392 protein-coding genes, 2 tRNA genes, 1 other RNA gene and 7 pseudogenes (2 of these 402 only partly in view) are annotated in these 461,373 nt (G+C 41.5%); 220 read left to right on the top strand and 182 right to left on the bottom strand.

The annotated features are described in order from the left end of the window. The 5 genes from AACU32_RS28325 to AACU32_RS28305 form a co-directional block, all read left to right on the top strand. On the top strand, positions 1-370 hold the 3' portion of the coding sequence (locus AACU32_RS28325) for a YceD family protein (RefSeq protein WP_096604560.1). Its footprint begins 140 nt before the window's first position; the window shows 370 of its 510 coding nt (coding positions 141-510); its start codon lies off the left edge, out of view; its stop codon occupies positions 368-370. Positions 371-807: 437 nt separating this feature from the next. Beyond that, positions 808-2,319, top strand: a complete 1,512-nt coding sequence (locus AACU32_RS28320; protein ID WP_096608218.1) for an AAA family ATPase — start codon at positions 808-810, stop codon at positions 2,317-2,319. A 183-nt stretch (positions 2,320-2,502) separates the two neighbouring features. Then, positions 2,503-3,045, top strand: a complete 543-nt coding sequence (locus tag AACU32_RS28315) for an SH3 domain-containing protein (protein ID WP_096604558.1) — start codon at positions 2,503-2,505, stop codon at positions 3,043-3,045. A 440-nt stretch (positions 3,046-3,485) separates the two neighbouring features. Further along, positions 3,486-5,003 (top strand): peptidoglycan-binding domain-containing protein, encoded by a 1,518-nt coding sequence (locus AACU32_RS28310; RefSeq protein WP_339378338.1) that lies wholly within the window; start codon positions 3,486-3,488, stop codon positions 5,001-5,003. 691 nt (positions 5,004-5,694) lie between these two features. After that, complete coding sequence (locus AACU32_RS28305) at positions 5,695-7,017, top strand: D-alanyl-D-alanine carboxypeptidase (RefSeq protein WP_096604554.1); 1,323 nt, start codon at positions 5,695-5,697, stop codon at positions 7,015-7,017. Positions 7,018-7,109: 92 nt separating this feature from the next. On the opposite strand, the gene lptC is transcribed toward AACU32_RS28305, so the two are convergent. The 3 genes from lptC to metG all read right to left on the bottom strand — a co-directional run bounded on the left by lptC (position 7,110) and on the right by metG (position 10,769). Further along, positions 7,110-8,375: an LPS export ABC transporter periplasmic protein LptC gene (gene lptC / locus AACU32_RS28300; RefSeq protein ID WP_096604552.1), complete on the bottom strand. Its 1,266-nt coding sequence runs from the start codon at positions 8,373-8,375 to the stop codon at positions 7,110-7,112. Further along, positions 8,375-9,004, bottom strand: a complete 630-nt coding sequence (locus AACU32_RS28295) for a LabA-like NYN domain-containing protein (protein WP_096594194.1) — start codon at positions 9,002-9,004, stop codon at positions 8,375-8,377. Before AACU32_RS28295 ends, lptC begins: the two co-directional genes overlap by 1 nt. Before the next feature lie 163 nt (positions 9,005-9,167). Next, complete coding sequence (gene metG / locus AACU32_RS28290) at positions 9,168-10,769, bottom strand: methionine--tRNA ligase (protein WP_096604550.1); 1,602 nt, start codon at positions 10,767-10,769, stop codon at positions 9,168-9,170. 379 nt (positions 10,770-11,148) lie between these two features. On the opposite strand from metG, the gene AACU32_RS28285 reads away from it, so the two are divergent. The 12 genes from AACU32_RS28285 to AACU32_RS28230 all read left to right on the top strand — a co-directional run bounded on the left by AACU32_RS28285 (position 11,149) and on the right by AACU32_RS28230 (position 22,579). After that, a complete protein-coding gene (locus AACU32_RS28285; RefSeq protein ID WP_096604548.1) occupies positions 11,149-11,874 on the top strand; it encodes a lysophospholipid acyltransferase family protein in 726 nt (241 codons plus the stop codon). 191 nt (positions 11,875-12,065) lie between these two features. Then, on the top strand, positions 12,066-12,896 hold the full coding sequence (locus AACU32_RS28280) for an alpha/beta fold hydrolase (RefSeq protein ID WP_339378337.1): 831 nt from the start codon (positions 12,066-12,068) through the stop codon (positions 12,894-12,896). A 62-nt stretch (positions 12,897-12,958) separates the two neighbouring features. Then, positions 12,959-13,252 (top strand): BrnT family toxin, encoded by a 294-nt coding sequence (locus AACU32_RS28275; protein ID WP_096604546.1) that lies wholly within the window; start codon positions 12,959-12,961, stop codon positions 13,250-13,252. Further along, entirely contained in the window at positions 13,239-13,532 is a 294-nt protein-coding gene (locus AACU32_RS28270; protein ID WP_096604544.1) for a hypothetical protein, read from the top strand. The genes AACU32_RS28275 and AACU32_RS28270 overlap by 14 nt, the downstream gene beginning before the upstream one ends. A 457-nt stretch (positions 13,533-13,989) precedes the next feature. Next, positions 13,990-15,063, top strand: coding sequence for an EcsC family protein (locus tag AACU32_RS28265; RefSeq protein WP_096604542.1), 1,074 nt, complete (start codon positions 13,990-13,992; stop codon positions 15,061-15,063). Between the two features lie 125 nt (positions 15,064-15,188). Beyond that, complete coding sequence (locus AACU32_RS28260) at positions 15,189-16,661, top strand: leucyl aminopeptidase (RefSeq protein WP_096604540.1); 1,473 nt, start codon at positions 15,189-15,191, stop codon at positions 16,659-16,661. Positions 16,662-16,902: 241 nt separating this feature from the next. Next, on the top strand, positions 16,903-17,928 hold the full coding sequence (gene plsX / locus AACU32_RS28255; RefSeq protein WP_096604536.1) for a phosphate acyltransferase PlsX: 1,026 nt from the start codon (positions 16,903-16,905) through the stop codon (positions 17,926-17,928). A gap of 118 nt (positions 17,929-18,046) precedes the next feature. Next, a complete protein-coding gene (locus AACU32_RS28250) occupies positions 18,047-19,039 on the top strand; it encodes a beta-ketoacyl-ACP synthase III (protein WP_096604534.1) in 993 nt (330 codons plus the stop codon). 256 nt (positions 19,040-19,295) lie between these two features. Next, complete coding sequence (gene fabD / locus AACU32_RS28245) at positions 19,296-20,177, top strand: ACP S-malonyltransferase (RefSeq protein ID WP_096604532.1); 882 nt, start codon at positions 19,296-19,298, stop codon at positions 20,175-20,177. 87 nt (positions 20,178-20,264) lie between these two features. Further along, on the top strand, positions 20,265-20,903 hold the full coding sequence (locus tag AACU32_RS28240) for a lysophospholipid acyltransferase family protein (RefSeq protein WP_096604530.1): 639 nt from the start codon (positions 20,265-20,267) through the stop codon (positions 20,901-20,903). A gap of 91 nt (positions 20,904-20,994) precedes the next feature. Further along, a complete protein-coding gene (locus AACU32_RS28235) occupies positions 20,995-22,032 on the top strand; it encodes an AI-2E family transporter (RefSeq protein ID WP_096604528.1) in 1,038 nt (345 codons plus the stop codon). A gap of 250 nt (positions 22,033-22,282) precedes the next feature. Then, on the top strand, positions 22,283-22,579 hold the full coding sequence (locus AACU32_RS28230; protein ID WP_096604526.1) for a DUF2288 domain-containing protein: 297 nt from the start codon (positions 22,283-22,285) through the stop codon (positions 22,577-22,579). Between the two features lie 23 nt (positions 22,580-22,602). On the opposite strand, the gene AACU32_RS28225 is transcribed toward AACU32_RS28230, so the two are convergent. Next, positions 22,603-27,120 (bottom strand): PAS domain S-box protein, encoded by a 4,518-nt coding sequence (locus AACU32_RS28225; protein ID WP_096604524.1) that lies wholly within the window; start codon positions 27,118-27,120, stop codon positions 22,603-22,605. Positions 27,121-27,179: 59 nt separating this feature from the next. Then, a complete protein-coding gene (locus AACU32_RS28220) occupies positions 27,180-29,456 on the bottom strand; it encodes a response regulator (protein ID WP_096604522.1) in 2,277 nt (758 codons plus the stop codon). 725 nt (positions 29,457-30,181) lie between these two features. Between AACU32_RS28220 and AACU32_RS28215 the strand changes: the two genes are divergently transcribed. The 4 genes from AACU32_RS28215 to AACU32_RS28200 all read left to right on the top strand — a co-directional run bounded on the left by AACU32_RS28215 (position 30,182) and on the right by AACU32_RS28200 (position 33,671). Beyond that, a complete protein-coding gene (locus AACU32_RS28215) occupies positions 30,182-30,391 on the top strand; it encodes a hypothetical protein (RefSeq protein ID WP_339378336.1) in 210 nt (69 codons plus the stop codon). Between the two features lie 123 nt (positions 30,392-30,514). After that, a complete protein-coding gene (locus AACU32_RS28210) occupies positions 30,515-31,750 on the top strand; it encodes a phosphotransferase family protein (RefSeq protein ID WP_096604518.1) in 1,236 nt (411 codons plus the stop codon). 149 nt (positions 31,751-31,899) lie between these two features. Continuing rightward, on the top strand, positions 31,900-32,988 hold the full coding sequence (locus AACU32_RS28205; RefSeq protein ID WP_096604516.1) for a T3SS effector HopA1 family protein: 1,089 nt from the start codon (positions 31,900-31,902) through the stop codon (positions 32,986-32,988). Positions 32,989-33,224: 236 nt separating this feature from the next. Further along, complete coding sequence (locus AACU32_RS28200; RefSeq protein WP_096604514.1) at positions 33,225-33,671, top strand: acyl-CoA thioesterase; 447 nt, start codon at positions 33,225-33,227, stop codon at positions 33,669-33,671. A 246-nt stretch (positions 33,672-33,917) separates the two neighbouring features. Here the strand turns inward: AACU32_RS28200 and AACU32_RS28195 are convergent, their stop codons facing one another. From AACU32_RS28195 to menA, 3 genes are all read right to left on the bottom strand, one after another. Further along, positions 33,918-35,321 (bottom strand): 2-succinylbenzoate--CoA ligase, encoded by a 1,404-nt coding sequence (locus AACU32_RS28195; RefSeq protein WP_096604512.1) that lies wholly within the window; start codon positions 35,319-35,321, stop codon positions 33,918-33,920. After that, complete coding sequence (locus tag AACU32_RS28190) at positions 35,306-36,289, bottom strand: o-succinylbenzoate synthase (protein ID WP_096604510.1); 984 nt, start codon at positions 36,287-36,289, stop codon at positions 35,306-35,308. Before AACU32_RS28190 ends, AACU32_RS28195 begins: the two co-directional genes overlap by 16 nt. 147 nt (positions 36,290-36,436) lie before the next feature. After that, on the bottom strand, positions 36,437-37,333 hold the full coding sequence (gene menA / locus AACU32_RS28185; protein ID WP_096604508.1) for a 2-carboxy-1,4-naphthoquinone phytyltransferase: 897 nt from the start codon (positions 37,331-37,333) through the stop codon (positions 36,437-36,439). Between the two features lie 287 nt (positions 37,334-37,620). Between menA and AACU32_RS28180 the strand changes: the two genes are divergently transcribed. After that, positions 37,621-39,036 carry an isochorismate synthase gene (locus AACU32_RS28180; RefSeq protein WP_096604506.1) on the top strand — a complete coding sequence of 472 codons (1,416 nt, stop codon included), beginning with the start codon at positions 37,621-37,623 and terminating at the stop codon, positions 39,034-39,036. 239 nt (positions 39,037-39,275) lie between these two features. On the opposite strand, the gene AACU32_RS28175 is transcribed toward AACU32_RS28180, so the two are convergent. Further along, positions 39,276-39,545 (bottom strand): hypothetical protein, encoded by a 270-nt coding sequence (locus AACU32_RS28175; protein WP_339378335.1) that lies wholly within the window; start codon positions 39,543-39,545, stop codon positions 39,276-39,278. Between the two features lie 221 nt (positions 39,546-39,766). Here AACU32_RS28175 and AACU32_RS28170 point away from each other — a divergent pair, with 221 nt between their 5' ends. Next, positions 39,767-41,299, top strand: a complete 1,533-nt coding sequence (locus AACU32_RS28170) for an ATP-binding protein (RefSeq protein ID WP_096604502.1) — start codon at positions 39,767-39,769, stop codon at positions 41,297-41,299. A 130-nt stretch (positions 41,300-41,429) separates the two neighbouring features. After that, positions 41,430-41,804 (top strand): response regulator, encoded by a 375-nt coding sequence (locus tag AACU32_RS28165; protein WP_096604500.1) that lies wholly within the window; start codon positions 41,430-41,432, stop codon positions 41,802-41,804. A 275-nt stretch (positions 41,805-42,079) separates the two neighbouring features. Here AACU32_RS28165 and AACU32_RS28160 read toward each other — a convergent pair whose 3' ends face one another. Continuing rightward, on the bottom strand, positions 42,080-42,400 hold the full coding sequence (locus tag AACU32_RS28160) for a TMEM14 family protein (RefSeq protein ID WP_096604498.1): 321 nt from the start codon (positions 42,398-42,400) through the stop codon (positions 42,080-42,082). A gap of 87 nt (positions 42,401-42,487) precedes the next feature. Here AACU32_RS28160 and AACU32_RS28155 point away from each other — a divergent pair, with 87 nt between their 5' ends. From AACU32_RS28155 to AACU32_RS28145, 3 genes are all read left to right on the top strand, one after another. After that, positions 42,488-43,828 (top strand): DUF815 domain-containing protein, encoded by a 1,341-nt coding sequence (locus tag AACU32_RS28155; protein WP_096604496.1) that lies wholly within the window; start codon positions 42,488-42,490, stop codon positions 43,826-43,828. Positions 43,829-43,980: 152 nt separating this feature from the next. Beyond that, complete coding sequence (locus AACU32_RS28150) at positions 43,981-45,267, top strand: tellurite resistance TerB C-terminal domain-containing protein (RefSeq protein WP_096608216.1); 1,287 nt, start codon at positions 43,981-43,983, stop codon at positions 45,265-45,267. Between the two features lie 219 nt (positions 45,268-45,486). Then, positions 45,487-46,815, top strand: coding sequence for an ATP-binding protein (locus AACU32_RS28145; RefSeq protein WP_096604494.1), 1,329 nt, complete (start codon positions 45,487-45,489; stop codon positions 46,813-46,815). A 42-nt stretch (positions 46,816-46,857) separates the two neighbouring features. On the opposite strand, the gene AACU32_RS28140 is transcribed toward AACU32_RS28145, so the two are convergent. From AACU32_RS28140 to AACU32_RS28120, 5 genes are all read right to left on the bottom strand, one after another. Then, on the bottom strand, positions 46,858-47,412 hold the full coding sequence (locus tag AACU32_RS28140) for a Uma2 family endonuclease (protein ID WP_096604492.1): 555 nt from the start codon (positions 47,410-47,412) through the stop codon (positions 46,858-46,860). Further along, on the bottom strand, positions 47,409-47,531 hold the full coding sequence (locus AACU32_RS28135) for a hypothetical protein (RefSeq protein ID WP_339378334.1): 123 nt from the start codon (positions 47,529-47,531) through the stop codon (positions 47,409-47,411). Before AACU32_RS28135 ends, AACU32_RS28140 begins: the two co-directional genes overlap by 4 nt. Before the next feature lie 155 nt (positions 47,532-47,686). Beyond that, positions 47,687-47,757: transfer RNA gene (locus AACU32_RS28130), tRNA-Gly, on the bottom strand. Between the two features lie 50 nt (positions 47,758-47,807). Further along, positions 47,808-49,025 carry a hypothetical protein gene (locus tag AACU32_RS28125; protein WP_096604490.1) on the bottom strand — a complete coding sequence of 406 codons (1,218 nt, stop codon included), beginning with the start codon at positions 49,023-49,025 and terminating at the stop codon, positions 47,808-47,810. 74 nt (positions 49,026-49,099) lie between these two features. Further along, on the bottom strand, positions 49,100-52,615 hold the full coding sequence (locus AACU32_RS28120; RefSeq protein WP_096604488.1) for a response regulator: 3,516 nt from the start codon (positions 52,613-52,615) through the stop codon (positions 49,100-49,102). 783 nt (positions 52,616-53,398) lie between these two features. Between AACU32_RS28120 and AACU32_RS28115 the strand changes: the two genes are divergently transcribed. Then, the gene (locus AACU32_RS28115) at positions 53,399-54,016 is read left to right on the top strand and encodes a GNAT family N-acetyltransferase (protein ID WP_096608215.1); all 618 of its coding nucleotides are present in this window, start codon (positions 53,399-53,401) and stop codon (positions 54,014-54,016) included. Between the two features lie 878 nt (positions 54,017-54,894). After that, the gene (locus tag AACU32_RS28110; RefSeq protein WP_096604486.1) at positions 54,895-55,449 is read left to right on the top strand and encodes a hypothetical protein; all 555 of its coding nucleotides are present in this window, start codon (positions 54,895-54,897) and stop codon (positions 55,447-55,449) included. A 12-nt stretch (positions 55,450-55,461) separates the two neighbouring features. On the opposite strand, the gene AACU32_RS28105 is transcribed toward AACU32_RS28110, so the two are convergent. From AACU32_RS28105 to AACU32_RS28090, 4 genes are all read right to left on the bottom strand, one after another. Beyond that, positions 55,462-56,610: a histidinol-phosphate transaminase gene (locus tag AACU32_RS28105; protein ID WP_096604484.1), complete on the bottom strand. Its 1,149-nt coding sequence runs from the start codon at positions 56,608-56,610 to the stop codon at positions 55,462-55,464. A 120-nt stretch (positions 56,611-56,730) separates the two neighbouring features. After that, entirely contained in the window at positions 56,731-57,384 is a 654-nt protein-coding gene (locus tag AACU32_RS28100) for a YqiA/YcfP family alpha/beta fold hydrolase (RefSeq protein ID WP_445223195.1), read from the bottom strand. Positions 57,385-57,437: 53 nt separating this feature from the next. Continuing rightward, positions 57,438-58,817 carry a glutathione-disulfide reductase gene (gene gor / locus AACU32_RS28095; RefSeq protein WP_096604482.1) on the bottom strand — a complete coding sequence of 460 codons (1,380 nt, stop codon included), beginning with the start codon at positions 58,815-58,817 and terminating at the stop codon, positions 57,438-57,440. A 308-nt stretch (positions 58,818-59,125) separates the two neighbouring features. Continuing rightward, entirely contained in the window at positions 59,126-60,850 is a 1,725-nt protein-coding gene (locus tag AACU32_RS28090; protein WP_096604480.1) for a FecR family protein, read from the bottom strand. Positions 60,851-61,250: 400 nt separating this feature from the next. Between AACU32_RS28090 and AACU32_RS28085 the strand changes: the two genes are divergently transcribed. The 3 genes from AACU32_RS28085 (at position 61,251) to AACU32_RS28075 (ending at position 64,666) form a co-directional block, all read left to right on the top strand. After that, complete coding sequence (locus AACU32_RS28085; protein ID WP_096604478.1) at positions 61,251-62,774, top strand: hypothetical protein; 1,524 nt, start codon at positions 61,251-61,253, stop codon at positions 62,772-62,774. Positions 62,775-62,997: 223 nt separating this feature from the next. Then, positions 62,998-63,771: a Uma2 family endonuclease gene (locus tag AACU32_RS28080; RefSeq protein WP_096604476.1), complete on the top strand. Its 774-nt coding sequence runs from the start codon at positions 62,998-63,000 to the stop codon at positions 63,769-63,771. Positions 63,772-63,853: 82 nt separating this feature from the next. After that, a complete protein-coding gene (locus tag AACU32_RS28075; RefSeq protein ID WP_096604474.1) occupies positions 63,854-64,666 on the top strand; it encodes a Uma2 family endonuclease in 813 nt (270 codons plus the stop codon). A 700-nt stretch (positions 64,667-65,366) separates the two neighbouring features. On the opposite strand, the gene AACU32_RS28070 is transcribed toward AACU32_RS28075, so the two are convergent. From AACU32_RS28070 to AACU32_RS28050, 5 genes are all read right to left on the bottom strand, one after another. Continuing rightward, a complete protein-coding gene (locus AACU32_RS28070; protein WP_096604472.1) occupies positions 65,367-69,416 on the bottom strand; it encodes an AAA-like domain-containing protein in 4,050 nt (1,349 codons plus the stop codon). Positions 69,417-69,493: 77 nt separating this feature from the next. After that, entirely contained in the window at positions 69,494-70,120 is a 627-nt protein-coding gene (locus AACU32_RS28065) for a type I restriction enzyme HsdR N-terminal domain-containing protein (RefSeq protein WP_096604470.1), read from the bottom strand. A gap of 20 nt (positions 70,121-70,140) precedes the next feature. Further along, a complete protein-coding gene (locus tag AACU32_RS28060) occupies positions 70,141-71,814 on the bottom strand; it encodes an AAA-like domain-containing protein (RefSeq protein WP_096608213.1) in 1,674 nt (557 codons plus the stop codon). 727 nt (positions 71,815-72,541) lie between these two features. Then, on the bottom strand, positions 72,542-73,603 hold the full coding sequence (locus tag AACU32_RS28055; RefSeq protein ID WP_096604468.1) for a serine/threonine protein kinase: 1,062 nt from the start codon (positions 73,601-73,603) through the stop codon (positions 72,542-72,544). Positions 73,604-73,762: 159 nt separating this feature from the next. Further along, positions 73,763-74,653: an alpha/beta fold hydrolase gene (locus tag AACU32_RS28050; RefSeq protein ID WP_096604466.1), complete on the bottom strand. Its 891-nt coding sequence runs from the start codon at positions 74,651-74,653 to the stop codon at positions 73,763-73,765. A gap of 159 nt (positions 74,654-74,812) precedes the next feature. Between AACU32_RS28050 and AACU32_RS28045 the strand changes: the two genes are divergently transcribed. Together AACU32_RS28045 and AACU32_RS28040 are read left to right on the top strand one after the other, a co-directional pair. Continuing rightward, positions 74,813-75,133 (top strand): hypothetical protein, encoded by a 321-nt coding sequence (locus AACU32_RS28045; protein WP_096604464.1) that lies wholly within the window; start codon positions 74,813-74,815, stop codon positions 75,131-75,133. A 143-nt stretch (positions 75,134-75,276) separates the two neighbouring features. After that, complete coding sequence (locus AACU32_RS28040) at positions 75,277-76,995, top strand: S-layer homology domain-containing protein (RefSeq protein WP_096604462.1); 1,719 nt, start codon at positions 75,277-75,279, stop codon at positions 76,993-76,995. Positions 76,996-77,289: 294 nt separating this feature from the next. On the opposite strand, the gene AACU32_RS28035 is transcribed toward AACU32_RS28040, so the two are convergent. Next, complete coding sequence (locus AACU32_RS28035; RefSeq protein WP_096604460.1) at positions 77,290-78,315, bottom strand: mechanosensitive ion channel family protein; 1,026 nt, start codon at positions 78,313-78,315, stop codon at positions 77,290-77,292. A 66-nt stretch (positions 78,316-78,381) separates the two neighbouring features. Continuing rightward, positions 78,382-78,903, bottom strand: coding sequence for a hypothetical protein (locus AACU32_RS28030; RefSeq protein WP_096604458.1), 522 nt, complete (start codon positions 78,901-78,903; stop codon positions 78,382-78,384). Positions 78,904-79,057: 154 nt separating this feature from the next. Between AACU32_RS28030 and AACU32_RS28025 the strand changes: the two genes are divergently transcribed. From AACU32_RS28025 to AACU32_RS27990, 8 genes are all read left to right on the top strand, one after another. Next, on the top strand, positions 79,058-79,969 hold the full coding sequence (locus AACU32_RS28025) for a histone deacetylase family protein (RefSeq protein WP_096604456.1): 912 nt from the start codon (positions 79,058-79,060) through the stop codon (positions 79,967-79,969). A 77-nt stretch (positions 79,970-80,046) separates the two neighbouring features. Beyond that, positions 80,047-84,549: a translation initiation factor IF-2 N-terminal domain-containing protein gene (locus AACU32_RS28020; RefSeq protein ID WP_096604454.1), complete on the top strand. Its 4,503-nt coding sequence runs from the start codon at positions 80,047-80,049 to the stop codon at positions 84,547-84,549. Then, on the top strand, positions 84,527-86,410 hold the full coding sequence (locus tag AACU32_RS28015) for a hypothetical protein (protein ID WP_096604452.1): 1,884 nt from the start codon (positions 84,527-84,529) through the stop codon (positions 86,408-86,410). Before AACU32_RS28020 ends, AACU32_RS28015 begins: the two co-directional genes overlap by 23 nt. 550 nt (positions 86,411-86,960) lie before the next feature. After that, positions 86,961-88,100, top strand: coding sequence for a glutamate--cysteine ligase (gshA, locus tag AACU32_RS28010; protein WP_096604450.1), 1,140 nt, complete (start codon positions 86,961-86,963; stop codon positions 88,098-88,100). Positions 88,101-88,383: 283 nt separating this feature from the next. Continuing rightward, complete coding sequence (locus tag AACU32_RS28005) at positions 88,384-88,845, top strand: tRNA (cytidine(34)-2'-O)-methyltransferase (RefSeq protein ID WP_096604448.1); 462 nt, start codon at positions 88,384-88,386, stop codon at positions 88,843-88,845. A 532-nt stretch (positions 88,846-89,377) separates the two neighbouring features. Further along, entirely contained in the window at positions 89,378-89,557 is a 180-nt protein-coding gene (locus tag AACU32_RS28000; RefSeq protein ID WP_339378333.1) for a hypothetical protein, read from the top strand. A 210-nt stretch (positions 89,558-89,767) separates the two neighbouring features. Then, on the top strand, positions 89,768-92,095 hold the full coding sequence (locus AACU32_RS27995) for a peptidoglycan DD-metalloendopeptidase family protein (RefSeq protein ID WP_096604446.1): 2,328 nt from the start codon (positions 89,768-89,770) through the stop codon (positions 92,093-92,095). A gap of 338 nt (positions 92,096-92,433) precedes the next feature. Next, positions 92,434-92,507: transfer RNA gene (locus AACU32_RS27990), tRNA-Met, on the top strand. 136 nt (positions 92,508-92,643) lie between these two features. Here the strand turns inward: AACU32_RS27990 and AACU32_RS27985 are convergent. The 4 genes from AACU32_RS27985 to csaB all read right to left on the bottom strand — a co-directional run bounded on the left by AACU32_RS27985 (position 92,644) and on the right by csaB (position 94,754). After that, positions 92,644-92,934 (bottom strand): hypothetical protein, encoded by a 291-nt coding sequence (locus AACU32_RS27985; protein ID WP_339378332.1) that lies wholly within the window; start codon positions 92,932-92,934, stop codon positions 92,644-92,646. Between the two features lie 72 nt (positions 92,935-93,006). Continuing rightward, on the bottom strand, positions 93,007-93,375 hold the full coding sequence (locus AACU32_RS27980) for a type II toxin-antitoxin system PemK/MazF family toxin (RefSeq protein WP_096604444.1): 369 nt from the start codon (positions 93,373-93,375) through the stop codon (positions 93,007-93,009). Then, complete coding sequence (locus AACU32_RS27975; protein ID WP_096604442.1) at positions 93,372-93,647, bottom strand: ribbon-helix-helix domain-containing protein; 276 nt, start codon at positions 93,645-93,647, stop codon at positions 93,372-93,374. Before AACU32_RS27975 ends, AACU32_RS27980 begins: the two co-directional genes overlap by 4 nt. Before the next feature lie 48 nt (positions 93,648-93,695). Beyond that, positions 93,696-94,754 (bottom strand): polysaccharide pyruvyl transferase CsaB, encoded by a 1,059-nt coding sequence (csaB, locus tag AACU32_RS27970; RefSeq protein WP_096604440.1) that lies wholly within the window; start codon positions 94,752-94,754, stop codon positions 93,696-93,698. 253 nt (positions 94,755-95,007) lie between these two features. On the opposite strand from csaB, the gene AACU32_RS27965 reads away from it, so the two are divergent. From AACU32_RS27965 to AACU32_RS27950, 4 genes are all read left to right on the top strand, one after another. After that, positions 95,008-95,355: a DUF2499 domain-containing protein gene (locus AACU32_RS27965; protein ID WP_096604438.1), complete on the top strand. Its 348-nt coding sequence runs from the start codon at positions 95,008-95,010 to the stop codon at positions 95,353-95,355. Beyond that, positions 95,352-95,666 (top strand): DUF3593 domain-containing protein, encoded by a 315-nt coding sequence (locus tag AACU32_RS27960; protein ID WP_096604436.1) that lies wholly within the window; start codon positions 95,352-95,354, stop codon positions 95,664-95,666. The genes AACU32_RS27965 and AACU32_RS27960 overlap by 4 nt, the downstream gene beginning before the upstream one ends. Positions 95,667-95,698: 32 nt before the next feature. Continuing rightward, entirely contained in the window at positions 95,699-96,472 is a 774-nt protein-coding gene (gene hisA, locus AACU32_RS27955; RefSeq protein WP_096604434.1) for a 1-(5-phosphoribosyl)-5-[(5-phosphoribosylamino)methylideneamino]imidazole-4-carboxamide isomerase, read from the top strand. Between the two features lie 199 nt (positions 96,473-96,671). Next, positions 96,672-96,797 (top strand): hypothetical protein, encoded by a 126-nt coding sequence (locus tag AACU32_RS27950; protein ID WP_339378331.1) that lies wholly within the window; start codon positions 96,672-96,674, stop codon positions 96,795-96,797. Positions 96,798-97,328: 531 nt separating this feature from the next. Here the strand turns inward: AACU32_RS27950 and AACU32_RS27945 are convergent. Further along, a complete protein-coding gene (locus AACU32_RS27945) occupies positions 97,329-98,408 on the bottom strand; it encodes a hypothetical protein (RefSeq protein WP_096604432.1) in 1,080 nt (359 codons plus the stop codon). 67 nt (positions 98,409-98,475) lie between these two features. Beyond that, positions 98,476-99,459: a hypothetical protein gene (locus AACU32_RS27940; protein ID WP_096604430.1), complete on the bottom strand. Its 984-nt coding sequence runs from the start codon at positions 99,457-99,459 to the stop codon at positions 98,476-98,478. Between the two features lie 461 nt (positions 99,460-99,920). On the opposite strand from AACU32_RS27940, the gene AACU32_RS27935 reads away from it, so the two are divergent. The 5 genes from AACU32_RS27935 to AACU32_RS27915 all read left to right on the top strand — a co-directional run bounded on the left by AACU32_RS27935 (position 99,921) and on the right by AACU32_RS27915 (position 106,050). Continuing rightward, a complete protein-coding gene (locus tag AACU32_RS27935; protein ID WP_096604428.1) occupies positions 99,921-100,673 on the top strand; it encodes a winged helix-turn-helix domain-containing protein in 753 nt (250 codons plus the stop codon). Between the two features lie 53 nt (positions 100,674-100,726). After that, the gene (locus AACU32_RS27930) at positions 100,727-102,046 is read left to right on the top strand and encodes a sensor histidine kinase (RefSeq protein ID WP_096604426.1); all 1,320 of its coding nucleotides are present in this window, start codon (positions 100,727-100,729) and stop codon (positions 102,044-102,046) included. Positions 102,047-102,088: 42 nt separating this feature from the next. Then, a complete protein-coding gene (gene phoU / locus AACU32_RS27925) occupies positions 102,089-102,760 on the top strand; it encodes a phosphate signaling complex protein PhoU (protein WP_096604424.1) in 672 nt (223 codons plus the stop codon). A gap of 927 nt (positions 102,761-103,687) precedes the next feature. After that, positions 103,688-104,293 carry a Crp/Fnr family transcriptional regulator gene (locus AACU32_RS27920; protein WP_096604422.1) on the top strand — a complete coding sequence of 202 codons (606 nt, stop codon included), beginning with the start codon at positions 103,688-103,690 and terminating at the stop codon, positions 104,291-104,293. Positions 104,294-104,451: 158 nt separating this feature from the next. Then, entirely contained in the window at positions 104,452-106,050 is a 1,599-nt protein-coding gene (locus tag AACU32_RS27915) for an iron uptake porin (protein ID WP_096604419.1), read from the top strand. 131 nt (positions 106,051-106,181) lie between these two features. On the opposite strand, the gene AACU32_RS27910 is transcribed toward AACU32_RS27915, so the two are convergent. Beyond that, positions 106,182-106,442, bottom strand: coding sequence for a hypothetical protein (locus tag AACU32_RS27910; protein ID WP_096604416.1), 261 nt, complete (start codon positions 106,440-106,442; stop codon positions 106,182-106,184). A 184-nt stretch (positions 106,443-106,626) separates the two neighbouring features. Between AACU32_RS27910 and AACU32_RS27905 the strand changes: the two genes are divergently transcribed. Next, positions 106,627-107,232, top strand: a complete 606-nt coding sequence (locus AACU32_RS27905) for a DUF3318 domain-containing protein (RefSeq protein WP_096604414.1) — start codon at positions 106,627-106,629, stop codon at positions 107,230-107,232. Between the two features lie 90 nt (positions 107,233-107,322). Here the strand turns inward: AACU32_RS27905 and AACU32_RS27900 are convergent, their stop codons facing one another. Continuing rightward, complete coding sequence (locus tag AACU32_RS27900; RefSeq protein WP_096608212.1) at positions 107,323-108,597, bottom strand: glycosyltransferase; 1,275 nt, start codon at positions 108,595-108,597, stop codon at positions 107,323-107,325. 604 nt (positions 108,598-109,201) lie between these two features. Here AACU32_RS27900 and cofH point away from each other — a divergent pair. The 3 genes from cofH (at position 109,202) to AACU32_RS27885 (ending at position 112,762) form a co-directional block, all read left to right on the top strand. Then, entirely contained in the window at positions 109,202-110,335 is a 1,134-nt protein-coding gene (gene cofH / locus AACU32_RS27895; protein WP_096604412.1) for a 7,8-didemethyl-8-hydroxy-5-deazariboflavin synthase subunit CofH, read from the top strand. Between the two features lie 88 nt (positions 110,336-110,423). Then, positions 110,424-110,819: a photosystem II protein Psb27 gene (gene psb27 / locus AACU32_RS27890; protein ID WP_096604410.1), complete on the top strand. Its 396-nt coding sequence runs from the start codon at positions 110,424-110,426 to the stop codon at positions 110,817-110,819. Between the two features lie 443 nt (positions 110,820-111,262). Beyond that, complete coding sequence (locus AACU32_RS27885) at positions 111,263-112,762, top strand: family 10 glycosylhydrolase (RefSeq protein WP_096604408.1); 1,500 nt, start codon at positions 111,263-111,265, stop codon at positions 112,760-112,762. 49 nt (positions 112,763-112,811) lie between these two features. Here AACU32_RS27885 and AACU32_RS27880 read toward each other — a convergent pair whose 3' ends face one another. Genes AACU32_RS27880 through polA form a run of 3 tightly spaced genes read right to left on the bottom strand, consistent with a single transcriptional unit; the run spans position 112,812 to position 117,665 of the window. After that, positions 112,812-113,783: an alpha/beta hydrolase gene (locus AACU32_RS27880; RefSeq protein ID WP_096604406.1), complete on the bottom strand. Its 972-nt coding sequence runs from the start codon at positions 113,781-113,783 to the stop codon at positions 112,812-112,814. 19 nt (positions 113,784-113,802) lie between these two features. Next, positions 113,803-114,744, bottom strand: a complete 942-nt coding sequence (locus AACU32_RS27875; RefSeq protein ID WP_096608211.1) for a DUF4351 domain-containing protein — start codon at positions 114,742-114,744, stop codon at positions 113,803-113,805. Beyond that, on the bottom strand, positions 114,741-117,665 hold the full coding sequence (gene polA / locus AACU32_RS27870; protein WP_096604404.1) for a DNA polymerase I: 2,925 nt from the start codon (positions 117,663-117,665) through the stop codon (positions 114,741-114,743). Before polA ends, AACU32_RS27875 begins: the two co-directional genes overlap by 4 nt. A 198-nt stretch (positions 117,666-117,863) precedes the next feature. Between polA and AACU32_RS27865 the strand changes: the two genes are divergently transcribed. After that, complete coding sequence (locus tag AACU32_RS27865; RefSeq protein WP_096604402.1) at positions 117,864-118,745, top strand: Cof-type HAD-IIB family hydrolase; 882 nt, start codon at positions 117,864-117,866, stop codon at positions 118,743-118,745. 300 nt (positions 118,746-119,045) lie between these two features. Here the strand turns inward: AACU32_RS27865 and AACU32_RS27860 are convergent, their stop codons facing one another. Beyond that, a complete protein-coding gene (locus tag AACU32_RS27860; protein WP_339378330.1) occupies positions 119,046-120,008 on the bottom strand; it encodes a glutamate acetyltransferase in 963 nt (320 codons plus the stop codon). A gap of 220 nt (positions 120,009-120,228) precedes the next feature. Between AACU32_RS27860 and AACU32_RS27855 the strand changes: the two genes are divergently transcribed. Further along, positions 120,229-120,987 carry a Crp/Fnr family transcriptional regulator gene (locus AACU32_RS27855; protein ID WP_096604398.1) on the top strand — a complete coding sequence of 253 codons (759 nt, stop codon included), beginning with the start codon at positions 120,229-120,231 and terminating at the stop codon, positions 120,985-120,987. Positions 120,988-121,020: 33 nt separating this feature from the next. On the opposite strand, the pseudogene AACU32_RS27850 reads toward AACU32_RS27855, so the two are convergent. The 4 genes and pseudogenes from AACU32_RS27850 to AACU32_RS27835 form a co-directional block, all read right to left on the bottom strand. Continuing rightward, positions 121,021-121,443: pseudogene (locus tag AACU32_RS27850) on the bottom strand (phosphate ABC transporter substrate-binding protein); the annotation flags it as partial. A 337-nt stretch (positions 121,444-121,780) separates the two neighbouring features. Next, positions 121,781-122,809 carry a PstS family phosphate ABC transporter substrate-binding protein gene (locus AACU32_RS27845; protein ID WP_096604394.1) on the bottom strand — a complete coding sequence of 343 codons (1,029 nt, stop codon included), beginning with the start codon at positions 122,807-122,809 and terminating at the stop codon, positions 121,781-121,783. 90 nt (positions 122,810-122,899) lie between these two features. Continuing rightward, on the bottom strand, positions 122,900-124,291 hold the full coding sequence (locus tag AACU32_RS27840) for a serine/threonine-protein kinase (protein WP_096604392.1): 1,392 nt from the start codon (positions 124,289-124,291) through the stop codon (positions 122,900-122,902). A gap of 334 nt (positions 124,292-124,625) precedes the next feature. Continuing rightward, positions 124,626-125,639: a LysR family transcriptional regulator gene (locus AACU32_RS27835; RefSeq protein WP_096604390.1), complete on the bottom strand. Its 1,014-nt coding sequence runs from the start codon at positions 125,637-125,639 to the stop codon at positions 124,626-124,628. A gap of 216 nt (positions 125,640-125,855) precedes the next feature. On the opposite strand from AACU32_RS27835, the gene AACU32_RS27830 reads away from it, so the two are divergent. From AACU32_RS27830 to AACU32_RS27815, 4 genes are all read left to right on the top strand, one after another. Further along, a complete protein-coding gene (locus AACU32_RS27830; RefSeq protein ID WP_339378329.1) occupies positions 125,856-126,572 on the top strand; it encodes an NnrU family protein in 717 nt (238 codons plus the stop codon). A gap of 580 nt (positions 126,573-127,152) precedes the next feature. After that, complete coding sequence (locus AACU32_RS27825; RefSeq protein ID WP_096604388.1) at positions 127,153-127,539, top strand: thioredoxin family protein; 387 nt, start codon at positions 127,153-127,155, stop codon at positions 127,537-127,539. A 416-nt stretch (positions 127,540-127,955) separates the two neighbouring features. Further along, positions 127,956-130,055 (top strand): NAD(P)H-quinone oxidoreductase subunit 5, encoded by a 2,100-nt coding sequence (locus tag AACU32_RS27820; protein WP_096604386.1) that lies wholly within the window; start codon positions 127,956-127,958, stop codon positions 130,053-130,055. Positions 130,056-130,325: 270 nt separating this feature from the next. Then, entirely contained in the window at positions 130,326-131,900 is a 1,575-nt protein-coding gene (locus AACU32_RS27815) for an NAD(P)H-quinone oxidoreductase subunit 4 (RefSeq protein ID WP_096604384.1), read from the top strand. Between the two features lie 208 nt (positions 131,901-132,108). Here the strand turns inward: AACU32_RS27815 and AACU32_RS27810 are convergent, their stop codons facing one another. Further along, positions 132,109-132,708, bottom strand: coding sequence for a hypothetical protein (locus AACU32_RS27810; RefSeq protein WP_096604382.1), 600 nt, complete (start codon positions 132,706-132,708; stop codon positions 132,109-132,111). Between the two features lie 165 nt (positions 132,709-132,873). On the opposite strand from AACU32_RS27810, the gene AACU32_RS27805 reads away from it, so the two are divergent. The 3 genes from AACU32_RS27805 (at position 132,874) to AACU32_RS27795 (ending at position 135,728) form a co-directional block, all read left to right on the top strand. Continuing rightward, the gene (locus AACU32_RS27805; protein WP_339378328.1) at positions 132,874-133,596 is read left to right on the top strand and encodes a Uma2 family endonuclease; all 723 of its coding nucleotides are present in this window, start codon (positions 132,874-132,876) and stop codon (positions 133,594-133,596) included. Between the two features lie 110 nt (positions 133,597-133,706). Next, complete coding sequence (locus AACU32_RS27800) at positions 133,707-134,402, top strand: hypothetical protein (protein ID WP_096604380.1); 696 nt, start codon at positions 133,707-133,709, stop codon at positions 134,400-134,402. 309 nt (positions 134,403-134,711) lie between these two features. Beyond that, complete coding sequence (locus tag AACU32_RS27795; protein ID WP_096604378.1) at positions 134,712-135,728, top strand: hypothetical protein; 1,017 nt, start codon at positions 134,712-134,714, stop codon at positions 135,726-135,728. A 156-nt stretch (positions 135,729-135,884) separates the two neighbouring features. Here the strand turns inward: AACU32_RS27795 and AACU32_RS27790 are convergent, their stop codons facing one another. The 6 genes and pseudogenes from AACU32_RS27790 to AACU32_RS27765 all read right to left on the bottom strand — a co-directional run. Further along, a complete protein-coding gene (locus tag AACU32_RS27790) occupies positions 135,885-136,142 on the bottom strand; it encodes a BrnA antitoxin family protein (protein WP_096604376.1) in 258 nt (85 codons plus the stop codon). A 16-nt stretch (positions 136,143-136,158) separates the two neighbouring features. Then, positions 136,159-136,302 (bottom strand): DUF5615 family PIN-like protein, encoded by a 144-nt coding sequence (locus AACU32_RS27785; RefSeq protein ID WP_339378327.1) that lies wholly within the window; start codon positions 136,300-136,302, stop codon positions 136,159-136,161. Positions 136,303-136,330: 28 nt separating this feature from the next. After that, positions 136,331-136,492, bottom strand: coding sequence for a DUF5615 family PIN-like protein (locus tag AACU32_RS27780; RefSeq protein ID WP_339378326.1), 162 nt, complete (start codon positions 136,490-136,492; stop codon positions 136,331-136,333). Next, the gene (locus AACU32_RS27775; protein WP_096604374.1) at positions 136,489-136,719 is read right to left on the bottom strand and encodes a DUF433 domain-containing protein; all 231 of its coding nucleotides are present in this window, start codon (positions 136,717-136,719) and stop codon (positions 136,489-136,491) included. Before AACU32_RS27775 ends, AACU32_RS27780 begins: the two co-directional genes overlap by 4 nt. 240 nt (positions 136,720-136,959) lie before the next feature. Further along, positions 136,960-138,258: pseudogene (locus AACU32_RS27770) on the bottom strand (PP2C family protein-serine/threonine phosphatase); the annotation flags it as partial. A 45-nt stretch (positions 138,259-138,303) separates the two neighbouring features. Then, a pseudogene (locus AACU32_RS27765) lies at positions 138,304-139,062 on the bottom strand (serine/threonine protein kinase); the annotation flags it as partial. A gap of 261 nt (positions 139,063-139,323) precedes the next feature. On the opposite strand from AACU32_RS27765, the gene AACU32_RS27760 reads away from it, so the two are divergent. Next, entirely contained in the window at positions 139,324-139,566 is a 243-nt protein-coding gene (locus tag AACU32_RS27760) for a CopG family ribbon-helix-helix protein (protein WP_096604370.1), read from the top strand. 8 nt (positions 139,567-139,574) lie between these two features. Here the strand turns inward: AACU32_RS27760 and AACU32_RS27755 are convergent, their stop codons facing one another. Further along, positions 139,575-139,853 (bottom strand): lipopolysaccharide assembly protein LapA domain-containing protein, encoded by a 279-nt coding sequence (locus tag AACU32_RS27755; protein ID WP_096604368.1) that lies wholly within the window; start codon positions 139,851-139,853, stop codon positions 139,575-139,577. Positions 139,854-139,902: 49 nt separating this feature from the next. Beyond that, positions 139,903-141,330 (bottom strand): phosphoglucomutase/phosphomannomutase family protein, encoded by a 1,428-nt coding sequence (locus AACU32_RS27750; protein WP_096608207.1) that lies wholly within the window; start codon positions 141,328-141,330, stop codon positions 139,903-139,905. Between the two features lie 105 nt (positions 141,331-141,435). Between AACU32_RS27750 and AACU32_RS27745 the strand changes: the two genes are divergently transcribed. After that, positions 141,436-142,293: a PD-(D/E)XK nuclease family protein gene (locus AACU32_RS27745; RefSeq protein WP_096604367.1), complete on the top strand. Its 858-nt coding sequence runs from the start codon at positions 141,436-141,438 to the stop codon at positions 142,291-142,293. 43 nt (positions 142,294-142,336) lie between these two features. Here AACU32_RS27745 and AACU32_RS27740 read toward each other — a convergent pair whose 3' ends face one another. Then, complete coding sequence (locus AACU32_RS27740; RefSeq protein WP_096604366.1) at positions 142,337-144,007, bottom strand: transglutaminase domain-containing protein; 1,671 nt, start codon at positions 144,005-144,007, stop codon at positions 142,337-142,339. Positions 144,008-144,299: 292 nt separating this feature from the next. Between AACU32_RS27740 and AACU32_RS27735 the strand changes: the two genes are divergently transcribed. The 3 genes from AACU32_RS27735 to AACU32_RS27725 all read left to right on the top strand — a co-directional run bounded on the left by AACU32_RS27735 (position 144,300) and on the right by AACU32_RS27725 (position 149,389). Beyond that, positions 144,300-147,161 carry a cation-translocating P-type ATPase gene (locus AACU32_RS27735; RefSeq protein WP_096604365.1) on the top strand — a complete coding sequence of 954 codons (2,862 nt, stop codon included), beginning with the start codon at positions 144,300-144,302 and terminating at the stop codon, positions 147,159-147,161. A gap of 195 nt (positions 147,162-147,356) precedes the next feature. Continuing rightward, entirely contained in the window at positions 147,357-148,472 is a 1,116-nt protein-coding gene (gene recF / locus AACU32_RS27730) for a DNA replication/repair protein RecF (RefSeq protein ID WP_096608206.1), read from the top strand. 485 nt (positions 148,473-148,957) lie between these two features. Continuing rightward, entirely contained in the window at positions 148,958-149,389 is a 432-nt protein-coding gene (locus AACU32_RS27725) for a hypothetical protein (protein WP_096604364.1), read from the top strand. On the opposite strand, the gene AACU32_RS27720 is transcribed toward AACU32_RS27725, so the two are convergent. Next, a complete protein-coding gene (locus AACU32_RS27720) occupies positions 149,386-149,823 on the bottom strand; it encodes an MgtC/SapB family protein (protein ID WP_096604363.1) in 438 nt (145 codons plus the stop codon). The two genes, AACU32_RS27725 and AACU32_RS27720, sit on opposite strands and share 4 nt — an antisense overlap. A 530-nt stretch (positions 149,824-150,353) precedes the next feature. On the opposite strand from AACU32_RS27720, the gene AACU32_RS27715 reads away from it, so the two are divergent. Continuing rightward, positions 150,354-152,735, top strand: coding sequence for a putative PEP-binding protein (locus AACU32_RS27715; protein WP_096604362.1), 2,382 nt, complete (start codon positions 150,354-150,356; stop codon positions 152,733-152,735). A 54-nt stretch (positions 152,736-152,789) separates the two neighbouring features. On the opposite strand, the gene AACU32_RS27710 is transcribed toward AACU32_RS27715, so the two are convergent. The 7 genes from AACU32_RS27710 to AACU32_RS27680 form a co-directional block, all read right to left on the bottom strand. Beyond that, complete coding sequence (locus tag AACU32_RS27710; RefSeq protein WP_096604361.1) at positions 152,790-153,608, bottom strand: hypothetical protein; 819 nt, start codon at positions 153,606-153,608, stop codon at positions 152,790-152,792. 51 nt (positions 153,609-153,659) lie between these two features. Further along, positions 153,660-154,832, bottom strand: a complete 1,173-nt coding sequence (locus AACU32_RS27705; RefSeq protein ID WP_096604360.1) for a baeRF3 domain-containing protein — start codon at positions 154,830-154,832, stop codon at positions 153,660-153,662. A gap of 237 nt (positions 154,833-155,069) precedes the next feature. Beyond that, positions 155,070-155,729 carry a DUF1361 domain-containing protein gene (locus tag AACU32_RS27700; RefSeq protein ID WP_096608205.1) on the bottom strand — a complete coding sequence of 220 codons (660 nt, stop codon included), beginning with the start codon at positions 155,727-155,729 and terminating at the stop codon, positions 155,070-155,072. A gap of 609 nt (positions 155,730-156,338) precedes the next feature. Then, the gene (locus AACU32_RS27695; RefSeq protein ID WP_096604359.1) at positions 156,339-156,818 is read right to left on the bottom strand and encodes a hypothetical protein; all 480 of its coding nucleotides are present in this window, start codon (positions 156,816-156,818) and stop codon (positions 156,339-156,341) included. Between the two features lie 276 nt (positions 156,819-157,094). Then, entirely contained in the window at positions 157,095-157,859 is a 765-nt protein-coding gene (locus AACU32_RS27690) for an energy-coupling factor ABC transporter ATP-binding protein (RefSeq protein ID WP_096604358.1), read from the bottom strand. A gap of 162 nt (positions 157,860-158,021) precedes the next feature. Beyond that, positions 158,022-158,678 (bottom strand): energy-coupling factor transporter transmembrane component T family protein, encoded by a 657-nt coding sequence (locus tag AACU32_RS27685; protein ID WP_096604357.1) that lies wholly within the window; start codon positions 158,676-158,678, stop codon positions 158,022-158,024. Continuing rightward, positions 158,671-159,594 carry an energy-coupling factor ABC transporter permease gene (locus AACU32_RS27680; RefSeq protein WP_096604356.1) on the bottom strand — a complete coding sequence of 308 codons (924 nt, stop codon included), beginning with the start codon at positions 159,592-159,594 and terminating at the stop codon, positions 158,671-158,673. The genes AACU32_RS27685 and AACU32_RS27680 overlap by 8 nt, the downstream gene beginning before the upstream one ends. A gap of 936 nt (positions 159,595-160,530) precedes the next feature. Between AACU32_RS27680 and AACU32_RS27675 the strand changes: the two genes are divergently transcribed. The 7 genes from AACU32_RS27675 to AACU32_RS27645 all read left to right on the top strand — a co-directional run bounded on the left by AACU32_RS27675 (position 160,531) and on the right by AACU32_RS27645 (position 167,041). Continuing rightward, positions 160,531-161,526, top strand: coding sequence for a multicopper oxidase domain-containing protein (locus tag AACU32_RS27675; protein ID WP_096604355.1), 996 nt, complete (start codon positions 160,531-160,533; stop codon positions 161,524-161,526). 820 nt (positions 161,527-162,346) lie between these two features. Continuing rightward, positions 162,347-162,964 (top strand): hypothetical protein, encoded by a 618-nt coding sequence (locus AACU32_RS27670; protein WP_096604354.1) that lies wholly within the window; start codon positions 162,347-162,349, stop codon positions 162,962-162,964. A gap of 53 nt (positions 162,965-163,017) precedes the next feature. Further along, positions 163,018-163,491 carry a hypothetical protein gene (locus AACU32_RS27665; protein ID WP_339378325.1) on the top strand — a complete coding sequence of 158 codons (474 nt, stop codon included), beginning with the start codon at positions 163,018-163,020 and terminating at the stop codon, positions 163,489-163,491. Between the two features lie 130 nt (positions 163,492-163,621). Continuing rightward, on the top strand, positions 163,622-163,861 hold the full coding sequence (locus AACU32_RS27660; RefSeq protein ID WP_096604353.1) for a hypothetical protein: 240 nt from the start codon (positions 163,622-163,624) through the stop codon (positions 163,859-163,861). Between the two features lie 471 nt (positions 163,862-164,332). Further along, on the top strand, positions 164,333-165,367 hold the full coding sequence (locus AACU32_RS27655) for a ComEA family DNA-binding protein (protein ID WP_096604352.1): 1,035 nt from the start codon (positions 164,333-164,335) through the stop codon (positions 165,365-165,367). 172 nt (positions 165,368-165,539) lie between these two features. Next, positions 165,540-165,974 (top strand): ferritin-like domain-containing protein, encoded by a 435-nt coding sequence (locus tag AACU32_RS27650; RefSeq protein ID WP_096604351.1) that lies wholly within the window; start codon positions 165,540-165,542, stop codon positions 165,972-165,974. Between the two features lie 101 nt (positions 165,975-166,075). Further along, a complete protein-coding gene (locus tag AACU32_RS27645; protein WP_096604350.1) occupies positions 166,076-167,041 on the top strand; it encodes an FTR1 family iron permease in 966 nt (321 codons plus the stop codon). A 320-nt stretch (positions 167,042-167,361) separates the two neighbouring features. Here AACU32_RS27645 and AACU32_RS27640 read toward each other — a convergent pair whose 3' ends face one another. From AACU32_RS27640 to AACU32_RS27620, 5 genes are all read right to left on the bottom strand, one after another. Then, on the bottom strand, positions 167,362-168,288 hold the full coding sequence (locus AACU32_RS27640) for an ABC transporter substrate-binding protein (protein WP_096604349.1): 927 nt from the start codon (positions 168,286-168,288) through the stop codon (positions 167,362-167,364). Between the two features lie 459 nt (positions 168,289-168,747). After that, entirely contained in the window at positions 168,748-169,407 is a 660-nt protein-coding gene (locus AACU32_RS27635) for a molybdenum cofactor guanylyltransferase (protein ID WP_096604348.1), read from the bottom strand. 27 nt (positions 169,408-169,434) lie between these two features. Further along, entirely contained in the window at positions 169,435-169,818 is a 384-nt protein-coding gene (locus AACU32_RS27630; RefSeq protein ID WP_096604347.1) for a VOC family protein, read from the bottom strand. A gap of 142 nt (positions 169,819-169,960) precedes the next feature. Further along, a complete protein-coding gene (locus AACU32_RS27625) occupies positions 169,961-172,036 on the bottom strand; it encodes a DUF255 domain-containing protein (RefSeq protein WP_096608203.1) in 2,076 nt (691 codons plus the stop codon). 474 nt (positions 172,037-172,510) lie between these two features. Next, a complete protein-coding gene (locus AACU32_RS27620; protein WP_096604346.1) occupies positions 172,511-173,704 on the bottom strand; it encodes a clostripain-related cysteine peptidase in 1,194 nt (397 codons plus the stop codon). Between the two features lie 222 nt (positions 173,705-173,926). Here AACU32_RS27620 and AACU32_RS27615 point away from each other — a divergent pair, with 222 nt between their 5' ends. Then, a complete protein-coding gene (locus AACU32_RS27615; RefSeq protein ID WP_096604345.1) occupies positions 173,927-174,409 on the top strand; it encodes a hypothetical protein in 483 nt (160 codons plus the stop codon). 86 nt (positions 174,410-174,495) lie between these two features. On the opposite strand, the gene AACU32_RS27610 is transcribed toward AACU32_RS27615, so the two are convergent. Beyond that, positions 174,496-175,299, bottom strand: coding sequence for an LmeA family phospholipid-binding protein (locus AACU32_RS27610; RefSeq protein WP_096604344.1), 804 nt, complete (start codon positions 175,297-175,299; stop codon positions 174,496-174,498). A gap of 245 nt (positions 175,300-175,544) precedes the next feature. After that, positions 175,545-175,742: an NblA/ycf18 family protein gene (locus AACU32_RS27605; protein WP_096604343.1), complete on the bottom strand. Its 198-nt coding sequence runs from the start codon at positions 175,740-175,742 to the stop codon at positions 175,545-175,547. Between the two features lie 721 nt (positions 175,743-176,463). Here AACU32_RS27605 and AACU32_RS27600 point away from each other — a divergent pair. After that, positions 176,464-176,607: a hypothetical protein gene (locus AACU32_RS27600; protein WP_339378324.1), complete on the top strand. Its 144-nt coding sequence runs from the start codon at positions 176,464-176,466 to the stop codon at positions 176,605-176,607. A 212-nt stretch (positions 176,608-176,819) separates the two neighbouring features. Beyond that, positions 176,820-177,638, top strand: a complete 819-nt coding sequence (locus AACU32_RS27595) for an SDR family NAD(P)-dependent oxidoreductase (protein WP_096604342.1) — start codon at positions 176,820-176,822, stop codon at positions 177,636-177,638. 229 nt (positions 177,639-177,867) lie between these two features. Here the strand turns inward: AACU32_RS27595 and AACU32_RS27590 are convergent, their stop codons facing one another. Further along, positions 177,868-178,269, bottom strand: a complete 402-nt coding sequence (locus tag AACU32_RS27590; RefSeq protein WP_096604341.1) for a fasciclin domain-containing protein — start codon at positions 178,267-178,269, stop codon at positions 177,868-177,870. 430 nt (positions 178,270-178,699) lie between these two features. Here AACU32_RS27590 and AACU32_RS27585 point away from each other — a divergent pair, with 430 nt between their 5' ends. After that, positions 178,700-178,870 carry a hypothetical protein gene (locus AACU32_RS27585; protein WP_339378323.1) on the top strand — a complete coding sequence of 57 codons (171 nt, stop codon included), beginning with the start codon at positions 178,700-178,702 and terminating at the stop codon, positions 178,868-178,870. A 596-nt stretch (positions 178,871-179,466) separates the two neighbouring features. On the opposite strand, the gene AACU32_RS27580 is transcribed toward AACU32_RS27585, so the two are convergent. Continuing rightward, a complete protein-coding gene (locus AACU32_RS27580) occupies positions 179,467-179,622 on the bottom strand; it encodes a hypothetical protein (protein WP_339378322.1) in 156 nt (51 codons plus the stop codon). Between the two features lie 494 nt (positions 179,623-180,116). Between AACU32_RS27580 and clpP the strand changes: the two genes are divergently transcribed. After that, entirely contained in the window at positions 180,117-180,722 is a 606-nt protein-coding gene (gene clpP, locus AACU32_RS27575; RefSeq protein WP_096604338.1) for an ATP-dependent Clp endopeptidase proteolytic subunit ClpP, read from the top strand. Between the two features lie 286 nt (positions 180,723-181,008). Here the strand turns inward: clpP and AACU32_RS27570 are convergent, their stop codons facing one another. After that, positions 181,009-181,872 carry a hypothetical protein gene (locus AACU32_RS27570; RefSeq protein ID WP_096604337.1) on the bottom strand — a complete coding sequence of 288 codons (864 nt, stop codon included), beginning with the start codon at positions 181,870-181,872 and terminating at the stop codon, positions 181,009-181,011. Between the two features lie 934 nt (positions 181,873-182,806). Between AACU32_RS27570 and AACU32_RS27565 the strand changes: the two genes are divergently transcribed. The 3 genes from AACU32_RS27565 (at position 182,807) to AACU32_RS27555 (ending at position 186,617) form a co-directional block, all read left to right on the top strand. Further along, entirely contained in the window at positions 182,807-185,161 is a 2,355-nt protein-coding gene (locus AACU32_RS27565) for a ribonuclease R family protein (RefSeq protein ID WP_096604336.1), read from the top strand. 16 nt (positions 185,162-185,177) lie between these two features. Continuing rightward, positions 185,178-185,798, top strand: coding sequence for a flavin prenyltransferase UbiX (locus AACU32_RS27560; RefSeq protein WP_096604335.1), 621 nt, complete (start codon positions 185,178-185,180; stop codon positions 185,796-185,798). A 138-nt stretch (positions 185,799-185,936) separates the two neighbouring features. Beyond that, positions 185,937-186,617, top strand: a complete 681-nt coding sequence (locus tag AACU32_RS27555) for a hypothetical protein (protein WP_096604334.1) — start codon at positions 185,937-185,939, stop codon at positions 186,615-186,617. Positions 186,618-186,699: 82 nt separating this feature from the next. On the opposite strand, the gene AACU32_RS27550 is transcribed toward AACU32_RS27555, so the two are convergent. Further along, a complete protein-coding gene (locus AACU32_RS27550; protein ID WP_096604333.1) occupies positions 186,700-186,897 on the bottom strand; it encodes a hypothetical protein in 198 nt (65 codons plus the stop codon). Between the two features lie 466 nt (positions 186,898-187,363). On the opposite strand from AACU32_RS27550, the gene AACU32_RS27545 reads away from it, so the two are divergent. Both AACU32_RS27545 and AACU32_RS27540 read left to right on the top strand, forming a co-directional pair. Then, positions 187,364-188,953 (top strand): NB-ARC domain-containing protein, encoded by a 1,590-nt coding sequence (locus AACU32_RS27545; RefSeq protein WP_096604332.1) that lies wholly within the window; start codon positions 187,364-187,366, stop codon positions 188,951-188,953. Between the two features lie 463 nt (positions 188,954-189,416). Continuing rightward, positions 189,417-189,962 (top strand): shikimate kinase, encoded by a 546-nt coding sequence (locus AACU32_RS27540; RefSeq protein WP_096604331.1) that lies wholly within the window; start codon positions 189,417-189,419, stop codon positions 189,960-189,962. Between the two features lie 403 nt (positions 189,963-190,365). Here the strand turns inward: AACU32_RS27540 and AACU32_RS27535 are convergent, their stop codons facing one another. Further along, a complete protein-coding gene (locus tag AACU32_RS27535; RefSeq protein WP_096604330.1) occupies positions 190,366-190,584 on the bottom strand; it encodes a hypothetical protein in 219 nt (72 codons plus the stop codon). Between the two features lie 23 nt (positions 190,585-190,607). Continuing rightward, complete coding sequence (locus tag AACU32_RS27530; RefSeq protein WP_096604329.1) at positions 190,608-192,020, bottom strand: ABC transporter substrate-binding protein; 1,413 nt, start codon at positions 192,018-192,020, stop codon at positions 190,608-190,610. A 248-nt stretch (positions 192,021-192,268) separates the two neighbouring features. Between AACU32_RS27530 and argB the strand changes: the two genes are divergently transcribed. After that, on the top strand, positions 192,269-193,168 hold the full coding sequence (gene argB, locus AACU32_RS27525; protein WP_339378711.1) for an acetylglutamate kinase: 900 nt from the start codon (positions 192,269-192,271) through the stop codon (positions 193,166-193,168). A gap of 128 nt (positions 193,169-193,296) precedes the next feature. On the opposite strand, the gene AACU32_RS27520 is transcribed toward argB, so the two are convergent. Further along, a complete protein-coding gene (locus AACU32_RS27520; RefSeq protein ID WP_339378321.1) occupies positions 193,297-193,983 on the bottom strand; it encodes a YdcF family protein in 687 nt (228 codons plus the stop codon). Between the two features lie 329 nt (positions 193,984-194,312). On the opposite strand from AACU32_RS27520, the gene ctpB reads away from it, so the two are divergent. The 3 genes from ctpB to AACU32_RS27505 all read left to right on the top strand — a co-directional run bounded on the left by ctpB (position 194,313) and on the right by AACU32_RS27505 (position 197,564). Beyond that, positions 194,313-195,650 carry a carboxyl-terminal processing protease CtpB gene (ctpB, locus tag AACU32_RS27515; RefSeq protein WP_096604326.1) on the top strand — a complete coding sequence of 446 codons (1,338 nt, stop codon included), beginning with the start codon at positions 194,313-194,315 and terminating at the stop codon, positions 195,648-195,650. A 59-nt stretch (positions 195,651-195,709) separates the two neighbouring features. Beyond that, complete coding sequence (locus tag AACU32_RS27510; protein WP_096604325.1) at positions 195,710-196,675, top strand: glycosyltransferase; 966 nt, start codon at positions 195,710-195,712, stop codon at positions 196,673-196,675. A gap of 193 nt (positions 196,676-196,868) precedes the next feature. Continuing rightward, the gene (locus AACU32_RS27505) at positions 196,869-197,564 is read left to right on the top strand and encodes a response regulator transcription factor (protein ID WP_096604324.1); all 696 of its coding nucleotides are present in this window, start codon (positions 196,869-196,871) and stop codon (positions 197,562-197,564) included. A 620-nt stretch (positions 197,565-198,184) separates the two neighbouring features. On the opposite strand, the gene AACU32_RS27500 is transcribed toward AACU32_RS27505, so the two are convergent. Then, a complete protein-coding gene (locus AACU32_RS27500; protein ID WP_096604323.1) occupies positions 198,185-198,466 on the bottom strand; it encodes an Npun_R1517 family heterocyst differentiation transcriptional regulator in 282 nt (93 codons plus the stop codon). Positions 198,467-200,136: 1,670 nt separating this feature from the next. On the opposite strand from AACU32_RS27500, the gene AACU32_RS27495 reads away from it, so the two are divergent. The 3 genes and pseudogenes from AACU32_RS27495 to AACU32_RS27485 all read left to right on the top strand — a co-directional run. Continuing rightward, the gene (locus AACU32_RS27495) at positions 200,137-200,493 is read left to right on the top strand and encodes an NAD(P)H-quinone oxidoreductase subunit M (RefSeq protein ID WP_096604322.1); all 357 of its coding nucleotides are present in this window, start codon (positions 200,137-200,139) and stop codon (positions 200,491-200,493) included. 913 nt (positions 200,494-201,406) lie between these two features. Next, positions 201,407-203,698 (top strand): PP2C family protein-serine/threonine phosphatase, encoded by a 2,292-nt coding sequence (locus AACU32_RS27490; RefSeq protein WP_096604321.1) that lies wholly within the window; start codon positions 201,407-201,409, stop codon positions 203,696-203,698. 378 nt (positions 203,699-204,076) lie between these two features. After that, a pseudogene (locus AACU32_RS27485) lies at positions 204,077-205,036 on the top strand (protein kinase domain-containing protein); the annotation flags it as partial. Between the two features lie 756 nt (positions 205,037-205,792). Here AACU32_RS27485 and AACU32_RS27480 read toward each other — a convergent pair. After that, entirely contained in the window at positions 205,793-206,050 is a 258-nt protein-coding gene (locus AACU32_RS27480; protein WP_339378320.1) for a hypothetical protein, read from the bottom strand. 355 nt (positions 206,051-206,405) lie between these two features. Here AACU32_RS27480 and AACU32_RS27475 point away from each other — a divergent pair, with 355 nt between their 5' ends. Beyond that, positions 206,406-207,992 (top strand): CHAT domain-containing protein, encoded by a 1,587-nt coding sequence (locus AACU32_RS27475; protein ID WP_096608202.1) that lies wholly within the window; start codon positions 206,406-206,408, stop codon positions 207,990-207,992. Positions 207,993-208,216: 224 nt separating this feature from the next. Further along, entirely contained in the window at positions 208,217-208,855 is a 639-nt protein-coding gene (locus AACU32_RS27470) for a hypothetical protein (RefSeq protein ID WP_096604318.1), read from the top strand. Positions 208,856-209,118: 263 nt separating this feature from the next. Here AACU32_RS27470 and AACU32_RS27465 read toward each other — a convergent pair whose 3' ends face one another. The 6 genes and pseudogenes from AACU32_RS27465 to AACU32_RS27440 all read right to left on the bottom strand — a co-directional run bounded on the left by AACU32_RS27465 (position 209,119) and on the right by AACU32_RS27440 (position 218,305). Next, the gene (locus tag AACU32_RS27465; RefSeq protein ID WP_096604317.1) at positions 209,119-210,486 is read right to left on the bottom strand and encodes a PrsW family glutamic-type intramembrane protease; all 1,368 of its coding nucleotides are present in this window, start codon (positions 210,484-210,486) and stop codon (positions 209,119-209,121) included. Positions 210,487-211,124: 638 nt separating this feature from the next. Beyond that, entirely contained in the window at positions 211,125-211,586 is a 462-nt protein-coding gene (locus tag AACU32_RS27460; protein WP_096604316.1) for a nitrate reductase associated protein, read from the bottom strand. Positions 211,587-211,710: 124 nt separating this feature from the next. Next, positions 211,711-212,157 (bottom strand): annotated as a pseudogene (locus AACU32_RS27455) (phosphate-starvation-inducible PsiE family protein); the annotation flags it as partial. A 160-nt stretch (positions 212,158-212,317) separates the two neighbouring features. After that, a complete protein-coding gene (locus AACU32_RS27450) occupies positions 212,318-214,609 on the bottom strand; it encodes a molybdopterin oxidoreductase family protein (protein ID WP_096604314.1) in 2,292 nt (763 codons plus the stop codon). A 120-nt stretch (positions 214,610-214,729) separates the two neighbouring features. Then, on the bottom strand, positions 214,730-216,232 hold the full coding sequence (locus AACU32_RS27445; protein ID WP_096604313.1) for a NarK family nitrate/nitrite MFS transporter: 1,503 nt from the start codon (positions 216,230-216,232) through the stop codon (positions 214,730-214,732). 516 nt (positions 216,233-216,748) lie between these two features. Next, positions 216,749-218,305 carry a ferredoxin--nitrite reductase gene (locus AACU32_RS27440; RefSeq protein ID WP_096604312.1) on the bottom strand — a complete coding sequence of 519 codons (1,557 nt, stop codon included), beginning with the start codon at positions 218,303-218,305 and terminating at the stop codon, positions 216,749-216,751. 398 nt (positions 218,306-218,703) lie between these two features. Here AACU32_RS27440 and AACU32_RS27435 point away from each other — a divergent pair, with 398 nt between their 5' ends. Beyond that, positions 218,704-219,135 carry a QcrA and Rieske domain-containing protein gene (locus tag AACU32_RS27435; RefSeq protein WP_096604311.1) on the top strand — a complete coding sequence of 144 codons (432 nt, stop codon included), beginning with the start codon at positions 218,704-218,706 and terminating at the stop codon, positions 219,133-219,135. Positions 219,136-219,866: 731 nt separating this feature from the next. Beyond that, the gene (locus AACU32_RS27430; protein ID WP_096608201.1) at positions 219,867-220,142 is read left to right on the top strand and encodes a hypothetical protein; all 276 of its coding nucleotides are present in this window, start codon (positions 219,867-219,869) and stop codon (positions 220,140-220,142) included. 133 nt (positions 220,143-220,275) lie between these two features. Here the strand turns inward: AACU32_RS27430 and AACU32_RS27425 are convergent, their stop codons facing one another. Continuing rightward, complete coding sequence (locus AACU32_RS27425; RefSeq protein ID WP_096604310.1) at positions 220,276-220,560, bottom strand: hypothetical protein; 285 nt, start codon at positions 220,558-220,560, stop codon at positions 220,276-220,278. 222 nt (positions 220,561-220,782) lie between these two features. On the opposite strand from AACU32_RS27425, the gene AACU32_RS27420 reads away from it, so the two are divergent. The 11 genes and pseudogenes from AACU32_RS27420 (at position 220,783) to AACU32_RS27370 (ending at position 233,585) form a co-directional block, all read left to right on the top strand. Next, a complete protein-coding gene (locus AACU32_RS27420; RefSeq protein WP_096604309.1) occupies positions 220,783-222,597 on the top strand; it encodes a serine/threonine-protein kinase in 1,815 nt (604 codons plus the stop codon). A gap of 92 nt (positions 222,598-222,689) precedes the next feature. Further along, positions 222,690-222,800 (top strand): annotated as a pseudogene (locus AACU32_RS27415) (DUF4258 domain-containing protein); the annotation flags it as partial. A 151-nt stretch (positions 222,801-222,951) separates the two neighbouring features. Beyond that, on the top strand, positions 222,952-223,176 hold the full coding sequence (locus AACU32_RS27410) for a type II toxin-antitoxin system MqsA family antitoxin (protein WP_096604308.1): 225 nt from the start codon (positions 222,952-222,954) through the stop codon (positions 223,174-223,176). Between the two features lie 26 nt (positions 223,177-223,202). Beyond that, a complete protein-coding gene (locus tag AACU32_RS27405) occupies positions 223,203-223,532 on the top strand; it encodes a DUF433 domain-containing protein (RefSeq protein ID WP_339378319.1) in 330 nt (109 codons plus the stop codon). Next, the gene (locus AACU32_RS27400; RefSeq protein WP_339378318.1) at positions 223,519-223,998 is read left to right on the top strand and encodes a DUF5615 family PIN-like protein; all 480 of its coding nucleotides are present in this window, start codon (positions 223,519-223,521) and stop codon (positions 223,996-223,998) included. Before AACU32_RS27405 ends, AACU32_RS27400 begins: the two co-directional genes overlap by 14 nt. 148 nt (positions 223,999-224,146) lie before the next feature. Beyond that, on the top strand, positions 224,147-224,371 hold the full coding sequence (locus AACU32_RS27395) for a type II toxin-antitoxin system HicB family antitoxin (RefSeq protein ID WP_339378317.1): 225 nt from the start codon (positions 224,147-224,149) through the stop codon (positions 224,369-224,371). Continuing rightward, positions 224,371-224,610: a type II toxin-antitoxin system HicA family toxin gene (locus AACU32_RS27390; RefSeq protein WP_096604306.1), complete on the top strand. Its 240-nt coding sequence runs from the start codon at positions 224,371-224,373 to the stop codon at positions 224,608-224,610. Before AACU32_RS27395 ends, AACU32_RS27390 begins: the two co-directional genes overlap by 1 nt. A gap of 336 nt (positions 224,611-224,946) precedes the next feature. Further along, positions 224,947-226,245: a HEAT repeat domain-containing protein gene (locus AACU32_RS27385; protein WP_096604305.1), complete on the top strand. Its 1,299-nt coding sequence runs from the start codon at positions 224,947-224,949 to the stop codon at positions 226,243-226,245. A 593-nt stretch (positions 226,246-226,838) separates the two neighbouring features. Continuing rightward, positions 226,839-231,128, top strand: a complete 4,290-nt coding sequence (locus AACU32_RS27380) for a PAS domain S-box protein (protein WP_096604304.1) — start codon at positions 226,839-226,841, stop codon at positions 231,126-231,128. 226 nt (positions 231,129-231,354) lie between these two features. After that, positions 231,355-232,302: a LysR family transcriptional regulator gene (locus AACU32_RS27375; protein WP_096604303.1), complete on the top strand. Its 948-nt coding sequence runs from the start codon at positions 231,355-231,357 to the stop codon at positions 232,300-232,302. A gap of 212 nt (positions 232,303-232,514) precedes the next feature. Continuing rightward, entirely contained in the window at positions 232,515-233,585 is a 1,071-nt protein-coding gene (locus AACU32_RS27370; protein WP_096608199.1) for an anthranilate phosphoribosyltransferase family protein, read from the top strand. A 65-nt stretch (positions 233,586-233,650) separates the two neighbouring features. Here the strand turns inward: AACU32_RS27370 and AACU32_RS27365 are convergent, their stop codons facing one another. From AACU32_RS27365 to AACU32_RS27350, 4 genes are all read right to left on the bottom strand, one after another. After that, positions 233,651-234,547, bottom strand: a complete 897-nt coding sequence (locus AACU32_RS27365) for an MBL fold metallo-hydrolase (RefSeq protein WP_096604302.1) — start codon at positions 234,545-234,547, stop codon at positions 233,651-233,653. A gap of 14 nt (positions 234,548-234,561) precedes the next feature. Next, on the bottom strand, positions 234,562-234,945 hold the full coding sequence (panD, locus tag AACU32_RS27360; protein ID WP_096604301.1) for an aspartate 1-decarboxylase: 384 nt from the start codon (positions 234,943-234,945) through the stop codon (positions 234,562-234,564). Between the two features lie 259 nt (positions 234,946-235,204). Then, positions 235,205-235,717 (bottom strand): inorganic diphosphatase, encoded by a 513-nt coding sequence (locus tag AACU32_RS27355; RefSeq protein ID WP_096604300.1) that lies wholly within the window; start codon positions 235,715-235,717, stop codon positions 235,205-235,207. Between the two features lie 324 nt (positions 235,718-236,041). Next, a complete protein-coding gene (locus AACU32_RS27350) occupies positions 236,042-236,227 on the bottom strand; it encodes a hypothetical protein (RefSeq protein WP_096604299.1) in 186 nt (61 codons plus the stop codon). 429 nt (positions 236,228-236,656) lie between these two features. Here AACU32_RS27350 and AACU32_RS27345 point away from each other — a divergent pair, with 429 nt between their 5' ends. After that, positions 236,657-236,830: a hypothetical protein gene (locus tag AACU32_RS27345; RefSeq protein ID WP_339378316.1), complete on the top strand. Its 174-nt coding sequence runs from the start codon at positions 236,657-236,659 to the stop codon at positions 236,828-236,830. A gap of 281 nt (positions 236,831-237,111) precedes the next feature. Here AACU32_RS27345 and AACU32_RS27340 read toward each other — a convergent pair whose 3' ends face one another. Together AACU32_RS27340 and AACU32_RS27335 are read right to left on the bottom strand one after the other, a co-directional pair. After that, entirely contained in the window at positions 237,112-238,083 is a 972-nt protein-coding gene (locus AACU32_RS27340) for a DUF362 domain-containing protein (protein ID WP_096604298.1), read from the bottom strand. Between the two features lie 73 nt (positions 238,084-238,156). Next, positions 238,157-239,593 carry an aspartate ammonia-lyase gene (locus AACU32_RS27335; RefSeq protein ID WP_096604297.1) on the bottom strand — a complete coding sequence of 479 codons (1,437 nt, stop codon included), beginning with the start codon at positions 239,591-239,593 and terminating at the stop codon, positions 238,157-238,159. Positions 239,594-239,801: 208 nt separating this feature from the next. On the opposite strand from AACU32_RS27335, the gene AACU32_RS27330 reads away from it, so the two are divergent. Continuing rightward, complete coding sequence (locus AACU32_RS27330; RefSeq protein ID WP_096604296.1) at positions 239,802-240,557, top strand: ATP-grasp domain-containing protein; 756 nt, start codon at positions 239,802-239,804, stop codon at positions 240,555-240,557. Between the two features lie 350 nt (positions 240,558-240,907). Next, entirely contained in the window at positions 240,908-241,435 is a 528-nt protein-coding gene (gene pgsA, locus AACU32_RS27325; RefSeq protein ID WP_096604295.1) for a CDP-diacylglycerol--glycerol-3-phosphate 3-phosphatidyltransferase, read from the top strand. An 85-nt stretch (positions 241,436-241,520) separates the two neighbouring features. Here the strand turns inward: pgsA and AACU32_RS27320 are convergent, their stop codons facing one another. Next, a complete protein-coding gene (locus AACU32_RS27320) occupies positions 241,521-242,936 on the bottom strand; it encodes a sugar transferase (protein WP_096604294.1) in 1,416 nt (471 codons plus the stop codon). A gap of 723 nt (positions 242,937-243,659) precedes the next feature. Here AACU32_RS27320 and AACU32_RS27315 point away from each other — a divergent pair. The 9 genes from AACU32_RS27315 to AACU32_RS27275 all read left to right on the top strand — a co-directional run bounded on the left by AACU32_RS27315 (position 243,660) and on the right by AACU32_RS27275 (position 254,993). Then, positions 243,660-245,852: a polysaccharide biosynthesis tyrosine autokinase gene (locus tag AACU32_RS27315; protein ID WP_096604293.1), complete on the top strand. Its 2,193-nt coding sequence runs from the start codon at positions 243,660-243,662 to the stop codon at positions 245,850-245,852. Between the two features lie 312 nt (positions 245,853-246,164). Beyond that, positions 246,165-247,622 (top strand): oligosaccharide flippase family protein, encoded by a 1,458-nt coding sequence (locus AACU32_RS27310; protein WP_096604292.1) that lies wholly within the window; start codon positions 246,165-246,167, stop codon positions 247,620-247,622. 41 nt (positions 247,623-247,663) lie between these two features. Continuing rightward, positions 247,664-248,590 (top strand): class I SAM-dependent methyltransferase, encoded by a 927-nt coding sequence (locus AACU32_RS27305; RefSeq protein WP_096604291.1) that lies wholly within the window; start codon positions 247,664-247,666, stop codon positions 248,588-248,590. 96 nt (positions 248,591-248,686) lie between these two features. Continuing rightward, complete coding sequence (locus AACU32_RS27300; RefSeq protein WP_339378315.1) at positions 248,687-249,433, top strand: FkbM family methyltransferase; 747 nt, start codon at positions 248,687-248,689, stop codon at positions 249,431-249,433. Between the two features lie 133 nt (positions 249,434-249,566). Next, complete coding sequence (locus AACU32_RS27295; RefSeq protein WP_339378314.1) at positions 249,567-250,910, top strand: glycosyltransferase family 2 protein; 1,344 nt, start codon at positions 249,567-249,569, stop codon at positions 250,908-250,910. Next, a complete protein-coding gene (locus AACU32_RS27290; protein ID WP_096604288.1) occupies positions 250,895-252,025 on the top strand; it encodes a hypothetical protein in 1,131 nt (376 codons plus the stop codon). The genes AACU32_RS27295 and AACU32_RS27290 overlap by 16 nt, the downstream gene beginning before the upstream one ends. After that, positions 251,922-252,746 (top strand): glycosyltransferase family 2 protein, encoded by an 825-nt coding sequence (locus AACU32_RS27285; protein ID WP_096604287.1) that lies wholly within the window; start codon positions 251,922-251,924, stop codon positions 252,744-252,746. Before AACU32_RS27290 ends, AACU32_RS27285 begins: the two co-directional genes overlap by 104 nt. Before the next feature lie 13 nt (positions 252,747-252,759). Further along, positions 252,760-253,545, top strand: a complete 786-nt coding sequence (locus AACU32_RS27280; protein WP_339378312.1) for a glycosyltransferase family 2 protein — start codon at positions 252,760-252,762, stop codon at positions 253,543-253,545. A 32-nt stretch (positions 253,546-253,577) separates the two neighbouring features. Further along, positions 253,578-254,993 carry a hypothetical protein gene (locus AACU32_RS27275; RefSeq protein ID WP_339378311.1) on the top strand — a complete coding sequence of 472 codons (1,416 nt, stop codon included), beginning with the start codon at positions 253,578-253,580 and terminating at the stop codon, positions 254,991-254,993. Positions 254,994-255,078: 85 nt separating this feature from the next. On the opposite strand, the gene AACU32_RS27270 is transcribed toward AACU32_RS27275, so the two are convergent. The 6 genes from AACU32_RS27270 to AACU32_RS27245 form a co-directional block, all read right to left on the bottom strand. Then, a complete protein-coding gene (locus AACU32_RS27270) occupies positions 255,079-255,336 on the bottom strand; it encodes a hypothetical protein (protein ID WP_096604285.1) in 258 nt (85 codons plus the stop codon). A gap of 84 nt (positions 255,337-255,420) precedes the next feature. Beyond that, on the bottom strand, positions 255,421-256,323 hold the full coding sequence (gene rfbD / locus AACU32_RS27265; protein WP_096604284.1) for a dTDP-4-dehydrorhamnose reductase: 903 nt from the start codon (positions 256,321-256,323) through the stop codon (positions 255,421-255,423). Then, a complete protein-coding gene (gene rfbC / locus AACU32_RS27260) occupies positions 256,320-256,865 on the bottom strand; it encodes a dTDP-4-dehydrorhamnose 3,5-epimerase (RefSeq protein WP_096604283.1) in 546 nt (181 codons plus the stop codon). Before rfbC ends, rfbD begins: the two co-directional genes overlap by 4 nt. A 64-nt stretch (positions 256,866-256,929) precedes the next feature. Continuing rightward, positions 256,930-257,835, bottom strand: a complete 906-nt coding sequence (gene rfbA / locus AACU32_RS27255) for a glucose-1-phosphate thymidylyltransferase RfbA (protein ID WP_096604282.1) — start codon at positions 257,833-257,835, stop codon at positions 256,930-256,932. Positions 257,836-257,919: 84 nt separating this feature from the next. Then, positions 257,920-258,990, bottom strand: coding sequence for a dTDP-glucose 4,6-dehydratase (gene rfbB / locus AACU32_RS27250; protein WP_096604281.1), 1,071 nt, complete (start codon positions 258,988-258,990; stop codon positions 257,920-257,922). A 132-nt stretch (positions 258,991-259,122) separates the two neighbouring features. Next, positions 259,123-260,067, bottom strand: a complete 945-nt coding sequence (locus AACU32_RS27245) for an NAD-dependent epimerase/dehydratase family protein (RefSeq protein WP_096604280.1) — start codon at positions 260,065-260,067, stop codon at positions 259,123-259,125. Positions 260,068-260,398: 331 nt separating this feature from the next. Between AACU32_RS27245 and AACU32_RS27240 the strand changes: the two genes are divergently transcribed. From AACU32_RS27240 to AACU32_RS27225, 4 genes are all read left to right on the top strand, one after another. After that, positions 260,399-261,541, top strand: a complete 1,143-nt coding sequence (locus AACU32_RS27240) for a glycosyltransferase (RefSeq protein WP_096604279.1) — start codon at positions 260,399-260,401, stop codon at positions 261,539-261,541. Positions 261,542-261,635: 94 nt separating this feature from the next. Next, complete coding sequence (locus AACU32_RS27235; protein WP_096604278.1) at positions 261,636-262,394, top strand: sugar transferase; 759 nt, start codon at positions 261,636-261,638, stop codon at positions 262,392-262,394. Positions 262,395-262,830: 436 nt separating this feature from the next. After that, complete coding sequence (gene gmd / locus AACU32_RS27230; RefSeq protein WP_096604277.1) at positions 262,831-263,910, top strand: GDP-mannose 4,6-dehydratase; 1,080 nt, start codon at positions 262,831-262,833, stop codon at positions 263,908-263,910. Between the two features lie 23 nt (positions 263,911-263,933). Further along, complete coding sequence (locus tag AACU32_RS27225) at positions 263,934-264,878, top strand: GDP-L-fucose synthase family protein (protein WP_096604276.1); 945 nt, start codon at positions 263,934-263,936, stop codon at positions 264,876-264,878. Between the two features lie 205 nt (positions 264,879-265,083). Here the strand turns inward: AACU32_RS27225 and AACU32_RS27220 are convergent, their stop codons facing one another. The 3 genes from AACU32_RS27220 to AACU32_RS27210 form a co-directional block, all read right to left on the bottom strand. After that, positions 265,084-266,673, bottom strand: coding sequence for a DHA2 family efflux MFS transporter permease subunit (locus tag AACU32_RS27220; protein ID WP_096604275.1), 1,590 nt, complete (start codon positions 266,671-266,673; stop codon positions 265,084-265,086). 103 nt (positions 266,674-266,776) lie between these two features. Then, complete coding sequence (locus AACU32_RS27215; RefSeq protein ID WP_096604274.1) at positions 266,777-268,048, bottom strand: MFS transporter; 1,272 nt, start codon at positions 268,046-268,048, stop codon at positions 266,777-266,779. Positions 268,049-268,489: 441 nt separating this feature from the next. Further along, the gene (locus tag AACU32_RS27210; protein WP_096604273.1) at positions 268,490-269,989 is read right to left on the bottom strand and encodes an HlyD family secretion protein; all 1,500 of its coding nucleotides are present in this window, start codon (positions 269,987-269,989) and stop codon (positions 268,490-268,492) included. 506 nt (positions 269,990-270,495) lie between these two features. Here AACU32_RS27210 and AACU32_RS27205 point away from each other — a divergent pair. The 3 genes from AACU32_RS27205 (at position 270,496) to AACU32_RS27195 (ending at position 273,205) form a co-directional block, all read left to right on the top strand. Continuing rightward, on the top strand, positions 270,496-270,933 hold the full coding sequence (locus AACU32_RS27205) for a pentapeptide repeat-containing protein (protein WP_339378310.1): 438 nt from the start codon (positions 270,496-270,498) through the stop codon (positions 270,931-270,933). 738 nt (positions 270,934-271,671) lie between these two features. Continuing rightward, a complete protein-coding gene (locus AACU32_RS27200) occupies positions 271,672-272,886 on the top strand; it encodes a peptidoglycan DD-metalloendopeptidase family protein (protein WP_096604271.1) in 1,215 nt (404 codons plus the stop codon). 184 nt (positions 272,887-273,070) lie between these two features. Beyond that, positions 273,071-273,205 (top strand): hypothetical protein, encoded by a 135-nt coding sequence (locus AACU32_RS27195; protein WP_339378309.1) that lies wholly within the window; start codon positions 273,071-273,073, stop codon positions 273,203-273,205. Between the two features lie 239 nt (positions 273,206-273,444). Here the strand turns inward: AACU32_RS27195 and AACU32_RS27190 are convergent, their stop codons facing one another. The 3 genes from AACU32_RS27190 to AACU32_RS27180 form a co-directional block, all read right to left on the bottom strand. Beyond that, entirely contained in the window at positions 273,445-273,996 is a 552-nt protein-coding gene (locus AACU32_RS27190; RefSeq protein WP_096604270.1) for a glutathione S-transferase family protein, read from the bottom strand. Between the two features lie 56 nt (positions 273,997-274,052). Then, positions 274,053-274,520, bottom strand: coding sequence for a MarR family winged helix-turn-helix transcriptional regulator (locus AACU32_RS27185; protein ID WP_096604269.1), 468 nt, complete (start codon positions 274,518-274,520; stop codon positions 274,053-274,055). 78 nt (positions 274,521-274,598) lie between these two features. Further along, positions 274,599-276,263, bottom strand: a complete 1,665-nt coding sequence (locus AACU32_RS27180) for an ArnT family glycosyltransferase (RefSeq protein ID WP_096604268.1) — start codon at positions 276,261-276,263, stop codon at positions 274,599-274,601. Between the two features lie 153 nt (positions 276,264-276,416). Here AACU32_RS27180 and AACU32_RS27175 point away from each other — a divergent pair, with 153 nt between their 5' ends. From AACU32_RS27175 to AACU32_RS27160, 4 genes are all read left to right on the top strand, one after another. After that, positions 276,417-277,061, top strand: a complete 645-nt coding sequence (locus AACU32_RS27175; RefSeq protein WP_096604267.1) for a class I SAM-dependent methyltransferase — start codon at positions 276,417-276,419, stop codon at positions 277,059-277,061. 224 nt (positions 277,062-277,285) lie between these two features. Then, positions 277,286-277,795 carry a hypothetical protein gene (locus AACU32_RS27170; RefSeq protein WP_096604266.1) on the top strand — a complete coding sequence of 170 codons (510 nt, stop codon included), beginning with the start codon at positions 277,286-277,288 and terminating at the stop codon, positions 277,793-277,795. Between the two features lie 48 nt (positions 277,796-277,843). Beyond that, complete coding sequence (locus AACU32_RS27165) at positions 277,844-278,731, top strand: hypothetical protein (RefSeq protein ID WP_096604265.1); 888 nt, start codon at positions 277,844-277,846, stop codon at positions 278,729-278,731. Positions 278,732-278,981: 250 nt separating this feature from the next. Continuing rightward, a complete protein-coding gene (locus AACU32_RS27160; RefSeq protein WP_339378308.1) occupies positions 278,982-279,575 on the top strand; it encodes a phosphatase PAP2 family protein in 594 nt (197 codons plus the stop codon). 19 nt (positions 279,576-279,594) lie between these two features. On the opposite strand, the gene AACU32_RS27155 is transcribed toward AACU32_RS27160, so the two are convergent. The 5 genes from AACU32_RS27155 to AACU32_RS27135 form a co-directional block, all read right to left on the bottom strand. Then, entirely contained in the window at positions 279,595-280,332 is a 738-nt protein-coding gene (locus tag AACU32_RS27155) for a hypothetical protein (protein ID WP_096604263.1), read from the bottom strand. 268 nt (positions 280,333-280,600) lie between these two features. Then, on the bottom strand, positions 280,601-280,795 hold the full coding sequence (gene rpsU / locus AACU32_RS27150; RefSeq protein ID WP_096604262.1) for a 30S ribosomal protein S21: 195 nt from the start codon (positions 280,793-280,795) through the stop codon (positions 280,601-280,603). 111 nt (positions 280,796-280,906) lie between these two features. After that, positions 280,907-281,212 carry an RNA recognition motif domain-containing protein gene (locus AACU32_RS27145; protein ID WP_096604261.1) on the bottom strand — a complete coding sequence of 102 codons (306 nt, stop codon included), beginning with the start codon at positions 281,210-281,212 and terminating at the stop codon, positions 280,907-280,909. Between the two features lie 521 nt (positions 281,213-281,733). Then, on the bottom strand, positions 281,734-282,606 hold the full coding sequence (locus tag AACU32_RS27140) for a 3'(2'),5'-bisphosphate nucleotidase CysQ family protein (protein WP_096604260.1): 873 nt from the start codon (positions 282,604-282,606) through the stop codon (positions 281,734-281,736). A gap of 24 nt (positions 282,607-282,630) precedes the next feature. Further along, on the bottom strand, positions 282,631-283,491 hold the full coding sequence (locus tag AACU32_RS27135; RefSeq protein WP_096604259.1) for a sugar kinase: 861 nt from the start codon (positions 283,489-283,491) through the stop codon (positions 282,631-282,633). Positions 283,492-283,587: 96 nt separating this feature from the next. On the opposite strand from AACU32_RS27135, the gene rsmI reads away from it, so the two are divergent. From rsmI to rpsU (AACU32_RS27120), 3 genes are all read left to right on the top strand, one after another. Next, entirely contained in the window at positions 283,588-284,445 is an 858-nt protein-coding gene (gene rsmI, locus AACU32_RS27130) for a 16S rRNA (cytidine(1402)-2'-O)-methyltransferase (protein ID WP_096604258.1), read from the top strand. 323 nt (positions 284,446-284,768) lie between these two features. After that, positions 284,769-285,113, top strand: coding sequence for a hypothetical protein (locus AACU32_RS27125; protein WP_096608197.1), 345 nt, complete (start codon positions 284,769-284,771; stop codon positions 285,111-285,113). A 515-nt stretch (positions 285,114-285,628) separates the two neighbouring features. Beyond that, on the top strand, positions 285,629-285,808 hold the full coding sequence (gene rpsU / locus AACU32_RS27120) for a 30S ribosomal protein S21 (protein WP_008226419.1): 180 nt from the start codon (positions 285,629-285,631) through the stop codon (positions 285,806-285,808). Positions 285,809-286,035: 227 nt separating this feature from the next. Here the strand turns inward: rpsU (AACU32_RS27120) and pth are convergent, their stop codons facing one another. From pth to psbH, 3 genes are all read right to left on the bottom strand, one after another. Beyond that, positions 286,036-286,686: an aminoacyl-tRNA hydrolase gene (gene pth, locus AACU32_RS27115; RefSeq protein ID WP_096604257.1), complete on the bottom strand. Its 651-nt coding sequence runs from the start codon at positions 286,684-286,686 to the stop codon at positions 286,036-286,038. Positions 286,687-286,719: 33 nt separating this feature from the next. Then, entirely contained in the window at positions 286,720-286,974 is a 255-nt protein-coding gene (locus AACU32_RS27110) for a TatA/E family twin arginine-targeting protein translocase (protein ID WP_096604256.1), read from the bottom strand. Positions 286,975-287,241: 267 nt separating this feature from the next. Then, positions 287,242-287,445, bottom strand: coding sequence for a photosystem II reaction center phosphoprotein PsbH (gene psbH, locus AACU32_RS27105; protein WP_096604255.1), 204 nt, complete (start codon positions 287,443-287,445; stop codon positions 287,242-287,244). Positions 287,446-287,531: 86 nt separating this feature from the next. Between psbH and psbN the strand changes: the two genes are divergently transcribed. Then, positions 287,532-287,663, top strand: coding sequence for a photosystem II reaction center protein PsbN (psbN, locus tag AACU32_RS27100; RefSeq protein WP_096604254.1), 132 nt, complete (start codon positions 287,532-287,534; stop codon positions 287,661-287,663). A gap of 90 nt (positions 287,664-287,753) precedes the next feature. On the opposite strand, the gene AACU32_RS27095 is transcribed toward psbN, so the two are convergent. Next, the gene (locus tag AACU32_RS27095) at positions 287,754-290,900 is read right to left on the bottom strand and encodes an alpha-mannosidase (RefSeq protein ID WP_096604253.1); all 3,147 of its coding nucleotides are present in this window, start codon (positions 290,898-290,900) and stop codon (positions 287,754-287,756) included. Positions 290,901-291,005: 105 nt separating this feature from the next. Between AACU32_RS27095 and AACU32_RS27090 the strand changes: the two genes are divergently transcribed. The 4 genes from AACU32_RS27090 (at position 291,006) to AACU32_RS27075 (ending at position 295,235) form a co-directional block, all read left to right on the top strand. Then, the gene (locus AACU32_RS27090; protein ID WP_096604252.1) at positions 291,006-292,604 is read left to right on the top strand and encodes a hypothetical protein; all 1,599 of its coding nucleotides are present in this window, start codon (positions 291,006-291,008) and stop codon (positions 292,602-292,604) included. A gap of 226 nt (positions 292,605-292,830) precedes the next feature. Next, positions 292,831-293,067, top strand: a complete 237-nt coding sequence (locus AACU32_RS27085; RefSeq protein WP_339378307.1) for a hypothetical protein — start codon at positions 292,831-292,833, stop codon at positions 293,065-293,067. 66 nt (positions 293,068-293,133) lie between these two features. Further along, complete coding sequence (locus AACU32_RS27080; protein ID WP_096608195.1) at positions 293,134-293,904, top strand: DUF1350 family protein; 771 nt, start codon at positions 293,134-293,136, stop codon at positions 293,902-293,904. A 194-nt stretch (positions 293,905-294,098) separates the two neighbouring features. Beyond that, positions 294,099-295,235, top strand: a complete 1,137-nt coding sequence (locus tag AACU32_RS27075) for a PP2C family protein-serine/threonine phosphatase (RefSeq protein ID WP_096604251.1) — start codon at positions 294,099-294,101, stop codon at positions 295,233-295,235. Here the strand turns inward: AACU32_RS27075 and AACU32_RS27070 are convergent, their stop codons facing one another. The 4 genes from AACU32_RS27070 to AACU32_RS27055 form a co-directional block, all read right to left on the bottom strand. Next, positions 295,236-295,565, bottom strand: coding sequence for an STAS domain-containing protein (locus AACU32_RS27070; protein ID WP_096604250.1), 330 nt, complete (start codon positions 295,563-295,565; stop codon positions 295,236-295,238). A gap of 704 nt (positions 295,566-296,269) precedes the next feature. Next, positions 296,270-296,962, bottom strand: coding sequence for a nucleotide exchange factor GrpE (grpE, locus tag AACU32_RS27065; protein ID WP_096604249.1), 693 nt, complete (start codon positions 296,960-296,962; stop codon positions 296,270-296,272). Between the two features lie 71 nt (positions 296,963-297,033). Beyond that, a complete protein-coding gene (locus AACU32_RS27060) occupies positions 297,034-297,525 on the bottom strand; it encodes a Dps family protein (RefSeq protein WP_096604248.1) in 492 nt (163 codons plus the stop codon). Positions 297,526-297,602: 77 nt separating this feature from the next. Next, positions 297,603-297,866 carry a ParB N-terminal domain-containing protein gene (locus AACU32_RS27055; protein WP_096604247.1) on the bottom strand — a complete coding sequence of 88 codons (264 nt, stop codon included), beginning with the start codon at positions 297,864-297,866 and terminating at the stop codon, positions 297,603-297,605. A 110-nt stretch (positions 297,867-297,976) separates the two neighbouring features. On the opposite strand from AACU32_RS27055, the gene AACU32_RS27050 reads away from it, so the two are divergent. Then, a complete protein-coding gene (locus AACU32_RS27050) occupies positions 297,977-299,644 on the top strand; it encodes a SpoIID/LytB domain-containing protein (protein ID WP_096608194.1) in 1,668 nt (555 codons plus the stop codon). Positions 299,645-299,754: 110 nt separating this feature from the next. Here AACU32_RS27050 and AACU32_RS27045 read toward each other — a convergent pair whose 3' ends face one another. Then, positions 299,755-300,975: an RNA-guided endonuclease InsQ/TnpB family protein gene (locus tag AACU32_RS27045; protein ID WP_096604246.1), complete on the bottom strand. Its 1,221-nt coding sequence runs from the start codon at positions 300,973-300,975 to the stop codon at positions 299,755-299,757. Between the two features lie 367 nt (positions 300,976-301,342). After that, the gene (locus tag AACU32_RS27040) at positions 301,343-301,639 is read right to left on the bottom strand and encodes a ferredoxin (RefSeq protein ID WP_096604245.1); all 297 of its coding nucleotides are present in this window, start codon (positions 301,637-301,639) and stop codon (positions 301,343-301,345) included. Positions 301,640-302,244: 605 nt separating this feature from the next. Here AACU32_RS27040 and AACU32_RS27035 point away from each other — a divergent pair. Next, entirely contained in the window at positions 302,245-303,249 is a 1,005-nt protein-coding gene (locus AACU32_RS27035) for a Gfo/Idh/MocA family protein (RefSeq protein WP_096604244.1), read from the top strand. A 17-nt stretch (positions 303,250-303,266) separates the two neighbouring features. Beyond that, positions 303,267-304,037, top strand: a complete 771-nt coding sequence (gene map / locus AACU32_RS27030; protein WP_339378306.1) for a type I methionyl aminopeptidase — start codon at positions 303,267-303,269, stop codon at positions 304,035-304,037. A gap of 101 nt (positions 304,038-304,138) precedes the next feature. Here map and AACU32_RS27025 read toward each other — a convergent pair whose 3' ends face one another. Continuing rightward, positions 304,139-305,491, bottom strand: coding sequence for a pentapeptide repeat-containing protein (locus AACU32_RS27025; protein WP_096604242.1), 1,353 nt, complete (start codon positions 305,489-305,491; stop codon positions 304,139-304,141). 665 nt (positions 305,492-306,156) lie between these two features. On the opposite strand from AACU32_RS27025, the gene AACU32_RS27020 reads away from it, so the two are divergent. The 9 genes from AACU32_RS27020 (at position 306,157) to AACU32_RS26980 (ending at position 317,051) form a co-directional block, all read left to right on the top strand. Next, on the top strand, positions 306,157-306,900 hold the full coding sequence (locus tag AACU32_RS27020) for a tetratricopeptide repeat protein (protein ID WP_096604241.1): 744 nt from the start codon (positions 306,157-306,159) through the stop codon (positions 306,898-306,900). A gap of 381 nt (positions 306,901-307,281) precedes the next feature. Further along, entirely contained in the window at positions 307,282-308,163 is an 882-nt protein-coding gene (locus AACU32_RS27015) for an SDR family oxidoreductase (RefSeq protein ID WP_096604240.1), read from the top strand. 447 nt (positions 308,164-308,610) lie between these two features. Beyond that, entirely contained in the window at positions 308,611-309,726 is a 1,116-nt protein-coding gene (locus AACU32_RS27010) for a TIR domain-containing protein (protein ID WP_096604239.1), read from the top strand. 258 nt (positions 309,727-309,984) lie between these two features. Next, positions 309,985-311,010: a hypothetical protein gene (locus AACU32_RS27005; protein WP_096604238.1), complete on the top strand. Its 1,026-nt coding sequence runs from the start codon at positions 309,985-309,987 to the stop codon at positions 311,008-311,010. Next, positions 310,995-311,948 (top strand): AAA family ATPase, encoded by a 954-nt coding sequence (locus AACU32_RS27000; RefSeq protein WP_096604237.1) that lies wholly within the window; start codon positions 310,995-310,997, stop codon positions 311,946-311,948. Before AACU32_RS27005 ends, AACU32_RS27000 begins: the two co-directional genes overlap by 16 nt. Then, complete coding sequence (locus AACU32_RS26995; protein WP_096604236.1) at positions 311,941-313,641, top strand: hypothetical protein; 1,701 nt, start codon at positions 311,941-311,943, stop codon at positions 313,639-313,641. Before AACU32_RS27000 ends, AACU32_RS26995 begins: the two co-directional genes overlap by 8 nt. A 1-nt stretch (position 313,642) precedes the next feature. Beyond that, on the top strand, positions 313,643-315,286 hold the full coding sequence (locus AACU32_RS26990; protein WP_339378304.1) for a formylglycine-generating enzyme family protein: 1,644 nt from the start codon (positions 313,643-313,645) through the stop codon (positions 315,284-315,286). A gap of 148 nt (positions 315,287-315,434) precedes the next feature. After that, complete coding sequence (locus AACU32_RS26985) at positions 315,435-316,145, top strand: hypothetical protein (protein ID WP_096604234.1); 711 nt, start codon at positions 315,435-315,437, stop codon at positions 316,143-316,145. Positions 316,146-316,187: 42 nt separating this feature from the next. Next, the gene (locus AACU32_RS26980; RefSeq protein ID WP_339378303.1) at positions 316,188-317,051 is read left to right on the top strand and encodes a CHAT domain-containing protein; all 864 of its coding nucleotides are present in this window, start codon (positions 316,188-316,190) and stop codon (positions 317,049-317,051) included. A 167-nt stretch (positions 317,052-317,218) separates the two neighbouring features. On the opposite strand, the gene gcvP is transcribed toward AACU32_RS26980, so the two are convergent. After that, a complete protein-coding gene (gene gcvP, locus AACU32_RS26975) occupies positions 317,219-320,104 on the bottom strand; it encodes an aminomethyl-transferring glycine dehydrogenase (RefSeq protein WP_096608193.1) in 2,886 nt (961 codons plus the stop codon). Between the two features lie 104 nt (positions 320,105-320,208). On the opposite strand from gcvP, the gene AACU32_RS26970 reads away from it, so the two are divergent. Continuing rightward, positions 320,209-320,331 (top strand): hypothetical protein, encoded by a 123-nt coding sequence (locus AACU32_RS26970; RefSeq protein WP_339378302.1) that lies wholly within the window; start codon positions 320,209-320,211, stop codon positions 320,329-320,331. A gap of 171 nt (positions 320,332-320,502) precedes the next feature. Here the strand turns inward: AACU32_RS26970 and gcvH are convergent, their stop codons facing one another. Both gcvH and gcvT read right to left on the bottom strand, forming a co-directional pair. Further along, positions 320,503-320,892, bottom strand: coding sequence for a glycine cleavage system protein GcvH (gcvH, locus tag AACU32_RS26965; RefSeq protein ID WP_096604232.1), 390 nt, complete (start codon positions 320,890-320,892; stop codon positions 320,503-320,505). A 226-nt stretch (positions 320,893-321,118) separates the two neighbouring features. Then, positions 321,119-322,258 (bottom strand): glycine cleavage system aminomethyltransferase GcvT, encoded by a 1,140-nt coding sequence (gcvT, locus tag AACU32_RS26960; RefSeq protein ID WP_096604231.1) that lies wholly within the window; start codon positions 322,256-322,258, stop codon positions 321,119-321,121. Positions 322,259-322,394: 136 nt separating this feature from the next. On the opposite strand from gcvT, the gene AACU32_RS26955 reads away from it, so the two are divergent. The 5 genes from AACU32_RS26955 to AACU32_RS26935 all read left to right on the top strand — a co-directional run bounded on the left by AACU32_RS26955 (position 322,395) and on the right by AACU32_RS26935 (position 327,020). Continuing rightward, positions 322,395-322,889 carry a pentapeptide repeat-containing protein gene (locus AACU32_RS26955; RefSeq protein ID WP_096604230.1) on the top strand — a complete coding sequence of 165 codons (495 nt, stop codon included), beginning with the start codon at positions 322,395-322,397 and terminating at the stop codon, positions 322,887-322,889. 450 nt (positions 322,890-323,339) lie between these two features. After that, positions 323,340-323,624 (top strand): HU family DNA-binding protein, encoded by a 285-nt coding sequence (locus tag AACU32_RS26950; protein WP_009457351.1) that lies wholly within the window; start codon positions 323,340-323,342, stop codon positions 323,622-323,624. Positions 323,625-323,650: 26 nt separating this feature from the next. Next, complete coding sequence (cobD, locus tag AACU32_RS26945) at positions 323,651-324,730, top strand: threonine-phosphate decarboxylase CobD (RefSeq protein WP_096604228.1); 1,080 nt, start codon at positions 323,651-323,653, stop codon at positions 324,728-324,730. Between the two features lie 214 nt (positions 324,731-324,944). Next, positions 324,945-326,453 (top strand): dihydrolipoyl dehydrogenase family protein, encoded by a 1,509-nt coding sequence (locus tag AACU32_RS26940; RefSeq protein ID WP_096604227.1) that lies wholly within the window; start codon positions 324,945-324,947, stop codon positions 326,451-326,453. 24 nt (positions 326,454-326,477) lie between these two features. Beyond that, positions 326,478-327,020: a hypothetical protein gene (locus AACU32_RS26935; protein WP_096604226.1), complete on the top strand. Its 543-nt coding sequence runs from the start codon at positions 326,478-326,480 to the stop codon at positions 327,018-327,020. A 283-nt stretch (positions 327,021-327,303) separates the two neighbouring features. On the opposite strand, the gene AACU32_RS26930 is transcribed toward AACU32_RS26935, so the two are convergent. Next, the gene (locus AACU32_RS26930; protein WP_096604225.1) at positions 327,304-328,029 is read right to left on the bottom strand and encodes a diacylglycerol/polyprenol kinase family protein; all 726 of its coding nucleotides are present in this window, start codon (positions 328,027-328,029) and stop codon (positions 327,304-327,306) included. 1,381 nt (positions 328,030-329,410) lie between these two features. On the opposite strand from AACU32_RS26930, the gene AACU32_RS26925 reads away from it, so the two are divergent. Then, positions 329,411-330,247, top strand: a complete 837-nt coding sequence (locus AACU32_RS26925; RefSeq protein ID WP_096604224.1) for a DUF4351 domain-containing protein — start codon at positions 329,411-329,413, stop codon at positions 330,245-330,247. A 76-nt stretch (positions 330,248-330,323) separates the two neighbouring features. Here the strand turns inward: AACU32_RS26925 and AACU32_RS26920 are convergent, their stop codons facing one another. After that, a complete protein-coding gene (locus tag AACU32_RS26920; protein ID WP_096604223.1) occupies positions 330,324-332,165 on the bottom strand; it encodes a DUF3685 domain-containing protein in 1,842 nt (613 codons plus the stop codon). A gap of 589 nt (positions 332,166-332,754) precedes the next feature. Further along, a complete protein-coding gene (locus tag AACU32_RS26915) occupies positions 332,755-333,201 on the bottom strand; it encodes a transcriptional repressor (RefSeq protein WP_096608192.1) in 447 nt (148 codons plus the stop codon). 1,869 nt (positions 333,202-335,070) lie between these two features. On the opposite strand from AACU32_RS26915, the gene AACU32_RS26910 reads away from it, so the two are divergent. From AACU32_RS26910 to AACU32_RS26900, 3 genes are all read left to right on the top strand, one after another. Further along, complete coding sequence (locus AACU32_RS26910) at positions 335,071-335,973, top strand: 3-keto-5-aminohexanoate cleavage protein (RefSeq protein WP_339378301.1); 903 nt, start codon at positions 335,071-335,073, stop codon at positions 335,971-335,973. 118 nt (positions 335,974-336,091) lie between these two features. After that, positions 336,092-336,904, top strand: a complete 813-nt coding sequence (locus tag AACU32_RS26905) for a sulfite exporter TauE/SafE family protein (protein WP_339378300.1) — start codon at positions 336,092-336,094, stop codon at positions 336,902-336,904. Positions 336,905-337,052: 148 nt separating this feature from the next. Beyond that, on the top strand, positions 337,053-337,526 hold the full coding sequence (locus AACU32_RS26900) for a CRR6 family NdhI maturation factor (protein ID WP_096604220.1): 474 nt from the start codon (positions 337,053-337,055) through the stop codon (positions 337,524-337,526). 272 nt (positions 337,527-337,798) lie between these two features. On the opposite strand, the gene AACU32_RS26895 is transcribed toward AACU32_RS26900, so the two are convergent. Both AACU32_RS26895 and AACU32_RS26890 read right to left on the bottom strand, forming a co-directional pair. Next, positions 337,799-338,560, bottom strand: coding sequence for a hypothetical protein (locus AACU32_RS26895; protein WP_096604219.1), 762 nt, complete (start codon positions 338,558-338,560; stop codon positions 337,799-337,801). Positions 338,561-339,492: 932 nt separating this feature from the next. Next, positions 339,493-340,434, bottom strand: coding sequence for a glycosyltransferase family 9 protein (locus AACU32_RS26890; protein ID WP_096604218.1), 942 nt, complete (start codon positions 340,432-340,434; stop codon positions 339,493-339,495). A gap of 69 nt (positions 340,435-340,503) precedes the next feature. Between AACU32_RS26890 and ispD the strand changes: the two genes are divergently transcribed. From ispD to AACU32_RS26875, 3 genes are all read left to right on the top strand, one after another. Then, positions 340,504-341,184: a 2-C-methyl-D-erythritol 4-phosphate cytidylyltransferase gene (gene ispD, locus AACU32_RS26885; protein ID WP_096604217.1), complete on the top strand. Its 681-nt coding sequence runs from the start codon at positions 340,504-340,506 to the stop codon at positions 341,182-341,184. A gap of 237 nt (positions 341,185-341,421) precedes the next feature. Continuing rightward, entirely contained in the window at positions 341,422-341,964 is a 543-nt protein-coding gene (scpB, locus tag AACU32_RS26880) for an SMC-Scp complex subunit ScpB (RefSeq protein ID WP_096604216.1), read from the top strand. Between the two features lie 189 nt (positions 341,965-342,153). Next, on the top strand, positions 342,154-342,498 hold the full coding sequence (locus AACU32_RS26875) for a DUF760 domain-containing protein (RefSeq protein WP_086757124.1): 345 nt from the start codon (positions 342,154-342,156) through the stop codon (positions 342,496-342,498). A 56-nt stretch (positions 342,499-342,554) separates the two neighbouring features. Here AACU32_RS26875 and AACU32_RS26870 read toward each other — a convergent pair whose 3' ends face one another. Next, the gene (locus AACU32_RS26870) at positions 342,555-343,763 is read right to left on the bottom strand and encodes an HhoA/HhoB/HtrA family serine endopeptidase (protein WP_096604215.1); all 1,209 of its coding nucleotides are present in this window, start codon (positions 343,761-343,763) and stop codon (positions 342,555-342,557) included. 239 nt (positions 343,764-344,002) lie between these two features. On the opposite strand from AACU32_RS26870, the gene AACU32_RS26865 reads away from it, so the two are divergent. Continuing rightward, positions 344,003-344,881, top strand: a complete 879-nt coding sequence (locus AACU32_RS26865; RefSeq protein ID WP_096604214.1) for a LysM peptidoglycan-binding domain-containing M23 family metallopeptidase — start codon at positions 344,003-344,005, stop codon at positions 344,879-344,881. A 424-nt stretch (positions 344,882-345,305) separates the two neighbouring features. On the opposite strand, the gene AACU32_RS26860 is transcribed toward AACU32_RS26865, so the two are convergent. Beyond that, positions 345,306-346,346, bottom strand: coding sequence for an isochorismatase (locus tag AACU32_RS26860; RefSeq protein WP_096604213.1), 1,041 nt, complete (start codon positions 346,344-346,346; stop codon positions 345,306-345,308). A gap of 442 nt (positions 346,347-346,788) precedes the next feature. Between AACU32_RS26860 and AACU32_RS26855 the strand changes: the two genes are divergently transcribed. The 4 genes from AACU32_RS26855 (at position 346,789) to ispG (ending at position 352,418) form a co-directional block, all read left to right on the top strand. Then, positions 346,789-347,409, top strand: coding sequence for a LamG domain-containing protein (locus AACU32_RS26855; RefSeq protein ID WP_096604212.1), 621 nt, complete (start codon positions 346,789-346,791; stop codon positions 347,407-347,409). 122 nt (positions 347,410-347,531) lie between these two features. Next, complete coding sequence (locus tag AACU32_RS26850; protein ID WP_445223194.1) at positions 347,532-350,450, top strand: lamin tail domain-containing protein; 2,919 nt, start codon at positions 347,532-347,534, stop codon at positions 350,448-350,450. A 114-nt stretch (positions 350,451-350,564) separates the two neighbouring features. Next, a complete protein-coding gene (locus AACU32_RS26845) occupies positions 350,565-350,726 on the top strand; it encodes a pentapeptide repeat-containing protein (RefSeq protein ID WP_096604211.1) in 162 nt (53 codons plus the stop codon). A 465-nt stretch (positions 350,727-351,191) separates the two neighbouring features. Next, on the top strand, positions 351,192-352,418 hold the full coding sequence (ispG, locus tag AACU32_RS26840; RefSeq protein ID WP_096608190.1) for a (E)-4-hydroxy-3-methylbut-2-enyl-diphosphate synthase: 1,227 nt from the start codon (positions 351,192-351,194) through the stop codon (positions 352,416-352,418). A 137-nt stretch (positions 352,419-352,555) separates the two neighbouring features. Here the strand turns inward: ispG and AACU32_RS26835 are convergent, their stop codons facing one another. Further along, positions 352,556-352,804 (bottom strand): hypothetical protein, encoded by a 249-nt coding sequence (locus tag AACU32_RS26835; RefSeq protein ID WP_096604210.1) that lies wholly within the window; start codon positions 352,802-352,804, stop codon positions 352,556-352,558. 1 nt (position 352,805) lies between these two features. Between AACU32_RS26835 and ctpC the strand changes: the two genes are divergently transcribed. Further along, positions 352,806-354,089: a carboxyl-terminal processing protease CtpC gene (gene ctpC, locus AACU32_RS26830; protein ID WP_096604209.1), complete on the top strand. Its 1,284-nt coding sequence runs from the start codon at positions 352,806-352,808 to the stop codon at positions 354,087-354,089. Between the two features lie 19 nt (positions 354,090-354,108). Here the strand turns inward: ctpC and AACU32_RS26825 are convergent, their stop codons facing one another. Next, positions 354,109-354,297 carry a DDE transposase family protein gene (locus AACU32_RS26825; protein ID WP_096604208.1) on the bottom strand — a complete coding sequence of 63 codons (189 nt, stop codon included), beginning with the start codon at positions 354,295-354,297 and terminating at the stop codon, positions 354,109-354,111. Positions 354,298-354,603: 306 nt separating this feature from the next. Between AACU32_RS26825 and hflX the strand changes: the two genes are divergently transcribed. From hflX to gshB, 5 genes are all read left to right on the top strand, one after another. Next, the gene (hflX, locus tag AACU32_RS26820; RefSeq protein ID WP_339378709.1) at positions 354,604-356,331 is read left to right on the top strand and encodes a GTPase HflX; all 1,728 of its coding nucleotides are present in this window, start codon (positions 354,604-354,606) and stop codon (positions 356,329-356,331) included. Positions 356,332-356,438: 107 nt separating this feature from the next. Next, positions 356,439-357,095 carry a 2OG-Fe(II) oxygenase gene (locus AACU32_RS26815; protein ID WP_096604207.1) on the top strand — a complete coding sequence of 219 codons (657 nt, stop codon included), beginning with the start codon at positions 356,439-356,441 and terminating at the stop codon, positions 357,093-357,095. A gap of 838 nt (positions 357,096-357,933) precedes the next feature. Then, positions 357,934-358,890, top strand: a complete 957-nt coding sequence (locus AACU32_RS26810) for an exosortase-dependent surface protein XDP2 (RefSeq protein ID WP_096604206.1) — start codon at positions 357,934-357,936, stop codon at positions 358,888-358,890. A 576-nt stretch (positions 358,891-359,466) separates the two neighbouring features. Next, positions 359,467-359,739: a glutaredoxin 3 gene (grxC, locus tag AACU32_RS26805; RefSeq protein WP_096604205.1), complete on the top strand. Its 273-nt coding sequence runs from the start codon at positions 359,467-359,469 to the stop codon at positions 359,737-359,739. 120 nt (positions 359,740-359,859) lie between these two features. Continuing rightward, positions 359,860-360,840, top strand: coding sequence for a glutathione synthase (gene gshB / locus AACU32_RS26800; protein WP_096604204.1), 981 nt, complete (start codon positions 359,860-359,862; stop codon positions 360,838-360,840). A gap of 381 nt (positions 360,841-361,221) precedes the next feature. Here the strand turns inward: gshB and ftsZ are convergent, their stop codons facing one another. The 3 genes from ftsZ to AACU32_RS26785 all read right to left on the bottom strand — a co-directional run bounded on the left by ftsZ (position 361,222) and on the right by AACU32_RS26785 (position 364,728). Next, positions 361,222-362,511, bottom strand: a complete 1,290-nt coding sequence (gene ftsZ, locus AACU32_RS26795) for a cell division protein FtsZ (RefSeq protein WP_096604203.1) — start codon at positions 362,509-362,511, stop codon at positions 361,222-361,224. Between the two features lie 46 nt (positions 362,512-362,557). Next, a complete protein-coding gene (locus AACU32_RS26790) occupies positions 362,558-363,136 on the bottom strand; it encodes a hypothetical protein (protein WP_339378299.1) in 579 nt (192 codons plus the stop codon). Between the two features lie 746 nt (positions 363,137-363,882). Then, positions 363,883-364,728 (bottom strand): cell division protein FtsQ/DivIB, encoded by an 846-nt coding sequence (locus AACU32_RS26785; protein ID WP_096604201.1) that lies wholly within the window; start codon positions 364,726-364,728, stop codon positions 363,883-363,885. A gap of 999 nt (positions 364,729-365,727) precedes the next feature. Between AACU32_RS26785 and AACU32_RS26780 the strand changes: the two genes are divergently transcribed. Together AACU32_RS26780 and AACU32_RS26775 are read left to right on the top strand one after the other, a co-directional pair. Further along, positions 365,728-367,059 (top strand): ATP-binding protein, encoded by a 1,332-nt coding sequence (locus AACU32_RS26780; protein WP_096604200.1) that lies wholly within the window; start codon positions 365,728-365,730, stop codon positions 367,057-367,059. A gap of 268 nt (positions 367,060-367,327) precedes the next feature. Then, entirely contained in the window at positions 367,328-372,355 is a 5,028-nt protein-coding gene (locus AACU32_RS26775; protein ID WP_096604199.1) for an nSTAND1 domain-containing NTPase, read from the top strand. 101 nt (positions 372,356-372,456) lie between these two features. On the opposite strand, the gene AACU32_RS26770 is transcribed toward AACU32_RS26775, so the two are convergent. Next, positions 372,457-372,810, bottom strand: coding sequence for a hypothetical protein (locus tag AACU32_RS26770; protein ID WP_096604198.1), 354 nt, complete (start codon positions 372,808-372,810; stop codon positions 372,457-372,459). Positions 372,811-373,345: 535 nt separating this feature from the next. Between AACU32_RS26770 and AACU32_RS26765 the strand changes: the two genes are divergently transcribed. The 4 genes from AACU32_RS26765 (at position 373,346) to AACU32_RS26750 (ending at position 377,991) form a co-directional block, all read left to right on the top strand. Beyond that, positions 373,346-374,185 carry a photosystem II manganese-stabilizing polypeptide gene (locus tag AACU32_RS26765; RefSeq protein WP_096604197.1) on the top strand — a complete coding sequence of 280 codons (840 nt, stop codon included), beginning with the start codon at positions 373,346-373,348 and terminating at the stop codon, positions 374,183-374,185. Between the two features lie 1,693 nt (positions 374,186-375,878). Further along, complete coding sequence (locus AACU32_RS26760; protein WP_096604196.1) at positions 375,879-376,655, top strand: RNA polymerase sigma factor SigF; 777 nt, start codon at positions 375,879-375,881, stop codon at positions 376,653-376,655. Positions 376,656-376,819: 164 nt separating this feature from the next. After that, a complete protein-coding gene (locus tag AACU32_RS26755) occupies positions 376,820-377,743 on the top strand; it encodes a hypothetical protein (protein WP_096604195.1) in 924 nt (307 codons plus the stop codon). A gap of 2 nt (positions 377,744-377,745) precedes the next feature. Continuing rightward, positions 377,746-377,991 carry a hypothetical protein gene (locus AACU32_RS26750; protein ID WP_096604194.1) on the top strand — a complete coding sequence of 82 codons (246 nt, stop codon included), beginning with the start codon at positions 377,746-377,748 and terminating at the stop codon, positions 377,989-377,991. Positions 377,992-378,377: 386 nt separating this feature from the next. Here the strand turns inward: AACU32_RS26750 and AACU32_RS26745 are convergent, their stop codons facing one another. Further along, positions 378,378-378,998 carry a Uma2 family endonuclease gene (locus tag AACU32_RS26745; RefSeq protein WP_096604193.1) on the bottom strand — a complete coding sequence of 207 codons (621 nt, stop codon included), beginning with the start codon at positions 378,996-378,998 and terminating at the stop codon, positions 378,378-378,380. A gap of 326 nt (positions 378,999-379,324) precedes the next feature. On the opposite strand from AACU32_RS26745, the gene AACU32_RS26740 reads away from it, so the two are divergent. Together AACU32_RS26740 and AACU32_RS26735 are read left to right on the top strand one after the other, a co-directional pair. Next, positions 379,325-382,012 (top strand): hypothetical protein, encoded by a 2,688-nt coding sequence (locus tag AACU32_RS26740; RefSeq protein ID WP_096604192.1) that lies wholly within the window; start codon positions 379,325-379,327, stop codon positions 382,010-382,012. Positions 382,013-382,124: 112 nt separating this feature from the next. After that, on the top strand, positions 382,125-382,265 hold the full coding sequence (locus AACU32_RS26735; RefSeq protein WP_096604191.1) for a photosystem I reaction center subunit VIII: 141 nt from the start codon (positions 382,125-382,127) through the stop codon (positions 382,263-382,265). A 150-nt stretch (positions 382,266-382,415) separates the two neighbouring features. Here the strand turns inward: AACU32_RS26735 and AACU32_RS26730 are convergent, their stop codons facing one another. From AACU32_RS26730 to AACU32_RS26705, 6 genes are all read right to left on the bottom strand, one after another. Next, complete coding sequence (locus AACU32_RS26730) at positions 382,416-382,535, bottom strand: photosystem II reaction center protein J (RefSeq protein ID WP_089125458.1); 120 nt, start codon at positions 382,533-382,535, stop codon at positions 382,416-382,418. A gap of 70 nt (positions 382,536-382,605) precedes the next feature. After that, positions 382,606-382,725 (bottom strand): photosystem II reaction center protein L, encoded by a 120-nt coding sequence (locus AACU32_RS26725; RefSeq protein WP_096604190.1) that lies wholly within the window; start codon positions 382,723-382,725, stop codon positions 382,606-382,608. A gap of 9 nt (positions 382,726-382,734) precedes the next feature. Continuing rightward, a complete protein-coding gene (gene psbF / locus AACU32_RS26720; protein WP_015115279.1) occupies positions 382,735-382,872 on the bottom strand; it encodes a cytochrome b559 subunit beta in 138 nt (45 codons plus the stop codon). A gap of 9 nt (positions 382,873-382,881) precedes the next feature. Beyond that, positions 382,882-383,130, bottom strand: coding sequence for a cytochrome b559 subunit alpha (gene psbE / locus AACU32_RS26715; protein WP_096604189.1), 249 nt, complete (start codon positions 383,128-383,130; stop codon positions 382,882-382,884). Positions 383,131-383,249: 119 nt separating this feature from the next. Further along, the gene (locus AACU32_RS26710; protein WP_096604188.1) at positions 383,250-384,272 is read right to left on the bottom strand and encodes a photosynthesis system II assembly factor Ycf48; all 1,023 of its coding nucleotides are present in this window, start codon (positions 384,270-384,272) and stop codon (positions 383,250-383,252) included. A gap of 293 nt (positions 384,273-384,565) precedes the next feature. Next, positions 384,566-384,910, bottom strand: coding sequence for a rubredoxin (locus AACU32_RS26705; protein WP_096604187.1), 345 nt, complete (start codon positions 384,908-384,910; stop codon positions 384,566-384,568). A 196-nt stretch (positions 384,911-385,106) separates the two neighbouring features. Between AACU32_RS26705 and ndhC the strand changes: the two genes are divergently transcribed. From ndhC to AACU32_RS26670, 7 genes are all read left to right on the top strand, one after another. Continuing rightward, entirely contained in the window at positions 385,107-385,469 is a 363-nt protein-coding gene (gene ndhC, locus AACU32_RS26700; protein WP_045872960.1) for a photosynthetic/respiratory NAD(P)H-quinone oxidoreductase subunit C, read from the top strand. Next, positions 385,460-386,197 carry a photosynthetic/respiratory NAD(P)H-quinone oxidoreductase subunit K gene (gene ndhK / locus AACU32_RS26695; protein ID WP_096604186.1) on the top strand — a complete coding sequence of 246 codons (738 nt, stop codon included), beginning with the start codon at positions 385,460-385,462 and terminating at the stop codon, positions 386,195-386,197. The genes ndhC and ndhK overlap by 10 nt, the downstream gene beginning before the upstream one ends. Then, complete coding sequence (locus tag AACU32_RS26690; RefSeq protein ID WP_096604185.1) at positions 386,190-386,717, top strand: NAD(P)H-quinone oxidoreductase subunit J; 528 nt, start codon at positions 386,190-386,192, stop codon at positions 386,715-386,717. Before ndhK ends, AACU32_RS26690 begins: the two co-directional genes overlap by 8 nt. Before the next feature lie 888 nt (positions 386,718-387,605). Continuing rightward, the gene (locus AACU32_RS26685; RefSeq protein WP_096604184.1) at positions 387,606-388,940 is read left to right on the top strand and encodes a GIY-YIG nuclease family protein; all 1,335 of its coding nucleotides are present in this window, start codon (positions 387,606-387,608) and stop codon (positions 388,938-388,940) included. Positions 388,941-389,143: 203 nt separating this feature from the next. Continuing rightward, positions 389,144-389,290, top strand: a complete 147-nt coding sequence (locus AACU32_RS26680; protein WP_339378298.1) for a hypothetical protein — start codon at positions 389,144-389,146, stop codon at positions 389,288-389,290. A 541-nt stretch (positions 389,291-389,831) separates the two neighbouring features. Then, entirely contained in the window at positions 389,832-391,124 is a 1,293-nt protein-coding gene (locus AACU32_RS26675) for an ATP-binding protein (RefSeq protein WP_096604183.1), read from the top strand. Beyond that, the gene (locus tag AACU32_RS26670) at positions 391,114-392,898 is read left to right on the top strand and encodes a tetratricopeptide repeat protein (RefSeq protein ID WP_339378297.1); all 1,785 of its coding nucleotides are present in this window, start codon (positions 391,114-391,116) and stop codon (positions 392,896-392,898) included. Before AACU32_RS26675 ends, AACU32_RS26670 begins: the two co-directional genes overlap by 11 nt. A 17-nt stretch (positions 392,899-392,915) precedes the next feature. On the opposite strand, the gene AACU32_RS26665 is transcribed toward AACU32_RS26670, so the two are convergent. From AACU32_RS26665 to AACU32_RS26645, 5 genes are all read right to left on the bottom strand, one after another. Then, positions 392,916-393,059 (bottom strand): hypothetical protein, encoded by a 144-nt coding sequence (locus AACU32_RS26665; RefSeq protein ID WP_339378296.1) that lies wholly within the window; start codon positions 393,057-393,059, stop codon positions 392,916-392,918. Between the two features lie 259 nt (positions 393,060-393,318). Further along, positions 393,319-393,648 (bottom strand): type II toxin-antitoxin system RelE/ParE family toxin, encoded by a 330-nt coding sequence (locus AACU32_RS26660; protein WP_096604182.1) that lies wholly within the window; start codon positions 393,646-393,648, stop codon positions 393,319-393,321. Next, a complete protein-coding gene (locus AACU32_RS26655) occupies positions 393,645-393,935 on the bottom strand; it encodes a type II toxin-antitoxin system Phd/YefM family antitoxin (RefSeq protein WP_096604181.1) in 291 nt (96 codons plus the stop codon). The genes AACU32_RS26660 and AACU32_RS26655 overlap by 4 nt, the downstream gene beginning before the upstream one ends. A 258-nt stretch (positions 393,936-394,193) precedes the next feature. After that, positions 394,194-394,772 carry a hypothetical protein gene (locus AACU32_RS26650; protein WP_339378295.1) on the bottom strand — a complete coding sequence of 193 codons (579 nt, stop codon included), beginning with the start codon at positions 394,770-394,772 and terminating at the stop codon, positions 394,194-394,196. Continuing rightward, positions 394,769-396,817, bottom strand: a complete 2,049-nt coding sequence (locus AACU32_RS26645) for an ATP-binding response regulator (RefSeq protein WP_096604179.1) — start codon at positions 396,815-396,817, stop codon at positions 394,769-394,771. Before AACU32_RS26645 ends, AACU32_RS26650 begins: the two co-directional genes overlap by 4 nt. Positions 396,818-397,111: 294 nt before the next feature. Here AACU32_RS26645 and AACU32_RS26640 point away from each other — a divergent pair, with 294 nt between their 5' ends. The 3 genes from AACU32_RS26640 to AACU32_RS26630 all read left to right on the top strand — a co-directional run bounded on the left by AACU32_RS26640 (position 397,112) and on the right by AACU32_RS26630 (position 399,625). Next, positions 397,112-397,852: a RibD family protein gene (locus AACU32_RS26640; RefSeq protein WP_096604178.1), complete on the top strand. Its 741-nt coding sequence runs from the start codon at positions 397,112-397,114 to the stop codon at positions 397,850-397,852. 142 nt (positions 397,853-397,994) lie between these two features. Beyond that, on the top strand, positions 397,995-399,185 hold the full coding sequence (locus AACU32_RS26635; RefSeq protein ID WP_096604177.1) for a GNAT family N-acetyltransferase: 1,191 nt from the start codon (positions 397,995-397,997) through the stop codon (positions 399,183-399,185). Positions 399,186-399,241: 56 nt separating this feature from the next. Next, positions 399,242-399,625, top strand: coding sequence for a DUF4346 domain-containing protein (locus tag AACU32_RS26630; RefSeq protein ID WP_096604176.1), 384 nt, complete (start codon positions 399,242-399,244; stop codon positions 399,623-399,625). 65 nt (positions 399,626-399,690) lie between these two features. On the opposite strand, the gene psb32 is transcribed toward AACU32_RS26630, so the two are convergent. Beyond that, positions 399,691-400,428, bottom strand: a complete 738-nt coding sequence (gene psb32, locus AACU32_RS26625) for a photosystem II repair protein Psb32 (RefSeq protein ID WP_096604175.1) — start codon at positions 400,426-400,428, stop codon at positions 399,691-399,693. Between the two features lie 539 nt (positions 400,429-400,967). Between psb32 and surE the strand changes: the two genes are divergently transcribed. Continuing rightward, the gene (gene surE / locus AACU32_RS26620) at positions 400,968-401,648 is read left to right on the top strand and encodes a 5'/3'-nucleotidase SurE (RefSeq protein WP_096604174.1); all 681 of its coding nucleotides are present in this window, start codon (positions 400,968-400,970) and stop codon (positions 401,646-401,648) included. Between the two features lie 128 nt (positions 401,649-401,776). Here the strand turns inward: surE and AACU32_RS26615 are convergent, their stop codons facing one another. From AACU32_RS26615 to AACU32_RS26595, 5 genes are all read right to left on the bottom strand, one after another. Further along, positions 401,777-402,082: a hypothetical protein gene (locus AACU32_RS26615; RefSeq protein WP_096604173.1), complete on the bottom strand. Its 306-nt coding sequence runs from the start codon at positions 402,080-402,082 to the stop codon at positions 401,777-401,779. An 826-nt stretch (positions 402,083-402,908) separates the two neighbouring features. After that, positions 402,909-403,538: a HupE/UreJ family protein gene (locus tag AACU32_RS26610; protein ID WP_096604172.1), complete on the bottom strand. Its 630-nt coding sequence runs from the start codon at positions 403,536-403,538 to the stop codon at positions 402,909-402,911. A 129-nt stretch (positions 403,539-403,667) separates the two neighbouring features. Continuing rightward, positions 403,668-404,954: a sensor histidine kinase gene (locus AACU32_RS26605; protein ID WP_096604171.1), complete on the bottom strand. Its 1,287-nt coding sequence runs from the start codon at positions 404,952-404,954 to the stop codon at positions 403,668-403,670. Positions 404,955-405,040: 86 nt separating this feature from the next. Further along, positions 405,041-406,792: an ABC transporter ATP-binding protein gene (locus AACU32_RS26600; RefSeq protein ID WP_096604170.1), complete on the bottom strand. Its 1,752-nt coding sequence runs from the start codon at positions 406,790-406,792 to the stop codon at positions 405,041-405,043. 189 nt (positions 406,793-406,981) lie between these two features. Then, on the bottom strand, positions 406,982-407,716 hold the full coding sequence (locus AACU32_RS26595; RefSeq protein ID WP_096604169.1) for a hypothetical protein: 735 nt from the start codon (positions 407,714-407,716) through the stop codon (positions 406,982-406,984). Positions 407,717-408,025: 309 nt separating this feature from the next. On the opposite strand from AACU32_RS26595, the gene galE reads away from it, so the two are divergent. Then, positions 408,026-409,024: a UDP-glucose 4-epimerase GalE gene (galE, locus tag AACU32_RS26590; RefSeq protein WP_096604168.1), complete on the top strand. Its 999-nt coding sequence runs from the start codon at positions 408,026-408,028 to the stop codon at positions 409,022-409,024. 171 nt (positions 409,025-409,195) lie between these two features. On the opposite strand, the gene AACU32_RS26585 is transcribed toward galE, so the two are convergent. Next, positions 409,196-409,795 (bottom strand): hypothetical protein, encoded by a 600-nt coding sequence (locus AACU32_RS26585; protein WP_339378294.1) that lies wholly within the window; start codon positions 409,793-409,795, stop codon positions 409,196-409,198. Further along, complete coding sequence (locus tag AACU32_RS26580; protein WP_096604167.1) at positions 409,770-410,996, bottom strand: urease accessory protein UreH domain-containing protein; 1,227 nt, start codon at positions 410,994-410,996, stop codon at positions 409,770-409,772. The genes AACU32_RS26585 and AACU32_RS26580 overlap by 26 nt, the downstream gene beginning before the upstream one ends. Before the next feature lie 166 nt (positions 410,997-411,162). On the opposite strand from AACU32_RS26580, the gene AACU32_RS26575 reads away from it, so the two are divergent. Next, positions 411,163-412,224 (top strand): M28 family peptidase, encoded by a 1,062-nt coding sequence (locus tag AACU32_RS26575; protein WP_096604166.1) that lies wholly within the window; start codon positions 411,163-411,165, stop codon positions 412,222-412,224. 79 nt (positions 412,225-412,303) lie between these two features. Here the strand turns inward: AACU32_RS26575 and AACU32_RS26570 are convergent, their stop codons facing one another. Then, positions 412,304-412,498 (bottom strand): hypothetical protein, encoded by a 195-nt coding sequence (locus AACU32_RS26570; RefSeq protein WP_339378293.1) that lies wholly within the window; start codon positions 412,496-412,498, stop codon positions 412,304-412,306. 202 nt (positions 412,499-412,700) lie between these two features. On the opposite strand from AACU32_RS26570, the gene AACU32_RS26565 reads away from it, so the two are divergent. The 5 genes from AACU32_RS26565 to AACU32_RS26545 all read left to right on the top strand — a co-directional run bounded on the left by AACU32_RS26565 (position 412,701) and on the right by AACU32_RS26545 (position 415,548). Next, the gene (locus AACU32_RS26565) at positions 412,701-412,901 is read left to right on the top strand and encodes a type II toxin-antitoxin system VapB family antitoxin (RefSeq protein ID WP_096604164.1); all 201 of its coding nucleotides are present in this window, start codon (positions 412,701-412,703) and stop codon (positions 412,899-412,901) included. Beyond that, positions 412,898-413,119 (top strand): hypothetical protein, encoded by a 222-nt coding sequence (locus AACU32_RS26560; RefSeq protein ID WP_096604163.1) that lies wholly within the window; start codon positions 412,898-412,900, stop codon positions 413,117-413,119. The genes AACU32_RS26565 and AACU32_RS26560 overlap by 4 nt, the downstream gene beginning before the upstream one ends. Positions 413,120-413,675: 556 nt before the next feature. Beyond that, positions 413,676-414,398 (top strand): DUF4365 domain-containing protein, encoded by a 723-nt coding sequence (locus tag AACU32_RS26555; protein ID WP_096604162.1) that lies wholly within the window; start codon positions 413,676-413,678, stop codon positions 414,396-414,398. Positions 414,399-414,973: 575 nt separating this feature from the next. After that, entirely contained in the window at positions 414,974-415,210 is a 237-nt protein-coding gene (locus AACU32_RS26550; protein ID WP_096604161.1) for a hypothetical protein, read from the top strand. Beyond that, positions 415,210-415,548: a type II toxin-antitoxin system PemK/MazF family toxin gene (locus AACU32_RS26545; protein WP_096604160.1), complete on the top strand. Its 339-nt coding sequence runs from the start codon at positions 415,210-415,212 to the stop codon at positions 415,546-415,548. Before AACU32_RS26550 ends, AACU32_RS26545 begins: the two co-directional genes overlap by 1 nt. Positions 415,549-415,654: 106 nt before the next feature. Here the strand turns inward: AACU32_RS26545 and AACU32_RS26540 are convergent, their stop codons facing one another. After that, positions 415,655-416,095, bottom strand: a complete 441-nt coding sequence (locus AACU32_RS26540) for a hypothetical protein (RefSeq protein WP_096604159.1) — start codon at positions 416,093-416,095, stop codon at positions 415,655-415,657. Positions 416,096-416,590: 495 nt separating this feature from the next. Here AACU32_RS26540 and AACU32_RS26535 point away from each other — a divergent pair, with 495 nt between their 5' ends. Beyond that, positions 416,591-418,264 carry an alpha/beta hydrolase gene (locus tag AACU32_RS26535; RefSeq protein WP_096604158.1) on the top strand — a complete coding sequence of 558 codons (1,674 nt, stop codon included), beginning with the start codon at positions 416,591-416,593 and terminating at the stop codon, positions 418,262-418,264. A gap of 6 nt (positions 418,265-418,270) precedes the next feature. Here the strand turns inward: AACU32_RS26535 and AACU32_RS26530 are convergent, their stop codons facing one another. From AACU32_RS26530 to AACU32_RS26515, 4 genes are all read right to left on the bottom strand, one after another. Next, the gene (locus AACU32_RS26530; RefSeq protein ID WP_339378292.1) at positions 418,271-418,840 is read right to left on the bottom strand and encodes a PIN domain-containing protein; all 570 of its coding nucleotides are present in this window, start codon (positions 418,838-418,840) and stop codon (positions 418,271-418,273) included. Between the two features lie 56 nt (positions 418,841-418,896). Continuing rightward, entirely contained in the window at positions 418,897-419,370 is a 474-nt protein-coding gene (locus tag AACU32_RS26525) for an excisionase family DNA-binding protein (RefSeq protein ID WP_096604156.1), read from the bottom strand. A 196-nt stretch (positions 419,371-419,566) separates the two neighbouring features. Next, positions 419,567-419,992, bottom strand: a complete 426-nt coding sequence (locus tag AACU32_RS26520) for a GNAT family N-acetyltransferase (RefSeq protein ID WP_096604155.1) — start codon at positions 419,990-419,992, stop codon at positions 419,567-419,569. 134 nt (positions 419,993-420,126) lie between these two features. Further along, the gene (locus AACU32_RS26515; protein WP_096604154.1) at positions 420,127-420,531 is read right to left on the bottom strand and encodes a nuclear transport factor 2 family protein; all 405 of its coding nucleotides are present in this window, start codon (positions 420,529-420,531) and stop codon (positions 420,127-420,129) included. Between the two features lie 379 nt (positions 420,532-420,910). On the opposite strand from AACU32_RS26515, the gene argZ reads away from it, so the two are divergent. Then, complete coding sequence (gene argZ / locus AACU32_RS26510; RefSeq protein ID WP_096604153.1) at positions 420,911-423,022, top strand: bifunctional arginine dihydrolase/ornithine cyclodeaminase; 2,112 nt, start codon at positions 420,911-420,913, stop codon at positions 423,020-423,022. A 29-nt stretch (positions 423,023-423,051) separates the two neighbouring features. Then, positions 423,052-423,564: a DUF2085 domain-containing protein gene (locus tag AACU32_RS26505; protein ID WP_096604152.1), complete on the top strand. Its 513-nt coding sequence runs from the start codon at positions 423,052-423,054 to the stop codon at positions 423,562-423,564. A gap of 22 nt (positions 423,565-423,586) precedes the next feature. On the opposite strand, the gene AACU32_RS26500 is transcribed toward AACU32_RS26505, so the two are convergent. The 4 genes from AACU32_RS26500 to AACU32_RS26485 all read right to left on the bottom strand — a co-directional run bounded on the left by AACU32_RS26500 (position 423,587) and on the right by AACU32_RS26485 (position 427,142). Further along, positions 423,587-424,207 carry a DUF416 family protein gene (locus AACU32_RS26500; RefSeq protein ID WP_096604151.1) on the bottom strand — a complete coding sequence of 207 codons (621 nt, stop codon included), beginning with the start codon at positions 424,205-424,207 and terminating at the stop codon, positions 423,587-423,589. 147 nt (positions 424,208-424,354) lie between these two features. After that, positions 424,355-424,762, bottom strand: a complete 408-nt coding sequence (locus AACU32_RS26495) for a hypothetical protein (RefSeq protein ID WP_096604150.1) — start codon at positions 424,760-424,762, stop codon at positions 424,355-424,357. Positions 424,763-424,774: 12 nt separating this feature from the next. Beyond that, positions 424,775-425,083, bottom strand: coding sequence for a hypothetical protein (locus AACU32_RS26490; protein WP_096604149.1), 309 nt, complete (start codon positions 425,081-425,083; stop codon positions 424,775-424,777). 223 nt (positions 425,084-425,306) lie between these two features. Then, positions 425,307-427,142 (bottom strand): N-acetylmuramoyl-L-alanine amidase, encoded by a 1,836-nt coding sequence (locus AACU32_RS26485; protein WP_096604148.1) that lies wholly within the window; start codon positions 427,140-427,142, stop codon positions 425,307-425,309. A 155-nt stretch (positions 427,143-427,297) separates the two neighbouring features. Between AACU32_RS26485 and AACU32_RS26480 the strand changes: the two genes are divergently transcribed. After that, positions 427,298-428,920 (top strand): CTP synthase, encoded by a 1,623-nt coding sequence (locus AACU32_RS26480; protein WP_096604147.1) that lies wholly within the window; start codon positions 427,298-427,300, stop codon positions 428,918-428,920. Positions 428,921-429,279: 359 nt separating this feature from the next. Further along, the gene (locus tag AACU32_RS26475) at positions 429,280-429,702 is read left to right on the top strand and encodes a hypothetical protein (protein ID WP_096604146.1); all 423 of its coding nucleotides are present in this window, start codon (positions 429,280-429,282) and stop codon (positions 429,700-429,702) included. Between the two features lie 85 nt (positions 429,703-429,787). Here AACU32_RS26475 and AACU32_RS26470 read toward each other — a convergent pair whose 3' ends face one another. The 5 genes from AACU32_RS26470 to AACU32_RS26450 all read right to left on the bottom strand — a co-directional run bounded on the left by AACU32_RS26470 (position 429,788) and on the right by AACU32_RS26450 (position 433,624). Continuing rightward, on the bottom strand, positions 429,788-430,183 hold the full coding sequence (locus tag AACU32_RS26470; RefSeq protein WP_096604145.1) for a hypothetical protein: 396 nt from the start codon (positions 430,181-430,183) through the stop codon (positions 429,788-429,790). Positions 430,184-430,459: 276 nt separating this feature from the next. Then, complete coding sequence (locus tag AACU32_RS26465; RefSeq protein ID WP_339378291.1) at positions 430,460-430,594, bottom strand: hypothetical protein; 135 nt, start codon at positions 430,592-430,594, stop codon at positions 430,460-430,462. A gap of 109 nt (positions 430,595-430,703) precedes the next feature. After that, positions 430,704-431,930, bottom strand: coding sequence for a chromate transporter (locus tag AACU32_RS26460; protein WP_096604144.1), 1,227 nt, complete (start codon positions 431,928-431,930; stop codon positions 430,704-430,706). Positions 431,931-432,225: 295 nt separating this feature from the next. After that, on the bottom strand, positions 432,226-432,819 hold the full coding sequence (locus AACU32_RS26455; protein ID WP_096604143.1) for a hypothetical protein: 594 nt from the start codon (positions 432,817-432,819) through the stop codon (positions 432,226-432,228). A 499-nt stretch (positions 432,820-433,318) separates the two neighbouring features. Next, positions 433,319-433,624: a PadR family transcriptional regulator gene (locus AACU32_RS26450; protein ID WP_096604142.1), complete on the bottom strand. Its 306-nt coding sequence runs from the start codon at positions 433,622-433,624 to the stop codon at positions 433,319-433,321. A 209-nt stretch (positions 433,625-433,833) separates the two neighbouring features. Between AACU32_RS26450 and AACU32_RS26445 the strand changes: the two genes are divergently transcribed. Both AACU32_RS26445 and AACU32_RS26440 read left to right on the top strand, forming a co-directional pair. Beyond that, positions 433,834-434,688, top strand: coding sequence for a DUF72 domain-containing protein (locus AACU32_RS26445; RefSeq protein ID WP_096608186.1), 855 nt, complete (start codon positions 433,834-433,836; stop codon positions 434,686-434,688). Positions 434,689-435,159: 471 nt separating this feature from the next. Next, a complete protein-coding gene (locus AACU32_RS26440; protein WP_096604141.1) occupies positions 435,160-435,621 on the top strand; it encodes a hypothetical protein in 462 nt (153 codons plus the stop codon). 213 nt (positions 435,622-435,834) lie between these two features. Here AACU32_RS26440 and AACU32_RS26435 read toward each other — a convergent pair whose 3' ends face one another. The 3 genes from AACU32_RS26435 to AACU32_RS26425 all read right to left on the bottom strand — a co-directional run bounded on the left by AACU32_RS26435 (position 435,835) and on the right by AACU32_RS26425 (position 438,432). After that, positions 435,835-437,049 (bottom strand): amidohydrolase family protein, encoded by a 1,215-nt coding sequence (locus AACU32_RS26435; protein ID WP_339378290.1) that lies wholly within the window; start codon positions 437,047-437,049, stop codon positions 435,835-435,837. A gap of 184 nt (positions 437,050-437,233) precedes the next feature. After that, the gene (locus AACU32_RS26430) at positions 437,234-437,746 is read right to left on the bottom strand and encodes a L,D-transpeptidase (RefSeq protein WP_096604139.1); all 513 of its coding nucleotides are present in this window, start codon (positions 437,744-437,746) and stop codon (positions 437,234-437,236) included. Positions 437,747-437,769: 23 nt separating this feature from the next. Beyond that, on the bottom strand, positions 437,770-438,432 hold the full coding sequence (locus tag AACU32_RS26425) for a bifunctional 4-hydroxy-2-oxoglutarate aldolase/2-dehydro-3-deoxy-phosphogluconate aldolase (protein ID WP_096608185.1): 663 nt from the start codon (positions 438,430-438,432) through the stop codon (positions 437,770-437,772). Between the two features lie 186 nt (positions 438,433-438,618). Here AACU32_RS26425 and AACU32_RS26420 point away from each other — a divergent pair, with 186 nt between their 5' ends. The 6 genes and pseudogenes from AACU32_RS26420 to AACU32_RS26395 form a co-directional block, all read left to right on the top strand. Beyond that, complete coding sequence (locus AACU32_RS26420) at positions 438,619-439,083, top strand: CYTH domain-containing protein (RefSeq protein ID WP_096604138.1); 465 nt, start codon at positions 438,619-438,621, stop codon at positions 439,081-439,083. 589 nt (positions 439,084-439,672) lie between these two features. Further along, positions 439,673-440,350, top strand: coding sequence for a Coq4 family protein (locus AACU32_RS26415; protein WP_096604137.1), 678 nt, complete (start codon positions 439,673-439,675; stop codon positions 440,348-440,350). A gap of 429 nt (positions 440,351-440,779) precedes the next feature. Beyond that, positions 440,780-441,142 carry a hypothetical protein gene (locus tag AACU32_RS26410; RefSeq protein ID WP_096604136.1) on the top strand — a complete coding sequence of 121 codons (363 nt, stop codon included), beginning with the start codon at positions 440,780-440,782 and terminating at the stop codon, positions 441,140-441,142. A gap of 108 nt (positions 441,143-441,250) precedes the next feature. Then, positions 441,251-442,582 (top strand): AAA family ATPase, encoded by a 1,332-nt coding sequence (locus tag AACU32_RS26405; protein WP_096604135.1) that lies wholly within the window; start codon positions 441,251-441,253, stop codon positions 442,580-442,582. A gap of 250 nt (positions 442,583-442,832) precedes the next feature. Beyond that, positions 442,833-444,815 carry a tetratricopeptide repeat protein gene (locus AACU32_RS26400; protein WP_096604134.1) on the top strand — a complete coding sequence of 661 codons (1,983 nt, stop codon included), beginning with the start codon at positions 442,833-442,835 and terminating at the stop codon, positions 444,813-444,815. Positions 444,816-444,833: 18 nt separating this feature from the next. Next, positions 444,834-445,052: pseudogene (locus AACU32_RS26395) on the top strand (DUF433 domain-containing protein); the annotation flags it as partial. A 226-nt stretch (positions 445,053-445,278) separates the two neighbouring features. Here AACU32_RS26395 and AACU32_RS26390 read toward each other — a convergent pair. Both AACU32_RS26390 and AACU32_RS26385 read right to left on the bottom strand, forming a co-directional pair. Further along, entirely contained in the window at positions 445,279-445,920 is a 642-nt protein-coding gene (locus AACU32_RS26390) for a Uma2 family endonuclease (protein WP_096604133.1), read from the bottom strand. Between the two features lie 313 nt (positions 445,921-446,233). Continuing rightward, entirely contained in the window at positions 446,234-448,288 is a 2,055-nt protein-coding gene (locus AACU32_RS26385) for an elongation factor G (protein ID WP_096608184.1), read from the bottom strand. A 336-nt stretch (positions 448,289-448,624) separates the two neighbouring features. On the opposite strand from AACU32_RS26385, the gene AACU32_RS26380 reads away from it, so the two are divergent. From AACU32_RS26380 to AACU32_RS26370, 3 genes are all read left to right on the top strand, one after another. After that, positions 448,625-449,557, top strand: coding sequence for a tetratricopeptide repeat protein (locus AACU32_RS26380; protein ID WP_096604132.1), 933 nt, complete (start codon positions 448,625-448,627; stop codon positions 449,555-449,557). 92 nt (positions 449,558-449,649) lie between these two features. After that, positions 449,650-450,195, top strand: a complete 546-nt coding sequence (locus AACU32_RS26375; RefSeq protein ID WP_096604131.1) for a phosphate-starvation-inducible PsiE family protein — start codon at positions 449,650-449,652, stop codon at positions 450,193-450,195. Positions 450,196-450,459: 264 nt separating this feature from the next. Then, on the top strand, positions 450,460-450,702 hold the full coding sequence (locus AACU32_RS26370; RefSeq protein ID WP_096604130.1) for a hypothetical protein: 243 nt from the start codon (positions 450,460-450,462) through the stop codon (positions 450,700-450,702). 173 nt (positions 450,703-450,875) lie between these two features. Here the strand turns inward: AACU32_RS26370 and AACU32_RS26365 are convergent, their stop codons facing one another. The 6 genes from AACU32_RS26365 to groL form a co-directional block, all read right to left on the bottom strand. Next, entirely contained in the window at positions 450,876-451,976 is a 1,101-nt protein-coding gene (locus tag AACU32_RS26365; RefSeq protein ID WP_339378289.1) for a Gfo/Idh/MocA family protein, read from the bottom strand. Positions 451,977-452,138: 162 nt separating this feature from the next. Further along, the gene (gene rnc, locus AACU32_RS26360; RefSeq protein WP_096604129.1) at positions 452,139-452,858 is read right to left on the bottom strand and encodes a ribonuclease III; all 720 of its coding nucleotides are present in this window, start codon (positions 452,856-452,858) and stop codon (positions 452,139-452,141) included. 133 nt (positions 452,859-452,991) lie between these two features. Continuing rightward, positions 452,992-453,448: RNase P RNA component class A (gene rnpB, locus AACU32_RS26355), an RNA gene on the bottom strand. Between the two features lie 48 nt (positions 453,449-453,496). Beyond that, positions 453,497-454,207 (bottom strand): hypothetical protein, encoded by a 711-nt coding sequence (locus tag AACU32_RS26350; RefSeq protein ID WP_096604128.1) that lies wholly within the window; start codon positions 454,205-454,207, stop codon positions 453,497-453,499. A 62-nt stretch (positions 454,208-454,269) separates the two neighbouring features. Beyond that, complete coding sequence (gene corA, locus AACU32_RS26345) at positions 454,270-455,412, bottom strand: magnesium/cobalt transporter CorA (protein ID WP_096604127.1); 1,143 nt, start codon at positions 455,410-455,412, stop codon at positions 454,270-454,272. A gap of 313 nt (positions 455,413-455,725) precedes the next feature. Next, positions 455,726-457,396 (bottom strand): chaperonin GroEL, encoded by a 1,671-nt coding sequence (gene groL / locus AACU32_RS26340; protein WP_096604126.1) that lies wholly within the window; start codon positions 457,394-457,396, stop codon positions 455,726-455,728. 183 nt (positions 457,397-457,579) lie between these two features. On the opposite strand from groL, the gene AACU32_RS26335 reads away from it, so the two are divergent. Continuing rightward, complete coding sequence (locus tag AACU32_RS26335; protein ID WP_096604125.1) at positions 457,580-458,671, top strand: MraY family glycosyltransferase; 1,092 nt, start codon at positions 457,580-457,582, stop codon at positions 458,669-458,671. A 245-nt stretch (positions 458,672-458,916) separates the two neighbouring features. Beyond that, entirely contained in the window at positions 458,917-460,014 is a 1,098-nt protein-coding gene (locus tag AACU32_RS26330; protein WP_096604124.1) for a M4 family metallopeptidase, read from the top strand. A 213-nt stretch (positions 460,015-460,227) separates the two neighbouring features. On the opposite strand, the gene fabG is transcribed toward AACU32_RS26330, so the two are convergent. Continuing rightward, the gene (gene fabG / locus AACU32_RS26325; RefSeq protein WP_096604123.1) at positions 460,228-460,995 is read right to left on the bottom strand and encodes a 3-oxoacyl-[acyl-carrier-protein] reductase; all 768 of its coding nucleotides are present in this window, start codon (positions 460,993-460,995) and stop codon (positions 460,228-460,230) included. A 243-nt stretch (positions 460,996-461,238) separates the two neighbouring features. Beyond that, positions 461,239-461,373, bottom strand: the 3' end of a protein-coding gene (locus tag AACU32_RS26320; RefSeq protein ID WP_096604122.1) for a glucose-1-phosphate adenylyltransferase. Its footprint extends 1,155 nt past the window's final position; 135 of the gene's 1,290 nt are visible here — the last part of the coding sequence; its start codon lies off the right edge, out of view; it ends in the stop codon at positions 461,239-461,241.

The raw sequence follows: 461,373 nt of genomic DNA, 5'->3' as shown, positions 1-461,373 counted from the left end.
AGAAGTATCTGGGCAGGCAGAAGCTATTATTACTTGTACTTGTAACCGCTGCTTACAGCAATACAATCAGCGTTTAGCAATTGATACCAAGGAAGTAATTTGGTTAGATGCCACAGCTAATCAATCACAAGACTTACCATTAGAGAGAGAAGTAGCGGTAGAAGATTTGTTAGAAAGTCTCCCACCTGATGGCTATTTTTATCCTAGTGAATGGCTGTACGAGCAAATGTGTTTAGCAATGCCGCAACGCCAGCTTTGCGATCGCAATTGTCCAGGTATTCTCAATCGTAGTGCTGATAGTAGTTCCGAAAACTCTGTTGACAAGCGTTGGGCTTCCTTGGAAGCACTGAAAAAGCAACTTCCGGGATAGTTAAGTTCCCAACTATTGACTTTTGAATTGTTGACAGGATATTATATAAATAATGGAAAAGGTGTGCGCATATATGCCCACTTACCCGAAAATACTCCTGCTTCTAAACATCGAAAGACTCAGATCCCCGACTTCTTGAAGAAGTCGGGGATATTGTTGTTCACGAATGATTTAGGATTGCAATACAACTCAAACAGAAGCAAGCATTGAGGGGATGAGGGAGCAGGGGGGCAGAGGGGACAAGGGGGACAAGGGAAGGGAGACAAGGAAGACAAATGACTATTGCCCAATGCCCAATGCCCACTTGCCCTGAGCGTTCGCGAAGCGTCTCGAAGAGAAGCCGTTCGCGAAGCGTCTCGCAGAGAAGGGATGCCCAATGCCCAATGCCCAATGCCCAATGCCCAATGCCCCATGCCCAAACTGATAGGAGTAAGTTCATGACCTTCCGAGATGAGTTTAAACTGCTGCTACGTGCCCGTTATCCTTTGATTTATATTCCTACATATGAAGAGGAACGGGTAGAAGCAGCGATTCGGGAAGAAGCAACAAATCAAGGTAATCGTCCCGTATATACGTGGGATTTTGTTGATGGTTACCAAGGAAATCCCAATGATGCGGGTTTTGGACGACGCAACCCGCTGCAAGCTTTAGAATTTATTGAAAAATTATCCGCAGCAGCGCCAGGGGTGGTGATATTGCGAGATTATCATCGGTTTTTGGAAGATGTAGCGATCGCCCGCAAACTCCGCAACCTCGCCAAATTGCTGAAGTCGCAACCAAAAAATATAGTGATTTTGTCGCCGCGAATTGCGATTCCTGACGACTTAACCGAAGTGCTGACAGTTGTGGAATTTCCTTTACCAGCCGCCGCCGAAATTAAAATCGAGGTGGAACGGCTGCTGCAAGTTACTGGTCATTCTCTTAGTAGTAAAGTCATAGATGATTTGGTACGCTCCTGTCAAGGGCTATCAATGGAAAGGATTCGCCGGGTTTTAGCAAAAGCGATCGCCACCCACGGGGAATTGCAACCGGAAGATGTAGATTTGGTATTGGAAGAAAAACGCCAAACTATCCGCCAAACCCAAATTTTGGACTTTTACCCCGCCACTGAGCAAATTTCCGATATTGGCGGACTAGATAACCTTAAAGATTGGCTGTTGCGTCGGGGTGGTTCATTTACCGAACGCGCTAGGCAGTACGGATTACCGCACCCGCGTGGTTTAATGTTGGTGGGTATTCAGGGTACAGGGAAATCTTTAACCGCAAAAGCGATCGCCCATCATTGGCATTTACCCTTATTACGCTTAGATGTTGGGCGGTTATTTGGTGGTTTGGTAGGGGAATCAGAATCACGCACACGCCAAATGATCCAAGTAGCCGAGGCTTTAGCACCCTGTATTTTGTGGATTGATGAAATAGATAAAGCCTTTTCTGGACTAGGTAGTAAAGGCGATGCTGGTACAACTAGCCGGGTATTTGGAACATTTATTAACTGGTTAGCCGAAAAAACCTCACCTGTCTTTGTTGTCGCTACCGCTAACGATATCCAAGCTTTACCACCAGAAATGCTGCGTAAAGGGCGATTTGATGAAATTTTCTTTGTAGGTTTACCGACGCAAGAAGAAAGAAAAGCAATTTTTAACGTTCATTTATCCCGACTGCGTCCCCATAACTTGAAAAGTTATGACATTGACAGGCTAGCATATGAGACACCAGATTTTTCTGGGGCTGAGATTGAACAAACTTTAATAGAAGCGATGCATATCGGATTTAGTCAAAATCGTGACTTTACTAACGATGACATTTTAGAAGCTGCTAGTCAGATCATCCCCTTGGCGCGCACTGCTGTCGAGCAGATTCAGCAACTACAAGAATGGGCTGCGGCTGGACGAGCAAGGTTAGCATCGAAACAGGCTCCTTTAAGTGATAGCTTCGGTAAGCTACGTTAGCCGATAGCGGTTTTCCAAAGTATGTAGGCGCGGGGTTTCCCCGGCCTTGCTTGTATTGCATCCCAGTGAGAACCTCTATATTGAAATGCAGCTGCAATAATAAATAGGCAATAGGCAATGACCATTGACAAATGACCAATGACCATTGACAAATAACAAATGACCAGTGACCATTTATAAATTATGTTTTCTAACGTACTAAAATTTATACTAGGGTTTTTATTGGCGATCGCTATTTTAATCGGTAGTGGTGTTGCCACAGCGCTTTATTTCATGAATCGAACTGCTATACCCCCGACAAAACCAATTTTTTCCAACGATCACCCATCACAGAGAACCCAATCGCCAAAACCAACGGAAAAAGTCGCCAAAACCACTGAATCTTCCCCCGAAGCATCTCCTAGTCCTACCCCCTCCCCTACTCCCACAGAAACGCCCAAAGCTGAGGAATCACCAAAACCATTACCAGCGGGAGCTTATCGTGGAAAAGTTACTTGGCCTCAAGGTTTGAGTTTGCGAACCGAACCAAAACAAGATGCTCAACGTGTTGGTGGGATTGGTTTTAATCAAAAAGTGGTGATTTTAGAAGAAAGCGATGATAAAGTCTGGCAGAAAATTCGCCAAGAAGAGACCAATCAAGAAGGTTGGGTAAAAGCAGGTAATACGCAACGAGCTGACGACAACGAGGAAGTACAACAGCCAGAAGCACCCAAACAAGACCAATAGATAGGGTGAGAAATTTTCACTAAACAAATATTTCATGCACCTGGAAAAGGCTTTCTTACCAGGTTATTTTTTTTATGTATTAATTGCTTCAAGTTTTATTTATACTATAGTATACTGGTAGCCAAAACTCCTCACCAACTGAGCTAAAAAGTAACTTGACAAATAGAGGTAAAAGTTTAAAGCCTCGCCCCTTTTGGGCGTAATCATCCTTGTATGACAAGGCAGGTTGAACGTGAGGTGAATTATGGGTAACCTAGTTTTCTCTGTTACAAGTTCCCTGTCATTGTTGTGATGTTCATCTACTGAGATACTTAGATGACGCGATCGCACAACAAAAGTTATCAAAATTTTTACTTAGTCAATAATCAGTTATCCTTTGTCTTCTCTGCTCCCGCATCCCCCTTGACTAGCCCCTAGCCCCTAATCAAAGCGCCCTCTATATGATGGAAATTATCAGCGATCTACCTATTGTCTCATTCTCCGAAGTATCCCAAAGCCCTAAGATTGTTCCCTTTAATTTCCGATTCTGGAATTGGACAAAGCTATCCAGCACAGTTGTGATGCGTTTTTTATCTGTAGCAATCACCTTGAGTATTGTCAGTATAGCTGAGCAAAGTTTAGCACTGCAAAAATTAGGCAGTAATGGCCCGGAAGTAGCAAACATCCAGAGTTGTTTGAAAAAGTTAGGATACTTTAATGGCCCTGTCAATGGTAACTTTGGTTCAATAACCCAGCAAGCCGTCATCGCTTTCCAGCAAGCTAAGAAATTACCGGCGGATGGAGTGGTTGGCGTTGGTACACAGCGATCGCTACAACAAGTCTGCCAAAGTAGAACCACTAACCGTAATGTCAATAGTAATCTGCGACTAGGTAGCAGAGGCCCAGAAGTTGTCAAACTACAACAACGTTTACAGCGCTTAGGCTATTTTCAAGGCCCCATTACAGGCTATTTTGGCCCGCAAACTCAGCAGGCCTTAATTCGCTCTCAGCAACCTTCTAGAGGTCGTACTAATGCTGTTGTTACCCCACTGAATAGACCCAGCCAAGGAGGTGATTATCCGCTTTTGTCTCAAGGTAGTCAAGGCCCAGCAGTAACAAGGTTACAACAGCGGTTACAACAGTTAGGTTATTTGAATACTAATCCTACTGGGAATTTTGGCCCCCTCACTAGAGATGCTTTAATTGCATTCCAGCAAAATTCTGGCATATCTGCCAATGGCATTACCGATCAACAAACTTGGAACAGACTGCTCAATCCCTCCCCTGGTGTATTACCAGACAGAACTAGTCTTTCTCCTGAACAAGTCAGAGAACTGCAAGAACGTTTACGAGAGTTGGGATACTTAACAGCTACACCGACTGGTAATTTTGGCCCTATGACTAGGGATGCTCTGATCCGATTCCAGCGAGATTATCAACTAGCTGCTGATGGGATAGCCAATATCCAAGCGTTGGAAGCAGTACGTTCAGTTGGGCGAACTGCATATGCTCAACCATCTACTCAACCAAGCAGAAATTATCTCACCATTGGTGACAGTGGGGAGAATGTCAAAGCAATTCAAGAGCGGTTGTTACAATTAGGCTTTTTTAATGGCAACCCTGATGGTTATTACGGTGAAAATACTAGGGCATATGTGTATGCTTTTCAGCAATATTCTCGGCTGACTCCCACGGGAAATGTAGATGCACAAACTTGGAATGCCTTAGGTTTGAATAATTCTACGGGCGAGAATACTGCTAATGCTAATACTAATCAAAAAAGCTATGTAGTAGTAGTACCGCTTCATAATGCCGATACTCTCAACAAAGTACGTCAGTATATAGCTAATCCTGTTGTCGAAAAATCAGGTTTAGGGGATTATGTCAATGCTGGGAGATTTGGCAATCGGGCAGAAGCAGAAAATCTCTCGAAAATGCTACGCTCATATGGTTTAGATGCAAGGGTGGAGTATTTTTAGGGGCATGGGGCATGGGGCATAGGAAGTTGTGGGGTTGTAGTGCGAGCGAGACGCTCGCAGATGTTCATTCATCGAGCAAGATGCTCGCACTACTACGGAATATGGGTAATTTATTTTGGCGTTGCATAATTGCCGGATGATTTTGGAATTTTCATCAAAAATAATTACCGCGTCACCGCATCTCCCAGTCTTTGCGTCAGCCTCAATCATCCCCTTATTCAGCAATGCCTTTATTTTTTGTAAGTCTCTACTAAAAATGCCCTATGAGATATTTTTTAGGCAGAACTATTGCTGAATTGGTGTTATAGTGTTATACCAATTCACACAACTGTTGATACAGATAGATTTCTCTGGGGAAATTTTCTTTACCAAGGTGTGTAAGTACATCAAAAAATTAATTATACCTGCTTCAGGGTGTGCCCTGAAATCCACCTGGAACTTTAATTTTGCTTAACCAAATACCATTGTTGGGGTGAAATGATATTTACCCTTTTTAGAGCTTGTAGTTTTGACAATTTACTGGTGTAGTTGCTGATTAAAAAATCACACATTATCTATGTTATCTGCCCTACTTTTACATAGTAAAAACACCAGTTATTGTGACTCCATGCTGATCAGCATAAAAAAGTTTGTATATTAGCACTGTAAACTAGTTCGCACATCGTAAATAATCCTAATAGAGGAATCAAGAATGCTGGAGTTATTGAGTTCAGGTTTAGTTTCGATCTGGCTGGAAATGGCTGGCTTACAGATCAAGCCCTTAGATGCTTTAGATGCATTGGCTTGGCAAAGTAGCCCTGGCTTAGTTCTGGCTCCTGATCCAAATCCAGCTAGTGCTAATACAGTCCAAGAATATCTCAAGGGGCTGATTACATCGAAACTAATTGCCCAAAATCTCACAGAAAGCCAGGGAATTTGGATGCAGTCGGGGCCGATGCTGATGGCTAATCACCAAGGAACAACACCTCTACCGGCTGCTTCTTTAACTAAAATTGCTACCTCACTAGTTGCTTTCAAAACTTGGGGACCAGATCACCAATTTGAAACTTTAATCAGCGCTACAGGGCCAGTAGTGAATGGGGTATTGCAGGGTGATTTGGTGATTACTGGTGGTGGCGATCCAATGATGGTTTGGGAAGAAGCGATCGCTCTTGGTAATACTCTCAACCGCATGGGTATCAAGCAGGTGAAGGGAAATTTGGTGATTACTGGCTCTTTTGCCATGAATTTCCAGCGTCATCCGCTATTAGCAGGTCAATTATTTAAGCAAGCTCTCAATTCTGCTACTTGGACTCGTCCTGCGGTTTACATTCACTCGATTATGCCCAAGGGAACACCAAAGCCGCAAGTGGCGATCGCGGGGACTGTGAAAGTTGAAGCGCAGCCAAATCTTCAACACGCTGTGCTGATTCGTCATCTCTCTTTACCTTTGAGACAAATTATCAAAGAGATGAACGTTTTCAGCAACAACGACATCGCAGAAATGCTAGCAGAGTCAGTAGGAGGACATACTGTAGTCCAATCTACTGCTGCAAGGTTGGCTAGAGTTCCAGATGCAGAAATTCAGTTAATCAATGGTTCGGGATTAGGCCCAGAAAATCGCATTTCTCCGCGAGCTGTTTGTGCGATGTTAATGGCAATGCAACAAGAAGCAGTGGCTCGTAATCTCACTTTAGCCGATCTATTTCCCATGTCTGGGTTCGATCATCGAGGAACACTGCACTCCAGACACATGCCCGCTGGTACAGTGATGAAAACAGGGACTTTGCGAGATGTTAGCGCTTTAGCTGGTGTCATGCCAACACGCGATCGCGGTTTGGTCTGGTTTGCGATCATCAACCGGGGTGATAATGTATCAGGTTTCCGTACTGGACAAGACCAATTATTACAGCGTCTAGTACAAAAGTTCCAACTATCTCCCCAAATCCCTGCATCTCTCACCCCTCACTCAACCATCAACACATTACCCGAACTCGGTGCAACAAGTCGCAATCAAGTTATTTTTAAAAGTTAGTCATTAGTCAGTTGTCATTTGTCATTTGTAGAAATACATTTAACCAATGCCCAATGCCCAATGCCCAATGCCCAATACCCAATGCCCATTGACTATTGCCTCCTACCTTTCTCCTGAGGAATAATCTCTGTAACTACTCTACTACCACTACTATTACCGCCTTTGACAACTATATTTTCTGTTTGCAGGTTGCCAACGGCTGTTTCCCCAGTAAAATTTAATGGTGGCTCAATTTGCCGATACACTACATTACCCTGCGCTTCCACTAATTTATTGTCTAGATACCAAGTTAATGTCCGCGATTTGAGAGACTGGCGACGCTGCCCAATTGCGTTGACATTGCCTGTTAAATAAACTGTTTTTTGCGGTATCTTCATTTCGCCTTGATTGGCGGTTACTGTCACATTTTCCGCTTTATGAAACACCCGCAACGGCGAATTTGTGGTGACAATTTCGGCATTCATGTTCCAGGTCATAGAATTACTAGTTATCTGCATTGGTGGGTCTAGTAATTCTAGCTGGGCATTTTTTGTGACTGTGGCAATCTTTGTTTTTAAGTTAATTTCTGTAGCATTTCCGCGACCACGGTCGGTAATTTGATTATTTTTGTAGCGGTCAATTTGTACAGGGCGATCGCCAATTAATTTCTCTTCTTTAATTTGCCAAATTAAATGCTCTGTTCGCATTTGTAATTGCGGATCGATTGAGTTTGCTATTACCCCTCCGGAAAATTCCATCCGCTGTTCGCGAGTTTTAACTTTGGCTTCCTGGGCTACTGCTTGTAGTTTTTGGTGAGTACCGTTTAGTTGGTTACGGACAATCAATAAATCTTCTTGAGGTCGCCATTCTAATTCATTACCTCGCAATACAATACCATTACTCGGATCTGTAGCCACTATCTTCCCTTTAAGAAATAGCTGCTTTCCATCCTGTTCAATGTCTGCTCGTTCTGCTTTGATTTGGTAAACTACTTTACCATCTTGATATAGTTCCCCATAGGGGCTTTCCGCTTCACCTATTTGTTTTTCTTTGGTATATTTAGCTGCTTTAGCATTAACTTTCCAAATCGGTCGCCCGACTTCATCAAACTGTTCAAAAGCGACACCAAAAAAAGTCAAATTACTATCTGGGTTTTGTCCAGAGGAACCAGAACTATTTGCTTTATTATTAGGAGATTTACCGCTACAAGCAACTAACCCGACTACTAAGAAAAATGTGAGAGTTAGGCAAAACCAATTTACCTTAATTGGTGAAGTCTTAAGAAATTTCCCTAAAAAGAATTGGGGGGAATGTGTTTTACTTCCCCCCTGATTTCTAGAACTTCTTCTATCTTGATGCTTATCTGCGTCCTGCTTCATTAATCTTGAATTTCTAGATGTCCATCAGTATCTCGTGGGTCGTCTAAAAAGCCCATACCGGATAAAGGACGGTATGGATAGCTTTGGCGAGGGGTTTTTTGGATATCTTCTTTGATGGCTTCTAGGTCAATATAGCGATCGCTCACATTGATTAAGCTATCACTAGTCATTGAACGTAAACTTACAACCTCTACTCGCACACCCCGATAGCTAACTGAGTTGACTGCATAAGCTAGATCCCCATCACCACTGACTAAGACTGCTGTATCATATGAATCAACTAAAGCCATCATATCTACTGCTATTTCTACATCCAAATTGGCTTTTTTCGAGCCATCTGGTAGCTGGACTAAATCTTTGGCAATGACTCTGTAGCCATTGCGACGCATCCACAGCAGAAATCCTTGTTGTTTCTCGTTGGTGCGGTCTACACCAGTGTAGAAAAAAGCACGTAACAGTCTAGAGCCACCAGTTAATCGACACAGTAACTTAGTGTAATCAATTTCGATTCCTAGTTGCAGTGCCGCATAAAATAGATTTGAGCCATCAATAAATATAGCTACACGACCTCTATTTTCTAAAACTTGTTCCGGCGTGAATATCGAGTCATTTTCTAAATTATTCAACATTGATGTCATGCCTCAGTTTTATTTTTGTAATTTTTGATACAGTTTTTTACTTTTCTCATGCAAGTGAAAGCGATTTATGATAATCTGCCGGGGCTAATAAGTACAGCCCCAAGCTTTTTTTTTGACAGAATTAGAGACTAAGCAAAATCAAAAATTGAAAATACTAATCGTTTTTTGGGGGTTCTATACGCTTAAAGATTGGTTGGGGTGTACCCAACTGTTGTTTATCGGATAGTAGCCCCCAGGTTGCATGAACGTCGAAAGGTGCGGCGATCGCACTTTCCGTGGGATCGTTAAAGTTAATTCCGAAGCCCAATTGCTGATAAATATCGCTACTGATATTCGGAATCACTGGGGACAGCAGATAAGCTGCTAGTCTAACTGATTCTAGAACTGCATACAGCACTTTTTCCAATGCTTGCTGCTGTCCTTGTTTATATAATGACCAAGGGGCTTGTTCATCAATAAACTTATTGCTAGCTTGCGCCAGCAACAGGATAGCCTCGCAGGCCTGACTGAAAGCTAGCGTACAGTAAGCATGTTTCACCTTTTCCCCTAAACTTAACCCAATCGCTTTTAAAGGATTGTCAGCCGGAATGGCTGCATTGGCAATTGCTGGGACATTAGAGCCGCAGTATTTCTTCACCATGTTGAGAGTGCGATTGAGCAAATTACCTAAATCATTTGCCAAATCTGCATTTAAAACATTGATGAATCTAACTTCATTAAAATCGCCATCTTTGCCAAATTCTATTTCCTTAAGGAAGTAATAACGAACGGCGTCACTACCATAGCGCTGGACAAGATCGATGGGATCGAGGGTATTACCTAAACTTTTACCCATTTTCTGCCCATCTTTAGTTAAAAAGCCATGGCCAAAAACTTGTTCTGGTAATGGTAAACCTGCACTCAGCAGCATCGCTGGCCAGTACACTGCATGGAAGCGGAGGATATCCTTACCTATTAAATGCAAGTTCATCGGCCACCATTTAGCTAAGGCATTTGCTAAAGTTGGTTGGGCATCTGGTTCTAACAATGCTGTAACATAACCCAGTAGTGCATCAAACCAGACGTAGAGAGTATGCTTCGGATCTACTGGTACAGGAAATCCCCAATCTAGATTGACTCGGGAAATCGAAAAGTCTTGCAACCCTTGATTGACAAAGTTGAGGACTTCGTTCCGACGACTAGCAGGCTGGATAAAATCCGGTCTAGACTGGTATAGTTCTTGCAGTTGACTTTGGTATTTGGATAAGCGGAAGAAGTAGTTTTGTTCGTCGCGCCACTCAACTTCTTTATTAGTATGAATTGGGCAACGTTTTCCTTCTAGTAGTTCTCGTTCTTCTTTAAATTCCTCACAGGATACACAGTACCAGCCTTTTTGTTGTCCCTGGTAGATGTCGCCTGATTCCCAGACTCGATGAAAAAATTCTTTGACAATTGCTTCATGACGAGAATCGGTAGTCCGAATAAAGCGATCGTATTTAATATTGAGCAATTCCCATAGGGAAAAGAAAGCCAGAGATATTTCATCACAAAATTCTTGGGGAGCTTTCCCAAGATTCTCTGCCGATCGCTGAATTTTCTGCCCATGTTCATCAGTACCCGTAATCAGCAGTACTTGATTTCCCAACAGCCTTTGAAATCGAGCTAGGACATCAGCAGCCATCGTTGTATAAGCACTACCAACATGGGGGACATCGTTTACATAATATAGGGGCGTTGTCAGTGCAAATGTTTTTGCTTTTTTATTCACTAGATTCATGCACAATAAAAAACAACTTATTAAACCGTTTTATCTCTTACTTTTGTCTGCAAAACCACGTAATTATATAACATTGCTAGTTTTTTTTCAAATGACACCTTAATATTAGCAAATCTATCAAGACCAAATTATTTTATGGTTGATATAAAGCCAGCTAATTCCTGCCAATAGTTAAAAAATAGCTGCGAACACATAGTTAGTAAAGCTTTCAATTGGATTTATTGTCGCTGGCAATACAGAAAATAGGAGTCAGAAAATATAGTTGACTTTGAGAAGAAGACATTTCTATCTTAAGACGGTCGTGGTAGTGGTGAAGAAATGTAATCTTAAGTCAAGATAAACTGCGATATTTTCGCAAAAAATATATTTATTGATTGCTATGAGTCTAAATAGCCCTCTTTTGATTTCTCGTTTGTCATTGGCGGCCTTATCAACGCGCATGTTTCGTTATTACGAAGATCGGATTCCCCATGATGCTAGCGTATTAGTCGTCAGCAATCACCGCAGCTTTATGGATGCTCTGATTTTGATGGCGGCGCTATCGAGTCCCATCCGCTTTGCTTGCCATCATTACATGGGACAAGTACCAATTCTGCGGGAACTGGTTACAGGTCAATTGGGGTGCTTTCCCTTAGAGGATAGTCATCAACGCCAGCAGAGCTTTTTTACTCAATCTCAATTACTCTTGCAGTCCAAGCAGATGGTTGGGGTGTTTCCCGAAGGAACCGCACCAATGGTAAAATCTACCCAGCCTCATAATGTAGGTGAATTTCAGCGGGGATTTGCGCATTTGGCATTGCGAGCATCTGTGAGAGACTTGGCGATTTTACCGATCGCGATCGCCTCCTTGGAAGAAGTGAACACCACATCTGTGCCTTTACGCTTATTGAGTTTATTCGACCCAACAGAAGCATTATTTAATCAACCAGGTTTGCATCCCTTAGTCATCTATCGTCGAGTCGCGGTGTTAATCGGCCGTCCATATTGGATTAAACCTCAACAACAACAACAATATCAAGGAAAACAAGCAAAAACTGTTGTTGCTGAACTGACAGAACATTGTCATTGTGAAATCGCCAGTTTGTTACGTCAAGGTTGTTATTAGTTATTTGTCATTTGTCAATAGTCAATAGTCAATAGTTATTCTCCGTCTCCCTGCGTCTCCCTCATCCTTGTCCCCCCTCACCCCTCATCCCCAGACAACTAGCAACTTACGTTATGAGGAGAGGGGTGGCTGCGGTTTGTAGAATGCACGCTAAATTTAATAAAATTAACATAAGAAATTAAAATTTGATAATGTTAGAAGTTGAGTTAAAGCCGTGTTTCCTTACGTCTAAACGCATACAGCCACAGTACCCGTTGTTTGTGTATTTGCCAGGAATGGATGGCACAGGTCAACTATTGCGGGAGCAAACTGCGGGATTGGAAATGGGTTTTGATGTCCGCTGTTTAGCAATCCCACGCCAAGATATGACAACTTGGGAAGTACTTACCCATAATGTAGTTGACCTAATCCACACCGAACTAGAAAAAAACTCCCAGCGACCAATTTATCTGTGTGGTGAGTCGTTTGGTGGCTGTTTAGCTATGAATGTGGCTATCCAAGCACCCCAGTTGTTTAAACGGATTATCCTGATTAACCCTGCTTCTAGCTTTCAATTACGTCCTTGGTTAAACTGGGCTTCTCAATTAACTTACCTAGTGCATCCTTGGCTTTACGAAATCGGCGCACTGGGATTATTACCATTTTTAGCATCTTTACAACGGATGTCTAGGAGCGATCGCCAAGAATTACTCAAAAGTATGCGTTCTGTACCGCCAGAAACAATCCTGTGGCGATTGGCTTTACTGCGAGAGTTTCATGTAGAAGAAGCACAATTACGTCAGCTTACACAACCAGTGTTATTGATCGCCGGTCTTCAGGATCGGCTTTTACCTTCTGTGGAGGAGGTAAGACGTTTAGTAAATATAATACCCAACAGCAAGATGGTAGTCTTGCCTGAGAGTGGACACGCCTGCTTATTAGAGAATCAGACTAATCTCTATGAAATCATGCGAGATAATAATTTTCTCGAAAGTAGCACTGTGCTTAATCAGGTGATGAAAGTTGGCGATACAGTCAGGTAGAAGCAAAAAAGTCCCATCACTTGAATTTGGAGATGCACCTGACTAATCAAGAGGAATCTTAAATGGATATCCTTTATCGGCTGCAAGGGATTGAATTTGAATGGGATCAAAATAAAGAAGAAAGCAACATTGAAAAGCATGGAGTTACATTTGAAGAAGCCGCAGAAGTTTTCTTCGACCCGTTTTATCAAATAGGTGACGCTACTGCTAATGATGAGCAACGAGATTTAATCGTTGGTTATTCTCTTGCTAGTCGCCTCTTATTAGTGGTTTATGTGGAAAGAGGTAAGCGCACACGCATAATTTCTGCCCGTCCGGCCACTCGTACTGAAAGAAAATTATATGAACAAGCCTGAAGAATTCCAATTAAACTTAAAACCGCGTCCGGTAGAAACAGTATCTATTGCAATACCCAAAGATACCTTAGACTCACTCCAAAAAGTAGCTGTAAGTCGAGATATGTCTGTTGAGGCATTGCTTAAATTTTACATTGGGCAGGGTTTGCGGCAAGACTTAGCCAAATCATTTTCTGAACGGGTGCTGCAATCAACTGCTGAAGTTTTATCACGGCATATCCAGTCTGAAGAAGAAATTTCCCAGATTATTCAAGAAATTCGTGCTGCAACAAACGTTTAGTATATGGCGGTTCCCTACCGGGTGAGGTACGTTTTCAAAACTACTAACCTGGGTAAAAAAGATTTGGGTGAACCTCAGTTTTTTAGGAAAGGCTATAGCATTCCTAGATCATTTGTGAACAACAAGATCGCCGACTTTTTAAGAGGATGTTTTAAAAGTCCTGTCGTCGGTAGCAAAAAATTCTAGATCCCCCTAAATCCCCCTTTCAAAGGGGGACTTTGAGTCCAGTTCCCCCCTTAAAAAGGGGGGCTAGGGGGGATCTGAAAGTACTTATAATCACAGCCAATCACTTTTCAAACAACCTCTAAAGAAGTCGGGGATCTGAAGCGCTCGATTTTCAAAAATCAAATATAACTTTGATGTTAATCTAACGGCTTATCCTTCCAGAGAGATGTCAGGCACAACAAAGCTTTGCTACAACCAAGATAGCAAGGCTTTACACTGAAGGTGCCAAGCAATGGCAGAAAAATTTCCTAAACTCAATAATTTATCTGATGATACAAAAAAAGATAAACAATCATTTTTAGAGTCAGTTGCTGAAACATTGATCTGGGTAGGAGAAACAGCTGCCAAACAAACACACAAGTTAATTGAAGAATCAACTCAAAACACTGGGAAGTTAGTTGATAGCCTAAGTCAAAATTGGCTGATTCGCAAATTATCTGGTGTTTTAAATCTGAATTGGTTGATTGGGGCTAGTGAAAATGTTAATTTGCAAAAAGCACAAGACATAGTCAACAAACTAAAACAACAGTATCCCCAAGAATCACCCAGCCAGATTTCCCACAGAATCATGGTGGACAAAGCTACGCAAGCAGGAGGGATTGGTTTAGCCACTAGTATTTTGCCAGGAGTAGCTGCGGCTTTATTAGCAATTGATTTGGCGGCGACAACAGAATTGCAATCAGAAATGCTTTATCAAATAGCCGCCGCTTATGGACAAGATTTAAAAGACCCAGCGCGAAAGGGTGAAGTTTTAGCAATTTTTGGTCTAGCTTTGGGCGGTAGTCGGCTGTTGAAAGCTGCGGGCTTAGGCTTGTTGCGAAATGTACCCTTTGCTGGTGCAGCGATCGCAGCTAGTTCCAATGCGACAATGATTTATTCATTAGGGTATGCTGCTTGTCGATTTTACGAAGCCAAGTTGGATGAATCAACCTCCCTGACTTCTCAACAGACATTGACAACATTAAAACAAGAAAGTGAAAAGTACTTAGAAACAGCGATCGCTCAAGAAGCGATAATGGATCAAATTTTAGTACACATGATCCTCGCCAGCCATCCAGACAAAACTTGGGCAGAAATTCTCCCAGAATTACAAGCCATCAACTTGAGTGAGAATTCAATAAAACAGATTTCTGAAAATATCAAATCACCCCAGCCTTTGGATAGCTTACTAAATCAACTTAATCGTGATTTTGCTATCCCCTTGTTAGCACAGTGTCAAAAAATTGCTGAAATTAACGGTGAAACTACAGAGTTAGAGCAAAATATCATGACTGCGATCGCAAATAAGTTTGATATTGGTCAATAGTCAATAGTTGGTTGTCCCCTTTGTCCCTCTTGTGTCTCCCCTAGCCCTTAGCCCCTGATTTTTCCAAGCACGAATAGATAATTTTAAGCAATACTGGTACAAGAACTTTTACACAAAATCCCAAAATGGTAATTCGAGCGAGTGATACGCCTCTATTAGAGTGGACAGGAGATACTTTAGCAATTGGCTTATTTGAAGATGGAGTAGAGTTAACTGGTGAACTGGCGACTTTAGATAGCAAGTTTTCCGGGATTTTAAAAGAACTAATTGCTGAAGAAGAATTTAAGGGTAAAGCCAATAGCACTGTTTTTACTCGGATAGCTGCTAGTACCCCTGTGAAAAAAGTGATTGTGGTGGGTTTGGGGAAAGCAGACTCACTCAAATTAGATTCTTTGCGACGCGCTGCTGCGGCTGTAGGCCGGGTAGCCAAAAAGCAAAAAAGTAAAGTTTTAGGTTTTAGTTTTCCATTATGGAACAACGATCCGGCAGCAACTGCCCAAGCGATCGCGGAAGGTGTACAACTGGCGCTTTACCAAGATAACCGCTTTAAATCAGAATCTGAAGAAAAACAATCACAAGTAGAAACAGTAGATTTACTAGGGTTTAGTGGACAAGAAGCAGCCATTAACCGTGCAAATCAAATAGTTTCTGGGGTTATTTTAGCCAGAGAATTAGTAGCAGCCCCCGCCAATGCTGTAACACCGATTACAATGGCGGAAACTGCCCAAGCGATCGCTAAAGATTATGGTTTACAAATCCAAATCTTAGAAAAAGAAGAGTGTGAAAAGCTGGGTATGGGTGCTTTTTTAGGAGTCGCCCAAGCTTCTGATTTGCCTCCGAAATTTATTCACCTGACTTACAAGCCAGAAGGCACACCGACACGTAAACTAGCCATTATTGGTAAAGGCTTAACCTTCGACTCCGGCGGACTCAACATTAAAGGCGCTGGTAGCGGCATTGAAACTATGAAAATTGATATGGGTGGTGCAGCCGCCACTTTAGGTGCAGCCAAAGCAATTGCCCAAATTAAGCCAAGTGTCGAAGTACACTTTATCTCAGCAGTGACCGAAAACATGATTAGCGGTCGTGCGATGCACCCCGGCGATGTCCTCAAAGCGTCCAATGGCAAAACTATTGAAGTGAATAACACCGACGCTGAAGGACGTTTAACTCTAGCCGATGCCTTAGTATATGCCGATAAATTAGGCGTAAATGCGATCGTTGATTTAGCCACCCTCACTGGTGCTAACGTCATCGCTTTAGGTGATGATATTGCAGGTTTATTTACTCCTGATGATACTGTAGCTTCCCAGCTAGAAAAAGCTGCGGCATCATCGGGAGAAAAGATTTGGCGGATGCCAATGGAAGAAAAATATTTTGAAGGGCTAAAGTCGGGAATCGCCGACATGAAAAATACAGGCCCCCGTCCCGGCGGTGCGATTACCGCCGCCCTTTTCCTCAAACAATTCGTCAAAGACACCCCTTGGGCACACTTAGATATTGCTGGCCCAGTGTGGTCAGATAAAGAAAATGGCTACAACGGGCCAGGGGCGACAGGTTTCGGTGTCAGAACCCTCGTTGACTGGGTACTGAGTTAAGGGCATGGGGCATGGGGCATGGGGCATTGGGCATGGGGCATTGGGCATTGGACAATAGTAATATCTTCCTTGTCCTCCTTGTCCCCCTGCCCCCTCATCCCCCAAATCCCCCACAATTCATGTTATGTTGGGCTTGCCAGAACCTCTTGCGTAGTAGGAAGAGTAATTTGGCAGTATAAAGTTCCGATTTTTCGGTAAAGCCATCTGGTAAAATTTGTAAGGTTTCTAAAAGCTCTAAGCAATGGGATCGACTGGCGTAAGGATCGCAATTGACGCAATGGGAGGGGATCATGCACCCGGTGAAATCGTAGCTGGCGCAATCCGAGCACGAGAAGAACTGGGTGTAAAAGTCCTGTTGGTGGGTGATCCCCAACAAATTGAAGCTGCCCTGCCGCCAAAAACAAGCCTGGCGGAGGTAGAGATCGTTTCTGCCGAGGAAGCGATCGCAATGGATGAGGAGCCTTTAAACGCGGTTAGGCGCAAACGGAAGGCTTCAATTAATGTGGCGATGGATCTGGTGAAGCAGCAGCAAGCCGATGCTGTGTTCTCAGCCGGACACTCTGGGGCAGCTATGGCCTCCGCTTTGCTGCGTTTAGGACGATTGCCGGGAATCGACCGCCCAGCAATTGGTACAGTTTTTCCCACAATTAAAGCTGGCAAGCCAGTATTAATACTTGATGTGGGTGCCAATGTAGACTGCCGTCCAAAATTTTTAGAGCAGTTTGCAGTCATGGGTTCTGCCTATAGTCAGTATGTACTGGGTACAGCCGAACCAAAAGTAGGTTTGTTAAACATCGGCGAAGAAGACACCAAAGGCAATGAAGTGGCTCTACGCGCCCATCAATTACTGCGCGAGAATTCCCAAATATCTTTTATTGGGAATGCCGAAGGGCGTGATGTGCTTTCTGGCAACTTTGATGTGATTGTCTGTGATGGCTTCGTCGGCAATGTTTTGTTGAAATTTGCCGAAGCTGTGGGAGAAGTGATTTTGCAAATCTTGCGGGAAGAATTGCCCCAAGGATTGCATGGTCAAATCGGTTCAGCACTTTTAAAACCAAACCTGAAACGAATTAAGCAGCGCATGGATCACGCAGAACATGGCGGTGCTTTGCTCTTAGGCGTGGACGGAGTTTGTTTGATTGGTCACGGTAGCTCACAAGCACCTTCAGTTTTTAATGCAGTTCGCATGGCCAAAGAAGCTGTAGACAACCAGGTACTACAACGACTTCGGTCTCAATATGAAGCCCTACAGCGTGATAGTGGTTAGCAATCAGCCAAAAAAAACATTGAATAGCACAAAAACAGTGATTAGTCAATAGTAAAACCTAATGACTAATGATTACTAATTACTAACCGCTGATAGGTGAGAGTTCGGGAGACAAGGAGTGCATAATTTAGGCATAGCAATTACCGGAAGTGGCTCGGCTGTACCAGAAACTTCCTTAGCAAATGAAGCGCTAACTGAACTGGTGGAAACATCAGACGAATGGATCGCTACCAGAACAGGAATTCGCCAAAGAAGATTGGCTCTGCCAACCGAGTCTTTGAGTGTACTCGCCGCTAAAGCCAGTCGTCAAGCGATCGCCGCAGCTGGTATTACACCAGAAGATGTGGATTTAATTATCTTGGCAACCTCTACCCCTGATGATCTGTTTGGCAGTGCTTGTCAAATCCAGGCTGAATTAGGAGCGACTAAAGCTGTAGCCTTTGACTTGACTGCTGCTTGTTCTGGCTTTGTATTTGGACTTGTTACTGCTGCCCAATACATCAGAACAGGCGTATATCAAAATGTACTTTTGGTAGGAGCAGATATCCTCTCTCGTTGGGTAGATTGGCAAGACCGCCGTACCTGTGTATTGTTCGGTGATGGAGCCGGAGCAGTGATAATGCAGGCCAATGAGAGCGATCGCTTGCTAGGATTTACACTCAAAAGTGATGGCAGCCAAAACCACTACCTGAATCTTGCCTATCAAGCCTCTGATCACGAACTGATTCCCGGCATCAACATCAGCCAAGGTAAATACAATCCCATAACGATGAACGGCAAAGAAGTCTATCGCTTTGCCGTGCAAAAAGTGCCAGAAGTCATCGACAAAACCTTATTTCAGGCAAACCTCACCATTGACCAAATAGATTGGCTAGTTTTACACCAAGCCAACCAGCGGATTTTGGATGCTGTTGCCCAACGCCTCAATATTCCCAACGATAAAGTTATTAGCAATCTCGCCAATTATGGCAACACCTCCGCCGCCTCCATTCCCATCGCCTTAGATGAAGCTGTGCGGCAAGGTAAAATCAAACCCAATGACATTATTGCTGCATCCGGCTTTGGTGCTGGACTCACTTGGGGTGCAGCAATTTTTCAGTGGGGAAGATAGTATTTTGTCATTTGTCATTTGTCATTTGTCATTTGTTAAGTAGATGAACACAATTGTTGATAATCAATAAATATGCCAAATTTACTTGTGGTGCGGGACGGAAAGCCCGCTAATACCAAAGTACGGTCTGTCTAGCGCATCTCACAAGATTGGATAATTGATTGCTTCTAGTTTCCTTAACAACCAATGACCAATAACAATTGACCAATGACCAATGACAATTGACCAATGACCAATGACAATTGACAATTGACCAATGACTAAAACTGCATGGGTGTTTCCCGGACAAGGTTCCCAAGCTACAGGAATGGGAATAGATTTATTAGATATACCTGGGGCTAAGGATAGATTTGCCGAAGCTGAGACTATATTAGGCTGGTCTGTCACAGAAATTTGCCAAAGTGATGCCGAAAATTTATCACGCACCCTCTACACCCAGCCCTGTCTCTATGTAGTAGAAACTATTCTCGCCGACCTGATCCGTGAACGGGGACACCAGCCAGATTTAGTTGCCGGTCATAGTTTGGGAGAATACATTGCCCTTTACGTCGCGGGTGTATTTGATTGGGCTGTGGGCTTACATTTAGTAAAGCGTCGTGCCGAACTGATGGATAGTGTTTCCGGTGGGATGATGGCGGCGCTGATGAATTTTGACCGCGAACAGTTAGATGCAGTTATTGCCCAAACCCCTGATGTAGTGCTAGCCAATGATAACAGCCCTGCCCAGGTAGTCATTTCTGGGACTCCAGATGCTGTACAAGCTGTTATGTCCCAAGTTAAAGCCAAACGGGCTATCCCTTTAAAAGTTTCCGGTGCATTCCACTCCCATTTAATAGCACCAGCCGCTACAGAATTTCAAGAGATTCTCGAATCTGTGGAATTTCAGCCAGCTAATGTCCCTGTAGTTTCTAATGTCGAACCGATACCCACTGTTGATGCAGAAAATTTAAAGCAGCGCCTCATCAAGCAAATGACTGGTTCAGTTAGATGGCGAGAAATTTCTTTACTGCTTCCCACCGTTGCTATTGAGAAAGTAGTAGAAATTGGCCCAGGTAATGTGCTAACTGGTTTAATTAAACGCACCAGTCCTGGTTTAAGCTTAGAAAATATTCGTAATGCCGCTGAGTTACCAGACTAGTAGGGGTTAGGGGATAGGGGTTAGGGAGATGAGGGGGAATAGCAAATGACAACTGACAACTGACAACTGACAACTGACAAATAACAAATGACCAGAAGCCGTGAACCATTGATTAGTCTGGCACTGTATCACGCTTTTAAGTGGTCGGTGGTCAGCCCTATGCTACATGCTTACTTTCGAGTCCGAATTGAAGGTGTCGAAAATGTGCCTCAATCTGGGCCATTATTGGTAATAAGTAATCATGCTAGTTACTTTGACCCGCCAATTGTCTCCAACTGTGTACTACGTCCTGTGGCGTACATGGCCAAGGAAGAGTTATTTAATGTGCCTGTTTTGGCGCAAGCAATTAAATTATATGGTGCTTATCCGGTGAGTCGGGGTGCAGCCGATCGCACTGCCATCCGTTCTGCTTTAGAGTGTATTGATAATGGTTGGGCTGTGGGTGTGTTTTTGGAAGGTACTCGCACACCAGATGGTCGAATTACAGACCCAAAAAGAGGTGCAGCTTTGTTAGCGGCTAAGGCAAAAGCACCCATATTACCAGTTAGTTTATGGGGTACTGAGAAAATTTTCCAAAAAGGCTCGTCAATACCGCAAGCAGTTCCCATCACTGTCAGGATTGGTCAGGTAATTGATGCACCTACTTCCACGAATAAAGAGGAATTGCAAGCCCTGACTCAAAAATGCGCCGATGTGATTAACCAGATGCATGATTTAGGGCGATGAGTTAGAAAACTAGGAAAATCTACTCAAAGGGGGTAGCGATCGCACTGTTGGTTTCTGTAGTTTTAAAGACAATGCCTTTTCGGAATTCCTTATGAGCGCCTTTGAAACCAAGAATTTTTGGCAACGATTGCATAATTTAGCGTTAATCCGCTTTTTGCTTTTAGTAGCTTCTGGTTGGGCGATTATACAGCTTTTAGCTTACTTTCAAGGGGTGATTGTGATTTTTACATTCGCTGCCATCTTAGCTTTTTTACTCAGCTATCCTGTACAATGGCTGCGGCGTTTTTTACCCCACGGTATCGCTGTTTTTGTCGTTTTCCTAGTCAGCATTGTGATTCTTGGGGGAATAGCAATTACCTTAGGTTTAGCAGTTTTATCTCAAGGGCAACAATTAATTGATAGTATCACTACTTTTTTAAATTCTTTAGCACCTTTCATAGAGCGATTAGAAACCTTTTTGCGTAGTCGCAACCTGCAAATAGATTTAGACTTTATTCAAGAGCAATTACGCAATCAAGCTATAAATAGTTTGGTGAATAGTCTGGCTATTTTACAACAATTTTTAACAAATTTTGTTACTTTTATATTAATTGCCGTAATTTCCTTCTTTATGCTTTTAGATGGAGAGAAAATTTGGCATTTAATTTTAAAAATAGTCCCAAGACAAAGACGCAATAGATTTAATAAGGTCATACAACGCAGTTTTCTGGGATTTTTTCGCGGTCAGTTGCTATTAACTTTATTTTTAACAAGTGCGACTTTGCTGGTATTTTTACTTTTAAATGTACCTTTTGCCTTGCTTTTATCAGTGGTAATCGGTTTACTTGATGTCATTCCTGGTATAGGAGCTACATTAGGAGTTAGTACAGTAACTTTAATTGTCTTATCTCAAAATGTTTGGCTAGCGATAAAAGTATTTGTTGCTTGCATTGTCCTCCAGCAAATCCAAGATAATTTAATTGCGCCGCGTATTATGCAAGGAGCGCTGAATTTAAATCCGATAGTAGTATTTTTTGCTTTACTAGTCGGTGCGAGAGTAGCGGGTTTGCTGGGTATTTTTATTTCGATTCCTATAGCTGGTGTAATTGTATCTTTGTTTGAAATTGAAGAGATGCAAGCAGAAGGTTAGTCAATAGTCAATAGTCAATAGTCAATAGTCAGTTGTCAGTTGTCAGTTGTCAGAGCAATTAAAAAAAATGCAATCGATGTATCTGTAGGGGCGGGGTTTCCCCGCCCAATATCGCCATAGCATCAGTCGAGAGTATTGTGATTAACGAATGATTTAAAATTGCTATATATAATTTGAAATTTTCGGCTTAACGAGAGATTAAATATTAATGTAAAATCCAAATTAGACTGAGAAAAAAAATTGAGGATTTATGCCGGACTTAAGAGCAGATTTAGCAAAAAGTGTAGATGAATCAGAGTGGGAATGGCTAATTCCTCATGTAAAAAGGGATGCAGTAATTGTAGTAGCGCCGGGGGTAGAGTTGTTGGATGTGGGAGAAGCGATCGCTAGTGATAATATTCCCCAAGTGCAAGTATGGATTGATGAACAATTGATTACCAAGCCATCTCCTGTACAGTTGGGAGAATGGAATGAGAATCCGCAAAAGCGATTTCAAACACTCATTGTCCAGCCCTACGTTATAGTGCAAGAAATTATAGATACATAATCTGCTGCCCATGCCCCATGCTCTCATCCAATCAGTTCGATAATTTCATCAAAACAGAAGCGACGGTTCAAATTGGTGAGTTCTTTTGCTAAAACTGCTTGAGTTTGGGGAATTTGTTCTATTAGTTGTGAAATGCGATCGCCATCAACTTGATTGGCAGCGTGATAAAGTTGGGTAACCCATGTATCTGGCATCCTCTTTAAGGATGTACGCAAGGTGGAAATAGAAGGAGTTGGGTAATTTTGCAGTTCATCTGTGTCTTGGGGATTGCTGTTTTCGGCGTAAAGGTAACGTACCCCCAAATGTTCCGCAAGTTTATCAAAAATTACCTGTTCTCGGAATGGTTTGCGAATTAAGTCATTACAACCCGCAGCTAAAATGGTTGATTTTTCTTCTTCAAAAGCACTGGCTGTTAGGGCAATAATTATCGTCAGATTTTCTTTGCATTGCTGTTGCGCTTGATTTCTAATTTCTCTAGTAGCTGTATAGCCATCCATAATCGGCATCCGCATATCCATAAATATTACATGGGGTTGCCCAATTTTCCAAAGCGCGATCGCTTCTTTTCCATTACTCGCAGAGTCCACTTTAAAACCCACTTCCCTCAGTAATTCTACGATAATATCTCTGTTACTTTTGGCATCATCTACCACTAAAATTCTGTAAGTTGGTTGTGCTGCTACTAAGCCGATAACCTTACCATTGGTGAATTGCGGTGTCTCCTGCAAAGCTTCAGCTAAAGTTACTAGCAGGTGAAACCGAAAAGTAGAACCCCGCCCTAAACTGCTGCTACAGTTGATATCACCTCCCATTAATCGGATAAATTGACGACTGATGGCGAGTCCTAAACCGGTTCCTTCAATGGCTTGCTTACTGTTGCTTTGGACAAAGGGCTGAAACAATTTATCCATGTCTTCTGGCGCAATACCCCTGCCAGTATCTTCTATTTCAAAATAAAGAATGCAGCTTTGCTTTTGCCGATCATCTAGTCTTCTCATTTCAGCACTAGTACGCAAAATTACTGTATTTTTAGATGTAAATTTAACAGCATTGCTTAATAAATTAATTAGTACTTGACGTAGTTTACCTTCATCGGCGTTGACATATCGGGGCAGATTGGCGGCAATTTCAAACTTCAGGGACAATTGCTTCGCCCGTGCCCGGATTTGAAACATATCATGTAATGTTTGTAATAATTGATGTAAATCAAAAGGTTCGGGGTGTAAGACGATGCATCCGGCTTCAATTTTGGACATATCCAGCACATCGTTAATTAAATTCAGTAAGTGTTCACCACTGCGGTTAATAGTTGCTAGAGATTGGCGTTGTTTACTAGTCAGAGTGGTGTCTCGTTCCATCAATTGGGCAAAACCCAGGATGGCATTTAACGGGGTACGGAGTTCGTGACTCATATTTGCCAAAAAGGTGCTTTTGGCACGGTTGGCGGCTTCTGCGGCTTCTTTGGCGATCAAGAGGGCTTGTTCAGCACGTTTGCGATCGCTAATATCCACAATCATAAACTCTAAGCATGATTCTTCGAGATTCGGGCGGGCTGACATCAGTCCCCAACTCATCCCTCCATCCCGGCGACGTAATTGAATTTCAAAGTTACGCACTTCGCCATGCTGTTCAATTTCGGCGAACAAAGCAGTGCGATCGCCGGGATGCACATGAAATTCTGGTGCGTAGCGTTTACCAATCAAATCAGCAACGTTACTGTAACCAATAATCTCTGCACAAGGTTGATTCATTTCTAAAAATAATCCATCTTCCAGGCGGCTACGACCAATACCAACTAAAGAATTTTCAAAAATATTCCGGTATTTTTGTTCGCTGCGACGCAGCGCCTCTTCTGCTTGTTTGCGCGGGGTAATATCCGTAGAAATAATAGTTAGAATCCAAGAATCTGTAGCTTCATCACGTACAGAGGTATGGCTGGAATACAACCAATGTATGCTCCCATCTGGATGGTTATATCGATACTCTCCCTGATGGGGAACTTCGGCAAAAATAGATTCAAAGCTGGCTTCGGATGATTTTTCCCAATCTTCCGGGAAGATGCGCGAAACTGCTAGGTAATTGTCCGCCATCATTTGTTCGATAGTATAGCCCCTAATCTTCTCACATCCAGGAGAACAGTATTCAATCACCCACTCGCGATTGCGAAAGACGCGGTAACGCTCAATCGAAGCAAAAGTACTATTGAGAATGGTATTTAGCCTTGCTTCTGAGGCTTTTAATGCTGCTTCGGCCAGTTTTTGCTCATTAATGTTGTGCGCAGTCCCAATCAGGAGCAAGTTTCCCTGAGCATCTTGCATGAGTGCTAAGTTAACAGTATGCCATTGCCAACTACCGTCTTTATATAGCGATCGGTGTTCTAGATCCGAAAACCTTTCACCCGTTGTCATTACCTGTTGTACCGCCGTTACACATTTGGGTAAGTCATCAGGATGGATAAATGATGAATAAAGTTTTCCTTCCATCTGTGCCGGATGATATCCCATAATGTTTAATACATTCGGGGAAGCATAGGAAATAATATTTGCTGAGTTAACCAGGTAAATAATTTCGTTAGCATTTTCGACAATATTACGGAACTTAGCTTCACTTTCTCGCAACGCCGCTTCAGTTCGTTTCTGATTACTAATATCAGTAGCAATTACTGTCACAACCCAAGACTTTGTAGCTGCATCCCGCACAGAAGCAAAACTAAAAGATATCCAACGTAAGTTTCCGTCCGGGTGTAGATAGCGGTATTCACTCTCATAGGGAAGTTCGGCAAAAACCGCCGCAAAACCTTCTTTGACATTAACTTCCAAATCTTCTGGAACAATCCGCGACAGTACAAGATTGTTGTCTTTTATTAATTCTTCAGGGGAATATCCCCAAAGCTGGACACTACCAGCAGAGCAGTATTCAATATACCAATTTTTATTAGTATAAACCCGGATGCGATAAATAGCTGCTAGGGCACTACTAAGAATAGCGTTAAGTCTAGCTTCTGAAGCTTTAAGTGCTGCTTCTGTATTTTGGCGCGCAGTAATATCGCGAAATGTCCAAACTCTACCGAGAATATTTTCTCCTAACTTCTGGGGGCAGGAATAGCGCTCAAATATTCTGCCATCTTTGAATTCTAATAAATCGTAACTCTTGGTGTCGGGAGTTACATAAAGTTCTCTAACTTTTTTTACAAATCCAGCCGGATCTTTTAATTGATTGGCAAGATGGGCGATACGTTTACTTTGCTCTGGTTCTGCTAAAATTTCCGGGGTAACTGACCACATTTCCAAAAATATGGAGTTGTAACTCACAATGTTACCTCCTTTATCAATAGCTAAAATACCATCATGAATTGATTCAAAGGTCGCCTGTAAAAGCGATAGGGAAGATTCTAATTCTGCTTGAGCTTGTTTGCGAGCAGTTGCATCGGTTCCCACAGATAGTACTTCTAGTAAATTCCCCTGTGCATCCCAAATTGGTTTATTTGCCCAAACAATCCATCTCCGCTTTCCATTTTTACAAACTTGTTCACTTTCTTTATATAAATATTTCTCTGGATGCTGGCAAATACCGCTCATAAACTCTTGCACGCAACCGGAAATTTCTTTTGGCGGCGCAATAGTACCAACAACATTACAGTTAATAATTTCATCTAAATCAAAACCAAAAAACCGTTGACCGTAATCATTTAAAAAGCGGATATTTCCTAAGCTATCCCAGCGCAATATAATACAATTGGCTGTTTCGACTAAATCCCGATATTGGGCTTCACTTAATGCTAATGCGGCTTCGGCGCGTTTGCGTTCTGTAATATCGCGCACTACCCCAACTACAAATAAATTCCCATCAGCATCTTCTAAGGTAGATAGATTAGCAAATTGCCATTTCCAAACACCATCTTTTTGGCGAAAGCGGTAATCAATTCCTGACTGTTTTTCACCTGTTGAGAATGCTTTTTGCAGTGCTTGCGCACACTTATCTACATCATCAGGATGGATAAAAGGTGGAAATAATTTTCCTGTTAATTCGGCAGATGTCCAACCCGTGATACTTTCAATATTTGGAGAAATATAACAGATTACGCCTTCTGCATCGATCAAACCAATGGTATCGTTAGCATTTTCTACCATCAAGCGGAATTTTGCTTCGCTTGCTTGTAAAGCGGCTTCTGTGCGCTGATACTGGGTAATATCTCGAATTACTATTACCGCCGTGGAATCTACACAACTTCCAGAAATTTGCCACAACAAAGTTTGATTTCCCTGTTTCACCTCATAGTTTGTAGTCTCATACTTCTCTGTGTGTAGCCGGACATGGGGGTATGCTTCTAAGGCTATGAGTTGTCCTGATTGTTGCAAAACTATGAGGTTGCTAAATCTAGAGCCAATAATTTCACTGTCAGTTCGATGAAGCAAATTGGCAAAAGCCGCATTGCACCATTGTACTTCTTGGTCTGCCCCTACCCAAACCACAGCATCGGCGATCGCCTGTAGCGTTACTTGCTGTAATTGATTGATTTGCTCTGTTGTTTTAGCGCTCATAAGTGATTTGCCTTAATTTTAAGTCATCGCGATTTTCCCAACTAGTTGTTACTGCTATTTTATGGATAATGGTGGAAGATATCAGCAGTTTGATACAAAGATTGTAGAGTTAGCCCATCCTGGGGATACTCAACTACAGCAAAATTACACAGATTTTGGAAGCGATCGCCATGAGGTGCAGTAAAGATTTGTTGACGCAGGGTTGTCAAAATTTCCGTCAAGCGATCGCTTACTTCCAACTTTGTCAAACCAGACATCCCAATCACAAATTCCCCGTTCCCCCAGTACCCCAAGACTTCCCCACTGCGAAAGGCTGATTGTAAAATTCTGCTCCATCTTTGTAAAACTTGGTTACCAGCTTCATGTCCGTACTGAATATTGATTGCGGATAAATCACTGACACAGAGAAACGCCACACAAACTAACTCCCTATTTACCTGGGACTTTTCCAGCATTTGTTGTAATTCCCGGCTAGACTGGGGCTGATTTTTCAATCCCGTCAGTGGATCTTTAAAAGATAATGTTTGCCATAAGCGGTTGCGTTCCCAGCGATGTAAAATCCGCGTAATTAATTCTGCTCCCACTACCGGTTTGAGGACATAATCATCTCCACCCGCCGCAAATACCTGCTGTACGGTTTCGATATCCCGGTGCGCAGTCAAAAATAAAATCGGTAAATTCTGCCATTGCGGATCTGTACGTACCGCCTGACAAAGTTCGATCCCATTGATTTGGGGCATTTCTACATCTAAAATTACTAAATCGGGTGTAACTGTTTGCATTACATCCCAAAAGCGTAATGGATCGTTTAACCCTGTCATCCGCATTCCCCAAGGTTCAAGTATTGAACGCAAAGCACCAAGAATTACGGGGTCATCATCTATTACTAAAATATTTACTGATGTTTTGATAATTTGCTGCAATACTTTAGACGCAATATTCCATATTTGTTCTGCTGTAGTTGGCTTAACTAAAAACCCTCTTCCCCCAGCACGCGCCACTGTTACTCGATCTAATATACCGTCAGCATTAGCTAAGACGATCGCAGGTACTGATGGAGTCCGGTTTGCTAAGTCTGCTAGTAAAGTTAAGCTTTCTTCCCGCGTTCCCACATCATCTACATTCAAAATCACTAAATCCGGTGATGTCGTTTGCAAATACTTTTTGGCATCATTAATTGTGGCTATTTGCTGCCATTCAACTGTAGATGTCAGTTGTTGCAACTGGGTAAAAAGTTGTAAATCTGGATCAATTAGGAGTAAGCGGGTGGTTGCAAAATCAGTGGACAGAGAATTATCTTGATTTAACTTTAATAATTTTTCTAACTTTTCAATTAAGGAGAATACTTGCTGTTTTTGTACTATGGATAAATCGCCATTATAGGTAAAAATTTTCTCAATCTCTCGTGATATCTCTGTGCCTTTTTCCAACTCAAACATCCCCAACACACCAGCTAGTTTGTGTGCAGCCTGCGCCGCAGATTGGCGCAATTCGGATGTCAAATTAGCTGTTTTTAGCACCGTAGCGGCTTGTTGTAGTACCTCCAGACGTTGCATCATTAATCCTTGATACTTGTTCCACAATCCACTCATTGCTTGTTGGAATTGGTGAGTGACGGATTTTGAGGTATCAGGTGTTGTAATTTGAGTTTTAGCAGGATTTTCCTGGGGGGGATTGAACCGATAACCCACACCATAGACATTTTCAATCCAGTTACCCGCGCCCACTACTTTTAGTTTCTGTCGCAACGATTTAATATGGGACTTGACAGTTTCTTCCTGGGGTGGATCGTCAAAACTCCAAAGATGTTCAATAATATTACCCCGACTAAATACCCGCACTGGGTTCCGCATCAACAGTTCTAATAAACTGTATTCTTTAGGTGTTAAATCCAACAGTTTGCCATTATAACTAACCTCACGACTACTTGGATCTAGCCGCAGGGAAGCGATTTCCAGCACTGGGTTGCGACTCACTTCACCCCGACGCAGTAACGCCCTAGCCCGTGCTTGTAACTCTTCTAAATCGAACGGTTTGATGAGATAATCATCTGCACCTGCATCTAATCCGCGAATGCGATCGCTAGTAGCCTCTTTTGCTGTCATCAACAAAATTGGAGCTACACAGCCACTAGAACGCAGCTTTTGACACAGAGTGATACCATCCAATTTCGGCAACCCTACATCCATAATAATTAGGTCATAACTTGCGCTTTGGGAATATTCCCAGCCCATTTCTCCGTCAGTAGCAATCTCAACAACATAGTGTTGTTTGTTGAAAGATGGCGACAAAATACTCACCAATACCTCGTCATCCTCGATGAGTAAAATTCTCACTACCAACTCCTTTCTCATACAGAGGGTCAGAATAAATAATGCCCTGAGAATAATTGTCTAGTATTTCTATTGGTCTGTATCAATAATTTTGAATGTTCGTCAGCACAGAGCTTGCCTATGTGTATCATTTTTCAAGTTAAATAATATTACACTCTGCTTAAGCTATGAGTTACAAAAGCAACAGCTTACCGTGCATTCTAGTAATAATGATTAAAAATTAACTTAAAAAAATTAATTACTACCCAGCTAAAACATCCGGTTTTCTTGGCTTTTTGCTGTTAAATAAAAATATGAATGCTGAAGTTCATGTTTTGTGCGTTGAGGAGTCTGAGTGATTGTGAGGGATGCTAAACAGAGAATAAATGTGATGCAATATACATTTTTTCTATCATTTGGATACATGAATTTTTAGCATCCAATAACATTGATAACTAATAGACTTTTCCGAGTTATTTATTGCACAGTTAATAATTTTTATTTGGCAAAAAGATGGTAGAAGGCAGAAGCAACAAAATTTTATGTAACTTTATTGTGCGTTACATATTTGTATTAATTTATGCCTTTCTACTTAATTAGAGTTGAAAACAACTGATCATTGACAAACTGTGAGATGTGAAATGCAGCAACAAGTACACAACTTTATAAATTGTCGCGTTCGCAATTACACCAGGCTTTAGCACTCATAAACTTAGCTAGTACGAACTGGGTAACAACAAGATTGCGGTATGAATAAAATCATGGATTTGATTTGCAGATTGCCAAAGCTGGAAACAGCGCTAGAACAAAATACACAACCGCCATTATTAATATCTACCTACGTAACTCGGCTGGTAAATGTAAAGATTGAACAATGTAATCAAACAGTTTGTAAAGGAACAGTAAAGGATGTAGTGGCATTTTGGCAGGTTTTTGTTAGTGATATCGGATATTACTAGATAGTACGAATAGTTATTGATATTCATACATATAGTTGCTATCTACCGAAAACTCCTAGACCTAGGCCAATCCAGATATAGGTGAGTTTATCAGCAATTTTACGTAGTAGGAAATAATCATACATGGTATTATCACTGTCTTCTCAAAACGTTATCCAGTATCTGCAAGATGCAGGTCTGTGTAGCTCAGAAGATGGAGCATCTAAGGAATCTGAGTTACCAGATGGTAGTAAAAATTTCAATTTATTAGTGAATCTAGTAGGTAATGGCAAACTACTAGTTAAACAAGAACGTCAAAATAATCATGATGAAACGCCCCATGAGTTTTTCAATGAGTGGTTGTTTCACCAATTGCTACAACAGTTTCCGGTTATCGGTAACATTTCGGCGATCGCATCATTAGTAGTACATTTTGATGAGGACAATTCGATCCTTGTCCGTAACTACTTGAGTGATTATCAAGAACTAGGGGATTTTTACCAAAAAACGGATATTTTCCCTGATGAGATTGCTCAGGCTATTGGTACAACTTTAGCAGCGCTACATCGTGCTACTTTCAACCGTCGAGAGTATCGCGATTTTATGACAACTGCTCCCAAAGGACAGTTTCGTTATCATTTCTATAATCCAGCCCAAGGTATCGGGTCAATTACCCCAGAGATTTTTGGGATAATTCCCACTGAAGGACTAAAGTTTTATACTCTATATCAGCGTTACGAAAGCTTAGAATCGGCAATCGCAGACTTAGCTTATGAATGGAATCCTTGCTGTTTGACTCATAACGATTTGAACTTGACGAATATTTTGGTTCATTCGCGGTGGCAAAAGCTTGATAATTGCTTGGTAAGATTAATTGATTGGGAAGCCTGCGCTTGGGGAGATCCAGCCTTTGATTTAGGCACTTTATTAGCAAGTTATTTACAAATTTGGCTTTCCAGTCTGGTAGTAGATTCCTCTTTAGAATTAGAAGAGTCTCTGCGTCTGGCGGTGACACCGCTGGAGATTCTTCAACCTTCAATACTGGCTTTAATTCGGAGTTATCTCAATGCTTTCCCCATGATTTTAGAATACCGTCGTGACTTGATTTTGCGAGTGGTTCAGTTTGCTGGATTAGCATTAATTCATCAAATTCAGGACAAAATTAAATGTCGGAAAAATTTTGATAATATCGACATTTGTGCGCTGCAAGTTGCCAAAAACTTATTGACTATGCCAGAACAAGGTGTGCTGACTGTTTTCGGTATTACCGAGTCAGAAATCTTGCGACCTGTAGTGAAAGTCGATAATCTGCAAGAGCCAGAACGAGAGAAGCAGTTAGTTCGCCTTTATTACGAAAAAACCCGCCTACGGGGTTGTTAATCTAAGTTAGTCGAACTATTTACCTGAAATTTTTATTCTATTTCCTCACACAGAATCTTTCATAAATTGAATTGGGTATCAGGGAAGTCCGCTATTGACTATGTGTTGGTTGTTTAATTTCCCCTTCTGAATTTTGAGGTTTTAATTCAATGGTATATTCTTCTGTTGATCAACCGCTAACTTCGCTATTTGATATTGCTAGCAATATCCAAATTGAATCGAACTTTTGTATTCACCATCCGAATTATCAACCCTTTGCACTGCCAGCGAAAATAGCAGATAGATTTCAGCAAAATTCGCCAGATTTACAGAATAAGTATCTAACTTTGCTACTGCGGAATTTTCTTTACGGTATCTATTACAACGGTTATCTACAAAATATTTTGGCAGTCAATGGGGATACTGCTCAGAATTTACCACACCAAAATTTAGAAAACAATTCCGCTTTGGGAATTGATGGGGAATTTTACGAACGACTGCACAACTGCAATCACGGTACAGGTTATTTTGACCCAAGTTGGGAGGTATTACGCCAGGAACCTGATGGTAGCATAGCAGTTATTAAGGGCGGTTTGACATTATATATTGAGCCAGATTGCCATCTTAAACCCCATTCTCGCACTGCTAAAGTTGGTGAGTTGGTGTCAATATGGATGCCGAAAAATCGCTTACAAAATGGCTGTTATTTAGCAGTTAGCAATTTTGGACAGGAACGACAAGACAACCCAGAAGATGATTTAGGTACAGGGCGAATCTATTTTAATATCACACCATTTGGTGCGATCGCTCTCATGGATAGTTTGACAATGGAACTCAATTCTGCTGGTATTCCCTTTAGTTTCCAGGTTCCCTACAATCCCTCTGCATACGGACGCTACGACTCTGGGATACTCTACTTTGAACGTCACAACTATCTAGAAATTCGTGAAGTGCTGCAAACTGTTTATGCAGAACACGAATCCCATTTTTACTCAGAAATACCTTTGTTTACCAAGTTTTTGGCACCAGGACTAGGTTTAGCTGAAGAACCAATTAAAAAATTTGCCGCACAGGAAAGTTTTGGTATGAACCGTTGTCAAATTGTGGCGAATGGTTTGTTAGAAGCTTGGCACGATGGTAAGAATGCTTTTGATGAACGGATGCACGCAATTAACCGCCACTTTAACAGACACTTAGTTGATGTACAGCGTCCTTACCTCAATCCTAGCTCTGAGGATATCTACTCTCCTTTACACTAACTTTTGTAAATAACAAACCTCATCCACCCAGCCTCCCTCTCCTCGTAGGAGAGAGGGAGGAGGAAAAAATTAGGATTTTCACTCCCCTGTGATCATAAAAATTGCTCCTAACGCCCCTCTCCTAGTAGGAGAAAGGTTGGGGGTGAGGTCAATGTGTGTCTAACTCACGTTAAAATTAATCTTGAGAGCAGGCGATCGCTTGCTATTTTTTTGCTAGACTTTTTGAATCATTATATATGCCATTCACTTATAACCGTAGCGTTCGCTTTCAAGATACCGATGCTGCTGGAGTAGTGTATTTTGCAAATATTTTGGGGATTTGTCATGAAGCTTATGAAGAATCTCTAGAAGCAGCAGGTATTGATTTAAAAGCTTTTTTTAGCAATCCTTCGGTGGCTTTTCCCATTGTTCATGCCAATGTAGATTTTTTCCGTCCGATTTTTTGTGGCGATAAGTTGTTGATTAGTTTGATTCCACAAAAATTAGGTGAGGAGAAGTTTGAAATTGCTTACGAAATTTCTCTAGCTTATGTGATAGTTGCTAAGGCAATTACTCGCCATATTTGTATTGATGTGAGTAGTAGAATTAAGCAGGAATTGCCTAGTGAAATAGTCAATTGGTTGGAAAATAACCGCAGAGACACAGAGGAAGCAGAGAGAAGAAAGGCAAGGGAAATTATGTAATTAATTCGTAATTCGTAATTCGTAATTCGTAATTATGACAATTTGACAGAATTTATGAGGGTTTGCGAGGTTTTAGATCCCCGACTTTTTTAAGAAGTCGGGGGATCTCGTAGCATCATAAGTAAGTCGGTGGAAATAAACCCAACTATGTTAAGAAACGTAAATAGGTTTGAAATCCTTACCAATGACAAATGACCAAGGACAAATGACAGCCTCAGCCAGTTATCTTTAATTTCGCCGACCTACTTAAATATACTGGAGTGCTAATTTTTGTAACTGTTGGCGATTAATTTTACCTTGAGAATTACGCGGTAAATTAGATACAGGAATCCAATGTTTAGGAATTTTGAATTTGCTGAGTTTATCTTGGATTGCTGTTTTAATTTCTAATGCAGTATGGGCTGATTTGGGGATATAAATCGCTGTTAATGCTTGTCCCCAATGGGTATCTGGTATCCCAATTACGCAAATATCATTAACCATTTCGGTGGCTCTGATAGCTGATTCAATTTCGCCTGGGTAAATATTTTCACCGCCGCTAATTATTTTGTCACTATTCCGCCCGATAATATTTAAATAACCTTGTGTATCTAAAAAACCAACGTCATCTACTTGGAAATTCTGCTTGTTTTCCCAGATTTTTGGATAGTAACCAATGGCTAAAGATTTAGCTTTAATGGTAATATTACCTGTTTGATTTTTATCTAATATTTCGCCTTGTTGGTTAAGAATCTCTACTTGAGCATGAGGAAGAATTTGACCGGAATTAACTTTACCATTAAGAAAATCATCAGGTTTGAGGGTGGCAATTTGCGAGGCGGTTTCTGTCATCCCATAGGTGGGTGCTAATCGAATACTGTGAAATCTGGCTTTTTCTAAGAGTTCATCCCACGCAGGCGCACCGCCTAACAGTACTGTTTTAAATTGCGATATCCACTTAGTTAAGTTAGGGTTTTGCAGCAGACGCTGTAATTGCGTTGGTACTAAAGATATGAAAAACTCTGATATTTCAATATTATCTATTTGACTATTTTCTAATTCTTTAAATGGCAGAATAGCTAGTTTTCCACCAGTAGTAAAAGAACGCATAAACTGCATTAAACCGCTGACGTGATAAAGCGGTAATACACAAAAAGAGTTAATATAATTTAAATAAAAATATTCTTTAAATCCTTGTACAGAAGCTATTAGGGTATCCCAAGTATGGATGGCAAACTTAATTTTTCCTGATGATCCACCTGTGGGAATCATAATTAGTGGCGAGGGGGATGTGGTTCGACTACGCTCACCAACCAGGGATGTGGTTCGGCTACGCTCACCAACCAGGCATGAGGGGGTTGTGTATACTTTAATTTCTCCCCATATAATATCTGGCTGGACTAAATCAAAAACTTGTTGCCATTCTTGTGTTCCCCAATCAGGGTTACATAAAAATACTTGACAATTAGCTGTACAAGCTGCAATCAAGCCTGCTAAAAATCGCTCTGGTTGGCGTTGGGCTAAAAGAATTTTTGGTGTTGTGCCTGATGCACAAAAAGTGATGAGTTCTAAATAAAATTCTTCAGCTAGTTGCTGTAATTGCAGACTATTACAGCCAATTAGCCAATCGCTATTGCCTAAATTTTTCAGATCGTTTAAAGGGTTTCCCATAGACTTTCAAGCCATGTATCTTTTTCTTCTTCAAACCAGTGGTTAATTCCAAAACCAACTGCACGGTTATGCTGAGATAATTCTGCTGCTAGCTGGAGTGCGGCTTGTCTGCCGATCGCAGTTTCAAAGACGGATGAATAGACAGCATCAATGTTATAGTCTCGGCAAAACTGCCTTAACCGTGATGGTGAACCTGCGATCGCTGGCTTAATCACAAAAATCCCTCGCCAACCTTGTTGATAAGCGGCGCTAAGTTGTGCGAGTGTGGCGACAGATTCATCTAAGGCGATCGCTGTACTATAGCTGTTACTCAGTTGCAACATCTCTTCAAATTCCTTAACAGCTAGCGGTTGTTCGAGAAATTCCATCTTTTCAGGAAATTTATCACAATTCTCTAGCCATAACTTAGCTTCTTGATAACTCAGCCCACCATTCGCATCTAATCGCAGTTTTGTCGAGGCTGGTAAGCTGTTAATTAGTAAATCAAAAATTTTCAGTTCCTCGGCGATCGCATCAACGCCAATTTTCCATTTAAACGTGCGATATCCTTGCTCCCACAGATTTTGCCATGCATTTAACGCCGCTTCTTTGGCTGGTAGTAAGGCACTATAGCGCATGGGGCATGGGGCATTGGGCATTGGGCATTGGTTATTTCCCCTTGTCCCCTCACTCCCTAGTCCCTCAAGTGCTGATTCAAAACCGAATTGACAGGCGGGTAGATGATCGGGAATTGCAAAAATCGTCTCGTCTGCGATTTGGTTAGGTAGTTGGCGACAAAAATCCAAAGCTTGTTCGAGAGTTTCCGAACCAAACCAACTAATCGGCGCAATTTCACCCCATCCCACCCTACCTACTTCATCAATCATACGAATAATAATGCTTTCGCGGATATCCCAATTACCATGACTCGTAGTCAGCGATCGCAAAAATTTCCGCGCGATCAAACGAAATTCAAATCTGTAAGTCACTGTCAATAGTCAGTTGTCAGTTGTCATTTGTCATTTGTCATTTGTCCTTCTTTTCTCCCTTATCCCCCTCATCCAATGCCCAATGACGGCAGTTGCTTCAACGGGGGGAACCCCCGCACCGCACTGCCTCCCCAATGCCCCATGCCCTTAAACCACAAATCCCACACCCAACAGCAAACAACTCCAAAAATGTACGGCGACGGCGATAAATTTACAATTATTCACCTTGTCCGGTTGGTTGTGATTTTGCTGCACATGGCGACATAACTTCAAAGCGAAGGGTAAACTTACCCAACTCAACAACGTCCAGACGGGAAAAATTCCCCACAAAACCAAGATTAAGGTGAGAGGATAAATACTGGCGGTAACCCAATTAAGGAGTTGGGAGGCTTTATAAGTTCCCAGACGGACAATAGGCGATCGCTTCCCGGCGGCTATGTCATCGTCAACCTGATGAAAGTGGGAGCAAAACAAAATTAAACTAGTCACAATGCCAACTATGACTGAAGCTAGTAAACTTGTCATTGACCAAGCTTGGGTTTGACTGTAGTATGCTGCACCCACTGCCAAAGGCCCAAAGGCAAAAAAGCAGAGAATTTCCCCCAAACCCTGGTATCCTAAACGAAAGGGAGGTCCTTGGTACATATAGCCCAAACCACAGCAAAGCAGAATTAAGGCGATCACAGTTAGGTCTTGTTGCCAAGTTGCGATCGCTAGTATGCCCAGCAACCCCGAACCTAAGCAAAGATTTCCTAACCAAAATACTACTAACTTTTTTCCTGTTAAATTCACCAGTGAATGGTGTTTGTTTTTATCGATCCCAGTTTCGGAATCGAAGACATCATTACTGATATTTTCCCACGCCAAAATTAAAATTGCCGCCGCAATAAAAGTAGAAAATACTGCTCCATTAAAATTTTTGGTTTCTGCAAATGCTACCGCTGTTCCTACCCAAATAGGCATAATGGCAACACTATACATTGGCGGTTTAATCGCTGCCATCCATAATTTGCTTTTGGGATACAAAATCTGCTTTGTAGTCATCAGTCGTGATTAACTAAATTGCCATAACCTTACACATACTTTAGATTTTATAATTTAGCGAGACACCAAATGTTGGTGATTTCCAAAAAACTTTTGTTTTTTTTCAAAGCACATTCTCAAATTGCAGCATAAAACTGAGCATGGCTTGTCGTGGTCTTGCAACACCAAAAACAAGGCAAACCATACTCTGGTGAAATGGCGACTTAATATGTTACCTGTAGAAATACGACCATGTTTAATTGCACTTTAGGAAGATAACTTAAAAAAAATTTACTATTACTAGATCCATGACAGTTTCACCATGTCGCCACAACCTCTTTGTAGATCGCAAAGACCTCTACCAATTTCTGGAAGCAGTTCAGGAAAATTGCCTGAAAAATAATACCAGGCAAATCGTGAGTATCTCTCTAGAAATTGACTTGGTTGACCCTTTAGTGGTCTTAGACAAACTTGCTCAAGTTAATGAGATAAATTTCTATTTTGAAAATAAAGGTAAAGGAGAAGCGATCGCAGCGATTGAGCCTGTAGCTGAATTACATATTGATGGAATTGAGCGATTTAGTAAAGCCGAGTATTTTATCAAAAATTCTCTCAAAAATATAACTACTTTTGGGAACAATAACCGACCTTTTTCTGGTCCGCATTTTTTCTGTAAATTTAGCTTTTTTCATCAAAATTTCCAAGTAGATTATCCATTTCCTTCTGCGACAATTTTTCTACCACGTTGGCAAATAGCTGTAAAAAACCAATGCTGCATATTGGTAATGAATTCAGTGATGAATGCCAGCGTCAATATCTCTAAATTAATCCAAACTCTGTTTAATAAAATTGAAACGGTCAATTCTTTAAAATATTCCTCTCCAAAAATTGAACATTTCCCGGAAAATTTTCAAAAAACCTCTGTTACCAACGCTGCCCATTTCAAACGCTCTGTCTCATCTGCTTTAGACAAAATACATGCTAATCATTTAACCAAAGTTGTTTTAGCAGATGCCTTAGATGTGAAATCCAGCAATCATTTTAACTTATTTAAATCTTTAAATAATCTCCGGCAAATCCATCCTAATTGCTATATATTTTCTACAAGTAACGGTAAAGGACAAAACTTTATTGGAGCCAGTCCAGAACGCTTAATTAGTATTCATCAACAACAGTTGATTACTGATGCTTTAGCAGGTTCAGCACCCAGAGGTAAAACACCTGCTGAAGATGCTGCCAATGCCAATGGTTTAATAAATAGTGAAAAAGAAAAACACGAACATTCTCTAGTAATTGATTTTATTACTCAACGCCTCTCTCACATCGGCTTATTACCTCAGGTATTACCACCGCGTCTGCGACAATTAACTAACATTCAGCATTTATGGACACCGATTAGCGCCCTAGTCCCCCCTAACGTCCATCCGTTAAAGATTGTCGCCCAATTGCATCCTACACCAGCGGTAGCTGGCGCAGCGAGAGATATCGCTTGTGCAGAAATTCGCCGTTACGAAAACTTTGAGAGAGGTTTATATGCTGCGCCCTTGGGTTGGGTAGACTCTCACGGTAACTGCGAGTTTATTGTGGGAATTCGTTCAGCACTAATAGATGGCGATCGCGCTAGACTCTATGCAGGTGCTGGTATCGTTGCTGGTTCCGATCCTGAAAAAGAATTTGCAGAGGTACAACTGAAACTTCAGGCTTTATTAAAAGCTTTGGTGTAGTCATGCTTATAACCTCTCCAATAATAACAACTGCTCCTTTTCCCTCTCCTACCAGGAGAGGGCTAGCCAGAGGTAGGAGAGAAGAATGGAAGTGAGGTCTATTTGTGCTTCATTTACAGGAAGATGCTGTAAAATCTAAAATCTAAAATTCGCTCACCTGGGTACATCAATCCTGATATTTGACAAATTTTATCACCCTGGTTCTCGCTTTGTGGGAATTCCCACACAGGGAAGATTCTTTAGTTTATTAAAAGTCGCTGAATTTGGCAGCTTTTCAGCGTAAAAACCTCGCTAACAACCTTTTTATCCAACTTATTAGTTGATAATTTACAATCAAAATTTTCAACTTTAACCCTATCTTTTACATCCGCTGCATCAATCTGCTTGTCAAAGATTTGAGTTGTATCAGAATTAACTCTCAATTGGAAAGCAGACATAGTCCACACACAATACCCAATAACGCTGAAAGTAATGATAGTCGGCAGAAGTTGAGTTTTTGTGGGTAGCATCTGATTATCCTTCCTGCAAACTCCAGTTAATAGGCTGTTCTCTAAAAAAACTTTTTTAATTACTTTGTACAGTAAGGGACAATCGGGGAAAACTAGGGGAGATTCAGGAGAGCAGCTAGTCTCATGTGTAGGATAAATAGAATTTTCATGCCTTGGGAGTACAAACCCAGATAATTCTCCCTTACCATTCCCTTCTGTAAAATTTGTAATTGGCGATCGCAATGACTAACCAGCCAGCTAACTCTCCAAAAGCAGATATCTTGGTAATCGATGACACACCGGAAAACCTAAATCTCCTCTCCAGTATGCTGACTGCCCAGGGGTATAAAGTTCGCAGTGTAACCAAAGGCACAACGGGATTAAGAGGAGCCGCCGCAGCACCCCCAGACTTAATTTTGCTGGATGTCAATATGCCAGAAATGAACGGTTATGAAGTATGTCAACAACTCAAGACAAATGATCTCACCCGTGAAATCCCCGTAATTTTTATCAGTGCTTTGGGGGATGTGCTGGATAAAGTCAAAGCCTTTGCTGTTGGCGGAGTAGACTATATAACTAAACCGTTTCAGGTGGAAGAAGTATTAGCCAGAATTCACAATCACCTAACCATTCGCCAACTGCAAACCCAACTACAGCAACAAAACGCCCAACTACAGCAGGAAATCAAAGAACGCCAACACGCAGAAGAGAAATTTAGCAAAGCTTTTCGTTCTAGTCCGAATCCAATTGCGATCGCGACAATCGGTGAAGGACGTTTTCTCGATGTCAATCCCTGCTTTCTCAAGATGAGTGGTTATACTAGCGAGGAAGTCATTGGACACACAGCCAATGAACTGCATTTGGGAATAGAAGCCGAATCACTTACGCAAATGATCCAAATGCTGACTCAAACTGGCTCTTTATACAACCAGGAATTTGAATTCTGCACCAAATCAGCAGAAACAAAAATCATCTTGTTATCCATAGAATTGATTGACTTGGCGGGAATTGAGTGTGCTTTACTAATTGCCAACGACATCACCGAACGTAAACGCCTAGAAAACGAGTTTATTTCTTTAGTCAGTCATGAATTGCGTACTCCCCTCACCTCGATTATGGGCGCACTGGATATATTGGGTGCAGATCAACTAGGAACTCTCAGCACCCAAGGAAAAAAAGTTTTGAGTATTGCCAGTAATAACACAGAAAGACTCATCCGCTTAGTCAACGACATTCTCGATTTAGAACGGATGAAATCGGCAAAAGTTTTCATGAACAAAGTGAAGTTTAACGCCGCCGACTTAATGGTACAGGCAACAGAGGCCATGCAAGCAATGGCAGAAAAATCCCAAATTCAACTAATTGTCAATCCCCTCAATATAGAAATTAATGTTGATCCAGATCGCCTACTGCAAACTCTCACCAATTTACTGAGCAATGCGATTAAGTTTTCCGAACCAGGTGATACTATTTGGCTGAACGCAGAAGTTCAAAAAGATAATTTAATATACGTAAAAACTCTGAATAATAAATTTCCATCCCTTGTGTTTACCGTTCAAGATCAAGGGCGAGGAATTCCAGAAAGTCAATTACAAACAATCTTTGAGCGCTTTCAGCAGGTAGACGCATCCGACTCTCGTAAGAAAGGCGGAACAGGCTTAGGGTTGGCTATTTGCCGCAATATCGTACAGCAGCATGATGGCAAAATTTGGGTCGAAAGTATTCTAGGGGAAGGTAGTACATTTTACATTCAAATCCCCATAACAGTTTCATAAACTTATCCCCGTCTAACTTGCACCTTTTTTCGTGAAAGCTGTCAACAGTCAACAGTTAACGCCCTCCCCGACTTTTCCCCGATTCACTGCTAAAATCACCTGAATTGGCAGCAAATGGCAGGGTGTGAGCATGAGTAGAAAAATTTTGATTGTTGATGATGAAGAAGATGTGAGAGCGATCGCTACACTAGGGCTAGAAATGAGTGCAGGCTGGAATGTATTTACCGCCCAATCTGGTGCAGAAGCCTTAAACCAAGCTGCTATACATCAACCAGATGTGATTTTGCTGGATATGATGATGCCAGATATGGATGGACGCACAACCCTACAACAACTGAAGACTAATCCAGCGACGAGTAATATACCAGTCATTTTAGTGACTGCTAAAGTTCAGCAATCAGATAAAGAAAGTTTTGCTGATTTAAAGGTGGCTGCTGTTTTTGCCAAACCCTTCCGTCCCTTACGAATAGCCGAGGAAATTAGTAAAGTACTAGGTTGGAATTGACCCTAATTATTGCCAATCAGCGCTTTTATGTTAAGAATTTTGTATTACTTAAAATATTTGTCCTCGCCCTGAGATTTCCCCACCCTCATAATTTTCATCAGATGTAGAAAAAATAGTAAATCTTAGCGCGTTCTCACTTCAGGTTGCCGTTCGTGTAGCGTCTCCTACAGGAGAAAGCATCACCAAAAATTTACGCATCTTTACGGTAATATATATGTACTATATAATTACCTCATCTATTGTAGACTCACCCTGATTAAAATCACCAACATTCCCTAACCCCTAGCCACAATTTGATTCAACATCAGCACCAATGCCACCATACCCAAAATAGCCATTAATCCTGAAGGCATGAATTTGCGTGTTTTTGCCAGCCTGATGCCAAAGAAAACCACTAAAACAGCAGTCACCAAAGCAGCTAGCAACAAACCCCAAAATTGTGCTTTTAATTGCATAAAAGCCGCAAAAATTAGTAATAAGCCGCTAAGACTACCACTGAGCAGTGAAACTTTACTATTAGCTTGAACATAGCCCATAATGCCACCAATCAACGCCAAAATGCCATAGACAAAAGCGGCAATTATACCTAATTCCATTGTTAAAACCTATGTAGATTTTGACTTTGCAGCAAAGGTCGCCAGACAATTTACCATAGCTTTGGAAGCTCATCACTTAATTGATTGATGGATAATCAAGCGATGTCTACGGTCAGCACCTCATCCTATGCCAAAATCCAGTTCCTCCAGCGCCAAGCTGCATCACTCTTACTTTACCAATCTGTCCTCAAAAGCGAAGTGGGGATAGCATTTCTTGATTTGTTGCAAGCTATACGATACACTGATGCCGATGGCCGAGGTTGCCTCCAAGCCTACGGCAATTACTTTCACGCCTTAGCTGCGATCAATCAAAATTGGGAAGACTACCTAATTACTCAAATTCTCATGGCTGAGAATCCATTTACCAGGCTGGCTCAAAAAGAAGAATTTGAGAATATACCTCTGGCTTTAGTAGCAGCAGCTCAGCATGATTTACAAGTGTTGCAGAGTTTGTATGAATGTAGCAGCGCTTCCTTGAGTGAATGGGTTCAAACCGTAGCGCATCTGCCCATTTCACCAATTGTTTGGTATAGAGAGCAAGATAAAACAGAACCAGAGACACTCCTCAAATCTCAAGTCGTTAACTCTTTACAACATTCAGATAATTGGGCTGATACTGTAGAAGGCTTAGCTGCTTATTATCAACAATTTGGTACTGGGATATTTGCACAATACCACGCTTTGCGCTGGCAAAATGGTCAATTTTTTGGTATCCAACATCCCGATCCGATTAAACTGAGTTTCTTGGCTGGCTATGAAACCCAACGAGACAGTTTATTAAAAAATACAGAGTTTTTATTATCAGGGGAAATTGCCCTTCACGTATTACTTTATGGTAGTCGTGGTTCGGGAAAATCTTCCCTAGTCAAAGCTTTGTTGAATGAGTATAGTCACCGTAACCTCCGCTTAGTAGAAGTGACAAAATCCCAATTGCAAGACTTACCCAAAATTGTCGAACAATTGCGCGGAGTGCCACAGAAATTTATTATCTTTGTTGATGACCTTTCTTTTGAAGAAGATGACGATGCCTTTAAAGCACTCAAAGTAGTGTTAGAAGGGAATTTAACCGCACGACCTCAAAATGTAGTTGTCTATGCCACTTCTAATCGCCGGCACTTAATTCGCGAGTTTTATACAGACAGGCCTAATCCCAAGGACAAAGAAGAAATTCATGTATGGGATACGATGCAGGAGAAGCTATCTTTTAGCGATCGCTTTGGTTTAACCTTAACCTTTGAAGGAGCAGATCAGAAAACTTATTTAAAAATTGTCCAGCATTTAGCAACACAAGCAAGAATTAATCTCAGCCAGGAAGATTTGGAGTATCAAGCATTACAGTGGGCTACTCGCCATAATGGTCGCTCTGGACGCACAGCACGGCAGTTTGTTGATTTTGTCAAAGCTGATTTATCAGTATTTGGAGCATAAAATTATACGAATTATTGAGGATAAAAACACAATTTTATGTACAAATCTTTACATTACAAATTACAACCTCATACTTCCAAGAGGCACAGTGAGCATTAATGACCTTAAGAACTACTGATTTTAACAACTTAACTAGGCTAAAAGTAAGCAATATGCACTCAGCAATAGTAAGTAATAGATTGTTTCTAGGAATAGTTGCCTTTAGTGTAAGTTTTGGTCTTAGTCTTGTCCCTAACTGGGATTATACTAGAGCCTTTGTCACAGGCATAATTACTTTAATTGCTACCTATTCAGCTGCATTTTGTGTAGATAAACGGCGCAAAAATTATGAAATGCTTGTTTTAGGTTCGCTGCACAAACGAATTAAAGAACTTGAAGGATTAAAAGCTCGAATTGCCAGAGAAATTAATCAAATCGAAGAGCATCGCATCGGATTATATAACGATTTTCAACAAATACAAAATAAAGTTTCAGAATGCCGGAATCAAAGAGACAGTATCCATAGAGAACTCAGCACCTTTGCTGGTCAGAAAAAACAGTTAGAGAATGAAATTAACGCCCTAAAAACAGAAATTCATAACTTAGATAAAAATAAAGCTGAACTGAATACATCCTTTTCTGTCCTCACCTCAGAAAAACGCCGTCTCGAATTGAATTGTAATGTATCTCGCTCAGAAATTAATCAATTGCATAATCAAATTATTGAACTCCAGGAAGAAAAAGAAGAAATTGAAAATAATGTTACCTTATTAGGTAGACTGAAACCCCAAATAGAAGAAAAACTTTACGAACTGCAAATGCAAGTGCAAAATCTAGAACTTGAGATTACCCAGAAAAATCAATTACTGCTCAGTACGACAACTAATAGAGAAAATATAGAATCTAACTTAAATGATTTACAAACTAAAGTAATCGAACAGGAAGCCGAACTCAATCGCCTACAAGGACAAGTTTCATTATTACAAGAAGAACGCGACTTGTTACAAAGCCAAGTTTGGGAATTACTGCAACAAATAGAAACCCTCAATCCAGAGATTTCACCTGAGACAATAGATGAGGATCTACATGAAAATATTCATGAAGCATTTCCCTTTGAAGCATTAATTGAACCCATAGCAAAAATAGATATAGAAGCTGATACATCGGAAAATTTACCAGAAGAATGGAACCATTTTTTGCAGTTACTACCAGACTATGAAATTCAAGTATTAAAAGCCATATTAGAGCCAGAAAACTGCCGCGATGCTATTAAACAGATAGCTGAAGCAAATATTACTATGCCTAATCTCATAATTGATTCAATTAATGATAAAGCAGATGATACTTTAGGTGAATTAATCATTGATCCGAGAGTAGAAAATCCAGAAATTTATCACGAGCATATCAGTAACGTCAAGAAAATGCTCGCCATCTATCAACACTCTTTACCTCAGCCCTAAATAACTGCTCATTCTTTTCTCTGCGACCTCTGTGTTCTTCTGGTGCGTCCGCTGCGAGAAGGCGGTTGTAAAAACATTAATTGTATCTACTCAGATTAGATTGCTATATTTAATCAAAAGATTCATGGCGTTGTAAAATTACTTAATAGGTATAGAATATACCTGAATTAACTTGCAGGCTGTAAGCTTCTGCGTTCAAAATCAGGTGAGATCAACTACATGGCAAAGCTCAAAATCTCGAAAAAAATATCTACTGCTTTAATTAATTCCCTTAGCGCCGGAGTAGTACCCAGGCTAGGAGTTGAACATATAGCAGTAGGTCGGGAACAAGAACTAAAAAGCCTATTACAGAATCTCGATGATATTGCAGAAGGGGTATCAGCATTTCGTTTTATCATTGGTAACTACGGTTCCGGTAAAAGCTTCATTCTGCAACTGATTCGCAACCGTGCGATGGAGCAAGGTTTTGTTGTAGCTGATACTGATTTATCCTCAGAACGTCGCCTAGCCGGAAGTAACAACGAAGGTTTAGCAACCTATCGAGAATTGATGAGTCGCTTAGCTACAAAAACTCGTCCTGATGGTGGTGCTTTAGTTTCAATTTTGGAAGGATGGATTAATAAAATCCAACAAGAAGTAGCAAAAGAAGCTGGAATACGCCCTAATGATGAAGGTTTTGATGACCAAGTTGAAGCAAAAATTAGGGAAGTTGTTCAGTATATTGAAGATTTAGTTCATGGATTTGATTTTGGTAGCGTTGTTATTGCTTATTGGCGTGGTTACCGCTTAGATGATGATGGCTTAAAAAATGCAGCCATGCGTTGGTTACGTGGAGAATTTACCACAAAAATTGAAGCCAAAGCAGCGTTAGGAGTGCGTGTCATCATTGATGATGATAGTTGGTATGACTACATCAAACTATGGGCGAAATTTGTCGCGGAAATTGGCTATAAAGGGCTGTTAATTCTCGTGGATGAATCGGTACATTTATATCAAATATCTACTACAGTTACACGAGAAAAAAATTATAATAGACTGCTAGCAATGTTTAACGACACCATGCAGTGTAAAGCCGAACATTTGGGTATTTTGATTGGTGGGACTACAAAGTTTTTAGAAGACCCAAATCGAGGATTATTTGCCGACCAAGCTTGGCGCAGACGTACCAAAGAAAGCCGCTTTGTTACCCAAGCTGGTGTTCAAGAATATTCAGGCCCAGTAATTAGATTAAATCCCTTAAGTCAACAAGAAGTTCTCACCCTATTGCAACGTATAACTGAAATTCACGCTTTAAATTTTGCGTATGAAAAAACTTTGACTAATAAAGAGTTAAATGAGTTTGTGCAAGAAATCGTTAATCGTTTAGGTGCAGAAGCATTGCTGACACCAGGAGAAATTGTCAGAGATTTTATCAGTGTGTTAAATATCCTACACCATAATCCTAAAATAGCGTTTGCTGAATTAATTCATGGTTCTAAATTTAAGCCTACGGCTGCGGGTAAAGATGCGAATTTAAATGAGGATAATGCTGCCGAATTTAGTTTGTGATTGGCTAAACTTTACCCAAAACTAAGCGGGTTATCTGTGCAATTAAAAGTTTAGCCAGCTAAAGACTTGCTCAACAGTTAAGGATAGGTCAATATTGCTGAGAACAGGAAGTGAGTCTGTGCCTGTGAGCATTTCGACTCGTTGATTTGGCAATATAGTTAAAATACTGGCATCCTCTGGAAAAATTAACCAACCTAGTTCTGTGCCATTTTGGGAACAGTGCAGCAGGTTACGGAGAACTTTCGCTTGGCTTTGGTCTGGTGAGAGAATTTCTATAGCCCAGTCGGGATGAGTTTCAAAGCGGTTAGCTATTCTACCGGATGCTTCACGGGGAATACGTTCCCAACGAAACACAGCAATATCAGGAACGATCGCAGCGCCACCAAAAACACAACGCAGTTCGCTTAAGGCTAGTGCAATTTTTTGAGGTTTGGCTGTGCGGTTAATTGCTTGGCAGAGTTCGACTTGTAGTAGGCTATGTTCTCCTTGAGGCATAGGTTTTTGGCTAATTTTTCCGTCGATATACTCAGAGGCGGGTTTAGTTTCCGGGAGTTCCAAAAATTCTTCTAAGGTGATGGATTTGACTAGTGTAGTCATAGTTTTTCCCTGTCAAATTCTCTTACATCTATTTTGCCTTTAACTGCATTGGATATTAAAGCCATGCTGTATTCTTCTAGTTTCTCTATTTCTTCGCGCACATTGGCATTTGAGTACATTCTCAGCTACACCCAATTCACAACCAATTTACGCCCAAACTACCGTAATCTACCGCAAATTTTTCTCTTGAAGCAGTATTTAAGTACTATAAGTCCACTATGCAGAGAAACTAAAAACCCTTGAAACACTGGACTTACAGGGGTTTTTACTAGTAAGCGGGCGGCGGGAATCGAACCCGCATTAATAGCTTGGAAGGCTATAGTTTTACCACTAAACTACGCCCGCGAATTTCCAACTTTAGTAGTATAACACAGTGGTAAATGAAAATCAAGAATTTAATTAGGGCTAGCAGGCTTGATTGTAATCCACATCAACAGATTGCTCGGCTTTGTTGTAGTGCGATCGCTGTTATGTCCAGGAATAAACTTTTCTGTCTGGAAAAATTCGTTGAACACCTGCTCATATCTACTTTTTTGAGTTTCTAGTGTCCTCGGTTCTATTCGTATGACTTCAGTTTGCTCAAAGTTGCCATTTTGATCAATTGTTAAGCTAACTAGGATTTTTGCTGTCTGAAGTCCAGAATCGAGGGGAAGTACACTTACATCAAATTGTGTTGTTTTACTTCCCTGATATACAGGCATAACGTCACTTAACACTTCAGGAGTCAATATACGCTGCTGTATTAATTGATTCACTTCATCTTTGGGTAAAGAAGCTATTGTTGCTACTGATGCTCCCCCAGTAGAAGTTTGTGGGTTGTTCCCTATTGGACTAGTAGAAGTTTGTGGGTTGTTTCCAATTGGACTGGTGGAAGTTTGTGAAGTGCTTCCACTGGAATTTGGCGAATTTCCTGGTGTTTTACCCTCAGAACCGGTTGATGTTTCCGGCGGAATTGATGGAATGCTTGATGGGAGAGGCGTTCCTTTGCCTAATGTATAGTCTCCGCGATCGGAGAGGTTACCTAATGGAACCTTGGCTATGGGTGTTGGTATGGGCGTTGGTATAGGTCTTGATTGAGTTGGGAATGTGGATTTAGGTGTGGGTGTTGATATAGGTCGGGATTGAGCGGGGAATGTGGATTTGGGTGTGGGTGCAAGTTTGGGTTTAGGGGTAGGCGTAGGTGTCGGCTGAGGATCTGTTTTTTGAGCAGAAAGTTGCCTATTAGCTTGAGACACCCTAGTTTTATCACTTTTCCGGAGGCTAGCAACAGCATTTATTGCACCATCATCTGAATTTGTAGACGTCGTTGGTGCAGTTTTCGGTAACTTTGCTGGTACAGACTTTTGCTTTGAAAGTGGTAGTTTTGGCGAAGCTGTTTTAGCTTTTGCTGCGGCTTTCGATTGTCCAGAAATATCGACAATCTCAATCGGAATACTAGTTTGGCTTTGCGATCGCCGCCATAAATTTGACTGATATGAGCGGATCAGCCAGAACGCTATTAAGTGCAGGCTCAATGAACCTATGACTACTCCAACCCATAAGCTAGGTGGGTCTGTATGTCGTCTCCAGTCTTTTGCTGGAGTTGAAGTTTTATCTGCAACCGATGGTGTCATATAAAATTTCAAACCGGATCTGATTGGGCGCTATTACTCTTTACTAGACTAACGCTTCAAAATCCAGTCTAATTTCAGCGATTAGCCATGATACCAGGACTGACAGCGAAGGTCAGAACTGTTTCATCTACTCCTTTAAGTTCTAAAGGACTAACTTTAGTGATTTCTTCATCCTGTAAATAATCTGCTACAGCAGCAGAAACTAGGATCGTACCGGGAATAGCGGCAGCTTGCAACCGAGCCGCAATATTCACACTAGGCCCAATCGCAGTATAATCAGCACGTTCGGCGCTACCAAACATTCCTACCACTGCTGTACCTTGGTGGATACCACAACGAAACTTGACACCAGAATGTCCGTGAGAGTCGAAGATTCCTTGGTCTCGCCAGCGCTGATTTAAGTTATCTAGAGCGAGGTGCATTGCTCTTGCTGTATTAATAGCACGACGCACCTGCTCATTTGGTGTTAATTCTTCTGGCGCTCCGTATAAGGCTAAGATAGCATCTCCCATAAATTTATCTACAGTGCCGCCATTGTCAAACACAGTTTTAGTCATGCCTTCTAAATACTCATTGAGCAACTCTGCTACTCTTCGAGATCTTAGAGTATTTGCTAGTTGAGTAAAACCAACTATGTCACTAAACAAAACTGTGATCAAGCGCGGTTCTGGTCGTAAATCTAGGGTTAAATCTCCGGCTGCGGCTTTTTTCACCAATACAGGCGGCAAAAAGCGTTTTAATACAGATTCTGTCAGATAAGTATTTAACTCCAAAACCCGACGTTCATTTTCCTTTAAGGCTAAGAGATTTCTAACTTCTGCTAGAAGTTCCCTGTCGTTAAATGGTTTAGCTAAATAAGCATCTGCTCCATGTTCTGTACTTTCAATCCGGGTTTCTTCATCAACTTTGGCTGTCAGCAGAATGATTGGTGTTCCTTTTAACTTTTCTTCCGTGCGGATCATCCGAATCATTTCTAGTCCTGTCACCAAGGGCATCATTAAGTCAGTAATAATCAAACTTGGCAACACTTTTTGCGCTATCTGTAATCCTTCTGCACCGTTACGAGCAGTATGGACTTGATAGCCATTGTTGCGAATAATATCAGATACGTAAGTTCGCAAATCTGGGTTATCATCTACAACTAAAATAGAATGTCCAGACTTGAAATGGTTGCCATTATTATTCCCTGGCGATTCCTGATTATCAGAATTCGTTAATAGGTCTTTTGGCAAAATATCGATATTTTCTATGGTTGGCTCGACTAGTTCTAAATCAGCTAATTCCACACTGGCACGGCTCGTGTTCAGTTCACAAGGCGTTTCCTGCACTTGGTGTACGGGTAAGTGAGTATTTCCTGTTAACAGATGCAGTGTAAAGGTTGTACCTTCACCGTAAACTGATTCTACAGTTACTTTACCGCCGTGCATTTCTACCAATTCTTTGACTAAAGCCAAACCTAAACCACTACCTTCATAGGAGCGATTTTCTGAGCCTTCAGCTTGGCGGAATCGTTCAAATAGGTGAGGAATTTGTTCTTTAACAATGCCAATTCCTGTATCTTGTACTTGTAATATGCAATTGTTTCCTTGAGATATAAGTCTGAGTGCGATCGTCCCACCTTCGGGAGTAAACTTCATGGCATTTGACAGGAGGTTATAAACGACCTTGTCAAATTTTTCCATATCCAAGTAAACTTGGGGGCATTTATCTAAATCGGTAACTAGATGCAGTCCCTTTTTTTCACAGTAGGGGCGAAAAGATTCGACAATTTGATTGACAAATTCATCTAAATCATAGGGACGGAAACTAGGCTGCATTCTCCCAGCATCCAAGCGTTGCAGATCTAGTAGTTGATTTACCAGTCTGAGCAATCGCCGAGAGTTACGCAAAGCGATCGCACTTTGGGCGTAAGATAACCCATCACCATTATTTACTGCTGATTCTAAAGGCCCTTGAATTAAGGTAATCGGAGTCCGGAACTCGTGGGAAATATTTTGGAAAAATTCGGTTTTTTGTTTATCTAATTGCAACAAGCGTTCAGCTTGGTCGCGGGTTTTTTGATATAAACGTGATTGTTGCACTGCGATCGCTGCTTGTGCGGCTACGGCTTTAGCTAACTCAATTTCCGAAGCTAACCATCGGCGTGATTTATTACCTTCACGTAGGGTAATACTACCGATACATTTGCCATCAGCTAATAAAGGCACAACCATGAGCGATCGCGCTGGCATTTTCAAAGGTAAATCAAACCCCCTAATTTCTACAGGACAATTGCTCATATCCGCAATTACCACTGGTTCCTGTGTCCGCAAAATTTCTTGCAGAATTGGATTCTCTTTAATGGGAGTCTGCGAATTAGGTAATTCTTGTGTTAAGTAATGATGATTATTTAATACTTGCTCCTGAACTGACTTAATAGTATTGTCTAAATTTTGCGAGCTGTCATACAATCCCACACACTGAACAAACTCATCTTCCTGTGTCCATAAAGATAGAACACAGCCATTAACTTGTAAGGCTTGTCCCAGCTGTTCTGTAATCGCCGCGAAGATATCTTGTGGATCGAGGCTAGAGCGAATCGCCGTAGTAATTGTATTAATCAGAGCTTCTCGCTTGGCAAGTGCGCGCACTTGCTCGTAAGTGTAAGCTTGAGATAAAGCCAGCGCTGCCTGATCTGCTACCATCAACACCAACTGTACTTCCTCTTCCTTCCAAATCCGGGATTGGGAGCATTGGTGTAATGCTAAGACTGCCATCAGTTCTTGTTGGCAAATTAACGGCACAACTAAGCTAGAGCTGATGTTAGCAGCAATAAAAGCGGCGCTACGTTTTTGCAGTTCTGGACTATCGCCTTGGATACGTTCATCATCTGCTACATGATGAATTACTTGGACTTCACGAGTTTCCCACAATGTTTGGGCTAACAGAGGTTGAGAAACAAAAGCAGAAGAATTATCTGCTTGCTCCCTTAGTCCCTCTGGCAAAGCCTTCTGGTAAATAAATCCTTCATCTACCAATTGTCCATCTTGGAAAGGACGTAAAAGACAGACATCCACTTCCAACATATGACCGACTGTATCGACAATTGCTTGTAAAATTTGTCGGTAGTCTAAAGCACTACGAATCGTATTAGTGACAGTGTTGAGCAGTGATTCCTGACGCAGTGTGCGTGTCAGTTCGCGGGTACGGGCTTTGAGGACATTGTGAGTATCCAGGGCTTGGCGTACTACTGCTTTGAGTTCCTCTGCTTCCCACGGTTTGGTGACATATTTGAAAACCTTACCAGCGTTGATGGCTTCCACTAAGTCTTCGACATCTGTGTAGCCCGTTAAGATAATCCGGATAATATCTGGATATTGAGTCGCTGTCAGGCTCAAAAATTCTGTACCGCTCATTATCGGCATCCGCTGATCGGAGATGATCACTGAAACCTCTCCTTCTTTTGCCAGCAGATCCAGTGCCGCAGGCCCAGAAGTTGCCCTTAGCACTTTGTAATCGCGATAGAAGGTGCGGTAAAGCAAGTCAAGGTTGTCTGGTTCATCATCGACAACCAATATTTTCGGCTTACTGTTTGCTTGTTGGGATTTCATGCACCGCTTTCCTGCTGCAACGGCAGTTGGATAAAGAATAATCTGATCAGACAGGGATGTTTCTGAGTCAGGTAAGAGCAGAGCATTTTGACGAATAAGGCTGTATGGCTACATGAGTGCTGAATGTCAAAGCATTTACTCACAGTAATTCGCCTCAATGGTATGCAATGATTGCCATTCGCTCTGAAGCAAGGTATTTTTTTTCATATTCAGTTTTAGTTTTACAGAGTCGATGCTTACCAAATATTTCCTCACCTCCAGCGAGAACTGTCAAAACACTATACACATACAGCACTCAAGGCTGGCTGAATAATCCATCTGTAGCTGCATATTAAGTTTTCCCGTTAAAGCAGTGGCACTAACACTTTTCGGTAAATTTTATTTATGGCGCGAAGCTGTGTCAGTTGTCAGTTGTCAATAGTCAATAGTCCAGAATCAAAAGTGTATAGTCTAGAATTTCTTGACCAATGAGCATTCTCCTACTACAGGCGTAGCCTTAGCGGTGAGAGTGTCAATATGGTATAATTTGACTAGGTACAACCAAGCCTGAAATTTCCTGACTGAAGCTGAAAATGTCGGTATGCGACAGCTTGGATACATTATATTGAGGGAGTAGTCTTTTTTCAGGTTGAAGCTTGCACTTTATTTACTGAGCTATCAAAAGACAATTTGCCCTATTTTGCAAATTCAAAGCTATGATCTGCTGAGTGTTTTCATAAACTTTTAAAGTGTTGCGGATATTTGAGAAAATTTTCATTAAATGTAATCAATACTAAACTAGCCTTGACATCCTGGTTTTTTAAAGCATACCACCAAGAGCAAGTTATACTGCCAGCGGATCTGTCTGAGCGCCAATTTCAAATCCGTGCCGCAACGCCTGCGGATTTGCATGGAGTGGCTGAAATTATTAGTGAAAGTTTTCACTCCCAACAGGGTATATGGGGATGGGCTTTTCCATTACTACGTTTGGGTATTTATGAAGACTTGAAGCACCGCTTGGCATCACCTGCACCCCATCACATTTGCTTAGTTGCTGCTGAGACTACTGGTGATGGGGCTAATAACTTAGTGGGAACTGTAGAATTAGGTGTTCGTTTTAGTAATTCTTGGACACAGGCGGGCAGAAGCTTTCCCTACCTGTCTAATTTAGCTGTTCGCCCACAATACCGTAGGCATGGTTTGGCTTCAGGGTTACTAAGAAACTGCGAAAAAGTTTCTCAGGAATGGGGATTCCAGGACTTATACCTGCATGTTTTAGAAAATAACTACCAGGCACGGCAGCTGTATTTCAAGTTGGGATACCGGGTACATAAAGTCGAATCTAATTGGAATATATTTTTGCTAAAGTCTTCAAATCAGATATTGCTACACAAAGATCTAAGAAATAATTCCAGCATCTGAAATTTATTGACTTGAAAGCCAGAACAAGGAAGGCTTAACAGACAATAAGGAGTGGATACGCATGTGTGAGAACTCAGGCACAGGTGCCACTGCGTTACTTTGGAAACCAGAATTGTCGCAAGTGGCGTAGGAGGAGTCCGTTCAAGTTGGGAAACCATGCACGGCAGCCGCTTCACAATACCGGGCTGCCTCATCACCATGTATGAAAAGGGATGAGGGGGACAAGGGGGACAAGGAAGCAGAGGAGGCAGAGGACAAATAACTATGCCTATTGCCTTCTTGACAACTGACAACTGACAACTGACTTTTTCAAGTTAGATGGGTAAGATTTTGATGCTGAGGGTTGCTGGATTTTGCCTTTGGGTAAGATTTTGAAAAATACTATATTTTGATAGATGTTGCTAATTTATAAATTATTTTAAATTGTTATTGCTAAATTTTTTATAATAAATACTATAAACTATCTCATAGCACTAAACGACATTCAGAATTACCCGTTCGCCAGGGTTTCAGACATTTACCTTGGTTAGTTGATTTACGCGCCTAATATACTACACATTAGTTACACTAATATAGAGCGAATATATAAACATAAAAACACTTTGGCTAAAAGATTGATTCCTCATCATAACTTTGTATTTCCGATATTGATCTTTATAAAAACTTTAAAAAAAGTTCATTACAAATAGCAGACAAAACCAGTTAAATTTCATAAAATATGATCACTCAAGTGTTCTAGTCAATTAATTTATACATATTTCACTCCAATTGACTTTCAAGTTCCTAATAATAAGAAAAATCAAAATCTCATTTGATTAAACGCAAATTACAGTTTTTAGTGCATACTACTATTCAATTATTCGCAAATCTAAGAAAACATGGATAGCGAACAATGCCGACGCTATCAGATTCCTATGGTATCAACTTATTATCCTGAAACCACTTTCTTTGACAATCTTGTCATGCCAGATGGAACTGAGCAATCGCACGGCTCGGATATCCTCACACTACTACATAGTGGACAAGTTTTCGTCATCAATAGTCGCAAACGTAATGGTTTAATTCTCTTTAAACGCTATCATGCCGAGTTTGCTGGGCCTGGGGCTGCTGTTGGTGGGGAATATGATGGTGATTGCCAAGGGGCATTACCTATAGGTAATTTATCTTTATTAACTCCCGAATCTTATGAGGAGCGTCAGAAGGCTTATTTAATTAGGCGACAATGGATTCGCTTGATTAAACAAATTACAGAAAACCCAGTTTCTGCGCAACGAGTCCAGAAGATTCTCGATCAATTTGAACAATACTTTCCACTGGAAACGGTAGCTAGTTTACCAGATGTTGCTTTTGCCCTATTAGTAGGCGTATTGCCACAAACGGTGAGCATGGTACGCCGTTTGGGTAGTGGAGTAGACGGTAGGTTTAATTACTAATTTAGTTGATGTTTAAAATGGAAGATTTGTCACAGCAGCCTGTAGCCGATTTAGGGTACGGGCGTTTTCTTCATGAGTCCCGATGGTAATTCGTAATCCTTGCGGAAGAAGGCGAACAAGCGTACCAGATTGTCTCAATTTTTGATGAAGATTTTGTAAAGCTGTGTTTTGGGGAATACTGCTATTTGGTGCGACACGCAAGTAAATAAAGTTCGCGGCGCTGGCTGTAACTTGTAAAGCTGGGTATTGTGACAACGCCTGGATTAATTTTTCGCGTTCAGTGAGTGTTTGAGAAATTGATGCAAGTAAAAGCTGGCGGTTTTGCAACGCTACCAATGCGGCGGCGATAGAGAAACTGGGGAGATTATAAGGTAAACGGACTTTTTCTAAAATGGCGATCGCTTCTGGATGGGCGACGCAATAGCCAACACGCAAAGCTGCTAACCGGAAAGCTTTAGAAAATGTGCGTAATATGATCCAATTCGGCCGCTGTAGTAATTCTTCAACTAAGGTAGTTTGGCTAAATTCAAAGTAAGCCTCATCAATTACTACCAAAATTTCTGCGCTCAGACTTCTTAACCAATCTAACTCTGATGCAGTTAAGCAATTAGCAGTGGGAGAATTAGGATGTACTACAAACACCACCCGGATGGGGGGATTTTGCGTTTGGGCGATTGCAGATTGTGCGGCTGGTAAATCAATTTCAAAATTAATTTCACTTCTACCAACTTCCACTACGGGAATACCCAAAGTTTTTGCCAAAATCCCATACATAGAAAAAGTGGGATTGGCAACTAAAATACTACCTTCTCCTCCTAGACAAGTAGCAATCAATAAAGAACGGATCAATTCATCTGAACCATTGCCCACAGAAATATTAGCAGCAGTCACACTAGATGATGAGAGAGCTGCTGACTCATTCACATACTCAGCGATCACTTCTTTGAGTGTCTCATGTCCGCCATCAGGGTAACGATTTGTTTCAATTACTTGCTGATAAGTCCAAGCCAGCTTTTCTTTTAACTCTGGCGGTAGATCGTAAGGGCTTTCATTGGTATCTAGCCGATCAAATTGTGTGGTGACTGCATCGGCTGTATCGCTGCTGGGATGTGGTTTGTAAGCTGTGAACTGAGCTAAATCTGACCGGATGAAGGGAAGCATAATTTTAGTCGATGGGAATTGGGCATTGGGCTTCGGCTTCGCTCAGCCACCAGGCATTGGGCATTGGACAAAGAACAAATGACTAATGACTAATGACTAATGACTAATGACAAATAATCTTCAAATTTTACAGCTTTCGGGTAACTGGCAGAAGCGGTAAATTTCTTGCCATATTTCTTCCATGACATTTGCCAAGCTGTGATCGCTATCGAGTTCGACTAACTCTACCCAAGGACGTGATTGCGCAAATTCTCGACTAGCTGCAATAGGAATAACTTCATCCTCAGTTCCATGCAAAATTAGGGTAGGAATTGGGCGTTGCAATAAATTCTCTTGATATTGGGCAGCATCTGCAACGAAATCGTAATTTAAAGGAAGTTCTCGCCCTTCTCCATAGTGATAAACCTGGAGATATTTTTCTTGTTGCCAACGCCGTACTTTTTCATCTCCTAGTTTAGGTAACCAATGGGATAAAAACCCAAAAGCTGGGGCTAACAAGACTAGACGTTGTACTTGTAAGGATTTTTGCCCTAAGTGGGCTGCGGTTAAACCACCTAAACTTGAGCCGATTAAGGTTACTGGGATAGAATCATCGGGAAATTCTGCCAGAACTTGAGTTAGCTGACGAGTGATTGTTAGGTGGGAAAAATCGCCAGCATTGAGATCGGGAATTTTGATTTTTGTGTTAATTCTGGCAAAGCGATCGCTCATATCTCGTGCTTTGGCAGAATTTGGGCTAGAAGCAAAGCCGTGTAAGTAGATAAAGTGATGCAAAATTTTTATCAACCAGTATTTCTTGTACAGACGCGATCGCGCCTGTACAAAATTTACCGCATGGTGACAAATTCTTCGGCGGCTGAAGGATGGATACCAACAGTAGCATCAAAGTCTTTTTTGGTTGCGCCCATTTTCACAGCGATCGCTACACCTTGAATAATTTCGGCGGCGCTGTCTCCTACCATGTGCGCACCGAGAACTTTATCGGTGTTAGCATCCACAACCAACTTCATCATGGTTCTTTCTTGGACACCAGTTAAACTGTAGTACATCGGACGGAAGCGGGCGCGGAAGATTGTGACTGCATCATCACCCAGTTTGGCTTTGGCTTCGGCTTCTGTCCAACCGACTGTAGCCGCTTCTGGGTTAGAAAAGATGGCTGTTGGTACAGTTTCGTGACTAAATTCGCGGCGGTTGTTACCAAATTCGCTATCAGCAAAAGCGCGTCCTTCACCAATGGCGACTGGTGTTAAATTTAAGCGATCGGTGACATCACCAACAGCAAAAATATTTGCTTGACTAGTTTGACTATATTCATTGACTGCGATCGCATTTGCTGTGCTGTATCCTGGCCCTTCCATCTCTGTGGCCACAACATCAACTCCAGCATTTTCTAAACCCAGTCCATCGATATTGGGAATCCGACCAGTGGCGACGAGAAACACATCAGCAATCACTGGTTCTATATTTTCCTCTGACAAGGACAACTTCACACCTTCAGGCACTTGCTCAACTGCTGTCACCAAGTTATTTTGAATGATGCGAATACCGTGATTGACCATTCCCTCCTGAATTCCCCTTTGGATATCTTCATCAAAACCCTTCAAAATCAGGTCTTTACGGATAATCTGTGTAACTTGGGAACCTAAACCACGCATGATGGAAGCAAATTCTGTGCCGATATAACCAGCACCAATAATGGCTATGTGCTTAGGTTGTTCTTTGAGGTGAAAAATTTCATTAGAGGTAATAGCATATTCCATCCCTGGTAAATCTGGTTTAACAGGCCGCCCGCCAACAGCAATTAAGATTTTATCGGCTGTAATTTTGCGTTGATCAACTTCTACAGTGTGGGGGTCTAATAAAGTAGCACGACTAGGAATCAGTGTAACTCCGGCTTTTTCTAAAAAGCTGATATGTAATTGGGATAGCCGCCGCACTTCCTTATCTATAGATGTAATGAAATGCTCCCAGTCCAACTTTGCATCACCGACTTGCCAACCATAACCTGCGGCATGATTGAAAAGTGCCGGAAAATGCGAGCCGTACACCATGAGTTTTTTGGGGACACAACCGCGAATCACACAAGTTCCACCAACTAAATCATTTTCTGCGATCGCCACTTTTGCCCCATAGCTAGCAGCGCGTTTGGAAGCCGCCAAACCCCCAGAACCCGCACCAATTACAAATAAGTCGTAATCAAAAGTCATAAATTTATGTATCTCTTGCGCAACAATTAAGCTTTCAAAAACTTACACAGGCTAATCTGCCGTTGAAGTCCTATTCTTGATTTAATCTAGCGTTAGCAGATGCTCTAGCATCAGGAGCAACAATACCTAGTTTTTGATAGCTGTAGCTAATATTTAGAACTACTTGTTGCGATCGCAGTATTTAAATATACATTTGAATCTTCGACCTGAAATAAGTTTAGGGGTAGCAGGCTTTTTACCTAGCTCCCCCTAGATTCTACTCAGTTAATTTGCTGGCTCTACATTGTTATATAAGCAACATCAAATTTTTAGCTCGTTGGTCTTTCGGGTGGCTCGGTCGGTGTGACAACAGGTGGTTGAGAAGGCCCACCGTCCGTTGTTGGCGGTGTGACAACAGGTGGTTGAGAAGGCCCACCGTCCGTTGTTGGCGGTGTGACAACAGGTGGTTGAGAAGGCCCACCGTCCGTTGTTGGCGGTGTGACAACAGGTGGTTGAGAAGGCCCACCGTCCGTTGTTGGCGGTGTGACAACAGGTGGTTGAGAAGGCCCACCGTCCGTTGTTGGCGGTGTGACAACAGGTGGTTGAGAAGGCCCACCGTCCGTTGTCGGCGGTGTGACAACAGGTGGTTGAGAAGGCCCACCGTCCGTTGTCGGCGGTGTGACAACAGGTGGTTGAGAAGGCCCACCGTCCGTTGTCGGCGGTGTGACAACAGGTGGTTGAGAAGGCCCACCGTCCGTTGTCGGCGGTGTGACAACAGGTGGTTGAGAAGGCCCACCGTCCGTTGTCGGCGGTGTGACAACAGGTGGTTGAGAAGGCCCACCGTCCGTTGTCGGCGGTGTGACAACAGGTGGTTGAGAAGGCCCACCGTCCGTTGTCGGCGGTGTAACAACAGGTGGTTGAGAAGGCTCACCGTCTTTTGTCGGCGGTGTGACAACAGGTGGTTGAGAAGGCCCACCGTCCGTTGTCGGCGGTGTGACAACAGGTGGTTGAGAAGGCCCACCGTCCGTTGTCGGCGGTGTGACAACAGGTGGTTGAGAAGGCCCACCGTCCGTTGTCGGCGGTGTTACCGACGGTTGGACAGGAATTTGCGGTTTTGTTAAAGATTGACTAGTATCAACATTATTATTGTTACTATTGTTACCTGGTTGCCCACTTAATTGGACTTCCCCTGTGTCCACAAAAGAGTCTACTGAGGAATCATCTTGGCTTGGGTCTAATGAAGCATCCTCTTGATTGCTGTTGTTGCTATTGTCATTGCTAGGAGAATCTGAGGAAGTAGCTGTTAGCTGCAAGAATGACGGATTTTCTAGTACTCCTTCGCCCTTAAGTGGCGTTTGTGTAGCGATCGCGGCTGCGGTTTCGGCTTGAACGCTGGCGATCGCCGGATCAGGTGTAGGTGCAAGATTCTGTCTAGTCAAATCCAGTCCTCGAACTAGATCGCTGGTTTCATAAAAATGTCTTAAATCAAACTCGTACAAGCCCTGGAATTTGTCTTTGACAATCACTATCAGTTGTCCTGCTTCCAGCACCCGACTTTGAGAACCTTTTTTATTCGACACTTCAATCCCGCTGTTTGTCAGCGCACCCACAATTGTAGTATCAGTTTGTTTGTCGTAGCGCACGAATAATCCTGAACCACGAATTGCTGCTGCTGCATTCGGCGTATTTATACGTGTTTGTCCCTGTCCAGGTGGAATCAGCAGTAACACTGTTCCATTTGATAAGCTAAAGTTACGGGTTTTGGGTAAAAACTGAAATACTGCCTGTTCCCCAACCCTTGCCAAAGAACCGTCGTTGAAGCGTAAATCTGCCAGAGATGCTCGACCAGTCGATAACCCATCCCCTGGCTTCATTGGATCTAATTTACGTGCTGGACGCTTCTTGGTATTTTTAGGAATTAACTGCACCAAGTTACGCAGATCCTGAATTTGAGCTTGCGTCAGAGGAATGGTTGCATTTGCCGGTCTTGACAAAGGCAACACCACAACTCCCCATATACCGATCGCTAAAAGTGGGAACAATTTCTTAAACATAATTAGCAACTCGAAAAATTTCACGCTAATCAATCTAGTTAAAGACAAATTCTGCTCTTTAACAGAATATTTGGTTATTTTTTATACTTTACCTAAAATTTAAGTAATTTGTAATGCTGAGTATGATTAGGAGATTTTCCTAAAAAAGATGAGTATATTATCATACTTATTTTAAGCATATTATAGAAATAACTCAAAAAAGATAAAAAATTAATATCTCTAACTTTTGGATTAAAAAAGTATAAAGATACTATATAGTAATCTTTAATATTATGCTCGAGTTTTAGACACTAGAAGCGATTATCAGGGGAAAGTTGGTCGGGAATTTGAAATTAATATTGGGAATTTCCGAGGCCGCTTGTGGATCTACGTTTGCCAAACGCGCTCAAAGCCATCAAAGATGCAACTCAAGGGCTGGAAAAATTTTGTGTTTGCTTTTGTGTTAGCTACTAATGGTGCAATACAAGTCTGCACCAAGGTAGATAAGGCATGGGCTGAAAATTATCAGGAGTCGCCGAGTATACAGGCGACTGCTGAGAATGTCACATCTTTAGCAAGCGCACAGATCGCCACTCGGCGATGTCAACAGCTTGAGCAAGATGGAAATAATCATCAAATTCCCGAGTTAGGGCTGACGGAGTTAGCCAAGATAAATGACCAAGAAGATGCAAAAACCAGGAAACGGGGAGACGGAGCGAGCGATCCTGCTGAAAATGGCAGCACTTGGTTGGGAGGTAGGGACTTTATTTCAGAAGACGAAAAAACCTGTTCCTTGGTTGAATCCCCAAGCTTGTGGCGCTTAGACTCACAAATACTGAGCGATGCGACACAGCCACAACCCGGACTAGCTCAAACCAATTCAGAATCGGGTAATTCTCAACCAACTCCCACAACCCAAGAAAATGCTGACGATTTACAAAAGCAAAATGACCCGCCTCCCTTAGAATCCCCGCCGGGAAATTTTCCTAGTCCTTCCCCAGGTCAAATAGAGCAAATTTTAGAAACTCCACAGAGCGATTACTCTCAAAGGTTAGAGAACCTGAGACAGGTATTGCAAAAACAAACACAGTCTTCTCCTGCACCTAGCAATTTAGAATTGGGATTGCGGGTAAGACCACGCACAATGCCAGAACCGCCACCGCTAGAACAACAGCCACCATTACCACAAGAAAAACCTGTGGTTCAGTTTAAACCGATAGGTTCCCTACAAGCCCGCATCAGCTACTTTTATTCCAGTAACATTTTTTCTGCAAGTGTTGACCCAGTACAGGATAGCTTAATTTTTTATGGACTGACCTTAGCCTCTGCATATTTGCCCTTGGGTTCTCAGACTTTTATCAGTGGATCAATTGATGGTAACCAGATTCATTACTTAGATCAATCAGTTTATGATTACAATCAGTTGCGATTCAACGTCAGTTTGTATCGGCAACTATCACGGCGAATGTATAGCGAAATCAGTTGGAGTAATCAACTTTTGTTTTACGCCAACAATGGTAATAACTTTAAGGCAGGCGATCGCTTTCTGAATGAAAATGCCCTCCGACTATCCCTAGGACGGCGAGATCCCCTGGGTTCGAGATTGTTTCTCGATAGCTTTTACGAATTAAGTGTGAACTTTTCCGATCCGGAAAACCGGAGTCGGATCATCAACTCCTTGTGGTTGTCTTTAAGTTACTACCTGCAACAACCTCTACAAGTCGGGATTAACTACCAGTTCAACTTTTCCGATTTTACAAATCGCCCAGATGCCAGAGAAGACCAATTTCATCGGTTATTTGGGCATTTAAATTATCGCGTCTCTAAAGACAGTAATCTGAATCTTCAGGGCGGTGTTAGCTTTGGGGATTCTAGCTCACCGAATATCAATTTTGATGGTTGGTTCTTCAGTTTAAATTACAGATTGGAATTAGGCAAGTTTTGAAAATTGGCATTGGGCATTGGGCATTGGGAACAGTCAACCCTCAACAGTCAACAGTCAACAGTCTGTAGGGGCGGGTTTATTTAGATCATTGTTGATCCACGAGGATATCTGTGAACCCGCCCTTACAACAGTCAACAGTCAACACTCTTGATCAGCTTTGGTGAGGCGACAATCTGCTAACTTAGAAACATTAATATTGACAGTCTTGCTGAGGGTATCAGGTATGGTGTCACAAATCCCATCGCCGGATAAAGCAGAAGTCATCTATCCAGATTGCGATGGACAGCCAGTGGCTAACAATACTATACAGTTTCGCTGGATTGTAGAAATTCAGCAGAATTTAGATTGGTTGTTTGCTGACGACCCGAATGTATTTATCGCCGGGGATTTGTTTTGGTATCCTGTCGAGGGACGCAATAATATAGTCACCGCGCCAGATGTGATGGTGGTGTTAGGTAGACCAAAAGGCGATCGCCTTTCTTATCAACAATGGAAAGAAGCAGGAATTCCACCCCAAGTAATTTTTGAAATTCTCTCACCGAGTAATACTCAAGATGAGATGGAAAAAAAATTACTCTTCTTTGACCGCTACGGTGTAGAAGAGTACTACATCTACGATCCCCAGACAAATAATTTGCGAGGTTGGTTACGCAGCAGTGACGGTTTAGATGTCATCCCCCAAATGGCGGATTGGGTCAGCCCAAGATTAAAAATTCGCTTTGTTTTGTCAGCAAATAACTTGCAACTTCATCGCCCTGATGGAGTGCCTTTTTTGACTTACAAAGAAATTTCTCAGCGCATGGAAGAAGAACGAATACGGGCAGAACAAGAGTCTCAACGGGCAGAACAAGAGAGAATTAGGGCAGAACAAGCAGAACAGGCTAGAAGAGATGCCATACCCCGATTGTTGCAAATGAATTTAAGTATAGAACAGATAGCCCAAGCTTTAGGGTTATCAGTAGAAGAAGTGCAAGCGATCGCTTCGCGTAATTCGTAATTTGTAAGGGTTTTATAATTTGACTGTTGACTTTTGACTCTTGACTGTTGACTTCACGGCGGTACTAGCCCCTATCTGAATTATGCTAACTAATACAGCCACTTACCAAATTACCTGGGAAAAACTACCAGATGATTTTGTTTTAGACGACGAACCCGTGGACAATATTAATCAGCCGCTTTTAGCCGCAGCGCTTACACAAAGCTTAGAACTAGCAGGAAGATTACCAGCTAATGCTTTAACAACCACTAACTACGGTATTTGCGCCACTGTGAATGGACAAATCGTCGTCAAAGCACCAGATTGGGGATATGTATCATCAATTCGAGTGTCAAGAGAAGAAGTTAAGCGTAGTTATACCCCACAATTGCAAGGCGATATCCCAGTAATTGTCATGGAATTTCTCTCAGATACCGAAGGTAGTGAGTATTCCAGTAAACCAACCTATCCGCCTGGTAAATGGTTTTATTACGAACAAGTTTTAAAAGTGCCAAACTATGCCATTTTTGAACCTGATGGCGGAGTTTTAGAATTTTATCGCCTAGATAATTCCGGACAATATCAACTGCAACCAGCAGATGCTAATCAGCGTTATTGGATTCCAGAAATGAGCCTGTTTTTGGGAACATGGGAAGGAGTCCGAGAAAATCGCACGGGTTTTTGGTTGCGTTGGTGGGATGAAGCAGGGGAATTATTGCTTTGGGGTTCCGAGTTAGCAGCTAAAGAACGCCAACAAAAAGAATTAGCTCAACAACAAGCTGAACAGGAACGCCAACAAAAAGAATTAGCTCAACAACAAGCTGAACAGGAACGCCAACAAAAAGAATTAGCTCAACAACGTTTAGAACAATTAGCCGCCCAATTAAAAGCGTTGGGAGTTGAACCGGATATTTAAGTTGGGGGAAAGAAGCGCGATGTCTACGACAACCCGCGTCTACGCATTTTCCCAGATAAAAAGTTCCACTGCATAGCTTCGCAGTAGAAAACTTCCAGTTTAGAACAGGAAACTCCGACTTAATATCAATTGACAAAAACCCTAATACATCTAGATTTTTCGTAGGGGCACAGCACTGCTGTGCCCTCACCCGCGTCTTTGTATAATGATCAACGTGAAATAAGATTAAAACACCAAACTCCGAGTTCCGAACACCAAACTCCGAGTTCAAAACACCAAACTCCGAGTTCAAAACACCAAACTCCGAGTTCCGAACACAAAATTCCGAGTTCCGAACACAAAATTCCGAGTTCAAAACAACAAACTCCAAGTTCAAAACACCAAACTCCGAGTTCCGAACACCAAACTCCGAGTTCAAAACACCAAACTCCGAGTTCCAAGCATAAATCGCGTTCTGACAAAGCTGTTCATTTTCATGGAAAACACGCTTTGAACAGTAAATTCTTCTAAGGGCACAACATTGTTGTGCCCCTACCGTGGTTTATGAAGCAATACCGTGCTTTAAATTGCGTAGGCGTAGCCCGTCGTAGACATCGCTCCCCTTCTACTCTACATTTATACTGATTTTCATAGAACATGATCGCCCCCCCATCCCCCTTGTCCCCCTTGTCCCCCTTGTCCCCCCTGTCCTTTCATCCCCCTACCTCCCCTCACACACCTCCGCCTTATCAGGATGACTAACCAAATAACCCTTCAGCCAACTGCAACCCTGCGCTAATAAATCATCAAGACTCAGATTCCACAATTTGATCGTGTTGTCATAACTGGCGGAAGCTAAAGTTTTGCCATCGGGGCTGAAGACGACGCTGTAGATAGCTTCGCTATGCCCATTCAGGGTGGAAATTTCTTTGCCGGTCTCCCGATTCCACAATTTGATCGTGTTGTCATAACTGGCGGAAGCTAAAGTTTTGCCATCGGGGCTGAAGACGACGCTGTTGACCACATCGCTATGCCCAGTCAGGGTAGAAATTACTTTGCCTGTGTCCCGATTCCACAATTTGATGGTCTTGTCATAATTAGCGGAAGCTAAAGTTCTTCCATCGGGGCTGAAGACGACGCTGTAGACAGCTTCGCTATGCCCATTCAGGGTGGAAATTTCTTTGCCGGTCTCCCGATTCCACAATTTGATCGTGTTGTCATAACTGGCGGAAGCTAAAGTTTTGCCATCGGGGCTGAAGACAACGCTGTTGACCACATCGCTATGCCCAGTCAGGGTGGAAATTACTTTGCCTGTGTCCCAATTCCACAATTTGATGGTCTTGTCATGACTAGCGGAAGCTAAAGTTCTTCCATCGGGGCTGAAGACGACGCTGTTGACCACATCGCTATGCCCAGTCAGAGTAGAAATTACTCTGCCTGTGTCCCGATTCCACAATTTGATGGTCTTGTCATGACTAGCGGAAGCTAAAGTTCTTCCATCGGGGCTGAAGACGACGCTGTTGACCACATCGCTATGCCCAGTCAGGGTAGAAATTACTCTGCCTGTGTCCCGATTCCACAATTTGATAGTTTTATCAGCACTGGCGGAAGCTAAGGTTTTGCCATTGGGGCTGAAGACAATGCTGATGACCGCAATGCTATGACCACTGAGGGTGGAAATTACTTTACCCGTTTCCCAATTCCATAATTTGATAGTTTTATCAGCACTGGCGGAAGCTAAGGTTTTGCCATTGGGGCTGGAGACGACGCTGTTGACCGCATCGGTATGACCACTGAGGGTGGAAATTACTTTGCCCGTTTCCCGATTCCACAATTTGATAGTTTTATCAGCACTGGCGGAAGCTAAAGTTTTACCATCGGGGCTAAAGACGACGCTGTTGACCGCATCGGTATGACCACTGAGGGTGGAAATTACTTTGCCCGTTTCCTGATTCCACAATTTGATCGTGTTGTCATAACTGGCGGAAGCTAAAGTTTTACCATCGGGGCTGAAGACGACGCTGACGACCGCATTACTATGCCCAGTTAGGGTGGAAATTACTCTGCCTGTGTCCCGATTCCACAATTTGATGGTCTTGTCACGACTAGCGGAAGCTAAAGTTTTGCCATCAGGGCTGAAGACGATACTGTAGACCACATCGCTATGCCCAGTTAGGGTGGAAATTACTCTGCCTGTGTCCCGATTCCACAATTTGATGGTCTTGTCACGACTAGCGGAAGCTAGAGTTCTTCCATCAGGGCTGAAGACGATACTGTAGACCCCATTGCTATGCCCAGTTAGGGTAGAAATTACTCTGCCTGTATCCCGATTCCACAAGTTGATGGTGTTGTTACGACTAGCGGAAGCTAAAGTTCTTCCATCGGGGCTGAAGACGATGCTGTAGATCCCATTGCTATGCCCAGTCAGGGTAGAAATTACTCTGCCTGTGTCCAGATTCCACAATTTAATGGTGTTGTCAGTACTGGCGGAAGCTAAAGTTTTGCCATCGGGGCTGAAGACGACGCTGTTGACCGATGCGCTATGTGTTTCCAAGCGATTTTGTTCACGAATATTTAACAAAATGGTTTGTAAACTAAACAAAGGGCTATAAGCAGGATAATCTGCTAAAGATTTTTTATCCTTTACAAGAGTTTTTAGTTCTTCTGCAGTCTGCACTGCTAACAGTAGCCCCTCTATTTCCTTTGATGGTGCAAAAACTCGCAACGCATTTGTTCCAGCTTGTTCTAATTGCGTACCCTTTAAAGCAATTTTTCGCTCTTCATCAGCCTTTGCGCGGGCATTAACGGCTGCATTCAGATCAATTTGAGCTTTTTGTAATTCTTGTTGCGCCTGCTGTTGTTCTTCCCTAGCCCGATTTAAACCTGCAACAGCTTCTTCACGCTGCTGTTGTGCTGTTTGTCGTTGTTGAACTGCTTGCTTTGCCTGTGCCTCAGCTTGCCTAACCTGATTGTTAGCTGCTTCCACTTTGCCTTCCGCTGCTGTCACTTTTTGCTGTGCCTGATTCACCTTGGCATTTGCAGCCTTCAGGTTTAGTTCAGTATTATTCAGATTCCGTTTTGCCTGTTCTGCTTGTGCCGATATCTTTTTATTGTCGCTGGATATTTTTTGATTCTCTGCTGATATCCGTTGATTATCTTGCTTAATTACTTCAGTTTCTTGCTTCGCCTGATTTAATTCTGTCTTGGCGTTATCCGTTTCTGTCGTAGCTATTCGTGCTTGTCCCCGTTGATATTGAGCGAACATTAACGATGCAACAGCCCCCACCACTGCCAAACCCAGCACCACAGCACCAACCTGAATCCGCCGATTAGCTTTGCGGTTCGCCTCTGCCAAAACTTGCTTCGCCTGTTCTTCGGCTTCCAACCGCCTTTGCACATCGCGCTTTTCTAATTCCTGACTAGCAGCCAAAAACCGATAATCCAAATCGCTTAAACTTTTACCCGTCGCCCATTCTTGAGCATCCTGCAAAGTCTTACCCCGCAACAACCGCGACTCATCTTGTTGTTGTGACTCCACCCAAGCATTAAAACCATCAGAATATGGGCGCAGCTTTGCCAAAAGCTTTTCACTCCATTCCTGCTTAAACACCTCAGCATAAATCCGGTTATAAATTCGCAGCTTTCCATCCCGCTTCACCACCAATCCCGTTAACCGCAACTCAGTTTGTTCAGCACTATCATCAGCCGCAATCTCTCCCTGCTGCGAAATCTGCTGACACAACGCCAACAATCGCCCAGTCTTCTCTTCCCCCCTCGCCATAATCCTGTCCCGAATCGTCTTCAAATGCTCCGGCTCATCCTGCGCCTCCCAATTCTCAATAATCCGCCTCCTCACCAAATCCTCCACCCACCCCTCAACTTCGGATTTCAGATTTTCGATTTTAGATTCTTGTCCCCCTTGTCCCCCCTGTCCCCCGAAGGCTGAGCGAAGTCGAAGCCTGTCCCCTTGTCCCCCTTGTCCCCCTTCCCCATTCCCCCTTCCCCCTTCCCCCACCACCAACTTACAAACCTTCTGCGTCAAAAACGGCTGTCCCCCCGTCCACTCCAACACTACCCGCATCAACTCCCCAGCATCGCCCACTGCCGCCAAACCCCGCGCCAAAGGTTCCGCCTCATCCAGTCGAAAGCCAGTCAAATCAATTGCCCGCCCAATATTAAAAGGAGTGCGACGTTTATCTTGAATCAGGTCTGAGGGGGTAGACACCCCAATCAAAGCAAAAGTCAGGCGATTATAATCAGCATGGGTAGCCCTGCGGTTATAGCAATCGCGAATCACTGCAAAAAAGTCATCTAAGTTGAACGAAAGACTGAGAATACTGTCAATTTCGTCAATAAAAATCACAATCTTTTCGGTAATTGTTTTGAGTAAAACCGTTTCCAGAAACTTACTCAAACGCTGCACCGGCGACAGCAAACCATTCTCAGTCCACCAAGTATCTAAATCAAAACTGGTATAAAGATTCAAACTCCCCACCAGGGTATCAATCACCCCCGCATACCACTGTTCTGGGGTAATATCTGCCGTGCCGATCGCAGTAATATCAATATTCGCACAGGCAAAACCCTCATCCTGTAAGCGTTGCATCACCTGCACCCGCAAACTAGACTTGCCCATCTGCCGCGAATTGAGGACGTAACAAAACTCACCCTGCGTCAAGCCTGCATAGATGTCATCGTCAGCTTGCCGTCTGACATAAGTTGGCGCATCTTGGGGCAAACTACCCCCGACTTGATACTGGTACTTTGTCATAAGGGATGGTTGACTGTTGACTGTTGACTGTTGACTGTTGACTGTCTGGTAAATGATGTAGGTTAGCCCACCTATGCCTACGAATTACGCATTAAATCAGCTAGGAGTTTTAATATTTTGATGACAGTGTAAAGGTCATCCCGACTATCTAAAGCGAATAAATCGGATAGCGCGTATTGAGGAGTTTCAGTTTTTATCAGTTTGATAAATCTAAATTCATTACCGTTAGTGACAAAGCCAAAAACAGGTTTTTCTGGATTGGTATCAGCTAACATATAAGCTAATGCTTGGGGAATGGCAACAGCTAAAGAATACTGCGCTCTTTTTGCCTCAATTACCAGCACCCAGAATGGTGGATGAAATACCAATATATCAATGCGCCCTCGAATGATTGTGCCTTCATCTTCAGAAGAAATTTCCACTTCTTCCTCAGCAGCAATGTAAAAAGGTGGTTGATAAAAACCTGCTAGACGCAATAGTGGAGAAAGTATCACCATTTTGACTACAGGTTCTAAAATGGGATATCGAGATAAATGCTGATATTCGGTTTTGATTTCTTCAATATTTTGCTTTTCTAACTCATTGAGTTCTGGTAAATTATCCCGCCACTCACGGAAGAAGTTTTCATCATCAATACGTTCCAAACCAAATTGCTCAATCAGTTGATTAAGGCTGACATCTTTTCCTTGAATAACCTGAACCATAAATATACACACTCACTTACTTAATTCTCAGGCGATGCCTTGCGGCGGGCTACGCCTACGCCAAAATATTGTCTATATAAATCACACAAAGGTATCACATCATTCCCCTGAAATTTCACTAGCCCCATACTGCGGAGTTTAAAGGCTGCTTCTGCTCCCACATCCACAGGAGAATCTGCTGTTACCACTTGTTTAATTGCGGCTAATAATTCTGCATCTGTCTGCAAATTTAGCCAATGACGGCGCAAATGATCGCTATAAGGGCCTTCTTCTGTGGCTGCAATTTGCTGTAGTTTGGGGAAAGTTATTCTACCACGGGCAATTTCATAAAGCGCCACCCTAACTAAATAAGGATGACCGTCCACCAGCTTTCTTAACTCCTTTATTTGTGAATCAGACCAAGTTATACCGTGACGCTTGACTAAATCTTGTACTTGTGTGTGATTTAAATCAGGTAATTCAATTGGTAAACCCACATTAAAAGGCGACTGATTGATATTCAAAGGAATATAAACTTCTTTAGAATGAGCAATCACTAATCTGAGCTTTTTCCAGACTACTTCATTTTTTGAACGTTCATGCCAAGCCCGCAGCAATCCAAAGAAATCGGCAGCAATTACCGGATGTTTGAAGACTTCATCTACTTCATCTAAACCTAAAGCAATGGGACTATTAATTGCAGGTAACAAATAGCGTTGAAAGTAATTTGTACACTTATTCTTACTACCTAAAACGCCCTGCCAATAATCACCGAGTTTATCTGGTAAATTTAATTCGTTAGTAATACTGGCACAAAACCACTGTAAAAATAAATCCAAGCTGTTGAGAAATTCGGCATCGGCTGATTGAAAGTTCAAAGATGCAGTTTGATAACCATGTTGATGAGCATGACTGAGAATCCGCGTCATTAAAGATGTTTTGCCCATCTGCCGAGGTGCTTTAATCCGAATTAATGCACCTGGTTTGAGAATAGTTTCATAACAGTCTATTTCAATTGGGGGACGCTCAATATAAAAAGCAGAATCGAGAGGTACTTGCCCTTCGGGATTTTCTAAAGAGATGACTGTTTTTGGTGTCGATTCTGGGGGAATTGATTCGAGTTGGGATTGCTTTGGCATCCCTGGGCTATCTTTGAAGATATTCCGACTTTTTAAGACTGGTGTTGCCGATTCAGGAATACTTTCTAAATCAATGGCAATACAACCAAACTCATAAGCTTCCTCATAAGTTCTATCTGCGCCTAGTGCATCATAAAAGCCTACAGCAAATTTAATGGCCGCGCGATCGCCAATTGCTTGATTCATCCCCACGACGCAATCAATATGTTGATGAATGGCTTCCGCTTGAACTTCGCTATAACAAGCATTCAGTAACACACATTCAATCTGATTTTTAAATAATTTAAATAACCTTGCCAGTGCATCTGTACCCACCAGTTGCATATTTCCGGCATTATTTTCCAAAGCCAAACCTTGATTTCCCGCCCCATGCCCAGAAAAATGCAAAATCTCCGGTTCATGATCCAAAAGCGCACGGCGTAAATCATCAGTCCGCACTGCCCATTTTGTGATAATTTCAAACTGATCTCGACTTCTGGCGCGTTCCAACCCAGCCTGAATTTCCCGCACTTCTTCATCGAGGCGTAGTTTGTCTGTATTCTTGGGATTTGCTGATAAAATCAGGATTTTTTTCACAGCACTATCAAAATTAGGAACTTCCAGAGGACAAGGAGACACGGAGAGTGAGAGACACGGAGACACCCTATAAATAAATTTAGGGCATTTTCCCAGATAAAAGGTCGTACTGAATAGCCTTGAGTTAAAAAATTAGACCAATTTGACCAAAAACTCTGATAAATCCGCCGTAGGGGCGGTATTTACCCCGACTTAACGACAATCAATGACACCCAATCATTAAATTTTATTCAGTATTAGAGTTCAGAACAGAAAACTCCGACTTCAGAACAGGAAACTCCGAGTTCCGAACAGAAAACTCCGAGTTCCAAATAGAAAACTACAGGTTCAGAACAGGAAACTCCGGGTTCCAAATAGAAAACTTCGCGTTCCGAACAGAAAACTCCGAGTTCCGAACAGAAAACTCCGAGTTCAAAAGCAGAAACTCGGAGTTCCAAATAGAAAACTTTGCGTTCCGAACAGAAAACTCCGAGTTCAAAAGCAGAAACTTGGAGTTCGGAACTAAAATCGCGTTGTGATAAAGCTGTTCATTGTCGTGAAATACACGCTTTGAGTAGTAAATTCTTTTAAGGGCACAACAATGTTGTGCCCCTACGGTGGTTTATGAAGATGTAAAGCGCTGTAAATGGGGATTGCTTGCTTTCTAGTCTACATTTATACTGAAGATGACAGCGCGCGATGTCTATGACGGGCTACGCAGGAGCAAACCATCAGCAAGCTAATTAATTTAATGTCTATTTTTATCTAGACGATGGAAGTTTGGCTTTAAGTTTTGACTTTCGCTAGCTTCTAGCACTTGTTTATTGATTGCTGCTGATTGAGCAATCATGAAAATTTTCCCGGCTATCGCCAACGTACCAATAGTAGCTAGCCCGAATACAAAACTTTTTCTTCTACTTTTGACAGCAGCAAATAAAGTTTCTAAACCAGTGTCATTACTAATAACTGCAATAGGTTTCAATGCTGCTAAGGCGACTGCTGCATTAGCATAGCGGTGCTGGCGTTTTTGTGCCACCATTTTCATCAACCATGCTTTAAAGTATGGGCTGATTTGGGGCGATAATTTTTGCTGAAAATTTAAGCGATATTTAGCATCAATTAACTTATTAATATCTCCAGAACGGGTACGAGTGAGTAAGCAAATTAATGTGGCTCCTAAACTATATAAATCTGATGCTTCGGTCAGAGGATAACCAAAATGTTCTTCTGGTGGCATAAAACCTGGTGTTCCTGCTGCCAAACTGCTGAGGGTCATTTTTGCACCTTTATGTTGAGCCAAACCAAAATCTACTAAATAAGCGTTGAGTTGCTCATCAACTAAAAGATTTTCCGGTTTGATATCTCGATGAATAATTGGGTCAACTTGCTGTTGGAGATAAATCAAAATCTCTAATATAGAAATAGCAATTTGCTTAACTTCTTCAGGCTCAAAGTTGCGTTTTAATCCTAAAGATGGAGCGTTTTTATATTCCTGCAACATATAAAAACCCGCTGATGTTTCAAAAGCATCGACATAGCGGGGAATGCGGGAATGATTTAATTGTTGCAGAATTTGAATTTCCCGTTCATAAGCCTTCAACCCAGACAAATCAGGAATCGCATTGGCAAACCGAAACTCTTTAATTACTACTCTTTGGTCAGTCTTCAGCGCCTGAGCCAGATAAGTAGTGCGTCCTGCTTCGCTGTTGCGTCCTAATTCTTGGATAACTTGATAGCCTTGTTGAGAAAAATCTGGATATTTACTAAAGGGGATATCCCCTTGATATCCATTGCGCACATCAAGTCCCATAGAAAATTACCACACTCTTTGAATTTGGCAAATGAAGGCTGAAGTTATTGTTTATCGGTGAAACTTCAGACTTCTTTGGTCAATGTGGATTGGGAAAAAGTTAAGACTTACTTGCACAAAGACGCATAGACATCTTTTAGATATCTATGCGCGAAATCATCACCTTTGCGCTAGCCAATCCACAATTTGGGAATTGACAACATCTGGAACTTCATCATGGGGACAATGACCAGCGTTGGGAATGGGGATAATCTTGATTGCTTTGCCATTCTCACGCGCTTCTTCGTAAATCTTTGCTCCCGTAATTGGTGTCCAAGGGTCATCAGCACCCCAAATTACTAATAAAGGACGTTCTACCTTGGGCAAAAGTTCCCCAGGAGTAGGGCCAGCAGGAGCTGTGAGAATAGATGCAAACACTTGTTGCGCACCTGGGTCACAAGCTGGGGTATAAAGGATATCGACTAATTCATCAGTGACAGCTTCCCGGTTGCGGTACACCTGGTAAAGAGTGCGGCGAATTTGGGCTTTTTGACGAATGCGGTTAAAGACAAATTTGCCTGTAATCGGCGATCGCACTACTCTATTAAAAGCTGCCATCACCACCCGTAACGGTGGGTTCAATTCATGGGGACGATGACTCAAACCACCAGCCGAGTTAATTAAAACACCACCTGCGGCAATTTCTGGATGTTCTGCCAGTACCATTAAGCTAATTAATGCACCAATGGAATTACCGATAAATACGGCAGGTTCTTTGATGTGTGCTGTCCAAAAATCTTTGAGGAGTTCTACCCACACTTCCAAGCTGTAATTAATGGGTGCTTTCTCAGAACCACCAAAACCCAACAAATCGACAGCGAAGACTTGATAACCAGCATTTGCTAAAACTGGGATATTTTTGCGCCAGTGTCCAATAGAAGCGCCAAACCCATGAACTAGTACCAGGGGGCGACCTGTACCCATGACAGTGTACTGAATTTTATAGCCCTGCCAAGTCCAAAAGTATTTTTCTAAAACCACTGAAGGTAACTGCTGGGTCGTTAAATTCATTATTAAGATTCCTAAAGTATTGTTTTTATAGTAGTATCTCTTAGCTGAAAGCGTTCTGGACAAAATGTTATTTTTAAACTTGCGGGATTCGTAGTTCTGACTTTAGTCAAAAAGTCAAGGAATAAAGTCCTGACTGCAATTTTGAGTTTTGAATTGCTTATGACCCTTGCTTCCAACCAACTCAAGACCGAGATTGTCTACCCAGACTCTGACGGTAAACCGATGGCAGAGAGCGACCCAGCACGGGATTATTTAATTTATGGTGTATCAGGTTTAGACCTGAGAGAATTGCGATTTTATCATCCCCCAACCGAGAAAACACTCTTGAGTCACAAAGAAACGGAACAAGCAAGACAAGCCGCCGAACAAGCGCGACTGGATGCAATACCTAAATTATTGGAGTTGGGCTTAAGTTTGGAGCAGGTTGCCAACACACTTAGCTTAAGCGTGGATGAAGTCAGAAGTTTTGCTCTAGAGTAAGCAGTAATATTACTTTACAAGAAGTGTGGTTTTTATCCACAAGAGTATAAATTATCGATGTTAGTTTCATCAAAATTACGGGATTAATAGTCCAAGGGAAGATAAATTTCCCTTGACCTAATAGCCCATCGGTATGGACTGAGATGAAACATATAAATCAGAGTTACTTAGCTTACTTCAGCAAGGTTGTTGTGGCTGCTACCTTTATAGCAATGTTTTCGCCAACAGCTTATGCCTACAAGGCTTCAGGGTCTTCTACCAACGTTGCACCAACAATCGGAAATTCCCCGAGTCAACAACTTTTAGCTAATGAATCCACTCGCGAAGAAGTAGAAACGACCAGTAACAGAACTATTCGGCGACGAACTTTGACCACAGAACGTCGCAACCAGGTAACTAGTAGTAGTAATTCCGTAAAGGGTAAAGCAACTAATTTTACTCTTGCTATTTTGCAACCTGCTGGCAATTTTTCGGAAGTAATTACCCGCGTTTCTGTTAAGGGTAAACGTGGCAAAGGTTATTTAAAAGAAAGGTTTTTAGGCGATTACAAGTACAAGATTAAACAAAAAGCCAAATTTGTGAAGGGCTTAAGAGCAGGCGATCGCGTGGTCGTGCGGTTGTATGATACTCAAAACCGCTTTATTGGCTACAGCGAATTTGAATGTTTGACAGCAAACACCGCAGTCAACTTAATCTTGTCTGAGAACCCCAGTGAATATCAAGTTGTGCGCACTGTGTATGGTGTTGATGCGAACTCCGACGGCAAAATTGACGCAGGTACTACCACTTACGACTACTTCACCCAAGTTAGCGACGAACGTGTTAGTTTCCTAAGTAGTTCCCAGTCCCTCAATGTTAGCCAATTCCAAGTTCAGGGTTGGTCAGCAGTTCCAGCCACCAGCGTTTATCCTACTTCTTTTAGTCAAGGTGAGTATACTTTGGTGCGCCAATCAATAAATGCTTTTAGCTATAATTTGGCTTCCGCTTTGAAGGCTAGGCCTGGTGAATTGGTAGATTTAATTCAGGTTAGCGATGACAGTAGTTCTGTCTACAATGTCAGCCAGATGATGATGATGTATCGAAAGTTTGGTGTAGATAGTAGTGTTCCAATCAAGTTTGACGATGTATCAGAAAACCACTGGGCTAAAGATTTTATTGCAGAATTAGCAGCCTTACAAATTATCCAAGGTTTTCCCGATGGTAGTTTCCGTCCAGATGAACAATTGACTCGCGCCCAATTTGCGGCGATGCTGAGTCAGGCTTTTGACAAGGTACAAGTTCGCAATCCCATCAGTTTTAGGGATGTTTCTACCAAGCACTGGGCTTATAATGCTATCCGCGAAGCTTATTCCACAGGCTTTTTAGCTGTTTCCGGTAGTCAATTCAATCCGGCGCAAAGTCTTTCTCGCCTAGAAGTTTTGCTAACCATCGCTAGAGGGCTAAACTACACATTTAGCGGTTCTACCGAAACGATTTTAGCAGCCTACACCGATATTACTTCAATTCGTAGCGATGTGCGCAGTGCGATCGCAGCACTCACACAACGGGGTATTGTCGTCAATTATCCTGATGTCCAAACCCTAAATGCTGATAAAGTAGCAACCAGAGCTGAAGTTACTGCTTTGATATACAAATCATTAGTCAGTACTGGTGAAGTGGCAGATATATCCTCTAAGTATGCTGTAGAAAAAATCCAGCGTTCTGAAGTTCTCGACCAGGGTGAAATTGAGGTAGAAAATAAAAAACCACGCCGTCATTGTAACCAAGGAATAGGTAATGGTGCGGAAGGATGCGACCCCGGTAATTCTCATCCTCACGGTGGTAGCAACGATGAAGGGGGACGAACTCCAGGTAGAAAATAATAATTAAACGAACTCCTCTTTGATGCGGCTATTGTGTACACACAAAGAATTTCGTTCTTTAGGGGTGGGGTTTCCCCGCCCTTAACTATTGACGTGACGACAATCCACAAAACCAAATCATTTTTTTAACATTTTTAGCGTGAGTTCGACGGAACCTCACCCAAACCCCTTCCCTACAAAGGAAAGGGCAAAAAATCTACAACTTGGTAAGCAATAACAAGGTTTTTAAGCCTCTCCCCGTTGCGGGGAGAGGTTTGGAGAGGAGTTCTTTAGATTTGTCGAACTCACGTATTTTTAGCGTTCGATTCTTGCAGAATTTTCTTGCATATATAATTCTCTAGTTGGAAAAGGTATTTTAATTCCTTCTTCTTGATAGCGCTTGTGCAACTTCTTAATAAATAAATGTTTGCCAATGCGCTGGTCAAAAAACTCATTGACGCGCATATATAAAGTAAAATCTATACTGAAATCACTAAATTTGTTAAACCTGATGTAAGGTTCATTGGCGATTAAGTCTGGTGCTATTTCTTGCATCACTTCTTTAGCCACTTGAACAGTGACTTTTTCTACATGTTCTAAATCGCTATCATAATCAACACCAACATTAAGTGTTAATGTAATTTCTTTGACTGGCAAATGATAATTAATAAAAATTGCCGAGCCTAATTTAATATTGGGTACAATTATGACGTTATTAGAAAGCTCTCTAATCGTTGTATTTCGCCAAGAAATATCTATTACATATCCTTCATGGCTATCTTCTAGTTTTACATAATCTCCGGTTCTGACTTGCTTGGAAATCAATAAATAAAAACCAGAAAACAAATTTTCTAAAGTATCTTTGAGTGCTAAACCAACTGCCAAACCACTAATACCTAATGTTGTGACTATTGGTGTAATTTCTACACCTACTGTTTGTAATAAAATTAATGACCCTAGAACTAAGACAGAAACCTTTGCGATATTAGACACTAGTGATGCTGAAACACCTTCGGTTCTGTGGGTGAATAAATTCACAAAACCAGCAGTCAATCGCCCCAAAACTAGCGTCACTGAGTATAGTACAATTATCGTAACGATTTTTTGCAGTAAGTTAGCAACATCTGGCTTGATTGGCGCACTCAGAATTGCTGCCAAAAATCCTGCAAGCACAAACCAAATAAAGGTCATGCGATGCAGGGAGGAAAATATAATTTCACTTCCAGGAAGTTTTGTCTTGATAACAAATATTTTCAACTTCTTGAAAAGAAATTTTTCCGCAATTATTCCAGATAGTAAGCCAGCTAGAATAAATACAATCGGCAGAATCCAATCCATCATGATCAAGTTTAAATTAGATATTTAAGATTAGGGTACTGAGTGAGGGTAACTCACTCCTGGTAAATTTTACCTTGTAAGTTGCCGAAGTAACTGTTTAAGATTTTCTGGACTCATAGTAACTTTTACCTCCAACTGTTGCGTCGCATCCTGTAAAGTGAGGATGTAGTTTTCAGCAGATGGATTATATAAATATTGGGGATTTGTGAGCGAAATTGTTTGATAGGTAATTGTCTCTAAACCTACTCTGATAACTAGTTCTTTTTGTGACTGGGGGAAAATATATAAATATTGGCGGAGACTATCAAGTATTAGTTTGTAGGGCGTAGTGTTCCGTTCCTCAGGGGAATCAGGTTTCCGCCAATAGAGAGTAATACCACGAATTTCTGGATTTGCGATCGCAAAATTTTCATCAAACCGTTTTGCTTCCCAGTCGAGTTGCTCAACTTCTTTATTTTCAGTAATTATTCTGTGTTGCCATGTAACTTGTTTACTATTAAGGCTTTCCCACCATTGACGAATGGTAGCTAGGTTTTGCGGATTATCAGGATTGCCACTACCTGATTGCCACAGGGTTTTTACTTGCATCATAGACTACAAAACAAGCACTGGGACTTGATGGCTATGTTTTCTTTGTCACTTTTAGTGTAAACATTTATCGAAGATATCGCGGGGATGAGGAGACACAGGGACGAAGTGACGCGGTGACGCGGGGAAATAATCAAATGACTATTGACTATTGACTATGGACTTACCAATTATTTATCACCCAGATTACATTGCGCCGCTACCTCCAGGACATCGCTTCCCGATGTCGAAGTTCCAAAAATTATACGAATTGCTGTTAGCTGATGGGGTGGTGGAACAATGTCATACTCCTCAATCTCCGGCTCCAGAATTGATAGAGTTGGTTCACACTAGCGACTACGTTCAAGCTTACTGTCAGGGAACCTTGGATGCGAAAGCACAACGACGCATCGGGTTACCTTGGAGTCCAGCCCTGGCGAATCGTACCTGTGTAGCGGTTGGTGGTACAATACTCACTGCCCAACTAGCACTAACTCAAGGTTTAGCTTGCAATACTGCGGGTGGAACGCACCATGCCTTTCCTAGTTATGGATCTGGTTTTTGTATTTTCAACGATTTAGCAGTTGCATCTCGCGTGTTACAAAAATTCGGACTTGTGCAAAAAATCTTAATTGTGGATTTAGATGTCCACCAAGGCGATGGTACAGCGTTTATTTTCCAAGACGACGACAGCGTATTTACCTTTTCGATGCATTGCGAAGTCAATTTTCCCGGTACAAAGCAGAACAGTGATTTGGATGTTCCCCTACCAGTAGGAATGGAAGATGATGCCTATTTGCAAACCTTAGCCAACTACCTACCCGATTTATTATCTCAACTAAAACCAGATATAGTTTTTTATGATGCCGGAGTAGATCCCCATGTAGGCGATCGCCTGGGAAAATTAGCATTAACCGACACTGGCATTTTCCGTCGCGAAATGCAAGTTCTTAGCACCTGTGTCAGCGCCGGTTACCCAGTCGCCTGCGTTATAGGTGGCGGTTACGCCGATGACTTAAACTCCCTCGTCTGGCGACACTCACTACTACATCGCGCTGCTAGCGAAGTCTACCGACAATATCAACTCTAAATCTTGCTTTGCGCCTTTGCGCCTTTGCGTGAGAATTTTATAATTAGGACTTACGCGCAAGTAACCCAAGTTGCTGGATGAACAAACCCAAAATCAGAATCTACGAACTATCAAGCGAATTAAAAGTAGATAGCAAAAAGCTACTAGCAATTTGCTCTCAACTCAACATTACAGCCACAAGCCCCAGTAGTAGCATCTCTGAATTCGAGGCGGAACGAGTTCGTAAAGTCGCCAAACCACCAGCCAGCAAACCAGCAACCAGCAAAGTTGCTGCATCAAGGATGAAAAAAGCCTCCGAAGATTGGGGGTATATGTTCGTAGGTTCGACAGTTGATAGTGTCATCCGCCATCTGGAAGACGCATCCACCCTGGCAGCATATCCCGAATTTGGGGAACGCCGAGAATACGCCCACGAGTTAATGTTTGAATGTGTCGGACAAAGGCCTTGTCTATTTTACATCCGTCGCAAAGGTGCAGGTAAAGCGGCAAAAGAAGAAATTTGGGAATTGATTATCGCCACAGACTCAGAAGATAGTAAATTACCCACCAGACTCCAAAAGCTAGGAAAAACCTTAGCATTTAAAGCTGCCGTCCAACCAAATAGTGACAACGGTTTAAAGCTACTGTCTGTCTACTTACTCCCACCCTCACGGGGACAAGCTGATGGCTATGCTGTACCTTTCCGCTTACGGCTTTTGCCTAACCATGAGCATCATATTGGCGTTCCCTCTTCAGTATTTACACTGATAGCTAACGCGCCAGTTTGTGGTGACTATGTCCCAACAGAAGCACAACTCAAAGCTTGGAAAGCATTTTTGCAGATTGAAGAAAAAATTGCCCAAGCACGTCAATTCTGTGTTCCTTACACCAGTCAAAACCACAATTTTAAAAGGCGAATCAGTTTTGAAATTGATCTCACCTCAGCAACCATTGACGGTTCTCCTGAAAATCCTTTGGATGGAGAAAATTTTTGGCAACGGGTAAGAAAAGCCAGAAACGACGATTTAAAGCTATTTGAGAATGCACCCACAGGAAAAAATTGGCAAGAAGGTAGGCTACTAGGTTCTATTGAAGAAGTTGACCCTAAACGCGGCACAATTAGTGTCAACCTAGAACGGGATTTAGCTGAGTATATAACCAGCGGACGTTATCAACTTCCCACCACTGGATTTTTATGTTTTGAAGCATTAGGTGATATTAGACAAATTCAGCGGAAGAAAAAAGCTTTAGATGATTTAAATAATGGACGCACCCAAAATCCTTATTTAGGCAATTTTCTCTTCGATGCTTCCCAAGCTAGACCGATTCAAAAAACTGTGCATCTAGAAGCCGAAGCATTACTATTATCATCTGCTAACCCTGGTCAAAAAGCAGCAGTTGAAACCGTACTTTCAGCCGAAGATTTGGTTTTAATTCAAGGGCCACCTGGTACAGGTAAAACTACTGTAATTGCGGAAATTTGCTATCAAATCGCCTTAAGAGGTGGACGTACTCTCATAGCTTCCCAAGCGAATTTAGCAGTTGATAACGCCCTCAGCCGCTTAGTTCATAACCCAGTAATTCGAGCGATTCGCAAAGGACGGGCGGAAAAAGTTGGAGAAGAAGGACAGCCTTTTTTAGAAGACCAAGTAATTGGTACTTGGTTAGAAAATACGGCGACTGATTGCGAAACCAATCTTAGCAAACGCCGTCAAAATGTCGAAATTTATCGTCAATTACTTACATCAGCACAAAAATTTAATGCTTACTTCCAAGCAGAGTCAGAATTTCAACAAAGTCAACAGGAAGTAAATCAACGCTTACCAAAATTAGAGGTTAATGCTAAAAACCAAGAAGCACTTTATCAGGAAGCCTTAGCCAAAAAAAGTCAGGTGGAAACTTTGATATCTGGGTTAGAAAATCTCCTTATAGCTCCAAATATTGTCAATTGGGAAGCCCCAGAAATCACAAATTTCTTACCCCATCTTAAACCATATACAGAAAATAACGATTTAGTTAAAACCTTTTTACTTAATGTTAGCAAAGCCATCAGCTTAACCGATGCACTTGGCTTAGTTCGTCCTCAATGTGGTGCTTTTGGGTTAGCCGTTTGGCTACGAGATACTGTAGAGTTGGGAATTCCTGAATTTAGAACCGCATTAATTTATGCACAAAGTGCAACTGTAGCGATGTTAGAAGTTGCAGCCGCAGTGGAGGTTTTTAAACAGCATTCTCATAATTTACAGCAGTTAGAAAAAAATCATCAGCAATTCTTTACTAAACAGCAAAGTCTACAACAAACAATCCAAACTTGGGAAAACCGCAAACAAGAAATTGATGTGGTAATAAATGCTGTGAAAGAATGGAAATCGACAGCAAATAATCGCGTGGCTGAAATTTTGGCTAATTCTCGCCAAACCCCGCAACCATTAACAGTAGATTTATTCCAATTACCACCAGAATTGATCATACTGGCTAAGTCTTTAAAAATCTCTCTGTTGCCAGCTAACTATATAGTTAATCTACCAGATTGGGAGTTATTGACAAAAGCCATATCTTATGAAATAGAGGGTAACTTTACCGATAGAAAAGGTAAACAGCATAGTTTTAGCTATTTTTTACAGCAAAGTTTTAGCCAAATTCCCCTAGTATTAGAAACAAGCGATTACACTCAATGGCAAGCAATTCACCAACAATTTAATAACTATCAATATCTCCCAGTCAATCAGCGCCAAACTTTAGTTGAAACTACGCAGATTTTTTTCCACAGAATCCAACAAACTTATAGCGCTGTATGGGAAGGAGATAATATCCCATCTACTCTGAACCGAATTACCCAAGCACTCATAGAAATTATCTTAGCAAATGCGCGTCAGTGTGTTTTTCAAGTCAAAACGGAAACAGAAAAACAACTGCAACATCTGCAAGCACAATTAAATGAACTTCAAAATAATGAAGTTGCACAACCTCAAATATTAAATGCTCAAAACCAGATAGAAATAGCTAGACAAGATGCTAATCTAAAACTAGAAAGAGCAATCAATATTTTGCAAGAACTAAATCAACAGTCAAATGTCCCCAATCAACTGCGAACTTTAGCTGACCAATATCTCACAACCCAAGCCAAGATTTGGGAACATCCTCAAGAATTTTCCAAATCTGTGCATACTTGGATAAATCACCTCAGTCAGCTAGAAACTTTAATTACATCAATAGAACCTTTTGCTGTTTTAACAAATATCCAATGTTCTCTCCAGGAACAACTATCAAGGTTAGAAGCAGAAACTGCAATTTTTCAGCAACAGCTTGATACCCTAAAAAACAAACTAGCTGAATTAGCGCAAAAAAATCAACCCCAACCATCAGATGCTTTATTATTACAGCGTCAATGGTGGGATAGAGAATGGCAAATATTACCTGATAAGTTTAAGCCCAAATCTCCCCCTCATAACTTATACGATTTAGAATTTTTACGCACCATCAAATCTCATTTTGATTTGGGAGAACAGCAACTAACTGAAGATGAAACCCATCTCCAGAAATATCAAGGATTTATCCAAGATTGGATTGAAAAAGTACGTAACCCATCAGAACGCGATCGCAATGATTTAAGACAAATCTATTTAGATAATTCTAACGTCGTTGGTATCACTTGTGTACAAGCCGCCGGAAGAGATTTTTCTGAAGAATTTCAATACTTTGATGTTGTCATCATTGATGAAGTCAGTAAGTGTACGCCACCAGAATTACTCATCCCAGCCTTGAAGGGTAAAAAATTAGTTATGGTCGGTGACCATCGCCAATTACCACCCATGCTAGATACTAATACTTTAGAAGAAGTTGTCCAAGAAATTGGCAGTAGCAGAGAAGAATTGCAATTTTTAGAAGAATCACTATTTAAAAGTCAATTTGAAGAAGCAGACCCAAGCATCAAACAAATGCTAACTACCCAATATCGAATGCACCCTGATATTATGGGCGCAATCAATCAATTTTATGAGGGTAAACTAGAATGTGGAATTTTGCACCCTGATATTAAACGCGCCCATGATTTAGCCGGGGAAATTATTCAACCACAACACCATTTAATTTGGGTGAAAATGCCCAAAGAAAGTGAATTTCAAGAACAGCGGGAAGGAACGTCTTTATATAATATTCAGGAAATTGATGTCATTGAACGCCTCTGTCAGCAATTTGAAAATACTTGGGCTGCAAAAGTTGCTTGTGGGGAACCGAAAAAAGAAATAGCTGTAATTACATTTTATGGCGCGCAACTGCGAAAAATTGACGAACGTCTCCAATCAGAACTTTTCCCTTCCTTGCAAATTCGTACTGGTACAGTTGACCGATTTCAAGGTATGGAACGCCCAGTTGTAATTGTCAGTATGGTGCGCAACAATAATAAAGGCGATGTCGGATTTGCTAAAAAGTCAGAACGAGTGAATGTAGCTTTTTCTCGCGCTCAAGAATTACTGGTAATTGTGGGTTGTCACGATTTATTTACCCAACAACCAGGTAAAGTCGGTAATATGTACTCAGAGGTTGCTAATATTGTCAGTCATCATGGAGGTTTTATTGATGTTTCTCGCATCTTCAGCTAAACCAATTGATGACAGTCTCCAAAATCTAGTAGCCGAAATTGAAACGCAAAATTCTCATTTATCCGTTGTCGCAGCCCGTCAATTACGCTATAGTTTGCAGCAAACAACTGTAGAACTTACTATTACAGAACCCCGTCCATTTAATGTACTGGAAGAATTTATTATTCGTGCGGGAATTCAATTTGAACCACCACCAACAGCCAATGAATTAGCATCCCTACTAGGATTAGATGCAGTATTCGTGCAAAGTACAATTAAAAATTTACAGAAATTACAAACTCTCGCACAGAAATCGCCAATTACAGTTACCGAACAAGGACGCTTATTTTATGATAAAGGTGCTGTACCCCAGCCACCATACGCTGTCCAAATTCACGCGATTACAGATTCTTTAGGCGAAACTCTAACTTTTCAAGCTGAACCATTAAATGAAGTAGTTATTAATCTACCCAGTTTGGCAAGTGTTTTGCAACTTAATGAGCAAAATAATAAGATTTCTACTGTTAGCTTAGAGCAAATCCAAAAAAGTCTGCAAGCTTCAGATGTCGGACTTCATGTACCAGAAGTAGGAAAAATTGTCACAGCTTTTAGAGTGATAGGTTCTACTCAAACTATTTGGCGAAAAATCTCACTATTTCTGATTTTTGATGCTAAAGCAGATAAATTGAGCATCCAACTGCGACGCGGAAAGCAGATTTTAGATTCACACTCAAAATGGCTGGAAATATTACTATCTGAAGGTAAAATTTCTTTAGATGCTGTATGTAAACTACCCAGTGAAAGCCTAAATTTTGACCGAGAATCCACCCAAAATTATCAAAATAGCGAAACAGAAGCCAAACTGCAAAAGCTTCGTCAACAGGCTTTAGAAAGTAGTAAGCAAAAACAAGTAATTCAATTACGCGATCGCCAAATTAATCAAAGCTTCTTAGAAATCATCAATGCAGCCAAACAGCAGATAATTATTTATTGTCCTTGGATACATCATTTAAATATAAACGACGAATTGATAACTTTATTAGAAACCTTAGCCAAACGCGGTGTTTGGATGTTAATTGGCTATGGTATAGAGGCAGATAAAGTAATTTTATCAGAAATAAAAGAAAAACTGCAAGCAATCAAAACACCTGAAGGTTTACCATCTATACAGATTTTTTGCTTAGAGAATTACCCTGTTAAAGAGATAATAGTTGATCGGCAAATTTATCTTTGTGGTTCCTATCAATGGCTTGCTGTTAACGGCTACCAAATACCATTAGGCGAGTCAGTTTATCAAGTAACAATACCCCAGCAAGTCCAGGAAGCCTATGAATTTTTATCTCATCGTTGCCAAAATCATGCTCAACAATTATGGCAGGAAGCTTTAGAAAATCGTGATACTCAATTAGCTGTAGAATCTTTGTGTATGTGGGGGGTGCTGGGTAAAGCAGAAATCGCACTTACAGAAATAGCCAACAATAACTGGCTGGAACTGCTACCAATATGGCTAAATGTGGTAATTCATAGTTTAAGGTCGAATAATTTAGGAGATGATTCAGCAATTTTGAAATCAGCGTTTTTATTGCTCAGTCAGGTTGAAGAGGAAGCAGCTTTTATTGAGCCATTACAACAAGGATATCGTCAAATTATCAGCGCGATCGCCAAAAATAACCCCAGTACTGCTGTAAATTTACTTAGCAATGAAGTGTGGACGCAGTTTCTTCGTCTCAACATAGCCAACCAGAGTGATTCACCGGATGAATTTATCTCACAACAGATTTCACCTCCAAAAACAAGGCGAAAAACTGGGGAAACTGAAATCAATAAGAAAAGACGAACCGCCAAGAACGCCAAGAACGCCAAGTCAGAGAATCTTCCCTAGCCCCTAGCCCCTAGCCCCTAGTCCCTATTTTCAAGTTAGAGATTGACGATATTTAAGTGTAAGTTTATAGAAAATTGGTATAAGTTTATGGGAAGATAAAAAATAGGGGATTATTTGCCTCTATCCAAAATTTGGTATTAACCCCTTGTAGGCGATCGCTCAGGAAAATTAACTGCAACTAATACTGCCATTTTCTATCGGAAAATGCAGGTTATTGAATAAATAACCTTTATCCCATCTCTTGGTTCATTGGGGCGATTATACCGATGCTCTCAAGTGATTTTTTTGGCAGCATTCCTGATTACCTAAAGCTGCCAATTAGGTCTATCGCCTTTTGGGATCATTTAAAAATGGTTAATGATGAATCACTAATACTAAGGGCATAAATTGTTTATGCCTTTAGTATTCTTGATTTGGTGAGTAACCAATGAAATGCTGATGGTGACTGGTTTGTGGTGAAAATACCCAAAGAGAACTTAGCCCCAACATCAATGCAGAAAATCGTGTTATTGGCTACAATTTATAGGCTAGGAGAGCCGAGGAGAATAAAGTGAGCTTATCAAAAGGCTTTGAAATTGAGATGTATACTGGCACACCTCAAGGTGAAATTGTCGGTCTCTCTGACAAAATTGTTGAGGCTTTAGACGGATTTGTGCGTGAGCCAGATAGCCGCAACGTGGAATACATAACCAAGCCCTTACACAGCTATGAGCGGCTATTGTGTGCATTAGTGCGTCCTCGGCAACAACTACGCCATTACCTTAAGCAATTGGGTGATTATACGTTAATTCCCGGCAGTACTCTGTCTTTGGGTAGGAGCGATCGCTTCTTCCGTTCCGATCCCACAAATCCCTATCACGACTACATCGAGCAAACCTATGGCACAAAAGTAGTCACAGCTAGCGTACATATTAACGTCGGTATCAGCGATCCAGAACTATTAATGCGGGCTTGTCGCGTAATTCGCACAGAAGCCCCCTTATTTCTCGCCCTGAGCGCGTCCTCTCCTTTCCTGGATGGTAAAGCCACTGGCTATCACTCTACCCGTTGGGGGCTATTTCCCCACACACCAGCCCATGTACCTTTATTTGAGAGCCACGCCCATCATATTCAATGGGTAGAACAACAGCTAGCTGCTGGGACAATGCAAAATGTCCGGCATTTATGGGCATCAGTACGCCCCAATGGCGATCGCCGTCCCTATGACTTAAATCGGCTGGAATTGCGAATTTGTGATTTAGTCACAGATCCAATTTCCCTACTAGCAATTACAGCCTTATTAGAAGCCCGGTTGTTGCAAATCATCGCCAACCCAGAAATTGATCCCTTAACCCAAAGTATCTTTTCTCCTGAAGAACTGCTCACCATCACTGCAAACAACGAAGCAGCAGCAGCCGTGGCGAGTCTGGATGCACCGCTTCAGCATTGGCAAGATGGCAGAACCATCATCGCCAGAGATTGGATTCAACAAATGTACCAAGAAGTTTGGGCGATCGCCAAACAACAAGGGTTTAGTTGTTTCCTTTCTCCCTTACACAAAATTCTCCGCGAAGGAAATGAAGCCCAACAGTGGTTACAGTTACATTCAGTCGGGGTTGATTCAGGGCGCGTTATCTCCCAAGCAATTATTGCCATTCAAGAACGGGAGCTGGAATTAGAGGATAAATTGTGTTCCCCCTCAATGGTGTAGCACTACATACGCGAATATCTGGCAAATGGTAAATTGCTTTGGAGGTATGAAAAACCCCCTAGTCAGGCGCTAATAGCTGTAATAACAAAAAATTATTATTCACCGATCTGAGTTAACAAAACTCTCAAAAAATATTTTGAGAGTTAATTTTCTTTGTTTTAAAAATCTAATCATTTGGTAGAGCTTGATAATTATTAACAAAACCTATAGATAGTTGATATCCATTGGTAAAATGTGTCGAGGTGATACATTGTTGTTTAAAATACATTCTAACCACTGAAAAATGCCCCAGGTAGTTTTAGTAAATCCCCTCATTCCCCCGAATACAGGCAATATTGCCCGTACTTGTGCTGCTACAGGTACAGAATTACATTTGGTAGGGCCTTTAGGGTTTGAAATTAGCGATCGCTACCTCAAAAGAGCTGGTTTAGATTACTGGCCTTACGTGAAGCTAAACTATCATGAATCGCTAGAAGCGTTTAAAGACGTGCATCAGCAACGTGGAGGTAGATGCTTGGGTTTTACTGTTCGGGGCAATTTTAATTATGCTCAATTTCAGTTTCAAGCAGATGACTGGCTGCTGTTTGGGAGTGAAACCGCAGGCTTACCGGCAACAGTTATCTCTGCTTGTGATGCCACTCTCTACATTCCCATGACTGAACCTCATGTTCGCAGCTTGAATCTTTCTGTGAGTGTAGCAGTCAGCTTATTTGAAGCCCGCCGCCAATTGGGTTATTTACAATAAAAACCTCCCCATGAATCGAGGAATCTCTGGAGCACAAAGGCAAGGTGAATGAGGGAGTGTGGGGAGAATATAAAAAAGCTTCCCACCCAATGCCCCATGCCCCATGACAAGCAAAACGAGTAAACTTTTGAGAAAGAAAAATAAGTAAAAACACTTATCCATTCAGGGATTCAATTGCCGAAATTAATTACTTGGGCAAATATATCGATTGTTACAGCCAAAATTATGTGAATGGTTATACTGGAGTCTGTAAGCTTTTCCTAAGCAAGGTAAAAATTACTGACAAACTTAGGTGAGCTTATATAAGAAATTTGTATCTAAAATTCCGGTCGATTCGCCAATTGAATGATAGTTTTTGATGAATTTCAATTATCCCCAAACTTGGGAACAAAATGGGTAAAACCTAGTCTTATAGGGCATTTAGTCATTTTTGGCTCAAGGAATAATTGAAAGGAGCGCAAAAGTAGCTGCGAGATAATACGGTTGTCTTTTAGGGAATAATCAACGTAAAGTCTCGTGTTGGGTAGACGGATTGGATAGAAATCTCTTGAAGATATCTACAGCAAGGAGATTTGCTTTTTCAGAAGTCGTGGCGAATCAATTGCTGCATTGCAACAGTGGAGATGGCAAAGTCTATATGTTTGTCCAGTCCCAGCTAATTCAGCAATATCGACAAAGACAACTGCAAGCAGCAAAAAATCCTCAGGTGTGAGGAATGGAACGGACAAGTCAGCACAGCAATTTTAAGTTTTGCTAACAGGTGTGAACTTGTCTAAATCAGAGAAGCAGGTTAATCTTGCGTAAGTATCTCTGGTGGGTGTGATCTTGATCAATCTTCAGATGTGATCTAAATCATTGACTAGTATCAGACTGAAAAAACAATTGAGGTCAGTTAAGCGCTAGTGATCATAGGAGGTCGTCTTTGAAAAGAGCATTGAAAAAGAGAGTAAAGGCTGTGCTGAAAAATTCCAAGAGCAGTGAAGGTGCCCCGGTAGAACAGTCAAATATGAATAATTCTGGAGTGAACCACCGGGCACGCACACAAGCCGCCATGATTGGCTTGGCAATCTCAATGGGAGCAACCAGTCTTTTGGTGACTCGACAAAGCGATCAAGCCCAAGCAGCGGCTCCTGTAGGCAGCCAAAAGGCAGCCTCAACAGTTCCTGCTGTTCCTGACACTGAGATGAAATTTGCTCCCGCAAAGCTGGATACCCAAACCGTCTCATTCGTGAGCGTGCCGGAAAATCCCGTCATCGTGGAACCAACAGCAATTTCACAAGTGCCTGGGCTTGAAGCTAAATTGCAATTAGCAGCGAATGGAATGTCTGTGCCAGTTCCAGCATCACAATCAGCTGCCAAAGCCACAACAACCTATAAAAGTTCTTACTATCAGCAGGCCGAATTAGTAAAGCGCTTACAAGCAGGCAACAAACTAAAACAAGTACAGAAACTTTCTATTGCTAATAGTGTAGTTAACTCACCAACTACATCCGTGACAGTACCAGCAACAGAAAATCAAGCTGCCGAAAGTGAAGTTACTGCTCAATTGAAGGCGCAGCAAGAATTTGCTCTAAATCGCTTACAAGAAAAATCGAACCGTTTAAAACAAAGTCTGGCGGAGTTGCGGTCTGAGGAGACCCAAAATTCATCACAAGTTAACACTGGTTTGGCTCAAACCACATCTGTAGTTGAAAAAGCGCCACAAATCAACACAAGCAGGATTACAACAGAGCAAACACCAACCAATACTGATGCTAACAAAGCTAGCCTGATATCTAAGCTAAAACAGGCAAAAGCTAATCCAGCTACTACGGCTAATACAGCTACGACAGCTACTACTGCGCCCGTAGTCACACCTGTACCAGCCCCAATCAAAGCTGCTGCGCCATCAGCTGGTGTGGGCTACGAAGTAAAGCCAGGAGATACCCTAGCGGCGATCGCTAGCAATTACGGTACTTCAGTTTCTGAGTTAGCTAAGGCAAATCATCTTAACAATCCAAATCAACTGCAAATCAGTCAAAAATTGGTTATCCCATCTGCTGGAGTGGAGAGCAGCAATGCTAGCCAATCCACGTTAGCGATTAACCCGACTGTAGAGCAGCCTAATGTTACTGCCAAAGTAGCACCATCCCCTGTGAACACTGCTGTTGTCAACCCTACTGTACCTGCTACACCACAGTTACCAGTCGTTGCCAACAATAGCAGTGTCACTGTACCAACAGCAGTAACTGCGAACAGCCAGATTCCGACCAACACCGCAGTCTCAAAAACAAACCCCAGCCCAGCTAACTCTTATGGGATGGGTGGTGATAGTCCGGTGCCAACGGTTTTTACGGAAATGCAGTCCAATCAAAAACCGCAGAAGCTAGCCAGCACTAAAAGTAACGAGCGCCTCCAAAGCTTACAAGCAGAAATTCAGCGATTGCGGGAAAAATACCGTGCCCAACAAGCGGGTGTGGTAACACCAGCAGTCAACGAAAATAATAATCCTGCGGTGGCAGTCCCCGTTCTTAATCCGAGTAATTTTGCGGTAACTAGCCCGACTACGCCACGGAATTCGGTGCAAATTCCTGTACCTGCACCCATTGGCACGACTAACTATACAGTCCAACCAATCAAGCCTGTATACCGTGCAACTCAACCTACTAACGAGCCAGTCAATCCAGAGTTCTTCTCCAACCAAGCCCCTGGCCGCAAGACACCTGCTGTAAGAATTGCCACCCCTCCCAGAGGTGTCAATGCTTCTGACTCCTTAGGCAAAATGCAGGGAACTACAGTTTCTCCTAGTGGTTTACCGGCTTTGTCAGCAGTGGATCAATATCTACCCAAACCAATTGACGAAGCTATACCCCCACCATCTTCGTCATCCGTAGCTTACATTTGGCCTGCCAAGGGTGTCCTGACATCTGGCTATGGTTGGCGCTGGGGAAGAATGCACAAGGGAATTGACGTTGCTAACTCCACCGGTACGCCGGTTTACGCCTCAGCTGACGGTGTGATCGAAAAAGCAGGCTGGAACAACGGTGGCTACGGCAATCTTGTAGATATCCGCCATCCTGATGGCAGTATGACTCGCTATGGTCATAACAGCAAGATTCTAGTGCAGCCTGGTCAGCAAGTCCATCAAGGAGACACAATTGCCCTTATGGGTAGCACTGGTTTCAGTACTGGTCCACACAGCCATTTTGAAATCCATCCCTCAGGTAAGGGTGCTGTTAACCCAATTACCTTGCTGGCAAATCGTATCTAGTTTCTCTGGTCAATGGTCAATGGTCAATGGTCATTGGTCATTTATCAAGAAGGCAAGAAGGCAAGAAGGCAATATAGGTTCCTCTGCCCCCAGATCACTGAGCGTAGTCGTACCCTACGGGAAGCAAGCTACGCGTAGCGGACGCATCAGAAGTGCTGCTCCCTTGCCCCTCTGCCTTCTTCATCCCCCCTTCCGCGTCCCCAGTCAATACTATTGACTCTGGACTATTGACAACCCTAAGCTTGATTGTGCCACTTGCCTAAGTCCTAAAAATTAGTTGCCAGCTAGACTAGCAATGATTGAGTTTTTCTGCTATATTTAGAAATGTGAAAAAACAAGGCTCAGTAGCTCAGTTGGTTAGAGCACGGGACTCATAAGCCTGGGGTCGTTGGTTCAAATCCGACCTGAGCCACTTTTAAAAAATAATCAGCGTAAGGGTTTCAGCCGATAGTCGAAGTTGTAGGACTAGCGGCTTTTAGCTGTAAATTCCTGACTTTGACTATGAATTGACTATTCAACAGAAACTTTATAGCCAGCATAGTCGGCACTCAAAATGGACATAAAAGTAAATAACGAGCAACTTCCAGCAATGTAGGTGCGACAAGTGTTTCCCGTCTTGCTGTCTCGCTGCTCAAACTCACTTGTAGTAAAAATTCATCAATTCGCTGTCGTAATTCTGGCAACCGCTCTAAATTGCGATCGCTGCGTGGTAACTCCATTCGCGTTTTTAACAAACCATAACCCAATTCCGCTAAAATTTCGTCAGCTTCATAAGGCATTTCAAAATAGGAGCGAAATGTGTAAGATTGCCCTTCTTGCAAAAGATGACGACGAGTCATGATTTTTGTGTTTGCAGCTACACACTCAATTACTATTCAATTTTAGTGCGAGCGCTCAAATTATCAGGACTGTTAAACATCATCCTCGTCATTTAATTGACCCAGTAAATCCAACGCAATCAACAAAGCCTGATTAAGTTTTGTGATGACTTCATCAGAAACAGTCCCTCGCAGACGCAACAAACGAGATTTCGACAAAACCCTCACCTGATCCGCCATAGCAATAGAATCTTTATCTAATCCTCCATCGGGTGCTTGAATTAATACCTGAGTTGGAAATACTCGCTTTGTGCTTCGATAAGTCGTACAGGGAACTGCTAAAACTACAGGGCTGTTAGCATTAATTACGTCACGACTAACAATAATTACTGGACGAACTCCTCCCTGTTCAGAACCTTCGGTTGGATCTAAACGCGCATCATATAAATCACCGCGTTTCATTCTTCTGATTTCATTAATTTAAGAGCCTCCCATTGAGCAGTTGCAAATTCCGCTTCCATTTGTAAAACTTCCTGTTGATAATCTACATCATTAACCATCTCTGCTAACTGTGCATCAATTTTTGCTCGTTTTAGCGCTTCTAATTCCCGACGTAACGCTTTAGCAATAAACTCGCTACGATTTTTTGCTTTCCCCTCCTGTACAGCTTTATCAGTTGCTACTAATAGTTCAGATGGTATTGCTACATCGTTAAGAATAATTAAGTTATCCATAGGAAATAATTTAACCAAGTTTCTAGTTAATATCTATGGTGACACAATTTAAAAATACCCCAATCCCCGCTCTGTCAACGCTTCAGATAACACGTCACGATGCATCAAAGCTCGATCCACCAAAGACTGAATTTTCTCAGATGAAAGCGGATCGCCATTGGCGTAATGCTCGATCCAAGTCTGACTAATTAAATTGGGATCATCTGGTAAATTAGCTAAATCCCAACCAGGCATTTCTAATTCTTCCATGAGGCGATTTACCTTGGGATCGTAACTGAGAGCAAAACAGCGACAACCTTCAGCTGCTGCCATAATTAAGCTGTGCAGGCGCATTCCAATTGTCATTTCTACGCCGCGATACACACCCTTGAGAAGCTGGGGATCTTCCAGACACATAATTTGGCTCACATCTTTAAGATGGAGTTTAATGGCTTCAGCAATGCTTAAATCTTCACTTTTTTGAAATGGTAAGAGTAGGATAAAAGCTTGCGTGGCTTTTTGGAAATCAACCAAAGCGCGAGTTAAATTTGCCAAGCGCGTTTCTGTAAGTTGGGAATGCGATCGCAAAGTTACCGCAACTCTAGGGGCTGGTAAATCCCAAAGTCCGGGGACGGGTTTAGACTCCAACGCCCAAACCGGGTCAGGCGCAAGAATACAAGGAATTTGCCAATCAGACAACAAAGCAGCACTAGCGCGATCGCGGACACTAATTTTTGTACAACCTGCAAAAGTCTGTCGTGCTAACCAACGAGTTTGCGGACGCTTCAACGGCCCAATTCCCTGACCCCAAGCCACAGTTTTTAAACCCATTTGCTGTGCCAAAGTCATCAGTCCCCCATAATATAAAGGATTGAGCGCACTAGTCACATCTTGGATTAAACTGCCACCACCCCAAATAAAAGCATCACAAGACCGCAAAGCTTGCAGTACAGGTAAAAAAGCCATGCGATCATAAGATTCTACCCCATAGCGATCGCGGGTTTGCTCTGGATTACCAGAAAGCACCACAGGTGTAACATGAGGCGGTAACATTTGCAAAAGCGTTGCCAATAAAGCTTCGTCACCACCATTACCTTTTCCGTAATACCCAGATAATAACGCCCGCATCGGTTTCCTTTTTGATTTGAGATTTTGCTTGCTCGAGTTTTTTTGCACCTGATTCTCTATCAGTTATACAGAAATTAGGTGAGATGGCTGCCATACTTCCCAAAAAATCCGATTTTTCTTATGGGAAGATGGGGAAAGGAGCAGGGAAGGGGACAAGGGAAGGGGGACAAGGAGGAGAAATAACTTTTGACTCTTGACTCTTGACTCTTGACTTTTGACTTTTGACTTTTAACTTTTGACTTTTGACTTACTTATGCACGCCCTTTCGATTCCCACCTGGATTATTCATGTTTCTAGCGTCATTGAGTGGATTGCCGCTATTTGGCTAATCTGGACTTATGGCGAACTCACTGGTAACCGGACTTGGTGGGGATTATCCTTCGCCATGTTACCTGCTTTAGTTAGCGCTATGTGTGCTTGCACCTGGCACTATTTCGACAATCCAGAATCTTTAGAATGGCTGGTAACACTTCAAGCTACCATGACCTTAGTTGGTAATTTTACCCTTTGGGCAGCTGCGGTGTGGATTTGGCGTTCTACCAAGTCTGCTCACAAGGGAATAGATTCTGTTGCAGCCCAACCTATTAAATCAGAGCAATGATATCTAAAGACGCCCTTTTTGCCCTTTCACTGTTTCCTTATTTGGGTTTCTTGTGGTTTATCAGCCGCAGTCAGCAAATGCCACGTTTGGCTTTGTATGGATTTTACGGCACTTTAGTATTTGTTGGTGTCACCATCCCAGCGGGAATTTATGCCAAAGTCCATTATGGCAAAGCTTTGGCGAATGTCGATTGGCTCCACGGTGGTGCAGAAGTTTTTTTGACCCTGGCTAACATCTTGATCGTGCTAGGTTTCTGGCAAGCTGTAAAGCAGTTAAAACTGAAAACTTCCACAGATAAAACCCACATATAGTTAGCTTTGTGATTGCATAGAGGATGAGGCAAATGGATGTAATTCCAGCAATTGATTTATTAGCAGGCCGCTGTGTGCGACTTTATCAGGGAGACTACGATCGCTCGCAAGTTTTTAGCGAAAACCCTGCTGATGTTGCTAAACAGTGGGTTGATCAAGGTGCAGCTAGGCTACATGTGGTGGATCTTGATGGTGCCAAAGCTGGTAAAATAGTAAACTTGGGGGCAATAGAAGCGATCGCTCAAGCAGTATCAGTACCGATTCAAGTCGGTGGGGGATTGCGCGACAAAGCCAGTGTACAGCAGCTTTTCAATACAGGCGTACAACGGGCGATTCTCGGAACCATCGCCGTCGAACAACCCCAATTAGTACAGCAACTGTGTCAAGAATTTCCCGGACAGATTATTATTGGTATTGATGCCCGTAATGGACTCGTAGCCACTCGCGGTTGGCTAGAAACCTCAGAAGTTTTATCCACCCAATTAGCTGTACAAATGCAAGAATTGGGAGCAGCGGCGATCATCTACACCGATATCCATCGTGATGGTACACTCTCCGGGCCAAATTTAGAAGCTTTGCGAGAACTAGTTGCCACAATTTCCATACCAGTAATCGCCTCTGGTGGCGTGAGTTCTGTGACCGATTTGTTAAGCTTGCTAGCATTAGAACCACAAGGCGTGACTGGTGTAATTGTTGGTCGTGCCTTGTATACTGGTGATATTGACCTCAAAGAAGCATTGCGTGCGATCGGTCCAGGGCGAATTCAAGATATTCCACCCAATCTAGACTTTTCCTCATTTGCTTAACATTTGCCTCCCTTCTCTGAAATCAGATGTATGTGTAGGGGTGGGGTTTCCCCATCCTTTACCACCATCCACAACACGCAATCATTGCTTAAATCGGTATGAGGCTACCAGTTAGTTCTTTTTTGAAATTTTCCGGATTAATAATTTATACTCTTGTAGTCCAATTTGTAGAGAGTTAACAATCAATGATTGTGTTCCTATGAAACGCCCACAACCACCCAACAATGGCAAGCCAGACAAAACTGAGCCTGGTGCTTTCAGGTTAAACAGTAACAAAAAAAGTGACAATCAACAGCAGTCCAAAAAACGCGATGAAACAAACTAAGTTTCTAGCTGTTAAATTTTTGATTGATTAATTTTAAATTTTTTTTAATTTATTTTTTTAACAATAATGGGTTTCCTTTTTTGTAGAGACGTAAAATCATAACGTCTCTATTTTTTTTACTATTTTTTATTTGTTGTCAATTGACAATTATTTAAAATATAAATTCTTTAAAGAGTTTCCGTAAATGCCCTGAGACATCATGTAGATTAAAACATAGATAAATCGCTCCTTCGTAACAGGTTTAAACTTATGTCCAATCAACAACGTAATTCCCAGACCGCAACCAACAAAAATAATAAAGAAAGTAAAACACCAACTAGTAGGAAACAACCGGGAGATAATGGGACTCCACGTAAGACACAGCCATAACTTTGATGTTTGGTAACTTCATTCGTAATCAGGACTTCCAGCAGTGGATTTTAAAGCACACTCTAATTTGACTATCAACACATCATCATTAATCATATAAACTAGTATCAACAACAAGATCCCGGACTTCTTAAAGAAGTCCGGGATCTCAAGCTGCACATCTTATTTGTTTTTTACCTGACTTTTAGCCTGTTCTAAAGCTATTTCTTTAATCGCTTGATATGAATTCACATTCGCAGTTCCTTCAATAGCTTTCACTGCTAAATCTTGAACTTGTTTAAGCGCAGATTCCAGTTGTTTAGAAAGGTTTTGAAGGCGATTATCTTGATTAGTAATAGTCTGTTCTAAAGATTGCAATCTTTGTTCATAAAAACGCTTCTGTCCTTCTACTTCTTTACCGTATAAATCTGATTTAATTTTAGCTTGATAATAAGCAATACCCTTGCCTTCTTCTGTGGCTTTTTTGAGAGCAGCTTCTTTTTCTTTAGGAAAGACTTCTACCTTCGCTTTAGCTTCTTCAAATTGTTTTTCTCGTTCGGCAATTACTTTTTCGCGTTCAGACCAATTTTTCTCTGTTTCTTGCTGAAATTCTTCTAATTGCTTATTTAATTCTTTTTGCTCCTGTTCGTATTCATCTTTTGCTAACTTCCGCTGAAGTTCTAAACTATATTTATATTCTGCTTCATCTCTTTGGCGACTTTTTTTGAGACTTTCATCTCGTTCTTTGCTTAATCTGTTATTTTCTTCTTGTTCTTTGAGCCAAGTCTTTCTTTGCTCATCTATTTCTTGCAATAAAACTTCTTTTTGCTGACTGAACTCTTCTTGATATCTCTTGGAATTATCTTCATAAGTACTGATGAGAGTATCCAAAATATCTTCAGAAATTTCTAAATTATGTAGTTGCTTTAGTTGTTCTACTTCTTGCTCGACATTTTCTCTAATTTCTGCTAGTTTCGATGCCTGTGTAGTTAACTGTTCGGATAATTCATTTGCCGCACTACCAAAGCCTAACTGAATTTTAGCCAAGCTTTCAATGGTATAATTCATCTTTTGCTGAACAGTAGATGGCTGATTCATAGCAGTTTTTGGCTCTAATTTTGGCTGATTTTTGATAACAGATTGGGTTTCTTTCAAGGCTTGATTCAGTTGTGTTTTAACTGCTGCTGTCTCTTTCGCTAACTCTTCGTAAGCCTGAAGAATTTCAGCTTTAGTACTCTTATCGGTTGGTTTTTTAGCTACCACAACAAACCTCCATGATTTCCAAAAGCATTTACTAACTAAATTAAGATTCTCAAGAGCAAATTAATCACTATTTAGCATGAGAACTATCAAAAGCTCTCATTGCTAAGTCTTGCGCCTGTTTTAATGCAGTTTGGAGTTGAGCAGAAATTCCTTCAATTTGCTCGGTTTGTTTTTTAATCGTTTCTTCTAAAGATTGAATTTTTAATTCGTAACTTTGTTTGCTAGCTTCCCACTCTTTTTCAAACAAATCAGCTTCGACTTTAGCCTTTTGGGTGGTTTCTTTAATTGCTTCTTCCCTGGCTTTCTTAACTGCTTCTTCCAACTCATTGGGAAAAGCTACTACTTTTTGCTGGTATTCTGTAAATAAAGGTTGACGTTCAGTGAGAATTTTTTCCCTTTCCGCCCAGTTTTTCTCTTTCTGTTGGGTGCTTTCTTGTATTTCCCGTTCTAAATTGCGTTTCCGCGCTTCATAAGCATCTGTAGTTAGTTTTCTAGTTGTTTCTAACTTATATTGATATTCTTCTGCTTCGGAAGTGCGTTGTTTAGCTAACAATTCGTTGTAGGCTTGGAGTGCTTCTTCATATTCTGCTTGATCTTTTTGCCACTCTTTGCGCCTAATTGTAATTTCTTTTTCTAAAGCTTCTCGTTTACTAGCAATTTCTTGTTCGAGAATTTTTAACTTTTCTTGATGTTCTTGATTTAAAATATCTAAAGCATCTGCTACTATCCTGATTTGCTGAAGCTCTTGTAACTGCTGCGTTTCAATTTCTATAGCTCGATTTAATTCATCTAATTTAGAGTTTTCTTGAGCTAATTTTTCAGATAGTGCATTGACAATGCCACCGAATTCTAATTGTAAATCAGCTAAACCTTTAACAATACTATCAACAGTGTATGTAGAAGCAGCCGCCAGAATTTCTTGATTTTTTGCCTTTTCTGCTGATTCTTGTTTCGTGGCTATTTTTGATTCTAATTTTTTCCTTTCTGCCAGAATTTGTTGAAAAGCTTGTGCTATTTGTTGTTTGCTGTCTTTGACTGCAACTGTAGTCATACTTCAACTCCTGTAAACATACAACAATTTCATCAGGTAGCAAGGCATACCAAAACTTACTCGATGCAGACATCAGAGTAGCCTGTAAATCAGCTTTTTCAGCAGGGGGTAAATACTGAAAGGTAGAATCAAAAGGCACTTTCTGGTTTCAGAAAATGTCGATACAGATCAAGTTTTGTGTGTAGCTAAATAGTATATTTGTACTATTAATAGTACTAGATTGAATTTGCTATTGTCAAGACGCAATTGTCGTCATAAAGAAACTTCAAGTTATGAAGTTACTGCAAACTTGCTTGGCAGGAGTAACAGGGATATTTATAATATGTTAGGTAATGTTACGGATGTTACGTTTTATAAATTAAGCCAGCAGATGTAGAAGTGCAAAGACGCTCAGGCAAGATAATTGATCCAATTGCCATTGCGATCGCACAACAGACCAAAACTTTTGTGATATCAATCTAATGTATACTAGTGAATCGACCAAGTTTTCCACCAAAGCAGACATCGGGCAAACTAGCCGGATTCTCATAGTCGAAGATGAAGAACTGATCCGAGAAATGGTAGTTGTAGCATTGGAGGAGGAAGGCTATGAGGTAGTCACGACCACAGATGGGCGGTCGGCTGTAGAATATCTCAAAAGTTGTGAACCCAACTCAGGGGAAGAATCCTTTGACTTGGTAATCCTTGATTTAATGCTGCCACAGATCAATGGATTAGATATTTGTCGCTTGTTGCGTCATCAAGGAAACCCAGTACCCATTTTAATGATTAGCGCCAAAGGTAGCGAAACTGACCGTGTTCTGGGCTTAGAAGTGGGAGCAGATGACTATCTAACCAAACCCTTTAGTATGCGGGAATTAGTGGCTCGCTGTCGTGCGTTACTTCGCCGTCAACGCTTCAGCGCTGTGCCGCAACTACCTATCCTAAAATACAAGGAAGTCAGCTTAAATCCCCAAGAGTGTCGCGTACTGGTTCGCGGTCAAGAGGTGAATTTGTCGCCCAAAGAGTTTCGACTGCTAGAACTGTTTATGAGTTATGCTCGCCGTGTGTGGTCGCGGGAACAACTGTTAGATCAAGTTTGGGGTCCAGATTTTGTCGGAGATAGTAAAACTGTAGATGTTCACATCCGTTGGTTGCGGGAAAAATTAGAGTTAGACCCCAGTCGTCCCGAGTATATTGTGACTGTCAGAGGTTTTGGCTATCGATTTGGATAAATGTGGGCGATAATTGTTAGTTTTTAGTTGTGATCAAGCAACTAATGACTTAAATGTTCGTATTGGGATTTTGTTTGGGTTTAACGTTAGGGATTGGTTTATGGATTTGGCAACAGGTACAACTGGATCTTTACCTGGAGCGAGTATCTAAACCTTTAAATTCTCCATATTCCAAGGTAGCACTGCCGCTGATTCCTAGTCTGCGGCAGGAAATTGCAATTGTGAAGCAGCAGCGACAGGATTTGCAGGAGTCGCTGGAAACATACCAAGAACTGCTGAATGTTGCACCATTGGGATTTTTGCAGGTAGATGAAGAAAATCAATTGCTCTGGTGTAATCAGCAAGCTAAGGAGATATTGTATCTGGAGCGGTGGCAACCAGGACAAGTGCGATTATTACTAGAATTAGTGCGTTCTTATGAACTCGATCGTTTAATTGAGCAAACTCGCGACTGTCAACAACCACGGGTGAAAGAGTGGGTGTTTCACCCCTCTTTTGAGAATGCCACAGCAATGTTAGAAATAAAGTCTCGGGCTATACGCGCCTCTAGCTTTCCTTTACCTAAAGGGCAAGTAGGAGTCTTTTTAGAAAATCGCCAACCCCTGCTAGATATGAATCAAGTAAGAGATCGTTCTTTTTCGGATCTAGCTCACGAACTCAGAACACCGCTGACTTCGATTCGTCTGGTTGTGGAAACTTTACAAAATCGTTTAGAACCGCCTTTAAATCGTTGGGTTAACCGCCTGATGCAAGAAGTGGATCGTTTGATTAACTTAGTACAAGGTTGGTTGGATTTGACTCAAATGGAAACAGATCCAACTATTCAATTGCATCCGGAAGTAGTGGAAGTGCGATCGCTCATTGCATCAGTTTGGGAAACTTTAGAACCATTAGCTCAAAGGCAACATCTCAATCTTAGCTATTTGGGAACAGAATCTGTTTTGATTAAAGCCGATCGCTCCCGCATGTACCAAGTTTTTCTGAACTTGCTAGACAACTGCATCAAATACAGTACTCCAGGTACAACTATTCAAATTCAAGCCAAAGTTGTATCAACAAAAGATAATCAAAAAAGCAATTCTACTTCTTCAACTTTAGAAATCGATATTATTGACTCTGGAGTTGGTTTTTCACAAGCAGATTTACCCCATGTTTTTGAGCGGTTCTACCGGGGAGATAAAGCACGGGCACGTAACCAGGTAGAAGATACTAATTCCACAACTACAATTGTCGGTAGTGGTTTAGGGTTAGCAATAGTCAAACAAATTATTCTCGCCCACGGTGGTTTTATCAAAGCCATGAATCACCCTGAGACTGGTGGTGCATGGATACAATTCCAATTACCGCAAGTCATGGCAAATACCTCCAGCTAAGACTATAGTAAAAAAAATAACTTCAATTTTAAGAAGACAAGTGTGAACGCTGCCCTTGATAGCCCCAATCCCGATCAACCCCACCAGCTAGCACGCGCGATGAGACGCTTAGAGCGGGATGTATTACGCATGGGAGCTTTGGTGGAACAATCGTTTCGTCTCAGCCACCAAGCTTTATTTTCCCGCAATTTAACAGCAGCTGAGGCACTTCCTCAATTAGATAAAAAAATCGATCGCTTTTATAGACAGATAGAGTCAGACTGTACAGCAATCATGACAATTCAAGCTCCTACACCGCAAGATTTGCGGTGCTTGAGTGCTTTTATGCAGCTAGTGCGAGATTTAGAGCGAATTGGGGATTATGCCGAAGATCTTGCAGAAATTGCCATTAAAATCTTTCCTTATCCACCTCATCCATCTTTACCAGAGATTGCAGTTATGTCTCATCATGCTCAAGCTATGTTAGCTACTAGCTTAGTGGCTTTAGCTGATTTGGATGAAGCGGGTGGGCGAAGTATTAAGCATTTAGATGATGCTGTCGATAATGCCTATGAACGTCTCTATCAGACTTTAGCTTTTCAAAAAGATGTTTCCGGCGTGGTGGAACCGATTGTGCTTTTAGCCTTGGCTATTCGTTACCTAGAACGCATGGCAGATCACGCCACTAACATAGGACAAAGAGTAGCATATATTGTTACTGGGCAACATTTCTAATTAAAGCCATTTTTGTAGGGTGGGTACTCCTGAACCTGCGCTTACACCATGATTTTTACATGGTGAGCAGTACCCTAACTATGTTGATTGAGAATGGTGCAAGATATGGGATGAAAAATTAGATTTCACTAAAAGCTTACCTCTTCTTAAACTTTAAACTTTAAATTTCAGTCAATATAAAAAAGTGATACTTCTAACAAAGTCAAAATAATAAGTATCACTTTTTTGATGTCTTGCTGTTTCGGGGAAGGAGTTCAGAAAGATCAATAATTGAGGATTAACTTTTTCAGTATAAAAAGATACGTTTTATTGGAATTAGGCAAACTGACAAATTAGGGGATTATTATATCAGTACAAAGTAATTTTTATTACAAAAATTACTTTGCAATTTAAGCAGGAAAATGTATGGATAATCACAGATTTCTCTGTGAGAAAGTTAAACAATATGTCAAAAGTAATACTATATTTTGTGGTATAAATATCCAGAAATAATTTGGACTGATGCAGACTAATAACAGCAAATTAGGGATGATTTATTTTTTGAGGTTTCCTGGCAAAAAGTAGCTATAAATCCTGAATATAACTAAGTAATGCAAATTTCCTCTGATGTCTGGATTCTATTATTACCTAGTGTCTATATTAAGCATCAGATATTCAAATAGATTTACTTTTTTAGTCCCATGATTTACATCGGAAAATGAAAGGTATTGAGGTATTATAGATATTTCTTATACAAGTAATCAAATATTTCATTTCACTAAAGCAATAAAATTAGAAAAATTTATTAAAATATTTAGAGTCATGATTTAGAATTTCTGTATAAATTTTACAACCGTTGAACCCTATTGATAAATTATCAAATTAATTCAGGATAAATAAATGTTGTTAAAAATGTCAGTATTTCTACTCCATCAAATTTGTATCTGAATGTCTTCCACAAGTTCTACCACACCATCCTCTACTACATTGAATAATTCCATAATAAATGGACAGTTACCTCAAATAATATTTAATCGTGGAGAAGTGATACCACCACGTAATGAAGTACTTTGGCGGATTGAGCGAGGAGCAGTTCGGACTTTAACTTGGAGTGAAGAAGGAACATTTATCACTCTGGGTTATTGGGGACCGGGCGATATAATTGGCTACCCCTTATCTAAAATCAAACCCTATCAAATTGAAGCTTTAACAAGCGTCGAAGTCAGTGTTGTGCCACCGCATCTTTGGTATCAAGACATCAACGCTTTATTATCTCATATTCAACAAGCCGAGGAACTATTAAGTATAGTACATCGTAAACCTATGTCACTACGCTTGTGGCATTTTTTATTGTGGTTAAGTGACAAATTTGGTTGTGAAGTAGAACAGGGCAAATTGCTTGATCTGAATGTTACTCATCAGGAAATAGCAGAAGTTTTAAATACTACAAGGGTAACGATAACGCGACTGTTACAGCAATTTGAAGAGTCAGGAAAGATTTTGCGCCAAAAAAGACGAATGATTCTTTGCTTACCTAATAAAATTATCAAATAATAGGGTAAGATAATGTTGCTTTACTTGTGAAAAGTACCAAGTAACTTTGGTAAAATCATGAGAAGCTTAATGTAAGTAAATTCCCTAATAAAAGAAAATCTTTTAGGTAAAATTTACTTAGGAGTTAATGAGTTTAGGTGTGTGTGAGAGTAAAACTAATGAAAAAAGCATTTTGGGAGCTGGTAAAGATTGGCCCATTGGTTGTTGCTGCTACATTTTTGGCAGCTAACAGCACCTTGGCTGCTGAAGCCAATGAACAGGTAACTGGTGTTAGCCAGTTGGCGCAAGACTCTAGCAGCATGGAACAAGTGACATCCGTTTCCCAATTTTCGGATGTACAGCCTACAGATTGGGCATTTCAAGCTTTACAATCACTGGTTGAGCGCTATGGCTGTATTGCAGGTTATCCCAACGGTACTTATCGCGGTAACCGTGCTTTAACTCGTTATGAGTTTGCTGCTGGGTTGAATGCTTGTTTAGATAGAGTTAACGAACTGATTGCTACAGCTACTGCTGATTTAGTAACTAAGCAAGACCTAGCTACTCTACAGCGTTTACAAGAAGAATTTTCGGCTGAATTAGCTACCCTGCGCGGTCGTGTTGATTCCTTAGAAGCACGTACTGCTGAATTAGAAGCGAATCAATTCTCCACTACTACCAAGCTAGTTGGAGAAGCGATTTTTAACGCTTCTCAGGCTTTTGGTGACAACAAAGTAGTCCCTCCTGGTTCTCCAGCTACAGACTTGGATTCTAACACCACCTTCTCTGATCGCGTTCGTTTAAATTTGTACAGCAGCTTTACTGGTAAAGACCAGTTGCAAATCCGGTTGCAGGCAGCAAATATTATTTCAAATGCTGGTGTCACTGGTACAAACATGACCCGCTTGGCCTATGATGGCGGCAGCAATAACAGCGTTGAAATCGATAAAATCAATTATGCTTTCAACCTCAGTGATGCCATCCGTGTCAAGGTTGATGCTAATAATGCTGAGTTATTTGAAAACGTCAATAACTTCAACCCAGACTTTGCTAGTTCTGGTAAGGGTGCAATATCCCGCTACGGACGTTTCAGCCCCATTTATCGCCAAGGTGCTGGTGGTGCTGGTCTGACTGTCACCTTCAATCCTCAGAAAAGTCCTATCAGTTTTAGTGCAGCTTACCTAGCCCGGAATGCTAGCAATCCTAATGCTAATAACGGGGTGTTGGAAGGTGAAAGTACCATATTTGGACAGCTAACTTTCCAACCTAGCAAAGCCTTCAACGTCGGTTTTAGCTACGCCCGCACTTATCAACCCAGTCCCAGCCTCTTCCAAAATACAGGTAGCGCATTTGCTAATAACCCCTTTGGCGCTAACACTCGGACTGAATCCGACAATTATGGTATTCAAGCTACCTTCCAACCCAGTTCTAAGTTAGCTCTGAGTGGTTGGGTGGGCTACACTACAGCTGATGCTGTCACTGGCCCTAGTAGAAGTGCTGATATTTGGTATTGGGCTGCTTCACTCGGTGTTAGAGACTTGGGAGCCAAAGGTAATGTTTTAGGTCTTCTGTTTGGACAACCACCCAAAGTCACCGGTGGTAGTGGTGGTATTACCGAAGAATCCGGCACATCCTATCATCTAGAGGGTCTATATAAGGTGAGGGTTTCTGATAATATTCAAGTCACCCCTGGTTTGATAGTGATATTCAATCCTGAGAACAACGACAATAACAACAATATTTACGTAGGTACTCTCCGTACTACCTTCAGTTTCTAACGGCGGTAATGGGTTGTTAAGTTCGGGGTCAAGGGCGGGGAAACCCCGCCCCTACAGTCGCATTTTTTTAATTGGTATAATTATCAAAATTTAACCCGCCTAGAGGTGGGTTTTTGTTTGGGTAAAAATAGTTACAAGGGTTTAATATCTTGTTGATTAGATAAATCTGTTGGTGGGCGATCGCTACTCCAAGCCCACCATGCAAAACTACAGTGACAATTGTAGAATTCTTGCCATTTGCGGCGACGGTCTTCTGTGATCACAGGCGATCGCCTATTGAGCCAAACTTCTATAGCTTCTCGGCTACTGGCGTTGCAGTTAGGACAGCAAAACTGATAAGCATGAATTGCTTTATTTGTCCATTCAGGCGGAGTGGGAGCAAAAGCGTCCATGTATCTGAGAAGTTATGACAAAACAAAGGTTAGCATAAAAAGTGATTTTTTTGTCATTTGTCATTGGTCATTGGTCAATAGTCATTTGTCTCCCTTCCCTTGTCTCCCTTCCCTCATCTCCCTCATCTGCCTATTTCCAGTGATAATCAGATAACTAGAACTTAAGTGACTATGCATTGATTTTATGGAGCCTAACGTTGAAATTCGCCGTTTACTAGATGTTATGCCTGCTTCTGGACGTATGATCACAAAAATCGTCAGCAAGCCAGAACAGCCAAAGGTGATTGACGCTTCTTTCCCGCTTCCTTGGAACCAAGAGAGACCGATATATATTAATTTTGATTTATGGTTTCGTCTGTCGAAATCACAAAGAGATTTATTACTGTTACAAAGGGTTAGCTGGTTAACAGGGGTGAAGTGGTTCAAACCAGATATTTATCAAGGCATAGTATTAGTAGGACTGTTGGGTGGATTAGTCGAATCAACCCAGTCAGATGTAGTCGGTGTAGCGATCGCTTTAGGATTAAGTGCGATCGCCTGCTTTCGCCTCTGGCGTAATAATCAATCAAAAGAGCTAGAATTAAATGCTGATGCAGCGGCAATTCGCATTGCAGGGCGGCGAGGTTACTCCGAAGCTGAAGCCGCACAACATTTGTTATCTGCAATTGAAGCTATAGCCAAAATTGAGGGACGGACTGGGTTAAATTTTAGCGAGTTGATTCGTTGCCAAAACTTAAGGGCGATCGCTGGTTTGTCTCCTGTGGGTATACCGGAAAGTTATATAAAGTAGGAGAAAGTTGGAATTTTATTGTGATGATGACTGAAACTATTGCCAAAAAGTAATTACGAATTACGAATTACGAATTACGAATTACCCTAGCTATTTCACATCAGTTACTCGCCAGCTAAGTTTTAAGTTCACCCAGAAATTCCAGATGGTAGCAACTGCGATCGCAATCAGGTTAGCTATGTAGCGGTTGGGAATGATAAAATTAAATACTAGGTTCAAAATCAGTACATTTAATATCAATCCAGCCAGACAAATTAAATTGAATTTCCAAAAGCGCTTCCAGCGGTGATGCCATTCCTGCTGTTTCATGGTGACATCAGCAAAAGTCCAAGCGTCATTCCATAAGAAATTATTGAAAATAGCAATTTCACCGGCAATAATTTTACTACGCGTCAAAGGCAAAGCTAGGGTTGTGGGGTCGCTGAGTAAATAAAGCACTGCCATATCTACAAATACCCCACTTAGTCCTACCAATCCAAAACGGAGGAATCTCCCAATCGGGAAACCAATGTTTTGACTCAATTGTTCTAATTGTCCTGTGGCTTGGCTAACTCGTCGCCAACCGCCTGTAGTCAGCCGCAACCTTAGGAGGTGGTGGAGATAATCTACATATTGTTTCCATGTCACCTTGCTTTCGCCTTCTTTGCGTTCGCAGAACACATAGCCGACTTCAGCAATTTCATCTACCTCTCCCCGCCCAATTACTTCTAGGAGAATTTTGTATCCTACTGGATTAAGTATTGCCCCGGCGATCGCATTTCGCCGTACCATAAAATAACCGCTCATGGGGTCAGAAACTCTCCCCAGTACGCCTGGTAGGATAACCAATCCCAAAACTTGCGCCCCACGGGACAGGAAACGCCTGACAATACTCCAACTACTGACACCACCGCCTTCAACGTTACGGCTAGCTACTGCTAAATCTGCACCCTGTTGGATTTGGGCTAACAATTGCGTCAATACTTCTGGCGGATGCTGTAAGTCTCCGTCAATGACTCCTAGGATACGCCCTCTGGCTACTTGCCATCCCCGAATCACCGCTGAGGATAGCCCTCGTTCCTGTTGTCGCCGCATTACCTGCAATTGCGGGTATCTCTCTGTCAGGGATTGTGCTACTTCCCAAGTGCGATCGGGACTATCATCATCTACCACAATCAGTTCATACTGTCCAGGAATAGACTCATCTAACAACAGACTCAAGATTTTGACAACATTGTTAATATTGTCGCGTTCTTTGTAAGTTGGAATTACTAGGGAAAGTAGAATCACTTCCCTAGTTGTAGCTGTAATCTGAGGAGGCAATGCCGGAATTTGTAATTTACCAGTTGGTACTGATAATAATGACTTGGGTTGGTGGTGAATCATTAGAGCAAAATCCAGTTCGTCATCAATTATATCAGTTGATTTCGTCACACATCTCATGACTACTGTTTTGGCTAGCTAATTTTCAACCAGAATTTAGGCATTGGAGTTTTACACCTAAAGAGAGCTTGAACAGTATGTTTTTTAGATGTTTCTGTAACTCTTCTGATGTATAAAACAAAAATATCTTATTTTTCTTGTTTACAATCACCAATTTTGTCAGAGCGTTACTTAGTGGCAAATTAGTTGTAATTTTTAGCTATTTGGGGAAATTCTTTCGACGTTTATGATGTATATTTGCCATTTTTAATGGTGCTTGCAGAACGCCCGTTATTTCAATAAATTATTGCATATCCCAGTAAATAAATTAAGAGATATTACCTGCTCACTAGCTGAGAGGAAAACTATCTCAAGATAGATATATAAAAAATTAATTTTTGTAAAAAATACATATATAGCAATGCTAAATAATTCGTTAACAACAATATCCCCGACTTTAAAGAATTCGGGAATCTGAAGTAATAGTACTGCTAGAGTTTGTTCATATTATCACTATTCAGGATTCCTGACAAAATGGAAGGAGTAACTTGGTTTTCACTAACGCCCTGTGAAGTATAAAACTGTTGATGATATTCTTGACCGTGCCTTGCTGGGATACGATATATCCCCAGCAGAGGGAGTGGTATTGTTAAAACAAACAAATCCAGAAGCGATCGCACTCATTCAAACCACAGCTGATAAACTCCGCCATCTTCAAGCCGGTGATTTGGTTACCTACGTAATCAATCGCAATATTAATTTTACTAACATCTGTGAGCAGCACTGTAGTTTTTGTGCTTTCCGTCGCGATGATGGCGATGATGGTGCTTACTGGTTAGATTGGACACAAATTATCGAGAAAACTACAGATGGGGTGCAGCGGGGTGCAACGGAAATCTGTATGCAAGGGGGATTGAACCCACAAGCCCAGATAAATGGTAAATCGCTGCCTTATTATCTCAAGCTGGTGGAAACTATTAAGCAGGAATTTCCTCAGCTACATTTGCACGCTTTCTCACCTCAGGAAGTGCAATTTATCGCCAGACTGGATGGGCTTGATTACGCTGATGTGATTGCGGCTTTGCGCGATGCTGGTGTAGGCTCAATGCCAGGAACAGCCGCCGAGGTGTTGGATGATGAAGTTAGGCGCGTATTGTGTCCAGAGAAAATTGATACAGCAACTTGGTTAGAAATTGTCAGTACAGCCCATCGATTGGGACTACACACTACCAGCACCATGCTTTCAGGACATATCGAAAGTCCAGAACAGCAAATCGGACATTTAGAGAAATTGCGATCGCTGCAAATGACTGCGATCAACAACGGTTATCCAGCAAAAATTACTGAGTTTATTTTATTACCTTTTGTCGGGCAGGAAGCACCCAAACCCTTACGTCGGCGCGTGGGACGCGATCAACCGATTTTAAGTGATAGCTTACTACTGATGGCTGTAGCGCGGATTTATTTGGGAAATTGGATTCCCAATCATCAGCCAAGTTGGGTCAAGCTGGGGTTAGATGGGGCTACAGAAGCTTTAGTTTGGGGTTGCAACGATATTGGCGGCACATTGATGGAAGAACACATTACCACAATGGCAGGTGCGTTAGGCGGTACATCGATGGAACCAGAAACTTTACAAAAGGCGATCGCTTCTTTAGGAAGACCTTACCAACAAAGAGACACTCTCTATCAAAAACTTTGAATTCATCCTTCATCCTTCCTCATGATCCCCCGGATACCAATCCAAGATACTATGGACGTTGATTTATGCGTTATTTCAGTACATGCTTATGAAGCGCTATTGGTCGCGTCTGCTTGCCCTGGTTTTAGTTGTATCCATCAGCTTAATGGGCTGTTCTAGTCCTGATAGTTTGACAGGGGATTATCGTCAAGACACCTTAGCGGTCGTCCAAACTTTGAGAAACGTCTTAGAGTTATCAGATGATTCACCAAATAAAGCAGCAGTTCAAGCAGAAGCGCGTCAAAAAATAAATGACTTTTCAGCACGCTACCAGCGAGCTAACTCTGTTTCTGGTCTTAGCTCCTTTACTACCATGCGAACAGCCTTAAATTCCCTAGCAGGACACTACAGTTCTTACCCCAATCGTCCTGTACCCGAAAAACTCAAAAATCGCCTAGAACAGGAGTTCAATCAGGTAGAGGCGGCGCTGAGACGCGGTGGTTAACTGTCAATGAAGCAAGGTCAAGAGTCTCAATCAAATTGGGACTCTTGACAGCTTTGTTAAGTTTAATTGATTCAAGTAAACAGGTTTTAAATTTTGAGTTGTGATTTACATATTATTATGTCGGATATTATCATTGACGACAAAGCAAATAACCAAAAATTGGAGAATTACCTGAGTCTCTTTTAAAACTTAACTTAGTAACAAAATCCGGCAACAGAAATAGGGGTTTGAGAGTCTAGAAAAAATAGGCTTCAAAGCCCCTATTTTCTTAATAGATAATTTGACTTACATCAATCCCAGTCTATGTAATTGGAGGTTGATGGTCAGACTACTCGTAAAACTGCTTTTGGCAAAAAATTGGCAAAGAGCAATAAAAGAAAGATGATTGATCTACCCCTTGCCGAACTTTTACGAGAAGTCTACTTTTCCTGCTACCTTGAAGTATGTTTAACCTTCCCTTGAACGTTACGAAATCAAAGTTATTTGCCCGTCGCCTATTAGCTGCCGTTTTCAGTAGTAGTTTATTGATTCCCAATTTTGGGATTCAACCAGTCCAGGCGCAAGTCCAAGAATATTGCCAGTTATCGCCAAAAGTAGTCAAAGAGAAAGAGACTTTACGTCTTACAGCACTTCGAGGAAATCCAGAAGCCAAAACACGCTACCAGCAGATATTAAAACAACATGCACAGGAAATGCAGGCTTGTCGTAATCGCACCTGGCCGCAAAACCAAGCCATTTGGCTGCGTTTGTATCCTTGTGACGCTCAACCTGGTTTACTCGATCAAATAATGGATCGGATGGTCAACCTTGGCTACAACCAAGTAAACTTGGAAGTTTTTTATGATGGGCGGGTACTTTTGCCAGCAGCAACTAACCCGACAATTTGGCCTTCTGTGATTAATAACCCAGGTGCAGAAAAGGTAGATTTACTGGCGGCTGCTATTCAAAAAGGGCGACAACGGGGTTTAAAAGTTTACGCTTGGATGTATACGATTAATTTTGGCTATAGCTATGCGTTGCGTCGAGATCGAGATGAGGCGATCGCCCGTAATGGCAAAGGTCAAACTAGCTTATATGTTGTAGATGTAGGCACCCATGTATTTATCGACCCCTACAACGTACAGGCAAAACGCGACTACTACATAATGGTGCAGGAGGTACTGCGCCGTCGCCCAGATGGAATTTTATTTGACTATGTGCGCTATCCCAGACAATCAGGAAGTGATTCTATCGCCACCAAAGTTACAGATTTATGGTTATTTAGTTCCGCAACTCAACAAGCTTTATTTCGACGGGCACAAAATAATAAAGGGTTAGATTTAATTCGCCGCTTTTTGAGTAAAGGATATATCACCGCTGCTGATGTCGCAGAAGTCGATCAACTTTATCCCCAAGAAGCAGAAGCTTTGTGGCAAGGTCGAACTGTATCGACAGCGCAAAAATCCCTGATCAATCCCGCACAAAAACAACCGCTGTTACAATGGGATTTGTGGCAACTTGCTGTCGCCCACGCTATGCAAGGTATCTTAGATTTTGTCGCCTTAGCCAGTCATCCAGCCCAACAATTAAATATTCCTGCTGGGGTGGTATTTTTCCCGGAAGGGAACCAAACTGTGGGACAAGGGTATGATTCGCGCTTACAACCTTGGGATCGGTTTCCTAGTTCCTTGCAATGGAATCCGATGGCTTATGCTACTTGTGGTGATGTCAGTTGTATTATAGCGCAAGTACAACGGGTTTTGAGTATGGCTAAACCAGGTACACAAGTGTTTCCCGCCTTAGCAGGTAAATGGGGCAGCTCAATTAGTAATCGTCCATCCTTGGAAGCCCAAATGCAAGCACTCCGCCAATTTGCCCCCCAAATCAAAGGAGTGAGCCATTTTGCTTATTCTTGGCAATTCCCTGAAAATGATGGCGATCGCAAATTTTGTCGCGCTCAGTAATTTAAAATACTATGTTGGGCTAAATACATCCCAGCCCAACAGAAAATTCTCAATTACGCCAATCACCCAATTGAGTAGTGAGAAAATAGCGTACATGGTCAACAAATCCAGGCCCCCACTGTCTAGTTCCATGTCCCATCCCCGGAACGACATAACAAGCACCATCAGGAAATTTTTGGGCACAAGCACGGGTATCGCGAATGCGGACAATTGGATCGTTAGCACCCACTAAAAAGCGCACCCGACGCGGTAGCTGCACTTGGTCTACATAATTCATGGGATTGCAGTCCCATGCATATTCATCGTGATATTTGAGATTTTTGGCTAACTGTAAAAGCTTAACTACAGGCTGTAAATCAGGCTGTACTCTTTGCAACACTGCTGCTGTTAATCCACCTAAAGGCGAAGCTGCCAAATCTGGTAACAATCCATAACCCCAACTGTTAGCAAAAGACTGGAGATTAGTATGACCAATAGCGCCCAGTAACCTATCCCCCAAACCTTGCGCTGTAAAGGCGTAGCCAGATAGCAAAACTCCCATACTCACCCCAAACAAAGCCAGTCTGGAATCACTCAGACCATAGCGATCGCTACAAAAATTTCTGATGCTAGCAATATTACTAGCAGTATTGCGGAATATACTTAATAGCAATGCCGTATCAAAGGCAATACCTTGGTTAATTAATGGCTGAATCTCATTCTGAACTACCGCTGTGAAGGTACGCACTAAGCTCCGTTCACCTGCCAAAGGCGTATCAAATAAAGCTACAGCAATACCCATCTGCGTCAGTGTTGGAACAAGAAAAGCATTCCAACCATAAGGCGCACTCATCCCTTGTAAACCAATGACTAGGGGTGTGTCTTGTGGTGGTCGATTTTGTGGTAAAAACACAGCTACGGGAAAGCCGCTTAAACGTTCGTCAACTTCATTTATACCAGTATAAGGATAAGGCTCATCGAACCAATAGCGATCGCCATTCACACCGTCAAAATTAATTGTATCTGGCCCGTAAATCTGCATATTAGCTAGCTGGCTTCTTTTATAACTCAGGGTTATTATTCATTTGCTGTAACCAAGCTTCTAAATCAGCCACCGCAGCAAAATCCAATAAAGCTACAGCCAAATCTTCTAACTGCGATCGCGATAACTGTTGAACACGTTCTTCTAAATCAGGGGTAAGCGTACCAACTCGGCGAGGAAGTTGACGCAGTATTAGGCTTAGTGTTGCTTGTTCTTTTCCCTGTTCGATTCCCTGTTCGATTCCTTCTTCCATCCAACTTGTAACTATTTGCATAACTACCTCCTGTTCACTTGGTTCTATGCTAGCAATGTCAGCTTGTAATAGTTTTTGTTCTTCTGCATTCAAGCGTAAATAAGTATCAATAAATCCCGAAATCAACCGCATCCTGGCTGGATCTAATCGCAATGTTGCTAACAGACGCAAGCATTCCAATTTCACTTGGCGACGTTCTGCGGGTGCAATATTCATTTTGGACATTAATGCAGTTGCTATTGGATTTTGTTGACGCACAAAATCCCGCCAATTCAAGCGATTTAGCTGAATCACATCATAGTTAAACTGTAAAACTACTTTATTAGGAAAGACTACTTGATGTAAATTTGGTTCTGGAGTTTTTGGATAATCGTAAGAAAAGATAACTACCGGATATACAGGTAAATCAAATTTTTCATACAGCCGAGAAAAATAACGAAACATTCGCTTGTCAAAATCTGGTTGCTTATAAGCTTGATTTTCTACATGAATGAGAAAATAAGACTCTTGTTCGCGAAATTTTACTTTGACAATTAAATCAGCTTCGTAACGTACCCCAGCAGTGACATCGGTAAAGACTTCTTTGTCTAGGAATTCTAGAGAATCTCGTTCCAGATAAACCAGTATTTCTGGTAAGAATAATTCTATAAATTCTATAAAGAAAGTAGTTAGGAGTTCTTTAAACAGTCGGTCATGATCGATTGTCACTTTGTTTCCATCCAATTATCACCTGCACGGACATCCACTAATAACGGGACAGTTAACTCAACTGCATTTTCCATGACTGACTTAATTTGTGGTTGCAATTCTTCCCATTCTTGGGGCGGAACTTCAAACACCAATTCATCGTGAACTTGTAATAACAACCGCGCCTGATATTTACTTAAAACCTCATGCAATCTCACCATTGCAATTTTGATAATATCCGCACTAGAACCTTGAATTGGCGCATTCGCAGCAGAACGCAGTAATCCCGCATCGTAAGGGCCTAAATTTTTTAATTTGCTCAAATCAATCTCGTCTGGATTGCTGCCTTTTAATTGACGTAAACTATTGCTGGTAAACTCAAAATAACGCCGACGACCGAGAATTGTTTCTACATAACCTTGAGCGATCGCTTCTTTTTTCACTCGCTCTAAATATGTAAATACTTGTGCATAGCGTTCGTTAAATCTTTTAATAAATTCGTTAGCATTGGCTTTATCAACTCCAGTGGAACGGGCAAATTTCAGAGAACCCATACCATAAATTACGCCAAAGTTAATCGTTTTAGCTAATCTGCGCTCATCTGCTGTCACATCTTCTTTTTCAAACACCAACCGCGCTGTGACAGTATGAATATCTTCATTCTGCTGATATGCTTGCACCAAAACTGGTTCTTGGCTTAAATGCGCCAAAATTCTTAACTCAATTTGCGAGTAATCAGCCGCTACCATTAACCAACCAGGTTCTGGTAAAAATGCTTTGCGAATTTGACGACTAAAAGCTGTACGAATCGGAATATTTTGTAAATTTGGATTAGAAGAAGATAACCTACCAGTTGATGTTGCTGCTTGGTTGAAATCTGTATGCACTCTCTGAGTATCAGGACGCACCAATGCTGGTAATGCATCTACATAAGTAGACTTTAATTTAGATAAAGTCCGGTACTCAATGATGGCATCAACAAAACCAGTTTGGTCGATTTCTTGCAGTTTCTCTAATGTTGCTGCGTCTGTAGAGTAACCTGTTTGAATTTTCCGCGAATACTTAGTACTTAAACCCAATTTTTCAAACAAAATATGGCTTAATTGTTTAGGAGAACCTAAGTTAAATTTTTCCCCAGCTATCTCTGTCGCCTGTTCTTCCAACCTTGCTAAATCGATTTCTAATTGCTGCGAAAGTTCTTTGAGGTAAGCTGAATTAATCCTCACACCTGTGTATTCCACTTGGGCTAAAACTTCTTCTAGCGGTTGTTCCACTTCGACAAATAGCTGATTTAAAGCAGAAAATTTTTGTAGTTCCTCACGCAATTTGCCTACTAATCCAAATGTAGAATAAACATCCATACCGCAGTAATCGGCGACAGTATGAATGTCTAAATCAGCAATAGTTTTGCCTTTAGGAACTAAATCTAGATAACTTTTCGCTGTTAAACCCAAATATTTTTGTGCTAAATCACTCAAATTATGGCTAGCATCTGGATTTAAGAGGTAACTAGCTAGCATGGTATCAAATACCACTCCTGCCAATTTTATGCCTTGACACCTAAGAACTAAACGGTCAAATTTGGCATTTTGCAAAGATTTAGGATAATCAGCACTTTCTAAAATTGGACGTAATGCTGTTAGCAGCAAATCTAGTTCTAGATTTCCCCCACTTTTATGACCAAGGGGAATATAAGCCATTTCATCTAGTTTTGTACCCCAGCAGCAACCAATTCCCACTAAAGCAGCGTCTCGTGGTTCTAAATCTGTGGTTTCTGTATCCCAAGCAACGGGTGTTTCTGGATTAGTAAATTTTTTTAACAGCTTGACTAACTCAGTGAGTTTCGCTTCCGTATCAATAATTTGTGGTTGAATTGCTGAAGCTGGCTTTTGTTTAGCTGCTGCTGTATCAGCTGCACTAAAGAACCACAAATTAGGATCGTTATCATCGATGCTAGGTTGTGCTGCTGTGGTGGGTGCAGAAACTTCTGCAATTTGTCCGCCAAATTTTTGCTGAAGTTCGTTGATTTGGGCTATGAAACGATTAAATTCTAATTTTTCTAAAATTGGTACTAGCAGATTTTGATCAAATCCCTTTAATTTACAATCTTCTAAATCTACTTCTAAAGGCACATCTATAACTATTTTCGCCAAATATTGCGACTTTTTGGCATCTTCTTCGCCTGTTAAGAGTTTTTTCTGAGTTGCGCCTTTAATTTCAGCTATTTTGGTATAAATATTCTCTAAAGAACCGTAGCTAGTAAGTAGCTGTACGGCTGTTTTTTCCCCAATACCCTTGACACCAGGAATATTATCTGATTTATCACCACAAAGAGCTTTAAAATCAACAATTTGTGTAGGTAAGACACCTAGCTTTTCTTGAACTTGTTCTGGTCCGAATTCTGTGATGCCATTTGTCGATCGCTTCCAGGCATCTGGAGTAAAATTAAGCACAGTGATTTGCTTATCCAGGTCGATGAGTTGAAACAAATCGCGATCGCCTGTGAGAATTTTCACTTTATACCCTGCGGCAGTGGCGAGTTGTGCTAAAGTTCCTAAAACATCATCTGCTTCATAACCAGGAGCCGTGAAAATCGGCAAGTTGAAGCCTGCAAGCAGTTCATGTAAATTTTTTAAATCTGGGACAAAATCTTCTGGTGTCCCAGGGCGATCGGCTTTATAAGTATCATCAGCTTCATGACGGAAAGTTGGCAAGCCCAAATCAAAGGCTATAGCCATTGCTTGCGGCTGTTGTGTAGCCATAACTTCCAGTAAACACTTGATAAAGCCAAAACACACACTAGTAGGAATCCCCGTTTTTGTCCGTAATCCCCCATCTCGTCCCTTAATAAAAGCAAAATAGGAACGAAAAGCCAGCGAGTGTCCATCTACGAGGATGAATGTAGGGCGTGTTGTGGTTGTAGAAGAGGAAATTTGCGACATAGCCTTATTGTAGCCAGAAGCTTGAGTCTCGAAATTATTGGCCTATCAAGCATAGTATGAATGCTTGAGGCTGATACAACGATGTGTTGATACTAGTAAATACTGGATTTTTCAGGGCGCAGTAACTACCATGATGACTCCCCATTACTACCTAGAGCCTGTTACCCTCTTACTGGGAGTCAAAAACTTGGGGAATTTATGGATCAAGCAGCTACCAATCATTTAGCATCTATTGACGATCAGGCTCAAGCTTCAGCAGAAATTAAATTACTGGTTTTAGATATCGATGGCACAATTTCTGGTAAATCTAACAGAATCAGTAAACCTGTAAAAAAAGCGATCGCCGCCGCACAAGCAAGAGGAATTCAGGTAGCGATCGCCACTGGACGCATGTACCGATCCGCTTTACGCTTTCATCAAGAAATTGGCTCTGTTTTACCATTAGCAGCATATCAAGGCGCTTGGATTCAAGACCCAGCTACCGAGAAAATTCATCGCCATTTGACTGTACCGCGAGAAATTGCATCCCAGCTACTAGACTATTTTGAACAGCCGCAATTGCGATCGCTTCTCTCTGTTCACTTCTATATCAACGACGAGCTTTATGTAAGGGAGTTAACACCAGAAACCAAACTCTACGCCAAACGTTCTGGAATTAAGGCTATTCCCGTAGGTGATTTGCGCCAAGCCTTAAATCATGAACCGACAAAAGTTCTGGCTTTGTCTGATGACAGCGATGTGATTGACAAAATATTAGGCAATTTACGTCTTCAATACACACCTGCGGAACTTTATCTCACAACGTCTGTTGCTACCTTCTTTGAGGCGACTCACCCCGCTGTCAACAAAGGAACTGCTGTCCGTTACCTCGCCGAAGAATTATTAGGCTTACAAAGTAGTAACGTGATGACTATTGGTGATAACTTTAATGATTTGGAAATGCTAGAATACGCAGGCATTGGCGTAGCTATGGGTAATGCGCCAGCAGATGTACAGGCGATCGCCCACTGGGTAGCTCCTACTGTCGAAGCAGATGGAGCCGCAGTTGCTATTGAACAATTTTTACTATCTGAGGGCTGATCCTCGCTAAAGGTTGCCCCTAAAAAAATCAGAAAGGACACCGACGACTGGCCGTGTTTCGTCTCGGTGCCCCTGCTGGTTCGCTCCTCACACACCTGATAATATATACGATGGGATCAATTGAGTCAATAGTTGTTATATAAATTTATATTTACTCTCTCAGCGGCTTTACTGACAAAATTTTTGGGCATGGGGCATTGGGAATTGGGGATTGGGCATTGAGCATTGGGAATTTATCTCCCTTGTCCCCCTTGTCACCTTCATCCCCCGGTTGGTGAGCGAAGTCGAACCACATCCCCCTCACAACTCCAAAGGCGCGACAAGTCCGAGTTTTTCTTCTAGTAACAACCTGACCACAGACTGAGTAACCATCACTAATCCCAGTCTGGCTTGGGCTAATTCTCGCGAAGCCATTTTTACTTTACCCCAAATGCGGCACTGGCTCCAGAAATTTTCAAAAGCTTGACTTAAATTCAGAGCTGCTTTTTCCCAGTTAACTGAACTATTAACAGCATCGCAGTTCAAATCATCTACTACTTGTACTAACTCGCCCAGAAGACGACCTTCGGCTGGATGATAGCAGCGCAGTTTATCATCACTGTTCAGCCAAGGTATGGGGTTGGGAAAAAAAATACTCCAACAAGCCGCCACTGAAGTGCTTAGTGGTTGATTTTGTCGTTCCCAGTTAATTTTTTGGACTGGAAGCACTTCTCGCAGCTGAATTAATTCCTCTCGGTGAGCCTGCTGCAATAGCGAGCAGCAGCGTGCATGAGCGTATTGCACAGTAAATAAGCGTTTTTGATTTGTCATGGTAGGTTTCTCTGTGGCGATCGCCTTTCCTTGTCGCCCTAAACTCCCCACCGCAATATTTTGTAACCAAGCTCCTAAGATTGAGTGAAACAATTCTAAATAAATCCAACCAGGCGGAACAATTTGCACCTGAAAAACGTCGCCACAGTTCGCCAATAGGTCTTTGGCGATCGCCTCTGCAATCTCCATCGCTGTTTGATTCTGAGATTTTTCTAACCGTAGGGCTATCCCAGAAATATATAAAATTTTTTTCTCATCTCTACCTTTATATAGAGGAAATTTTGCATCTTTCATGCATATACTTTCTAATCCAGGTGTATAAACACTTAGGGGTTTTTCTAGCTGGCTGTATATTAACTGCTTAAATGCTGTGTATTTACTAACTAGTAGCTGAAAACGCACGTAGTTGTTGATGAAGACAGCCTCATCCCCAATTTGTTGATTCTCTGTCATCTATCGAAAGTTGTAAGTTTCTTCTAGATAAAGAAAAATGAGAGTAGAATAAAATTTGATGAATATTCAATGAATAGTGGGTAAACTTTACTACCATCATTGTACAGTAAGAAGTATAACAAAAGAGTAGGGAGTAAATTCCTTTCTATTCTTTGGATGGCTGGCGCTGTTAGGCGTTAAGCCGAACTCGCCAACACAAAGACACTCCTTGCACCTTTTTATGTCGTCTTTGTCTTCAGCCGAACGCTCTTTGTTACCTATGCAATCTCCATCCTCTTTTTCCGAGGCTTCACGTCCTTTTTTGACTTGGCAACGCATTCTTGATTGGGCTCAAGAACACTATCGCTGCCGCACCTTCAGCAAAGATGAGCGCATTCCAGCTCGCCCTGGATTGCTATATTTGGTGCAAAGGGGTGCGATCCGCATGGTAGGAACCGCCCAAGTCAGCGCTACTGCCAGTCAGTTAACTTCTCGACGCATCAACAGAACTCCAGAAGAAGCTTTCTTGGGATTTGTTGGCGCGGGACAGCCGTTTGAAATTGTCGCTCAGTCACCATTCACACTCCAGGCTTACGCCCACGTTGATCAAACTGCGGTGCTGTGGATGTACTGGCACGATTTAGATAACTGGCCTCACTTCCGTCGCGAAGTAATGGACGCTTTCAGATATCAGCACCAACGTAAATTGTTGTGGCTGAGTGCTTTGGGACAACGGCGCACAATTGACCGTCTCCTAGGATTTCTCACTTTGTTGATTGAGGAATATGGCGAGCCAGCAATGAGCGACACCGATCCCGATGTAATTCGCGGGTATTGTCTGCCCTTCCCCCTGACCCATGCCCAAATTGGTAGTGCGATCGGTTCGACTCGTGTTACCGTTACCCGCTTAATGGGCAAATTACGTCAACGTGGCTTAATCTTGACCCAAGGGGACAATCTCATTTGCTTACCAGCAGAATCGATTAATAGAGCTAGCTAACCTCAAGTTCAGATCTGCTATCAATAGCAGGTGTCAGCGAATTTTGACGAACCCAGCTTGGGAAATCAGTTCCTGCTCCTGCTGAGTTATAAGTAAGTTGGCATCAGCAAAAATTGTTTGCTGCTCGGTTTGACCAGTCTGTTTGACCACCACAAACAGATTGTGTGTCATCGGGTATTTTCCTGATAGGGAAGCCTCAATGTTCAATATGTTTCGTTTACCAGAACATTCAAATGGGAGAGCAATGGTTTTCGGTAAAGAGCAACGTACTACCCTTGTATTTGCCCCAACAGCAAGGGCGTAATTGAGCATTGAGGAACCACCTCTGGGGCAGAAGTATTCATCAATACAACCAGGACTAACAGCCAATTTTGCAAGGCTTGGGTGGTGGTGGAGACTGATTCCACTGATGATCCAATCATGTTGACCACCCTTCATGTCTGGGACAAAAATTTTTGCCGCTAGGTTTTTTTTGCAGCCTGGGGGTTATTTGTTTTTTTTGAGAACTACTTTGATTGCAGCTTCATAATTCTTCCAGGAGAATTAATGACATAAACTACTAGAACGTGTTTTCTTTCGTCGCCATCACCCACCGAGGGTGCGGCTATATAAACAAAGTCCGCGTCGGCGGACTACGAAACACCAAGATTTTGAGCCTGGGTCGTCAGGCTTTGTTTCTGTAGCCTCAGGCTTCAGCCTGAAGGCTTTTGGGGTTTGAAAACACGCCCTAGTGCTTAGTGGCCATTTTCAAGACAGAATTTCTGGTAAATCCCTAGCAGTCAAAGGTATTTGATTAACGGATTCTGACAAATCCTGCTTTAGCAATTAATTGTTGACCTTGAGCAGTCAGCAGCCAGTTAGCGTAAGCTTCTCCTGCTTGCTGATCGCTTTGTCCATTTTGTTTAATAATTACAAATAACCGCCTAGTAATTGGGTATTCACCTGTTTGGAAGGAGACTACATTGATTTTGTTACGCTGTTGTGGGCAGTTTTGCAGGGGAACGAAAGGCTCTTTATAGGGTGGAATAAATTGATCTGATTTTCGTCCCAAGGGTAAGGGCTTAACACTACATTGTCCCACGACTTCCGGGGCAGAGCCATAGTAAATTCCCCCTGGATTATTTGCCACTTCTCTTAAAGCTTGAGTTGTAGTGGGGATAAATTTGACATTGGCAGCAAATTTTTCTCCTCCCATGATATTTTGATCGAAAAATTCGATGGTACCTCCCTCCTCTAAACGCCGAGAGTAAGGTGTAATAGGTAAATTAGGGCCATTCACCTGTTGCCAGTTAGTGAGTTTACCTGTATATATATCTTTAAGCTGCGCCAAGGTTAAACCGGGAATTTGCAGACTGGGATGAACTGCGATCGCAATCCCGTCAATGGCCACAGGAATTTCTTTGAGTTGAAAGCCACGTTGTTGTGCCTTTTGATATTCATCATCTTTCAGGGAGCGAGATGACTGGGAAAAAGCCAGTTGGTTATCCAAAAGCATTTTAATCCCTGGAGTAGATCCCGGCGCACCAGTGGTGGGATCGGTGTAACGTAATTGAAAATTAGGCCAAAGCTTTTGAATTTCTGGCTCTACTTCTTTGCGGATGGGAGCCCAAGTGGTACTACCCCCATAACTAAACAATCCTGAGGGAACATTTATCTTTTGGGTCAATGTATCTTGCTTCGGGCGGGATTGATTAGGAATGATATTATTGCTCAGTCCAGAATTATTAGCCAACCACCAAAATACACCACCTACCAACCCTAGTGTAATCACCAAAGTTAAAGCCAAAACTCCAGTTTCATTAGTTCCGTTTTTTGGCGACATATTTTTATTGTGATTTTTCTATCTAAGCGCAATGTCCCATTTTGGGCTTGGGCTTAGGTTAAAAATAGGTTAAAATTTGATGTTAACTGTTTAAAGAATTAGAGAAAGTAATTTATAGATCAGACGAAATAATGCGGTTAGTGCAATACTTACTAAAGCTGCGGCAACGGCTAACATCAATATTTGTTGAATGCCCAGTTCAGCACGTAATAGGGGCATAAAAAAAATAATAGCAAAAGTAATAGCTGAAATAATTAATAAATCTAACTTTTCAATCCACCTTCTTGCTTGAGCAAAAATTAGTACTCCCAAAATCACAAATGAAATACCTAGAGTAATAATGGGGTTATGTATCAGACTGAAACAAGCGATCCCGATTAATGCGCCTTCAAATCCGCTAAAGGCGGCTCCTGCTAAAAATTCCCATGTAGAAAAAGCTGGTATAGCTGTTGGTAATTGTGAAGCCACCCGAATAGAACCTTGTACAGCGGGAAGGGATGTGGATGTAATGTGTGTAGGCGGTATTAACTGTAGTTGATAAACTTCTGCTAGTGCATTTAAAACCTCTTGGGCTGACTGAAAGCGTTGACTAGCAGCTGGGAGAAGCATTTTATCTAAAATATCAGCTAGGCGAGGATTAACATTAACTTGTGTTCGCCATTTCCACTGGTTACTGTAGGCATCAAACAACTGAGTTGCTTCCTGACCAGTTAACAAAGTTAAAACAGTTACAGCCAGCGCATATAAATCTGTAGATGGGAAGACTTGATTTCCAGCCATTTGTTCAGGGGGTGCAAATCCCAGAGAGTAAATTCCCGTAGAAGAAGTCGCCGGGTTATTGGTAACTTGCTTGACTGCACCAAAATCAAGCAGAAAGAGTTTGCCATCACGACGACGCATGATATTAGAAGGTTTAATATCTCTGTGGATAATGCCGCGATCGTGAACAAACTGGAGTACCTTGAGAATTTCTTGCAGTACCTCGACAATTTCTGCTTCCGAAAATCTACTTTTTTTGACTAATTCTTCCTCCAGATTTTGCCCATTAATATATTCCTGTACTAAGTAAAAAAACTGGTCTTGTTGTCCTGGTTGCAAGCTGGGAACTGTGATGGGAAAAAAAGCGAACAAGTCAGGAATTTGCTCGTGTTCGTTGCCTATTTCTGCCAGAACTTCTGCTTCTCTTTCAAATAGCTGTTGGGCTATTTGCAGTTGAGTAGAAGTTAAGTTCCCGGTAGGTTGAAACTGCTTAACTACGCATTGACGCATTCCTGGAATCCGGCGATCGCGTGCTAAAAATGCGGCTCCAAACCCTCCCCTACCTAGTAGCTTGATTGGTACATATCGACCATCTAGCATGAGTGGCATTCCACAGGTAGTGCAATACTTTTGCTGGGCTGTTTTTAGCGTTGTGTTATCATCTAAATCCGCAAAAAAGTTTTGTGGACGCGGACAGCGGGGACGAGTGCAGTAAACTTCCATTTTAGTTATTGTCAATAGTCCATAGTCAGTAGTCCATAGTCAGTAGTCCATCGTACAGCGGGCGCGTAAATATATAACCCCTACTCTATAATTTCGGCATCAGCCAGGATCGTAGAGGCTAATCGAAGACGAGACTAGCGGCTTGGTGTGGTCAAACTAGGCACATGAAAGCCAGCTACTTTCAGTAGGCACAAATAAAGTACTGACTACTCTAGGGTAACTTGCTCTACAGGCGGTTACTAGCTAAACAACCCTTCTTTTGACTACCGCGCAGCAGTAATCGTCTTTTTAACTAATGACTCATGACTAATGACTAATAACTAATTACTAGAGGTTAGCCTTCGTCAGTGGCGGCGGGTGTCACTATATCCAATGTATTGAGCATTAAATTTTTTGGCGACAACTTTAATACATTATGATTCCATCCTGGGGTAGCAAACTGAGGCAAAATTTCCTGACTAAAAGCTTCTGCTGCCTTGGAACGATAGCGATTGGGATTAAAAATCAGCCAAAGTGTACGCTTAACAACAACGCCTTCAATCGCGGCACAGTGCAACACGCCCATTTGTAACTCTTTAGCAATGGCGGAGGTGGAAACAAAAGCTGCTCCCAACCCAGATTGCACGGCATTTTTAATTGCTTCTATGGAATTTAATTCCATTTCGACTTTAAAACGCCGCGTATCTATTTCACAGCGAGCTAGCACTTGGTCAATGACTTTGCGGATAGTCGATTGCGAATCTAGAGTGATGAATTGTAGTTTATAAAGGTCGTCTTTTTGGATAGTTTCGAGTTTGCTAAAGGGATGGAAGATCGGTAAAATCAGCACCAGCTCATCTTCAGCGTAGGGAATTTTTTCTAAAGATTCTGCCAATTCACCAGGAATTTCGCCGCCAATGATGGCTAAATCCACTTGTCCGTTAGCGACACTCCAAGCTGTCCGGCGAGTCGAGTGGACGTGTAATTGTACCGCCACATCGGGATATTTTTGTCTAAACATGCCGATCATTTTGGGCAACAGATAAGTGCCGGTAGTCTGAGAAGCACCGACAATCAAAGTACCTCCTTGGAGATTTTGTAAATCTTCGATCGCACGGCAGGTTTCTTGACAGAGACTGAGGATTTTCTCCCCGTAACTGAGAAGTAAATGTCCAGCTTCAGTTAATTGGGCACGACGGCCTCCACGGTCAAATAAAGGAACATCCAGCTGCCGTTCTAAGTTTTGCACTTGCAAACTGACGGCTGGTTGGGAGACATAAAGACTATCAGCGGCGCGCTTGAAGCTCCCTTCTACGGCGATAGCTTTGAGAATACGTAACTGATCTAAAGTGAAAGGAAGGTCAGACATAGGCTAAACCCACAAACAAGAAAGGAGGGGCTTTGGTAAGAAATCAGCATTTCACACCTCCGATTGGCGGCATGATTGATGGCATCTTAAACCTGGAAGCAAGGCTTGGAAAAGACAGTAGCACAACATCTTGACTAAAGTTCCTATTTGAATACTTTGTGGTATTGGTTGTACTGAACTAAGTTTTCTTTAATTTACTTCACTTACGTATAAGTTATGATGCTGATTTCTTGGTTGACCCCCAGTCATTTTGTCATATTGGGGCTACAGTTAGTTTTTGCGATCGCTCACAGCGGGGGAGCCGCCTTACGTCCTTGGGCAGAAAAATACATGGGACCTAGGCTTTACCGGATTTTATTTGCCTTAGTCAGCTTACCCTTAGCTGTAATATTAATTATTTACTTTTTTAATCACCGTTATGATGGCTTGCAACTTTGGCAGGTGAAAGATGTACCAGGTGTGCAGATTTTAGTTTGGGTGCTGTCAGCGATTTCCTTTTTGTTTTTGTATCCTGCTACCTTCAATCTACTAGAAATTGCCGCTATTCAAAAGCCCCAGGTTCATCTTTACGAGACCGGAATTATTCGCATCACCCGTCATCCCCAAATGGTAGGACAAATAATTTGGTGTGTTGCCCATACTCTCTGGTTAGGCACTAGCTTTACGCTGTTCACCTCTATTGGCTTAGTGTTGCATCATTTGTTTGGTGTCTGGCACGGGGATCGTCGCCTGGGTCAACGCTATGGCGAAGCCTTTGAAAGTATCAAACAGCGGACTTCTATTATTCCCTTCGCTGCAATTATCGCAGGTCGTCAATGTCTCTTATGGTCAGAATTTCTGCGTCCTGCTTATTTAGGAGTTGCCATTTTTGTGGCTTTGCTTTGGTGGTCGCACCCCCTGTTATTATCAGCAACGAGTAAGTTAACATGGTAAATTTAGGCGATCCCCATTATCAGAATATAGTACTAAAATTGATGAAAATCACAACTTATCAATTGCTACCAAATCAATGTAGGATAAATTCAAATAGCTGTCAGTGGGGGTGCATGTAGTCGGTTTGAGATTTTAGGTTGGTAGTCGCTGGTAAATTATTTTTGCTAGGGAGCAAAAATCCTCAGGTCTCTTGCTGGATGAGGATGGTGTCAGTAGGGGCGGGTTTATTGAGATCATCGTTGATCAGCTTTGATATCTGTAAACCCGCCCGTACAGTGGTTAGTGGTCAAGAAATCTGCAAGCGCCTATTAACGGACTTAGATGAGAATAAAGCCACAAAAAAACTGACAAATGATTAACTTAACTTGTATCCCTCAGCAGCAGTGACTATCAAGAGTTGAGCATCCAAAAAAGCCTACGCGACATTTACGGTGGCTTTTTTATCAGTGCCGCAATCAACGCGATCAATTTTTGTCTAAACTATTTGTGCCCACAGAGCGTCTATCGGCAGTCACTGGCTTGCCAATACTACCTGTCGATAGTTAGTTTGATATAAAAACCCTATAATTTTAGAGGCGTCATGGTGTTGTCGGTTAGTGAGCGGACATTTACTCAAGAAGTTTTAGAATCTCCTATCCCGGTTTTAGTGAATTTTGAAGCACCTTGGTGTGGCTTGTGCCGCATTATCCAGCCCCTGTTATTGCAATTTCAAGCCCAATGCGGGGAGCAAATTAAATTAGTTGGAGTGAACGCTGACCAAAATTTTAAATTGTCTACGACATATCGACTAAAGTCACTGCCAACTTTACTGTTAATTGAAAATGGCATCATCCAGTATCGTCTTGAGAGTTTTCGTGGCAGAGACGACTTACGTCTAGCTCTAGAAGAGATTAAAGTGAGTTACAGCAAGCGTTATCCAATTTACAGTAACGCCAAAACAGTCGATTTAGGATGTCGCAAATCATAAAAACAGTTAAAAGTCAATACTCAAAATTGAGTATTGTCACTCTTGACCATTAATTTTTAACAATCCATTTGGTAAAGCAAATCTAAAACCAAGCTTAACACCCCACCTAATGACCTCCTGGTGGGGTATTTTATGCTAAAGGGAGTGTGTCACAATTATTAACAGTTCGACCTAGACAGTTGCTTGAGGACGGACAGTTGACTGCAACGGAGATTGCTTTAAAGTGATGATGCGCTAACGCAGTCGCCTATGCTCTAGAAACCGCAATTTTTTGTGGCTTCTCCCAAGGATGACAAGTCTGGCGACCGAACCCACAAAAGCAGTGTCTACACATTTGTCTGTGTGTCCCAGTCTTCTCAAGACCGTCGCTAGCGCTGTCCTAACTTAGTCAAGAATCCTAAAAGTAAGCGTCAGTGATGGAAGTAATCTATCAATATGCCTGGCTGATCCCCGTATTCCCTTTGTTTGGGGCAATGCTGGTCGGTCTAGGATTAATTTCGATAAATCAGGTGACAAACCGCCTCCGACAGCTGAACGCTGCGGTAATTATCTCCCTCATGGGAGCAGCGATGGGGCTGTCGATTACCTTGCTGTGGAGCCAAATTCAAGGACATCCAACTTATGTCCGCACCCTAGAATGGGCAGCAGCAGGGAATTTTCATCTGAGTATGGGCTACACAATCGACCACCTCACAGCAGTGATGCTGGTGATTGTGACCACAGTAGCTTTCTTAGTCATGGTCTATACCGATGGCTACATGTCCCATGATCCGGGCTACGTCAGATTTTATGCCTATCTCAGTTTGTTTGGTTCCTCAATGTTGGGTCTGGTAGTCAGTTCCAACCTCGTGCAGGTTTACGTATTCTGGGAATTAGTCGGGATGTGCTCCTACTTGCTGGTCGGTTTTTGGTACGATCGCAAGTCAGCAGCAGACGCAGCCCAAAAAGCATTTGTCACCAACCGTGTGGGCGACTTCGGTCTCTTACTCGGCATCTTGGGGCTATTTTGGGCAACAGGCAGCTTTGATTTTGGTGTAATGGGCGATCGCCTAGGCGAACTTGTACAATCGGGTTCAATCAGCAATTTCCTCGCTGTCCTGTTGGCGATTTTAGTTTTCCTCGGCCCAGTAGCCAAATCAGCTCAATTTCCGCTCCATGTCTGGCTACCGGATGCGATGGAAGGCCCTACCCCGATTTCGGCCTTAATCCACGCCGCCACAATGGTTGCCGCCGGGGTATTCCTGATTGCCAGGATGTATCCTGTTTTTGAACACGTTCCCGCAGCCATGAACGTCATTGCCTTTACGGGGGCATTTACGGCGTTTTTGGGAGCATCAATTGCTATTACCCAAAATGACATCAAAAAGGGCTTAGCTTACTCCACCATTTCCCAATTGGGTTACATGGTGATGGCAATGGGAGTAGGTTCCTACAGCGCTGGATTATTCCACCTGATGACCCACGCCTATTTCAAGGCGATGCTGTTCTTGGGTTCCGGTTCTGTAATTCACGGTATGGAAGGAGTCGTCGGTCACGACCCCGCATTAGCCCAGGATATGCGCCTCATGGGCGGATTGCGCAAGTATATGCCAGTCACCGGGATTACCTTTTTGATTGGTTGCTTGGCAATTTCTGGTGTGCCACCCTTTGCTGGTTTCTGGTCAAAAGATGAAATTCTCGGCAAAGCCTTTGAAGCTAACCCATTTTTGTGGTTGATTGGCTGGCTAACTGCCGGAATTACTGCTTTCTATATGTTTAGAATGTATTTCATGACATTTGAAGGCAAATTCCGGGGTACTGACGAGAAAATCAAAGACAAGCTGAAGAAAGCTTCGACAATTATCCTGGAATTAGAGTCAGAAGAACCAGCCCCGACTTTTGGGCCTGGCGCGATGAAGAAAGGCGAATTGGCTGCAACTGGCGGACATCACAGCGACCATGACTCTCATGGACATCACAGCGATACTCCCCATGAGTCACCTTGGACAATGACCCTACCTTTGGCAGTTTTAGCCGTGCCTTCGATTTTGATTGGTTTAGTAGGCACACCATACGCCAACTACTTTGAGCAATTCATCTTCCCACCGTCAGAAACCTTGAGTGAAGTACTGGAAAAAGCCGCCGAGTTTAACCCGACGGAATTTTACATTATGGCAGGGGCTTCTGTAGGCATTTCCTTGATTGGGATTACCTTGGCTTCATTGATGTATTTGCGCGGTAAAATCGACCCAGCTGCGATCGCATCCCAAATCAAACCACTTTATCAGCTTTCCCTCAACAAGTGGTACTTTGATGACATTTACCATCGCGTCTTTGTCGTCGGCTTGCGTCGCCTAGCTAGACAAGTCATGGAAGTTGATTTCCGCGTCGTTGATGGTGCTGTTAACCTTACAGGCTTTTTCACCCTTGTGAGTGGTGAAGGACTGAAATACCTAGAAAACGGTCGCGCTCAATTCTATGCCTTAATTATCTTTGGGGCAGTTTTGGGTTTAGTGATTTTCTTTGGTATTACCTAAGTTGAGTTATGAGTGCTGAGTTTTGAGTCCGAAGAGAATTCGGAGTCAGCACTCCTTTAGCGATTCATCACAAGTGATAGCTCAGTATCTTAGTGAATAGTGAAATATTGTGTTTAATAGAGATGAAGGCGGGCTGATCCATTTACCTACCTTCATCTTTCTTCATTTTTGTTAAATCAACCTAACAAGGGAGACCAAATCTCGAAAAAGCTGCTACTTAATAGCTAGTGACTTTTTGCCAAAAACGTTTTTGATTGCAGACGAATTGCGATGAATACAGCTAATTTCCCGTGGCTGACGACGATTATTCTGTTGCCAATAGCCGCGTCGCTACTGATTCCCATCATCCCAGATAAAGACGGCAAAACAGTGCGCTGGTATTCCCTGATTGTAGGGCTGATAGATTTCGCACTGATTGTTTACGCTTTTTATACTGGGTACGATTTCTCAAATCCCGATTTGCAGTTGGTCGAGAGTTACCCCTGGGTACCACAGCTGGATTTGAATTGGTCAGTAGGGGCAGATGGCTTATCAATGCCCCTGATTATTTTGACTGGATTCATTACCACGCTGGCAATTTTAGCAGCCTGGCCTGTAACGTTTAAGCCGAAGTTATTTTACTTCTTGATTCTGGCAATGTATGGCGGTCAGATTGCCGTGTTCGCTGTCCAGGATATGCTGTTATTTTTCCTGGTGTGGGAACTGGAACTAGTGCCAATCTACTTCCTGCTGTCAATTTGGGGGGGCAAAAAGCGGCAATATGCGGCGACAAAGTTTATTTTGTACACCGCTGGCGGGTCGCTGTTTATTTTGCTGTCTGCCCTGACAATGGGATTTTACGGCGATACAGTAACTTTCGATATGCGAGCGATCGCTCTTAAGGACTTCGCTCTCAATTTCCAACTAGCACTATATGCTGGATTTTTGATTGCCTACGCCGTTAAGTTGCCAATCATCCCTTTGCATACCTGGCTCCCAGATGCTCACGGTGAAGCTACAGCCCCGGTGCATATGTTATTGGCTGGTATTCTCCTAAAAATGGGTGGTTACGCCTTAATTCGGATGAATGCCCAAATGCTACCCGATGCCCACGCTTATTTTGCGCCCGTCTTAGTGGTATTGGGGGTGGTGAATATCATCTACGCCGCCCTGACATCCTTTGCCCAGCGTAACCTGAAGCGGAAAATCGCCTACTCCTCAATTTCCCACATGGGCTTTGTCACCATTGGTATTGCCTCCTTCACAGATTTGGGATTAAGTGGGGCAGTATTACAAATGGTTTCCCACGGTTTGATTGGGGCAAGTTTGTTCTTTCTGGTCGGTGCAACTTATGACCGGACACATACCCTGATGTTGGATGAAATGGGTGGTGTCGGCAAGAAGATGCGGAAAATTTTCGCTATGTTTACTGCCTGTTCAATGGCTTCTTTAGCTTTGCCAGGAATGAGCGGTTTCGTAGCAGAATTAATGGTGTTTGTAGGCTTTGCTACCAGCGATGCATATAACTCCACATTTAAAGTCATCGTGGTATTCTTGATGGCAGTTGGTGTAATTTTAACGCCAATTTATTTGCTCTCAATGTTACGCGAAATTTTCTACGGTCAAGAGAACGAAGAATTAGTTTCTCACCAAGCATTGATAGACGCAGAACCTCGTGAAGTCTTTATCATTGCCTGTTTGTTGGTACCAATTATTGGTATTGGTTTCTATCCAAAATTGCTGACTCAAATGTATGACTCCACAACAGTGCAGTTAACAGCAAGATTGCGTAATTCAGTGCCAACATTAGCACAGCAAAAAGAAGTACCAAAAGTTTCTTTAGTTGCGCCGGAAATTGGTAATTAGGACAAAATTAATAGTTGCTATGACTATTAATTTTAGGGCGGGTTATACACCCGCTCTTTTTTATTGCGCTTTGCGTGTCATTTGTTAGTTGTCAGTTGTCAGTTGTTTTTAGATCTTGTCTAATATCCAGATCAATGTTGGGTTTCGTTCCTCAACCCAACCTACAAGACCTCAACCCCTACAACCGATAATTGAGAATCGCTATAATTCATAATTTAATAAAACTACTTAAGATTCCCAAAATGTTACCAACATCACTCAGGAAATATTCATTTAAATCAATCTCGATTATTTGCCCAGTGAGTCGCATAAATTTCCAGTTAGTGCCTGTAGTGACAGTACCATAAATTGTCTCAATTTCATTGCCTTTCTGTTGGTTAAATAATTGTGCAGCGATCATTTCTGCTATGCATTGTCCTAAGCCAGATTGAATGTTGTCATTTTTAGCTTCAACTAAGGTAACAACTGGCGCTTTAATAATTATTTGTTCTGGAGATTTACTAATGAGGTAATCACAAAAACCTGTTAATCCTTTTTCAGGACTAACATTAAATTCACGTCCAGAAAATAAACTGATTTTATTTTGAAACTGTTCTTTTAATTCAAATAGTATTGGTGTCAATATTAACTCAGAGCGTGATTTTTCAGTGCCAATAGCTAAAGCCAAGGGTATATATTTTTTGAGCGTTTGCGCTAAAAAACTACTGTACTCTAGAGAAGGTATATCAGCAAAAATCCCTACAGATTCTTGAATGGTAATGCCAAAGGTGGTCTCAATAGTTTCTAGACTGAATTGACTGTATGACATTTGACAATATTTTTATAAAATTAGATAGTGCTGCTATCTAGCTTGATTTTAACTAAAACCTCAAATTTGCTTAGAATATCAACAACAAGACCGTGGACTATTTACAAGCCTCACTAGAATTCATTGGCGAAAATCCATCTAGAATCAGCATTTGGCATACCGCTCATGTTAAACTACAACCCGTTACATTGTTTGCCATCTTCCGAAGAATTACCCAACTCTGATGATACCCCTGTGGATAATCAATTACAGCATCTCATCCCTGCACTGCTCGAAAGTATACTGGCTCTGATCTGGTCAGAAAGTTGGGATTGGTTTTTTGGTGTCAATATGGGTATTTATTATGACGCTAACCAGCCAGCTCTTGTCCCTGATGGATTTCTGAGTTTGGGAGTTAAGCGCTTCGTTGATGAATACTTACGCTTGAGTTATGTATTATGGGAAGAAAATCAATTGCCAATTTTGGTACTAGAAGTTGTTTCCCAAGTAGATCGGGGAGAATACAGTAGTAAGAAAGAATTTTATGCCAAAAAGCTAGGTATTTTATACTACGTTATCTACAATCCTTTCCGCCGCAAAAAGCCGCCTTTGGAAGTTTATCGCCTTGTGGATGGTGAATATTTACTGATGTCAGGTAGTCCGGTTTGGTTACCAGAAATTGGTTTAGGAATTGGGCGAGAACGGGGAATTTATCAAGGGATTGCACGGGAGTGGTTGTACTGGTATGACGAGGAAGGACAAAGGTTACTTACAGCAGAAGAACGCATCCAGGAAGCCGAAGAACAAATGAATTTTGAAGCACAGCGGCGTTTTGCAGCGGAACAACGGGCGCGAATATTGGAAGCAAAGTTGAAAGATTTAGGTGTGGAACCGGAAAATTTAGTTTGAAATTGGGACTAAATTTGTTAATTAGCTTGATGATGCGGGAATTATATCTGTAAAGGAAATAATCACTTGGCGGCGGCCAAAATCTCTTTACAAAAACCATCATCAAAGCTATGAAAGTCAAATTAGGGTTCGGCTCTATCCCTAAGCCTCAATATGTTTTTGTCAGTAAAGAAAGCGACCACTGTTGGTATATGTTATCTGATGAGCAAAGGCAAATACCAATTTATGACAGAGCATTGACTGGGTTAATCACAGGAATAGAAGTTAACAAAAAAGTGGAAACTTCCTATGGAGAAGCTGAAAAAACTGATTTGCATATTTTGGCAGAGAGACCTTATGTTGTGCGCTCAGGAAGTGAATCTTACTTTTCCAAAAGTTTGTTACTATCACTTGATATTTTGACTGATGAACAGTTACTTCAACCTCTGACCATTGCAGTTAGTCCTGGTGATAAAACAATTGTATTCTGTACAATTTATAATCCCGTCACGTTTCGTTCTGTAGGTGTGAGTTGGGATGGGCATAAAGAAATAGATTGGCAAGCTTTAGGTCAAAAGGTCAGTCTTAAAATAAATAATTTGCCAAATATAAATTTCAAGCATAAAGAAATATCTACTAATACAAATATATCGGAAATTCGTGCAGGTTTTATTGCTCAAAGTGATACATATTTAGCACAATTAAATTGGTCACCAGAGCAAGGAAGAGAGTATTTGCAGCAGAAATACGGTAAGCGATCGCGTCACCATCTCTCTGAGACAGAACTACTGGAATTTATTGATTTTCTCAGGCTACAACTAACCTAAAGAATAGTTCTCAGTGTCATGGATTGTCGTCTAGGGTGGGGTTTCCCCGCCCCTACATGCGCATGATTTTTCATAAGTACTAATACTTAAATCGCTACATGGTATTAGAGTACAAATACTCAATTTACATGCGCGGATTTTGCGATCGCCCACACCAATTCATCTTTCATAGCAGTCTCAAATTTCTGTTCTTTTCGTGTTGATTAGCTGGGGTATTGGGGAAATATAAGTATAAGAGTATGCCTGAATTACTAAGTATGGTATCTCTGGAAAGAAAAACTCACCACTAATCACGCCCAGGAGTGCTTTATGCTGCAACTTTTGTTGAGTACTTTTGCTTTAGGTAGTGCTTCTTTAGGAGCTTTTGCAGGTGTTAGGGCAATTTCTAATATTGATAAGACTAAGAAAAATTTTAAAAATCAAGAAAAACTCTACGATGCGGCTTTTCAAACATTTAATGATGAATTAAATCTTACTAAGAATCTGGCAGAAAATTATATTAAACTTCGATGTGAGGTTTTATACATTATAGAACGCTTAGTTAAGGTTTTAAAACATAACAATGTAAATGTTAACTCTAGCGAAAGCTCTCTACAGCCGTTTCCGGAATTTGCAGAAATGCTAGCTAATAATGTTGATTCAGGAGCAGAATATGAAAGTGTAATGAATCTGACAAACTCTCTCAAAACAGCAGTAAAAGAAGTGATTTATCAAAAAATAACTGCTCAAAAAAATTATACTTTAACTTTAAATTTGGTGAATAATGGCGCAATTTCTCTCACTGGTGGAGGCGTATTTATTGGCTCCTTACTTGCATCTGGTCAGATTGCAGTCAGTCCAGTTGTGCTAATTAGCGGCTTTTTGATTAAGCGTGAGTTAGATAAGGCTGTGACAAAAGTAAGCGAGTATGAAGGTGAAGTGAATACTGCTATTGCAAAAATTCACTCTACAACTAATTATATGCAACAGTTACGACAAAAGATTACTGATTGTATCAGTAATTTACAATCTCTACATGAATCGATTGATGAGTTAATCAATAGCCATCAATTAGCTATCTTTGTTAGAGAAAAACCTCAGGAAGCTGCTGCTTGGTTGCCATATCTAATCAGCTTAGTTGATTGCAATGGTATAGCTGAAAACGTGCAGAATTTAATGCCAGCAATCGAATTTTTTATCAATACTTTGACAGAGAAAATTTTAGATACAGAAGGCAAGCTAAACCATACCAATGTACCTATTAAGGAAAATTATCGGAATCCTTTTTTAGTAGGAGTAGATGAAATAGCTGCGATAAATATTGAGCAATATTTAATAGCAGTTTAATATAGCAGTCCTAAATCATTCGTCAAAAATTAGATCCCCGACTTCTTAAAGAAGTCGGGGATCTGCACAGCGCGAATTTTCACAAATTATATAAGATTGCTATATACTCAAGCGATCGCTCATTTTTTATCTAATGATGTGTAGGCGATCGCTACCTCATTTTCCCATGCGCTCCAGTTCCTCTCGCAAAACTCGCCGTAATATTTCTTCTAATGGTTCACGACGCTGCTGAATGTACTCATGCAATGCATCGTTAATTAGAGTTTGGTAATTTCCCCCACCTGCTGCGTTAACTTGCTCACGAAACCATGCCAGTATTTCATCATCTAAGCGAATTGTAATTCTGGTTTTTCCTGGTGGTGTAGGCTCGATTGCTCCCCGCTTGCCTTGGCTAAAATCATACTCAGTTTCCATAAGATGCTTTTCAAGTCTAATACAGTGTCAAAACTCCCAAATTTGGTTTTTTTTCAAAGGCTTGGATATCCTCTAAATGCGATCGCAAAATTTCTTCAATCTGACTAGTTGAACAATTACCACGACGAATCCAAATTACTTTGGGGGGAAATCCTCGCAAAACGCTCAATTCATTAAAATCAGCATCTCTAGGTTACAACAGTAAATCCAGTTTGTTGAGCATACTCCCACACACTTCGATCATCTGCTCGATCCAAACCTAAGATAAAAACATGCTGAGAATTTGGGTAAATATCAGCAAGTATATCTACTAACCGAGGTGATAAGTTATGGTCAAATAGTAACTTCATGCTTGCATTGTCAGCATTTGCTGTTCTCTATCAGCCGCATAGCTTAGGCAAGCTAAAATATCTTCTTGTGTTAAATAAGGAAAGTCATTCAGCACTTCCTCGTATGTCATACCAGAAGCAAGATATGACAAAACATCATATACAGTAATTCTCATACCTCGAATACAAGCCTTACCGCCTCGCTTTCCTGGTTCAATCGTAATAATGTCTTGGTAATTTACAGTCATAAGACTAAACAAACTTAGTTAATTGAAAAACTTGTGATTAGTCATCACTTTTTAACCTAGCACTACTTGAAGCTAAACTTCAGCGATCGCTCATTTTTTATGGCTCAGAAGTTTAGGTATTTTCAAGCGATCGCTCACTAAACCTACTCAGAAGGAGTATCACTTTGTCCACTAAAAAGGCCACCATTTAGGCTTTGACGAAACTTTAGACGTTTTAATTGAGATGGTTGGGGAAAAGGCTGTGGTTGAAAAACTTTCGGGAATGACTGCATTCACGACTACTTCTGGCTCAGTATATTTGACTTGATAGTGTACTAAAGCGATGGTGACATTATCATGCCCATTTTTGGTATTGGCGATTTCTACTAATCTTTCCGCAACACTGGCTACATCTGTTCCCGCATTGAGAATTGGCAAGATTTCTGTTTCCCAATAATCTTCTATCCTGTCAAAATCACTTAAGCCATCGGATGTCAGTAAGAAAACAGCATCTTCGTCGAGAATAAACCGCTGGGAGGTGGGATGGAGTGATGTACTCGAACTCATCCCTAAAGCCTGTACCAGAGAACCTGAACCACTCTGTTGTACGGCTTCCCGATAGATAGAATACCCTAACCTGACTTCGCGGGAGGCAACATCATCATCTAGGGTAACTTGATAACAACCTTGGCGGGTAATCCAATAGGCACGACTATCACCGACATGAGTAATATACATTTCATGGGCAATGGGCAATGCCATCACCAGAGTTGTGCCCATGCGTTGATGACCTTGGCGATTTTCGTAGTCGTTGCGCTGGCTGATTTTGTCATTCGCAATTGCTACAGCGGATTCTAAGTCATTTAGCAGCAGTGAAGGGTCTATATGCTCTGGGGGAACTTTTGCCAGTTGCTGTAATTGCTGTTGAATTGTTTCAATCGCAAAAGCTGATGCTACTCTCCCGCCTTCTTGTTCACTCATACCATCGCAGACAATAGCAAAGGTGATGAATTGAGGCGGTTTAGTTACTAAAGTCCCACTAAGAGGATAACAAGCATCTTCATTTCGTTGGCAGCTGGGGCCGGTATCAGTTTTAGTAAAAATTTTAATAGTAGACGTTTGCGATCGCCCTAATTGAGCTAATCCTTGATCTAACACTGCGATTAATTGTTCAGCTGAATTAATCTCTTGTGAAATTAAGGAACTAGTAATGTTCTGAATAAATTCAGCAATAGCTGGTTTCGCTGCTTTGGGTAACTGCTGCCAAAGTTTACCTAATTCGCTTAAGCTTGGTGTTGTCTCTGAGTCAGAATGCAATTCCAACAAGCGTACTAACGTGCCTTCTACCCTAATTAAATCGGGTTTGAGTAAGCTAGTAGCTACACCCTCACTTAACAGCGGTTGCCAAAGATTCGCTAACTGCCACAGCCAGTGAAGTTGACGCATTGAATTAGCATTACCCCAAGCTGTAATTAAATCGGGGCAAAGTTGCACTTGTTGTCTCCTGCTATCGACAACGACTGGGGGTTTTTCTAAAAGTAATATTTCTTGCTGGGAGCGTCTATATAAATCCAACCAGTCTTGTATTCTCTGAGGACGCTTTGTGGCTTCTAAAGCCATACCTTGCCATATTGCTTGATTCACTCTATCGCTGATGCGGGAATTTATCTGTTGGGGTTGTTTGAAAGGTGCATTTAAAGCTCTATAAGGAGCAGCAATAGGCCGAGTTTTCGTCAACAGATAATATAGAGTCGCAGCTAGGGCATAAACATCAGTGTATTCACCCCATCTACCTTCTTCAAAATATTGTTCTGGTGGTGCAAATCCGTGGGTAAGCCCAACAGTTAACTGCTGGGTGAAATCTGGAATAAAACCCCGTGCTAAACCAAAGTCAATCAGAATTGCTTCAGAATTAGTGGAACGCACCATAATATTAGACGGCTTGATATCCCGATGCAACAAGCCTTTCTCATGAACAACAGTCAGTGCTTCGCCAATTTGCCAGATATAGCGCAGTGCTTCTGCTTCTCTTAGAATACCTTGGTTAGTAACAAGTTTTTCTAAGTCTTCTCCTTCAATGTACTCCATGACCATACATGGCAAATTTCTCTCTTTGAAGAAGTCTTCTATTTGAACAATATTAGTATGACGGCAATTAGATAATTGTATTATTTCTTCAAGAAATTTTTCTCGATACCAGTCTATCCGGGAATCAGCTAACATTTCATCTCTTAAAGTTTTGATGACAATGCGACTCCCTTTTTTGTTTTTAGCAAGATAGGTTACACCTAATCCACCTTCACCTAGTTTCTTTTCGACGATGTAGCGAGCGCCATACAACTTCTCTCCAGATGCCCAAGCCATCTTAATATACTCCTGAGATGCTTGTTTCAAGTTTAATTGGAAAATATATATATCAGTTATGATACTGTGTTCTATTGCGAAGTATTACAAAATACTGCAATGTAATAATTAAGTAGGTAGGCACCAATCAACCTAACTATGTAACGAAATGTAAATTTTCTGAAATCCTTGCGATTGTTAGGTTTCACTTTGTTCAACTGGCAATTTCATACTTGTAAATTTTCCCATCGACGTACTTATGTACAATAATCGAAGAGAACGATGACCAAAGAAAACATTACCTTTCACATAGATAGCGATAAGAAGATTGCACTTGATGCTATTGCCGCAGGAATAAACCGCGATCGCAGTTACGTATTGAATGAGGCAATAGACGCTTATCTAGAGATGCATCAGTGGAAAATAAAGGAGATTATAAACGGAATCGCTGAAGCCGAAATAGCAGATTTTGCCAGTAATGAGGAAGTACAAGCAACTTTTGCAAAACTCATCCATACAAATTAATTTATCGCTCAAAAATCTTCATCATCAACGAAAAATTCGGCATCTTCATCAAACCGAGAATTAACCTTTCGAGAATCAGCAACACCCCACAAAGGTTGCAGCACTGTGATAGCAACTAATCCCACACAAACACAAAAAGCTAGTACTAAACCTACTGGTATTTGAATTGATTGGAATGATAAAAATTTTAACCGTACTAGTGTGGCGTTTTGGACTGAGATGAGCGCGATCGCCATTACCCAGACAGCTATTACTACAGATATTAAAAATTTACTAATACTTTTCATAATTATTTACACCCCTCTCCGTCTGGGAAGAGGGGTTAGGGTGATGGTTTTACTTCAGTTTAGCGATCGCACTTTCCATTTCTTGGGCGATTTGGGTGAGTTTTTCCGGTGAGTGGGTTTCTAGATAAACACGTACTAGGGGTTCTGTACCGGAGGGACGCAGTAATATCCAACTTCCTTCTTCTAAGTAAAGTTTAATTCCGTCTTTGCGACCGACTTCTTTAACTTTAATTCCCGCCACTTCTGTGGGTGGATTTTTGGTGAAGGAGTCGATGACGGCTGTTTTATGGGCTTCGGTGAGATGTAAGTCTAGGCGATTATTGTAAAGCGGGCCATCAGCTTCGGCGATCGCTTCTTTGACTAATTGACTCAAAGGCTTACCTTCATAGGCGATCGCTTCTGCAACTAGCATATCGGCTAAAACGCCATCTTTTTCGGGAATATGCCCGATTACGCTTAAACCGCCGGATTCTTCACCACCAATTAATACGGTGGTTTCCCGCATTTTTTCACCGATGTATTTAAAGCCTACTGCTGTTTCATAAATTGGCAGCCCGTATTTAGCTGCAAAATTATCTAATAGGTGGGTTGTAGCGACAGTGCGGACAATAGCGCCAGTTTTGCCTTTATTTTTAATTAAATGGCGTGCTAGCAATAGCAGCACAGTGTTTGGGGTAAGAACATTGCCTTGTTCATCGACAATCCCAAAGCGATCGCTATCGCCATCTGTTGCTAATCCTAAATCTGCTTGATCGGCGCGTACAGCTTCAACTAACTCTACCAGTTGCTCGCCTTTAGGTTCTGGCATTCCACCGCCAAACAACACATCTCGCCAAGTGTGAAAACTTTCTAGCTGCACACCACATTGTTGCAAAACTTCATCTAAATAACCGCGAGAAGTTGAATACAAAGCATCGTATTTTACCTTCAATTGGGCTTTTTTGATGGTTTCAACATCAATTAGGGTGTAGAGAAATTGCAGATAATCGGGTTTCGGATCGAAAATAGAAATAGAACCCGATGGGCTGCTACTTGGTGGCGCATCTGATGCACTTTCAATATTTGCCACAATAGTATCAGTAATCTCAGGTGTGGCAGGGCCAGCATAGTCAGGGATATATTTAATCCCACAGTAGGGTGCAGGATTATGGCTTGCCGTAAACATCAACGCCCCTGCTGAATTTAGGAGACGGGCGTTATAGGCGATTACTGGTGTGGGGCAATCCCGATTAGTTACTTTTACCGTCCAACCCAAGTCTGCCAAGACTTGGGCGGCTGTTTGGGCAAACTGGTCAGCTAAAAATCGAGTATCGTAGGCTACAAGAACAGGCCTGTCTTTTGTATAGGCTGTTTCCAGGTAGCTAGCGATCGCTCTTGTAACTTTCCTCACATTGGGGAAAGTAAAATCGTCGGCGATAATTCCTCGCCAGCCATCAGTACCAAATTGAATTTTGCTGGATTTGCTACTAGCGCTCATTGATGCCTCAGTCTCCCTTCCAACTTCGTTACTATAGGAAGCTTCGCGCAAAGCGTGCGTAGCCGCAAGTATCTCCATCGTTATTTTTCTCACTGCTTGTTAGCGATGTCAATCCCCGACCGACCTTTTGCCAGTTATCACCTTTGGTCTTTAGTTGCCCCAGCGACAGGGCAAGAACGCTGGCATTGCCAGATGAGACGGGGGTTTGTCAAAGCGCGTCAGCATGAGCCACAAGTTAAGGCACTCTTAGGCAAAGCGACTGCACCCCAGCGCATTGGTATCCTCGCCCAAAAAGGGGTTTATGAATTTCATCATCATCGACATCTATTAAAGCAATCGGATGGTGTCGATCAAGTCGCCCAGATACTGCAATTAAGCCATACCGATCATGAAGTTCAACAGCGGGTGCGGCAAATCTTGCAAAAATATCACAACGCGCCTTTGCTGTTGAATAAAAATATCCTCCAATTAACTCCGGGGGATGAAGGCTTCCCGAAACCAATTTTAATTGACCAGGATGATTATTGCTTCCGTTTATATGCGGCGATGGATTGTGTCTTTATTGATAGCGATCGCACTTTGCATATCTTAGATTTTAAAACGGGTAAAGCTGCCTTTGACCAGCGACAAGCTTTAGTTTATCTTTTAGCTGCCCGTTATCTTTACCCCGGACATGAAGCTGTGGCATCGTTCTATAATTTAGAACTTTGTAAAAAATCAGAATTAATCCGCATTAATCATCACGAGTTAGCATCCTTAGAATTTGAATTAGCTCACATTGCCCAAAGACATCAGCAAGATTTACAAAAATATCACCAAGAAACGGAAGATTTCAGTAAAATATTCCCCCCAAATCCCGGTTCGCACTGCCGCTTTTGCCCATTTCGCTCTATCTGTGATTTTGCGGACTTGAAACAGCCTCAAGCTCACTCTATGCCTATTTTAAGGGTGAATGGGGGATGAGGGGGACAAGGGAGACAAGGGGGACAAATGCCCAATGCCCACTTTAAAACGGCGGCAATTCTTTAAGAATTGTAAACCGAATATGATTAATTGCTAGGTCGCCAATGGCAATATCTTCTTTGGTGAGACGTTCACCTCCACTGGAAATGCTTTCAAAAGTGATACCTTTGCCAATTTCAATGTGATACCAGCATAAACCCATAAAAAAGCGTGTGGGATAGGGGCCGGCATTCCCGACATCATCAGGGTTAGATTCCATTGGTAACCAGCCGATATTCGGGATGTAGAACTCTAACCAAACATGGTTAAAGTCTGGTTGTAGGGGTATGCCTTGAAGTTCGCCATTAGGTGGACATTTATACCTGCCTACTGTGCGGCAGGGAATGCCATTCAAACGACACAGTGCTAGCAAAACGCCCACATATTCACCACAGGAACCTACTCCCCGTTCTAAAACAATATCCGGCGTATCAATGTAAGGTTTAATACCATAAGATAATTCATCGTACACATAATTGCGGATGCTGTACATTTTCCGCAACAGATTGGTTTCTGAACCTGCTGCATCCCTAGCTGCATGGCGGACAATGCTTGTATCCATTGCTAAATCATCATCATCCACTAAGTAGCGGCTTTCAAATTCTGATGAAAGTTCGGGAATATTTTCGACATCTTTGGGGGTGATGCGATATTTAATTCCGCGCACTTCTAAAGTCGCTTTCCAGCCAAATATATGGCGTTCGCCGGGGGTGAGGGTATCAAATTTAAACACTGCTACCCGTTGTCCATCGATCACTTCTTCTGTAAAAGGTAGACCAATAGGTTCAACGTGTTTGACTTTTTGGCGTTCGGTTTCCGATGGTAAAGCTATCCGCCACTCTAAATTTGTTAAATACACCTCTTCTAAAGGTGCAATTTCCTCAGCATAGGACATTTCGATCAGGTAGCCATTGGAAAGGGCGTAGCGTTTCTCTGGCTCGTAATGATAATACAGGGGATGAATGAAAGTGCGATCGCGGTATGTTAGCTCATGACTGGGATCAGCATTGGGGTTATCCCGAATATAAGGCTCTTCTGAGGCATAAGCGACATAAAGATTTTCTTTGCCTGTTTCGCCATCTTTATGTACAGCTATACCTGTAGGCGAGTCAAAGGGTGTGAGGACAGTGAATTGAATTTCTCCAGTAGCCCGATCGAGGGAATAAACTGTTTGTTCTGTGCGATCGCTTACCCACAAAGTATCCTGACTAACTGCCAAATTTTCTAAACCGACTCCAGGCGCATAAAACCTGGTAATTTCTTTGCGGCTATCGGATTCATAAATCAAGATATAGCCTAGCTTTTGGCAGCTGATATAAACTGTTGATTCCCAAACAGCAACACCATCAGCCGGATAAGGCAATGTCACAAAATGCTCTAGACCTAAAGAATTCAGTTGGCAGCGATATACACTGTTACCACGAGTTACCCAAAGGGTGTCCTCCCATACTGCTAGACCTGTGACTTCAGTAAATTCCTTGACTTGGTGCGGATTGAGAATTTTGCTGTTGTCTGATATTGGGTCAATTTCTAGCAGATGTCCTTTAATAGTATCAATAGCAATGAGTCTATCTTGAATGAAAGCAATACCACTTAATGCGGCAGCAGTTAGCGGTCGAATTGTTCTTTGCCCAAACATATCGCTAACGGTCATACTGGGAAGAGGGAAACTCATATTAAGCATATTCATTTAATTCGTTTAGCACGCCTAAAATAATTTGTGGTGCGTCCCATGTGACCAAGCTTCAGATGGATCTTGCTTACCATTATCAGTGGAATGTGTTCCACAACAACTCTGGCCTAGGAAATAACACATATAACTCCCCAGAGGAGAAAGTGACAAATGTCAGGAATCACATCTACACTATTACAATTTGGCAATAGCCTGTATGTAACTTTAGTTGATGGTTTTCCAGCCACCACTAAATTATGATCGAATTCTGTAACCATTTCCTGTGACTTACACGATGTCTGCTAATTCTCTGCCTGAAGGTGCCACTGTTTGGCATAGTTTAGAAGTTGATAAAGCGCTAGACCTGCTTAATAGTAATGCAGACAGTGGCTTAACACCCCAAGAAGTTGAACAGCGGTTGCAAAAATACGGCCCCAACGAACTTGAGGAACATGGTGGCCGCAGTGCTTGGGAGATTCTGTTGGATCAGTTCAAGAACATCATGTTGTTGATGCTGATTGCTGTAGCCTTAATTTCCGGGGGTTTAGACCTCGTGGCTTGGCAAGGAGGTACCCTTAAGCCTGGGGAAGTGCCATTCAAAGATACGATCGCCATCATGGCTATCGTCATCCTCAATGGTATCCTTGGCTATGTTCAAGAAAGCCGTGCCGAAAAAGCCCTTGCAGCTCTGAAAAAACTCTCCTCTCCCCTAGTGCGCGTCATCCGCGATCGCAAACTCTTGGATGTCGCCTCTAAGGAAATAGTTCCTGGGGATGTGATGCTGCTGGAAGCTGGGGTGCAAATAGCTGCTGATGGGCGCTTGATTGAACAATCGAATTTACAAATTCGGGAATCAGCGCTGACTGGCGAAGCCGAAGCTGTCAATAAACAAGCAACATTACAATTACCAGAAGAAACATCATTAGGCGATCGCCTCAATGTCGTCTATCAAGGAACCGAAGTTGTCCAAGGACGCGCCAAGGTTCTAGTTACTAGTACTGGCATGAAAACAGAGCTAGGTAAAATTGCTACTCTGTTGCAGTCAGTGGAAAGTGAACCTACGCCTCTGCAACAGCGGATGACGCAACTAGGTAACGTCCTCGTCAGCGGTTCTTTGATTCTCGTGGCAATTGTTGTCATCGGCGGTATCATTCAGACCAGAGGTTTTAGCAAGTTACAAGAACTTCTCGAAGTTTCCTTGAGTATGGCGGTGGCTGTGGTTCCTGAAGGTCTACCCGCCGTGATCACCGTCACCTTGGCATTGGGAACCCAGCGCATGGTCAGGCACAATGCCTTGATTCGTAAACTCCCAGCGGTGGAAACCTTGGGTTCTGTAACTACTATCTGTTCTGATAAAACTGGCACGCTAACTCAGAACAAAATGGTCGTGCAATCAGTTTATACAAATAATGATACTTTTAAAGTTACAGGAGAAGGTTACGCGCCCATAGGGGATTTTCAATTAAACGGACAAAAAATTTCTGTAGAAGATTATCCGGAAATCTCCGCTTTGCTAGTCGCCTGTGCTGTTTGTAATGATTCGGTGCTGCAAAAAGAAACTGGGGAATGGGCAATTTTAGGCGACCCCACCGAAGGCGCATTGATGACCCTGGCAGGGAAAGCAGGTATTGAAAAAGACCAGTGGGATAGTAAATTACCCAGAGTAGCAGAATTCCCCTTTTCCTCAGAACGTAAGCGGATGAGCGTAATTTCTCAGGTTGAGGCAGTGAATACTGGTGAATCTTCCGGCACAGGAATTGACCCAGCGATCGCAGGTTTTCTGCAAACTGAAAATTACTTAATGTTTACCAAAGGTTCCCCAGAGTTAATTTTGGCGCGTTGCAGCCAAGTTTATTTGGGGAGACATTCCGCCCCCTTAACTGAAGAACAACGCCAGCAAATCTTGGCAGAAAATGACCAAATGGCGAGTAAAGGTTTAAGGGTACTAGGTTTCGCCTACAAACCCTGGGCAGAAATCCCGCCAGAAGGCTCAGACGAAGCCTCAGAAACCGAGTTGGTGTGGCTGGGATTAGTCGGAATGCTAGATGCACCACGCCCAGAAGTGAGAGCAGCAGTCCAAGAATGTCGGGAAGCGGGGATTCGCCCAGTGATGATTACAGGGGATCACCAATTAACAGCAAGAGCGATCGCGGCTGATTTAGGCATAGCAGAGGAAGGTGCGCGTGTTCTGACTGGGCAAGAATTACAGCGCATGAGCGACGAGGAACTAGAGCAAAATGTAGACTTAGTCAGCATTTATGCGCGAGTTTCCCCAGAACACAAATTACGAATTGTCAAAGCCCTGCAACGCCGTGGTAGATTTGTCGCCATGACAGGCGACGGTGTCAATGATGCCCCAGCATTGAAACAAGCCGATATCGGGATTGCAATGGGCATTACTGGCACAGATGTGAGTAAAGAAGCTAGCGACATGGTGCTGCTAGATGACAACTTTGCCACCATCGTCGCTGCCACCAAAGAAGGTAGAGTAGTCTACACCAACATCCGCCGTTTTATTAAATACATCCTGGGAAGTAATATTGGCGAAGTGCTAACAATTGCCGCCGCACCAATTTTAGGGTTGGGAGGCGTTCCCCTCACCCCCTTACAAATTCTCTGGATGAACTTAGTTACAGACGGTTTACCAGCCTTAGCCTTAGCTGTGGAACCCCCAGAACCAGATGTAATGCAACGCCCACCCTTCAGCCCCCGCGAAAGTATCTTTGCTAGGGGATTGGGTTCTTATATGATTCGCATTGGAATTATCTTTGCGATTATCACGATTATTCTCATGGAATGGGCATACTATCATTCCCAAGCAGTAACAGGGCCAGGACTCGACCCAGAACGCTGGAAGACAATGGTATTCACCTCCCTGTGTATTGCGCAAATGGGTCATGCGATCGCTATTCGCTCCAATAACCAACTAACCATAGAGATGAATCCCTTCTCTAATCCGTTTGTGTTAGGGGCTGTAGTTGTCACGACAATTTTGCAGTTGATGCTAGTTTACGTTCCACCCCTGCGAGATTTCTTTGGTACTCACTGGCTACCCCCCCAGGAGTTAGCGATTTGTATTGGCTTTAGTGCCTTAATGTTTGTTTGGGTGGAATCGGAGAAGATATTCTTCCGATTAATGGGCAAAAAGACTGTGTGATGAGCATTGGGCATGGGGCATTGGGCATTGGGCATGGGGCATGGGGCATGGGGCAATCTTGCAATAGTCATTAGTGATTTCTTTCTCCCCACACTTCCCGCACTCCCCACACTCCCTTGTCCTCCGGTCACTGAGCGCAGCCGAAGTGTGTCCTCCTTGTCCCCCCCTCTCCCCCTACTCCCTCATCTCTCCACTATGTTTCTCAAATCCATTCACCTGAGACAATTTCGCAATTACACAGACCAAAAAGTGGAGTTTAAGGCTGCCAAAACAATTTTGGTAGGTAATAATGCTCAGGGGAAGTCGAATTTGTTGGAGGCGGTGGAGTTATTGGCGACATTGCGATCGCATCGAATGGCGCGCGATCGCGATTTAGTTCAAGAAGGAGAAGCGATCGCGCAAATTAACGCCTCCTTAGAAAGGAAAGATTGTGTTAGCGATCTCACCCTAACTCTCCGCAGTCATGGGCGGCGGACTGTTGCACTCAATGGCGAAGCCGTGCGTCGTCAGATGGACTTTCTCGGTGTTTTGAATGCCGTGGAGTTTTCTAGTTTAGATTTAGACTTGGTGCGTGGTGGCCCTGACGGTCGTCGTAGCTGGCTAGATACTTTATTAATCCAACTCGAACCTGTGTATGCTCATATTTTGCAGCAATACAATCAGGTTTTGCGCCAGCGTAATGCTTTTTTAAAACATACTCAAGACTCAGCATTTAGTAGCCAGCAATCAGAACAATTAGCTGTATGGGATGCACAGTTAGCTACCACAGGTACAAGAGTCATTAGAAGGCGCGAACGAGCTATACAAAGATTAGCGCCTATTGCTAGCAATTGGCACTCTAGTATTAGTGGTAGTGCGGAAAATCTCCAAATTAAATATGCACCTAGTGTGCCTTTGGGGGAAAACTATCCTCAACAAGTAGAACAAGCTTTTTTAGATAAAATACAACAGCGCGCCATTGCTGAACTACGCCAAGGTACTACCCTTGTCGGCCCTCATCGCGACGAAATAGAATTAATCATTAACCAAACACCTGCTCGTCAATACGGTTCCCAAGGTCAACAGCGAACCCTAGTATTAGCTCTCAAATTAGCAGAATTACAACTCATTGAAGAAGTTGTGGGAGAACCACCCCTGCTATTATTAGATGATGTTTTAGCAGAACTAGATCCATACCGTCAAAATCAGTTACTTGATGCTATTCAAGACCGATTTCAAACTTTAATTACCACCACTCACCTTGGTTCTTTTGACTCACAATGGTTGGATTCATCTCAAATTCTGCTTGTCAAAGCAGGAGAGATATCATAACCACATGCTCGCTTAGTGAAGTACCCACGTACTTTGCTTAGGTAAGTTCAGGTTCAATTTTCCCTTACCTCTGCGTAAATAATGTTGGTATAAATATAAAATATTTCTCCGGATACTTAGGAAAAGTATTGGAATATTATTTAAGAAACTCAAAGAAAAATTTTATTTTAATAACCAAAAATTAGCCTTCTCTCTCCTCTCTAATAATCAAAGCTACTCCTACCACCCTTATCCTTTGAGGAGATGGTAAAAAAGAGGTAGGAGAGATACTGAAGGTGAGTTAAAAGTATTTTTTATCGAAGTCAGATTAAATTAAAATTTTTAAAATTTGATATTTTCAATTATCTGAAAATTTGCCATTACATTACGGGGGTATTTTTAAAAAAAATCCTAAATCATTCGTTAAAAAAGCTAGTGATAGAGCCTCTATTGCCCGTAAATACAAGCATCAACGACTAATTTAACAACTCAAATATAATTGCTATATGTGTAAAGAAAATTACATTTTCAATAAAGCGGAAATTGCTGAACTAGCTGCATCATTGCGAGGAATTGAGCAAAAAATCCTCAAAAAATCGCAGCAACCAGGTACAACAAGAGTATGGTTTCAAGGGGAAGAACCTTATTTTGATGTGTTCTTTGAATTAAACAACGATGAAATCTTATGGTTTCAATTGACTTTACGTGGTAAAGCAGTTTATTGGGACAATAAAAAATCACAATTACAAACAGGTACTACCAATGAACTCCATGATAACGATGTAATTTTTTATGCAGCCAGTAAAACAATTGAAAATGATATCGAGAATGATTGGGAATTTATTAATGTAGTAAAATTGATTCTCCAAACTCGAGCGGAAGAGACTATTTTTGCCAAAGCCTTAGAATTATTTAATTGCTCTCAGAAAAATAACTAACTCCATCTTTCTAATTTTTTGAAAACAGTCAGAACTAAAAAAGTTAGCAAAGCACCGATTAATCCTAATTGCCACAAGCCACACCCAGCCGCAATTCCCAAAGCAGCGGATACCCAAACAGCCGCAGCTGATGTTAATCCGTGAATTTCCGGTCTTTGTGATTCGTGAGAAGATTCGTGCAAAATCTCTCCAGCACCGAGAAAGCCTACACCAGCAGCAATACCTTGAATTACCCGCGAGAGAGCATCAGCACTGGGATTCAATCCTGCTGTAGACAGTGGTATAAGAGTAAAAATAGCTGATCCCAGACTGACCAACATATGAGTTCTTAAACCCGCTGGCTTGTGTCTGAGTTGTCTTTCTACGCCGATGATTGCCCCACTCAGCAATGCTATGCACAGTCTAAAGGTAATATCTTGTAAATCAAGGCTCATGAAGCATCACAATAGTTAGTCCTGAAAAATATAACAATCCGATTTAGGTATGAAACTATAGCAATCCTATTTGATATCCAAACAAAAGGGACAAGGGGGACAAGGAGGACAAGGAGGACAAGGAGGACAAGGAGGAGAAATGTTTGTAACTCATTTAGGACTGGTATATAAAGAAGTTAATTACAAAATATCAATTCCGCTTATCGGTAATAGGAAGAGATAATTTTAATTAAGGTAGTAGTATTATTTATGATATTGGTAAAAGGTAGTAATTTGAAACTTCTTGTATGAATATTTAGTTGGGAAAAATAATTTAAACATAGTATTATACTGCAAATTGCTATATTTAACCATACCGCCAATATTTGAATGAAATTAGTCGGTGGGTGGGAAAATTTATCGTGGGGATAAGGTAGAGAAGTAGGGGTTTGTTACTCCTATGAGGGAACAGGAAATCAAGAAAACTGTTAAGAGTTCACCCAAGCCTGTTCCCTTTTTTGATAAATGACAACTGAGAACAACAAAATTGAGTGGAAAAACTCTACTGGCTTGACCAAATTAAACTCCAAGACCGCGCCAAGGTAGGTGACAAAGCGTTTTACTTGAGCCGAATTATGCAGCGTGGCTACCCGGTAATACCTGGTTTTGTTGTTGGGGCAGAAGTTTTGCAACAATTCTTAGAAACTCTTAACAGTTCGGAATCATTAGTTGCTGACTTACCCCATTCTTCGTTGTATTTAGATGTGAGTAATTGGCGGCAACTTCAGCAGGTAGCCGGTCGCTTGCGTCAGGAAATTATTACTGCCACTGTACCAGCGCCTTGGGTGAGTAAAATGCTGACAGCAGCAAGAGAATGGGAAACTGACCATTTGATTTTGCGACCAACGGTGATGGTGCCAAATACTACCAAGGCACTAGGGAATATATCTGGGTTACTGGAGTCAGTCTTTTGCCCTTGTAATTCCGAAGCGATCGCCATAGGATTAAAGCGCACTTGGAGTCAGTTGTTTCGTGCCAGAAGTCTACTATATTGGCAACGAGCAGGAACTGACCTGCAAAAAGTTAATTTTGCCGTTTTAGTACAACCAGTTCGCAATGCCATTGCTAGTGGCTTATTTCATGCCAACACATCTGGTTGGGAAATTACCGCTACATGGGGATTAGGAGTAGCGATCGCCAATGGTGAAGTCCTACCAGATGTCTACTATATTCAACCAGAAACCGGGCAGTTAATCGAGCAACAGCTAGGAAGTAAAATTCTTGCTTATCGTGTTGACAATACAGCCGCTAAAGATGACTTACAATCATTACCCCAGTCATTACTGACATCAGATAATGCTTGTTTAGTTGCTTACCTCCTAGAAGAAACCAAACAAAAACAGTACGCTTTACCAGAAGAATACCTGCAACAAGTAATTGTTTTAGGAAATCAACTTTTGAGTGAACTAGGCAACAATTTTTACCTAGAATGGACGCTTTCGCAAGTTAATCCTATTCCTAAACTTTACCTCACACAAGTTAGTGCGCCCCAATCAGCAATTCCCAACGTACAGATTATTAAGGGGCTAGGGGCAGCCAGAGGACGCGTTACAGCTCATGCCTATGTGATTGGCAATGGGCAATCAAAACCAGAACAGCTACCTCAGGGAGTGATTTTAGTTGCCAAGGCAATCACACCGGACTGGTTACAAATATTGCAAAATGTAGGAGGTATTATTACAGAAAAAGGAGGATTGACCAGCCATGCAGCAATCCTAGCTAGAGAATTGGGGATTCCAGCAGTAGTAAGCGCTACAGATGTCACAGCCCTAATTCAACCAGGTGAAAGACTACTCGTAGATGGCGATCGCGGCGAAGTGTCTCGTGTGAGAGAAGACATCACTTCCGAAAGTACTGTGCCCAGAGAACTCAATCACTCTTCTTTTGAAGAGTCCTCATCGCCTCCCAACTCCAAGGGGTGGGAATCCCAAAAGCCTCGTTTTTCCTGGACTTCTCCCCAAGCAATAATTGCTACCCAGCTACTATTAAATATCAGCCAACCCAGCTTAATAGAGCAAGTACAAAGTTTACCTGTTGATGGAGTCGGATTACTGCGCTCAGAACTGATGATGCTAGGCATACTGGAGGGACAACACCCCAATAGCTGGTTAGCAGATAATCGTCAGGCAGAATTATTAGAGCTATGGACAGAGCAGATTATGCAATTTGCTTGTGGCTTTGCACCGCGACCAGTTTTATATCGCTCTTTGGATTGGCGATCGCATGAATTGCCATCTTTTCCTGCTCAACACCAATCTTCATCACAAGCCGTCTTAGGTGACCGTGGTATCTTTAGCTATTTACTCAATCCCGCAGTATTCGAGCTAGAACTAGCTGCTTTAGCAAATGTACAGAAAGCAGGTTACAGCAATGTCAACCTCTTGTTGCCCTTTGTGCGCAGTGTCGAAGAATTTTCCCTTTGTCGCCAAAAAGTTGAGCAAGCAGGATTAACCCAAATACCGCAATTTCAACTATGGATCATGGCAGAAGTACCCAGCGTACTGTTTTTACTCCCAGAATATGTGAAAGCAGGTGTCGCGGGAATTTCCATCGGCACAAATGACCTCACCCAACTCCTGCTAGGAGTAGATCGAGAGCAAGAACAGCTAGCCAGAAGATTTAATGAACTTCACCCCGCAGTCATGGGTGCGATCGCTCAACTGATCGAAATGTCCAAAAATGCCGGAATTCCTTGTGCAATTTGCGGTCAAGCACCAGTAATTTACCCAGAAATTATTGATCGCTTAGTGCAATGGGGTATTACAGCAATTTCCGTTGAACCAGAAGCAGTAGAGCGAACATATCACGCGATCGCCCGTGCTGAACAACGCCTGATTTTAGAAGCCGCACGCCGTCAGTTGAAAGGCGGTTAGCAGGGGAGAGTGTGGGGGGAGGGGGACAACTGACAACTGACAACTGACAACTGACTATTTAATATACCCCGCCTCACGTAAAAACTTGCGTAATTCCGCGAAGAATTGAGCGCGATCGCTTTTTTTATAAGCCTGCTGCACTCGCTGCCAACCATCTTGTCCCTGACCCAGCATATATTTATCTGCCAGATACGCAGCTAAAAATCCTTTACCGTCGTCGCCTTGTTGGCGTAATTCAGTGTAAGTTTGCCATAGCTCTGTAGCATTACTAGCAATTAACTTGGGATAGCGACGGGTAACATCGACCATCTTACCTTGCCGATACTGCCAAATTTGTAGTGGGTAACCAGAAGCAGCATAGGAACTGAAAGCATAAGCAAAGCGATCGTCTCGACTATCAAACTCTGGTAGTCCATCCTTGTCTAAATCTTTGAGTCGGTAGCCACCATTACCCCATTCATGACGAATCTTCTTGTACTGCTTTGAATTACTGTCATAACGGTAAATCAATGAATAAGTACAGCAGTGCGCTCCCCCTGTAAAAAAATCGGCAATTACTTCCGGTTCTTTATTACCGTCTAAATCTAGCACTGGTATCTGATTTTCTTTTGCGTCCAACTCCCCTATAGGTCGGTCATATTCACTTTCTTGGGGTAGTTTCTGATCTAAAACAGTTTGACCTGAGCGAGTAATTTTCAATTGCACATTTTTATATTGGTATTCCTCTGGTTTGTCGTAAGATATTTGTGCCTGTACATTACCCGATTTGCCCGTGATTGTTTCTGCTGTAGCAGCTTGACTCAAAACAGCCACAGCACTTACAAGGGCTAAACCCATTAAAGATTTATTGCCGAACCAACGAATAGAATTCATTATGAGTGTTGTATATATTTAGTCTAACTTTATACAACATCATCATAATATTCAATATCGGAAAATCGCTGCAACAGGTGTGCTGAAAGGTATTTGTTCTGGCGACACAGCGTAAACAGTACCACCGTTTAATAAGGTATGGGTTGCAGCCAAATCCAACAAATCCTCATCACCAGTTTCCTTGTCATCATGCAAATAAACCGCTTCTGAACTCGGATCAAACAAACCCCATTGCTGTTGACCAACAGCAACTAACAATGAATCTATTCGTTGGAAATAAGCAGCAGGGATGATTTGTTTGAGGTCATTAGTAGCTTTACCTGTATCACCTGCAAATAATTGCTGGAAACGCTCGAGAAACTCTTGCTGTGACTTTTGAAAATCAGCCTCGACAATCGGCCAAGCTTTGTCATGTAAATCTTGAGCTATGAGAATTTCTGGATTACCAGTGATACCTTCTGCCATTAAATGCTGGTAAGTATTTGCCTGTCTGTACAAAGGTAGAAGATACTCTACCCCAGCGAGTACCAAAGGTGCTGTTTCCTCTCGAAGTTTTTCATGCAATGCTTTATCAATAATGTAAAAAAATTGTCGGATTTGTTCTTGATGTTGATCTCTATCAGGACTTCCCTGTCCATGAAACGCTCCGGGCTGTACAAAAGAATTAGCAGTTCCTCCTTTAGAACTAGCAATGCGGAACTGACCTTCTTTAGCAGTTTCATCTTGATTGAGAGCTGATTCTAGGCTTTTCGGCAGATTTTCTACCTCTATCTCATTAATAGTGTAGTGTGTTCCCTCAAAAAACCTGACATCTTGTTGACTCAAAGCCAAAACGTAGAAACGCCCATTACCATTTAAAATCGGTAGCAGCGGCTTGATATGAAATCTATCTGTAACTACAACTAATTCTTGAAAATTCAGAGGCAGGGTATAGTAACGGAAAAAATCACCAGAAATAAAAATTGCCAGTCCCATTTCTCCCATTTGCTCCCAAAATTCTTGGGTATCAAGATTAATAGCTGGTTGCAACAATGCGGTTGCTGCTTGCGGTTCCAGACCTGCATCAATCAAGTGTGCTTCTGCTTCCTTAATTAAATTCTTAAACCGAATTGGGTCTTGTCGCACTTCTGGCCCAGCTGGGTGGGTTGGCATATAAATTGAAACACAATTGCCCTTTGGCTGTTGTAGCAGTGGCTTGATTTCTTCTCTAGAAATTATTTGCATATAATATCCCTCCTAGCAACGTGACCAGAAACATCAGAATCAAAGCGCTAATATTCAAAGTTCTGATGGAATATTTTCTCGATGTGGCATTTAGAACCACAAACATTCAATCTGGATTTATTTCACGTCAAGGAGGGTGAAGTTTCATCTTTCTCAGGACTTACTAGTTATTTGTCAGTTGTCAATTCGTCAACAGTCAACAGTCAACAGTCAACAATCAACAATCTCTTCTACCCCCTACGATCCATTTTTCGCTTGTTGTGAATTGATGGGTACTTCAGTTTGTGGTTCCCGAACCCATCCCAAAGTTACTCGTTTCATAATCGCGTACAAACCTGTCAGGACGACAAAGGTAGTAAAAATAATTACCAAAGGCTGTTTACCAAGAAGTTCTTCTACGCCTTTAGTTAGCACAGCATCTGGCTGTGTGATGAAATCCCAACTATTAAAACGCAAGAACCGCCCCCAATAAATACCCACAGCAGAGAGAGCATGAGTAATCAACTCAACCCGAAAAATCCATTGGCTCTTACCAATTCGGTGTAGATAGTACCCTAAATTGATTAAAGATACTACGTAAGCTTGAAAGCCAGCCAGAATTACTAATAAATAAATGGGAATTAACACCAAGGTAATAATCCACACTGATTGAATTGTGCGGATATCATCTATTAGGTGTATGACATCGGTCAACAAATAAGGTGCGTTTGGTAAAAAGGCATAAAAAACTATGAATCCTAGCCACCAAACCCATGATCTGCCGCGTTTTTTACGAAACAGCCATACACTTAAGACTAAAGGTATAAAAGCTAGAAACAAATTCCAAGTCATCCATCTTATATTAATTTGTAAGACTTGGAGCAATTTGGCACTCAATTCAATCAATTCCGCTTTCATAGATGCTGACTCGCAATTGTGTGATTGATTTGGATTTACTATATGTTGGTTGTTAATTTTATTGCGTGACTGAAAAAAAATAGTCAAAATTAAGACTGCAATTTTTGTCACTTTTGAACAAAATCTATTTCCTTAGACTATAGACAAGCTTTTTAGGTTCACAGAAGGTAATACACTCTAAAATTAAACGGTTACGGTAAGTTCTAGAGAAAATGCTTAATATCTCTTTTTTAAGAGAGCGGGCTAATTCACTAGTATAGCTAGAAATTTCTGGGCGGCAAATATGTCACCCAGAAATTAGATTATTTAGTAATAAAGAATGCTGATTTTTATGTAAAAATACTTAATAACAGTATTTTCACCTCACCCCTCACTCCTCACCCCTAACCCCTATTCTTAGAGGAAAGTTACTTGAATATAGGGGCTAGAAGCTAGGAAATAGAGAAGAAGTATGTTCTTGCACACGCTGTGTGATTGATTACATAACATTCTAGTTAAAAAAACAAGTCTTGAACACGTAAATTCGTTAATTTAACCAAATTTAATTAAATAAATCTTTATTTATCCTTTTGGTTAATCTTAATCCTCTAAAAGTTCATTAGCTTGCATTTACTCGGGTTCTTTACAGTACTTATTGAGATCGTTGACTAACTTATCGGAATCCTTCCCTGCGGTTTTGCTGACTGTTGTCAGTGCAGTGTCAATATCTGCTCTAGCCTTTTGCAGTCTGTCTCTGCCAGATGGCGAAGCTTCGGCTGTTTTAGCTGCGCCCAGAGCTTTAGCGGCTTTAGCGATCGCCTGGCTCAGATTCTGGAAATTCTTAGCAAACCGACTTTGGTATTCTTTTAATTTGGGATCTTGAAGATTTAGGTTCTCTATGGATTTGGTCACGGCTTCTAAATCCTTGGACAGTTGCAGGCTTGTAATCACCTGCTGTCCTTTATTTTTGTCAATTAGAGAATTTCCTTCATTCACCGCTTGAATCAGTCGCTGACACTGGGAGACTTTAGTTTCATTGCAACCACTAATCAATAAAGCGATACTCAAGTTCATCAGAGCAATAATGTTATATTTACGCGAAACAGACATGAAGATCCACCAGCAATAAAATTCCAACCATAGTATCTAATAATTCTGGAATTTTTGTGCCTAACTTAAAAATAGGGGCATAGGGCATGGGGCATAGGGCATGGGGCATGGGGCATGGGGCATTGGGCATAGGGTATTGGGCATTTCTTATTTATTTACCTTGTCCTCCTTGTCCCCCTTGTCCTGCTTGTCCCCCTGCGCCCCTGCCCCGGTCGCCGAGCGGAGCCGTTCGCGGAGCGTCTCGAAGAGAGGCGCTGCCCCCTCTCCTTTACCTCTCTACCAACCTACTGGCAAACCTAACCTTTCTAAAGTCTCCCCATCTTGTAAAAGTGAGTGGATGTCTCTGTCTATGGGAATGCGACCCTCGGAAAGTACCAACGCACGTTGAGTTACTTTACTCAACCAATTGAGGTCATGGGAAGCAATTAACATCACCTGCACTGGCAAATTTAATAACACTTGCGCCAAATGTCGCCGCCATGAGGGATCTAGACCGTTAGTAGGCTCATCTAAAATCAAAATGCTAGGCTCTAGGGCTAAGATTGCTGCTAGAGCAACTAAGCGTCTTTGTCCACCAGAAAGTTCATGAGCTGAACGATTAGCGTAGGCTTCCAGTCCAAAATCAGCTAACAATTGCCGTGCTTGATCGATGGCTAATGCTGGAGGTACACCATAATTGCGAGGGCCAAAGGTAATATCTTCTAAGATAGTCGGCATAAATAACTGGTCGTTGGCATCTTGGAAGCTAAAGCCAATTTGACGGCGTACTTGAGACAGAGTTTTATGTTCTACAGGAATGCCATTAATCCAAATTTTCCCACTCTGTGGTTGTTTTAAGCCGATGAGATTCTCTAGCAAGGTGCTTTTACCAGAACCAGTCGCACCCATCAACGCCACGCGATCGCCTGCTTTTAATGAAAAAGAAATGTCCTGTAATACTGGTTGTTGCTTAGTATAAGCATATACCAGATTTTGCACTTCCACTACAGCAGCGTGGGGATGGTGGATTGAAGATTGGGGATTAGATGTTAAAGATTTCAAAATTCACAACTCAAAATTCACAACTGCGCTCTTACTTCAGTGTTACGCAAATAAATTTATCCATTGATGCTTTTGCGTCGTTCTTTGTCATTAGTCAATGGACAATGGTCAACAAATTCTAGACTCTTGACTATGGACTCTTGATTTTTGACAAATGGCTAATTAACTTAACTGATAAGAGCCGATAGTTAAACAAGCAGCGATCGCACAAGTAGCTATTACCGCAACACGCTCTTTTGGTTTTAATGTCGAGTCTATTGGTAATTGCCCGTTGTAACCACGAACTACCATTGCGGTATAAACGCGCTCTGCCCTATCCAAGCTACGGAGATACAAAGCGCCGATCATTGCTGCACTGGCGTAGCGCAACCAGCCAGCAGAACCATTTAGACCTCGTAATTGGGCGCTGCGCTGCATTCTTGTCACTTCTGACAGCAAAATTTCTAAGTATTGTCCAGCTAAGAGCAAATTTTCCTTTAACGGTAATGGTACAGGTAAGCTTTTTAGCGCTATACCGAAGCTATGGGGCGGTAAGGTTAACAAAAAACTATTCATCACAATCAGACAGATGAGAGAACGCACTAACAAAAAACTAGCTCGCTCCCATCCCAAGGGTAAAGCCAGCAACGATAGGAAGATTAATTCCGTACCAAGTAATTTTCCTAGCTGGGGAATGCGCACATGTAACAGCCAAGCCCATAAAAGTGCGATCGCTCCATATGCACCCAGGTAGTACCAAGCATGATGCTTTAATAAAGCTGCCCCAATAACAATTATGAGCGCAAGTTGCAAGCGTAAGGTTAAGGAAATTTTAAGCATTATTCGGTTTTACTACCTTAGCAATCCCAAAGGCGACAGCAAAGCAAACCGCAGCGCCCACTAGCCCCGCAATACTAGTACCGATTGTTCCCAAACCTTCAATGCCATAATCGGCTAAAGGCGTTGGGACAATAACGCGCACTTTGTCGCCTAAATCGATAAAGCCTAAGTTTTCGGCAACTCTTTCCAAGCCATCAGGCCAGGCTGAGGCAAAAAGTGATAGTACACCCGCCACTAAAACAATACTGACAACTGGTACTAACCATCCGCGAAATTGCTGTTGTTCTCCTGGTAACAAATCTGGTCTTTGCTTGGCGAGGTAAACTAGCACACTCCCAGTAATTAGCCCTTCACCAACACCAATCAGAATATGAGTACCAGTCATTGCTGGTAAAACTACTGCTACTGGTGCTGTTCCCGAAAGAGCTAACTCAATAGCACAAACTATTGCTGCTACTACTACACTTACACCCGCAGCAATACCAGCCGCTAGGGGTAAGCGACCTCTCGACCCGCCAAATAGTCGTTGCAAGGTTTGAGTTAACCCCCAGCCAACCCAAACACCCACAACTGCCATATTCAAAATATTTGCGCCTAAAGCTGTAATTCCGCCATCGGCAAATAACACTGCTTGGATAATTAATACCGTAGCAATACACAACGTCCCTGCCCAAGGGCTACCTAAAACAACTGCTGCTAAGGTTCCCCCTAACAAGTGACCACTAGTACCCCCTGCTACTGGGAAATTAATCATCTGGGCAGCAAAAATAAAGGCTGTAGTTAAGCCCAGTACTGGAGCGCGACGAATCCCAAAAGCTGCTTGCGATCGCCCCAAAGCAATAAAGAGTGCTGCCGCACTCGCTAAACCCGTAGCCCCTGCCACTGGTACTGAAACAAATCCATCAGGAATATGCATGATGTGCCCCGTGTATTATGTTTTTCTTCACACAAATTACTCAATTGATCTGCGGCATTAAATTAATAAAAAGCAGAAAAACACCTCTTTATACAATGCCCTATTGGAGGATTTTATAGTGATACTTACGGTAGATTGACAATAAAATATGCGTTAAATAGTATACTTATTTTTTAATATATGGAGTTTTATTAATTTTGTTTTAAAATTCAGTAATCGGCTAGGGTCAAATCTCTCCATTACTTGATGCTGTTGATGTTATTTCATCAGGACTTACGTTGACAAATAGTTAACAACATTTATATTTATCTATCTTTAGCAGCAGATCTATTTGATATTTATCTATTTTGTGAGCAAATTAGCAAAAATATTTGCTCAGTGAGTAGTCAGCACAAAGCTTGCTGGAAAAGACAAGACTAAAGTCCTGACTACAAACTGATTTAAAAGTAATTTAGATCACAAAAAAGCTTTATAAAATTTTTGTCCGCTGGCGCTGTTTAGCTGTGTTCCTACCTTGATGCTGAGGTAGTTAGCATCACCTCAAGTCAGCTACTCATGGGAAAAACCCACAGCCAAGTATGAAAATCTCTCTTCCCTAGTCCCTAGGGCGTGTCTTCAAAGTATCGAATGCAACTACATAAGGCTGACAACGGGACAATGGGACGCGGCGACGCGGTGAAAATTTGTTCAAAAAGCTCTCCGCGTCACCGCGTCTCCCCCTCTCCCCCTCCTCCCCTTATTCAAGAAATGAGTTTGAAAACACGCCCTAGTCCCTAGTCCCCATTTTCAAGACAGTTCTTGAGAATAGTGCAAAATCTGAGAACTGAAACCTCTGCCAGAATTATTGACAATGATTCCTACTTCATCTAATATACACAGAAGTAATTGCAAATAATTTGCAACATTCTATTGTAGCGCTAACCGTTATTTAATGTCATGCCCAATAACTTAGCTTTGGGGAAAGAACAACTTTGGAGCCGTCGTCAATTACTGAAGCTGGGTTTATGTGGCACTGGTTTAGCAGGAGCAGCGGCGCTTTGGCAGATGGCAAATGTGAAAAGCCAGTCAATTGTCAAAGTGCCCCCCACAGAAATTGCGGCATCCGAAGGCGTAACTCAACCCATGAAGATGCTAAGAAATTTCGATTATGGGACGCTCAAGCACGAAAATGGACGCACAATCCGAGAATTTAGTTTGACTGCGGGAACTTCCGTTATTCAGCTAAATAGTGCTGTGTCTTACAACATCTGGGATTTAAACGGACATATACCAGGGCCGACACTCAGGGTTAAGCAGGGGGAACGGGTACGGATACTATTTCTCAATAAAGCTGGACATTCTCACTCTTTACATTTTCATGGCATTCATTCATCAGACATGGATGGAATTCGCCCAGTCAGTAACGGTAGTGCCACAATTTATGAATTTGATGCCGAACCTTACGGGGTTCATCTGTATCACTGTCATATTGAGCCTGTGACTCGTCACATTGCTAAAGGGTTATATGGGATGTTTATCATCGATCCACCAAACCCCCGTCCGCCAGCGGATGAAATTGTACTAGTGATGGCTGGATATGACGTAAATGATGATAGCCGTAATGAATATTACGCTTTCAACGGTTTGCCTCATCACTATATGGACAATCCCATCCGCATTTACAAAGATCAGTTAATTCGGCTGTATGTTCTCAATATCATTGAATACGATCCAGCAGTAACATTTCACCTTCATGCCAACTTCTTTGATGTCTATCGCACAGGTATGACTATGACTCCTAGTGAGAAAACTGATGTCATCACAATGGGTGTCGCCGAAAGGCATATTTTAGAATTTGCCTTTCGTTACCCAGGTAAGTATATGTTTCATCCCCATCAAGATGCGATCGCAGAAAACGGTTGCATGGGTGTATTTGAAGTCATTAATTCGTAATACATTGCAGAGATGTTGAATAAGTCAATAGTCAATAGTCCTTGGTCAATAAATTCACGACTCTAGACTTTTGTGCGATCGTCGTACGCGATGTCAAATAACAAGACACTACGCGTCTACTCAATTTTGCGTTACGTGCAAGAGTTGAATTTTTTTGATTTACAAATCATCAAAAAATCAATTTAATTTGATTAATGTGCAAAATTTTGGAAAAAAATGATTCTTTATGAGATAAATTTTTAGGCTTTTAGTGTTGAATTCACAAGGCTTTCCGAAAATAAATGGGTAAAATTTGACATTAAAATCCGAATCTTGTATGGTATCCTTTATGAAGACTTCACATTAATCAAAAAATATAATGTTTAGGTAAAGCTAGACAGCTAACCTATCAGAAGCTTTAGGTGCATCCGACAATCCAAATCAAGCAAATAATATAGAAGCTTGAACACAGGGCATCTATAAGTTATCAACTAATTTGCACGACCCAAGCAGATATGCGAATCGCAGAAAAATTAGTTGAGAAGTTCTCGGAATTGTTGGGATATCTGCTTGATAGCAGATGTATCTTAGCAATCAACTGAGTTATTCAGAGTAATTCTTTTTAGGAACGATAGTACTAATTCAACTATCTGTATCCACAATTTTTGATGCGATGAAAGTTTCTCAAGATGCAAAATAACAAGTAATTAAAGCATAAATATTCCACATTATTGCCCACTATTGCGCACAAAAAGTTTAGTGGCATAATTTCCTATTTTTTTCGCGATCGCACCTATATCTCTAGAAATTCTGCAAGCATTTTATCATTGAGGTGTTCCTAATGACATTCGATTCAGACGCTAATTCAGTTACCAGTGATTTACCTAAACAATTAGATATTGCCACTGTTTGTATTTACGGGCTGAGTATCTTATCCGCTGGTTTATTCCTGTTTTTACCACTAGTAAATTTATTAAGCCCTAGCCCTTGGCAACGTTATATGGGGGCTATTCATGGAACAGCAGCTTTGCTTGCAGTAGTTGTCATTGCTTATGCTGGACACATGGCATTTCCTTTACTGCGAGGAGTGGGCAAAATCTTACCGCAAATGCGTACACTCACTTTTTGGGCTACTTGTCTATCTTTTCTCGCCATTGCTTCTGGTAATTGGGTTTATATGCGTTACCGAGCGCCTATTGGTGGTGCGCGTGCTTGGTTAACTAAAAATACACCTTTAGTGCATTATCTGTTCATGGAGTACCACGAATTTACAGTGTTATTTACATTTCCTTTGGGAGTTGCTTGTACCTGGATTCTGTGGAAATATGGCGACTCAATTCTCGAGAAAAAGAATCGTGTAGTACTCAACGCCACTTGCATTGGCTTAATGGCAATGATGTTCTTTGCCATTGGCGGTTTTGTCAGTGGATTGAATGTAGCCAGAATACATACTTTGTAATAAGTTTGTCAGCTAAATATCAAACAGAATTACGTATTTGGAGGTTATACTCAGTGGTTGAAAAATTATCGCCAAATTCTCAATATCTGCCGTTATATGTGCGGGTTTGGAATCGCTTAAAAACTTTCCCCAAAGGATTAGCAACAGGTTCTCAGACATCACCTAATGTTTCAGGGCCAGCCGCCGCCGCATTAATTAGTGCAGCATTTAGTTGCTTTATCTTAATGGTTAATCAACACTTTACTTCTGCCTTTAAAGCGTGGGATAAAATTGTTTGGAGCCTTGGGCATTGGATACCAGGTAGTCAGAATGCTAATCCTTTATATGGTGAAATTGGCAGCTATTCTGGCAAAGAAACTGTGATGTTAATTGCCTGGTTGTTTAGCTGGTTAATACTCAATAAACTTTGGCAGAATAAACAGATTAAAACTCGAACGATATTTTTCTGCTTATTTTGCTTTATGGTGGCGGCAACTGTTATGAATTGGCATCCTTTATTCCCCTACTTACCTTTAATGCCAACGTGATTAACAGTCCTAAATCTTTCATGTCAAGTTAGATCCCCGACTTCTCTAATAAGTCGGGGATCTGGGAACAGCAAATTTGCTCAAAGACTTCTAATTTTTTAATTCATCACAATCTAGGAGGAATGGAAATATGCAAACACAAAAATACAGCCTACAAATTAGAAAATTACACCAATATGTTTTGGCTATGGTGAGTGTTTTGATTTTATTTGGTATTACTTTTCCCATAGCTTGCTGGCGAGTTAGTCAAAGTCATAAATATGGGAATGCTGCTTTGAAGTCACTATCCTGGGAAGAACCCCAACGGCCTGTATCTTCCTATACCTCACTTGCTCAAAATGACAATCAAAAGACTAAATCTGCTAAGTAAACTATTTTTCTCATCAGGACTCAAGTATTGTATTTTGTGATTTCTACTTGAGGGTGTCAATAGTCAATAGTCATTGGTCAACAAATTCTAGACTGTTGACTGTTGACTGTTGACTGTTGACTGCGCCGCACTGAAGCTCACTCGAAGCGTTGAGTGTTGACTGTTGAGAATTTCTCTGCATTCAGCTTTTTGCCATCAAGTCTCAATATTTAGAACGCCTTAAAAAAAGCCTAATCGCTAGTGATAGCTACTTTAGCCTTTTTGGATGGGTGTTTCTGGCTTATATACTTAATCAAGCCTAGTCAATAAATTAAAAAAATTGTTAAATTCTAGTTAATATTTTTCAGCTAGTTGATAAAGAGTCGCATTATATGCGAAAGTACAATCTATGACGAATTGTCAAATGAAACTACTATTCGTAGTTTGAGAAGTGGCAATTGCTATCCACCGAAGTCATTCCCAAGAGCACAAATGATAAAATATCGCTATATCTGTTTAACTATTGCTGCTGCTGCCATAGTTACTTTAAGTTCCTGTAACAGTACACCCAAAGCAGAAAATCCAGCTACACCATCTGCTAACTCTACTGCACAGGTAACTGAAGCTACGACTCACAGCAGTCACGGTAGCAAAGCGAAAATTAACATCAATAATGCTATCTTGTCGGAGTTGGATAAATTTGAAGCTAAGTTAGGTGTTCCTGCATTATCAAATAAAATTCAGGCAAATCGACCATACGTCAGCCCAGAAGATTTAGTAAGTAAAAAAGTTATTACTCAAGAACAGTTCGATCAAATCAAAGACATGGTGACTGTTCAAGAAGTTGTACTTACTGGTGAGGCTAAAGATGTTGACTATATGACAAAGCTGGGCTTAATGAAAGGACATCTTTTAGTAGCTAAAGAACTTTTGGATCAAAATCAGCCGAAACAGGCTGAACCTCATATAGGACATCCGGTTGAAGAGATTTATGTAGATGTAGAAGAGCAACTAAACGAGCGGAAAGTCAAAGAATTTAAGACAACATTGGTGAGTTTGCAAGATTTAGTCAAATCTAATCCCAAGAATGCCAAGGTCAAAACTAATTTTACCTCTTCAGTGCAAGCTGTTGATGGAGCGATCGCCACTTTGCCAGAAGCCCAACGCTCAAAACCGGGATTTGTCCTCCAGGTAATCAACGGATTGTTAGATGCAGCCAACTCAGAATATGGAGCTGCGATCGCAAATGGTAAAATATCTGCTGCCATAGAATATCAAGACTCCCGTGGGTTTGTCGTCTATGCTAATGACTTGTATAAAGGTATAGCTAGCCAAGTAGCGCAAACAAGTCCCGAAGCCAACAAAGCTATTGAAGCGAGTTTTGCTGACTTGTTAAAAGTTTGGCCTGCGGCTATCCCACCTGCTACGCCAGTGAAAACCCCTGAGGATGTCACCAAACTAGTAAAAACTATTGAGCAAAACTCTCAACAAGTAATAGACAAAACTAGCACCCAAGCACAACAATAACAATTTGCCTAGTTTGGATATGTAAACTGGAGTTTAAAATGGGTGAATAGTGAGGAAATAGTTAGGAGCTAAAACTGAAGATAGTCGCAACTTTTAACACTTCAAAAAAGTATAACTTCTAACTTATTACTCATTACGCTACATTCGTAACCTTTGCTTAACTTAACAACTGATGCAAGAGCTTGACCACAAAAAAACCATCGACCTATTGAATGCGATCATGGAATTTGAGCTAGCAGGGGTAGTACGCTATACCCATTACTCCCTGATGGTGACTGGACCTAACCGCATTCCCATTGTGGCCTTTTTTAAAGCACAGGCCAGCGAATCTCTACTCCATGCTCAACAAGTAGGAGAAATTTTAACTGGATTAGATGGACATCCTTCTTTGAAAATTGCTGCAATGGAGGAAACTCACCAACATTCAGTCAAGGATATCTTGGCTGAAAGTTTATCTCATGAAAAAAAGGCATTGGATTTGTATAAAACTCTCCTAGAAACTGTTACCAATGCCAGTATTTATTTAGAAGAGTTCGCTCGTGGCATGATTGGTCAAGAAGAGATGCATAATCTTGAATTGAAAAAAATGTTACGTGATTTTAGTTAATAGTCAATAGTCATTAGTCAATGGTCAATAGTCTATATTTTGACTGTTGACTGTTGACTGTTGACTGTTGACTTTGGACTGTTGACTTTGGATTATTAAAAATGAATTTTAGTACTGCCTTACCTACGTTTGTCATTACACTCCGAGAAGGAGTAGAAGCAGCCCTTGTTGTTGGGATTGTGTTAGCGTTACTAAAAAAAGGCAAACAATCTCGACTTAATTCTTGGGTATATGCTGGTGTTGGTGTTGGTATTGTCATCAGTGCCCTAATAGGTGTACTTTTCAGCTGGGTAATTCAAGCATTAGGAGCAATTAATCCGCAATACACCTCTGTGGTTGAGCCGATGCTAGAAGGTATATTTAGCGTCTTAGCGATTATCATGCTCAGCTGGATGTTGATTTGGATGACTCAACAAGCCAAATTTATGAAAGTTAATGTTGAGGGAGCCGTCACAGAAGCGCTGACACAAAAATCAAATGCAGGTTGGGGCGTTTTTAGCTTAATTTTAATTGCTGTAGTTCGCGAAGGTTTTGAAACAGTTCTATTTATTGCTGCCAATTTTCAACAAGGATTTATGCCTGCTTTAGGTGCTATTGGTGGTTTATTAACTGCGGTAGCCATTGGCGTAATGTTATTTAAATGGGGTATCAAAATTAATATTCGCCAATTTTTCCAAGTAATGGGCATTTTATTAGTTTTGATAGTTGCTGGTTTAGTAGTTTCTGCTTTGAAACACTTTGACGAAGCTGTGGCTAACTATGCCCTTAGTAGTCGCGCTACAGAAAACCTTTGTTTTTATTACGAACGCTTTACTAAAGTTCATTCTTGTATTTTGGGGCCAATGGTTTGGAATACTTCTAAAATCTTGCCCGATGAACAGTTCCCCGGCGTTATTTTCAAAACTTTGTTTGGCTATAGAGAAAATCTCTACGTTGTACAAGCTGTCGCTTATTTAACATTCTTGCTGACTATTGGTGGTACTTATTTGCGCAGTATAACTGGTGCTTCTCCTCAAGAAATCAAAAATATTCGTGGGCAAAAACCGATTACTCCAGTAAAAGATTAGAGAGAGAAAATAAGCAATTCAAAGTCCAAAATAAAAATTGCAATTAGGGTGTGTTATGCCGCAAGCTAACGCACCTTTTTATTGAAGCGATAAATCAATACGGTTCTGTTAAGGCTAAAACGCTTTTAAGTAGCTCAATCTAATTAAATGCCAAGGACGCAGAGAGAAGAAGAAATAGAATAAATTAATGCTTAACTGAACTTTATTGAGCGATAAATTCATGATGAGGGATTTACAAAAAATAAATTACCCATATTCCGTAGTGCGAGCATCTTGCTCGATAAATGAATATCAGCGAGCGAGACACTCGCACTACAAATTTATTGGGTTTTTAAAAAGTTGGATGTCCCTGGTGCAGATAAAACTTGCGTTAATTGCTGACAAGTTTTTTGAATTGCATCAATACTACCTGGATTTACCAGCCCATAATAGTCAAAAGTATAAACTCGATTATTTTGGGTAGCTTGGAGTTTTTGCCAAAAAGCTTCTTTTTTCAAAGAGTCTAAAAGTTGTGGGTCAGCATTATTTACCACTATTAAAACCTCTGGATTTGCTGCCAAAACTTTCTCGGCTGAAAGCGTTACATAACCAGCGATGGGACTTGTACCTTGTAATTCTGCTACCAAGTTTTTTACTTGAAATTTTCCTAGTAAATCCCCAGCCCAACTATTTTTATTCGGGGCTAAAATTGGTTGACGACTTACCAATACTAAAGTTGAAGGACTCTGAGTTGATTTAGCTGCTAAAAAATTTTTGTAGCGATTTAATAAAGGTTGGGGATCAGCATTAATTAACTCAGCTAGTTGTTGAGTTAATTTTTCGAGAGATTCCCAACTTTTAACTTGCGTAAGAATAGTAGAAATCCCTAATTGCTTTAGTTTTTCAATCGGTTGATTAGAAAAGCCTTCCGCACCAATAACTAAATCTGGCTGTAATGCAATAATTTTTTCTAAATTAGGTGGGCTTTGTCCTTCACTCACGCGAGGAAGATTGGCAAATCTTGAGTCATCTTTAAATAATTTGCTACCAGTAATACCTACGAGCTTTGTTTCATCGAGTTGATAAATAATATCAGCCGCAAGGGATGAGAGAGCCACAACTCTTTTAGCTGGTGCTTTTGATAATTCTTGAGTGTTAGCGTTTGTAGGTAATTTTGTTAATGGCTGCTGAATAGTTGCAGTGTTACAAGCAGCCAATAATATACTCAATAAAACTCCTAAAGCAGATAATATCCAACGACGAGGCATATTAAAATCCTTGATGAATGTATACGGGACAAATAGTAACCTCTGCACCCGATTATCGGATTTTTATCAAATTGGTATATTATACAATTTTTCACAAGAAAAAAGCGAGTAGAAACACCAGCCAAAATCCATGAGGAAGATGATGACTGTGTTACTCGCTAGGATCTATACAAGGCTTATTGAGAAATCCCTATATTCAATATAGAGGAATATTTGCCTAAATTATTATGTTTAATAAACAAATTTTTTAATGGTTTCAATAATTTTTGGTATATTTCAATTCATCAACAATTCACATGAGGTTTAATTTCTTATTTGTCTTTTGGTAAAAAATGTAATTTATAACACAGAAATAAGCGTCTTTGTAGAGCGCAGTAGTGAGGAATTGTTAAGTAAAATTAATGGTAAAAAATTAAGTTAATTTCATTCTTTAACCTTTGAATAAAGTCTACATAAAGTTTATTGATTCTCAGCTAAATCTTCAGGGGTATTACAGTTAAACAACATTTCTGGTTCTAGCACTGGTAGAACTTGCACAGGATGTTGTTTGAGCCATTGTTGAAACGATCGCCCGCCTTGATTGATAAACTCTAATAGTTCCGGTAAACAGCGACGGCGGTAAAAACCACATAAAGGTTCCCATCCTTTTGGATGATGAGCCAAAGCTGCGATCGCATCATCTCCCACACTATCAAGCCTAGCAATCCATTCTTGCAACACCTGTACCTTTAAGTTAGGCAAATCGCAAGCCAGCAGCAGCACCCAATCAGTTTGTACCTGCGCCAGTCCTTGAGAAAATCCCACAAGTGGGCCGTGGGATGAGGGGGACAGCGCCTCTCTTCGAGACGCTCCGCGAACGGCTCCGCTCGGCGACCTGGGATGAGGGGTGAGGGATAAAGGGATTTCTTGGATAAATTGACAACCAGGTAGAAGCAAGTGTTGATAACGTTCTGGCCAGGGAGTGACCACATAAATGGTATCAGCACAAGCTTGAGCAATGTTACAAACACGCTGTAGCAATGGTATTCCTTGAATTGGAATCAAGGCTTTATCTTCACCCATCCGAGAACTTTGACCACCTGCTAGCACAATAGCAGTGAATTCGCTGTTGGTATTCATCCTCACCTGAGTTAATTAGGGTGGTCTTTATAGGTTTTCTGGCTCATAAAATGTAATGCATACGCCAGCTATATCAGTAATCGTAAACTCTTTCATTCCCCAAGGTTTTGTGTGTAACTGGCCCTTGGGATGAATCATTTGTCCGCCTTTTGCTTGGAATTCCTGATACAGTTGCTCAATATTATCAACTTGGATGCAACAGGATGTCCCTTGTGCAAGATGTTGATCGTCATTCCTTAGCAAAAAGATTTCTGCACAGTCGCGTTTGACAATTACCATCTTGACTGGATCACCTTCTTTATGTACTGTTTTAAAGCCAAGCTTTTGTTCATAAAAAGCAATGGATTTTTCCATATCGCTACCCGCCGGAATCATGGGGCTAATATTTTTCAGTACAGGTTGTTTATTCATGGTTATAGATCTGCTTCTATCTCAAGGAAACTAGTACTGCTATGCGTAAGTCAAAAATCAAAAGGTTGGTGAATTAAGCTTTTCAGTTCTTTTTGATGGTAGCTTTATTTCTGCATTGCTGTACTAGCTTGTGTTCCAAACATCATCCTCTACTCTGACTCTGCTGCACTTGTTGCCACAATTGTTCTACACTTTCTGTTGGTGCAAGGCATTTCAAACCTTGGCAAACTAAGGCAATGCTGTTTTCTGGTAAATTTGATACTGCTGCAAATACTACAGTAGGCAAGTATTTTGGGATAAGTGACTTGATTTGCTCAGTATTACTCCGAATTATGGTTGAGTTTCGATACCAATCCAAAGCCGTAAATAAACTGGGACAAGCTTGAGCAGCACGACTCATGACACTCTTAAAAGCTTTTAAACCTTGTTCGGCTAAATCTAGATAATGCAGATTATCGGTGAGTAAGGTGAGACGGACAAGATTTGCGATCGCAATTCCGTTGGCTGAGGGTGTAGCATTATCTACATAACTGCGTTCCCGGACAATTAAATCTTGGCTAGCATCAAATGCGGCGTTGTAGAAGCCACCTAATTCTACACTCCAGAGGAATTCGTTAAATTCATCTTGTAATGCGATCGCTTTTTCTAACCACAATGAGGCGGAAGATTCATTTCCCATCCCCAAAGCAGCTTGATGTAAATCTAGTAGCGCTTTAATAAAAAAGGCGTAATCTTCAGATTGCGCTAAAATATGGGGTTGATTGTCATAATTGAGTCGGTAAAAACGCCCATCGACAAACTGATGCTCCAAAATGAAGTTTGCCGCTCTGGCTGCTATTTCCAAATACGATGGTTGTTGAAATACTACCGCCGCCCTTGCTAAACCGGAAATCATCAAGCTATTCCACGCCACAATCATCTTTGTATCTGTGACTGAGGGAATGCGTCCCGGCCAGTTATAAGTTTTCGCTTCTTGATTATTGCGAGCCCGGGGGAAAGTATCTAAAGATTCAGGTGTTGTCCCGTAGCGTTCAGCAAATAACTTGCATAGAGACACTTCTAAGCTTTCACTTAGTTGCCCCTTTTGTAGCCTTTGCAACACATTTTGCCCTTCAAAATTACCGCTAGGGGTAACAGTAAATTGCTTTTGTAATTCTGCGAGTTCCTCAGATGTGAGCAGTTGGGTGAGTTCGCTGTAACGCCAAACGTAAAAAGCTCCTTCCTCTGGTTCTGCGGCTGTGGGTTCGGTGAAACTATCAGCATCTTGGGCTGCATAGAAATAACCTTCAGGAGCAGTCATTTCCTTTGTGAGCCATTGTACAGTTTTGGCGATCGCTCTGGCAAATGCCGGTTCTTCTACTCCTGCACTCCACAAATTCGCCAGATACTCGACAATTTGACCATTGTCGTAAAGCATCTTCTCAAAATGCGGTACTGTCCAAGTATGGTCAACCGTGTAACGGTGGAAACCACCACCCACATGATCGTAAATACCACCCAATGCTAAATCTAGCCCACGCTGGGTAACAACTTGTGCCCCATCATAGCGAGAAGAAAAATTTAACCGATTTAAGCGCAATACTAATTCCCCATAGGGAATCATCGGGAAACTATTCCCAGATTGATTAGGCGTAAGTATAGCTGTGCAAGTTTCCCAGCTTTTGCGGAGTAATTCATTTTCTGCAACATCCTCAGCCGTACCATCTTTTAACACAGCCGAGGTAAGTAATGCTTCGACCATGACAGCTTTGCGCTGTTGCAAATCATCTTTTTCTGTATCGTAGTAACGCCGTAGCGCTTGCAGCACTTGTAAAAACCCCGGACGACCGTAACGTGGATCTAAAGGAAAATAAGTACCAGCATAAAAAGGTACTAAATCGTCTGGAGAAAGAAACACATTTAAGGGCCACCCCCCCTGACCACTCATCATTTGCAAAGCTTGCATATAGATGCTATCGATATCTGGTCTTTCTTCCCTATCAACTTTGATAGGGAGGAAATTAGCATTCATGTACTCAGCAATATTGAGGTCAGAAAAAGCCTCACCTTCCATGACAGTACACCAGTGACAACTAGAGTAGCCAATAGAAAGAAAGATCGGGAGATTTTTTTCCCTTGCAGTTGCGATCGCTTCGTCACCCCAAGGCCACCAATCAATAGGGTTTTCTGCGTGTTTCCGCAGGTAGAGACTCTTTGCTTCAACAAGACGGTTAGTCATGATCGGATAGGAGTTAGTTGGCTTCTTTGCCCAGTCTATCGCTCCAAAGCCTTCACCTTGAACCCGATCGGGAAAAACTACTGTTGGTAAGTTCGTAGTTAGGACTTTAGGGACTTGCAAATAAAAAAATATTCCAATCATCAATTTACCAAGCCCGTAACTCGTAGGGGCGGGGTCACCCATTGGTGTCAACTTAAGTCAAAACGCTTATTCCACAGGCATTTTACCCCACCCCTCAATCCCCTCCCCTTGCCAAGGGGAGGGGCCCCTTGCCAAGGGGAGGGGAAGTTTTGCGTCAGCAAAACTGGGGTGGGGTAGCGCGGATCTTGGTGGTACGTGATTTTGTATCAAATCATATCCAGGCAAGGGTTTCACGTTAAGTTGACACCAATGGGGGTGACCCCGCCCCTACAATTTGGGATAATTTATTTCTTGGAGTTCCCTTAGTCCTAATTACGAATCTCGGAAAACTGATTAACTGTGAAGTATTTCTTTGTATAAGCCGACCAAATCAACTCCTTGATAGAGAGCCAGTGAACTGTATTGAGAAATAGCCTGTCTATTTTCTGGAAGATATAAACTAAGTCCACATAATTTCTCCGCAGCCTTATTTTTTAAACGCCGTCTACTATAAAGCTGTCCACCTGTTTGATAATGAACAATAACTGATGATTTGAGAAAATCAGCAAACTCAGTAAATGCATTACTAGCTTGATTAATATTTTTTGAAAGATACTCAAACAAAGTCAGCACATCACAACACTGCTCACCAAAATAACGGATAGTTGAGAGCTTGGACAAATCAATTGCTTGCGAATCGTTGGTCAGAAGTATTTGAATCAGCCGTGAAAGCTTAGCCGGGATATGTTTAACTGCTTGGTTGTCTACCAAAGTGAGTGTATGATACATATCAGCACGTTCAGATTCTATGATTGCGATCGCCGCCTCATATCCACCAAGCGATGGTTTATTTAGTCGTTCGAGAAAGCCTTCATAGTAATAATTTGGCGCACCAAGCCTCAACTGAGATGCAAGCGTATATCGAGCGCAATTCCTGGTTTCGTAGACAACTTCCAGTGTAGCTTTATTGCAGTTTTGAAAGAAAAGTAGCTCCACTCTGCCCTTAGTAGCCTGATTAAACCGACTCACTGCATTGGCAAATTGATCAACTCTAATCCATGTGCGTGTTGGGTTGCTCGAACCGTGGTCATCAGGACTAACTTCGTTAACTTTACCAGCATGTCCCACAACGATAACTGCCCAATGTTTTGCATCAAAATTTTGATATGCCCAGTCAAGGTATGCTACGAATGCTGATATGTCGCTACTATCTTCACCTGCGTTCACGAAGTGTGCCGCAGGTATCGCAATTTCCTCTGTCACACCCTTAATAATGCTACGACGGCGCATTTTCTGATCGCCAAAGTAGTCAGACTGAACAACTACTACTGCTGCTGAGTTTTTTGTCCCTGTTTTCAGCATTTCAATAATTGGTTCACCAAAGTCCACAAGGTCGTTATCGTAGGGCATCCAGTATAAAATTACCCAATTATGACGTAATTTAGATTGGGATAACTTAGGAATCATGGCAGAGGACTTACTGCTGATAATTCCAGCAAAACTGGCAGAACCTAATGTAAGATAACGACAGAAATATCTTCGTTTCATTGTTAAAGGCAGAAATATATATTTGGGATTTTCAGCTATTGTATTGATAAGCCCCTGACTTTAGGCATGAGGTCAATCTAAAATCCAAAATTGTTTGACAAAAACTCCACCCAAAAGAGGATGGAGTTTTTTATTGATAAATTTGCATTTATTATTAATCAACTTTCGTAATAAAAGATAAAATTTATTTAATAGAGCAAAATTAATAGATTAGATTTTTTTATGAATACCCAGGAATCTGAAACAATTCAAAACCAACAGGAGCTAGATTACAAAGCCTTGTTAGCCAAAGCAAAGCTGGCTTTAAAAGATCAATACCAGAAGTCAGCCGTTTTAGCGTCACAACTGCAAGATATAAAAACGCAGTTAGAGCAAGTTCAAGCTGAAAACAAAATTCTCAGAGAAAGTTCCTATGAAGATGTAATTAAACACTTTGAGGCGCGCACCCAAGCAGCAGAAACAAGAGCGCTCAAAACCGAAGTGCGCCAACACTTCCTCGAAGCCAATGGTTGTCAGGATGACGAAAGCTTTGACACTTTATGGGAAACCATTAAGAATCAAATTCAAATCCAAGACGGTGAGGTGAAAATCATTTCTAAAAATGGTACACCTAAGTTCACCTTCACAGGTAAGCTATTGAGTTTGAAGGATTTTGTTAAATCCCTCAAAGATAACCCAACCTCGAGAAAATTTTTCTTGGACTAGTGCTTCACCACATAATTTCTGATGAGTCGCGGATGTTCAGATCCCCGACTTCTTCAAGAAGTCGGGGATCTCGCTGATCCTCAAAATTATTGCGATGAACTACTACTGGGGATGCGTTCAATTTGTGCGTAGCCAGTGAAAATTAACTTTTTATCTTGAGTTTCTAATCGATTGAGCCGCATAGTGATGCCATCAAGATCAAAGCGATCCAAATCCACCATGTGATTTAAAATTTCAGCTAATGCGGCGCTCAAGGTTTGAGAAATTTTCCATTGAGATTCTGGCACGGTATCTGCTTCAAACTTCGGGTTACAGAATACAAGCCTGCGACGCCGTTCAATAGCTATGGTTGCACTTAAGCTAATCGGCACGATTTCGCCGTTGCTGAGATCAGCCTGAGCTAAAATCCTTACCCCATTATTGGGTAACAACTGGAACTGGATACCTTCAAATGAGACGAACTCACCGCCAGAAATGTCACTTAAAGCAGGCAAAGAAAGATTTTGCAGCCGCTTTATCACCAGTTCTGCGTTAAAAGCTTGGTTAATACCGGTTTCTGATAAGGTAACTTGGGCAATAGCTTGGGTTGGTTGCTTGAGAGTCAGTTTTCCTCTCAAAACGTTGCTGAAATCAATTACTACAGCATCCGTCTGGAAAGATAATTCTTCGGCTCGGAAATCTTCGCGAATAACCAGCCCACGCCCACTCATTTTGAAACTATCGATGCTGCCTTGCAAAAGTTTACTCGAAGGATGGCATTGGACAAAGACTTCTACCGACTCGCTTTGAGTAAATAGGTAGCGAATTGTTTTGCTAGCAACGGTGTTAAGTAAACGCTCTCCCCAATCACCGTCAGTAGGATTGGATGAACTTGTCAGGCTGTTAAACATAGAGATTTGCCTCCGCAAAACTTCTTCGGCTTAATTATCAACGCCTCTGAGCTAGGTGAAGACGTACTCCAGTAGTCATGCTAACAAGCTCTTACCTCGTTTTTTGTTTTTGTGAATCAAAAGTCAGATGACTAGTGAAGAATACACATAGGCTAGGCAATGCCCAGCCTACTATACAATTCAGCTTCAAGTGTAAGGAATTTTTTCAAAATCTCAAACCAGATGGCTATATTTGCTTCTCAACTTTACCCAGAGAATGCACCTGAGTCTAGTTTCCACTCCTGTTTCAGCAATTCCTTGTAAGCTGTTTCCTGTATCAACATCTGCTCATATAGTTTGAGCAAAAATGCCTGGGCTTGTTCAAGAGACATATACTGCACTTGGTCAGTAAAGCTTCTCAGGCTAAATTCTTGTTCTAAAGATAATTTTATAGGCTGATTCATCGCTGGCTCCTGCGCCCAAATTGGGCGACAACTAGAGGGTGAATGCTGACTAATATTCGTTTGAAGCTAATTTCTTCGCTGATGTCGGTAAGTAATACTCATTAAGGTATTGGGCGTTTCCTTGTTTAGTGGTTTACCGCATGAGGTCAACAGTTGTATGTAGTTATGTTAAATACTATAACAAAATATTTACAAAATGGAGTCTGCTGGGATAAACGCCTAAGCAAAGACAGATCATTTGCGATTTGACTTATATATTGCGAGTTGCCGTATTTTTGGGCTGAGTGCTATCAAGTACATTGCTGAGCTTGTGGCGATCGCTTTCCCATCCTGAAGATGCACTTAGGCACTAGATTTTTAGTCGCAAGGTTCAAAAGCTGATTGTTGAGGGGTGAGAATCAGACACAATTTTTGAACATCATCAAGTTAAAATCTCCGTAGCCAATACTTTTTCTCATAGTTTTTCTGACTGAATAAAAGAGCGTAAACCAGTTAGAAGCTATTCACTGTAAAGATAGATAAATATTTTTAAAATTGGAATAAAATACCTTGTTTCTGAGAAATTTGTATAAATAGATTACAAATTGCGGTTTCTGTAAAGAACTTTAGCAGATAATTGATCCCCCTGCTAGAGTGTGGTAGTGGAGTAATTCTGGTTAAGACTCGTATTTAGGAGATACCCCTAAGTCCTACATCCATCTTTTCTATTTACTGATTGCCGATGCCAGAAATGCTTGAAAGTATTTCTCAGACTGCTTTATATCGCCTGAGAGGCACAATGGTCGAGAAATATTTTGATTACTCATTTGATAAAGCTTTGGACTATTTCAGCCTGTTACTTACCAACCGTTGCTATTTTCAGTAACACTCAAATTTTACTTAAGACTACCCGAAAAAACGGTCTCAGAGTTGTCAAAAAGTATAGGCTTTCAAAGCCAAATTTCTGAGCAATGTCTTACTACCAATGGTTTATTTTTTGTCTTAGTGCGTGCCGAAAAAGCTTCACCTGCAACAGAAACTTTTATCTCAACATTGGCATTCAACGCATTGAAAACTCAACTTTAGAGGCTTGATTTTATGAACATTCAAGGAAAGATAGCTCTGGTTACCGGAGCGAGTCGGGGAATTGGGCGTGCGATCGCTGTTGAACTAGCAAAACAAGGAGCGAAACGTCTGCTGTTAGTAGCACGCGATCGCCAACAGTTAGCTGAAGTCGCCATTGAAATTGAGGCGCTAGGTGTGGAAGCCGTTATCTTACCGTTGGATCTAACTCAGTTAATAGAGGTGAACATTGCATTAGCTCAAGCTTGGCGAGACTATGGCCCAATTCATCTACTTGTCAACTGTGCTGGAGTAGCGCACCAAGTTCCCTTTTTAAAGTCCCAACTATTACAGGTACAGGAAGAAATCAACGTTAATTTAATTGGAATGTACACTATTACTCGCCTAATTGCCCGTCGTATGGCAGTACAAAGAGAAGGCAGAATCGTTAATGTTTCCAGCTTAATGGGTAAGGTGGCAGCACCGTCAATGGCTACCTATTCAGCCACTAAGTTTGCGATTTTAGGTTTCACCCAAGCCTTACGTGGTGAATTAGCAGCACATAATATCCGAGTCATGGCTTTACTACCTTCTCTAACTGATACCGACATGGTGCGAGATTTACAGTGGTTTCGGTGGGTAGTACCGACAACTCCGGAAAAAGTAGCTCACGCACTGATTACCGGACTACGTAAAGAATCCCCGGAAATCTTAGTGGGATGGCAAAGCTATTTAGCAGTGTGGTGTAACCGTATTGCTCCCATGCTGCTGGAGATGCTTTTAATGATGGCATCTCCCATATCTAGGGATGGACAAAAGCGCTACCAAAGGTTCAAAAATGCTCACGTAACCTAATATTGCTGTAACTCAAAAAAGTACATTTCAAAGTGTGAATTTAGATTCAGATGAAAAAGCAAGGCTCCAGAAACAACAAATTCCTGAAAATTATATCTAGATAAATTTGTTGTTAGCTGAAATAGAATGCTGTGAAAATTTAGCTAATAAAATACATCCAAACAGCAGTGGGGCAGGGACTATAAAAAGTCCTTGCCCCACATATATTGTTCTCTATCTAAGCAATTGCTTATGCAGGAATCAACACGGTATCAATAATGTGGATAACACCGTTATCAGCAGCAACATCTGGTGTTGCGACAGTGGCATCATTTATCTTCACGCCATTAGAAGCGTCAATTTTCACATCAGAACCTTCAACTGTAGTAGCTGATTTCAGCTTAACTACTTCACCGGATAATACTTTACCTGCAACGACATGATAAGTCAGTATTTTCTTAAGTTTTGGGATGTCCTTAAGTAATCCGTCTACTGTACCTTTTGGTAGTTTAGCAAACGCTTCATCAGTAGGTGCAAAAACAGTAAATGGGCCTGCACCTTTGAGAGTATCTACGAGATTAGCGGCTTTGATTGCAGCAACTAGGGTGCTGAAAGATCCAGCATTAACGGCAGTGTCAATAATGTCAGCCAAGGTTTTTACCTAGTGTGGTGTAATCTATTAATCACTATAGCCTACTTTCTCAAAAATAGTATCTACCGTTACAGATTCACTTTCTTACTTTAATTGCCTTGAATATAATTACCGAATGGTTTTTATACCTAAATAAAAATAAAAATCATCATAGGTTATTAAAAAATGTCCAAAAAAATACATGATAATTTTATGTGTAGTAAGATGATAATCATAGATAAGAATTATAAAAATCACATTTGATTTTTGAACTGACTCGTAGAAGTTTTTAAGTAGGTCAACCAAAGAAAACGTAAGATGTCATTGCGAGGAGGAACGACGAAGCAATCCCAGTCCACAGCGATTGCTTTGTTCCTCTCTTCGAGACGCTGCGCGAACGCAATGACAAAAGCATATGATATTTATTTAGGTTGAGCTACTTAACAGGAAGATGGCAGTAAACATTGCAGGTAAAGAATTAGGTCTTTTTTTAAAATCAAACCGAACTCTTCTACATTTTTTTATTAAACCTCAAAAAAGTATTATTCAAATTATCGACCGTCAATCTCCACAAAATAAAAAATTAATCACTGGGCGCTACATAAATTCATTAGCAATATAAAAAAATGAAAAATCTTTATTTGGGATATTTTCAACAGGATGCTAGGATGGGAATGCATTTCTTCGCCTCATCAGAGGACATAGTTTACGCAGAGATTAAGAGGCTATATCCCTATAGTCAATCAGCGAATATTAAGATTGAAATTATTTTGTCAGGCTACAGAGGGATTTATGAAGATTATTCAAATTTCCCCAAATTAGATTGATTGGTAAGTGCGATCGGATTTCCATCTCGTGGCTCTGGGATATACAACGTTTTTTAGGTAAATGTATTACACAGGTAAGGGACATCCAATTTTTTAAATACCCAATAAATTTGTAGTGCGAGCTTCTCGCTCGCTAATGTTAAAAAGCGAGCAAGATGCTCGCACTACCGAATATGGGTAATTTATTTTTTGTAAGTCCCTAAGGGCACAATTATTTTTGTTGTCAACAAGAAATCTTGTATAAAAACGAGTTGCCCCTTTAACTAATCTCGCTCACGCTTGATATTGCTAAAGGGGCAATTGATTTTGTAGTAGCCATATTAGTCACTCAGCTTAAGAAGCCTCAAGTTTAGCGAATGCGAAACCCATGCGCAGTACTTTACACATCTTGTTACCGCACAGAAGAAAACAACGAGCTAACAATTGCGGCTGGTGTTTCCGGCAAAGACATTGCAGCCTTTGTCTGAACTTTAGTATTTGGGCTAAGTCCGGCGATTAAGTGGAGTAAGAAAGTGATAATGGCGGCTTGCACAAGTTTTTCCATCATGGCAGGTCTCCTTCTCGGTTGACAGCATTTCTACATAGATTAGTTACTCTAACTACACCCTGTACTATTGCATTACCGGAATTTGATCAATATTCCGGATAATTGCTCATAGCAATATTGAAGAATTGTTGAAAAAGTTACCAACACCTGACAAAAATCCACTAGCTAGATGGATGTGTTGATAACTTTGTTCACCACATTACAAAGGTTGTGCAGCAAACCGGGAAACTTCCGGGTTAGTGAGCGTGATTAGGGGATACCTGTTAAGACGCATACTACGGACAAAAAGTGCCCGGTCAAGTGGGGAGGGGGGACAAGGAAGACAAGGAGAGAAGTCTGAGCGCCGGCGTCCGGCGATCAGAACTTCGGGGGGACAAGGGAGTGTGGGGAGTTTTCTTCCCACACTCCTCTCTTTGCCATCTCTTCCCAATGCCCTTCGCCACAAGCCCAAAGACAAAGGATAAAATGGATTTAAATAGCTACAAGCAGGCTGCATGATTCCTATAGTCATTGAACAATCGGGTCGCGGCGAACGCGCCTTTGATATCTACTCACGGCTGTTGCGTGAGCGGATCATCTTTTTAGGACAACAGGTTGATAACTCCATAGCGAACTTGATTGTTGCCCAACTACTATTTTTAGATGCTGAAGACCCGGAGAAAGATATTTATTTATACATCAATTCTCCCGGTGGTTCGGTAACGGCTGGTATGGGTATTTTTGACACTATGAAGCATATCCGCCCGGATGTCTGTACCATTTGTACCGGATTAGCTGCTAGCATGGGCGCTTTCTTGCTCAGTGCGGGTACTAAAGGTAAGCGGATGAGTCTACCCCATTCTCGGATTATGATTCATCAACCTCTAGGCGGCGCTCAAGGACAAGCAACTGATATTGAAATTCAGGCGCGGGAAATTTTGTACCACAAAAAGCGCTTGAACGACTATTTAGCCGAACATACAGGTCAACCCCTGGAGCGCATTGCGGAAGATACTGAACGCGACTTTTTCATGTCGCCAGAAGAAGCGAAAGACTATGGCTTAATTGACCAAGTAATTGACCGTCATTCTGCTGGTAGCCGTCCGATGGCTGTTATTTAGTCATTAGTCAATGGTCAATGGTCATTGGTCATTGCTGATTTAACCCCCCTGTAACTTTCTTCGCCACCGAGGAAGGAAAGTAAAGGGGGGTTTTCCTCATGACAAATGATATCAAGTCCGGTTAATTAGTTATACTTCCCACAATCATTGCACCCCACCCCCAACCCCTCCCCGCAAGCGAGGAGGGGAGCAAAAGCGTAGCTTTGGCGGGGTGGGGTTCTTGGAGTTTTATAAGCAATAAAGCGGACATCATATGACAAATGACAAATGACTCTTGACAAACTACTCAAAATCCTGCTACTGGGTCTGGCTGAGACTGTAGGTATTGAAGAAATGAGTGTAACTCTTCTTCGCTCAGCAAAGTTCGTCCGATTTTACCATAGGTTTTTTTTAGGTACTCCCTGCCCTGTTCTGTTGTCCAGCCTAAACGCTGTAGTTCGACATCTGTTTTCGCAATCACATCAGACAAATCTACAGGTTCACTCTTCTTTTTTTTCTTACTTACCGCTGCCGGTGTGGCAACATCTTCTGATGAACTCTGGCTACGGGGTGTAAAGGGGGTGACATTACTAGGAGTAATCCCTGATAGTGATTGATTTTCCGAGCTTTTACCGAAAATTGTCCCTAAATTATCGCTCTGGGAATCAAATTGACTGTCCAGTTCACTAGTTGTAGAGAAGTTGTGATTTAATTCCTGGCTGTAAGCAGGGCTTTTACTGGTGCTAAGAGTGTCAGGAGGGAAAAATTCGCGATCGCTTTTTACAGTATCAGCAGTTATGCTTTGTCCCTGAGATGATGGGACAGATGCTTCTTGACTAATGACAAAATCCCTTTCTTTAATTGGCGAATAAGCTCTTTCATCAAACCCACCTGTGATGCTGACAGCAGGTTTAGTCTGTACCTGTGCTGTGGGTTGGGGAGAAGATTTCCCTGTTGCTTGAGGCGCGTTTGCTATTCCTAAAACCATCAGCGCCCTAACTCTGGCTTGGTCTTCTGCTGCTTCTACTGTTTCTGCTGCGGCTAAACCAGTGGCGCGGGTGACACCTTCAATTTGCACGCTAGCACGAACTATATATTTTCCTTGAAAAATTTGCACTAGCTCAGAAATAAGACTACCTTTGGGATACAAGCTCTGGAATTGAGCCAACATAATACTGCCACCAATTTTAAGTCTGTTGAATAAAGGAGGTTGATACTAACTATGTATACAAGCTAGTACCGCTGCCGAGTCAGCCAAAAGTCAAAAGAATTGTATTCTTTTGCGCTGGAGACTTTGTCAAATGATATGTTGATTTCCGGCATGACGTACTACGAAATCATATTTTCTCCAGCCTCAACTTCTCAAGCAGCTTGGCTGGAGTTGAAACTTTGGCTCATAGTCACCAACTTTGCCATACCCTGATGGATCAAAGTAATGTTCGCTCCTCACTCCTGTGTCCCGATTGTAGCAGTAGCTCTTTTGCGAGAACATTTTTGGCTACTAATGGCTAAATCTGAGTAGTATCGCCTGCAATGCTATACTAATTACCCAATTCGATATGCAGAACTATTTCTTGGAAGTGCGCTCTGAATCTACAATAATGAAGATAAGGTTCGCCCTCACTGCCCGTTAAGCTGCTTACCTAACTGTGACCGATTCTACATATGGGAAAGTTAGGTTGATCGGCAGTTTCTCCTAGTTAAAAATCAGAGTCTAATGGCGTAAAGGTACCTTGAGTCTAGACAATTAAACACCTGTTCCCCTGTATAACGTTTTTGGGTAGCATGGATATTTCTACCAACCCAGCAGCTCAAAAATCTGTCGCGTAATTACCTCGTGGGGCAAAATCTTATCAGGCGTGCTTTGTCAGTTGGACTGGATGAAGGAACTCAAACGCAAGCGAACTCTGAGATTTTCGTGCAGTGAGAAGTTTGTAGACGCTTCTGCGGATTTTCGCAGGTTGGGTCAGCAACATCCCTTGGAACTTCAGAATCCCTGCTTGAGGGTATTTAGTTTCTAGCTAGAGTCTGTAGTCCATCAGGGTATACAGGAAACAACCAGATTAAAAGAAAAATGATGTTTTGACCAAAGGTCGGTTCACTGCATGGAATTTTCAATCGCTACACTCCTTGCCAATTTCACCGATGATAAATTGGTAGCTCGTAAGGTTTTGGAAAAAAAACTTGGCTGCGAGGATGAACTTAGTTTAGAAAAACTTCACATTGCCCTGGAGATATTAGAGAAAATCGGGATTCTCGTTAAAGAACGCGGTAAGTATCGCCGGGTGGTGGAAGAAGGCTTGATCGAAGCAAAACTCCGTTGTTCTAGTAAGGGATTTTGCTTCGCCATTCAAGATGTGGAAGGTGCTGAGGATATTTACATCCGTGAAAGCCATCTCAGTAATGCGTGGAATGGCGATCGCGTTTTGGTGAGAGTCCTCAAAGAAGGTAGTCGTCGTCGTTCCCCTGAAGGCGAAGTCAAGCTGATTCTCGAACGCTCTAATCACACTTTACTCGCCCGGATTAAGCAAGTAGAAAGCGGCTTCCGTGCGGTTCCTCTCGATGATCGTCTGCTGTTTGAACTCAAACTGCAAACCAACGGGATGAAATTAGAAGAGGCGCTCGATCACCTGGCCCATGTGGAAGTGTTACGGTATCCCTTAGCACAATATCCCCCACTAGGCAGGGTGGTGCAAATCCTGGGTAGTGACGCTGAAGCCGCTGCTGATATAGATTTAGTCACCTGCAAGCACGATTTGGGTCGTAATTTCACTGATTCAGTCTTAGAAGCAGCTACCAAGTTGCCCAAAAGATTACTGAAAGCAGACCTAAAAAATCGCCTGGATTTACGAAATTTATTTACCTTCACCATTGCTGGGGTTAATGGTGACCCGAAAGTGGTAGAAAATGCCTTTAGTCTGGAAAAAACTGCTAACGGCTTTTGGCGTTTGGCGGTACATATTACCGATGTTTCTCACTTTATCCAACCAGATGAATCCTTGGATCGGGAAGCACTCAAACGCGGCAGGTCTGTGTATCTGGGAGAATTAGTACTGCCGATGTTACCAGAGACAGTCGCCGATCGCTGTTCTTTAGTAGCAGGTAGCGATCGCCTCGCTCTCTCATTTTTGATTACCATTGACCCCAAATCGGGGGAAATAGAAGAGTGGGAAATTCAACCCAGCATCATTAACGTAGACAACACCCTGACTAAACAACAAGCCCAAGCCATCCTCGCAGGTGAATCTCACAAACAACCTGAACAGGTTGTCCAAACATTACAAGACCTGGAAGGATTACGGAAAATCCTGAAACAGGTGCGTCTAGCTCGTGGTAGCTTACAGTTAAATTTGCCGCCTAGTCAAAATCCCTACTACGATGAGGGAATTCTCGGTGCTGTGGTAGTGAATGATTTACCCGTCCATTCGCTAATAACAGAGTTAGTACTGTTAGTAAATCAACTCATCGCCAGCCATTTCAGCGCTTTGGGAGTCCCCGCCATCTGGCGAGTCCAAGGTACACCCGATGCTGAAGATGTCCAGGAAATGCTAAAATTGGCAATTAACTTAGGTGTGGAACTGGCGCTAGAAGCAGAAGTAGATATCCAACCCCTAGATTATCAACACTTAACCAGGGCTTTTGTCGAATCTGCTTCCGAGCAAGTACTGACTTACTTGTTGCAAGACACACTCAAGCCATCTAGTTACAGTACCACCAAGGCTCCCCATTTTGGGCTGGCAGTACCGGAATATGTACATTTTACGGCTCCCTTGCGAAGGTATCCAGATTTACTATTACAGAGAGTGTATTATACATTGCTCGAACACGGACGCGATCGCCGCAATACCCGTGTCAAAGAACGTGTAAACCTGCGCCACTCCTCTTCCCACATCGAAATTAACTGGAACGTCCTACCCCCAGAATTGCAACAAGAACTGCAAAGCGATTTAACGCGGGTAATTATCCAAATTAATGACCGGGAAAAAGAAGTTCAAGAAGCCGAAGCCGATTTAGCCGGACTACAAAAAGCCCAACTGATGAAACAGCGCATCGGCCAAGTTTTTCAGGGCGTAATTACTGGTGTCCAATCCTACGGTTTCTTTGTGGAAATTGAAGTTCCCGCAGCGGAAGCCCAAACTAGTACTCATCTGGGTGTACCGTTGCGAGTCGAAGGACTAGTACATGTCAGTTCCCTCAAAGACGATTGGTATGAATATCGCGCCAGACAACAAGCTTTGTTTGGGCGTAAAAATCGTGCTTCTTACAGACTAGGCGATCGCGTTTCTGTCCAAGTAAAAAGTGTTGATTATTACCGTCAGCAAATCGATTTAGTTACCGTAGGTAGCGATGGCGTAGCTAAGGGTTTAGATATCAGCAGCCCCAATGACGATTTATCAGAGATTTACCTCTCATCCCATCTCGACCCAGCTGATTTAGAACCTTACGAGGAGGATGAGTAAATAGACTAATATTACAGTGTCAAATCACACATACCCTTTAATTATCGGCGTATCGGGCGCATCTGGTCTGATTTACGCCGTTCGTGCTCTGAAATTTCTGCTAGAAGCAGATTATCAGATTGAACTAGTTGCTTCCAGATCAACCCATATGGTTTGGCAATCCGAACAGAATATCCGAATGCCAGCGGAAACCGCCGCTCAAGAGCAATTTTGGCGCGATCAAGCTGGAGTCAGCAATTCTGGTCAACTACATTGCCATCCTTGGAGCGATGTTGGCGCTGGGATTGCTAGCGGCTCCTTTCGCACTTTGGGTATGATTGTCATGCCATGCAGCATGAGTACCGTTGCTAAATTAGCCGTTGGCTTGAGTTCTGACTTACTCGAACGAGCCGCAGATGTGCAGCTCAAAGAAGGTCGCAAATTGGTGATTGTTCCCCGTGAAACTCCTTTTAGCCTCATTCACCTGCGTAACTTAACCGCTTTAGCAGAGGCGGGAGTGAGAGTTGTGCCGGCAATTCCTGCTTGGTATCACCAGCCCCAAACCATCGAGGATTTAGTCGATTTTGTCGTTGCTCGTGCTTTAGACCAACTGGATATTGACTGCATTCCCATTCAGCGATGGCAAGGTCATCGTTAAAGTATGAAGTATGAAGTGTGAAGTGTGAAGTGTGAAGTATAAAATTTAAGCCTACCCTGCCTTAACGCCAAGGGCGAACATCCTTCATCCTTCATCCTTTATCCTTCATCCTTTATCCTTCATCCTTTGATAATTTCTATGACTGTAATTCGCTTAATTCTATTGGTGGTGATATTGGGGGGGCTAACGCTTTTGTTAACCCAAAATTGGTCGCCTGTCATATCGTTAGTATTTTTAGGTATGCGGACTCAACCATTACCATTAGCTATGTGGATGTTACTTGCTACTAGCGCAGGTGCTTTAACATCTTTATTGATTACGAGTTTGATGACAGTATCAACTTACTTTGTCACCGAACAGCGCCAAACTCGCTTTAAATCAGCAGCAAGACCACGTACCAAGACAACCTATCAACAACAACCAACTCCTGAGCCACCACCAGTTAATCAAACAGACAATCGTTCCAGTGATACATTTGATGATTGGAATACAAATAATGATGATGACTGGAACTTTGATGAAAAGCCACAGGAAACATCGGGGTCTAGACAGCAAACTCAAGAGTTTTCTGAGTCTAAAACCTATGAACGTCAACAAGAACCTAAAAGTTCTTCCCAGTCTGGTTCTGTTTACTCCTACAACTACCGCGATCCCAAAAATACAGCAGTTGGCAAAACTGAATCAGTTTATGATGCTGATTACCGAGTGATCATCCCCCCCTATCAACCCCCCACTACCAATCAAGCCGATGATGATGATGATGATGATTGGAGCTTTTTTGATGACGAAGACTCTGAGGATGAACGACCCCGTCGCTAGGGGCTAGGGTCTAGGGGTTAGGGATGAGGGGATAAAAAAACAAATGACAACTGACAAATGACAAATAACCAATGACAACTGACTAATACTTAATTCCACAACGTTCTCGAGACTCCTGCCTGACATTACCATTCATTGCCGCTTCCTGCAAAGTCATAAAAGCGTTGAAATCTTCTGAATCATACCTGGTGGTCAACAGCTGTCGTAATTGATTTTCTGCCTCTACAGTCAGATAGCCGCTTGCTAAAGCTTTTTTCACAACATCACGAATTCGAGTCATGGTCGGCACCTCATACATACCACATTTATTGATCTGGACTGACTCAGGTGAGATTTACAGTAGCTTTTCTAACTAAACTGTCAAATTAGCAAAATTTCTTTGTACAATATTAGTGAGAAAATAAGTAATTATTTACACCTTTATCTACCAGATTTAGGAACAAAAGCTTACGAGAACTGAATCTTAGATTGCTAGCATTGTGTTAGTTAAAACACAGTATTGTTGAAAACTAAAATCGTGCCAGCAAAGATAGTGTGAGCTATTGAGATTGACCGAATTTGTTCACTTAAAGTTTCAAACAATTTTTATTAAATTTCAATTAAGCCCAAGATAACCAAGTGGCAACCGCTTAGTCACCTAACAAAAGTTATTAAATTCGTTAGAATTTCATTGTAAGTTTACTCTTCTTTGATAAAAGAATCGTTAATATATTGCCTAAGTTAGTTTAATTACATAAATAACGCTAATGGCAGCAGATGATTCTCATCGCCTAGAAGAAGACTTTATAGAAGCTAAAAATAATTGGGAGTTAGAAAAATTATACGTGGATTTGGCATCAGCCAAAGGAAAAGCTCTCACACCAGTGGAAAAAAAATTCCTTAGAGGTTTACTTTGTGGTTGTAGTCCTGCGGAAATTGCCAAAGTGGTTTACCAAAGTGGCAGTAGCAGTACTGTGAGAGTGTATCTATCTAACGGGTTATATAAATATATAGAAGAAATGCTGAGTAATCAAGTGGGAGACTCAGTCAAAGTGAAAGGTTGGAGTCGTGTGACTCAGCTACTGGAAAAGGCTGGTTATAAAAAAGGTTGGTTTCATTTACAACCAGTAATTAGTCCCATCAAAGTCAACAATGACATGGAGTTAGATTTAACGTCTCATCAATCAACCCTGAGCCGCAAAGCAGATAAATTAATTTATACCAATTTATTCTACGGGCAAAGACTTGAACTTGCTCAAGTTCAAGAATGGATTTTGCAACAGCGTTGTCAGGTAGTGTTAATCTTGGGTATGGGTGGTATTGGGAAAACAGCTTTTTCTGTTAAGCTCTCAGAAGAAATTAAAAATCAGTTTGAACATGTTATTTGGCGATCGCTACGATTTGCACCACCTGTAGAGCTACTCTTAGATCAATTGATTCAGCAGCTATCCCCAAATTCCCAGACAAAGATTGCCGAAACACTAGAAAGTAAAATTTTCCAGCTGATTGATTGTTTGCGCTCTAGTCGGTGTCTGATTGTCTTAGATCAATTAGACTCGATTTTAGGCTATGGCGATACTGGTATAAAAGACTCACCTAAACACATGATTTCCCAAATCCGATATCTTCCAGGGTATGAGGGTTACGGTGAGTTAATGACAAGGGTAGGAGATTTACAGCATCGAAGCTGTGTTATATTTACGAGTCGGGAAAAACCTTCAGAAATTGCTGTGTTAGAAGGAGAAGAATTACCAGTTCGTTCTTTAAACTTAAGAGGTTTAAATCAAGAAGACAGCATCTTCATCCTCAAAGCTAAAGGATTGACTCATAAATCTTCAACTGAGGAATGCAACTTATTACTGACTCGCTATGCAGGTAACCCTTTATTTATTAAATTAGTTGCCACTACAATTAAGGAATTATTTGCTGGCAATATATCTGAGTTTATCACACAGGAAACTATAGTATTTGGGGATATCAAAATAATTATTGATCAGCAGTTCAATCGGTTGTCTCAATTAGAGAAATACTTATTGTCTTGGCTGTCTCTCCATCCAGATTGTACCGCTCTCAGAGAGTTGCAAAAAAATATCGTCCTGCCTGGATTATCGCCACCAATGTCGCCAAGATTAATATTGGAAGCGCTGGAATTATTACAAAGACGCTCTCTTATTGAAAGACAAGCATCAAGCTTTTTCCTAACTCCAGTTTTGAGCGAGTATATAATTGAACGATTAATAGAAGAAAATGTCCAATTAAGTGAAGTGAAAGATGGCTACTTATTCATGAGTAATACAATTTTTGCCGAACATTTTAAAAAGTATATTAGAGATAATAACCGCCAGACAGAGATATAATATTTAACCACAGTAAGTAGGTCAACCAAAAAAAACGTAAGATGTCATTGCGAGGAGGAACGACGAAGCAATCGCTGTGGACTGGGATTGCTTCGTTCCTCTCTGCGAGACGCTGCGCGCTAAGCGAAGCTATGCCGTTCGCGCAGCGTCTCGTAGAGAAGGCTTTACGCAATGACAAAAGCATATGATATTTATTTAGGTTGAGCTACTTAACAGAACAATTCGCAATTTCTGGGGACAATTCATGAACAACAAGATCCCCGACTTCTTAAAGACGTCGGGGATCTGAAGCGTACTAATTGTCACAAATCAAATGGGATGGCGATAATCCCAATTCAATCAATGATTGGGTATCACAGATTTTTCTCATAACTGAGGAACCCCAGCCCGATAAATTCATCTGTCGCATTGTTTTTTCAAATTGGTATACTGAGAACTGTTAAAGTTAGGAGAACAGTAATTAGTGAGTAGCTTGTTGCAAGGGGTTAACCTGTATTTAATTGGGATGATGGGTAGTGGTAAGACGACAGTAGGACGTTTACTAGCCAAGCATCTAGGTTATGGATTTGTCGATACTGACGATGTCATTGTCCAAGCAGCAGGAAAATCTATCAATCAGCTGTTTGCTGAGTCAGGAGAAGCGGCTTTTCGTCAATTGGAAAGTGATGTTTTAGCACAAGTTTGCGCTTTTACCAAGTTGACTATAGCCACTGGTGGGGGTATTGTCATGTGCCAAGAAAACTGGAGTTACCTACACCACGGTTTGATTGTTTGGCTAGACGCGCCATTAGAGCTACTATATAGCCGCTTGCAAGAGGATACCACAAGACCATTATTACAAGATGTCGATCCTCAAGGCAAATTGCGATCGCTCTTAGAACAACGACAATCCCTGTATTCCCAAGCAGATTTGCACATCACCATCAGCGCCGAAGAAACACCAGAAGACATTGCGACAAGAGTGATAGCAGCTATACCTAGCGTTTTGAAAAAGACTGTTTCCCATTAAAATTGAGTGTTTAGTTTTGAGAAATCAGAAAAGTATGGAATTTTTAAATAGCGATCGCACTGCTGAAAAATGCGATCGCCCTTATTTTTCGCAAATATTATAGATCCGTATACGCATCTCTTCAAGACTTAGAAATATAAGCGACTAATAAACATCATCATGTGAGTCTAGAGTGAGTAACAATATATCTTCCTCTCCTGACTCTGAGTTATTCACAAATTTAAACAAAATGCGATTATCATAATCTACTGAACAAGACCATACTCCATCTAAATCGCCCTTTAACTAATTACTAGTTATTTTAATAAGTGTAATACCTTTTCAACCTGCGATCGCATCTGTGGATTCTTCTTGATTAGACGCTTGAATTTACGTACAAATCCCGCACTTCAAACTAAATTTTTTACTCATTTAACTCCGCCATCAAATCAGCAACAGAGCCTTGTTTGATATTCCCCTGTTGGTAGTCGCGTCTAGCTTGTGCAACTTCTTTTAACAGTTCATTTCTACGTTGTTGGCTTAAAAGCTTGCTAATGATATCTACAAGTATCGCTTGTTCCTCTGGATCGAGTGCTTCTACAACATCAAGTGCTTGTTGCAGTGTTGATATTTTTTCTGTCATGATCTTTATCTACAGTTTGAATATTAAATGCCTACCAATAAGGGTACAAAATCGTATCCCGTAGAAGTTTTACTACTAGGCTGCACCTTAACTAATATAGCTGTGCCACTGCGATCGCCTGAGGGCAGAAATTCAATCTTGCCTGTAGCACCATTGGCGGTAAAATTGGAACTATGCAGCGCCTGTTGTAAGTCATCGCGGGTACTAGCTTGTTGTAAACCTTTCGCGATCGCAATAGTCGCATCATAAGCTGTTGCTGTCCGCCAATTGACATTACCACCCCAAAGTTTTACAGCATTTTCCACAAAAGGATTGCCAGGAATTGCTTGAGGATGCCAAGGTACAGGTAACACTAAGCCATTAACATCGGCTTTTCCTACCTGTAAAGTTTGGAAGGTGTAAAGTGTAGGACTAGCAAACAGTGATAATTTGCCGTTATTGGCGGCTGCTAAGTCTAAAGCTTTGTTAATTCTATCCACATTGGGAGCTAATACTAAACCATCTGCACCACTGCTGATGAATTGCGAAATCAGTGTATTCGGATCAAAATTCGCACTAGCAATATCACAAGTTGTAGAATTGACCTTACCACCCCCAGCTACTATCCCTTTGATGAACTCATCCCTAAAAGATTGAGTATCAATCGCTTTGGAATCAGTACAAATAGCAATGTTGGTTTTACGCGCCGTTTTAATAGTGTAACTAGCTAGGCGTTCAGCAAAAGAGCCATTACTAGGAACAGTACGAAATATATAACTACCAATCCCAGAAAGATTTTGCGCAGTACTGCTAGGAGAAATCATCACTAATCCTCCCTGTTGATAAATTGGCGCAGCTGCGATGGAAGTGTTACTAGAATTATGTCCGACTACAGCCAAAATACTGGTGTCTTTAACAAATTGTGTAGCTACCTGTTGGGCTTGGGTTGGATCGTTATCATCACTGGCGATCGCAATCTGCAACAGTTTACCATTGATGCCACCACCACGATTCACCTCATCTTGAGCTTGCGCTACACCCCGCAAAATTTCTTTGGCGACATCTAAATTACCGCCAATTGGTACACTAACGGCAATTTTCAGAGAATTGCTATTTTTAGCTTGGGAATTATTTAAATAAATTAATGATTCTGGATCGTTACGATTTTTCAACAAAGATGCTTTTAACTTAGCAGTAGCTGTGACAAAATCACCCTTAGCAAAAGCTTGTACTCCGGCTTGTTTATCAGGACTAGTGTCAGCAGTCACTAAAATTTTCTCACCGATACTGACCCTAGCTGATGTAGAACCTGAAGGTGACTGCGGATTATTACCTGATAGTAAAGAATTTAAATTATTACCAGAAACCTTACTCCATAACCAAAAGCCCAAACCTAGCACCGCAGTAGTAAACAGCAGAGATAAAATAAGCAGCTTGGTTTCTTTTTGAGAATTCATATATTAATCAATACATTATATTCAGAATTAATACATACTTTGCTAATGACATCAATCGCAGTAATTAAATAACAGCTTACCGCGCTCGCCTGCTTTCATTTGCAATTTGGGAGTCAAAAATATAGATTGGGAATGTGAGGAAATACCCCATGCCCCATGCCCCATGCCCATTTTCCCATTAGAGATTGTTACCAGTCACAAAGTCTTCTACACTGACTTGATAAGTGTTAAGTCTCTGAAAGCTCCTCATAATGGTCAACGATACTGAGTACATCAGGCAAACCGAAGCCACTCGTGTACAAGTGCTAAGTGAAGCGCTGCCTTACATTCAACAATTTGCCGGGCGCACTGTTGTGGTGAAATATGGTGGCGCAGCTATGAAAGATAGCACCCTCAAAGATAAAGTTATCCGCGATATTGTCTTTTTATCCTGCGTCGGCTTGCGGCCAATTCTCGTCCACGGTGGCGGGCCAGAAATTAACAGTTGGCTAGGTAAACTGGGAATTGAAGCCCAATTCAAAAATGGTCTGCGAGTTACAGATGCCCCCACAATGGATGTGGTGGAAATGGTCTTAGTTGGTCGAGTAAATAAAGAAATTGTCGAATTGATTAACCAAGCTGGCGGCTTGGCAGTTGGACTCTGTGGTAAAGATGGTAACTTACTCACAGCCCGTCCCCAAGGTCAAGAAGGTATTGGCTTTGTCGGGGAAGTTAGCAATGTGAATATCAAAATTTTGGACACTTTAGCTAGTAATGGCTATATTCCTGTTGTGTCTAGTGTCGCCGCAGACGAGACAGGACAGGCCTACAACATTAACGCCGATACTGTAGCAGGGGAAATAGCCGCAGCCCTAGGAGCAGAAAAATTAATTTTATTGACAGATACCAGAGGTATTTTAAAAGATTATAAAGATCCGTCAACCTTGATACCAAAAGTAGATATTCCCGAAGCCCGCGAGTTGATTAACTCTGGCGTAGTCAGCGGTGGGATGATTCCGAAAGTAAATTGTTGTGTGCGATCGCTTGCTCAAGGAGTTAAAGCCGCACATATTATTGATGGTCGCATTCCCCATGCTTTACTTTTAGAAATTTTTACCGACGTTGGTATTGGCACAATGATTCTCGGTTCCCAGTTTATGTCTTCTTGATAGTTGTCAGTTGTCAGTTGTCAGTTGTCAATGGGAACAGTCAACAGTCAACCGTCAACCGTCAACAGTCATTTGTCTCCCTTGTCTCCCTTGTCCTCCTTGTCCCCTCATCCCCTAGCCCCTAGCCCCTAGTCCCTAGCCCCCAAATTCCCCTGATGTTCACACTTAAAACCTTGACGCTGCCAAGCTTGCATATCCACTTCTGCAAGTCTTTTCACCTGCGAACATTGGGGTTGAATGAATTGGCTTAAACCCGCCCATAAAAAGCTACGGGTGACATCCAATCCCGTTTTTGCCCAAGACTCACGATTACCCGGAATCCCTTGTTCAAGAACAATATCTGGCTCTACCCAAATACCATTAGCTCCCAAGAGAATTTGCCCCATCCATTTAGCTCTCGGTAAGTGAGTTTGGGAAGTAATTAATTTTACCTTATGTACACCCCAGCGTCGCAGAATCGGAATACTATAGTAAAAATTCTCCCAAGTAGAATTGGCACAGTTTTCCAACCAGATTTTTTGTAACCCAGTATTGTCTCTCGAAAATATCAGCCATAAACAAGGTTCTGGAGAACCACGAGAGATTAAAATGGGCATATGAGGGTATTTTTTTGCTTCTTCGGCTACGTGTATTTCTCGGCAAATACTACCGCCAAGCACAAACAGGGCATCTACTGGTTGGGAAGATACGGAAACTAAGGTTATAGTAGTACAGATCAGCCATATCCCCAGAATGACACAGATCCCACAGACGACTTTTTGTATCAAGTGCCACAGAACTCTAAACTTTCTTCTCAGGGAATGTGTTAACTTCATGGAACTATTACATTTCATTACACAATTAAGAAAAGCTTGTTTAGTCGGTGTTTAAAATACCAACAACTTAGCAAGCGAAGTGCTATCTTATAAAAGTAATCAAGGGTGTAAAGTTGACACATATAAAAGTGTCATAATCTCCTAGATGATCGTCCCAGAGAAAGCTAGCAAACAGAGAAATGATGTTGAAAAAGTAAAGCTGTGTTTTGAGGATCATTTCTGCTGGAAATGCTCGCAAAATAAAGCTTAACTTAAGTATAAAAACTTAAAAAATTCTGGAAATCCTGATTGCTAAACTGTCAACAACACAATTATTCCAGCTGATATACATGAACCAATCTGCGAAACGTTACTCACCGCTCCAAGTAGCCTTGATTGGTGGAGCGATCGCCACGACAGCCACTATATCTGTATTTGGTCCTGCTTGGACTCGCTGCGTTCGTGCAGCCCTACAAGATAGCCCGAAAGCATTAGTAGACCAAGTATGGCAATTGGTGAATCGTGAATATGTTGATGGTAAATTTAATCAACAAGATTGGCAAGCTACAAGAGGGAGCCTTTTAAGTAAAAACTATGCTTCTCGGGAAGAAGCTTATGTAGCAATTCGCGAGGCTTTACAAACCTTGGGTGACCCATACACTCGGTTTATGGACCCCAAGCAGTATGAAGCGCTAACCAGCCAAACCTCTGGAGAAGTCTCTGGGATTGGCATTCGCATGGAATTGAACGAGAAAACCAAGCGGCTAACTGTTGTAGAAGCGATCGAAAATTCCCCAGCTCTCAAAGCGGGAATTCAAGCAGGTGATGAAATTTTAGCGATTAATGGTAAACCCACCCAGCAAATGAAAGTGGATGATGCTTCCAAGCTAATTCGCGGTAAAGCTGGGACAATCTTGACTTTGCGCTTGGGAAGGACAGGGCAGAGTGCTTTTGATTTGAAGCTAACCAGAGCTACTATTGAAGTACCAACAGTACGTTATACCCTCAAGCAAGAAGGTAACCGCCGCGTTGGCTATATCCGGTTACGAGAGTTTAGTTCCCACGCTGCAGAGCAAATGCGCCGAGCCATCCGCGATTTGAATTCTCAGCAAGTTAATGCTTATGTTTTGGATTTGCGGGGAAATCCTGGTGGTTTATTGCAAGCGAGCATTGAAATTGCTCGCATGTGGTACGATAACGGTGGAATTGTCCGTACAGTAGACCGTGTGGGAGGAACTGAGGATACCAAAGCTAATCGCACAGCTTTGACTAATCTTCCCTTAGCAGTATTGGTTGATGGTAATTCAGCTAGTGCTAGCGAAATTCTCACAGGCGCACTCAAAGATAATAAGCGGGCTGTAGTTGTTGGTAGTCAAACCTTTGGTAAAGCTTTAGTGCAGTCAGTTCATGAACTGTCTGATGGTTCCGGTTTAGCAGTCACCATCGCCCACTACTACACGCCTAAAGGAACGGATATTAACCATAAAGGAATTACCCCAGATATCAAATTAGATTTGACAGAAGCACAAGAACGTCAGCTAGCAACTAATCCAAATTTAATCGGTACTGAAAACGATCCGCAGTATGCGCGGGCAATTACAGCATTATCTAATACTAACTTCGCTCAACCCCCAGCCAGTCAACAAACTGGAGCTATGAGTGTCCGTGCTAGAGACTTGAAATTTTAGATTTTAAAATTTTTGATTGGGAATACTAGTTAGTAATCCCATATCCAAAATTTTAATTTATGAATCATTCACCAGTTGATACAACCACCGCCCAAAGCTTTTTGCCTCAGGTGTCGGTGGTTGTACCTGTTTATAATGGTGAGGCAGATTTACCAGATTTAATCTCGTGTTTGTTGTCTCAAACTTACCCTCAAGACCGGGTAGAGTATTTGCTGGTAGATAATAACAGTAGCGATCACACTCTGAGTTTCCTCAAACAATCTGCTCAACTTTGCCAAGCTATTCATCCACTAAGTGAAAATCAAATTCAAAGCTCCTATGCAGCCCGTAACACCGGCATTAGAGCCGCTAAGAGTGAAATCATCGCCTTTACTGATGCTGATTGTCGTCCCCAACCACAGTGGCTCGAATCATTAATTCAACCTTTTAATCAACTTGACGTGGTCATTACTGTAGGTGAAATTACAGGACTAGCAAGTAAAAATATTTTAGAAAAACACGCAGACCAGCAAGCAACTCTATCCCAAAAGCATACTCTTTCCCATCCCTTCTATCCCTATGGTCAAACTGCTAATTTAGCCATTCGCCGCCTAGCCTTGGAAAAAGTTGGTTTATTTCGTCCCTATCTGACTACAGGTGGGGATGCAGATATTTGTTGGCGAATTCTCATGGCTAAGATTGGGCAGTTAAAATTTGTTCCAGATGCAATAGTTCAACATCGCCACCGCAGCACACTTGATGAACTTCAAAGTCAATGGCGACGTTATGGGCGTTCCAATCGCTACCTGCACGAACTGTACGGTGTAGAGTTAATGCCAGCGCTAACATCGAAAGAGTACTGCTATCGCTTAGGACGCTGGTTAGTCAAAGAAATACCCGAAAATACTTTGAAAGCGATCGCTCTCAAGGCTTCCTTAGTAGACTTTTTAAGCACCCCTATTGGCTTATTTACAGCCAAAGCCCGGTCCTTAGGTCAAACTGAAGCCAAACTACCAGAAAAAGCCCAAATCATTGATTGGTTATAAGAGGTCATGGGGCATGGGGCATGGGGCATTGGGCACTTGTACTCTTGCAAGTCGAAGTATTGGGCATGGGGAAGAAAACTCCCCACACCCCCCACACTCGCTCATCCCCCTTGTGCGATGATTTACTCTGCTGCTATCCAATGCCTACCAAGTTTCGCTAAATTGGAAAAAAGTAGACTCAAGGAAATTTTCAATGTCAGCACAACTGTTATTGGTAGATGATGAACCAGGATTGCGGGAAGCCGTAAAAGATTATTTGCAAGAAAGCGGTTTCAGCGTTCAAGTCGCCAGTAACGCCCGTGAAGGCTGGGATTTGATGCAGCAGAATACACCTGACTTAGTGATTTCGGACATCATGATGCCTCAGGTAGATGGCTATCAGTTCCTGAAACAGCTACGAGAAGACCCCCGTTTCCAAGCACTGCCTGTAGTATTTTTAACTGCTAAGGGGATGACAGGCGATCGCATCCAAGGTTATCAAGCTGGTGTTGATGCTTACTTACCCAAACCTTTCGATCCAGATGAGTTAATTGCCATCGTCGAAAACTTACTAGCCCGACGCATGGCTAAACCTCAAGCTACAGGTGAAGAGTCGGAAACACCTGATATTGCTGAATTAGCTCATCAGATTGCCCAAATTAAGGCGTTGTTAACTCAAAGAAACGCCATCTCTCAATCACCAGCACCTTTTAAAATTGATTTAACCCCAAGAGAACAAAGTGTTTTAAATTTGGTGGCTGAAGGATTAATGAATAAAGAAATTGCCCGTCGCTTAGAGACTAGCGTCCGGAATGTCGAAAAATACGTTAGTCGTTTGTTTAGTAAAACTGGTACAAATAGCCGTACAGAGTTAGTCCGGTTTGCCTTAGAACATGGTCTTGCTAAATAGCTGCCATGAAATATGTCTAGCTAGGGGCTAGGGGAACCAGGTCTAGGGATGAAGGGGATAGGCGACATGAGGAAGACAAGGGAGACAACGGGACAAGGAGAAATAATAAATGACTATTGCCCTGTTTGCCCAATGCCCTGTTTGCCCAATGCCCACTGACAACTGATAGTAAGGGCGGAATGTAACTTCAAGCTCGCAAAATACTACATGAAATTATTGCGATCGCAAGCGATCGCTCTAGACACGAGTCATAAATTTAGCAATACGGGAAACTTTTAGAGTATAGAAGACAGATGATCGCTTGCAAGTACTTCGCAAATTTGAAGTAACACCCTGATTCAACCTAATTCCTCAGAAATAAATTTTTTGAAAAACTCTAACCCGCCCTAATGAGGAAGGCATAAATGCATTAGTAGGCACCCAAGTATTTCCGTAGTGCAAAGGGTGAGGGCTACTGTGAGGCTTTCTTCGGCTTTTTGGAGAGTAGAATCGGCTCCCAGCCTTGGATTTAGATTACAAAAGCCAACTCAATAAATTTTAGAGCCAATGACAAACTTATCAAAAATTTACCATTTAATGCTCAATTCACAACTTGCGACTACTTAAATTCATACAGATAATTATTGACTATTGTCGGCGAAATTACGTAAGCGCATTAACTGGCGACGCATTTGCGGTGAAGCCTTGAACTCAGAAATTTCCTGAGCTTTGACCGAGGCTTGCAGCGTCTCCAAAAAGTCATCAGACCCTTCTGTCAAAGCATCTAATAGCACCTGCAACAGTTGCTCGCGATCGCTCAATAGACTTTTTTCCTCAATTAACCGGAATTTGAGATGGATTTCGCACTCATAAACACCTACTTCGATATTATTTATCTGACGTGGTAAGGCTTTGGAGTTCATAGATTTGACGATTCCTTTACTTAGTGGTAATGAAGTTTAGGAGTTAATCTCCAGCAAAAATCCTTTATATTTTCTTTTGAATCCAAAATGTTTGAATTAAGAATTATTCTTCATTCATCACATTTGTATTCCATTTCACTCTCCTGTGGGTTTTTTTCAATTCAGACTTTGCACTGGCTTAAGGTGTAATCTTCCTGTACCAGAGGTGGTACAGGCAAGCCATAACTATTATTCAGTTTTTAAGATTCTATACAATAAAGTTTCTGTAAGAAGTTGTTCGAGCTTTTTAAAGGTTTTTACATCAACTTTATCTCAACGTCAACAACAGTTTGGGATTTTACTGAAAATCTAGTGTTTTTACTTACGTATTAACACGAAAATTTTTCTTTTTAATGAAAGCCAGAGGTAGTTGTACCATAGCTACGTAAATTTACTAGATGTACATTTAATTCACCCGGCAATTTAAAAGACCATTAGCAGCAAAGTCATTAAAGGTTTATTTCTGTTCTGAATCAGAATTATAAACATTGAAACATGCTGATTACGGCCTATTACAAAATAGCGAGATTGAAAGGCTCTCTTGACTGGAAGGGACTGTTGTTGAGTATGGGGAAGAAGCGGTAAGGGAGACACTCTCCGTTGCTTCTAGTCTCCATACCCCTAATCCTGTCGCGCTCATTCCTAAGAGACTTCAAAGTCAAGTAGCGCGATTCCTGGGCTTGATTTGTTGAAATTAGCAATATCCCTTCTGGCTGTTTGCATTCATACCCTAATACTGGTCTGTCATTAATTTTGATGAATGAGTAGTCAGCACAAAGCGCGCTTCACAACAAAGGACTACAGTCCTGACTACGAACTTATTCACCCATCAAAACTAATGACATGAACTAATACTGTTCTGTTTCATTAATTTTGAGGGATTTGTAGCCAGTACAAAGCGCGCTTCACAACAAAGGACTACAATCCTGACCCTAACCTAAGAAAGCGCTCACCATCTCCCTTAGGAATGGGAACGCTTGAGCGCGAACGAGTGACGCTAACGCTAACGTTAGTCTCTCATGGGACACTTGAGGTTCCTGAAGGGGATTAGCGGCATGGGGGCGAACTCCCAATACCCTTACGGGTAGTTTCCCTTGAACCCCTAACCTTCAGGTTTTGCTACCCTGTTCTCAAGGCTGCGCCCAACGCAGTCAGGGGAACGGCAGTTACTCCACTTGAGGAGCCACTCCGTTGCGGAAGTTCCAAGAGTTGTAAAAAGTGGCGTAAGACCCCTGTGTAACCGTTACCGCCTCACTGCACTAACTCACTACGAACTAATTTACCCATCATTATTCCTGTGATGGCGTACTACCCTGATGCTTGATAAATGATGACGAGTACAAACAGCTTGACAGTTTTGGTTGGATATGGTTAACTTACCGCTACAGTAAACGGGTACTTCCTCTAAAAATGAAAACAACCTACCCGATCATTGTCGTCGAAGGAAATTGCATCTGCCGTTTCTAGATAAACCTCCCTTGCTTTAGTGATGCGCAGCTTGCGATCAACCCACGCGTTTTTTGCTATCTTCCTGCTTAATATGTGTGATTCCTTTTCATTGCGGGCATTTAAGCTCAAGCATAACGTCTACAATGATTTCAGTGTAGTCAACCCAAATCTTACACCCTTTTATGGACAACCCGATGCTGCTCAAGTCTACAACCAGACATATTCGCATTTTTGCGGCGGAAATTGACCGAGATGGCGAACTGGTTCCCAGTAATCAGGTCTTAACGTTAGATGTTGACCCAGATAATGAATTCAATTGGAATGAAGATGCCCTACAAAAGGTTTATCACAGGTTTGATGAACTGGTAGAAGCATCTAGTGGCGCAGATTTAACCGACTATAACTTACGTCGCGTTGGTTCTGACTTGGAGCATTATTTGCGATCGCTCTTGCAAAAAGGCGAAATTAGCTACAATCTCCAAAGCCGGGTTAACAACTACAGTATGGGACTCCCCCAAGTTGCAGTTGATGGCAAATAGTCAAGTTAAGAGTTACCTGTAAGTTTTTATATCTCTTAGCTTCTTAGGGGCATGTTACATATTGCCCCTATTGATATCTTGTAAAATTCTCAAGCAGCTTTATTTGGTCGGCATTGCCCATAACGTAAAATCATCAAATGTTAGTATATTTCATCACCTTGTTTAATTGGCTCAGGTACAGCTGAACTGAAAAATAATTATAAGTTTTATTAATCAAAAATCGATGATAGAAAGGTAATGCCAATGAAAAATTTTCATCTCAATGTATGAACAAGGGACAAGGGAAGGGGGATGAGGGCGCAAAGGAGGAGAGGAGACAAGGAATACCAATCACCATTTACCATTGACAACTGACAAATTTAGCTATCTTAATTCTTAATTAAAGTTAAATGCTATCTAGTAAATTATAAACTAAATAAATACCAAGATTATCGGCCTATTTTCTGATGCAATAATTCAACAAAAGTAAAAGGTAGGGTGATCCGGGTATTAGGCTTTGGTGACAAAGTTAAAGTTAGGGGTGCTGGTAAGTAAGTCGTCGTGAATATTGATCTTAAACATCAGGCAGGAGGCAGGAAGCCAATAGCAGAACAGAAGAGGGTTTTTATATAGTTCATCTTTCTTTACATAATTCGGTTTGATTGTGTCCGCTTACTTACTATGGAAAGTTAGAAAGCAATAGAAGCTATGATGAGGCTGTAGGGTTGACTGAGGAGCAAGGAATGAGGAGTGAGTTCTTTGGATAAGTAGATCGTAGATTCAATAAGTATTAGCATCTGCTACCTGCTGCTATCCACCAGCTAAAATCATTGATCCTTAGTTGGATATGTCAGGTTCAAGAAACAAGAGCGGTCTAAATGGTCACTGCCAATGCTGTTGAAGAAATTGCCAATTGCTGATCGGTGAAAAAATTATGGAAAATGATGCGGCAAAACTCTACTGCCCAAATGAACATTGTCAATCTCTTAACCCGCTGAGCCACAAGTTTTGCTTGCGCTGCTCTACACCTCTACCTAAACGCTATCTTTGGGTTGAGAGAGAGGGCTTAAGTTTTGCCGTCCCTGGAGACATATTAGCCGATCGCTATTTAGTAATTGATAAATCTGTTGTTTTCGACACCCAGCCGGGGTTAGTACCTCAAGCGCCTGAATTAGATAATTTGTCAGCAATTAGACCTTATTTGCGGTTAATACCTTATCGATTACACGTACCGCAGGTATATGGAGTCATACCGCCAATAGATGGGCGTTCCGAGCAAGAAATATTACTTTTAGAAAAACCCCCACTAATTGCCGATAGCACAGGACAAAAAGTGCAACTGTGTCCCGATTTAATCACAGCTTGGGGTGATGCCAACTCGATGCGTCAACTCCACTGGCTGTGGCAGTTAGCAAATCTCTGGCAACCTATGTTGAGTGAAGGTGTGGCTGCCAGCTTACTTGAACCAAATTTAATTAGAGTAGAAGGCCCATTAGTACGCTTGTTGGAATTGCGTTCTGATGAGTCTGCAACACCCAGTTTACCCCAATTAGGTGATTTTTGGCGGCAGTTGCACAAAGAGGCGAAACCAGCTATAGCGGAATTTATTCACAAAATTAGTAATTCTTTACTTACAGCAGAAATTAATTCAGCTGAAGTTTTAATTAAAGTCTTAGATGATCAAGGACTAGCTCAATTAGGGCGATCGCAACAGTCTACTGTCAAAATTTTTACCAAAACTGACACAGGCCCCAGCCGCCAACAAAATGAAGACGCTTGTTATCCACCCAGTGGGACTTTAGTGAGTAAACCGCCTCAAGCCAGCGCCTTAGCTATTGTCTGCGATGGTATTGGTGGACACGAAGGTGGGAAAGTAGCATCAAATTTAGCGATTGAAACAATTCAACAGCAGGTACAGCAACTCACAAAAGTTCCCGCCGAGCATATAGATCCTTCACTGCTGCTAAATGACTTAGAATCGGCTGTAGCAGTTGTGAATGACAAAATCAGCCAGCGCAACGACAGCGAAAATCGCCAAGGGCGTCAACGCATGGGTACAACTCTGGTGATGGCGTTGTCAATTGCCCAGGAAATGTACATGACTCACGTCGGTGATAGTCGTGCTTATTGGATTACACGCCAAGGTTGTTATCAAGTTACCCTAGACGATGATGTTGCATCTCGCGAAGTCAGGTTAGGCTATGCTATCTATCGCGAAGCCATACAACAAAGTGGTTCAGGTTCTCTGGTTCAGGCTTTAGGAATGAGTCCCAGTACATCACTCCATCCGACCTCTCAGAGATTTATTCTCGACGAAGATGCTGTTTTCTTACTGACATCAGATGGCTTAAGTGATTTTGACAGGATAGAAGATTATTGGGAAACAGAAATCTTGCCAATTCTCAAAGCCGAAGCAGATATAACCAGTGTTGCAGAAAGATTAGTAGAAATCGCTAATACAAAAAACGGACATGATAATGTCACCATCGCTTTAGTACATTGTCAGGTGAAATATACTGAACCGGAGTCTAGTCTGACAGCAGTCATTCCCGAAAGCTCATCAACCAAAACTAACGAGCCATCTACCAAAACAGCACAACCGATGCTCGTAAGCAACCCCAATGGCAAAACTAAAGTAATCCCCGAAGAATATAAGCAACGTAGCAGCATTGCGCAACTGCCATTCCAGTTTATTGTCCCATTAATCTTAGTTGCTGTATTTGGTGGTATTGGATACTTGTTCAAGGTAAGGCGATCGCCCGAAGCTACTACGGTTTCCAGTCCCCCCAGTCCCACTCCAAGTGTTCAACCAACTGAAAAAAAACCAAAGCGAACCATTGACAACCTCTCAAAGGGTTGGGTGATTAAAACTAACCGTAAATTAGTCACAAAACCGAGTCAAGAAACATTCCCTATCCCCACTTATTTTCAAGTAATTGACAAAAAACCAATTTCTAAATCTGCTAATCCGAACTTTTTGGTACATCTTCAGGTGTGCCCTAATAATCAAGACAAGTCTAATTCAGCCCAAGACGCTTCTACTGCTTCACAAGAAACTGGGAAAATAGTCTTTGTTGAAATCTCCGAACTCAAATCTGGTGTCAATGTCTTACAAGAAAACGACCCAAATCCATGTTTTCCGGGCTTGTCAGGGCCGATTAATCAAACACCAACACAAACTCCACAAGATGAAGGGAATCAACGTAGTACAGATCAAAATCAATAGTTATAGGGTGAAATATTCATGAAATAACGTTGATTTAGATGCCAGACTTTTTCAATAATTTGGGCATCTAAATCAATTTTCCTCTGTTACTTTCAGTCAAAATCGCAACATTACATTTTTGACAGTTTTCAACCAATTAAAATAATGTTGGTGACACATAAATTATTCGTAAGGGCACAACAATGTTTTGCTCTTACCCATCTGTCGCCTTCTTTTTTAAAATTGCTATAACTATTAATCAAACCAGGCAAAAAATGCAATATATTATATTTTTATGAACTGAAAACGGTAATAATAATTAAAAATTTAACAATTAACCTCAGAGAAATTTCGGTTACTATATCTATAAATTCCAACATAGCCATACTTGTTTAGACAATGCTCTGTTGCCTCAACCCTGATTGCCCCAGCCCTCTAAACCCTGACGGTAACTTGTTTTGTCAGAGTTGCAGCGTCCGACTTATCACCCTGCTAAGAGGTCACTATCGGATCATAAATTTGCTTTCAAACGAGGGCGGATTTGGCAGAACTTATCTAGCAGAAGATGTAGATAAGCTAAATGAGCGTTGTGTTGTCAAACAGTTAGCACCTAAAGTTCAAGGAACTTGGGCGCAAAAAAAAGCTATGGAATTGTTTCAGGAAGAGGCAAAGCGGCTACAAGAGTTGGGTGAACATCATCAAATTCCCACTCTGTTGGCTTACTTTGAGCAAGACCATAATATGTATTTGGTGCAGCAGTTTATCGATGGAGAAAATTTACTTAAGGAATTGGAGACAACGGGAATACACAAAGAAGTAGAAATTAAACAACTTCTGTTAGATTTACTCCCAGTTCTTAAGTTTATCCATGAGCGGCAAGTGATTCATCGCGATATCAAACCGCAGAATATTATTCGTCGTAAAAGCAATAGAAGTTTAGTATTGATTGATTTTGGAGCCTCTAAACAGTTAACTGCGACAGTACACGCTAAAATGGGGACGACCATTGGCTCACATGGGTATAGTCCAGTTGAACAGATAAAAAGTGGTGAGGCTTACCCTGCTAGTGATTTGTTCAGTTTAGGGGCTACCTGCTTTCATCTGCTGACAGGGATTTCCCCTTTTCAGTTGTGGGTAGATAATGGTTTTGGCTGGGTTAAAGATTGGCAACAATATTTGAGCAGTCCTGTTAGTAGCCAATTGGGTGAGGTTCTCGACAAGCTATTGAAAAAAGAAATAGGAGAACGGTATCAATCAGCAGACGAAGTTATTAGGGACTTAACTTCTCCAGTGTCACCACAACCAATACCTCCAACTCAGCCAATACAACCGCAGCCACCAGTACCCCCAACTCAACCAAGACAAACTCAGCCTCCGCCGCAGCCATCGGTAGCTGCAACAGTAACCGTAAAGGCTGCCAAAATTCTTCGACTGCCATTGCAGTTTATTGTCCCATTAATCTTAGTTGCTGTAGTTGGTGCTTTGGCATACTTGTTCAAGGAACTGCGATCGCCAGTACCTACGTTTTCAAATGCCCCCAGTCCCACTCCAACTATACAACCAACTGAAAAACCGGCAACAAAAAGAACCATTGACAACCTCTCAAAGGGTTGGGTGATTCAAAACAACAGTGAAATAGTAATTATACAGAGTCAGGTTAAATTCCCCAGTGGCACTTTTTTTCAAGTAATTGACAAAAAACCAAAAAATCCTAAATTGCCGAAAAAAGACCTTGTAGTCAATCTCCGGGTGTGCCCTAATAATCAAGATACCGCCAATCCAGCTAAAGACCCTTCTCAAACTTTACCAGAACAAGAGAAAACAGTCACGATTGAACTCTCCGAACTTAAACGCTCCGAACTCGACTCTGGTGTCACTGTCTTACAAGCAGAAAAACCAAATCCATGTGTCCCAACCACGCCAGAGCCAGTACCCCAAACGCCTGGAGCAAATCCAAAAAGTGATAATAGCTCAACTGAATCTCCGCCTCAATAAACAGTTGTACGCTGGAATGTCACTAAAATAAGCTCGATTAAGATCCCCGACAACTTCTGCGGATACTGCTGGCGAATGGTGGATTGGACTCCTCAATATTGATATGTAGTGTTCTCTCGCTTACCCGACATACCGCCCGCAGGCTGGAAGCCTGGGGCTAACCCTACAAAGCCCACGTTCCCGTTCGCGCAGCGTCTCCGTCAGGAGAAGGGTAGGTGGGCTTTGTTCAATTAGCCGCACCCGGAGGTGACGGCGGTCTGTTGGGTAAGCTAGGGGTTTTACCCTTGATTCGCCATTGTTATCCTTCAAGAAGTCGCGGAACTGGGCAGAAATTTTTGCTCTGTTACCTTCATGTCCAACTGCCTGCGCCGACTTCACAAGCTGAAGGTAATCCAACTTAGCATAAACTGGTAAAACCTGAAATAATACAGGTAGAAACCAAAATCAAAAACTAGCAAGGTAGAGACTTGACGACTTACGCAATCGGCACAATAAATAAAGTTGTCAACAGTCAATAGTCAACAGTCAACAGTCCACAGTTCACAGTCTAATGACCAATACTTCGACTTCGCTCAGTACAAGTGACAAAGCGCAAAGTCTGAGCGCCGGCGTCCGGCGATCAGAACTTTGTAAGAATGACCATTGACCATTGACATGCGTAAGTTCTCGACTTTTACCTGAAAAGTCTGTTATTGAACATAATTTGTTTTCACCTTTTAGTTTAATGACTCCATTGCCATGCCTGAACCTGGCGATCGCTCGTTTGACCAACACTGGCACTGATAACTTTGCCATTTGGGTAGTTAAAGCGCCTTATCCCAGTGGCTATGTTTTGCATGACTGTATATGGCCGGTTGAACTCTCTCAAGTTTGGCAAGAATGGCAGGAAATGTTTGGCGGTGACAGTCCTTTAGGTATTTCTTCACAGTCCACTCTGCCACAGAGAACCCCATTGCCAATTAACTTGGTTTCATCCCCTTCAGGCCAAACAGCAGGTTACAGTAGTCGCCTAATGCAATACTTAGGAATTAGTCTGTGGCGCTGGTTATTTGACGGATCAATTCTCGGTAGTTTAGAACGCAGTCGTGGTATAGCTATGGGACAGCATACACGGTTGCGCTTTCGCTTAGAAGTCCGCGATCCGGATTTAATTGCCCTACCTTGGGAGATTATGCAGCGTGAAGCTGGTCAATCGGTAATGTCGCTGTCGCAAGATTTACTGTTTAGCCGTACCACCAGTGAAGTTGAGTCATTGCCGTATCTACGAACAGAGCAGGCTCTCAACATTCTTTTGGTATTAGGGGAAAATGAAAATAAAAATCTGCAACTGGAAAAAGAAGCAGAAATTTTAAAACAAACTCTCACCAAAGCAGGGCCATTAGGTAGTAATTCTCAAGGATATGCACCATGTATGGTACATACGCTCCTGCAACCACAACCACAGGAGTTAATCCAAGAATTAGAAACTAAAGCCTACAACGTCTTTTTCTATGCTGGTCATGGTTTGCCAGACCCAGACGGCGGGTTACTATTTTTACGCCCAGGGATGACTCTCAATGGCATAGAATTAGCCCAAGTATTGACCCGGAATGCTGTCAAATTAGCAGTGTTCAACGCTTGTTGGTTAGCACAACCTGCGGCGGCCAATGGCCAAGCTATACCTTCTAGTAGTTTGGCAGAAGTGTTAATCCGTCATGGCGTACCTGGGGTTTTGGGAATGCGTGATGAGATTGCTGACGCTGAAAGCCACAGTTTTATTCAAGCTTTTACCGAAGCATTGCGATCGCGCAAACCAATTGATGAAGCTGTCGCCGAAGCCAGACAACAACTGTTAACAACATATAGGTTCAATCAACCAGCATGGACTTTACCAGTTCTCTATCTGCATCCAGATTTTGATGGCGAACTAATTAAAAGTTTTGATGAAGGAATTACCGAACTACCAGACACAACTATTCCCAGTATAATTGCCTCCGTGCCCTCAGCTTTTTTGCGATCGCTTGCACCAGGAGGTAAAACCTGGTTGTTGCGTGCTGGAGTCACCCGCATTGGTCGGACAAAAGACAATGATATCGTCATCCCGGAACCTTCAGTTTCCAAACGCCATGCCGAAATTTTATGTCGGAATACCTTCAGCGGTACTACTCCGGTAAGAACTTATTACTTAGAAGATAAATCTACCTATGGCACAACTTGGGTTTCCAGTTCTAATGGTTGGCAACAAATCCTCCGTGAGGAAGTGCCTTTAACATCGGGAATGCAGTTAAAGTTTGGTAGTTCTAGGGGTGAAACTTGGGAGTTTATTATTGAAGACTCCTAATTAGTTCATGCAACTCATGTGTTGCTATTTTTTTGTCAAGACAGTGATGATTTATGTAATTTGTGTAAACACAAATCACTAATCACTTTTAAAGGCTTATCAGGTAAGTAACAGCCAGATAGCAATATTTTCACCCTCAGCAAAATTCATTTTATTTTTGCGGAAATGAGATTCTGACAGTTGTAGCTGTCAATACCGCTAAATAATCAACTCGGAGGCGACAAATGATTAACCAAATCAACAATTCAGATAATTTCTCTTCTTTACCATCTCAAGTCGAATTAGATTTCCTCGCTGCTTTACTCGAAGTAGAAGATGCAAGTTATCCTTGGAATCCTGCTGATGAAGAATCAGAAGCTTATTTTTGCGCATTAGAACAGCAGTTCCTTAGTGATGACTTGTGGGAAGAAGAAGAACTTACAAAGCGATCGCAAAATTTTTATCGGCAATTAGATACACTTTGGCCGGAAAATCCGACTCATTCCCACCACAAGACTAATATCAGTCAGATTTTATTTGCTAACCTGCAAGCAGCTTTTGCAAATGCTGTACCCCACTCCTTTCTGGATACCATAGCCCAAAAAGCCAGCGAAATTTTTACCTCCCAACAGTCACTCAAAGAGCAATTAGTTACATGTGTGCAAGGTGTATTACCCGCTTGGGAAGCAGAAGACCTCTTCGTTTTGGCCCGTCCCTACGCCTATGCTATGCGCAGTGGCGAACCTCAATGCCCAAAATCTTTCATCAGCAAGTTTGAAAACAGGGAATGGACAACTTTATCGGATGTCGAGCAAGCAAAGATCAGTTTAGCGATTTCTTACTATGCGCTCACACAACTAAGTAGCTTTGAGTCAGAATCCTAAGTTCAGTTGTCTTATGTCCCTACACGGGAAGCTACTTCAGGTTATTTGGAAGCGCCCGCACTCGACGCTTGTATTGCGGGTCTTATATTTTTTGCTTGCTATTTTTAAGTACAGCTTACCCACATTAATTCAGACTATAGAGCGATTTACAAAGCAGCGCTATCTATCTCAAGGTAGAAAATTGTCAGTTGTCAGCGATCAGTTGTCATTTGTTATTTGTTATTTCTCGGTGTCCCCGCGTCTGTTTGTCTCCCACATTTACTTCATTTAGGGCCAAGAAAGCGGGTAGCAAAATTTTGCGATCGCGTTGGTGACAGGGCGCGTGCCTTTAAAATCGCTGCCATCAAAAACGCATAAGACAATACTCCAACAACCACCAATAGCAAGGCATTGATCGAACCAGTAGCATTCCACAAAGCATGGAGTGCCGCAGCGCTAACATACCCTATCGGGAGAATTTGCCAAATTAGACGTGGTTTGAGGACTGCTAAGCCAATAAAATATCCTAAATAGCCACTGTAAGCCATGTGCCCTGCCACCGAACCTAAAATTCGCGGAATTAGTAATTGCAAACCCACCAGTTGACCAGTTCCTACTCCCGCTTGTTGAGCAACATTTTGGGTAATAACAGGCACATATTGTCCGAGAGTTTCTAACAGGGTAAAACCTACAGCTGAAGCAGTGCCTAAGAGGATACCATCTAAAGGTTCCCAAATACCTATCCGTTCTCGCCAAGGTGAGGGCAATGTAATCCCAATCACCAACGCTGCTAATACAGGTAATGCCTTGAGTAATTCCTCCATCAAGCCAGCACCAAAAAACATCCGGATCAGCAATTCAGTGAAGGTAATAGAATCCTGGGATGAAGGTAAATTACCAGGCAAAATGCCGCGAAACACGAAAATAAACAAATCCAACAGCGGACTTTTCAAAATCAGCCCTGTACCCAATGCTACAGATACAAGCACCCACCAAGGCTTTTGTTTGCCGCAGAGTTGGTAGACAAAATAATAGGCAGCAAAAGCTATATAACTAGCAACAATCACTTGATTGGCTTGTGGTCTACCTACAGTAGCAAACATTAATACTACAAACACTACTGTCAGAATTCCCGGTACAAGGTAAGCTTTACGAGTTAAATCTTTACCAGTGGAAATAATCGGAAATAATTGAGTAAAGCTTACCGAATCAGATTTTGATGGTGCTTCGTAACTTCCAGCAGCGGGAAGCGGTGTAGCTGGTCTCGTCATGACTGTAGCTTGGGAGACATAATCATGCTCGAACACAAATTGCGGGCCATCAGAACCCAAAGAAATGCGATCGCCTGGATGTAATTCCTGACAACCTTGCAAGCGCTGTCCATTTAAATAAGTACCATTAGCGCTGTTCAAATCACAAATTAGCCAGCTGAATTCTTGACCGGGAGATGAAGAGAGAGGACGAACCACAGCATGACGACGAGATACCATTCGATACATCATGGCATCCAAGACAATTTGGCAGCTGGGGTCGCGTCCAATGATCATCTCTTGACTTGGGAGCAGCGAGTAGCGGAATTCTGACCTAAAAGGTGCTCCATTACCAGACACTAGCCGCAGAAATGCATTATGTCTTGCGTTTTTGCCTGTCATCGAGTTAGATTGCGTGTCTCAACGAATTATGAAATTACTTTAGTCTTAGAACTTAAGCTTAGCCAATTTACAGCAATCTCATATAAGTGGGGCACAAAAATTATCTGGACTACTGTAACTGCGGCATGGCTACATACACTATAGCTTCACTCACTGCTTCAGAAGCCGAAATTCCTGGCATCAAAATTAAAATTATGCGATCGCTTGCCGACACGCTGCATGTATGCTTGATTTCTAGTTGAGGCTGTTAATGGTCAATGGTCAATGGTCAGTAGTCAGTGGTCAGTGGTCAGTGGTCAATGGTCGATGGTCATTAGTATTTTTTCTCATCACCCGGTTGGTGAGATTCAACTACCGCGCAGTGATGTACTGAAAAGCTCACAGAAGTGTCTAACCACATCCCTCTTCATCCCCATGTCTATTTTTAATGACTGCGATTAGGGAAAATCTCTCTTCCTAGCCCTTCCCTAGGGCGTGTTTTCAAACTCATTTCTTGAATAAGGGGAGGAGGGGGAGAGGGGGAGACGCGGTGACGCGGAGAGCTTTTTGAACAAATTTTCACCGCGTCGCCGCGTCCCATTGTCCCGTTGTCAGCCTTATGTAGTTGCATTCGATACTTTGAAGACAAGCCCTAGCCCCTAGCTCAAATGAAATTCTGCGATCGCTTTGGGAAAGTTTTTATTTTCATGTCCTGAACGACTGAGTTTAATCAGCGCAAACCGCTGTAAAGGAGTTAAAGATTCCCACTGTTGAGTTGTGATAGTAAGAGCTAGTTCTTGAGCTTTTTCTTGAACGCTAGCTGGTAAATTAGTCGAGTCCATCCATTCAGGCTGGGGTTCAATCGGCAATTGTTTAGCTGGTATACCTGTGCGGGTTAAAATTAACTGTTCGAGATACTGCCGATAAGATTGAATTTCTGTTTCCGTAGTGCAAGGTAATTCAACTAAAGCTTCTCGTTCCGTTTGAGACATTTGATGCCAATCAGACAACTTTAGTTTGATCCCACTAGTATCTAGTTTGTAACGCACTTGCATGGGTATGCAACGCAGGGACTCAACGAAATCTGCCTCAAATTCAAAAAAAATTTTGTTATTTGTCATTTGTCATTGGGCATGAGGTATGGGGCAATCAGCAAAAGTGAAATCAATAACGGTCTTTTCTGATTATCTTCTTGGATTTGTCAAGTTCTTTGTACACCATATGAGATGAGCTTACCTTGCTCTTTCGGGTATTGCTATACCGGATTATTAAATAACTAATTGATAGTGCTAAAACGGCAATTCCTAAACCAATGATATCAATTCCTGTTACCTTTTCTAGGTCAAGTATAATAATTTTTCTAGCAACAGCGATTAAAGATGTGACGATAACTAATTCTACTTGGAGGACATGTTTTTTCAGATATCCAGTGATATTTTCTAAAATTTCTAAAGCAATTAAAACATTTAAAAATAATCCAAAAGTCTTAAATATTGTGGTGCTAAATTTGCCGTAGGGTGCGGTAAATAACTCTTTGAATAGAAAGAAAGCTAAATCACCAATAGCGGCTAAAATAACCACTACCATAAACACAGATAGTACCTTAGAAACTATCACTTCGATTTTTTCAATGAAGTGCATAAACGGCTCATCTTTGGTAGCGTTTATCATTCGATGGAGGAGTTTTTTCATCTGCTACACCCTAGTTGGCATTCCCAAGCTAAAAGTCAAAACATAAAATAAAAATCCTCTAGATTTATCTAGAGGATTAGAAAAATTAATCATAACTATTGACTATTAACTATGGGTCAAATTATCAACTTACTGATTAGTTAGTTATCTATTTAGCAGCTTACCATTGTAAGGACTGGAGTTGATAATTTTTGAGTGTCGCTTCTACAGAAATTGGTGTCAGTTGGACTGCACAAGCTTTTAATTCTGGTTGTAATGAATCGGGGCAAGATTCTGGATGGGTGAGGGCATTAGCTTCAGCCTCGTTTGCCCATAGCGCTCCCCAGTGCATGGGGACAAAAACTGTACCTGGGGCGATCGCTTTTGTGATTTTTGCCGGAAATTTTGCTTGACCTCGACGCGATCGCACTTCTAGCCACTGGTTATCTGTAATCCCTAAACTAGCAGCATCGCGGGGATGAATCTCAATAAACGGTTCGGGGTGCATTTGCCGAATTTTTTCAATTCTACCAGTACGGGTTTGGGTGTGCCAATGTCCGTATAGTCGCCCAGTAGTCAATACAAAAGGATAATTGGGGTCTGGTGGTTCTGCCAATCCCCGTGAGTGATACGCCCCAAACCGCGCCCGTCCATCAGGCGTATGAAAGCGGAGATCGGTGTAGAGGCGTTTTGCTTTGTGGGAAGACGCGGAGATAGAAGAAGACGCGGAGAGCTTGGGACGCGGTGACGCGGAGAGTGAAAATGTCCCCGTGTTCTCTTCGTTCTCCGCGTCATCATGTCTTTGCGTCCCCATGTCCAGTTCTGGGTGTGGCCATTGGGTGGGGCCTTGTGTTTGTAATTTTTCATGACTAATACCAGTCATATCACAGGGACGATCGCGAGTTAATTCCACAAATTCTGCATAAACTTCTGCGGAATTGGCAAAGCTAAATTCTTTGACAAAGCCTAATCTCCGTCCAACTTCGGCAAAAATTTCCCAATCTGGTTTGGCTTCTCTTGGTGGTTCCCGGAATGCTTGACATAGGGTGACTGTACGCTCTGAATTGGTCATCACCCCAGTTTTTTCACCCCACTGAGCAGCTGGTAAAAGGACGTGGGCGTAAGCAGCGGTTTCTGTTGGGTAGTAGGCATCTTGATATATAGTGAAGGGCGATCGCAATAATGCCTTTTTAGTCCGTTCTAAATCTGGCATACTGACGGCTGGATTGGTAGCAGCTATCCATAGCAATCCGACTGTGCCATCTTCTAACCCCGTAATCATATCCCAAGCCGTTAGACCAGGATTGGATGAAATTTGCCCTCGTTGGAGTCCCCAAAAATCCTCAACTTCAGCGCGGTGTTGGGGATTTTTTACCAAGCGATAACCAGGTAATAAGTGCGCTAAACCTCCGGCTTCTCTTCCTCCCATTGCATTTGGTTGACCAGTCAAAGAAAAAGGCCCCGCTCCTGGCTTACCAATCTGTCCCGTCATCAGGTGCAAGTTGATAATCGTTCTCACCTTAGCTGTACCTTCACTGGACTGATTCACACCCATTGACCAGAGAGACAGTACCCTCTGGGATTGACCCCAATAGCGAGCTGCTGTTTCTAAATCTGCAACGCTGATCCCACAACGATTTGCCACGATATCGGGAGCATAATGACGAATCACTTCTGCATAGGCAGGAAAGTTAGTAGTACAGTCTTCAATAAAGCTAGGCTCAATGTAGTTCCAGCGCATTAACAAATAAGCAATGCCATTCAACAAGTCAATATCTGTACCTGGACGAATAGCTAGATGTAAGTCAGCTGCTTCTGCGGTGGGTGTGCGTCGCGGATCGACGACAATCATTTTGACTTTGCGATTTTTTTTGTGATACTTCGCCAAACGATTGAAAACTATCGGGTGACATTCAGCGGTATTCGTACCAATTAAAAATGCACAGTCGGTTAACTCTAAATCGTCGTAACAACAAGGAGGGCCATCCGAGCCAAAGCTTTGAATGTAGCCAGCCACAGCGCTAGACATACATAAACGAGAATTGGCATCAAAATTATTACTACCCAGACACCCTTTCATGAGTTTTTGGGCGATGTAATAATCCTCAGTTTGAAATTGTCCAGAACCATACATACATAGAGCTTCTGTACCTTGGGTATAGCGTACTGTTTGAATGCGCTTGGTGATGATATCAAAAGCTTCATCCCAACTGGCACGCCGGAACTCTTGATCTAAAGAGTCTCGTACCATCGGGTAATGAAGCCTATTTTTATCTAAAGACTCAGCAATAGTCGCACCTTTCACACAAACCATACCCTGACTAGATGGGTGGGCTTTGTCTCCCCGTACTCGCCAAATTGGAGTTCCTTGACTATCCCGATTAGTCGCTTTTCCGTGTTGGGCTGGAGGCGAAACTTCTAGTCCACAGCCAACACCACAGTAAGGACAGAGGGTTTTGGTAAATTCACTCATGATGGCAATTATCCTGTCTGGAAATAGGGATTAGGGGCTAAAGGCTAGGGATTAGGGGCTAGGGGAGACAAGGAGGACAAGGGAGACAAATGACTATTGCCCAATGCCCCATGCCCAAATTTACTCTTCAGCTAAAATCCGTGGAGGTGGTGCTGTTGTTTCTGATGATTCGCCTTCATAAGCACCAGCGAAGGAACCTTTTGGTTCTTTGAGGAAGAAGCCACACATAAAAGCGCAAATTAACGCGGCTACGCCCATTGTGGTAAAGAGTGTGGATGCGTCAGTCAAGCTAAAAATGGTCAGGTAGACTACACCACCAAAATTGCCGTAAGCCCCGACATTACCGGCGATTTGTCCTGTGGCTTCTTTTTTAATTAGGGGTACAATGCCGTAGGTTGCACCGCAGCCAGCTTGAGCAAAGTAAGCAGCAAACATGGTGACTGCGATCGCTAAGGGAATTGGCCAGCTACTATTAATAAAATGTGCCATTAAATAGCCCACACCAATACCCGCACTGACAATTGTCATTGTCCATTTACGGGAGCCAAATTTATCAGAAATTACGCCACCACTGGGGCGAGAAATTAAGTTTAAAAAGGGATAAGTTGCGGCGATCATGCCAGCGACTACATGCTCTAAACCAAAGGTTTTTTCAAAGAATGCCGGGAGCATAGAAACTGCTGCCAGTTCGCTACCAAAGTTAGTTATATAAGTGAATTCCAGTAACGCAACTTGACTAAATTGATAACGCTGTGCAAGCGGGTAGGTTTTTTTGCCAATTAGTAGTTCTTTGTTAACTTGATAAGCTTTGTAAGTTTGGTAAGCAAACAGTCCTGCTAACAATACCCAAACCAAATACATTTGGGTTAAATTCAAAAAGTGAATATTCTTTTGTTCCAAGCGCCAAGCTAATAAACCCAAGGCAAAAATTAAGCCAAAGTTGGAGAGAATCATTGCCCAGAAGCTTTTAATACTAGTTACTTCTAAAGCACCATTTTTCTTAGGTTTTTTGTAAACTTTGCCAGTAGGCGTATCTTGAACGCTGTTGTAATAAATTACGCCGTAGATAGCAGCAATGATACCTGTAAGTGCGATCGCTAACCGCCAATTAGAAGCACCACCAGCCAAAAAGCTTGTAGCCACAGCAATCATTGGTAGGGCAAACTCTGCACCAAAAGCACCAAAATTACCCCAACCACCATAAATACCTTGGGCACTTCCCATTTCTTTGGGTGGGAACCATTCGGCTACCATGCGGATACCCACAACGAACCCAGAACCAACAATTCCCATCAGTAAGCGACTGATAACTAATTGGTTAAAATCCTGTGATAAAGCTGTTGCTAAACAAGGAACAGCGGCGAACATTAGCAATATTGAGTATGTCTTTCTAGGGCCAAAACGATCCAGCAACATCCCAATAATTAGCCGCGCTGGAATTGTCAGAGCGAGGTTACAAATGCCCAAAGTTTTAATTTGCTCAGGTGCTAAATGTAGTTGCTTACCAATAGTGGTAGCAAAGGGCGCAAAGTTAAACCAACAGACAAAGGTAAGAAAAAAGGCAAACCAAGTCTGATGCAGGATACGATAGCGATCCCTGAATGAAAATAATCCTTTAAGCATTCAAAGTTTCCTCAATTACAAAACTGCATGGAGCAACGCAGGGATAATTGTTTAATTACCCTGTTTAATTCAGATATTTCTGGTTATTTATTGCTACTGAATTGAAAGCTGAAATTTTGATTCCCTGATTAATCAACCTCCAGGGAATGTCTCAATTATTGCTAATACCCAAAGTTAGAATTACTTAGCCAATTGATTTGTATCTGCCATTACATTTTGTCAATGTAAATGTAAAAATAGCATCAGAGCTATGCGTTAAAAATCATACTTTTCAAGTTGGATGCCAAAGCATTTTTCTAATTGCTTGAAAGTAGGCATGATGAACTAGAAGGATGAAAATTTTTTCTCATTTTTCATCCCTATGGCGAGCGCAACTTCCTGGACACCAGCAAATCCAAATGGATAAAACATCCATTCGCCAATTATGATATTTGAATGCAAAAACTTGCGGATTTACATAAGAGATTCCATGTCTTAAACTTCACAACTCAAGATGACAATCTCTTTTCCTATGCCCTAATGCGTAACTAAGGCTTCTTGCTTGAGTTTTGCCCCAAAGTGCTGGATGAGTAAATCTTTTAATACTGGCGGCAAGTCTTCGCAAGGTATACCTTTAGTAACGCAAGTACCCAAATGGGCATCTTTGCCAACTTTACCGCCCATATAAATGTCAACTCCTTCCAAGGTTTTGCCATTTTTGCGGGTTTTAGTTCCCATCAAGCCGATGTCGGCTACTTGTGGCTGTCCGCAGGAGTTAGGACACCCAGTCCAATGAATGCGTACAGGGCGAGTGAGAATTAACTCTGATTCCAAGGCTTGAATCGTTGCTAAAGCCCGATTTTTGGTTTCAATCAGCGCAAAGTTGCAAAATTGTGCGCCTGTGCAAGAAACTAGCGATCGCGTCAGTAAACCTGGGTTAATGCCAAATCTTTCTAGCAATGGTTCAGCTAAAAATGTTACTAACCGTGAATCGGGAATGTTGGGAATAATCAGGTTCTGTTCAACTGTCAACCGGATTTCACCGCTACCATAAACCGATGCTAGACGGGCGATTTCAAACATATCCCCGGCATACAAGCGACCTACAGGAATATGTAACCCTACGTAATTTAATCCCGGTTGCTTTTGTTTATATACACCAACATGATCGCGTTTTTCCCAGTCGATTTCGTCTTTTGGCGCGGCGGGTATAAAGGACTTACCTAGACGATTTTCGACTTCCCAGCGGAATTTGTCTAAACCCCACTCGTCAATCAACCACATCAGGCGGGCTTTTTGGCGATTACCACGTAAACCATGATCCCGAAAAACTTCGACGATCGCTCTACATACAGCAACCACATCTGCGGGAGGAACCCAAGCATTTAAGGGAATCGCCGCTTCACAGCGTTTGGCTGAGAAAAAGCCACCCACTACGATGTTAAAGCCGAATTCGCCTTCTTTAAATGCGGGAATAAAGGCTAAATCGTTGATTTCGGCGTGAACTGAGTTGTCTCTTCCACCTGTAATGGCAATGTTAAATTTACGGGGAAGATTGGTAAACTCTGGATTGCCTTGGCCTTTGTTGGTGAGCATATCCTGAATTTGTTGCACCAATTCTCGCGTGTCAAACAATTCATTCCCATCTAAACCCGCCACCGGATCGCCTGTGATATTGCGGATGTTGTCCATCCCAGACTGAATACTGGTTAAACCAACGGCGTGCATTTTATTGAAGATATCTGGTAAGTCTTCAATTCTGATCCCCCGCAATTGGATATTCTGCCGCGTGGTAATGTCAGCACAACCATCATCACCGTAACGCTGCACTACTTCTGCTAACACCCGCATCTGATCGCTGGTGAGAATACCGTTTGGTAGCCGCATCCGCATCATAAACTTACCAGGCGTGACTGGGCGAAAAAACACACCCACCCATTTAAGCCGATGATCCCGGTCTGTTTCATCCATTGCTTCCCAACCAAGGGAAGCAAATTTCTCTATCTCAGCTTTGACGCTAAGTCCATCTTTTTCAGCCTTGAATTTCTCGAACTTATTGAGGCTGGCTGTAGTACTAGTTGCTGTGTCTGTCATGAGCTGACTCTCATTGCAAATTTTGAATCCCAGAGAACTAAAGCGAGTTTTTGCCCAACATGAATTAACCCGTAGTTTGACTTTTTTCTCAGTCTACTAGGGCAAAAGCAGTGATAATGTATATTTGGTGCTGAAATTATGGCTTCAGGAAAGATATTTCCGTGTATTCATTGGATAAATGTGTAAGGACTGTTCTGGTACTGAAAGTGTAACGATTTACATACTCTTAAGGTTAAACGCGCATTTTCGCTAAAATCGTATAAATCGCTACGAAATTTGGGGATCATTGCCAAAAATGTAACTTCCTGATGCATTTTCTGCATAAGAAGAGACTTTATGAAATGCGATCGCCTTTCATCCAAGCTTAAAAGTTCTTAAAAATAACATCAATATCAGTTATGAAACGTCGTGATTTCATTAATTGGGTAGGTTTAGGTTTGCTAGCGAGTTCTTTACCTGTAGCAATTGCCGCCTGTTCTGATAAAACAGCCACACCAGAACCAAAATCTTCACCAGTCGCTGGTTGGCAAAAGGTCGGCACTTCAGCAGAATTAGATAAAACAGGTCAGTTAGTTGCCAATAACTCACCTGTTGGGCCTGTATTGGTAGTTGGTAAATCGAAATCGGCGAATCTGATTGCTGTTAACCCTACCTGTACTCATAAAGGTTGTACGGTGACATGGAAAGAGGAAGGCAAAAAATTCACCTGTCCTTGTCATAAATCAGAATTTGCAGCCGATGGTAAAGTGCTAAAAGGTCCGGCTGATAAACCACTCAAAACTTACGCCGCTAAAATTGAGGGCGATTCGGTTGTGGTGAAGTCAAGTTAGTAGTCGAATCGCAAAGAAATTAAATCTGTTTGGAATTTTTTTCTAAAAAATCAGAAATCTTTTGATTCACAAATAATTTAGGTTTGCTAGATTAGCTAAAACTTTGCTAAATCTAGCAATTTTTTTTAGCCAGATGCAGCAGATTATCAAGGAACCTCACCCCCAACCCCCTCCCCGCAAGCCTACGGTGTATACACAAGTCCTAAAATCCTTGCTTGGCAAGACACAATCCTTATTAAGCTTCGCTTTGAGTTGAGCCAGATGATTATCAATAGTATTTGCTTATTGATATAGATATGACGGAAAACCAAGGATTTTAAAAATAATGTTCCGTTTTTTTCCGTCCATTTGATTCCCAACTCGACTTGTGTATACACGGTAGCCCCGCAAGCAGGGAGGGGGCTATCATGTAGCTTATATGATAGAAAATAGTAGAAGCATAATTTTCGATTTTATTCAACAATATAGTGGTAAAAAATAGCAAAAAAATTTAAATCATTAATTCCCGGTAACCTCTGCATTTATTAATTACGAATTACGCCTGAAAAATTAGAACTTGGTATTAATTTATTTCGATTAAAACTTGGGAATTATTAACAAGAAATTTTGCATTTATGGTTGACAAGTATAAAATTATACTTTAATATAGGGACATGATAAAGGCGATCGCCCTCCGCCCAGAGTCTGCGATCGCCCTTATCTCACCCCTATATCAGGAGACAAATACAATCATGGCACAATCAGAAAATTCCGCCCAGTCAAAATTAGAACAGTTCCTAGGCGAATATTTAGATACACCTACTGCTAAACAATCGACTGAAAAGCCATTTCCCAAGAGAAAACCGATTAAGCATATCTTGATTGGTTCCGAGAAAGCCGTTACCAGTACAATTCACTATTTGCAGGTAATTGGCTACGCCAGCGTCGGAGATTGGAGTCCACTAGTACCCACCGACAACCCAGATGAGGTCATGAGTATTTTAATCCGGCATATTCTGATGCAATAAACCTAAATTTAGATCCCCGACTTTTTTGAAAAGTCGGGGAGCTGAACAGGGCAGCAAAATCCCATTCGTGATAGTTTTAAATCGCAAAACCTGTAGGGGCGGGGTCTCCCCGACCTCTCGCCTTTTTTAAATATTAGTTTCTGTCTATTCCCTGTTCCCAGTTTCCTGTTTCGTTAGATTTTCGGGCTTCAGAAGTAATCATCCCATTGATGTAGCTAACAATTATCACTAATTCACCAATAGCTTCCATTTCAGCCGCTTCTTTTGGTGTTAGAGAATCAGATGTTTTTCTCTCTAGAAGTTCTTGCATTCTGGCTTGCAATTCGTCTGTTATTTTAAATAGATGAATATTCTTGACTTTTTCGATTTGAATACCACTCTCTAGCCAAGATGAAGGTTTAACTACTACTGGTGTCATAGGTTTATGGCGATTGAATATATAGCGGTTCTCAGTTGGATGCAATACAAAATTATATCGTCGCGTGTAGAGGCACGGCAGTGACCGAGTGTATTGGACTCAACCGATAACGGTTATATTGCTATTTTAAGCTCCATCAGCAGCAGCTTAAATCTTTCTGGACACAGGACTGAGTTTTGCGTATGTCAAAATAAAATATCAGCAAAACTACAGTCTTGACCTATGGTGTGGAATCCAGGGCAGCAGTTATTTGGTAGTCGCTACATCATCGAGAGAAAATTGGGCGAAGGTGGAGTTGGTATTACCTATCTCGCGAAAAATCGACGCGGTGAGTTGCGAGTTATCAAAACCCTCAGAGAACAAATCCTCAATCATCCCCAATGGATACCACATCAAGATAAATTACGGCATGACTTTCGTGATGAAGCTTTGCGACTAGCTTTGTGTCGCCATCCGCATATTGTGCAGGTAGAAAACGTCTTTGATGAGGATAATCTGCCGTGCATGGCGATGGAGTATATCGAAGGCGAAGATTTAGGGAAGCAAATAACCGAAAAAGGTGCTTTACCAGAAGCAGAAGCACTGCTATATATCCGGCAAATTGGTGATGCGTTGACTGTAGTTCACGATCGCGGCTTACTGCATCGGGATTTAAAGCCTAGTAATATAATGATGCGGGCGGGTAAACCAGAAGCCGTGCTAATTGACTTTGGTCTTGCGAGACAATTTATTTCCGGTGCAGTTCAACAGCATACAGAAAGTCTCACCCCTGGTTATGCGCCACCAGAACAGTATGCACCTGATGCAGAAAGGGGAGAATATATTGATGTTTACGCCTTAGCCGCCACGTTGTATTCTTTGCTGACTGGACAATTGCCGATGCCAGCACCAGCTAGACTGCAAAATTTTACCATGCGATCGCCAAAAGATTTGAATAGCAGTGTTAGCGATCGGGTGAATGAGGCGATCATGAAGGGTATGGCGTTAAATTACAAGTTCCGTCCCCAGTCTGTGCAGGAGTGGTTGGATTTGTTGGGTGCGGAGATAGTACCGCCAACAAAACCAGTAACATCTTCTCCTTATCTGCCAATTCAAAATCCAAAATTCCCAACACCCGTTGTTGCGGTTCCTGAAATCTGGGAATGTGTAAACACTTTCACAGGTCATTCCAAAGCAGTTGAGTTCATCGCATTTAGCCCAAATGGGCAAATTTTAGCTAGTGGTAGTGATGACAAAACTATCAAAATCTGGGAAGTGCAAACTGGGAGAGAAATCACTACTCTTAGAGGTCATTCAGGCTGGTGGGCTGGAGTTAGAGCTGTAGCCTTTAGTCCGGATGGACAGATTTTAGCCAGTGGTAGTGAGGACACAACAATCAAAATATGGGAAGTGCAAACTGGTAAAGAAATTCGCACCCTAACTGGTCATTCTAATTTTGTTAATTCCGTTGTCTTTAGTCCTGACGGGCGAACTCTTGCCAGTGGAGGTGGTGACAACACAATCAAAATATGGGAAGTGCAAACTGGTAAAGAAATTCGCACCTTAACTGGTCATTCTGGCTGGATGAATGGGGTTAATTCCGTTGTCTTTAGTCCCGATGGGCGAACTCTTGCCAGTGGAGGTGGTGACAAAACAATCAAAATCTGGGAAGTGCAAACTGGTAAAGAAATTCGCACCCTAACTGGTCATTCTGGTTCGGCTAATTCCGTTGTCTTTAGTCCCGATGGGCGAACTCTTGCCAGTGGAGGTGGTGACAAAACAATCAAAATCTGGGAAGTGCAAACTGGTAAAGAAATTCGTACCCTAAATGGTGATTCTTATTGGGTTGGTTCCATTGTCTTTAGTACCGACGGGCGAACTCTTGCCAGTGGAGGTGGTGACAAAACAATTAAAATCTGGGAAGTGCAAACTGGTAAGGAAATTCACACCCTAACTGGTCATTCTGATTCGGTTATTTCCGTTGTCTTTAGTCCCGATGGGCGGACTCTTGCAAGTGGTAGCCGTGACAAAACAATCAAAATTTGGCAACGCAGCTAGTTGTACAATAACAACTTCAAACTTAACATTTATCAAATAAATCATATTGAGTATAACTTGTGTATTGTTAAAATTTAGTTTTCTCTCGTCATGCAATCCAAAAGATGTTTTTCCGCCGCATTAGTCAACAAGAAGTACAACAAGTTATTAACTATGGAGAAGTAATAGAAGAAAATCCAAACGATACTCCTTTTCCTAGCTAACTAATTTTAGATTTTGTTAATAGTAAGCCAATTCATGTTGTTTTTTCCTATGATGAGATTAGTGATACTGGCTATGTAGTCACGGCTTATATTCCTGACTCAAGTTTGTAGACAGATAATTTTATAAAACGTAAATAAAGGTATTTAATTTATGCAATGCGTCCTATGTAAACACGGCGAAACTCAACCAGGAAAGGTAACAGTAACTTTAGAACGAGATGATACAATAGTCATTCTTAAAGGTGTACCAGCAGAAGTTTGTAATAATTGCGGCGAATATTATTTAAGTGCTGCTGTCACAGAACAAGTTTTACAATGCGCCGAAGAAGCAGTTAATAAAGGTGCTGAAGTAGAAATTTTGCGATATGCAGCATAATATCATCACGTTCGCCGGGTATGTTAATGATGAACACGCGATTGGTCGATTCACTTGTAAAAATAATCGAATCCCTCACCCCAGAAGAACGCATCTTATTACAAAAACGACTAAGCAGCCAGCCAATTCAAGTGACAGTTGGTGTCTGTGGTGGACAGCCACGCATTCGCAATACGCGCATCCCTGTGTGGACGCTGGTGGCTTTTCGCCAACAAGGAGCAGATGAGGAAGAGTTACTGCGAAATTACCCTACCCTAACCCTTAACGATCTAAAAGCTGCCTGGACTTATTATGAACAACACCATGAACAATTAGACCGAGCAATCATCACCTTTACTGAGGATGATGATGATTAAGCTTTACTCTAATGAGAATTTTCCAATGGATATAGTCAGAGAACTGCGCCAGTTAGGCTACGATGTTCTCACTTCCTACGAAGCAGGACAAGCAAATCAAGGTATCCCTGATGAGGAAGTTCTAAATTTTGCCACACAAAACCAGCGAGTTGTCATTACTCTTAACCGTGACGACTTTATAGCCCTACATCGTAGCAGCATTTCTCACAATGGCATCATTATCTGCAAAACTGATAGAGACTATATAGGACAAACTCAAACCCTCCACGCTTACTTGCAAGATATTAAATCACAAAGTTCTGCTGGGGCGGCGACACTGCAAAACCGCCTGATTCGTGTCAAAAAGCAGAACCAGCCTAAATCCAGCAGACAAGTTTTATCATTCAAGAATACTCAAAATAATAGTAGCAGCAGCAATCTTAAAATTTGGCGTTGGCAGAGCAGTACCTTAGCACTTTGCAGCTAGTTGTACAATAACAGCGTCAAAATAGTATTAGAACTGGCGAACAATCAAAACAATATGAAAGCATCCGAATTTCCCGCGAATATCACTGCTGAAGGCAAAATAAAATTGGTAATCAGAAGCTTAACTTATACTACGACACGCTAAATCAATGAAACCAATTAAAATTATTGTTGAAAAGCATCCTGATGGCTATATCGCCTATCCTCTCGGTATTAAAGGAGTTGTGGTAGGTGAAGGTAACACTTATGCAGAAGCTTTAGCTGATGTTAAATCAGCTATCCAATGCCATATAGAAGTATTTGGTGAGGAGGTTTTGGAAGATGAATCACCTGTTTTAGAGGCTTTTATAGCTGAAGCCGAGGTGACTATTTAATGCCAAAATTTCCTGTGGACGCACCCAAAAATAAGGTGATTAAAGCATTGGAGTTATTAGGATTTAGTATTGTCCGGGAAAGGGAACATATTGTCATGGTGCGAGAAAATGAAGATGGCACTAAAACTCCATTAACTATGCCTAACCACCCACAAGTTAAAGGTTCAACTTTGAGAAGTATATGTACTCAAGCAGGTATTTCGCGGGAAGAATTTTTGGCAGCTTATGACCAATCTTGATCCGCGTAGGTTGGGTTGAGGAACGAAACCCAACATTATCAAGACTTTGTTGGGTTTCGCTTGCGCCTCAACCCAATCTACACCTAATGCACTATTTTAGCCTTGACACCCTACTACTGTTTCTAAGATACAAGGTTGGGTCGTTTGCGTTAGCGTTGCGTAGCGAAAAATGAGACTCAACACATAGATTCTTGTTGGGTTTCGCTTGCGCCTCAACCCAAGCTACGTCTAATGCATCATTTTAGTCGTGTCAGTCTACTACGTATCTTTTCAAAAATCAAATAGTAGTCCTATATGAGAAGATGCAAATTAGCAGTGTAGGGGTTTTGAAGAGTTGTGAATAACATCAACCAGCTTTTGGTGCAGGCGCAAGAAGCACATGACGCAGCTGATTGGTCATCGCTGATTCAATATTTACAACAGTTGACTCAAAAAGCAGACTCTAACAATCCAGAAATAGTTAAAAATCGCGAGAATATTCTAGAATTAGCACTGGCGATTTTAGAAGAGGGGGATTTTCAGCAACGCTGGGATATAACCAAAGTTTTTACCCAGTTGGGAAATATGGCGATCGCTCCCTTAATCGAAATATTAGAAGATGAAGATGCCACAGAAGAAGTCCGGTGGTATGCGGCGCGGATATTGGGCGAGTTTCAGCACCCAGATACCATTGCTTGTTTGGTGCAATTGTTGAAAAACAGCGACAATCAAGAACTCAAGTTAATGGCGGCTACAGCTTTGGGTCAAATGGATACTCTGGCTATTGCGGAACTTACTGAACTATTAGCAGAGGAAAATACTCGGCTGTTAGCAGTGCGATCGCTTGCTTACATCCGGCGCAAAGAAACCATTGCACCGCTGTTAACTGTGGTAGAAGATAGGGAAATCGCAGTCAGATCAGCAGCAATTGAAGCCCTCAGCAGTTTCCATGATGAACGTGTACCACCATTACTGTTAAAGGCTTTGGACGATTTCGCTACTCCAGTGAGACTCGCCGCTGTGCAGGGTTTAGCTTCCCGCGCTGACTTATGCGAAACATTAGATTTGGTGACGCAACTGCAACCAAAACTCCATGACTTAAACGAAGATGTAGCTTGTGCAGCAGCTATAGCCTTGTCGCGGATGGGTGGTGACAAAGCTGCTGAGTACTTATTTCCAGTGCTAATATCACCCCACTCACCTGTAAAGCTGCAATTGGAAAGTATTCGCGCTTTAATTTGGTTAGAGACTGCTTCTGGTTTGAAATATCTCCAACAAGCATTGGATCAAATTACATCAGAAAGATTGTGGCAGGAAGTTGTCACCTTTTTAGGGCGGGTACAAAAACCAGAATTAACTACAATAGCCGCAGAAATTTTACTGGAAATGGTGCAATCAAAGCATCCAGCGACAAAAATTGCCTATATTAAAAGTGCGATCGCTCTTTCTTTAGGACAGTTAGGTCAAATACAGGCAATTGAACCATTGATTTTACTACTAGCAGATCCAGAAGCCCAGGTGAGACTCCATGCGATCGCCGCCCTGAAAAATCTCGCCCCAGAAATCGCCCATCAACAATTACAGCTGTTAGCGAATGATACTGCGATCGCCCCCGATTTGCAAACAGGAGTTGCGATCGCCTTGGCGGAATGGTGATGATCTCCAAGGGAACTCCAAAAAATAAATTATTCCGTTAAAGTCGTTGACTGTTGACTGTTGACTGTTAACCGTGAACCGTCAACCGTTAACTGTGAACAATAGCAATGGAATATTTTTTTACGAGTAAGTCCCCAAGTAGATCGGGCTACTGGTTCATGCTATTAATTTTGCAGCTACATTCCCTATCTGGCTAACAACCTGGAAAACCGTAGACGCAAATTTTGCTGTTGGAAGTGATAAACTTATTTCTATAAAACAACTTGCTACAAATCATATAATTTCATTAAGAATTACATAGTTTTTTGCTTTTTTTCCCAAAAATATCGAGCAAGCTGAGTTTTGATTTTGACGCTTTTCTCAATTTTATAAAAGCGTTGAAAAATATTGGTAAGAAGAATCATCGACCATTTTTAGATTTATCTCATCACGCATTTTGGCATAGTCGCGTAATCGATCAATTCGGCTTATTAATTAAAATGGCTGAAATACTTTTCATTAAAGATAATTTTTGTAAGCACACGTAATAATTAGGCAACATCAACTATAGAAACCGAATTACAAGCTAGTCGTTCAAAGCCAACACACTCCAGATGATGTCACTCACCGCCCAAAATAATGATGAATTTAGCCCTAAGTCTCTGAATTTACCAATTCCCCAGGATTGTCTAAATCGCTCGCCCTTAAAAGTTACACCAGATAGTTCTGTAATCGATGCTATTGTCCTGATGAGTCAGCAACGAACTAGTTGTGTTTTTGTGGTTGAGGAGTCGCAGTTAGTAGGAACTTTTACAGAACGGGATGTAGTTAGGATAACTGCTGGTGAAGTTAACTTATCTAGGTTGAAAATTGCGGAAGTAATGACGAGGAAAGTTATTACTCTTAAGCAGTCTGATGCTCAGGATCTGTTCAGTGTCGTGTCGCTCTTGCATCAGCATCAGATTCGCCATTTACCTATATTGGATGACAATAGTCAACTGCTAGGATACATTACACCTGATACTATCCGTCAAGTACTGCAACCTGCCAATTTTCTCAAGCTGCGATATGTTGCCGATTTGATGACAACGCAGGTAATCCATGCACAGCGAACTGCATCGGTGTTGGATATAGCTCGACTTATGGCTTTTCATAAAGTTAGTTGTGTGGCGATCGTGGAAACAGCAGGGGTACAGTTGGACTCTAATTCTCCCCTGCTACCTATAGGAATTATTACCGAGCGGGATATTGTCCAATTTCAGGCTTTCGAGCTAGATTTAGCTGACATCCCGGCGGAAAATCTGATGAGCACACCTTTATTTTGCTTGAAACCAACAGATTCTTTATGGTTTGCTCATCAAGAAATGCAGCGTCGCCATGTCCGCCGATTAGTTGTAACTGATGAGCAAGGGGAATTGCGGGGAATTCTCACTCAGACAAGCTTTTTGGAGGTTTTTGAACCGCTGGAAATGTCTGCTGTAATTACCGCACTTCAACAACGGGTAGAACAACAGACAGATGAATTAAAAAAAGCCAACGAGCAATTAAAGCAAGAGATTGTGCAACGCCAGCAGGTAGAAGCAGAGCTACGCAAAGCTACTGATGATTTAGAGATACGAGTATCAGAGCGCACAGCAGAGCTTTCCCGCGCCAACGCACTTTTGCAACAGGAAATTAGCGATCGCCAACATGCATTTCTTCAACTCCAAGAAACAGAAGAAAATCTCCAGCAGGAGCGTGACTTTATTTCTGCCATCCTGGATACAGTTGGCTGTTTTGTCGTGGTACTCGATGGACAGGGAAGAATTCTTCGCTTTAATCAAACCTGTGAAGCTGTAACCAACTATTCCTTTGCTGAAGTTAAAGGTAAGCATTTTTGGGACGTGTTTTTAGTTCCAGAAGAAATAGAAACTGTCAAAGCTGTTTTCTACCAAATCCAAGCAGGTCAATTTCCTAACCAATACCAAAACTATTGGTTAACAAAACAGGGTCATCGTCGGTTGATTGCCTGGTCTAATACTGCAATTTGCGATCAACAAGGGAAGGTAGAATATGTCATTGGCACTGGTATCGATTTAACTGAACGCCAGCAGGCAGAAGAAGAACTACGAACTAGCGAGTTGCAACTGCGAGCATTATTTCAAGGTGCGAATGACGCTATGGTAATTGCCGATGATAATGGCACTTATGTAGACGCTAACCCAGCAGCCTGTAACCTGTTTGGCTTGTCCAAGACTGATCTTTTAGGTCGCACTATTGGAGAATTTGCCGAACCTGGTTTTGATTTTATCCAAGCATGGCAAGACTTTCAAGCAAGCGGGAAAGAAACTGGGGAATTTCGCCTCCTCCGTCCCGATAGTACTATCCGCGTGGTGGAATATGGGGCATCAGCTAACTTTCTGCCTCATCGCCATCTTTCCATTTTGCGGGACATCAGCGATCGCAAATTTGCCGAGTTAGCACTGCAACAGCACACAGAACAGCAGCGACTAATGACCGCGATCGCCCAGCGTATCCGCGCTTCGCTGAACTTGGAGGAAGTTTTAAATACTACTGTGGCTGAAGTCCGCCAGTTCCTGCAAGCCGATCGAGTGTTTATTTATCGCTTTCAAGCCGATTACAGCGGGACTGTGGTAGTGGAAGCTGTTGGTGAAGGTTGGACTTCTGCACTCAATGTCCAAGTCAAAGACAGTTATTTTATGGAAACTGGTGGCGAGGAATACAGACAAGGTCGTATCCACGCTGTAGCGGATATTTACACAACCAGCCTCACCCAATGTCACTGCGATTTACTCGCTCAATTTCAAATTCAGGCAAACTTGGCAGTTCCCATCTTGCAAGGAGAAAATTTATGGGGATTGTTAGTTGTCAATCAATGTTCTGCACCCCGATTGTGGCAGCAGTGGGAAATTGATTTAATGAATCAATTGTCAACTCAGGTAGGTATTGCGATCCAGCAATCGGAACTGTATCAGCAGATACAAACTGAACTAATAGAGCGCAGACAGACAGAAGCAGCATTGCGCAACAGTGAAGTGCAACTAAAATTAGCTTTGTCAGCTGCCCAAACAGCGATTTGGGACTGGAATATTCTCGAAAACAAAATTACTGGTTCTGAGAACTTACCTGCGATGTTTGGTTTTCCCCCGGATCAATTTGATGGGACTTATGAAACCTTTATCAATCAAGTTCATCCCCAAGACCGAGAATTGGTTCGTCATGCAGTTATGCGATCAATTCAACAACGAACAAATTACAACATGGAATTCCGGATTGTCTTGCCCAATGGTGACATTCGCTGGGCAGCTACGAAAGGCCAAGTTTTTTACGACGAAACAGGCAAAGCCGTGCGGATGATTGGCATAGACATGGATATTAGCGACATCAAACAAGCGGAACAGAAAATTCTTGAACAAGCGGCTTTGCTTGATGTAGCCACAGATGCGATCGTCGTCCGCAATTTATCACAGGAAATCTTGTTTTGGAACCGAGGAGCCGAACGTTTATATGGCTGGTCGGCAGAGGAAGTAATCGGTAAAAATGCTAATAATTTATTATATAAAAAATTCTCACCAGAACTGGAAGCAGCTCTCAAAAAAATTGTTGAGCAAGGCGAATGGCATGGTGAATTGCATCAAGTCACCAAAGATGGTGTAGATATCGTTGTCGAAGGACGTTGGACACTGGTACGTGATGAAGCCGGAAATCCCAAATCCATTTTGATTGTCAACACCGACATCACCAAGAAAAAACAACTCGAAGCTCAATTTCTCCGTGCCCAGCGCCTAGAGAGCCTGGGTACTCTTGCTAGTGGCATTGCCCACGATCTCAATAATATTCTCACACCGATTCTCACTTCATCTCAATTGTTAGTACTCAAACTTCACAATTTAGATGCACGCAATCAACAATTATTAAAAATCATCGAAAATAATTCTAAACGCGGTGCTGATTTGGTAAAACAAATTCTCACCTTTGCCAGAGGATCTGAAGGCAAACGCTTTCCTTTACAAATAGAACCTCTGCTATCGGAAATTCAACATATTACCAAAAGCACATTTCCCAAATCGATTATTATCAATACCAATGTCCCACAAACCAATCTTTGGACTGTCTTAGCAGACGCTACTCAGATACATCAGGTATTAATGAATCTTTGTGTGAATGCTCGTGATGCTATGCCCAACGGTGGTACTTTGCATCTGCAAGCAGAAAATATTCTGATTGATGAGACCTATGCCAAAATGCATTTGAATGCTCAGGTGGGTCAATATGTAGTTATCACAATCACCGATACAGGATTGGGTATTCCTCCCCATCTTTTAGATCGCATTTTTGAGCCATTTTTTACAACTAAAGAACAAGGCAAAGGTACAGGGCTAGGTCTGTCCACAGTGATTGGTATTGTCAAAAATCACGGTGGTTTTGTGAACGTCTCTAGCGAACTCGGCAAAGGCACGCAATTTCAAATATACTTACCTGCTGGTTCCCAACACATCAGCCAGCCAGTAGAAAATTTGGAATTACACAATGGCAAAGGAGAAACAATTCTCGTTGTCGATGATGAAACTGCCATCTTAGAGATTATTAAAACATCTTTAGAAGACTACAACTATAAAACTCTGACTGCTAGCAATGGGATTGAGGCAATTTCATTGTACAACCAACACCAAGATAAAATTAGCTTGGTTTTGCTAGATATGATGATGCCGTCAATGGATGGGTTAACAACCATCCAGGTATTACAACAAATGAATCCGCAAGTCAAAATTATTGTGATGAGTGGTATTTCCGCCAAGAGTCAGCTGGCCGAATTTACCGACATCAATATATTTTTGCACAAGCCCTACACTATCAATGAATTATTACAGGCGATAGAGCAAGCTCAAAGAACTAGGGGCTAGGGGAACCAGGGCTAGGGGCAGAGGCGCAGGGGGGACAAGGGGAACTAATGCCCAATGCCCAATGCCCAATGCCCAATGCCCAATGCCCAAAACTTTAAGTGCTGAGTGTAGAAAAATTTCTATTAAAATATTGCAAAGCCAACCACTTGTAACAAACTGTACCAAATTGAAGCAAAAAAACCGTTAAGTTAATGAAGGCCATAAATGTAATTCAGGCTACAAAAAAATGCGACTAGAGCAGTTGCAAGCTTTTTTAGCGATCGCGGACACCGGCAGCTTTCAACAAGCAGCACGACATTGTGGGGTAACCCAATCGACCATTAGTCGCCAAATCCAGGCTTTAGAAGCAGATTTGGGGATAGAACTGTTTCATCGCACCACTCACGCCAAGTTGACACTGGGAGGTGAAAGGTTGCTTCCGCGCGTGCGGAAAATTTGTCAAGAGTGGCAAACTGCTACCGAAGAATTGACAGATTTAATCGCAGGTAAGCAGCCAGAATTGTGCATTGCAGCCATTCACTCAATGTGCGCTTCGTACCTACCACCAGTGTTGCAAAAATTTTGTCGTGATTATCCAGAAGTACAATTGCGGGTAACTTCCTTGGGTAGCGATCGCGCCCTAAAAGTCCTCAAAGATGGATTGGTAGATTTGGCAATTGTGATGAACAATCGCTTTTTAACTACTGGCCGGGAAATGGTGGTAGAAGTTCTGTATGAAGAACCGATAGAAGTTCTCACCGCAGCTAAACATCCACTAGCCCAATATGAATGTATCCCTTGGTCTGAGCTAATTCGTTATCCCCAAGTGGTATTTAAAGATGGTTATGGGATGCAACGCTTAATCCAAGATCGATTTGAGCGACTAGAAGCCAGACTCCAAGCAGCTTTAGAGGTAAATACTCTAGATGCTTTCCGGGGAGTGGTACGTCAAGGAGAACTGATAGCTTTGCTACCGCATTCGGCATTAATAGAAGCGCGACTTGACCCCAGTTTGGCAGTCCGCCCTTTAGCCAGTAATAGTAATGGTACTATACCTGACACTTCTAGTTTGACCCGTCGGGTAGTCATGGTCACAACAGGCGATCGCCTCCAGATTCCCCCAATCAACCACTTTTGGCAACTGGTGCGAGACAATATCCCCCCGCAAATTAATCAACAGCGATCGGCGTCTTAACAGTCAATTAGTCATTGGTCATTAGTCATTGGTCATTGGTCATTGGTCATGGTCCGTGATTCACAAAGTACAGCGTTGTTGAATAATGGAATGATTGAGGCTGACCTAGAGACAGGGTAATTATGATTAATGCAAATTCCAAAATCATCTGGCAATTATGCAACGCCCAAAAGACGAAGGACAAATGACAAATGACAAATGACAAAGGACAAATGACCAAAGTATTTAGGCAATTTCTGCAAAAGGTAGGGAGTGGAAATCACACAGGAGAGAATTTAACTCGTACTGAAGCGGCAACAGCTACTAAAATGATGTTGCTAGGTGAAGCAACTCCTGCCCAAATCGGGGCGTTTCTAATTGCCCATCGTATCAAACGTCCCACAGCAGATGAGTTAGCGGGAATGTTAGATGCGTACAATGAACTAGGGCCTAAACTCCAACCAATCGGGGCTGGACGAACAGTCATAGTCTTAGGTATACCCTATGATGGCAGAACACGTACCGCACCAATTAGCCCGATCGCGGCTTTACTATTAGCTGCTGTTGATCAACCAGTGGTGATGCATGGAGGCGATCGCTTTCCGACTAAGTACGGTCTACCTCTTGTAGAAATTTGGCAGGGACTAGGAGTTGATTGGACAAACTTGTCACTCGAAAAAACCCAGCAAGTATTTGAGCAAACAGGAATTGGCTTTGTTTATACACCTGTGCATTTTCCCTTAATTCAAAGTATTTGGGATTACCGCGACCAACTCGGCAAACGTCCACCATTGGCAACAATGGAGCTAATTTGGTGTCCTTACGCCGGCGATGTGCATATGATTCCAGGGTTTGTCCATCCACCTACAGAAACGCTGTTTCAAGTAACCCTAGCTTTGCAAAATATCACAAAATATACATTAGTGAAGGGATTAGAAGGGAGTTGCGATTTACCACGCGATCGCACAGCGATTATTGGTTTATCAACTCCATCAGGACAGCTAGAAAGATTGCACCTCGTACCCCGTGATTATGATTTTACGACTAAGAATGTTCCCCTGGGCACCACAGAAGAACTACTTACCCAAATGCAAGCAGTTTTAGCTGGTGAACCCACAGAATTAACGCAAACAGCCTTGTGGAATGGCGGATTTTACCTTTGGCAAAGTGGCGTTTGTCCAGATATGCGATCGGGTATAGCCACAGCCAAAGAATTATTAACAAGTGGTGCTGTAGCTGACAAACTGCGACAACTCAGTCAGATAGTAAATTCTCTAGCACAAACAGCATTTCAGACTGTTTGAAGAGTTGACTGTTGACTGTTGACTGTTGACTGTTGCCCCATGCCCAATGCCCAATGCCCCATGCCCTACAACGATAAAATCATTCCTTCAGAGGCTAACAATGCTTTGGGAAATACGGACTTAACGTCAAATTGCACGCCATCGAGAAAATCATCGTCGTCATCTGGATGATAATGAGAGATGACTAAGCTTTTCACCGCCGCATGATGAGCTAAATCCACAGCTGTTTGCCATTGCAAATCAGCTAAATCATGATTGTGCGCTGTCGGGGGATTATAAGTACCGTTAGCAATGAATAAATCTACCCCTGTAATTAGCTGTAAAATGCGTTCTTGCTCTACTTGATCAGGATTTTTGGGCAAATCTGTAATGTAAGCAACGCTAAAATTTTGCCAGGTGACTCGATAGCCAAGCGATCGCTGATGTTGATTGATCAATTCTGTGTTAATCGTCACATCCTCTAAGGTGACCTTGTTACCTGAAGTGAGATTATGGAAATGCAATTGTGATTGCATCACCTGTAAAGGATAAGGAAAGTGTGGCTGGAGCATTTGGTCATAGAGACATTGCTTAATCGAGGCGCTATTTGAGGCGGCTGTACCGTAGATGTGGAAGCTATTTTTGGCGATAAATGCGGGAGCAAAAAAAGGAAACCCTTGAATGCGATTTAATTGGGAGTTTGTAAAAAATAAATGCGCTTCAATTGGCTGTTGCAGTTGCTGCCAAGTTTTACCCAGTACTCTTAGACCAGTACCCCCATCAAAAATTAATTCTTTTCCGGCTACACGCATTTCTACACAAGCAGTATTTCCACCGTAGCGATTGGTGTTGTTTCCTGGGGTGGGAATCAAGCCTCTAACACCCCAGAATTGCACAGAAAATTCTGTGGCTGGATGACTGAGTGGGGTAGTTTCCTTCTCAGTTAAGTAGCTTTGGGAACCCGACAGCTCAAGATTTGACATTTTCCTCGCATTCTTTAGACCTTAGTGAGCAGGTCATCGTAGTGCCGTACTTCCACCAGTTGGTTTTTTTCGTCTACAATGACAACCGTAGGCGAGTAATTTTTTAACTCTTCCGGTGTGAACTGCCCGTAGGCCATTATAATCAGGCGATCGCCTATAATGCCTAGACGTGCGGCAGCCCCATTTAGTTCAATGACTCCTGAGTAAGCTGGAGCTGTTATTGCATAGGTAATAAAGCGCTCGCCATTGGCTTTATTAACTACTTGTACTTGTTCGTAGGGTAAAATGCCAGCTTTTTGCAACAGAATTTCATCTATACTAATACTACCTACATAGTTAACATTTGCCCCTGTCAGGGTACAGTTGTGAATTTTTGCCGAAAGGAGAGTTCGCAGCATTTGATTTAGGGTTTATGTATCAATTTTTGCTTTTTGTCAATAGCAAAAGTTGTTTATTTTCTGATTTATTGAGTATACTGTCTTAAAAATATTGTCGTCTATGGACTGTTGACGGTTGACTGTTGACTGTTAAGAGAGATTTTCATGCCCTCATTGTGGGAGTTTCTCGTGAGTAATGGGTAATGAATCAATCGTCAACAATGCAAAAGCCAATTTCTGAATTACTGACAACTGAAAGATTACCCACTACTTTAAGCGATTATGCTTGAGCAGCTTTGATTGACTTTTCTACTAATGCTGTTACTTGATCAACATCTTGCCAACCGAGAATTTCAGTTACCTTTTTTTCCAAATTTTTATAACTGCGGAAAAATTCAGCAATTTCATCCAAACGGTGTGATGGTAGGTCTTTTAAAGATTTTATTTGAGCGTAACGCGGGTCTTTGTCCGGGACGCAAAGAATTTTTTCATCGCGATCGCCTCCATCAATCATCTCTAAAAAGCCAATCGGTCGTGCAGCAATTACACAGCCAGGAAAAGTTGGTTCATCGATGATGACCATACCATCTAAAGGATCGCCGTCATCAGCTAAAGTATTGGGTACAAAGCCATAGTCATAAGGATATTGTACCGAAGAATACAGTACCCGGTCTAGGGCAAACGCTTGGAGATCTTTATCGTATTCGTATTTATTTTTACTCCCGCCGACAATTTCAATCAGAACGTTGATTAAACCTGGTTTTGGTTGGGCTGGGATACGGGATAAATCCACAAAAAAGCTCCTCTTTTAACAAGTAGATTTTGGGTGCAATCATTTAGGCTCCCCGTGTAGAATTTTATGGCCAAGATGGACACATCCCAAAGTATTCTTTTCTGAGGCAGCTAAATTGCTCAGATCCCCGACTTCTATCCTAGGGTAAGCCACCTGGAGGGTGTCTACAAGAAGTCGGGGATCTAAATTCCGCTTATTGATTGGTTTTTATCAGGTGGGCACTGTTTACTTTTTTTTCAAACCCTGAGTCTGAAGTTTTAGGTAGTGTCCACCCTACTATTTTTATGCTGAGTATGATTACTCAATATTTTTTGATGAGAGCGTTTAATCGTCCGTTCTGGGCATGTTATAAGTCAGCGGTGGCTGGTTATAGGGTAAGTTCTTTGAAGAATAGTGGGCAATGACAAATACGGGTGCTGTCAAAGTTAATAGAGCGATCGCAGTTCCCACAATGTCTGCCAACCTATGGGAATATGTATCGGTATTGGCAGACTGGCTATTTGAATTCATACAAAAAATTTGAAATTCACCAAATCACTTCGAGTTTTGCTCTCGTCGAGAGAGTATTGCTACTATTTTAACTATTTCTCAGTTACAAATTCTGAATTCACACAAAATCTTAACTAGTTTGATCGCTGTCATCATATCTGTTTGCTACCTGAGAAATTTAACACCTAGTTAATTACAAACATTTTGCTCATTTAGGTGCTGATTAATATTAATTATTACTGTCTCTACGGTGGAATTTGTGGGTTGTTCATAATTTTTAATCCAGCATCATAAATTACATTATTACTGCCGATTAAACAAAGCAATGTGGGATTTATTGCCACAGTATAACATCTTCAAATAGCTTGTCTAAGGTAGTTTTAAGGATAAATGCTGAATTTGTGCTACCTAACATCAATCCCGCAGAAGCACTGATTATGCGTCATGTTTATGAACAATTCAACAGTGGTTATACTGAAAGGGATTTCAGCGTTCGGACTAACTGCTAAGGTCGATTTTTTACCCATGAATTTACACCGGATAAATACAGATAGATATATATTAGCTAGAGGTATTAATTCAGTTATTGCACCCACAACAGTTGCGAATTTAGCTTACCGATAATAAATAATATTTTTTCTCTTTTGTAAATCTATAGATAGGTAGATTTCTCAAATAACAGCCTTGCATAGAGAAATTTGCGCCAAAAATCCTCTTGAGGAGATAGAACAATAATTGAGAGGATGCTCAGCATAGAAAAAACTTTATATAAATAATTCTATCGCCAACTTATCAATGAGAAAACCGCCGCTAAACAAGGGCGGTCTAGTTAAGCAATCGGAGGGTAGATATAGCTTACTCTTTACAAGGTGGAGATTTTTGTAGTCAAGATTGCAATTATTGAACTAACGTCTACCGTAAGCAGTCATCGGTTCTTTGATAAACCGAATATAAAGGTGTCTAAAAGTAGATTTAATCACACGCGGCATAGCAAAATCGATGGGGATTAACTTGTCTGGTAATCGCCAATCTTCTATTTTTAGTAAATCAGGTTCTAAGTGGGGAAAGTCTATATCAGCCAATTCTGGACATAGTCCTAATCTTTGGGAAGCTGCAACGGTGGGTACTTGAGAGGGTGGAACATTGAGAATTTCCACCATTGCCCGATCTAAGGCAAATACATCGGCTGCCGCTGCTAAAATACCCAAAGCACGAGGTTCTCCATTACTAGGGCCATTGCCATCATGACCGATGATGCCATCTAAAATAGTTAAGGTGGGGTTAATAGCCTTAGCTGTTTCTACCAACATTTCGCTAAAGCGGTTAGCATCTTTCCCTGCTTCCATGTGCCACCAAGCTTTCATTTTGCCAGGAACGCAACCAAAAAGGTTTTTTACGCCTAAAGTCAATGTTAATTGGGCGTGGGATTTGACTTTCGGTAAATTAATTACCACATCCGCCGCCATTGCTTCTTTCGATAACAACAGATGGTTGAAATTTTCGCTGACAGTTTCGTAACGCTGTCCGTGAAAATCCACAATTGGCAGCTTGAGTTCTTCTAAAATTGGTTCATAACCATTGGCTATTGCCACACCCTTGGCACTACCAAAAGCGGGACTATCGCCTAAAAATGGCTTCCCCCCAACTTCTATGACCATCTGAGCAACTGCGTAAACCAGTTCAGGGCGCGTGGTACACTCTTTACCAGGACGTGACCCAGTGAGGAGATTAGGCTTGAGTAAGACGCGATCGCCACTTTTGACAAAAGCTGCCATTCCCCCAAAAGGTTCCAGCAGCGTTGCTAAAGACTCGCGTAAAGACTCGCGTTCGTAAGAAGTAGCACGGATTAAACTGACCGATGGTTTTTGGGTCTGCATGGATAATAAATTCAGATTAGTAAAGATCACAGAAAGAAGAAATTCTTCTTTCGTGTATCTTCCTATTATCTTTCTAATCCACTTTGTCTGTTTCTGGTGTGAGGGGTAAGATACCACTCATTTGTTCAAGATTTAATACAGTGGCTAATTCCGCCTCACTCATGAGTCCTTTTTCCAAAACAATCTGTCTTAAGGATTTACCAGTTTCTAAGGATTCTTTAGCTACAGCCGCCGCATTGAGATAACCAATATGAGGATTGAGGGCAGTAACTAAAGCCAAACTACCTTCAGCATAAGCCAAACAGCGTTCTTGGTTAGCGGTAATACCTTTAATGCAACGTTCCGTCAGGGCGGCGATGGTATTACCCAAAATTTCGATACTATGAATCAAATCATAGGCAATTAGGGGCATCATCACATTTAATTCTAATTGTCCGGCTTGGGCTGCCAGTGCGATCGCATTGTCATAACCCATAACTTGAAAACACACCATTGATGTCATCTCTGCCATCACCGGATTATACTTTCCTGGCATAATCGAAGAACCCGGTTGTACTGGCGGTAGTTGAATTTCCTTGAATCCAGTTTTCGGCCCCGAATCCATCAGTCGCAAATCATGGGAAATTTTGACTAAATCTTGAGCTAAATTGCGTACAGCACCGGAAACATTCACAAATGGTGCCATACTTTGCATCGCGGCCATTAAATGAGGTGCAGGTTCCAAAGGTGTATTTAGCAGTTCCGAGAGAACTTCCACCACCCGCGCCCGATAACGGGGATGAGTATTCATACCTGTACCCGCAGCACTTCCACCCAAACCCAACACCATCAAATCCCCAGAGGCGGTGTAAATCCGGTTTTGATGTTCTGCAAGGATATACGCCCAAGCGCGGAAATTCTCACCCAACCGCACAGGTACAGCATCTTGCAAATGAGTTCTGCCAGATTTGACGATATCTTGAAATTCTGTGGCTTTGGCTTCCAGGGATGCGATCGCATTATCCAAAGCTGGGTGTAATGTATGCGTAAGAGCCAATAACCCACCGATGCGAATTGCCGTAGGAATCACATCATTGGTAGACTGCCCATAATTTACATGGTCATTCGGACTTACTCTTTTATAATTGCCCTTTTCATCCCCCAAAATTTCTAAAGCCCGATTCGCCAGCACTTCATTCACATTCATGTGGTGAGAAGTACCAGCACCAGCTTGGTAGACATCAACCACAAATTGATCGCGTAACTTTCCTGCAAGTATCTCCTCAGATGCTTGCACAATTGCCTGACTAATGTCTAGGGGAATGCAACTCAGTTCACCATTAACAATTGCTGTAGCTTTTTTAATTATTAAACAAGCATCTATGTAAGTAGATAACGGCTTAAGTCCGCTAATTGGGAAATTTTCGATAGCTCTCAGCGTTTGGATACCGTAATAAACGCTACTTGCAATTTGGCGATCGCCCATCGAATCTCGTTCGATGCGAAATTGTGAGTCTGCTTGTTGAGTCATAGTGCCGATAATTTAGACAATCTCAGAACAAAGATCATCCCACGCCTAGGCGAAGATGTGAAAACTCAATTTTCTCTCTCTGCGCCACGGACACTTTGCTCAAGTCGGCAAAGCCGCCCACGCAAGTGTCCTCCTCCGCGTACTCTGCGGTGCAAAAATAATTTATTAGCATATAAAGAAAGTATCTGATTAAATTTGTGAGCTAGCATTGATTTCTCAAGCTTTCATTCAAGAACAGGGTAATGGAAAACTGCGACACGAAGAGCAACTTGTTACTGAAGAACTGAGAAAACGTGGTATCCCCATTACTTTTTATACCCAAAAGCGTATTCAAAGGCGACAACTTGCACTCGATGATCAATCTTTAGTCGTGGGTGATATGCCGTGTATTTTAGGCGCATTAAAACAGCTTGGTATCCCAGAACCTTTACCAAACGATTATCCCCTCTCTCTGCGCAACTTCATGCACCGCCGGATATGGACATCTACGCTGTTAGAGTTGGAACAGGGACTTTGCAACGCCAAATATTCAGCAATATTTGCTAAACCTGCTGTACGCCGCAAACGCTTCACAGGTTGTGTCTTTGAATCAGAATATGATTTGTATCGAATTTACGGAGTATCGCGTCAAGAAAAATTACTGTGTTCAGAAGTAGTATCTTGGCTGAGTGAGTATCGTGTCTATGTTGTTCATTCAGAAATTAGAAGTATCGACCATTATGACGGAAACACCAATGTTCTACTAGATATTGAAAAAGTTCAGTGCGCTATCAAAACTCTGGATAATGTGGGAGAATCCTATGCAGGGTATGCAATTGATTTTGGAGTTTTAGATTCTGGAGAAACTGCTCTTGTAGAGATGAACGATGGTTTTGCTATAGGAGCATATAAGATTAATCGCGAAGATTACACAAACATGATTTTAGCAAGATGGGAGGAGCTTTTATCTCAGCTTGTGGCATAGCTTCAAATTTTGAATCACCCTGTGCTGTTGTCATCGTTTGTCGATAGAAATAAATCCAACCAAGTGGATCTAAATCTTGGTTGTTTATTGCTGCTAATAAAATATGAAGGCTAAGTTGTGAGGCGTTGTTTGTCATGTATAAGCAGTGTATTGCAGAGTACACTGCCTATGGTATTTAGAGCAAGCGATCGCTCTTCTCTGACCAGGGTTAAAATAAACCCATAAACTACCAATCCCCTAACCGAAATCATATCCCTGGCTAAAGAATTAGACACTAACCATACCAATAAAATTACAAGGGTTTCCAGTTTTAATTTACATTAAATATAATTTTGAATTTTAAATTGTTTATGACCCTACCTAACTGGATTACCTTTTCGCGCTTATTAGGGATACCATTTCTGCTTTACGGCTTATACAATCCCACAACTCAAGCTAAATGGATATGTTTGGCAATTTTTTTAGTCGCCGCATTGACTGATTGGTTAGATGGCTATTTAGCACGAAAACTCAACCAAATTAGCGATTTAGGTAAATTTCTTGACCCTTTGGTTGATAAATTATTAGTACTTGCGCCGTTGATGGTGTTGATTGAATTAGGCAAAGTCCCCGCTTGGGGAGTGTTTCTGATCTTAGCGCGAGAATTAGCGATCGCCGGTTGGCGAGTAAATCAAACTCAAATTACTGGGGCGAACATTTGGGGTAAACTCAAAACCGTCAGTCAAATTATTGCGATCGCACTTTTAATAGCACCCCTTCCACCAGATTGGCAAGTCCTAGCTTTGATTGCTTTTTGGGTTTCCGTGATCCTGACATTAATTTCTGGGGGAATTTATCTTTTACCTACACCTGCACCTACACCTGCATCATCAAATTAGCTGTTGATGTTCTCAATCACTCGCCAATTCCACATAACTATGTAACAAAATATTAACACCAATACCCCATGCCCACTTAGTAATTTTATCTACCTTTACCTAACAAAACAACCCGGACAGTTTTAAAAGCGATCGCTATATCTAACCATAGAGAATAATTTTTTATGTAGTAGAGGTCGTAAGCTAGCTTTTCGGAAGCATCCTCCACTGAAGCACCATAGGGATAAAGTACCTGCGCCCAACCGGTGATACCTGGTTTGACTAAATAACGTAGTTCATAATACGGAATTGATTCTTTTAGCTTGACATCAAACTCCGGTCGTTCTGGCCTCGGGCCAATCAGACTCATATCTCCCCGTAGTACATTAAAAATCTGCGGCAGTTCATCAATGCGTAAGATTCGCAGCAAGTATCCTACTCTGGTAATGCGCGGATCGCGTTGACTTGCCCATTGTGCCCCCCACTTTTCTGCATCTTTATACATGGAGCGAAATTTGTAAACCCTAAATGGCTTGCCATAAAGCCCAGTGCGTACTTGGCTGTAAAAAACTGAACCTGGACTATCCAACTTAATTGCCACCATTGCCAAGAGCATCAGTGGAAATAAAAATATTAATAACAGCCCTGCCAGTATCAGGTCTACCACGCGCTTCAACTTCAAACTAATACCACTAGAGACTAAGTTAAAACCAGCACTAAAAGCCCACCAGCTATCCTCCAGTAGGCAGGATGGAAGTTTATACCATAAGGTTTCGCAAATATCAGGTAGCCGATAAATTGGGATACCTTGCAGTCTTAGTTGCATCAACTGCTGCACCTGGATTTCGGAAAAATCCATTTGAGTGGCTACTACCACCCCTGACCAAGAATTCTGACTCCAAGCAGGTAAGTCTTTAATACTACCTCCATAACTTAAATTAGATGCTGTTTTTGCTAATTCAGTAATATCTTGACTAGTTTCTGCCAGAACTACCAAGCGTCCCAGTGGGTTCTGCTCTAACAACATTTGGGCAAATTTTATGCCACTTTCACCAGCACCCAGCATTAACCACAGACTTTGCTCAGCGTGCGATCGCAACCACCTAACCGCTAATAACCTTGATATTACCGCCCAGATTGTAAATATTCCCAAACTGACTAGCAAAATCCCTCGCCCCACAAACGGGTACTGATTCCAAGTCCCAGACAGGTAAATTAGGGCAGAGGTAATGCCAGCAATTATGGAAGTACTAATCACGATGCGAGCAGGAGCACGCAAACCTGCTATTTGCGTATCTGGATGGTAAGTATCTGCTAGATAAAGCCCTGCTAGCACTATAAGTATAAATATTGAAATTTCTGTATTAAAAAATACTGGCTTACCCAACCGTAACCAAAATGTAATTTCTAAACAGATAAATAAACCAAAAATATCTTCTACCAAAAGCAATACAGGCATGAAGCGTGGGATTTTGAGTAATTGAATGCTTCCCCTGCAACCGTGAAATGGTATATTGAACATAAGTATTTTATTTTACTCTTAAATTCTCAGATAAACGCTCTGTAGGTAGTAAAATTTTTGTGCTTTAAGATGCTTAACCCTAAAGTTCCATGACCTTAATTATCTAGTTCATATTGCCGATTTTTGGCAGTAAGTAAGGCAAATTTGCGGAAATCAGTGTTATTTTAAGAGGATTTTAAGTGTTTAGGCGATAATACTTTAATCCTTTTGAACACCAACAAGTTAACATAGTAACAGTGATTTTTGTCATAAGTACTTTACATGATTTCTTATTTACCAGTAGATGATTTTTGGAGATTTTAAGCCAGCGTAGAATCTATACCGTAGGCAGGAATACACCGAGTAACCGATACATTACCACCTCAGTGGACTGTACACAAACAAAGGAAATTAAACAAGTTATTTACTATTAGTTGCAGTCGAGCTTCAGATCAAAACTTAAAAAGTTATAATTTTTTTATAATTTATTTAATTTTAGATAAGCAGTATTTATGTACTACCAATGAATTTGTCAAAAGTAGTATTTTTGGTGAACAAAGAACAAAAATTAGTATAAAATAGTCGGGACATTTTGGGAATCAGAACATTTCCCGGGAAATATCTGATTCTGTTATATAAGAAGACTAGGCATCTTTGGTGAATGTTATTGGGGCGATAATTTTGTTTGTTGGCACTGAAGGCAGTGACAGCCCAAATTATATATGGTATTTCGGTACATTATTTATGCCTACTAAGCAAGACGACCGTGACCTTATTGATTTTCAAGAATACTGGCCGATACTGAAAAGGCGTTGGCCAGTCACAGCAGTTGTGATTGGCTCTGTGTTTGGAATGACAGCATTAGTCACCTTTCTCCAAAAACCAGTTTACGAATCACAAGCCAAGCTGTTGTTCAACAAACAGAGTGGAGCTTCATCCCTCAGTGGTCTGTCTTCACAAGTAGGAGAACTAAGCGGTTTAACCAACCTCAGCAACCCAGTTGATACAGAAGCCGAAGTCATCCGCTCAAATCCGATTATCCAAAAAACCATTACCAGCCTTAACCTGAAAGATAAATCGGGTAAACCACTGACGATCGAAAAATTTCTCAAACTACTGAAGCTCAAGACTATTCGGGGAACGGATGTGATGCAGCTCTCCTATCGCAGCACTAATGCGCAAGAAGCTGCAACGGTCATTAATTCCCTGATGAATTATTACTTAGAAAGTAATGTTCGCACCAACCGTGCTGAAGCCAGATCTGCTAGAGAGTTCTTAAATCGGCAATTACCTGAGGTAGAGAAAAGAGTTTTAAAAGCAGAAATGGCCTTGCGTCGCTTTAAAGAAAAAAACAGAGTGGTGGCTTTGGAGGTAGAAGCAAAAGTTGGGGTGGAAGGACTCAAAGATCTGGCAGAGGAAATTACTACTGCTCAAGGAGAATTGGTAGCTGCTAAAACACGCTCTGTTGCTCTGCAAAGTCAAATGGAATTGAATCCGCACCAAGCCGTGGAACTGAGCACCTTAAGCCAATCTCCGGGGATACAGCAGGTACTTAAAGAATACCAGAAAGCGGAAGATGAGGTAGCTGTAGCGCGAACTCGTTTGACAGACGATAACCCAACGCTGATTAATTTAGAGCAAAAACAAGCAGCTCTGAGAAACCAACTAGAAGGACGAGTTGCCCAAACCATTGGTAGTTCTGAGTCTGTACCAGAGCAAAACTTGCAGATAGGAGAACTCAAGCAAACCTTGAGCGAGGATTTAGTCAAGTCAGAGGTAGAAGGATTAGCATTGCAGAACCGAGTCGCAGAATTGCGCAAAGCATTCATAATTAACAAAAGCCGTTTAGATATATTACCCAGGTTGGAACAACAACAACTACAGCTACAGCGACAGTTGCAGGTAGCAAGAGTTACCTATGAACAACTGGTCAAGCAATTGCAAGAAGTTGAGATGATTGAGAACCAGAATGTTGGGAATGCAAGGGTAATTTCTGACGCTTTAGTTCCCGATAAAGCCGTTTCTCCCATCATTCCCTTGAATGTGGCGCTAGGTGGTTTTTTGGGAATTCTCCTAGGTGTGGGAGCAGCATTGATGCTAGAAGCTACGGATAATTCTCTCAAGACTATTGAAGAAGTCAAGCGGTTGTTGGGCTATCCCTTATTAGGTACAATTCCGTTAGCTGAAAAACCTAAAGGTAGTAATAGTGAAGCAGGCTCAGAATTGCCTGTACTCAATAATCCTTACTCCCCCGAATCCACAGCTTTTGAAATGCTCCAGGTTAACTTAGGTTTCAGCATTTCTGATAAAACCCTGAAGGTGATTGTGGTGAGTAGCTCAATTCCCAGTGAGGGTAAATCTTTTGTAGCAGCTAACTTAGCCGTAGCCGCAGCACAAACTGGACGCCGAGTACTGTTAGTGGATGCAGATATGCGTCGCCCTCGTCAGCACAAAATTTGGGAACAATCAAACCTGATTGGGCTGAGTAATATTTTAGTAAATCAGGCTGAGTTACCGACGACTACTAAAGAAGCACTGATGACTTTAGACTTAGTAACTGCTGGTACAATTCCACCCAATGCAGCTGCACTTCTAGAGTCAAAACGGATGGCTGCTTTGATTCAAGAGGCTACTAATGAGTATGACTTTGTGATTATTGACGCTCCACCTTTGACAGCCGTTGCCGATGCTCAAATACTGGGCAAATTAGTAGATGGAATTTTGCTAGTTGTACGCCCTGGCGTAGCTAACTCGGCAGCTGCTAATGCTACAAAAACTTTGCTAGCGCAGTCTGGTCAGCGGGTTTTGGGAATAGTTGTCAATGGTATTACTTCTAAGAGTAGCTATGGTGGCTACTATTCCAAAGGTTACTACCATCAAAATGGTCACTCCAAAAATGGTAAGGTTGATGTTCAGACACTCAAAATTCGTAATTAGTAATGCCAGGTGAACCAGGATTTATCCCATTTTTGTCGGGGTAGACTTGCAGTGGCTGAGCGCTAGTATTGAAACGTCAAGTAATGTCTAGCTTTGTCTAAGTTTTATCTCAAGTCCAACTGATTATTGATAAATCCCACATTTATGCAAAACTTCCAAAACTCTCCTCTGCTCAAGAAATACCCTGTACCTGAAGCTGGCTTAATGATAAGTCTTTAATCGGTTATTGCTCACATCATGTGACTCATATGGGAAGAGATGGTTTGACAAAAATTTTTTGGGATATTTCTCTGTTAAATGGTTATTATCTAAGTGAGTAATTCGTTATTCAGGAATGGTTTTTACAATGCTGCGGCTGGGGTAGTCAGAATTGGATTAGCTGTACTTACAATTCCTATACTCATTCGCCTGATTGGGGTTGAGGAGTATGGACTTTGGACACTAACTTCTGCGGTAGTCGCAATGGTTGCTTTAGCTGAAGCTGGTCTTTCTACAACAACAACCGTCTTTGTATCACAAGACCTAGCCCGGGAAGACAGTGTGAGTTTATCGCAGACTTTGACAGTAACTATTGGGGGAATGCTGATACTGGCTACTATAGCAGCGATCGCTCTGTGGTTCGGTGCAGAAAGCTTGGTCAATTTGTTTCCTAAGTTGGGAACAGAACAACGTTTAGCAGCCGTACAAGTCCTGCAAATTGCTGGAGTAGTAGTCTGGGCCAGACTACTTCAGCAAATAATTGTTGGCATAGAGCAAGCCTATCAACGTTATGGAGTCATGAATCTTTTAATTACACTCCAGTCAGTACTAAGTAATTTGGGTTTGTTGGTAGTTGCATGGCTGGGAGGAAAAAGTCTCGCATTAATGCAATGTCAAGCTTTTTTGAGTATAGGTGCATTGACTGCTCATATCTGGTTAGGCTGGTCATTGACTGCCAATATCAAGCCCCGGCTAATATGGAATCCTGCTAAAGGATTCAATATATTCCGTTATAGCTTAATGACTTGGCTTGCTTCCATAGGATCGGTTCTATTTAGTCAAGTTGATCGCTTGCTTGTAGGATATGTATTAGGGGCAGAAATACTTGGTGTTTATGCAGCTATCACTAATATAACAATGCAGATCAACACATTCTCTGCATTATCAATACAACCTTTAATTCCATCTGTGAGTTCTCTGTTCGCACAAGGAAGCCAAAATGCTTTAAGTCAACTTAGAAAATATATTCAGCAAGCTTTAGTCATCAATGTTGTTACTTCCTTTTCTCTTGGAGTAATTCTGATAACTATTGCTCCTTTAGTCTTAAAATTGATGCTACCGTCTAATTTAAACAACGAATATACTCTGGTATTTCAAATTTCTTCCCTTATCTACTTATTATATTCAGTTAATGCCGTTGGTTATTATGTATTGTTCGCCTTAAATTTAGTATTATTCAATATGGCTATAGTCATTACAAGTGGAATTTTTTCCTTAATCCTTGTATTTATTTTATCTATAAAATATGGGCTATTAGGCGCTATTATTGGCAATTCTGGTTATCTATTAACTATTATATTATCAATTTACACTAGCAAAAAAATGGGATTAAGTTATCGTGATTTATTAAAGTTACTACTAGTACCAATTATTTGGTTATGTATTGGTGCTTTTATCGGTTTTTTATCTCCCTCATTAATTCAATTAAGAATCATAATTGTGCTGATTGAATGTCTATTTATTATAGGCTGGTTCATGTTTTTTCAATATCCTAAACTCACGATCAATTAAAATTTAAATGCCTTGATTAAAACAAATGGAGCAAGAAAAAAATGCTAGCAAAGGAACAATGGCAAAAGGTTACGCAATGTCCTTCATGTAGTAGCTCAAGCACATTATATTCCGGTAAATTAGCAGAAAAATTATATAAATGTGGAGATGAAATAATTTCCGCTCCTCAGGAAGGAATTACTATCTTGCAGTGTAATAATTGTCGCATATACTACAAAAGCTTAATTCCTTCTGCATTATTTTTAGCAGAAGTATTTAGCAAAGAGTCAAGAAAAATATGGGCTGAACCTTACGATTTTTTTTATGAATCTCAACTACTAAAAAATCTAAATCATCATCAACCTTTTGATATTCTTGATATTGGAGCATCTCACGGACATTTACTTAAAGCTTTATCCAATACAGAGGGTAGAAGATCTGCACTTGATATAATTCAGTACCCTGGACTTCAGCCTTATCTCAAAGGAGAGTTTATTCAAAATTTCATAGATGCTCCTCAATTAGTATGGAGTGGCGAAAAATATGATGTAGTTACAATGTTCGATATTATGGAACATCTATATAGCCCTAAAAATGTCTTTAAGAATCTTGCATCACTTGTTAAAGACAATGGTTATGTCTTAATTGAAACGGGAGATGCTGATAATTATTGGCCTCAAAAATATGGTATGGAAGATTGGTGGTATGTCAAGTTTTTAGAGCATCATATATTTTGGAATTCTGAAGCCATCAAAAAAATTGCAGAAGAGCATGGTTTTACAACTTTATTTTGGGAAATAAAAAAGCATAAATCAAGGCGTGCTATCTCCGGACATTTTGAAAATCTCAATCAGATGCTCAAGATGGGATTGTATATTTTTAGCCCAAAAATTTACCTGAAAATTGCCAAATTAAATGCAAAGTCAGGAATCCAACCTTGGAGTCCATTCACCAACGATCACATATTTATAATTTTGCAGAAAAAATAGTCTAATTTCAATTAATTGCTAACATTTGATGTTTATTTAGAAAAACCCCTATTTTTTCTTTTCGCTGGCACAAAAAACTATTTACTAACAAAAATCATGCCATTTCTCAGTCAATTCACCCGCCGTCTTAATTCGCTAGCACATTATATTGAAAATCCACAACTCTTTGTGCTGCGTCAACGAGGTGGTCTTCCCAATACCTTCTTACAACTCAATCAACCCTGGTTACACTCACTTAATATAAACACAGTCATTGATATTGGCGCAAATAGTGGTCAGTTTGCTTTAACGATAAATACAATACTACCAAAAGCTAAAATTTATTCCTTTGAGCCACTACCTGAATGTTTTGAGCGGTTGCAGGCTTGTATGTCAGCTTGTAAGCATTTTACCGGATTTAATGTTGCTTTAGGAGATAAACCGGGAGCTTTGACATTTGAAAAAAATACTTTTACACCATCTTCTTCTTTCCTAAAAATGACTGATTTGCATAAGACAGTCTACCCACATACAAAGAATACTAATAACATCCAAGTAAAAGTTGATACGCTTGATAACATTATCGATAGTCTAGAGATTAACGACAATATCTTAATTAAGTTGGATGTACAAGGTTATGAAGATAGAGTAATTAGAGGCGCTGAAAATACTATCAAACGTAGCCAAATACTGATTATAGAAACATCTTTTGAAGCACTTTACGAAGAGCAGCCTTTATTTGGTAATTTATATAATGAACTGATAAAATATGGCTTTATATATGCAGGAGCAATTGAACAAAATTCCCATCCAAAAACGGGAAAAATTTTACAATCTGATAGTATTTTTGTCAGAAATCAGTGAATGATAAATTATATTAAAAATTTGAAATTTCTTGCCAATATTACAGACTGTATAAACTATTATTTGTAGGAATTTACAAAGAAAATAAGATTCAATAAGCACCAGTAGAAACTTGAAGTTACATATGCTATTAATGCTGCATCAAGTTAAAAACTTATTTAGTAACCGATATTCTGAGATACCTGAACCATTACCAGGATTCCAAACCTATTTATCATTTATGAATGGTTTATGGTCTGATAATCGTTTTTTAGCAGTAGTCAATTCAGGTTCACATGAAAGTGAAGATCTGTTAGGTTGGAAGGGTTTGGAATCATTCACCTGTTTAACCCAGAGCAATGAACTTTATGATATTGATATACGTTATGCATGGAGTCAGATAATATTCCAACAAAACCTCATAGATCATGGTTGGACAGAAACTACATTAATGAGGAATCAAACTACTGACAAAAACAGACACAAAATAATAATTTATCTCTGCGCTTCTGGTATCCAATTGTTAGAAAATAAAAAAATAGAAAAAACTCCACAACAATTTGTTTTAGGAAACTACTGGCAAACTATTTATCATCTATATCTTCTGCTACCTATCGAACACCCCTTTGTGTTACCTAAATTAAACTTAGAAATGATGGCGGATATTACTAATTTACAACCGCCAAGCTTTGAAAACAATCCAATTATTGATAAAGGTAGTTTACGTAGTGAAAGAGTTTCCCAAAAATGTTTAGAAGAAAAACCATTAGTTTCAATAATAACGGTTGTAAAAAATGGCGAAAAGTATTTGGAACAGACGATTCAGTCAGTCATTAATCAAACATATTCCAATATAGAGTATGTCATTATTGATGGATGTTCAACTGATGGCACTCTAGATATTATTAAAAAGTATGATGACAAAATTGATTATTGGGTAAGTGAACCGGATGGGGGGATAAGCGATGCCTTTAATAAAGGTGTAAATTTGTGTTCAGGTGACATCATCGGTATACTAAGTAGCGATGATCTTTATTTTCAAACCTCAACGCTCAACACAATAGTAAATGAATTTGCTAGGGATCTGCAAACTTTCTGCTTCGGAAAATGCTTTTATGTATCAAATAAAATTATCTCAAGTATTGATGCTGATATTAATTATGTTAAAAAAATTAATTTTTATATGCCACATATAAACCACCCAACTGTTTTTATGAAGAAAAAAATTCTAGATAAATTTTTATTTTCTACTCAATACAAATACTGTATGGATTATCATTTATTTATCAGGCTGACAAAAAAGAAAATTATAGGTAGACCCTTAAACCAAGCGATCGCAATTGTTAGAACAGACGGAGTCTCAAATTTTTTTTATTATCAAACCAGAAAAGAAGTTTTCAAGGCTGCTACAGAGTTGGGAACTAACAAAGTCTTAGCTTTTTTAATCTATTTCATACTAATAACAAAATATTGGATTAAGCAATGCATCAAGTTTTAGCGTTACTGTCTCTTTGGACTCTCTTTTCAATTGACATTTTAGGCGTTTCTTTTTATCCTTCATATCTTTTAATTCCTCTATATATATTTAAGCCAAATTATCCTAGATACGTAACCAGAATTATCATCATAGTTATACCTGTTTATGTATTTGCTTTGGCTAGCAAATTTTACTTAATTGCTGACGTTGTTAAGCTAGGGATTATGATCGGCTATTTTCTCTATCTTAATAGTTTTTTCGACAAAGACAAACTTCTTAAAATCATTGACATATCTGTAATTATTTTGGTTTTGTTTGGTCTTTCCCAATATTTGAGCTTTCTAGCCGGAAATCAGGCTTATGTTACTTGGTTACATGACTTCATAGGAACAGGAAAAGAAGAATTAGGTGCGGCTTTCGATTTTCGTGGTGGTATCTTGCGAGTTGCGTCTTTCACTAGAGAACCGTCATATTTTGCTTTTACCGTAGGTGTTTATTTCTTTATTACCAAAAAAATTCTTATAAAATTGGTTTGTGTTATGGGATTTATTTTAAGTTTTTCCTTAGTTTCACTTTATGCTGTAATCGGATTGATTGGATTTTATTGCTTCCGATATTTATTTAAATCTAAATATAGTCTTTTAGTTTATACAATGCTAATTGTGTTAATTCAAATATTATTTGTTAAATATTTTCTTGATGCATATGTACCTGATTATTTGTATCAAACCTTCAGCGATAGATATTCTGGTTTAAAGGAGTTCACAAATTCTAATAATTTAATTGAAATTCTCACTGGTATTTATGGAACTACTTTAAGTGACATAGACAATGTTTCAATTGTCAGGGGTTACTCTAATATTTCCTCTCTAGCTGTTAATTTTGGTTTATATGGTATAGTTGTATACATTTATTTTATTCATAAACTCGGCAAATATAATGAATTAGCGGCTTTATCATTCTTTTTATATGGATTTAATTTCTACTATCTAACAGCTTGGCCAACCTATGTGATTTTTGTCTATTTATTATATGCTCAAAGTTCCAGTTTCAGTGATTATCCCTTGCTTCAATTCAGAGAAAACTATTATCAGAACACTGAATTCAGTGAAAAATCAGATTTATCAAGTTCTTGAAGTTATTTGTATAGACGATTGTAGTACTGATAGAACTATTGAGACTATTGAAACTTATAGTTATCATCATCAAGATTTATCAATTCATGTTCTGAAAACTTCGGAAAACAGTGGACCAAGTATTGCTAGAAATTTAGGTTGGGATATAGCACAAGGAGATTATATTGCTTTTCTAGATGCTGATGATGTTTGGCATCCAGAAAAAATTTCAATTCAGTATTCCTTGATGCTTAACAATCCTGATGTGTCAATATGTGGACATAGTTATCGGATATTTAGTACAGAAGAATGCTGCTTTGATTCATTAGATAATGATGAAGTTAAATTGCGTATAATAAAAAAAAATAAAGTTTTATTTAGTAATCCATTTGTAACTCCATCTGTACTTCTAAAAAAGAATCTTACTTATAGATTTCACCCTAGAAAATATTACTGTGAAGATTATCTTTTGTGGGCACAAATTTGTTTAGACAATCATTTTATTTATACAATAAAATTACCTTTAGTTTATGTATTTAAAGCCAGGGATTGCAAAAGCCTCAGTAGTAATAAAATAAAAATGAGAATGGGCGACATGAGTAATTATTACGAATTATGGAAAGACAAAAAAATAAGTTTTATGGCAATGGGCTTTTTTATTGCTTACTCAGCATGTAAACTTATATTACTGATATTTTTGCCAAAAATTCATTATTTATTTAGGCAAAAAGTTGATAGTTAAAGGCTCAAAAATCATGAAAGACCAAATAACTTTAACTGCATCCCTAGTTTTGTACAACAATAATTCTGACATGATTGAAGATGCAGTAAAATCTCTTTTAAATACAAATATTAAATTTAAATTATGTGTAATTGATAATTCACCATCACCCGTATTAAAAAATCTTTTTCACAACCTTAATCATGTTGATTATCATTATAATGATGGTAATAATTTAGGATTTGGCAAAGCTCATAATTTAGCATTAAAATTGCTGCCATCTGCTGACTATCATTTAGTATTAAACCCAGATGTTTTCTTTGAAATAAATGTCATACCAGAGTTAATTAAACACCTTGATTATAACCAAGATATTGGTTTAATATCTCCAAAAATTTATTATCCTTCAGGTGAAATACAATATCTTTGTAAAAATTATCCTAGTTTCTTCTTACTTTTTGTCAGGCGATTTATTCCGCAGACATTTCAGTTTTTCATAAAGAATTATTTAGAGCGTTATGAAATGCGAGAAACTGGATATGAGAAAGTGATGGATGTTACATATCTTTCTGGATGTTTTATGCTCTTTCGGAGAAAGTATTTAGATGAAATTGGGTACTTTGACGAAAATATATTTATGTATCTGGAAGATGCTGATATAACTTTGAGGATGGCTAAAAAATATCGGACTGTATTTTATCCCAATGTTCATATTTTTCACCATTGGGCTAAAGGCTCATATAAATCACTTAAACTGACACTGATTAATATTCAGTCAGCTTTTTATTTTTTCAATAAACATGGATGGAAATTGTTCTGAACCAAACTTTTAAATCCAATGAGGTAAAGCAAATGATTCAAAAGGTTATTGTTGTTGAAGCTAACGAAATCCCTCTGAGAATATTCAAATATTATCAATCACGAAAATCTAATTCATCTATATCATATTTACTAGACCATTCTCTGGTTTTAGAAACTTTAGTTAAGGATGTTGATGAGTCTTTTCTATATCCATCTCAGACCTGGGCTTCATGCAATACTGGATTGCCTTATGAGTTACATCAAATTCATTGGTATAACGACCCAAAACCCCCAAAATTTCCATTGTATTGGAAAGTGCTGGCACAAAATGGATTTAAAGTTGGATTAGTAAATACACTACATTCTTCACCAGCATCATCATACGCAGAGAGTGATAACTATCAATTTGTGATTCCTGATTGTTTTGCGGTAGATGTATTTACTAAACCTAGTTATTATCAAGCATTTCAAAAGTTAAATCTCAAAGCAACATCTTTGAATTCCCGGATCTCGACTCTACAGACTCCACTCCAGGAAACATTAGCTACAATATGGAATTCACCAAGATATGGAATACGTTTAAAAACAATGTTTGATGCTGTTAAATTGGTATCAAAAATATTATTTAAGAAGATTAATAAAGAAAGATTAAGAAACTTACAGTTTCCTCTGATGGCTGATATGTTTATTCATCAGCTACAGAAACATGAGCCTGAGTTAGCAATATTGTTCACTAATCACGTTGCAGCCAATATGCATCGCTATTGGTATGCACTTTTTCCTAATGATTATCATTCAAAAGCGTATGACCAAGATTGGGTAGATAAATACTCGAATGAAATCATCGAGTCGCTTGATTTATTGGACTACTACTTACATGAGCTAATTGAATTTTCCAAAAGCACAGATAGGATCTTAGTTATTGTTAGTAGTATGGGACAAAATGCAAATATCAAATTGCCAGAGGGAGTACAGCAGCTGATCAATCATGATTTCAGGTTAGATGATGCAAGAAAACTCATAGATAAAGTTACAAGCAGCAATTTTCAATATAGAGTAGAAGCTGGCATGGTCCCTCAGTATTCTCTAGAATTTTCAAGTTTTCCAGATGCTGAGAAGTGTTTTTATGAAATTAAGGATTCTGTAAAAACTTTAGAGAATATAAACATGAAAATAGATTTAAATAGAAATGTTATTACTTTAACAACTTATTTAGAACCTAATGCTACTTTTTATGCTATACAAGGACAGTATTTTACCTATTCGCAACTAGGTTTTGTTAAGTTTAATGTTGAAGATCATCACTCTGGATGTCACTGTCCTGAAGGTAGTTTGATAATTTTTAATAGTAAAACTAGCTCAGCTAGTAGTACAACTGTTGATTATCTTGAATACGCTCCTGCTATGTTGAATTATTTTGGTGTTCAAAAGTCAGAGTATATGCGAGAACCTGGTTTCAGTTTATAACAACACTAACAATTTCAGGTAAGGATAGATAATGTACTGCTTTATTTAGAGAATGCGATCATTTTGTGGGTGGCGATTAGCTTTGCTACTCTCCCTGAGGCGATGCCTGCGGCAAGCCCTGCGGTCTACGCACTTCATCCAGTAGTTGTATAAACTCTTCTACAGAAGCAATGGTAATTGACTGTTTGAGTAGCCGCTTTAGCACAGCAAGGTCTTCTATTTGTTGAATACGAATGCTTAATTCTCCTGGGATGGCTTCAAAGCGCGTTTCTAAAACCTCAATTACCGACTCACAAGTCGCCTTTACCATTCCATCTCGCTCAAAACCTGTAATATACGGCATTCTATTCTCCTCCTGAACACGCCTGAGTTCCTCACGAAAGCTACGATCTAAAGTTGTTAGTAACACCATTTAACCTTTTTATTGCTAATTATTAAGATTTAGTAGCAAATCTAAACACCTTTCCCAAGGTGGTAAAACTAACCCAAAATTATTAGATAATTTCTGAGTATTTAATAAAGAATAAGCTGGCCTGCTGGCTGGTGTGGGATATTCTTTAGAGGGAATCGCAATCAACCTTTGCAACTTGCGATCGCTCTTTCTATCCTCAAGTTCAAAAATTGCTTTGGCAAATCCATACCAGCTAGTCTGTCCAGTTGCTGTTAAGTTATATAATCCACCTTTATTGGCTAAAAAATCAGAGATATTCTCTGGAGCTTGAGATAAAATTTGGGCTGTAGCTTCAGCAATCATGCGACTCCAAGTAGGCGCGCCGATTTGGTCGTCAACTACTCTGATTTCTTCACGTTCCTGAGCTAATCTTAACATAGTGAGTAAAAAATTCTTACCCCGCAGGCTGTAAACCCAACTGGTACGGAAAATTAAATGGGGTACACCAACTTCGGCGATCGCTTGTTCACCTGCGAGTTTTGTTTTACCGTAAATATTTTGCGGGTTGGTTTCGTCTTGCTCGGTATATGCAGTATTTTTATTGCCATCAAATACATAATCTGTAGAGTAATGTATTAGTGCTGCACCTATTCGCTTGGCTTCTTCAGCGATCGCACCGGGCGCAATCCCATTAATCGCCATTGCTAATTCTGGTTCTGTTTCGGCTTTATCTACTGCTGTGTAAGCCGCCGGATTGATAATTAAATCTGGTTTTATTTCCCTAATAATACGGCGAATAGTATCTACTTGAGTTAGATCCATTTGTAAACTTGGGTTACTCACACTACGCCCTACAGGTATCACTTCACCTATAGTCATGAGGGTACGTTGCAATTCCCAACCTAGTTGTCCAGTTACACCTGTCAAGAGAATTCTCATGGATATACCTCTGCGTCTCGCAGTAGTTTTCCCGCGTTATCTTTAGCTGATAAAATTGGTTCTGTTTGTATTGGCCAGGCGATCGCTAAATCCGGATCATTCCACAGAAGAGTGCGTTCATACTGAGGTGCATAGTAGTTTGTAGTTTTATACAAAAATTCCGCATATTCCGAAAGCACCAGAAAACCGTGAGCAAATCCTACTGGTATCCAAAGCTGCCGTTTATTCTCCGCTGTCAAATGTATACCAACCCATTGACCAAAAGTTGTGGAGCTTTTGCGTAAATCTACAACTACATCAAATACTTCCCCTACTACTACCCTGACAAGTTTTCCTTGAGGCTGCTTGATTTGATAGTGCAAACCACGCAAGATATTTTTGGCAGAACGGGAATGATTATCTTGGACAAAATGCTCAGCAATACCTGTCTTTTCCAGCCATGCTTTTTCGTTATAACTTTCATAAAAGTAACCGCGTTCATCTCCAAATACTTGCGGTTCAATCACTAGTAAATCAGGAATTTCTGTCTGTTTAACTTGCATTGTATACCTTGATTATTTACACTTCATAGTTTTTGGTTAATAAATTCTCATCTAAACATGATTTTTACCATCGAGTTTTTTGTTCTATGGTTGCATAACTCTGCTCATTTTCCAAAATTGACATGAGGTAACGACCATAACTACTCTTAGCCATAGATTCAGCTAATTGACGAAGTTGAGATGAGTTAATATATCCTTGGGTATAGGCAATTTCTTCAATACAAGCTATTTTTAAACCTTGGCGTTCTTCAAGTGTTTGAATAAAGTTTCCCGCCTGATGTAAAGATTCATGAGTACCAGTATCTAACCAGGCATATCCTCGACCTAAAATTTCTACTCGTAGTAGCCCTTGCTGCAAATAAACTGTATTCAAATCAGTAATTTCTAGTTCATTACGAGCAGAAGGCTGAAGGCTAGCAGCGATTTCCACTACTTGAGAATCATAAAAATATATACCGGGAACTGCATATTTAGACTTAGGATATAAGGGCTTTTCTTCTATACTAATTGCCCTTGCCTCGCTATCAAATTCAATGACTCCATATTGACTTGGATCTTTGACTTGATAGCCAAAAACTAATCCTCCTTTTTTCAGACTTGCAGCCCTAGATAACACTTCTGTTAAACCATGTCCATAAAAAATGTTATCACCTAAAATTAAGCATACTGACTCGTTAGCAATAAAATCTTTGCCCAGAATAAAAGCTTGTGCTAATCCTTCGGGTCGAGGCTGCTCAACATAACTAAACTGCAAACCCCACTGACTTCCGTCTTTCAATATTTTCTCAAATAAAGGTAAGTCATTAGGAGTAGAAATAATTAAAATTTCCCGAATTCCTGTCAGCATCAATACAGATAAGGGATAGTAAATCATCGGCTTATCGTACACAGGCATCAGCTGTTTACTAACAGCGTAGGTGAGAGGATAAAGACGTGTACCAGAGCCACCTGCTAAAATAATTCCTTTCATAATATTTGTCATTGGTCATTTGTCATTTGTCATTTGTAATGTTTGAAAAATTACAAATAATTGAAGTTAATTTAGCCGAAATTATTAAGCTTTTCTATTTTCATAATTTTGTTTCAGCCAACTTTTATATGCACCTGAGCGCACCTGATCAACCCAGACAGAATTATTTAAATACCATTGAACTGTTTTTAATAATCCGCTGTCAAAATTTTCTTGAGGTCGCCAGCCTAAATCACGGGTGATTTTACTACAATCAATTGCATATCTTCGGTCGTGTCCCGGACGGTCTTTAACAAAAGTAATCAAAGAAGAGTAATGGAAATTAGATTGGGGAGCTAAGTCATCTAAAATAGCACAAATTTTCTCGACAACTGTTAAATTAGCTTGTTCATTAAGACCACCGATATTATAAGTTTCACCAACTTTACCTTGTTGGAGAACAAGATAGATAGCCTCACAGTGGTCGATAACATAAAGCCAATCGCGAATATTTTGACCGTCCCCATATATAGGTAGTGGTTGATGATCTAAAGCGTTGAGAATAGTTAAAGGAATTAGTTTTTCCGGAAACTGTCGAGGCCCATAGTTGTTTGAGCAATTTGTTGTTAAAGTCGGCAACCCATAGGTGTGATAGTATGCTCGGACAAAATGGTCAGATGCGGCTTTAGATGCTGCGTAGGGACTATTAGGTGCATAGGGAGTATCTTCTCGGAAGGCTGGGTCTTGTGGTTGGAGTGAGCCGTATACTTCATCTGTAGATACATGCAAAAAGCGAAATTGCTGTTGTTTTAGCGATGATAGTTTTTGCCAGTAAATTCTACTTGCTTCTAGTAGTTGAAACGTTGCGACTACATTAGTTTGGATAAAGTCATGGGGACTGAGGATTGACCGATCTACATGACTTTCTGCCGCAAAATTAAGAATTGCATCCGGCTGATATTTTTCCAGGAGATAATTGACCAACTCGAAGTTGCCAATATCGCCTTGAATAAAATGGTAGTTTGGGTCAGTTTCTAGTTCTGCTAGAGTTTGTAGGTTACTAGCGTAAGTCAACTTATCTAAATTAATTACATTAGCCCATTGCGCTTTTCTCGCTTGGAGAATAAAGTTCGCGCCAATAAATCCGGCTCCTCCGGTAACCAATATTGTCTGCATATTTCCTGCAATAATTCTTGTATAGATTTTATGGCAATGGTTAATAGTTATTGGTCATTGGTCATTGGTCATTGGTCATTGGTCATTGGTCAATAGTCATTGGTCAACTGACAACTGACTATTGACTATTAACTATTGACTCTGGGCTTGTAAAATTTCTTCATCCACAGAAAAATCAATTTCAGCTTTGTCTCGCCCAGATGCTAAATAATCATTTTCAAAGGCATCAGTTAGCCCGGATATCAAATCATACTCAGCCTTCCAGCCCAATTCGGTCTGAGCTTTATTCACTGATGCAAAGAAATGTTGCGCCCGCAGAGGAAAAGCTTTACGCTTACCGAAATCAAATTTTTTCGGATCGTAATGGACAATTTTGACAGCATCGGGGGATTTACCTGCGGCTTGGGCACAAGCACGGGCTAAACCATCAAAAGTAACAAAGCGATCGCCTGATATATTGTAAATCTGGCCTACTGCCTGCTGATTACCGATAACTTGAGTCATTGCCTTTGCCAAGTCTTTAACATGACCGAGTTGGGTGATATGCAAACCGTTACCAGGGATGGTGATGGGGCGATCGCGGACAATTCTATCAAAAAACCAGCTTTCCAAATCGTTATAGTTATGTGGCCCATAAATATAAGTTGGACGAATTGAGGTAAAGGGGATGCCAATTTCAGCTAGGTAAGCTTCTGTTTCATGCTTACCCCGATGGCGACTTTTAGGATCTACAGGATCGCCTTCTACATGAGGCATTTGGTCAGATTTCAGATATACTCCAGCAGAACTCATGTAGACAAAATGCTGTACACGATGGAGAAAAATTTCTGCTAGTGGTTGCGTATCAGCCAGTTCCCGCCCATTATTGTCAAAAATGACATCAAACTTTTCCTGTGATAATTTTGCTTTTAACTGGGTAGCGTCAGTGCGATCGCCTATAATTTGTCCTACTCCCTCTAACGAAGGTGCAGGACGATTACCGCGATTAAACAGCACTACCTCATGTCCCTGTTCTACTAGCAGTTGAGTTAGGTAAACACCAATGAACCGAGTCCCGCCCATGATCAAAATTCGCATAAATTCCCCTGTGATATCCGTTATGAATTTAGGAGCTAGGGGCTAGGGGTGCTTAGGCTAGAGGTTAGTGTAAAACAAATTTGTAATGCTTTATCATTCCTAATCCCTAGTTCCTAGTCCCTAGCCCCTAGTCCCTAGCCCCTAGTCCCTAATCCCTAATCCCTAGTCTTTATTTGAGGTTATCAGGTTGCGGCCTTCCTCTGGAACCTGTTTTTTCAGAATTACGTCTTCAGTAAAATCTGGGTTGCTTTCCATTGCGTAATTACAAAGGAAAACTTTTCAGTTAACCTCACCATTTGCTTGCTGTATTTTCCATCTATTTACGTTAGCTGTGCCCTTAAAATATGCTCTGATTCATGAATGGCTGACACCTAAAGCCACTGGAGGTTCAGAACTAGTTGTACGAGAAATTCTGAATCATATAAACGCCGACTTATTTGCATTAATTGATTTTGAATCCTGCAATCAAGAAAGCTATTTATATCAGCGTCAGATTGGCACGACTTTTCTGCAAAACTTTCCCTACGCGCGCAATGGTGTACAAAAATATTTACCTTTGTTGCCATTGGCCATTGAACAATTGGATTTACGGCAGTATGAGGTTATTTTATCTTCATCTCACGCTGTAGCCAAAGGAGTAATTACCACTCCTGAACAATTACATATTTGTTATTGTCATAGCCCCATGCGTTATGCTTGGGACTTAACTTTTGATTATTTGCAACAAAGCCGGGTGGGAAGTGGTTTAGCTGGATGGGTGACGCGATATTTATTACATCGGTTGCGCCAGTGGGATGTATTATCAGCAAATCGTGTTGATTATTTTATTGCTAACTCAAAGCATACAGCTCGTCGAATTTGGCGCTGCTATCGGCGAAGGGCAAAAGTAATTTATCCCCCAGTTAATGTGGAAGCAATGCCTTTTTTGGCAGAGAAAGAAGATTTTTATCTGATAGTTTCCCGGTTAGTCAGTTACAAGCAAGTATCCCTAATTATCAAAGCTTTTAATCAACTACAAAAACCTTTGGTAGTAATTGGTACAGGTTCACAGATGAAATATCTTCGGAAAATAGCAAGTTCTCATATAGAAATACTGGGATGGCAGCCTGATGATGTAGTAAAAAAATACATGGCTAGAGCTAAGGCATTTGTGTACGCAGCTTGTGAAGATTTTGGGATTGCTTTAGTTGAGGCACAAGCTTGTGGTACTCCGGTAATTGCCTTTGGTGCAGGGGGAGCATTAGAAACTGTACGAGATATTCGCGCCTGTGGCGATACAGGAACAGGTATCTTCTTTAAAGCACAAACTGAGGCGGCTTTAGTAGAGACAGTAGAAAAGTTTGAAATGTATCAAAGTTCGTTTAATCCGGAGTATTTGCGATCGCACGCTAGCCAGTTTTCCCGACAGGTTTTTGGCGATCGCTATCTAAATTTTATAGAGCAGTGCAGCCAGAAAAAACCAGGATTTTTGTAATTCTTTTGTAGGCTTTTGGAAAATTAAACCCAGAAGCACCTCCTTTTAGCTTTAAGATTGGGACTATGTGTGGTGTGGATTGTTAAGGAGTATGATGACTGCCCAGAGCTCACTCCTCTCCGGCAAGCGAGGACTACGGCAAGATGCTAATGCGTCTGCGCGTACTTTTTTAAAACGCGGTCAACACAAAAAGACTCCTAGGGTAAAACCCAAAGGTTTGTCTTTTCAAGCTTTAAACGGAGAGTTTGCCAAGCGACTGTTTGATATTGTGTTTTCGCTGTTTGTTTTGATCGTATTTTTCCCTGTTTACTTAATCTTGGCCTTATTGATTGCTTTTAGCTCAGAAGGCCCGATTTTTTATGTTCAAGAAAGGGTAGGTAAAAACTACAAGCCCTTTAATTGTATTAAATTTCGCACAATGGTAAGCAATGCCGATGAAATTCTTGTGCAAATGATGGAAACATCCCCCGATATGCGGCAAGAATTTGAGAGCAGTTTTAAGCTGAAACAAGACCCGCGAATTACCAAAATTGGGCGGTTTTTGCGCATTACGAGCTTGGACGAATTTCCCCAATTCTGGAATGTCTTAAAAGGGGACATGAGTGTTGTCGGCCCGCGACCCTTAGTAGCGGAAGAACTGCCAAAATACGGTTGTCACATCGAGCGGATTTTAACTATCCGACCAGGAATCACTGGATTGTGGCAAGTTTCGGGACGTAATGACATCCCCTATCCTCGAAGAGTCCAAATAGATTTGCATTATGTCAAATTTAGGACTTTTTGGCTGGATTTGTGGATCATCTTGAAAACAATTGATGTCGTCATTGTTCCCAAAAATAACGGAGCGTACTGAACAATACTTAAGAGTTGCAGCAGTGCGATCGCTTATGGGTAATTGATTTTCAGAAAGTCTCTGTGTTTCATGAGCAGAAAATAACAAGTAGTAGGGATAAAGCATTGCGCTTTATCTCTACTTATACTTATGTCCTTAACCACGGATCGAGGTTTTACGCTCGCTCAATAAATTTTATGCAAGCTTCATACAATTCCGTGCTATATGAACTTTTGCTAAAGATTTCCCAATTTATACCTCCTAAAAAACCACAATTTTGAATTTACCTACATCAAAAGGCTGATAAATTTAGAACTTAAGTATATTTAGTAACTATTTATTCTCAGTATTAGTTAAGATTAGTAGGTTCCCCATTAGGCAATTGAGTAATTAATTGCTAGCTTGTATCAGTTGAACTGTAACTCTTTTACCGAAGATAACAAAGGAATCACCAAGCATGACGCAGCAGAAACGAGCATTGATTACCGGGATTACTGGTCAAGATGGTTCATATCTGAGTGAGTTTTTGCTAGAGCAAGGCTACGAGGTTCATGGTATTATCCGCAGGACTTCCACCTTTAATACAGACCGTATCGATCACATTTATGAAGATCCTCACAAAGAGGGCGTGCGGTTGTTTCTTCACTACGGAGATTTGACCGATGGTACAACTTTACGCCGGATTTTAGAAGAAGTACAACCACAAGAAATCTATAATCTAGGTGCGCAATCCCATGTCAGAGTCAGCTTTGACTCACCAGAATACACTGTAGATGCGGTAGGGATGGGAACACTACGTTTACTGGAAGCAATCCGCGATTACCAGCGACGCACAGGAATTCAGGTGCGGTTTTACCAAGCTGGTTCTTCAGAGATGTACGGTTTAGTCCAAGCAGTACCTCAAAGTGAGACAACGCCCTTTTATCCTCGTAGTCCCTATGCTTGTGCAAAAGTTTATGCCCATTGGCAGACGGTAAATTATCGGGAATCTTACTCGTTATTTGCTTGCAATGGTATACTATTTAACCATGAATCGCCTCGAAGAGGTGAAACTTTTGTCACCCGCAAAATTACGAGAGCCGTTGCGCAAATTGTTGCTGGTAAACAGAAAAAACTTTACATGGGCAATCTGGATGCGAAACGAGATTGGGGTTATGCGAAGGATTATGTAAGAGCAATGTGGCTAATGTTGCAGCAAGAGCAACCAGATGATTACGTGATTGCGACTGGTGAAACCCATTCAGTACGGGAATTTTTGGATTTAGCATTTGGCTATGTGAATCTCAACTGGCAAGATTATGTAGAGTTCGATGAGCGCTATCTTCGTCCGGCTGAAGTAGAGTTATTAATTGGTGATTCTACTAAGGCACGCCAAAAGTTAGGTTGGACACCATCGGTTACCTTTAAGGAATTGGTAGGGCTGATGGTGGAAGCAGACTTACAAGCACTTGGTGTAACCGCAACTAATGGAAACGGTTCATCAGTGCTGAGTGATATTGCGACGGTTCGGCAACAACTGGGCGCTCTCCACTTTTGATTCACACTGCCGAGGATAAAAATATGGCTGCCTTAGAATTAAAAAATAAACGGATTCTGGTTACTGGTGGAGCGGGTTTCCTAGGTCGTCAGGTAATAGATCAGCTGTGTCAAGCAGGCGCCGAGCGCGAAAAAATTACAATCACGCGATCGCGTGATTGCGATCTGCGCATTTGGGAAAATAGCCAACGTGCAGTTGACCAACAAGATATAGTCATCCACTTAGCGGCTCACGTCGGTGGTATCGGCCTTAACCGCGAAAAACCCGCAGAGTTGTTCTACGACAACTTGATCATGGGAACCCAACTCATCCATGCTGCTTATCAAGCTGGAGTAGAAAAATTCGTCTGTGTCGGGACTATTTGCGCTTATCCCAAATTTACCCCTGTGCCTTTTAAAGAAGATGACCTGTGGAATGGTTATCCTGAAGAAACTAATGCGCCCTATGGTATTGCTAAAAAAGCGCTGTTAGTGCAGTTACAAGCTTATCGCCAACAGTACAACTTTAACGGTATTTACCTTTTACCTGTAAATTTATACGGGCCTGAAGATAACTTTGACCCTAAAAGCTCCCATGTGATTCCGGCGTTAATTCGCAAAGTTCACGAAGCCCAAATTAAAGGAGAAAAGAAACTTCCGGTTTGGGGTGATGGTAGTCCTACCCGTGAGTTTCTCTATTCTCAAGATGCGGCCAGGGGAATTGTTATGGGTGTTCAATACTACAATGATTCTGAGCCTGTGAACCTGGGAACCGGCTCGGAAATCTCGATTCGAGATTTAATCACTTTGATTTGTGAACTCATGGAGTTTGATGGTGAAATTGTTTGGGAAACAGACAAGCCTAACGGTCAACCTCGCCGTTGTTTGGATACTGAACGAGCAAAGCTTGCTTTTAATTTCACTGCTCAGGTAAGCTTTCAGCAAGGACTCAAGAATACTATTGAGTGGTATCGCCAGCACGCCGCCTAAATTTAAAAAAGTGGGGCATATGCCCTACTTATTTTGGCGATCGCTAACTAGACGTGATTTATCCTCAAATGTCCTCGCGCAAAATAGAGGTAAAATATAGCTTGAGAGTGATTATTAAGTAACAGAACTTATGACCGCAGCAGTCAGGAAACTCACTCTGGATGAGTACCTTGCCTATTGCCAAAATTCCCCTACTTAGCAGAATTTAATGGGCAGCAGCAGCACCACCTGTAGCCTTAACTTTTTTAATAAAAATAATCGCCAACCCGCTTAATAATAAAGCAATGCCAATAAAGTAAAAACAATCATTAAAAGCCATGACAAAGGCTTCTCTACGTACAATATTAGATATAGATGCGATCGCCTGATTTTGCGCTGTACTCAAATCTGCTCCTCGACTGATAAAATATTGGGTCATTTGGTCGATTCGCTGTTGCGTTTCAGGATTATATAAAGATACGCTATCACCTAATCTATTGGAGTGAAATTGTTCTCTGTTAGTTAATAAAGTTGCTAAGGCAGCAATACCTAGAGAACCGCCCAGATTACGCATCATATTAAATAAACCACTTGCTGAACCCGCTTCTTTAGGATTCAATCCAGCTGTGGCAATACTACTTAGTGGAACCATAATTAATGGTTGTCCCATTGCGCGTACTAATTGCGACCATCTTAATTGATCTAACCCTGTTTGATAAGTCATCCCTGCGTTCATAAATGCACTGATAGCAAACAGAGAAACCCCCACACCCACCATTAACCGCACATCAATGCGTTGCATTAATTTGGGGATAAAGGGAATAATAAATAATTGGGGAATACCTGCCCAAATTAATACTTCACCTATTTGTAGCGCGTTATATTTTTGAATTTGGGCAAGATATAAAGGCAAAACATAAATTGAACCATATAATCCTACCCCTAGGGAAACATTAACAATACTGGCTAACCCAAAATTCCGCCGCAACACCAATCTTAAATTAATAAATGGTTGCTTCCGGGTTAATTCTATGATTAAAAATAATCCGATAAAAATTACCGCTATCACAGTTAAGCGGACAATTAAAGGCGAACCAAACCAATCTTTGCGGCTTCCTTCTTCTAATACAACTTGTAGGGAACCTAACCCAATAGCCATTGAGATAATTCCCCACCAGTCGCCTTGCTTCAGCAATTGTAATTGCAGTTGGTCTTGTTTAATGCCATACCATACTCCGGTAAGCATCAACACACCTGGAAATACATTTATATAAAAGTTATATTGCCAACTAAAATTTTCTGTTAACCAACCTCCCAATGTCGGGCCAATTGATGGTGCAAAAACTGCGGTAATTGCAAATGCTGCTAGTCCTACTGATTGCTTAGATGGGGGTAAAGTCGTCAGTACAACAGTCATCGCTGAAGGAATCAAAATCCCTCCCGAAAAGCCTTGTAAAGCGCGGAAGACAATCATGGAATTGAGATTCCACGACCAAGCACAGCATATAGAAAAAAAGATAAATAGTACAGTATTTACTAATAGATAGCGTCGCAGTGAAAAGACCCGCGATAACCATCCTGTCAGCGGGATGACTACAATTTCTGCTACTAGATAAGCAGTAGAAATCCAAGAACCCTCTTCTAAAGTTGCGCCTAAACTTGCTTGAATTTCTTGTAATGAAGCGTTAGTAATTTGAATATCTAAAACTGCCATGAATGCCCCTAGCATACTGGCTAATACACCAATCCAAGTTCTTAGAGGGATATTTTCTGGTGGTCGGGCAGTATTCTGCTGGATGGTACCCGTATTAGCCATAAAATTGCTCCATTTTTAGGTTAGGGACGCGGAAAGGGGATGAGGCGGAAACGACAAATGACAAATGACTAATGACAAATGACTAATGACAAATAACTATCTCTTATCCAGAAGATTCTACACCTTTTAAAATGCCTTTCTGCTCGTAGACTGGTATAACTAATTTCCTCAATGCAGGCAGTTGTCTACCAAAAATGATAGAGCCAATAATACAAGCTATTCCATCAATAATTAATGTGTTAGGAGCGCCAATGTTACTGGCTAAAAAACCTCCTAATAAATTACCTACAGGAATCATACCTAAAAATGACATTGTATACAAGCTCATTAATCTACCGCGTTTGTCTTCTTCAACAATCGTTTGTAAAAATGTGTTGCTAGCAGCAATTTGGAGAATGGTTCCTAAGCCGACAAATAACATTGTGAATAAAGAAAGCGGTAAAAATCGGGAGAAAGAAAAAGCTATTAAACCAACTCCTAAAATTGCTGGAGCTATGGCAATTAATTTGCCAATGCCTAATATTGTTTGCCTTGTAGCTAGATAAATCCCACCTGATAAAGCTCCTACTCCAGAAGCTGCCATCAAAAAGCCTAATGTTTCTGCACCACCTTTGAGGATTTCTTCAGCAAAAATCGGGACAAGAATCGTATTTTGTAACCCCATTAAGCTGACTAAAGTTGATAGTAATAAAATCGCGCGGATTGGCGGAAAGCTAAAAGCATAGACAAATCCCTCTTTAACTTTTTGTAGGGGATTGCCACTATTTACTGGTATTTGCCAAGGTTTAATGGTCATTGCTAATAAGGCAGCAATCACAGCAATATAGCTTAAACCATCGATAAGAAAACAGTAAGCAGCGCCAATTCTCGCAATGATTAAACCCCCGATCGCGGGGCCAATTAATCGCGCCCCATTAATCATGGTTGAGTTAATGGCGATCGCATTAGCTAAATCTTCTCGCCGTTCCACTAGTTCTGGCACAAATGCTTGTCTGGCTGGTGCATCCAAGGCGTTAATAAATCCCTGGAATAAGCTTAAAGCAATGATGTGCCACACCTGAATTACTCCCGTTAACGCCAGCACCGCCAATGCTAACGACTGAATCATCGCCATAATTTGCGTAGCAATTAAGGTACGATAGCGCGAAAAACGGTCTACAAAAACACCCCCAAAGGGAGCAAGAAAGAAGCTGGGTATTTGACTGGTAAATCCCACAACTCCTAAGAGTAATGGGGAGTTGGTTAAACTATAAACTAGCCAAATCGTCGCTAGTTGTGTCATCCAAGTCCCAATTAGGGAAATACCTTGTCCGGCAAAAAATAGGCGATAGTTTTTTGATTTTAATGCAGGTAGAAGCAGCTTTGTTTTCGTCATTTGTGATAGCTAAATAGCACCAGGAAATTTACCATGATAAAAGTTCCCCACCTTTTAGCCATCCTTGCTTTTGCAAATGGCATACAAAGCATAGCTTTGGCGGGGTGGGGTTCAAAGTAAATTAAGGGACTTACTCGTAAAAAAATATTCGATTGTTATTGTTCACAGTTAACGGTTGACGGTTCACGGTTAATAGTCAACAGTCAACGACTTTAACGGAATAATTTATTTTTTGGAGTTCCCTAAGAGTAAGTAATTTACCGCATATAGTATGATTTTCTGCTGTCAAGAGTCACCGGTCATTGGTTATAACTAATTAGCAAATGACAAAGCGCAAAGTCGAGCCACTGCGTTCCTGTCGCCTTGCGTCGGAAAGCAAGTGGCGTTGAGCGCCGGTGTCCGGCGAACAGAACTTTGTAAGAATGACAAATGACAAAAGAATTATTTCACCTCTACGCTAACTTCCGCAGACATCCCAGGTGTAATCCGTGACTCATATCCTTGGATACTCTTTTGCTCAAAAATTACTTTGACTGGGATGCGTTGGACGATTTTGGTAAAGTTACCAGTGGCGTTATCTGGTGGTAATAAAGCAAACTGCGCACCGGAAGCAGGCGAAAGACTGTCAACCCGACCTATAAATGGGTGATTGGGAAAAGCATCCAGCTTGATTTCTACTGGTTCCCCTGGTTGCATCCGATTCAATTGGGTTTCTTTGAAGTTCGCTACTACCCAATAGCTGTTATCGACGATCGCCATTAATGGTGTTCCGACTTGCACCCGGTTACCAACTTCTACATTTTTTCTACCTACTCGTCCAGCACTGGGAGCAGCAATATTGGTGTAAGAAAGCTGCAACTGTGCGTCTTTTAATGATGCTTCGGCTTGAGCGATCGCGGCTTTTGCTGCTTCGTACTGACTACGTTTAACAGCAGTATCTTGTCCAGTGGCGGTGGCTTGTTGCAATCCGCCTTTAGATGCAGCCAGTTTCGCTTGGGCGCTGGTGACACCTTCTTGTGCTTGTGCAAGTTGCGACTGGGCTTGTGCTACACCAACTCTTGCAGAAGCTAACTTGGCTTGTGCTTGTTCTACTCCTTGAACCGCAGCATTCTTCTGTGCTACAGCCACATCATAAGCGGCTCTGGCTGTATCTAGCTGCTGACGAGGAATTGCGCCTTCTTTAAACAAGCTGTTGTAACGGTTGTAATCTGCTTGGGCTTTTGCCAAATTTGCATTAGCCTGTGCTACCTGGGCTTGGGCAGCGGGTATCCCGGCTTGTGCTAGTTGCACTTCAGCTTGGGCGGCGGGTATCCCGGCTTGTGCTTCTTTAACTGCGGCTTGCGCTGTGGAAATTGCGGCTACAGCACTGCTGACATCTCCTTGCGCCTGAGTGGTTTTACCACTGGAGGTTTGTGAAGCTAAAGCAATATTCGCTTGTGCAGCTTGCGCCTGACCTTTAGCAGTTTCTAGGGCGGCTTGCGCTTGCTGTACTTTACTTTGATAGTCTTGTGGATCGAGTTTTACTAGTAACTGTCCTGGTTGCACGAGTTGGTTATCATTCACTAGTACCTGGCTGACAGTTCCAGGAATGCGACTAGCAACTTGGTGAATATTTCCTACCACAGTTGCGTTATCTGTTGATTCGTGGCTAGAAGCATATTGCCAATAGTTATAACCAAAACCACCAGCGGCGATCGCACCTAAACCCACGCCAGCTAAAATCAAACCCATCGGTTTTTTCCGTTTTTTCTGGTCTTTTTTCTCTATATCTGTCTTTGGCTGTTCCGCTTCTGTTGGAGCTTCGGGAGTTACAACGGTTGCTTCTGGAGGAGCGGAAGTGTTGGCACTAACAGCCTCTAAACTCTCTACATCAGTAATTAGTTCTTGCTCTATCACAGAGGTATTGCCTTTTTTGTGCCCGTTGCCAGTATTTGCGCCCATGATTGTTGACTCCCCTAACTCAATGATTGTTACGATAGTTTTTATTTAGAGTACGTAATATTTGATTACTAGCTTTTATATATCGTTCCCTTCGTATGCGTAGTATTATTATCGCCAAACAAAACTTTACAGTACTTCACCCAACTGGGTGATTGTAGCTAATTCTACAGATAGACTTCCTAGCCCTGTAAAGGCGGATAAAAACTTTCTTGCTCGGTCGTGCCTCACGGGCGATCACAAGAAAGGTGCAGATAGAAACAATACAAAAGTAAGAAAATCCAGCTCCCAATTTCTTACTTTTATTTCCATAGCCGAGACTTATCAATGGTTTTGAAAGGCAATGTCTCGCATCTTTATTATGCAGCATTGGCGGCTGAAAACTTTACCAGCAAAGGATTTTACTTAGTACATTTCTATACTTCTTAAATTTGACTTACCTGAGCAAAACATGATTACGAGAGGGCATAATCTAATCGAAGAAACGAGGGTAAATCAAAGGTTAATTTATGAGATGGAAGATGACGGCGGTTGAGTTGTTGGAGCGTTACGCTGCTGGAGAGCGTGATTTTGCTGGAGTTGACTTGAACGGAGCCGATTTGAGTGGTGCTGTGTTAAGAGAAATTAACTTGGAACGAGCTGACCTGAGCGGAGTTAACTTCACTGCTGCCGATCTCAGTGGGGGTTATGGTAGAGAATGTTCTCCACGTTATAGCCTTCTAAGATATGCCGTTCTCAGAAATGCAAACTTTCAGGATGCCGATGTGACTTACATCAATTTCGAGTATTGCGATTTGAGTTTTGCTAATTTTAGTGGGGCTAAATGTAGAGGAAGTGTCTTCGATAACGCTTGTTTGCTCGATGTTAATTTTACTGATACTGACCTCCTTTGGATTAGCTTTGAAGGGGCAAGAGTTGAAGGAACTATCCTTGATGATGCTCAATAGGTGTAGCGAACTGCAAACATAAACGCTTCAAACCGCAAACAAGGCGATTTTGAAACCACATTAACTGCAAATAGCCTGTAATCATTAGCCAGTAAGAGTTTTAGCTTTATATGTACCTTTGGGATGAAACTGTCCAAATTAAAGAATATTACTTTCGCTCTAGTCTTAAACTCAGAGTCTTTACCAAGTCAATAAATGAGTTAGTGGTACTTGCTCCCAAAAACCTAATTCATAATTAAATTGGACGGATATCGTTCAGATTAAACCACAATATTCGGGCATAAGTGTTCGGCTTAAAAGTTCGTAAAAGATGGACACAATTGAGGCAATAAATCCCCTAAGCCAGTTACAGTAAGGGTTACGGCTTATTTGCAGTTAATGTGGTTTGAAAACCCTTGTTTGCAGTTTGAAAATTATGTTTGCAGTTTCATTTGCATTTATTGTGGTTTTGAGACCCCCTTTATTTGCAGAGAATGTGGTTTCAAAATCGCCTTATTTGCAGTTTTATCGCTCTCTGTTTGCAGTTCGCTACACCTAGATACCTAAGCAAGGTACATACAGAACTACACTGCTAGTTACTTTTACTTGTTAACAGGATTATTAGTCAAGTAGTAATACTTAAATTTACTAAACCTTTTTAGCAACATATTTTTTAAGTAAACTTCTTTAGAGGCTATAAATACACTGTTATAAAAGTAGTTAATTGCAAATCAATACGTAAATTTAAATACTTAAAAAATGAAAAAATATCAAAAAGTAGCATTGGTATTGACTAGTGCAATCTTAGGCTTGTCTACATTGAGCTTATTAACTTCAAGAGTGAGCGTTGCCCAGAGTACACAATCGAATTTTTATTTGCCCTACCCTATTGGATTAAAGTATCAAGTTACTCAGACATATTTTCAAGGATCTCATTCAGACTATTACAATAAGTACGCTGTAGATTTTGGAATGAGTGTTGGACAAGCTGTAGCAGCAGTTGCACCAGGGAAAGTCATCAGGTCTTCCAAAGGCAAAACAGATATAGCTAGTGGCTGCGATTATAGATATGCTAACAACGCTCACTATATCGTTATCGATCATGGAGATAATATCTCATCTCTTTATCTCCACCTAAGTGAAGTAAATGTGTCTGTGGGTGAAACAATTAGTCAAGGACAAATTATTGGTAAATCAGGTAATACAGGTTGGGTTTGCGGGAATCCTCCGGATCATTTACACTTCTCATTCCAAAAGACAAACACTGTTGGTACTTACGCTGGTGAATCAATTCCAATTGGATTCATTGAAACGCAAAAAGGTACTCCTCAATCTGGAGTAACTTATACCTCTCAAAATTCTGGTCAGGTATCAAACAAGTTTGACTTCAATGGTGATGGTCGGGATGATTTATTATGGCAGAGTACAACAGGTCAAGTTCATACATGGCTTTCCGCAGTTAATGGTTCAACAGAATCAGGGGTTAATGTTGATACCCCCGTCTCTGCTGATTGGAGTCTGGCAGGAGTAGGAGATTTTAATGGTGATGGTGTCACTGATATCATGTGGCGTAACAGTTCTGGACAATTTCACGCTTGGTTGTTGAATCGGTCATCAAGTGTTCAATCACGTGTAAATGCGAGAGCTATCGTTCCCGGTTGGACACTAAAGGGTTTTGGTGACTTCAATGGTGATGGTCGGGATGATTTATTATGGCAGAGTACAACAGGTCAAGTTCATACATGGCTTTCCGCAGTTAATGGTTCAACAGAATCAGGGGTTAATGTTGATACCCCCGTCTCTGCTGATTGGAGTCTGGCAAGAGTAGGAGATTTTAATGGTGATGGTGTCACTGATATCATGTGGCGTAATAGTTCTGGACAATTTCACGCTTGGTTGTTGAATCGGTCATCAAGTGTTCAATCACGTGTAAATGCGAGAGCTATCGTCCCCGGTTGGACACTAAAACCTTAAACTATCGCATCGGGATAATCGTTTGCAGTCTCCACAAAGATAAACTCACTTTGTAAAAGTATTACACCTATTTAGGATGAAGTGTAATTAGAGCCTCAAACTCTTCTCACTTCATTCATGTCCCTTACGTGATCGCCGTCCCCCAGGAGAAAAAGCCGCGACTGAGCAAGGAAGTTGTGCGGTAATGGCTAGTGAAAGCTTTACCACAAGCGATGAAGAGCCTTTACTTTGTCGCCATTTCTTAAGAAATTTTCTTACCCAAGGCTGGATCGGTACTCTGCTTTCTCACAATCAGGATAGTATTGGCTTTGAGAGATGAAGTTCTTTTAGGAGCGATGTCTGACGACAAGCCGCTTCTCTTCTCCCAAGGGGAGACGCTGCGCGAACGATACGCTCCGCGAACGCGTCTACGCCTGACACGGCAAACTCAAGCCAAGACAAATCCAAACATCACCCAATCGCCCCTCACCTGCCTGAAAATTTTTCGCTCTCCTACTGGCATTACTTCCTGCTGTTTTTTATTTATTAAAATTGAGTAATATTACTGTGAAAATTTAGTTAAGCTCGTTTACCAATAGAAAATGCCGGACGTTCACAGATGCGTTTGATATAATCCGATACGGCTGGATAAGAACTAAGATCTAGCTTCAGCAGGAGCGAAATGTAACTTAGAACAGATCCCACGGCTACATCAGCAACACTAAATTCATTACCCAGTAAAAAAGGTTGCTGCTCGAAAATGTTATTCAAGGGAGTTAACAAACGAGGCATTTCCCGTTCTCGATTCTCTTCGCCAAAAATTCCAGGGCCTAGAGTAGCATTGGCAAACAATACCCACTGCGACAAAACACCACGCTCTTCCAGTGAAAGTGGTGTTTTGCTATATTTATCGGCAAGATACAACAAAATTGCTCCTGATTCCCAAATCTGGAAGTCCCCATCTACTATTGCTGGAACTTTGCCCATTGGGTTAATTTTCAAATACTCAGGCTGAAGATGTTCACCTGATTGCATATCCAGAAGCACAAATTCGTAGGGAATTCCCAATTCTTCTAGATACCACTCGATGATTGACGCACGACTACGAATACCACCGTAAAGTTTCAGCATAATTAGTTTAGATTCAATAACTTTGTTTTAGCCCCTAGCCGCTAATCCCTAGCCCCTCAACTCAAATTCGCGATCGCCCGATTTAATAACTGGGAAAATAATTCTTTCTCAGAGGCGGAAATACCAGACATGGCTTCATCACGCAACTCTGCGGCTAGGGGCGGTAAAACTGTCTCTAATTCCTTCCCAGCATCCGTTAGCCAAATTCGCCAGATGCGGCGATCGTGAGCATCCCGTTCGCGACGGACTAAACCGCGTTCTTCCATCCGATCTAATACGCCAGTTAAAGTCCCTCCCACCTGTTTGAGTTTGTCGCCAATACTGGAAGTCGGTAAACCGTCTTCTTGCCACAAACAGCACAATACTAACCAGTGAAACGGTGTCAATCCGAAAGGTTCTAGCTTTTCCGTAAACTTGCGAGTCAGCAGTTGTGAGAGCAACTTAATTCTGTAACCAATGTTATATGGTGCCAGAACTTGCTGCCACGACTGTAAAACTTCAGAATCCTTAGATATAGACACCATATCAACCAATTATTTAGTGTGCGTAATATTATTTTAACTAGATGAGTCCAGGTTTGCAACAGCTGAGTGCCATCTGTCTTAGGGCAGGACTTGAATCAGCTGGTACTCTTGTAGTGTAGCAATAACGCGGTAAGGCGTGGATAATTGCTGGTTGTTTGGTGCAGATATCCAAGCATAGCTCAAAGGTGATAATTGAGAAATAGCAGCTACTCTGGAGCCGGGAATGGGGGTGTAGAAATTCAGCAGTGTAGAGTTTTTATCTTCTATTTGGGCAAAAGAGACAGGATGAGTTTGTAAAATAGAGGCGATCGCGGGCTGTTGGAAAAATGCCTTAAAAGCTGGGTTATAGTCACTTAACAAGCCTAAGTTACCAGCCATAGCTAAAGTTAGCCAACAGGGAATTAACCAACTCGCTATCCAATAACTATCACTCAAGAACTTTTGCCCAAAGTGGTTACGAGCAATCCACATCAAAGGTACAATTAACCAACCTAATCCCAAAATCAAACATAAGTTTGCACGTTGTTCGAGATAAACATCACCGTAAATCAGAGCTAATATCCCTGTTAGCAACAATAAAATACTCAGGACTCCCAAGGCGTAACTCAGGTTACGGGGAAGATAATTCCTCGCCTGGCTTACAAATGAGAGTAATATATTTTTCTGGGGCAAAGACTTAGTTTGGTGTGTATATCCTGTTTGATAAATGTTACCCAGCCAATTTAAACCCACAGCAGCCAGCATTGCGACAAAGGGATAAAGACAAAGAGCATAGTGAGAAAGACGAGTGGAGAAAATGCTCAGTTCAGTTAATAAAACCAAGGGAAAACCGACTAAAATTAACTGGTAGCGCGGAATCGGACGGCGGAGAACCACAGCCAATCCTAAAATACTGAAAAAAAACCAAGGGAAAGATTTTAAAGGAATATTCCAGAGATAGAATACGAATCCATTATGGTTGCGGTCTTCCGAACCTAGCTCCACCACAAACCCTAATAATTGCCCAAAACTCTGATCACCGTAGCGCAACCAGCTCAACCACAACCAAGCTAATGTCGGAATTAAACCCACCGCCCAACCTAAATACAACATTGGGTTAGCCAGATGATGATGACGGCGATGCTCCCCAATTAAATAAGGTAATAAAGCCACCATTGGCAAAAAAATCACAAAGCTTCTTAATAAGAAACCCAAACCAAAACTTAACCCAGCAATAAAAAGCCAAAAATAGCTTTGTTGAGGAGATAGTTCGGCTTTGAGCAAAGACAAAATAGCTAAAAGCACCAAAAAAATCATGGGAATATCAGGAGCGGCTAAGCGACATGATTGTAGCCACAGAAATTCCACACTTAAAATAGTAGCTGTCAGCCATGCTACCTTGCTGCTTAATAATATTTTGCCGATTTCATAGATAGTGAATAAACAGAGAATTCCCGCGATCGCACTCGGAAGTCTGGCAGTAAATTCACTAACTCCCAACAACTTATAAGAACTAGCAATTAACCAATATGACCCTGGAGTTTTATGATGGGCACTACCCCAAGGCGCTATCCAGTCACCAGATTCAAACATCTGGCGGGCGCGCCCTGCATAAAAACCTTCATCATGTGCCATCAGGCTATTTTGCCCAGAATTGCACAGCAGTAAAGGCAGGAGCCAAATTAGCAAACTGACATAGGGCAATCTAACCACTAGATAGATTGACCGCAATATACTCGGAAATACTCGGGTTCTGTACAACATTAATTAGTACGAATTGAATGTTGTGATCTAAATTTCATTTAATTGTTAATCTGCCTTTAAAATATGTAAAGCAGCATACCAATTACTCGATTAAAATCCTAACTGAAATTAATTCAGTTGGGGAAAAAATCCACCAAAATAAAGATTTAAGTTATGATTTTGCGACCAAATCAACGCCTGAAGCTAGATGACACAAATGACAATCTGTTTTATGCTGATCCTCGTTTTGTTACTCATGTCGATGAAGCGTTTATTAAACAGCTAACAGATGTATATCGTGACAAACTCAAACCGAACACACGCATCTTCGATATGATGAGTAGTTGGGTATCTCATCTGCCCCAAATGCAGTTTGCCCACGTTGAGGGACATGGACTTAATGCTGAAGAATTAGCACGTAATCCCCGACTAAATCATTATTTTGTGCAAAATCTCAATGATCATCCCCAGCTACCCTTACCAGATCAAGATTTTGACGCGGTGATCAATTGCGTTTCCGTACAATACATACAGTATCCAGAGGCAGTTTTTTCCGAAATCCACCGCATCCTCAAACCTGGTGGTGTAGCGATTATCAGCTTTTCTAACCGGATGTTTTTTCAAAAAGCGATTCAAGCTTGGCGGGATGGTTCGGAAGAAAGCAGAGTGGAACTAGTGAAAAGCTACTTTGCCTCAGTACCGGGATTTTCAACCCCAGAAGTCATTGTGCATAAATCAACCATGCCAAATTTTCTGCAATGGTTAGGTGCACCAGGGGGAGATCCATTTTATGCTGTCGTAGCTTATCGAAGTTCATAGTTAGTTGTCAGTTGTCACAGTCAACAGTCTGTAGGGGCGGGTTTATTTAGATCATTGTTGATCCACGAGGATATCTGTGAACCCGCCCGTACAACAGTCAACAGTCAACAGTCATCTGTAATTCTAAATACTCACCAATAGTTATCAAAAAGTAAATTTTCTGGCTAAATACCAGACAAGCGCTGATAATTGCCTCAAAGCTCAAGCATAAGGAGAAGCTAAACATGACTTTCCTCCGTGGACGGAGAATTTTAGCTGCTGTATTAATCTCAGTATTACTACTGACTACAGCATGTACGCCAAAAACACCCAATCGTTTTGACCAGGCACAGCAAGAAAGCAGTCGCCAAAAAAGTGGTCAAGCTGTGGCTAAAGATGCGACTCAAGGTAGCAAATTAAACAAATTCTTCCCATCTGGGGGAGATGGCTACCAGCGTGTCTATACTCAAGAGAAAAAAGGCTTTTCAGAAGCGAATTTGAAACAAGGTGGCAAAGTTTTAGCACAACTAGCTATTTCCGACACCACTAGTATTCCTGGTGCGGCGGCTAAATTCTCTAACAGCACCAAAAAAGTAGGCGGCTATCCCGCAGTCACCCTTGGTAACACTCAAACTTCGATTTTGGTGGGTAAGTACCAAGTGAAGGTGATTTCTAAAACCCCAGCATTTACAGCCGCAGACAGGGAAGCTTGGCTACAGAAATTCAATCTTGATGGTCTGGCGAAACTGAAATAAGCTGCAATACAGAAATCAAAATTACAACAGCTAAATTAGGAGATTGTTTTGAGTAAATCGATTTTTGAGTTGGTGGATCAACTACCAACCAGTGGGTTAACCGTTTCTATGTTGAATGCCCTCGATTTTGTGGCTCCAGGTGAGTGGCAAAATACTGTAGGCTTTGTCAACACGATTAAGACTGTAACGGGCGAAACTGACGAAGCCCTGATTCAGCAAATTGGCGAACGGGCAATTTATCTTTTTAATGATAAATCTCAAGGCTACCAAACGGCTTTGTGGCTCTATCAAACTGTTGATGGTACAGATAAAGCCCTTGGTGCAGCAGCTTTAGCAAATAAGGTGGGCGAGAAGATTCCTTTGTTAGGTTTTTTAAATAGTGTTACTCCCAAACCAGACAAAGCCCAAACCATTGACTTGACCTTAAAATTAGTGGCTGAGGTTGTAGCTTTCTGCCAAATTAACGGTATTCCTGGAGATAGCATTGGCGATTTTGTCGCTTCTTTGGGTGAGTATAGTGGTGAGTCTTTGATCCGTTTGGTGGCTTTAGTCTGCGTTGATGGTTTAATCCCCTTGGGGCCTGACTTTATCGGCAAAGCCTTATCTGGGATAAGTCAAACAAGTCCCCAGGAGTTAGAACAGAACTCGACTTTTCAAAGCATTAAAGATGTGATTCCCGGCAACAATGCTGGTAGTAAACTGAACTTTATCGGTGAAAGTTTTGATTCTGTGAAAGGTTGGATGGGTGGTCTTGTAGCATCCCATAATTTGACCCCACAGAAAGTTGTCAGTCATTTGCAAAATTTTGTCGAATTTTCTGATGACAAACTTGATTACCTGGGGGCGTTTTTGGATGTGGCAACCAATTACTATGAACACACTGGGACGCAAACTCTAGCGCGTCGCTTGATTGAACGAGCTATAGCTGAGATTTAAGTTTGCCGATAATTGGTGATGAGTAATGGGTAATGTTTGTAGTTATTTATTACTCATACCAATTATCAAAAAGATAGCAGTTATAAATCATTCGTAAAAAATTAGATCCCCGACTTCTCAAAGAAGTCGAGGATCTGGAAGCAGCGACTTTTCACAAATCATATAGCGGTTCTTTTTTAGATGCACTACACTATAGGGCAAAGCATTGCTGTAACCCTACGAATGATCTGTATATAAGCAAATAAATTAAATGAATAATAGGCTTTTGATGTCTTGGTTTAAAACAGTATGGCCTGCCTTTATTGGCTTATACTGCATAATGTTTACTCCCAAGGCGATCGCTGATTCTTTTGATAAAGATGTATCGGAGTTTATCTCTGGAGGGGGTACTGCACTCTATTTAGGTGCTGGTGTAGCCCTACCGCTGTTGCTAGATGGGAAACAAGGGGGACAACATTCTCTACGGGCGCTAGATTCTCTCGGTACCAGCACTCTACTTTGTATTGCTATCAAAGAAGTAACCGATGTGAAACGCCCCGATTCTGACGAACACGATAGTTTCCCCAGTTGTCATGCTACAGCAGCATTTGCGATCGCGACTGTACAAAGTCACTATCATCCTGGTTCTGCTATTCTCTGGTACTCTGGCGCGTCTGTTATCGCCTATTCACGGGTAAACCTCAATCGTCATCGGGTGACGGAAGTCTTAGCTGGGGCGGTACTGGGATATCTGACAGCGCAATTGGAGTTAAGCCAAAAGCATGGGCTGATATTATTTCCCATCATTAGCAGTGATGATGCTGGCGGATCGTTGCTAGGACTACAAGTTGTCGGCTCTTTTTGAGATAATACCAACAACCAGTTTACTGGGGCAAACGTAGATCGGCGGCGATCGCATAAAGGTAAGGTTGAAAAATCGCTAAATCTTCTAACTTATCAAATTTACCTGTGACTGAGCCTGGGTCAAAGGCACTGCTAATTACATAAAGTGCAGTACCATCAAAGGTAACATGACCGATGTGTTGCTCTTGTACTCCACCCTGGCTTTTGATTCCTACAAATCCATAGCGGATTCCCGGAAGTTTACCAATTGTTACTGGTTGCGGGGGGTAGGTGGAAAAAATAATCTCCTTACCATAGCTTAAGACACGGTCTTTGGCGATCGTAGTATAGTTGTCTGTTACCCAAGCTTTCAGTGCTGTCAATAGCTGGGTTTGATGCTGAGGACTTTGGTAATCCACTTTGGTATTTACTAGAATACCTGCTGCTTCTAGCTGCTTTTGGAAAGCGGGATTTTTTTCTAACGGGTAAACCCCAATTTCAACTGTACCTAAAACTTTTCCTTTGGTTGAGATACATAAAAGCGGCGCATTTCCTTGACAAGGCGCAACTTCCCAATCACTTGGTGCTGAGGTGTTACCCAAAAGATTCTGCCAAAGATTCCCCTCTGTAGGAGTAGGATTAGGCTTTGTTGATGTCTGTACTACTGGGGGTTTCTGTGCGGTATCTTTCCCAGACATCTGCTGAGAACGATATTGTATCCCCACTGGGATTAATGCTACTAAGGCAGCACCAATTAATAGATGATAAAGACGCAACATTTTTTCGGAAAATCCAGAGTCATGATTAATGGTCAATGGTCAATGGTCAATAGTCAAGGGTCAAGAAATGCAAGACTGTGGACTGTTAACTATGGACTTTTGACAACCCTAACCAGTTGCGTTGCTCCCATAAGTTTGTAGTAGCACTGAAAGCAAAGACAGTGCTACTACTATAATTGTTATTTATTGATGCCTGCCTACTTATTTGCGCTTTTTGAGGCTAACGCCACTAAGCATAGTAGTCCAAAAAGGCGATCGCGCGCCTTGTTTATCTGTAGCCAGAACGTTGTCTACGATTTTGCTTGTGTCTAGCAACTGCTTTCCGCTTTTCTTTCTCTAAAGGCGTCTCAAAATGGCGTTTTTTGCGCATATCTTGGAAAATTCCGGCTTTAGAAACCTCCCGCTTAAATCTTCGTAAAGCTGATTCAATTCCTTCATTCTCTCCCAACACTACTTGCGTCATTCTCATTCCTCCTCTATATGGATGAATAGACAAAACAAAATTTTCCAGCAGAATAGAGCCTTTGGCTTTATCTGCTGGAGACTCTAGATTTTTAAGTTTTCCGCACCGGACTTAGTAGCGGCGATTACTACGGTTGTTGTTACCCCAGCTACCACCACGGGAAGGACTTCTTTCTTCACGAGGCTTAGCTTTGTTAACTTTTAAATCACGTCCCATCCATTCAGCACCATCAAGCGCTTCAATGGCTGCTGCTTCTTGAGCATCCGATTCCATCTCTACAAATGCGAATCCGCGAGGCCGACCTGTTTCCCGATCGGTTGGTAGTTGAACACGATTAACTGTGCCATATTCTGCAAATGCCAGCTTCAGGTCATCCTCGGTAACCTGATAGGACAAATTCCCAATATAAATCGACATGTTTTGTCTCCGAATTCAGAAAGTGTAGAGAGTTAGATTCGGAGAGACGCTTTAGAGAAATCAAAACGAATAACTCAACCGAAAATAATCTTTATATCCCCCAGTATAGCACAGCATTTGAAAATAAGCTCCTACGGAGTCTGATTTCCAACCTCATAAATCTGAAGTTCAGCCACAAAAGCTGCTCTTAATACTTATATTTTTTCTAATTTCTATTATTGCACAATTGCTGGATTTTTTTAACGCTGTCTTATTTTTTCGCAAAAAAGGCAATCCACATTTTAGGTAAGACCAAATTCTAGCGGTTTTCGGATCGGTGAGGTACAGTTTTAAATCGTCAAGCCTGTAGGGGCGGGGTTTCCCCGCCTTCAGTTGTATTGCATCCAAGTGAGAACCGCTATATGCGTGAAAAACGGCGCTTAGGTTAGCGGTGAGGGATTAGGGGCGGTAAAGATTTTCATCGTGTGGTAACCACAGCGTACTTGTTGGTAAACCACAGCCCTTTAAGGGTGGGGAGTATGTCAAACAGAATTGGGATGAGGAAATTTGGCTAAAATAGTCTCTGCTTCTCTACAGAGTAGCTGATGATATTGACCATGACTAGCGAGTAAACCACCCCATTGATTGATATCATCGGTGTTGTATTGCAATGGTGAGCCATCAAAGTGAGTGAACTGACCACCAGCTTCTGCTAATATTAATTCTGGTGCTGCTATATCCCAATCTTTAGGAGCAGATTTACCAGAAAGGGAAATATAAATTTCTGCTTGTTGCTCAACTATAGCTGCAATTTTGCAACCGACGCTGCCAATAGATTTTTGATTTTTACAAGGGAGATTTTCTATGAGGTAATTTAATCTTTGGTTGCGGTGAGAACGACTCACAACTAAAGTTAAATCTTCCAGGGCTTTTTTGTTTGAGTCTAAGGATATTTGTAAGGGAACCGAATTATTACGGGTTTCGGAAAATGTACCCCCACCTTTAGTAGCATAATATAACTTTTGTGCTTCTGGGATGACGACAACTGAGAGTACAGGGCGTGTTTCTTTAACTAATGCGATGTGAATTGCATACTCGCCTGTTTTCTGAATAAAATCTCGCGTCCCATCCAAAGGATCAATGATCCATACCCATGTAGAATTATTTTTAGTTTGTTGTGCTTTATAGGTTTCTTCGCTGATATAGCCGAAATCTTCATTACCTAAAGCTGCTTGTAGCTGTTCTAAAATATATTGACTGGTAGCTATATCTGCAACTGTGACAGGCTCATTTTGTTTATATTGGACTTGGAGATTAGAGTCTTTAACTGTGCCGTGATAATAAGACTGGAGTATATCTGCTGCACCCCATCCTACCTGACGTGCGATCGCTAATATTTCTGATAAATCTTTCATGATGAAATCTCTAGTCCTTCCCTACTACTCTACTTCCATCCAACGGCGAGTACCGAAAAATTGGCAAGCCTTGGCGGCAACTTTTGCAGCTTGAGCCAGTGCATCCGTGAAAGTTTCTTGTAAAATATAATGGCAGAAGGCTCCGTGAAAAATATCTCCAGCCCCCAGTGTATCAACTACTGAAATCTGCGGCACATCGACAACGCCCCAATTACCACAACTTAAGTACTCAATTGGCTGTTCTCCGTGGGTGATGGCGATGTGGGGAATGTGAAAAGCACTGAGATAAGCAAAAACTTCTGCTGCGGTGTCACATCCCGGCGGATAAAAATTATTAGAACAAATAGCGTAATCGACAAAAGGTAAGATTTCCTCAAACCCAGCTTTCCAACTACCACCATCGATCGCAATGGGGATATTCTTAGCTTTAGCCATTTGGGCGATTTTACTACCAACTGCCATTTGATGTCCATCAATCAGCACTATATCAATATTTTGTAAAATATCCGGCGGTAAAGATGAACTACTAGCTTGGGTTTTCACCGCATTAATGGAAACTACAGCCCGTTCACCTGTAGATTCGCTGACAATGATCGAAGAAACTGGTACAGCTGTTGTCGTGCTAGGGTGAAGATCTGCGATCGCTACTTGATAAGTGGCTAAATCTGTCCTGATTAGCTGTGTCATTGGGTGAGAACCAACTACACCCAACAATGTAGCCCGGTTTCCTAAATAGCTAAAAGTTACAGCCGCATTCGTTGCCGGGCCTCCTGCTGCTACAGTATAGTCAGTAGCGACAATCTTTTGATTATTCTGGGGAGCAGATTCAGCCAGGTAAATCAAATCTAAGGTGACTAAACCTACAAATAAACCATAATTTGTCATTTGTCATTTGTCATTTGTCAGTTGTCAGTTGTTATAGGGAACAGTCAACAGTCAACAGTCAACACTCCCCTCATCCCCCTCATCCCCTAGCCCCTCATGCAAACCGATCCCAAACCAGGAACACTTTACGTTGTCGGTACACCAATTGGCAATCTCGAAGATATCACTTTTCGGGCGGTGCGCATTTTGCAAAATGTGGATCTGATTGCGGCGGAAGATACGCGCCATACGGGGAAATTACTACAACATTTTCAAATTCAGACTGGGCAAATCAGTTATCACGAACATAATCGTAGTAGCCGGATTCCTGAATTGATAGAGCATTTAACTAATGGTAAAGCCATTGCCTTGGTGAGTGATGCGGGTATGCCAGGAATTTCCGATCCAGGTTATGAACTGGTGAGTGCATGTGTGGAAGCGGGGATAACAGTTGTACCGATTCCGGGTGCGAGTGCGGCAATTACAGCTTTAAGTGCTTCTGGTTTACCAACGGATCGATTTGTGTTTGAAGGCTTTCTTTGTGCCAAAACTCAACAACGGCGAGAATATTTAGAATCTCTACAGACAGAATCCCGCACTCTCATTTTCTATGAATCGCCCCATCGGTTGCGTGATACTTTACAAGACTTAGGAGAAGCTTTAGGAAGCGATCGCCAAATTGTCCTGGCTAGGGAACTAACAAAATTTTACGAGGAATTTTGGCGGGGGACAATTGCCGAAGCGATCGCCGATTACAATCAGCGTGAACCCCAAGGTGAATATACTCTAGTGGTAGCGGGAACCCCACCAAGTAAACCCCAACTCACAGAAGCCGAACTCAAAGCTGAACTCGAACAAATTATGCGTCAGGGAATATCGCGATCGCAAGCTAGTCGTCAATTAGCAAAATTAACTTCCCTATCCCGTCGTCATCTTTATCAATTAGCGCTTTCTATCGTCCTCAATCCTGAGTAGGTTCCCGTTGCTAGTTATCTAGACAAGGGGACAAGGGAGACAAATAACTGTTGATTGTTGACTGTTGACTGTTGACTGTTTCCTCTGACAACTGACAAATCACAGATCTCACCAGCTATCTTTAATTGCGCCGCTCTACTTATCTTTTAAGTTCAACTTGGTTCAATTTTTATTGAAACCCCGGAGATAAAGTCAGAAAATTTTGACTTGATTAAGTGTATTTACATACTTTTAATATACATATTTATTTAAAAAAATTAGTTAATGTTTTCTTAATAAATCAAAAGATAACTTATAATCAGATTAAAATTAAAATCAAAAAGATGCGCAGACTGTTAATCAAACTCATGGGGTTAATTTTACTGTTTGTAGGCTTATACTTTTTTGGGCAAGATATTATATTTGTTAGTGGATATTATCCTTACTTTTACAGCAAGATACCTGCTACTGGCTCAGTTTTAGCAATCATAGCAGGCGTGTTATCATTAGTCTTTTTTCGCAGAGAAACTGGTAGCTTAGGATGGATTTTTTTAGGGGTAGGAATAGTTCTAGTTTTTTTAAGCGGTGGAGTCATTTTAAAACCAACTAGTTTGTGGAATTTTTTAGTAGCGTTTACCACCTTAACCGTTGGATATAAACTACTAACCGAGGGCAGAATCAATTTTTAAACTTACTTTAGGACTAAAGCTGCGTGTCATATTTTTTCAGCCAAAACCGTCCAGATTCAAGAGTCAAATGTCCAAAAAATCTTGAAAATTGACTCTTCACCAGAATATAAGTAGCCGTCATGAATTGCATACACCAGGACACATGAAAAAATTTTAATTCCCCTCCTCGCTTGCGGGGAGGGGTTAGGGGTGGGGTCTTATTTTCAAGTCAGCCATTCATGAGAAAATCTCACAACCAAACATGAAAATCTGGCTTTCCCATACCCAATGCCCAATGCCCAATGCCCTTTTTCAAGTCAAGGAAATGTGACAGTTGATAGGTGCAGCCCATCGTAGACATCGCCTAATCTTGCCAACTCTGACAAAAAGTGTGCTAGACTTCTAGAATTTTGCACGCTCAAACAGTCGCCCTAGTCCAAAAACAGCCTTTTTCATAGTTATTAGGTAGGGGAGTTTTGCTAAGTTAGGGGGTGCTATTACAATGGAAACTGATCGATCATGAGGATACAGCAAGAATGACCCAAGTGGTTTTAGGAGAGAACGAAGGAATAGATTCAGCATTGCGTCGGTTTAAACGCCAAGTGTCTAAAGCTGGTATATTAGCTGACGTAAAGTATCATCGGCATTTTGAAACACCGTTAGAAAAGCGTAAACGTAAGGCAGTGGCAGCTAGACGCAAGAGACGTTTTAAATAAACCTATTTTGGTGGTGGCGCTGTTTGAAGACAAGTTCTTAAACAAGCAACAAGACGTTGCCATGATTCTTACAAAAATTAACAAAGATTTATCGCACCCCGATTCGGGGTGTGACTTAATTTCCTTACCCATGTCTGGGTTGCTGTAAATGTGGTTGGATGGAGTCAGCGATCGCCGCTGTCCATCAACCAAAATCAATGATAAATTAACCGTTGAGCAGCCTTTGTTCAAGCTGACTCAGATTCAGTTGGTTCAATGATGCGGCTGTTACAACGGTTCATCGCCTTTTCCACTCCTTGTTTGAGGCTGAGTTCTATGCACTCAACCACGAACTGAAGTACTAAAGACATCATTTGAGTTTCGCCAGCAGAAAAACGTCCCAAAACATGGGAGACAGCCCCAGAATCATCGCTACTAGCTGTATTTTTTGGTTTACCAATACCAATGCGCAACCTGGGGAAATTTTGTGAACTCAAATGTGCGATCGCACTTTTCATTCCATTATGCCCGCCAGCGGAACCAGACAAGCGCAGGCGAGTCTTTCCTAGCGGTAAATCCATCTCATCATAAATCACTAATACTGACTCTGGCGGCAATTTATACCAACTAGTAACTGCTTGGATAGCTTGTCCGGAGCGATTCATGTAAGTCAACGGCTTAAGCAAGCGTATTTTACCACCAACTGGCGCAACACCTTCACCATACTCTCCTTGGAACTTGCGATTTTCAGCCAAGGGAATTTTCCACGCCCTTGCTATTGCATCAACAGCCGCAAAGCCAATATTATGGCGTGTTTGGTCATATTTAGGCTCTGGATTCCCCAACCCGACAATTAGCTGGGGAATCACCAAAGCTGGTTTTGTAACAGTCTCTGTCATGTTGACTTTTGTCAATTGATATGAATCACCACTTTAGCTCTTTGGCTGTTCCGATTGGACGGCTTCAATTTGCTTGGGTTCTAGTTCAGCAGTAGTTTTGACAGCTTGTTCTAGTTGTTCAGCTTCCCGCTTAAACTCAGTTTGGAATTCATTAGAAGCTTCTTGAAAGCCGCGAATCGCTTTACCCAAACTACGTCCAATTTCTGGTAGCTTTTTCGGCCCAAAAACTAAGAGTGCTACTACAAAAATTACAGCCATTTCCGGTAAGCCAATACCAAATATATTCATGGGGTTTTGCCGATAGATTTACAGTTGAAGCAGGAAAGGAGAAGCTGTCACCCATCTAATTTTGCACATTTTTTTATTTTGACTGTTGACTGTTGACTGTTGACTATTAACCGTCAGCAATCAACTAACCTCATGAGTGTGCAATCTTCCTATTTATCTATGTTGACTTGTTTTTGATGAATTATTTCTCTTTCAAATCTACAAAAAAAACCCGGATGAGCCGGGTGTCGCTAAGCTGATTCTAGAAGCTAAAGAGCTTTGTTAAGATTAACGGCCTAGAGTGCGCCAATCAACCAATACATCCTGGATGAGGATGGTCTTGTTATAGACTTGTAGAATAATCAGCAGAAAAACGAAGAATAATAGCATAAAACCAGCCATTACAGGTGTAGTTCCCCAACCAGGAGCAACTTTACCATACTCAGCGTTTAGGGGTCTCAGTATATCTCCCAACCTTGTCCTTTGTGCCATAGTTCACCTAAGATTACTTGCCAAAGCTTTTTTTTAATCATCTGTAATATTCTATAAGAATAGCACTCATAATAAATCTTTCAATTATGGAACCCGCAACAGTTCTTATCATTTCTGTCGCCGTAGCTGTTATAGGCATTACTGGCTGGGGAATCTATATCTCTTTTGGGCCTCCTAGCAAAGAATTAGGAGATCCATATGAAGATCATGAAGACTAAACGTACATAAGGCAGAGGGCAGAAGGTAAGCAACTCTATTATTCTGGTATAATATCCAAGCAGTAATAAAAAATCCTTCTTCCCTAGCCCTTAATCCCTAGCCCCTATTTTCCAGCTACTAATTTTCCAAGGGCTAATCGTGAAGATTTGTTGCCCAGATGAGAATTTAGTAGGGTTAGGACGCTCCAATAAATCTACGACATCTCCTAAAGATAACCCGATATCACTTTGCAAAGATAACTCGGCTGTTTCGCCGTGACATTCATAACAACGCAGAATCAATTGCTGCCCATCATCTTCAGATTGTTTAAGTGCCATTAAGATTAAGTTATCAGCCGATAAATTGAGGAAACTTCTGGTTTGTGGAATATTGGCTCCTGAATTCTGATTATTTGGCGGATTCACAATTACTTGCAGCGGGATATTCAACTCATAACCACGTTTAACTGTCTGGGCTGACTCCCAACTACCAGCGTGGGGATATAAAGCATAGGTAAATTCGTGAAAACCTCGGTCAGCTTCGGGATTCGGCCAGTGAGGACTGCGGAGGAGAGTGAGGCGTAATTGGTTTGGTTGACTGTCATAACCATATTTACAATCATTCAGCAAACTGATACCATATAAAAATCCAGGGGTTTCTCCTGTCAAATCAGCCCAACGTAAGGCGGGAACTTCCCACTTAGCTTTGTCTGCGGGGGTTTGCGATTGAGTTGAACGGCGAATTGCACCACAAGGAATTTCATAGGTAGCAAAGTCTGCGGCAACGTTGAGAGGAAAAGCAGCTTTCACCAACACATGACTTTCTTGCCAATCAACAGTAGTGGCGATTTTGAGTAGGCGTACACCGACAGATAATATATAATCTTGGCAAAATTCCGATTTACCTAACTGACGTACCACTCGCAAACGACTTTGCACCGCACCTTGTTCTAGCCACTGAATCGATTTGAGGGTAGTTGGCGGTAAAGGATGTTGAGCATAATTGGGGTCAATATTCCAAGCATCCCAATATTGACCGCTATCTTGAAAAGCTTGTAGTTGATTACCCGCACCGCTTAATACTTCCCGTTGATGGGTTTTGTCAAAGACACTAGATAAATCTCCGGTGTCAGGATTAACCTCAACCCGCAGATATTCATTTTCTAAAACCCAGTCCGAGGGAAGTGGGGGAGAAGAAGAAAGGGGAGAAGTGGGAACAAGCCAAAATAGACGATAGCCGACAGATGGAATGTCAGAAGCGAGAAACAGCAAAGTTGAAGATTCAGTTAGCTGAGATATTACCTGCTTTCCCGAAACATCGTAAACTTGCCATTGTTGGTTAGGGGTTACTGGTGTAGGTAAATTGACAGCAACTACCTCAGAACGTTGCCAATTCAGGGAATTGAACACAACAACAGGTAAACTATTTGGTTGTGGTGGTTGTGGTAGGGTGATGTGAGATGCGATCGCTAACAGTGATTCATTTAATATCTTCGTTCCTACTTCCTCAATTTGCTGCCATTCCGGTAAAGCATCCACATACACTTGAGTAATGGCAGAACCGGGCAAAATATCGTGAAACTGCTCAAATAGTAGTTGTTTCCAAGCCGTTTCGATATCTGCTTTTGGGTATTCCATCCCGAAACTGACGCTAGCTAAAGTCGCAAATAATTCAGCTTGGTACAATAAATTTTCACACCGACGATTCCAACGTTTTTGATCCCCGTGGGTAGTATAACAACCGCGATGGAATTCTAGATAAAGTTCATCTTCCCAGACTGGGTGAGGGGATGAGGGGGAATTGAGGATCTGTTGGAGATATTTTTCGGCAGTGGTAAATTCTAAATTGGGGAAGAATGGGGAATTTTGCCAACGTTGGGCAATTTCTAACATATCATGGGTAGGGCCGCCACCATGATCGCCAATTCCCGGAAGCCAAAGCGCATCTGGAATACCTGTTTTAGTTTGCCATTCATAGGCGTAAGTTGCCATCTCCAGCGGATCGATACCTTTACCTATGAGTGCAGACATATAACTAAATACTTGACTACCGTCAGGCGATCGCCACCAAAAAGTCTGATAATCAAATTTATTAGTATCATTCCACAGTAACTTTTGGGTGACAAAATATTCAATGCCCCCATTCACCAAAAACTGCGGTAAAGTTGCACAGAAACCAAAGCTATCTGGTAACCATGCAATTGGTGAAATCTTACCAAATTTTTCCTGAGTATATCTTTGACCATATAATAGCTGACGAGCGATCGCTTCCCCAGAAATCAAATTTAAATCCGGTTCCACCCACAAACCACCGATAACTTCCCATTTTCCAGCAGCTACCGCCTCTTGAATTGCCGCAAATAAATCTGGGCGATGTTTTTCAATCCAAGCATACAACGCGGGTGTGGAATGACAATAAATTAAATCGGGAAAATCTTGTTGCAACTTCAACACCGACTCAAAAGTCCGTTGTGCTGCATTCCAGGTTTCACTCACAGGCCATAGCCATGCTAAATCTAAATGAGCATGACCCAACAAATAAATTTTAGATTCCGGCTGGGGGATTTTTGAATCAATTAACTGATTGCGGACAGACAACAACCACTCTTCCCTCTCTTCCTCTGCGTCCTTTGCGCCTGGGCGGTTCATTATCTTTCCTACCACCTTTGCTAACACAGCCAACTTTTCCGGCGCAAACTTTTCCAAATAAAGCTGCACCAGAGCCAACTCATCAGCCACAAAACCCGCATCTAGACGATTATAATCAGGAGATTCGTAAACAAGGAGCGATCGCACCAAAGCACCATGATCATGTCCCGGACTCACCAGCCGTAAAGCCACAAAAAATTCATCACCGGGCTTTACCTCCTGACTCAAAAGTACTCTAGGGGAACAATCAAATAAATCTCCCTCCAGCACTAACTCCCCATTGACATAAACCTCAGCCCCATCAGCCCACCAAAGCAACGCCAGTCGCAAAGATAACCCAGCCAAGGGATAACCCTGTAAATCTGGGGGAACCACCAACTTTTGCGCCAGCCATAAAACTTTTTTTCCCGCTATCCAAGCAATATTGCCTTTCTCATTTAGCTCCACAGGTGTCCATTGAGACATATTTAACGTTGTCACATCAGCAATATTGCCGTCATGTTCTCGGTATAACCAGTGAGACTGAACATTTACGTGACAACAAGCGCGCAATTGCTCAATTGCCTCAGAGATTAATTTAGTATGAGATTGGTTTACAGGAGGGGTCATATTTTGGCTAAGATTAGGGCACTCAGAATAATTAACAGTTTTTGGTTTTGACTGTGCAGTGGGAGTTTCGCAGATCAATCAAGTTCTAACTAACAAATCACTACCATGCCTTCTGGTTCCTCTGGTCGTTATCAAAGCAGAATCTTTAACTTCGTCCACCAGCAATCTCGGCGGTTGACAGAACAAGTAGAACACACCATTCGCTATGTGCAAGTAGCTACTAAATGGGGTGTTGAAGTACTACTTTATCCTGTATATCTGTGGTTGCATTCTAGCCAATCATCAGAGAGAACCCTGGATGGTCAACCAAATCAACCTAAACTACAGTTAGAACCACAAACTCCGCCAGATGCTGACACGCCCATAGTCAATGTACTAGAGACTGTCAAAAATTTACCATTTGCGGATGCGACTACCACCCCCTCAAACGACAGATTATCATCGGTAAATCCCTTAGGGTTCCGAGAATTGTTCCGGGAGAAAATTTTTAAGAGTAAATCAACTGCTAACTCTAGTCTTGTCAAGTCCATAACTACTCCAGAGAATTCAGTCAGGAGTCTCAATCCTGTGCCAATGTATCCAATAGTACGAGGAATTGCCACAAATTTAGCAAAGCGCAATTTATTACTCGTTACTGCGGATAATGAAACTCTCGACATTTTGACACCTCAACAGCAAGCAAAATTAGAAGACAAAATTATTAGTGAAGTCGCTGACTACTGGCGTGCTTGGCGCTTATTGAAAGTCAAAAAACAAACCTCACCTTTACCAGAAATTGAGCGTTTATTAGCAAAACTCACTGTTAGCAACTCAGAACAGACACCCGCTCTCACTCCCGGTAAAGTAAACGAGGAAGTAAATAAGTCTCAAGATTTACTCAATTACCAAAAAACCTTAACATTCCTCGATGCAGCTTTAGCAAATTTAGAATCAAAGGCTATTGTGCCGATACAACAACGTAGCCAAGAAATTATCCAAATCGCCCAAACTCAATTTAATATTTTTCTTTATGGCAAAGAGGAGTTAGCAGCTAGAGGAAAAATTACAGCCACTAGTGATGAATTAGAAAATCAAGGGTTCAATCTTGAGGCTGTGATTGCAGCTGCTCTCAATTACTTTCTTGGTGTTGATAGTTCCAAAAAACTTGAGACAAGTAATACAGAAATCAAATCCCCAGGTAAAAGATTAGCTCATAGACCTGCCCCAAAGTCAATAATTAGCCAGAGTGAAAATCAAGATGTAAACGCAGATACTTGGTTATCATGGAATGATTTGTATGGCGAGTCTGAGACTACTGTGAAAACTCCACAGCAGGCTTTATCCTCAACTTCATCAGCGAGAACTTCAGTACCTAAAAATTCAGTTAAGAATTATCAAAATTCTTTACCAAAAACTCAACTTGATGCTGATTTAACACAAAAGAAAAAATCGTCCCCCAATCTCTCCCGGACGCAGAAAAAATCTGGTAAAGTTACCTCTAATAAACAAACCAATTCCTCTATTAACCAACCTAGCAGTAATAGTAAAGCAAACACTCAAATAGAAGCAAAGCCAGATTGGATCGAAACAAAAGCGACATTCATGGGGTATGAAAAACACTTCTTAGAAAAAGTCTTTGAATTGCTTGATAGTATTATGGTTTGGTTAGAAACAATATTTGTAAATATGATGATGTTTTTACGAGGTTTGTTGCGAGTTAAGTAAGCAACAGTCAATAGTCAACAGTCAACAGTCAACAGTCAACAGTCAACAGTCAACAGTCAACAGTCAACAGTCAACAGCGCCGCACTGAGCTTGTCGAAGTGTCAACAGTCATTTGTGAGAAAGATCAGAATTTTGAATTTTGAATTGTTTAATGGTGGGTTGGGTAGTGAAAGTTCTTGTTTACTGTAAGTACTTCAATTTTAAAAATCCACTGGAAAAACCAAAGATGGAAACGTTTGTTGTGGATTTACCGCAAATCCCCAAGATTGGAGAAACAATTGTGGTTGAGAAAATGTCGCCCATGAAACAGTGTGTCATTATTTTTGAGTACATTGTGACGGCGGTACAGTTTAATGCAGTTAGCGAAGCAGCTGATGCACCCAATGCTAGAGTCAATGTCTGTTTAAATCACTGTTGGGAAGGTACATCTAATTTCAAGCTGACAAACTTTTTGGAAAAATAAAATATTCCACTATGGCGATCGCTGGTCTAACATAAAGATATGTTAATTAAGCGATCGCCTATCGGCATGGAATGGCAAGAACTTCGAGGTAACTGGGTGCTGATTCCCCGAAATCCCATCGGGATCATTCATTTCTTAGGAGGTGCTTTCGTAGCTACTGCACCCCACCTAACTTATCGTTGGCTACTAGAACAGCTAGCAAGTAAAGGATATGTTATAATAGCAACCCCTTTTGTCAATACGCTAGATCATATTGCGATCGCTAAATCTGTACTGCTAAACTTTGAGCGCACTCTCGAACGACTCCGGGAATCTTCAGCATTACGCAAGCTTTACCTTCCCATCTACGGTATCGGACACAGCATGGGTTGCAAACTCCATTTATTAATTGGTAGCGTGTTTGACGTAGAACGTGCAGGTAACATTCTCATCTCTTTCAACAATTACGCTGCGAAAGATGCTATCCCCCTAGTGGAACAGTTCAATTCTGCTTTAACAATTGAGTTTACTCCCAGCCCACTGGAAACTAACAAGCTGGTGCAAACACGTTACAATGTCCGGCGCAACTTATTGATAAAATTTCGTAATGATAACCTCGATCAATCAAAAGCTCTAAGCCAAATTTTACAAGAACGCTTTCCAGAGTTGGTGACGGTACAAATTTTGCCTGGAAGTCATACCACGCCTTTAGGCCAAGATATGAAATGGCAAACAGGAGCATCTTTTACACCTTTTGATGCTTTAGGGCAATGGTTTAAACAAGAAGCATACCGTGACTTGAACCAATTAAAAACTGCTATGCTCTTTTGGCTGAATCCTCTTTCCCCGCCATCATAATTTAAAATATCAAAATTTACGCAAGTGTCATATATTGCTAGTTAAGCCTGTCAATTGTGATTTGTCATTTGTTAATGGTCAATTCTCCAGAAATTCTCAACTAGAGTCTTTTGACTATTGACTCTGAACTTTTGACTATTGACTCTGGACTCTGGACTATTGACTCTGAACTATTGACTTCCTCGCCTTTGTCTATGTTTAAAATACTAGTAATTGATGATGATAATTCTATCGTCATACTCCTAAAAAGGATATTAGAAAAACAGGGTTACGAAGTAGTTACTGCTTGTAACGGAGAGGAAGGACTTAATCAAGTACTTGCTTGTCATCCAGCACTAATTATATGTGATTGGATTATGCCTGGTTTGAATGGTTTAGAGGTTTGCGATCGCATCAAGACAGATCCCAAGTTGTCTACTATATTCTTTATTTTATTAACTTCTTTGGATTCAGTTGCCGATCGCGTCAAGGGTTTAGATGCTGGTGCTGATGATTTTATCTCTAAACCTATCGAACAGCACGAATTGCAAGCCAGGGTAAGAGCAGGATTGCGTCTACATATTTTAAGTCGGGATTTGCAAACCCAAAAGCTGCTTCTAGAAGCAGAGTTAGCAGAAGCCGCAGACTATGTGCGATCGCTTTTACCTCTTCCTATTACCGAACCCTTGAGCATCAATTACCGATTTATTCCCTCGCGACAACTCGGTGGTGATTGTTTTGATTACTACTGGCTGGATGCTGATTGTTTGGCTATCTACCTCCTAGATACCGCCGGACATGGACTTAAAGCCACTCTTCCCTCGATTTCTGTGTTAAACTTGCTGCGATCGCGCGCTCTTGGTAACCTCAATTACTATCAACCAAGTCATGTTCTCAAAGCATTAAATGACACTTTTCAGATTAGTTATCAAAATGATAAATACTTTACTATCTGGTATGGAGTCTATAACACAGTTAAGCGCCAGCTAATTTATGCTAGCGCCGGACATCCACCCGCAATATTATTATCTTGTGAGCATCTCAAGAACGTTGAAGTTAAACTTTTGAGAACTCCCGGTATGCCGGTTGGGATGTTTCCCGAGGCAAAATATAAAGATGATGTTTGCGAAATTCAAACACCCAGTACTCTTTATATTTTTAGTGACGGCGCTTACGAAATTACTAAATCAGACGGCACAATTTGGAGTTTGGATGCATTTATTCAGCTACTCATCAGTTTGCGGCATAACATTGAACCTCATCTAGATCAAGTCTTGAATTATTTAATGGCTTTGCATTCTCAAGAAACTTTTAATGATGACTTATCTATTATGGAAATTAAATTTGATTAATTAAGTTTTAGAAAGTATAGCTTCGTGAAATTCATCTTGATTAGCAAATATTTCAAACACCTTATCCATACTAGTTAATTCAAATAATATCCTTACTTGTTCATTAATTGAACAAAGTGCCATCTGGCTATTTGCCGCTCTTAAGCTTTTGAAAGCTAACACCAAAGCTCCCAACCCAGAACTATCCATAAACGTCACATCCTGAAAATCGACTAACACAATTTTTGCACCTTCTTCTATTAATTCATTGAGTCTTTGACGCAATTCTTGCGATGTGGCTGAATTGATAATTCCGCTGAGCTTAATAACTTGCACTTCTGATTGTTTCATGATATTTTATCCTGATTTTCTAAATAAAACTGATGTTGTGATGATTTTAAGTATTATATAGCACACATATTTTATTTGATAAACCCTCAATGTAGATAAGTTCATGTACTACTAATACTGAATGCTGTATCATAGGTTATCAACATCAACCAAATCTGAATCCAGAACTACCAATTATTAACTAATAACTAACTAATAACTAACTAGATACCTGAATTTTGAGATTGCTAATCTACCCTCAAAAAGCGCTCACCCTCTCCCACGGGAGAGGGTTGTGCTAGCCTGCGGTAACGACTTCGTCGAAAGCATTACGCATCTTGGCTGCGCTCGCAATGCTTCGCATCTCCCCTTGGGGAGATGCGAACGAGAAGCGTTTGCGATGAGCGAATTCACGACGTACTAGTGGTTCATAACATTAGTTCTCTTCAGAGAATAAGTTCGTTGTCAGGACTTTAATCGGTGGATATTGAAGCAGCCTTGACGCTGACGACAAAATCATCAACTATGCCTTTAGCACCAGCCAATTTCTCCGATAGCAGGAGTTAGGATAGTCGTCTGGTAACAATGATGAATAATTTACTGGACATAATCTCAGCCGCCGATTGAGAGCGACTACAATAGAAAACACTATTGGAATAGTTCGCCTCTTATTTTATATAATTCCCAAATCTTAGGGATGTCTTAACACTTTTCCTGGAAATTGCTCAAACGGGACTGACTTTAGCTCGATAAAGTAGCTTTTCTCCTTGACGATAGCCAATGTAACGCACCTTGACTATTTCACCTGGTTGTAGATTTCCGTCCATCAACTGGTGCCATTGGGGATCGTAAGGTAATTCTGCGCCCACCGATGCGATCGCTTCTATTCCCCATGCAAGTAATAGTTTTTCTAGGGGCTTTTGCACCAACGGTACTATTTTAATCGCTGCTAGCTGCGGATTTTCTTCAGCTTTTTGTGCGGCTGTCGGCCATTGCAATAACAATGATTCTAAATGTTGCAAACTCTGCTGCTGAAACTCTTGAAGCAATATCTCTCGCTGCTGTTTTAGCGCCAGATGCGATCGCTCATACTCGCTTTCTAATTCCGAAATTTTTTGTAATAATTTTTGCTCAGTATTTATCGGTGTTGAATGCTGATTTTTTTTCTCTTTGTCCTTATTGAAGCTGCTATCCGGACTCAATTCTGAAAAATTTAATACTAATTCATCCAATTTTATTTGCAATACTTGAGACAGTTTTAATAGTATATCTACTCGCATCTGTGCCAGCTTTCCCTGGCGCAGACGCAAAATTTGACGTTCGGAAACACCAGCAGCACGACTTAGCGCTTTAAAACTCGAAATACCCACCTGCTGCATTAATTTTTGTAACAAGTGGGTGAAATTAGAATTGGGCATGGGGCATGGGGCATTGGGCATTTGTCTTCCTTGTCTTCCTTGTCTTCCTTGTCCCCCTTGTCCCTAGTCCCTTATTCTTCCAACAAACTTCTCAGCATCCAAGCTGTCTTTTCATGTACTTGCATACGTTGAGTCAATAAGTCGGCAGTGGGTTCGTCGTTAACTTCGTCTACTACAGGAAAAACAGACCGCGCAGTTCTCACCACAGCCTCTTGTCCTTCGACTAGTAGGCGGATCATTTCCTTAGCTTTCGGAACTCCTGGAGTTTCGGGAATTGAACTTAGTTTAGCGTATTCGCTGTAGGTTCCCGGTGCTGGATAACCAAGCGCTCTAATCCGTTCGGCGATTAAATCAACCGCTAAGGCTAGTTCTGTATACTGGGTCTCGAACATTAAGTGCAAGGTTTGGAACATTGGCCCAGTCACATTCCAATGGAAATTATGTGTTTTAAGATACAGTGTATAAGTATCAGCCAAAAGCCGAGACAAACCCTCAGCAATTTTAGCTCTACTAGCATCATCAATACCGATATTCAAAGGTAGACTTTCTGATTTAGATGGCATAATTTTCTCCTAATCGGTTATTTAATTAGTTGTCAGTTGTCCATTGTTGCTTTTTTTTCTTGACCATTGACAATGGCTCATGCTAGATGCATCTTGAGAACGCTGCTCGGCGCTTTGCGGACTCTAGCTAAGATTGTCTCTTTGCCTAGACGTTGGCAAGCTTCATAGCGATGGCAACCAGAAAAGCCATAATACAGTCCATCTACTTCTAGGACATCTATGGGTTCTTGCTGTCCGATCGCCGCAATCGATTCCATCAAGGCTTGTACTTTATTGGGATCGTTTGTCCGGGGTAAGGGACGCTTAATTTGATTTATGGGAATTTCTTGGATTCTAACCATCAGGTGTTTTCTAACTAAATTCCTTTTTTGACCATAAATAAATCATACTCGTTATGACTTTGTTTTGCAACTATTGGGGCAAAACTGGTAATGGTATCATTGGAGCAATCATGGGACAAAACCACTACGTTACAAAGCAACTGGCAAATCCGCTCCAACGCCGCGTCAAGGGGCAGAATCAAGTTCAACAGAAAAAGTCGTACTGGAATTTTTCCCGTACTCTACTGATAGCATTTTGTTTATTAGGGCTAACTGCTGCCTCAAGCACTGGGAGCAAAACTAAGGATGTGGTTTTGAAAATTGGGATTGTCCAAAGATTTGGGGAAAAACCCACAGCCAAGCTGCAATTGGAACCAAGTAAAGGCGATCGCATAAAGCTGAAATTTATCACCGGGAATCGGGAGGAAACCCTAGTCACCAACAATCCAGTCAAGTTAGAAACGGTAATGGAAACGTTACCTCAAGCAAAAGTTGATGAGGTGGTGGTTTTAGGTACGTACCGCACCTTTGAAACTGCTGAAGACAGTGCCCAAAGTTGGCGTTCTCAGGGAATAGAGGTAGAAATAGCTCAGCCCGAACGCTGGCAAGTTTGGGCTAAACGAGATGTGTACAACACTCCTTTATTGCGAAGACTACTATTGCAGAGTTTGCCAGCTTCTAGTCAGAATATCGCATACCTGGATACAAAAGTTTTGCCAAAATTGCCTCGGGTGAGTTGGGTAATAAATGGTAAACGTTACAGCCGGAGCAATGTAACAATTAGTACAGATAAAAGCTTGATTCGCGTAAATTCAACTGCCAACCCAGAGAAGGCTCGTCTTTACGCTGGGCAAATGATTTTACAGCCCAATGCTTATGGTACGTATACTCTGGTTAACGAAGTGCCATTAGAAACTTATTTACGGGGGGTTGTACCTTATGAAATTGGGACTAATGCACCAGCGTCTTCTGTAGAAGCTCAGGCAATTCTTGCCCGCACTTACGTTTTACGTAATTTGCGTAGATTCGCGGTAGATAACTACCAGCTATGTGCTGATACGCACTGCCAAGTTTATTATGGGCTAAATGGAGTTGCTCCCAATACAGACCGAGCGATCGCGGCAACTAAAGGCATGGTATTAACTTATCAAAACCAGCTAGTAGATGCTCTTTATTCCTCAACTACTGGCGGTGTTACTGCTTCCTTCAGTGATATCTGGAATGGAGAGGATCGTCCCTATCTTAAACCAATACTGGATGCGCCTATTAATATTTGGGACTTGTCTCGACAGAATTTAGCGGATGAAAAGAATTTTCAGCAGTTTATTAATCTGCGACAAGGATTTAATGAAAGCGACGGGGATCTATTCCGCTGGCGTAAAGAAACCAGCCTAGAAGATATTACTAAGGGCTTGCAGAAATTTTTGCAAGTTAAAAAAAGTCCCTATAGTAAATTTAAAAAAATTGAAGCCATGGCCGTAGTCAAGCGGTCTGCTAGCGGACGCATTCTCGAACTAGCTGTGAAAACTGATATTGGAGTTTTTAATTTACACAAAGACGAAGTTCGTAGTGCCTTTGCTGCTCCCATCAGCACACTATTTTACATTCAACCCCTCAACAAAGGACAATCAAGTGTGTGGGGATACGCCTTTATTGGTGGAGGATTCGGACATGGAGTTGGTTTGAGTCAAATTGGTGCACAAAATTTAGCCAAGCTAGGTTGGTCTAGTCCCAAAATTCTCCAATTTTACTATCCTGGTACTCAAATTAAAATTCTCAGTAACGAGATTCAGCCCTAGCAAAAAACCATCTTTCATCATTAGACATCTCCAGAAACTAGGTTTTCACCTAGACAGGGGAAGGGTTTGAGATTCTTTCTCGGAGATGTCTATTATCCAGTGAACTACTCCTAGTTGCCTACGGCTGAACTAGGAGCTTCTGTAATCACGGGGGAGTGCCTAAACTTAGACTTTCGCCCAAGAGTAGGACTTACCTCCCCTCCTACAGCAGAGACGGCTGAACCTTCCGCCTTTAGCATTCTGATACCCTCTGCTCTAATGTTTATAGCTGCATTTCCATCACGGTCATGGTGAGTGCCGCAGTGTGGACAAGTCCATTCACGGTCATCAAGTGGCATCTTACCCATCTGATAGAAACAATTAGAGCAGAGCTGAGAACTGGGAAACCATCTGTCAATCTCAACCAACCTTGCGCCTTTGCGTTCTAGCTTGTAGGACAAGAAGTTGGTAAATGTTCCCCACCCAGCATCAGATATTGCTTTCGCCAATTTGTGATTACGAACCATGCCCAAGACATGAAGATTTTCTACTATGACAGCTTGGCTATCGCTGACCAACTTGTAGCTAAGTTTATGTAGGAAATCTTGCCGCGAATTGCTTACTCGCTCGTACACTTTAGCGACAACTTTACGATATTTATTTCTTGAATTACTTCCTTTATGTTTACGTGCTAATTTTTTCTGCTTCCGTTTAAGGTTTTGCTCGTGTTTGGCAATATGTCTGGGATTGTCATATTTAGAAACCTTTTCGCCGTCAGTCACGACAGCAAAATGCTTTAATCCCAAATCAACGCCATAAATCTTGCCCTCTGTAATCTTTGTGGCATCTCCTTCCATTTCAGTCAGGATAGATGCAAAGTATTTACCTGAAGGAGTTTTACTTACGGTGACAGTCTTAATTTTCCCCTGAATTACTCTGTGGATTTTGGCTTTAACTATCCCAATGTTGCCAGGAAGTTTGACGCTACCATCCACAATTTTGACGTTTTGAGGATATTGAATAGACTGTTTCCCGTGCTTAGATTTGAATTTAGGAAACCCGGCACGTTTATCAAAAAAGTTCTTGTACGCTGTGGTTAGATTCAGTGTTGTAGCCTGTAAAACTTGGCTATAACAATCACCTAACCAAATAGTATCTTCTGCGTTTTTGAGTACAGGAAGAAATGCGTTGAGTGCAGCACGGCTAAGTCCTTTACCCGTCTCCTTGTAAGTCTCAATCGACTTATTCAGAGCATAATTCCACCACCATCTCGCACAACCAAACGCTAATCGCAGTTGTGTTTCCTGCTCTTTTGATGGATATAAACGAACTTGTACAGCCTTGTGCAGCACTCAAATCACCTCCTGGATCTATCCATATAAGCACGATATACCATTTTTGATAAAGCACTAAAATAAAATAATTGGGGATTCGTCATACATCTGGAAGAGAGTTTTTGCTTGGCAAAAAATCAATTCCAGATGCAATCCTTATCCCCCGCTCCCTATCTCCACCCTATGAGTACATTGAGGGTGGGGACTTCCGCGACACGTTAAAAATGAGGGGGAGAGGGGCAGAGGGATGAGGGAGTGTGGGGAGTTTTCTTCCCAATACCCAATGCCCATTGACCATTGACAAAATCTCCATCCCCTTGTGGGTGGAGATTTTCAAACCATCAGAAATTCTGGCTAAAGATTTGATGATGGAGGTGTCTAATTCTTAGTAGAGTTCTTCTTCTTTGTGGGTTTCGATGACTACGTCAGAGGCAGGATAAGCGACGCAGGTCAGTACATATCCAGCTTCGATTTGATCGTCGTCTAAGAAAGACTGGTCAGATTGGTCAACTGTACCTGATACGAGTTTACCTGCACAGGTAGAACAAGCACCAGCGCGGCAAGAGTAAGGCAAGTCAAGACCTTGATCTTCGGCAATGTCTAAAATATATTCATCGTCGGGAACATTAATTTCTGTTTTATTTCCTTCTTGATCTACTAGTGTTACTTTGTAAGTTGCCATTTCTGAAATCCTCTCTTTTTGCGAACGGCGGTATAAGTTATCCTAAAGCAAAGCTATGCAAAGCACACGGCTGCTCTTATGGGATTGGCCGCTTGTTTAAATTTGCTTCACTTCTGATACTACGAGAAAATCTAAAAGATGTAACTGGAAATTGGCCGCGATTAGTAATGAAATTTAGTTATTTAATACTAATAAGATAAACTTATGTATTGCCTGGCTTATTTAGTCTCATATTGGCAAAAGTTATAGATACGTTCAAAAAAGATGAATGAAAGTCCAGAGTCAAAAGTCCAATGGGGAAGCGGGTATACGGAGACAAGGACAGAGGACAAATGACAAAGCGCAAAGTCGAGCCACTGCGTTCCTGTCGCCTTGCGTCGGAAAGCAAGTGGCGTTGAGCGCCGGCGTCCGGCGAACAGAACTTTGTCAGAATGACTATTGACTGTTGACCCTAGACCATTGACTATTGACTTGATCGCGATGAATCAACAATCTCTGCACCTGGTGACGTTCTAGGCGCAATAATTCCATACCCGACACTTCGGGTATTACAAGCAATTAGCTTTGCCCAGAAAGAAAACCTACAAACAGAACTAGTAACTGTCATGTATAATTACGAGGCCTATTTAACAACAGCAAAAGTGCGGGTGGGGGTGGTTGGGACTGGATATGCGGCCAAGTTGCGGACTCAAGCATTGCTGCAAGATGAACGATCGCATGTAGTAGCGATCGCAGGACATACATTAGAAAATACCCAAGCTTTCGCGCAAGAGTACCAAGCACAGGCCATGAGTTCTTGGCAACAGCTCCTAGAGCGAGAAGATATAGATCTAGTCATCATATCTACTATTAATCGCGATCATGGGGCGATCGCTCGTGCTGCACTCACACATAATAAACACGTCATTGTCGAATATCCCCTAGCTTTGGATGTAGTAGAAGCAGAAGAAATCATTGCTTTAGCGAAAGCACAAAATAAGCTGCTACATGTCGAACATATTGAACTCTTGGGCGGATTGCATCAAGCCTTAAAGCAAAATATCGAAAAAGTCGGTGATATTTTCTATGTTCGCTATAGCACAATTTCGCCGCTGCATCCTGCACCGCGCAAATGGACGTATAATCATGAATTATTTGGGTTCCCTTTGATTGGTGCGCTTTCTCGATTACATCGTCTGACTGATTTGTTTGGTGAAGTCTTCACTGTTAACTGTCATCAGCGATTTTGGCAAATCGAACCAGACTACTATCAAACCTGCTTCTGCATTACTCAACTGTGCTTTGCTAGCGGACTGTTAGCACAGGTAGTATATGGTAAAGGCGAAACCCTATGGCAGCAAGAACGGAAGTTTGAAATTCATGGTGAGAAAGGCGGGTTGATTTTTGATGGTGACCAAGGAATTTTCATCGCAGTCGGGGAAGAAATACCAATAGAAGTTGGTACTCGCAAAGGTTTATTTGCTAAAGACACTACTATGGTGTTAGATCGTATTTTTGATGGCACTCCTCTATATGTCACCCCAGAAGCAAGCTTATACACCTTGAAAGTTGCTGAAGCGGCTAGAAGAGCAGCACAAACAGGGCTGACTATATTTATGAAAGATATTTAACAGAGAAATCAAAGTTGATGAGAACCGAAACAATCGTTATTTTATCCCAACGAGAACTAGACAAGATGCGTAAGGCAGGACATTTAGCAGCCAAACTCCTACAGCATCTAGAACCATTGGTCAAGCCTGGTGTGTCTACTCTGGAACTCAATGATGAAGCTGAACGTTGGACGCTGGCGCATGGAGCAAAAAGCGCGCCTCTAGGTTACAAAGGCTTTCCCAAATCGATTTGCACGAGTGTGAATGAAGTCATTTGTCACGGGATTCCTAATGCTAAACAAATTCTCAAGGATGGAGACATTATTAATATTGATGTAACGCCGATTGTGGATGGCTACCACGGTGATACATCCAAAACCTTTTTAGTGGGTAACCCTTCCCCGAAGGTGAAAAAATTGGTAGAGGTGACCGAGGAGTGTTTGCGGCGAGGGATTGCTGAGGTTAAACCAGGAGCAAAGATTGGCGATATTGGTGCAGCCATTCAAGAGTATGCTGAAGCAGAGGGCTTTTCTGTAGTCCGAGACTTTGTTGGACATGGGATCAGCAACATTTTCCATACTGCACCGGATATTCCTCACTACGGTACACGCGGTAAAGGTAAGCGTCTGCGACCGGGGATGGTATTTACAATTGAGCCAATGATTAATGAAGGGACTTGGGAAGTAGAAGTTCTCAGTGATAAGTGGACTGCTGTTACGCGCGATCGCAAACTCTCAGCTCAATTTGAGCATACGATAGCTGTGACTGAAGATGGGGTAGAAATCCTCACCCAAGCTGAAGGCGATTAAAAAATTCGTAATGACGCTCGTTCCTCGCTACCGCAACGCTTACGTAATTCGTAATTAAAAGTAGCCAATGCCCACCAAAACTTTGATATGGTGGGTATTATTTATCTACCTAATTTATTGGGAATACCTTCACAACCACCAGGAATTGTACCTCTAGTTTTTTCGCCACCCCAAGCGCAGCAGTAATAACGCGCTGAATCAGATAAACGTTGGACATCGCTAAAATCAGCATTTTCGACGACAGCACCAGTATGTTCTCCAGTTTGATAGTTTGGGGGTGCGGTGCGGCTGCGAGGTGATGCGTTTTCTATGGAACCATAAAATAGACGAACTCCGTTGAAATCGGCGTTGCGGAGTTTGGCATCATAGAGGATGGCGCGGGAAAGGTTGGTTTTTACCAAGTCACAACCACTAAGATCGGCGCGGACAAGATTAGCTTCGCTCAGATCAGTCCAACGCAAATCTGTACCAGCTAGATCTGCGCCAGCTAGCATCACGCCCAAATCGATGACACGTACACCTTCAATTCTGTCTTCTGCATAACCGCCGACACCATTCAGAATAGCTCTTCCCAAACGGCGATCGCGTTTTAGGGGTGTGAGTAATTTAGAACGGGAAAGAAAGCGGAGAATCTTGGCTTTCCCGCTACCATCCACACTACTTAAAATTGCTGCTGTGCGACCTTCTGCAATCGACCTTTCTTGAGGCCAATCTTCTAATAATCCTTCTTCATCTAATACTAAGTCGGAGATGCCTTGGAAATAGGAATCTATTGTTTGCTGCTGGGTAATAATATTTTGTTGGACTGTCAGCAGGTTTTGCTGAATTGTCAAGTCTTTAGAAATTACGTATTGTCGCCAAGCCACATAAACAGCGATGATGGCGATGAGAATTTGTCCCAAAGCGCCGAACCACTCCGCCAAAGTACCAGAAGCTTCCCAATTAATCTTACGTCCCCAAGCTAACAAGCGATCGCCCAACCCGGAAAATTTCACTAAGCCGATGATCGCTACTACTAGACCAAGAAAGGCAATGAAGATTGTTCTATCTTGGGGTGAAAACCATTCTCTGATCGCAGTTTGCAACCAAGGTAATAGCATCGCCAAAGATAACATTAAAGTCACTAACGTGCCAAAAATACCAATTAGCCAGTTATTCAGGGCTAGTCCGATGATGGTGATGGCGATCGCTAGTAAAGTAATTAGCAATGCCCTAGGCTTAACTGTAAATAGATTGCTTGTCGGTGACTTGAACCAAGAACGGGCTTGTTTCAGGGCTACTGTATTTTGTGGAGATTGCAAAGACGCGATCGCCGCTAAAGCCTGTTGCGTAGCCAGCCCGTCTGGTGTTAGGTTATGCTCACCTGTCCCACCATCAAAATCATCTGGTTGCGTGTCATTTTCGGAAATGGGATCTGGGGTGGATGAATTGGAGGAGTTGGATTCAATCGTCATTCTTTCTATTGTGCCCCAGCATACTCAGTTCATCAGCTGTTTTATATTAACTGGTGGAGGGTAGGGTAGGGCAACCTAATTACTAATTCGTAATTCGTAATTCGTAATTTCAGATAAAGTTGCAGCACTAGTCACTTTTTCAATTCACGTCGGAAATTTGATTAAGAGTTTTTACTTATTTCTATCCCTAGAGGGTTGTTTGATTGGAGAAGAATATAAATCGAGTGGTCTTAATGGGCAATTTTTATCTGCAAATCAGTGAAATCTCCGATTTATCTTGATGAACTAGAATGATGATTTAGATGAAATTTGCGATTTTTAGCCGGGGATTTGGTATTTATTCTTAATTTATTTTTTTTAGCTATTTTGCCGATGTGTGAAAACCAGTGTAATTCCGATCCCCGAATTATCTAACAATTCGGGGATTTTGTTGTTTAGCAATGATTTAAGATAGCTATATCATGAACAATTTTCTCTAATAATTGCTATTTTGATCACGAATTTTCTTGCCTGTGAACAAAGTATTATGATATGATTTTATTATCTTTATGTAAAAAACAAAAGGGAGAAAAAAGCAGCAAAAATTGCTAAAAATCGTGTAGTTTGATACTATTTTTTCAGAGAAACAAGTTTTAGCATCATATTATGAGTTCTGTAGGTACAGCATGGTCTTACGGCGCTGCTTGATTGCCTCTAGCTTTATCACTTTTTCAACAATTGGCTGTAGTGATTGGGCAAATTCAACGGCAAAAAACACCAAGCAAGTTGTACAGGAAAGCAATGTTTCCCAGCTGCTAATTAAAGCAAAATCGGCACCAAAGGCAGAGGATTTTGTAAATCAAGGTAATAACCTGCTAGATGCCAGTCGCTACCCAGAAGCGATCGCCGCATACGATCAAGCGATCGCTCTAAAACCGAAAACTACCGAAGCATGGATTAACAAAGGTAATGCTTTAACGTCTTTAAAACGCTACAAAGAGGCGATCGCATCCTACGATCAAGCAATTACCATCAAGCCTGACAAAGATATAACTTGGTATAATCGCGGTAATGCCTTAACATCTTTGCAACGCTACCCGGAAGCGATCGCCGCATATGATCAAGCGATCGCCCTCAAGCCTAACAAATCTGAAGCATGGATTAACCGAGGAATTGCGTTGGCAAAACTGCAAAGATACCCCCAAGCACTACAATCCTACGATAAAGCGATCGCAATTAAGCCAGATAAGCATGAAGCATATTACAATAAAGCTTGCTCTTATGCTTTACAAGGAAATGTAGAATTAGCAATTAAAAACCTAGATAAAGCCATGAAACTATCTCCTGCTAAATACCATAAATTAGCGAAAACCGATCCGGATTTCAATAAAATACGTAGCGATAAACGATTTAAAAAATTGATTCAATAATATATAGAATTCCTCTTTTAAGGAAATACAAAAAACCTAGATAAATGAATTACTCAGATAGGGGCACAACTGCTGTTGTGCCCTTATAATTATATGTAGCGCAGGCAGATGTATCTGCTGTAAAGTGTGGTGCGGCGATTAGCGACAACACACCCTACTGATATTTTTTCAAAAATTAAATCGGATGCATATAAAATAGGATATTGTTCCAACTAAGTAAGAAAGTAGGAATAAACCGAACTATATTAAGCAATTTCAAAAGATTGGCATTAATTCTGTAGTAAGGACTTCAGTCCTTATTTGCGAACTAAAGTCCTCACTACAAACCTTTAATTATTTACTCTGTTCGACTTATCTATAGTTAGATTATTTCCAAAAAATATGAAAAAATTATTGATTACTGGAGCTAGTGGCTTTTTAGGTTGGCATATTTGCCAGTTAGCAAAAACAGAATGGGAAGTTTACAGTACTTATTTTTCCCATTCTCTAGAAATACCTGGTGTCAAGACAGTGAAAGTCAATTTGACAGATTTTCAGGAATTAAAAGATATATTTAATGATATTAATCCCACAGCAGTTATTCATACTGCGGCGAATTCTCAACCTAACTTTTGCCAAAATCATCCTGAAGAATCATATACAATTAATGTCACAGCATCCTGCAATCTAGCAGGACTTTGTGCTGATTATGCAATTCCTTGTGCGTTTACATCAACAGACTTAGTTTTTAATGGTTTAAATGCTCCCTATAAAGAAACAGATTCAGTGTCTCCTGTGAGTCTTTATGGTGAGCAAAAAGTCAAAGCTGAATTAGGTATGTTAGAACGATATCCTCATACAGCAGTCTGTAGGATGCCATTAATGTTTGGCATAGGTACACCCACTGCTAAAAGCTTTATTCAACCATTTATAGAAACCTTAAAAGCAGGTAAAGAACTAAATTTATTTATAGATGAATTCCGCACGCCAGCAAGTGGTACAACTGCCGCAAAAGGACTTTTATTAGCCTTAGAAAAAGTCCAAGGGGTGATTCACCTAGGTGGGAAAGAAAGAATTTCGCGCTACGATTTTGGTAAGTTATTAGTAGAGGTCTTTCAAATTACCGATGGAAAAATTAAAGGCTGTTATCAACAAGATGTAAAAATGGCAGCACCTAGACCGGCAGATGTTTCTTTAGATAGTTCTAAAGCATTTGCATTAGGATATCAACCTTTATCTTTAAAAGAAGAATTAGCAGCATTAGTTAATAGACCTCTTGTCTAATGGGTCTGATATCTACTATGTTGTAGCCGAGCTAATTTGTGCTATTGAACTACTGAATTATATTTATATGCTCTAGCCCATAAAAGCTATATTGGTTAGCATTTCATCACTCTGGAAAAAAATCAAAATTGACGGCAAAATTTCAACCTAATACAGCAATTGGCTTTAAAGCTTGACTTTGTAAGATTATGCTGAAAATTACATTTTTTGCCGCCAAGCCTTGTGTAGGAACGATTTTATTTTTTACTCTGGAGAGAATGATTAAAACAATTCGTAATTACGTTTTGTAACAGGGATTTTACCCCGACATAAAACGCGCTGCTTGATAGTTGCAGGGGACTTAAACCCCCAAATTTAGTCAAAAAAGGTTCTACTTATTGAGCCAATAAGTTTTGTCTTGGTTAATAATAAGACAAAAGTAAGCCACTGTATTCAGCCAAGTCCTTTATGAATTTTTCTAGCAGTCATTCGCAAAGTATCTTATTTCTCGCTGCCAATCCCAAAAACACAACTCGTTTACGGCTTGATCAAGAGCTACGGGACATTGGAGAAGGACTGCAACGCGCTCAAAAGCGTGACCAATTTAAGCTGGAACAACGTTTAGCGGTTCGTCCTCGTGATATTCAAAGAGCTATGCTCGATTTGAATCCGCAGATTATCCATTTTTCAGGACATGGAACGGGGGATAAAGGGCTGGTTTTTGAAGATGAAATTGGCAACGCAAAGCTTGTGGATGGGGACGCATTAGCAGGGCTATTTAAACTGTTTGCTGACCAAATTCGCTGTGTTGTGCTTAACGGTTGTTATTCCGAAGTACAAGCCCATGCGATCGCCCAACACATAGACTACGTGATTGGCATGAACCAGGCAATTGGCGATCGCGCGGCGATCGAGTTCGCAGTGGGATTCTACGATGCGTTGGGGGCAGGTCGTCCGATCGAGTTTGCCTATAAACTGGGGTGTGCAGCAATTCAGATGGCAGGTATTGCAGAACACTTAACCCCGGTGCTGCTCAAGAAATCTACGTCTGGGGATGCCACAATTCAACCAACTCCAGATATTTCTGTGCCATCAGCCCCCCAAGCTTCAGTTGAGCAACCGCACAATAGCCCTATAGATGTTTTTATCTCCTATTCTCATAAAGATGACGAGCTACGGGAAGAATTAGTCACCCAGCTAGCTAACCTCAGACGACAGGGTAAAATTACTGCCTGGCATGATCGGGCGATCGAAGCAGGGGAAGAATGGGAAGCTCAAATAAAACAGCGGCTGCAATCTGCTCGCATTATTCTACTGCTGATCAGTCCCCCCTTCATGGCATCAGACTACTGCTATGACGTTGAGATGCAGCAGGCGATCGCGCGACATAATGCAGGCACCGCAAGGGTGATTCCGATTATTTTGCGACCCTGCGATTGGCAAGATTCTCCATTTAGTAAGCTCCAGGTTCTGCCGCAAGATGCCAAGCCTGTGACACAGTGGAGCGATCGCGATGCCGCGTTTCTGAATGTGGTCGAAGGGATTCGCAAGGCAGTTAACTCCCTCAGGAATGGGTCAAAATAGTAGAGAATATCCAAAGTAGTTGAGTAGTCTGTAAACGCAGAGCCAGAAAAGTTTAGGGGCAGAATTTAAAATATTTCTCCCCAGTTTTTTCGTCATTGCCAAATGATGATATTAATCTCGATTTAAAAATACTGGAATAACTTTTTTAATATGTTCTTCAACACGACGCAATTTTCCCTGGCTGCAAGTTATTCTTGAGATAAATATTGATGTTACAATCCAAGCTAGATTAATTATTTTAAATATTTAGGAGAAGATATGTCTTCGCTGAAACGTTTGGAGGCAAAACGTGAAGACTTGGAAGATGAATATGAGGAAATTCGGAAAAAGTTGAAATGGTTTAAGAAAGAACGAATAGTCAAAACCGATTCAGAAGCGAAATATGAACTGGATCAAAAAATAGAAGAATATGAAGAAGAATTGCTAAATTTAGAGCAAGAACTTGACGAGTTAGAAGAGCAAATTAATCAATCTAAACAAGCGGGAAACTCTAACTTAGAAAAATACTCAAACTTGGATGTTTTATATAAATCACTATTGAAGTTAGGATACTGGGAACAGCACAACCTCTTTGAAGAGATTGCTGGTAAATATTCTTATGGTGTATTTTTGATTCAAGGAGCTACCAAGGAATATGGTCAAAGATGGTTACTCAATCGCTTAGCTGCGATTATCCCCAGTAGTTTAGAGGGAAGAAATATTATTATTGATTTAAATCGAACTTCATCAAGAACAGACATCTCAGCAATTTGGGCAGAATTTGCAGATCGAGTTGGTTTATTGGAAAATAGCTCACCTGCTCAAATTGCTAGCAAAATTTGTGATTTATGGCAATCACAAAATGTTATAATTGTGTTTAATAACGTTGATGAAACTATTAAAGAAAACCTGTCTGACTTATTAACCGATTTTTGGAAATTACTCACTCAAAAATTCCTAGAATCCCAGAATCAACAAAATACATTTAAACTATTTATTTTCCTTCTAGACTATCAAGGTGTAGTAGCTCGGTGGAATGTTGGTTTTGTCGAGAATTATCATTCAGATTGGCAACCGATTTACCCTCTGGAATTACCTTTGATCGATCCATTTTCAGAGGAAGAGTTGCGGGATTGGTTAAATTATCAGAGCGATTTCTTACCTCCAGCTATGTCTGCTAATAAGGCAGAAACCGTTAAAGTGCTTTTAGAGAAGCAAGGGATTCCAATCCCAACCCTACGAAAAGTTTGCAATCTTTGTGGTTGTAGTTTGTCTGAACAGGAGGGTAAGTGGTTACGCCTTTAAATTCCGATCGCCTGGAGTATACAGGTAGAAAACAACCGAAACAAGGAGAAAGCTACAAAGGTAAGCTCATCTACCCTTACTTGCCTAGTCAAGAATTAGTGGATGTTGTGAATCTAGCAATTTACTTAGGTCGTCCATTATTACTCAAAGGAGAACCTGGATGTGGGAAAACCCAATTAGCTCTTGCAGTCGCTTATGAATTAGGGCTAGATTTTGAGGCTTGGTATGTAAAATCCACAAGTCGAGCTAAAGATGGATTATATGTTTATGATACCATTGGGCGACTGCGAGATGCTCAATTAGCCGCATCCGGTTCTTTAACTATTGAAGATAAGCAACGCTTTAACGATGCAAATTCTTATATCCGTCTTGGTCCATTAGGGCGAGCTTTTATTAATCCAAAGCGCACAGTAGTTTTAATCGATGAGATTGACAAAGCTGACATCGATTTTCCCAATGATTTATTGCTGGAACTTGATGAGCAACTGATTAAGATTGAAGAAGTACGAGAAAACGGGAAAGAAAAGGAAATTCAGGCGATCAATCCACCAATTGTCTTCATCACTAGTAATGATGAGAAAGATCTACCTGATGCTTTTTTGCGTCGGTGTTTATTTTACCGCATCAATTTTCCCAGCGATCGGCAAATAGTGCAAATTGTCAAAAATCGCTTCCCTGATATTGCAGAGGAATTGGTAGACAAAGCCGTTTCTCGGTTTATGGAATTACGTGAAACTCTCTATGGCGAAACAGGCAAATTCAGTAAGAATGTAAGTACCAGTGAATTGCTCGATTGGATTAAGGCACTGAAGCGAGATTCGTTGCCAGAAGCCTTAAAAAAGTTATCGGGAGATAATCGCCTGCCTTACTTAGAAGTATTACTCAAAAGTTGGGATGCCCATGTGAATTACTTGAGGCTCAGTAGCGATCGTGAATGATCCGGCACTGCTAGAACTATTCACCTGTTTAAGGGAAGCAGGTTTGCCGTTAGGGTTGGCAGAATATCACCTGCTGCTTCAGGCTGTTCATGGAGGGTTTGGGATACGCGATCGCACTGCACTGGCTCAACTATGCTGCGCTCTTTGGGTCAAATCTGAGCGAGAAAAGCAAATTTTTCAGGATTATTTCGACCAGCTGATTCCAGAACAAATTTTTGTTAAACCTGAACTTGACAACACTGACTCAACAACGAATCAACAGGAACAGCCGATTTCTAGGAAACGTGAAACAGTCAAAATCCGACGTTTTGTGTTGATAGGACTGACTACCTGTGTTGTTGCGATCGGTAGCGCATTCTTCCTAACACAGCTTAATTCTAGAAAATCAATTGGGGCTGGTAGTTTAGCCTTTGATGGCATTCCTTTGATTACTCCTCACTACATTGCTAAAGAAACTGACAAGACAGCTAAAATCAAAATTATTCGTACTGGCGGTAGTCAGGGAGCGGTCAGCGGCACATTGACTTTATCAGAATCAAACCGTCTCAATACTACTCCTCAAAAGTTTTTATTTCCTAACGGTAAAACCGAAAAAATAATCGAAATTCCTATTGTTAACAACAATAAGGCTGAAATTGACCGGCCGATTACTTTATCTTTAACTAACATTCAAGGTGGAGCCAAACTTGGCGCTCATAAGGTAGCAGTCTTAACTATCCAAGATGATGATGGGGGTATATGGGCATTTTTTGCGAATATTTTTCCTAATTTAGCAACTATTATCAATAATATTGCTAAATATTCGGAAGAACTATGGATTATAGCTGTTTGCATAATTTTGCTTGTTATTGTCTGGAATATGTGGAAAATTCGACAGACAACTTCTTCCAGGGATGAGGCGATCGTTCCCCAAACTTATACCAACTTACCCAGAACAATGCTTTCGCCTGAAGTCATTCGGACAATGGCTGACGAGATTCAAGTGGCTAAAACAATCAGGCGATCTGACGACCAACTTAGCGAATTTCCCCTCATCGTTAACGATTTGCTTGTCACCCATCGACAAATGAAGCAAGGGTGGCGTTATCTGCGTCAGTTTAGTCGGGAGGGGCCACCCATTGAGTTAGATATGGAAGCCACTATTCAACAGGTTGCTCAGCACGGAGTTTTATTAAATCCTGTGTTGGTTCCACGACGTACTAACCGCATAGAACTTCTGCTATTAATCGATCGGGATGGTTCAATGGTTCCGTTTCACCACCTTTCTCAAGAATTGGCAGATACAGCATTGCGTGGAGGGCGCTTCAGCCAGGTTAGGGTTTACTACTTTCACAACTGTCCGGATGAATATCTGTACCGCGATCGCTATCATTTAGAAGCAGAATCAATAGATGATTGTTTATCAAACTTGCCTAAAACTAGAACAGTTTGCTTGATTTTTAGTGATGCTGGTGCAGCGCGTGGTGGATTTAGTTCTAGGCGACGGCGGTTAACAAAATTCTTTTTAAAAGAGCTAGGGCAGTATGTACGCTATATTACATGGCTTAATCCGGTTCCTCGCGATCGCTGGGAAACCACAACCGCCCATGAAATTGCGGCTTTAGTTCCCATGTTTGAGGTAAATCGTCAGGAATTTTACAGAGCGGTCGATGTCCTGCGTGGACGGCATCAACCATCAAAGGACGGAGAGTAATATGACGAATGCTAGTAATTTGCTGCCAACAACACGTTCTCTTGAAATCGAGCAGGCGATCGCATCATTCCAAAAACGATTTACCGAAGCCCATTTATACCTAGCCTATCATGCTGCCTTGCCCATTGCTCTCACGCCCCATTTAACCTACTGTCTCTGGGCGAATTTTCAAAAAGATTTAAAAAACCAGGATTTAAAAGTGCCGTGGATTGCAGTAGCCGACTTGCTACTCTCTCCGCTTTGTCGCGAGGTAGGACATGAGCTATATGAAATAGATGTAGATATACGCAATTATCTATTAGAGCAAATGATTCATCATCCTCGCTTCGGTCACAAGCGTGTTGAGGAATTAGCCCATTTTTTACTGTCCTACGTGCAGCGAGAATTGAATGATTCTAAATCATCAGTACAAACTCTGGCTCAGGCTCAACGTTGGACGGCACTTGCGTATGTTTATCCGGAGGCTGTCGCCCATGATTTGGCTGGGACACTTGCGGAATTAAGCCTTAGCGAAAAAACAGAATGGCTGCGGATGACATCGTTAGCAGAAGCGATCGCCACTCCTCTGCGTCAGGCTCATTTTGAACCCCTGCTAGTGTATCTTCAAGGGATGCGCGAACTGGCTCGTGGCAATCATATCCAAGCCGAATCAACCTTCAAATCTTTGCCAGCGCACAATCATCGAATTGTCGTAGCTGGAGTCACTTTACCCATTCCTGAATTCCAGGACTCTAATTGGCATATCAACCCGATTGCATTCAGGGCACCTTCTCTAAAGTCATTTAAATTTGAGATAGCTAAATTAATTCGTCAACCCCAGTTTATGGGGTTGGGTTCACGCTGGCTAATTGAGCGACATGAACAACAAGCAACCCTGTTTTATGAGCGATTAGAAGGGAAGATTTCCTTAGAAATGGTGCGTATACCAGAAGGCAAATACTTAATGGGAACTGCACAAAAAGAAGGAGACTATCGGGAACGCCCTCAACATCCAGTCAACATTGGGTCTTTCTTTTTAAGTCGTTTTCCTGTGACACAAGCCCAGTGGCGGGCAATTACCAAGATTACCAAAGTCCGGATTGAACTGAATCCTGACCCTTCCTCCTTTCAAGGTGATAATTTACCTGTAGAACACATTACTTGGTTTGAGGCGATCGAGTTTTGCGAGCGTTTGCAATTACAAACTGGGAAGCCTTATCGTTTACCCAGCGAAGCCGAATGGGAATATGCTTGTCGTGCAGGCACAGAAACACCATTCTACTTTGGCGAAACGATTTCTCCTCAACTTGCCAGTTATGACGCAAGCAAACGATATCGTTCTGGCCCTGAAGGACTAGCTAGTCAACAAACTAGTGAAGTAGGTTCTCATAATGCAGCGAATGCTTTCGGACTAGATGAAATGCATGGTAACGTCTGGGAATGGTGCGCCGATCACTGGTATGACGACTATAAGAATGCACCAGCCGACGGAAGTGTCCGAATTAGCGATCGCCGAACTTTCCCCAGAGTTATTCGGGGTGGTTCCTGGATGGATGAACCGGCTATCTGTCGTTCTGCCTATCGAAACGGCATTCCGCCTACAAACAAAGTGCTTACCATTGGCTTTCGAGTAGCCGTGTCATTGCACGAGGCAAATCTCAGATAATCTTGTTAGCAATTAATAAATATTTATTTATTATTCATCCAATAATTTTACAAAAATTTATTTAAGAGTACCTCAGTGGGTACTATCAACGTTAAGCAAAAGTCTTATAGTTAAGCAAGGCTATAGCAGCAGTGAGAGATTATCCTGTATGAGTATCCTTTCCGATCTTCAGACAAAAAAGCTTGGATTGTTTGAACTTATAGCAATGGGCTTCGATTTATATTTAAAGTATTTCCGAAGTTTTTTTATTCTTTTATGTATGATGCTGCCCTTCTCAATCATATATCTTATTTTAACCTTAAATCTTGCTTCAAATCCCATATTATTGATTCCCTACTATCTATTTCTTATATTTTATTTTTTCGTTGTAATTCCAGTTTATACTATTGCATTAGCTATTCTTACAGAAGGCTATGTTTTAGGAGAAAATCCTCAGCTTAATCTGGCAATTCAACGAATTTTGTCTCGATTCATACCACTCACTGGCTTAAATATAAGATTTAATATTATCTTCCTATCGGGGCTTCTATTACTAATTGTTCCAGGTGTTATTTATGCAATAAATAACGGTTATTTTGCCCTGGCTTTTATACTTCGAGACCAAAGAGGTAAAGCAGCATTTCAATACAGTCGATCTTTAGTCAAAGGGAATTGGTTGAAGGTATTTTTATTCAACGTGCTACTTTATATAATAATTTTCGGCTTACAGGCATTGATGAACAAAATTTTAAGTAGCGTTATTGTAAACTATCCAGTATTAATTACTATTCTTTCCAGCACATTAGCAAGCTTAGTTACACTTGGAGTTACAATTAGTGGGATTTTGCTCTTTCTCAACTTAGAATTTCAAAAACAATAACATAAGAAACAAATCGTTTGAATATGCACGTATCATTTAAATATGGCCGACCCATCTGTTCTAACTATTTTATTCCTAGCAGCAAATCCAGCAGAAAGCTCGCAGTCACATTTTGAGCAGGAAGCACGAGATATTAGTGATGGGTTACAAAGAGCAAAACATCGCGACAGCTTCAGATTTGAACAACGATGGGCGGTACGTCCGCGTGATATTCAACGGGCTATGCTCGATTTGAATCCGCAGATTATCCATTTTTCAGGACATGGAACGGGGGATAAAGGGCTGGTTTTTGAAGATGAAATTGGCAATGCAAAGCTTGTGGATGGGGACGCATTAGCAGGGCTATTTGAACTGTTTGCTGACCAAATTCGCTGTGTTGTCCTCAACGGCTGTTATTCACAAGTACAAGCCCATGCGATCGCCCAACACATAGACTATGCGATCGGCATGAACCAGGAAATTAGCGATCGCGCGGCGATCGAGTTTGCAGTGGGGTTCTACGATGGGCTAGGGGCAGGTCGTCCGATCGAGTTTGCCTATAAACTGGGGTGTGCAGCAATTCGGATGGCGGGACTACCTGATAATTTAACTCCCATTCTCTACGAAAAGCCAGAATTAGATGCTATTTCTCAGCCAAATGATTCTGCAATTTTAGAAACTAACCCTCTCAATAGCACAACTCAAAAAACGTCTTCAAAGCGGCATACTCAAGAGAAGCTTGAAGACTTAGAAGAAGAGTATGAAGGAATTCGGAAAAAGTTGAAATGCTTGAAGAAAGAACGGACTATTAAAACTGATTCTGAAGCTAAATATGAACTGGATCAACGAATAGAAGAATATGAAGAAAAATTGCAAAATATTGAAGTTTTGCTTGAGCAATTAGAGAAAAAATCAGGACAAAATTAACTGTAACAGGACTTACGCAAAGACTACGATTTTACTTCATTACGAGCGAAGCGAAGTAATCGCAGAGGCTTGGTTTTTCCTCAGGTGTCCGTAAGTCCTATGTAATTAAAATCACGCAAGGACTTTGTGTCTTTGCGTGAGATTTAATAGTTATGTTTTAGCAGTACCTACTGCTGTGAATAAGCCTCCATTGGTAGACAAGAACAAACAAAATTCCTGTCGCCAAAAGCTGCATCAATTCTACCTACACTCGGCCAGAATTTATGTTGGCGAGTCCAAGGTGCAGGGTAGGCTGCTTGTTCGCGAGAATAGGGATGATTCCATTCACCAGTAATTAAGCTTTCAGCAGTGTGGGGCGCATTTTTCAAAACATTATCGTGAGCATCCACCTTACCTGATTCAATTTCGGCGATTTCTTGGCGAATGGCAATCAAAGTATCACAGAAACGATCCAATTCTTCTAGAGATTCGCTTTCTGTAGGTTCTACCATGATTGTACCTGCCACAGGCCAGGAGACAGTCGGCGCGTGAAAGCCGTAATCCATTAGCCGTTTGGCAACATCATCAATTTCGATGCTCGCAGATTTTTTGAGCGATCGCAAATCTAAAATACATTCATGGGCAACTAGACCATTTTTCCCTTGATACAACACGGGATAATACTGTTCAAGTCGCTTGGCTATATAGTTAGCATTCAGGATGGCGATTTTAGTTGCTTGTGTCAAACCAGTCGCACCCATCATGACAATATACATCCAAGAAATTACCAGGATGCTAGCACTACCCCAAGGTGCAGCCGCTACCGCACCCAGTGTACCACCCATCTTGACTACAGGGTGTCCTGGGAGAAATGGTACTAAATGGGAAGCTACGCCAATCGGCCCCATACCAGGGCCACCGCCGCCATGAGGGATACAGAAGGTTTTATGTAGGTTCAGGTGACAGACATCTGCGCCAATATCGCCGGGACGACAAATTCCCACTTGGGCGTTCATATTCGCCCCATCCATGTAAACCTGTCCACCGTGTTCGTGAACCACAGCACAGATTTCTTGAATGGCTTCCTCGAACACACCATGAGTTGAGGGATATGTCACCATCAACGCCGCCAGTTCATGACTGTGTTTTTCTGCTTTAGCTTTGAGGTCATCCAAGTCAATATTACCTTGTAAGTCACAGGCAACGGCGACAACCTTCATGCCACACATCACCGCACTAGCGGGGTTAGTTCCATGTGCTGAGGTAGGAATCAAGCAGACGTTGCGGTGTGCTTCTCCCCGGCTTTCGTGATACTGATGAATCACTAACAGTCCGGCGTATTCACCTTGAGAACCAGCATTTGGTTGGAGAGAAATTCCTGCAAATCCAGTAATTTCTGCTAACCATGCTTCTAGCTGCTGGAAGAGGATTTGATAACCCAAGGTTTGAGATGGAGGTGCAAAGGGATGAATCTTGCCAAATTCCGCCCAGGTGACTGGTATCATCTCCGCTGTAGCGTTTAACTTCATCGTGCAAGAACCTAAAGGAATCATCGATGTAGTTAAAGATAAGTCCTTAGTTTCTAGCTGGTGCAGATAACGCAACAACTGGGTTTCTGAGTGATAGCGGTTAAAGACAGGATGAGTCAGGTAACTGCTGCTACGGGCAAAGGTTGAGTTTTGTAAAGGTGATGGACGCTGTGTGGCGATCGCATCGGCAATTTCGGGAAAATCAAAATCTAGGCGATCGCTATCTGCAAAAATCTGCCAAAGTTCTAGTACATCATCAACTGTGGTTGTCTCATCTAAGGAGATTCCCACCGCCGTGTCATCAAAAATTCGTAAATTAATATTACGTGCTTGGCAACCGTCAAGAATTGTGTCTAAGTTGCGTCTTCCCAAATCCACCCGCAACGTATCAAAGAAAAATTCAGAACTGATGCTGTAACCCAAACGCTTGAATCCGGCTGCCAAAATTAAAGTTAGCTGATGGATATTCTCAGCAATATTCTTCAGTCCATCGGGGCCATGATAAACAGCGTACATACTCGCCATCACAGCCAACAGCACTTGGGCTGTGCAAATATTACTTGTAGCTTTTTCCCGCCGAATATGTTGTTCGCGGGTTTGTAAAGCTAGGCGTAATGCAGGCTTATCTTGAGCATCTTTTGATACACCAACAATTCGCCCTGGAACTTGCCGCTTATACTCTTCCTTGGTAGCAAAGTATGCTGCATGAGGCCCGCCAAAGCCCAAAGGTATACCAAAGCGCTGAGTACTACCAATGGCAATATCAGCACCAAATTCACCAGGAGGGGTGAGTAAAGTTAAGCTTAAAGGGTCTGCTGCTACCGTCACCAATGCACCCTTAGCATGGGCTTTTTCGATAAAAGCGCGGTAGTCGTAAATAGTGCCGTCACTAGCAGGGTATTGCAGAATTGCCCCAAAAATTGGTTGATCAAAATCAAAGTTTTGATGGTCACCAATAATAATATCTATCCCCAGCGGTTTCGCCCGTGTTTGCAGCACATCAATCGTTTGGGGATGACACTCACGGGAAACAAAATAGGCATTTGCTTTATTTTTACAAACACCGTAGCTCAAACTCATGGCTTCGGCTGCTGCTGTCCCTTCATCCAGTAATGAAGCATTAGCAATTTCCAAACCCGTTAAATCGATAATTAACGTCTGGAAATTTAGCAGCGCTTCCAACCGTCCTTGGGCAATTTCTGGCTGATAGGGAGTGTAAGCAGTATACCAACCAGGATTTTCCAGAATATTTCGCTGAATCACCGGGGGGGTGATGCAGTCGTAATAACCCATCCCAATAAATGAACGGAAAACTTGATTTTTCTCAGCAATTTTTTTCAACTGACCCAGCGCTGCGTACTCAGTTTGTGCCTCTGGTAATTTTAATGCTCCCTTGAGCCGAATTAAGAGAGGTACTGTTTTGTCGATCAACGCATCAAGGCTAGAAAAACCTAACACACCAAGCATTTGCTGGATGTCATCAGAGTTAGGGCCAATATGCCTGTGTATAAAATTATTTAAATTTTGTTTCCTTTCGTCTAACATTTGGCGATCACTAGACTGGGAAATAGGGGCTTTTACCACAAATTGCTCTCCCGATGGAACTATTTAATATTTTGCAATAAATATGAGGGAATTGGGAATTGGGCATGGGGCATTGGGCATGGGGCATGGGGCATTGGGCATTGGGCATTGGGCATGGGGCATTGGGTAATATTGAAGAAGACACGGGGACACGGGGACACCCAGACGCTCTTACACCCCATGTCTAAAGCCAGGGGATTCCAGCAAGGAATGTCTTTTTTCTTCTCCACTACTAAAGTCTCTTTCTTGAAACCATTCGCGTTGAACCCAAAACACAGGCGACTCTCCGCGTCACCGTGTCTCCCACTCTCCGCGTCCTATAAAGGTCATCAATTATTTCTCCCCTGCCCCCTGCCCCCCTACTCCCCTTCCACCAAGGCGCGATACTCATCTGCACTCATGGCATCATTGACTTCATCTGAGTCATTGACGCGAACTTTGAGGAACCAAGCCTCACCGTAGGGATCGTCTGCGAGTAATTCTGGATTCTCTATCAATTCTTCATTACGTTCGATAACTGTACCAGTAACCGGCGCATTTAGACTTTCAACGGCTTTTACTGATTCAATCGTGCCAATACTGTCTCCCTTAGCGATCGCATCGCTAATTTCCGGCAATTCTAAAAACACGATATCACCTAATTGATTTACGGCAAATTCGGTAATGCCAATGGTAGCAATTTCACCTTCTAACCGCACGTATTCATGAGTATCCAGGTATTTCAAATCCTGAGGATATTCCAAAGACATACATTTCCCTCGTCACATCAAAAAATTATCTGCCTCAAGATTAATCCAAGGCATATCTGGTAATTAACCATACTGTAGATTAATTAACTGGCACAATAAATCAAGGATCTGTCCAGAGTCAAAAGTCCAAAGTCCAAAGTCCAGAGTCCAAAGTCCAAAGTCAATAGTCCACTGCTGAGAATTTCTTGACCATTGACCATTGACCATTGACCATTGACCATTGAGCTTAGTTAATCACGCGATTTTTTGAACGATAAAAGGGTCGTTTCACAACAGATGTTGGGTAAGCTTTACCGCGAATTTCCACTTCTAGTTGCTGACCAACAGTGGCTAGCTCAGAAGGGACATAAGCTAAGGCAATGGGATAACCGAGTGTCAGTGAGAGTGTACCACTGGTAACTTCCCCTACTACTTTACCTGAAGATAATACTTGGTAACCATGACGGGCAATATTCCTTCCAGGCATTCGCAAACCCACCAACCGCCGCTGCAAACCTGCGGCTTTTTGCTGTTCTAAAACCGCACGGCCGATAAAATCACCTTTGGTATCTAAGTGAACTAGCCAACCTAAACCTGCTTCTAGGGGGGTGGTGCTGTCATCGATATCTTGTCCATAAAGTGCCATTGCGGCTTCTAGTCTGAGGGTATCTCTAGCACCCAAACCGCAGGGAATTACACCAGCATCATAAAGACTTTGCCACAATGCTATCCCCACTTCTGGATCGACCATCACCTCAAATCCATCTTCGCCAGTGTAGCCTGTGCGGGCGAGGAAGCCTGTTTTTCCTAATATTGGTGCTTGCAGGTGTCCAAAGGCTTTAATGGGGTGTAAATCTGATTCTACAAGGGGCTGGAGATAATCAATGGCTTTTGGCCCTTGTACAGCTAGTAAAACTTTGTCTTTTGACAGGTCTTGAAATTCCACTGTCTTCAGGTCAAGGTGTTGCAATAGCCATGCTTTATCTTTACCGGTGGTTGCCGCATTAACAATAATTGCTACTTGTTGATTACCACTGCTGTCTTCACCTTGGTAATAAACGATAATGTCGTCAATAATTCCACCTTGAGGATTTAACAATACGGTGTATTGCGCTTGACCTAGTTTTAGGCGGCTTAAGTCTGATGGCACTAAAGCCTGGAGTTGAGAAATCGGGTTTTCACCTACGAGAGTAAATTTACCCATGTGGGAAATATCGAACATGCCTGCTGCATTTCTTACAGCTTCATGTTCGTGGCTAATGCCAGCAAACTGCACCGGCATTTCCCAACCACCAAAGCTGGTGAGGCGTGCTCTAAGTTCTACACCCAGTTGATATAAAGGAGTTCGCGCCAAAGATAAGGCGATTTCTGGTTCTTGATTAGCCACAGATATTTTCGTGTTTGCGATCGCACTTCAACATCTATCCTACGAGATGGTTACAAAAGCAGGAAAATTTCATACTTCAGTCCAGTAGGGTTTAATAGTGAATGGCAGAAGTGTTGAGATTTATTAAGCAAAAATTATGAAGTATCGGCAACTACTAGCTAGCTTGGTCTTAGCTATGGTTCTTTTTTTATTTCCCTTATCAGCGCAAGCTGCAAGTTCTTCCAGTATTACCCGTTCTGCTGGCGACGAACTCACAGGTAAGGATTACTCAGGGCAAAGTCTCATTGGCACAGAGTTTACCAACCTCAATTTAGAAAATGCCAATTTTAGCAATGCTGACCTCCGGGGTGTCGTATTTAACGGTACGGTTTTGCAGGGAGTCAGTCTGCATGGTGTCGATTTTAGTAATGGCATCGCCTACTTAGCAAGGTTTAAGGGTGCGGACTTAAGCGATGGGATTTTCACAGATGCCATGATGCTGCGTTCTACCTTTGAAGAAGTTAATATCACAGGCGCAGACTTTACCAACGCCGTCTTAGACGGAATACAAGTTAAGAAACTTTGCGCTAAAGCTAGCGGCGTTAATCCTAAAACTGGCGTAGATACTCGTGAGTCGTTAGGCTGTAGGTAAATGGGCTGGTGGCGGGACAGGGGAATGGGGCATTGGGCATTGGGCATTGGGCATTTCTTATTTATCTTCCTTGTCTCCCTTGTCCCCCTTGTCCCCCTTGTCCCCCTTGTCCCCCTCATCCCCCTCATCCCCCCTGCCCCCCTGCCCCCGACACAGGTGTTTTCACTAAGTATTTATCCCTACCAAAGGGGTGGTTTCGAGGGAAACAATCACCCTCAAAACACAAAAAATCCTGAAATCTATATAAATTAATGGTTTCATATATCCACATCAGGCTACTACACCTTAGAATGATTCATTGAAAAGTCGAGCCGATGGGATTTGCAGCCATTTTGAGTAAAAATGCTCCCAAAGGATGACTTTTGTATTCCTACAAACAGAGATTTCCGTAAGGATGCTTCAAGGTGCATCTGTAGCGTGTCTCAAGTAAACCTCAAGGAGTTTGATTTTATGAACAAAGGTGAATTAGTTGATGCGGTAGCTGAAAAGGCTAGTGTGACCAAGAAGCAAGCCGATGCAGTTCTGACTGCGGCTTTGGAAACCATCATTGAAGCTGTTTCCTCTGGCGATAAAGTAACGCTGGTTGGATTCGGTTCCTTTGAATCACGGGAACGTAAAGCCCGTGAAGGTCGTAACCCTAAAACCAATGAAAAGATGGAAATTCCTGCTACCAAGGTTCCTGCCTTCTCTGCTGGGAAGTTGTTTAGGGAAAAGGTTGCACCCCCAAAATCATAGGTTCTTGTTCTAGGAACCTTAATTTGATGCGGCAACCTGCACACGGGGGCAATTTAGCTTGGGCAGCAGCACTGGCTGGCTGTCCCCCTGCTGCTATTCTGGATTTTTCTGCCAGTATTAGCCCGTTGGGGCCACCGAATAGCGCGATCGCCGCTATTCAATCCCAAATAGGTAATCTTAGGCACTATCCAGATCCTAATTACAGTGAACTGAGGCTCGCTCTCAGTCACTTCCATCAACTACCATTCGAGTGGATTCTGCCGGGTAATGGCTCAGCAGAATTACTGACATTAGTTGGTCGAGAATTAGCCGAATTAGCCGCAACAGTTTTAATAACTCCAGCCTTTGGCGACTACTACCGGACTCTGTCGGCATATAACGCTCAAGTACTGGAGTTTCCCGTTGATTGGGAATCGGCAGCTAATTTGTCATCTTTTCTTGACAAAGGCAGCAAAGATTTTCAGGACATGGGACTACTTCTTAACAATCCCCAGAATCCTACGGGAAAGCTTTTTTTACGGGAATCAATTCTCCCCTACCTGGATCAATTTGCCTTGGTAGTGGTGGATGAGGCGTTTATGGACTTTTTGTCTCCCGATGAGGAACAAAGTCTGATAGCGCTAGTACAGGAATACGACAATTTAGTAGTGTTGCGATCGCTCACAAAATTTTACAGTCTACCTGGGCTGAGGCTGGGATATGCGATCGCTCATCCTGACCGCCTATCTAAATGGCAGTTGTGGCGTGACCCCTGGCCTGTCAATACATTGGCAGCAGCAGCGGCGATTGCTGCACTCCAAGATAGGGAATTTCAACAGCAAACCTGGTTATGGCTACCACCTGCAAGAACTCAACTCCTTGGAGGTTTAGCAGCAATTCCAGGACTACACCCAAAAAACAGCGCTGCCAACTTTTTACTGGTAGAGTCAAATCAGTCAATTTCCCAGTTGCAGCAACAATTACTGACGTATCACCAAATTTTAATTCGCGATTGTTTGAGTTTTAAAGAACTAGGCGATCGCTTTTTCCGCGTTGCTGTACGTACTCAAGCCGACAACCAACGCTTACTCACAGCGTTAAACTCAGTAATAACTGCTGAGTGTTGATTTTTGTGTCAGTTATCAATTGTTAGTGGCCAGTTATGTTTGATTTTCAACTGGCCACTAACTAAATAACGCAAGTGAAGATCAGGGGGATGAAAGAGCAGAGGAGCAGAGGGGCAGAGGGGCAGAGGGGCAGAGGGGACAACACAGACAAATAACTATTGCCCAATGCCCAATTACCAATGACAAATGACAAATGACAAATGACAAATGACAAATGACCATTGACTACGATGTTGTGATTATTGGTGGCAGTCTTACTGCACGCTACGCAGCCCTAGTGGCTAACCAACTACAAGCTAAAGTTGCCTTAGTGGAACCCAAACTTAACTATGGGTTTTACTATCACCAAGCGATTAGCGAAATTGGCAACCTAGCGCAGCATCTACGTGAAGCAGTTGGTCTGAGTATTCCTACCTCACCCGTGGAAACTCCAGAAAAATCTCCAATATCGGTAGTATTACCAGAGGCGATGTTATATGCGCAAGGCGTTGTCTCGAATATAGAAGCACAGCATTCTGCCGCTAACCTAGCCGCCCTAGGAGTGGATGTTATTTTTGACAATGGTCAATTTCAATCTTCGCCCCATTTAGCATTTGCTATTAGCGATACCAAAAGCGGGCTAAACCAACGGCTTTTGAGATCCCGTACCTATTTGCTAGCTAGTGGTTCCCGTCCAGCCATTCCAGAGATTGACGGATTATCAGCCACCGGCTACCTTACCTTATCCAACATTTGGCAATTTCTCCTGTATGGGCGGGGAAAATACACCCCAAATTCTCCCACGCCAACACCACCGAAAAATTGGGTGATTCTTGGTGGTGTACCCCAAAGCATAGAAATAGCTCAAACCTTAGCGCGGTTAGGTTGTCATGTCACACTCGTTGTTCAGCGTTCCCAAATTTTGCCGAATATTGACCCAGAGATAGCCCAGTTACTTCAGGCACAATTAGAAGTTGAAGGTGTGCGTGTTATCACTCAAACAAAAGTAACTCAGGTGCGGCGAATTGAAGATAAAAAATGGATTCAAGCTGGAGATCAAGCAATTGAAACAGATGAAATTTTAGTAGCAACTGGACAACAACCAAATGTTGAATCTCTCAATTTAGCAGCAGTAGACGTGAAATGGTATCAGCGTCATTTAGTAGTTAATAATAAACTGCAAACTACCAATTCTCGGATTTATGCTTGTGGTGATGTCATTGGTGGCTATGATTTTATCAATGTTGCTCAATATGAAGCGAGAATAGCGTTAAATAATGCTTTATTTCTTTCTAAGTCAAGAGTTAATTATGAGTGCATACCTTTAGCGATATTTTCGCAGCCGATGTTAGCGCAAGTCGGTATGACAGAGAAAAAAGCAAAACAGCAATATCATCACCAAGAAGTTTTAGTATTGCAACAGTATTTTAAAACAGTAGCAGCAGCCCAAATTCGCAACGAAACTACAGGTATTTGTAAATTAATTTTATTACGCAATGGCGAAATTTTAGGAGCCGAAATATTTGGTGCAGCCGCAGGAGAATTAATTAATATAATTGCCTTGGCAATATCCCAAAATATTAAAATTCAGCAGTTAGAAAATTTATCGCCTATCTATCCTAGTTTTGCAGAAATTATCGAAAAATCTGTACAAGAGTGGCACAAACAAAAGTTAAATAGTAACCTGGCTTGGCAAGAATTTATAGAAAGTTTCTTACACTTCCGCCGCGATTGGAACCTATAAACAGAAGAATATCAGATAAAATTTATGAATCAACAACAGGAAAATAATAATTCTGAGGTAAGCGAGTCAATCACAAATCAAGAAGCTGTAGATTTACTTTTTGGTGAAGGATGGCTCAATGAAGTTGTTTTTAATGAATATGAAAAAAAGTACACAATTAACGCTGCTTTGGATTGGGTTAATGCATTATCACCTTTAATCCTCAACCTATCTTTATTTGATCGCTTATCAACGCTGCGTGTATTACTTAACCGTGAAATCAAACTCATAATTGAAACATGGGATTTAGGTATAGGTACAAAAGCCGCAACAGAAGCTGCAAAGACATGCATTAAACAGCGGTTGCTATCTCCTTCACCTGAACTAATACCTTACTTAGAAGCCACCCTACTGCAAGATGATTTATACGGTGAAGAGTTTATATCTAACCGTGAAGTTCTCAAATATTTACTTGCAATGCTGCTTACTGATTCTGATAGAGAAGAAATTGCAGAGAAGGCTGCTAATTCAATCCGCACACAAGTTATGTCGCAAGTCAATTTTTCCGAAAAACTTTCTGATAAATAGTAAATACAATAGCCAAAATCATCACATCTTAAGTAGGTCAGCGTTAAAAAACATAACTATACTTTTGTCATTGCGTTCGCGTAGCGTCTCGAAGAGAGGAGGTACGAAGAAGCAATCGCAAGGGTTTTCAGCTTTTTACATTTTGTTACATAGTTAGGTTTATTTGTGCCTACCTACTTATCAGCAAGCAAGCTATAGCGTTTCCTAATCACATGAGGTATATCATAGCCCCCTCCTCGCTTGCGGGGAGGGGGTTGGGGGTGGGGTTCTTATACCTGACAAATTACAAATTATTAATTACAATCCATACTACGCCTGCTGTCACTAACGGCACACTGAGGTTATCTGTACCATGAGGTGACACACCCTCAGCTAATGTAGCCAAAGCCCCGCTAACCACCGCCGCCAATGCTGCTTGATTCACCTCATAAGCTACTGCTAGGGGACTCAGTGATGAACCAGGTAGTAAGATTAATACCAAAAAAATCGACGTGGTACTGGCAAGAAACATTGCCAATGAACCCTCCCAAGAACGGATAGAACTTCCTACTTGGTATTTATGTTGACCAAAACGCCTCCCAATTAATGCGGCTAGTGCATCTCCCCAAGTCATCGCCATCACTCCAGCCACAGCGATCGCAACATCATCTCTAGGGCCAGAAGGTCGCCACAGCAGTGCAAACAGCAATGTTACAGAAATAGCAAAATATACCGTACCTGGTGAACTATCATCAGTATCCATTGCCCGGATCACCCGGTAACGATACAGCAAATAATTTACACCAATAAAGCTAGCAAAAGGTACAATCCCCATTTCCCAGCGGTTAAACAGCAAAAGTACACCAAATACCCACATTCCTGCACCCACATGGATAATCTTACGAGTCAGATTTGGCGGGACATGAAACAGCCTACCCAGTCCTTCACCAAATAACAGTAAACCAATGGCATAACTATAAGATGCTGCTAATCCCATAAAATCGCTATAGCCGATCAAATCATTAATCATAATTACTCGCGGGATGTGTGGAATTATGTTTTGTTCATTTGTAGCTTTTTATAAACATTACATCTAAAACTATAAAAATCCGATTTGATTCGTGAAAAAAAATTACGTATATGTAGCCCACCAAGAGAAAATCAAAGCCGTTGCTTGTGCAATTATCTCTAAATTACGCGACTTCAGATTGTCCATTTGCAGCCCATTTACCCTGTCGATCCTCATGGGTTAACTCAGGCGATCGCTCCTATTAAGGGAGCATCCCAAATGTGTAAAAACATATTTTGTCATTGCGAGCGTAATGAAATGAAGCGAAGCAATCGCAGCAGCTAGACTTTGCGATTGCTTCATTCCGCTTCGCTCCATTCGCAATGACTAGTTTTGATTTGATAAATTTGCACGCATTGGGATGCTCCCCCTATTAAACTGTAAAATCGGATCTAACAGTTTTGCTGGGTAGAAAGTAGCTAAATCGCGCCTACCTTGAAAACCGTAGTTTTTTTGTCATCAGGGTCAACCTCAAAACTCAAGCCACGACTGAATAATATAGCGTTTCCTAATTACATGAGAACGTTTCCTAATCACATAAGCTTGATGTGCAGCTAAATTTTCAGGACTTACGCAAGCAAAATTTGTCATTGCGACCGGAACGTAGTGTAGGGAAGCAATCCCAGAATTTTAGGCGATTACGTCGCTTTGCTCGTAATGACGTAATTCCGTGACTTTTGCGTAAGTCATAATTTTATAAAACGAAAACGCAAAATTATTGTAGTGCGGGCATCTTGCCCGCGTCCAATATACAAATTAAATACGCAACAGCTTAGGATAAGGCTTGACACTCGCAATCACAAATATTTATCAGAACTTGATATTACTTACTCATTTTGCTTGATTACTTACTCAAAATGCCTTATCGCTTACTCATTAAGGCTTATCGCCTACTAATTTTGGTGTTTTCCGCAAGTAAAATGCCTTATCACTTACTCATTAAGGCTTATCGCCTACTAATTTTGGTGTTTTCCGCAAGTAAAATGCCTTATCACTTACTCATTAAGGCTTATCGCTTACTAATTTTGGTGTTTTCCGCAAGTAAAATGCCTTATCGCTTACTCATTTCGGTAAATCGCGCACTCATTTTAGTGTTTTCCGCAAGTAAAAAGGTAGATTACCCTATCAATATTATTGAATGCTTTCTCATTCTAGGAATTTACGCATTCATAATCGAATAATGGTTTCAGGGTATGGGAGCATCCCAAATGTGTAACAACATATTTTGTCATTGCGTTGGCGGAACGCCTGACCGCAGGGTACGTAATAAAATGGAGCGTAGCAATTGTAACGTTTATACTTTGCCGCAGGGTATGGAGTATAAGACTAAGGTATAAAATTTATGGCTTTTGACAATGTTTGTAAAATATTAGCAGAAAAATATCCAACAGATTTTGTGCGTTGGTTACTACCTAATGAACCACAAAAAATTAAAGTCTTAAAAACCGAATTAAGCATCGAACCAATTCGCGCTGACTCTGTGACATTTCTGCAAACAGAGAATCGGATTTTACATCTCGAATTTCAAACAACAGATAAATCCGAAACTCCGATTCCCTTGCGAATGTTGGATTATTTTGTCAGGTTAGTGCGAAAATATGATGTGCCAATAACGCAAGTAGTAATTTTCTTGCAAGAGACAAGTAACGAAATAGCTTTTACTGAAGCATACGTCAATGAGATGACAACTCACCGCTATCGAGTTATACGGATGTGGGAGCAAGATTCAGCCTTATTTCTGGATAATCTTGCATTATTACCCTTAGCACCATTAACACAAACAGATTCCCCGCAAACGTTATTATCCCAGGTTGCCCAGAGTGTTGCTAAAATTTCAGATAGAGAAACGAGGCAGAATACTGCTGCCTATACAGAAATTTTAGCAGGTTTGCGATTTAATAAAGATTTTATTCATCAGTTATTGAGCGAGGATATTATGCAGGAATCAGTGATTTATCAGGATATTTTGCAGAAGGGAGAACAACAGGGAGAACAAAAAGAAGCGTTAAGATTTTGTATGTCTTTACTTAATGAACGCTTTGGTGAAATTGATTCGTCAATTATTGAGAAAGTTCAAGTGTTAAATAAAGAACAGCTAGAAGCTTTAGGAAGGGCGCTTTTTAAAATTTCATCAATCGCAGATTTATCTACTTGGTTAGAGCAGCAACAAAGTCAGTAAAAATCATGAATATTCAACTGACAAAAGAAAAGGAGATTTCCAGATGTAGACAATGAGTAAATTTCGGAGTTTTTACTCATCCTCTACTCCCTGTCCCCTTATCGCTTTTGCGCTTGAAGCTTTTTTCTGTTAACGAAACACTCCCAATACCTTGGAGAATTCCGCGACCAATTAAGCCTAAACCCCGACCGATAATTTGGGTGAGAACGAAGACAATACCACTACCAAAAATACCTAAAAGTAATTGGATTTGAGGTGCGATCGCATCCCGAAATTCTAAGACCAAAGTCACTACCAGAGGTATGTTTGATAATTGTGCTAATTCTTGAGAGCGAGGCGCATACATTGAAGTTTTAGCAATCCCTCGTGGTGCAAAGACAAATATTTCATAATGGCTTTCAAAAATTGCCTTTGGCTCATTTACATAATTATTTAACCTGTATTTCCAAGATAAATTGTTTCTAAATCTTTCAATTTCCCTAGTGGAAATCAATCGCCGATCGTAATAACCTTGTTTAATTACTTCTAAATCTGCTAAAGAATTAAGTAGCGGCTGTACTACCCCATTAGCTACCTGAATTAACAAGTTCTCTAAAATCATTAATGCTTGTGACTCTGCTTCTGGGCTACCTGCTGGGTAAGAAGTATTATCAACTTGCAAATCAGTTTGAAATAGTAGATGAGTAAATAGCTCGATGATTAAAGGAATTTTATTCAGGATTTCTTTCTGGACAATTTGAATATTTTGTAGTAATAAATTGACAATTTCGAGAGAGCGATCGCCAACTTGCACCCGCGTAAATTTGCCAAAAAAATCTGTGACTGTCACCTGCCATAAATCATGTAATATCGTTTCTTTTAAATCATTCAATTTATTTATAGAAATTTGCGCTACTCGGATATCATCTAACTGTTGAGCCAGCTTTTGCAGAATTAAATAAAGCAATTCTCGCTTTTTATCTTCGCGTAAGATGTCTATTTCTAAAGGCACATCTGTGATATTTACTAAAGGCAATTGCAATTTACTAATACAAGCTGCAAATAAATTAGATTGCAATGCCCTTGGGCTAAGTAAAGGTGGTGAATTTTGTAATTGTTGTGAATCTGATGTGGTAATTGCGCTAATTGAAGAATTAATAGGCGGTGGTAATTGCACAGAAGCTGGCATGAATTGCTGTTGTTCCGGTTGCCTTTCTGGTATGTTGGGCAACATCCGATTCATCAGCCAACGTGCTGCTAATAGTTCTCTTCGCCGTCCAGCGAGAATTGCTTGCTCCATCAGTGTTAGTCCAGGGACTTGCAATTGTGCTGTCACTGAGTTGAGGGTAGCTTCAATGTAAGCAATTCCTGACAAACGCAAATTATTTCGCAGCCTAGCAAAAGGGAGTCCTAAATCATGAGTATTGAGTTTCCTCTGCTCCTCTGCTCCCCGCTCACTGAGCGTAGTCGAAGTGAGCGTAGTCGAAGTGCGGTTCCCCTGCTCCCTTTCCTCACCAAACCAAGCAGAACCACCTTGACTGACTGCTTGCATAGCTGCAACCAATTCAGCAACAGCAGTACCTTTAGGACAGTAACCATCTACACCAATAGCCTTTGCTGCTAATAGTAAACCTGGTTCTGTAACAGAACTTAAAAGTAATATAGGCAGATGAGGGTATAAAGCTTTTAGTTGTCCACAAAGTTGTAATCCTTGCTGTTGCAGCTTGGAGGAACGATGATTTCCTAATTCCAAAACCACTAAATTTACTTGGTTAGGGTCTTGTTTAGCTAGTTCTGCTAGAACCTGTAAAGCAGCGGTATCCGTTTCAACCTCCGCGACTATGAGCAAATTAGGAATTTCCACCAATGCTACCCGCAACCCTAACCTAAAGATGGGGTCTTGGTCAACTAATAATAACCTGAGAAGGCGATCGCTCATAGTTTGCTTAAAAACAGAAACCCTGTTCTTCCCCTGCTAGACAACAACCTTGATACTCCTCATTGTCACCGAATTTTAAATTATAAAGTTTGTATTTTCAATTGGAAATCTCAAACATAGAATTTAAAATTCTGGATTAAGTCCGATACTTTCAGGTATGGGTTCCATCTAAAATCTCAAAACCAAAATTGAGCGCCCAAAAATAAATGACGCTCAAACCCCTAAATTCTCTTTGTAGGTATCAGCGTCTAGATGATTTTAATCAAAGTTCAAAAAAGTAAAAAAAATAGTCAGATAATGCCAAAAATTACAGCAAATATCAAATTGCTGAGGTGGAGATTATTGTCAAGCCACAAAAATGTTGTGCCCCTACCCGCTACCTGTATACAGATGTAGCCAGATAGATTAGGACATCAAGCTAAAATAAAACCCTGACAATAAAAGGCTTTCAAGTCAGTCAACAGTCAACAGTCAACAGTCAACAGTCAACAGCTATACTTCATTTACTTGAAAAAGGCTGTAAATTATCCAATTTTGAGAGTTAAGACCTCTACTGGGGTTATCAATTTACCTTGATTCTTTTTCCTCATCAGCTTGCTTGGGCGTTACGGTAACCATAAAAATTAATGCTGTAATCACTAATCTTTACTCCCGTTTGCTCTTCAACTTGGCGAATGAATTCTTCTGGTAGTTCTATATGAACGTCGAGAATTTGATTGGTATCAAGGCAGTTGACATGACTATGGGAATCACTGATATTACCGTATAAACGCCCGTCACAACGTTCAATACACTCAATGATACCCTGACTGGATAAGGCTTCTAAATTTTGATAAACAGAAGTATGACCGATATCTTTACCTTGCTGATTCAAGCGATCGTAAATCTCTCTGGCAGAAAGATGTTCATTAGCTTGCCAAAGTAATTCTAGAATAAAGCGCCGCTGACGGCTAACGCGCATTCCTAGCAACTGACACTGAGAGAGCGCATCTTCTAACGAACGAATTGGTTTTGTAGTGATTGCTTGTTTTGGCATATTTTTAAATTTGTTAATTGTTGGGGCAATTTTCCCCATTTAAGGTAAGTTGATTATTCTTACTTATATGTGAGGATGTTACTACTTTTTCCCATTAAGTCTGTTGTTGCTTTTAATGGCTGGGGAAATTACAGGTTAAAGATTTTTGTTTGTTGAAGTCGTTTTGTCACTTCCTAATCTAAAACAAACTCATTACAACTTTAGCTTAAACTCGTTGGTAATGTCCACTAAAGGCAGGTGTTCCTTGCCCGGATGAACCCGCTAATATCCAGTTGCCTCCCTTGGTAAAATTTTCAAAAACAAGCCACAAAGCGCTTCTATGCATGGAAAACAAGAGAGATGAGGGGAAAAGGGGGACAAGGCAAGGGGGACTAATGACCAATGACCAATGACCAATGACCAATGACCAATGACCAATGACCAATGACCAATGACCAATGACCAATGACCAATGACAATAACTTAAACTTTTTTTAAGCTTCAGGCAGATATGAATTCCGACTTATAAGGTAGCGCTACTAGATATTTGTAGTCACCTAAAACTCAAATTGGATGATATAGTCTTCGAGATAAACTAATTACTCTGGACAAATAAAATAATATTTTGTCCATAGCATCACCAAGCAAAAATTGTAATGTAACTTCCACGGAAACCATTGAGTAAATCAGCGAAAGTTCAGCATATTCACGTATTAACATAACCTCCGCAGATTTACATAATGTCTATCAGGTAAATACAGAAAGCTGAAAATTAAATTCATATTTATCACATTCAAATGAGATTTAATTTACTTTCAGTATTTACTGTGTAATTTTTATGGAGTAAGTAACTAGAGCAAAAAAAATTACAACGTATAACTATATGCAAAGCACAGAGTTTATGCATTTAGGCTTTCGGCTTTAGGTATGAACAATGAATGTGCGACTGTTAATGGCATACCCTATGGGGAAACACAAAGTGAAGGTGGCAAGATTTCATTCTTAGCCATAGACTACCTATCTTTCCAACAGGAAGCCTAGAGGTGAAATGAATGCCAGTAACTCTTAAGTAAATGATTTTCTTTTAAATTTCGGCAAATAGACAAAGACGTTATAGGACGCGATTTTTATCGCGTCTTTAATTTTAGGACTGACGCAACTGGCACAATTGGTGTCGGTGCATCCGGCAGATCTTCAAATAAAACACCTTTTGTCAATCAGTTAAAATACTCAACATTCCTTTGGTAAAATGATAATCGCATCAAGTTTTACCTTGCTATTTGATGATCATTATTGACAGATATTTAGAAATATTAAATAATCAAATATTATTCTCCTGCGTTGAGTAGGAAAATGAAAAACTCCATCCACAACGGGATAGAGTTTTTGGGCATGGGGAAGAATTTTCCAATGCCCAATGCCCAATGCGGCAAGGCGGCTGTCCCTCTCCACCCACAAGGGGATGGAGTTTCCCGCCGCTTTCAATAAACATCTTTTAAGTCAAGACTTACCTTTTTAGCTATTTTATTAGTTTTACTTACATTGAAGTTATCAATGAGTTCTCTCAAAAATGTCTCGAAAAATATAGTTTTTTAGACAAAAATCAGGTTTACAAATATCCATAACAGAGCGATACCTTCTGGTGCGTCCGCTACGCGGTAAGCGTAAAGCCTACGGCATAGCTTCTCCTGTCGGAGAGGCTGCGCCCTAAGCGTTGGCGCAGCCTCTCGTAGAGAACCTATGCCAGAAGGGCTTGACGTTAACGCAGAACTTTTCGGTCTAAGGAAATTTTCTGCCATTTTTTTGCTGTTGTTAAGGGTTTATTTGAATTCAGGCTTCATTGTCAAATTTTTGACTTTTCTAATCTGTATAAATATGGGGTGTTCTCAATTGCCTAAGCAACCTGTTATTATCACCTGTGCAATCACTGGACACCGTACTAACAGAGCAATAGCTCCTGTGCCGTTAACGCCAGAAGAGCAAGCGAAATCTGCTCAAGAAGCAGTTAGAAATGGCGCTTCTATTATACACCTGCATGTTCGTGGCGATAATGGGGAAGAATCTCTGGCTCCAGAGCGATATTATGAAGCTATTTCCCAGCTTAAACAAATTGTTCCTACTCCGATAATCGAAATCACCCCCCGTGGAACAGACAAGTTAGCACCAGGACAAGTAAAAGTTGAACGCGGTAATCTGGTGAAAATATCTTCAGCCATGTGGGGTAATCAGCCCGAACTCAAGCCAGAGATGTGTGCGCTTAACCTGTCAACTAGGAATATTGATGAAAACACAGTTATTCTCAACCCGCCAAACGATATAAGAGATCAGATTGAGCGTATTTACAGTTTAGGTCTTATCCCTAGATGCGATGTTTACGATCTGGGAGATATCCGAGTTGCCTTAGGATTATTGGAAAAAGGCATCTTAAAAGAGCCGCTGCATTTCCTGCTCATCCTAGGAAGTTATTCTGGGATTGGCGCAACCGCTCAAGATCTGGAGTATATGGTTAAATACTTGCCAGAACAATCTCACTGGACAGCATTGGGTACAGGGAGTAGGTATAACCGTTTGATTGCAGAACAAGCCATTTTACTGGGGGGTCATATTCGTACAGGATTTGAGGACGAAACCTATGTCAGTAAGGGACAGAAAGCAAAATCAAATGCAGAATTAGTAGCTAACTTAAGAGGTCTTTGTGAGAAAATAGATCGTCCGATCGCCACCCCCGATCAAGCTCGCCAAATCCTAGGAGTGCAACAGCAGCCACAACCTAATTTTGCTTCTCTTATTTAGTTACTCTATTTGCTCAATGGTCAGTTCCCAATTACCAATAGGTAAATGATGGAAAAGTGCGAATTGCCCATTACAGATGACGATGCCCCCTACTCCTGTTTTTCTAATAGTTTTTAACATGACACAACTCAGTGCTAGCAGTATTTTAAGTGTGTTACATTTGTTTCCGATTGGCATAGTTGTGGGAATTATTTCTGCTCTCCTTGGTATTGGAGGCGGTTTACTTTATGTGCCAGCACTGGCAGCAGTGGGAGCGTCACCAATTCAGTCTGTTGCAACTAGCTTAGTTGCTATTACCCTTGGCGCAATTTCTGGGACAATCCAGAATTTGCAAATGAAGTCACTTAAACTGGAAACGGTTTCCTTGTTAACATTTCCGGCAATGCTAACAACCGAAATAGGAGTCAGCATTGCCAGGGCTTTACCGAGTAAATGGCTATTATTAAGTTTTGCCGCTCTCCAGATTACTGCAATCTGGCTAATAAATTTCAAAAATAAACTACAAAAAGATGAGAAAAAAGCTGCAAAAATTGAGTCTTATCAAAGCCCAGGAGATTCAACACCAATTTTAATAACTCAAGGAATTGGACTAATTGCTGGAATTTTATCGGGTTTGTTTGGAGTAGGTGGGGGTATTGTCATGGTTCCCCTGCAAGTTCTGCTTCTGAAGATGCCAATTAAACAATCTGTACAAACCAGCTATGGTGCTATTGTATTAATTTCTTTATGGGCAGTTAGTCGTTATGTAATCGCAGATTCTACTAATGTATTGATATTGCCAGGATTGATGTTGGGAGTTGGATCGCTATTGGGAGCAACTTATGGCGCTAGGCTTTTGCCAAAACTGTCAGATAATTTAGTCAGATTTTTGTTTACATGTCTGCTGATTATTTTAGCGGTTTATATGTCGTTTAAAGCTTTGGCACTTTGACACTCCTCACCTCTAAAGGCGTGAGGATTCTTGCTACGCCCCCTATTTTCCAGACAGCATAGGCGCAAATGTAGCATCGCTCCCTAAAAGCTGCTACTGTGGATGATCGAGCTTAAAGTTGAGTATAAATAAAGTGGCTGGTGAGTCAATGACAATCACGATCGCAATCAATACTGACTCCATTAACCATCTGGATCTGTCGCCCGCCTCAACAGTAATTGAAAAATTATTGCAAGAGGAAGCGATCGCATCCCACGAACAGCAACTGCACTTTGATATTAAATATGATCTAGAACCAGGAGACCCACGGGAAATTTCCGAGGTTCCAGAAGTGCGGTTATGGTTTGTCCGTCTAGATGCCAAATATCCCTGGTTGCCATTTTTATTAGATTGGAAAGCAGGTGAGTTTGCCCGTTATACTGCTATGCTTGTACCGCACCAATTTAGTCCGAAAGAAGGGATTCAGTATAACCCTGAAGCCTTAGAAATATTTTTAATGCACAAAATTTTTATTTTAAGTGATTGGCTAAAACAGCAAGGTTTACCTACTCAATCACGACTGAAATCTCTAGCGCAAATGCTAGGTTATGAATTAGATGACGCTTTTTTTGCAACTTTTTAACCATTTTAACTCAAGTCTGAAGTATGAAGTATGAAATTCAGTGATCGTACTGCTGAAGCCGTACTGCAAAGCATAGCAGAGTAGCACTTAAAGCAGGGTATTGCCTCGAAATTTAGTACTTGATTCGTCAGTCGTAGTTTAAAAACACACCCTAATCTTCGCCCAAACCCTGATGATATCGTTGTAGAAAATGCCCACCCTCTGCTAATTGAGCGATTTTTATAGGGTGGGCACTAATGACAACTGACAACTGACAACTCAAATAGAATTGCTCAATTAATCCGACATATCATATTTAATGCAGTATTAAAAGCAAATTCCACTGCTTTCGATTTACTGGGTAAGGCAGCCTGCCATATCCGATAATCGTTATATGCAATAATTAAATTTGCAATATCATTAATCTGAATTTTATTCAGCACATCATATTGGGCAGATTCAAAATCTTTAGTTGTACCATTTTTGGCTAAAATTTCTTGTGCTGCTTGCAGAAATCCATCTAAAGTTGCTCGTATATATTCTTTACCCACATCTTCTGTAAACACAGATGAGGATTTGAAAGCTTTAATTTCCTCTAGCAGCAGATAGGCGATTTCGTTGCCTAGTTGATTGTTCCAATTACAGGGTAATTGAATATCCATATATTCAGATTCATTATCTTTATATTTGAGATATTCATGAATATCTACAGCCACTTGAGTAAGTTTTTGACCAGCTAATAGTTGCTGTAAAGGACTTGTGTTTGTATCAATCAACAAATCGGAGAAGATTTTTTCTTCGCCTGCTTGGCATTCAAATACCAGATATGTCCAAATACCCGATTCACCAGTTTCGTCTTTTTTACCTTGGTAAAAAGTTATAGTTCCATCGGCTTCCATCTCGTAATAAGCATGATGAACATCCGCAAATTTGCAGCCATGTAAGCTCTGGAAGTTGAGAATTATTTGAAAAATTCCAGTTATATGATGTGGCTGACTTTCAATCTGAATGTAACGCTTGGGACTGCTAAGAAAGCCATGCAATCGAATCGCCATTTATTTTTCCTTTTGATAGATCAACATCAGTCACGATAAATGCATCTGCCTAAAGACAAGAAAGTAACTAATGAATACTAATTTGGGGCGTTAGATTCACTTCTAGGCTGAACAAATTTGGTGATTTAAATAACATGTGATCGCCCAAAAGCCAAGTATCCTCAGTTATGAATGCTGGGTGCGCTAGTCTTTAGTTTTAACGTAAATTTTTGACTGTGGTTTATTCATTTTGTAACAAAACACCAAGTTCCTGATTGATTTTTTAGATATTGGGCATTGAGGGAAACAGGATGAGGAATGGCTACTGGGTAAGAATTCCAACCATCAAAATTAATTGCCTGCAATTTCCTCAATTTCCCGGTGCAAAAGTTTGCGGGAAATAAAGAGGATTGGAGTAATCCAAGTTGTATTCTTCCCAAAAATTTGGTGAAACTAACGATTTGGGAGCAAAATAAATTTACTGTTTCTCAAAAGCTTGTCTGGTAAAGGGTAATTCTGCCAAGGGTCAACGAAGAGGCAGAGGGGGACAGGGGATGGGGGCAGGGGAGAAACCCCATACATAAATGTAGTTGCTCTGAACAAGGACGTATTATTCCTCGTGCGTTGCATCTCAAAATAAATGTTTTTCTTTTGAGCATAAATAAATTTAGTTGCTCTGAACTCTTAAAGCCAGAGAAATCCAAAATCTTTCTCCAGTCCTCTGCTCACACGCTTCCCTGCTTCTTCGGTGAGATACTTACCTTCTTGAAGAATGAAGGCAGGTATCTTGCAGCCCATGAAAATTAATGTGGTGGAGTACTAGCAGCAAAGAAGAAGGGGTTTAGCAATGCTAAACCCCTAAGTACGCTGATATGCCAAACCAATCTTGGGTTGGGGTTTGATGCTGGCTCAATCAATGTCCTTTGTTTGTTGTTTTTCGGGTAACTCCTGGGTTAGCCACCCCAGAGTTTTTCTAAAACTACTTGGGGTGAAATATCTGCCAATGCACCTGTAGAGGATTTGATAGCCAAGAATTTCTCACTCTGAGGCAATAACGGCGCTGGATCTGTGGCTCCAAATAAGGCGATGGTATAAGTTTGAACTGCAACACTAAGTTGCAGGGTGACGCTATCAGTAGTCAGCAACAAACTTGCTCCGCCAATCATCGCCGCCAGCTTGCCGATATTATCTGGGGAAGTCACCTTCAGATGATGACAAGATTCCAAAAGCGATCGCACAATCTGTTCATCCTCAGGTTTTTGGACGATGACAACGGGCAAATCTGGCTGCTTTTGTTGAAATTCTTGGATAATTTTCTGCCAGTTTTTCGCCGGATAGATTTGGGATGACTGGGTAGAAGCAGGATCAATCAAGACATAACCTGTTTCATTAACTCCTAGGCGCTTTTGTTCCTTTTGTGCCCACTCAATATCTGGTTTTGGCAGATTAACTGCTAATTCTGGACAAGGGGACTCAATGCCGAACGGTTGCAGCAAGTCGTGGTACACTTTTGGCAAATATTGGGAAGGTTGGAAAGCTAGAGTTTTGGTGAGAAAAACTGCTCCTTTACCTTGGTAGCCAATACGTGTGGGAATTCCCGTTAACCAAAGTAAAAGACCCACCAGCCAGCTTCTCCCTACAGTAATGGCGACATCGTACTCGCGATCGCGAATTATGCCCACCAGGTTACTCCAATCTGCCAAACTGTTACGATCTCTGTAATCAAAGGCCACTACCTCGTTAATGGACTTGCTCACCCGGTAGGCAGCCTTTGACCGGGGTTCCACTACGACATCGATCTGCGCGTTGGGATAATAACGCTTCAGATCGTCTAAAGTCGGAAACAAAAGAATTTGCTCAGCCTCTCCGCCAGGTACAAGGGCTACTACTCGCATAATATTTATTGACGCTTACTCGCTCCCTATTTTAGGGGAAAATATATAGCCAAAAGATTGAAGAATTCTGTGTATTTACTAATTCCAGCTGCGGGTATAGGACGAAGAATGGGCAGCGATCGCAATAAACTCCTACTCAAAGTGCGATCGCAACCGATTATTAGTTGGACTCTCAAAGCCGCCGAAGCGGCAACTAGCATCACTTGGATTGGGATCATTTCCCAACCCACTGATTGGGATGATTTCCGGGAAATTATCGCTGGTTTAAAGCTGACTAAGCCAGTGGAATTCATTCGGGGCGGTTCCACCAGGCAAGAATCTGTTTACAATGGCTTGCAGGCGCTACCAGCTGCCGCAGAGCAAGTTTTAATTCACGATGGCGCTAGATGTCTAGCCACACCAGATTTACTCAATTCCTGTGCCCAAGCTATTCGCCACTGTCCGGGTTTAATTGCCGCGATCCCCGTCAAAGACACTATCAAAGTTGTTGATGAACATGGCATAATCCGAAGTACCCCCGACCGACGACAATTATGGGCGGCACAAACTCCTCAAGGATTTGATGTCAAGTTATTGAAACAATGTCACGCCGAAGGTGTGCGTCAAGCTTGGGAAGTAACTGACGATGCGGCTTTGTTTGAAAAGTGTGGTATCGAAGTCCGAATAGTCCCAGGTGAGGAAACTAATCTCAAAGTGACCACTCCCCAAGATTTAGCGATCGCAGAATTTATCCTCAAAAGTCGGGAATAGGGGCATGGGGCATAGGGAGATGAGGGAGTGTGGGAAGTGTGGGAAGTGTGGGGAGTTTTCTTCCCCATCTCTTCCACTGTCCCGCCACAAGCCCAATGCCCAATGCTCCATACCCATTGACAAATCATAGTGATTATGATATTATCCCACACACTTGGAACTCGTCTTTTGTCAGGTGTCAGTTGTCAAATACAGATGACAAATGACCAATGACTAATGACTAATGACTAACGACTCATGAATACAGCCACAGCGACTAAGATAGAAGCAATTCTCTATTTAAAGGGTAAGCCCTTGTCGCTCGGTGAAATCGCCGAGTATGCCGCGTGCGATCGCGCTACAATCGAGGAAGGCATAATTGAACTCATGGACGAATATGCCCGCCGAGAGAGCGCCCTAGAAGTCGTAGAGACAGCAAATGGTTATAGTTTGCAATTGCGGTCTGATTTTCACGATTTAGTGCAAACACTCATCCCTGTAGAATTAGGTTTAGGTGCATTGCGGACTTTAGCCGCGATCGCCCTCAATAGCCCCATACTCCAAAGTGACTTAATTAACCTGCGAGGTTCTGGAGTGTATCAACACGTTCCCGAACTTGTGGAACTCGGTTTTGTCAAAAAACGCCGAGACAGCGACTCTCGCTCTTACTCGCTACAAGTAACACCAAAATTTCATCAGTATTTTCAAATTGAACAACTGCCTCAGATACTAGCCACAAATCAAAAAGAACAACAACTAGAACTAGATTTAGAACTTGAAGCAGAAGCAATAGCCGAATAATTTGTAGGCATTGGGCATTGGGCATTGGGCATTGGATCATTGGTCAATAGTCAATGGTCATTTGTCCCCCTTCCCTAGCCCCTAGCCCCTTCCCGCAGATAGAGCCTACAGGTTATACCACTGGGGAATGCACTACCCTTGTACTATGGTTTAGAGTAGAATCAGCAACTAAGCTACAAAAAACTGCCAATGGAGTTTAATCCTGACTTTCTCAATGACAACTCTGAGGAACAAGCCAACCAACTTCTAAACGACTACTTTGAGGAAAATCCCAATCAGTTGCTCAAATATCTACAGCACCAGTCGCCTGAAGTTTTAGCCCGTGTTGCCCAGTCCGTAAGCCCCGAAATTAAGCAAATTATTTCGCAAAACGTCCAAGGACTCGTGGGAATGCTACCCCCAGAAAATTTCAACGTGCAAATCACAACTGATAGAGAAAATCTAGCGGGTCTTTTGGCATCAGCGATGATGACGGGCTATTTCCTGCGCCAGATGGAACAGAGGATGCAGTTGGATCATTTGTCTAGTCAATAGTCAATGGTCAACAGTCAACAGTCAGTTGTCTCCCTTGTCCCCTCATATCCCCCTGGCTACTTCTTCTGAGGATAAGCCCCTGATTGCACTTTGAAAATTTGGGTTTTGCCATTACGGTTGACTTCAATTTCGAGTACGTCGCCCACTGAACTTGATTCGACTAGCCTCTGCACTTGAGCCGAGGTTTTAACTGGCTTGCGGTTAACTTTTTGAATTACGTCGCCAGGAAGTAGTCCTGCCTGTTTGGCTGGCGAATTGTCTAGGGTGCCCTTAATGACAACACCGGCATCCTGCTGGATATTAAGTTGATTTTCTTGATTAATCTGCTGCTTTTTTGCCGGAGTCAGGTCTGTCATTTCCACTCCCAGAAAAGGATGTTCTACACGCCCTTTGGTAACTAGTTCATTCGCAATCCTGGCAGCGGTTTCAATCGGGATTGCAAAACCAAGACCTTGAGCATCAGCACGGATGGCAGTATTGACACCAATCACCTCGCCTTGGGCGTTTAACAATGGCCCGCCAGAGTTACCAGGGTTAATTGCTGCGTCGGTTTGGATAAAGCTAACTCGCTTTTCGGGAACACCAACTTGAGCGCTAGTGCGATCGGTAGCGCTGATAATACCAATTGTCACAGTATTATCTAAACCCAAGGGATTGCCAATTGCGATCGCCCACTGACCGGGGATCAAGTTTTGTGAATTGCCCAGCTTGACCGTAGGTAATTTATTCGCCGGAATTTTCACTACTGCTACATCTGTAACCGCATCAACTCCCAAAACCTTACCCTCAAATGTCCGACCATCCTTGAGGGTAACTTGTACTGTGTCCGTATCAGAAACTACATGAGCATTAGTCAGTAATTCTCCGTTGGTGCTTAAAATAAATCCTGACCCTGTACCGCGTTCAATTCGTTCTTCTGGGATTGGTTGCTCATCCTCACCAAAAAATCGCCGCAATAGAGGATTTTTTAAAGCATCAGAAATCGGATTCGGGACTTTGCGGGTGGCATTAATTCGCACTACAGCAGGGCCAACTTGTTGCACAGCAGTGGCAATAAAATTTACATTATCGCCCCCAGTTGCCCCAATCGGACTACTTACAGGATTAGGAGCTACGGATTCAGGCGGCAAAGCCACTGTAACATTTTTTAATTCCTGAAAAGAGTAACGTTTTGGCAGGAAATAGCGACTGCCTAACAAACCTGCACCACCACCAATTAACAGTAAAGATATGTAGACGGCCAGTTGCTTTAAAGATAACTTCATAATAATTTCGCTCACAGGACAGCAATGCAGTTGCTAATTTCTAAGTTTAGTCAAGCAAACAGCAAGTGGACAGATCAATTTGACAGAAGAGTCAAGAAACAGTAGAGAGATATTAAGTAATTCTAATTTCTCCTGATAGCCTTTCATCAAGCTTACGGGGAACTACTAGCCTCCCATCAACTTCTACTCTCCAGTACCTAATTTAAAATCTAAAATTGACGCTCTCTTTACTGGTAGACATGACTCGTCCCTACCGTCTATTGTTTATCTGTGCTTTTGTCAGCACTTTGGGGCTAGGATTTATACTCCCTGGCTGGCAAAGTGCTAAAGCTGGTGTAGAGAGTTGCCCGACTCCTGCCCTATCTCGTTTCCAGCGCCATATAGTTGCTCGTGGCGAAACGCTAGAGAGTATAGCGCAGCGCTATAATCTCAATCCGGCAACTATTATCAGTATGAATCCTAATGTGAAAAATGGCACTGTGACTGTTGGCAGCGAACTTCAGATTGCTCCCTACAATGGAATTGTCGTAGAAGTGCCTCAGGGGCAAACTTGGCGACAAGTAGCAGCCAAGTATAAAGTTCGTCCTGATGCCATGTTTGAAATCAATGGCTGTCAACAAAACCCTAGAATTGTGTTTGTTCCTGGGGTGAATGGATCGTCAAATCGTGTTGTAACTGCCCCGCCTACGCCGAATCAGCCGCCTAGCCAAATCAGTGGCTATCCTTTGCCAGCAGTGACAACTGTCGCCTTACCTTATGGCTGGCAAATTAATCCTAATTCCGGTGAAGTCTTTTTTCACAGTGGGGTAGACTTATTCGCAGCTTTAGGTACACCTGTAGAAGCGATCGCACCTGGAACCGTAGCCTTTGCCCGCGAACAGGGCAGTTATGGCAAGTTGGTCATCATCAATCACAGTGGCGGACTTCAAAGTCGCTACGCCCATCTCGACACTATCAAGGTAAGTGCTGGTCAGCAAGTGAATAAAGGAGACTTGTTGGGAACCGTTGGTACTACTGGACAACCTGCGGCAAAACAACCTCACCTACATTTTGAAATGCGTTCTAGTTCATCTGTTGGTTGGGTAGCTCAAGATCCAAAAGCTTATTTAAAAAAATAAAATTGATCCCAATTTGAAAAAATATTGCGACAGATGCATTTGTAGGGGTGGGGAGACACCCACCCGTGTCAACTTAACGTGAAACCCTTGCCAGGATGTGATTTGATACAAAATCACGTACCATCAAGATCCGCGCTACCCCACCCCAGTTTTGCTGACGCAAAACGTCCCCTCCCCGTTTACGGGGAGGGGATTGAGGGGTGGGGTAAAATGCCTGTGGAATAAGCGTTTTGACTTAAGTTGACACCAATGGGAGACACCGCCCTTTACAACCATCCATGACATGCAATAATTGATTGAATACGTATTATTTTAATACGCAGAGCAAAGCAAAATTTCGCCGAGGTAATTTCTGTATTACTCTGCGATAAAAAAAGAATTAATAATTAATTACTAATTCTCAAATAAGAAATATCCAAATAATTCAATTACCAATTAACTGAATCACTTCGGTAGATTTGACAATATGCATTCCTGCTGCTGCAAACCTCGTAAAGGCTGCATCAGCTTGTTCTGTGTAGTCAACAATTCCCGGAACAACAACAGGAGAAGTACAATCTTCTAGCAGATAAAGTTTTTTAGTTAATTTGGCATCTACTTGTTTTATTTCTGTTAATAAATCGTCAATTGTCCAAGCTACACAATGACTTTTAGCTTGTCCACCGATAATCACAGCATCAAAGTCTAAAAGTTGCTGAATCAAGCGGGTATTTTTTTGAGCAAGGGGATTTTGCGCAAAATCTATTAAAACTTCTGGACGTAAAACTGAATAATTTTCTGTTAAGGGATTATCACCTTTAATTTCAAATTGGGTTTGACTTTGACGCGCAATGCAATGGAAAAAAATTGCTGCTTCTACTGAAGATACTAAAGCATGACCAATACCGCCTAACATCGAATGATAAGGCCAAATAGTCAGGGGATATTTACCATCTTGACTTAGCTGTTTAACGTAGTGGTAAGCGTGTTTTTCTAATAATTCGTAATCCCCTTGAGTAATACTGTTAGCAACTGCGGGGTTAACTTTCCAAATACCTTGTTCTATATCTGTTGGGGTAATGTTTGTGGCTGCTGGTATTGGGTGTTCACCAGTTGCATTTATCCAGAAAATCGGATGGAAAATTTGCATTGCTGTGTGCGTATCCATCGTTGGCGTAATGGTTGTAATTACCCCTAAGTTGCGATAAATAAATTCACACAAGCGCTGATTATCTTCTACTGCACCTTTACCAGATTTTCCGCCTACAAATAATTCAAATCCAGGAATACAAAAGGTATTTTGAACATCAATTAAAAGTAAACAAATCCGGTGATTATCAACAGATGCTGGTTGGATGTTATGTTGTTTTCCCCATACTTGGGCTTGTGTTGCAAGTTCTTGGTAAGGTACGCGCCAGACTTCGCCTACTTTATCAGGGTAAAAGTGTGGCGGAATCGGGAGTTGGCTTGTGGCTTGGGTGTTCATATTTAGATTGTGATTCAGTTTGCTGTTCACGTAGCGGATGCATCAGAAGGCGTTACCGAACTCATCGCCTCTTTCGCTTACTTAGGTATATCAATCTCGCTGAGTTTAATTAACTAACTTTGATTGTATAGAAATTTTAACTCAGTATAAATACATTGATTATGTAGTATAATTACGCTCTCTTCATTGTAGCTGGGAAATTCGACTAGACAATCTGAAAACCTTACTAATTAACTATTTAGTCTGAAATTAAATTTTCCTAAAAATTCAAATTCTCAGTAATTTTACTCAAACAGAATCATTGATAAGCGCATAAACTCGTGAAAGTGGAAAGCAAAATCTATGAGTTTTCACTAATATTTTGAGGGTCGGACTGTCAAAAATAACGCAACAATCACTGATCCTCAATAGGTTATTCAACTCAAAAAATTAGAAAAATCATATGCAAGCAGCTGAAAACCAGAGCAAGATACTAGGCAAATCTGATGAATGGGTTTTGAGTAATGCAGAGTTTCAACAACTTGCGGGAGAACTACTCAAACAAGGATTAATCGCTCATTATCCATTTAACGGTAATGCACAGGATGCCAGTGGTCATAGTTTACATGGAACCGTTTACGGCGCTACACTGACCACCGATAGATTTGGTAATTCCAACAGTGCTTATCAATTTGATGGGATTGATGACTATATTGAAATTGCTCACAATGAGCTGCTGAATTTAACTGAAAATTTCACCATTTCTCTGTGGATTAAACAACCGGAAGCCAACACATCAAGAGGATATAGACTTGTTGATAAAACAACGGCTGGTGTGAACGATGGCTATAATTTTGACACCTACGATGGCAGCACTGGCAGAAAATTGCGTCTCACCGGAGGACAACAAAACGTTTCTGCTAACACTGTTTTCTCTTTAAATGAATGGCATCATGTAGTCGTAGTTTTCTCCAAAGGCGTATCAACATTTTATTTAGATGGTCGTCTTGATGGCTCAGGAAAAAATAATAGTGAAGCCATCAAAACTAATTCTTTAACGATTATTCTCAGGGATTTAGTGTAGAAGCATGGGTACGATACAACAGCTTTAAACATTGGTCGAGAATCATTGATTTTGGCAATGGAGCCGGGAAAAATAACATTGTTTTTGCTAATCCAGGCACAACCAAACAACTAGCAATTGATGTGAAAACTAGTGCTGGAGAAAAACGAGTTACCAGCGCTGATGTGCTAGAAACTGGAAAATGGATGCACTTAGCTGCAACTATTGATAAGTCTGGGATAGGCAAACTTTACAAAAATGGTCAATTAATCCAAAGTGGACAGCTACAACTTCCAGAGACAATTAACCGGACACAGAACTACATCGGTAAAAGTAACTGGTCAAATGATGGTTACTTTGATGGTCAAATGTCGGAAATTCGCGTTTGGAATGTTGCGCGCAGTCAAGAACAAATTCAACAGCAAATGCATAGCCGACTCATAGGAAATGAGGTGAGTCTAGTAGGCTATTGGCCTTTAAACGAAGGCGCTGGTACTACGGTTGCTGATAATACTGGAAATGGTCAAAATGGCACAATTAACGGTGCTACTTGGCAGCAACAGCTAATCCCTATCAAACCCATCCAGCCAATCAAGAAGCAGGGGAAAATAGTTGTTGATGCTGACGAATGGACTCTCAGTAATCAAGGATTTCAACAAGCACCTGACGCGGCGATTTTTGCTACCAATGTTGCAAAATGGTTTACTGGTGGTCGTGGAAATGGTAAGTTCCATGCCTACTCTACTAACTTTGGTTTGACAGAATCGGCTTTGGCACAAACACTGATTAAAGCAGGTTACACCTGGACTACAGGAACCAGCATCCAATTCGATCTGCCGACTTTATTAAATTACGACGGCATATTTGTAGCTGGAAATGCCGTTGATAACAAAGTACTCATTGAGTATGTCAACGCTGGCGGTAATGTTTATTTGATGGCTGGTACTGGTGTTGGCGGTTCTCAACAAGAAGCAGAACGTTGGAATACTTTTCTCAATGCCTTTGGCTTGAAACTATTAGGACAATACAACGGTATTAGTGGCAAGCAAGCTGTTAATAGTTCTCATCCAATTTTTGCTGGAGTCAAATCTCTATATCACAATAACGGTAATTCAATTGTGGATTTGGCTCCTGAATCGCCAGAAAATCAGCTTGTCCTCACTCATGCGAACGGACAAGGGTTGATAGCAGTATTTGAAGGTAAGCAAGTAAAACCTGCACAAATAAATCTGCCAACGAATAGCAGAATCAAACTCAAGTCCTGGAAAGGAGATTATTTACATCGTCCTGACTCACCACAAGATGTCACAAGCTGGAATACAGGTATTGGCAATGAGTGGATTGTAGAAGTCATCGACGACAACAAAATTAAACTCAAGTCTTGGAAAGGGGATTATTTACATCGTCCTGACTCACCACAAGGTGTCACCACCTGGAATACAGGTATTGGCAATGAGTGGATTGTAGAATTCATCGGCGACAACAAAATCAAACTCAAGTCCTGGAAAGGAGATTATTTACATCGTCCTGACTCACCACAAGGTGTCACCAGCTGGCATACAGGTATCGGTAACGAGTGGTTCCTGGAAGTCATATCTAGTGGAAACGCAGAAGGGGTACTGGTCAAACAAGGGCCAAAAGGCGGCTCAATTGCAGCCAAAGATTTTGAATTCCTGCCCAAAAATAGCGCTCCAAAATCGCGAATCAAAACTGTATCCATGATGGTAGCTTGGGCTATTGGTACACTTCAGGTTGAATATGAAGATGTCGGTTCTAGTCCAGCGGAAATCTATAGTACAACTTCTGTTGGCAGCGGCGGAGGTAACAAAGTGCAAGTATCCTTAGCGCCCGGAGATTACATTACTAAGATTACCGGTAGCTGGGGTAGACAAGCACCAGGTTATCCCAAAGAAGAAATTATCACTCTCCAGTTTGAAACCCAAAAAGGAGTGAAGTCTCAAGTATTTGGTGGCGGAAGTGGCAAACAAGAAGTCGAACCCTTTGTTTTTGAAGCGCCTGCTGGTCATGAAATTATCGGCTTCTTCGGTGCGCATGGCGGCCCACAGGATTTATTAATCCGCCTAGGAGTTTATAGCCGACCTGTTGAGGTAATCTCTACTCCGTCTCAACCACAACCAGAAACACCAACTGCGATCGCACCACAACCACAACCACAACCACAACCAAAACCACAACCAGAAACACCAACTGCGATCGCACCACAACCACAACCAGAAACACCAACTACTGAAGCAGAACCAGAACCAACCGCTGTGGCTACAGGTGATGTATTCATTTCCCAGATTTTCTACAAAGGCAAGATTAAGCGAACTCAAGACGACGAATATATCGAGATTAGCAACAAGGGAACTACACCAGCAGATTTGTCAGGTTGGCGAGTTACTTCTGCTGGTAGCAATAAGCAAATATTCACTTTTGCCAAAGGGACTTTGTTACAGCCTGGTAAGAGTTTCCGTGTCTATAGCAATCAGGTTCACCCAGAATCAGGTGGTTTCAGTTTTGGTAGTTCAACAGCTCTTTGGAAAGATTCAGGGGATGAAGGCAAACTTTTTGATGCTCAGGGTAATAATGTTTCTACTTGGGCTTATGGCACTAACAGTATCGCCGGCATTAAAGCTGAATTAGGCGTACCCCAATTAGTCGTTGAAGCTAGCCCCAGTGCCATTATTAGACAAACAGCTTTGGGTGGTAAGGTAACATTTACAGAAGCCTTAAAACTAGCACTCCGCAGCTTTCTTGAAGATGTAAATGATATCGGGAGTCCTTTAAGTTTAATGCTAGACAATCCAGGTGGTTATGATGGTTTACCGCCGAATGCAGATAAAGCTACAACGATGAAAGTTTTGCGTTCTTATGTAAATCAACCCAATGCCAAAATTATTTTGTATTCAGCAAAGAGGGGACATGAGCTAGAAGGAGGGGAAACTACCGAAACTAGCTGGATTTTTGAGCTGATTGCCGATCAAATAAATAGTGAGCAACATTGGGCAATTGTTGATCGAGCAGGTGAAAAAGCTCCTTACAACTACTGTGTCGGTTAGATACTGCAAATAAGTCAGAAATTCCCAGGCGATCGCACTCACTTATGATGCGATCGCTTTTCTGTCTTCAGAGTATATTTGTATTAATCAAATCCCGATTGTGCGATCGCCCTGATGAACCGAGATGAAATACTCAGACTTTACACAGCAGGTGAAAGAGATTTTTCTAGTGTTGACCTCAGCGGTGTTAATCTCAAGGATGTTGAGTTAATTGCTGTCAATTTCCGCAATGCGAATTTGAGTAATGCTACGTCATTGGTCATTAGTCATTGGTAAAGGTTTCAAGCATGTTTACATAAAGTACATAGTTGTGTTTATTTCCGCCTACTTACTTAGATGTTGATATTTTAACTATTGATGATAAATAATAATTTATTCATTTCTTTCACCCTCAGTTATGGATTGTTTATTATATACTCCTGAAATACCGTGGTAATTAAAGCTGCGCCTTGATGCATCTCATAGATAAAGCTTATGAAAGCTGATTTGATAAAATAATTGGCGTTAGTGATAGCATTGAACACTCAGTAACAGAGCGATCGCCAGCCAGTAAAAAAGCTTGGTAAATCCTCTATTTTCCGTTGAGATAAAAATCGATAAATCTTCTTTATTTCTGCTGCTGTCTCTCTTTCTTTTTTTTTTACTCCCGCATTGACTAAAATCACCCCAACTGTGGCAATCTGAAAAACAGAGAAATTGAAATTTGATATTTTCGCTACAGCAAATTTACCTAATGAGGTTATGCAAACTCTGCCCACAGTTACAACTGTAAACACCACATCTAGTGAACTCACCTTTGATACAACAATCAAGCGCCGTAAAACCCGTCCGGTAAAGGTGGGAAGCGTCACCATTGGCGGTGGCTACCCTGTAGTAGTGCAGTCAATGATTAATGAAGACACACTAGATATCGATGAATCTGTGGCAGCTATTCGTCGTCTGCACGAGATTGGCTGCGAAATTGTCCGCGTCACTGTGCCCAGTATGGCTCATGCCAAAGCTTTAGCGGAAATTAAGCAAAAACTCCTTAAAACCTACCAAGACGTGCCCATTGTTGCTGATGTGCATCACAATGGCATGAAAATTGCTTTGGAAGTTGCCAAGCACATCGAGAAAGTACGTATTAATCCGGGTTTGTATGTGTTTGAAAAGCCCAATGCGAGTAGGATTGAATACAACAAAGCCGAATTTGATGAAATTGGCGAAAAAATCCGCGAAACCCTAGAACCTTTGGTGGTTTCTTTAAGGGATCAAGGTAAAGCCATGCGCATCGGGGTCAATCATGGTTCTCTAGCTGAGAGAATGCTATTTACCTATGGCGATACCCCAGAGGGGATGGTGGAATCAGCTTTAGAATTCATTCGCATTTGTGAATCGCTCAACTTCCACAATTTGGTAATTTCCATGAAGGCCTCCCGCGTCCCTGTCATGGTAGCAGCCTATCGTCTCATGGCTAAGCGCATGGATGAGTTGGGTATGGAATATCCCCTACATTTGGGTGTCACAGAAGCCGGAGATGGGGAATATGGGCGGATTAAATCTACAGCTGGTATTGCCACATTACTCGCTGATGGCATTGGCGATACAATTCGCGTCTCACTAACAGAAGCACCAGAAAAAGAAATTCCTGTCTGCTACAGCATTCTGCAAGCCTTGGGATTGCGGAAAACAATGGTAGAGTACGTCGCCTGTCCTTCCTGTGGACGCACTTTGTTTAACCTGGAAGAAGTACTGCATAAAGTCAGGGAAGCCACCAAACACTTAACAGGGCTAGACATAGCAGTTATGGGTTGTATTGTCAATGGACCTGGGGAAATGGCAGATGCGGACTATGGCTATGTTGGCAAAACTCCTGGTTATATTTCTTTATATCGTGGCAGAGAAGAAATTAAAAAAGTCCCAGAAGACAAAGGCGTAGAGGAATTGATTAACCTCATTAAGTCCGATGAACGCTGGGTTGAACCTTAAAATTTGAGTAACGGCGACCACAGGGGTCGCCGGATTGCCAAGTATTTTGCTTTGACGTTCTCACCACACTTTTAGGGCGGTGATTCCCAGAAATCATTTTTTAGCTTTTCTCTTTCACAGACCAACCTGACAATCAACTATCCATTGCTGGTAATGCTTAAACCAATTAACCGTTCAACAGAACCAATCCACAAGCGTAACTGAGTTGACCCCAGATGGCTAAAATCCTGGCTAGAGAAATTCTGCTCCCGACCAATATCAATCCTCAGGTTGATTAGGAAGTGGGGCAGATGAGGAATCGTCAACTTGGGGTACTTCACAGAGATTCCTTGTGTTACATTGAGCATACTGACTATACAAAATTTTTCCTCTGGCGCAGCTGTCATTATGGTGATTACAAAAAGTAGGCTGGTTTTGGGTGCTACGGTAGTAACGCTCTCAACTATTGCTATTACAAGCCTTGGCATTCACTCACGAGGTCAGGCTTTAAATAACAGTCCCAAGGAATTGATAGATGAGGTTTGGCAAGTAGTTCAGCGCCAATACGTAGACGCTACTTTTAATCAGGTAGATTGGCAGGCTGTACGCAAGGAATATTTAAATAAAAATTACAGTAGTAAAAAGGAAGCATATAAGTCCATCCGGGAAATGCTCAAGAAGCTAGATGATCCCTACACCCGGTTTATGGACCCTGACGAATTCAAAAATATGCAAGTTGATACCTCTGGAGAACTAACAGGTATTGGGATCACAATTAGTCAGGATGAAAAAACGAAACAGCTCGTTGTGATTGCCCCGATTGAAGATACTCCAGCATTTAAAGCGGGGATTCTGTCTAAGGATGAAATTCTCAAAATCGACGGCAAAAGTACTCAGGGAATGGATACTAACCAAGCTGTATCCCTAATTCGCGGTGAAGCAGGAACCAAGGTAAAACTGACTATTCGGCGTAGCGGTCAAACCAAAGATTTTGAAATCCAACGAGCAAGAATCGAAATTCATCCGGTTAAGTTCTCGCAAAAACAAACCCCAGCCGGCAATGTTGGCTACATTCGTCTGAACCAGTTCAGTGCTAATGCTGGAAAGGAAATGCAAAACGCCATCAAAAATTTAGAAACTAAACAAGTTGTTGGTTATGTTTTAGATTTGCGTGGCAATCCTGGTGGTTTACTATTCTCCAGCGTGGAAATTGCTCGGATGTGGCTGGATAAAGGGATAATTGTCTCTACTATTGACCGCCAAGGTGAACAAGAGCGAGAAGTGGCAAATGGACGTGCTTTAACAAATAAACCGTTGGTAGTCTTAGTCGATAAAGGTTCAGCCAGTGCCAGCGAAATCCTCTCTGGGGCTTTGCAGGACAACAAACGCGCTACTTTGGTGGGAACTCAAACATTTGGTAAGGGCTTGGTACAATCAGTACGTCCACTCGAAGATGGCTCAGGATTAGCAGTGACAATTGCTAAATACCATACTCCCAGTGGTAGAGATATTAACAAGCATGGAATTGATCCCGATGTCAAGATAGACTTGACCGATGCTCAAAAACAAGATTTATGGCTACGGGAGCGTGATAAACTTGCCACGGCAGAAGACCCCCAATTCGCTAAAGCAGTTGAAGTCCTAGGTAAGCAAATTACCGCTCAGAGTCCTACTACAACCGGGAAAAATTAAAAATTGTAAATTTTGTGATTTATTGGGGTTGGCATTTGCCAGCCCTAATTAATCCTACACGACGGGCGATCGCTTCTCCTTGAGAAGGAAACGGACCCCACTGTTCGATGATCTCTGGTTTATCTTCCCCACCATCTAAGTTGGACACTATCTCGCAATTACCAGCAGGACGCTTGACAATATACCAATTTTCTGTAGAGTCAGTCATAGAAATAATTACTAATTCATCATGGTCAATGGGGCTTGTGGCGGGACAAGGGCATTCGGCATTTGTCTGCCTTGTGTGGCTCATGCTCCGGTTGGTGAATCTCGACTCCGCTAGATTACCGCGAAGTCGTTCCCGCCAGGTACCACATGCCACTCATCCCCAAACTCTAGTCCCTAGCCCCCATCCCCAAACTAGATATTATTACAGCACAGTGCAACCGCTAGAAGATAGAGTTTGGTGTTTTGGGGATGTTGTAAAATAAACCTAGAAGGATTCGGGGGACCATTTAACTGGTCAGAAACGCCTATAGAGACTATCTACGGAAATCTCCAAGGATTAAAGTCCAGCCAGCTGAAGCAACTACAGCGGCTGTATCACCAGCGCATACCAGGTGATCGCATCAGTACGTCTGAGTTTTCCCAGCGTCTGGCAGCAATTAGTACGGAAATTAATCAGCCTGTGTGTACCTACCTCAACCGTCGCGGACAAGTGATTCGCGTAGGGGTAGGGACACCGCGTCAAACGCAAATCCCACCGTTAGAATTGCCCCGTTATGGTGCAGAACGACTTAGCGGTATTCGTTGCATAGCTACTCATCTGAAGCCAGAACCGCCCAATGAAGCGGCGCTGACCGCTATGGCTATGCAAAGGTTAGATGCCCTAGTAGTACTAAATATTACAGGAACGGGATTTACCCGCCGAGGCGGAGGCGCGGCTGGATACGTCAAAGAAGCTTATTTAGCTCACCTGACACCCCAAGAATCTCAGGCTTTGCTTGCAGTCGGCTCGAGTGGTGTCCCATCTCCCAGCTGGAGTGTATCGTCACCTCTGAGTTTGGATGAACTGACACAGCAAGATTTTCTCGATTTAGTAGAAAATCTGGAAGCAGAATTTCAGCGAGAATTTCTGGGACAGCAAGTAGATACTGACCACGATCGCGTGCTAATTGTGGGAGTGATGACAGACGATCAGACTCCTTTAGAATTCCAGGATACTTTGGCGGAACTGGCACGCTTAGTAGATACCGCTGGCGGCGATGTATTACAGACAGTACAACAAAAGCGATCGCGGATTCATCCCCAAACCGTAGTCGGTGAGGGAAAAGTCCAAGAAGTCGCCCTAACAGCCCAAACCTTAGGGGCAAATCTCGTTGTATTTGACCGCGACCTCTCACCCGCCCAAGTCCGCAACCTAGAAGCGCAAATTGGTCTGAGGGTAGTTGACCGTACCGAAGTAATTTTGGATATATTCGCCCAACGAGCTCAGTCCCGTGCTGGTAAATTACAAGTAGAACTGGCACAGCTAGAGTATATGCTGCCACGACTAACTGGTAGAGGACAAGCCATGTCCCGCTTGGGTGGTGGTATCGGTACTCGTGGTCCTGGTGAAACCAAACTGGAAACTGAACGCCGTGCTATCGGGCGGCGCATTTCTCGATTGCAACAAGAAGTCAACCAGTTGCAAGCACACCGTTCCCGCTTACGCCAGCGCCGACAGCACCGAGAAGTTCCCTCAGTAGCTTTGGTTGGTTATACAAACGCTGGCAAATCCACCTTGCTAAATGCCCTCACCAATGCAGAAGTTTACACCGCCGACCAGCTATTTGCTACTCTTGACCCCACCACGCGCCGCCTAGTAATTCCCCATGCTGAGACAGGTGAAACCCAAGAAATTCTACTGACAGATACAGTAGGATTTATACACGAATTGCCAGCCTCATTAATGGATGCTTTCCGCGCTACCTTAGAAGAAGTCACAGAAGCAGATGGTTTACTACATTTGGTCGATTTGTCTCATCCTGCTTGGTTGAGTCATATTCGCTCAGTTAGAGAAATCCTCGCTCAAATGCCGGTGACTCCAGGCCCAGCATTGGTGGCTTTTAACAAAATCGACCAAGTCAATAGCGAAACCCTGGCTTTAGCGCGAGAAGAGTTTCCTCTAGCAATATTTATTTCTGCTAGCCAGCGCTTAGGATTGGAAACCCTACGCCATCGCTTAACCCAGCTGATTCAATACGCCGTTGACTCTCGGTAAATACTAAAAAATCAGTAAATTTTGTGTTTTACTTAAAATGCCGTAGTTATATTTAACTACGGCATTTGCTATTAAATATAAAGAGCATTTCTCATGAATTACTAATTATGACTACAGAATCCCAAATCTCCCTACCAACAGTAGAGGGAGTACAAGATGCAAATATCGATATTTTACCTTCTAACTATCTACAGATAGATAACTTTTTCACACCAGAAGAACATCAACAGCTACTCCAGTATGTTCTGGAACAAGAAGCATACTTTGTACCTACCAGTACTTCAACTAACGAAATGAATTATCGCCGCTCAATGGTGCTTTATTCGTTTCCTGATTTCTCGCAACTAATTTTACAGCGAATAGAAACGATTCTACCTGAAGTAATCGTTAGCTTAGGAATACCAGCATTTTCGACAAATTATATTGAAAGCCAACTCACTGCACATAATGATGGCAATTATTATAAAATTCATAATGATAACGGTAGCCCTGAAACTAGTCTTAGAGAAATTACTTACGTTTATTATTTTTATCAAGAACCTAAGTATTTTTCTGGTGGCAAATTGCTGATTTACAATAGCAAAATTTCCAATAGCTTTTATGTAAATTCCGAATCCTTCAAAACAGTTGAACCTCGGAATAATAGCATAGTATTCTTCCTCAGCCGCTATATGCACGAAGTACTTCCTGTGAGTTGTCCTTCCAAAAATTTTGCAGATAGCCGCTTTACTATTAACGGCTGGATTAATCGATTAGCTGATTAAGTGTAAATACTATATATTTCCTGAATATCATTTATTTTTTAATAAAAATAAATGATATTACTATATTATTCTGAATAATTACTTAATACCATGTTGATATAAAAATGCATATTATTAGCCAGAGTTAGCAGGCTTTGTTAGTTTAGAGCCAAGCTCCCAGACTGAAGGTGGTGCAACCTCACATATAATGGGTATTATGGTAAATTCATCCCCTCCTCTTTATTTATTTTCCTAGTATAGAAAGTTCGATTTTATCAGTGTTATTTCTTTGTCAAATATTGTATCTAGATAAATTTAACGATTTATGCATCAAGATATTTATAAGACAGCACTAATTTAGAAAATATGTCAGTTATTTTACTGAATTTATCCCAATAAAATTACTCAGTATCAACACTGAAATTGAAAATAATACCTAAAACACTATGGTTTTAATTGCTAAATTAAAATTCTAATAAATATGTAGATAAACTATAGACTATTGAGCATTAAATATGGCAATTTATATTTAGCACTAGCTGAGTAGTAATTCTAAGTACTCATTGACTGAATCCATCCTGTTTTGCACTACCAATCAACTAACACACTCCCCGCATTTCTAACAAGCAGTAGGAGCGGCTTCACAGATATGATCTAATCATTTATGAGCATCTGTCTTAACCCGCTCCTACGACCTCTTCTCAAAGCGAAAGCTAAAGACTGAAAAATTTTGTGAGAAATCCGGGAATCTGCTACACCAGTTTGCTAGATCCTTGCTGGATCTAGTTTATAAAAACATATCGCTTGACCCTGAAGATAAAATCTAAAACTTTGACGGCTTACAATCACCACAAATAGTATGAGTCTTAAACGCATATCCGCTTTAATTGCTATATCCTTTGGTGCAGGTTTAGTGCTTGCCCCATCCGCTCAGGCAGCTACTTTTAGCACTAATGTTACTTACGCTTTGCAAGGTGCCGATGCTGCTAAAGGAGATATTTGGCTAAATTATATTGAGCAGAATGGGAAGAAATTTAATAATTTTTCCTTTGTCAATAGCGCTAGTGTCATAGAGAATACACCAATCACCGCTAACCTCAATACACAAACTAGCAATCCAGACGTAACAAATAAAAGCATCAACAACACTGGTGCAGCTAGTACAGATAGAGGCGATAAAGCCTCTAAACCTAAGGATGCCAACGGAAATCCATTAGAAGTCTCTGGGCTGAAAGACCCAACTGGTGCTGAAATTGCTGCCTACTTGGGTAACAAAAACTTAAATAACATGATTGATACAGAAGACAATGGTGCTTTTAAAATCAACCTCTTTTTTGACACTCTTATTAAGCAAGATAATTCTGGATTAGACAACCTGTTCTTTTGGGAACGGGGTATGAACAGTGACTTGCGTATTCGAGCGATTGATGGAAATGGCAATTTAGTGGGTACTGCCCTAAAACTGGAGAGGGGAAAACAACAGTCCGCAGGTTACAGCATTAACACTACAGAAATCAGTGACACTCAACAAGTTGGTTCCTGGGGAGTAAGTCTTAAAGACCTGGGATTAAGCAATACAAGCGCTACTAATGGCATTAAAGGCATTCAAATAGTGGCGAAGAGTACAGATAATAACGATAGCGAAGATTACAACGGTCCTGATTTCAAAGTAATCGCCAGAAAGGGTTCGCCCTACTATGAAGCCCCACCACCACCACCTCAAAGAGTACCTGAACCTAGTACAACTGCTGCCCTTGGGTTATTGGCAGTCATTACAGTGAAAGTACTGAAAAAAAAGCATCTAGTAGGAGTTTAAATTTTACTCTCTTAGAGACAAGAGACACTTTCAAGAAACATGGGGAAAGGGAAAGGGAAAAAAGGGGAAAGGGATTGAATTATCGATGTTTGTTTCATTCGTAGCGGGTGGCGCGCCGCCAGTGGGGCTGCTTCTAAAATACAACGGTGGGTCATGCCCAGCAAAACCCAGATATGCTGGGCATTGCTCAGCCGACGTATATTGCCAAAATCAGATGGGAATCCTAAAGTCTAAATTCTACCAGTAACCTATCAGTCGAAAATCTTCCCAGCCTTAACTTTTACAGTTAGCAAACTATATCCTTGGTAGCGGTTAATACTGAAACAAAATTGAAGTAACCAAGTAATCACCGTATAGTTGCTGAGGCTACAACTATTTAAACTGGAATAATATCAATTTATTAAGAAACCTGGTGCAAACAGTAAATTAGTCAACAGTCTATAGCTAACAACCTATCGACTATTGACTAACCTTTATTTGTGCAGGAATAAAATTATTGTGACTTTTAACTTACTCAAGGGCAGTAATAGTGCCAACGTTCTAAAATTAAGAATATTCAAACAAATTGAGGAAGTTATGTCCGCAAAAGTAGAAATTTATACCTGGAGGACTTGCCCATTTTGCATCCGTGCCAAAAGTTTGCTGAATAAAAAGGGCGTTGAATTTACCGAATACAGCATCGATGGCGATGAGGCAGCACGGGATAAAATGGCTCAACGAGCAAATGGAAGACGCTCTTTGCCACAAATTTTCATCAACGACAATCATATTGGTGGTTGTGATGATATCCATGCTTTAGACAGTCAAGGCAAGCTAGATGAGTTACTCAACTCTGCCAAGAGCTTATAGTTGGATGATTGATGAAAATTACGCTTTATTTACTCAACAAGGGAGTGTAAATCAGCCTAAACATCAAGGGATAATGTAAATTGAATAACTTTAAATTTCCTGGTGCTTGAGGCAAAAAGCGTGAAACTAGCTTTTATCATTGATCCCATCCATCAGCTTGATCCATGCCATGATACTAGTGTTGCCCTCATGGAAGCAGCGCAAATTCTTGGACATGAAGTTTGGATAACGCAGGCAAATCTTTTGAGTGTAGTAGAAGGAAAAGCCTGGGCTATTTTACAGCGTGTAGAACTGATCCCAGTGCAACTGGTGGAGGGACGCTATTTTGCAGTCAATCCTTGGTATAAGTTGAGCAATGCCCAAAGCTCCTTCAGTTGCTTAGAAACAATGGATGCTGTTTTTATGCGGACAGATCCACCAGTTAACGATTCCTACCTCTATGCAACCTACATTCTCGATTACATCGACCAAAATAAAACCTTAGTAATTAACAGTCCAAAAGGTATTCGGGGCGCAAACGAAAAAATGTATGCCCTCCAGTTTACCAATGTAATTCCAGAGACCATAGTGAGTGCTGATAAGCAGGTTATCCGTAACTTCGTAGAAGCAAAAGGCGCAGCTGTCCTTAAACCACTAGGTAACAAAGCTGGGGAAGGGATTTTATTTTTACAACCAAGCGATCGCAATTTCAACTCAATTGTTGAACTGAGTACTTTTCAAGGTCGAGTACCAGTTATGGTACAAACTTACTTACCTCAGGCAAAAGAGGGAGATAAGAGAATTATTCTCCTGAATGGCGAACCGATTGGTGCCCTCAATCGCCTTTCTAGTGGTAGTGACTTTCGCAATAACATGGCAACTGGTGGTACAGTCGCTCAAACTGAAATTACCGCAAGAGAGCATGAAATTTGTGCCCAAGTAGCAGAAAATCTCCGCCAAGACGGCTTAATTTTTGTAGGTATTGACGTTATTGGCGGTTACCTTACTGAAGTTAACGTTACCAGTCCAACTGGAGTTCGCGAAATCGACAGACTAGATGGTACTAACCTTGGTCGTCAAGTTATTGAATGGGTTGAGCAAACTCTACGAAGTAAAAAATAAAAATAATTTACTTTTTTTAGTTTATTTGAACTCTACTCTACGGGAAGCCTATACCTATGTAATTTCCTTCGCACTTTCACAAACTATATAAGTAAGTGCAGTTTTATTGGGGCTAGTCTTCCCGAATTTCATACAAATGCTTAGGGGATCAAAGCAAGCAGAGACCTTAGCCTTTTCTCCCAAAGACAATTTAGGACACTAGAGCCAGCGGACTCCTGCCCAAGTTAATGAGGTTTTTGGGTAGGGTTGAGGCGTTTCGTCACTAATAGGCGATATTAGTGATGGAAACCAAGTTTCTTAACACCTAACACTTTGTATATAGCATTTAGTTTCGACCTGAGAATTCCCATTTCCAAAACGAATCCATAATCTGGCGATCGCTTAATTCTTAGGTGGACGCCGCCGTTGGAGAAAATCAGGAATATCTAATACAGGTTTTTCTTTGGGTTCGACAATTGGCGTAGGCGGTGGACTAGCAGCCGGTGGCTGTGACATAGGTTTTCTGGGTGGCGGTGTTGTCACCCTGGCGTTGGCTACAGTTTGCTGTGGAGCTGCTTGTTGCTCACCTGTAAACCCAGTTGCAATTACAGTAATTCGGACTTCACCTTGGAGTCTGTCATCAATCACGGCACCAAAAATAATATTGGCGTTGGGATCAACTACTTCATAGATTGTTTCCGCAGCAGCGTTCACCTCATGCAATGTGAGGTCACTACCACCAGTAATGTTAAATACAACTCCTCTAGCTCCTTCAATAGAACATTCTAGTAATGGCGAGGAAATAGCTGCGATCGCGGCTTCTCTAGCTCGTGATTTCCCAGAACTAACTCCTATTCCCATCAACGCCGATCCCGCATCTGCCATCACAGCTCGAACATCAGCAAAGTCAACGTTTACTAAGCCAGGGATCGTGATGATATCGGAAATTCCTTGTACCCCTTGACGCAACACATCATCGGCATAGCGAAAAGCTTCTTGTACAGGCGTTTGTTCGGGGATTACTTCCAATAGCTTATTGTTCGGGATGATGATCAGTGTATCCACCCTACTTTTTAGCCCTTCAATTCCTTGCTCTGCTTGACTGGTACGGCGTCGCCCCTCAAAGACAAATGGCCGTGTCACCACACCGACAGTCAAAGCGCCCATTTCTTTTGCTACTTCTGCCACAATTGGTGCTGCACCTGTTCCCGTACCACCACCCATACCAGCAGTGATAAATACTAAATCAGCTCCTTCCAAAGCCGTGGCAATTTCGTCCCTGGACTCCTCTGCTGCTTTTTGACCAATAGCAGGATTACCACCTGCACCTAAACCCCGAGTCAGTTTCTGCCCTATTTGCAACCGACTAGGAGCACCAGCTAAGGTAAGAGCTTGGGCATCTGTGTTAATTGACCAAAACTCCACGCCACTGACATCAGACTCAATCATGCGGTTAACAGCATTACCACCACCGCCACCTACACCAATCACTTTGATGTTGGCAACTCTACCAGGAACAATCTCACCAATGCGGTTACTTTCTGAGGTCATTTTTTTACCGTCGTGATTCTGTCCGAAGTTCAGCCCAGAGTGATTAAACGGATTGGTCGAGTTCACAGCCAGTGAGAACCCTGACTGTCCCACTGATTGGGAATTTTTATAGGTAAGCCCTTGGTTATTATCAAGTGTCATTGGATTTGTGAAAGGTAGATAAACGACTTTTTCAGGTGTTACTCACCTAAGAGTCAACTATAGTTTGGCACTGCCATAAATCATGACAGTGTTCTTTATTGTTCTCACTACTTCCAACCCTAACAGGATGAAGAGTGCGAAATTTCGCTACGGCATCAGCCAAGAACGCAGCCGATCGCACAACTATTTCTAGAGAAGTATACCTATATTTACTTAAAAATGATCTGTATAACTTCAGCCTATGATTTATATCTTCACTGCTAGGTTGGCAATTTGGCTTGTTTTTTCTTTGGCATTTCCAATGTTCTTCCCCCGTGTTTACTAATGATTTAGATTGGTCACTAATTTTACAACTAACAGTATTGATTTTTTTTTCTGCGATCGCCACTCTAAAAATGTTAATTTTGTATATTTTATAATCTCCTCCCAAAGAAAAATAATGGTGAGAAAAATTATTGCCAATGTTAAATTTGACTAAATCACTAAGATATAAGTGATTAAATATACATTTATCTACAGTACAAGTGACTCTACACCCAAAATTACACTTAGATAGGACTACTTGTAAAGACACATTCTGGGGCTGATTGTCTGTTTTCAGAATATTTTTAATAGGTTTCACCATTGGAGATGATTGCACCTGATTACACAAAATTTGCCCTCTACTTACCTCTGTTTAGGTTTGGGTTAGGAAAAATTTTTTTGTCAATTAATAGTAGACCCTGATTGATTAGCTGTTTGGTGTCCGGGAACGGACATTGGTGAGAAAAAAATTCTCCCTTATAGAAATTGTTACTGGTGTCGCTGGCAAAGATATCGCAAAATATCTTTCAAACTCCACAGGAGTGGGGGTGAGGAGAAGTCAGTACCGAATTTTCATCAGCTTTGCTGAGGTTTCCTCAGGCAAAGTTTCTCTTTGCGCCAAGATATTTTGAAAACCCTTCTCTGGAATTCTTCGACCGATGATGTATGACATTACTAAGGGTTTATCCTCCAGTAAGCCAAAATTTGAGTATCTACACCAGTATCTTTTTTTATAAGTTAGATATTAATGAGAAACTCACGAGTTGTTCTATTTTACAATCTGGATTTTCACAGAAAAATGCTGAAGTAAAAACTATTTTCATCCCAGACGCTACCATCAGTCTTGCGAAAATTTCCACCCTATCACTCAATGTTAGGGTAAAAACTGAGCTTCTTTTTCTGACTTAAGCAGGTTTTGTGAATTACCCTGCCATGTTATTGAGAAGTTCAGGTAGATTACAGTGTACGAGACGGAAAATCTAAAAAAATAATAAATATATTGCTGACCATCAAATTAATTGTTCATTTATTCAGAGCCTTGTATAAATTTAAGTGTAGTAGATATTGTTAGGGAGTTCGGAAATTAACTTTTAATTTTTTTTGGTTCAACTGTACTAATGGATTTTCGGGGTTTTGGATATCAATGTATTCTATTTGACTAGAATTCACTTGACTTGGTAAATGTCGCATTTGCGCTAGTAACTTAATTTGTTCAGGTATATGGCTACTGGGTGGGCCTAGATGTACATTACCTAGTTCGGTTTTCAAAATTAAATTTGTGGGATCTTGGCAATCAATTTCCATCACTTTCACAGAACTTTGACTTACGGACAGATACAGTTGAGTCCAATAAGGGAGGTATTGTTCTGGGCTGCCCACCACTTTCAGACTAGGTAATTTCTGAGTAGAATTAACAGATGTATATTTGTCTAAAGGTATCCAAACTCCACTGGCATCGATTAAACCCACAGATCCTTGTTTAGTTGTGCTGTCAGTTTTTGGACTGGTAGGAGTTTGAACCATCGCTACAGGTTCTCGTTCCTGGATCTCAATAATTAATCCAGGAGGAATAAGACGACGAGTCACAATCGCTTGTGCAATAGTGGGTTGTTGCTTCAAAGAGTCAGCGATCGCCGCAGGTTGAATCCGCCATAAAGATTGAGGATAGGAAAGCTTTAACAGTGACTGCATCGTCTCCTCTGAAATTAGTTGATTACCTGATGTCATGGCAATTTGATTGGGAGACTTTAGCACCCACATTGGTTGGATTGCTATCCACAGCAAACATCCAGCTAGACCGCTAATGGCAAAGGTTCGCCAAATCGCCTGAATAATTTTTATCTGCTGCTGTCGTCGTAATTTTTGACGACGTTGGGCTAAATCCATACGGGAAATTGATACTAGTCCAGCCATTAAAACCTCATTCTGGGTTCAGTCCAATGTTGTTGATACCCTAGGGAGCGTCAATTAATTTTAGTAAACTCTGTCGGCATCTTGTAGCCTTTATTCTCAAGACTTTTTTCACTTTTGAGTAACACTTTACAGCAACCACACTAGGATTGTGGCACGAGAAACTTTTAATCGAAAAGTTAGCGCTGCTAATTTTAAACCCTATATAACGTTTTGACTGTAGGGTGAGAGCCATTATCTGCCAAAAAAGCTACAGCAGAGGACTGAAAATATTTAAGTTATATGTATATTGTTGCTCATTTTTGTAAATACTTATACTTATAAGAAGTTAGCACACTCATTGCTCTTTTTAAGCTCCCAAATCATAGCAAAATCGGGTTTTGCGCCAATAATTAAACGTAAATGGCACAAATTAAGCCGACATAGTCATCAATGCCGGGAAGAAAAATAGATTTGCAAAACGTCCTAATGCTGCTTTTGTTGTTCTGTATGTTTGCCTCAATCGTTAACTTAATGTCATTTCCGTCAGATGAATACGATTAAGTGTCGTTGAGAACATATAGACATCTGAGTTTTTTTTGCAGATAATTACAAAATATTAATTTAAATATAAATATTTTGCTATTAATCCTTGACAAAGATTACACTAAGTGGTATTTTACCGATCTGTAGCTAAATGTAACTTTTTTTACATATAATATAAACTCAGCTAAAAAGTTTTTTGCTTGTCAACTAAAGGTTAAAGATTGTCAAAAGCTTAACAGCAGCTGTAAAAAGGACAGATACACTCAACGTATAAGGAAGAACTGGCTTTCTCAGATACTACTGACCGTTACTAGGAGCGATGTCTTAGACAACTCCTTCGGGGAACGCGCTGCTTTGTCTGTCTTGTGCAAGATACAAATTGTCAATGAGTCAATTCCGTACCTCTATTTTAGATAGAGATTTTTCCATAGCAAAAGATACAAATAAAACCGCATCTAAATCTACATCTGCATCTACATGAAAACGACACTAAATTTGTCACGTTTTTATAAAGCATGTAACCCTAGCTACACACTGAATATGAGTGAAGTACTGGATAAACAGTACTATATAGATTTCTCTGATGTACGTGGTTGCAAGATTGTTGAAGAATTACAACGTACGATCAGCCGGATTTCACCTGATGAGCCGACCTGTCAGTTATTTACGGGTCATATAGGTTGTGGTAAGTCCACAGAATTGCAGCGTCTCAAAGCCGAACTGGAACTAGCAGGATTCCATGTAGTTTATTTTGAATCCAGCCAAGACCTGGATATGGCTGACATCGATGTCAGTGATATATTGCTGAGCGTAGCCCGTCAAGTTAGCGTCAGTTTGGAAAAAATCGGGATCAAACTCAAACCAGGTTATTTTAACAACCTGTTCAAAGAAATCGGGGATTTTTTACAGACCCCCATAGATTTATCAGCACAAGCGGAATTATCCTTGGGTATTGCCAAAATTACCGCCAAAACCAAAGATAGTGCCCAGATGCGCAATCAATTGAGACAATATCTGGAGCCACGTACTAACAGCATTTTGCAAGCAATTAATGAGGAGATATTAGAAAAAGCTGTTGAACAACTCAAGCAACGTGGTCAAAAAGGATTAGTAGTCATCGTCGATAACTTAGATCGGGTTGATATGCGACCCGTAGCATCTGGGCGCACGCAACCAGAGTATCTTTTTATCGACCGAGGTGAGCAGTTACGCCGACTCAAATGCCACTTAGTGTATACCATTCCCTTAGCTTTAATTTTTTCCAATGAGTACGAAACTTTAAAAAATCGTTTGGGAGGAGGAATTGCGCCCAAAGTCTTACCGATGGTATTGGTACGACAAAGAAATGGTGAAGACTATCAACCAGGAATGTCGCTTTTGCGCCAGCTAGTCTTAGCTAGAGCTTTTCCAGAACTTCCTGCAAATGAGAGACCTTTATTAATTACAGATTTATTCGATCGCCCAGACACCCTAGATCGTATATGTCGTGTTAGTGGTGGTCATATTCGTAATTTATTAGGCTTGCTTTATAGTTGCTTACAACGGCAAGATCCACCTTTCTCTAGAGAATGCTTAGAAGCCGTAATCAAAGATTACCGGGATGACCTGCTATTAGCTATTGATGAAGGCCAGTGGAAATTACTATTTGAAGTAGTGCAGCAGCAAAGTGTAAAAGGCGAGTCTGACTACCAAAGCTTACTTAGAAGTATGTATCTGTTTGAATACCGAGATCCTCAAGGGCGCTGGTTTGGTATTAGTCCAGCATTAGCAGAAACAGAAAAAGTTCTGACTTGGCAGGAAAACAAGTAAGCGATTCAAAATTAGTTAGGACTTACGTAACAGGGACAGAGAGTAGGGTGCATTAGCGACTGTTCCCAAAATGTAAAACCTAGTGGTCTATCTGATTAATTTTGAGGGTTTCGTAGTTAGCATTTCAGTGCTTGCTGAAGAACGGACTGAAGTCCTGACTACAAACTTTTTAAGTCCAGAGAACTAATAACATAAACCACTAGCATCGGCAAGTATTTAGGCTGCTTAACGTGTAATCTATTATTCTTTTATAGCCCTGTTTTTACTTATGACAAAGTGGCAATTCACAGCAGCTATCGTCAATGACAATCAACATGCCCTGCAAAGGATGATTCGCTCAATCAACCTTTCCAAAGGTCAATTTGCTTTGATTTTAGTCCGATGTAACTATGGGCAATTACGCGAGCAAATGTTGACTAATCTCCATTTGCTAACTAAAGAAATAAATATCAGAGAAATATTTCTTCAGCCATCAACCAATGCTTTACATAGTCAAATAATCACAGAACTATTTTTAGATCATCCTGTGGTTGTTAAAGACACTTTGCCATCAGCGGTGATGGTTTTTGGACTAGAGTCAATTATCGCTCTCGATAATTTCCTCGCTGGAGTGAATCAAGCCAGAGATATTTACGCTGCTACTTTTCGTTTTCCATTGATATTTTGGTTGCAAGATGAAGTCGCTTCAATGCTATCAAGATTAGCGCCCGATTTTAAAAGTTGGGCGGCAACTACAATTAAATTTGAACTGGCTCAAGAATATTTAATTGCTTTGATCCGGCAAGAAACCGAATCGTTATTTGCTAAAGTTTTAGAGGCTGGTGCTGACAGATTTTTATCTAATGATGCTCTTGATTTAGCTCCCAAATCGCAAAATCGCCGGGAAATTGAGTCAGCTAGAAATGATTTGCTACGTCTATATGGTGTCAAATTAGAACCAGAATTAGAAGCTAGTTTAGAATTTGTATTGGGGCGTGATGACTATGCCAATGATCAAATTAATGATGCTGTAGCTCATTATCAAAAAAGCTTAGAACTTTGGCAGCAAGTGGGTTCAGGAGAAAGCGGATTTAGGGGTTTAAAGGAGAATTTGGAAGTATATTCTCCCCATCCGCCGATGTTGGCATCGCCACCGCTGCTGCGACAAGCAGTAGTCATGTTCCATCTAGGGCTGTGTTATCGCCGGATGGCAGACTTATACCAAGGTGCTGATAGTAAGTACTGGGAAGATGCGCTTTTGTGGTTTAGAAAATGCCTAGAAATATTGGAGGAAGCACAAAGACAAGATTTGGTTTCTAAATTTATCTTACCTGCTTGCGAAATGCTGCAACGCTTACAAGATTGGGAACAATTAGAAGAATTAGCCCAAAAGTCGTTGAAATTGCATGAAAATTATGGCAAGCCAGCGCAAGTCGCGCAAGATTATGGTTTTTTAGCAGATGTAGCGGCTTCTGAATCTAATTGGGTACTAGCCCATGAATTAGCAAATACAGCACTTTCGATCGCCGAACAAGCGACAGACGTTACCCGTCGCCAAGAAAGTTGGTATCTGTTATTGCTAGCACGGACACAACGGCATCTCGGTGAGTGGGAAGAAGCGATCAATAATCTAGAATGGGCCAAGATAGTTTGTGAGCTACAGTATGAGCCATCGCTTTATTTGGAAATTTTAGAAGAGTTGCGATCGCTCTACTTTGTTGAACGTCACGACTATACAGAAGCCTTCAGCCTTAAACAAGAAAAAATTCAAATAGAACATCAGTACGGCTTTCGCGCCTTCATTGGGGCTAGTCAATTGCAGCCACAACGCTACAGAATTAACCCAGTACTCGAAGCGCAAAAAATCCCCTTCATTCCAGAAGAAGTAGCCCAAGAAATCGCTGCTTCCGGTCGCCAACAAGATGTTAACCGATTGATTGAACGCATTACTCGTGCTGACTACAAACTCACAGTAATTCATGGGCCATCAGGTGTCGGTAAAAGTTCAATTCTCAAAGCAGGTTTAGTCCCAGCTTTAAAAGGAAAAGTAATTGGTGAACGGATTCCGCTACCGATTGTTTTATCTGTGTATACAGATTGGGTGACAGCACTGGGACGCAATGTCAATCAAGTACTGGCGGAGACAGAAACATCCGCTGCACAAGAAATTACCCCGACTATACTAATTGAAAAACTCCGCCTAGCATCGGAACGCAATTACACAATCATCATTATTTTTGACCAATTTGAAGAATTTTTCTTTATCAGCACCTCTCCCGAAAAGAAAATTCAATTTTATAAATTTTTTAGCGAATGTTTAAATATTGCCTTTGTCAAAATAATTTTAGCTATTCGCGAAGACTATTTACATTATTTATTGGAATTTGAGCGGTTAAGCAAAGAGAATAGTGATGGTTTATATGATTTAGGTGTAATCAATAAGAATATTTTAGATAAGGATATTCGCTATTATTTAGGAAAATTCAACCGGAATGATGCTATCAATATCATCAAAAGTCTGACCCAACGTTCACATTATGAAATAACTGATGATTTGACTAACCAATTAGTCAATGATTTAGCAGAAGAAATAGATGAAGTACATCCGATTGAGCTACAAATAGTTGGTGCGCAACTGCAAACAGAAAATATTACTACCCTCGCACAATATAGGCTGTGCGGTGGCTCTAGCAAACTAGTAGAACGTTGGCTTGAGGAAGTGATCAAAGATTGTGGGCAGGAAAACGAAGAGCGTAGTTGGAAATTATTGTTTGAATTAACCGATGAAAAAGGCACAAGACCACTCAAAACAAAAGCTGATTTGGCAGATGCTATAGGCAATAATTCGGCGGCAATATCTGATTTAGACTCATCTTGGGAATTTATTTTAGAAATTTTGGTGGGTTCGGGGTTGGTGTTGCGAGAGCCAGAAGAATTAGGCGATCGCTATCAGCTGGTTCACGATTACTTAGTTGAACCGATTCGCCAAAAAAACAACTATGGCATGGTCGCTGAATTAGAAAAAGTCAGATTTGAAAAAAATCGGGCTGAAGTTGCCCAAAAAGTCTCTCAAGAACAGCTGAATTTGGTTTTGCAACGCCGACTGCTAGAAGCGCGCATCACAGGTGGAGTGCTGGCAATCATGGCGGGATCAATAGCCGTATTATGGTGGCAAGCTGACTTACAGAGAAGAGCCGCAATTCTCCAAACTCGGAGGGCAGAACGTAGTGAAACTAACTTTAAAATCAGTGCTATTACTGCTGCAAGCGAAGCTCTATTTGCCTCTAATAAAGAGTTTGATGCCCTATTAGAAAGTTTACGGGCTTGGAAAAAACTCAAACTTGCTCCTGGAGTGCAAGCAGACACCAAAATGCGAGTGGTGACAGCCCTGCAACAAGCTGTTTATGGTGTTAAAGAGCAAAATCGCTTGGAAGGTCATGGTGATATTGTCTGGAGTGTAGCTTTTAGCCCAGATGGTCAGTTCTTAGCTTCAGGTAGTACAGATAGAACAATAAAAATTTGGCATCCTGACGGAACGTTACTGCAAACTCTCAAAGGTCATAACGATGCGGTGACCAGCGTCAGTTTTAGCCCAGATGGTCAGACCTTAGCTTCAGCCAGCTTAGATAAAACCGTGCAAATCTGGCACAGAAATGCGATTACAGGTGAATTTGACTCACAACCATACAAAACCTTAGAAGGGCACGGAGATTGGATTTATAGCGTCAGTTTCAGCCCAGATGGTGAGTTGTTAGCTACTGGTAGTAAGGACACAACCATTAAACTCTGGCGTAAGGATGGTAGTTTAGTCAAAGTTCTCAGGGGACATCAAGGATGGGTTAACTGGGTAACCTTCAGCCCTGATGGACAATTCATTGCCTCAGCTAGTGAAGACAAAACAGTCAAAATCTGGCGAAGAGATGGCAGTTTAGTCACCACCTTGCAGGGTCATCGACATGGTGTGACCGCTGTAGCTTTCAGTCCTAATGGTCAACTCTTAGCATCTGGCGGTAGAGATAAAATCATTCAACTTTGGCGCAGAAAACGCAATAGCAGTCAAGACGGCTTAGATTTTCGTCCCAGCAAAACCTTACAGCAGCATAGCAATACAATTTGGAGCTTGAATTTTAGTTCTGATAGTCAAAAGTTAGCATCCGGCAGTGATGATAACACCATTGATCTGTGGAGTATCACAGGTACTTTACTGAAAACTTTTAAAGGCCATAGTGATGCTGTAGCCAGCGTGGCCTTCAGCCCAGATAACAAACTGCTAGCATCAGCAAGTTATGACAAAAGCGTGAAATTATGGCGTTTAGATGCGCCAATACTACCAATCCTCAAAGGACATAAGGGTAGAGTTTTAAGTGTGGCTTGGAGTGCCGATGGTCAGATGTTAGCTTCTGGTAGTCGCGATCGCACGGTCAAACTCTGGCAGCGAGATCCCAAAAGTAATGAGCTAGAAACCAAGCTTTACAAAACTTTGCAGGGACATCTAGATAAAGTCCCTAGTGTCAGTTTTGATCCCAAAGGTGAGATGCTGGCATCAGGGAGTTATGACAAAACTGTCAAATTGTGGCGGCGCGATGGTACTTTGCTGAAAACACTCCAAGGGCATAGCGATAGTGTTTTGGGCGTGAGTTTCAGTCCTGATGGCGAGTTATTAGCCTCAGCCAGTAAAGATAAAACAGTGAAACTTTGGAACCGTGATGGTCGCTTGCTGACAACTTTGGTCGGGCATAATGGATGGGTAAATAGTGTTAATTTCAGCCCCGATGGTCAGCTTTTAGCTTCTGCTAGTGACGATCAAACGATAAAACTGTGGCGGCGCGATGGTACTTTGCTGAAAAGTTTCTTGCCTCAAGACGGTTGGGTGTTAGGTGTCAGCTTTAGTCCTACTGACCAGTTATTGGCTTCTGCTAGTTGGGATAACACAGTGAAGTTATGGCGGCGGGACGGGACGTTGTTAAAAACCTTGTTAAAAGGCTATAGCGATAGCGTTAATGCGGTTGCCTTTAGTCCGAATGGTGAATTGCTCGCTGCTGCTAGTTGGGACCGTACAGTCAAACTCTGGAGCCGTGAGGGTAAACTGATTAAAACTCTGACTGGACACCAAGGGGCAGTATTAAGTGTCAGTTTTAGTCCTGATGGTCAAACATTGGCTTCGGCTGGTGATGACAACACAATCATTCTCTGGAATTTGAATATTGATGATTTACTGCTGCGTGGTTGTAACTGGGTGGATGATTACCTCCAGCACAACCGCAATGTTGATCAGCGCGATCGCTTTCTTTGCGAGAATATCAACCACAAACCCTAACAATTTGCTTCCTCCCTGGTTAAGGCTGTCATTTGTCATTTGTCCTTTGTCAATACAAATGACCAATGACCAATGACCAATGACTAATGATTAAGTTTTGCTCACCAGCTACAAGAGCGATCGCTGTTCACTACACCATCACTTTTTTCTTCTGCGGTGGTATCTTCTAGCAATCTGACTAAAAAGGCTTGTAACCTCATGCGCTCAATATAAGGCCAGCCACCCTCAGACTCAATATCTTTCAGTAATGAGTAAAGTTGCTGACGGTTATCCGGTAAACTTTCTTGAAAAGCACCGTCGCGGATTTCTCGGTGTAACTGCTCTAACTGCCTCAGAAGAGCCAAAAGAGCTACGGAATCTCCTTGGTAACTTTCTACTACAGAATACACCGTAGTTGCGATCGTTTCTAATTTAGAAGCCAATTCCTCTGTTTCCAAGCTTCTGTCGTTGTTCATGCCAGCTTTTCCCTATAAATTCAGGTCTACTCAAATTTACCTTTATATTTTTGGCTTTCATTGGCTTGACTCTGCTTTTGGTTGTTTAGCCATGACTACCAAAAGGCAATGCAAAGTATAGCCCAAGTCATCTGCCGATCAAAAAGAATTGCGATCGCTTCTCAAACAAAGCCATGACGCTGATTACAGCCTTAACACAAGCTACATCGGAACACGGTATTCTTGGTTAAGACAAGAGTGCTTTGATTTTGAGTTTCAAAAAATCGTATGATCTGGCTGATTTCCCTATTACAACAAAGGGCTGTATGTAGTGGCGACACATACATAATACACAATGTCTGAGGCGATGCCACTTTTGCCATACGCTAGAGGAAAGTATCAAGGGTATTCCCCTGTTGTTTTCCTTCAGCACCCCCTTTGGGAACACTTAAAGGCGAAGTGCCTTAAACGCCTTAGGGCTGCTTCTCATCAGAGATCAAAACTTTGGTGTAGTTTTACAACGTTAGATATTAATTTTTGAAATTTGAGGTTGACCATGCGGTATCGCGCTTTAATTGTTGCATTTTTGGCTTTGTGCCTGGGGCTAATAACTGCTTGCAGTGATGGAGGTTCATCTTCTGGCAGTAGTAGAGATGTACTCACATATGAACAAATTCGCGGCACTGGCTTGGCTAACAAATGCCCCCAACTGGCAGAAACAAGCCGTGGTTCGATTCCCCTAAATTCTAGCCAGTCCTACACCATCAAAGAACTTTGCTTGGAACCAACTAATTTCTTCGTCAAAGAAGAACCCGCTAATAAACGGCAAGAAGCAGAATTTGTTGCTGGCAAGTTGTTAACCAGATATACCTCCACTATTGATCAGGTACAAGGCGATCTGAAATTTAATTCAGATAACAGCTTGACATTCGTGGAAAAAGATGGTCTTGATTTCCAAGCCATCACTGTGCAACTCCCTGGCGGTGAGCGAGTACCTTTCCTGTTTACCATCAAAAACTTAGTTGCTCAAACACAACCTGGTTTGAACAGTCTTAATACCTCCACAGATTTTGAAGGCACATTCAAAGTACCTTCATATCGTGGTGCTGCCTTCTTAGATCCTAAAGGTCGCGGTGTTGTTACTGGCTATGATAATGCCGTAGCTCTGCCTGCCCAAGCGGATGATGAAGAACTTACCCGCACTAACGTTAAGCGTGCTGAAATTCTTAGTGGTAAAATTTCCCTCCAAGTAGCAAAAGTAGACAATTCTAGTGGTGAAATTGCAGGTACTTTCGAGAGCGAACAGCCCTCTGATACAGATTTAGGCGCTGGTGAACCTAAAGAAGTCAAGATTCGTGGTCTGTTTTACGCTCGGGTTGAACCCAATCGAGGCTAATTTCTCTTGAGTACCAAAACTTACGGGCACTCAGTTCAGCATAACAATTCGTATGCATTAGGCTTGAATGCAAAAGTTAACTCACATACATCTTTGTACTGAAGGATGTATGTGTTTTTTTTGCAGGTAGAACAAGAACAAGGACTTACCCAAGTGACTCAATTATCGCAAAGGCTTAATTTTTCCTTATGAGTGCGTAAGTCCTAAGTAGAACAAGGACTTACCTAAGTGACTCAATAAATCAAGGTTAGGTTTTAGGACTACCCCTTTCAAGGTGACTCGTAAAATCCGTTTTTTCTCTGCGCTCTCTGCGGACTCTGCGGTTAAAATAGTAATTTATTTAACCACTCCAGACACAGAGGACACAGAGATAAGAGATTAAAAAGAGATTTTTTGAGCAAAATTTTTACCCACCTTGAAAGGGCTAGGTTTTAGGACTTACGCAAGTGTCATATTTTTTTCGTAGAGGCTGTCCAGAGTCAACCCTTCTGGTGCGTCAGCTACGCGAACGGCTACGCTCAGGGTAAGAAGTCATGCATTCCAAAAAACCTTGATTTTTGACCCTTGATCCTTGTCTATTGACTCCCCTCCTAAACAAGAGCCACCAAATTTTCAATTTGGTGGGGGTCTTAAACCCTTACTCCCTTCTCTTCTCTACGAGAGGCTAAGCCAACGAGACGCTGCGCGAATGGTCGTGGCAGAGGGCAGGAATCAGAATTCCATAAAAGCCTTCTGCCTCCTGCCCTCTGCCTTTCTTGATAAACGATGAGTAATTAATTGGTAACCACCCGTTGCATAGAAAAGATATTTCATATATGAATGAATAGCAAAGATTCAGTGGTGTAGGTGAAAATAATTTATAGCTGTGATGTAGACCATAGCTCTGATTTATTTAATTTATATAAACTTAGTGAATATATTCATCACAAATAAGTCGTAAACAAATTTATTTCTTATTTTCTTTACCTGGGTTAATGTTAATAATTTATAAAGTTAAGATGATTGCTATTCTCTAAATGCTAAAAATTTATGATGTTTATGTTTTCTGTTTATATTTACTGTTAATAATTCATGAGATTAAGACAATTGCTGTTTTCTACATACTAAAAATTTATGATATTTAAATTGCAGTTTAAAATTGCTGATTATAATTTATAAATCAGTAAAATAATCGTCCTTGAGCCTTGTTGCTGGGGAGTTGTACTTACTTGCTATAAATTACTGATTAATGATGAATATCTAAGTATATTTAAGGCGATATATTGAGTTTTTTGCAATTTATTCTAAAATTTTGGTAATGACTTCCGTATTTTTACGGGTAAAACAAACTTTTCCCATCTTAACTGAATTTTTAAAGGTTTAAATTTTTGATTTAGAAGTTTACTGGCTAATTAATAAGTCAAATTAGGTACAATCTCGGTTTCAAATTTACTAATAAATTTTATATTTTGGCTGTATGCAGTTATTTCGCTCCAGGTAATACCAAAGCTAAATAACAAAACACTACCTTCGTCTGTTTAGACTGGGTGCGATTGCCAAACAAACTATGGTTTTTTTCAGCAAAAAGTTGTTATATCCCATAAGTTTATTTGGCTAATGTAAGTTGATATTTACTTTGATATCATCCCATCGCACCTGAGTTTGCCAACGAATACTAAACGCTTTCTTTGCTCTGCTTAATCAACGCGGTGCTATGCCTACCACAGTCACCAACGAACTGAAACATGAAACTTGGCAGTTATTGCGAGAATATCAGCAATCCCGCTCAGAAACCGTTCGCAATCAACTGGTTAAACTCAATTTTGGGTTAGTGAGACGAGAAGCTCACTACTGGATGAATCAATGCCATGAAAATTACGAAGATTTGCTGCAAGTCGGCTGTTTGGGTCTGATTAGGGCGATCGAAAAATTTGAAATTTCTAAAGGATATGCCTTTAGTTCTTTTACTATTCCCTATATTCGCGGTGAAATTCAACACTACTTGCGAGATAAAGGTGTCACCGTGCGTATTCCCCGACGCTACTTAGCACTGCAACAGCAAGCAATAGGTGTTTCGCGTTCTTTGCGTGCTAAATATAACCGTCAGCCTACGGACTCTGAAGTAGCAGCCGCACTGGAAATTTCCCCTGATGAATGGCAGGAAATTAAATTAGCATGGATCAATCGTGCACCTTTAAGTCTGGATGTGCCAATCCAAGATGGCGAAGAAGGTGCGACAAGCTTAGGGGAATTAGTTCCCGATCACCGCTACCGCAGTTTTCAACTAGCACAAGAAGACCAACTACGCCTACAACAAGCCTTGGTTCAACTAGAACAGCGCACTCGTGAAGTCTTGGAATGTGTATTTTTACAAGATTTGACACAAAAACAAGTAGCAGAACACTTAGGAATTAGTGTAGTCACGGTTTCCCGGAGGGTGAAAAAAGGGTTGGACTTGTTGAAAAATCTCATGGCTGTGGCTGAAGATTAACTGTCCAGGAACATACTCCGCAGTTATGCTGGACTAACAGTACTAAAAATAACCATTGAAATAAAAAAAATTAGGTTATAAAAGGAACAGACTTAGCCTGGAATATAAATTTTAGGCATGTCTATTTTCCAAACAAATTTTCCTATGCCTTTTGAGAACGGCTAATGGTCAGAAGAAATTCGACAATTGCAGGTGTAGCCATTTTAATGTTGGCGATCGCTGGATGTAGTTCAGAAGAAACACCGCAGGCTAGTAATCCTAGTCCGGCGGCTAATATTCCCCCGACTGCAAAACCAGCAGTTAAATCGCCGTCAGCTACTCAATCTTTTAATAATCCAGTAGTTCCTGGTAAACAGGTATCAAAAGTTGCGTCTGTAACTTATAGTCCATCGTCTACTTTGATTCAACCAACTAATGCTACAGAGCGGTTAGTGATGGTAGCAAAAGGTCGAAATGACCCCTTTGCAGAAATTGTCGTCTTACCGAAGGTTAGCCCAATTTCCAGCACTAATGCAAAACCTGTTCCTAAGTTACCTCCCCTGCCAATTCCTAAACCACCAGTAGTAAAAGTACCAGTACGCAGTGCAGTAAAATCAGTTAGTTTAAACCCACCTAGCAACAAAAAGCCAAATCCTGCTCCTAAGTTGGCTCAAGTCTTGCCCAAATCGCCGAAAGTTGTGCCTAGATTTTTGCCTAGATTGACTCCAGTATTACCGCCAGTTGTTCCTAGTCCAAATCTAGTATCTGTATTACCAGAACGACCACAACCAGACTTAGCAAGGGCTGTGCTTGTGAGTGGAGTAGTTTTAATCGGTAAACAACTCCAGGCGATTATCAAAGTACCAAATGAGCAGACTAGTCGCTATGTACAAGCCGGACAGCGATTGGCAAACGGTCTTTTGATTAAACGTATTGAAATGAATGAAGGCTCCAATCCTATTGTTATTGTGGAACAATATGGTATTGAAGTTGCCAGAATGGTAGGAGAGAATCCTGCTGAGTCAGCAACACCAAATAAAAACCCTGGCGGTAATCCTGTTTCTTGGACAACGCCATCTCAAAATATTGTTGCTGTCGGAGCTTCATAAGGATGGAGACTAAGGAAAAAATTGAATTTGTTGGTTTACCTTTAGCAGTCTATCGAGAAATAGCGGCTCATTTGCGTCAAGTTGAAGGCTTAGAAGTGGGTTTGATTCCGCAATCATCCCAACAGTTTGATTATTATCAAAGTCAAATCGAGGGATTGTGGATTAGCTGGGTATCAAAACCTACATTTGAAAGTCGGCAACTTGTTCAGCAAATTTTAGCTTACTATCAAAATCGCTATAGTACCTGAGGATTCAATCTTATAAGTAGTCGTCATGAACTGCGTACACCAGGACGGATGAAAAAGCGGCTAGGGGCTAGTATTTTTTACTTAGTACATAGCACTTTTTCCAGCTAGTAGTCATGGAACGTGTACACTACGACACATGAAAAAGCAACTAGGGGCTAGGGGCTAGTATTTTTTACTGAGTGTTTAGCACGGACGCAATTTTTAAAGCTAGCTCCTGCTTAAGGAGCCTGGCTCCGGTAGGGCGTGAAAATCAATACCCTATGCCCCATTTTCAACTTAATCTAACAACTTAATCTAAAGTGTTATTTTAGTCTTGGGTCTTGCCAAGCTACTGCAATTTAAACTTGATTTTATAATTAATCTCTAAAGAATTACAAATTCAAACACTACACCAAACCAGCTTGAAAAATTTGGGTTGGGGTGAGATTCAATTCGGGGAAAGTGGGGGAAATCAGGCGATCGCTATCTCGAAACTTGCTTATTTGATATTCCCCATCAACTAAGTTACAGACAGAGATTGTCGGTTGTTTGGGATTACCGATAAAATTACGTCCACCTAAGGCTGCATAATCGATAATCCAGTATTCGGGGATACCCATCTCTTCATAATCAGCATATTTTAAGTAGTAATCGTCCCGCCAGTTGGTTGATACAACCTCAATTACCAAAGGTATTGATGCACCATTACTGACGGTAGATTCTTTTTTCCACAAAGATTCATTTGCCAGATTTGCACGGTTTAGCACCAAGACATCGGGAAAATAACCAGAATCTTTTTCGGGAGGTCTAACTATAGCTTGGTTGGGGATAAAGTAAGGCAATCCTAGCCGTTTGATTTCAAAAGAAATTTCAATACCTAGAAAGCCTTTAACTTCTTCGTGTTCCCCTACTGGTTGTGCCATTTCAACGATTTCTCCCTTATGTAGTTCATAGCATACTCGTCGATTTTCGGGTAACCAATCGACGAATTCTTCAAAGGTTACTAGCTTGGGTATGGCTTGAGTCATAGATAATAGATAATTACGCCTCTGGAAATATTATCTCTAATATCAGAGGCTACTGACAGGTTTACTACCACGGTTAAGAACATGGCTATAAATGCATTCATTGGAGGCGATGCCTTTGGCAACGTCTTCTGGTGCGTCTGCTGCGCGATCGCCGATCGCACTCACAACCAGGGGATGAAATACCCTAACCCCTAACCCCTAGCCCCTAGACCCTATTCCTGTTTAACTTGGTCTAAAATTATGCAATTGTAAATTGCTGAGGTAAACTTGCTTTCAAGTAATGCAAAATATTACTTAGCTGGTCTTCGGTCTTGGCATCACTCACAATGGACAACTGGCAATTTCTGATACAGAGACAGGGCGATCGCGCTTGGCATACCCTGGAATCGCCAAAAGGAGAAATTTTGGAGGGACGGTATAGAGTTTTGGCTCGTTCTAACCGCCCTAATATAGATGTGGAAGTCAGGGTAATTCACTCCTCTACTCAAGAAGTACCACCTAAGCGGCGAATTCAGAAGCGATCGCGTCGCACTAATTCCGAAGGCTTAATGGCGGTAATTCCTTATACTTATTTCAAACCGGGAATTTGGGAGCTGCAATGCTCTGGTGACTTGATGTCCGATATTCTCGGTAAATCTTGGCAATACAATGTCTATTTGCGAGTTTTGCCGTTTGAGGTAGATGAGCAGGTAATCATATCGGGTAATGGCAATAGTGAAGCATCGGATTCAGCAGCTGATATAAGTACTATTTCTGATAATGATTTATTATTTAAACACTCAGTAAAAACCATACCTACACAACAAACATCTGTTACTGATGCAACAGCAACAATTGCCGCTCAAACTAGCTCTACTACCAAAGCGGCAGTGGATGTTTTGGAAGAAGATGTGATGAGCGATCAACCTGTCAGCCCAGTATGGGTTAAAGGTGAGACGGCTGAACAAATTTTACAAAATTTAATAGATTTAGCTTTACCTAGCGCTGAACCGCTGCTTGATGAAGAACTGCTGGCTGATCCGCCAATACAACCAGCATTACCACCGCTGTTGCTGAACTTAGATCAAGAAACTTATGTTGCTCACTGGGGTGGAACTCTGACTATTAATGGGCGGGTAGAACTACAAGAAAAAGCTTCTTTGGAAGAAGAGATACCTTACCTGGAAAGTCTTTATGCTCTAGAACTAAAAATTTCTCTGCGCTCACCTCTAAAATTAGAAATCTTGAAGGAAGTAAAGCAACCCTTGCCTAATGAAGTGCTGCCTTTTACTATTGAATCCTCAATTGATATTCCCGCTGATTGCGAATCTAAGTTAATTTTGGCAGAGGTGAGTTTGTCTGGCGCACTCACTGCAATTGATGAAGTAAAACTCTTAGCTAGCCAGTCTTTCACAATTACAGCAGATGTCAGCGAATTACTGGCGATCGCCACCGCAGTCACAACCACTACACCTGACTTTGTGGAGTCAGTGGAGGTTGAAGCACCTGAACGAGCTGTTGGTATAGATTTGTCACTTTTGAAATTAGTCAAAGCTGTGCCATCAGATCAGTCTCTGACTTTAGAAAATAAATTTTTACCACCAGAAATTAAACCGCGATCGCCTAAAAAATCATTAGATAGCCATCGGGCGCTAGATTTGCCAAATATGCCGCCTCTCCCACCAATCAAGCCGGTGGAGACGGCGATTTTAACAGAATCTTTGACAGCAGAGCCAAAGACAGGAGAACTGGCTACACAGGAACAGAGTTTGGAAAAGGTGGAAACTTTAGCCGCCATCAACATGGATCAACTGGTGATTAAAAATCGACGGGCATCGATAATTAGTAGCACATTTCGATATTTAAAGCCGTTAACGGTTACGAATAGCGATGGTGAAGCAGTATCCGATTTTCATTCTCCAGAAAACTCACAGGCGCTGCATAAAACTTTAGCAGGTGACAAGACAAATGAATTATTGATCGGTAATCAAGAATATGGGGATGAGTCTGTTGTGGAGGTGGCTCTCTCCCGGCGTTCAAAATTAATTGATGCTTATATTGCAGAAGTTACTAGCCCATCGCGCCCGGAATTAATTGATGAGTCTGTGACACCAAAAACTACGTCACCAAGTCCAGAATTCATTGATCAGCCTGTTGCACCCACAACTGCTCCACCTAGTCAAAAATTAATCATAGAAGGTAACCCCTATTCATCGCCGCTGATTACAAAATGGTTGGAGAATCAAGGATTTTCTTTACCTGAACCGATGGAGGTGTCACAACCAGATGACAATACCGATGTTGTAGAACCAGAGACTGTGGACAATCAGCAGGCTGGTGTGTCTTTAAATGCTGAAACTACTCCTGTTGAACTAAACTTGCCATTAAATCTTGACGCTGACATCGAGATCCCAGAAGATTGGTTGGCGATCGCTCACCAGGAGGAAGAAGATTCCACTCCATCACTTCCAGAAGCGCCACCGCCACCGCTACCTCCTCATTATCCGAAGATACCGCTACCCAATTTAACTCAAGAAATTGTTGTAGAAGATACATATATTGAACCTGAGGTAGATGTAGCACAAACCATTCCTGAGGAAGAACCAGAGCCTGATGTGCCAATGGTGCTGGAACCATCGCCTTTACTGCGGATGAGCGCGCCAATTGTCGAACCATTACCCACACCAAAATTGTATGTACCAGAGGGCGAACTAATTGCAGGTACAACTGTGAGGGTGCGTGTGGAACTACCTCGGCTATCCTCGGAAGTTGTTGTCAAGCTATGGATTGAGGATTGCCAAAGCCGCAGCTTGATGGATGGTCCCCATTTGTTGAAAAATTTGCAGCTTAATTCTTTGGGAAGGTTGGAGCTGACAACGCAATTACATGTTCCTTTTGGCTGCTTAGAAATGCGCGTTGAGGCGATCGCGCTTAACCCCGAAACCCAACAGGAAAGTCACAAAGTTACCGTCATGCGAACTGTGATTCCTCCAGATTTACCAACTTTGCAGCTAGAAGAACTGTTAGGTATTTAAACATCCCTAGCAACTGCGGCTGTGTTAAAAATCTTTAGAATTTAAAAAATGAGGCAGAATTTGCAGTAAGCTCATTTTGAATTGTAGTGTAATTTAACAGGAATCATTGACTATGGCAACTCAACTTTTGCCTTCTATCTTGGCTAGTACTTCCTACTTACCTGCTCTTTTCGTTCCCATCATCGGTTGGGGTGTGCCCATCGCAGTATTTGCGTTTTTGTTTCTATACATTGAACGCGAAGATATTGCCTAATTTGGTAATTAGTCATTTAACTAATAACTAATGACTAATGAATAGTTAATACCGCCTATCTCAGTGAGACAGGCGGTTTTTTAATAATGTCGATTTCTAAACAACTGCTAGATAATCTACACTAATTATGCTATTCGGCTCCAGCTACTATTAAATTGAAGAACCGATTCCGGCATAGGCTCCGTAAAAGAAAATGCCGACAACAGTAATTACACCTAATCCTGCGATCGTAGCGACGACCCACAGGGGAATTCTCCCACTTCCAGACACAGTTTTCTCCTCCCTTAACAACAAATCAACACAAGTTGAATAAACAGATAATTAACCAAAGTGCTTCCAGTTAGTTAAAGAAGTAACTGGAAAACAGGATACCCAGAACAAAAATCAGTAGTAGTCCCAGGTACAGTGAAGTCCGGTTTAGTTCAACCGGCTGATTATTGGTATTGGGCGTTCTTTCCATGAGTTCCTCCTAGCGTTGAATAAACTGCATTGCGGCGATCGCGCCCAAAAAGAAAACGGTTGGCACACCTAAGGTGTGAACTGCCAGCCATCTAACTGTAAAAATTGGATAGGTAACTGGTTGATTGATGTTATTGCCGCTAGTCATGATTTCAAACTACTTTCCGATATAATTTTCAACTTGCTTTTTAGCATCAAAACGGTTATTCACAATGGGCACTTCCTGGCGTGCTTGTGTGAAATACTCATTAGGACGGGGTGTGCCAAAAACATCATAAGCCAGTCCGGTGCTGACGAATAACCAGCCAGCAATAAATAATGCTGGGATGGTGATGCTGTGAATTACCCAGTAACGTATGCTGGTAATAATGTCCGAAAACGGACGTTCTCCAGTGGTACCTGACATTTAACTTCCTACCTTCACAAAGACTGTTATTGAGTTTATTATCCTACAAAGTTTAGAAAGAGTTACAACTTGCAACGTTCTTCTCATAAATCTGGATAATTACATACACCAGTGTTGCTCTAAGCTGGCTCTGACGGGGAAGTTGTGGCTACGTTGGGGTTATATTTGAGCAAAACGCCGCGATCGCCAATAATAAATCCTTGGTCGGGCTGGAAAAACACAATTTTGTAAAAGTTAGCGGCGACTGTTTCCACATCCCGGTCTTTTTCCCAAGTTTTGCCACCATCAGCACTGTGCAGCAAATTTCCACTGCCACCGCCTACCCAAATGTCATCGGGTGTACGATAAGCTAAATCCAGTAAACCCCAACTAGTAGATAATTCGGGATTTTGTGCTTCTTGCCACTCTTCTGGTTTCGTGGGGTCACTAAATTGTACCTGACCTCCCCGTGCGAGCATCCACATTTGCCCATTATCCGAGAAGCCCATGTTTTCTACGCGACGAGAACTATTGCGGTTATGGGGAACCCAAGCATTTTGTCCTGGTTCCCAAGTGGAGTAGAAGCTACCTTTAGCGGAAACAGCAACATATTTACCATCAGCAGAACGTTCTAAGTTACGTACCACACCAACTGCTGCTTCGACTTGGGCTTTCCAATTTTTACCGCCGTCTTTGGTTTGATAGATTGCGCCTACATCAGTAGCCATCTCAGCTGCATCTTTTCCCAGCGCACTGATACTAATGGGATTTCCTGGCAGTTTTTCACTGAGGGGAATGCGCGACCAAGAACGACCTTCATCAGTAGTATGCAATAACAAACCAGGCTCTCCGGCAATCCACCCTTCTTTCCCAGCAAAACTCACAGAATCAAAGCGATACCTGGTGTCATCCAGTGCTAGATTTAAGGGTTGCCAAGTATTACCACCATCATTGGTTTCCAAAATGGTGGCGTTGCTACCTACTAAGTAGCCATGCTGAGGATTTTCTGTAAAAGCAATATCGAACAGCTTGGCTTCTGTAGGCACAGAAATGATTGCCCAGGGGTTATAGCTGGTAGAAGGGACTTTGCTACAACCTATACACATCAGGACAACTATCAACAGGGCAAATATTCGTTGCCAACTTTTCAAAATTGCGTGCATCAGTATTTCTTAATTTCTTAGTTGTTTCTAAATTTGTCATTGGGCATGGGGGAGGCAGTGCGTTGCGGAGCCAGTAGCGTGGGCGGGTTTCCCGACTTGAGCTAACTGGCGTGGAGGTCTCCTCCGTTGTAGCAACTGCCGTCATGGGGCATTGGGCATGGGGCATTGGGCATTTACAATTTGTTATTAGTTATTTCTCCCTTGTCCCCCGGTCACTGAGCGCAGCCGAAGTGTGTCCTCCTTGTCTCCCTCATCCCCCTTGTCCCTGTGGGTGGTGATTCTTAACTAAGTATCTATTGTAACCCGTAGAGACTGAGAAAAAATAAGAAACCAAGTGCCAAAGCGCCGAAAATCAGGAGGTTTTTTTGGGTTGGGGTCAAAGTGTTGACACCTAAGCCGTAACCAAGATTTTCTCGAAAGCCCGATGCTTGACCTGCTGGGCCGATGTTAGCGAAAGCTTGTTTCTTTGCACTACATACAGGACAGCGCCAATTTAAGGGTAGTTCTGCGAAGGGTCTTCCAGGGGGAATATCATATTTGTCATCTCCCTTCTCAGGTTCATAAACGTAACCGCAGGAGCGACACTCGTAGCGGTCTAACACTTGAGTCTCAACAGCTGGTTCGCTTTGTTCGCTCATGGCTTAGGCCTCGCAGAGGGGCAAATATTAAATATACGTTACAAATTATGACATAACTGTTAGACTTTTCTATCACAACTAAAAACGAATCAAATACCTTCAGCGCGTCTGTTTCCCAGATTTCAGAAAAGCCTAGAAGATATAATGTAAAAGAAAGTTACGGCGTTATTTACACCATAAACGGTAGATATCCATTGTGTTTGTTCTCAGCGGTTACGAGTACCTTCTAGGCTTTCTAATTATCTGTAGCCTAGTGCCTGCCCTGGCGCTCTCAGCGTCCAAGCTCCTACGACCCAGCGGCAAAAGTGCGGAACGGCGCACAACATACGAATCTGGCATGGAACCCATCGGGGGAGCCTGGATTCAGTTCAACATTCGCTACTATATGTTTGCGCTGGTCTTTGTCGTCTTTGATGTGGAGACTGTGTTTTTGTATCCTTGGGCGGTAGCTTTCCACCGTCTAGGGCTATTGGCATTCATTGAAGCGCTAATTTTTATTGCAATTCTTGTAATCGCCTTAGTTTACGCATGGCGTAAAGGAGCTTTGGAATGGTCTTGAATTCTAACTTAACAACCCCGGACAAAGAGCGCATCATCAACCCGATTGATCGTCCCTCAATCACTCAAGACCTTTCAGAAAACGTGATTCTGACTACGGTTGATGACCTTTACAACTGGGCGCGGCTTTCTAGTTTGTGGCCGTTGCTATTTGGTACGGCTTGCTGCTTTATTGAGTTTGCCGCTTTAATTGGCTCTCGGTTTGACTTTGACCGTTTTGGTCTAATTCCCCGTTCCAGCCCCCGCCAAGCTGATTTAATTATTACGGCGGGGACAATCACCATGAAGATGGCACCTCAACTCGTGCGTCTTTATGAACAAATGCCTGAGCCGAAGTATGTGATTGCGATGGGAGCTTGTACAATTACAGGCGGGATGTTTAGCGTTGATTCTCCCACCGCTGTGCGTGGAGTTGATAAACTAATTCCTGTGGATGTGTACTTGCCTGGTTGTCCGCCACGTCCAGAAGCGATTATTGACGCAATTATCAAGTTGCGGAAGAAGATAGCTAACGATTCTATCCAAGAACGGGATCAAATCAAGCAAATCCACCGCTACTACAGCACGACTCATAACCTCAAGCCAGTAGAGCAAATTTTAACTGGTAAGTATATGCAGTCAGATACTCGCTTTACACCACCTAAGGAATTGGCCCAAGCGATTGGTTTACCAGTTCCACCTGCTTTACTGACATCCCAGAAACAAAAGGAGGAAACAAACCGTGGCTGATGAAGAATCTAAGCCAGTACCAGCAGCCGAAGAGTCTCTGGTAAAAGCCGGAAAAGTTTCCCAGTGGTTGACAGAAAATGGCTTTGACCATGAGGTTTTACCAGCTGATGCCAATGGGGTAGAGATAATTAAGGTAGAGCCAGATTTTTTGCTCCCCATCTCTACAGCTTTGTATGCTTACGGGTTTAATTATCTCCAGTTTCAAGGTGGGATTGACCTGGGCCCTGGACAAGAGTTAGTGAGTGTATATCACTTAATTAAAGTAGGTGATAATAGCGATCGCCCCGAAGAAATCCGATTGAAGGTGTTCTTACCACGGGAAAACCCTACAGTTCCTTCAGTCTACTGGATTTGGAAAACCGCAGACTGGCAAGAGCGCGAGTCTTATGATATGTTCGGCATTATCTATGAAGGACACCCCAACCTGAAGCGGATTTTAATGCCAGAAGATTGGGTAGGCTGGCCTTTGCGGAAAGATTACATCTCGCCTGATTTCTACGAGTTGCAAGACGCTTATTAGTTAGACAGTGCTAATTGCTGAGTGTCAGCAGTGAGAATTGTGATATCTCATCCCTAACCCCTCTCCGGCGGCGGAGGGGGGTATTGTTTTGGCAGTTTCGCGCAAAGCAGGAAGGAGGAGAGGCGATCGCAATTTTTTTTACGTATAGAAGTCTTATTTGATTTGTGAAAATTCACGTTGTTCAGATCCCCGACTTCTCAAAGGATGTTGCTGGCAAATGGTTGGTTTGACCTCTCAATTCACATCAAACAAGTTCTCTCGCATATCTGAAAAAACGCCCGCAGGCTGGAAGCCTGGGGCTAACGCTACGAAGCCCACCTTCGTGGGCTAAAAAAATTTAGCCCACGAAGGTGGGCTTTGTACGATTAGCCGCACCCTTCTAGGGTGAAGGCGGTCTGTTGGGTAAGCGCGGGGTCCATTGGTGTCAACTTAAGTTAAAAGGCTTATCCCACAGGCATTTTACCCCACCCCTCAATCCCCTCCCCGTAAACGGGGAGGGGAGGTTTTGCGTCAGCAAAGCCGGGGTGGGGTGACGCGGATCATGATGTTAAGTGAGAGAATTCGCTCATCACGTCTTGGTAAGGGTTTCACGTTAAGTTGACACGTATGCGCGGGGTCTTACCCCTAAATCGCCAGCAGTATTCTCAAAGAAGTCGGGGATCTAATTTTTCGCGAATGATTTAGGACAGCTATATTGCTATTTATCTTTGAAAATTAATTTGAAAATGTTACTTTCAGAAGCTTTGTGGGAAATCTATAAATATAGCTTCTATCAAAAGGAGTTTATCTCACTATTTTATATTAGCAAATACAGAGTGGTTATATCTAGAGTTTAAAGTGCTAACTGACCAAAGTTTCAATTTTATATAATTTTGTTAAATTGCTGCAATGTTATTAGAAAACATAAAATTTTCAGAACTACCATCGGTTTATTTGTTAGACAAAGACAAACTGCCGAATTGTGCAGCTATCTACTTTGTATCTGATAGTAAAAGTCAGATTCTTTATATTGGCAGAACAATCAACTTAGTTGGGCGCTGGCGAGAGCATCATAGATTTAAACAGCTAAAAAGATTTAATCGAAAAGACCGTATTACTATTAGTTGGATAAATTGCAGTAATCAGATAAATTCTCTTCCAACTATCGAAAATGAGTTAATAAATTTATATAAACCGCCGCTGAATTGGTCGAAAGTTTTCGCACCAATTAGAAGAATAACTCCAGCCGAGACAGCATTACAGCAGAGCCTTCAGCAGTTGGCTAACTGTAATACTATGATATTTGGGTTCGATCCAATTGCTGATGAAGAACCACCCACAATATATTTGGTTTATCCTGTTTACGATAGGCGTGGTGTATCAGGCACTATACGATCTGCATTAAAAAATATCAATAAAAAAGCTAGCACACTAAAGTGGAAAGAGTACCACATAGAGCCTAAGTATTCTGGAAAGTTTGGCTATTGGCAGACTGATTACAACGGTATACGAATAGATTTAGCTCCGTTTCAAGATTTAGTTCACTTTATGGATAGTTCAACTCGCCGCACTATCGCTGGGGTTGAGCTTATGGCTTTTAGTAGTGAGCAACTAGAACTAATTCTAGAAAATACACCAGAGTTTAAGGAAGAAGCTTCAGGTTTAGAGGCTTTAGAAGATGACCCTATCCCAATAAAAATAGTTGATAAAAAATATCAGAGCAATAGTAATAATGAAAGTGTAGTTAATGTTGAAACTTGGGAGGAATTAGAACCAATGGCTGAAGGTGAATCTAGAGTAATGAATCGTCAATTTTTGTATGTGGATGATATGGAAATAGAGGTTTGTTCTAACGAAAATGGGAAGCATTTTGTTAGGCATAATGTTTATTGGTGGATAGAACATAAACATAAAAATCCTGACCCAAAGTATGATTGCATTCTGCAAAACTTAAAAAATACAGTAGATAGACTACCAACTATCAGATGGTCTGGCTATAGGTTTAGATTGGAAACTATTGTCTTCAGCGAAGATGATGTAGAAGTGGAAAGTGTACTGCTACCACTAGCTATGTTTGAAGACCTGATGAGAGGTAACCTCAATTCAAGGTTTAATGCCAAACTTATAGAAGAAATTAAAAGCGGTGAATATACATCAAAGCCAGAGGATTCAAAAAATATAAAACTATGTGTATGGCTGCACAGTAATTCATTATCTTCGCTAATCTCAAGCAATAACAGCTAAATAAAGTGGAATGATGGGGTTGTGAAGGCGATCGCTGTACTTCAAAACCTCAAAGCTGCGATTTGGAAGGCGAAGTTTTGTGTTTTGAGGTGGAATGATGGGGTGCTGAAGGCGATCGCTTGACTTCACAACCTCAAAGCTGGGCTTTTGAAGACGAAGTTTTGTGTTATGAAGTGAAATGATCGGGTTGTGGAGGCGATCGCTTGACTTCAAAACCTCAAAACTGGGGTTTAGAACGCGAAGCTTCGCTTTTTAAGGTGAAATCATGGGGTGATGAAGGCGATCGCTTGACTTCAAATCCTCAAAGTTGGGGTTTGGAATGCGAAGTTTCGTGTTTTGAGGCGAAATGATGGGGTTGTGAAGGCGATCGCTTGACTTCAAATCCTCAAAGTTGGGGTTTGGAAGGCGAAGTTTCGTGTTTTGAGGTGGAATGATGGGGTTTGCAAAGGCGATCGCTAATGATGCTACTAACGAAGTCTTCCACTGAATCCCGTAGATGCTGAGAAAAATCTACCCTTGAGAAGCTAGGAAAGCTGTGCAACGGTAAAGTATGTTGAAAATTAAATTTTCTAACTAAAAAATTTATTTTATTTATTTGTTAAGTAACTTTTACTATTGTAAATGTATAAACTAACATTTATTCCTATTTGCTATGTGTATAATTAATCATTGACTATTATTCACTTTTCTTCTCTATTCCTAATCTATCTGTTGTCATACTGCAAGCCAGAGTTTTATTTTTATAACCTAATATATTTGTCACTTAGTAATCATTAATTGGTGTGAATTGCGAAGTGCGTTGGCGCAGCCCGCCGCAGGTATAATCTGAAGTTTTACCGTAAAAAAAATAAGCCATTATATGAATAGTTGGCACGTTTACGGGACTAGCGAATGTCTAAAGAATTATTAAATTTGTTTCAGGAAGCATACAGCAATCTCGAACTATTTCCGTTGATGGAACAAAATGAAATGGAAAAGTTTAGAGTTGAATATGGTGATGATTTGATTGCAGATCTTAACCAATTGGTTGAAGATAGCCCCAATGGGGATAGTAAGATTATCTTTACCGGACATCGCGGATGTGGTAAGTCAACTTTGTTAGCTGAGTTTAGCAGACAAATTCAAAATAAGTATTTTGTAGTTTTATTCTCTATTGCTGACAAAATTGAAATGTCAGCCGTTAATCATATTAATATCCTGTTTGCTATTGCAGTTAATTTAATGTCTGAGGCGGAAGCGCGTCAGGTTGAAATTCCTAAATCGACAAAAGAAGCTCTTTATAAATGGTTTGCTACCCGCACTCGCACTGAAGAATTAAATTTACAAGCTGAAGCCGAAATAGGTTTTGATTTGCTCAAGCTGATTAGCTCGAAATTAAAAGCTGATGCGACTGTAAGGGATGAAATTAAACAAGAATTTGAACGCAAAATTTCAGATTTGGTAGCGAGAATTAACGAAATTGCTGCTTTAATTCAAACTGCTACTAAACAAGATGTTTTAGTGATTATTGATGATTTAGATAAACTCGATTTAGGTAGAGTTAACGAAATTTATAAGGATAATATTAAAGCACTTTGTCAACCTAATTTTCGGATAATCTACACTATCCCAATTGCTGTGCTACGCGAAACATTTATCAGCACGATAATTACCACAGAAACTAACGACCAAATTGTGGTAATGCCTGTGTTAAAAATTTTCGAGAAGGGTAAAAATCGGCTGCCTAATACCCAGCCTCGTCCTGAGACAATCAAGATTCTTGGTGAGGTTTTACAAAAGCGAATTTCTAGTGAGTTAATAGCGGATAAAACTGCTGAAAAAATTGTTATTTACAGTGGCGGAGTCTTACGAGAGTTAATCAGAATTGCTAAAGAATGCTGTCGCATTTGTTTGCGTCTTATCCGCAGAAATCCAGCAGAAGAAATTCTCATTGATGAGAAAATTTTAGTCCAAGCTATTAATAAAATTCGTAATGATTTTTCCATACGCTTAGGAAAAGTTGATATAGATATTTTACAAAGTGTCTACGCTCAATTTATGCCCAACGATCCTAAACAGCCTGAATTTTTAGATTTGCTACATGGGCTATATGTTTTAGAATATCGCACTGATGAAACTTGGTATGATGTTCATCCAATCCTGATAGAAAGCTTGAAAAGGAAAGGAGTTATCCGTGTTGAATGAAGAATTTTCAGATGATGGAGATTTGTTAGAGCATGAGCGAGAGAATCAAGATGCTTATGATGATTTAATTGTTTCTATTGAATCACAAAAACGGGGATTAAATTTACTAATTGCTGTCTGCGATGATGGTAATTTTCGTGATGAGATTATTTCTAAGTACGAAGCCGAACTCCAACCGAATTTTCGTCCATATCGGGTGATTTTAGCACGACAGGAACCGAGCCTGAAAGCTGCTCTAAACCAATTAGTGCAACAAGAAGAATATCTCCGTCAACGTAATCTAGCAATCATCACTATTACGGGTGCTGAACAACTTTATTTTCTCAAATTAGGGGAAGAACAATCAGAACAGGAAAAATTTTTTGGTTATTTACAGTGGACAAGGGAAGGATTGCGAGAATTTCCGTTTGCGATTGTACTTTGGGTAACTAATCAAATTTTAGTCAACTTGATTAAAAAAGCTCCTGATTTTTGGAGTTGGCGCAATGGAGTTTTCCGATTTGTCTCAAAAAAAACGAATGCGATCGCAGGTAAAGAACTAGAACCGATACGCTTTGTTTTTAGAGACACGGAATTAGCCAGCACTGATACTAATGAAAATCACTCGTTTTTTTTGCCTATCCAAGATTTACAAAGGTTAATCGAGAAAGTTGAACAGGAAAAAGGAACCAAAGATCCCAGCTTGGCTACTTTATATTCCAGGTTGGGTGATATTTATCGTAGTAGGTTAGATCGGGGTGAGTCTCAAAATTATCAAAAAGAACAGGAACTAGCAATTAAGTATTGGCGTAAGGCGATAGATTTGTACAGTGAATTAGGTTTGCAGATAGATTTAGCTGCTAATCTGAATAATCTAGCAGGACTTTACCGCGCAACAGGACGCTACAAGGAGGCGGAACCTTTATATAAACAAGCTTTAGAACTGACTAAAAGTCTTTTAGGAGATAATCATCCTTCTTTTGCTACTAGCTTGAATAATCTTGCCAATCTTTATAAATCTACTGGACACTACAGCAAAGCAGAACTTTTATATCAACAAGCTTTGGAATTGAGGAAACGCTTGTTGGGAGAAAATCATCCTGATGTTGCCGCTATTCTCAATAATCTGGCATTACTATACGATCAACAAGAACGTTACAACGAAGCTGAACCTCTTTATCTACAGTCATTAGAAATGAGAAAACATCTGCTTGGGGAAAATCATCCTTCTCTAGCGATAATTCTCAATAATTTAGCACTACTTTATTATCATCAAGAACGCTACGGAGAAGCTGAACGATTATCGCTCCAAGCAATAGAATTAGATAAGCGATTTTTAGGAGAAGAGAATCCAGAGGTAGCGACAGATCTTCACAATTTAGCATTAATATACCGCGCTCAAGGGCGTTATCAAGAAGCCGAGACTTTGTTTTTACAATCTTTGGAAATCAAGCAGCGTTTACTGCAAAAAGCCCATCCCCTTTTGGCAGATACCATTTACGCTTTGGGCTATATGTACCGAGAACAAGGACGCTTTAATGAGGCAGAAACTTTGTGTATAAAAGCGTTAGAACTTGATAAACAACTGTTAGGAGATAATCATCCTAATGTCGCCGAAAGTCTCAATAATTTAGCAGAAATTTATCGATTAACAGGGCGTTACAGTGAAGCAAAACCCCTGTATCAGCAAGCTTTAGATATTTGTCAGCAAATTTGGGGTGTAAATCATCCCCGTACTGTTACCGCTCGTGAAAATTTAGCATATATTAGCGATCGCCTCGCCTCAGAGAAGTAACATTGATGAGGAAATTCTCAGGCGCGATCGCCTAAACTCGACGTTTCCGGTTTCAAACGAGAATGTTCCTGTTTTAAGTGAGAACATTCCTGTTCCAAACGAGAACATTCCTGTTTCAAACGAGAACGTTTTAGTTTCAAGTGAGAATGTTTCTGTTTCAAGCGCGAAGTTTTGTGTTTTGAGGTGAAATGATGGGGTTGTGGAGGCGATCGCTTGACTTCAAATCCTCAAAGTTGGGGTTTGGGACGAGAAGTTTCGTGTTTTGAGGTGGAGTGATGGGGTGATGAAGGCGATCGCTTGACTTCAAATCCTCAAAGTTGGGGTTTGGAAGGCGAAGTTTCGTGTTTTGAGGTGAAATGATGGGGTTGTAAAGGCGATCGCTTAAGCTTTGAACTGCAAATTACTGCTTTAGCAAACAAATTATTCCTCATCAGGCTCATCTATTATCGGTTTTTGAGCAGCGTGTCTCACAAAGAGAATCTCAACACTATCATCAACAATGGTAAAAAGAATCCGATAGGCATTTCGTCCTTTTCCATAAATTAATTGTCTGATTTCTTGCTCAAAAAAATTATTTTCAAATGCTAGAGAACAACGATTAGGCATTGTTTCTAGTGATAAGACAGCTTGATATAATCCTTCTAACCATTGTCGAGCTTTGCTAGCAGAAACATTACTAAACCAAAAATAGGCTTCTTCTATAGCCTTTTGCGCTGCGGGTTGTATAATGACCTGATATTTCTGATTCATTGGGAACTGTCTAATTTATCAAACAGTTCATGGAAAAAATCTTCAGCTTTTTTTCCTTTTCCTTCTTGCATCTGTTCCAAACCAATTTTAATACCCTTTAAGGTTTCTACTAACTCAGCAGCATCTAAAAGTTCCTGATAAGATTCTGCATCTTGAACAACTAACTCTGCTTTTCCGTTGACAGTTAGAACTAAGGGGTGTTTTGTTTGCTTCAGACGCTGCAAAAACTCATTCGTATTACGTTTAAACTCGGTGAGGGAATGAATATCTCTGGAAAGGTTTATCATAGCCTTAGCATTTTATTAGCATTTAATTAAATGCTAATAATAATTTGCTGAGTTTGTCAATAAAATTGTGAAAAGAACGTTAGCAAAGCTAACCGCAGGTATCGCCTAAACTCAATATTTCAAGTTCCAAGCTCAAAGTTTCCTGTTTCAAACTCGAAGTTTTGTGTTCCGAACTCGACATTCCATGTTCTAAGCTCGATATTTGATGTTTCAAGCTCAAAGTTTCGTGTTCTAAGCTCGATATTTGATGTTTCAAGCTCAAAGTTTCGTGTTATGAAGTGAAATGATGGGGTTGTGGAGGCGATCGCAGTACTTCAAAACCTCAAAGCTGGGGTTTGGAACGCGAAGTTTCGTGTTTTGAGGCGGAATGATGGGGTTGTGGAGGCGATCGCAGTACTTCAAAACCTCAAAGCTGGGGTTTGGAACGCGAAGTTTCGTGTTTTGAGGCGGAATGATGGGGTTGTGAAGGCGATCGCTTGACTTCACAACCTCAAAGCTGGGGTTTGGAAGGCGAAGTTTTGTGTTTTGAGGTGAAATGATGGGGTTGTGAAGGCGATCGCTTGACTTCAAATCCTCAAAGCTGGGGTTTGGAAGGCGAAGTTTTGTGTTTTGAGGTGAAATGATGGGGTTGTAGAGGCGATCGCTGTGCTTCAAATCCTCAAAGTTGAGATTGGGAACTGGAAGTTTCGTGTTTTGAGGCAAAATGATGGGGTTGTGAAGGCGATCGCTGTACTTCAAAACCTCAAAGCTGCGATTTGGGACGAGAAGTTTCGTGTTTTGAGGCGAAATGATGGGGTTGTGAAGGCGATCGCTTAACTTTTGAACTAAAAATTTCACCCAACAGAACTAGTTACTTCCCGGCTATCGTCTAAAATTGGAACATCGTGCTGCTGTCCATCTATTGCAGCTTTTGTAGATCCATTAACTAGTGGTTCTTCGCGAAGGTTAGCGTAGCCATTAATTCCTCTTTTTACTTCATCTGTGGCGGAGACTTCAATATCGCTTAACTTTCCTTCCGCTTCTGGAGGAAATAACAGCGCAATATCTATTAAAGGCAAGGCTATAGTTACTGTTGTACCTTGATAAAGTCCTGCACTCTTGAGGGTAATGCTACCTTTCATGAGTTCGATTAAGTTGCGTGAAATCGCCAATCCTAATCCTGTACCCTCTATTTTGCCTCTACTCGCACCATCTACCATCATAAAGGGGCGAAATAGTTTATGCTGTTGGGCAGGATCGATGCCCATGCCTGTATCTGTAACATGAATGAGTACCTGAGGTTGATCGTCGCTGTGTTGAATTTCACAGGCGATCGTAATGCTTCCTTTTTCAGTAAATTTAGTAGCATTACCAATCACATTAATTAGTACTTGCTTGAGTTTTGCTGCATCGGCTTTAACTGGAATTACTTCACTACCCAGATCGGTTTTCAATTGTAAGCCTCTTTGTTGCACATTCACTGATTGTAAATTAATTACTTCTAGCAGCAATTTGTGCAGGTCAATGGGTTCTGTCACAACTGAAAGTTTGCCAGCTTCAATTTTAGAAATATCAAGTAAATCATTAATAATTCCTAATAGATGAATCGCTGTTTCATCGGCACGTTTTAGGAATTCTATTTCTTCTTCTCGGTTATCGCACAAGCCATCGTGAACCAAGCGAACACAATTAATAATAATATTTAGTGGGTTGCGCAATTCATGGGAAGTTGTAGCTAAAAACTGACTTTTAATTTGATTAGCAGTTTTTGCTTCTTTCCAAGCTATTTCTAGTTCTTCAGCCCAAGCTTTGAGCCTTTCCACCATTTGGTCTAGAGCTTGTGCTAGTTGATTAAACTCGCGAATTTTAAAATTGTGGGGAACTGGTTGATCTTTGTTGTTGCTGTCTATATTGAGAGCATAATCTCGCAATTCTTCTACAGGCCCTGCTAGGTAAGGAGCTAAATATAAAGAAGCCAACAAGCTTGCACCTATTAAGCCAACTGTTAAAACTATGAGAATAAGTTTTATTTCTTCCAAACCAAAAATAGCATTATTGACACTGGTAACAGCTAAAACGACCCATTTTTGTGGCGATTGTTGTTTGACGGGATCGGTAATAACAGTATATCCAGCTAATAGTTCTTGCCCTTGTTGAAAGGACAAATTTATCGAACCTTTTTGCCCAATAGTTGCATTTTTAATAAGTTTTTGCAGTTGAGAAGCATCTAAGTACTCTTGAATATTACTTCCCACTCTTTCTGGTAATGGATGGGCTAAAATTGTGCCATCTTCATCGAAAACTACCAAAGAACCTGTGAGCGATCCCGGTTGCTTCTGAGTTTGTTGATATAATCTTGACTTAATACTTAAGCTATAAAGCAATTTACCTGCATCATCGTAGACTGGGGCAGATAATAATAATTGCAGTTGGTTTTGCGAATCTCTGGAACCAGTGGTTCCCGCCTTTGGAGGTAATATTGTTGTAATATCAATTCCTTGACTGGGTAAAAATGAACTTGGTTCTTCAATTGTTTTGTCACCACAACTACTGGCAACAATATCGTCCTTTTGTAAGTCCTTTAATTGAATACAGTCAATTTGGGTTGGTAGTTGTTGTGCTACCTGAGTGAGAAATTCTTGCGTCTCGCTTGGTGACGGCGACTCGATAAGTTTTGTTTTACTCATAATGAGTAAACTAGTTTTGAGGGTAGCGATCGCGTCTCCAATCTTCTCACCTTTGATGACAGCACTTTCCGTTAAGTTCTGTCGAGAAGTTTCCAACAGGCTAGTCCGTGCCTTATTTAAGGCTACTATCTCTCCTATGAATAATACTGGCACAAACACCAGCAATATTCTCGTTAATAATATCCGCCGAAAGGATGATTGACGAGGCTTTGCCATCGAATGTCTCACTTCGCATCTGCAAACCACAACAGCCAAAGATATGCAATTAAACCAGCTAAATGAGACATTTTATGAAGTTATGACTACTTTATTGCCAAATTTTAAAGATATCAAAGCTTCGTTCGACAAAATGAAACATAGTATACCAAAACCCCTAAAGGTTAGATGTAAAACAGACTGGTGTTGCATATGTATACAGTTGGGAAATTAGTAGGCAGTTACTTGCAGGTATGGATTTTTGTTAATTCCACGCACTAGCAAGGAATATATTAAAACTATCAAAGCAATTCAATGGTGCAACATCGTCCTCATACCACAGTAGTTTTGGCAATGAGTGCAGATGGCAAAATAGCAGATTTCAGGCGAGAACCCGCTCGGTTTGGCTCAAAGGCTGATAAAGCACACCTGGAAGAACAAATTGCTGCCTCTGATGCCGTTTTATTTGGTGCTGGTACTCTCCGTGCCTACGGCACTACACTAACCGTATCACACCCAACACTGCTGCAACATCGAATACAGGGGGGCAAATCTGCCCAGCCACTTCATATAGTCATTACACACGCTGCTAACCTCAATCCGGAACTTCACTTTTTTCAACAACCAATTAGACGCTGGTTGCTCACGACTACAGCCGGGGCACTTTCCTGGCAAAGACGCGAAGGGAAACTTCCTACAAAGGCGGGAACTCCCCCACAGGAATTGGCTCCGAAATTCGAGCAAATTTTGGTTTTTGAAACACCAACAGGCAAGATTGACATTCTTGCCGCGCTGCAACACCTGGCATATCTACATATAACACGGTTAGCAATATTAGGGGGTGGGGAGTTAGTAGCTTCTATGCTGGAATTAGATTTAATAGATGAATTATGGCTGACTGTATGTCCTTTGATTTTGGGCGGTGCTAGCGCACCCACACCTGTGCAAGGTGAAGGATTTGCAGCAAATTTAGCTCCCCGCCTCCAACTTCTGGAAGTTCGCCAAGTTGATCAGGAAGTGTTTTTACACTATAAACTGCAACAAATAGTAGATTAGATTACTCTATTAGGGGTTGGGCATTGGGCTTGTGGCGGGACAGGGTCATGGGGCATTGGGCATTTGTCTCCCTCGTCCTACCTTGTCCCCCTGATCCCCCTAGCCCCTAGTCCTAGTCCCTCATTTCCCTAAAAACCACACGATGATAGAAAAACTCAAACCTCGCTATTCTATCGTTTGGAGCGAGAAAATTGCCGAAATCCCCCAACAGGCTTGGGATGCTTTGGCTTTACCGCTGAAAACTCCTTTTTTAGAGTGGGAGTGGCTGAACAATCTGGAAATATCCCACAGCGCTACAAGGAGAACTGGTTGGTTACCAAATCACTTGACTTTGTGGCGTGACAGAACGCTGATTGCTGCGGCTCCACTCTATCTCAAAGGACATAGTGCTGGCGAATTTGTCTTCGATCACCAGTGGGCAAGTTTAGCTGAACGTATTGGGGTGGATTATTACCCGAAATTGTTGGGAATGACACCCTTTACTCCGGCTGAAGGCTATCGCTTTTTAATTGCTGCGGGAGAAGATGAGGATGAAATTACAGGTTTGATGTTGCATGAGATTGACTCTTTCTGCAATCAGCATCGCATTTCTGGCTGTCATTTTCTTTATGTCGATCCCCAATGGCGGCCTGTGCTGGAACGACAAGGCTTGACAACTTGGTTGCATCACAGTTACATCTGGGAAAATGTTGGATTTAATAATTTTGATGATTACTTAGCTGTGTTCAACGCCAATCAGCGTCGCAATATTAAGCGGGAACGCAAAGCGGTGGAAAAAGCGGGTTTAAAACTGCAACCGCTGACTGGGGATGAAATTCCTCATTCTCTATTTCCTTTGATGTATCAGTTCTATGCTGATACTTGTGACAAGTTTGGCTGGTGGGGTAGTAAATACCTGACAAAGCGGTTTTTTGAACAGTTACACAGCAATTACCGCCATCGGGTGTTATTTTTTCCTGCTTACAGTGAGCAAGATAGCCGTCACCCGATAGGAATGTCTTTTTGTCTATTTAAGGGCGATAGACTGTATGGGCGCTATTGGGGAAGTTTTCAAGAAATCGATTGCTTGCATTTTGATGCTTGCTATTATGCGCCAATTGAATGGGCGATCGCTAACAATATTCAAATTTTTGACCCTGGTGCTGGTGGACGGCACAAAAAACGGCGCGGTTTTCCTGCTAAACCCAATCACAGTTTGCACCGCTTTTACAACAGCCGTTTATCACAAATTTTGTTGCCCTACATTAAAGAAGTGAATCAACTCGAACAGCAGGAAATTGACGCGATTAATGCGGAGTTACCTTTTAGTAACCGAGATATTGAAAGACAATAAATTACACTGGAAATGGAGCGGATAAACTTTGCAAAAATTTGCTTTGAAACATGACTATGGATTTGATGGTAGAAGATTTGGCAGCGATTGACGATCAGCTTTCTGGGCGACATATTGATCTTGACCCTAGCGGATATTTCATTATCTACTTGGATCGTCCGGCAAAATTAATTTATGCCAAGCATTTTACAAATGTAATTGATGAGCGTGGTTTAGCTGTAGATCCAGAAACGGGGAAGGTGATTCCTGCTAAAGGAAAAGTAGAACGAACTAACACCACTGTATTTAGTGCTAGAACCGCTAAGGAACTTTGCGTCAAAATATTTGAAGAAACTCAGCCCTGTCCAGTTAGTCTTTTAGACCATGCAGCTTATTTGGGTAGAGAATTTGTCCGGGCTGAGGTGGCTTTAGTAACAGGGCTTGAGTACGTTCAAGATTGAACTTAACTGCTAATTGTTGACCGTTAACAGTTGACGGTTAACAGTCAACTATCAGCTATTAACCATTAACCATTGTTAGATGGTTGATTAACTTGGTAGAGGTAATAAGTTGCCATTGGGATAATAGTGGCGGCAATTAACAGCCCTACTACCCAAGCCGTTGCATTACCTTGGTCGGTTTCGGAGGCTTTCTTGAATGTCCCTTCTACCTGTACCTTGTCCACAACTTTGGGTGGGCCGGGATCGGTTTCACCAGAGAGGACGGCGACTAGGCGATCGCTGGCATCTAAGAAGGCTTGGTTATATTTGTTACCATCTCTTAGTGGTGCCATTACTGTTTCCGACGCTACGCTCTGAGCGATATCGTCTGTCAGCAAAGTCTTGACTTTATCTCCAGTGATAATTGCAGTACCATTTGTTACAGTGTCAATTACCAATAGAGTTTGATTAGCTTGTGCAACTTTTGTGGGAAACCATTTTTCAAACAGCGCTTTGGCGAAACTTTCTGGTGTTTCCCCATAGTCAAGTCGGCGAATGGTGACAATTCTGGTTTCGTAACCAGTTTGCTTTGCCAAATCTGACAAGGTGCTGCTAATCTTACCTTCGTTGATCCGACTGATAGTGTCGGCTTGATCGACAACCCAGGTGCTGTTATCTGCTGCCAGATTGGGTATTTGATATGCGCCAGTGGCTAACGCACAAGGCACAACTAGCAAGGAAACTAGAGCGATCGCTACTAATGGCAGAATTAGCTTAGTCAGGTATTTTTGGATGATAATTGCTTGGTTGAGGAGCTGTTCCATTGGATAAACTCGAGAGACAGACTTGCACCAAAAATACTACACAACCACTGTCAAAATCACCTGGTTGATGTCTTTTTCCACCTGAAAGTTTTCGCCATACCCCAAAGATAGATTTTATTGCGCGAAGCTGGGTCAGTTGTCAGAACCCAGATTTGAGTTTTTTTTAGCTATTTTCAAGGAAATCCGCCCAATTAGAGATAAATTCTCAAATTAGGCGGATTTTGCAAACCATTGGGGGATATTACCATATAATTTCAGATTTTTAGGGTTGTTGTTTTAAAATATTAATCTTTCGTACTTTAGGCAGTGGCGAAAAGTTTGATTAATTGCCATCGCCCTTTTATTTCTTTTCACTCAACTGCTGTACAAATTGGCATTATGAGTTGGGAAACCAGGATAATTTTGCTACGAGCTTCTCAAGTAATGCAGAGTTGTTTTGGGTTGCAGTTGCTCATCGCTCAACTGTGGTAGCGGTTGCAGAATATTGGTAGACTCTAGCGGCGGTTGACGATAGAATTCCACTGGCTTTCCTCAAATATATGACTATCATCCTCACTAACGACGACGGTATCGACGCGCCTGGAATTAAAGCGCTGTTCAAGGCTGTCAAAGAAGAAAATGTAATTATCGCTGCGCCGAGAGATCATCAATCTGGCTGTGGACATCAAGTTACTACAACTCGCCCCATCAACCTCCAGCGGCGATCGCCCACTGAATATGCGATCGCCGGGACTCCCGCTGATTGTGTAAGAATTGCAATATCACAAATTAGTGAAGATGTCAAATTTGTGTTATCGGGGATCAATGCCGGGGGTAACTTAGGTGTCGATGCTTACATTTCCGGTACAGTAGCGGCGGTGCGAGAAGCTGCAATGAATGGGATACCGGGAATTGCCATTTCTCACTATCGCAAAGCCAAGCAAAATTTTGACTGGGAACTCGCTGCTAAGTTCACAGCTGAAGTTTTGGCTGACTTACTTCAGCGTCCCCTAGAACCAGGACACTTCTGGAACGTAAATCTGCCACATCTGCAACCAGGAGAACCAGATCCGGAAGTGGTGTTTTGCCAACCCTGTACCAAAGCCTTGCCAATTAACTATCGGATTGAAGGCGATGATTTTTATTATGTCGGGGAATATGGCAAACGCGATCGCACTCCTGGTAGCGATGTGGATGTCTGTTTTTCCGGTAACATTTCTGTTACCAAATTAAGGGTGTGAATTGTCAAGAGTCAAGAGTCAATAGTCAATAGTTAGTTGTCCCCCTTGTCCCCCGGTTGGTGAATCTCGACTCCGCTCGATTACCGCGTTCGCGTAGCGTCTCGCAGAGAAGTCGAACCACATCCCCCTCATTCTTCTTCATCTGACCCTTGTAGCAGTATCATCAGCTTATCTAGCGTTTGTGTCAGTTGGCTGAGTTTTTGTAATGAATCATCTTGAGATTCCGCAAGAGTCTGTACAGCGTCACACAATGCAAAAATTTGATAACCCTGTTGCTGTAACTGCTTGCCTTGCGCTTCAACTTGCACGCTAAGAGTCTCAAGTCTTTGCGCTAGACTCTCAATTGTCTCCGTAGTAGAAAGTACTGCTTCGCCGATTTGCTCAACAATCGATTCCAATCGGCCTATCTTAACTTCGACTCCTGTTGAAATCATTTCTCCACCACCCTAATGTTCCGAGATCAACATACAAATACCGCCACGGTTATTGAATAATTTAATATACGCATTAATACTGGAAAACCGCCACTATTTAAATGTAATTACCCATTAATACGTATTTATTCGTAGCAAATTATAGCGATAATCAACTTGATTACAAATTTTTCTCATGATTATTTACCTTTTCCTACAGTTGTTTAATTAACTTTATCCTAAAAATTCAAAAAGTCAGTATGCTGAAACACATCTGGTTCGCATATTTACTAAGCTTTGCAGATCATTTGTCAGTTATTTTTAGATCTGGTTTCATCTCCTGTTCTGTTGTCGGCTGTATCAATATATCTTTGCCACTGATATCACGTCTGTTTAAAAAATTTTCATTGCCAGCGGAGAGAGTAGCAATCACAAAACTCCTGCAATTGCGTTGTTTCACTCCGTTACACTCGCTGCGGATATATCATAAGTAATTTGTCTGACATGAAATGACTAGTGACTACTGACTAAATCCGCAATTTGTGGGTGAGTCTTTTTAATATTGATTGCCTTAAGGAAAGAATGTTTAATTTAAATTGGTCACACCTTATAGCAGATATTTGGCGATGAATACAGTAATTTTACGGTAAAATAAATTATTTTTAATACGATTAATTAGGCGCAGGAATTCTTCTAAGTGTCTTTGTGCCTTTGTAGTGAAAAAAGGATTTGTCAAATATTTGACAATCTCCCAGCACAGCATAGCTTGGTGGGAGATTCTGGCTTCACAGAAACCCGCTTTTTGGGACAACACCAGTTTCAAAATTGTGTTTTCTACCCTGAGGCACTATAAGTTAATTGCATTGCCCAAAAAGACAATGCCGATCGCACAAAAAGCTAAACCACCAAGGGAAATCTTATTTGGCAAAATAGAGTAAATTTCTCTAGCACTCATCACCACAGCACATTGAGTTAAGGTAACGCCCAGTACATAGATGACTAAGGGCATAATTCCTGTATCCATTACGGATTCAGCCCCAGCATAACCGTGTAACAAACCAGCGATCGCTCCTATAACTGAGAGCACAACAGAGTTCGGTTTGTTTAACATCATCAGCATAGCGCCAAAGGCAATTGTGGACGTGGCGATCCCGATTTGGACACCTGGTATATTTACATGGAATAGATGAATCACCATCCCAAAGGCTGCGGCTGAGCCGAAAGATGCAGCAATCAAAGCGCCACGAATTATTCCCGCAGAGAGTAAACCAATGGCTACAAGACTAGCCAGACGATTTAAGCTAATTACTGGATCTGCTATTCCCCAAAGCAAGCCTTCCCAGGAATTAGAAATAGCCGGATGTCCGTGAAATCCACTCAAGGAAATCAATAAGCTAATTAAAGCAAGAGCCGCGATCGCTCCAGCATAACTACGCTTTACATCTTTGGCAGATGTTGATAATTCAACTGTTAACATCCATTTATACCAAATAAGTTTTTTGATAATTTATGCTACCCAATTTTCTCAAAAAACTAACACAATCTTCACTATCGACCTCGGGAAATACGTAAAAATGCTGTGATGTTAAAAGTTTTAATTGATGGTTTAGCTAGAAGGAACTATTTTATCTTCTGATCTAATTCTTAATGATGCAGCAGATTTCATCCGGATAGGAATTTGAATCAGAATTTCCGTCCCTTGCGGCGATACTGCAATACTGTTTAACTGACCTCCATGTTGAGCTATAATCTGGTGGCTAATAGATATACCTACATTTGTATCGATAGATTTATTAGTAAAAGAGGAGTCAGATATTTTTTCTTGTACTTCTTCTGTCACCCCACGTCCATTATCTGTAATCTTAATTATTACTTGATTACTGCCTTCTAAAACCTCAGTATGAATGCGAATCTGAGGCTGATTAGATGAGCTTTTGACACAAGCGATAGCATTATTGAGAATATTCAGAAATACTTGATTGAGTTGTCCTGGATAACACTCAACTTTAGGTAATTTTCCATATTCTTTAATCACCTCAATATCCCCATGATCTGCTTTGCCTTTTAAGCGGTTTTGTAAAATGAGGAGAGTGCTATCAATACCTTCGTGAATATCAACTTCTTTGACATTGGCTTCATCTAATCGAGAGAAATTTCGCAAACCTAAGATTAGCTTACGGATGCGATCGGCTCCCATTTGGATAGAGGATAATATTTTCGGTAAGTCTTCGTTAATAAAATCGAGATCAATTTTTTCAGTAATAACTTGAATTTCCTCTGGGGGATTTGGATAATTTTCTTGATAAAGTGATACTAAATCGAGCAAGTTTTCGGTATATTCTTGAGCTACTGTAGTGTTACCATAAATAAAATTAATTGGGTTGTTAATTTCATGAACAATACCCCCAACTAATTGCCCTAGAGAAGACATTTTTTCTGTATGAATTAGTTGAGCTTGGGTATTTGCTAGTTCTTGCAATGTAAGTTTCAGTTGACTGTTAGCTTTTTCCAGTTGTGTTGGACTTGGTAAAGCCAGTGCTTGAGGAATTATCGGCAGTAATACAACAGCTGTATAAATGGAAATAAAAGCCGTAATCGCTTTAATTAAACCAGACAGCCAGTAAGTTGGATGCCAAAGCGTCCATATTTCCATTAAGTGTGTTGTACCACAGGAGATGATAAAACCTCCAAATAATAACAGTATTGATTTAAAGGGCAAATCCTCTCGCTTACGAACAAAATAAACAAGTGCAACAGGAATCGAAAAATAAGCTAAAGCAATCAAAGAATCTGAGAGGATATGTAGCAAGACTAACTCCGGTTTCCAGAGATAGCAGTGTCCATGCGGAATAAATGCGCCATCTACAAAGAAACTTTGTAAAAATTCCCACATAAAGTATTTACTGTGTATAATTTGTCAGTTTATTTGCTTGACAAATTATATGCGTAGTACAGAGAATTGTCTCTAGTACTCAAACCCTAATGCAATAATTCCTCTATCTGATGCTGGCTCCACAAATTTCTGTAAAGACCTTGTTGTTGCACAAGTTCTAAATGAGTACCCATCTGGACAATTTTTCCTTTGTCCATAACAAAAATCCGGTCAGCCGCCGCCGCCGCAGATAATTGATGTGTGATAAAAAGCACTGTTTTTTTGACAGTACCACTAGATAAATTTTTCAGGATTTGTGTAGCTGTTTGATTATCTACACTGGAGAGAGCATCATCCAATATTAACACTGGAGCATCAACCAGCATTGCCCTAGCCAAAGCAGTACGTTGTCGTTGTCCACCAGAAAGAGTAATTCCGCGCTCACCAACTATAGTCTCGTACTGTTGCGGAAAATTGCTAATTTCTGAGTTAATTTGAGCTTGTTGAGCGGCTACTTCTACATCCTGCTGTTCTCTAATTGGATCGCCGTAGCGGATATTATTTTTGATTGTAGTGCTGAACAGAAAGCTATCTTGGGGAACATAGGCGATCGCACCTCGTAAAGAAGCTAATGCAATCTTTGTAATGTCCAACTCATCTAAAAATAGCTGTCCTGATTCAATTTCTAACAGGCGTGGTAAAGCATTAGCTAAAGTAGATTTTCCTGAACCGATGGCCCCAACAATTGCCACAGTTTCCCCAGGATTAATCGTAAAGTTCACATGATCTAAAGCTTTTGTAGTAGCACCTGGGTAAGTATAACTGAAATTTTTCGCCCTCAGCTTGCCTTGAACTTCATGCTTGGGTAGATGGATGACATCGCTGGTGTCTTGAATTTTCGGTGTCACCGAGAGAATAGACTCTAGGCGATCGATACTCACCTCACCCCGTTGGTAAGCGGTAATAGTAAAGCCTAACAACGCTGTCGGAAAAACTAGACGTTCTACATAAATTAGTAGTGCCAAAAAATCTCCAACAGGAAGAGTTCCCGCAGAAATCCTTGTTGCTCCTAGCCAAATAATTATTAGCGAGCTGATATTGGCTAAACCTGCAATCAAAGGAAACAGTGTATTTCGGCTTTTTGCCAGTTCCAAATTAGCAGTTAATAGCTGCTGATTCTTCTTGGCAAAAGCTCGACGTTCGTTTTCTTCTTGGGCGTAAATTTTAATTAAAGCAATACCGCTAATATCTTCTTGGATGAGTTCGCTAATATCAGAAAGTTGCTCTTGTACTACCGTTTGTTGTTTACGCAGGCGATCGCTAAATAGATGCACTAACAAAAACATCAAAGGATAGACTGCCAGAGAAGCTAAAGTCAAATCTACACTAATTGCCAACATCACTGGCAGTGTCAACGCATAGGCAAACAATGTATTGGCTAAACTCAGAACTGCAAAACCCAACAACCGCTTGATATTTTCGACATCACTAGTAGCCCTACTAATTAAATCACCAATGGTGTTAGTGGCAAAGTAAGCAGGCTCTAGCTTGAGTAGATGTGCAAAAATCCGCTGTTTTAAGTCAAATTCCACCTCGCGCCCCACCCCAAATAGCCAGATACGTGAGGCCATGCGGATTAACCACATTGCGGAACTGAGCAAGATGATAATGACTACGTAATTTAAAATTTCGTACCAGCTAAAGGTTGTTGATAGTTTGTCAACACAAGTGCGTATCAACCAAGGAATATAAACGCCTAATCCATTTACGGTTAATAAAGCCAGAATGCCCAATATAGCTTCCCGCCAATGGGGACGCAAGTAAGCACCGAGTTTAGCCAGCCGTCGAGATTGTACCATGCGAGCAATTTCAACAATTTATCATTCTAGACCAACTGTCTATCAGTCCAGACTTACCGAAATGCCAGCAGCCTGACTTACTTTACAGCAAATCTACTGAACCTCCTTTTATTCTGGCAGAAATCATAGTGGAAAAAGGCCAGCCACCAAGACATAGTGCTTGGCCTTGTAATTGTTAAATATTTAGCTTTAGGATTGGCGACCACGCAAGAAAAAGTAAATTTGATTGAGATAACTTTCCCAAGCTTGCGTTGTTAATTGCAGGGTTTCTGCACTTGGTACAAAGTCTTCGAGTCGTAACCCTCGTGTTCTAATTTCCTGTGGATTCTGCAATAAGTAAGGCGGAACTTTCAGATCCAATGGATTTAAAGCGATGGTTGAGCGAACCAGATCGCTAGAAGGTAGAATGCCATTCCCCATGACATCGGAGATATTAGCGTTCGGTTCTGGAACTGACGCTACTAAAATCTCCGATGCAGGATTAAGTTCGTAACCAGAAGCCAATCGGACATTCTGGACTCTTTCTAAAGTTGGTAACGAAGGATTAAGCGTTGTTGTTGCTATTGGTGATCTGACCAGGAAGTAAGCAATTGCTGGTGTACTTGCTAACAATAAAATTGTCAGTGCCCAACCTAGTAAGTATCCTCCTGGCTTATCTATTCCACCCCCCTTGATTCTTTGGGCGGCAAAAATTAACATCAAAACCGATGCTCCCAAAGGTTTGAGCGGAAATGATATCAACCTCCACAAAGAAGCCACCGCTGGTTCATTGGGGTTAATGAACGCCAGCGCTAGGACGATCAGCATAATCACTATGACTAATCGCCCAACGAAATTGCCTGATGGATAGAATCTTTGGAAGAACGAGTAGACAATAGTGCCAATTAATAGCCACAGTAGTACCCGGCTTAGCAGTAGAAACATAGTAGATTAACTCTCAAATTTTCCGATGCGGTGAACTATTGCCTTAAACAGGTATCCCGGTATAAGGCAAATGGCGAATCCTGAAGGGTCAGCCTAGAGGTTTCGGGCAGCGGATTTATTTTCTCGTCAAATTGTAATCGTACTGTTACCTGACTTAAAATACCTCATACCTCACAACCAAAGACTACCGTCGTAGTGATTTTAGTGCAATTTTCTGACACTGCGACTATTATTTAAAATTTTACAGATGAGTAATGTGGCACCAGTAATTTAAATTAATTGAGTAGTTATAACTCAAAAGGAAAAATTATGTCTTCTACAAAACCTAAAATTTTGGTAACCGGAGGAGCCGGATATATTGGTTCTCATACAGTTCTGGCTTTGAAGCGAGCAGGTTACGAGGTCGTCATACTGGATAACCTGGTGTATGGACATCGTGACTTAGTTGAGAAGGTACTGCAAGTAGAGCTGGTAGTAGGTGACACGAGCGATCGCCCTCTGCTTGATCAACTCTTCCAAACTCACAAGTTTGATGCTGTCATGCATTTTTCTGCCTACGCCTACGTAGGCGAATCAGTGACAGATCCTGCCAAATACTACCGCAACAATGTTGTGGGTACTCTGGTGCTGTTAGAGGCAATGCTGGCAGCATCTATTAAGAAATTTGTATTTTCGTCAACTTGTGCAACTTACGGCGTACCAGATGTTGTCCCGATTCCCGAAGATCATCCCCAAACACCGATTAATCCCTACGGCGCTACTAAGTTAATGGTAGAGCGGATTCTCTCTGACTTTGATGTTGCCTATGGTTTAAAATCAGTGCGTTTCCGCTACTTCAATGCGGCGGGAGCCGATAAGAGTGGCTTATTGGGTGAAGATCACAACCCTGAAACCCATTTAATCCCCTTAATACTGCTGACAGCTTTAGGTAAACGCGAATCTATTTCTATTTTCGGTACAGATTATCCTACGCCCGATGGTACTTGTATTAGAGATTATATTCATGTCAGCGACTTAGCAGATGCTCATATTTCGGGACTGGAATATTTATTGCAAGGCGGCGATAGTGAAGTTTTCAATCTCGGCAATGCTTTAGGTTTCTCCGTCAGAGAAGTAATTGCTGCTGCCCAAGCGGTAACAGGATTGAATATTCCCGTCCAAGAATGCGATCGCCGTCCCGGAGATCCACCTTCTTTGATTGGTAGTGCCGAGAAAGCCAGAAAAATCTTAGGTTGGCAACCCCAATACCCAGGTATCAAAGAGATTGTCCAGCACGCATGGGACTGGCATCAACAGCGCCATAAATAAAGGCATTGGGCATTGGGCATTGGGCATTTGTCATTGATTATTTCCCCGCGTCCCCGCGTCTCCCCCATCTCCCTTGTCCCCCCTGCTCCCCTGCCCCGGTCGCCGAGCGGAGCCGTTCGCGGAGCGTCTCGTTCGCGCAGCGTCTCCCCTTGGGAGAAGAGAGGCGCTGCCCTACCCCTTCCGCTTCTGCCGCACAGCTAACACAACCCCTATGCTGGCAAAGATGGCGGCGGCGATCGCCCACAATGGAAATGATTGAGATTGAGACTGTACTACATCATTGTTGACATCCTGAGAATTCTGTGATAGATTAACCGCACTTGCAGCCACAGTAACTTCAAACTTTAACTCAAAAGGTTTGAAATTCTCCCCAGCTATGGGTTTACCTCTTAGTGCCAGCTGATAAGCCCCAGGTTTGGGAAAGATGATGTCTGCGCCTGGTGTCCCTTGATACCTTTCGGCGGTTATTGGTTTCAAAGGAGGTTCTAATAGTGGTGGCTCTTTGGCTGTATGTGGTTGGGCATAAACAACCAACTGACAATTGCAATCTTTGAGAGCGATCGCCTTGCCACCTTTACGAGTCAGAGCAAACCAAGCTTGTGAGGGTTGACCAGCTTGGGGATTATCATTCGGTTCAATATGGAGGGTAGCACCAACATCTGCGGCGATTTTTACTGTATGAGCAGAGACAACACTAGGGTAACTTCCCGTTAGCACCAATAAAAAAACTACAGGTAGACAAAGTTTAGCGCGACTTACTTGGGGGAACATAAAATTTTGCTATGGACAACCTTGACCAAAAATAGCGCGAGCGCACTAGCAACACACAGAGGGTGAAAAAACCCAATAGCGCTGCTGCTAATATATTCCCCTCATTTGATTGCGAAGAACCCAGGTAATGGGAACCAATCAAAATCGCATGAATCACAACGCAGAGCAAAGCAGGTACGCTCAATAGATGAATCTGTCGCCAACGCTTACCTAAATATTTTTGCCAGAAATCAAAACTTGTCAAAGCAGCGGGAGTCATCAATACTAATGCTACTACACCTGCTGCCATGCTCCACTGGAACTCTGGCCGCAAATACCAAAAGGCAGCAAAATTCCATTTGAGTGAATGCTCTATCATATGGAGAGTGTGCGCTACAGACAACACAAAAGCACCCACTCCCAAAGCACGGCGATAACGCAAAGGTGATGCCCAAATCCGACTAATGGGACGAGCTATCAGCGCTAAAATCAAGCAAATTAAGGACGCGTGTCCGGTGTAATCTACCATTGTATCGCCAGTTCGCAGCAAAGTAATAGCGCCAATGGTGAGACTCACCCAACCGCCTAAGCGAAATAACTGACTACGCTTGTCTTGACTGACTAACGAAGCAGAAACCCCTACACCTAACATCGTTGGTAGAGTTCCTAGTCCAAAAGCTAGCATAGTTGCCCCACCCATCCATAAATTACCAGTTTGGGCGGCTTTAATCTGGGCAGCATACAAGAAACCACAAGGCATAAAACCCCAAGTCATCCCTAACATTGCTGGTGTCCACCATCTAGTTTGCAAAGAAAGGTTGACCATTTCTTTACTCAGACGATTGTGTAATTTTCCTTGTAATAAAGGATGTAAAACGGGAATTCGTGGTAGAAGATGAGGTTTTAGTTGTCCTAAACCAAACCAAATCAACATCAAACCAGTAACGATCGCTATCCAACGACGTAATTCGCTGCCAATACCTGCTAGCTGTCCACCTTCGATCAATACTGAACCCAAGGCGCCAATCCCAGCACCGACTAGGGTATAGCTCAACATTCGTCCTAAGTTCAGTAATATGTGAAATTTTAATTGCTGTCGCCAATCACGAGTTTCTTCCTGATGGGATAAGGAGAAGGCCATAGTTAAAGGGCCGCACATCCCAAAACAATGCCCAAAACTACCCAAAAACCCCAGGATTGTGATGAGTAAGAAATCTAGCATAAATAAATTCCTGAGTCCTTGGTTCTGAGTTTTGGGTAAAAAAAGGCAGAAATAGTTTTCTGTTATAGTGCGGAACTTTAAGTGAAATTAGTGACTCTGTCAAAAGACTGGCTGTCAAACTTGGTGTTTGCGCTATTTTAAGTCTGATAGGCACAAGAGCGATCGCATGAAAAAATGGATTTGGCTAGCGCTGTTACTCCTAGTGGTAGTTGTCGTTTTGGGTACGAGAGGTACTGCCAACAATCGGTTATTTGAAGAGCCTCCCGTACCGACAATTGTACAGAGCATTCCAAATCAAAATACCCCATCACAGTCATCTGCACCAGTAGCTAGGGATTTGCAGGTGTCGGCGGACAAGCTATTTACCCATATTCAAAAGTTAAATTTTCAGCGTTATACGAGTACTGAGCGATCGCGTACTCGCACTTATATTACAACTGAATTGAAAAAATTCGGCTGGACACCACAGTTAGAAAATTTCTCTGAGGGTGTGAACATCTTTGCCGAACGCCAAGGAACTAACAAACAAGCTGGCGCAATTTTGGTTGCTGCACATTATGATACTGTTGCCTCGTCTCCTGGGGCTGATGATAACGCCAGTGGAGTAGCTGTACTGCTAGAACTTGCCAGAGTTCTCGGTTCCCGTCCCACACCACGCACATTGCAGCTAGCTTTTTTTGATCGAGAAGAAGCCGGTCTTTTAGGGAGTACAGCTTTTGTCCGGAAAACAGCAAGATTAAAAAACCTGGGCGGTGCGATCGTTATGGACATGGTAGGTTATGCTTGCTACAAAGTAGGTTGTCAGCAGTACCCTGCGGGATTACCAGTTACCCCACCCAGCGATAAAGGCGACTTTTTAGTAGTAGTTGGCGATACAGAACACTTACCTTTGCTGAATGCTTTTCAAAACTCCCAGCCAATCCCACCGACAGCCTTAAATAAAGGTGATGCAAATTTACCATCAGTTCTGACACTACCTATTCCTTTCAAAGGATTACTGACACCAGACACCCTACGCAGCGATCATGCACCGTTTTGGTATCAAGGAATTGGTGCTGTGCTAGTGACAGATACTGCTAATCTTCGTACTCCTCATTACCATCAACCTAGTGATTTACCAGCGACAATTGACCGTGATTTCTTTAGAGGTTCAGCGCAAATTGTGCTGAATACTACTAATACATTGTTAGAAAATGAGCGGGATTTGGCGACTCAACAAGGGGGTTAATCTTCTAAGGAAGTTGACTGTTGACTGTTGACTGTTGACAACTTTAAGCTGTTGTTTATTTTTTGGAGTTCCCTAACCTCTAGGTGATAACTGTTTCTGTCAACCCTGAAGCAACTTCCGTCAACCCTGAAGCAACTTCTGGGTTCACGTTTCCGTGTTTCGCGTACCCTGTAGGAACTTCCGTCAACCCTGAAGCAACTTCCGGGTTCACGTTTCCGTGTTTCGCGTACCCTGTAGGAACTTCCGTCAACCCTGAAGCAACTTCTGGGTTCACGTTTCCGTGTTTCGCGTACCCTGTAGCAACTTCCGGGTTCACGTTTTCGGATTTTACTTAGACTGTCACAGCTTCCGCCTTGACAAAAAACGAAAAGGATACAAGCCTCAAACTTCATGATTAATTTTGAATTTTGAAGCAGGGAGATAGAAGCGACAGTGGGATAACATTGATTTATTGAGAAGTTGGATCAGAAGCGATCGTGGCTACACCAGTTAACATAAATGAAGCCTTGCTGCAAGAGGCGCTACAACTTGATGACCACACAACTATTGATGCACTAGTGGAAACAGCACTTCTTGAATATATTCAACGTCGCAAGCGGCTCAAAGTGTTAAACCTCTTTGGCACCATTGATTATGACGAAGACTACAACTACAAGCAGCAACGTCAGCAGACATGAGCGTTATTGTTGATACCTCGGTTTGGTCGCTGGCTCTCCGTCGAAAAACGCCACCCCATTCTTTCCCTGTCGTCGCACTATTGCGGGATTTAATCACTGATGACCAAGTTGTTTTATTAGGCGCAATTCGCCAAGAAATCCTTTCTGGAGTTCGCAGTTCGGAACAGTTTACTCGCCTGCGGGATTACCTTCGAGCCATTGGTGTCAACTTAAGTTAAAACGCTTATCCCACAAGTCTTTCACCCCACCCCTTAATCCCCTCCCCGTAAACTCTGAGGGGACGTTTTGGCTTTAGACAAAACTGGGGTGGGGTAACGCGGATCTTGATGTTAAGCGATTTAATTCAAAATCAAGCTTTGGCAAGGGTTTCATGTTAAGTTGACACGTATGCCTTCGAGCTTTCCCAGACATAGAACTTATAGCTGAAGACTACGAACTCGCCGCCGAATTTTTCAATACCTGCAGCAGTAATGGCATTCAAGGCTCAAATACTGATTTTCTGATTTGTGCGGTTGCCCATCGTCGAAGCTACAGCATCCTCACCACCGATCAAGATTTTCAGAGTTTCCAAACACACATTCCTGTTCTTCTCTTGCTCGTTGAAGGTTAGACAACATCCAAGGTAAGGGAACCATTTCCTTGGCGATCAATTTATATTTCGGACAAGTCTAATCGCAGTGATCAGTTTTAGCAGAGTGCCGACATAGATTATGATGCTGTTGATTAATTTGATATAAAAAGTATTTATAACTACTCAACGACAAGCTAGCAACTATGGATAATAGATTTTTTGATAGGTTGTACAAAGGATATGCAGCAGAAAACTTTATAACTGGGCAGCTTTTTGAGAATGGCTTTGAAGCTTTTCGTTTGCCTGCTGATTTTGGAATTGATCTCGTCGTTACTAATCAATTTAAAAAATTATATAGCCAAGAGATATATGACGATTCGTTTCCCTTTGGATTTCAAGTTAAGTCTAAGCGTTTAGGAAAGTCTGACTTCATAAGAGAAGTAAACGGAAGAAATGAGTATCGATTCTATTATTCACTAAAAAATAGTGAAATTCAAACTCTTAAGGACTTTTCCAATTCTGCATATGTTTTTGTATTTATCAACCCCCCAGGTTTTTCAATAAAAAATATCTACGCATTCTGTATTCATTCAAATGAAATTGATAATATGATTAAAAATGAATTTTTCATTAAGAATAGTGAGGGTTATAGATTAAATGTTTGTTTCCGGACATTTCCTCAGCAGAGTCGTAAGAGTTTTATAGACGAAATGTCAGCAAAAAAATTGATTGACGTAAATGGTATTAAGTTTTTAGAGAAAAATTTACCAGAAACTTTTCCGAGAAAATGGAATGCCTCAGAAGGCTTATATCTATCTAGAAAAGATTACTCGAAAAATCCTAAAGATGATCCTGTAGATAGAGAAATTGTCAGAAGTTACGACTTTTCACAATTTCCATATTTTCCTAAAATTATTTACTCATAATTTCTAGCATGATTGCTGATTTTGTAGTAGCGCGCCAGCCTTAAAATGTTGGGTTAAAAAAATCTAGAAAATCAACAATTAAGTAGGCGGGCATAATTAAACGTAAGATGTCCGCAGCGTCCCTTGCGCGTCTCGTAGAGAGGAGGAACGACGTAGGCGAAGCCTTCCCGAAGGGTAGCAATCGCAAAGGCTGGGATTGCTTCGTTCCTCGCAATGACAGAACATATTATATTTATTTAGGCCGCTCTACTTAAACTATTCTACGATTACTCAACCCAGCCAATTAAGCTTGCTGCGCTAGTAGGTTGGGTTGACGCAAGGAAACCCAACAATTACATACCCGCTCACTTCCTACTTCAACGATCGCCAGCTAACTCTTGTGTGCAATGGACGGACAAACAATCTCTGGCTTCGTTCTCAGGCTATCTGCTGCCGCTGACTTTTGCCGTTAGCCTGCTTCGTTTTCGACTTGGAATGTCTACAGGGGCTAACTGTTGGTAGCCAGTATGAGTACTCTTGCAACTCTGGTATAACTAGGGTATAACTTAAGTATTATATTTCTACTAATCTCCACTATGAAAACTGCAATTTCGCTTCCAGATTCAGTTTTTGAAGAGGCAGAAGCACTAGCCCAACAGTTAGGATTATCACGCAGTGAACTTTACACAAAAGCATTACAAGCATATTTGAAAAAGTACCACCGTAATCAAATCCTGCACAAGCTGAACCAAGTTTACTCAAAAGAGTCTTCTCAATTAGATCCTGTAATGGCAAAAATGCAATTTATGTCTTTGCCCCATGAGGATTGGTAATGTATCGGGGAGAAATTTGGTGGGCGAACTTACCTGATCCAGCAGGTTCAGAGCCTGGATACCGTCGTCCTGTTTTGGTGATTCAAGATGATATTTTTACTCAAAGCCGTATCAATACAGTCATTGTCGTAATTATCACTTCAAATATTCAGTTAGCAGAAGCACCAGGTAATGTATTATTACCGCAAGGATCATCAGGGTTGCCCAGGGATTCAGTTGTTAACATATCTCAAATTTTTACAGTCGATAAAACGTTTCTGGTTGAACGTATTGGTTCACTACCAGACTATTTACAAGAGGAGGTAGATGAGGGGTTAAGAACAATCTTGTACCTCTAGCAGATCAAGCAAACAAGTCGCTGCACCGGAACACCGTAGTATGGTCGGTTAAGTTGCAAAGGTTAACTGCTTCCGGTGAGCTTGAACGATAATTATTTACGCCGATCTACTTATCTTGAGGTTGAGGATAGGTTAGAGTCCAGTTCTGTTTATCATTAATTTGCCCGTATAAACCTTGAAGAATTAGCCGCAATGCAGTCCGAGTTCTCATGTAGTCTCTCACCAAATATGTTCCTGGCTCGGCAGAGAGATCATTATATTTTTGACTGTAGCCATAAGGTTTAGAACATTCATGACCAAAACCTTTAACAGTTAATACAAAAAAAGGGGCTTTTTTGTATTTATCGGGAACCATAAAGATAGCATATACATTATGTTCGCCACGCCAAGGTTGAAAAACAACTTTAGTAGCCTGTACTTGAAATTTCTGAGTATTTGATGCGAGGAAAGCCTCTGAATCGCACTGAGAATCATTTACAGGCCAAAACAAAGTTACAGTACTTAGTGAAAAAATAAAAACTAAGACATAGATGAGTTGACGGTGCATAAAGTCAACAGTAAATATTTATTAATTGTGTTAGTAAGCTATTCTGCTTTTAAGTTGCACAATCCATCGTGAGGGCTGTTAACTGTTGACTGTTGATTGTTAACAGCCTTTATTGGTAGTTATGCAATTTAGAGGCGCATTAGCTTAGATGAAACTGGTAGTGCAGCGATCGCAGTGATTTAAGCCACAATTTCCCAATGTAAGGCTCTCACCACAATAATTTTTTGAGCAGATTTACATGATTACAATAAATGATAATCAACTAAACGTTTGTGGCATTCAACACGGATTAGTCATTTGTCAATAGTCATTTGTCATTTGTCTCCCCTGTCCTCCTTGTCTCCCCTGTCCTCCTTGTCTCCCCTGTCTCCCTTGTCCTCCTTGTCCTCCTTGTCTCCCTTGTCTCCAATTCCCTGCTAAGATTCTTTACAATATGGGTAGCAAAATACACGAATATCAGTTATATTCCCCTAAGCGTGGAAAAAAAAGATGTTCATGGGAAGTACCAGGGGAAGTCTACAAAATATTACAGATTGGTTTTGCATGTTGGGCAAAGCCCTGGCTGGAGGGATCGCGATCGCACAAATTTTGGGGACAAATACCTCTGCAACAGCTGCTGATACAGTTGTGGTGCGATTCGGTCTGTTTGCAGAATCTATCTCGGTTGCAGATCTGCAAACGGCTGCTGATACTGGCAAATTTCCCAGAGACTTGCAATCTTTTACCAATAGTTTATCTGAACAAGATCGTCGGTTAATCTTAGGAGCGCTCAGAACTAAGCTACCGCTAAATGTGGTTACTATTAGTCGATTGCTGAATACGCAGATTGGGACAACGATTCTCCAAGACCTTGCAACTGCTTTAGTCAGAAAAGATCAGGCTGGCGCACAAGCACTCAGAGCAGGATTTGTTTTAGGCTCTACTGCACCACAAGGTCTTTCCATACTGTCTTTTCTGAAAGCTTATCCTAGTAACCGCCTAGAAATTAATTTGCGGCAAGCATTTACAGTTGCGAGTAATTTGAACTCTGGTTTTTGGCTGACGCAACAGTTTATGCTGGCGATCGCTCCCCAATTCAACGCCACCACATCCCAATTATCTTTTCCCTTTGATCCCAGCTTATCCGGAGATGCGCAATTCCAGGTTCTTGGCTTGCAGTTAAATGACCAAAAACGCAAACGCAAAATACCAGTTGATGTTTATTGGTCAAATGCTGCAACTGCGGAAAAACCTGTGATTGTCTTTAGCCACGGCTTTGCATCGACGCGTACAGATATGCGCTACCTAGCAGAACATTTAGCATCCCACGGCTATATAGTAGTGGCATTAGAACATCCGGGGAGTAATGCCACACATACGGATTTAGCAATCAAAAATAATACTAGACTTGTAGAACCTCAAGAGTTTTTAGATCGTCCTAAAGATATTAGTTTTGTCCTCGATGAACTGGAAAAACTCAACCAAAAAGCCAATCACCCATTGCAAGGAAAGGTTGCAACTAATAACGCGATGGTAATTGGTTATTCTTTTGGTGGAGGTACAGCCTTAGCAATTGCTGGGGCTGAGTTACAACTAGAAAACCTCAAACAACGTTGTAAAAAGAATGTAACTGGGTTTAGTTTTGGTGAAACACTGCAATGTGTGGCGCAAGAGTTACCAGCCAATAGATATCAACTAGGGGATAAGAGGATCAAAAGAGCGATCGCACTCAGTCCTACCACATCTTTGATGTTTGGTAAAAATGGTCTGAGTAAACTGCAAGTACCCACTTTAATATGGGCTGCTTCCGCAGATAAAACTGTTCCCGCTTTACCAGAACAGATTGTTGGCTTTACCCAAATCCCATCCCCTAAATGGCTGGTTGGTATACTTGGGGCTACTCATCTAAGTGTCAAAGACCCCAGTACCACAATGGATCAGCAGGGAAAACCAAATACAGTATTGTTTGGTGGTGAAGTAGTAGGTGAGCAAGCTGTTGACATTCGTAAATACCTGAAAGCGATCGCTTTATCTCATGCAGCACAGCTAACTCTTGATGCTGATAAATATGCGGATTTTCTCACACCAGATTATGCGCAGTTTGCTTCTACTCAAGCATTTCCGATTCGCCTAGTTACTAAAATTCCACCGCAAGCAATGTTCGTAGTCAAAGAATTTATGCGTCAATAATTTCTGCTAAATATCGTCACAGAAATTTTGTAAAGCAGTCACTGATTTTGGTAAACCTTGTCTTTGAAGCGATTCTAAATACTCTTCAGGTGTTTTAGGGGGATTCTTAAGACTACTTCTATGCCTTTTTGCGACTAGGCAAATTTCAGATGGGTTAAGGTCAATCAAATGCACAATGAAGTTATCTGGATGCTGGGACTCAATACCATATGGAGCAAGTACTTGATCGGGAAAATCCTTAAGATTAAAAGTGACTATAATACTTGCATGACAACGAATTGCTGCTGCAAGAACATGTCGATCTTTACTATCTGGAAGTTGCAAAGGAGCAATCAGTTCTTCATAACCTGTCACCAGACAATCTCTAACATTGCTATTCATCAAATTTTTCGTTCTAGTAAGTTGTTCAATGGTCAGATCTGGACGCTCCTTTAAAACATTTCTGATCCATTCTGAGTGAATTTCATCTGTCCATCGTGCCTTAAATAGGTTGGTGACTGCAAGCCGCATCAAAAAATCTCTCAACGGTGCTGGATATAAGACACAAGCATCATAAATAACTGTAAAATTCGACACGATAACTGCTTTATTCTTTCTCTCCGATCATGCCAATTTGCCATGAATCAAAATTCTTATTCATAACCCATGTTAAGTTCTTGAGCTTGAGCAGTCAGTTCATCAAGAGCTTGCATTCGTAGAGTGTCAATGTGATTTTTGTAGTTAAATATATCCTGATAACGTACCCTGCGTCTTGTTCCCACTTTACGGTATGGTATCTCTCCAGATTCCAATAAACCTACTAAATAAGGACGAGAAACATTTAAAATATCAGCTGCTTCTTGTGTCGTCAGTTCTGCGTGTACGGGTATTAGTGTCACAGCATTTCCTTGAGCCATTTGTGCCAAAATATCTACAAGCAGACGAAAAGCCTTGGCTGGTATGGTAATCGGTTCAGTTGTAGCGTTATCTTGTATAAGCTTAATAGCAAGGTAAGTATTATTATCCCCTGTATAGGATGCTAAAGTTTGACTGCTGGTTTTCGCCAGTATAGTATCCTCTGCCGTAGGTACAGCAGTTTTACTGGCTGCTGATGTACTGAGTGTCATATATATCAGTTTTTCTGCAACTATCATTTATCTGATCGTAGCGTTTATTCAAAATGAGCGCAATGAACGAAATAAACGAAATGAACGAAATAACCTTGGACTAAGATTGCATAGTCTTACTTCGTCCTGGCGATCGCATTTAATTGTCGTTTTCTGCTTACAGATCGCAATAAATCTCTGAATTTTAGCAAATAAGTTAAATTTCTTTCTTTAAAAAATACCTTTGATGTCCTGGTGGGAAGTTTTCCAAAACGCCAAATATTTGGTAACCAAGGCGTTGGTAAAAACCCAAGGATTGAAAGCTAAATGTATCCAGGTAGGCGTAACTACAACCGCGCTGTTTAGCTGCTACTTCCGCTTTAGCCATGAGTTGCTTTCCATAACCTTGACCTCGCAACGCTTCACTTACCCACAGGTGAGAAATAAATAACCATCCCCATTGCGTTTCACCAACTAAACCACCGACAATTTCATGGCGATCATCTCGAATCAAGACAGCTAGGGGTTGGTATTCGTCTTTTTCTGTTTGTTGATGATTGTTGTATTCAACAAGCTGGTTAATAACAGTACGAATATCCTCTGGCGTTGGATCATCCTCTACCGTAAATTTTAGGTCTGCCATTTGTCATTTGTCATTGGTCATTTGTCATTTGTCATTTCTCCCCAAACTCTCCCACACTTCCTACACTCCCTCATCCCCCTTTCTTTGATGCATGGTGATGCAAATTTCTTCATCGGGACTGCTTTGTGGCAGAATTAAGCGCGAAATGCAGAAACAGCTTGTGTTGTATCTGTAAATTCACGAAATTGCTTAATTTTGCCATGCTCAACCGTCCAAATAACTACAGTATCAGGCTCGTAGTATCGGCCAGTTGCTTTGACTAAGACTTTAAAATGACCGACTACAGCAACCTGATTATCCTGAGCAATAAAGTTTTTTAGCTCAAACTGTTGGAATTCTACATTTTGATTTAAAAGCGAGAAAAATTCAGTTACTCCCTCTTTGCCATGCCACTTTCCGCCATGTGGCACAATCTCTCGTGGAAATGGTGTTTCCCATTCCACATCATTTGCTAAAAGATTTAATGTAGCTTCGATATCTCCGCTACCGATAGTTGCGTAAAACTGCTGTACGAGTTCCAAGCTTTCTTGAGTAGTCATTGATGCTGCACTGAATTCTGGTAACTCAACTTTATAATTCTCCCTGAAGTGAGTAATCCTGGCAATGCTTGTAGTTTGATCAGATTTTTGCCAAATTTATCTGGATGAGAATGCTGATGTGTGAGAACCAAATAGCGCTACAATTACACAACATTGAACTTTCGGTTTTGTTCGATTAGTCCCTTGGTAATTTGACACCTTAACTTTTATGTGCTTTTTCTGCACTGTACCGCTTTGGCTGATAGATAAAATAAAAGCAAACTTTTGTGCCGGCTTTAACTAGCAGAATACAGACATTTTGTAGCAAAGTTGACAAAATAGTACAGCAAGAGTCTGTATTTAAAAGAACTTGTAGCATCTCACCGCTTGTAAGATTTTTATGACTTCCCCGATTCGCTTTTTGATGTGTGCCCCTGACCACTACGATGTAGACTATGTGATTAATCCCTGGATGGAAGGGAACATTCACAAATCATCGCGCGATCGCGCTGTTGAACAGTGGCAAAAACTCCACCACGTTATCAAAGAACACGCCATTGTAGACTTAGTACCACCCCAAAAAGGTTGGCCGGATATGGTATTCACCGCCAACGCTGGCTTAGTGTTGGGGGATAATGTTGTTCTTAGTCGTTTTTTACACAAGGAACGTCAGGGAGAAGAGCCTTACTTCCAAAAATGGTTTGAAGCCAATGGTTACACAGTCCATGTACTTCCAAAAGACTTACCTTTTGAAGGCGCAGGCGACGCACTCCTAGACAGAGAAGGACGCTGGTTATGGGCGGGTTACGGTTTCCGTTCGGAATTGGATTCTCATCCCTACTTAGCTAAGTGGCTGGATATTGATGTATTATCCCTGCGACTAATTGATGAGCGTTTTTATCATTTAGATACCTGCTTCTGTCCCTTAGCCAACGGTTATTTACTTTACTATCCAGGTGCGTTTGATTCCTACTCCAACCGCTTAATTGAAATGCGGGTAGCAGCAGAAAAGCGCATCGCTATCGAAGAAGCTGACGCGGTAAATTTCGCCTGTAATGCGGTGAATGTGGAAAGCATCGTCATCATGAACAAGGCGAGTGATAGTTTGAAAACACGCCTTGCAGATGTAGGTTTCCAAATTATCGAAACACCGCTGACAGAATTCTTGAAAGCTGGTGGTGCAGCCAAATGTCTGACTTTACGGGTAACAGAACCAGTCAGAGACGAAGTTCATGCGAATGTTTCTGTAGAAAGTCGCATCATTCGCTTAGAAGGGCATTTGCTTGATTCTGGCTTGATTAACCGCGCTTTAGACTTGATTGTCGATACAGGTGGTAGCTTCCAAGTTCTGAATTTCAACTTGGGAGAACAGCGCCAAAGTACCTCAGCGGCTGAAGTGAAGGTATCAGCACCATCTCACGAGGTGATGGAAGAAATTATCTCGCTGTTGATTGATTTGGGTGCTGTAGACTTGCCCCAAGATGAGCGAGATGCCAGACTAGAGCCTGTAATCCAAGATGGTGTAGCACCGGATGATTTTTATGTGAGTACAATTTATCCTACTGAAGTGCGAATTCATGGTCAGTGGGTGAAGGTGCAAAATCAGCGCATGGATGGCGCGATCGCCATTACTCAATCTGCTGATGGTTATGTTGCCAAGTGTAAAATATTACGCGACTTAAAAGTAGGGGAACAGGTAATTGTCGATGTTTTAGGTATCCGCACCATCCGCAAAACAGAATCGCGGGAACAGCGGAACGCCCAAGAATTCAGCTTTATGTCCGCCGGAGTTTCCAGCGAACGCCGTGTGGAATTAGTTGTAGAACAGGTGGCTTGGGAATTACGTAAAATTCGGGATGCTGGCGGTAAAGTAGTTGTCACAGCGGGGCCTGTGGTGATTCACACTGGCGGCGGTGAACATCTATCGCGGCTGATTCGCGAAGGATATGTTCAAGCGCTGTTGGGTGGAAATGCGATCGCAGTTCATGACATCGAGCAAAATTTGATGGGAACATCTCTCGGTGTCGATATGAAGCGGGGTGTCGCCGTGCGTGGTGGACATCGCCATCACCTAAAGGTAATTAATAGCATTCGCCGTCATGGCAGTATTGCCAAAGCTGTGGAAGCGGGGGTAATTAAAAGTGGGGTAATGTATGAGTGTGTGCAGAATAATGTACCATTTGTCCTCGCTGGGTCAATTCGGGATGATGGGCCTTTACCCGATACCCAAATGGATTTGATTAAAGCACAGCAGGAATATTCCCAAAACCTCGAAGGTGCGGAGATGATTTTGATGTTATCTAGTATGCTGCACTCGATTGGCGTGGGGAATATGACACCCGCTGGGGTGAAAATGGTCTGTGTGGATATTAATCCAGCGGTGGTGACCAAGTTAAGCGATCGCGGTTCGATAGAATCGGTAGGTGTGGTGACAGATGTGGGATTATTCCTCAGCCTGTTAACACAGCAGCTCGATAAGTTGACAAGTCCTTATCGAGCAGTGGTAGGTTAAGAAAAACCTCACGCAAAGGTAAGAAAGGGATGATGAGAGTAGCTTTCAAAAGAGAGTTGCAAATTAATTGGGTCAGTGCGATCGCTGATTTTATGCTAGCGGGTATGGTGATAGGCCCGCTAGCAGCTCCCTTTCTTGCTGCATCTGGAGTCTGGTTGCTGGGGGGAATTGCCAATATAATTTATTTCATGGGTGTTCATGTTTGCCCCCAACCAGACATGGGGTTAGATTTAGCACCACCGCATATCATGGCTGTATGTATGCGTTGTTACGGCACAGTCACGGGTTTGCTGATTACGCGACTGTTGTATGGTGCGACTGGTGGTAAAGGTTTTTACTGGTTAAGTCAGTATGGCTGGAGTGGTGTCGCCCTAGCCAGTGTGTTGATGATGGCTTATCCCTTGGAATTAGCCGCGCAGGTTTTTGGTTGGTGGAGTTTTAATAATTATCTTGTCACGCCTTTTGGGTTAATTACAGGTTTGGCGTGGGGGTTATTTACCATGCCAATTTTACATGGGCGCAAAATAATTCGTAATTCGTAATTCGTAATTCGTAATTAAGAATTTAGTAATAATCAAGTAGACTTTTTCCATTATTTGAATTCCGTAGTGATTCCAAAAAATCACATTCTAGATATTCAATACTTTTTAATAGTTGTAAATCCTCATTTTCTTTTGCCATTTCTCGAACTGCTAGGGGATGAGTGACAATTTCTTCTAATTCATTTTCATGCACAGTTTCTCTAAAATTTTCGTCTCTTTCTTCAATAAATTTTTGTATAGTTTCAAATCTAGCGCTCATAACTACTCGAATAATATATTCTAAACTTTTATTTAGGTAAGCGATCAATATATATTCTATAGAAAAAAGAGCTTCTTGGGCTTCAAAAAGATAGTAAGCATTACAAAAATCATTTGAATCAGAGTCTGGACAAACACCTTCTAAATCTTTTTGCAATTGTCTGATTCTTGTCTCATCAATTTGTCTTCCTTGTAAGACTTGCCAAATTTCATCTAATACTTTCCTCGGCACAGAAGGATCGCCCCAATTTTCCATTCGAGAAAAGGCGTTGTAGTTTGGCAGCATTCTCTCACAAATGGACGCAGCAAATGCCATTCTATGAAGTTGTGGAAGCTTTTCTAACTTTTGTTTTAAAGATTCTAAATCAAAAAAGTTTAAGTGCATGTTTTAACTCTAATTAAATGGCTACACAACACGATTGTTAATTACAGCCTCAATACCTTTTTCATGACTAAGTACATGAATTAAAACTCTGAATGCATAAGTCTTTAAGGCTTAGGTATTATGCTAGATCTTTCTGTTTAATACTTATCAAAGGTGAGTGCTTTGGATATTCAACATTAAAAAATCGATATCAAAAAGCCAATTTTCATTAATAAATTCTAAATTTTCATTGTAAATTAGAACCAATTTACCAATTTTTTCAGGTTGATTACTTCCAGGTTGTGTACTATCAATAACATCAGCTATAAGGTCAAACTTGAGTTCTATAAAGCGTTCTTTTTGGGTAATACCAATAGAACTGCTAACTAATTCGGTTTTTAAGGTACGAGGCAAAGTAATTTTTTCATAATATTTATCCTGTTCGTCCCAGTAACCGCATACTTGATAATCACATAGTTCTAAATGTTCTTTAATCAGAGCATCGGTATCTAAAGTTTCTAAAATTTCAGTTAAATCTTGCCAAACTTGATGATTTTTTAATTCTAAATTTGTCATAGTTATGCACCTTTAATGTTCTGTTACCAAACCGGGGAAGTGTAATATACCATCAATAAATTTTGCGTGAAATCGGCGATCGCCACCTTTACCTAAAACTTTAGATTTCAAATCGTAGCCTGATTCTTGGGAAGTTACCAGCCCTACATTACCGCGAGGAGGTACTTGTCCTTTCTCAATAGCTTTTAAATGTTTGCCGTTTTGATCGTATTTTAATCCCAATTTTATTTGTTCATCAGCAAATGAAACTAAAAGACCATTGCTTGAAAGATATACGTTATCAGGTTGAATATCAACCCAATTATCTGGTAAAGCTTCCATTTAATTAATTTATAGGAAGGAACAAAGTACACAAAAAATTAGCCCAGCAATTGTAGGACTTACGCAAGATGTCACTGGAAACCTGATTCTTGCATAGCGGTAATTCATGAATTACCGCTACTTCCGTTGTGTTGTGCGTAAGTCCTAAATTAATTAAAGCTGAGTGCAACAAATATATAGCAGACTTTGAAGTGCGATCGCATCTTCCCCTAATTCCCCAATCCTACTCCGCTTCCTTAAACCACTCAGTAATCCCATCCGCTAGGACTTTTGCCATCTTCTTCTGTTCCTTGGGATTCACGACTTGCTCAAATTCATCGGGATTACTCATAAAACCTAACTCCAGCAACACCGCTGGCGCAGCAGTAGGACGTGTCAGCGCGAGGTTATCCCAAAACACACCATAGGAAGGTCTGCCCAGATTTTTTACTACATACTTTTGCAAAAATAATGCTAGACTGTGTGATTGGGTGTTATACCAAAAAGCTGCAAATCCCTTGGTTTTTTCTGCATCACCATCATCGGGTAGGGAATTGTGATGAATAGAAAGAGCGATCGCAGGTTCTTCTTTACTGATAATTGCCTGCCTTTCTACTAAAGATACGTCTTTATCATCTTCCCGCGTTAGCACCACCGTTGCCCCACGCTTCACCAACTCATCGCGCAGCAATTTGGAGACTACCAAGTTGACATCTTTTTCTAAATAGCCAGTTGGGCCACTGGCACCTGTTTCTTTGCCCCCATGACCGGGATCGAGTAAAATCTTGATACCGGATAAAGGTTTGCGTGTTTTGTCTCTAATCGTAGGCGGATGACGCAAAGTTAAAATTAGGCTGGTACCTTCGTATCTCAACTTATATCCCCACTGTTGAGATTCTTTGAGATTAAAGGTGTATTGTACCTGTCCGGGAGCTACCTGTTGCCAGTCGAGGCGAGAAATTAGGGGACTATCATCCGTGCGAACAATATCTGTTTGGGCGGTGGTGTTGTAAAGAGTGAGCGTAAAAGAGCGATCGCTTTGTATTACACTCACAGGAACGGGAACTTCTAGCGGAAACACAATCTCTGTAGCATGAGGGAGTTTTCGATAACCGACGCTGCGAATGATTGTGCGTGGTGAAATAGCACCTGGTAAAACTTGGGTTTCTTTACTATTAATCCAAGCACCATAATCTAGGCGTAACCATTCACCTTCTTTCCCCGTAACTGTGGTTCTTGTTCCTTTAGGTAGTGGTGTGAGTCGGGAATGGTCGGTACTCGGGCCAGTACGCGCAACGCCTGAGTCCGCTGTAATCTCAACAACAGGTAATTGTGAGGGTGAGAGAATTTGAATTTTGCCAGTACCAGACTGAGTTACACTCTGACCATTCATTGTCAGTCTAAATTCTGGTGTACCCAAATCGATATTTTTACCGGAATCTGTAATTACAGCACCGGAAATAATATTGTTACCGTCAATTGTGGAGTGACTTTTGATTTGGGAATCAGGCTGTTGAACTACGGTGCAACCCTCATACCTTCCTGCGATAGACTGGTTAGCAGGTTGATTTTTCCCCGTTAAGGCTGCCAAATTGCTTGGTAGTTGTGCCTTAATGGGTTGGGGTGCAAGGTCAATAGTTTGATTAGCAAGGGTTACAGAAACACTGGCGTTAGCGGGTGCAATCGCGCTAAAACAAATCAGTTCCCCCGGTAGTCTGGCGATGTCAGCTGCTGGCGTTAGAGAATCTTTGGCAAAGGCTAAACCTTGTGGTAGCTGAGGCACAGTGGTAAGTCTGGTCACCTTAATCTGAAGTTCTTGATTGTGGTGACGCACAGTAAACAAATTATCTCCCAATTGCAAGGGAAAACTTGGGGCAAAATGACCAGCCTTGCTGCGGGTAACCGGCTTACCATTAACCAACACCTGACCATCTAATGGTGCAGTACCAAGAAAAAAGATTTTTTGTGCACTTGTTTGGTAGTTTGTCTGGGGAAACACAACTACAAGAGATGTATCTGCCAATGCTACTGAGGAGGTGACAACAAAGCTTAATAATACTAGTCCTAGGAGTTTTTTCACAGCGAGATCACAGAAGATTTCACAAGAGTTACTGTGGCACAATGACCAAGAAAGGATGAAAGTTAAAGGATAAAGGTTGAAGTTTCAGACTTCATACTTCATACTTCATACTTCAGCGAATGTATTTTTAGAAGTGGCCGGAAATTCAAATTAGTATGACTAAGTTTATTTTTGTAACTGGGGGCGTAGTTTCCAGTATCGGCAAAGGCATTGTAGCAGCAAGTCTGGGGCGGTTGCTCAAGTCGCGCAATTATTCTGTGTCGATTCTTAAACTCGACCCTTATCTGAATGTCGATCCTGGTACAATGAGTCCCTTTCAACATGGGGAAGTTTTTGTCACCCAAGATGGCGCAGAAACAGATTTGGATTTGGGTCATTATGAACGCTTCACCGATACTTCAATGTCACGTCTCAATAGCGTTACCACTGGCTCAATTTACCAAGCGGTGATCAACAGAGAACGACGCGGTGATTATAATGGCGGTACTGTGCAGGTCATACCCCACATTACTAATGAAATTAAAGACCGCATTTTAAAAGTTGCCAAAAATACAAATCCAGATGTGGTCATTACAGAGATTGGTGGTACGGTAGGAGATATTGAATCCCTGCCGTTTTTAGAAGCAATTCGCCAGTTTCGCAAGGAAGTAGGACGACAGAACGTGCTGTACATGCACGTTACTTTGTTACCTTGGATTGCTTCCGCTGGGGAAATGAAAACTAAGCCGACACAGCATTCGGTGAAGGAATTAAGATCCATTGGCATTCAACCAGATATTTTAGTTTGCCGCTGCGATCGCCCGCTACCTGTAGGATTAAAACGCAAATTATCGGAATTTTGTGATGTCGCCGAAGAATGCGTCATCACTTCCCAAGATGCTAAGAGTATCTATGAAGTACCGTTGATGCTGGAACGGGAAGGTATGGCAGGGCAAGTCTTAGATTTGCTACAAATGGAACAACGCAAACCAGACCTCGTACAGTGGCAAAATCTGGTACAACATTTACACACTCCCAAATATGAGATAGAAATTGCCATTGTTGGTAAATACGTGCGCTTGGGCGATGCTTATATCTCAGTAGTTGAAGCCTTGCAACACGCTGCTATCTCCACCTATGGGCGATTGCGCCTGCGGTGGATAAACTCAGAAGACCTAGAAAACGAACCAGCAGACAACCAGCTAGAAGGCGTTGATGGTGTACTTGTACCAGGCGGTTTCGGCGTTCGAGGTGTTGATGGTAAGATTGCCGCAATTAAATATGCCCGCGATCGCCAAATTCCCTTCTTAGGTTTATGCTTGGGAATGCAATGTGCCGTCATTGAATGGGCGAGGAACGTTGAAGGCATAAAAGATGCCAATAGTGCCGAATTTAACCCTTATACTAGCGCCCCAGTCATTAACCTCCTGCCAGATCAGCAGCATGTCGTTGATTTAGGCGGAACAATGCGCTTGGGAGTTTATCCTTGTCATGTTATCCCCAATACATTGGCATTTAAACTCTATCAAGAAGATGTGATTTATGAAAGACATCGCCATCGTTACGAGTTTAACAATAATTACCGCAGCCTGTTATTAGAGTCAGGTTATGTAATTAGCGGTACCTCACCTGATGGGCGCTTAGTGGAAATTGTCGAATTACCAAAGCACCCATTCTTTTTAGCTTGCCAATTTCACCCAGAGTTTCAATCGCGTCCTAGCAATCCCCACCCATTATTTCACGGATTCGTGCAAGCGGCGATCGCTCATTCCCTTCCGCCTCTGGTACAACAGCACTAGTGTGCGGTCGCTTGTAAATAAATTCGTAGTCAGGACTAAAGTCGGTGAATTCTGTAGCACTAAAGTGCTTACTACGAACTCATATTTGGCGATGAACTACTAGCACTGCTTGAGGGAATTGAAAATTGCCAAGACTGATGATATTGGCTTTTTCTCCATCCTATAGACCCATGAGTGTGACTCTAATTTCTAGAATTGGCTGAAACTGAACCCATAAGGTATGGCATCTTTATTCCCATCGTGCTGTACTAGTGTAAGCTGACTAGAGTAATCTAAAATTCACAATTAACAGTAGCTGTTTGCGATTTGAATTGTGAATTTTTCTAAAGAGTTACAACACGGGTACTTGAGGAGATTTTGTGGCGTACTGGGTGAAAATCCTTTACGAGAGGAAAAAATACGTAGTCAATTTTGATCGTATTAACGCCTTTTGTTATGAACAAAACGGTAGGGTTACCTTTTGGCTACCCGATTCTGCTATTCCAATTGTGATTAACCCACAAAGTAATCCACAAGACCATCAAAAAATTTTGAAATACATAGAACGTGTGACAGGTTTGGAACTAGAAGATGGCTATTGGGTGAAAATCATATATGAAAACAACGAATACGTAATTAACCTCAATTGCATTAGTTCCTTTTGCCAAGAATCTAACGGCAGGATAACTTTTTGGTTGCCTGATGGTACTATTCCCATCATCATCAATCCTGTGAGTAATCCAGAGTCTTATCAAAAAGTTTTGCAATATGTCCAGAAAGCGACAGGGTATTCTTTGTCTTAAATGGTGAGGCAGGAGGCAGGGGGACAGGGGGGAGTGTGGGGAGTTTTCTTTCCAATGCCCAATGCCCCATGCCCAATGCCCTATACTACACGCTTTGCAGATTTTCGTTGGTTGGTTCCTCTGCGTCAGGCTTTACGCGGTTAGCAGTGCTTTTACGGATGCGATCGCTTTTACGTACACCACCAGCCATTTCATATTCTGCACTGTCTTTTCCGTATTTTACCGCAACTCCTAGCAGCATCCTTTCACACAGCTCGCTCAAGTTTTTTTCTATTCGTTCAATCTCCCTTTTAGAAGCATCAATCTTAGATAGAGTCATGTTATAACTCATCAGCTTAGCCCGTAACTGCTCAATTTGTTGTGTTATATTTTGCAAGCTGTTAGCATTGCCAAAATCTAAATTTGGATCGATAGCTTTGAGTCCATAGGCTCTTAGTTGAGCTTTTTGGAGAATGCGAGATGAACGTTTGCGGCGAGCCATAGATGTACTCCTAATAAGATGTTCTTGTGTTAGCTTGTCTTAAAGAAGCTTAATTATGGTTCAGGGTAAATCACCAATATTCGTATTTTTTTACAAAAATATCTTTGTCTAAAATTATGTAATTATGCGTAAGCAATGATACCCGGCTCGTTTAATAAGTCGGGGATATTGTTGTTCACAAATGATTTATGATTTTATATGAGTAAGTAAACTGTAATCAAAAACGTCACGGCTTTTGTCAAAAATCTTTTGATATTCTCTATGAATTGGCGATCATTAGTAAGAAACATCAAGACTTTGGCTCAAAATCCCTTGATGTTTTCTATGAATAGGAAAACCTTTGTTAGGAAAGCTGATTTTGCGATCGCATATTCTGCAATATTCAAAAGCGATCGCAGTTTGGAAAAGCATATACAAAGTTGAAAATTCACATCTCTGACAACGAACCTAAGTCTCGTTTAATTGCCGAAGAACTGAACTTCGATAAACCGGGCATTTTCATCTTGCAGCTTGCAATTGACTATTGACTATTGACAAACCCTAATATATGTAAGGCAAGTCCGATCGCTCCTCCGGCTAAAACTAACCAAGCAGAATTGATTTTAAAGCGGAAAACTGCGATCGCACTCAAAATTGCCACAATGATTGTTAACCAATCTACCAGTGCAGCGCGTCCCAAGGTATAGGTAACTCCTGCCATTAATCCCATAGAAGCTGCATTTACACCATCAAGAAAGCCGCTAGCCCAAGGAGATTGACGCAATTTACTAACCCAAGGATTAACTACCCACACTAATACAAATGCTGGTAAGAAGATCCCGATTGTACCCGCGATCGCCCCAGCATTGCCTGCTAACAAATACCCGATAAATGTGGCGGTAGTGAACACAGGCCCCGGTGTAAATTGTCCAATGGCTACCGCATCTAATAACTGTTGTGAGGTTAGCCAATGGTTGCGTTCAACTAAATCTCGTTGCAGAAATGCCAGCAATACATAACCACTACCATAAAGCACACAGCCAATTTTCAGAAAGAAGACAAAGACACTCACCCAACTAATTGAAGTGACTGTGGCGGCTGTAGTACCAACTTGTGCCAAAATACTGGAAACAGGTAACAGCAATGCACCAGTTGTGTTTCCTCTAGTTTGCCAATTCTTCACTACCATCACGGCAATACCTAGAAGAATCAGTAGCAAAATTTCATTCAATCCCGCAAAGTAGGAGGCGATCGCCATTACTGCTGCAATCCTCGTTGGCACATCTTTGGCTGCTTTCTTACCTAGATTCCACAATGCTTGCAGCACGATGGCAATAATCACAGGCTTGATACCATAAAGCAGCCATTCCACCTGGGGAACCGCCTGATAACGGGTATAAATTGCTGCTAATGTCCAAACTATGAGCATAGCAGGCATAATAAAGCAGCTACCCGCAATTAGTAAGCCACGCCATCCACCTCGCTCATAACCAATGTGAATCGCTAATTCCGTTGAGTTCGGCCCAGGAATCAAATTTGTCATCCCCAGCAAATCTAACAGTTTCTCCCGACTCATCCATTGACGGCGATTCACCACCTCATTATCCATCATGGCGATGTGGGCAGCAGGGCCACCAAAAGCGATCGCCCCCAGTCGCAAAAACACGATTGCTAATTCCGTTAATCGCTGCTTTTTTTCTCTGGGAGTCAGCGCGTTATAGGAAACTGCTTCCGGCTCTTTTTGGATACCCTCAGCTTCCGGTGTCACTATACTTTTCCTGATGATTTGATCGACAAAATTAATATATCGGTTTTCGATAACGAAAATCTATATATTGAGAAGCTAGTCTATGTTACCATGTCAGAGCTAATAATACGGTAATTCAATCGAGTTTATGGAGTATGCATGAGTGAGATCAAGAAAGTGAGCGATGAGTTTTCCGCCCAGACACTAAAACAGCTTGTCGAACAAGGGTACAAGTCTGTGGTGAATCTGCACGCACATGATGTGTGCTTCCCTTCGAGGCTCACGTTAAACGTTAAATATTTTTTTGATCTACATATCAGGTAGACTTAAACTTAATTTGATTTGCTTCTAGGTAAATTACTTGGTTGCTTAGCCCTTGAGCTTCAGTAGCAGTTAAACCCTTCCACTGCTGCTGTGCTTGTTTGACACTGGGTACTGCTTTGAGTACACCTGCTAAATCTAGGGTTTGTCCTTGTTTGACAACAACCTTATTTTCAGCAGTTCCCGCATCTAGTTTGGGAGCCAAAACTACAAATACTCGTTGAGTATTACTTGAACCAATCCAAAAAGCGCGATCGCCTACTACACTTTGAACATTCACATTTGTAAACTGTACTGGTCTATTTACAAGTGTCTGTTTATTAGCGTTGGTAATTACTAATACATCCGTGATTGGTTCAGTCTGAACAATAGTTGTTACTTGTGGTGTAGGAGTAACAACAACGGTAGCTGTTACCTGTGGTGTAGCGGTGACGGTTACCGTTGCTTGTGGCGTAGGAACAACAACAACATCAGGTTGCTTTGGATCGGGAACACAAGCAGTAATCCCGGTGACAAAGAGTGTTAAAAGCGTTGCTTTACTCAGCCATTTGCTTGGTATGGTGCTTAAACTGTATTTGTGACTATACATTTGACTACGAATATGCTTAATAATGAGTTTATTTAGGACTTAAAGTTTCTACTATTTGAGATTTATGAAAATCTAACGCCGAGACATTCCCGGCGCAGAAAAAAATTAGCTTTACCTTAATAGGTTTACTTTAAATAATTAGAAGAGGATTCCGCTTCTATCTAATGGAAGAGTATAAGGCAGAGGTGTTACGGGAATTTTTGGGCAGTGCGATCGCGCTGATTAGCTCCTATAAAAAGGCTTTTTTAAGAAGGCAGAAGTATTGATACATGCAGCAGGAGGAAATCCTCATGAATAAATTCAGGATATTTAATAAAGTTGCTATGGACTTGCTTTTTGATAAATTAAAAGGCTTTAACTCTTATGCAAAAGTACAAAAGACTTAATTTTATTTAATACTTAAATCTTCCCTCTTGCCCTGTAGCCTTTCTTCGCTAACATAGCCAGCAATGCTGGAAAAGCAGATTTTAATCTTCACTGTTTCGGTGAGGAGATAATTTTACGACTCCTCGAACAATTCCCCAAATAATTCTCGTACCTTTTCTTTGGCATTCTCTAGAGTAATTTTTCCTAAATCAGTAGCTCGGTAAATTCTTCGGCTTTGTCGTCCCACGCGCTCTTCAACAGAGTACAGGTATCCCTTGCGCTCCATATCGTGTAGCATCGGGTAGAGTGTTCCAGCACTGAGTTTGTAGCCGTGACGTGCCAATTCTTCAATAATACCTAGACCAAAAATTGGCTCCTCAACTGCATGATGCAGAATATGCAGCCGAATCAAACTGGAATAGAACTCTCGACCATCCATCAGGCAAGGCTTTTGCAACAATAAGTCAAGATTTCATTTTCGCCTATATTGAGCCGGGGATGAGGGAGATGAGGGGGATGAGGGGGATGAGGAGGATGAGGGAGTGTGGGGAGTTTTCTTCCCAATGCCCAATGCCCAATGCCCAATGCCCAATGCCCAAAACTTGTACAATTGAGTATGGAACATCAAAGCTTTTGGGCGTAAAGCTTGTGAACTTTTTTATTGGGTGTGCAGTTTGGGCGTATAAAGGATGGGTGGGCGAACTTTACCCCCAAGGTACTCGTACAGCTGAGTTTCTTTCCCTTTACAGTCGGCGGTTTACAACTGTTGAGGGTAATACCACTTTCTACGCTATCCCAAATCAGGAAACTGTCACTCGTTGGAGAACAGAAACACCCCCAGGTTTTGAATTTTGTTTGAAATTACCGCGAAGTATTACCCATGAGGGTTTGTTGCAACCCCAGATTCCGGCGGCTTTAAAATTTTTGGAGGGAATGCAAGCTTTAGGTGAGCGTCTTGGGCCGATATTTGCCCAATTACCACCAAGTTACGCACCTACATTAATGGCAGATTTGGCTAGTTTTCTAGAAGCTTGGCCGCACAAGGTAGCACCCCTAGCCTTAGAAGTTCGCCATCAAGATTGGTTTATAGAACCCCATGCGAGTAATTTGACAACGCTGTTAGAAAAGTTAAATGTGGGCAGAGTTTTGTTAGATTCACGCCCTATCTATACGGGAGATGATGACCCGCAGCTACAATCAGAAAGACGCAAACCCAAATTACCAGTACAATTTAGCGTCACAGCGCCTTTTAGCCTAATTCGGTTTATTTCTCATCCGAATTTATCTGTGAATCAACCTTTTATGGAAGAGTGGGTGACGCAGATTCAGCAATGGTTACAGGCGGGAGTGCGGATTTATTTCTTTGTTCATTGTCCTATGGAAGAGCGATCGCCCAATACGGCGCGTCACTTTCAAAATTTGCTAGAACAGAATGGTGTCGCAGTTCCACCTCTACCTTGGAATCACCTCTCTCTTCCACCCAACCAGCTGAGTTTATGGTGAGCGTCCAGATTTTTGATGTTTTGTTCAAAACTAAAAATCTTTCAGCTTCAAGTATGAAATATATCAAGATTAGCAGCATAAATTAGTAATTACTCTTGCTAATCGAGAAATTGTGATGAGATTTTATACCAATGCTCTACAATTCGGCAACAGATTCAAATCTAGAAATCTAGTATTATGTGCGAATTTCGCAATTAAGAATTAATCTTAACCAAGAAAATCAAGATTTTTTGACTTTTGCAATATATCTAATACTTACTAATTTCCTCAAGAGCGATAATGATAATTGCACAGGTTGCTGTTAGTCCTCTTTTCTTTCTATTATCTTCAAAATAAGGGGGGATAACCCTCTTGTCCAAAAGACAATCTAAATATATATAATTAAATAATAACTAACAGAAATAGATAATCTGTTAGCATAGAAAGAATTGGGGCTAAAACTCAGGGAGCATTACACCAAAGGAGGTTGAGATGAGTCGTCTTCTTTATGAAAACTCAGTGTCATATAAAGGATATCTCATCATTCCATTTGTTTTTGGTAAAGCCGATAATTACGAAATTTATTCATATAAATTATTGGCAGAAATTGGAAGTAAAAGCCAATTTCACAAAGCAGAAAATCCAGCGAAAATCTATGGCAGTAGTATCGGTAATATCATTGATATTGCCAAAGAGCATATTGACCAAAAGTCCGATTTTATCAACAGTGGAGATAGTTTTAAATCACGCTATATTTACCGCAACAATTTAGTAATCGTCTGTCAACAGGAGGGTAAATATTTTTATGACCACTACCCACCGGAGTTATTGAATAATATTGCCGCACCAAAATTATTCAAATCAGAATTTGAATGTTTGAATTGGATAAAACAAGGTCTGGATGGGCAATATAAAGGACTCGATCGGCAATATATCAAACCACGAGTAACTTAAATCTAGTGTTTTTAGCAGTTATACCAATTCTTTATGAAGCTGCATAGAATTCGATCCCCCCTAGCCCCCCTTAAAAAGGGGGGAACTGGAAAACATCTATCAAAGTCCCCCTTAAAAAGGGGGATTTAGGGGGATCGGGATATGCGCAACTTCACATTAAATTGGTATTACTTGACTCAGATACCCGACTTCTCCAAGAAGTCGGGTATTTAATTATCTATACAGAGATAAAGCATTTTTGCGTAAAATTGCAGTAGCGATCGCCAAAGCTTCATCCCCAGTTAAATCAGAATCTTGAATTGCTTGGTCTAGCACTTCTCCCAATAACTGACGCCCCCATTTAGCGGCTAAATAATACAACTCAGGAATTGTATGAGCATCAGAAGAATACATGAGTTTACTAGTAGGAGTTAACTCCAGCAATTGCCTGATTGCCTCTCGCATCCCTGATACACTTAAAGATGGTACTGCCAAACCAAAATCTAAATAGACTTGGGGATAGACAGAAGCTAAATATCCCGCTTCTCGCATATAAGGATAGGCAGCATGTAGTAATACCAAGGGTGCTTGACGGTACTGGGGTAATTCTAAAAGCGATCGCAAATTGAGAGGATTGGCTAATCGTAAATCTAAATCCCGATCGCCAAAGCCAGTATGTAATTGCACTGGTAGCCGATATTTAGCCGCAATTAATAAAGCTTGTTGTAGTAAAAAATCAATCAGAGGTTTATCAACTAGACGTAGTGGTTGATTAGTAAGCTGTCGTTTAATTTCGTAAAAGCGAGATGCTGCTACTTCAAAAGTTACAGGTTGCACATCCAACCCAGTACGGTAACAAACAATACTCTTGAAGCCAACAACTCTTGGTGGTGGTGGATCAATTTCGCTTTGAAATCTAGTGAGGAAAGATGCAAAATCTTCTGTTTGGGGAATTAGTTGTTCTGCTACCACCTCCAAGCGGAGAATTCTGCGGACAGGAATCAATTTTTCATGCCATGAGAGCGGTAAGATACTCTCAGGCTCTAATCCGTCATCTAGATAAATTGCTTCTAGATTTGCCGCCCGAAAATAAAGCTGTGTGAGATTTTCTAATCCTAAACTTTCTCGCCGCGCCGCGATCGCACTTTCCTGCGCTTCACATTCCAATAAAGCCGCGATTTCCCGGAGACTACGCCGATAAAAGAAGGTATTACGTGCATGATTGTTAACTATCTCCTCGTCATATCCTTCTGTAAAAGCCCCAGCAAAAGGATAACGCGCCGCTACTTCCGGTCGTAGTATATTGTGGGCGTGTTGGTCAATTAAGGGAATGTCAGCCAGATTCATATTAATTCGACGGTTGACGGTTGACGGTTGACGGTTGACGGTTGACTGTTGACTGTTGACTGTTGTACGGGCGGGTTCACAGATATCCTCACCGAGCAACAATGATCTAAATAAACCCGCCCCTACAGACTGTTGACTGTTGACTGTTGACTATTGACTATTGACTGTTGACTGTTGACTATTGACTGTTGACTGTTGACTATTGACTATTGACTGTTAACTATTGACTGTTGACTGTTGACTGTTGACTGTTGACTATTGACTGTTGACTATTGACTCTAGCCCATTACTTATGAATAAATACTGCTGTTCCTACTGATGCCCAATTAAATAACCACTTAGCATGATTTGGGGCAACATTCACACAACCGTGACTGACGGGAGTACCAAACCTGCGATGCCAATAAGCTCCGTGAATTCCGTAGCTACCTTGGTAAAACATCGCATAGGGGACATCTGGAACATCGTAGTCTCTACCACGCATTCTGGTAGATTTAAATTTGGTTTGAATTTTAAAAGTACCAATGCGCGTGGGGGTAGATTTTTTACCTGTGGAAATAGTAATCGCATAAACAGGTGTTTTACCTTCCCAAGCAATTAGCCGTTGTTTAGCAAGATTTATTTGAATCCAACGTTTCTGAGATTGTTTTAGTGTCTCGATGCTTTTGACAGTTGTATCATCTTTTGCTTTTGCTGAAACTTCAGACACTCCCGAATTTACTACACTCACCGAGAGTGTTACACCCGCAAGCAGTATAGCTAGGCGGCGCATCCAGTGATGATTAATCAAGCTTTTCATCGTAAATACACTTAATAGGAAGTTTAGGGAAAATTTTCTGTTTTTACCCTAAAGTATCCTATCTGTTGTATCAATTTTTGCACCTGTTCGGCAATCGCCAGCCAATTTCCCTCGGTGACTAAATGCTTGGGGAATAATTGACTACTTAAACCGACAGCGATCGCACCTGCTTGTAAAAATTCTTTGGCATTTTCTAAATTTACCCCCCCTGTGGGTATTAAAGGAATTTTGCCCAATGGCCCTTGGAGGCTTTTAATATAATTAGCTCCTCCCATTGCTTCTACAGGAAATACTTTGACACAGCTAGCGCCATAATTCCAAGCGGTAACAATTTCTGTAGGTGACAGCGCGCCGGGAATAATCGGTACATCTTGGGCTACTGCGGCTTTGATCATGGCTAAATCAACATGGGGTGTAAAGAGAAATTGCGCCCCAGAGGCGATCGCATCTTCTAATTGTGAGACGTTAAATAGCGTCCCAGTCCCAATTGTACAATGGGGTAATTCCTGGCGGAGTTGGCTAATTAATTCCCCAGCGCGATCGCTATTCCAAGTAATCTCAATTAACTGCATTCCCGCTGCTGCGACAGTCAAAGCCATTTGCTTTGCCAATTCTAACTTTGACGCCCGGATAACTGCGATCGCCCGGTGTTGTTGCAATTGTGATAACCAAACTAGATTAGACATTCTGAGATCATAGGGCATTGGGGATTGGGCATAGGGCATTGGGGATTGGGCATTGGCGTGTTTTCAATGACTGCGATTACACAGGAAAATTCTTATTCTCTGTTCCCTATTCCCTGTTCCCTTTTGGACAATTCCAGTTCTCAACTTAGATTAGGTTTATATATCTTACATTCAACCTAAATTACAATGGCAGCAGAAATAGAGCGGAAATTTTTAGTCAACGGCGATAGCTGGAGAAAGCTAGCCCAAGGTAGCCGATATGTTCAGGGATATATTTCTACTGCAAAACAAGCTACAGTACGTGTGCGGATCGTCAAAGACCAAGGTTACTTAACCATTAAGGGGGGGACTGTCCAATATACCAGATCAGAGTTTGAGTACCCTATCCCTGTGGAAGATGCTCAAGAAATGCTCGATACTTTATGCGATCGCCCTTTAATCGAAAAAATGCGCTACAGAATAGAATACGGTAATTTGATTTGGGAAATCGATGAGTTTGATGGTGTCAATAAAGGACTGATAATCGCAGAAGTTGAATTGAGTGATGAAAAGCAACTGATTGAACTACCAATCTGGATTGGTGCGGAAGTTTCAGATAACCCCAAGTATTTCAACAGCAATTTAGTCAAACATCCTTTTACACAATGGTAATAGCGATTCCATCAATGATTGTGTTTCATTGATGGTTGCAAAGGGCGGGGAGAGACCCATACGTGTCAACTTAACGTGAAACTCTTGCCAAGACGTGATTTTGAACTCACTCGCTTACCATCACTCAACGCGTCACCCCACCCCGGCTTTGCTGACGCAAAACCTCCCTGCCCCTAATCCCCAGAGGGGGCCCCGAGTTCCCCTTGGCAAGGGGAGGGGATTGAGGGGTGGGGTAAAATGCCCGTGGAATAAGCGTTTTGACTTAAGTTGACACCAATGGGAGAGACCCCGCCCTACGGACACAATGGATTACTAGGACTGAATCCCAAATGTGCATTAGGCGGCGCAATTGCAAGAATCGATATGTTTTCACAGAAATTTGGGATTGTCAGCCGGGAATTGTCGTCAGAGATGGTGTATTAACAGATCAGGACTCGATTCGGCGCAGCAACTAGTTGAATTTTTGATTGAGAAATCAATTCTCAAAAGTCTTCGTAGATTCTTTCACAGCAGCAAGTAGGGATGGCGCGAATAAAACATCAGCCATGAATGTCTTGATTGTGTTTACTGATTACAAGAGGTTTGCATCATGTTACCGACTCAATTAGAAATTCCCTTAACAGAACAAATTAAGGCTCTCAATAGCTTTTGCTCACTCACACAAGGTTCAGCAATCTTTGAAGCAATTTACGATTTAGACGCAATTCTGGCTAAAACAGAACTCAGCCAAGTTTCTGTGGAGTTTCTCAAATCACAACCAGAAGTTGCAGAAATTATTCAAGAACGTTATTTAGCACCTCTACCAGACCTAGAAAAACTTCTCACTTACCCCACAGATTCTCTGGGTTATATCTTTGCAGCTCATCTCAAAGCTAATCATCTTGATCCAGTATTTTATCGCCAACGACAAATCCAAGATGATATTAGCTATGTAAGTTTACGCCGTAGCCAGACCCATGACATTCATCATATAGTCACTGGGTTTGGCACTCATCCAGCCGGCGAACTCGGTTTACAAGCCTTTCAGCTAGCACAGATGCGATCGCCAATTGCGATCGCCATTATGACCGCAGGTATAATTAGTAGCTTAAGTCAAGCAAATGAACTCACAACCGCAATGCAGCACATTTTTCTGGGTTGGGAGATGGGACTTGTAGCCAAACCTTTCATGGCGCAAAAGTGGGAAGAACATTGGGAAAAACCCCTAGATCAATGGCGTAGTGAGTTGGGAATTGTGTCAGTTAATCAACATTCCAGCGCAGTTTGACATCCAAATAACCTAGTACGCGCTGCACGGGTGTTAATTTAAGTTCAAAAGCTTAACCCACAGCCATTTTACCCCACCCCCAGCCCCTCCCCGCAAGCGAGGAGGGGAGAAAAAGCACAGCTTTGGCGGGGTGGGGTAACGCGGATCTTCAACAATGGCATATTTTGTACTTGGAATTCCCGAGAAGGCGCTGCATAGGTGTTAATTTAAGTTCAAATGCTTCCCCCACAGTCATTTCACCCCACCTCCCAACCCCTCCTCGCTTGCGGGGAACTCGGGGCCCCCTTTGGGGATTAGGGGCAGGGAGACAAAGCGCAGCTTTGGCGGGGTGGGGTGACGCGGAGCTTCATCGTCAGTGAGTGAATCCAAAATCACGTTTTTATAAGAGTTTCACCTTAAATTGACACACCTGAACGCGGTAATCCGGTGATGATTTTTGATGCAAATTTCCAAATCATCCCGCAATTATGCACCGCCAACGAATATCACAAAATCACGAATGAGGTTATTATCTCCGTTAATGAAGCTTTGAGCCTCATTAATGAGGTTATTATCTCCGTTAATGAAGCTTTGAGCCTCTTTAACGAGGCTATTATCTCCGTTAATGAAGCTTTGAGCCTCATTAATGAGGTTATTATCTCCGTTAATGAAGCTTTGAGCCTCTTTAACGAGGCTATTATCTCCGTTAATGAAGCTTTGAGTCTCTTTAATGAGGTTATTTTCTCCATTAATGAACCTTTGAGCTTCATTCTTGAAGTAGGGTCTGTTACTACTGAGGGTACGACACCGTAAAATCTCAAAAATACCCTACTTTCAGCAATAACACACCCGACAATTTAATTTTCTACCTATCGCCGTGAGTTTGCGATAATATGGCGCTAAAATCAGAAACTCAGATTTATGGTTGCGGATTTTGCCCTTTTAAAGCGGATATACAATGCTTTTGACCCATTTCGCCCCTTACCCGCCGGAGATCCCGCTTATGTTGATTGTACAGAAGTGCGGGGAGATGGGGACATATTAGTAGAAGTAGGTAGAGAGATTTTATATTCAAACCGAATGACCTCTCAATTATATGCAGGTCATCGCGGTGCTGGAAAGTCAACTGAATTACTGCGGTTACAGCAACATTTAGATGAGCAAGGTTGCTTTGTAGTTTATTTTCCCGCCGATGAACAAGATATCGATCCAGAAGATGCCCAATATACTGATATTCTGTTAGCTTGTACTCGCCACTTACTAGAATCATTAAAAGATACCACTTCCCCAGCTAGTTTATTAAACTGGTTAAGCGAACGTTGGCAAGATTTAAAAGATTTAGCATTAACAGAAGTCTCCTTACAAAGCTTAAGTATAGAAGGTCAAATTGCCCAATTCGCCAAATTAACAGCAAACTTACGCACAGAACCCACTCAACGTCAAAAAATCCGCGAGCGAGTTAATCCCCATACAATTACTTTGATTGCAGCATTAAATGAGTTTATTCAAGATGCTAAAAAGAATTTACCTTCAGGATATTCTCAACTTGTATTAATTGCTGATAACCTAGACCGGATTGTACCGATACCTCAAGAAGATGGACGCAGTAATCACGACCAAATTTTTCTTGATCGTAGCGAACAACTTCAAGCTTTAGATTGTCATTTGCTGTACACAATACCCATTTCTTTGCTGTATTCTAATCGCGCCGCCGACCTAGCCAATATTTATGGTAATACTCAGGTTTTGCCAATGATTATGGTACAAACACCGGAAAATCAACCATACCAAAGGGGAATTAATAAAGTTACAGAAATCCTGCAAAAGCGTCTGAGTTTAATCGACTCAAGTTTATCTATTGTCGATATGTTTGAGCAGCGAGAAGCTTTAGAAAGATTATGCCTCATGAGTGGAGGTCATGTGAGAAATTTATTATTATTAATGAAGGAGGCGATTAAATACACTAATAGCTTACCAATTCCTACCAGAGCTTTACAGCGCTCATTTAGCGAGTTACGAAATACTTATCGAAATACAGTTTTTGCGAATGAATGGGAAGCACTGGCAACTGTGTATCATTCTAAGGAAATAGAAAATGATGCATTGTATCGAGGTTTATTATTTAATCGCTGTATTTTAGAATATCGTTATTTAAATGGAGAAGGAGAAAGTCAAGTTTGGTATGATATTCATCCTCTCATCAAAGGAATTAAAGAATTTCAAGATACCTTTAATCGATTGTATCCGGCGTAGATAAAACGCAACACCCTAGAAGGGTGTCGCTATACAAACAAAGCCCACCTCCGTGGGCTGTAATTTCAATTCAATATTAAAGATGCATAATACAGTTTATGGATGAAGATGCGCTTAATTAGCCCACAAAGGTGGGCTTTGTTGATTTAGCCCCACCCTTATAGGGTGAGGGCGATATAACGCAACTTCACATAGAATTGGAATAAGGTATTGATTAACGGTTAATATCAGGCATGACAAAGTTAAGATTATGGCGCTAGAACTGACGGATTGGGATCAGGATTTACCATCACAAGGAGATGAAGAATATCAAGCCTTAGTCCGCACGCTGAATTTTACAGAAGGCTTTGGCTTATTATTTGTCCGTTGCTCTCCGGCTGAGGGTGAGCAGTTAATTACCAAAGTTAAAGAAGATATTCCCAATAAAAATATTGCAGTTCTACGGCTTGAGCAAGCTGTGAATAATTTATATGAAATAATTGATAATTTAGATAATAAAAAAGAGATAAAAATTTTATTTATTACAGGATTAGAGCATTCATTTTATGAATATGAAGAATGCAAAAGCCTTGCAGGTTGGAATAGCCGAGATATTTATTCATACAGTTGGAAGGGTGTACCGCCTGTTTTAATTAACCTTAACCAACAGCGAGAACGGTTTAGAGATAACTTTAATATCTGTTTTGTATTCTTGCTACCGATATTTGCAATTAAATATTTTATTCAACGTGCGCCTGATTTTTTTGATTGGCGTTCAGGTTTGTTTGAATTTCCTATAGATTCAGAAACTTTAGAACAAGAGTCATCACGCATTATTCAGGATGGTGATTATGAAAAATATCTCAACCTCACCCCAGAAGAAAGAACTCAAGCAATATTAGCAATTCAAGAATTAATAGCAGCAGATCATCAATCACCCGATCGTCAATGTGATTTACTGATTAACTTGGGAAAATTGCAATCTGCTGAACAGAATTATAAAGAAGCGATCGCATCATTGGACAAAGCTTTAGAGATTAAACCTGATGACCACCTAGCTTGGAACCTCCGGGGGATTGCGTTAGGGAATTTAGGACGCAATGAAGAAGCGATCGCTTCCTTTGACAAAGGACTGAAAATTAATCCTAATAAATACTACGCTTGGTACTTACGGGGCAGTGCGCTACATAAATTAGAACGCAATGAAGAAGCGATTGCTTCCTTTGACAAAGCTTTGGAATTTAAGCCTGATGACTATGAAACTTGGAACAGTCGGGGGAATACATTGGATGAATTAAGACGCTATGAAGAAGCGATCGCATCTTTTGACAAAGCATTGCAAATTAAACCTGATTACCACCGAGCTTGGTACTTACGGGGGAGTGCGTTAGGGAATTTAGGACGCTATGAAGAAGCAATCGCATCCTACGATAAAGCACTGGAATTGAAACCAGATTTCTACCCTGTTTGGAGCTTACGGGGCTATACGTTAAATGAATTAGGACGCGATGAGGAAGCGCTTGCATCCTACGATAAAGCACTAGAATTGCAACCAGATTTCCACCTAGCTTGGAGCTTACGAGGGTATGCGCTAAATAAATTAGGGCGTGATGAGGAAGCACTCGCATCGTATCGCAAATCGCTGGCATTGAAACCAGATAACCACGGAACTTGGAGCTTGCAGGGGGATGCGTTCCTGTATTTAGGACGTGATGAAGAAGCAATTAAATCCTACGACAACGTACTGGAATTGAAACCTGATGACCACGAAACTTGGCACAACCGAGGAAATGCGCTGGGGAATTTAGGACGTGATGAAGAAGCAATTAAATCCTATGACAAAGCATTAGAATTGAAACCTGATTACTATGAAGCTTGGGGAAACCGAGGAAATGCGCTGGGGAATTTAGGACATGATGAAGAAGCAATTAAATCCTATGACAAAGCACTAGCATTGAAGCCTGATTACTACGAAGCTTGGGGAAACCGGGGGATTGCGCTAGAGAATTTAGGACACAATGAACAAGCAATTGCATCCTACGACAAAGTACTCGAAATTCAACCTGATGACCACCTAGCTTTGTACAATAAAGCCCGCTATTATGCTGTCAAAGGTGACATTGAGCAAGCAGTTGAAAACCTGAAAAAAGCAATTAAGTTTAATCCAGAAGAATGTCGTGAATGGGCAAAAACTAACTCTGATTTTGATAGTATTCGAGATGATGAGCGCTTTCAAGCATTGATTCAAGGATAGCTAATGAGCAATATTAGAGCAAAAGGTATCACTAAAACGCCAAATGTTTGTGGTGGAGAAGCTTGTATTGCAGGAACTCGGATTGCGGTTTGGCTATTAGTTGAAGCACGCCGTCTGGGAATTACTGAAGTTCAACTTTTGCAAGATTATCCCCATCTCAGCGCAGCAGATTTAGTTAATGCTTGGATATATGCAGATGCTTATCCTGAAGAAATTGAAGCAGCTATCATTGCTAATACAAAATACACCCGTACCCATGATGCTTTTCTGAACGGCTATGCACTAGAAGATGACGGGCTGTATGATGATTATCCAATGTCAAAATAATAAAAATTATAGAAGTGAAGTACATATAATTGTAAGGGCACGGCACTGCCGTGCCCCTACCCCTGTACCTTATTTACCAGAAATAGACTGTATTTTTTCTGCTGGAAATATAGCGCATCTTCAATTAAAAGCAATATTATATTTGCTCTCTCACCCATTTTCTAAATGCTCTCAATGCTGAACTTCTCCCTACAGTTCTACTTTGTTCAACAAAATGCAGAATTGTTTCCACAATAGGCAAGTTGGGAAAAGTAGGACTAATTTCAGACCGAATATATTTACCATCCTGAAGAAGATTAATTTGTAACTTGCCATCTTCATATAACCAAAGTTCAGGGACTCTTAACGCTTCGTAAGCCTCCAGTTGAGTTTTAGAAGTAACATCAACTTCAATTACTAAATCGGGTGGTGGATCAACTGTTAGGTCAATGCGCTCTTTACCAATCATCTGAGCATGATTTTGAATGTAAAAAGAATCATCTGGCTCTACGCCAGAAGCCATGTCTTCACGTTTAAATGTAGTTGAGCCAAAGGATTCACAGTCAATCTCTAATTCTTCCAGCAAAATTTTGACTAAATCCCCAATAATAACTTTAGCTACCTCATGCTTTGGTAATGGCATTCTCATCTCCAAAGTTCCCTGGCTGTAAGCTAATCGTGCTGCTCGATGGTCGCCAAGTTCTTCTAAAATTGCTTCAAATTCTTGCCAACTAATATTGTGAAGCATTACTCTGTGTCCCGGCGGAACACTTAATTGTCGTAATTGAAGTGTTACCATCTCTAATCACTAAATTTAAGGTTGAAGTTCGTTCGGAACCCCACCCCGCATTTGCTGACGCAAACGCTCCCCTCCCCGCAAGCAGGGAGGGGTTAGGGGAAGGGTAAAAGCGTACTGCATCCAATTGAGAAAGACTATAGCGTTTCCTAATCACATGACGTATATCATAGCCCCCTCCTCGCTTGCGGGGAGGGGTTGGGGGTGGGGTAAAAGCGTACTGCATCCAAACGAAAAGCGCCATATTGTAAACAAATTGCCCTGCACAATGAAGCGCAGGGCGTTAATTTTAGATTAATTCAAAAACCCAACAAGATTATTTGCCGTTACCGTTACCGTTACTATGGCCATTGCCATTACCAGCAATTACACGTTCAGCAAGTTTTTCTGGTACTTCTTGCAGATGATCGTATTCCCAGTGGAAAGAACCAACACCAAGAGTGAGCGATCGCAGCTCGACAATAAAGTCTTGCATCTCGGCTTGGGGTAGGTAAGCTGAAATATTATCCCAACCTTGCCAATCATTTCTACCTTCATAGCCCAAAATTTGCCCCCGTCTACCACTGAGAAGTTGCAGGGCTTTGGAGGTAAATTCGCTGGGTGTGGTTACTTGTACTTTCAGTATCGGTTCGAGGAGGGTGGGTTGGGCTTGGGGCATACCCGTTTGCATCGCCAACCTAGCAGCTTGTTTAAAGGCTTGTTCGGAACTATCAACGTTGTGGTAGGAACCATTGGTTAAAGTTACCGCCACATCGACAATTGGGAAGCCTAAAGGCCCATGTGCCAAAAATTCCCGTACGCCCATTTCTACGCCAGGAATATACTGTTTAGGAACTACACCGCCAACAATGGTTTCCCGGAAGTTAAAGCCTTCACCACGGGGTAGGGGCTGGATATCGAGGAAAACATCACCAAATTGCCCATGTCCACCGCTTTGGTGTTTGTAGCGTCCATGAACTGAGGCTACAGGTTTACGGATGGTTTCTTTGTAAGGAACCTGCGGGAGATGGGTTGTCATGGGGAGGTTATATTTCCGCCGCAGCCTATCTAAAGCGACTTGCAGATGAATTTCACCTTGTCCCCAAAGAATAACTTCGTGGGTGTCGCCGTGTTGTTCCCAAGCTAAAGAAGGATCTTCTTCCAACAGTTTAGCGATCGCACTGCTAAGTTTTACTTCATCGTTGCGCTTTTCGGGAGTAATCGCCAGGGCATACACTGGTTCCAACTGTTCGGCTTGAGGTAATTCTACTTTCGGCTGGGGTTCTGTGGAAAGGATATCGCCGGTTTTGATGCCTTCTAAACGGCTGATAGCGACTATTTCCCCCGCCAATACTTCATTCACTGATTGCTGTTGCTGTCCCATCAACCGATAAATACCACCAGCACGCACACCGTTGAGAACTATGCCATCTGTTAATTTACCTTGCCAAACACGGACTAGGGAGAGTTTGCCACCTTGGGGAGTGTAGTAAGTTTTTAATACTTGGGCAATGGGGGTATTGCCTGCTTTGCTTAAACGACGTTCTGCTGTAGTTTCCGGTTCAGGTGCTTCCCGTACCAAAGCTTCTAATAAAGGTCTCACACCATAATCTTGTTCCGCCACACCAAAGAATACGGGGACTACTAAATCTGCCCCTAATTCCATTTTTAAATCTTTGAGTATTTCTTCTTGGGGTGGTTCAATATCTTCTAAAAGTTCTTCCAATAAGTGGTCATCAAAATTTGCTAAAGCTTCGAGCATTTCTGCTCGTGCTGTATGTTCTTCTTCTTTTAAATTTTCGGGGAAGGGAATCAGGTCAGCTGGTGCGCCTGCATGATATTGATATGCTTGTTCACTCACCATATCAATAAAGCCTGTGAGCTGTTCCCCTTGCATGATGGGATATTGATGGGCGACTAGGGGACGGCTGGAAACGGCTTTGAGGGCGTGTAATGTTTCCAGAACATGAATATTTGCCCTGTCCATTTTATTCACAAAGACGATGTGGGGAATTTGCCAATCGTCGAGGAATTTAAACAGAGGAGCAAGGGTGAGGACGCGATCGCGGATGGGTTCGCAAACTACAATTGCCGCATCGACTCCCATTAAGGCACTATACGTTTCTTGGGCAAATTCTACACTGCCGGGACAGTCAATAAAATTAAAGCGCAAGTCGTTATACTCGGTGCTAGCAGCGCTTACCTCCACACTCATATGGCGATCGCGCGCTTCATTCGCACTATCTCCTACGGTGTTACCATCCTTTACACTGCCTTTCCGGGAAATCGCCCCTGTGACAAACAACAGACTTTCTAGTAAAGTTGTTTTCCCACTTAAATAAGGGCCGACAATTGCAACGTTCCGCGAACCCGATTTTACTTTTTCGTTCATAAAACCTCCCTTGCGGTAAGTCACCACTAACCGCATTATCCTGTGTATTCAAGGATAGAAAATGGTTCTCTATAAAGGAGAATCATCTCCTCTTTAACCAGTTATTATCCTCCCTTTAATGACTGCAACGAAAAATTGTAGCCTGTTGTAAGATTTAGCTAAAGAAAAGTTAATTAACTCAAACTTTAATGCCATTTTTTTAAGTTTTGTAAAATCTCTAGATTTTCACACAAAAATTTGTGAAGAAAAATTAACTGAAGGCGGAAAGATAAAATGAACTCACGCAGAAGTTCTAGTCAGTAGTTTCGGGAAAAGAAAGAAAAGTTAATATATAAAATGTTTTGCTATTTTAAATGGTTACATAATTTGCGCCAAGCTGTACTTTTAAGTTTGATTTTGCTGTGTGGAAGCATTTTCTGTGCCGCTCCCAGTTTCTCACTCTCAAGAGGCGATTTACTAGCACAATCTAGTAACCAGCCAGCCTTAGACGCATTAAATCAAGGCTTACAAGCAATTCAAGCCGGCAGAGTGCAAGATGCGATCGCTTTATTTAGAAAAGCCACCCAGCTAGATCCAAAATTAGCCCCTGCCCACTATAATTTAGGGCTAGCATTGCGCCAAGCCGGAGAATTACAACCTGCGGCAGATGCATTTTATCAAGCAACCCAGGCCGATCCCAACTTTGCGCCGGCTTTTGCTAATTTAGGCGGCTCATTATTAGAAGGTAATAATTTACAGTTAGCGAATGATTACTTGCAACGGGCAATAGAACTCGATGGTAAACTCGGATTTGCTCACTATAACTTAGGATTGCTCAGAGAACAGCAACGAGATTGGGAAAGAGCGATCGCATCTTTTAAAAAAGCAATGCAATATAGCCAGCACGCACCAGAACCAGCTTACCATTTAGGATTAGTTTATCTGCAACAAGGCAAAATCGAGCCAGCAAAAGAAGCTTTTCGCAAAGCGCTACAAATTAACCCCAAATATCCAGAAGTTCACTATAATCTTGGTTCAATTTGGTTTCAACAAGGTAAATTACCAGAAGCCTTAGAAGCCTTTAGAAAATCAGCCGCATCTAACTCCAATTATGCCAACGCTTATTATGGTGCTGGGTTAGTTTTTATGCAATTAAAAAAGTATCCAGAAGCGGCGCAAGTATTTCAATATGCGAGAGATTTATACAATCAACAAAATAATCCCCAATGGGCGAGAAATGCCCAGCAATTGTTACAACAAGCACAGAATTTAAATTATCAACCTCGCTGAGGCGCGAATCCTGAATATTGCGCAAGAATAGGGTTATTGGGTGGACTAGCTGGTGTGGTCTAAACCTATCCCAATTGCAACGGTATTGTACAATGCAAAAGCGCGTCAAAAGTCGGTTTTTATTTTGCGATCGCTGGTTTGATCGTCAGGCGATCGTTCGTAACATGGAGGCTTTTCAAGACTTAATTGTTATAGTCTTGTGTTTAGGTTTATTTGCAGTCATGTTGCTCCAATTGTGGGGCATATTTATTGCCGTTACAAAAGCATCAGATTACAAAGTAGTCACAGCAAAAATACTCTTTGTATTGATTTTGGTAGAATTATTTCGGCTGCTGATGATTTACTTACAAGAGCATAGTATTGCTGTTGGCGTAGCAGTCGAAGTCACGATTGTATCGGTCTTGAGAGAAGTAGTTGTTCATGGTGCGTTAGAAATTTCTTCAATGCAGACAGCAGCAATGTGTGGCTTATTATTCATCTTGGGCGGGTTATTAATAGTGTGTGCAAAAACACCACACATGGATTGCATCAGTGCTAATACTAAATTTTGCCCAATTGCTTATTCAGGAACTAGGGAAAAGCAAAACCTAGAATTTCAATACTCGCGCCGCTGTGATGAAAATCCACCTTTGTCATAAATAGTCATTTGTCATTTGTCATTTGTCATTTGTCATTTGTCATTTGTCAAGAAGACACTCTTACAACAGTCAACACTCAACCGTCAACCGTCAACCGTCAACACTTCGAGTGAGCTTCAGTGACCGCAGTCAACAGTCAACAGTCAACAGTCCCCTCTTTCCCCCTTAATCTCACCTGAGTAATTTTTTCTACCCTTTTGGGAAGATGAAGCCCTCTTTTACGGTGAGTAGAAATTAATTAGGAACCTAAAAGAGGGAAAATTTATGGTTACTACAGGTAACGGACAGTCTCAACAACCCATTAGCAACCTAGAGTACGATTTTGTCACCGTGCTGCACAATAAAGCAGAAGCAGTTAAAGCCTACGATGCTTACATCAAAGATGCACAGGAAGCTAATTCCCAGCCCTGTGTAGAATTATTCCAAAAATTGCGGCAGGCTGATATTGAGCAAGCACAAGAAATCCGCCACCATCTTCAACAAGTATTGCAGCACGGTAAAATGTAAGGCTAGCGATTAAGATATAGCAAGCAGCGGGTACTATTAGCTAGACTGATTGCCTGCTGCTTGCTGTACTTGCTCCACAGTTAAATCCAAAGCTTGCGCTATTGTTTACCAATAAACAAGATCCCCTTTTTCTTTAAGAAGTCGGGGATCTTAACAATAGTGATTGTCGCAAATCAAATACGATTGCTATATTCCCGATTGCCTGTTAAATAAATAGCCTCCCCACCATTTTTGAGAGATACTGTAAGGGCAGTGAGAATTTGCACTAACTCCATACCAACCCAACCAGATGACACAATTGGGGGAGTATTTTTGAGAATACAAGAAATAAAGCGATCGCACACTCGCGCTAAAGGTTCGCCTGTTTCTAGTTCCAATACCTTTTGGCTTTGATTCATCGGCAGAAATTGTTTATCCTGATATTCAATCTCACCACTTAGTAAAGTTAAAGGCGATGGGTGCAACATTTCATCAAAAATCAAGCTACCACGCTCACCTACAACCACCAATCGCCTTTGTTTATCGGTATTCAGCCAACATAGATGAATATATGCTTGAAAGCCATCTGCATATGTAAGCGTCACCCAAACTAAGTCAGCTAGTCCGGAGTTGAGGGGTGAGGGAGATGAAGAACAATAGTAATTACGCCCCTTGTCCCCCTTGTCCCCTGTTTGTAGCCACACAGTACCCGTTGCTTGCACTTTCACTGGTAGCTGACCTAGCCAAGTGTTAAAAATAGCGATATCGTGAATTGCTAAGTCCCACAATGCATCAACATCTTGTCGGATAGGCCCTAAATGGGTGCGGGTAGCATAACCGTAGCGTAAATTACCTAACTTACCCGCCTGAATCACAGCTTGTCCTTGCTCAACGGCTGGGTGAAATAAATAGGTATGATCCACCATGAGTATTAAATGTTTTTGCTCTGCTAACTCGCAAAGTTCACGACATTCTACTGAGTCTAGAGTTAAAGGCTTTTCTGCCAAAACATGGTATCCCTGGTTAAGAGCATCCTTAATCAGGTGATAATGAGTGGTAGCTGGAGTTGCGATCGCCACTGCCATTAAATCTGGTACTTGCTTTACAGCCTGCCACTCTGTTGTTAATAATACATTATCATTTAAATTAAATTGCCGTTTTACCGCTGCCAAACGTTCTGGATTGGGGTCTACAACCGCAGAAATACGTACATGTGGATGTTCTAAAAAATTCCGTAGCAAATGTACGCCCCAACGCCCAACGCCGAGGACAGCAATTGTAATTTGGTTATTCATTAGTTATTAGTCATTGGTCATTGGTCATTGGTCATTTGTCATTTGTCCGCCTTCTGCGTCCCTGGTCAATGGTCAAGAAATTCTGGACTATGGACTATGGACTATGGACTTTTGACTTTTGACTAATAACTGAATTATCTGCGCATTAAGAGTCTATTGAGTTCAGGGTTGTTCCTGATTACTGATAGATAAAAAAGCTACTTTGGCAGCCGCTTGTTCAGCAGCTTTAATAGAGCGTCCCTTACCTTGACCTAACTGTTTACCGTGTAACCAAACTTCAGCAACAAAACGCTCTTGATTGCGGTGGGGTTGAGTAACTTCGACAACGCGATACTCTGGTAAAACTTTAAATTGTGCCTGAGTCCATTCTTGCAGGGCGGCTTTGTAGTTGAGTCTAGCTGGATCGAGACGAATTTCTGCTGCTAGTTGTTTGAAGTGAGGATCTAGCCAAGGACGGATCAGCTCGAGGTTGTGAGTGCTAAGATACAACGCACCCAGAACCGCTTCAAAAGCGTCTGCTAGCCGAGATTCTTGACCAACTTTATCAGCAGTAGCACTGCCAGCGACTAATAAATACAGTTCTAAACCATATTCTCTGGCTAATTGAGCGAGAATGCGATCGCTCACCAATACCGAACGAATTGCGGCAAAATCCCCCACTGGACAATCTGGATAATGTTCCCACAACACTACAGCCGCTACTAGCCGCACCACAGCATCGCCCACAAACTCCAGTTGCTCATAATTTGCTGACTCAGAGACAGTAGGATGAGTCAGCGCTAAGTCAAGCAGTTGCCATTGTATGGGTGCTTCCTTGGGTAGACCTAATTTTTTAACTAAATTTTCCAGCTGGCGCTGACGGCGTGGATAAGCAAGAGACATTCAATCACAAGGGGGGCAGGGGGGCAAGGGGGCAGGGGGGACAAGGAAGATGAGGGAGATGAGGGAGATGAGGGAGATCAATGCCCCATGCCCAATGCCCAATGCCCAATGCCCCATGCCCATTAACAAAAAAGGAAGAGAGCAGATCATAAGCCGGGTTCTGTTCCCTAATGTAGAGATGTTATTTTAACTTCCCTACAATGAGGGCGGTTATCTATCTGGGACGTTTGTTACCAAACGCCTCTAGCGGCTCTGTTTTTGCGGAACTGGTAAAAGACCAACCATAGTTCCTTTCGCCTTGCTCCCAACCGGGGTTTACCGAGCCAACGCCTCTCGACGTTGCTGGTGCGCTCTTACCGCACCTTTGCACCCTTACCAATTTGGTCATTTGTCCTTTGTCCTTTGTCCTTTGTGTTTTTACAAATGACATAATGACTATTGACTAATGACTAATTGGCGGTATCTTTCTGTGGCACTATCCTCACGATCGCTCGCACTGGACGTTATCCAGCAAGTTTGGTCTTTGGGGAGCCCGGACTTTCCTCAAACCGATGTTTGTGACCGATCTGCAACCGCCTGCCTCTACTCTCTCCCTAGATCCAGTGTAATCTTGGATGGCGTTGTGTGTCTGATTTGAATTACTTCTTTTTGTTCCAAGGTAGGGCGTATGTCCAAGGCAATTTCCTGATGGTGAAAGGACAATTGACTATACACATTGGTGGGACATTCACACCTGGGGCTAAACCGACACGTACTTCAGATAAGCGCAGCACTAACTGTAGCGAAAATTCTAACTGCTTTGTTCTATTAACAAAGTCGTTGTACAATTTTCTTTGCGCTTTGACAGGACTTTTTTGCAAAGCAGTGATATTGACTAGGGGTTGTTTTGCTGAGTAAGTGCCTGTGGCTGCATCACGCGCGAAAACATCTTCTGCTGTGACTACTGCTGAAAGGGTTTTCTTGGGAGCGATCAGACTAGGACTTTGCGGTACAGCCAAGTCACGGGTTAAGTCTGGTGATTTCCGGATGACTCGGCGTGATTGCTTGCTATGTTCGACGACTATCGAGCTATTATCCCAATCAACGTAGATGGCGAGATTGTCAGATTTATTTTCAATGCTAACTGACAATTCTTTCAATTCGTCAAATGAGTAAGAAGCGCTGAGTTTAAAAGAAATCCCTACTTGGTCTTGAAGATTTTGCTCTTTGAGTTGATCGTCAACTACGTTTTTTTGATGTTCAAATTTAATTTTGTCGTCAATCGATTCAATCATCAGATTAAAGATGTAAGTGACGCCGATGATATAAAGCGTCAAAACAATGAGATTTTGGTCGCCGTTCCCTCTCATAATTTAAAATATAGACTCCCTGGACTAAGTTTGTATATTTGCTCCATATTCATACCCTATATTTAATCTTGCTTGATCGTTACAGACTTTTCTAGCCAGCCCCGCCGCCAGAAAAAGAATAATAATCCACCTGCGATCGCCAGCATTATTGCCCAGCACATTGGGTATCCCCAGTACCAATTGAGTTCAGGCATATTATATGGTGATTTTTCAGTATTGAAGTTCATTCCGTAAATTCCCGCTACAAAAGTTAAGGGAATAAAAATTGACGAAACCACCGTTAGCAACTTCATAATTTCATTCATTTTGTTACTCACTGCTGACAGATAAACATCCATCAATCCTGATGTCAGTTCGCGATAAGTTTCTACCATATCAATTACTTGCACCGCATGGTCATAACAATCTCTAAGATATATTCGTACTTCGTCACTTATCATTTCACCGCTATCTCGCATTAAAGAACTCATCACATCCCGCTGCGGCCAGATGGCGCGACGCAGTTGTAGTAATTCTCGCTTAATTTTATAAATTTTTTGTAGTGTTTTCTGAGTCGGCTTAATTATGACTTCTTCTTCTAAATCTTCAATTTGCTCCCCGTAACGTTCTAACACAGGAAAAAAGCCATCAATAATTGCATCTAAGAGGGCATAAGTTAAATAATCTGCTTTTGATTTCCGAATAATTCCCTTAGATTTTTCAATTCGCGATCGCACTGCTTCAAAGCAATCATGCTCTGGTTCTTCCTGGACAGTGAGCAAATAATTTTTACCCAATATAAAGCTCACTTGTTCGCTATGAAAACCAAATGCATTCTCCTTCGGCACTACCATCCGAGCAATTATTAATAATTGGTCTTCATAGTCTTCTGTTTTCGGACGTTCTGGCACATTGACTATATCTTCTAAAACTAGAGGATGTAAATCAAAAATTTTACCGACTCTTTGCAATATGTCTTGATTTCCTAAACCCTGCACATCTACCCAAGTTACAGATGTTGTATCTAGATAAGGAACGCATTCTTCTGGAACTTCTATTTTTCGACGATTGTAGTCTTGTTGGTTGTAATCAATCAAAATTATTTCCGGATATTCCGCATTTTCATCAATAATTAAAGTTCCAGGTATATTTCCTGGTTGTTGATAAAATTCTTTGATCAATGAAGGCTTGATAACTTTACGATGACGGGGTATTTTGATGCCCATGTGGTTTTACCTTGAATAATTAGTCATTAGTCATTAGTCATTTGTTCATATCCAATAAGTCTCAACACCAGATTTTTGCGGATTGGCGATCGCCAAATACTCACCATTATCAATCATTGCTCACCACAACCAAATATTTAGGCATTGCCCACTTTACAAAATTAATCTAACATCCAACATTGGTTACCTATTCAAGCCGATATGATATCATTTCCTCACCTCTCGGTCAGAAGTGATATAAAAAACAGTTTGTCTTGGTTTAGACAAACTGCTTAATAAATCTTTATATGGGGAAAATATGGGTCAGCAGATATTAGAACATACCCATACCGCCCATACCGCCCATACCGCCCATACCACCCATACCGCCCATACCGCCATCAGCTGGAGCAGCGGGGGCTTTCTTCTCAGGCTTTTCGACAACCAGGGCTTCAGTGGTTAAGACTAAACCAGCGATAGAAGCAGCATTTTGCAAAGCAGAACGCACAACTTTGGCAGGGTCGATAATACCAGCAGCAATTAAGTCTTCAAATGCTCCAGTAGCGGCATTGTAGCCGACATTGAAGTCACTTTCCCGGACTCTGGAGACAATCACAGAACCTTCAGCACCAGCGTTGTCTGCTATTTGACGCAGGGGAGCTTCTAAAGCACGGCCGATGATATCAGCTCCTAGTTTTTCTTCTTCATCTTTTAGGCTATTTTTAATTGATTCTACCTTGGTGGACAGGTGAATCAAGGTTGTACCACCACCAGCAACAATACCTTCTTCTACGGCTGCTTTGGTAGCGTTCAAAGCATCTTCAATGCGTAGTTTGCGGTCTTTGAGTTCGGTTTCTGTGGCTGCACCCACTTTAATCACTGCGACACCACCAGCTAACTTGGCGATGCGTTCTTGCAGTTTTTCTTGATCGTAATCGGAATCTGTTTCTTCCAACTGCTTGCGAATTTGTGCAATTCGCTTTTGCACTTCTGGCTTGGTAGTACTGCCAGCTACAATTGTGGTGTTTTCTTTGTCGATAGTAATTTTGCGGGCGGTTCCTAAAGCTTCCAGAGAAGCAGTATCCAAGCTTAAGCCGATTTCTTCGGAAATCATCTGTCCATCGGTGAGAATGGCAATATCTTGCAGTAAAGCTTTACGGCGATCGCCAAATCCGGGTGCTTTGATTGCTGCTACGGAAAGGACACCCCGTGCTTTATTCACGACCAAAGTCGCCAAAGCATCTCCTTCTACGTCTTCTGCAATTACTAGCAAAGATTGACCTAAACGGGCAACCTTTTCCAGTACAGGAACTAAATCCTGGATGCTGCTGATTTTCTTATCGGTAATCAGGATGCGGGCATTTTCAAATTCTACCGTCTGCCGCTCGTTGTTAGTGATAAAGTAGGGGGAAATATAACCCCGGTCAATCTGCATCCCTTCTACCACTTCTAGTTCAGTTGTCAGGGACTTAGATTCTTCAACGGTAATTACGCCGTCTTTAGTGACTTTATCCATTGCTTCGGCAATCATACTGCCAACTTCTTCATCATTGCCGGCTGAAACCGTAGCAACTTGAGCGATCGCACTTCCTTCTACTGGCTTGGCTATCTTGGCAATTTCTTCTACCAGCGCCTCAACAGTCTTGTCAATTCCCCGTTTTAAGCTTATTGGATTGCTACCCGCTGCAACGTTCTTTAAACCTTCCCGGATTAAAGCCTGTGCTAAAACCGTGGCTGTGGTAGTACCATCACCCGCAACATCTTTTGTTTTAGATGCAACTTCTTGGATCAGCCTCGCACCTGTATTTTCCAAAGGATCTTCTAATTCAATTTCTTTAGCAACAGTGATACCATCGTTGACAATTTGAGGTGCACCATATTTTTTTTCTAAAAGAACATTACGGCCTTTTGGCCCTAGGGTGATTTTTACAGCATCAGCAAGAGCATTAACACCCCGTTCTAGGGCCCGCCGTGATTCTTCATCAAATGCAATAATCTTCGCCATGTTTCATTTCTCCAGCGCTTCCATTAGACAATTTAGCACTCACAGCGCCAGAGTGCTAACACCTTAAACTACTCAAATGATAAATACAGATAAAAAAATGAAACCAAATAGTCCAGAATCCAATGACCCTTGACCAATGACCCTTGACCAATGACCCTTGACCAATGACCCTTGACCATTAAGATGAATTTAGAAAACTCCCTTAAATCTTTAGGTATTGCTGACCCTAGCGGCACCGGCTGGTTGGCTGTAGTATTTACGTTTCTCTTGGCTTGGCTAGTAACATGGCGGTTAATGCCCACAGTACGCAAATTTGCCTTGCGGGTAGGTTGGGCTGACCAACCAAACGCCAGACGACTCAACCGAGAACCTTTGCCGAATGCAGGGGGGCTGGCTATTTATACAGGCGTGATTGCTGCACTGGTATTAGCTACTCTCTTACGACCAATCGAACTGCAAGGTGTATTAGCTCAAGTACTGACTATTCTCTTGGGAGGAACGATATTAGTTCTGGTTGGCTTTATTGATGACCAATTTGGCTTACCTCCTTCCGTGCGCATGTTTACTCAGATTCTCACAGCACTGTTGCTGTATGCGAATGGTATTAAAATTGAAATCGCTTTTGGCACACCAATAGACTCGTTTCTTTCCATCTCACTCACAGTATTTTGGGTAGTAGGAATTACCAATGCCATTAACTTAATGGACGGTATGGACGGTTTGGCCGGAGGGGTAAGTTTTATTACTGCCATGAGTTTGTTGGCGGTTTCTGCCCAAATTTCATATCGCGCCGCAGCCACCCTAGTACTGGCTGCACTGGGAGGTGCGGCCCTAGGCTTCTTGCGCCATAACTTCCACCCCTCACGCATCATTATGGGTGATTCCGGGGCCTACTTTTTTGGCTATGTGCTAGCGGCAACTAGTATTTTAGGTAAGCTCCAAGTAAATACAGTATTTTCCCTGATACCTACGGTTTTATTTTTGCTTTTACCAGTGTTGGATACTACGCAAGTAATTGTGCGCCGACTGATGGCGGGAAAAAACCCCATGAGTACTCCTGGTAAAGACCACCTGCACCATCGCCTGCTAGCTTGGGGATTCTCCCAACGTCGTGCTGCATATACTCTTTGGTCAATTACTTTGGTTTGTAATTTGTTGGCGATGAGAATGCAACATTTGACTTTGTTACAGATGGTAGCTACCACCATGAGCGTCATCTTGCTGATCGGCTTTACCATTTTGGGGAGACTACGAAAGGTAGAATGTATTTCCTGAGGAGGCAGGTGGGACTGTTAACTGTTGTACGGGCGGGTTCACAGATATCCTCACCGAGCAACAATGATCTAAATAAACCCGCCCCTACAGACTGTTGACAAATGACCAATGACACGCGCAGCGAGTAACTTTTTATGACGAAATTTGTAAATTTTGGCTAATGTGCTTGGAGCAATTAAAGTGGCGATCGCTTTTCACAATTTTCATCAGGCGATCGCCACTTAGATAATTTAAGGATAGAAGCTATGTATCGTCAGAATCGCAGAACGGCAAAGTCAAAAGGTTGTCATCCAGTTAATCAGATTTGTCCTATCTGTTGTCTTGTCCCGCCGCACATGCTCAAAGAAATCGCCAAACGTGGAAATACCCAACAGAGTGAATGGGCTTTTCAGAGTTTAACCCGTTCCGCAAGGATTCGCGGACAGCGTGATGTTTTGAGCCTGATACCAACAATGAAATCAACTGGAGAAAAGCGCCGGACGATTTATGATGCTAGTCAAGGTACAGAGCTTCCAGGTAAATTAGTACGTGGTGAAGGCGATCCTCCCAGCAAAGACCCAGCAGTCAATGAAGCCTACGATGCGGCTGGTGCTACTTTTGATTTTTACAAGGAAGTATATCAGCGAAATTCTGTTGATGATCGCGGTTTACGTTTAGACTCTACCGTTCACTACAGTCAGAATTATGACAACGCCTTTTGGGACGGTAATCAAATGGTTTACGGTGATGGTGATGGACAAATTTTTACTCGCTTCACCAAGTCAATTGATGTAATTGGACATGAATTAACCCACGGTGTTACTCAGTACGAAGCTGGTTTGGTCTATCAGAATGAACCAGGGGCGCTGAATGAGTCTATGTCTGATGTCTTCGGTTCCTTAGTCAAACAACGCGTCCTCAATCACACAGCAGACCAAGCCGACTGGATCATTGGTTCAGGTTTATTTGCACCTGGGGTCAAAGGTGTGGGGATTCGCTCCATGAAAGCACCAGGAACTGCATACGATGATTCTGTGTTGGGTAAAGACCCCCAACCAGCCCATGTAAAGAATTTATTCAGAGGAATTGAAGATAACGGTGGTGTGCATATCAATTCAGGTATTCCCAACCATGCTTTTTACCTAGCAGCAATAGAAATCGGCGGTTACGCTTGGGAAAAAGCCGGCAAAATCTGGTATGTCACCTTAAGAGATCGACTGCGTTCTCGGTCAAATTTTGCTAAGGCAGCACACCATACCATCTCCGTTGCAGGAGAATTATATGGTCAAGGAAGTAAAGAACAAAACGCCGTTCGTCATGCTTGGAAACAAGTGGGCGTAGAACCAGCACTGTTTGGATTCTAAGTTGGGCATTGGGCATTGGGCATTGGGCATTGGGCATTTATTATTTCCCCGCGTCTCTTTGTCTCTCCTATCTTCCTTGTCTCCCTTGTCACGCCACTTGCTACCCTGCGGGAAGCCGCTTTGCGTCTACAAGCCGGGAAACCCGTCCAACGCAGTGGCTCCTCCTTGTCCCATCAACTCCCCTGCCCCTTCTGCCCCCTGCCTTTCTTTGTACTAAGCCATTACCATACCGCCATCGACGTTAAACACTTGTCCTGTGATATAAGCGGCAGCAGGATCGGCGGCGAGGAAGCGCACCATACCAGCAATTTCTTCTGGTTGACCGTAGCGACCGAGGGGGATGTATTTGAGAATTTCTTCGGTGTTGCTGAGATTACTTGTCATGTCGGTGCTGATGAAACCAGGGGCGACAGCGTTAACAGTGATCCCGCGAGAAGCCAGTTCCTTGGCTACAGTTTTGGTAAAGCCGATAACACCTGCTTTAGCGGCGCTGTAGTTAGCCTGACCTGGGTTACCCATTTGTCCAGCAACCGAGGCAATATTGATAATCCGCCCAGAACGTTGCTTGAGCATGACTTTACTAGCAGAGCGCGTGCATAGAAAAACACCAGTAAGATTTAGGTCAATGACTGCTTGCCAATCTTCTGGCTTCATCCGCAAAAGTAATGTGTCGCGAGTAATACCTGCATTATTCACGAGAATATCGATGCGCTTAAACTTGTCAATGACGGTGTTGAATAGTAAATCAACTTGATCGCTTTTAGAAACATCAGATTGTAGTGCCAACGCCTGACCACCTGCGGCTGTAATTTCCGCCACTAAGCTATCAGCCGCAGCACTAGAACTAGCATAATTGATCACTACATTAGCTCCATAGCTAGCTAATTCCAGTGCGATCGCTCTGCCAATTCCTCGTGAAGCGCCTGTAATAATTGCAACTTGTCCCCGCAATTTTTGTAAATTCTCACTCAAAAGTTCCATGAAATATTTTTTGAATCACCGCGCTAATAATCTTAGGGCGATTTGTACCTTCAAAACTAAAGCTGCGTGTTAGGGATTTTTAGTTGAGGTTGTCAATGGTCATTGGTCATTGGTCAATAGTCAATGGTCATTGGTCATTGGTCATTGGTCATTGATCAAGAAATTCTAGACTCTAGACTCTTGACTCTTGACTATGGACTCTTGACTATGGACTCTTGACTATGGACTCTTGACTATGGACTTTTAAATTATTGTGCCATCAGGAATGACAGCATTTTTTAACACAACCACAATTCCACTACGGATATAAAAGCCCTGACTTTCGCGATCGGCTTCTTGTACATTGTCTTTATTGATAATTTTGACATTTCTACCGAT

Origin of the sequence: Calothrix sp. NIES-2100 (genome assembly GCF_963875285.1) — a bacterium.
In the GTDB taxonomy this organism is placed as follows: Bacteria; Cyanobacteriota; Cyanobacteriia; order Cyanobacteriales; family Nostocaceae; genus Aulosira.
The sequence above is the reverse complement of the archived record's forward strand: the minus strand, read 5'-3'. Positions and strand labels throughout refer to the sequence as shown.

Bases quoted from the DNA above. Each gene is read 5' to 3' on its own strand.
- AACU32_RS26970 (WP_339378302.1), top strand. From the start codon at position 320,209: ATGGGGCATTGGGCATGGGGCATGGGGCATTGGGCATTGGGCATTGGG.
- AACU32_RS27350 (WP_096604299.1), bottom strand. From the start codon at position 236,227: ATGAATTCAAATAGCCAGTCTGCCAATACCGATACATATTCCCATAGG.
- AACU32_RS28040 (WP_096604462.1), top strand. From the start codon at position 75,277: ATGAAACATATAAATCAGAGTTACTTAGCTTACTTCAGCAAGGTTGTT.
- AACU32_RS27725 (WP_096604364.1), top strand. From the start codon at position 148,958: ATGTGTAAAGAAAATTACATTTTCAATAAAGCGGAAATTGCTGAACTA.
- AACU32_RS26370 (WP_096604130.1), top strand. From the start codon at position 450,460: ATGGTTACTACAGGTAACGGACAGTCTCAACAACCCATTAGCAACCTA.
- fabD (WP_096604532.1), top strand. From the start codon at position 19,296: ATGACTAAAACTGCATGGGTGTTTCCCGGACAAGGTTCCCAAGCTACA.
- polA (WP_096604404.1), bottom strand. From the start codon at position 117,665: ATGTCGCAAATTTCCTCTTCTACAACCACAACACGCCCTACATTCATC.
- psb32 (WP_096604175.1), bottom strand. From the start codon at position 400,428: ATGGAACAGCTCCTCAACCAAGCAATTATCATCCAAAAATACCTGACT.
- AACU32_RS26350 (WP_096604128.1), bottom strand. From the start codon at position 454,207: ATGAGAGGGAACGGCGACCAAAATCTCATTGTTTTGACGCTTTATATC.
- AACU32_RS27090 (WP_096604252.1), top strand. From the start codon at position 291,006: ATGCCTTCTGGTTCCTCTGGTCGTTATCAAAGCAGAATCTTTAACTTC.
- grpE (WP_096604249.1), bottom strand. From the start codon at position 296,962: ATGCCCAATTCTAATTTCACCCACTTGTTACAAAAATTAATGCAGCAG.
- AACU32_RS27680 (WP_096604356.1), bottom strand. From the start codon at position 159,594: ATGCATATTCCTGATGGATTTGTTTCAGTACCAGTGGCAGGGGCTACG.
- AACU32_RS27465 (WP_096604317.1), bottom strand. From the start codon at position 210,486: ATGACAGGCAAAAACGCAAGACATAATGCATTTCTGCGGCTAGTGTCT.
- AACU32_RS27775 (WP_096604374.1), bottom strand. From the start codon at position 136,719: ATGACTGTAAATTACCAAGACATTATTACGATTGAACCAGGAAAGCGA.
- AACU32_RS28105 (WP_096604484.1), bottom strand. From the start codon at position 56,610: ATGCTTCCCTTCATCCGGTCAGATTTAGCTCAGTTCACAGCTTACAAA.
- AACU32_RS27175 (WP_096604267.1), top strand. From the start codon at position 276,417: ATGATTTTGCGACCAAATCAACGCCTGAAGCTAGATGACACAAATGAC.
- AACU32_RS27830 (WP_339378329.1), top strand. From the start codon at position 125,856: ATGATGCTGATTTCTTGGTTGACCCCCAGTCATTTTGTCATATTGGGG.
- AACU32_RS27155 (WP_096604263.1), bottom strand. From the start codon at position 280,332: ATGTTGCGTCTTTATCATCTATTAATTGGTGCTGCCTTAGTAGCATTA.
- AACU32_RS26740 (WP_096604192.1), top strand. From the start codon at position 379,325: ATGGACAACTGGCAATTTCTGATACAGAGACAGGGCGATCGCGCTTGG.
- AACU32_RS27460 (WP_096604316.1), bottom strand. From the start codon at position 211,586: ATGACAAATAACAAAATTTTTTTTGAATTTGAGGCAGATTTCGTTGAG.
- AACU32_RS27135 (WP_096604259.1), bottom strand. From the start codon at position 283,491: ATGACAAATTATGGTTTATTTGTAGGTTTAGTCACCTTAGATTTGATT.
- AACU32_RS26825 (WP_096604208.1), bottom strand. From the start codon at position 354,297: ATGACTGACTCTACAGAAAATTGGTATATTGTCAAGCGTCCTGCTGGT.
- AACU32_RS28090 (WP_096604480.1), bottom strand. From the start codon at position 60,850: ATGTTTAAGAAATTGTTCCCACTTTTAGCGATCGGTATATGGGGAGTT.
- AACU32_RS26440 (WP_096604141.1), top strand. From the start codon at position 435,160: ATGAGTCGTCTTCTTTATGAAAACTCAGTGTCATATAAAGGATATCTC.
- AACU32_RS27935 (WP_096604428.1), top strand. From the start codon at position 99,921: ATGTATACTAGTGAATCGACCAAGTTTTCCACCAAAGCAGACATCGGG.
- AACU32_RS27505 (WP_096604324.1), top strand. From the start codon at position 196,869: ATGTCAGCACAACTGTTATTGGTAGATGATGAACCAGGATTGCGGGAA.
- AACU32_RS26335 (WP_096604125.1), top strand. From the start codon at position 457,580: ATGAATTTAGAAAACTCCCTTAAATCTTTAGGTATTGCTGACCCTAGC.
- AACU32_RS27840 (WP_096604392.1), bottom strand. From the start codon at position 124,291: ATGGAAGTTTACTGCACTCGTCCCCGCTGTCCGCGTCCACAAAACTTT.
- AACU32_RS27975 (WP_096604442.1), bottom strand. From the start codon at position 93,647: ATGGATAACTTAATTATTCTTAACGATGTAGCAATACCATCTGAACTA.
- AACU32_RS27185 (WP_096604269.1), bottom strand. From the start codon at position 274,520: ATGGTGTCTATATCTAAGGATTCTGAAGTTTTACAGTCGTGGCAGCAA.
- AACU32_RS26405 (WP_096604135.1), top strand. From the start codon at position 441,251: ATGGTTGCGGATTTTGCCCTTTTAAAGCGGATATACAATGCTTTTGAC.
- AACU32_RS27190 (WP_096604270.1), bottom strand. From the start codon at position 273,996: ATGCTGAAACTTTACGGTGGTATTCGTAGTCGTGCGTCAATCATCGAG.
- argZ (WP_096604153.1), top strand. From the start codon at position 420,911: ATGACTTCCCCGATTCGCTTTTTGATGTGTGCCCCTGACCACTACGAT.
- gor (WP_096604482.1), bottom strand. From the start codon at position 58,817: ATGACTTTTGATTACGACTTATTTGTAATTGGTGCGGGTTCTGGGGGT.
- AACU32_RS26890 (WP_096604218.1), bottom strand. From the start codon at position 340,434: ATGCGAGTAGTAGCCCTTGTACCTGGCGGAGAGGCTGAGCAAATTCTT.
- AACU32_RS26990 (WP_339378304.1), top strand. From the start codon at position 313,643: ATGACGAATGCTAGTAATTTGCTGCCAACAACACGTTCTCTTGAAATC.
- AACU32_RS26330 (WP_096604124.1), top strand. From the start codon at position 458,917: ATGTATCGTCAGAATCGCAGAACGGCAAAGTCAAAAGGTTGTCATCCA.
- AACU32_RS27380 (WP_096604304.1), top strand. From the start codon at position 226,839: ATGATGTCACTCACCGCCCAAAATAATGATGAATTTAGCCCTAAGTCT.
- AACU32_RS26810 (WP_096604206.1), top strand. From the start codon at position 357,934: ATGAGTCTTAAACGCATATCCGCTTTAATTGCTATATCCTTTGGTGCA.
- AACU32_RS27920 (WP_096604422.1), top strand. From the start codon at position 103,688: ATGTCTTCCACAAGTTCTACCACACCATCCTCTACTACATTGAATAAT.
- AACU32_RS27720 (WP_096604363.1), bottom strand. From the start codon at position 149,823: ATGAGCCTTGATTTACAAGATATTACCTTTAGACTGTGCATAGCATTG.
- AACU32_RS28020 (WP_096604454.1), top strand. From the start codon at position 80,047: ATGAACAAACCCAAAATCAGAATCTACGAACTATCAAGCGAATTAAAA.
- AACU32_RS26610 (WP_096604172.1), bottom strand. From the start codon at position 403,538: ATGTTAACAGTTGAATTATCAACATCTGCCAAAGATGTAAAGCGTAGT.
- AACU32_RS27430 (WP_096608201.1), top strand. From the start codon at position 219,867: ATGGCACAATCAGAAAATTCCGCCCAGTCAAAATTAGAACAGTTCCTA.
- AACU32_RS27015 (WP_096604240.1), top strand. From the start codon at position 307,282: ATGAAAAAATTATTGATTACTGGAGCTAGTGGCTTTTTAGGTTGGCAT.
- AACU32_RS26540 (WP_096604159.1), bottom strand. From the start codon at position 416,095: ATGCACCGTCAACTCATCTATGTCTTAGTTTTTATTTTTTCACTAAGT.
- AACU32_RS27745 (WP_096604367.1), top strand. From the start codon at position 141,436: ATGTCAATCCCCGACCGACCTTTTGCCAGTTATCACCTTTGGTCTTTA.
- rpsU (WP_008226419.1), top strand. From the start codon at position 285,629: ATGACCCAAGTGGTTTTAGGAGAGAACGAAGGAATAGATTCAGCATTG.
- AACU32_RS27370 (WP_096608199.1), top strand. From the start codon at position 232,515: ATGACCAAAGTATTTAGGCAATTTCTGCAAAAGGTAGGGAGTGGAAAT.
- AACU32_RS27600 (WP_339378324.1), top strand. From the start codon at position 176,464: ATGCCAGAAATGCTTGAAAGTATTTCTCAGACTGCTTTATATCGCCTG.
- gmd (WP_096604277.1), top strand. From the start codon at position 262,831: ATGACGCAGCAGAAACGAGCATTGATTACCGGGATTACTGGTCAAGAT.
- AACU32_RS26535 (WP_096604158.1), top strand. From the start codon at position 416,591: ATGGGAAGTACCAGGGGAAGTCTACAAAATATTACAGATTGGTTTTGC.
- AACU32_RS27040 (WP_096604245.1), bottom strand. From the start codon at position 301,639: ATGGCAACTTACAAAGTAACACTAGTAGATCAAGAAGGAAATAAAACA.
- AACU32_RS26935 (WP_096604226.1), top strand. From the start codon at position 326,478: ATGAATCAACAACAGGAAAATAATAATTCTGAGGTAAGCGAGTCAATC.
- AACU32_RS26575 (WP_096604166.1), top strand. From the start codon at position 411,163: ATGAAAAAATGGATTTGGCTAGCGCTGTTACTCCTAGTGGTAGTTGTC.
- AACU32_RS28030 (WP_096604458.1), bottom strand. From the start codon at position 78,903: ATGATGCAAGTAAAAACCCTGTGGCAATCAGGTAGTGGCAATCCTGAT.
- AACU32_RS26380 (WP_096604132.1), top strand. From the start codon at position 448,625: ATGTTTTGCTATTTTAAATGGTTACATAATTTGCGCCAAGCTGTACTT.
- AACU32_RS27010 (WP_096604239.1), top strand. From the start codon at position 308,611: ATGAATTTTTCTAGCAGTCATTCGCAAAGTATCTTATTTCTCGCTGCC.
- AACU32_RS27320 (WP_096604294.1), bottom strand. From the start codon at position 242,936: ATGTTCAATATACCATTTCACGGTTGCAGGGGAAGCATTCAATTACTC.
- AACU32_RS27865 (WP_096604402.1), top strand. From the start codon at position 117,864: ATGGATCAAGCAGCTACCAATCATTTAGCATCTATTGACGATCAGGCT.
- plsX (WP_096604536.1), top strand. From the start codon at position 16,903: ATGGGATCGACTGGCGTAAGGATCGCAATTGACGCAATGGGAGGGGAT.
- AACU32_RS27345 (WP_339378316.1), top strand. From the start codon at position 236,657: ATGAACAATTCAACAGTGGTTATACTGAAAGGGATTTCAGCGTTCGGA.
- AACU32_RS28075 (WP_096604474.1), top strand. From the start codon at position 63,854: ATGCTAACTAATACAGCCACTTACCAAATTACCTGGGAAAAACTACCA.
- AACU32_RS26375 (WP_096604131.1), top strand. From the start codon at position 449,650: ATGCAAAAGCGCGTCAAAAGTCGGTTTTTATTTTGCGATCGCTGGTTT.
- AACU32_RS27755 (WP_096604368.1), bottom strand. From the start codon at position 139,853: ATGAAAAGTATTAGTAAATTTTTAATATCTGTAGTAATAGCTGTCTGG.
- AACU32_RS26560 (WP_096604163.1), top strand. From the start codon at position 412,898: ATGAGCGTTATTGTTGATACCTCGGTTTGGTCGCTGGCTCTCCGTCGA.
- AACU32_RS27685 (WP_096604357.1), bottom strand. From the start codon at position 158,678: ATGCTTAAAATTTCCTTAACCTTACGCTTGCAACTTGCGCTCATAATT.
- AACU32_RS28145 (WP_096604494.1), top strand. From the start codon at position 45,487: ATGGCAAAGCTCAAAATCTCGAAAAAAATATCTACTGCTTTAATTAAT.
- AACU32_RS27020 (WP_096604241.1), top strand. From the start codon at position 306,157: ATGGTCTTACGGCGCTGCTTGATTGCCTCTAGCTTTATCACTTTTTCA.
- AACU32_RS27160 (WP_339378308.1), top strand. From the start codon at position 278,982: ATGAATAATAGGCTTTTGATGTCTTGGTTTAAAACAGTATGGCCTGCC.
- clpP (WP_096604338.1), top strand. From the start codon at position 180,117: ATGATTCCTATAGTCATTGAACAATCGGGTCGCGGCGAACGCGCCTTT.
- AACU32_RS27390 (WP_096604306.1), top strand. From the start codon at position 224,371: ATGCCAAAATTTCCTGTGGACGCACCCAAAAATAAGGTGATTAAAGCA.
- AACU32_RS28235 (WP_096604528.1), top strand. From the start codon at position 20,995: ATGAGCGCCTTTGAAACCAAGAATTTTTGGCAACGATTGCATAATTTA.
- AACU32_RS27800 (WP_096604380.1), top strand. From the start codon at position 133,707: ATGAAAGTCAAATTAGGGTTCGGCTCTATCCCTAAGCCTCAATATGTT.
- AACU32_RS27815 (WP_096604384.1), top strand. From the start codon at position 130,326: ATGAATACAGCTAATTTCCCGTGGCTGACGACGATTATTCTGTTGCCA.
- AACU32_RS26725 (WP_096604190.1), bottom strand. From the start codon at position 382,725: ATGGAAAGAACGCCCAATACCAATAATCAGCCGGTTGAACTAAACCGG.
- AACU32_RS27420 (WP_096604309.1), top strand. From the start codon at position 220,783: ATGGTGTGGAATCCAGGGCAGCAGTTATTTGGTAGTCGCTACATCATC.
- AACU32_RS27670 (WP_096604354.1), top strand. From the start codon at position 162,347: ATGACATTCGATTCAGACGCTAATTCAGTTACCAGTGATTTACCTAAA.
- AACU32_RS26815 (WP_096604207.1), top strand. From the start codon at position 356,439: ATGACTACAGAATCCCAAATCTCCCTACCAACAGTAGAGGGAGTACAA.
- AACU32_RS27270 (WP_096604285.1), bottom strand. From the start codon at position 255,336: ATGCCGTATATTACAGGTTTTGAGCGAGATGGAATGGTAAAGGCGACT.
- AACU32_RS27470 (WP_096604318.1), top strand. From the start codon at position 208,217: ATGATTAACCAAATCAACAATTCAGATAATTTCTCTTCTTTACCATCT.
- AACU32_RS27905 (WP_096604414.1), top strand. From the start codon at position 106,627: ATGGAGCCTAACGTTGAAATTCGCCGTTTACTAGATGTTATGCCTGCT.
- AACU32_RS28140 (WP_096604492.1), bottom strand. From the start codon at position 47,412: ATGACTACACTAGTCAAATCCATCACCTTAGAAGAATTTTTGGAACTC.
- AACU32_RS28200 (WP_096604514.1), top strand. From the start codon at position 33,225: ATGCCATTCACTTATAACCGTAGCGTTCGCTTTCAAGATACCGATGCT.
- AACU32_RS27795 (WP_096604378.1), top strand. From the start codon at position 134,712: ATGCTGCAACTTTTGTTGAGTACTTTTGCTTTAGGTAGTGCTTCTTTA.
- AACU32_RS27845 (WP_096604394.1), bottom strand. From the start codon at position 122,809: ATGTCGCCAAAAAACGGAACTAATGAAACTGGAGTTTTGGCTTTAACT.
- AACU32_RS27440 (WP_096604312.1), bottom strand. From the start codon at position 218,305: ATGACAGACACAGCAACTAGTACTACAGCCAGCCTCAATAAGTTCGAG.
- rfbC (WP_096604283.1), bottom strand. From the start codon at position 256,865: ATGCAAGTTAAACAGACAGAAATTCCTGATTTACTAGTGATTGAACCG.
- AACU32_RS27930 (WP_096604426.1), top strand. From the start codon at position 100,727: ATGTTCGTATTGGGATTTTGTTTGGGTTTAACGTTAGGGATTGGTTTA.
- rfbA (WP_096604282.1), bottom strand. From the start codon at position 257,835: ATGAAAGGAATTATTTTAGCAGGTGGCTCTGGTACACGTCTTTATCCT.
- AACU32_RS27880 (WP_096604406.1), bottom strand. From the start codon at position 113,783: ATGCAGATTTACGGGCCAGATACAATTAATTTTGACGGTGTGAATGGC.
- AACU32_RS27285 (WP_096604287.1), top strand. From the start codon at position 251,922: ATGCTCAAAGTTCCAGTTTCAGTGATTATCCCTTGCTTCAATTCAGAG.
- AACU32_RS28120 (WP_096604488.1), bottom strand. From the start codon at position 52,615: ATGAAATCCCAACAAGCAAACAGTAAGCCGAAAATATTGGTTGTCGAT.
- AACU32_RS26860 (WP_096604213.1), bottom strand. From the start codon at position 346,346: ATGAACACCCAAGCCACAAGCCAACTCCCGATTCCGCCACACTTTTAC.
- AACU32_RS28195 (WP_096604512.1), bottom strand. From the start codon at position 35,321: ATGGGAAACCCTTTAAACGATCTGAAAAATTTAGGCAATAGCGATTGG.
- AACU32_RS27625 (WP_096608203.1), bottom strand. From the start codon at position 172,036: ATGACTAACCGTCTTGTTGAAGCAAAGAGTCTCTACCTGCGGAAACAC.
- AACU32_RS28135 (WP_339378334.1), bottom strand. From the start codon at position 47,531: ATGTACTCAAATGCCAATGTGCGCGAAGAAATAGAGAAACTAGAAGAA.
- AACU32_RS28155 (WP_096604496.1), top strand. From the start codon at position 42,488: ATGGATAATCAAGCGATGTCTACGGTCAGCACCTCATCCTATGCCAAA.
- AACU32_RS27340 (WP_096604298.1), bottom strand. From the start codon at position 238,083: ATGCAGACCCAAAAACCATCGGTCAGTTTAATCCGTGCTACTTCTTAC.
- ctpC (WP_096604209.1), top strand. From the start codon at position 352,806: ATGGTGATTACAAAAAGTAGGCTGGTTTTGGGTGCTACGGTAGTAACG.
- AACU32_RS26605 (WP_096604171.1), bottom strand. From the start codon at position 404,954: ATGTGGGAATTTTTACAAAGTTTCTTTGTAGATGGCGCATTTATTCCG.
- AACU32_RS26930 (WP_096604225.1), bottom strand. From the start codon at position 328,029: ATGATTAATGATTTGATCGGCTATAGCGATTTTATGGGATTAGCAGCA.
- AACU32_RS27500 (WP_096604323.1), bottom strand. From the start codon at position 198,466: ATGAACTCCAAAGCCTTACCACGTCAGATAAATAATATCGAAGTAGGT.
- AACU32_RS28315 (WP_096604558.1), top strand. From the start codon at position 2,503: ATGTTTTCTAACGTACTAAAATTTATACTAGGGTTTTTATTGGCGATC.
- AACU32_RS26895 (WP_096604219.1), bottom strand. From the start codon at position 338,560: ATGGCGATTCGATTGCATGGCTTTCTTAGCAGTCCCAAGCGTTACATT.
- map (WP_339378306.1), top strand. From the start codon at position 303,267: ATGAGAACCGAAACAATCGTTATTTTATCCCAACGAGAACTAGACAAG.
- AACU32_RS26705 (WP_096604187.1), bottom strand. From the start codon at position 384,910: ATGAGCGAACAAAGCGAACCAGCTGTTGAGACTCAAGTGTTAGACCGC.
- AACU32_RS26400 (WP_096604134.1), top strand. From the start codon at position 442,833: ATGGCGCTAGAACTGACGGATTGGGATCAGGATTTACCATCACAAGGA.
- AACU32_RS27450 (WP_096604314.1), bottom strand. From the start codon at position 214,609: ATGAGTGAATTTACCAAAACCCTCTGTCCTTACTGTGGTGTTGGCTGT.
- AACU32_RS27580 (WP_339378322.1), bottom strand. From the start codon at position 179,622: ATGATGGAAAAACTTGTGCAAGCCGCCATTATCACTTTCTTACTCCAC.
- AACU32_RS27810 (WP_096604382.1), bottom strand. From the start codon at position 132,708: ATGTCATACAGTCAATTCAGTCTAGAAACTATTGAGACCACCTTTGGC.
- AACU32_RS27445 (WP_096604313.1), bottom strand. From the start codon at position 216,232: ATGCTTAAAGGATTATTTTCATTCAGGGATCGCTATCGTATCCTGCAT.
- psbE (WP_096604189.1), bottom strand. From the start codon at position 383,130: ATGTCAGGTACCACTGGAGAACGTCCGTTTTCGGACATTATTACCAGC.
- gcvP (WP_096608193.1), bottom strand. From the start codon at position 320,104: ATGTTAGACGAAAGGAAACAAAATTTAAATAATTTTATACACAGGCAT.
- AACU32_RS26765 (WP_096604197.1), top strand. From the start codon at position 373,346: ATGCGGTATCGCGCTTTAATTGTTGCATTTTTGGCTTTGTGCCTGGGG.
- AACU32_RS27635 (WP_096604348.1), bottom strand. From the start codon at position 169,407: ATGAATACCAACAGCGAATTCACTGCTATTGTGCTAGCAGGTGGTCAA.
- rfbD (WP_096604284.1), bottom strand. From the start codon at position 256,323: ATGAGAATTCTCTTGACAGGTGTAACTGGACAACTAGGTTGGGAATTG.
- AACU32_RS27655 (WP_096604352.1), top strand. From the start codon at position 164,333: ATGATAAAATATCGCTATATCTGTTTAACTATTGCTGCTGCTGCCATA.
- AACU32_RS28280 (WP_339378337.1), top strand. From the start codon at position 12,066: ATGTTAGAAGTTGAGTTAAAGCCGTGTTTCCTTACGTCTAAACGCATA.
- galE (WP_096604168.1), top strand. From the start codon at position 408,026: ATGTCTTCTACAAAACCTAAAATTTTGGTAACCGGAGGAGCCGGATAT.
- AACU32_RS27700 (WP_096608205.1), bottom strand. From the start codon at position 155,729: ATGAAAGCGGAATTGATTGAATTGAGTGCCAAATTGCTCCAAGTCTTA.
- AACU32_RS27410 (WP_096604308.1), top strand. From the start codon at position 222,952: ATGCAATGCGTCCTATGTAAACACGGCGAAACTCAACCAGGAAAGGTA.
- AACU32_RS28150 (WP_096608216.1), top strand. From the start codon at position 43,981: ATGCACTCAGCAATAGTAAGTAATAGATTGTTTCTAGGAATAGTTGCC.
- AACU32_RS27705 (WP_096604360.1), bottom strand. From the start codon at position 154,832: ATGCAAATAATTTCTAGAGAAGAAATCAAGCCACTGCTACAACAGCCA.
- AACU32_RS26775 (WP_096604199.1), top strand. From the start codon at position 367,328: ATGACAAAGTGGCAATTCACAGCAGCTATCGTCAATGACAATCAACAT.
- AACU32_RS27070 (WP_096604250.1), bottom strand. From the start codon at position 295,565: ATGAAACAATCAGAAGTGCAAGTTATTAAGCTCAGCGGAATTATCAAT.
- AACU32_RS26390 (WP_096604133.1), bottom strand. From the start codon at position 445,920: ATGGTAACACTTCAATTACGACAATTAAGTGTTCCGCCGGGACACAGA.
- AACU32_RS27985 (WP_339378332.1), bottom strand. From the start codon at position 92,934: ATGACTCGTCGTCATCTTTTGCAAGAAGGGCAATCTTACACATTTCGC.
- AACU32_RS27305 (WP_096604291.1), top strand. From the start codon at position 247,664: ATGCTAGCAAAGGAACAATGGCAAAAGGTTACGCAATGTCCTTCATGT.
- rpsU (WP_096604262.1), bottom strand. From the start codon at position 280,795: ATGACGCAAGTAGTGTTGGGAGAGAATGAAGGAATTGAATCAGCTTTA.
- ctpB (WP_096604326.1), top strand. From the start codon at position 194,313: ATGAACCAATCTGCGAAACGTTACTCACCGCTCCAAGTAGCCTTGATT.
- lptC (WP_096604552.1), bottom strand. From the start codon at position 8,375: ATGAAGCAGGACGCAGATAAGCATCAAGATAGAAGAAGTTCTAGAAAT.
- AACU32_RS27695 (WP_096604359.1), bottom strand. From the start codon at position 156,818: ATGTCTGTTTCGCGTAAATATAACATTATTGCTCTGATGAACTTGAGT.
- AACU32_RS27640 (WP_096604349.1), bottom strand. From the start codon at position 168,288: ATGCCTCGTCGTTGGATATTATCTGCTTTAGGAGTTTTATTGAGTATA.
- AACU32_RS28270 (WP_096604544.1), top strand. From the start codon at position 13,239: ATGAACAAGCCTGAAGAATTCCAATTAAACTTAAAACCGCGTCCGGTA.
- AACU32_RS26900 (WP_096604220.1), top strand. From the start codon at position 337,053: ATGACAATCACGATCGCAATCAATACTGACTCCATTAACCATCTGGAT.
- AACU32_RS28035 (WP_096604460.1), bottom strand. From the start codon at position 78,315: ATGATGGATTGGATTCTGCCGATTGTATTTATTCTAGCTGGCTTACTA.
- AACU32_RS28305 (WP_096604554.1), top strand. From the start codon at position 5,695: ATGCTGGAGTTATTGAGTTCAGGTTTAGTTTCGATCTGGCTGGAAATG.
- AACU32_RS28295 (WP_096594194.1), bottom strand. From the start codon at position 9,004: ATGTTGAATAATTTAGAAAATGACTCGATATTCACGCCGGAACAAGTT.
- AACU32_RS26385 (WP_096608184.1), bottom strand. From the start codon at position 448,288: ATGAACGAAAAAGTAAAATCGGGTTCGCGGAACGTTGCAATTGTCGGC.
- AACU32_RS27110 (WP_096604256.1), bottom strand. From the start codon at position 286,974: ATGAATATATTTGGTATTGGCTTACCGGAAATGGCTGTAATTTTTGTA.
- AACU32_RS26465 (WP_339378291.1), bottom strand. From the start codon at position 430,594: ATGCTTTTCCAAACTGCGATCGCTTTTGAATATTGCAGAATATGCGAT.
- ispG (WP_096608190.1), top strand. From the start codon at position 351,192: ATGCAAACTCTGCCCACAGTTACAACTGTAAACACCACATCTAGTGAA.
- AACU32_RS26585 (WP_339378294.1), bottom strand. From the start codon at position 409,795: ATGTTCCCCCAAGTAAGTCGCGCTAAACTTTGTCTACCTGTAGTTTTT.
- AACU32_RS27545 (WP_096604332.1), top strand. From the start codon at position 187,364: ATGGCAGCAGATGATTCTCATCGCCTAGAAGAAGACTTTATAGAAGCT.
- AACU32_RS27605 (WP_096604343.1), bottom strand. From the start codon at position 175,742: ATGAATCAGCCTATAAAATTATCTTTAGAACAAGAATTTAGCCTGAGA.
- pgsA (WP_096604295.1), top strand. From the start codon at position 240,908: ATGACCCTACCTAACTGGATTACCTTTTCGCGCTTATTAGGGATACCA.
- AACU32_RS26410 (WP_096604136.1), top strand. From the start codon at position 440,780: ATGATTTTTGATGCAAATTTCCAAATCATCCCGCAATTATGCACCGCC.
- AACU32_RS27055 (WP_096604247.1), bottom strand. From the start codon at position 297,866: ATGGTTAGAATCCAAGAAATTCCCATAAATCAAATTAAGCGTCCCTTA.
- AACU32_RS27965 (WP_096604438.1), top strand. From the start codon at position 95,008: ATGCACGCCCTTTCGATTCCCACCTGGATTATTCATGTTTCTAGCGTC.
- AACU32_RS27290 (WP_096604288.1), top strand. From the start codon at position 250,895: ATGCATCAAGTTTTAGCGTTACTGTCTCTTTGGACTCTCTTTTCAATT.
- AACU32_RS26545 (WP_096604160.1), top strand. From the start codon at position 415,210: ATGTATCGGGGAGAAATTTGGTGGGCGAACTTACCTGATCCAGCAGGT.
- AACU32_RS27565 (WP_096604336.1), top strand. From the start codon at position 182,807: ATGGAATTTTCAATCGCTACACTCCTTGCCAATTTCACCGATGATAAA.
- AACU32_RS28210 (WP_096604518.1), top strand. From the start codon at position 30,515: ATGGTATTATCACTGTCTTCTCAAAACGTTATCCAGTATCTGCAAGAT.
- AACU32_RS27085 (WP_339378307.1), top strand. From the start codon at position 292,831: ATGGAAACGTTTGTTGTGGATTTACCGCAAATCCCCAAGATTGGAGAA.
- AACU32_RS27585 (WP_339378323.1), top strand. From the start codon at position 178,700: ATGGCAGTAAACATTGCAGGTAAAGAATTAGGTCTTTTTTTAAAATCA.
- AACU32_RS26415 (WP_096604137.1), top strand. From the start codon at position 439,673: ATGTTACCGACTCAATTAGAAATTCCCTTAACAGAACAAATTAAGGCT.
- AACU32_RS26920 (WP_096604223.1), bottom strand. From the start codon at position 332,165: ATGAGCGATCGCCTTCTCAGGTTATTATTAGTTGACCAAGACCCCATC.
- AACU32_RS26780 (WP_096604200.1), top strand. From the start codon at position 365,728: ATGAAAACGACACTAAATTTGTCACGTTTTTATAAAGCATGTAACCCT.
- AACU32_RS26595 (WP_096604169.1), bottom strand. From the start codon at position 407,716: ATGTTTCTACTGCTAAGCCGGGTACTACTGTGGCTATTAATTGGCACT.
- AACU32_RS27825 (WP_096604388.1), top strand. From the start codon at position 127,153: ATGGTGTTGTCGGTTAGTGAGCGGACATTTACTCAAGAAGTTTTAGAA.
- AACU32_RS27530 (WP_096604329.1), bottom strand. From the start codon at position 192,020: ATGAATTCTCAAAAAGAAACCAAGCTGCTTATTTTATCTCTGCTGTTT.
- AACU32_RS26480 (WP_096604147.1), top strand. From the start codon at position 427,298: ATGACTAAGTTTATTTTTGTAACTGGGGGCGTAGTTTCCAGTATCGGC.
- AACU32_RS27375 (WP_096604303.1), top strand. From the start codon at position 231,355: ATGCGACTAGAGCAGTTGCAAGCTTTTTTAGCGATCGCGGACACCGGC.
- AACU32_RS27075 (WP_096604251.1), top strand. From the start codon at position 294,099: ATGTTTAAAATACTAGTAATTGATGATGATAATTCTATCGTCATACTC.
- AACU32_RS27405 (WP_339378319.1), top strand. From the start codon at position 223,203: ATGATGAACACGCGATTGGTCGATTCACTTGTAAAAATAATCGAATCC.
- psb27 (WP_096604410.1), top strand. From the start codon at position 110,424: ATGAAGCGCTATTGGTCGCGTCTGCTTGCCCTGGTTTTAGTTGTATCC.
- AACU32_RS26470 (WP_096604145.1), bottom strand. From the start codon at position 430,183: ATGGCTCGCCGCAAACGTTCATCTCGCATTCTCCAAAAAGCTCAACTA.
- AACU32_RS27660 (WP_096604353.1), top strand. From the start codon at position 163,622: ATGCAAACACAAAAATACAGCCTACAAATTAGAAAATTACACCAATAT.
- AACU32_RS27170 (WP_096604266.1), top strand. From the start codon at position 277,286: ATGACTTTCCTCCGTGGACGGAGAATTTTAGCTGCTGTATTAATCTCA.
- AACU32_RS26455 (WP_096604143.1), bottom strand. From the start codon at position 432,819: ATGTATAGTCACAAATACAGTTTAAGCACCATACCAAGCAAATGGCTG.
- AACU32_RS27950 (WP_339378331.1), top strand. From the start codon at position 96,672: ATGAAACGCCCACAACCACCCAACAATGGCAAGCCAGACAAAACTGAG.
- AACU32_RS26420 (WP_096604138.1), top strand. From the start codon at position 438,619: ATGGCAGCAGAAATAGAGCGGAAATTTTTAGTCAACGGCGATAGCTGG.
- AACU32_RS26425 (WP_096608185.1), bottom strand. From the start codon at position 438,432: ATGTCTAATCTAGTTTGGTTATCACAATTGCAACAACACCGGGCGATC.
- AACU32_RS27315 (WP_096604293.1), top strand. From the start codon at position 243,660: ATGCCTACTAAGCAAGACGACCGTGACCTTATTGATTTTCAAGAATAC.
- AACU32_RS26675 (WP_096604183.1), top strand. From the start codon at position 389,832: ATGTCTAAAGAATTATTAAATTTGTTTCAGGAAGCATACAGCAATCTC.
- metG (WP_096604550.1), bottom strand. From the start codon at position 10,769: ATGAATCTAGTGAATAAAAAAGCAAAAACATTTGCACTGACAACGCCC.
- AACU32_RS26655 (WP_096604181.1), bottom strand. From the start codon at position 393,935: ATGATAAACCTTTCCAGAGATATTCATTCCCTCACCGAGTTTAAACGT.
- AACU32_RS26760 (WP_096604196.1), top strand. From the start codon at position 375,879: ATGCCTACCACAGTCACCAACGAACTGAAACATGAAACTTGGCAGTTA.
- AACU32_RS26950 (WP_009457351.1), top strand. From the start codon at position 323,340: ATGAACAAAGGTGAATTAGTTGATGCGGTAGCTGAAAAGGCTAGTGTG.
- AACU32_RS26450 (WP_096604142.1), bottom strand. From the start codon at position 433,624: ATGGATGGTCGAGAGTTCTATTCCAGTTTGATTCGGCTGCATATTCTG.
- AACU32_RS28225 (WP_096604524.1), bottom strand. From the start codon at position 27,120: ATGAGCGCTAAAACAACAGAGCAAATCAATCAATTACAGCAAGTAACG.
- AACU32_RS27215 (WP_096604274.1), bottom strand. From the start codon at position 268,048: ATGACGAAAACAAAGCTGCTTCTACCTGCATTAAAATCAAAAAACTAT.
- AACU32_RS27220 (WP_096604275.1), bottom strand. From the start codon at position 266,673: ATGGCTAATACGGGTACCATCCAGCAGAATACTGCCCGACCACCAGAA.
- AACU32_RS27280 (WP_339378312.1), top strand. From the start codon at position 252,760: ATGAAAGACCAAATAACTTTAACTGCATCCCTAGTTTTGTACAACAAT.
- pth (WP_096604257.1), bottom strand. From the start codon at position 286,686: ATGACAGAGACTGTTACAAAACCAGCTTTGGTGATTCCCCAGCTAATT.
- AACU32_RS26980 (WP_339378303.1), top strand. From the start codon at position 316,188: ATGGCCGACCCATCTGTTCTAACTATTTTATTCCTAGCAGCAAATCCA.
- AACU32_RS26515 (WP_096604154.1), bottom strand. From the start codon at position 420,531: ATGACTACTCAAGAAAGCTTGGAACTCGTACAGCAGTTTTACGCAACT.
- menA (WP_096604508.1), bottom strand. From the start codon at position 37,333: ATGACTACAAAGCAGATTTTGTATCCCAAAAGCAAATTATGGATGGCA.
- AACU32_RS27535 (WP_096604330.1), bottom strand. From the start codon at position 190,584: ATGACAGAAAAAATATCAACACTGCAACAAGCACTTGATGTTGTAGAA.
- AACU32_RS27960 (WP_096604436.1), top strand. From the start codon at position 95,352: ATGATATCTAAAGACGCCCTTTTTGCCCTTTCACTGTTTCCTTATTTG.
- AACU32_RS27035 (WP_096604244.1), top strand. From the start codon at position 302,245: ATGTATAATTACGAGGCCTATTTAACAACAGCAAAAGTGCGGGTGGGG.
- AACU32_RS27805 (WP_339378328.1), top strand. From the start codon at position 132,874: ATGTTAAACTACAACCCGTTACATTGTTTGCCATCTTCCGAAGAATTA.
- AACU32_RS28025 (WP_096604456.1), top strand. From the start codon at position 79,058: ATGGACTTACCAATTATTTATCACCCAGATTACATTGCGCCGCTACCT.
- AACU32_RS26865 (WP_096604214.1), top strand. From the start codon at position 344,003: ATGACTCGTCCCTACCGTCTATTGTTTATCTGTGCTTTTGTCAGCACT.
- AACU32_RS27615 (WP_096604345.1), top strand. From the start codon at position 173,927: ATGAATACCCAGGAATCTGAAACAATTCAAAACCAACAGGAGCTAGAT.
- AACU32_RS27095 (WP_096604253.1), bottom strand. From the start codon at position 290,900: ATGACCCCTCCTGTAAACCAATCTCATACTAAATTAATCTCTGAGGCA.
- AACU32_RS28175 (WP_339378335.1), bottom strand. From the start codon at position 39,545: ATGCTACCCACAAAAACTCAACTTCTGCCGACTATCATTACTTTCAGC.
- psbH (WP_096604255.1), bottom strand. From the start codon at position 287,445: ATGGCACAAAGGACAAGGTTGGGAGATATACTGAGACCCCTAAACGCT.
- AACU32_RS27060 (WP_096604248.1), bottom strand. From the start codon at position 297,525: ATGCCATCTAAATCAGAAAGTCTACCTTTGAATATCGGTATTGATGAT.
- AACU32_RS27140 (WP_096604260.1), bottom strand. From the start codon at position 282,606: ATGAAAGATTTATCAGAAATATTAGCGATCGCACGTCAGGTAGGATGG.
- AACU32_RS27050 (WP_096608194.1), top strand. From the start codon at position 297,977: ATGGGACAAAACCACTACGTTACAAAGCAACTGGCAAATCCGCTCCAA.
- csaB (WP_096604440.1), bottom strand. From the start codon at position 94,754: ATGCGGGCGTTATTATCTGGGTATTACGGAAAAGGTAATGGTGGTGAC.
- AACU32_RS26870 (WP_096604215.1), bottom strand. From the start codon at position 343,763: ATGAAGTTATCTTTAAAGCAACTGGCCGTCTACATATCTTTACTGTTA.
- AACU32_RS27860 (WP_339378330.1), bottom strand. From the start codon at position 120,008: ATGACAGAGAATCAACAAATTGGGGATGAGGCTGTCTTCATCAACAAC.
- AACU32_RS27520 (WP_339378321.1), bottom strand. From the start codon at position 193,983: ATGAAGTTAACACATTCCCTGAGAAGAAAGTTTAGAGTTCTGTGGCAC.
- AACU32_RS26490 (WP_096604149.1), bottom strand. From the start codon at position 425,083: ATGGAAGCTTTACCAGATAATTGGGTTGATATTCAACCTGATAACGTA.
- AACU32_RS26685 (WP_096604184.1), top strand. From the start codon at position 387,606: ATGTTATTAGAAAACATAAAATTTTCAGAACTACCATCGGTTTATTTG.
- AACU32_RS28230 (WP_096604526.1), top strand. From the start codon at position 22,283: ATGCCGGACTTAAGAGCAGATTTAGCAAAAAGTGTAGATGAATCAGAG.
- AACU32_RS26500 (WP_096604151.1), bottom strand. From the start codon at position 424,207: ATGCACTTAAACTTTTTTGATTTAGAATCTTTAAAACAAAAGTTAGAA.
- AACU32_RS27620 (WP_096604346.1), bottom strand. From the start codon at position 173,704: ATGAAACGAAGATATTTCTGTCGTTATCTTACATTAGGTTCTGCCAGT.
- AACU32_RS28205 (WP_096604516.1), top strand. From the start codon at position 31,900: ATGGTATATTCTTCTGTTGATCAACCGCTAACTTCGCTATTTGATATT.
- AACU32_RS27555 (WP_096604334.1), top strand. From the start codon at position 185,937: ATGACTGTAATTCGCTTAATTCTATTGGTGGTGATATTGGGGGGGCTA.
- AACU32_RS26600 (WP_096604170.1), bottom strand. From the start codon at position 406,792: ATGGTACAATCTCGACGGCTGGCTAAACTCGGTGCTTACTTGCGTCCC.
- ndhK (WP_096604186.1), top strand. From the start codon at position 385,460: ATGGTCTTGAATTCTAACTTAACAACCCCGGACAAAGAGCGCATCATC.
- AACU32_RS27245 (WP_096604280.1), bottom strand. From the start codon at position 260,067: ATGCGAATTTTGATCATGGGCGGGACTCGGTTCATTGGTGTTTACCTA.
- AACU32_RS26755 (WP_096604195.1), top strand. From the start codon at position 376,820: ATGGTCAGAAGAAATTCGACAATTGCAGGTGTAGCCATTTTAATGTTG.
- AACU32_RS27885 (WP_096604408.1), top strand. From the start codon at position 111,263: ATGTTTAACCTTCCCTTGAACGTTACGAAATCAAAGTTATTTGCCCGT.
- AACU32_RS28310 (WP_339378338.1), top strand. From the start codon at position 3,486: ATGATGGAAATTATCAGCGATCTACCTATTGTCTCATTCTCCGAAGTA.
- AACU32_RS26710 (WP_096604188.1), bottom strand. From the start codon at position 384,272: ATGCACGCAATTTTGAAAAGTTGGCAACGAATATTTGCCCTGTTGATA.
- AACU32_RS27650 (WP_096604351.1), top strand. From the start codon at position 165,540: ATGCAAGAGCTTGACCACAAAAAAACCATCGACCTATTGAATGCGATC.
- AACU32_RS26790 (WP_339378299.1), bottom strand. From the start codon at position 363,136: ATGGTGAAACCTATTAAAAATATTCTGAAAACAGACAATCAGCCCCAG.
- AACU32_RS27820 (WP_096604386.1), top strand. From the start codon at position 127,956: ATGGAAGTAATCTATCAATATGCCTGGCTGATCCCCGTATTCCCTTTG.
- AACU32_RS27205 (WP_339378310.1), top strand. From the start codon at position 270,496: ATGAGATGGAAGATGACGGCGGTTGAGTTGTTGGAGCGTTACGCTGCT.
- AACU32_RS27180 (WP_096604268.1), bottom strand. From the start codon at position 276,263: ATGTTGTACAGAACCCGAGTATTTCCGAGTATATTGCGGTCAATCTAT.
- AACU32_RS26845 (WP_096604211.1), top strand. From the start codon at position 350,565: ATGAACCGAGATGAAATACTCAGACTTTACACAGCAGGTGAAAGAGAT.
- AACU32_RS27365 (WP_096604302.1), bottom strand. From the start codon at position 234,547: ATGTCAAATCTTGAGCTGTCGGGTTCCCAAAGCTACTTAACTGAGAAG.
- AACU32_RS27740 (WP_096604366.1), bottom strand. From the start codon at position 144,007: ATGAGTTTCCCTCTTCCCAGTATGACCGTTAGCGATATGTTTGGGCAA.
- AACU32_RS26430 (WP_096604139.1), bottom strand. From the start codon at position 437,746: ATGAAAAGCTTGATTAATCATCACTGGATGCGCCGCCTAGCTATACTG.
- AACU32_RS27940 (WP_096604430.1), bottom strand. From the start codon at position 99,459: ATGACTACAGTTGCAGTCAAAGACAGCAAACAACAAATAGCACAAGCT.
- AACU32_RS27790 (WP_096604376.1), bottom strand. From the start codon at position 136,142: ATGGAAACTGAGTATGATTTTAGCCAAGGCAAGCGGGGAGCAATCGAG.
- AACU32_RS27225 (WP_096604276.1), top strand. From the start codon at position 263,934: ATGGCTGCCTTAGAATTAAAAAATAAACGGATTCTGGTTACTGGTGGA.
- AACU32_RS27780 (WP_339378326.1), bottom strand. From the start codon at position 136,492: ATGAAGTTACTATTTGACCATAACTTATCACCTCGGTTAGTAGATATA.
- AACU32_RS27300 (WP_339378315.1), top strand. From the start codon at position 248,687: ATGCCATTTCTCAGTCAATTCACCCGCCGTCTTAATTCGCTAGCACAT.
- AACU32_RS26985 (WP_096604234.1), top strand. From the start codon at position 315,435: ATGAGTATCCTTTCCGATCTTCAGACAAAAAAGCTTGGATTGTTTGAA.
- groL (WP_096604126.1), bottom strand. From the start codon at position 457,396: ATGGCGAAGATTATTGCATTTGATGAAGAATCACGGCGGGCCCTAGAA.
- AACU32_RS27435 (WP_096604311.1), top strand. From the start codon at position 218,704: ATGAAACGTCGTGATTTCATTAATTGGGTAGGTTTAGGTTTGCTAGCG.
- AACU32_RS28240 (WP_096604530.1), top strand. From the start codon at position 20,265: ATGACCAGAAGCCGTGAACCATTGATTAGTCTGGCACTGTATCACGCT.
- AACU32_RS28215 (WP_339378336.1), top strand. From the start codon at position 30,182: ATGAATAAAATCATGGATTTGATTTGCAGATTGCCAAAGCTGGAAACA.
- AACU32_RS28065 (WP_096604470.1), bottom strand. From the start codon at position 70,120: ATGGTTCAGGTTATTCAAGGAAAAGATGTCAGCCTTAATCAACTGATT.
- AACU32_RS26520 (WP_096604155.1), bottom strand. From the start codon at position 419,992: ATGGCAGACCTAAAATTTACGGTAGAGGATGATCCAACGCCAGAGGAT.
- AACU32_RS27855 (WP_096604398.1), top strand. From the start codon at position 120,229: ATGTCGTCTTTGTCTTCAGCCGAACGCTCTTTGTTACCTATGCAATCT.
- AACU32_RS27595 (WP_096604342.1), top strand. From the start codon at position 176,820: ATGAACATTCAAGGAAAGATAGCTCTGGTTACCGGAGCGAGTCGGGGA.
- AACU32_RS27915 (WP_096604419.1), top strand. From the start codon at position 104,452: ATGAAAAAAGCATTTTGGGAGCTGGTAAAGATTGGCCCATTGGTTGTT.
- AACU32_RS28170 (WP_096604502.1), top strand. From the start codon at position 39,767: ATGACTAACCAGCCAGCTAACTCTCCAAAAGCAGATATCTTGGTAATC.
- AACU32_RS27335 (WP_096604297.1), bottom strand. From the start codon at position 239,593: ATGACTCAACAAGCAGACTCACAATTTCGCATCGAACGAGATTCGATG.
- AACU32_RS26550 (WP_096604161.1), top strand. From the start codon at position 414,974: ATGAAAACTGCAATTTCGCTTCCAGATTCAGTTTTTGAAGAGGCAGAA.
- AACU32_RS27235 (WP_096604278.1), top strand. From the start codon at position 261,636: ATGACTGCCCAGAGCTCACTCCTCTCCGGCAAGCGAGGACTACGGCAA.
- AACU32_RS27025 (WP_096604242.1), bottom strand. From the start codon at position 305,491: ATGACGATTGAATCCAACTCCTCCAATTCATCCACCCCAGATCCCATT.
- AACU32_RS27550 (WP_096604333.1), bottom strand. From the start codon at position 186,897: ATGACTCGAATTCGTGATGTTGTGAAAAAAGCTTTAGCAAGCGGCTAT.
- AACU32_RS28160 (WP_096604498.1), bottom strand. From the start codon at position 42,400: ATGGAATTAGGTATAATTGCCGCTTTTGTCTATGGCATTTTGGCGTTG.
- AACU32_RS26615 (WP_096604173.1), bottom strand. From the start codon at position 402,082: ATGATTTCAACAGGAGTCGAAGTTAAGATAGGCCGATTGGAATCGATT.
- AACU32_RS27900 (WP_096608212.1), bottom strand. From the start codon at position 108,597: ATGATTCACCACCAACCCAAGTCATTATTATCAGTACCAACTGGTAAA.
- AACU32_RS27570 (WP_096604337.1), bottom strand. From the start codon at position 181,872: ATGTTGGCTCAATTCCAGAGCTTGTATCCCAAAGGTAGTCTTATTTCT.
- AACU32_RS27395 (WP_339378317.1), top strand. From the start codon at position 224,147: ATGAAACCAATTAAAATTATTGTTGAAAAGCATCCTGATGGCTATATC.
- AACU32_RS28050 (WP_096604466.1), bottom strand. From the start codon at position 74,653: ATGAATTTAACGACCCAGCAGTTACCTTCAGTGGTTTTAGAAAAATAC.
- AACU32_RS27760 (WP_096604370.1), top strand. From the start codon at position 139,324: ATGACCAAAGAAAACATTACCTTTCACATAGATAGCGATAAGAAGATT.
- AACU32_RS26835 (WP_096604210.1), bottom strand. From the start codon at position 352,804: ATGACAGCTGCGCCAGAGGAAAAATTTTGTATAGTCAGTATGCTCAAT.
- AACU32_RS27750 (WP_096608207.1), bottom strand. From the start codon at position 141,330: ATGAGCGCTAGTAGCAAATCCAGCAAAATTCAATTTGGTACTGATGGC.
- rsmI (WP_096604258.1), top strand. From the start codon at position 283,588: ATGCAAACCGATCCCAAACCAGGAACACTTTACGTTGTCGGTACACCA.
- AACU32_RS26630 (WP_096604176.1), top strand. From the start codon at position 399,242: ATGGATTTGATGGTAGAAGATTTGGCAGCGATTGACGATCAGCTTTCT.
- AACU32_RS27490 (WP_096604321.1), top strand. From the start codon at position 201,407: ATGGAAAATGATGCGGCAAAACTCTACTGCCCAAATGAACATTGTCAA.
- AACU32_RS27835 (WP_096604390.1), bottom strand. From the start codon at position 125,639: ATGTCTGACCTTCCTTTCACTTTAGATCAGTTACGTATTCTCAAAGCT.
- AACU32_RS27400 (WP_339378318.1), top strand. From the start codon at position 223,519: ATGATGATGATTAAGCTTTACTCTAATGAGAATTTTCCAATGGATATA.
- AACU32_RS26770 (WP_096604198.1), bottom strand. From the start codon at position 372,810: ATGAACAACGACAGAAGCTTGGAAACAGAGGAATTGGCTTCTAAATTA.
- AACU32_RS27735 (WP_096604365.1), top strand. From the start codon at position 144,300: ATGTCTGCTAATTCTCTGCCTGAAGGTGCCACTGTTTGGCATAGTTTA.
- AACU32_RS26785 (WP_096604201.1), bottom strand. From the start codon at position 364,728: ATGGCTGGACTAGTATCAATTTCCCGTATGGATTTAGCCCAACGTCGT.
- psbN (WP_096604254.1), top strand. From the start codon at position 287,532: ATGGAACCCGCAACAGTTCTTATCATTTCTGTCGCCGTAGCTGTTATA.
- AACU32_RS28165 (WP_096604500.1), top strand. From the start codon at position 41,430: ATGAGTAGAAAAATTTTGATTGTTGATGATGAAGAAGATGTGAGAGCG.
- AACU32_RS27005 (WP_096604238.1), top strand. From the start codon at position 309,985: ATGTCTTCGCTGAAACGTTTGGAGGCAAAACGTGAAGACTTGGAAGAT.
- AACU32_RS28015 (WP_096604452.1), top strand. From the start codon at position 84,527: ATGTTTCTCGCATCTTCAGCTAAACCAATTGATGACAGTCTCCAAAAT.
- AACU32_RS27145 (WP_096604261.1), bottom strand. From the start codon at position 281,212: ATGTCGATTTATATTGGGAATTTGTCCTATCAGGTTACCGAGGATGAC.
- AACU32_RS26940 (WP_096604227.1), top strand. From the start codon at position 324,945: ATGACCATTGACTACGATGTTGTGATTATTGGTGGCAGTCTTACTGCA.
- hisA (WP_096604434.1), top strand. From the start codon at position 95,699: ATGGATGTAATTCCAGCAATTGATTTATTAGCAGGCCGCTGTGTGCGA.
- rnc (WP_096604129.1), bottom strand. From the start codon at position 452,858: ATGTCTCTTGCTTATCCACGCCGTCAGCGCCAGCTGGAAAATTTAGTT.
- psbF (WP_015115279.1), bottom strand. From the start codon at position 382,872: ATGACTAGCGGCAATAACATCAATCAACCAGTTACCTATCCAATTTTT.
- AACU32_RS28320 (WP_096608218.1), top strand. From the start codon at position 808: ATGACCTTCCGAGATGAGTTTAAACTGCTGCTACGTGCCCGTTATCCT.
- AACU32_RS27675 (WP_096604355.1), top strand. From the start codon at position 160,531: ATGCCCAATAACTTAGCTTTGGGGAAAGAACAACTTTGGAGCCGTCGT.
- AACU32_RS28260 (WP_096604540.1), top strand. From the start codon at position 15,189: ATGGTAATTCGAGCGAGTGATACGCCTCTATTAGAGTGGACAGGAGAT.
- AACU32_RS28070 (WP_096604472.1), bottom strand. From the start codon at position 69,416: ATGACAAAGTACCAGTATCAAGTCGGGGGTAGTTTGCCCCAAGATGCG.
- AACU32_RS28125 (WP_096604490.1), bottom strand. From the start codon at position 49,025: ATGACACCATCGGTTGCAGATAAAACTTCAACTCCAGCAAAAGACTGG.
- AACU32_RS27645 (WP_096604350.1), top strand. From the start codon at position 166,076: ATGAATTTTAGTACTGCCTTACCTACGTTTGTCATTACACTCCGAGAA.
- AACU32_RS26365 (WP_339378289.1), bottom strand. From the start codon at position 451,976: ATGAATAACCAAATTACAATTGCTGTCCTCGGCGTTGGGCGTTGGGGC.
- AACU32_RS27630 (WP_096604347.1), bottom strand. From the start codon at position 169,818: ATGAATAAACAACCTGTACTGAAAAATATTAGCCCCATGATTCCGGCG.
- AACU32_RS27200 (WP_096604271.1), top strand. From the start codon at position 271,672: ATGAAAAAATATCAAAAAGTAGCATTGGTATTGACTAGTGCAATCTTA.
- AACU32_RS27195 (WP_339378309.1), top strand. From the start codon at position 273,071: ATGGCTAGTGAAAGCTTTACCACAAGCGATGAAGAGCCTTTACTTTGT.
- AACU32_RS27275 (WP_339378311.1), top strand. From the start codon at position 253,578: ATGATTCAAAAGGTTATTGTTGTTGAAGCTAACGAAATCCCTCTGAGA.
- AACU32_RS26660 (WP_096604182.1), bottom strand. From the start codon at position 393,648: ATGAATCAGAAATATCAGGTCATTATACAACCCGCAGCGCAAAAGGCT.
- AACU32_RS27495 (WP_096604322.1), top strand. From the start codon at position 200,137: ATGGACAACCCGATGCTGCTCAAGTCTACAACCAGACATATTCGCATT.
- AACU32_RS26745 (WP_096604193.1), bottom strand. From the start codon at position 378,998: ATGACTCAAGCCATACCCAAGCTAGTAACCTTTGAAGAATTCGTCGAT.
- AACU32_RS27425 (WP_096604310.1), bottom strand. From the start codon at position 220,560: ATGACACCAGTAGTAGTTAAACCTTCATCTTGGCTAGAGAGTGGTATT.
- AACU32_RS26635 (WP_096604177.1), top strand. From the start codon at position 397,995: ATGATAGAAAAACTCAAACCTCGCTATTCTATCGTTTGGAGCGAGAAA.
- ftsZ (WP_096604203.1), bottom strand. From the start codon at position 362,511: ATGACACTTGATAATAACCAAGGGCTTACCTATAAAAATTCCCAATCA.
- AACU32_RS27210 (WP_096604273.1), bottom strand. From the start codon at position 269,989: ATGGGCGCAAATACTGGCAACGGGCACAAAAAAGGCAATACCTCTGTG.
- AACU32_RS27980 (WP_096604444.1), bottom strand. From the start codon at position 93,375: ATGAAACGCGGTGATTTATATGATGCGCGTTTAGATCCAACCGAAGGT.
- AACU32_RS28180 (WP_096604506.1), top strand. From the start codon at position 37,621: ATGACAGTTTCACCATGTCGCCACAACCTCTTTGTAGATCGCAAAGAC.
- AACU32_RS27610 (WP_096604344.1), bottom strand. From the start codon at position 175,299: ATGTTTAACAGCCTGACAAGTTCATCCAATCCTACTGACGGTGATTGG.
- rfbB (WP_096604281.1), bottom strand. From the start codon at position 258,990: ATGCAGACAATATTGGTTACCGGAGGAGCCGGATTTATTGGCGCGAAC.
- gcvH (WP_096604232.1), bottom strand. From the start codon at position 320,892: ATGTCTTTGGAATATCCTCAGGATTTGAAATACCTGGATACTCATGAA.
- cobD (WP_096604228.1), top strand. From the start codon at position 323,651: ATGCGGCAACCTGCACACGGGGGCAATTTAGCTTGGGCAGCAGCACTG.
- AACU32_RS26855 (WP_096604212.1), top strand. From the start codon at position 346,789: ATGCAAGCAGCTGAAAACCAGAGCAAGATACTAGGCAAATCTGATGAA.
- AACU32_RS28085 (WP_096604478.1), top strand. From the start codon at position 61,251: ATGCAACTCAAGGGCTGGAAAAATTTTGTGTTTGCTTTTGTGTTAGCT.
- AACU32_RS28275 (WP_096604546.1), top strand. From the start codon at position 12,959: ATGGATATCCTTTATCGGCTGCAAGGGATTGAATTTGAATGGGATCAA.
- AACU32_RS27125 (WP_096608197.1), top strand. From the start codon at position 284,769: ATGCGCAGACTGTTAATCAAACTCATGGGGTTAATTTTACTGTTTGTA.
- AACU32_RS26915 (WP_096608192.1), bottom strand. From the start codon at position 333,201: ATGCCAAAACAAGCAATCACTACAAAACCAATTCGTTCGTTAGAAGAT.
- scpB (WP_096604216.1), top strand. From the start codon at position 341,422: ATGAATACAGCCACAGCGACTAAGATAGAAGCAATTCTCTATTTAAAG.
- AACU32_RS27910 (WP_096604416.1), bottom strand. From the start codon at position 106,442: ATGGACGCTTTTGCTCCCACTCCGCCTGAATGGACAAATAAAGCAATT.
- fabG (WP_096604123.1), bottom strand. From the start codon at position 460,995: ATGGAACTTTTGAGTGAGAATTTACAAAAATTGCGGGGACAAGTTGCA.
- AACU32_RS28080 (WP_096604476.1), top strand. From the start codon at position 62,998: ATGGTGTCACAAATCCCATCGCCGGATAAAGCAGAAGTCATCTATCCA.
- surE (WP_096604174.1), top strand. From the start codon at position 400,968: ATGACTATCATCCTCACTAACGACGACGGTATCGACGCGCCTGGAATT.
- AACU32_RS28005 (WP_096604448.1), top strand. From the start codon at position 88,384: ATGCCCCAGGTAGTTTTAGTAAATCCCCTCATTCCCCCGAATACAGGC.
- AACU32_RS27080 (WP_096608195.1), top strand. From the start codon at position 293,134: ATGGAATGGCAAGAACTTCGAGGTAACTGGGTGCTGATTCCCCGAAAT.
- AACU32_RS26645 (WP_096604179.1), bottom strand. From the start codon at position 396,817: ATGGCAAAGCCTCGTCAATCATCCTTTCGGCGGATATTATTAACGAGA.
- recF (WP_096608206.1), top strand. From the start codon at position 147,357: ATGTTTCTCAAATCCATTCACCTGAGACAATTTCGCAATTACACAGAC.
- AACU32_RS27295 (WP_339378314.1), top strand. From the start codon at position 249,567: ATGCTGCATCAAGTTAAAAACTTATTTAGTAACCGATATTCTGAGATA.
- AACU32_RS26735 (WP_096604191.1), top strand. From the start codon at position 382,125: ATGGCAACTCAACTTTTGCCTTCTATCTTGGCTAGTACTTCCTACTTA.
- AACU32_RS28265 (WP_096604542.1), top strand. From the start codon at position 13,990: ATGGCAGAAAAATTTCCTAAACTCAATAATTTATCTGATGATACAAAA.
- corA (WP_096604127.1), bottom strand. From the start codon at position 455,412: ATGGGCATCAAAATACCCCGTCATCGTAAAGTTATCAAGCCTTCATTG.
- AACU32_RS26875 (WP_086757124.1), top strand. From the start codon at position 342,154: ATGGAGTTTAATCCTGACTTTCTCAATGACAACTCTGAGGAACAAGCC.
- AACU32_RS28110 (WP_096604486.1), top strand. From the start codon at position 54,895: ATGGATAGCGAACAATGCCGACGCTATCAGATTCCTATGGTATCAACT.
- AACU32_RS26955 (WP_096604230.1), top strand. From the start codon at position 322,395: ATGAAGTATCGGCAACTACTAGCTAGCTTGGTCTTAGCTATGGTTCTT.
- AACU32_RS26925 (WP_096604224.1), top strand. From the start codon at position 329,411: ATGGCTTTTGACAATGTTTGTAAAATATTAGCAGAAAAATATCCAACA.
- AACU32_RS27510 (WP_096604325.1), top strand. From the start codon at position 195,710: ATGAATCATTCACCAGTTGATACAACCACCGCCCAAAGCTTTTTGCCT.
- AACU32_RS27710 (WP_096604361.1), bottom strand. From the start codon at position 153,608: ATGAATTCTATTCGTTGGTTCGGCAATAAATCTTTAATGGGTTTAGCC.
- AACU32_RS26555 (WP_096604162.1), top strand. From the start codon at position 413,676: ATGGATAATAGATTTTTTGATAGGTTGTACAAAGGATATGCAGCAGAA.
- AACU32_RS26495 (WP_096604150.1), bottom strand. From the start codon at position 424,762: ATGACAAATTTAGAATTAAAAAATCATCAAGTTTGGCAAGATTTAACT.
- AACU32_RS26580 (WP_096604167.1), bottom strand. From the start codon at position 410,996: ATGCTAGATTTCTTACTCATCACAATCCTGGGGTTTTTGGGTAGTTTT.
- AACU32_RS26640 (WP_096604178.1), top strand. From the start codon at position 397,112: ATGGTGCAACATCGTCCTCATACCACAGTAGTTTTGGCAATGAGTGCA.
- AACU32_RS26505 (WP_096604152.1), top strand. From the start codon at position 423,052: ATGATGAGAGTAGCTTTCAAAAGAGAGTTGCAAATTAATTGGGTCAGT.
- AACU32_RS26905 (WP_339378300.1), top strand. From the start codon at position 336,092: ATGACACAACTCAGTGCTAGCAGTATTTTAAGTGTGTTACATTTGTTT.
- AACU32_RS28045 (WP_096604464.1), top strand. From the start codon at position 74,813: ATGACCCTTGCTTCCAACCAACTCAAGACCGAGATTGTCTACCCAGAC.
- AACU32_RS28285 (WP_096604548.1), top strand. From the start codon at position 11,149: ATGAGTCTAAATAGCCCTCTTTTGATTTCTCGTTTGTCATTGGCGGCC.
- panD (WP_096604301.1), bottom strand. From the start codon at position 234,945: ATGCTGCGAACTCTCCTTTCGGCAAAAATTCACAACTGTACCCTGACA.
- AACU32_RS28055 (WP_096604468.1), bottom strand. From the start codon at position 73,603: ATGGGACTTGATGTGCGCAATGGATATCAAGGGGATATCCCCTTTAGT.
- AACU32_RS26525 (WP_096604156.1), bottom strand. From the start codon at position 419,370: ATGACACTCAGTACATCAGCAGCCAGTAAAACTGCTGTACCTACGGCA.
- grxC (WP_096604205.1), top strand. From the start codon at position 359,467: ATGTCCGCAAAAGTAGAAATTTATACCTGGAGGACTTGCCCATTTTGC.
- AACU32_RS26750 (WP_096604194.1), top strand. From the start codon at position 377,746: ATGGAGACTAAGGAAAAAATTGAATTTGTTGGTTTACCTTTAGCAGTC.